Source organism: Pseudoalteromonas sp. T1lg65, from assembly GCF_051930985.1.
GTDB lineage: Bacteria > Pseudomonadota > Gammaproteobacteria > Enterobacterales > Alteromonadaceae > Pseudoalteromonas.
In genome coordinates this window covers 2076617-2537989 of sequence record NZ_CP196837.1, presented here as the reverse complement: position 1 = coordinate 2537989, position 461373 = coordinate 2076617, and the positions used below count along the sequence as shown (strand labels likewise).

389 protein-coding genes, 19 tRNA genes, 4 rRNA genes, 1 other RNA gene, 2 pseudogenes and 1 riboswitch (2 of these 416 only partly in view) are annotated in these 461373 nt (G+C 42.7%); of the genes and pseudogenes, 235 read left to right on the top strand and 180 right to left on the bottom strand.

Annotation, left to right across the window (positions count from 1 at the left end; translation table 11 throughout):
- Together ACSLBF_RS11145 and ACSLBF_RS11140 are read right to left on the bottom strand one after the other, a co-directional pair.
- Positions 1 to 213, bottom strand: the 5' end (the start) of a protein-coding gene (locus ACSLBF_RS11145) for a hypothetical protein (protein WP_440053471.1). Its footprint begins 345 nt before the window's first position; the window shows 213 of its 558 coding nt (coding positions 1-213); the start codon lies at positions 211 to 213; its stop codon lies off the left edge, out of view.
- A 146-nt stretch (positions 214 to 359) separates the two neighbouring features.
- Positions 360 to 3194, bottom strand: coding sequence for a TonB-dependent receptor plug domain-containing protein (locus tag ACSLBF_RS11140; RefSeq protein WP_440053470.1), 2835 nt, complete (start codon positions 3192 to 3194; stop codon positions 360 to 362).
- Between the two features lie 667 nt (positions 3195 to 3861).
- On the opposite strand from ACSLBF_RS11140, the gene ruvC reads away from it, so the two are divergent.
- The 19 genes from ruvC (at position 3862) to ACSLBF_RS11045 (ending at position 18475) form a co-directional block, all read left to right on the top strand.
- A complete protein-coding gene (ruvC, locus tag ACSLBF_RS11135; protein WP_440053469.1) occupies positions 3862 to 4383 on the top strand; it encodes a crossover junction endodeoxyribonuclease RuvC in 522 nt (173 codons plus the stop codon).
- A 2-nt stretch (positions 4384 to 4385) separates the two neighbouring features.
- A complete protein-coding gene (ruvA, locus tag ACSLBF_RS11130; RefSeq protein WP_440053468.1) occupies positions 4386 to 5003 on the top strand; it encodes a Holliday junction branch migration protein RuvA in 618 nt (205 codons plus the stop codon).
- A 2-nt stretch (positions 5004 to 5005) separates the two neighbouring features.
- Positions 5006 to 6010: a Holliday junction branch migration DNA helicase RuvB gene (gene ruvB, locus ACSLBF_RS11125; protein WP_440053467.1), complete on the top strand. Its 1005-nt coding sequence runs from the start codon at positions 5006 to 5008 to the stop codon at positions 6008 to 6010.
- A gap of 1265 nt (positions 6011 to 7275) precedes the next feature.
- Entirely contained in the window at positions 7276 to 7980 is a 705-nt protein-coding gene (gene tolQ / locus ACSLBF_RS11120) for a protein TolQ (RefSeq protein ID WP_440053466.1), read from the top strand.
- Positions 7967 to 8395 carry a protein TolR gene (gene tolR, locus ACSLBF_RS11115; RefSeq protein WP_440053465.1) on the top strand — a complete coding sequence of 143 codons (429 nt, stop codon included), beginning with the start codon at positions 7967 to 7969 and terminating at the stop codon, positions 8393 to 8395. The genes tolQ and tolR overlap by 14 nt, the downstream gene beginning before the upstream one ends.
- Positions 8395 to 9336 (top strand): cell envelope integrity protein TolA, encoded by a 942-nt coding sequence (tolA, locus tag ACSLBF_RS11110; protein WP_440053464.1) that lies wholly within the window; start codon positions 8395 to 8397, stop codon positions 9334 to 9336. Before tolR ends, tolA begins: the two co-directional genes overlap by 1 nt.
- A 9-nt stretch (positions 9337 to 9345) precedes the next feature.
- On the top strand, positions 9346 to 10704 hold the full coding sequence (gene tolB, locus ACSLBF_RS11105) for a Tol-Pal system beta propeller repeat protein TolB (RefSeq protein WP_440053463.1): 1359 nt from the start codon (positions 9346 to 9348) through the stop codon (positions 10702 to 10704).
- 40 nt (positions 10705 to 10744) lie between these two features.
- On the top strand, positions 10745 to 11278 hold the full coding sequence (gene pal, locus ACSLBF_RS11100) for a peptidoglycan-associated lipoprotein Pal (RefSeq protein WP_440053462.1): 534 nt from the start codon (positions 10745 to 10747) through the stop codon (positions 11276 to 11278).
- A 12-nt stretch (positions 11279 to 11290) separates the two neighbouring features.
- The gene (gene ybgF / locus ACSLBF_RS11095) at positions 11291 to 12040 is read left to right on the top strand and encodes a tol-pal system protein YbgF (RefSeq protein ID WP_440053461.1); all 750 of its coding nucleotides are present in this window, start codon (positions 11291 to 11293) and stop codon (positions 12038 to 12040) included.
- Between the two features lie 148 nt (positions 12041 to 12188).
- Positions 12189 to 12264: transfer RNA gene (locus tag ACSLBF_RS11090), tRNA-Lys, on the top strand.
- Between the two features lie 150 nt (positions 12265 to 12414).
- Positions 12415 to 12490 (top strand) — tRNA-Lys (locus ACSLBF_RS11085).
- A 28-nt stretch (positions 12491 to 12518) separates the two neighbouring features.
- A tRNA-Lys gene (locus ACSLBF_RS11080) sits at positions 12519 to 12594 on the top strand.
- Positions 12595 to 12623: 29 nt separating this feature from the next.
- A tRNA-Lys gene (locus ACSLBF_RS11075) sits at positions 12624 to 12699 on the top strand.
- A gap of 151 nt (positions 12700 to 12850) precedes the next feature.
- A tRNA-Lys gene (locus ACSLBF_RS11070) sits at positions 12851 to 12926 on the top strand.
- A gap of 28 nt (positions 12927 to 12954) precedes the next feature.
- Positions 12955 to 13030: transfer RNA gene (locus ACSLBF_RS11065), tRNA-Lys, on the top strand.
- 178 nt (positions 13031 to 13208) lie between these two features.
- A complete protein-coding gene (gene nadA / locus ACSLBF_RS11060; RefSeq protein WP_440053460.1) occupies positions 13209 to 14252 on the top strand; it encodes a quinolinate synthase NadA in 1044 nt (347 codons plus the stop codon).
- A gap of 100 nt (positions 14253 to 14352) precedes the next feature.
- Positions 14353 to 14443, top strand: a tRNA-Ser gene (locus tag ACSLBF_RS11055).
- Between the two features lie 278 nt (positions 14444 to 14721).
- Positions 14722 to 17208 carry an EF-hand domain-containing protein gene (locus ACSLBF_RS11050; RefSeq protein ID WP_440053459.1) on the top strand — a complete coding sequence of 829 codons (2487 nt, stop codon included), beginning with the start codon at positions 14722 to 14724 and terminating at the stop codon, positions 17206 to 17208.
- A gap of 238 nt (positions 17209 to 17446) precedes the next feature.
- Positions 17447 to 18475: a Gfo/Idh/MocA family protein gene (locus tag ACSLBF_RS11045; RefSeq protein ID WP_440053458.1), complete on the top strand. Its 1029-nt coding sequence runs from the start codon at positions 17447 to 17449 to the stop codon at positions 18473 to 18475.
- Position 18476: 1 nt separating this feature from the next.
- Here the strand turns inward: ACSLBF_RS11045 and ACSLBF_RS11040 are convergent, their stop codons facing one another.
- Together ACSLBF_RS11040 and ACSLBF_RS11035 are read right to left on the bottom strand one after the other, a co-directional pair.
- A complete protein-coding gene (locus ACSLBF_RS11040; protein ID WP_440053457.1) occupies positions 18477 to 19157 on the bottom strand; it encodes a hypothetical protein in 681 nt (226 codons plus the stop codon).
- A gap of 44 nt (positions 19158 to 19201) precedes the next feature.
- Positions 19202 to 19798 carry a TetR/AcrR family transcriptional regulator gene (locus ACSLBF_RS11035; protein ID WP_440053456.1) on the bottom strand — a complete coding sequence of 199 codons (597 nt, stop codon included), beginning with the start codon at positions 19796 to 19798 and terminating at the stop codon, positions 19202 to 19204.
- 209 nt (positions 19799 to 20007) lie between these two features.
- On the opposite strand from ACSLBF_RS11035, the gene ACSLBF_RS11030 reads away from it, so the two are divergent.
- From ACSLBF_RS11030 to recD, 5 genes are all read left to right on the top strand, one after another.
- Positions 20008 to 21048, top strand: a complete 1041-nt coding sequence (locus ACSLBF_RS11030; RefSeq protein WP_440053455.1) for an alkene reductase — start codon at positions 20008 to 20010, stop codon at positions 21046 to 21048.
- A gap of 446 nt (positions 21049 to 21494) precedes the next feature.
- Positions 21495 to 22523, top strand: coding sequence for a GGDEF domain-containing protein (locus tag ACSLBF_RS11025; protein ID WP_440053454.1), 1029 nt, complete (start codon positions 21495 to 21497; stop codon positions 22521 to 22523).
- A 92-nt stretch (positions 22524 to 22615) separates the two neighbouring features.
- Positions 22616 to 25876, top strand: a complete 3261-nt coding sequence (gene recC, locus ACSLBF_RS11020; protein WP_440053453.1) for an exodeoxyribonuclease V subunit gamma — start codon at positions 22616 to 22618, stop codon at positions 25874 to 25876.
- Positions 25863 to 29399 carry an exodeoxyribonuclease V subunit beta gene (gene recB, locus ACSLBF_RS11015; protein WP_440053452.1) on the top strand — a complete coding sequence of 1179 codons (3537 nt, stop codon included), beginning with the start codon at positions 25863 to 25865 and terminating at the stop codon, positions 29397 to 29399. The genes recC and recB overlap by 14 nt, the downstream gene beginning before the upstream one ends.
- Positions 29396 to 31282 (top strand): exodeoxyribonuclease V subunit alpha, encoded by a 1887-nt coding sequence (gene recD / locus ACSLBF_RS11010; protein WP_440053451.1) that lies wholly within the window; start codon positions 29396 to 29398, stop codon positions 31280 to 31282. The genes recB and recD overlap by 4 nt, the downstream gene beginning before the upstream one ends.
- Positions 31283 to 31484: 202 nt before the next feature.
- Here recD and ACSLBF_RS11005 read toward each other — a convergent pair whose 3' ends face one another.
- On the bottom strand, positions 31485 to 33671 hold the full coding sequence (locus tag ACSLBF_RS11005) for a cation:dicarboxylate symporter family transporter (protein ID WP_440053450.1): 2187 nt from the start codon (positions 33669 to 33671) through the stop codon (positions 31485 to 31487).
- 71 nt (positions 33672 to 33742) lie between these two features.
- Positions 33743 to 34228: a malate synthase gene (locus tag ACSLBF_RS11000; protein WP_440053449.1), complete on the bottom strand. Its 486-nt coding sequence runs from the start codon at positions 34226 to 34228 to the stop codon at positions 33743 to 33745.
- Positions 34229 to 34350: 122 nt separating this feature from the next.
- Between ACSLBF_RS11000 and ACSLBF_RS10995 the strand changes: the two genes are divergently transcribed.
- On the top strand, positions 34351 to 35829 hold the full coding sequence (locus ACSLBF_RS10995) for a DUF3612 domain-containing protein (RefSeq protein WP_440053448.1): 1479 nt from the start codon (positions 34351 to 34353) through the stop codon (positions 35827 to 35829).
- 792 nt (positions 35830 to 36621) lie between these two features.
- Here the strand turns inward: ACSLBF_RS10995 and ACSLBF_RS10990 are convergent.
- The gene (locus ACSLBF_RS10990) at positions 36622 to 38352 is read right to left on the bottom strand and encodes an SUMF1/EgtB/PvdO family nonheme iron enzyme (protein WP_440053447.1); all 1731 of its coding nucleotides are present in this window, start codon (positions 38350 to 38352) and stop codon (positions 36622 to 36624) included.
- Between the two features lie 496 nt (positions 38353 to 38848).
- Here ACSLBF_RS10990 and ACSLBF_RS10985 point away from each other — a divergent pair, with 496 nt between their 5' ends.
- Entirely contained in the window at positions 38849 to 39058 is a 210-nt protein-coding gene (locus ACSLBF_RS10985; RefSeq protein ID WP_440053446.1) for a hypothetical protein, read from the top strand.
- Between the two features lie 172 nt (positions 39059 to 39230).
- Here the strand turns inward: ACSLBF_RS10985 and ACSLBF_RS10980 are convergent, their stop codons facing one another.
- Entirely contained in the window at positions 39231 to 39587 is a 357-nt protein-coding gene (locus tag ACSLBF_RS10980; RefSeq protein ID WP_440053445.1) for a cupin domain-containing protein, read from the bottom strand.
- Positions 39588 to 39930: 343 nt separating this feature from the next.
- Here ACSLBF_RS10980 and ACSLBF_RS10975 point away from each other — a divergent pair, with 343 nt between their 5' ends.
- Entirely contained in the window at positions 39931 to 41028 is a 1098-nt protein-coding gene (locus ACSLBF_RS10975; protein ID WP_440053444.1) for an ISAs1 family transposase, read from the top strand.
- Positions 41029 to 41050: 22 nt separating this feature from the next.
- Here ACSLBF_RS10975 and ACSLBF_RS10970 read toward each other — a convergent pair whose 3' ends face one another.
- From ACSLBF_RS10970 to soxR, 7 genes are all read right to left on the bottom strand, one after another.
- Positions 41051 to 41341 carry a winged helix-turn-helix domain-containing protein gene (locus tag ACSLBF_RS10970; RefSeq protein ID WP_440053443.1) on the bottom strand — a complete coding sequence of 97 codons (291 nt, stop codon included), beginning with the start codon at positions 41339 to 41341 and terminating at the stop codon, positions 41051 to 41053.
- Positions 41269 to 41655 carry a response regulator gene (locus ACSLBF_RS10965; RefSeq protein WP_440053442.1) on the bottom strand — a complete coding sequence of 129 codons (387 nt, stop codon included), beginning with the start codon at positions 41653 to 41655 and terminating at the stop codon, positions 41269 to 41271. The genes ACSLBF_RS10970 and ACSLBF_RS10965 overlap by 73 nt, the downstream gene beginning before the upstream one ends.
- Positions 41656 to 41920: 265 nt before the next feature.
- Complete coding sequence (locus tag ACSLBF_RS10960; RefSeq protein ID WP_440053441.1) at positions 41921 to 43348, bottom strand: flavin monoamine oxidase family protein; 1428 nt, start codon at positions 43346 to 43348, stop codon at positions 41921 to 41923.
- A 153-nt stretch (positions 43349 to 43501) separates the two neighbouring features.
- Positions 43502 to 44065 carry a GNAT family N-acetyltransferase gene (locus tag ACSLBF_RS10955; RefSeq protein WP_440053440.1) on the bottom strand — a complete coding sequence of 188 codons (564 nt, stop codon included), beginning with the start codon at positions 44063 to 44065 and terminating at the stop codon, positions 43502 to 43504.
- 394 nt (positions 44066 to 44459) lie between these two features.
- Positions 44460 to 44903 (bottom strand): hypothetical protein, encoded by a 444-nt coding sequence (locus ACSLBF_RS10950; RefSeq protein WP_440053439.1) that lies wholly within the window; start codon positions 44901 to 44903, stop codon positions 44460 to 44462.
- Positions 44904 to 45254: 351 nt separating this feature from the next.
- Positions 45255 to 47030 carry a DUF885 family protein gene (locus ACSLBF_RS10945; RefSeq protein ID WP_440053438.1) on the bottom strand — a complete coding sequence of 592 codons (1776 nt, stop codon included), beginning with the start codon at positions 47028 to 47030 and terminating at the stop codon, positions 45255 to 45257.
- Between the two features lie 16 nt (positions 47031 to 47046).
- Entirely contained in the window at positions 47047 to 47547 is a 501-nt protein-coding gene (gene soxR / locus ACSLBF_RS10940) for a redox-sensitive transcriptional activator SoxR (protein WP_440053437.1), read from the bottom strand.
- A 92-nt stretch (positions 47548 to 47639) separates the two neighbouring features.
- Here soxR and ACSLBF_RS10935 point away from each other — a divergent pair, with 92 nt between their 5' ends.
- The 5 genes from ACSLBF_RS10935 to ACSLBF_RS10915 all read left to right on the top strand — a co-directional run bounded on the left by ACSLBF_RS10935 (position 47640) and on the right by ACSLBF_RS10915 (position 53660).
- Positions 47640 to 48089 carry a flavodoxin family protein gene (locus tag ACSLBF_RS10935; protein WP_440053436.1) on the top strand — a complete coding sequence of 150 codons (450 nt, stop codon included), beginning with the start codon at positions 47640 to 47642 and terminating at the stop codon, positions 48087 to 48089.
- Between the two features lie 279 nt (positions 48090 to 48368).
- Complete coding sequence (ovoA, locus tag ACSLBF_RS10930; protein WP_440053435.1) at positions 48369 to 50474, top strand: 5-histidylcysteine sulfoxide synthase; 2106 nt, start codon at positions 48369 to 48371, stop codon at positions 50472 to 50474.
- Positions 50475 to 50575: 101 nt separating this feature from the next.
- Positions 50576 to 51718, top strand: coding sequence for an aminotransferase class I/II-fold pyridoxal phosphate-dependent enzyme (locus tag ACSLBF_RS10925; RefSeq protein ID WP_440053434.1), 1143 nt, complete (start codon positions 50576 to 50578; stop codon positions 51716 to 51718).
- A gap of 68 nt (positions 51719 to 51786) precedes the next feature.
- Entirely contained in the window at positions 51787 to 52350 is a 564-nt protein-coding gene (locus tag ACSLBF_RS10920) for a YSC84-related protein (RefSeq protein WP_440053433.1), read from the top strand.
- Between the two features lie 215 nt (positions 52351 to 52565).
- Positions 52566 to 53660, top strand: coding sequence for an amidohydrolase family protein (locus ACSLBF_RS10915; RefSeq protein WP_440053432.1), 1095 nt, complete (start codon positions 52566 to 52568; stop codon positions 53658 to 53660).
- A 24-nt stretch (positions 53661 to 53684) separates the two neighbouring features.
- On the opposite strand, the gene ACSLBF_RS10910 is transcribed toward ACSLBF_RS10915, so the two are convergent.
- Together ACSLBF_RS10910 and ACSLBF_RS10905 are read right to left on the bottom strand one after the other, a co-directional pair.
- Entirely contained in the window at positions 53685 to 57884 is a 4200-nt protein-coding gene (locus ACSLBF_RS10910; protein ID WP_440053431.1) for a DEAD/DEAH box helicase, read from the bottom strand.
- A 166-nt stretch (positions 57885 to 58050) separates the two neighbouring features.
- A complete protein-coding gene (locus ACSLBF_RS10905) occupies positions 58051 to 59307 on the bottom strand; it encodes an HAAAP family serine/threonine permease (RefSeq protein ID WP_440053430.1) in 1257 nt (418 codons plus the stop codon).
- A 286-nt stretch (positions 59308 to 59593) separates the two neighbouring features.
- Here ACSLBF_RS10905 and ACSLBF_RS10900 point away from each other — a divergent pair, with 286 nt between their 5' ends.
- The gene (locus ACSLBF_RS10900) at positions 59594 to 60355 is read left to right on the top strand and encodes a peptidylprolyl isomerase (RefSeq protein WP_440053429.1); all 762 of its coding nucleotides are present in this window, start codon (positions 59594 to 59596) and stop codon (positions 60353 to 60355) included.
- Between the two features lie 370 nt (positions 60356 to 60725).
- On the opposite strand, the gene ACSLBF_RS10895 is transcribed toward ACSLBF_RS10900, so the two are convergent.
- Together ACSLBF_RS10895 and ACSLBF_RS10890 are read right to left on the bottom strand one after the other, a co-directional pair.
- Positions 60726 to 60944, bottom strand: a complete 219-nt coding sequence (locus tag ACSLBF_RS10895) for a hypothetical protein (protein WP_440053428.1) — start codon at positions 60942 to 60944, stop codon at positions 60726 to 60728.
- Positions 60945 to 61123: 179 nt separating this feature from the next.
- Complete coding sequence (locus tag ACSLBF_RS10890) at positions 61124 to 62719, bottom strand: ABC-F family ATPase (protein ID WP_440053427.1); 1596 nt, start codon at positions 62717 to 62719, stop codon at positions 61124 to 61126.
- A gap of 330 nt (positions 62720 to 63049) precedes the next feature.
- Here ACSLBF_RS10890 and ACSLBF_RS10885 point away from each other — a divergent pair, with 330 nt between their 5' ends.
- From ACSLBF_RS10885 to ACSLBF_RS10865, 5 genes are all read left to right on the top strand, one after another.
- Positions 63050 to 65053, top strand: a complete 2004-nt coding sequence (locus ACSLBF_RS10885) for a UvrD-helicase domain-containing protein (protein WP_440053426.1) — start codon at positions 63050 to 63052, stop codon at positions 65051 to 65053.
- An 89-nt stretch (positions 65054 to 65142) separates the two neighbouring features.
- A complete protein-coding gene (locus tag ACSLBF_RS10880) occupies positions 65143 to 66432 on the top strand; it encodes a Glu/Leu/Phe/Val family dehydrogenase (protein WP_440053425.1) in 1290 nt (429 codons plus the stop codon).
- A gap of 201 nt (positions 66433 to 66633) precedes the next feature.
- A complete protein-coding gene (locus ACSLBF_RS10875; RefSeq protein WP_440053424.1) occupies positions 66634 to 67620 on the top strand; it encodes an ATP-grasp domain-containing protein in 987 nt (328 codons plus the stop codon).
- Positions 67621 to 67729: 109 nt separating this feature from the next.
- Complete coding sequence (locus ACSLBF_RS10870; RefSeq protein ID WP_440053423.1) at positions 67730 to 68893, top strand: endonuclease/exonuclease/phosphatase family protein; 1164 nt, start codon at positions 67730 to 67732, stop codon at positions 68891 to 68893.
- A gap of 92 nt (positions 68894 to 68985) precedes the next feature.
- Complete coding sequence (locus ACSLBF_RS10865; RefSeq protein WP_440053422.1) at positions 68986 to 69396, top strand: hypothetical protein; 411 nt, start codon at positions 68986 to 68988, stop codon at positions 69394 to 69396.
- 270 nt (positions 69397 to 69666) lie between these two features.
- Here ACSLBF_RS10865 and ACSLBF_RS10860 read toward each other — a convergent pair whose 3' ends face one another.
- Positions 69667 to 69852 (bottom strand): DUF2897 family protein, encoded by a 186-nt coding sequence (locus ACSLBF_RS10860; protein WP_440053421.1) that lies wholly within the window; start codon positions 69850 to 69852, stop codon positions 69667 to 69669.
- Positions 69853 to 69993: 141 nt separating this feature from the next.
- On the opposite strand from ACSLBF_RS10860, the gene ACSLBF_RS10855 reads away from it, so the two are divergent.
- On the top strand, positions 69994 to 71337 hold the full coding sequence (locus ACSLBF_RS10855; protein WP_440053420.1) for an ankyrin repeat domain-containing protein: 1344 nt from the start codon (positions 69994 to 69996) through the stop codon (positions 71335 to 71337).
- 273 nt (positions 71338 to 71610) lie between these two features.
- Here the strand turns inward: ACSLBF_RS10855 and ACSLBF_RS10850 are convergent, their stop codons facing one another.
- The 5 genes from ACSLBF_RS10850 to ACSLBF_RS10830 all read right to left on the bottom strand — a co-directional run bounded on the left by ACSLBF_RS10850 (position 71611) and on the right by ACSLBF_RS10830 (position 75148).
- Entirely contained in the window at positions 71611 to 72051 is a 441-nt protein-coding gene (locus tag ACSLBF_RS10850) for a DUF2069 domain-containing protein (protein WP_440053419.1), read from the bottom strand.
- Positions 72048 to 72599, bottom strand: coding sequence for an NAD(P)H:quinone oxidoreductase (gene wrbA, locus ACSLBF_RS10845; RefSeq protein ID WP_440053418.1), 552 nt, complete (start codon positions 72597 to 72599; stop codon positions 72048 to 72050). Before wrbA ends, ACSLBF_RS10850 begins: the two co-directional genes overlap by 4 nt.
- Complete coding sequence (gene arsC, locus ACSLBF_RS10840) at positions 72599 to 72946, bottom strand: arsenate reductase (glutaredoxin) (protein ID WP_440053417.1); 348 nt, start codon at positions 72944 to 72946, stop codon at positions 72599 to 72601. Before arsC ends, wrbA begins: the two co-directional genes overlap by 1 nt.
- A gap of 86 nt (positions 72947 to 73032) precedes the next feature.
- Complete coding sequence (locus tag ACSLBF_RS10835; RefSeq protein WP_440053416.1) at positions 73033 to 74481, bottom strand: M48 family metalloprotease; 1449 nt, start codon at positions 74479 to 74481, stop codon at positions 73033 to 73035.
- A gap of 1 nt (position 74482) precedes the next feature.
- A complete protein-coding gene (locus ACSLBF_RS10830) occupies positions 74483 to 75148 on the bottom strand; it encodes a hypothetical protein (protein ID WP_440053415.1) in 666 nt (221 codons plus the stop codon).
- Positions 75149 to 75458: 310 nt separating this feature from the next.
- Here ACSLBF_RS10830 and ACSLBF_RS10825 point away from each other — a divergent pair, with 310 nt between their 5' ends.
- Positions 75459 to 76532, top strand: a complete 1074-nt coding sequence (locus ACSLBF_RS10825; RefSeq protein WP_440053414.1) for an AI-2E family transporter — start codon at positions 75459 to 75461, stop codon at positions 76530 to 76532.
- A 22-nt stretch (positions 76533 to 76554) separates the two neighbouring features.
- Here the strand turns inward: ACSLBF_RS10825 and ACSLBF_RS10820 are convergent, their stop codons facing one another.
- Entirely contained in the window at positions 76555 to 77592 is a 1038-nt protein-coding gene (locus ACSLBF_RS10820) for a LacI family DNA-binding transcriptional regulator (RefSeq protein ID WP_440053413.1), read from the bottom strand.
- Positions 77593 to 78036: 444 nt separating this feature from the next.
- Here ACSLBF_RS10820 and pgi point away from each other — a divergent pair, with 444 nt between their 5' ends.
- From pgi to ACSLBF_RS10755, 13 genes are all read left to right on the top strand, one after another.
- On the top strand, positions 78037 to 79683 hold the full coding sequence (gene pgi, locus ACSLBF_RS10815) for a glucose-6-phosphate isomerase (protein ID WP_440053412.1): 1647 nt from the start codon (positions 78037 to 78039) through the stop codon (positions 79681 to 79683).
- A gap of 370 nt (positions 79684 to 80053) precedes the next feature.
- Positions 80054 to 81523 carry a glucose-6-phosphate dehydrogenase gene (gene zwf, locus ACSLBF_RS10810; RefSeq protein WP_440053411.1) on the top strand — a complete coding sequence of 490 codons (1470 nt, stop codon included), beginning with the start codon at positions 80054 to 80056 and terminating at the stop codon, positions 81521 to 81523.
- A complete protein-coding gene (gene pgl / locus ACSLBF_RS10805) occupies positions 81523 to 82233 on the top strand; it encodes a 6-phosphogluconolactonase (protein WP_440053410.1) in 711 nt (236 codons plus the stop codon). Before zwf ends, pgl begins: the two co-directional genes overlap by 1 nt.
- An 830-nt stretch (positions 82234 to 83063) precedes the next feature.
- Positions 83064 to 85607 (top strand): TonB-dependent receptor, encoded by a 2544-nt coding sequence (locus ACSLBF_RS10800; RefSeq protein ID WP_440053409.1) that lies wholly within the window; start codon positions 83064 to 83066, stop codon positions 85605 to 85607.
- 109 nt (positions 85608 to 85716) lie between these two features.
- Entirely contained in the window at positions 85717 to 87279 is a 1563-nt protein-coding gene (locus ACSLBF_RS10795; protein WP_440053408.1) for a tryptophan halogenase family protein, read from the top strand.
- Between the two features lie 9 nt (positions 87280 to 87288).
- Positions 87289 to 88833 (top strand): tryptophan halogenase family protein, encoded by a 1545-nt coding sequence (locus tag ACSLBF_RS10790; protein ID WP_440053407.1) that lies wholly within the window; start codon positions 87289 to 87291, stop codon positions 88831 to 88833.
- A 246-nt stretch (positions 88834 to 89079) separates the two neighbouring features.
- A complete protein-coding gene (locus ACSLBF_RS10785; RefSeq protein ID WP_440053406.1) occupies positions 89080 to 89784 on the top strand; it encodes a SapC family protein in 705 nt (234 codons plus the stop codon).
- A 233-nt stretch (positions 89785 to 90017) separates the two neighbouring features.
- Positions 90018 to 91046 carry an isoaspartyl peptidase/L-asparaginase family protein gene (locus ACSLBF_RS10780; RefSeq protein ID WP_440053405.1) on the top strand — a complete coding sequence of 343 codons (1029 nt, stop codon included), beginning with the start codon at positions 90018 to 90020 and terminating at the stop codon, positions 91044 to 91046.
- A gap of 76 nt (positions 91047 to 91122) precedes the next feature.
- The gene (locus ACSLBF_RS10775; RefSeq protein WP_440053404.1) at positions 91123 to 91551 is read left to right on the top strand and encodes a CBS domain-containing protein; all 429 of its coding nucleotides are present in this window, start codon (positions 91123 to 91125) and stop codon (positions 91549 to 91551) included.
- 102 nt (positions 91552 to 91653) lie between these two features.
- Entirely contained in the window at positions 91654 to 95547 is a 3894-nt protein-coding gene (hrpA, locus tag ACSLBF_RS10770) for an ATP-dependent RNA helicase HrpA (protein ID WP_440053403.1), read from the top strand.
- Between the two features lie 80 nt (positions 95548 to 95627).
- A complete protein-coding gene (locus tag ACSLBF_RS10765) occupies positions 95628 to 96011 on the top strand; it encodes a response regulator (RefSeq protein WP_440056221.1) in 384 nt (127 codons plus the stop codon).
- 9 nt (positions 96012 to 96020) lie between these two features.
- Positions 96021 to 96311 (top strand): PilZ domain-containing protein, encoded by a 291-nt coding sequence (locus tag ACSLBF_RS10760; protein ID WP_440053402.1) that lies wholly within the window; start codon positions 96021 to 96023, stop codon positions 96309 to 96311.
- Between the two features lie 258 nt (positions 96312 to 96569).
- Positions 96570 to 97256 (top strand): DUF3667 domain-containing protein, encoded by a 687-nt coding sequence (locus ACSLBF_RS10755; protein WP_440053401.1) that lies wholly within the window; start codon positions 96570 to 96572, stop codon positions 97254 to 97256.
- Between the two features lie 47 nt (positions 97257 to 97303).
- Here the strand turns inward: ACSLBF_RS10755 and ACSLBF_RS10750 are convergent, their stop codons facing one another.
- Positions 97304 to 98494, bottom strand: a complete 1191-nt coding sequence (locus ACSLBF_RS10750) for a class I SAM-dependent methyltransferase (protein ID WP_440053400.1) — start codon at positions 98492 to 98494, stop codon at positions 97304 to 97306.
- A 97-nt stretch (positions 98495 to 98591) separates the two neighbouring features.
- Here ACSLBF_RS10750 and ACSLBF_RS10745 point away from each other — a divergent pair, with 97 nt between their 5' ends.
- Entirely contained in the window at positions 98592 to 99227 is a 636-nt protein-coding gene (locus tag ACSLBF_RS10745; protein WP_440053399.1) for an HD domain-containing protein, read from the top strand.
- 8 nt (positions 99228 to 99235) lie between these two features.
- Here ACSLBF_RS10745 and ACSLBF_RS10740 read toward each other — a convergent pair whose 3' ends face one another.
- The gene (locus tag ACSLBF_RS10740) at positions 99236 to 100216 is read right to left on the bottom strand and encodes an ion channel (protein ID WP_440053398.1); all 981 of its coding nucleotides are present in this window, start codon (positions 100214 to 100216) and stop codon (positions 99236 to 99238) included.
- 188 nt (positions 100217 to 100404) lie between these two features.
- On the opposite strand from ACSLBF_RS10740, the gene ACSLBF_RS10735 reads away from it, so the two are divergent.
- Positions 100405 to 101043, top strand: coding sequence for a M48 family metallopeptidase (locus ACSLBF_RS10735; protein ID WP_440053397.1), 639 nt, complete (start codon positions 100405 to 100407; stop codon positions 101041 to 101043).
- Between the two features lie 7 nt (positions 101044 to 101050).
- Here ACSLBF_RS10735 and ACSLBF_RS10730 read toward each other — a convergent pair.
- From ACSLBF_RS10730 to ACSLBF_RS10720, 3 genes are all read right to left on the bottom strand, one after another.
- A tRNA-Tyr gene (locus tag ACSLBF_RS10730) sits at positions 101051 to 101135 on the bottom strand.
- Between the two features lie 27 nt (positions 101136 to 101162).
- A tRNA-Tyr gene (locus tag ACSLBF_RS10725) sits at positions 101163 to 101247 on the bottom strand.
- A 19-nt stretch (positions 101248 to 101266) separates the two neighbouring features.
- Positions 101267 to 101351, bottom strand: a tRNA-Tyr gene (locus ACSLBF_RS10720).
- 112 nt (positions 101352 to 101463) lie between these two features.
- Between ACSLBF_RS10720 and ACSLBF_RS10715 the strand changes: the two genes are divergently transcribed.
- Positions 101464 to 101985, top strand: coding sequence for a VC2046/SO_2500 family protein (locus ACSLBF_RS10715; RefSeq protein ID WP_440053396.1), 522 nt, complete (start codon positions 101464 to 101466; stop codon positions 101983 to 101985).
- 13 nt (positions 101986 to 101998) lie between these two features.
- Here the strand turns inward: ACSLBF_RS10715 and ACSLBF_RS10710 are convergent, their stop codons facing one another.
- From ACSLBF_RS10710 to ACSLBF_RS10700, 3 genes are all read right to left on the bottom strand, one after another.
- Entirely contained in the window at positions 101999 to 102367 is a 369-nt protein-coding gene (locus ACSLBF_RS10710) for a YchJ family metal-binding protein (protein ID WP_440056220.1), read from the bottom strand.
- Between the two features lie 105 nt (positions 102368 to 102472).
- Positions 102473 to 102910, bottom strand: a complete 438-nt coding sequence (locus ACSLBF_RS10705; protein WP_440053395.1) for a hypothetical protein — start codon at positions 102908 to 102910, stop codon at positions 102473 to 102475.
- 197 nt (positions 102911 to 103107) lie between these two features.
- Complete coding sequence (locus ACSLBF_RS10700) at positions 103108 to 103557, bottom strand: sel1 repeat family protein (RefSeq protein ID WP_440053394.1); 450 nt, start codon at positions 103555 to 103557, stop codon at positions 103108 to 103110.
- 121 nt (positions 103558 to 103678) lie between these two features.
- Between ACSLBF_RS10700 and ACSLBF_RS10695 the strand changes: the two genes are divergently transcribed.
- Positions 103679 to 104971, top strand: a complete 1293-nt coding sequence (locus ACSLBF_RS10695; protein WP_440056219.1) for an NCS2 family permease — start codon at positions 103679 to 103681, stop codon at positions 104969 to 104971.
- Positions 104972 to 104995: 24 nt separating this feature from the next.
- On the opposite strand, the gene ACSLBF_RS10690 is transcribed toward ACSLBF_RS10695, so the two are convergent.
- Positions 104996 to 105757, bottom strand: coding sequence for a hypothetical protein (locus ACSLBF_RS10690; RefSeq protein WP_440053393.1), 762 nt, complete (start codon positions 105755 to 105757; stop codon positions 104996 to 104998).
- 349 nt (positions 105758 to 106106) lie between these two features.
- Here ACSLBF_RS10690 and cysB point away from each other — a divergent pair, with 349 nt between their 5' ends.
- Entirely contained in the window at positions 106107 to 107084 is a 978-nt protein-coding gene (cysB, locus tag ACSLBF_RS10685; protein WP_440053392.1) for an HTH-type transcriptional regulator CysB, read from the top strand.
- A gap of 59 nt (positions 107085 to 107143) precedes the next feature.
- Here the strand turns inward: cysB and queC are convergent, their stop codons facing one another.
- The gene (gene queC / locus ACSLBF_RS10680; RefSeq protein WP_440053391.1) at positions 107144 to 107800 is read right to left on the bottom strand and encodes a 7-cyano-7-deazaguanine synthase QueC; all 657 of its coding nucleotides are present in this window, start codon (positions 107798 to 107800) and stop codon (positions 107144 to 107146) included.
- A 123-nt stretch (positions 107801 to 107923) separates the two neighbouring features.
- Between queC and queE the strand changes: the two genes are divergently transcribed.
- On the top strand, positions 107924 to 108589 hold the full coding sequence (queE, locus tag ACSLBF_RS10675) for a 7-carboxy-7-deazaguanine synthase QueE (RefSeq protein ID WP_440053390.1): 666 nt from the start codon (positions 107924 to 107926) through the stop codon (positions 108587 to 108589).
- Between the two features lie 73 nt (positions 108590 to 108662).
- On the opposite strand, the gene ACSLBF_RS10670 is transcribed toward queE, so the two are convergent.
- The 3 genes from ACSLBF_RS10670 to ACSLBF_RS10660 form a co-directional block, all read right to left on the bottom strand.
- Positions 108663 to 109535, bottom strand: a complete 873-nt coding sequence (locus tag ACSLBF_RS10670; protein WP_440056218.1) for a substrate-binding periplasmic protein — start codon at positions 109533 to 109535, stop codon at positions 108663 to 108665.
- A 127-nt stretch (positions 109536 to 109662) separates the two neighbouring features.
- A complete protein-coding gene (cysK, locus tag ACSLBF_RS10665; protein ID WP_440053389.1) occupies positions 109663 to 110631 on the bottom strand; it encodes a cysteine synthase A in 969 nt (322 codons plus the stop codon).
- Between the two features lie 130 nt (positions 110632 to 110761).
- The gene (locus ACSLBF_RS10660; RefSeq protein ID WP_440053388.1) at positions 110762 to 113056 is read right to left on the bottom strand and encodes a DUF5916 domain-containing protein; all 2295 of its coding nucleotides are present in this window, start codon (positions 113054 to 113056) and stop codon (positions 110762 to 110764) included.
- A 207-nt stretch (positions 113057 to 113263) separates the two neighbouring features.
- Here ACSLBF_RS10660 and ACSLBF_RS10655 point away from each other — a divergent pair, with 207 nt between their 5' ends.
- From ACSLBF_RS10655 to rrf (ACSLBF_RS10585), 15 genes are all read left to right on the top strand, one after another.
- Positions 113264 to 114412, top strand: coding sequence for a dicarboxylate/amino acid:cation symporter (locus ACSLBF_RS10655; RefSeq protein ID WP_440053387.1), 1149 nt, complete (start codon positions 113264 to 113266; stop codon positions 114410 to 114412).
- 223 nt (positions 114413 to 114635) lie between these two features.
- Positions 114636 to 115286, top strand: coding sequence for a UvrY/SirA/GacA family response regulator transcription factor (uvrY, locus tag ACSLBF_RS10650; protein ID WP_440053386.1), 651 nt, complete (start codon positions 114636 to 114638; stop codon positions 115284 to 115286).
- A gap of 12 nt (positions 115287 to 115298) precedes the next feature.
- Positions 115299 to 117122, top strand: coding sequence for an excinuclease ABC subunit UvrC (gene uvrC / locus ACSLBF_RS10645; protein WP_440053385.1), 1824 nt, complete (start codon positions 115299 to 115301; stop codon positions 117120 to 117122).
- Positions 117123 to 117165: 43 nt separating this feature from the next.
- A complete protein-coding gene (gene pgsA / locus ACSLBF_RS10640) occupies positions 117166 to 117711 on the top strand; it encodes a CDP-diacylglycerol--glycerol-3-phosphate 3-phosphatidyltransferase (RefSeq protein WP_440053384.1) in 546 nt (181 codons plus the stop codon).
- A 169-nt stretch (positions 117712 to 117880) separates the two neighbouring features.
- Positions 117881 to 117956 (top strand) — tRNA-Gly (locus ACSLBF_RS10635).
- Positions 117957 to 117965: 9 nt separating this feature from the next.
- Positions 117966 to 118039, top strand: a tRNA-Cys gene (locus ACSLBF_RS10630).
- A gap of 34 nt (positions 118040 to 118073) precedes the next feature.
- Positions 118074 to 118160 (top strand) — tRNA-Leu (locus tag ACSLBF_RS10625).
- 34 nt (positions 118161 to 118194) lie between these two features.
- Positions 118195 to 118270, top strand: a tRNA-Gly gene (locus tag ACSLBF_RS10620).
- Between the two features lie 19 nt (positions 118271 to 118289).
- Positions 118290 to 118376, top strand: a tRNA-Leu gene (locus ACSLBF_RS10615).
- 96 nt (positions 118377 to 118472) lie between these two features.
- Positions 118473 to 118548, top strand: a tRNA-Gly gene (locus ACSLBF_RS10610).
- 9 nt (positions 118549 to 118557) lie between these two features.
- Positions 118558 to 118631, top strand: a tRNA-Cys gene (locus tag ACSLBF_RS10605).
- Positions 118632 to 119576: 945 nt separating this feature from the next.
- A 16S ribosomal RNA gene (locus tag ACSLBF_RS10600) occupies positions 119577 to 121109 on the top strand.
- A gap of 397 nt (positions 121110 to 121506) precedes the next feature.
- A 23S ribosomal RNA gene (locus ACSLBF_RS10595) occupies positions 121507 to 124482 on the top strand.
- A 216-nt stretch (positions 124483 to 124698) separates the two neighbouring features.
- Positions 124699 to 124813: ribosomal RNA gene (gene rrf / locus ACSLBF_RS10590) — 5S ribosomal RNA — on the top strand.
- A gap of 49 nt (positions 124814 to 124862) precedes the next feature.
- Positions 124863 to 124977: ribosomal RNA gene (rrf, locus tag ACSLBF_RS10585) — 5S ribosomal RNA — on the top strand.
- The 16S, 23S and 5S rRNA genes sit together here, the layout of an rRNA operon.
- 350 nt (positions 124978 to 125327) lie before the next feature.
- On the opposite strand, the gene ACSLBF_RS10580 is transcribed toward rrf (ACSLBF_RS10585), so the two are convergent.
- From ACSLBF_RS10580 to ACSLBF_RS10435, 30 genes are all read right to left on the bottom strand, one after another.
- Positions 125328 to 125837 (bottom strand): hypothetical protein, encoded by a 510-nt coding sequence (locus ACSLBF_RS10580; RefSeq protein ID WP_440053383.1) that lies wholly within the window; start codon positions 125835 to 125837, stop codon positions 125328 to 125330.
- Positions 125838 to 125922: 85 nt separating this feature from the next.
- Positions 125923 to 126147, bottom strand: coding sequence for a hypothetical protein (locus tag ACSLBF_RS10575; RefSeq protein ID WP_440053382.1), 225 nt, complete (start codon positions 126145 to 126147; stop codon positions 125923 to 125925).
- Positions 126140 to 127768, bottom strand: a complete 1629-nt coding sequence (locus ACSLBF_RS10570; protein WP_440053381.1) for a hypothetical protein — start codon at positions 127766 to 127768, stop codon at positions 126140 to 126142. The genes ACSLBF_RS10575 and ACSLBF_RS10570 overlap by 8 nt, the downstream gene beginning before the upstream one ends.
- On the bottom strand, positions 127765 to 128091 hold the full coding sequence (locus ACSLBF_RS10565; RefSeq protein WP_440053380.1) for a hypothetical protein: 327 nt from the start codon (positions 128089 to 128091) through the stop codon (positions 127765 to 127767). Before ACSLBF_RS10565 ends, ACSLBF_RS10570 begins: the two co-directional genes overlap by 4 nt.
- The gene (locus tag ACSLBF_RS10560) at positions 128079 to 128900 is read right to left on the bottom strand and encodes a hypothetical protein (RefSeq protein ID WP_440053379.1); all 822 of its coding nucleotides are present in this window, start codon (positions 128898 to 128900) and stop codon (positions 128079 to 128081) included. Before ACSLBF_RS10560 ends, ACSLBF_RS10565 begins: the two co-directional genes overlap by 13 nt.
- Positions 128897 to 130975: a hypothetical protein gene (locus tag ACSLBF_RS10555; RefSeq protein ID WP_440053378.1), complete on the bottom strand. Its 2079-nt coding sequence runs from the start codon at positions 130973 to 130975 to the stop codon at positions 128897 to 128899. The genes ACSLBF_RS10560 and ACSLBF_RS10555 overlap by 4 nt, the downstream gene beginning before the upstream one ends.
- Positions 130972 to 131331, bottom strand: coding sequence for a hypothetical protein (locus tag ACSLBF_RS10550; RefSeq protein WP_440053377.1), 360 nt, complete (start codon positions 131329 to 131331; stop codon positions 130972 to 130974). Before ACSLBF_RS10550 ends, ACSLBF_RS10555 begins: the two co-directional genes overlap by 4 nt.
- Positions 131328 to 134918, bottom strand: a complete 3591-nt coding sequence (locus tag ACSLBF_RS10545; protein WP_440053376.1) for a tape measure protein — start codon at positions 134916 to 134918, stop codon at positions 131328 to 131330. The genes ACSLBF_RS10550 and ACSLBF_RS10545 overlap by 4 nt, the downstream gene beginning before the upstream one ends.
- A gap of 65 nt (positions 134919 to 134983) precedes the next feature.
- Entirely contained in the window at positions 134984 to 135736 is a 753-nt protein-coding gene (locus ACSLBF_RS10540) for a hypothetical protein (protein ID WP_440053375.1), read from the bottom strand.
- A complete protein-coding gene (locus ACSLBF_RS10535; protein ID WP_440053374.1) occupies positions 135736 to 136152 on the bottom strand; it encodes a phage tail terminator protein in 417 nt (138 codons plus the stop codon). Before ACSLBF_RS10535 ends, ACSLBF_RS10540 begins: the two co-directional genes overlap by 1 nt.
- Positions 136152 to 136580, bottom strand: a complete 429-nt coding sequence (locus ACSLBF_RS10530; RefSeq protein WP_440053373.1) for a gp436 family protein — start codon at positions 136578 to 136580, stop codon at positions 136152 to 136154. Before ACSLBF_RS10530 ends, ACSLBF_RS10535 begins: the two co-directional genes overlap by 1 nt.
- Positions 136581 to 136582: 2 nt before the next feature.
- Positions 136583 to 137008: an HI1506-related protein gene (locus ACSLBF_RS10525; RefSeq protein WP_440053372.1), complete on the bottom strand. Its 426-nt coding sequence runs from the start codon at positions 137006 to 137008 to the stop codon at positions 136583 to 136585.
- 45 nt (positions 137009 to 137053) lie between these two features.
- Positions 137054 to 137968 carry a Mu-like prophage major head subunit gpT family protein gene (locus ACSLBF_RS10520; protein ID WP_440053371.1) on the bottom strand — a complete coding sequence of 305 codons (915 nt, stop codon included), beginning with the start codon at positions 137966 to 137968 and terminating at the stop codon, positions 137054 to 137056.
- The gene (locus ACSLBF_RS10515; RefSeq protein WP_440053370.1) at positions 137968 to 139074 is read right to left on the bottom strand and encodes a phage protease; all 1107 of its coding nucleotides are present in this window, start codon (positions 139072 to 139074) and stop codon (positions 137968 to 137970) included. Before ACSLBF_RS10515 ends, ACSLBF_RS10520 begins: the two co-directional genes overlap by 1 nt.
- Positions 139075 to 139154: 80 nt before the next feature.
- Complete coding sequence (locus ACSLBF_RS10510) at positions 139155 to 140096, bottom strand: hypothetical protein (protein ID WP_440053369.1); 942 nt, start codon at positions 140094 to 140096, stop codon at positions 139155 to 139157.
- Positions 140093 to 141622, bottom strand: coding sequence for an AAA family ATPase (locus tag ACSLBF_RS10505; RefSeq protein WP_440053368.1), 1530 nt, complete (start codon positions 141620 to 141622; stop codon positions 140093 to 140095). Before ACSLBF_RS10505 ends, ACSLBF_RS10510 begins: the two co-directional genes overlap by 4 nt.
- A 123-nt stretch (positions 141623 to 141745) precedes the next feature.
- A complete protein-coding gene (locus ACSLBF_RS10500) occupies positions 141746 to 142204 on the bottom strand; it encodes a phage virion morphogenesis protein (RefSeq protein ID WP_440053367.1) in 459 nt (152 codons plus the stop codon).
- 104 nt (positions 142205 to 142308) lie between these two features.
- Entirely contained in the window at positions 142309 to 143646 is a 1338-nt protein-coding gene (locus ACSLBF_RS10495; protein WP_440053366.1) for a phage head morphogenesis protein, read from the bottom strand.
- Positions 143639 to 145186 carry a DUF935 domain-containing protein gene (locus ACSLBF_RS10490; protein ID WP_440053365.1) on the bottom strand — a complete coding sequence of 516 codons (1548 nt, stop codon included), beginning with the start codon at positions 145184 to 145186 and terminating at the stop codon, positions 143639 to 143641. Before ACSLBF_RS10490 ends, ACSLBF_RS10495 begins: the two co-directional genes overlap by 8 nt.
- A 7-nt stretch (positions 145187 to 145193) precedes the next feature.
- On the bottom strand, positions 145194 to 146861 hold the full coding sequence (locus ACSLBF_RS10485; RefSeq protein ID WP_440053364.1) for a terminase large subunit domain-containing protein: 1668 nt from the start codon (positions 146859 to 146861) through the stop codon (positions 145194 to 145196).
- Positions 146861 to 147442, bottom strand: coding sequence for a DUF3486 family protein (locus ACSLBF_RS10480; RefSeq protein WP_440053363.1), 582 nt, complete (start codon positions 147440 to 147442; stop codon positions 146861 to 146863). Before ACSLBF_RS10480 ends, ACSLBF_RS10485 begins: the two co-directional genes overlap by 1 nt.
- 2 nt (positions 147443 to 147444) lie before the next feature.
- Positions 147445 to 147729, bottom strand: coding sequence for a VpaChn25_0724 family phage protein (locus ACSLBF_RS10475; protein WP_440053362.1), 285 nt, complete (start codon positions 147727 to 147729; stop codon positions 147445 to 147447).
- A gap of 4 nt (positions 147730 to 147733) precedes the next feature.
- Entirely contained in the window at positions 147734 to 148051 is a 318-nt protein-coding gene (locus tag ACSLBF_RS10470) for a DUF2730 family protein (RefSeq protein ID WP_440053361.1), read from the bottom strand.
- Complete coding sequence (locus ACSLBF_RS10465) at positions 148048 to 148272, bottom strand: TraR/DksA C4-type zinc finger protein (RefSeq protein ID WP_440053360.1); 225 nt, start codon at positions 148270 to 148272, stop codon at positions 148048 to 148050. Before ACSLBF_RS10465 ends, ACSLBF_RS10470 begins: the two co-directional genes overlap by 4 nt.
- Positions 148259 to 148723, bottom strand: coding sequence for a 3TM-type holin (locus tag ACSLBF_RS10460; RefSeq protein WP_440053359.1), 465 nt, complete (start codon positions 148721 to 148723; stop codon positions 148259 to 148261). The genes ACSLBF_RS10465 and ACSLBF_RS10460 overlap by 14 nt, the downstream gene beginning before the upstream one ends.
- Positions 148716 to 148976, bottom strand: a complete 261-nt coding sequence (locus tag ACSLBF_RS10455; RefSeq protein ID WP_440053358.1) for a hypothetical protein — start codon at positions 148974 to 148976, stop codon at positions 148716 to 148718. The genes ACSLBF_RS10460 and ACSLBF_RS10455 overlap by 8 nt, the downstream gene beginning before the upstream one ends.
- Positions 148966 to 149559: a glycoside hydrolase family 108 protein gene (locus ACSLBF_RS10450; protein ID WP_440053357.1), complete on the bottom strand. Its 594-nt coding sequence runs from the start codon at positions 149557 to 149559 to the stop codon at positions 148966 to 148968. The genes ACSLBF_RS10455 and ACSLBF_RS10450 overlap by 11 nt, the downstream gene beginning before the upstream one ends.
- A 74-nt stretch (positions 149560 to 149633) precedes the next feature.
- Positions 149634 to 149987, bottom strand: a complete 354-nt coding sequence (locus ACSLBF_RS10445) for a hypothetical protein (protein ID WP_440053356.1) — start codon at positions 149985 to 149987, stop codon at positions 149634 to 149636.
- Positions 149962 to 150219 (bottom strand): hypothetical protein, encoded by a 258-nt coding sequence (locus tag ACSLBF_RS10440; RefSeq protein ID WP_440053355.1) that lies wholly within the window; start codon positions 150217 to 150219, stop codon positions 149962 to 149964. Before ACSLBF_RS10440 ends, ACSLBF_RS10445 begins: the two co-directional genes overlap by 26 nt.
- The gene (locus tag ACSLBF_RS10435) at positions 150216 to 151097 is read right to left on the bottom strand and encodes a hypothetical protein (RefSeq protein ID WP_440053354.1); all 882 of its coding nucleotides are present in this window, start codon (positions 151095 to 151097) and stop codon (positions 150216 to 150218) included. The genes ACSLBF_RS10440 and ACSLBF_RS10435 overlap by 4 nt, the downstream gene beginning before the upstream one ends.
- Before the next feature lie 454 nt (positions 151098 to 151551).
- On the opposite strand from ACSLBF_RS10435, the gene ACSLBF_RS10430 reads away from it, so the two are divergent.
- Entirely contained in the window at positions 151552 to 151734 is a 183-nt protein-coding gene (locus tag ACSLBF_RS10430; RefSeq protein ID WP_440053353.1) for a hypothetical protein, read from the top strand.
- Between the two features lie 507 nt (positions 151735 to 152241).
- On the top strand, positions 152242 to 152553 hold the full coding sequence (locus ACSLBF_RS10425; protein ID WP_440053352.1) for a hypothetical protein: 312 nt from the start codon (positions 152242 to 152244) through the stop codon (positions 152551 to 152553).
- Positions 152554 to 152556: 3 nt separating this feature from the next.
- Here ACSLBF_RS10425 and ACSLBF_RS10420 read toward each other — a convergent pair whose 3' ends face one another.
- Positions 152557 to 152964, bottom strand: a complete 408-nt coding sequence (locus tag ACSLBF_RS10420; RefSeq protein WP_440053351.1) for a helix-turn-helix domain-containing protein — start codon at positions 152962 to 152964, stop codon at positions 152557 to 152559.
- 124 nt (positions 152965 to 153088) lie between these two features.
- Here ACSLBF_RS10420 and ACSLBF_RS10415 point away from each other — a divergent pair, with 124 nt between their 5' ends.
- A complete protein-coding gene (locus ACSLBF_RS10415; protein ID WP_440053350.1) occupies positions 153089 to 153364 on the top strand; it encodes a helix-turn-helix domain-containing protein in 276 nt (91 codons plus the stop codon).
- Here ACSLBF_RS10415 and ACSLBF_RS10410 read toward each other — a convergent pair.
- On the bottom strand, positions 153337 to 153660 hold the full coding sequence (locus ACSLBF_RS10410) for a hypothetical protein (RefSeq protein WP_440053349.1): 324 nt from the start codon (positions 153658 to 153660) through the stop codon (positions 153337 to 153339). The genes ACSLBF_RS10415 and ACSLBF_RS10410 overlap by 28 nt on opposite strands.
- Positions 153661 to 153787: 127 nt before the next feature.
- On the opposite strand from ACSLBF_RS10410, the gene ACSLBF_RS10405 reads away from it, so the two are divergent.
- The 14 genes from ACSLBF_RS10405 (at position 153788) to ACSLBF_RS10340 (ending at position 162371) form a co-directional block, all read left to right on the top strand.
- Positions 153788 to 154267: a hypothetical protein gene (locus tag ACSLBF_RS10405; RefSeq protein WP_440053348.1), complete on the top strand. Its 480-nt coding sequence runs from the start codon at positions 153788 to 153790 to the stop codon at positions 154265 to 154267.
- A gap of 11 nt (positions 154268 to 154278) precedes the next feature.
- On the top strand, positions 154279 to 154431 hold the full coding sequence (locus ACSLBF_RS10400) for a hypothetical protein (RefSeq protein WP_440053347.1): 153 nt from the start codon (positions 154279 to 154281) through the stop codon (positions 154429 to 154431).
- On the top strand, positions 154428 to 154694 hold the full coding sequence (locus tag ACSLBF_RS10395) for a hypothetical protein (RefSeq protein ID WP_440053346.1): 267 nt from the start codon (positions 154428 to 154430) through the stop codon (positions 154692 to 154694). The genes ACSLBF_RS10400 and ACSLBF_RS10395 overlap by 4 nt, the downstream gene beginning before the upstream one ends.
- Positions 154691 to 154996, top strand: a complete 306-nt coding sequence (locus tag ACSLBF_RS10390) for a MarR family transcriptional regulator (RefSeq protein ID WP_440053345.1) — start codon at positions 154691 to 154693, stop codon at positions 154994 to 154996. The genes ACSLBF_RS10395 and ACSLBF_RS10390 overlap by 4 nt, the downstream gene beginning before the upstream one ends.
- A 2-nt stretch (positions 154997 to 154998) precedes the next feature.
- Positions 154999 to 155919 carry a hypothetical protein gene (locus ACSLBF_RS10385; protein WP_440053344.1) on the top strand — a complete coding sequence of 307 codons (921 nt, stop codon included), beginning with the start codon at positions 154999 to 155001 and terminating at the stop codon, positions 155917 to 155919.
- A complete protein-coding gene (locus ACSLBF_RS10380) occupies positions 155916 to 157712 on the top strand; it encodes a hypothetical protein (protein WP_440053343.1) in 1797 nt (598 codons plus the stop codon). The genes ACSLBF_RS10385 and ACSLBF_RS10380 overlap by 4 nt, the downstream gene beginning before the upstream one ends.
- Before the next feature lie 4 nt (positions 157713 to 157716).
- Positions 157717 to 158862 (top strand): ExeA family protein, encoded by a 1146-nt coding sequence (locus ACSLBF_RS10375; protein ID WP_440053342.1) that lies wholly within the window; start codon positions 157717 to 157719, stop codon positions 158860 to 158862.
- Positions 158863 to 158864: 2 nt separating this feature from the next.
- Positions 158865 to 159182, top strand: coding sequence for a hypothetical protein (locus ACSLBF_RS10370; RefSeq protein ID WP_440053341.1), 318 nt, complete (start codon positions 158865 to 158867; stop codon positions 159180 to 159182).
- Between the two features lie 12 nt (positions 159183 to 159194).
- Positions 159195 to 159824 carry a DUF3164 family protein gene (locus ACSLBF_RS10365; RefSeq protein WP_440053340.1) on the top strand — a complete coding sequence of 210 codons (630 nt, stop codon included), beginning with the start codon at positions 159195 to 159197 and terminating at the stop codon, positions 159822 to 159824.
- A gap of 9 nt (positions 159825 to 159833) precedes the next feature.
- Entirely contained in the window at positions 159834 to 160475 is a 642-nt protein-coding gene (locus ACSLBF_RS10360; RefSeq protein WP_440053339.1) for a gp16 family protein, read from the top strand.
- Positions 160468 to 160866 carry a Mor transcription activator family protein gene (locus ACSLBF_RS10355; protein ID WP_010604432.1) on the top strand — a complete coding sequence of 133 codons (399 nt, stop codon included), beginning with the start codon at positions 160468 to 160470 and terminating at the stop codon, positions 160864 to 160866. Before ACSLBF_RS10360 ends, ACSLBF_RS10355 begins: the two co-directional genes overlap by 8 nt.
- Entirely contained in the window at positions 160866 to 161111 is a 246-nt protein-coding gene (locus tag ACSLBF_RS10350) for a hypothetical protein (RefSeq protein ID WP_440053338.1), read from the top strand. Before ACSLBF_RS10355 ends, ACSLBF_RS10350 begins: the two co-directional genes overlap by 1 nt.
- Entirely contained in the window at positions 161101 to 161280 is a 180-nt protein-coding gene (locus ACSLBF_RS10345; RefSeq protein ID WP_099644192.1) for a hypothetical protein, read from the top strand. The genes ACSLBF_RS10350 and ACSLBF_RS10345 overlap by 11 nt, the downstream gene beginning before the upstream one ends.
- A 545-nt stretch (positions 161281 to 161825) precedes the next feature.
- On the top strand, positions 161826 to 162371 hold the full coding sequence (locus ACSLBF_RS10340) for a deoxycytidylate deaminase (RefSeq protein WP_440053337.1): 546 nt from the start codon (positions 161826 to 161828) through the stop codon (positions 162369 to 162371).
- A 55-nt stretch (positions 162372 to 162426) separates the two neighbouring features.
- Here the strand turns inward: ACSLBF_RS10340 and ACSLBF_RS10335 are convergent, their stop codons facing one another.
- Positions 162427 to 163053, bottom strand: coding sequence for a LysE family translocator (locus ACSLBF_RS10335; protein WP_440053336.1), 627 nt, complete (start codon positions 163051 to 163053; stop codon positions 162427 to 162429).
- Positions 163054 to 163259: 206 nt separating this feature from the next.
- Here ACSLBF_RS10335 and ACSLBF_RS10330 point away from each other — a divergent pair, with 206 nt between their 5' ends.
- Together ACSLBF_RS10330 and ACSLBF_RS10325 are read left to right on the top strand one after the other, a co-directional pair.
- Complete coding sequence (locus tag ACSLBF_RS10330; RefSeq protein ID WP_440056217.1) at positions 163260 to 163595, top strand: zinc ribbon domain-containing protein YjdM; 336 nt, start codon at positions 163260 to 163262, stop codon at positions 163593 to 163595.
- A gap of 296 nt (positions 163596 to 163891) precedes the next feature.
- Positions 163892 to 166681: a collagenase gene (locus tag ACSLBF_RS10325; protein WP_440053335.1), complete on the top strand. Its 2790-nt coding sequence runs from the start codon at positions 163892 to 163894 to the stop codon at positions 166679 to 166681.
- A 75-nt stretch (positions 166682 to 166756) separates the two neighbouring features.
- Here the strand turns inward: ACSLBF_RS10325 and ACSLBF_RS10320 are convergent, their stop codons facing one another.
- Positions 166757 to 167197, bottom strand: coding sequence for a VOC family protein (locus tag ACSLBF_RS10320; RefSeq protein ID WP_440053334.1), 441 nt, complete (start codon positions 167195 to 167197; stop codon positions 166757 to 166759).
- A 229-nt stretch (positions 167198 to 167426) separates the two neighbouring features.
- Here ACSLBF_RS10320 and ACSLBF_RS10315 point away from each other — a divergent pair, with 229 nt between their 5' ends.
- From ACSLBF_RS10315 to ACSLBF_RS10290, 6 genes are all read left to right on the top strand, one after another.
- Positions 167427 to 168479 carry a DUF2066 domain-containing protein gene (locus ACSLBF_RS10315; RefSeq protein WP_440053333.1) on the top strand — a complete coding sequence of 351 codons (1053 nt, stop codon included), beginning with the start codon at positions 167427 to 167429 and terminating at the stop codon, positions 168477 to 168479.
- Position 168480: 1 nt separating this feature from the next.
- Positions 168481 to 169185, top strand: coding sequence for a DnaA inactivator Hda (hda, locus tag ACSLBF_RS10310; RefSeq protein ID WP_440053332.1), 705 nt, complete (start codon positions 168481 to 168483; stop codon positions 169183 to 169185).
- Positions 169186 to 169268: 83 nt separating this feature from the next.
- On the top strand, positions 169269 to 170249 hold the full coding sequence (pheS, locus tag ACSLBF_RS10305) for a phenylalanine--tRNA ligase subunit alpha (RefSeq protein WP_440053331.1): 981 nt from the start codon (positions 169269 to 169271) through the stop codon (positions 170247 to 170249).
- A gap of 16 nt (positions 170250 to 170265) precedes the next feature.
- A complete protein-coding gene (gene pheT, locus ACSLBF_RS10300; RefSeq protein ID WP_440053330.1) occupies positions 170266 to 172653 on the top strand; it encodes a phenylalanine--tRNA ligase subunit beta in 2388 nt (795 codons plus the stop codon).
- A 2-nt stretch (positions 172654 to 172655) separates the two neighbouring features.
- Entirely contained in the window at positions 172656 to 172955 is a 300-nt protein-coding gene (gene ihfA / locus ACSLBF_RS10295) for an integration host factor subunit alpha (RefSeq protein WP_010377997.1), read from the top strand.
- Positions 172956 to 173067: 112 nt separating this feature from the next.
- Positions 173068 to 174675 carry an EAL domain-containing protein gene (locus ACSLBF_RS10290; RefSeq protein WP_440053329.1) on the top strand — a complete coding sequence of 536 codons (1608 nt, stop codon included), beginning with the start codon at positions 173068 to 173070 and terminating at the stop codon, positions 174673 to 174675.
- Between the two features lie 41 nt (positions 174676 to 174716).
- Here ACSLBF_RS10290 and ACSLBF_RS10285 read toward each other — a convergent pair whose 3' ends face one another.
- Entirely contained in the window at positions 174717 to 176336 is a 1620-nt protein-coding gene (locus ACSLBF_RS10285) for an alpha-glucosidase family protein (protein WP_440053328.1), read from the bottom strand.
- A gap of 670 nt (positions 176337 to 177006) precedes the next feature.
- Between ACSLBF_RS10285 and ACSLBF_RS10280 the strand changes: the two genes are divergently transcribed.
- From ACSLBF_RS10280 to ACSLBF_RS10260, 5 genes are all read left to right on the top strand, one after another.
- Positions 177007 to 179871, top strand: a complete 2865-nt coding sequence (locus tag ACSLBF_RS10280; RefSeq protein ID WP_440053327.1) for a TonB-dependent receptor — start codon at positions 177007 to 177009, stop codon at positions 179869 to 179871.
- Positions 179872 to 180002: 131 nt separating this feature from the next.
- Complete coding sequence (locus ACSLBF_RS10275; protein WP_440053326.1) at positions 180003 to 181514, top strand: tryptophan halogenase family protein; 1512 nt, start codon at positions 180003 to 180005, stop codon at positions 181512 to 181514.
- 91 nt (positions 181515 to 181605) lie between these two features.
- Positions 181606 to 183465 (top strand): alpha-amylase family glycosyl hydrolase, encoded by a 1860-nt coding sequence (locus ACSLBF_RS10270; protein WP_440056216.1) that lies wholly within the window; start codon positions 181606 to 181608, stop codon positions 183463 to 183465.
- A 2-nt stretch (positions 183466 to 183467) separates the two neighbouring features.
- Positions 183468 to 184961, top strand: a complete 1494-nt coding sequence (locus ACSLBF_RS10265; RefSeq protein WP_440053325.1) for an MFS transporter — start codon at positions 183468 to 183470, stop codon at positions 184959 to 184961.
- A 13-nt stretch (positions 184962 to 184974) separates the two neighbouring features.
- Entirely contained in the window at positions 184975 to 187371 is a 2397-nt protein-coding gene (locus tag ACSLBF_RS10260) for a glycoside hydrolase family 15 protein (protein WP_440053324.1), read from the top strand.
- A 56-nt stretch (positions 187372 to 187427) separates the two neighbouring features.
- Here the strand turns inward: ACSLBF_RS10260 and ACSLBF_RS10255 are convergent, their stop codons facing one another.
- Positions 187428 to 188447, bottom strand: coding sequence for a LacI family DNA-binding transcriptional regulator (locus ACSLBF_RS10255; RefSeq protein ID WP_440053323.1), 1020 nt, complete (start codon positions 188445 to 188447; stop codon positions 187428 to 187430).
- Positions 188448 to 188751: 304 nt separating this feature from the next.
- Here ACSLBF_RS10255 and glk point away from each other — a divergent pair, with 304 nt between their 5' ends.
- The 8 genes from glk (at position 188752) to ACSLBF_RS10215 (ending at position 196573) form a co-directional block, all read left to right on the top strand.
- On the top strand, positions 188752 to 189753 hold the full coding sequence (gene glk, locus ACSLBF_RS10250; protein ID WP_440053322.1) for a glucokinase: 1002 nt from the start codon (positions 188752 to 188754) through the stop codon (positions 189751 to 189753).
- Positions 189754 to 189765: 12 nt separating this feature from the next.
- Positions 189766 to 190776, top strand: a complete 1011-nt coding sequence (locus ACSLBF_RS10245; protein ID WP_440053321.1) for a LacI family DNA-binding transcriptional regulator — start codon at positions 189766 to 189768, stop codon at positions 190774 to 190776.
- Positions 190777 to 191170: 394 nt separating this feature from the next.
- Positions 191171 to 193024 carry a phosphogluconate dehydratase gene (gene edd, locus ACSLBF_RS10240; RefSeq protein ID WP_440053320.1) on the top strand — a complete coding sequence of 618 codons (1854 nt, stop codon included), beginning with the start codon at positions 191171 to 191173 and terminating at the stop codon, positions 193022 to 193024.
- Between the two features lie 24 nt (positions 193025 to 193048).
- Positions 193049 to 193669: a bifunctional 4-hydroxy-2-oxoglutarate aldolase/2-dehydro-3-deoxy-phosphogluconate aldolase gene (locus ACSLBF_RS10235; protein WP_440053319.1), complete on the top strand. Its 621-nt coding sequence runs from the start codon at positions 193049 to 193051 to the stop codon at positions 193667 to 193669.
- Positions 193670 to 193686: 17 nt separating this feature from the next.
- On the top strand, positions 193687 to 194691 hold the full coding sequence (gene gap / locus ACSLBF_RS10230; RefSeq protein ID WP_440053318.1) for a type I glyceraldehyde-3-phosphate dehydrogenase: 1005 nt from the start codon (positions 193687 to 193689) through the stop codon (positions 194689 to 194691).
- 204 nt (positions 194692 to 194895) lie between these two features.
- Complete coding sequence (gene adk / locus ACSLBF_RS10225; protein ID WP_440053317.1) at positions 194896 to 195540, top strand: adenylate kinase; 645 nt, start codon at positions 194896 to 194898, stop codon at positions 195538 to 195540.
- Positions 195541 to 195807: 267 nt separating this feature from the next.
- On the top strand, positions 195808 to 196371 hold the full coding sequence (locus tag ACSLBF_RS10220; protein ID WP_440053316.1) for a substrate-binding periplasmic protein: 564 nt from the start codon (positions 195808 to 195810) through the stop codon (positions 196369 to 196371).
- Positions 196372 to 196423: 52 nt separating this feature from the next.
- Positions 196424 to 196573: a hypothetical protein gene (locus tag ACSLBF_RS10215; protein WP_440053315.1), complete on the top strand. Its 150-nt coding sequence runs from the start codon at positions 196424 to 196426 to the stop codon at positions 196571 to 196573.
- Between the two features lie 814 nt (positions 196574 to 197387).
- Here the strand turns inward: ACSLBF_RS10215 and ACSLBF_RS10210 are convergent.
- On the bottom strand, positions 197388 to 198539 hold the full coding sequence (locus ACSLBF_RS10210) for a serine hydrolase domain-containing protein (protein ID WP_440053314.1): 1152 nt from the start codon (positions 198537 to 198539) through the stop codon (positions 197388 to 197390).
- Positions 198540 to 199059: 520 nt separating this feature from the next.
- Here ACSLBF_RS10210 and ACSLBF_RS10205 point away from each other — a divergent pair.
- The 6 genes from ACSLBF_RS10205 to ACSLBF_RS10180 all read left to right on the top strand — a co-directional run bounded on the left by ACSLBF_RS10205 (position 199060) and on the right by ACSLBF_RS10180 (position 202187).
- On the top strand, positions 199060 to 199251 hold the full coding sequence (locus ACSLBF_RS10205) for a hypothetical protein (RefSeq protein ID WP_440053313.1): 192 nt from the start codon (positions 199060 to 199062) through the stop codon (positions 199249 to 199251).
- A gap of 316 nt (positions 199252 to 199567) precedes the next feature.
- Positions 199568 to 200449: a hypothetical protein gene (locus ACSLBF_RS10200; protein WP_440053312.1), complete on the top strand. Its 882-nt coding sequence runs from the start codon at positions 199568 to 199570 to the stop codon at positions 200447 to 200449.
- A 113-nt stretch (positions 200450 to 200562) separates the two neighbouring features.
- A complete protein-coding gene (locus ACSLBF_RS10195) occupies positions 200563 to 200991 on the top strand; it encodes a hypothetical protein (protein WP_440053311.1) in 429 nt (142 codons plus the stop codon).
- Between the two features lie 25 nt (positions 200992 to 201016).
- Positions 201017 to 201232: a tautomerase family protein gene (locus tag ACSLBF_RS10190; protein WP_440053310.1), complete on the top strand. Its 216-nt coding sequence runs from the start codon at positions 201017 to 201019 to the stop codon at positions 201230 to 201232.
- A 24-nt stretch (positions 201233 to 201256) separates the two neighbouring features.
- On the top strand, positions 201257 to 201667 hold the full coding sequence (locus ACSLBF_RS10185) for a GNAT family N-acetyltransferase (protein WP_440053309.1): 411 nt from the start codon (positions 201257 to 201259) through the stop codon (positions 201665 to 201667).
- 253 nt (positions 201668 to 201920) lie between these two features.
- Positions 201921 to 202187: a hypothetical protein gene (locus ACSLBF_RS10180; protein ID WP_440053308.1), complete on the top strand. Its 267-nt coding sequence runs from the start codon at positions 201921 to 201923 to the stop codon at positions 202185 to 202187.
- Between the two features lie 431 nt (positions 202188 to 202618).
- Here ACSLBF_RS10180 and ACSLBF_RS10175 read toward each other — a convergent pair whose 3' ends face one another.
- The 4 genes from ACSLBF_RS10175 to ACSLBF_RS10160 form a co-directional block, all read right to left on the bottom strand.
- On the bottom strand, positions 202619 to 204427 hold the full coding sequence (locus ACSLBF_RS10175; protein ID WP_440053307.1) for a glycoside hydrolase family 9 protein: 1809 nt from the start codon (positions 204425 to 204427) through the stop codon (positions 202619 to 202621).
- Complete coding sequence (locus ACSLBF_RS10170; protein WP_440053306.1) at positions 204424 to 205302, bottom strand: ROK family protein; 879 nt, start codon at positions 205300 to 205302, stop codon at positions 204424 to 204426. Before ACSLBF_RS10170 ends, ACSLBF_RS10175 begins: the two co-directional genes overlap by 4 nt.
- The gene (locus ACSLBF_RS10165; protein ID WP_440053305.1) at positions 205302 to 206522 is read right to left on the bottom strand and encodes an MFS transporter; all 1221 of its coding nucleotides are present in this window, start codon (positions 206520 to 206522) and stop codon (positions 205302 to 205304) included. Before ACSLBF_RS10165 ends, ACSLBF_RS10170 begins: the two co-directional genes overlap by 1 nt.
- Positions 206523 to 206609: 87 nt before the next feature.
- Positions 206610 to 209270, bottom strand: coding sequence for a TonB-dependent receptor (locus tag ACSLBF_RS10160; RefSeq protein WP_440053304.1), 2661 nt, complete (start codon positions 209268 to 209270; stop codon positions 206610 to 206612).
- Positions 209271 to 209456: 186 nt separating this feature from the next.
- Between ACSLBF_RS10160 and ACSLBF_RS10155 the strand changes: the two genes are divergently transcribed.
- The gene (locus ACSLBF_RS10155) at positions 209457 to 210329 is read left to right on the top strand and encodes an AraC family transcriptional regulator (RefSeq protein ID WP_440053303.1); all 873 of its coding nucleotides are present in this window, start codon (positions 209457 to 209459) and stop codon (positions 210327 to 210329) included.
- A gap of 221 nt (positions 210330 to 210550) precedes the next feature.
- Positions 210551 to 211141: a hypothetical protein gene (locus ACSLBF_RS10150; protein ID WP_440053302.1), complete on the top strand. Its 591-nt coding sequence runs from the start codon at positions 210551 to 210553 to the stop codon at positions 211139 to 211141.
- Positions 211142 to 211207: 66 nt separating this feature from the next.
- Here the strand turns inward: ACSLBF_RS10150 and cmoB are convergent, their stop codons facing one another.
- Together cmoB and cmoA are read right to left on the bottom strand one after the other, a co-directional pair.
- Positions 211208 to 212176, bottom strand: coding sequence for a tRNA 5-methoxyuridine(34)/uridine 5-oxyacetic acid(34) synthase CmoB (cmoB, locus tag ACSLBF_RS10145; protein WP_440053301.1), 969 nt, complete (start codon positions 212174 to 212176; stop codon positions 211208 to 211210).
- 9 nt (positions 212177 to 212185) lie between these two features.
- Positions 212186 to 212911 (bottom strand): carboxy-S-adenosyl-L-methionine synthase CmoA, encoded by a 726-nt coding sequence (gene cmoA / locus ACSLBF_RS10140; RefSeq protein ID WP_440053300.1) that lies wholly within the window; start codon positions 212909 to 212911, stop codon positions 212186 to 212188.
- Positions 212912 to 213026: 115 nt separating this feature from the next.
- Here cmoA and ACSLBF_RS10135 point away from each other — a divergent pair, with 115 nt between their 5' ends.
- The 9 genes from ACSLBF_RS10135 (at position 213027) to ACSLBF_RS10095 (ending at position 222677) form a co-directional block, all read left to right on the top strand.
- Positions 213027 to 213707 (top strand): DUF3334 family protein, encoded by a 681-nt coding sequence (locus ACSLBF_RS10135; RefSeq protein ID WP_440053299.1) that lies wholly within the window; start codon positions 213027 to 213029, stop codon positions 213705 to 213707.
- A 347-nt stretch (positions 213708 to 214054) separates the two neighbouring features.
- Positions 214055 to 214897: an isopenicillin N synthase family dioxygenase gene (locus ACSLBF_RS10130; protein ID WP_440053298.1), complete on the top strand. Its 843-nt coding sequence runs from the start codon at positions 214055 to 214057 to the stop codon at positions 214895 to 214897.
- A gap of 490 nt (positions 214898 to 215387) precedes the next feature.
- Positions 215388 to 216302, top strand: a complete 915-nt coding sequence (nagK, locus tag ACSLBF_RS10125) for an N-acetylglucosamine kinase (RefSeq protein WP_440053297.1) — start codon at positions 215388 to 215390, stop codon at positions 216300 to 216302.
- The gene (gene nagA / locus ACSLBF_RS10120; RefSeq protein ID WP_440053296.1) at positions 216299 to 217414 is read left to right on the top strand and encodes an N-acetylglucosamine-6-phosphate deacetylase; all 1116 of its coding nucleotides are present in this window, start codon (positions 216299 to 216301) and stop codon (positions 217412 to 217414) included. The genes nagK and nagA overlap by 4 nt, the downstream gene beginning before the upstream one ends.
- Positions 217415 to 217473: 59 nt before the next feature.
- The gene (gene nagX / locus ACSLBF_RS10115) at positions 217474 to 218607 is read left to right on the top strand and encodes a transmembrane glucosamine N-acetyltransferase NagX (protein ID WP_440053295.1); all 1134 of its coding nucleotides are present in this window, start codon (positions 217474 to 217476) and stop codon (positions 218605 to 218607) included.
- Between the two features lie 263 nt (positions 218608 to 218870).
- Positions 218871 to 219665 carry a glucosamine-6-phosphate deaminase gene (gene nagB / locus ACSLBF_RS10110; RefSeq protein ID WP_440053294.1) on the top strand — a complete coding sequence of 265 codons (795 nt, stop codon included), beginning with the start codon at positions 218871 to 218873 and terminating at the stop codon, positions 219663 to 219665.
- A gap of 105 nt (positions 219666 to 219770) precedes the next feature.
- Positions 219771 to 220694, top strand: coding sequence for an NAD(+) diphosphatase (nudC, locus tag ACSLBF_RS10105; protein WP_440053293.1), 924 nt, complete (start codon positions 219771 to 219773; stop codon positions 220692 to 220694).
- Positions 220691 to 221860 (top strand): cystathionine beta-lyase, encoded by a 1170-nt coding sequence (locus ACSLBF_RS10100; RefSeq protein WP_440053292.1) that lies wholly within the window; start codon positions 220691 to 220693, stop codon positions 221858 to 221860. Before nudC ends, ACSLBF_RS10100 begins: the two co-directional genes overlap by 4 nt.
- Before the next feature lie 433 nt (positions 221861 to 222293).
- Complete coding sequence (locus tag ACSLBF_RS10095) at positions 222294 to 222677, top strand: DUF1842 domain-containing protein (protein ID WP_440053291.1); 384 nt, start codon at positions 222294 to 222296, stop codon at positions 222675 to 222677.
- 86 nt (positions 222678 to 222763) lie between these two features.
- Here ACSLBF_RS10095 and ACSLBF_RS10090 read toward each other — a convergent pair whose 3' ends face one another.
- The 4 genes from ACSLBF_RS10090 to ACSLBF_RS10075 form a co-directional block, all read right to left on the bottom strand.
- On the bottom strand, positions 222764 to 223315 hold the full coding sequence (locus tag ACSLBF_RS10090) for a DUF4136 domain-containing protein (RefSeq protein WP_440053290.1): 552 nt from the start codon (positions 223313 to 223315) through the stop codon (positions 222764 to 222766).
- Positions 223316 to 223380: 65 nt separating this feature from the next.
- A complete protein-coding gene (locus ACSLBF_RS10085) occupies positions 223381 to 226158 on the bottom strand; it encodes an ATPase (protein WP_440053289.1) in 2778 nt (925 codons plus the stop codon).
- The gene (locus tag ACSLBF_RS10080) at positions 226155 to 226703 is read right to left on the bottom strand and encodes a condensin complex protein MksE (RefSeq protein WP_440053288.1); all 549 of its coding nucleotides are present in this window, start codon (positions 226701 to 226703) and stop codon (positions 226155 to 226157) included. Before ACSLBF_RS10080 ends, ACSLBF_RS10085 begins: the two co-directional genes overlap by 4 nt.
- Positions 226704 to 226708: 5 nt before the next feature.
- Positions 226709 to 227953 (bottom strand): hypothetical protein, encoded by a 1245-nt coding sequence (locus tag ACSLBF_RS10075; RefSeq protein WP_440053287.1) that lies wholly within the window; start codon positions 227951 to 227953, stop codon positions 226709 to 226711.
- Positions 227954 to 228110: 157 nt separating this feature from the next.
- On the opposite strand from ACSLBF_RS10075, the gene nhaD reads away from it, so the two are divergent.
- The 3 genes from nhaD (at position 228111) to ACSLBF_RS10060 (ending at position 232666) form a co-directional block, all read left to right on the top strand.
- A complete protein-coding gene (gene nhaD, locus ACSLBF_RS10070) occupies positions 228111 to 229358 on the top strand; it encodes a sodium:proton antiporter NhaD (RefSeq protein ID WP_440053286.1) in 1248 nt (415 codons plus the stop codon).
- A 137-nt stretch (positions 229359 to 229495) separates the two neighbouring features.
- Positions 229496 to 229666, top strand: a riboswitch (Lysine riboswitch).
- A gap of 88 nt (positions 229667 to 229754) precedes the next feature.
- Complete coding sequence (gene lysC / locus ACSLBF_RS10065) at positions 229755 to 231101, top strand: lysine-sensitive aspartokinase 3 (protein ID WP_440053285.1); 1347 nt, start codon at positions 229755 to 229757, stop codon at positions 231099 to 231101.
- Between the two features lie 239 nt (positions 231102 to 231340).
- Positions 231341 to 232666: a sodium-dependent transporter gene (locus ACSLBF_RS10060; RefSeq protein WP_440053284.1), complete on the top strand. Its 1326-nt coding sequence runs from the start codon at positions 231341 to 231343 to the stop codon at positions 232664 to 232666.
- Positions 232667 to 232736: 70 nt separating this feature from the next.
- Here ACSLBF_RS10060 and ACSLBF_RS10055 read toward each other — a convergent pair whose 3' ends face one another.
- On the bottom strand, positions 232737 to 234719 hold the full coding sequence (locus ACSLBF_RS10055; RefSeq protein ID WP_440053283.1) for a methyl-accepting chemotaxis protein: 1983 nt from the start codon (positions 234717 to 234719) through the stop codon (positions 232737 to 232739).
- Positions 234720 to 235112: 393 nt separating this feature from the next.
- On the opposite strand from ACSLBF_RS10055, the gene ACSLBF_RS10050 reads away from it, so the two are divergent.
- Together ACSLBF_RS10050 and ACSLBF_RS10045 are read left to right on the top strand one after the other, a co-directional pair.
- Positions 235113 to 236006 carry a hypothetical protein gene (locus ACSLBF_RS10050; RefSeq protein ID WP_440053282.1) on the top strand — a complete coding sequence of 298 codons (894 nt, stop codon included), beginning with the start codon at positions 235113 to 235115 and terminating at the stop codon, positions 236004 to 236006.
- 479 nt (positions 236007 to 236485) lie between these two features.
- On the top strand, positions 236486 to 237394 hold the full coding sequence (locus tag ACSLBF_RS10045) for a fibrinogen-like YCDxxxxGGGW domain-containing protein (protein ID WP_440053281.1): 909 nt from the start codon (positions 236486 to 236488) through the stop codon (positions 237392 to 237394).
- 349 nt (positions 237395 to 237743) lie between these two features.
- Here the strand turns inward: ACSLBF_RS10045 and ACSLBF_RS10040 are convergent.
- The 3 genes and pseudogenes from ACSLBF_RS10040 to ACSLBF_RS10030 all read right to left on the bottom strand — a co-directional run.
- Positions 237744 to 238262, bottom strand: a pseudogene (locus tag ACSLBF_RS10040) (DUF998 domain-containing protein); the annotation flags it as partial.
- A gap of 69 nt (positions 238263 to 238331) precedes the next feature.
- Positions 238332 to 238910 (bottom strand): hypothetical protein, encoded by a 579-nt coding sequence (locus tag ACSLBF_RS10035; protein ID WP_440053280.1) that lies wholly within the window; start codon positions 238908 to 238910, stop codon positions 238332 to 238334.
- A 538-nt stretch (positions 238911 to 239448) separates the two neighbouring features.
- Positions 239449 to 240420, bottom strand: a complete 972-nt coding sequence (locus ACSLBF_RS10030) for a transposase (RefSeq protein ID WP_440053279.1) — start codon at positions 240418 to 240420, stop codon at positions 239449 to 239451.
- A 538-nt stretch (positions 240421 to 240958) separates the two neighbouring features.
- On the opposite strand from ACSLBF_RS10030, the gene ACSLBF_RS10025 reads away from it, so the two are divergent.
- Positions 240959 to 241573, top strand: a complete 615-nt coding sequence (locus ACSLBF_RS10025) for a hypothetical protein (RefSeq protein ID WP_440053278.1) — start codon at positions 240959 to 240961, stop codon at positions 241571 to 241573.
- A 381-nt stretch (positions 241574 to 241954) separates the two neighbouring features.
- Here the strand turns inward: ACSLBF_RS10025 and ACSLBF_RS10020 are convergent, their stop codons facing one another.
- The gene (locus ACSLBF_RS10020) at positions 241955 to 242755 is read right to left on the bottom strand and encodes a DUF2989 domain-containing protein (protein WP_440053277.1); all 801 of its coding nucleotides are present in this window, start codon (positions 242753 to 242755) and stop codon (positions 241955 to 241957) included.
- Positions 242756 to 242899: 144 nt separating this feature from the next.
- Here ACSLBF_RS10020 and ACSLBF_RS10015 point away from each other — a divergent pair, with 144 nt between their 5' ends.
- The 8 genes from ACSLBF_RS10015 (at position 242900) to ACSLBF_RS09980 (ending at position 252683) form a co-directional block, all read left to right on the top strand.
- Positions 242900 to 244345, top strand: coding sequence for a glyceraldehyde-3-phosphate dehydrogenase (locus tag ACSLBF_RS10015; protein ID WP_440053276.1), 1446 nt, complete (start codon positions 242900 to 242902; stop codon positions 244343 to 244345).
- A gap of 247 nt (positions 244346 to 244592) precedes the next feature.
- On the top strand, positions 244593 to 245720 hold the full coding sequence (locus tag ACSLBF_RS10010) for a M14 family metallopeptidase (protein WP_440053275.1): 1128 nt from the start codon (positions 244593 to 244595) through the stop codon (positions 245718 to 245720).
- Positions 245721 to 245942: 222 nt separating this feature from the next.
- Entirely contained in the window at positions 245943 to 247667 is a 1725-nt protein-coding gene (locus ACSLBF_RS10005) for an alanine/glycine:cation symporter family protein (protein ID WP_440053274.1), read from the top strand.
- A gap of 88 nt (positions 247668 to 247755) precedes the next feature.
- Positions 247756 to 248082, top strand: coding sequence for a hypothetical protein (locus ACSLBF_RS10000; protein ID WP_440053273.1), 327 nt, complete (start codon positions 247756 to 247758; stop codon positions 248080 to 248082).
- A gap of 2 nt (positions 248083 to 248084) precedes the next feature.
- Positions 248085 to 248366, top strand: a complete 282-nt coding sequence (locus ACSLBF_RS09995; RefSeq protein WP_440053272.1) for a YeaC family protein — start codon at positions 248085 to 248087, stop codon at positions 248364 to 248366.
- Positions 248356 to 251040 (top strand): DUF349 domain-containing protein, encoded by a 2685-nt coding sequence (locus ACSLBF_RS09990; protein ID WP_440053271.1) that lies wholly within the window; start codon positions 248356 to 248358, stop codon positions 251038 to 251040. Before ACSLBF_RS09995 ends, ACSLBF_RS09990 begins: the two co-directional genes overlap by 11 nt.
- Positions 251041 to 251249: 209 nt before the next feature.
- Entirely contained in the window at positions 251250 to 251591 is a 342-nt protein-coding gene (locus tag ACSLBF_RS09985) for a helix-turn-helix transcriptional regulator (protein ID WP_440053270.1), read from the top strand.
- Positions 251592 to 251918: 327 nt separating this feature from the next.
- Complete coding sequence (locus tag ACSLBF_RS09980; RefSeq protein WP_440053269.1) at positions 251919 to 252683, top strand: class II glutamine amidotransferase; 765 nt, start codon at positions 251919 to 251921, stop codon at positions 252681 to 252683.
- A gap of 93 nt (positions 252684 to 252776) precedes the next feature.
- Here the strand turns inward: ACSLBF_RS09980 and ACSLBF_RS09975 are convergent, their stop codons facing one another.
- The 3 genes from ACSLBF_RS09975 to purM are packed head-to-tail and all read right to left on the bottom strand — an operon-like array spanning position 252777 to position 255185.
- Positions 252777 to 253469, bottom strand: coding sequence for a DUF3108 domain-containing protein (locus ACSLBF_RS09975; RefSeq protein ID WP_440056215.1), 693 nt, complete (start codon positions 253467 to 253469; stop codon positions 252777 to 252779).
- 13 nt (positions 253470 to 253482) lie between these two features.
- Positions 253483 to 254133, bottom strand: a complete 651-nt coding sequence (purN, locus tag ACSLBF_RS09970) for a phosphoribosylglycinamide formyltransferase (protein ID WP_440053268.1) — start codon at positions 254131 to 254133, stop codon at positions 253483 to 253485.
- Positions 254133 to 255185: a phosphoribosylformylglycinamidine cyclo-ligase gene (gene purM / locus ACSLBF_RS09965; protein WP_440053267.1), complete on the bottom strand. Its 1053-nt coding sequence runs from the start codon at positions 255183 to 255185 to the stop codon at positions 254133 to 254135. Before purM ends, purN begins: the two co-directional genes overlap by 1 nt.
- 280 nt (positions 255186 to 255465) lie before the next feature.
- On the opposite strand from purM, the gene ACSLBF_RS09960 reads away from it, so the two are divergent.
- From ACSLBF_RS09960 to ACSLBF_RS09945, 4 genes are all read left to right on the top strand, one after another.
- Positions 255466 to 255708: a YdcH family protein gene (locus tag ACSLBF_RS09960; protein ID WP_440053266.1), complete on the top strand. Its 243-nt coding sequence runs from the start codon at positions 255466 to 255468 to the stop codon at positions 255706 to 255708.
- Positions 255709 to 255830: 122 nt separating this feature from the next.
- Entirely contained in the window at positions 255831 to 257426 is a 1596-nt protein-coding gene (locus ACSLBF_RS09955; RefSeq protein ID WP_440053265.1) for a diguanylate cyclase domain-containing protein, read from the top strand.
- A gap of 269 nt (positions 257427 to 257695) precedes the next feature.
- On the top strand, positions 257696 to 258283 hold the full coding sequence (locus ACSLBF_RS09950) for an MlaC/ttg2D family ABC transporter substrate-binding protein (RefSeq protein WP_440053264.1): 588 nt from the start codon (positions 257696 to 257698) through the stop codon (positions 258281 to 258283).
- 248 nt (positions 258284 to 258531) lie between these two features.
- Positions 258532 to 259719: an alpha/beta hydrolase-fold protein gene (locus tag ACSLBF_RS09945; protein ID WP_440053263.1), complete on the top strand. Its 1188-nt coding sequence runs from the start codon at positions 258532 to 258534 to the stop codon at positions 259717 to 259719.
- A 67-nt stretch (positions 259720 to 259786) separates the two neighbouring features.
- Here ACSLBF_RS09945 and ACSLBF_RS09940 read toward each other — a convergent pair whose 3' ends face one another.
- On the bottom strand, positions 259787 to 260770 hold the full coding sequence (locus tag ACSLBF_RS09940; RefSeq protein WP_440053262.1) for a 2-hydroxyacid dehydrogenase: 984 nt from the start codon (positions 260768 to 260770) through the stop codon (positions 259787 to 259789).
- On the bottom strand, positions 260736 to 261251 hold the full coding sequence (locus ACSLBF_RS09935; protein WP_440053261.1) for a glutathione peroxidase: 516 nt from the start codon (positions 261249 to 261251) through the stop codon (positions 260736 to 260738). Before ACSLBF_RS09935 ends, ACSLBF_RS09940 begins: the two co-directional genes overlap by 35 nt.
- 130 nt (positions 261252 to 261381) lie before the next feature.
- Between ACSLBF_RS09935 and ACSLBF_RS09930 the strand changes: the two genes are divergently transcribed.
- Positions 261382 to 262263, top strand: a complete 882-nt coding sequence (locus tag ACSLBF_RS09930) for an NAD(P)-dependent oxidoreductase (RefSeq protein ID WP_440053260.1) — start codon at positions 261382 to 261384, stop codon at positions 262261 to 262263.
- A gap of 251 nt (positions 262264 to 262514) precedes the next feature.
- On the opposite strand, the gene ACSLBF_RS09925 is transcribed toward ACSLBF_RS09930, so the two are convergent.
- The 7 genes from ACSLBF_RS09925 to ACSLBF_RS09895 all read right to left on the bottom strand — a co-directional run bounded on the left by ACSLBF_RS09925 (position 262515) and on the right by ACSLBF_RS09895 (position 269025).
- Positions 262515 to 263222: a M15 family metallopeptidase gene (locus tag ACSLBF_RS09925; protein WP_440053259.1), complete on the bottom strand. Its 708-nt coding sequence runs from the start codon at positions 263220 to 263222 to the stop codon at positions 262515 to 262517.
- The gene (gene dapE, locus ACSLBF_RS09920) at positions 263191 to 264318 is read right to left on the bottom strand and encodes a succinyl-diaminopimelate desuccinylase (RefSeq protein ID WP_440053258.1); all 1128 of its coding nucleotides are present in this window, start codon (positions 264316 to 264318) and stop codon (positions 263191 to 263193) included. Before dapE ends, ACSLBF_RS09925 begins: the two co-directional genes overlap by 32 nt.
- Positions 264318 to 264665 (bottom strand): ArsC family reductase, encoded by a 348-nt coding sequence (locus tag ACSLBF_RS09915; RefSeq protein ID WP_440053257.1) that lies wholly within the window; start codon positions 264663 to 264665, stop codon positions 264318 to 264320. Before ACSLBF_RS09915 ends, dapE begins: the two co-directional genes overlap by 1 nt.
- Complete coding sequence (locus ACSLBF_RS09910) at positions 264662 to 265174, bottom strand: PTS glucose transporter subunit IIA (protein WP_440053256.1); 513 nt, start codon at positions 265172 to 265174, stop codon at positions 264662 to 264664. The genes ACSLBF_RS09915 and ACSLBF_RS09910 overlap by 4 nt, the downstream gene beginning before the upstream one ends.
- On the bottom strand, positions 265171 to 265551 hold the full coding sequence (locus ACSLBF_RS09905) for an ACT domain-containing protein (protein WP_440053255.1): 381 nt from the start codon (positions 265549 to 265551) through the stop codon (positions 265171 to 265173). Before ACSLBF_RS09905 ends, ACSLBF_RS09910 begins: the two co-directional genes overlap by 4 nt.
- Positions 265552 to 265673: 122 nt before the next feature.
- Positions 265674 to 267821, bottom strand: coding sequence for a phosphate acetyltransferase (gene pta, locus ACSLBF_RS09900; protein ID WP_440053254.1), 2148 nt, complete (start codon positions 267819 to 267821; stop codon positions 265674 to 265676).
- A gap of 1 nt (position 267822) precedes the next feature.
- Complete coding sequence (locus tag ACSLBF_RS09895) at positions 267823 to 269025, bottom strand: acetate kinase (protein WP_440053253.1); 1203 nt, start codon at positions 269023 to 269025, stop codon at positions 267823 to 267825.
- 151 nt (positions 269026 to 269176) lie between these two features.
- On the opposite strand from ACSLBF_RS09895, the gene yfbV reads away from it, so the two are divergent.
- Positions 269177 to 269623 (top strand): terminus macrodomain insulation protein YfbV, encoded by a 447-nt coding sequence (gene yfbV, locus ACSLBF_RS09890; RefSeq protein ID WP_440053252.1) that lies wholly within the window; start codon positions 269177 to 269179, stop codon positions 269621 to 269623.
- Positions 269624 to 269642: 19 nt separating this feature from the next.
- On the opposite strand, the gene rlmA is transcribed toward yfbV, so the two are convergent.
- The 3 genes from rlmA to xthA form a co-directional block, all read right to left on the bottom strand.
- A complete protein-coding gene (gene rlmA, locus ACSLBF_RS09885) occupies positions 269643 to 270446 on the bottom strand; it encodes a 23S rRNA (guanine(745)-N(1))-methyltransferase (RefSeq protein WP_440053251.1) in 804 nt (267 codons plus the stop codon).
- On the bottom strand, positions 270443 to 271066 hold the full coding sequence (locus ACSLBF_RS09880; protein ID WP_440053250.1) for an energy-coupling factor ABC transporter permease: 624 nt from the start codon (positions 271064 to 271066) through the stop codon (positions 270443 to 270445). Before ACSLBF_RS09880 ends, rlmA begins: the two co-directional genes overlap by 4 nt.
- Positions 271067 to 271153: 87 nt before the next feature.
- A complete protein-coding gene (gene xthA, locus ACSLBF_RS09875) occupies positions 271154 to 271963 on the bottom strand; it encodes an exodeoxyribonuclease III (RefSeq protein ID WP_440053249.1) in 810 nt (269 codons plus the stop codon).
- Between the two features lie 157 nt (positions 271964 to 272120).
- Here xthA and ACSLBF_RS09870 point away from each other — a divergent pair, with 157 nt between their 5' ends.
- Both ACSLBF_RS09870 and ACSLBF_RS09865 read left to right on the top strand, forming a co-directional pair.
- Positions 272121 to 272639 carry an exonuclease III gene (locus ACSLBF_RS09870; protein ID WP_440053248.1) on the top strand — a complete coding sequence of 173 codons (519 nt, stop codon included), beginning with the start codon at positions 272121 to 272123 and terminating at the stop codon, positions 272637 to 272639.
- Positions 272640 to 272793: 154 nt separating this feature from the next.
- Positions 272794 to 274029 (top strand): DEAD/DEAH box helicase, encoded by a 1236-nt coding sequence (locus tag ACSLBF_RS09865; protein ID WP_440053247.1) that lies wholly within the window; start codon positions 272794 to 272796, stop codon positions 274027 to 274029.
- Positions 274030 to 274256: 227 nt separating this feature from the next.
- Here the strand turns inward: ACSLBF_RS09865 and ACSLBF_RS09860 are convergent, their stop codons facing one another.
- From ACSLBF_RS09860 to ACSLBF_RS09830, 7 genes are all read right to left on the bottom strand, one after another.
- Positions 274257 to 274427: a hypothetical protein gene (locus tag ACSLBF_RS09860; RefSeq protein WP_440053246.1), complete on the bottom strand. Its 171-nt coding sequence runs from the start codon at positions 274425 to 274427 to the stop codon at positions 274257 to 274259.
- 231 nt (positions 274428 to 274658) lie between these two features.
- Positions 274659 to 276632, bottom strand: coding sequence for a pre-peptidase C-terminal domain-containing protein (locus ACSLBF_RS09855; protein ID WP_440053245.1), 1974 nt, complete (start codon positions 276630 to 276632; stop codon positions 274659 to 274661).
- A 17-nt stretch (positions 276633 to 276649) separates the two neighbouring features.
- Positions 276650 to 277312 carry a DUF1566 domain-containing protein gene (locus ACSLBF_RS09850; RefSeq protein WP_440053244.1) on the bottom strand — a complete coding sequence of 221 codons (663 nt, stop codon included), beginning with the start codon at positions 277310 to 277312 and terminating at the stop codon, positions 276650 to 276652.
- Positions 277309 to 278838: an ethylbenzene dehydrogenase-related protein gene (locus ACSLBF_RS09845; RefSeq protein WP_440053243.1), complete on the bottom strand. Its 1530-nt coding sequence runs from the start codon at positions 278836 to 278838 to the stop codon at positions 277309 to 277311. The genes ACSLBF_RS09850 and ACSLBF_RS09845 overlap by 4 nt, the downstream gene beginning before the upstream one ends.
- A 391-nt stretch (positions 278839 to 279229) precedes the next feature.
- Positions 279230 to 279730: a 2TM domain-containing protein gene (locus tag ACSLBF_RS09840; RefSeq protein ID WP_440053242.1), complete on the bottom strand. Its 501-nt coding sequence runs from the start codon at positions 279728 to 279730 to the stop codon at positions 279230 to 279232.
- 156 nt (positions 279731 to 279886) lie between these two features.
- Positions 279887 to 282049 carry an ATP-binding protein gene (locus tag ACSLBF_RS09835; protein WP_440053241.1) on the bottom strand — a complete coding sequence of 721 codons (2163 nt, stop codon included), beginning with the start codon at positions 282047 to 282049 and terminating at the stop codon, positions 279887 to 279889.
- Entirely contained in the window at positions 282024 to 283214 is a 1191-nt protein-coding gene (locus tag ACSLBF_RS09830) for a sugar ABC transporter substrate-binding protein (protein ID WP_440053240.1), read from the bottom strand. Before ACSLBF_RS09830 ends, ACSLBF_RS09835 begins: the two co-directional genes overlap by 26 nt.
- A gap of 444 nt (positions 283215 to 283658) precedes the next feature.
- Here ACSLBF_RS09830 and tmk point away from each other — a divergent pair, with 444 nt between their 5' ends.
- From tmk to ACSLBF_RS09800, 6 genes are all read left to right on the top strand, one after another.
- The gene (gene tmk, locus ACSLBF_RS09825; protein WP_440053239.1) at positions 283659 to 284309 is read left to right on the top strand and encodes a dTMP kinase; all 651 of its coding nucleotides are present in this window, start codon (positions 283659 to 283661) and stop codon (positions 284307 to 284309) included.
- Positions 284302 to 285216, top strand: coding sequence for a DNA polymerase III subunit delta' (gene holB / locus ACSLBF_RS09820; protein ID WP_440053238.1), 915 nt, complete (start codon positions 284302 to 284304; stop codon positions 285214 to 285216). Before tmk ends, holB begins: the two co-directional genes overlap by 8 nt.
- A 2-nt stretch (positions 285217 to 285218) precedes the next feature.
- Positions 285219 to 285542, top strand: a complete 324-nt coding sequence (locus tag ACSLBF_RS09815; RefSeq protein WP_440053237.1) for a PilZ domain-containing protein — start codon at positions 285219 to 285221, stop codon at positions 285540 to 285542.
- Positions 285543 to 285549: 7 nt separating this feature from the next.
- Positions 285550 to 286326, top strand: coding sequence for a TatD family hydrolase (locus ACSLBF_RS09810; protein WP_440053236.1), 777 nt, complete (start codon positions 285550 to 285552; stop codon positions 286324 to 286326).
- 2 nt (positions 286327 to 286328) lie between these two features.
- Positions 286329 to 288167, top strand: a complete 1839-nt coding sequence (locus tag ACSLBF_RS09805; protein WP_440053235.1) for an alkaline phosphatase D family protein — start codon at positions 286329 to 286331, stop codon at positions 288165 to 288167.
- A gap of 121 nt (positions 288168 to 288288) precedes the next feature.
- On the top strand, positions 288289 to 291918 hold the full coding sequence (locus ACSLBF_RS09800) for a sensor histidine kinase (RefSeq protein ID WP_440053234.1): 3630 nt from the start codon (positions 288289 to 288291) through the stop codon (positions 291916 to 291918).
- A gap of 31 nt (positions 291919 to 291949) precedes the next feature.
- On the opposite strand, the gene metG is transcribed toward ACSLBF_RS09800, so the two are convergent.
- On the bottom strand, positions 291950 to 293986 hold the full coding sequence (gene metG, locus ACSLBF_RS09795; RefSeq protein ID WP_440053233.1) for a methionine--tRNA ligase: 2037 nt from the start codon (positions 293984 to 293986) through the stop codon (positions 291950 to 291952).
- Positions 293987 to 294189: 203 nt separating this feature from the next.
- On the opposite strand from metG, the gene apbC reads away from it, so the two are divergent.
- Positions 294190 to 295278, top strand: coding sequence for an iron-sulfur cluster carrier protein ApbC (gene apbC / locus ACSLBF_RS09790; protein ID WP_440053232.1), 1089 nt, complete (start codon positions 294190 to 294192; stop codon positions 295276 to 295278).
- A gap of 406 nt (positions 295279 to 295684) precedes the next feature.
- The gene (locus ACSLBF_RS09785; RefSeq protein ID WP_440053231.1) at positions 295685 to 298129 is read left to right on the top strand and encodes a putative bifunctional diguanylate cyclase/phosphodiesterase; all 2445 of its coding nucleotides are present in this window, start codon (positions 295685 to 295687) and stop codon (positions 298127 to 298129) included.
- Here the strand turns inward: ACSLBF_RS09785 and ACSLBF_RS09780 are convergent.
- Both ACSLBF_RS09780 and ACSLBF_RS09775 read right to left on the bottom strand, forming a co-directional pair.
- Positions 298053 to 298883: a CLCA_X family protein gene (locus ACSLBF_RS09780; protein ID WP_440053230.1), complete on the bottom strand. Its 831-nt coding sequence runs from the start codon at positions 298881 to 298883 to the stop codon at positions 298053 to 298055. The two genes, ACSLBF_RS09785 and ACSLBF_RS09780, sit on opposite strands and share 77 nt — an antisense overlap.
- Positions 298870 to 299469: a tRNA-uridine aminocarboxypropyltransferase gene (locus ACSLBF_RS09775; protein ID WP_440053229.1), complete on the bottom strand. Its 600-nt coding sequence runs from the start codon at positions 299467 to 299469 to the stop codon at positions 298870 to 298872. The genes ACSLBF_RS09780 and ACSLBF_RS09775 overlap by 14 nt, the downstream gene beginning before the upstream one ends.
- 140 nt (positions 299470 to 299609) lie before the next feature.
- Here ACSLBF_RS09775 and ACSLBF_RS09770 point away from each other — a divergent pair, with 140 nt between their 5' ends.
- From ACSLBF_RS09770 to ACSLBF_RS09745, 6 genes are all read left to right on the top strand, one after another.
- On the top strand, positions 299610 to 299954 hold the full coding sequence (locus tag ACSLBF_RS09770; RefSeq protein WP_440053228.1) for an Hpt domain-containing protein: 345 nt from the start codon (positions 299610 to 299612) through the stop codon (positions 299952 to 299954).
- Positions 299955 to 300116: 162 nt separating this feature from the next.
- The gene (locus tag ACSLBF_RS09765) at positions 300117 to 301331 is read left to right on the top strand and encodes a pyridoxal phosphate-dependent aminotransferase (RefSeq protein ID WP_440053227.1); all 1215 of its coding nucleotides are present in this window, start codon (positions 300117 to 300119) and stop codon (positions 301329 to 301331) included.
- A gap of 435 nt (positions 301332 to 301766) precedes the next feature.
- Entirely contained in the window at positions 301767 to 302786 is a 1020-nt protein-coding gene (locus ACSLBF_RS09760; RefSeq protein ID WP_440053226.1) for an efflux RND transporter periplasmic adaptor subunit, read from the top strand.
- Between the two features lies 1 nt (position 302787).
- Positions 302788 to 305883 carry an efflux RND transporter permease subunit gene (locus tag ACSLBF_RS09755; protein ID WP_440053225.1) on the top strand — a complete coding sequence of 1032 codons (3096 nt, stop codon included), beginning with the start codon at positions 302788 to 302790 and terminating at the stop codon, positions 305881 to 305883.
- Positions 305884 to 306550: 667 nt separating this feature from the next.
- Positions 306551 to 306641 (top strand) — tRNA-Ser (locus ACSLBF_RS09750).
- Between the two features lie 51 nt (positions 306642 to 306692).
- The gene (locus ACSLBF_RS09745) at positions 306693 to 307076 is read left to right on the top strand and encodes a hypothetical protein (RefSeq protein ID WP_440053224.1); all 384 of its coding nucleotides are present in this window, start codon (positions 306693 to 306695) and stop codon (positions 307074 to 307076) included.
- Positions 307077 to 307383: 307 nt separating this feature from the next.
- On the opposite strand, the gene ACSLBF_RS09740 is transcribed toward ACSLBF_RS09745, so the two are convergent.
- A complete protein-coding gene (locus ACSLBF_RS09740) occupies positions 307384 to 307848 on the bottom strand; it encodes a hypothetical protein (RefSeq protein WP_440053223.1) in 465 nt (154 codons plus the stop codon).
- A 128-nt stretch (positions 307849 to 307976) separates the two neighbouring features.
- Between ACSLBF_RS09740 and ACSLBF_RS09735 the strand changes: the two genes are divergently transcribed.
- Complete coding sequence (locus ACSLBF_RS09735; protein WP_440053222.1) at positions 307977 to 308963, top strand: WD40 repeat domain-containing protein; 987 nt, start codon at positions 307977 to 307979, stop codon at positions 308961 to 308963.
- Positions 308964 to 308985: 22 nt separating this feature from the next.
- On the opposite strand, the gene astB is transcribed toward ACSLBF_RS09735, so the two are convergent.
- Complete coding sequence (gene astB, locus ACSLBF_RS09730; RefSeq protein ID WP_440053221.1) at positions 308986 to 310323, bottom strand: N-succinylarginine dihydrolase; 1338 nt, start codon at positions 310321 to 310323, stop codon at positions 308986 to 308988.
- Between the two features lie 170 nt (positions 310324 to 310493).
- Between astB and ACSLBF_RS09725 the strand changes: the two genes are divergently transcribed.
- Both ACSLBF_RS09725 and ACSLBF_RS09720 read left to right on the top strand, forming a co-directional pair.
- Entirely contained in the window at positions 310494 to 312389 is a 1896-nt protein-coding gene (locus tag ACSLBF_RS09725) for a putative nucleotidyltransferase substrate binding domain-containing protein (protein ID WP_440053220.1), read from the top strand.
- 12 nt (positions 312390 to 312401) lie between these two features.
- Complete coding sequence (locus tag ACSLBF_RS09720) at positions 312402 to 313106, top strand: 3'-5' exonuclease (RefSeq protein ID WP_440053219.1); 705 nt, start codon at positions 312402 to 312404, stop codon at positions 313104 to 313106.
- 46 nt (positions 313107 to 313152) lie between these two features.
- Here the strand turns inward: ACSLBF_RS09720 and ACSLBF_RS09715 are convergent, their stop codons facing one another.
- The 9 genes from ACSLBF_RS09715 to ACSLBF_RS09675 all read right to left on the bottom strand — a co-directional run bounded on the left by ACSLBF_RS09715 (position 313153) and on the right by ACSLBF_RS09675 (position 323453).
- Positions 313153 to 314730: a BCCT family transporter gene (locus ACSLBF_RS09715; protein ID WP_440053218.1), complete on the bottom strand. Its 1578-nt coding sequence runs from the start codon at positions 314728 to 314730 to the stop codon at positions 313153 to 313155.
- Positions 314731 to 315160: 430 nt separating this feature from the next.
- Positions 315161 to 315823 carry a CoA transferase subunit B gene (locus ACSLBF_RS09710; protein ID WP_440053217.1) on the bottom strand — a complete coding sequence of 221 codons (663 nt, stop codon included), beginning with the start codon at positions 315821 to 315823 and terminating at the stop codon, positions 315161 to 315163.
- A gap of 10 nt (positions 315824 to 315833) precedes the next feature.
- Positions 315834 to 316532 carry a CoA transferase subunit A gene (locus tag ACSLBF_RS09705; RefSeq protein ID WP_440053216.1) on the bottom strand — a complete coding sequence of 233 codons (699 nt, stop codon included), beginning with the start codon at positions 316530 to 316532 and terminating at the stop codon, positions 315834 to 315836.
- Positions 316533 to 316562: 30 nt separating this feature from the next.
- Entirely contained in the window at positions 316563 to 317471 is a 909-nt protein-coding gene (locus ACSLBF_RS09700) for a hydroxymethylglutaryl-CoA lyase (protein ID WP_440053215.1), read from the bottom strand.
- Positions 317471 to 319414: an acetyl/propionyl/methylcrotonyl-CoA carboxylase subunit alpha gene (locus ACSLBF_RS09695; RefSeq protein ID WP_440053214.1), complete on the bottom strand. Its 1944-nt coding sequence runs from the start codon at positions 319412 to 319414 to the stop codon at positions 317471 to 317473. Before ACSLBF_RS09695 ends, ACSLBF_RS09700 begins: the two co-directional genes overlap by 1 nt.
- Before the next feature lie 8 nt (positions 319415 to 319422).
- Positions 319423 to 320205, bottom strand: coding sequence for an enoyl-CoA hydratase/isomerase family protein (locus ACSLBF_RS09690; RefSeq protein ID WP_440053213.1), 783 nt, complete (start codon positions 320203 to 320205; stop codon positions 319423 to 319425).
- Between the two features lie 9 nt (positions 320206 to 320214).
- Positions 320215 to 321822 (bottom strand): carboxyl transferase domain-containing protein, encoded by a 1608-nt coding sequence (locus tag ACSLBF_RS09685; protein ID WP_440053212.1) that lies wholly within the window; start codon positions 321820 to 321822, stop codon positions 320215 to 320217.
- A 13-nt stretch (positions 321823 to 321835) separates the two neighbouring features.
- The gene (locus ACSLBF_RS09680; protein ID WP_440053211.1) at positions 321836 to 323011 is read right to left on the bottom strand and encodes an isovaleryl-CoA dehydrogenase; all 1176 of its coding nucleotides are present in this window, start codon (positions 323009 to 323011) and stop codon (positions 321836 to 321838) included.
- Between the two features lie 49 nt (positions 323012 to 323060).
- Positions 323061 to 323453, bottom strand: a complete 393-nt coding sequence (locus ACSLBF_RS09675) for a MerR family transcriptional regulator (RefSeq protein WP_440053210.1) — start codon at positions 323451 to 323453, stop codon at positions 323061 to 323063.
- Between the two features lie 297 nt (positions 323454 to 323750).
- Here ACSLBF_RS09675 and ACSLBF_RS09670 point away from each other — a divergent pair, with 297 nt between their 5' ends.
- The 14 genes from ACSLBF_RS09670 to ACSLBF_RS09605 all read left to right on the top strand — a co-directional run bounded on the left by ACSLBF_RS09670 (position 323751) and on the right by ACSLBF_RS09605 (position 345420).
- Positions 323751 to 324929 (top strand): thiolase family protein, encoded by a 1179-nt coding sequence (locus tag ACSLBF_RS09670; RefSeq protein WP_440053209.1) that lies wholly within the window; start codon positions 323751 to 323753, stop codon positions 324927 to 324929.
- An 83-nt stretch (positions 324930 to 325012) separates the two neighbouring features.
- Entirely contained in the window at positions 325013 to 326503 is a 1491-nt protein-coding gene (locus ACSLBF_RS09665) for a CoA-acylating methylmalonate-semialdehyde dehydrogenase (protein WP_440053208.1), read from the top strand.
- Between the two features lie 136 nt (positions 326504 to 326639).
- Positions 326640 to 327797, top strand: a complete 1158-nt coding sequence (locus ACSLBF_RS09660; RefSeq protein WP_440053207.1) for an acyl-CoA dehydrogenase family protein — start codon at positions 326640 to 326642, stop codon at positions 327795 to 327797.
- Positions 327798 to 327809: 12 nt separating this feature from the next.
- Positions 327810 to 328586, top strand: coding sequence for an enoyl-CoA hydratase (locus ACSLBF_RS09655; protein WP_440053206.1), 777 nt, complete (start codon positions 327810 to 327812; stop codon positions 328584 to 328586).
- A complete protein-coding gene (locus ACSLBF_RS09650; RefSeq protein ID WP_440053205.1) occupies positions 328586 to 329725 on the top strand; it encodes an enoyl-CoA hydratase/isomerase family protein in 1140 nt (379 codons plus the stop codon). Before ACSLBF_RS09655 ends, ACSLBF_RS09650 begins: the two co-directional genes overlap by 1 nt.
- Before the next feature lie 12 nt (positions 329726 to 329737).
- Positions 329738 to 330625, top strand: a complete 888-nt coding sequence (gene mmsB, locus ACSLBF_RS09645; protein ID WP_440053204.1) for a 3-hydroxyisobutyrate dehydrogenase — start codon at positions 329738 to 329740, stop codon at positions 330623 to 330625.
- Positions 330626 to 330630: 5 nt separating this feature from the next.
- Entirely contained in the window at positions 330631 to 331392 is a 762-nt protein-coding gene (locus ACSLBF_RS09640; RefSeq protein WP_440053203.1) for an SDR family oxidoreductase, read from the top strand.
- 398 nt (positions 331393 to 331790) lie between these two features.
- Positions 331791 to 334454 carry a hypothetical protein gene (locus ACSLBF_RS09635; protein ID WP_440053202.1) on the top strand — a complete coding sequence of 888 codons (2664 nt, stop codon included), beginning with the start codon at positions 331791 to 331793 and terminating at the stop codon, positions 334452 to 334454.
- A gap of 256 nt (positions 334455 to 334710) precedes the next feature.
- Positions 334711 to 339579, top strand: a complete 4869-nt coding sequence (locus ACSLBF_RS09630; RefSeq protein ID WP_440053201.1) for an RHS repeat-associated core domain-containing protein — start codon at positions 334711 to 334713, stop codon at positions 339577 to 339579.
- 55 nt (positions 339580 to 339634) lie between these two features.
- A complete protein-coding gene (locus tag ACSLBF_RS09625) occupies positions 339635 to 340084 on the top strand; it encodes a hypothetical protein (protein WP_440053200.1) in 450 nt (149 codons plus the stop codon).
- 759 nt (positions 340085 to 340843) lie between these two features.
- Positions 340844 to 341818, top strand: coding sequence for a transposase (locus tag ACSLBF_RS09620; protein WP_440053199.1), 975 nt, complete (start codon positions 340844 to 340846; stop codon positions 341816 to 341818).
- A 509-nt stretch (positions 341819 to 342327) separates the two neighbouring features.
- Complete coding sequence (locus tag ACSLBF_RS09615) at positions 342328 to 342699, top strand: hypothetical protein (protein ID WP_440053198.1); 372 nt, start codon at positions 342328 to 342330, stop codon at positions 342697 to 342699.
- 157 nt (positions 342700 to 342856) lie between these two features.
- Positions 342857 to 343009 (top strand): hypothetical protein, encoded by a 153-nt coding sequence (locus tag ACSLBF_RS09610; protein ID WP_440053197.1) that lies wholly within the window; start codon positions 342857 to 342859, stop codon positions 343007 to 343009.
- Between the two features lie 116 nt (positions 343010 to 343125).
- A complete protein-coding gene (locus ACSLBF_RS09605) occupies positions 343126 to 345420 on the top strand; it encodes a tandem-95 repeat protein (protein ID WP_440053196.1) in 2295 nt (764 codons plus the stop codon).
- Positions 345421 to 345873: 453 nt separating this feature from the next.
- Here ACSLBF_RS09605 and ACSLBF_RS09600 read toward each other — a convergent pair whose 3' ends face one another.
- Both ACSLBF_RS09600 and ACSLBF_RS09595 read right to left on the bottom strand, forming a co-directional pair.
- Positions 345874 to 346200 (bottom strand): hypothetical protein, encoded by a 327-nt coding sequence (locus ACSLBF_RS09600; protein WP_440053195.1) that lies wholly within the window; start codon positions 346198 to 346200, stop codon positions 345874 to 345876.
- A gap of 266 nt (positions 346201 to 346466) precedes the next feature.
- Positions 346467 to 346670, bottom strand: coding sequence for a hypothetical protein (locus ACSLBF_RS09595; RefSeq protein WP_440053194.1), 204 nt, complete (start codon positions 346668 to 346670; stop codon positions 346467 to 346469).
- A 69-nt stretch (positions 346671 to 346739) separates the two neighbouring features.
- Here ACSLBF_RS09595 and ACSLBF_RS09590 point away from each other — a divergent pair.
- The 3 genes and pseudogenes from ACSLBF_RS09590 to ACSLBF_RS09580 all read left to right on the top strand — a co-directional run.
- Positions 346740 to 346973: pseudogene (locus tag ACSLBF_RS09590) on the top strand (integrase core domain-containing protein); the annotation flags it as partial.
- Between the two features lie 363 nt (positions 346974 to 347336).
- A complete protein-coding gene (locus tag ACSLBF_RS09585; RefSeq protein ID WP_440053193.1) occupies positions 347337 to 347621 on the top strand; it encodes a YciI family protein in 285 nt (94 codons plus the stop codon).
- Between the two features lie 43 nt (positions 347622 to 347664).
- The gene (locus ACSLBF_RS09580) at positions 347665 to 348345 is read left to right on the top strand and encodes a hypothetical protein (RefSeq protein ID WP_440053192.1); all 681 of its coding nucleotides are present in this window, start codon (positions 347665 to 347667) and stop codon (positions 348343 to 348345) included.
- A gap of 47 nt (positions 348346 to 348392) precedes the next feature.
- On the opposite strand, the gene ACSLBF_RS09575 is transcribed toward ACSLBF_RS09580, so the two are convergent.
- Positions 348393 to 349010, bottom strand: coding sequence for a hypothetical protein (locus ACSLBF_RS09575; RefSeq protein WP_440053191.1), 618 nt, complete (start codon positions 349008 to 349010; stop codon positions 348393 to 348395).
- 958 nt (positions 349011 to 349968) lie between these two features.
- Positions 349969 to 350175: a hypothetical protein gene (locus ACSLBF_RS09570; RefSeq protein ID WP_440053190.1), complete on the bottom strand. Its 207-nt coding sequence runs from the start codon at positions 350173 to 350175 to the stop codon at positions 349969 to 349971.
- A gap of 326 nt (positions 350176 to 350501) precedes the next feature.
- Here ACSLBF_RS09570 and ACSLBF_RS09565 point away from each other — a divergent pair, with 326 nt between their 5' ends.
- Positions 350502 to 350642 carry a hypothetical protein gene (locus ACSLBF_RS09565; protein WP_440053189.1) on the top strand — a complete coding sequence of 47 codons (141 nt, stop codon included), beginning with the start codon at positions 350502 to 350504 and terminating at the stop codon, positions 350640 to 350642.
- Between the two features lie 556 nt (positions 350643 to 351198).
- On the opposite strand, the gene ssrA is transcribed toward ACSLBF_RS09565, so the two are convergent.
- Positions 351199 to 351555: a transfer-messenger RNA gene (gene ssrA / locus ACSLBF_RS09560) on the bottom strand.
- 603 nt (positions 351556 to 352158) lie between these two features.
- Here ssrA and ACSLBF_RS09555 point away from each other — a divergent pair.
- Positions 352159 to 353808: a DUF342 domain-containing protein gene (locus ACSLBF_RS09555; RefSeq protein WP_440053188.1), complete on the top strand. Its 1650-nt coding sequence runs from the start codon at positions 352159 to 352161 to the stop codon at positions 353806 to 353808.
- A gap of 9 nt (positions 353809 to 353817) precedes the next feature.
- Here the strand turns inward: ACSLBF_RS09555 and rnt are convergent, their stop codons facing one another.
- Positions 353818 to 354495 carry a ribonuclease T gene (gene rnt / locus ACSLBF_RS09550; protein WP_440053187.1) on the bottom strand — a complete coding sequence of 226 codons (678 nt, stop codon included), beginning with the start codon at positions 354493 to 354495 and terminating at the stop codon, positions 353818 to 353820.
- A 176-nt stretch (positions 354496 to 354671) separates the two neighbouring features.
- Here rnt and ACSLBF_RS09545 point away from each other — a divergent pair, with 176 nt between their 5' ends.
- Positions 354672 to 355532, top strand: a complete 861-nt coding sequence (locus ACSLBF_RS09545; protein ID WP_440056214.1) for a flagellar protein MotY — start codon at positions 354672 to 354674, stop codon at positions 355530 to 355532.
- 58 nt (positions 355533 to 355590) lie between these two features.
- Here the strand turns inward: ACSLBF_RS09545 and mnmC are convergent, their stop codons facing one another.
- Entirely contained in the window at positions 355591 to 357576 is a 1986-nt protein-coding gene (mnmC, locus tag ACSLBF_RS09540) for a bifunctional tRNA (5-methylaminomethyl-2-thiouridine)(34)-methyltransferase MnmD/FAD-dependent 5-carboxymethylaminomethyl-2-thiouridine(34) oxidoreductase MnmC (RefSeq protein ID WP_440053186.1), read from the bottom strand.
- Between the two features lie 178 nt (positions 357577 to 357754).
- Between mnmC and fabB the strand changes: the two genes are divergently transcribed.
- Complete coding sequence (fabB, locus tag ACSLBF_RS09535; protein WP_440053185.1) at positions 357755 to 358969, top strand: beta-ketoacyl-ACP synthase I; 1215 nt, start codon at positions 357755 to 357757, stop codon at positions 358967 to 358969.
- A 90-nt stretch (positions 358970 to 359059) separates the two neighbouring features.
- Here fabB and smpB read toward each other — a convergent pair whose 3' ends face one another.
- Positions 359060 to 359542 (bottom strand): SsrA-binding protein SmpB, encoded by a 483-nt coding sequence (gene smpB / locus ACSLBF_RS09530; protein ID WP_440053184.1) that lies wholly within the window; start codon positions 359540 to 359542, stop codon positions 359060 to 359062.
- A gap of 141 nt (positions 359543 to 359683) precedes the next feature.
- On the opposite strand from smpB, the gene ACSLBF_RS09525 reads away from it, so the two are divergent.
- Complete coding sequence (locus tag ACSLBF_RS09525; protein WP_440053183.1) at positions 359684 to 360118, top strand: type II toxin-antitoxin system RatA family toxin; 435 nt, start codon at positions 359684 to 359686, stop codon at positions 360116 to 360118.
- On the top strand, positions 360118 to 360447 hold the full coding sequence (locus ACSLBF_RS09520; protein ID WP_440056213.1) for an RnfH family protein: 330 nt from the start codon (positions 360118 to 360120) through the stop codon (positions 360445 to 360447). The genes ACSLBF_RS09525 and ACSLBF_RS09520 overlap by 1 nt, the downstream gene beginning before the upstream one ends.
- A gap of 51 nt (positions 360448 to 360498) precedes the next feature.
- Here ACSLBF_RS09520 and ACSLBF_RS09515 read toward each other — a convergent pair whose 3' ends face one another.
- Entirely contained in the window at positions 360499 to 360858 is a 360-nt protein-coding gene (locus tag ACSLBF_RS09515; RefSeq protein WP_440053182.1) for an outer membrane protein assembly factor BamE, read from the bottom strand.
- A 177-nt stretch (positions 360859 to 361035) separates the two neighbouring features.
- Here ACSLBF_RS09515 and ACSLBF_RS09510 point away from each other — a divergent pair, with 177 nt between their 5' ends.
- Complete coding sequence (locus ACSLBF_RS09510; protein ID WP_440053181.1) at positions 361036 to 361365, top strand: GIY-YIG nuclease family protein; 330 nt, start codon at positions 361036 to 361038, stop codon at positions 361363 to 361365.
- Here the strand turns inward: ACSLBF_RS09510 and ACSLBF_RS09505 are convergent.
- The 4 genes from ACSLBF_RS09505 to ilvC form a co-directional block, all read right to left on the bottom strand.
- Positions 361281 to 362234 (bottom strand): M20/M25/M40 family metallo-hydrolase, encoded by a 954-nt coding sequence (locus ACSLBF_RS09505; RefSeq protein WP_440053180.1) that lies wholly within the window; start codon positions 362232 to 362234, stop codon positions 361281 to 361283. The two genes, ACSLBF_RS09510 and ACSLBF_RS09505, sit on opposite strands and share 85 nt — an antisense overlap.
- Positions 362234 to 363415 carry a tetratricopeptide repeat protein gene (locus tag ACSLBF_RS09500; RefSeq protein ID WP_440053179.1) on the bottom strand — a complete coding sequence of 394 codons (1182 nt, stop codon included), beginning with the start codon at positions 363413 to 363415 and terminating at the stop codon, positions 362234 to 362236. Before ACSLBF_RS09500 ends, ACSLBF_RS09505 begins: the two co-directional genes overlap by 1 nt.
- Before the next feature lie 254 nt (positions 363416 to 363669).
- Complete coding sequence (locus ACSLBF_RS09495; RefSeq protein WP_440053178.1) at positions 363670 to 365571, bottom strand: methyl-accepting chemotaxis protein; 1902 nt, start codon at positions 365569 to 365571, stop codon at positions 363670 to 363672.
- A gap of 239 nt (positions 365572 to 365810) precedes the next feature.
- Complete coding sequence (gene ilvC, locus ACSLBF_RS09490) at positions 365811 to 367283, bottom strand: ketol-acid reductoisomerase (protein ID WP_440053177.1); 1473 nt, start codon at positions 367281 to 367283, stop codon at positions 365811 to 365813.
- Between the two features lie 110 nt (positions 367284 to 367393).
- On the opposite strand from ilvC, the gene ilvY reads away from it, so the two are divergent.
- From ilvY to ACSLBF_RS09460, 6 genes are all read left to right on the top strand, one after another.
- Positions 367394 to 368287 (top strand): HTH-type transcriptional activator IlvY, encoded by an 894-nt coding sequence (gene ilvY, locus ACSLBF_RS09485; protein WP_440053176.1) that lies wholly within the window; start codon positions 367394 to 367396, stop codon positions 368285 to 368287.
- A 68-nt stretch (positions 368288 to 368355) separates the two neighbouring features.
- Complete coding sequence (locus ACSLBF_RS09480; protein WP_440053175.1) at positions 368356 to 369051, top strand: winged helix-turn-helix domain-containing protein; 696 nt, start codon at positions 368356 to 368358, stop codon at positions 369049 to 369051.
- A gap of 286 nt (positions 369052 to 369337) precedes the next feature.
- Entirely contained in the window at positions 369338 to 371092 is a 1755-nt protein-coding gene (locus tag ACSLBF_RS09475) for a DUF4856 domain-containing protein (RefSeq protein ID WP_440053174.1), read from the top strand.
- 84 nt (positions 371093 to 371176) lie between these two features.
- Positions 371177 to 372463, top strand: a complete 1287-nt coding sequence (locus tag ACSLBF_RS09470) for an imelysin family protein (RefSeq protein ID WP_440053173.1) — start codon at positions 371177 to 371179, stop codon at positions 372461 to 372463.
- 10 nt (positions 372464 to 372473) lie between these two features.
- On the top strand, positions 372474 to 374669 hold the full coding sequence (locus ACSLBF_RS09465) for a TonB-dependent receptor family protein (RefSeq protein WP_440053172.1): 2196 nt from the start codon (positions 372474 to 372476) through the stop codon (positions 374667 to 374669).
- Positions 374670 to 374750: 81 nt separating this feature from the next.
- Positions 374751 to 375734: a sterol desaturase family protein gene (locus tag ACSLBF_RS09460; protein ID WP_440053171.1), complete on the top strand. Its 984-nt coding sequence runs from the start codon at positions 374751 to 374753 to the stop codon at positions 375732 to 375734.
- A 53-nt stretch (positions 375735 to 375787) separates the two neighbouring features.
- On the opposite strand, the gene ACSLBF_RS09455 is transcribed toward ACSLBF_RS09460, so the two are convergent.
- Both ACSLBF_RS09455 and ACSLBF_RS09450 read right to left on the bottom strand, forming a co-directional pair.
- Positions 375788 to 376075 (bottom strand): hypothetical protein, encoded by a 288-nt coding sequence (locus ACSLBF_RS09455; protein ID WP_440053170.1) that lies wholly within the window; start codon positions 376073 to 376075, stop codon positions 375788 to 375790.
- A gap of 276 nt (positions 376076 to 376351) precedes the next feature.
- Complete coding sequence (locus tag ACSLBF_RS09450) at positions 376352 to 377923, bottom strand: cation:proton antiporter domain-containing protein (RefSeq protein ID WP_440053169.1); 1572 nt, start codon at positions 377921 to 377923, stop codon at positions 376352 to 376354.
- Positions 377924 to 378124: 201 nt separating this feature from the next.
- Here ACSLBF_RS09450 and ACSLBF_RS09445 point away from each other — a divergent pair, with 201 nt between their 5' ends.
- Positions 378125 to 378868: a sporulation protein gene (locus ACSLBF_RS09445; protein WP_440053168.1), complete on the top strand. Its 744-nt coding sequence runs from the start codon at positions 378125 to 378127 to the stop codon at positions 378866 to 378868.
- Positions 378869 to 378930: 62 nt separating this feature from the next.
- A complete protein-coding gene (locus tag ACSLBF_RS09440) occupies positions 378931 to 379380 on the top strand; it encodes a GNAT family N-acetyltransferase (protein WP_440053167.1) in 450 nt (149 codons plus the stop codon).
- A 16-nt stretch (positions 379381 to 379396) separates the two neighbouring features.
- Here ACSLBF_RS09440 and ACSLBF_RS09435 read toward each other — a convergent pair whose 3' ends face one another.
- The 4 genes from ACSLBF_RS09435 to ACSLBF_RS09420 all read right to left on the bottom strand — a co-directional run bounded on the left by ACSLBF_RS09435 (position 379397) and on the right by ACSLBF_RS09420 (position 383881).
- Entirely contained in the window at positions 379397 to 380743 is a 1347-nt protein-coding gene (locus ACSLBF_RS09435; RefSeq protein ID WP_440053166.1) for a sodium-dependent transporter, read from the bottom strand.
- Between the two features lie 225 nt (positions 380744 to 380968).
- Complete coding sequence (locus ACSLBF_RS09430; protein WP_440053165.1) at positions 380969 to 382255, bottom strand: ATP-binding protein; 1287 nt, start codon at positions 382253 to 382255, stop codon at positions 380969 to 380971.
- 16 nt (positions 382256 to 382271) lie between these two features.
- Positions 382272 to 382979: a response regulator gene (locus ACSLBF_RS09425; RefSeq protein WP_440053164.1), complete on the bottom strand. Its 708-nt coding sequence runs from the start codon at positions 382977 to 382979 to the stop codon at positions 382272 to 382274.
- 98 nt (positions 382980 to 383077) lie between these two features.
- Positions 383078 to 383881: a hypothetical protein gene (locus ACSLBF_RS09420; RefSeq protein ID WP_440053163.1), complete on the bottom strand. Its 804-nt coding sequence runs from the start codon at positions 383879 to 383881 to the stop codon at positions 383078 to 383080.
- A gap of 250 nt (positions 383882 to 384131) precedes the next feature.
- Here ACSLBF_RS09420 and ACSLBF_RS09415 point away from each other — a divergent pair, with 250 nt between their 5' ends.
- Entirely contained in the window at positions 384132 to 385364 is a 1233-nt protein-coding gene (locus tag ACSLBF_RS09415) for a serine hydrolase domain-containing protein (RefSeq protein WP_440053162.1), read from the top strand.
- Between the two features lie 3 nt (positions 385365 to 385367).
- Here ACSLBF_RS09415 and yhbY read toward each other — a convergent pair whose 3' ends face one another.
- On the bottom strand, positions 385368 to 385664 hold the full coding sequence (yhbY, locus tag ACSLBF_RS09410) for a ribosome assembly RNA-binding protein YhbY (protein ID WP_440053161.1): 297 nt from the start codon (positions 385662 to 385664) through the stop codon (positions 385368 to 385370).
- A gap of 86 nt (positions 385665 to 385750) precedes the next feature.
- Between yhbY and rlmE the strand changes: the two genes are divergently transcribed.
- The 10 genes from rlmE to ACSLBF_RS09360 all read left to right on the top strand — a co-directional run bounded on the left by rlmE (position 385751) and on the right by ACSLBF_RS09360 (position 396422).
- Positions 385751 to 386380, top strand: a complete 630-nt coding sequence (gene rlmE / locus ACSLBF_RS09405) for a 23S rRNA (uridine(2552)-2'-O)-methyltransferase RlmE (protein ID WP_440053160.1) — start codon at positions 385751 to 385753, stop codon at positions 386378 to 386380.
- A 67-nt stretch (positions 386381 to 386447) separates the two neighbouring features.
- The gene (gene ftsH / locus ACSLBF_RS09400; RefSeq protein WP_440053159.1) at positions 386448 to 388379 is read left to right on the top strand and encodes an ATP-dependent zinc metalloprotease FtsH; all 1932 of its coding nucleotides are present in this window, start codon (positions 386448 to 386450) and stop codon (positions 388377 to 388379) included.
- Positions 388380 to 388534: 155 nt separating this feature from the next.
- Positions 388535 to 389380: a dihydropteroate synthase gene (gene folP / locus ACSLBF_RS09395; protein WP_440053158.1), complete on the top strand. Its 846-nt coding sequence runs from the start codon at positions 388535 to 388537 to the stop codon at positions 389378 to 389380.
- Positions 389377 to 390717 (top strand): phosphoglucosamine mutase, encoded by a 1341-nt coding sequence (gene glmM, locus ACSLBF_RS09390; RefSeq protein WP_440053157.1) that lies wholly within the window; start codon positions 389377 to 389379, stop codon positions 390715 to 390717. The genes folP and glmM overlap by 4 nt, the downstream gene beginning before the upstream one ends.
- 79 nt (positions 390718 to 390796) lie before the next feature.
- A complete protein-coding gene (gene tpiA / locus ACSLBF_RS09385) occupies positions 390797 to 391537 on the top strand; it encodes a triose-phosphate isomerase (RefSeq protein WP_440053156.1) in 741 nt (246 codons plus the stop codon).
- Between the two features lie 4 nt (positions 391538 to 391541).
- On the top strand, positions 391542 to 391886 hold the full coding sequence (gene secG / locus ACSLBF_RS09380; protein WP_440053155.1) for a preprotein translocase subunit SecG: 345 nt from the start codon (positions 391542 to 391544) through the stop codon (positions 391884 to 391886).
- Positions 391887 to 391904: 18 nt separating this feature from the next.
- A tRNA-Leu gene (locus ACSLBF_RS09375) sits at positions 391905 to 391989 on the top strand.
- A gap of 486 nt (positions 391990 to 392475) precedes the next feature.
- A complete protein-coding gene (locus tag ACSLBF_RS09370; protein ID WP_440053154.1) occupies positions 392476 to 392895 on the top strand; it encodes a glycoside hydrolase family protein in 420 nt (139 codons plus the stop codon).
- Positions 392896 to 393245: 350 nt separating this feature from the next.
- Positions 393246 to 395489 carry a TonB-dependent receptor gene (locus ACSLBF_RS09365; protein WP_440053153.1) on the top strand — a complete coding sequence of 748 codons (2244 nt, stop codon included), beginning with the start codon at positions 393246 to 393248 and terminating at the stop codon, positions 395487 to 395489.
- Between the two features lie 354 nt (positions 395490 to 395843).
- Positions 395844 to 396422 (top strand): pyridoxine/pyridoxamine 5'-phosphate oxidase, encoded by a 579-nt coding sequence (locus tag ACSLBF_RS09360; RefSeq protein ID WP_440053152.1) that lies wholly within the window; start codon positions 395844 to 395846, stop codon positions 396420 to 396422.
- A 136-nt stretch (positions 396423 to 396558) separates the two neighbouring features.
- Here ACSLBF_RS09360 and ACSLBF_RS09355 read toward each other — a convergent pair whose 3' ends face one another.
- On the bottom strand, positions 396559 to 396744 hold the full coding sequence (locus tag ACSLBF_RS09355; RefSeq protein ID WP_440053151.1) for a hypothetical protein: 186 nt from the start codon (positions 396742 to 396744) through the stop codon (positions 396559 to 396561).
- Positions 396745 to 397127: 383 nt separating this feature from the next.
- Here ACSLBF_RS09355 and ACSLBF_RS09350 point away from each other — a divergent pair, with 383 nt between their 5' ends.
- A complete protein-coding gene (locus ACSLBF_RS09350; protein ID WP_440053150.1) occupies positions 397128 to 398642 on the top strand; it encodes a tryptophan halogenase family protein in 1515 nt (504 codons plus the stop codon).
- Between the two features lie 107 nt (positions 398643 to 398749).
- Here ACSLBF_RS09350 and ACSLBF_RS09345 read toward each other — a convergent pair whose 3' ends face one another.
- The 3 genes from ACSLBF_RS09345 to ACSLBF_RS09335 form a co-directional block, all read right to left on the bottom strand.
- On the bottom strand, positions 398750 to 400468 hold the full coding sequence (locus tag ACSLBF_RS09345) for a methyl-accepting chemotaxis protein (RefSeq protein WP_440053149.1): 1719 nt from the start codon (positions 400466 to 400468) through the stop codon (positions 398750 to 398752).
- Between the two features lie 167 nt (positions 400469 to 400635).
- Positions 400636 to 402156, bottom strand: a complete 1521-nt coding sequence (locus ACSLBF_RS09340) for a tryptophan halogenase family protein (protein ID WP_440053148.1) — start codon at positions 402154 to 402156, stop codon at positions 400636 to 400638.
- A 104-nt stretch (positions 402157 to 402260) separates the two neighbouring features.
- Positions 402261 to 405293, bottom strand: a complete 3033-nt coding sequence (locus ACSLBF_RS09335) for a TonB-dependent receptor (RefSeq protein ID WP_440053147.1) — start codon at positions 405291 to 405293, stop codon at positions 402261 to 402263.
- Between the two features lie 420 nt (positions 405294 to 405713).
- On the opposite strand from ACSLBF_RS09335, the gene ACSLBF_RS09330 reads away from it, so the two are divergent.
- From ACSLBF_RS09330 to ACSLBF_RS09280, 11 genes are all read left to right on the top strand, one after another.
- On the top strand, positions 405714 to 406940 hold the full coding sequence (locus ACSLBF_RS09330; protein WP_440053146.1) for an amino acid deaminase: 1227 nt from the start codon (positions 405714 to 405716) through the stop codon (positions 406938 to 406940).
- A gap of 10 nt (positions 406941 to 406950) precedes the next feature.
- Positions 406951 to 407823 (top strand): MurR/RpiR family transcriptional regulator, encoded by an 873-nt coding sequence (locus ACSLBF_RS09325; RefSeq protein ID WP_440053145.1) that lies wholly within the window; start codon positions 406951 to 406953, stop codon positions 407821 to 407823.
- A gap of 3 nt (positions 407824 to 407826) precedes the next feature.
- Positions 407827 to 409320, top strand: a complete 1494-nt coding sequence (locus ACSLBF_RS09320) for an N-acyl-D-amino-acid deacylase family protein (RefSeq protein WP_440053144.1) — start codon at positions 407827 to 407829, stop codon at positions 409318 to 409320.
- A complete protein-coding gene (locus ACSLBF_RS09315) occupies positions 409310 to 409696 on the top strand; it encodes a RidA family protein (RefSeq protein WP_440053143.1) in 387 nt (128 codons plus the stop codon). Before ACSLBF_RS09320 ends, ACSLBF_RS09315 begins: the two co-directional genes overlap by 11 nt.
- Before the next feature lie 30 nt (positions 409697 to 409726).
- On the top strand, positions 409727 to 411154 hold the full coding sequence (locus tag ACSLBF_RS09310; RefSeq protein WP_440053142.1) for a sodium:solute symporter family protein: 1428 nt from the start codon (positions 409727 to 409729) through the stop codon (positions 411152 to 411154).
- Entirely contained in the window at positions 411151 to 412140 is a 990-nt protein-coding gene (locus tag ACSLBF_RS09305; RefSeq protein WP_440053141.1) for a sugar kinase, read from the top strand. Before ACSLBF_RS09310 ends, ACSLBF_RS09305 begins: the two co-directional genes overlap by 4 nt.
- On the top strand, positions 412124 to 414556 hold the full coding sequence (locus ACSLBF_RS09300) for a family 20 glycosylhydrolase (protein ID WP_440053140.1): 2433 nt from the start codon (positions 412124 to 412126) through the stop codon (positions 414554 to 414556). The genes ACSLBF_RS09305 and ACSLBF_RS09300 overlap by 17 nt, the downstream gene beginning before the upstream one ends.
- Before the next feature lie 28 nt (positions 414557 to 414584).
- Positions 414585 to 415460, top strand: a complete 876-nt coding sequence (locus tag ACSLBF_RS09295) for an SMP-30/gluconolactonase/LRE family protein (protein ID WP_440056212.1) — start codon at positions 414585 to 414587, stop codon at positions 415458 to 415460.
- A 126-nt stretch (positions 415461 to 415586) separates the two neighbouring features.
- The gene (locus ACSLBF_RS09290; RefSeq protein ID WP_440053139.1) at positions 415587 to 416075 is read left to right on the top strand and encodes an N-acetyltransferase family protein; all 489 of its coding nucleotides are present in this window, start codon (positions 415587 to 415589) and stop codon (positions 416073 to 416075) included.
- 55 nt (positions 416076 to 416130) lie between these two features.
- On the top strand, positions 416131 to 416670 hold the full coding sequence (locus ACSLBF_RS09285) for a DUF7010 family protein (protein WP_440053138.1): 540 nt from the start codon (positions 416131 to 416133) through the stop codon (positions 416668 to 416670).
- A gap of 27 nt (positions 416671 to 416697) precedes the next feature.
- Positions 416698 to 417195, top strand: a complete 498-nt coding sequence (locus ACSLBF_RS09280; protein WP_440053137.1) for an AAA family ATPase — start codon at positions 416698 to 416700, stop codon at positions 417193 to 417195.
- A gap of 2 nt (positions 417196 to 417197) precedes the next feature.
- Here ACSLBF_RS09280 and ACSLBF_RS09275 read toward each other — a convergent pair whose 3' ends face one another.
- Genes ACSLBF_RS09275 through ACSLBF_RS09260 form a run of 4 tightly spaced genes read right to left on the bottom strand, consistent with a single transcriptional unit; the run spans position 417198 to position 419973 of the window.
- A complete protein-coding gene (locus ACSLBF_RS09275) occupies positions 417198 to 417812 on the bottom strand; it encodes an SCO family protein (RefSeq protein WP_440053136.1) in 615 nt (204 codons plus the stop codon).
- Positions 417805 to 418206 (bottom strand): hypothetical protein, encoded by a 402-nt coding sequence (locus tag ACSLBF_RS09270; RefSeq protein WP_440053135.1) that lies wholly within the window; start codon positions 418204 to 418206, stop codon positions 417805 to 417807. The genes ACSLBF_RS09275 and ACSLBF_RS09270 overlap by 8 nt, the downstream gene beginning before the upstream one ends.
- Positions 418199 to 418765 (bottom strand): hypothetical protein, encoded by a 567-nt coding sequence (locus tag ACSLBF_RS09265; protein WP_440053134.1) that lies wholly within the window; start codon positions 418763 to 418765, stop codon positions 418199 to 418201. The genes ACSLBF_RS09270 and ACSLBF_RS09265 overlap by 8 nt, the downstream gene beginning before the upstream one ends.
- Positions 418766 to 418767: 2 nt before the next feature.
- Positions 418768 to 419973, bottom strand: a complete 1206-nt coding sequence (locus tag ACSLBF_RS09260; RefSeq protein ID WP_440053133.1) for an MFS transporter — start codon at positions 419971 to 419973, stop codon at positions 418768 to 418770.
- Between the two features lie 148 nt (positions 419974 to 420121).
- Here ACSLBF_RS09260 and ACSLBF_RS09255 point away from each other — a divergent pair, with 148 nt between their 5' ends.
- From ACSLBF_RS09255 to ACSLBF_RS09235, 5 genes are all read left to right on the top strand, one after another.
- Positions 420122 to 421081: a LysR family transcriptional regulator gene (locus ACSLBF_RS09255; protein ID WP_440053132.1), complete on the top strand. Its 960-nt coding sequence runs from the start codon at positions 420122 to 420124 to the stop codon at positions 421079 to 421081.
- 260 nt (positions 421082 to 421341) lie between these two features.
- Positions 421342 to 421869, top strand: coding sequence for a hypothetical protein (locus ACSLBF_RS09250; protein ID WP_440053131.1), 528 nt, complete (start codon positions 421342 to 421344; stop codon positions 421867 to 421869).
- A gap of 259 nt (positions 421870 to 422128) precedes the next feature.
- The gene (locus tag ACSLBF_RS09245) at positions 422129 to 423817 is read left to right on the top strand and encodes a hemolysin D (RefSeq protein WP_440053130.1); all 1689 of its coding nucleotides are present in this window, start codon (positions 422129 to 422131) and stop codon (positions 423815 to 423817) included.
- 159 nt (positions 423818 to 423976) lie between these two features.
- Positions 423977 to 424348 carry a DUF4870 family protein gene (locus ACSLBF_RS09240; protein ID WP_440053129.1) on the top strand — a complete coding sequence of 124 codons (372 nt, stop codon included), beginning with the start codon at positions 423977 to 423979 and terminating at the stop codon, positions 424346 to 424348.
- A 146-nt stretch (positions 424349 to 424494) separates the two neighbouring features.
- Positions 424495 to 424791: a hypothetical protein gene (locus ACSLBF_RS09235; RefSeq protein WP_440053128.1), complete on the top strand. Its 297-nt coding sequence runs from the start codon at positions 424495 to 424497 to the stop codon at positions 424789 to 424791.
- A 95-nt stretch (positions 424792 to 424886) separates the two neighbouring features.
- Here ACSLBF_RS09235 and ACSLBF_RS09230 read toward each other — a convergent pair whose 3' ends face one another.
- The 5 genes from ACSLBF_RS09230 to ACSLBF_RS09210 are packed head-to-tail and all read right to left on the bottom strand — an operon-like array spanning position 424887 to position 431767.
- Positions 424887 to 426239, bottom strand: coding sequence for a sensor histidine kinase (locus ACSLBF_RS09230; RefSeq protein ID WP_440053127.1), 1353 nt, complete (start codon positions 426237 to 426239; stop codon positions 424887 to 424889).
- A complete protein-coding gene (locus ACSLBF_RS09225; protein WP_440056211.1) occupies positions 426236 to 426901 on the bottom strand; it encodes a response regulator in 666 nt (221 codons plus the stop codon). Before ACSLBF_RS09225 ends, ACSLBF_RS09230 begins: the two co-directional genes overlap by 4 nt.
- A gap of 31 nt (positions 426902 to 426932) precedes the next feature.
- Complete coding sequence (locus ACSLBF_RS09220) at positions 426933 to 429968, bottom strand: efflux RND transporter permease subunit (protein ID WP_440053126.1); 3036 nt, start codon at positions 429966 to 429968, stop codon at positions 426933 to 426935.
- 10 nt (positions 429969 to 429978) lie between these two features.
- Entirely contained in the window at positions 429979 to 431031 is a 1053-nt protein-coding gene (locus ACSLBF_RS09215; protein WP_440053125.1) for an efflux RND transporter periplasmic adaptor subunit, read from the bottom strand.
- Complete coding sequence (locus tag ACSLBF_RS09210) at positions 431021 to 431767, bottom strand: MipA/OmpV family protein (RefSeq protein ID WP_440053124.1); 747 nt, start codon at positions 431765 to 431767, stop codon at positions 431021 to 431023. Before ACSLBF_RS09210 ends, ACSLBF_RS09215 begins: the two co-directional genes overlap by 11 nt.
- Positions 431768 to 432100: 333 nt before the next feature.
- Here ACSLBF_RS09210 and ACSLBF_RS09205 point away from each other — a divergent pair, with 333 nt between their 5' ends.
- Positions 432101 to 432544 (top strand): DUF4826 family protein, encoded by a 444-nt coding sequence (locus ACSLBF_RS09205; protein WP_440053123.1) that lies wholly within the window; start codon positions 432101 to 432103, stop codon positions 432542 to 432544.
- Here the strand turns inward: ACSLBF_RS09205 and ACSLBF_RS09200 are convergent.
- The 8 genes from ACSLBF_RS09200 to cspD form a co-directional block, all read right to left on the bottom strand.
- A complete protein-coding gene (locus ACSLBF_RS09200) occupies positions 432528 to 432986 on the bottom strand; it encodes a GNAT family N-acetyltransferase (protein ID WP_440053122.1) in 459 nt (152 codons plus the stop codon). The two genes, ACSLBF_RS09205 and ACSLBF_RS09200, sit on opposite strands and share 17 nt — an antisense overlap.
- 171 nt (positions 432987 to 433157) lie before the next feature.
- Entirely contained in the window at positions 433158 to 434303 is a 1146-nt protein-coding gene (locus ACSLBF_RS09195; protein ID WP_440053121.1) for a JmjC domain-containing protein, read from the bottom strand.
- Between the two features lie 71 nt (positions 434304 to 434374).
- Positions 434375 to 435745 carry an adenylosuccinate lyase gene (purB, locus tag ACSLBF_RS09190; protein ID WP_440053120.1) on the bottom strand — a complete coding sequence of 457 codons (1371 nt, stop codon included), beginning with the start codon at positions 435743 to 435745 and terminating at the stop codon, positions 434375 to 434377.
- 63 nt (positions 435746 to 435808) lie between these two features.
- Positions 435809 to 436411 carry a high frequency lysogenization protein HflD gene (hflD, locus tag ACSLBF_RS09185; RefSeq protein ID WP_440053119.1) on the bottom strand — a complete coding sequence of 201 codons (603 nt, stop codon included), beginning with the start codon at positions 436409 to 436411 and terminating at the stop codon, positions 435809 to 435811.
- Entirely contained in the window at positions 436411 to 437511 is a 1101-nt protein-coding gene (gene mnmA / locus ACSLBF_RS09180) for a tRNA 2-thiouridine(34) synthase MnmA (protein ID WP_440053118.1), read from the bottom strand. Before mnmA ends, hflD begins: the two co-directional genes overlap by 1 nt.
- A gap of 117 nt (positions 437512 to 437628) precedes the next feature.
- Entirely contained in the window at positions 437629 to 438273 is a 645-nt protein-coding gene (locus ACSLBF_RS09175; RefSeq protein ID WP_440053117.1) for a pseudouridine synthase, read from the bottom strand.
- Between the two features lie 101 nt (positions 438274 to 438374).
- A complete protein-coding gene (locus ACSLBF_RS09170; protein WP_440053116.1) occupies positions 438375 to 440594 on the bottom strand; it encodes an NADP-dependent isocitrate dehydrogenase in 2220 nt (739 codons plus the stop codon).
- Between the two features lie 415 nt (positions 440595 to 441009).
- Positions 441010 to 441228: a cold shock domain-containing protein CspD gene (gene cspD, locus ACSLBF_RS09165; RefSeq protein ID WP_440053115.1), complete on the bottom strand. Its 219-nt coding sequence runs from the start codon at positions 441226 to 441228 to the stop codon at positions 441010 to 441012.
- A 200-nt stretch (positions 441229 to 441428) separates the two neighbouring features.
- Between cspD and clpS the strand changes: the two genes are divergently transcribed.
- Together clpS and clpA are read left to right on the top strand one after the other, a co-directional pair.
- Complete coding sequence (clpS, locus tag ACSLBF_RS09160) at positions 441429 to 441746, top strand: ATP-dependent Clp protease adapter ClpS (protein ID WP_440053114.1); 318 nt, start codon at positions 441429 to 441431, stop codon at positions 441744 to 441746.
- A gap of 28 nt (positions 441747 to 441774) precedes the next feature.
- Entirely contained in the window at positions 441775 to 444039 is a 2265-nt protein-coding gene (clpA, locus tag ACSLBF_RS09155) for an ATP-dependent Clp protease ATP-binding subunit ClpA (RefSeq protein ID WP_440053113.1), read from the top strand.
- Positions 444040 to 444206: 167 nt separating this feature from the next.
- On the opposite strand, the gene infA is transcribed toward clpA, so the two are convergent.
- The 4 genes from infA to trxB all read right to left on the bottom strand — a co-directional run bounded on the left by infA (position 444207) and on the right by trxB (position 447204).
- On the bottom strand, positions 444207 to 444425 hold the full coding sequence (infA, locus tag ACSLBF_RS09150; RefSeq protein WP_002962494.1) for a translation initiation factor IF-1: 219 nt from the start codon (positions 444423 to 444425) through the stop codon (positions 444207 to 444209).
- A 281-nt stretch (positions 444426 to 444706) separates the two neighbouring features.
- Entirely contained in the window at positions 444707 to 445417 is a 711-nt protein-coding gene (locus ACSLBF_RS09145) for an arginyltransferase (RefSeq protein WP_440053112.1), read from the bottom strand.
- Entirely contained in the window at positions 445410 to 446126 is a 717-nt protein-coding gene (gene aat, locus ACSLBF_RS09140) for a leucyl/phenylalanyl-tRNA--protein transferase (protein ID WP_440053111.1), read from the bottom strand. Before aat ends, ACSLBF_RS09145 begins: the two co-directional genes overlap by 8 nt.
- A 124-nt stretch (positions 446127 to 446250) precedes the next feature.
- Positions 446251 to 447204, bottom strand: a complete 954-nt coding sequence (gene trxB / locus ACSLBF_RS09135) for a thioredoxin-disulfide reductase (RefSeq protein WP_440053110.1) — start codon at positions 447202 to 447204, stop codon at positions 446251 to 446253.
- Positions 447205 to 447615: 411 nt separating this feature from the next.
- Between trxB and pssA the strand changes: the two genes are divergently transcribed.
- A complete protein-coding gene (pssA, locus tag ACSLBF_RS09130; RefSeq protein ID WP_440053109.1) occupies positions 447616 to 448941 on the top strand; it encodes a CDP-diacylglycerol--serine O-phosphatidyltransferase in 1326 nt (441 codons plus the stop codon).
- A 66-nt stretch (positions 448942 to 449007) separates the two neighbouring features.
- Here pssA and asnB read toward each other — a convergent pair whose 3' ends face one another.
- From asnB to ACSLBF_RS09090, 8 genes are all read right to left on the bottom strand, one after another.
- Positions 449008 to 450678, bottom strand: a complete 1671-nt coding sequence (asnB, locus tag ACSLBF_RS09125) for an asparagine synthase B (protein ID WP_440053108.1) — start codon at positions 450676 to 450678, stop codon at positions 449008 to 449010.
- 230 nt (positions 450679 to 450908) lie between these two features.
- Positions 450909 to 451571 carry a pyroglutamyl-peptidase I gene (gene pcp, locus ACSLBF_RS09120; protein WP_440053107.1) on the bottom strand — a complete coding sequence of 221 codons (663 nt, stop codon included), beginning with the start codon at positions 451569 to 451571 and terminating at the stop codon, positions 450909 to 450911.
- Positions 451564 to 452589, bottom strand: coding sequence for a DUF979 domain-containing protein (locus ACSLBF_RS09115; RefSeq protein WP_440053106.1), 1026 nt, complete (start codon positions 452587 to 452589; stop codon positions 451564 to 451566). Before ACSLBF_RS09115 ends, pcp begins: the two co-directional genes overlap by 8 nt.
- Entirely contained in the window at positions 452586 to 453341 is a 756-nt protein-coding gene (locus tag ACSLBF_RS09110) for a DUF969 domain-containing protein (protein ID WP_440053105.1), read from the bottom strand. The genes ACSLBF_RS09115 and ACSLBF_RS09110 overlap by 4 nt, the downstream gene beginning before the upstream one ends.
- A complete protein-coding gene (locus tag ACSLBF_RS09105; RefSeq protein WP_440053104.1) occupies positions 453338 to 454273 on the bottom strand; it encodes a biotin-dependent carboxyltransferase family protein in 936 nt (311 codons plus the stop codon). The genes ACSLBF_RS09110 and ACSLBF_RS09105 overlap by 4 nt, the downstream gene beginning before the upstream one ends.
- Complete coding sequence (gene pxpB / locus ACSLBF_RS09100; RefSeq protein WP_440053103.1) at positions 454267 to 454917, bottom strand: 5-oxoprolinase subunit PxpB; 651 nt, start codon at positions 454915 to 454917, stop codon at positions 454267 to 454269. Before pxpB ends, ACSLBF_RS09105 begins: the two co-directional genes overlap by 7 nt.
- A 158-nt stretch (positions 454918 to 455075) precedes the next feature.
- Positions 455076 to 456590 carry a leucyl aminopeptidase gene (locus ACSLBF_RS09095; RefSeq protein WP_440053102.1) on the bottom strand — a complete coding sequence of 505 codons (1515 nt, stop codon included), beginning with the start codon at positions 456588 to 456590 and terminating at the stop codon, positions 455076 to 455078.
- A 91-nt stretch (positions 456591 to 456681) separates the two neighbouring features.
- Positions 456682 to 457998, bottom strand: a complete 1317-nt coding sequence (locus ACSLBF_RS09090; protein ID WP_440053101.1) for an MFS transporter — start codon at positions 457996 to 457998, stop codon at positions 456682 to 456684.
- A gap of 288 nt (positions 457999 to 458286) precedes the next feature.
- On the opposite strand from ACSLBF_RS09090, the gene msrA reads away from it, so the two are divergent.
- The 3 genes from msrA to ACSLBF_RS09075 all read left to right on the top strand — a co-directional run.
- Positions 458287 to 459492: a peptide-methionine (S)-S-oxide reductase MsrA gene (gene msrA / locus ACSLBF_RS09085; RefSeq protein ID WP_440056210.1), complete on the top strand. Its 1206-nt coding sequence runs from the start codon at positions 458287 to 458289 to the stop codon at positions 459490 to 459492.
- 85 nt (positions 459493 to 459577) lie between these two features.
- Entirely contained in the window at positions 459578 to 460987 is a 1410-nt protein-coding gene (gene rimO, locus ACSLBF_RS09080) for a 30S ribosomal protein S12 methylthiotransferase RimO (RefSeq protein WP_440053100.1), read from the top strand.
- 145 nt (positions 460988 to 461132) lie between these two features.
- On the top strand, positions 461133 to 461373 hold the start of the coding sequence (locus tag ACSLBF_RS09075; protein ID WP_440053099.1) for a lipoprotein-releasing ABC transporter permease subunit. It continues 959 nt past the right edge of the window; the window shows 241 of its 1200 coding nt (coding positions 1-241); the start codon lies at positions 461133 to 461135; its stop codon lies beyond the right edge, outside the window.

The following is a 461373-nucleotide window of genomic DNA, read 5'->3' as shown; positions in this document are numbered from 1 at the left end:
ACAACGATTTCCTTTATAATCACTCGCCCACACCCAGTATGTTGAACTATTGTGGAACTCCTCACGAACTAATACACCATTTGCCGCACGGCATTCAGCGGTACCATGATAGTAGACTTCTGTGACATTTTGAGAGCGACAGTTTACTGGATCGTCGCCAGCGTTCGCAGCAAATGAAAGAATTGGTAGTAAACCTAGAAGTAGTTTTTTCATAGCATTTCCTTATTCATTAAAATATTAGAGCCTTTTAACATAAAAGGCGATGCTATGATAACAGTATGTTTTTTATTGGTAAATGATTTGTATTAAAAAGCATCACCACGAGGGTGATGCTTTCTTGCAAAGTGACTTAGATGTCCTTAGAAATCTACGCTAAAGCTTGCGAACAGGCGACGACCAATTGTGTCGTATGTACCTGGTGCTGTATTAGCGTTAAAGCCGCTGTGATAGCGAGGTGCTTCTTCATCAAGCAAGTTTGAAACACCAAGGCTGAATCGAGCTGCTTTCAAGTTATAGCTAAAACTAATATCATGATAAAGCACAGAGTCTGCAATATTATCATCGGTTGTTTCTGCTGGTCTCAAGCCATCAATGGTTTCGTCAATATAACGCAAGTCATAGTTAACGTCCCAATCATCTGCAGACAATCGGAAAGATGTGGTGAACTTCAGTTCTGGGTATACTTCAAATGGATATGCTTTACCTACGCGATCTAGCTCAAAGCCAAGTTCTACCCATTTCTCCAAGCGTTCAATGTTATATGTACCGCTTAAACGAACGCCGAACTTATTAGCGAAATCAACAGATAAATCAGTGCTATAGTCTAGTTCAAAGTCAATACCAGAAACATCTAACTCACCGACGTTACCGAAAGAGTATGTTGCATTAGCAGGAAGCTGTCCGGCTAGAGGCTTACCATCTTTAAATGCAGAACAGGTCGATGCAGAATAGTTCGCAGAGTCCATACAACTATTGAATAAAAATTGATATGGAGTTTCACCAATCAAATCTTCAATTTCGATGCTCCAGTAATCAACACTAAATACTAGATTGTCTTCCATTGGCACGGTATAAACAAAACCGAGCGTTGTTGTCACCGACTCTTCAGGGTCTAATTTCTCTGGTGCTTTAGTTGTGTACTGAGGCTGCCATGCGAAACCCAATTTACCTGTAAAGCCGTCAGTTTCACAGTTTGTTCGTTGATTAGCAGTTAAATCTGTACGAAGGTCTGCAAATGAACAAATAAAGTCAACAGTTGGGAAATCTGTAGAATCACTTTGGTTCATTTCTGTGATATTTGGCGCTCTAAAGCCCGTAGAATAGCCACCACGTACTTTTAGTCCATCCAACGGTCGCCAGTCAAGCGAGATTTTAAAGTTAGTTGAGTCGAACTCTTGGCCCTTGTTGTTTTCGTAATCTGAGTAACGAACCGCGGCTTCAATAGAAAGCTTTTCATGAAGTGGTAAATACGTTTCTACGTAGAACTCATCTACTTGGAAGTGACCTTTTTGTGGATCACTTGCACCACCGGTAGTTAGGCCAGCCGCTGAGAATTCATCAGGAATAAACTCGCCTTTTTCTTTACGGTTTTCAAAACCAGCAGCCCAACCAACATAACCACCACCAAAGTCAACTTCTACTTCACCTGATAAGGTAGCGATAAAATGTCTTAGTTCTCCAAAAGAAAAGTCTTTCAAAGAACTTGCTGACAAGTATGTCATTTGTTCTGGAGTAATTGTTCCGAAGTCTGCAAATGGATTAAGAACGCCAGCAGCAGCACAATCATTATCGGCTAGACATAGCTCTTCATTTACGGCAGTCTGCCAGCGGTCAAAGCGATGGTAGAACTTTGTATTATCTAATTGCTCGTTATAACCATGAGTAAATGATACATCAAAGAAAAGACTATCTGTAATTTCGCCATCAATACCCGCAAGAATACGGTAGGTGTTTGCCTTTTGGGTGAAGATACGGCCACCAGACTCTGTAAATCGGCGGTTAATATGGATACCTTTTAGCGGATCTGTCTGAGCTTCTTCTAGAGAACCAGCTGAGAAGTCTACACCATACGGGTTTCTTGAAGCATCTCCGAATGGGTTATTGCTGTTATCCCATAGCCATTGACCATCACCCGTACCAAATGATGCATCTGGCGCTAAGCGTTGTAATGATTCACGTTGAGTATAGAAAGCATCGACATATGCATTCATAGTATCAGATACTTGATAGCGGCCATTAAGTGCAATTTGGAAGCGATCATTCGGTGTGATCAGTGCATTTACAGGGGCGTAGTTATAAGCATCTGTTGCTGCCTTAAATGGTCTCACTTCACCTGTAGCTGAATCTACTATCCAGTTTGCCTCTTTAGGGCCGCCTTTTGCTACGACCTCTGCGATTTGCTCGTCGGTTAAACGAATGGTACGTGAATTTGAACTACCACTTGCAACAGGTTTAAAACCTGTAATGTTGCCGTCAGCATCTTTGATAGGGTCTGGCCAAAGTGCATCGTGTGCCCAATCACGGTCACCCTGTTTCAACTCTTTTTGTGAGTTGTATTCGATACCTACTGTGATTGAACCTTTATCGCTAGCAGTACCCATCATGATAGAAAGGGTTTTTTGCTCTGCATCCCAATCTTCAGTACCGGCGCCATAGCTTGCACCAACGCGCACGCCTTCAAAATCGTTATAAAGAACGATATTGATTACACCTGCAATCGCGTCAGTACCATAGATAGTTGATGCACCATCTTTTAATACATCGATACGTTTAACCATTGATAGTGGTACTTGGTTTAAGTCCACCGCGCCATCGTCGTTTACGTCGCCGATTGATCGCTTGCCGTTAATTAGTACTAGTGTACGGTTGAAATCTAGACCGCGAAGGTCAATTTTTTTCGCACCGTCGTTACCGTTGTTGGTTGTCGCACCAAGCTGAAAACCAGAAGTTGCAGGAATGAACTTTAAGAATTCATCAACACTGGTAACACCTGAATTAGCAATATCTGATGCGTCAAAGCTAGCGATCGGACTAGCTGATTCGAACTCGGCTCTTTGGATACGAGAACCGGTAACTTCGATACGTTCAACTTTAGCTTCATCTTCTGCGAGTGCAGCCTGAGATACAAACCCTGAAGATAGAACGGTAAAGGCGAGCGCACCCTTAACCGCGTGTGATAACTTGTTAGGCTTCATTGATTTTCCTTAGATTTTCTTTCTGTTTTTATTTGTTCAACTTTGAGCTGGAAACGCGCCTTTTGAGACGAATTTACAGATTCCAGCGGTGGTTGCTCACCTACAATAAACAACAATCTACAAATATACAACTTCATATACACACTTGGGTGTGGTTTTTGAGCTCAAAAAACAACCTTGTTTTTTAAAGTGAGAGGGTCTAGTTTTAATTTTTATTAGCGATTTATCGTATGAATACGACTTGGATTGGTTGTAAGTGTTTGTTTTGTTTTGTTTTTATTTTTTTATTTTATAGGTTGGTAGTGTGTTTAATATAGGGAAAAATATAGATTAAAATTAACTATTCCAATGTCTCGTTGATATAGCATTTTTTAATTTATTACCGCTCGCGCATTATTGTAATTTTTGTTCCTCAAATGTTTACAATGTATAAGTTGTTAACCGTGTGGCGTGTTTTGGAAGTCGACAAGCCTATTTTGATTTCGATGAGAGGTGATCGATTACACTGACCTAGAGATGTTTTGCGGCAGGCTTTACGCCACATATTTTATTATTTTCAGTCGAGTTTAGTATTAACCCGATGAGTCCTTTCAACGAATACGTAATCTAACTGGTAATTCATACAGTGTTTTGGCATTATACTCAAAAACCAATAAGGGTATTGTGCGTGGCTGTTATTCTTGGTATCGACCCCGGTTCTCGTTTTACGGGCTATGGTGTTATTGCCCATCAAGGTGCTAAGTTTAGTTACTTGGGCAGCGGCTGTATTAAAGTCGGTGAGCATGATTTTCCTACGCGTTTAAAGATGATCTACCAAGGTATTACTCAGCTGATTGAACAATTTTCTCCCAGTGATTTTGCAATTGAGCAAGTTTTTATGGCCCATAATCCGGACTCAGCACTTAAGCTCGGGCAGGCCAGAGGTGCAGCAATTGTCGCGGCAACTATGCAATCCTTAGCGGTGAGTGAATATTCAGCGCGACAGATTAAGCAAGCTGTGGTCGGCACTGGTGGAGCGGACAAAACGCAAGTGCAAGAAATGGTGAAGCGGCTATTGAAACTTCCCGGTACGCCTCAAGCTGATGCTGCTGATGCGTTGGCTGTGGCAATTTGTCATGCTCACTCGCAACAAAATTTAATTAGAATGTCTGGCGCCGCACGCAAGACGGTAAGAGGAAGATTAAGATAGTTATGATAGGTAGATTACAAGGCATATTATTAGAAAAGCAACCGCCAGAAGTGGTCATTGACGTTAATGGTGTAGGGTATGAAGTACAGATGCCAATGACATGTTTTTACGACCTTCCTAATGTGGGTGAAAACGTAAGTGTGTTTACCCATTTTGTTGTTCGTGAAGATGCGCAATTGTTGTTTGGATTTAATAGCAAAGTTGCTCGAGCTTTGTTTCGTGAATTGATTAAAGCTAATGGTGTAGGACCTAAATTAGCGCTGGCTATTCTATCCGGTATGTCTGCCGAGCAATTTGTGAGTTGTGTGAACAGCAACGACGCGACAACACTAGTTAAAATACCAGGAGTTGGTAAGAAAACAGCAGAACGACTTGTGCTGGAAATGAAAGACAAACTAAAAGACTTTGGTCACGATCTACTGACACCATTTAGCGATAGTGCTGTGATATCACCTCAAGAAGATCCTACAATATCTGATACACCAGTGGATGAAGCCATCGCAGCATTAGTAGCGCTTGGGTATAAATTGCCTCAAGCGCAAAAGTCGGTTAAGTCGGTAGGTAAGCCCGGTATGAATACAGAAAGCATCATTAAAGATGCACTTAAATCGATGATGTAAGCATGATAGAAGCAGACAGACTGATAGAACCTGAAGTTCAGGGCAATGAAGAAAGCGTTGATAGAGCTATAAGACCAAAGTTATTAGCTGACTACACGGGTCAACCTCATGTCAAAAAGCAAATGGAGATCTTTATTGAAGCTGCACGCAGTCGCGGTGAAGCTCTTGACCATCTGCTTATTTTTGGTCCCCCAGGTTTAGGCAAAACAACGCTTGCCAACATTGTTGCTAATGAGTTGGCAGTAAACATTAAAACCACGTCAGGTCCAGTACTTGAAAAAGCGGGTGACTTAGCCGCATTGCTAACTAACCTAGAGCAAGGTGATGTGCTTTTTATTGATGAGATCCATCGCCTTAGTCCTCAAGTGGAAGAAATCCTGTATCCAGCTATGGAAGATTATCAACTCGATATCATGATTGGAGAAGGTCCCGCTGCTCGTTCTATCAAGTTAGATTTACCGGCATTTACTTTGGTCGGTGCAACAACAAGGGCTGGCTCTTTGACTTCACCACTACGAGACCGATTTGGTATTGTACAACGGTTAGAATTTTACTCTGAGGCCGACTTGTCAAAGATTGTTATTCGCTCAGCTCGTCATATGAGTCTAGAAATAACCGAACAAGGTGCAAGTGAGGTCGCTAGACGCTCCCGAGGTACGCCTAGAATTGCCAACCGTTTACTGCGCCGAGTTAGGGATTTTGCAGAAGTGAAAGGCGATGGATCAATTTGTGAAGATATCGCCAAAGCGGCGCTCGATATGATAGATGTAGATAAGCGTGGTTTTGATTATATGGATCGCAAGTATTTATTAGCGATCATCGAAAAATTTACCGGAGGTCCTGTCGGGCTGGATAATCTCGCCGCAGCTATCGGTGAAGAAAAAGAAACCATTGAAGATGTGATAGAGCCCTATTTAATTCAACAAGGTTTCATCCAAAGAACACCAAGGGGACGTATTGTCTCTGAACAGGCTTATTTACACTTCGACCTTAACAGGTCTGAATAAGCAGCCTCCGTTCTCACATTTTTCAGCAGCGCAAGGAAGCACTGAGAAATCCCCAAACTTGGGATAATGCCCAATTATCCTTTTGTGCACTTTCTTTGCCGTTTCCACTTGTAATGGCCAGCTACGACAGTACGTAAAAGTCTTGATATTGATTGATACTATTATTGATGGAAGATGAGGAGTCATTGAAAATAGTTCTTTCAAAGCCTTTATTTAAACTTGAGGTTAAATCGAACTTCACGTCTTATTCATCTAACTGCGCGTAACTTGTAGCTTTAAGATTGGGTAGTTATACCGATCCGCAATAACACTTAATCATTTTGAAAGATTAAACCTGACGATAGCTGCGTTAAAAATTTCTCATTTAGAACAACTAAATAACGAAATTTTTGCCTTGCCTGCATGGATGTAGGTACCTTAGCGGTAGCAGGACGCGAGAGCGGAACTATCGACAAGGTTTTCTTGCTTGAAAATAGACCACTTAGTTAAGCGGGTTGGTATTAATCAAGCTAATTGGTAGAAATTCAGGATAAAAAAAAGCCCGCAAAAAATGCGGGCAAAACAACAAGTTGAAGGAAGTAATCCAGGGAACAGATAAATAAACTCTGGTTTTATCCAGAATGTCTTCATCTTATGCAATACGAAAAATCAGAATCCTATTGCAAGTAACTGTGCTGTTGCTGTGATTGCAGCTGCTTGCTCAGTACAGGGTGTATATTAAAGAGGTTATGAAAACTAATCAAACTAGAAAAATTCTTTTTTCAAATAAAAAAAACTAATTTGAAAAGTTTTTGCGTGTTCATTTTATAGTCATGAAGGTGCGTTTGATTTTGTGTAAATTATTGTTATAAAAGAGTTTGTTTGTTTTCTGTTCGAATTGTAAATATTAGATAATTTGTTGTTAATTGGTCTTACCAATGTGGTTTTTGTGTATTTATTCTTTAAAAGTGCATAAAGCTCTTATTTTATGCACTTTTTGATCATATTTAGGGTTTGATATTAAAAGCGAATAGTTACTCAGTTACACCGCTGAGGTGACATCTTATAATGGCCAGTAAATTACCGTTTTAGGCGACATTTTTAGCCTTTTTGTACTATTTGTCGCCATTTATGACTAATTCACGGTATTGAGATTGTCAGGTATTTTTTGTGTGGTTAAACTAGCGGAACCTTTTTGTGTCAGACCAGTCAATCTAATCACGCTTTACTAAGCGTTAAACACTATAAGGCCGCAGTGCGGAAATGCCATTAGGAGTATAATAAAAGTGGAATCAGGACTTAATTTTGTAGATTTAATTTTAAAAGCGAGTTTTTTAGTTCAACTCGTAATGCTAACGTTAGTTGGCTTGTCCATCGCATCTTGGGCAATTATTTTTCAAAGAAAAACGATCATTTCCACTGCAAAATCACAAGCGAAAAAGTTCGAGCAAAAGTTCTGGTCTGGAATGGACTTGAGTAAATTATATAATGAAGTGAATGCTCGAGGCGCAGCCCCCGAAGGACTTGAGTCTCTATTTGTTTCAGGGTTCAAAGAATTTGCCAAACATCAAAAAGGCCAAATTCAATCACCATCGTTAGTTGTAGAAGGCACCCACCGCTCTATGCGCGTTGCATTATCTCGCGAACTTGAAAAGCTTGAATCTAGTTTATCTTTCCTTGCGACAGTTGGCTCTATTAGCCCCTATATAGGTCTATTTGGTACAGTTTGGGGGATCATGAATGCATTTATTGCGTTGGGTGAAGTGAAGCAAGCGACATTGCAAATGGTTGCTCCGGGTATCGCTGAAGCGCTTATTGCAACAGCGATGGGCCTTTTCGCGGCAATCCCCGCTGTCATGGCATATAATCGCTTCGCAAAAAATGTTGAAAAACTAGAGTCTCAATATATTAACTTTATGGAAGAGTTCTCTAATATTTTATACCGCCAAGCTGTAGCTCAAGTAGAGGTGAAGCAAAATGTATCAGCGTAAGAAGCGTCGTCCGGTTGCTGAAATCAACGTCGTTCCTTATATCGATGTCATGTTGGTGTTGCTGATCATCTTTATGGCTACGGCGCCGCTTATTCAACACGGTGTAAAAGTGGATTTACCACAAATGGAAGAATCTGAATTGGTGGAAACCAAAGATGCTCCGCCAATTATCGCCTCCATTGATTCAGAGGGACGCTATTTTGTAAGTGTTGGCACAGATCCAGAAGCGCCGATGGACGCGGTTGAAGTCGCAGCAGTGATTAAATTAAAACTGCAACAAAATCCAGACACCCCGGTGATGATCAAAGGGTCAGGTAGAGTGTCTTATCAAGAAGTTCTGTATTTAATGGACTTTTTGAAAAAGGCAGGTGTTCCATCTGTGGGGCTGATGACCAAGTCAGTTGAGGATGAATAATGGACTCGTTGTCAGCAAGTATCACTAAATCGGTTCTTTTACATTTTGCGATTGGCGGTCTACTGCTAGCCACGGCTAATTTTCATATTGATTCACCAGATGTCATGGAAGTAATGCTTAATCCTGAGGTTAATGACAATGAACCAGAGAAAGTGGTCAGTGCCATCTCGGTTGATCAACAGGCTGTTGAAAATAAAATCAAACAGTTAAAACAGCAAGAGGATGCTAAACGTGCCGCAGAAGAGCAGCGTATTCGTGATTTAGAGCGTCGCGCACAGCAGGCACGAAAGGACCGTGAGGCCGAAGCGAGAAGGATTAAGAAATTAGAGCAACAGCGTCAAGCAACACTCGAAGAAAAGCGTAAAGCAGAAGCACAGGCTAAGCGCGCTAAGCAAATAGAACAAAAGCAAAGAGAACAGGCTGATAAAGCGCGAGCTGAGAAGTTAGCCGCTGAAAAAGCAGCAAAAGCCGCTGCTGATAAACGCAAAGCGGAAGAAGACAGACTTAAAAAGGCTGAAGCAGAGCGTAAACGTCGTGAGGCGGAAGAAAAACGTAAAGCACAAGCAGCAGAAGAAGCCAGACAAAAAGCCTTGGAAGAGCAAATGTTGCGTGAGCAACTTGCTAAAGAGCAAGCCGCTCGTGCAAAAATTCGTCATCAGCAAGTACTAAGTGAAGTCGATAAATATAAAGCACTTATCATGCAACGGATTCAATCAAATCTGCTTATTGATGAATCAATGAAAGGCAAACAATGTCGTTTGAATATTCGCCTTGCGTTTAATGGCCTGGTAACTAACGTTGAGTCGTTAGGGGGCGATCGTTTGGTTTGTGAAGCCGCGATTCGTGCCGTTAAGATGACCGACACATTACCCGTCTCAAAAGATAAAGATGTCTTTGAGCAGCTGAAGAATATTAACTTAACAATTAAACCAAATTTATAAAGGAAGAGCATGATAAAGAAGTTAACTACCTTACTAATGGTTCTTACCTTGGGCATGTCACAATTTGCACAAGCTGCGCTTGAGATTGTGATCACTGAAGGCGTTGATAGCGCAAGGCCGATTGCCATTGTGCCATTTAAATATAATGGTACTGGTGAAATGCCTTCTGGCCTAGCTGATGTTATCTCAGCAGATTTGATGCGCAGTGGAAAGTTTAAACCAATCGCGGAGTCTGACATGCCGCAACTTCCGACGACAGATTCGGAAGTTGATTACGCCGCTTGGGTTGAGGCCGGAGTAGAGGCTGTAGTCGTTGGTACAGTCACCCAGCAGTCAGCAGGCCGTTACTTGGTTAAGTACGAGCTGATCGATGTTATCCGAGCTCAGATCACTGGTGGAGAAACACGGATCATGTCGAATGGTCGCTTAATGCAAAGTGATGACCATATTCTAGAGGGTAGACAAAGTGTTATTACTAGCAGCGGATTTAGAAATTACGCACATCAGATAAGCGACGTGGTTTACGAAGAGTTAACCGGTGAAAAAGGGGCATTTAGGACGAAAATAGCGTATGTCATTGTTCGTGAAGAGCAGGATAAGCCTTATCAGCTCGTGGTCGCTGATTACGATGGTTTTAACGAACAGGTTTTGTTGCGTTCAAAAGAGCCGTTAATGTCACCAGCTTGGTCTCCTGATGGCAATAAACTCGCATACGTTACGTTTGAAAATCGCCAGTCGCAAATTTATATTCAAGATATTTATACAGGTAAACGAGAGTTATTAACCAGTTACCCTGGTATCAATGGTGCACCGCAGTTTTCACCCGATGGTACTAAGATGTTAGTCGTACTTTCTAAAGACAGCGGTGGAGCCACTGAAGTCTATTTGATCGACTTACAAACCAAGTCTGAAAGACGTTTAACACGTCACCGTAGTATAGATACTGAGCCATCTTGGCACCCTAATGGGCAAGAAATTGTTTATACATCGGAAAGGGGTGGTAATGCTCAGATATATAAGTTAAATTTAAAAACAGGACGGTCTAAACGGATCACGTTCGATGGAGATATGAACCTTGCGGCTTCTATAACACCAGATGGAAAACGTTTAATAATGGTGAATCGAACTTTGGGCCGTTACCATATTGCGAAAAAAGAATTAGATTCAGGGCTGTTTCAGGTGTTAACTCGCACAAGACTTGATGAGTCCCCGAGTATCGCACCAAATGGTTCAATGATCATTTACAGCACCTTGCACAATAATAAGCAGGTATTGGCTCTGGTGTCTATGGACGGTCGTTTTAAGGCAAGGTTGCCTGTCTTGGATGGCCAAGTTAAGGCACCAGCCTGGTCGCCGTTTTTACAGTAATTTTGCTGGTTAGATTTATAAAGATATAGGAATATACTCGATGCAACTTAACAAAACTCTCAAAGCCTTATTGGTCGCTTTGCCAGTGATGACACTAGCAGCTTGTAGCTCTTCTTCTAGTGTTGATGAAGGTGCGGCTAACGAAAGCAATCAAGCGGCAACCACACAAGACAGCGGTGTTGATGTGAACACAATGACTCGCGAGAAGTCTGCCGAAGAAAAACTACGTGAAAAATATGAAGCGCTACGTCAAGAGCAAATCGTATACTTTGACTTTGATAAATCAACAATTCAAAGCCAGTACACTGAGTTGCTTCAAGCGCACGCAGATTTCTTGGTTAAGAACCCAAGTGTTAAAGTATTAATCGAAGGTCACGCCGATGAGCGTGGTACTCCAGAGTACAACATCGCACTGGGTGAAAGCCGTGGTAAAGCAGTCGCTAAATATTTACAGAGCCTAGGCGTATCTGATAGTCAGATTTCAGTAGTAAGTTACGGTGAAGAGAAGCCAATGGTTAAGTCTCGTACGGAAGAAGCATTCGCTAAAAACCGTCGTGCGGTACTTGTATATTAAGAAAGAGTTATTATGAAGCCGAATACTATTTTGGCAGCTTTCTTTTTGGTGAGCGGGAGCGCCCAAGTCTGGGCTGCTCCCGCTCCTGTTTCAGAAGCTGCAAACTCAACACAAACAATTGAACAGCGAATTTCTCAGCTGGAAAGTATGATGAAAACGCGCAACCTACTTCAAGCTGAACTGCAACAGCAGCTCAATATGCTGCAAGAAGAAGTGAGCCAAGTTCGTGGCGTAACAGAAGAGCAAAGTTACAAGCTTGAGAAAGTATTACAACGTCAGCGTGAACTGTATCAAGAAATTGAAAACCGAGTTAGTGCTGTATATGAACAGTCTAAAACATCTGCTGTGGTGCCTGATGTTACAGCTGAACAAGCGTTCAGCAGCAATCTGTCAGAAAATGAAGCCTATGATAGAACAGTGGCCATGATCATCGAAGACAAACGATATGATGCCGCGATTCCAGAATTTCAAAGCTTCCTGAAAAACTTTCCACAATCGGTGTATGTACCTAATGCTCATTATTGGTTAGGGCAATTGCATCTTATCAAATCGCAAGACGATATTGCCAAGTCACACTTTAAAACCGTGGTTGAACAGTTTAATGAGTCAAACAAGCGACCAGAAGCTATGCTTAAGTTAGGAGTCATTTTGCATAAGCAAGGGCAAATTGATGCGGGTAAAGCATTGTTGAATGAATTGATTAAAGAATACCCAAGTACGACACCTGCAAAGTTAGCAACGGAACGATTAGCGAAGATGTAAGGTGTTGTTTTAACCGAAGTGACTTATTTTTAGTCGGTTAGACACAAAAAATGAAAAAAACTAACTAATTCAGTTGCACTCAAAAATTAAATAAGTATTATAAGCGCCCGCAGCAGGCGATTGGTAACAAACACTGTTGCGGTAAAGTGGGTCATTAGCTCAGTTGGTAGAGCAGTGGACTTTTAATCCATTGGTCGATGGTTCGAGTCCATCATGACCCACCACTTTAAAACTTAAGAATATAGTTGAGCGGGTCATTAGCTCAGTTGGGTGAAAAAAGACCGAAGCATTGCTTCGCAGCTTTTTGAACGCGAGTCAGGAAGACGAGTCGGAATCCAGCTTCAGGATGAATAATGGCACTTTCAATTCAGAGCGGGTCATTAGCTCAGTTGGTAGAGCAGTGGACTTTTAATCCATTGGTCGATGGTTCAAGTCCATCATGACCCACCATTTTAAGTTTTAAGATACGTATTCGAGCGGGTCATTAGCTCAGTTGGTAGAGCAGTGGACTTTTAATCCATTGGTCGATGGTTCAAGTCCATCATGACCCACCATTTTTAATTTATAAGATACGTATTCGAGCGGGTCATTAGCTCAGTTGGTAGAGCAGTGGACTTTTAATCCATTGGTCGATGGTTCAAGTCCATCATGACCCACCATTTTAAGTTTTAAGGTATGTATTCGAGCGGGTCATTAGCTCAGTTGGGTGAATAAAGACCGAAGCATTGCTTCGCAGCTTTTTGAACGCGAGTCAGGAAGACGAGCCGGAATCCAGCTTCAGGATGAATAATGGCACTTTCAATTCAGAGCGGGTCATTAGCTCAGTTGGTAGAGCAGTGGACTTTTAATCCATTGGTCGATGGTTCAAGTCCATCATGACCCACCATTTTAAGTTTTAAGATACGTATTCGAGCGGGTCATTAGCTCAGTTGGTAGAGCAGTGGACTTTTAATCCATTGGTCGATGGTTCAAGTCCATCATGACCCACCATTTATCTTCCCAAACGACTTTTTATCACCTTTGCAAATCGCACTGAACCCCCATCTTTAATTTGAATTTCATAAATCTTTCTAACGTCTGTCATTAAAGCGCTCACAAGTGCTAGGATTACGAGCGTGAATTTCGTATAATTCTGCCCAATTATGCAATGTGGACTAGTGGTCAAGAAATGAGTCTAGCTGAACAAATCATGCCGGAAGATTATATTTTCCCGCCTAAGCCAGCCAAGCTGTCAGATGAGCAAAAGCTGGAGTACAAAAATCGTATTAAAGCTTTATTAAAAGAGAAGAATGCGGTTTTAGTCGCCCATTACTATACCGATCCTGAAATACAAGCACTGGCTGAAGAAACCGGTGGCTGTGTTGCCGACTCATTAGAAATGGCGCGTTTTGGTGCTAATCAAGTTGATAAAGACGTGATCATCGTAGCAGGTGTACGTTTTATGGGCGAAACGGCAAAAATACTTACCCCAAATAAAACCGTCGTGATGCCGACGTTAGAGGCAACTTGTTCATTGGACGTAGGTTGTCCAATTGAAGAATTTTCCGCATTTTGTGATCAACACCCTGATCGTAAAGTGGTGGTGTATGCAAACACCTCTACGGCTGTAAAGGCGAGAGCCGATTGGATTGTAACCTCATCATGCGCACTTGAGATTGTTGAACACCTTGATGAACAAGGTGAGAAAATCATCTGGGGTCCAGATAAGCACTTAGGTTCTTATATTCAGAAGAAAACAGGTGCAGATATGATCATGTGGAATGGCGCCTGTATCGTACATGATGAGTTTAAAACTAAAGCGCTTAAAGATATGAAAGCGCTACATCCTGATGCGGCAGTACTGGTGCACCCAGAATCCCCAGCCGAAATTGTCGACTTAGCCGATGCCGTTGGCTCAACCAGTCAATTAATCAAAGCCGCACAAGTAATGGAAAACAAAAAGTTTATCGTCGCGACGGACCGAGGTATTTTTTACAAAATGCAGCAGCTATGCCCTGAAAAAGAGTTTTTTGAAGCACCGACTGCTGGCGAAGGCGCAACTTGTCGAAGCTGTGCACACTGTCCTTGGATGGCAATGAACGGCCTACAAGCCATTGAGGAAGCGTTGTTAGACCCACAAGGTAAAGAAGTGTTTGTTGATATGGAACTGCGGGAGGGCGCGTTACGCTCGCTAAATCGTATGTTGGACTTTTCTGCTTCTTTACAACGTTAACCTAAGTGTATTGCACGGAATCTATACAAACGGTTAGATAAATCAAAAAACTGCTTGATAAAAGGCGAGGCTTTTCTTAGTATTAGCCCCGCTTTAGTGCGGAGAGATGGCTGAGTGGCTTAAGGCGCACGACTGGAACTCGTGTATACGTTTATAGCGTATCGAGGGTTCGACTCCCTCTCTCTCCGCCATCCTTTTCTTAGCTCATTACATCCCTTTTATTTGCCGTTTTCTTTTCAAGCCTTTAATGACACACACTGAATCTCAATGTTTTTATTTGTCTATCAACAGAATCTCTTAATACGGAGTTCCACCTACTATCGTTTCTAACTTACCTCTACTGCTGCAATCGAAAGACACTAGAAATAAAATAAAAACATATTATTTACAATGCATTATCTTATCCCTTAAAATCTGCGCGGGTAATATCACCCTGTAGTCAACTCTATATCACCGTTAAAGGAATATTATGACAACCGCGACAGAGCAGATCATTCAAAGTCTCACTCAAAACTTTCAACAAGCACTAGCCACATCTGATTTAAACCGAGATGGTACTATCGACCGCAACGAATTAATTCAAGTCTTAACCAGAGCCGCAACGCCTTGGCAAGTGGCTCAGAATATGACCAACGAAATCTTTAATCGACTGGACAGAAACCGTGATGGAAGGTTATCTACTGATGATATTTCTGGTCAGGTAAACCAAATGGCGCAACAGCCACAAGCCAATATGTCACAAGCTGCACAGCAAGTGATAAATGGTATGCAACAAAATTTCCAGCAGTCTTTAAATAATGCTGACAGTAATCGTGATGGCACGATAGATCGCAACGAGTTGGTTCAGGCCTTAATGCGAGCTTCCACACCATGGCAAGTTGCCAATAACATTGCGAATGAGGTTTTTCTTAAGTTAGACAAAAACCGTGATGGTCGGTTATCGGTTCAAGATGTGTCACAGCAGATCCCAAATATGGGCCATCATGTCAGTCCTAGCAATCCAGCTGTAGAGCAAATCATCGCGGGTTTTAGACAAAACTTCCAGCAAACGCTGCAAACTGCAGATTTGAATAGAGATGGCACGTTGGATTTTAACGAGCTAGTCAATGCTCTGGTTAGAACGAATGCACCTTACAATGTTGCACAAACTATGGCGCGAGAGGTGTTCCAAAAATTAGATACTAACCATGATGGTAGGATTGCCGCCCATGAAGTGACGCAGCAGATTAACAACTCTACTACTTTGGACTACCACCTTAGGACCAAATTAGAACAAATGATCCAGAGTTTAACTGCCAACTTTTACAATACACTGAACCAATCGGATTTGAACAGAGATAGCACTCTGGATAGAAATGAAGTGATCCAGTTACTTGTTAGGTCGAATGTTCCATGGAATTCTGCTCATGAGATGGCTGATGAGTTCTTTCTGCGGCTAGATAAAAATCGAGATGGGCGTATTTCTGTTCAGGATGTTGCTAATCAGGTCCCACAAAGTGGTCATCACGGGATCACACCTAACATGACCTATGCTCAGGTTTATCAGATGTTTTTGACTAATTTTGAGCAAGCGATACAGGTCGCGGATATCAACCAAGATGGGTTGGTAGATCAGAATGAGTTAACCAATGTTTTGGTCAGAACGAACGCGCCGTATCAAACAGCGCAACGTCTGTCAGCGTTTTTATTTCAACAGCTAGATCATAACCGCGACGGTCGTTTATCTATTCATGATATTAGACCTAATGCACCTTCCTATATTCATCATAAAAGCAATCTACCACTCGGAAGAAATCTGTCAAAAATTGGTCAGGGCAGTCACCGCGCGCTTTACATTCCATACGCATATGCTGGAAACAGTGATCTAGGTGGCAAGGATGGCTGGTTTGATGTATACGCCAATTCGACTGAAAAATGGATTGAAGTTTTACATGAAGGTGGCGGTGATGATCATCGAGTAGATGATACTTGGGGTGGTTATCGCTTTATCGCTTTTATGTTTAAGGCCTGCTACCCAGATCTTTCTTCAGTAGATGAAACCAAGTTTCGTTTGTCTATGCCATTTGACGCACCAACAGAAGAGGAGGCTATCAATCTATTAGAGGCAATGCTAATGGGCAATAGCAGCAGCCCTATTGATTTACCAGATTACAACAATGAGCAATCGTACTTAGTTGAATACTATATGGTTCCTTTGCTGTCCAAGTTTACGCTGACTTACGGACGACAGACTTTACTGCGGATCATGCAAAAGCATGGGAATACCTTTGACAGGGCGGTGGTCGATAATTTCACCAAGTGCGCTGCGGAGTTTAAAGGAGTGTATAAAGAGGGAGCGACAAGCGGCTTAAACTACCAACTAGCACAGTGGACTGATCCTGTGATGGCAATTATTAGCGCTGGGTTCTTGTTGGTTATGGAAGGCATGATGGACGTGGTAAGACTGCAACGATCAGACGGTTTCGCGTTAGCTAAAATTCGAAATGGGGCTAAAACGTTAAGAGCATGTTTGGACGGCATCACTAAGAGCACGACGGCCATCGATATTCTACTTACAGCTTTAGAAGTTGCAGCTATCACTGTTATTACTATTGCTGCAGTTGCAGCTTCCGGAGGAACCGCAGTTGCTGGAATGGCAGCAGCAATGGTTGCTGGAGTTGGTGCTGGAGGCTTGGCCGTGACGAAACTACTTGTTTATAAGCTAGTCACAACAGATAACTCCGCTGAGATCAAAAATATGGAACGCGACATGAAGGATATCATGGAAAAAGTACTCAACATGTTTAGAGGAAGTGAAAGCAATACTGCATATCTAAACGATCCGGAAATGAGAAACTTTATTACGCCAGCTATCCGTAGCCGCATCGATGCAGCAGTGGCAAGTGGGCAAACATTAAATGGGTCATTGAGCCAAGACATCATCAGTGCTTTCCATTGGGGAATAGACTACCGCTAAATTAGCCAGTGGCGAAATAACGAAACCGTTATTTCGCCCTATCCAGACTTAATCATCCTCTGCTAACAATCAGGTTAACTTTGCCTTCATACGTACCACCAGTGATACACTTCAGTTTGATAAATCAACTTAAAATACGTTTATTTTTTCACAGGTTAGATGATTTCTTTTCATGTGATTTTGCTTAATAAAATAGGTACATTGTTGTCATAGAGGTTAACTACATGGCAGTAAGCGTATGACACATTCGACAGAGCGTGAAATCAGAAAAGTAAGATGGGGAATTGCAGGTCTTGGTAGTATTGCACATCGTTTCGCTAGCGACTTAACCTGTCATGCGTCCAACGCAAGTCTGTCGGCGGTGGCGGCCAGAGATCTGTCACGCGCAAAACACTTTGCCGATACCTACCACTGTGGACGCTATTACGACTCATATTTAGCCTTGGCGCAAGACCCAAATGTTGAGGCAGTTTACATCGCGACAATCCACCCATTCCATCGCCCAATGGTTGCGCTATTTTTAAATCACAATAAGCATGTTTTGGTTGAAAAGCCCGCGTTTACCAATCTTGCTGATTGGCAACAAATGTATAGCTTAGCCAAAAGAAAAGGGCTGTTATTAATTGAAGCGATGAAAACCGCCGCTTTTCCGGCCTATCAAAGCATGCTTAACTTTATCAAAGAGCAGCAAATAGAAGTGACTTCAATCACGGCTGCGTTTGGCAGTGTTAATGAATTTGACCGTACAAAGCCACTCTTTAACCCTAATTTAAATGGGGGGGCAACTTTGGATGTCGGTGTCTACCCGATCTGGCTATATGCGGATCTTTGTCGAGTGACTAATAACAAGATTGGTGACTTTACTGCGTTGATAGAAGCAGACAATTCAGAAACAGAAGTTGACGAAAATATCACCTTGGAATTTTCGGGGTCGCTGCGTGCCCAGTTGTCTGCATCTATCACTCGGGAATTACCGAAACAGGCTAAATTACTTGGCCCAGACTTGGAAATAACGATTTATGGCAAGTGGTGGAGCCCCACCAAAATAGATATCTCCTATTTAGGCGAGCATTACGACATAGAACATAAAGGCAGAGGAGGCGGGTTTGAATATGAAATTGAGCATGTTTCCTCCCTTATTATCAATAGGAATACTCACTCAGAAATAATGAACTCAGATGTCAGCGCTGCGGTTATCCATTTAATGGAAACTTTGTTGGTCAAACATGGTTTTCAACGACTGCTTTATAGTGATCTAGACGACTGATTTAGAAACGAAAAACATCCTGAAATCGCTCGCCTTGATTTAGCTTTTCAAGTCCAGAATATAAATCACCAGTTGGCATTGTGCTTACTGCTGCAAGGGAGGCTTGGTAATATTTAATGTTGGTACTTGGAAACTCATACAAGAAGAATATCTTTTTAACTTCAGCAATGTCGTGCTCGGTTACGTCAAAGTTTTCAGGTAAAAATGGGGCACGATGATCCACTTTGATTGCCGTGCCTTCGATAAACCAAGCTGGCAGTTCAGTGAGCTCTACCCAGAAACTGGTTCTGTTACGAACTTCAGCATGTACCAGCTCATGGGCTATGACATCGGTATTTATTCCTTTAGGTCCGAGAAAAATACACTCTCTGAAAAAGCCAGTGTTTTGCATACCCGTTGGGTTTAGCCCAAGGGTAGAAAATTGCTGATTTTTAGTGACGATGAAACGAGCTGCCACTTCAGGCTGTCCATATACTTCGGTAACACGTCGCTTCGCTTCATCTAACGAACGTGTTAGGGTGAGTTTGTCGTTCCAAGATAAAGAGTCATCAATAAACACATCAGGAGCTAACTGTTCAAAATGTGTCAGTGGAATAACTTCGCAAGCCAGCGCTTCTTTTTTAAAGTATAAAAAGCAAGTCAATAATAACGCCGAGGTGATGAATAATGTGAGCTTTAGCATTATTGGATCCTCCGACATTTGTTCACAGGGCTAAGTGATAATGTTTAATCTACAGGGTATTCTGTTAATACGCACTGACTGACGCGTTGCGTTAATGCACGCAGTTTGGTTTCCGAATTGTCTGTTGCTGCGTAGGTGCGAATACCATAAACACTCATTGCAAAAAACTGCGCTCTTGCATTCGCCTCCATGTCACTGATGGTCAATTGATCAGGCCACTGTTTAATAAACAGCTCGGCAAACATGGCTTCAAATTGACGCAAATTATTATTCAATATAGCTTGCAGCTCGGGATCTTGTCCGTCAATTTCTGCCAGAGTTTTGGTCAATAAACAAATTTTAGAGCTGTTTTGGCATAGACATTCTGCGATTAAGTCGTCCCAAAACGCTTCAATGGCTGAGTGTAAACTAGGACAGTTATTGAGAAGTTGTTGGTAATGGTTAAGCCTGTCAGTCTGATATTGTTCAATTGCAGCTAGCAATAACCCGCGTTTGTTTTTAAACGCACAGTAGATTGAGCCAGGGTGCAAACCGGTTGCTTCGGTTAGCTTTGCCATGCTTGTTTTGTTGTAACCGTATGTCACAAAGACGTTTATGGTTTTGCGTAAAACGGCTTCTCTATCAAACTCGGCTACTCTCATCGTGTTCATTTCCTCTTATCACAACTTTGATAATACCAAGCACAGTGCATTCATACCATCATCAATGTTGTGATCAACGAGGAATTTCTTCAGCTTTGGATAGCAACAACACGGCATGAATAAAAAAAGTTATAAATAATTGCATTTAGTTCTTGAATACTCATTCAAGAATCCATATCTTGAATGAGTATTCAAAAATGGAGAAAGACATGACCGATATTTTATTAGAGCCATATGCGCTCAATGACACACTGACGTTAAAAAACCGTATTCTCATGGCACCTTTGACGCGTTGTATGGCTGATGACCAACTGGTCCCTACCGATGCGATGGTTGAGTATTATGCTAAGCGTGCCGAGGCGGGATTAATCATTAGTGAAGCGACGATTATCAGACCTGATGCGCAAGGTTACCCAAATACTCCAGGGCTATTCACCGCGCAACAAATTGCCGGGTGGAAAAAGGTCACTCAAGCCGTGCACAACAACGGTGGAAAAATATTTGCACAGCTTTGGCACGTAGGCAGAGTAGCACATCCCCATTTTTTTGATGGAGAAGTATTAGCACCTTCAGCAATTGGTATAGAAGGATCAGTACCAAGAATGCGAGAGCTGACTTATCAGGTGCCAAAAGCTGCGACGCAAGAAGACATTAAGCAACTAGTTGCGGATTACGCAAAAGCTGCCGAAAACGCGATTGAAGCGGGCTTTGATGGCGTTGAAATTCATGGTGCCAATGGCTATTTGATTGATCAATTTTTACATTACAGTGCTAACCAAAGAACAGATGAATACGGACAAACTCCAGAAAATATGAGTCGTTTTGCACTCGAAGTTGTTGATGCTACTGTCAACCGCATTGGTGCGGACAGAGTCGGGCTTAGATTATCTCCTGGTGCCTACTTTAATATGGAAGGCGACAGTCGTGATCGGAACGTTTTTGATTATTTGCTTAAGGCACTTGAACAACGCGATTTGGCTTATCTGCATGTGGGCATTTTTGATGACAGTATGACTTTTGATTATCTAGATGGTCATGCATCGGATTATATACGCAAACATTATCAAGGTCACTTGGTTGGAGTTGGTAGTTATACGGCGCAGACTGGCGCAGAGGCGATTGCCCAAGATAGGTTTGATTTATTGGCTATCGGCAGACCATTTATCGCGAACCCTGACTATGTGAGCAAAATAAAGCAAAACCAAGCTGTGACGGAATATGATGAAGCCATGCTTGCAACCTTAGACTAGTCTCTATCAAAGCCTTTCGTATCTTGCCGGAAGGCTTACGAGAGCGTGTTGATCTTTGCTGTTTGGTTTTTGTTCTCCTTAGTGGATTTTGAGCGTGGCGCTTGACTTGCCGCCTAGTCATCTAAACAAAAGTTGAGCAGCAATGCACAAAGCGTATCGAGGTGAACCCGAAGGGCAGCGCTTGATTGGCATTTCTATTACGTAATCGCCTGACTTACATAGAATCACTATGCTACAAAGGCTCTGCCTTGTATAAATGCCAATCAAACTGCTGCAAAAACAAACTTGAAAGATCATTACTCAACAGCTGCGTAATTTGGCATTTTGAGGGTTATTGACTAACTTTTAAAAGTGCTTGAAAGTGAAATGTGGTTATTTTTAACTTTGCTGGATGTAAGCACTTTTTCGATTCTATTGCCCACATATCAGGTAGAGTAATAAGGCCAATGCAAGAAGAACTGCTGAATTCCGTCGTAAAGATCACAAAAACCCGTGATATCGATTCGCTAGAATATAGCCTTGCATCTACTATCCACGAATTTATTCATTGCCAAAAAATTGCTGTTTATAAAGACTTGCAGATCCCAGATAAGTTGGTTGTCGAAAGAAGTGTTGCGCTTGAAGAAGTTTCAGACAAAGAGTTTGAATGGTACGAACGCAGTATTATTTCGGAGCCAGATAACGAACTGATATCTTGTTTACAATCCGCTTGTACCATTACCGTTCAATCTGTTGATGGAATAGAGCGGCGCTGGGTGCCGATCAGTATCCAAGAAAGACCTGTCGCAGCAATCGCTATTGTCAGCAAGCAAATGTCTAGTGGTGATCAAGTGTTACTCAATGCATTTTGTAGAATATTCGAGAACTATCTGACTATTCTTCATGAAAATGAGCGAGACAAGCTGACAGGTTTATTAAACAGACATACTTTTGACCGACGGCTTAAGCAGCTGATAGAAAGGCAAGTAGTAAAAAAACATAAATCCGTTCGTTCAGCAGATGTACGCAAGCTTCATAATGATGCAACCTCTTGGCTTGCAGTCATTGATATCGACCACTTTAAGCAAGTAAACGATAAATATGGCCATGTATGTGGGGACGAAGTGTTGCTGCTATTGGCACAGCAAATGAAAAAGTTTTTCCGTTCCAATGATTTGGTTTTTCGTTATGGTGGTGAAGAGTTTGTATTAGTTTTTGAACCCACCCATTTTGACGCGATGAATAATCGCATGAAAGAATTTATGGAGTTACTTAAAAATACCAAGTTTCCTTTCGTGAATAACCTCACGGTTAGTATTGGGATGGCGAGAATTAGTCCTTATGATTTTCCTATTACCGTGATAGAAAAAGCAGACAAGGCGCTTTACTTCGCTAAAGAGCATGGTAGAAATCAAGTTCGCTTTTATGAACAATTACTCGCCGATGGTGAAATTATTGAACCCGATGTAGAAGATTCTGACATCGATCTATTTTAGGGTGATAGCTATCACCATCTGGTATTGCAACTATCTCTCGAGTGTAGTTTCAGATACACTTTAGCAAGCAGTTTTAATGCTTGGCAGACAACATGTTACACATCATTCAGTCCAACAGAATGGAAATCTTACAGGCGCAACTTGGTAGTTTAATCAAGTCAGCGCCGTTAACTAATCCTTTTGCTAATGAGGTCATCTTGGTGCAATCTCCGGGTATGTCCGAATGGCTTAAACTTGGCTTAAGTCGAGATATCGGTGTTAGTGCGCAAATTGAGTTTCCGTTACCTTCTAGTTTTATTTGGCGTTTATATCAAACCTTCTTACCTGACGTTCCGCGCGAATCTGCATTTAACAAACCAAATATGACTTGGAAGTTATTTAATTTACTCCCTAGCTGTTTTAGTGATCTCCGCTATCAGGCATTAGCAAACTATTTAGGTGAGGATCCTAGTGGCATTAAACAGTTTGCTTTGTGTGAAAAAATAGCGGATGTATTTGACCAATATCTGATGTACAGGCCACATTGGTTGGCGCAATGGGAAAATGATCAAGATGTATTAGATGATGTTGATGTGATCAACCTAGCACCTTGGCAGCCTGACTTATGGAGGAAATTAGTCGGTTATACCGAGCAGTTGGGACAAAGTGCATACCACCGTGCAAACATGCATGAACAACTTTTGCAGGCGCTGAGCGAGGCTAAGACAAGTCAACTTCCCGAGCGTATTTGTATTTTTGGTTTGTCAGCGATAGCCAACAGTCAGCTAGAAATTTTCCAAGCATTAGCACAGAAAACCAATGTTATGCTGTTTTTTTTCAACCCCAGTGAACATTATTGGGGAGATATTGTAGATGAAAAAACTCAAGCGAAAATCATAGCTAGGTATGCCAAAAAGCCCGAAATTGAAGCTCAGCAAGGGGAATATTTTTATGTCGGGAACCCTTTATTATCTTCTTGGGGAAAGCTGGGCAGAGACTATTTCGAGCAATTGTTGCAATTGGATGCCAGTTGGATAGATGGCTTTGATCCGAATTTTGACACATGCGTGTTGCACCAAGTACAGCAAGAAATTTATCAGTTAGCCTTTAAAGGTGAAACGTTATGTGCGGACACCCAGTGGTTTGTGTCGGATGAAGGTAAACTGCCAATCGAACCTAGTGACCGTAGTATCAGTTTTCAAGATTGTCACACACCGCTGCGAGAAGTAGAGCGACTACATGATTACTTACTCAGCTTATTTGACGAGAATCCTTCACTGACACCAAAAGATGTGATCGTCATGATGCCCGACGTGGGGGTGTATTCTCCGTTTATTAAAGCGGTGTTTGATAGTGCTGAATCTCATCTCCACATTCCTTATGCCATTTCTGATTTGGCAATTGATCAAGAGCGTCCAATTTTAAATTCGTTTGTTACTTTGGTTGAGCTACCCACTAATCGATTTTGTGTTTCTGAGATTTTAGATTTACTTGGTGTGACTGCGATATCACAGCAATTTGGCATAGAGCCACAAGATTTTGACTTAATCCGCTATTGGCTAGAGAGGGTGAGCGTAAAGTGGGGCATAAATGATGCCCACAAGAGCGAATACGGATTACCGAAGATTTCCCTCAATACTTGGCAACATGGTTTAAATAGGTTGCTGCTAGGTGTTGCTACAGGCGATGAACAAGTAAGTTTTGCTGATGTTTATGCCGCTGATGAAGTCGAAGGCATGGCAGTCGCTTTACTAAATAAGTTGGTGAGCTTTTTTGACGCATTAATGACACTAAAATCTGCGCTATCAGAATCACGTGATTTGCGACAATACGCGGAGATTCTGAAGCAAGCCATTGCCACTTTTTATCACCCAGAGTCAGAACAGAGTTGGGATCTGTTAAAGCTTGGTCACATTATCGAAGGTTTGGAAAAGCATTACGATAATCAAGATATGCTTGCACCAATTTCTGCCAAAGTACTTGCGTATTTAGTGAAACAGGGTGTAAGAGAAAAAGGTGTAGGGCAGCGCTTTTTGGCTGGTGCAGTGAACTTTTGTACCCTGATGCCAATGCGTGCAATCCCATTCAAAGTAGTCTGTATGTTGGGTTTAAATGACGCCGATTATCCGCGCACCGTGCAGCCTATTGGGTTTGATCTTGTGGCACATTCAATCAGACAAAAAGGGGACCGTTCAAGAAAGCTTGATGACCGTTATTTATTTTTAGAAGCGTTACTAAGTGCGCGAAATTTTTTATATATCAGCTACATTGGACGCTCTTGCTTTAACAATGAAGCGCAAGTACCGTCGGTATTGGTTAGTGAGCTTGTGGAATATCTAGAGCGTAGTTTTTATATTGAGGGCGTACCAGAGCAATCTGTGATGGCGCAACTAAAACAGCAATTGCCATTACAGCCGTTTAATCCTGCTCATTATACTTCAGGACAACTACAAAGTTTCAACTCAACTTGGTTGTGGAACACAGATCATACCGTTGCTGAGCCAACCAATGCCTTGTCATTAGAAACGCAGTCAGAACTTGAATTAACTGACTTGATCCGCGGGATCACCGCACCGCAACGCATGTATTTTCAACAAGTTTTGGGGGTTAAGCTAAAACCTATCGCAGAAATCAGTGTTGACGAAGAACCCTTCGCACTTGATCCATTAAGCCGTTATCAATACTTGGATGAGGTGCTTCTAACGCAACTCGGTGAGCAACCTCTTAACGATGAACAAATTCTGCAAAGAGGTTCGTTGCCCCAAGCGAATATTGGTAAGTTACAGCTTACAGGGTTAATACAACGTGTGTCTCCAATGGTTGATGTGTTAACGCCCATATTAGTAGAGAAAAAGCAGCCTGTAGAAGTCGCCTTCACAATTAATGAACAACGCGTAGTCGGTTGGTTGGATAGCTTATATCAACAGCGGCAAGTGTTTTATCGAACAGCCAGCATCAAAGCAAAAGATTTGCTACATGGTTATGTTATGCATTGTGTTGCAAATATAGTGGAGCAGCACCTAACCACGGAAGTGGTGGGGCTCGACCAACAAGTCACGTTTGAACCTATCTCGGTGGCGGATGCACAGCAGCGATTAGTCGTTTGGTTAGATTTCTATCAGCATGCTCGAGCGCAGCCACAGCCTTTTTTCCCGACCAGTAGTTTTGAATATGCAAAGACTCAGGACTTTAACAAGGCACTGGCAAAATTTGCCGGTGGTCAATATGTCGGCCGAGGCGATGGTGAAGATCCGTATGTACAACTGTGCTTTAGTGAATTAAGTGCCCATCAGCAGGCATTTATCGAATTGAGTGAGCAACTAGCACAACCGATTTTGGAACTTGCTAAGGAGCGCCGTCATGCAGATGCTTAATCCGGTCACTATGCCATTAGCCGGGCAAAGCCTTATTGAAGCCAGTGCAGGAACAGGAAAAACCTACACTATTACAGGGTTATATTTGCGGTACCTATTGGGTCTCAGAGAGCATGGAATTGAAGCTGAGCCGCTGAGTGTCGAGCAGATCCTCGTTGTAACCTTCACCGAAGCCGCGACGCAAGAAATCAAAGACCGGGTTCGCAACCGTATTATTGACGCTCGCGACAGCTTGTTGGGCAGTGCAGACAGTGATCCATTAATTGCCAACGTGTTAGCGCAAGTAAATGATAAAAAACGTGCGTTTGACCTGCTAGACGCAGCGGCAAAGTCCATGGATGAAGCGGCAATTTTCACTATTCATGGTTTTTGTCAGAGAATGCTAAAGCAACATGCTTTTGAATCAAAAGTCGCATTTAACCTTGAATTTATCTTGGATGAAAGTGAACTGGTTGATGCTGCTATTGCCGATCACTGGCGTCGCTTTGTTTATCCACTGGATTTAGAAAAAACGCAGGCGGTGTTAGAGCAGTTTGCAACGCCGTATTCCTTAGCCAAACAAATTAAACCGTTACTTGCAAAAGAGAATGCGCTGATCACCCCGCAGGTTGAGTTAGAAACCGTATTTGCAGCGCGCGATAAATACCAACAACTGGCCGTTTGGTTAAAGCAGCAAGTTTTGGCACGAGATTATCTCAATGTGTTAAAAAATGCTGGGTTAATGGGCAACCGAACGCCCGGCAGAAAAGGCAATCTACAAGCGCTGGAAGACTATTGTTATAGCGATGACTGGTGGTTTGAATTTGGTACCAGTAAACACTCCTTTGCGGTATGGGGAAGTGCTAACTTATCCGATCCTAAAAACTACAAAAAAACCGCGACGCCTCTTGAACATGAATTGATCCGTCACTTTGATACCTTAGCCGAGTTACACCAGCAAGTAAGCACAGGGCTTTCTATCGCGCTAATACAACAGGCGGTTATTCAAGTACGTCAACTGTTGAAAACACACAAAGAAGAATATGGGCTTATTTCTCCAGATGACCTGTTAAAACAGTTGTTTGCAGCACTGAGTGCAGAGCATGGCGAGGTTTTGAGTGAAAAAATAGCAGCGCAATTTCCCGTGGCGATGATTGACGAATTTCAAGACACAGATCCGATCCAATACGGCATATTTAGTAGTATTTACCGTCACAATCATACCGCACTAACGATGATAGGTGACCCTAAGCAGGCCATTTATGGTTTTCGTGGTGCCGATATTTTCACTTATATCAATGCCAAAAAGGCGGTCGCGCAGGATGCTCAGTACACCCTTGCAACTAACTTTCGCTCAGATAGCGATGTGGTTGCGGCGGTCAACTGCTTATTTACCCGCCACTCAAATAGCTTTATTTATAATCAAGATATTCCGTTTGTGTCTGTTGCGGCAAATGGCAAAGCAGAACAACAACGATTTTATTTAGCAGGTGAAAGACCAGAAGCACTTAAGTTTACCGTGTTAGAACCAACGGATGTGATGCTGAATAAGAGTTCTGCCAATGCTTTATTAAGCGAAATTTTTGCCAAAAAAATTGTGCAGTTACTGAATCAAGGTAAGCAAAAGCGCGCGTGTATCGGAGAAACGTCTGTCCAGCCCGCTGACGTATGTGTGCTGGTCAGAGATCGCATGGAAGCAGGTTTAATGAAACGAGCGCTCAATAAAGTTGGTGTTTCGAGTGTTTATCTCGCACGCGATAGTGTCTTTACGCAGCCACTTGCACTGGCGTTGTATCAATTATTGGATGTATTACATAGCAGTTACGACGAGGCAGCACTGCGTGGTGTGCTGGCAGGGCCGTTGTTTTCGTTGTCACACCAGCAGCTGTATGAACTGCAATTTGATGAAGAAAAATGGCAAGGGTATTTGCATCTGTTTAGTGAACTTAGGCAACTTTGGTATCGTTCAGGCGCGATGGCAATGCTAGAGAAGCTATTAATAGCGAGCAATTTGCCAGCAAAATGGCAAGGTTTGGGTGTCGAAGTCGCGCGTTGGCTAACTGACTATCGCCATGTTGCTGAATTACTGCAACATAAGCAAATGGAATTAGATGGTACGCAAAGGGTACTTAGGTGGTATCTCACCCAGCTAAATAATCACCAACAAGACAGCAGTCAAATTCGCTTAGAAAGTGATGCTGACTTGGTGAAAATTGTCACTATGCATGCTTCTAAAGGGCTTGAATATCCCATTGTCTATATGCCATTTGCAATGACTTATCGTGAATCTAGCAGTGCTATGTATCATCATGGTGATGTGCAACATATTGATTTAACAAAAAGCGATGCAGCGCTGGAAAAATCAGAGCAAGAGCGCCTAGCAGAAGACATTCGCTTACTCTATGTCGCACTGACTCGCGCCATCCATTACTGTGAATTGGGCATGTACGATGTTGCACTTGGCCGTAGCAAAAAGTTGGGATTACATAAAACTGCCTTAGGCTTTGTACTATTTGCAGATAAAGAATTTGAATCGCCAAATGAATGGCGTAGCGAGTTAAAACAGCTTAGTGACAGCCATGATTATTTAGCTTTTGAATTAGTAGACCCACAACGCCAAAGTGACGAGTGTTTTTCCAGTGGCGCGACAGATACGGTACAGAGCCTTTCGGTTCGTGACTTCAAGGGCAATATTGAACGACATTGGCGCACTACCAGCTTTAGCCAACTGAGTTACCACGCGCATCATGGAGATAAGCCAGCTGGTGCGGTAGATGAAAACCACCTGCTGGATTTACCCTCGCAGGCGCAACCAGTGGCCCAAAACGCTTATAGCTTTCCCAAGGGCGCTAAACCCGGAAGCTGTTTACATGAAATATTCGAATTGATTGATTTTACTGATCCCCACTCACCTCAAGGCGATGACAAGGTACCATTACCAGAAGCTGTGGCAAAAAGCTTAGAGAAATTTGCAATTGATGAGGCATGGCAAGATGCCGTTGAAACTTGGATCCAAGCCAGTCTGAATACCACGTTGAGTGATAACACGGGGTTGCAGCTAGGTAGACTCACTCAAGACAAGTGTATTGTGGAGATGGAGTTTTATTTGCCGTTAAAATCGCTCAGTGCAGTTAGGTTAAATAAAGTGGTTTCAGACATCACCGGACAACCATCGCATTTAAGTTTTGAGCAAGTACAAGGCATGCTTAAAGGGTTCATTGACCTTATATTTGAGTGGCAAGATAAGTTTTATGTGCTTGATTACAAGTCTAATTATTTAGGTGATCGTGCCACGGATTATAGTCCAGATAATTTGTTCAGCGCGATGTCTTCTCATCAATACCATCTACAGTACATGATTTATACGGTGGCGCTTCATCGCTTGTTACGTCATCGACTTCCCAATTATCAGCCAGAATTGCACCTAGGCGGCGCGTATTATCTATTTCTCCGTGCATTGCCAGATGGGCAGGGCGTGTACTTCAATCGACTGTCAATTGAGCAATTACAACAATTAGATGCACTGTTTGAGGAGCCCAAATGAGCCAGCTAAGCATGGATTTTGAGCATATTGATCATGATGTGTTTATTGCCGAATTACTAAAGCATGGCCGAATTGGTAAAGCGGATCTTGCCCTTGCACAGCTGCTTAATCAGCAGACTGCCAAAGAAGGGTTGTATTTGATTTTACTGCTGTTGATCAGCCATGCACGTCAGCATAGTTGTTTAGATTTGGCCGAGATTGATTGGCGGGATCCTTTTGAGCTCGGGTATTTGCTTGACAGCTCAGAACTGCCGCTTTCACCTTTTTCAATTGATTTTGACGCGCAGCAGGTGCTGAACGAACATCCAGCCGTAGGCTATGATAAGCCGCTGAGATTGTTTGATAATCGTCTATATTTGGCACGATTAGCCGAATACGAAGCTGCGTTGGCTCAGCGTTTTCTATCATTGGCAGCACAACCGGTCGTGGTAGAAACTGACCAGCTATCAGCATTGTTGGCAGAATATTTCGAGGCTTCTGCTAATGGTGTTGATTGGCAAAAAGTCGCTTGTGCATTGGCGGCAATTAAGCGGTTCTGTGTGATCACTGGTGGACCTGGAACCGGCAAGACCACCACGGTGACAAAGCTGCTGGCAATTTTGCAGTCCTTGTATCAAACGGCACCACTGACCATAAAGTTGGTTGCCCCAACCGGAAAAGCCGCAGCTCGTTTAAGCGAATCAATCATCGGTGCAAAATCTCGACTCCAGTTACCTGATGAATTGGCATGCTTGATCCCAGAGCAAGCACAAACAATCCACCGGTTACTTGGCGTTATTCCTCATAGCCATCATTACCAGCATCACCAACACAACCCACTACACCTAGACTTGCTGGTGGTTGATGAAGCATCCATGGTCGATTTATCGCTTATGGCAAAGTTGGTCGATGCCATGCCTGCGCATGCGCGCTTGATTTTACTCGGGGATAAAGATCAGCTGGCATCAGTAGACACAGGAAACGTGTTAAGTGATTTATGTGAAGGGTTGAAACTTGGTCAAGATCCAAGTTATAGCAACGCATTGGTTGAACGATTAAATCAGTTGTGTCGACAAAATGTATCAGCACAGCAAGTAGCTGAAGACGGTTTTTTATTGGATGACAATATTGCATTTTTACAACATAGCCACCGATTTGACAGTCAAAGTGGCATTGGACAACTCGCCTTTGCTGTTAATGCTAATGATAGAGCTCGTCTAACTCAGGTGCTCAGCGCTGGTTATTCTGATCTCAGCATTTATGAACTCAATAATGAATCTTACAATGCGTTGATAGAGCGTGCTGCAATTAAATACCAAGACTATTTACTGGCAATTAAAAACGCCCGTACAGAATCAGAAGTACACCAGCTTTTTTCTGGTTATCAATTATTAGCGGCAGTGCGAGAGGGACCTTATGGCGTTAATGAGCTTAATCGTCGAATAGAAATTAAGCTCAGTCAGATGGGGCTTATACAGCCGGTAGGGCGCTTTTATCTGGGCATGCCAATTATGATCACCCAGAATGATTATCAGTTGAAATTATTTAACGGCGACATCGGAATTATTTTGGCAGATGAAAATGCGGAATTAAGAGCGACGTTTATTGATGAACAGGGAACAGTAAGACGGTTTTATCCGGCAAGACTACCAAACTTTGACAGAGTATATGCGATGACTATTCATAAATCTCAAGGCTCAGAGTTTGCCCACACCGCTATGATATTACCGCCATTACAGCGAGCTCAGCAGGGTATAAACCGTCAGCTAATTTACACCGGGATCACCCGTGCTAAGTCGCACTTTGAACTGTTAGTGCAGCACCAAGTTTTGTTGCGAGGAATGCAGCGCTCAGTCAGTCGAAGCAGTGGGCTAAGATCTCGACTTAAACACAGAAATGACTAAACGACACATGAATTTTTTGTTAATGGCTTGTTTTATTTTATGGTTGAGCTAATGTTACTGCGAGCTTGATTGCTAGCTCGCCCAGTGAGTAGACTTGCCGCCAGTTAAGAGCTGGCGGCCTTTTCGGGAAATCCCCACTGGCTAACTTGTGCTGAAATTTAAAAATTCCACTTGTTGTGTAAATTCAATTAATCATGTTTTGTTAAAAGCTAAGCTTATGCATCAACTCTATTGGCTTGATATTCAGCTCGTCCATTAGTGACCAGCGCGTTTGTTTTTGCACACTGCCTTTACCTAAAATCCAGTAGTTGTAAGTTCTATCGATCTCCCCATTGGTTTGCTGGATGCTTAGCCAAGTGTTGACATAACTCAACAGGTCTAAATTATGTTTAGCGGTGGCAAAACCGACAGGGTACCTCAAGCTGGCTTGCTCTGGTACTACAACACCAAACTCGGGATAAAACATGCTCCAAGCAAATCCGGCTTCAGCACTTATTACCAGCGCATCGTATTGCTCGGGATTGTTAAAGTATTGCTGCAGATTTGCCAGTTGTGTGATTTCAACTTGCGGATTTTGTTGGGCTAGTTGCTTTAAAATGGGGGCATATTCGACATGAGCAAGCTGCAGGTTTTTTCTGGATAACAGAGCAGCCTTATTGGCTAAATGTCTGACCTGATGGTCCTTCGCCAATAATGCGAGTTGTAGCTCCAATACCTTGTTGCTAAAACGTAATTTTTCTAAATCTCGGACATTAATCTCAAGTCCAGACATCGCGATATCAAAGTATCCTTTGTTTAAATATTGCGTCAGTTGCGGCCGTTTGAACGGAATAAATTCGACTTCGACGCCCAGATCGGCGGCAAGTCTATGGGCAAGACTGACGTCAAACCCAACGAGTTCTTGATTTTGATTGAAATAACTAAATGGCACGTTATCAACTAAATAGCCAACGCGAAGTAAATTACGCCTTTTAATTACATCCACGTTGGTCAATGATAACTCTCCCGATTGGTAGGCTTTTGGTACATAACTCAGCACATGCGCGGGCACTTTGTCTGTTACAACCATATTGGCAATTGCTTCACTGGCGGGTTTGGTTTGCTGTGCCAGATAGCTCGTTGCAGTGAAACTCACTAGCATAAAAGCCGGCAGCAACCCTGTTAACAACGACAAGTAGTAAATTGAACGTACACGTTTTAAGTGCAACTGACGTTTATTGATAAAGATACAGATCAGCACGAACGCGAAAATGTAGACTACTGTTGTCGGTGACACTACTTTGGCGGTCAGCACAGACATAGACAAGTATATTTGATAGGTATCAGCGGGGACTCGTAAGGTGTCTAACAAATAGGGGATAGCTATATGAACGTTAGCAAAATAGCTGAGCATCGCCGATAACGATAATTGTGGGATTTGCTCAAGTGCTATGGGTTTACCTGTTAACCATGCTGCAAAGGTCACAAAGATAAGTGTGGTCAGTTTACCTAAACTTGGGAAGGTATAGGCAATGGGCACCAACACTTCGGCAATGTGATCTGAACTTTCATCGCTTTGTTTGATTTGTTTTAAGTGTGCTTTTATTCCTTCAGTGATGACGGGAAGCACGATAAACACGTTACCGGTACTAAATGCGGTGATCCATGCGTTGCGCATGACCATGATTAAGTCACGGTATTTTACCGGAGTGAGCGCAGCGACAGCCATAGGTAATAGCACCAACATCAAATAAATACCCACGCACAGCACGACCACCCAATATACTTGTAAGTTGGTGAGTTCTTCACCGCTCATGGTGCCTGCGGTACTAGCAGTCATAGCAAAAATACCGATCGGGAAAATCGCCACGATTTTTTTTGAAATAACCGAGAGACCCTGACCGACGACTTCTAGTACATCTAATAATCGATTTTTCTGTTGATTGGAGATGAGCGCCATACCTAGCGCGATACAAAAAATAACGAGTGCTGGTACGTTACCTTCAGCCATGGAAGCAAATGGGTTAGCCGGAATATACTGTTTGATAAAGTCAATTTCTGGGCGATTCGCGACTAATGCTGGCGAGAAAAACGTACCAGCGTCATGGTCAGGCAGCGTCAAAATAAAGCACCAAATAACTGCAAGTCCCACACTCCAAATGGCGACCATAACCAGGGCTGCTTTGGCTAAGATATTTTTGACCTGATCAGGATGAAACTTACCCAAGCCAACAATTAAACTCACCACAATATAAGGCAGAATGGTGATTTGCATTAAGTTGACGAAACCGCTGCCAATGGGCTTTAAAAATGACACCCGTTCACCAAAAACGAGTCCAGTGGCAATACCTAAAATCAGGGCCCATAGCATCCAATTCATATTTTTTAAAAAGCTAAGCAACTTTGTCATAGACTCTTTTGTGAAAAAGGGCGGAATTATAAAAAGCTTAGCTTAAAACTCCCTGAACACAGGGAGTGAGTTTAAAGTTGGTAGTCCTGCCCATCTTTGCTGCGATAGCAAACTTGTCCTTTTGGCTGTTGCACGCCGTGATAAAAACTCATCCACAGCTTTTGTAATTGTGTGTTTGTGGTTTTTCCAAGTACCGAAGAAAGCGGAGTTTCTACCAATATATCTTCGATATGCGCGCTATCAAATTGTCCTTGGTCTCCGGCTCGGTTAAATGAAAGCTCGATATGAAACCCATCTGGCTTTTGTAACAAAATCGCTTCTGGATTTTCTTTATGTCCACACAGAGCAACAAACTGTGCGCTTTGTTGTAGCCCACAATGCTCACCATTTTCAAAAAATGCCAGTAGATGGTGAAAGTAAACAACATAGTCAGTCACATTTTGATGTGAACCAAACTCCAGCGGGCAGTGTTGGTCAAGATACTGTTTTGCTAAAGTCGACTGCTGTTGTCTGCAATGGTGCTGCAAAGGAATTTGTGGTTGGATTTGCGCTGTCATAATAGAGTCCTCACTCGCCTTGTTGAACTGGTTGTTTTGTGTACGCTTTGAGTGTAAGTTAAAAAGTATAAAAATTTCACAGAAAAAATTTCACACTGTGAATTTCACAAGAAGGGGCCCAAATGGCGAAGACAACCAGCCTGATCCGCAAGTCACATTTTTTGGGGACTAAGATCCGTAATTTACGTAAGCGTAATCACTTAACCTTAGAAGACTTGTCAGCACGATGTGTTAAACAAGACCCTGCCAGCGCGCCTTCAGTCTCTTACTTGTCGATGATTGAGCGAGGTCAGCGCACGCCCAGTGAAGCAATGTTAGATAATTTTGCTGTGGTGTTTCAAAAGCCAGTTTCGTGGTTTCTGGACAGCCAGCCAGGTAGTCCTGAAATCACACCCGACAAAGGAAGCTCTGGCGGATTGGTTGGTATGGCACTAGAGCCTAACTTTCTATTTAGTAAGGATATATTGCAAATAGCTATCCCTGAGATGTTATCGCAAGCTGGGATAAGTGGCCGACAATTTGCACACTTATTGATCCGCGCACATCAAGAGCATCATCAAAACCATTTTCCTGATTTAGAAAGAGCAGCAGATGAAGTGGGTGGTAAAAATCTTTACTTATCGGTGGACGAGTTGATGCAAATCCTTACCGATAAAGGTCGTAGCATAGAATGGTTTGATAACACCACAGTGCCAGATTCAAAAATGGTAACTTCCTATTTTCAAGCGCCAAAAACGGTTTTTCTCAATCGAGAGTTACGAGCACATCCGGCCAGATTAAAATACGATTTAGCGGTGCATATTGGTCATGCCGTTTTACATAACGCCGAGGGACTTGAATGTGTGCTCACTACTGGGGAGGAGCGGCATAATGACACCTCAGTAGATCATGACGCACCTAACTCACAAGATATACTAGGCGCGTGGCAGGATTTTGAATCAAGTTTTTTTGCCGGTGCATTATTATGTCCAAAAGCACCATTTCGCCAATTGTTAGAAAGTCGCGGTTATGATACTCGTATACATGAGTCGTTGGGGATCTCTGCGTCTGTTGCGATGCGCAGAATGACGGCGGTATCACCATATCCGCACTGGCATTATTTCGACGCATATCAAGCGGGTAAATTAAAAGCAGTATACCGTGGCAATGGTATTCCCCTGCCATGGGGCAATATGCGCAGCGTCGCAGATCCTTGTCAGCACTGGGCTGTATTTCGTAAGTTCCATGACGACAGCAAAGCGGCGAGTGCCCAATTATCGATTTTAAACGTTAATGGCAAACCCAGACTGTATTGTTGTGAGTCAGTGAAAGTGTTTGATGTTGCTAATAAAGCTCGGGTGTTATGTGCAGGGCTCGATTTAAACCCTGCTATACAAGCTCAAGGTCTTGATGCGGAAAGCTTAATAGGAGAGTTACAACAAGCTTGTATAACCCATGGTGGCGCAAGTGTTGTTCCATATCACATGAAAACGCAGTTGCTTAGAGTTGCCAGAATCTTAAATATCCAATGGGTTGAGCGCGGCTTAGCAGGAACAGTAAGAGTCATCTGTACCCGAGGAAAAAGCTGCCCGCGTAAACCAGCTTGTTACAGTCATACCTAGGAGTAAAGTAATTAAACTGAATCAGTCTAAGCTTGAGCAGTGAGCTTGATTGGCTTGTTAGCCACCATTTGCGGAAAAACCATATTTTAAAAATAAAGCTGCTATCCAGAATAAAGCAAAACTGCACCAATACACCGTCTTATGCTTTGAGAATTGATTTGCGCCATTGCTTTTAAGCAAGGTGATCAATTTAGCCTTGTCGTCGAGAAGAAGTGTTAAAATCATAAAGAGTAAGACTAAATTAACTATCGGTGTCCCTTGCCAGTCTAAAGAAATCGGAATAACGGTAATTCACAAATGCATAGGCAATAGCATGATTGTTCCCACGAATCGTAATCTAGGGAAAAACAAGATAAACCCAACGACGACTTGAGACAGGGCAATGAAGTAACCAAATAATGCGAGATTATGTTTTGCGAGTTCCTGAATCAACCACACAGGGCCTATGATATTGGGGAAGCCTTGAAAGAGCTTACTAAGGCCCGCAGAGAAATAAATCATGGATTTGTATCTGACCGTAACGGAAGGTAAAGCAGAGGAACTTTGAGCCAGACACAGGGCAAATGGTAGTGGGTGTCTGCGTTAACGTGTGATATAAATACAGTTATAAGCATAAAAACTAGACAGCCTCTCCTCGCAGCCCATTACGGTCTATCTGATGGAGTCCAAACCTATTCATCGAAACTCTAAAAGCATACCGACTTTCCCGTTAGTGATATACCCAATAGCTCACTGAAGTATATGCGGGAACTAATGGGTGTTTGTTTTTTTGAAGCCATAGGGTGTAACTGGCTAAGGTTTTTGTGATACAGGCTTAAACTCTACCCATGCTAACCCCCAGCGATCAAAGCTTTCTCGCAATACACTAAGTTCTAACATCTGTTTTCCCTGCTCTAAATAGACGGTGTGACGATTGGAATTTTGATCATCAATTTCACTGTCGTAGTTAATATCACCGAGATGTTTGTTATCTTGCCATAAGCTAAAGAATCGCCCGGTTTGAAACGAGTTTCCTCGGTAATTCACAGCGTACCAACCTGCCTTGGTCACATTGACGGAGAATGTGATAGACACCTTCGTTTTGTCGGTATTTTTGTTGGTTTTGAAAATCAAATAGCGAGCAGGGCGCTGATCATTTTTGGGAATATAAAACAGTGTCGCATTGGTTAACTCAGAGACGTGCTGTACGTCTAACCTGCCCGGAATGGGCAACGCTGAATCAATTTCAGGTATCACGACTGGCTTGCTGGGTAAGCTTTGTTGGCTATTCGCAACTGAAACAATTCTAAAGCTTTGTCCAGGTTCGATATTTTCAAGGGAATACTCATTGAGTGATGCATCAATTTCCGCAACGGGAGCATAGTGCTTGCGATAGTATCCACCTAGTAAATGAGCTTTTGACTTAGTTGAGCCGTAAATTATGTATTTACTGAGTTTGGTATCTTTTACAGGCTGCCAGCGAAGCTTATAAGCCGCGTCAGCGGCTTTTATCAGTTGTATTTTGGTGACGGAAGGCAAAAGTTCAGGACGGTTGGCTTTTCTGTGTGATTGGGCGTCCTTAAGCATTTGCTCAAACTTGATTGTTGAAGGATGTTGAGTTTGAGCATGGCCATTTTTTGCTAAGCGAAACCCAACGGATGGTGATACATTCCAACCTTCTAAAGCCACTCTGCCTCGACTCGACAATGCTTGTGAAGGGTAATGCCAAGTACCGCCACCTCTTGTGGTGATCATTTTACAAGCATCAGCTGAACTTGGCTTTGCTTGGTAATAGCCTTGTTCGTTGTAGCAGCTACTGGTATAAGAAACCACATTCCCTAGCATGTCATACAAGCCAAAAGGGTTTGGTCTATAAAGCCCAACGATTGAGCTATAAGCTTCACCGTCATCGCAATTTTGGTATTCAATAAATCCCACGTTGCTGTAACCATAGAGCATGTTATTTGTATGCTCGCCAGTTTGATCTGCAAAGTTGCCATATTCGCAGGCTTGAGTCCGCCAAGGATCATCGCCCCAAAAGTAAGTGCTATCCGTTCCGCCTTTAGCTGCATATTCCCATTCAATTTCATTGGCTAAACGATATTGCTGCCCAGTTTTTTCACTTAACCAATTGGCATAAGCATTGGCATCTTGCCACGTAATGCAGGCAACTGGTTGATAGTCGCTATAGGTAAAGCGATGTTTGTCCCAGCGACCACTACCTGTATGAGTTGGACCTCGCAGACCTTCATTGTCTATATAATCATTACAGGTGAACTCCCGCTCAAAACCGCTTTCTTCGGCAAAATACCTAAACTCAGCAACGGTAATGTGGTATTTACTTAGTTGAAACTGAGAAATCGTTTCAACCGGACGAGAGAAAGTTCCATCGGCTGCAATGGCAGGTGTGGCCATGATGAATTGTCCGCTGGGCACATTTACCATCGGGGGAACGATATAGTCATATTGGCGAGCGGTTGCTTCTGAATAACAGCTTGGCAAAACGAATAAGGCAGAAATAACGAGACGACTGGTTTTAAACACAATTGACACTCCTAGCAAATTTTTTTGCCAAGCTATGCCATGTTCTAACCGTCGTCTTATTAAAGTGCTATTAATAATCTATTAAAAAAATTAAAAGCAAATAAAACAATGCTTTAGGTTGTTTTTTTGGGTAGGGGTTAGTTTAGTTGAGATCCATCAATAGCGTGCTAGTTCTGGATTTATATGACAAGGAATTTGAAAAAAGATGTGATATAAGCTTTTTACCAAGCCCATAATTATTATTTTGCAAATGAGTCGCAGCTAATTACTTTATCCATTTTAAAAAACGGATCTCAGATATAGCCAAGCGACTACTCTGGCCGAATCTGGGTTTTCAGCTTTTTTTCACCTTTAGGTAAAGAAAAAGTCACAAGCGTGTTTTTTATTATAAATATTACTATTTTTTATAATGCCTTTTATGCCATTGCAGGTTAGACAGGTAGCGTGCTTTGATATCAACACCTCAATTAAGAGGATAAAAAAAGGAAATTAAAAAATGAAATTAAAGTTGAACAAATCAAATATCAAAAACTTGTCTCAGAACGCTCGTATACCTTCTAATGCGACTCCCGCTATCGGTGGTGGTTGGAACTTAGACAATACACCCACTAAATACATACAGACTTGCGGTAGGTTTACATTAGATTGGCAGTATTCGTGTGGTATCGGTGGTGATGCTGAGATGACCTGTTCAGAACCCGCATAAGGTTGTATGCAAGTATAAGATGAAGCACCTTTTGGGCTTCTTCTTATACTTGTTTCTCGCTGATTCTCACTCAGTTGGTTGAGCTTTAGTTACTTCTAAGTTGCTAGACGCAGCGAATATCAACCGTAGACAAACAATCAGAGATTGAAGTATAAAAACTTGGCTTTTTTACTCAGCGAGTCACTTCTCGAGGATCTGTTGACTCAGAGTGTAGCGATTTTCCTGGAGTAAAATAAACAAATTTACACCCTTCTGGTGCTGCGGGTTTATGCCAAATACCCTTAGGTATTACAAAACAGCAGCCTGCGCTGACAGAAACCTTTGATGGTTCTGGGCCATCGAGTAGTAACACCTCGAATTCTCCTTCAATAATATAAAAAAACTCATCAGTATCAGGATGCATTTCCCAGACTGGAGACTCGCCAGTGATATCACAACTACCAAAATGATTACCATTGAATTCACTGAGGGTTAGGAAAGTGCCTTCCGAGTGCTTGGATAGCTCGTTAAGAATATTAAATACTTCCATTTATTGTCTCTAAATTATTAAATGCCAATCAAACTGCTGCAAAACAAACTTGAAAGGTCAACACGCTCTAGTTAAAAAATCAGTAAGATACTGAATTATTAATTGATTTTTACATTGTAGGAAAACCATGGAATATTTTAGCTTATAATTTTGTCAAATTAATGAGCGAGTGGTTTAATACCTAAATGAAGTACATTATGCATAAAAGGTGCAATGCAGTTTCACTGTGTTGACACCTCTGGTATCTGCTAGCACGGCGGGATCGCACTTTGTAAAAAGGCTTTAACACCCGCCTCTTTTCTGATCTAATAACGCCCAAATTATCACTATCTACTTGTTAACTATGTCGTTATTTAGCCACCTTGAACTTGTTGAAGATAAGCATTCTTCCATTAATCAACATCATGATCTTGTTGATGTTTTGTTTCTTATCTTCTCGGCAGTTTTATCCGGTTGTGAAGGCTGGAAAGATATCGAGGTTTTCGGGCACAGTAAACTGCCGTGGCTCAGGCAGTTCAGAGCATTTAAACACGGTATTCCAACGCGACATAGCATTGCACGTATTCTTAAAGCAGTGGAGACTGATTCGTTGGTTTTGGCCTTGTTCAGTTGGGTCAACGAGCAACGGTCTCAGTCAGGTAAGCCAATCATTGCGTTTGATGGCAAAACCTTGCGCGGTGCCAGTAAGAAACGTGAGGATAACTTACACTTGGTGTCCGCTTTTGACTGTGAGTCTGGTTTAACTTTGTATCAGCGTACAGTAGAAAGTAAATCCAATGAAATACCGGCAGTTAGGGCCTTATTAGATGTGCTCGATATTTCAGATTCTATCATCACATTAGATGCGTTACATTGTCAGAAAGCGACACTCTCAGTACTGATTTCAAGAGAGGCTGACTATTTGGTTCAAGTCAAAGCAAATCTAAAAACTCTTTATAAAGCAGTTGCTTCATATTTTGAAGCAGCCTTTGAACAAGAGGAGAATTTGCCTGAAGATGTACAAGTCAGCAGTGGTCATGGACGTCAGGAAACACGCATTACTTATGCTCTGAGAGCAGACAAACTGCCTGAAGAAATAAAAGAAAAATGGCCTAGGCTTACTTCGCTAGTCGCAGTAGAAAGACACAGTAAGTCTGGTTCAACAACAAAAATAGACACGCACTTCTATGTCACTTCAGTCGAGCCAGATGCACAGATGTTACAAAAAGCCATCCGCCATCATTGGCACATAGAGAACCAGCAGCATTGGGTGTTGGATGTCGTGTTTAAGGAAGATACTTGCCTGATCAGTGAGCCAATTTCGGCGGAAAATATGGCGCTGTTCAGACGGGTAGTTCGCAATCTAGTAAAACAGCACACAGGCCGTAAAGATTCGATACGTGGCAAGTGTGTTCGGGCCAGTTTTGACGATGAATTCAGGGCCGAGCTTATCTTCGGTTAATGGTCGTTAACGAAGTATGCTCTCACCCTGGTAGTCGACTGATCTGGACATCCACAACATTTGTTTGGGGGTCAAAGTTATAGTCCCAAACGTTTCCAAGTAACATGGTACGGGTGACCAGCTGGCCTTTATGTCTTAGTAGATATTCAAGCAGTTTGAACTCTTTTGATTGAAGTTTGATCTCTATGTCGGAGCGTATGACTTTTTGAGTAACTAGGTCTAGTGTTAAATTCTTGTGTTTCAGTTTATGACTGAGTTTTTTGGTAGATTGACTTCGCCTGACCAATGCCAGTAAACGCGCGTGAAGCTCCACATAAGCAAATGGTTTGCTAGATAATCATCCGCTCCCGAAGAGAAGCCTTCAATTTTACTTTCAACTTCATTAAGTGCACTGAGTACAAGTATTGGAACCAGACTTTCTTTTTCTCGAATACTTTTAATTATACTGACGCCATCAATATTAGGTAGCATACGGTCGATAATCAGTACGTCGAAATCTTGTGTCTGAGCCATAAAAAGCCCTTCCGTACCGTCAAAGGCTTGCTGAGTAACATGCCCTGATTCTTGTAGTGCATTTGCGATGTAGTCAGAAAGTTCTCGTTCGTCCTCTATTATCAGTACTTTCATTTAATCCCGTGCATCCGTGTGAAACTATTCTAAATACCAACAATAGCAAACATCCCATTTTAGGAACATTACCATCAATTAATATTTATTAATTTTTGGCTAACGCAGGTGAGCCCTTCTGGAAGGAAGGCGTTTTTTCATTGTAGAAAGAAGTGAACAGGTTTAATTTCTTACTCGTCTTAGAGGTATAATTAAACCCAGGCTTGGTTAGGTAAATGTAAAACTATTATCCAAACCTGAGGTTAACAGTTGGCCGTAACTGAGGTTAGTTAAACTCTGCCAAAGCTTTTTGGTTGAGCGCTGTAATTACCTCTGCCGCGGCTCGATAACCTGATGTGATGGCCCCTTCCATATATCCAGTCCAAATAGTGGCGAGTTCTGTACCGCAAAAGTAAATTGAACCATGAGGCTTTTGCAGACTATCTTTGAACTTTGTTAGTTTGCCGATGTGTAGAGGAGATTCGCAACCGCTTTGGTAGGGAACCTGCTGCCAATCAGTTTCTACGTAGTCTTGCGCTTCAAACGCTTGCTCGCCAAAGAGTTCACTGAGTACACGTAGAATTCTATCCCGGCGTGCGCTGAGTGATAGCGCTCGCATCGCGTCGCTACTATTGACGAATACAGTTAAGACTCCCGCTTCGCCACTTTCACGCGTACCATCGAAGGTACTCGCCAGTACTTCATTTGGAATGAATGATATTCCGCTTAAACCTTGCTCCCGCCAAAAGGGACGAGAATACAGTACATGGGCCTTAATACTTCCGTGACTGGTGTTCCATTGCTCGACTGCTGAGTTTTTTTCTGGCGGTAGGGCAGGAGAAAAATCAATATTCTTTAGTAGGGTGGGTGTCATCGCAAAAATAACACTTTGGCACAGAATGAGCTGGCCACTTTGACATTCCACCAGACAAAACTCACCATGGTCTTCTACTTTGGTTACCGCATCAAATTGGATGTGTGACTCTAGCTGTTTTTGTAGCGCTAAACTAATCGATTGCGCCCCTTCAACGATAAGGCTGTCTTGTGCGCCACCAGAAAGTATTTCAAGTTGTTCAATACTGCCAGCACTTCTGATGTAGTGCAGTAAATACAAAAACGAAATCTCAGTGATAGGTGCCGCTAAAAAGGATTGCACAGAGTAGTCTAACTCTTGCACCGCGTCGGTTGAGTAGTTTTGACTCAACATCCAATCTTGTACTGTCTGGTTGTCCCAATTGTGTGCTTCAACCGCCAACCATGGTGATCCTAGTGGCAGGCTAGACGCTAGTCGGTTTAGTTCCGCGCGTAATGTATTAAGCTCCTGTTGTAATTGTGGAGGCTGTTCACCTTGGGTGATTGTTTCGCCTTCTTGTGGTGTGATGAATGTCGACAGGCCGAGCTCTTTGAGCAGCGATTGCAAATGGATGTGAGTAGCGCCCACCCATTGTGCACCACCATCCACTGTATGACGTTGGCCATTATTGGCCGTTAGTTGTTGATTGACAGTTCTACCACCGACACGGTTTTTCGCTTCGAGCAGTTTAAATTGATAATGCTTGTCGTCGAACAACTGTTTTGCGGCAGCAAGCCCCGATAATCCCGCACCGACGATAACAACGTCAGTCATGTCGGTTATTTTATTGAAAGCAGCATGAGCAAGTTGTTGTTTTGCCAGAGTCGTTACATTTCGTTGTGGTCCACTTACTTTTTCCATGGGTCTCTCCTTTATTAAGTTCCCAATCATTTGTGTATTTGATTTTGGAACAGCATAGAACTGAAAAACGCATTTAACTATGCGTTTATTGTCAGGGAGTGTGGTGAATTGTGAGTGGCTGTTGCAAAGTGTGGAACACAGCTCTTTTGTTCTTTACACTGGCGAATTAAGCCATTGTTGCCGGGTAATTTTGTATAGGCAGTGTTCCTTTAAGTCACTAGAGGCGGGCACATCAGGGTGCTCAAATGTCGTGCTGCTGTCACACATATTGAGTCTTTCCATTACGGCTCTAGAGTTGAAATTATTGATTACTGCAAAAGATACAATTTCATCTAACGCTAATTGTTCAAAGCCAACTTTAAGCGCTGCTTTTGCCGCTTCTGTGGCATAGCCATATCCCCAGTATGGCTTAGCAAGTCGCCATAGAATTTCTACGCAAGGAGATGCAGGGAGATCTGCCGTTGGAACATGCAATCCAACAATCCCGATAAACTCACCAGTTTTAATCAGTTCGACAGCCCATACTCCCCAACCATGTTGAGCGAGTAATGACTGGCACTTATTGGCGATTGCGTCGCTTTCAGCACGGTTTAAAGTATTCGGAAAGAACTCCATCACCGCAGGATCTGCGGACATTAGTGCGAATGCGTCTCGGTCTTTTGCCGTCCATTGTCGAAGTTGTAGGCGATCTGTTCTTGGTTCGATCATTTTATTCATATGGACTTATTCCTTAGAGTTTTAGTCATCACTGAAGGTGAAAATTTGTTTTATTGCATCAGTAGCATCGCGATGCACGTTAGCTTTTACTATGAGCACAAAGTTTCATGACTGTCTTTGATAATACCCGACGGGTCTGTAAATGCTGCGTAAAGGCACCTTGAAACATGAAGATGTGGTGAGAGTTAATTTTATGCTTTAACGCATGTTTTGTGCTTCAGCAATTTCCAAATCGAGATGGTTCAAGTAGAAATCTTTTTGACTCAAGGTGGTCGTTAACGACGAGTAATATTGACGGATATTCCATTTAAGTGTCATTTCCTTGTTTCACACCAGCGGTAATTATTGAAGGGCGGGGATTTAAGGCAACCATTTGGTTACCTTACTATTTAATTTAGTTGCCAAGGGTTTTGCTTAATTTTTCTTGATCAACATAAGTCGCATAATTAGACAAGGCTTGCATTGTTTCTTGGTTAGACATTAACTCTTGCATGGCAGCTTGACCGACTAACTCAAAAGCTTTCTGGATTGCTAAGGGGTCAGCTTGATGTGCAGCGACTAACTCTTTAGGGCAATCTTCCGTAAGGATTTTTGTAATTAGCTTTCCTACGTATTTGTCGCTTTCATTGATTGTGTTAGCAGAAGCACTCATAAAATCTTTGATTTCTGGATGGGCACCCATCCCAAAATAAATCCATTTGGCTAGGTTCTTCCTTTCTTTTCCGTTTAAGCTGTCGACTAAACAGCTTCCTAATTGTTGTGTTGGGGTGTTGGCTGTGGCGCTAGAGTATGAAAATAACCCCATCAATAAGACAAACACTTTAAAAACGTTACGCATTATTACTCCATTGATTAGTAGATGATTGAATAGTTTGCTCAGTAACACGGAAGCACAGGCAGTGAAACCAATATGTACCTTATTTTTGCACGCTAAAGTTGGGCTGTAAATCAGCATCGGTGTTAATTTGGGGGGATTTATACCTTGAAAAGGTAGACTTTGATAAGGGTTCCATCTTACATATTACGGCGAGTTTACTTGAGTGTAAGACGATGGCTTGGTGCAAAATATCATGGGAAGGTACGAAAAAATAGCTTCAAGTAATGTCAAGGCTGTTAATTTGTTCGAGTAACCACGGCTAAAGGCGGTGACTCGAACAGGGTTTCGTTAATTAGTTAATTAGTTAATTCGTTAATCCATCAATTGACGAATGTATTTTACTGGTGCGCTTCCATAGCTTAAAAACTTCTCATGAAACGCTTTTAAGTTGAAGTCATCACCGAGTTTTTGTTTTTGTGCTTCTCGGAAGTCGTAAATCTCGCGGTAACCACTGTAGTAGCTGGTAAGTTGCACTTGGCTTAGTGTTGCACGGCGCCATTTACCTTCTGCTTCTGCGCGTTCTTGGAAAGCGCCATTCATCAATAGATCTAGACCTTGTTCTTTGCTGATCCCTTTAACCTGAATGCCATAATCCAAAATGGTGTTGCAGATCACGCGGAGGTTCCACTTGTAATACATTAACCACATTTCTGGCTCAAAGTTGCCATAGCCTTCTTCTAGCATCATGCGTTCAGTGTACACCGCCCAGCCTTCGACCATGGCACCATTGCCCATTATGGATTTAATCAAAGACGGCGATTCGTTTGAGTAAACCAGCTGGGTGTAATGACCCGGTACGGCTTCATGAATATTTAGGATCTGTAAAATCCAGTGATTGTATTCACGCAGCAGTGAATTTGCTTGCTCGTCGCTCATGCCATCCAGCGGTGAAACGTTGTAATACGTGTTCTCTTTTTTCTCGTATGGACCCGGTGGGCTGATAGACGCCATCGCAAAACCACGCATATATTCTGGCGTTTCTCTCACAACCAGCGGCTTTTCTGGGTCTAACGTGATGAGATCTTTAGCAATAACAAACTTTTCCAACTGTGGGATCTGCTTTTTGATTTCGCTGACAAAGTCTTCTTTTTTAACATGTTTGTTCGACAGGTGAGAGATTAACTGAGCAATGGCATCACGGTCGTTTGCTGGACGAGCGGTGTCTTTAAAGTACTTTGGCCACAGTTCGTCTGTTAGTTTAATCATTTCATTAGTAACACGAGCCTTATCCGCGAGCGCTTTTTCATACATTTGTTTCGCGGTGTAGCCCGACTGAATATCAAACGCAAACTTTTCTTCGTAAAGCTTTTCGCCAATTCTAAATGAACGCGCATTACCTGACTCAACTAACGATTTTTCAAGGTCCGTTAGAAAAGAAATATAGCCATTGATTGCCGACTTGGCTGCCTCTAGACGCTGTTTAAACAGAGCTCTTTGCTCTGGACTTATCCACGCAGAGTTGACTCGCTCCATCAGCTCGTCATTGAGCACACTAAATGCACCTTGGTTTTGTGCTATGGCCAATTGTGTATATTCGAGAGTGGGATCTTTTATGTTCTGTTCAGCGGCTGCGTAGTAATCGGGTACATACTTCAAGCGCTCTAACACTGCTTCTAGCTTTTTTATTTCTGTACGGTTACGACTGTTTAAAATGGTCGCAAAGCCGCCAGATACATTGTAGTTGGAAGGGTTCCACTGCCAGCTTTTGAATGTTTCGATTTGCCAGATAGATTCTTTTAGGTTGTTTTCAATTAAGTGGTAATCGATTTTGGCGTTATCGCTGAGCAGCTCAACATCAAATTGTGCGAGTTTAGCTAGCTGCGCTTTAGAAAAGGCGAGGTTAGATTGACGCGAAGCTTCATTCGGGATGGTAATAATATCATCGTATTTGCCATAACCCGCCCATAAAGAGGATTCTGGGTATTGTCGCCACATATCCTTGATAAATTGCTCGGAAAAAGCAGCAAACTGAGCATTTTGATTCGCGATTTGTTCAGCTTTTATTGCAGCGTTTTGATTATCCGTAGACGAACAGGCAGAGAGCCCTAGCGCCATAGCCAGCGCCAAACTTACAGCGGTTTTTTTCATTGTGTCACTCTATTTATTAGTTTTGCGTATCATAACAAGATTTGGCAGCTTTGGCTGTTTCTGGGTCATCCAACCACACCGCGCCATTTGCCTTGCTACTGACGATATCGTCAGGGTTATAGATAGGGCAAGATTTCATCGACAAACACCCACAACCAATACAACCGTCAACGTAGTCTCTAAGACGTTGCATGTAAGCGATTTTTTCATCCAGTTTTTGTTGCCATGCGGTAGAAAGTTTTGCCCAGTCTTGTTTGTTTGGCGTGCGACTATTCGGAAGGGTATCCAGAGTTTCTTTAATCTCGGTGAGGGTTACCCCCATTTTTTGGCCTGCTTTAATAATCGCAATGCGACGTAACACGTCTTTTTTGTAGCGACGTTGGTTGCCATTGTTTCGCCAACTTCGAATTAATCCTTTATTTTCATAAAAATGCAGCGCAGAAACAGCAACATCGGCACGTTTGGCCACTTGTCCCACGCTTAAGTTTGGTTCATCTCTGACAATTTTTTCGGGCATAAAAAATTTCCTAAAAACATGTTTACCTAAAGTTTACTTTAGGTTTTACCTTACCAGCCTATCTTGTAAAAACAAATAAAAAAGGAACTAACATGCACACTGTCATTTTATATTCCAGCTCCAATCGTTTTGGTAATACCTATCAGTCGGCTTCACAGTTGGCTGCAGAATTAAATGCGCCAATGATTTATGTGGATGAATTTGAAATCAATGATTATTGCTATCAACATAGTCATGCCGATGATGACTTTCGAGCGTTGTTTCGTCGTGTACTTGAGTTTGATCATATTGTTTTTGCATCGCCCGTTTATTGGTACGCTATTACGCCCAAGCTTAAAGCGTTTTTTGATAGGATCACCGACTTTATGGATGATGAAAATTTGCAACCGGAACTGCGGAAATTGCGTGAAAAGCATTTTTCTATTCTTTCAACCTCTATATACGATCAGGCCCCTGAAGCCTTCACAGCGATGTTACTGCGTACTTGTCAATACTTAGGAATGGCGTTCAAACAGCAGTATCACTTTAAATATGACGTTTAAATGTCTCTAAAGTGGGTAACTGGCAAGTAAAAGCCGTTTTTAGGTTTGTTTTCATAAAAAAGTCAATTATTGTGGTCTATGGTAGCCTCGGGCGCGTACTGATTGCGTGATTAAAGCCCCATTCGAGCTTGATATGTATCAACTTAACCGTTGGTGAAGTTAATTAAGTGTTAACTCAAGCTGATTGCTTTAGTAAACTAACCACCTGCTGGGCTGGTAAAATTTGCACGTGCTAGCGATTGGCATACAAGAGAAGTTTAAACCAAAGAAGACGTTTTTATGGAAAGACCAAGTACACTCAAGCCGATTTGGCTTGCCGGAGATGACGTAGAGCAAAAGCGCAGTGAAATTAAAGCGTATTTTAACAACAGTTGGCAACAGTACGAATCCTTGTTTAGTAATATCAACAATGATGATGCTTTTTTTATTAAAGCCGAACGCTTACGTCATCCATTGATCTTTTATTTCGGCCATACCGCGTCGTTTTATGTCAATAAACTTATGTTAGGTAAGTTTATTTCAACTCGCATTAATCCCCACATTGAGTCAACCTGCGCAGTTGGCGTTGACGAAATGTCTTGGGATGATCTGGACAGTAACAATTATGATTGGCCAAGTGTCAACGAAGTGCGTCAATATCGCAATCAAGTAAGTGAATTGGTCAACTCACTGATCGATTCCATGCCAATAAGTTTGCCTATTCAACAAGATAGCCTTGCCTGGGTTATTTTAATGGGCATTGAACATGAGCGTATTCACCTTGAAACGTCTTCCGTGATTATTCGTATGTTGCCTCTAAGTGATTTGACAGCACAGCGAGGTTGGGAGCCTTGCTCTGAAGTCGAGAGCGCTCCCAAAAACAGTTTTGTGCCTATTGCGAAGACTGATGTTACGCTCGGTAAGCCTGAGTCAAACCAGACTTACGGTTGGGATAACGAGTACGGCCAATTAGATGTGACCGTTGAACAATTCGAAGCCAGTAAGTATCTGGTATCTAACCAAGAGTTTTTAGAGTTTGTAGAAGCTGGTGGCTATCAAACGCCTGAATTTTGGACCGAAGAAGGGCAAGCATGGCTTAAATCAACGCAATCGGTGATGCCAAGGTTTTGGTTGAAAAAAGAGTGCGGTTATTGGCAGCGCAACATGTTTGATGAGGTGCCATTACCGCTCAACTGGCCGGTTGAAGTCAATTACCTTGAAGCTAAAGCATTTTGTAATTGGAAGTCTCAACAACACAACAAGTTTATTCGCTTACCAACCGAAGCTGAGTGGCAGGTACTTCGTGACAAACTGCCAACTGATTTGCCTGATTGGCAAGAAGCGCCGGGCAATATCAACCTCGAAGTTGCCGCTTCAAGCTGCCCTGTGAACCGTTTTCAAACCGATGAGCTTTTTGATGTGATAGGAAATGTTTGGCAATGGACTGAAAGTCCAATCGACGCGTTTCCGGGATTCAAGGTTCATCCATTGTATGATGATTTTTCCACGCCAACGTTTGATGGCAAACATAACTTAATCAAGGGCGGATCTTGGATTTCCACGGGTAACGAAGCTGTCCGTGATTCTCGCTATGCGTTCAGACGTCACTTTTTCCAACATGCAGGCTTTAGGTATATAGCCAGTGGCTCAGAGCATGTACCAGTACAAAAAGTGAATTTGTGTGAAATGGACCGCGAAGTGGCGACAGAACTCAAAGCGCATTATTTACCAGCGCCTCATGGATTTGCTAACGGCCATGTTGAAGTTGTCGATAAAGTATTGAATATGTTGAAAGGTGAACGTAACAAAGCGCTGGATCTCGGCTGCTCTGTTGGTCGCGCTAGTTTTGAGCTAGCGAAGTCATTTACGCAAGTCGATGGTATTGATTTCACCGCTCGTAATATTCAACATGCCTTAGCGCTGAAAGAAGGCGCACCGGTGCGTTTTGCGACCCAGCAAGAAGGGGAGATCGTTGACTTTCATGAAGTAAGCCTTGCTTCGTTAGGGTTTGAATCGTTGGCAGAACGGATACACTTTTGCCAAGGCGACGCGCATAACCTAAAACCACAATTTAGCGGTTATGATTTAATACTGTGTCATCGTTTACTTGAGCATTTGTATGCGCCAAAGACATTTATTAGCAATGTGAAGTCACGTATGAATGAAGGAGCGGTGCTGGCGGTAAGCTCCGCTTATCAGTGGAATACGAATACGACGCAAAGCGATAACTGGCTCGGCGGTTATAAGGTCAGTGGTGAAAACGTGACTGGTAGGGATGGTCTGACCATCTTACTGGAGAAGGACTTTGAGTTTATCGGTGAAGACGAAGTCATTGTCGCAACCGAAGAAAATACCCGTAAACTCAGTGTTGAGCGTTGTCAGCTGACGTTATGGCGATGCAAGTAATTTGGCAAAGAGACAAAGTAAATATGGGCTATCGGCCCATATTCACTTTGCGCATATTAGAATTAGATTAAGACCTGCATCAGTAAGGACCACACACAGCGATGAACTTTTCTCTTCCTCAACACATTCAATTTGGCAGAAGCTTAACAGCCCCCATAGAGCATAGTTTAAGCGATTCAGGCGCTGAGGGTGTGAGCTTACATGCTCTACTGTCACTAAGTGGACAGTCTATGCCAGAAGTGACCATGGGATATTGTCCTATGGCTGGCAGTGAGGCATTACGAAAAGCAATAGTGAAGTACCACACGGGCAAAGCTAAAGCTGAGCTTATCTCGCAAACGATTGGTTTTTCTGGCGCGCAGGAGGCGATATTTTGTTTAATGGCGAGTATTTTAGAACCACAAGATGAAGTGTTGGTTTTCACGCCTTGCTACCCGTCTTTGGCAAGTCTACCTGAGCAGTTTGCCGCAAAAACCATTTGTATTCCGCTAAGGGAAGAACAGCAATGGCAGCTGGATTTAAATGCGCTTGAACAAAACCTCAGTAATAAAACGAAACTTATCATTATTAATACTCCACATAATCCAACTGGCAGCATCATCAATGCTCAACAAGCGAAACAGGTTAAGGCAATGGCAGAGCGGGTGGGTGCATACGTTTTAGCGGATGAAGTGTCGGCACAAAGTGATTATCACAGACTAGGACTAAGTGGTTTGTTTGTTGATTATCCTCGTTCTGTAACTTTGGGAGTTCTATCAAAAAGTCTGGGACTTGCAGGTATTCGAGTCGGATGGGCAATTTGTGGAAATGCTCAGCTTGCAGAACAGTTATTAGCGGTAAAGGCACATTTAAGCATTTGCGGCAGTGCCACGGATGATACATTGGCCACCATTGCGCTGGAACATAGTGAAGCTTTGCTTAAATCTAATCATCAAGTGATCAGCAAAAATATGGCACTGATGAGTGAGTTTGTGAGTGCTCATCAAGCGCAATTAAGTTGGCAGCCTCCGCAAGCTGGCATGCTGAGCTTACTCAAAGTGCATTCTGATATGCCCGCACAAGCATTTTCCAAAGCATTTGCGGAGCGGCATAACACGCTGTTGTTACCCGCACAGTTATTTAGTATGCAGAGTGAACAACACTTTAGGTTAGGATTAGGAAAGCGTAATTTTCAGCAAGCACTTGTTCGTTTTGAAAATTATCTATCGACTTACGTTAATCTTACATTCAAGACTTTGAGATAGACTATGCTTAGTTCTTGAACGCCAAAACATTAACTAACCTGAGTTCGGGTTTACTAAGAAAGGACCTAATGATGAACGTAAGACATTTCTTTGCTGGCTGTTTGGTATTAATACTCAGTGCTTGTGCGTCAATGGGGGAGGGTACGCCAGAACAAAAACGCCAAGCTATCCATCAAATGAAAAATGAAACCCTCAGACAACTGTATGCCAAAAAACCAGATACTCGCGCACAAATTGCTTCAGCGCCGGGTTATGCCGTTTTTTCTAATGCCAATGTGAACCTACTATTTGTTGCCGCCGGCACCGGCTATGGCGTTGTGCAAAGCAATCTATCAGGCACTACTACATACATGAATATGGCCGAAGGGGGAGTTGGGCTTGGTCTAGGCGTTAAAGACTATCGCATTGTCATGGTTTTTCACTCAGCCGAGGCTATGAATAGTTTTGTGGAATCAGGTTGGACGTTTGGTGGTAATGCTGACGCTGCTGCAAAGGCCTCCCAAAAAGGCGCGTCAGTTGAAGGTGAAGCCTATTATGGCAATGTTACTGTTTATACGTTTACTGAGAGTGGCTTAGCGCTGCAAGCGACGGTAAAGGGCACCAAATTCTGGAAAGACAAAGAGCTGAATTAATTCCACTATTGCAGTAGATTCGATTCCATCACTGGTTGATTGAATTTATTCCAATCAAGCGCTGCCCTCAAAACCCACTGAGGCGAACAAAAACCAAACAGCAAAGATCAACACGCTCTAGAGCCCTTGCATGAGGGCTTTTTCATCTCAGAACATTTCTTTGCAAAAACTGGCTACGTTATAGTAATCACTATATTCACTATTTCAGGGCAGGGATGATGAGATCAACACTTATCGCCTTAGGCACAACCTTTCTATTAGTTGGGTGTAAAGTGGTCAATGCCGGTGCAGAGCGAACCCTAGCTCAGTTTTCAGCTACTAACCAACAGTGTTACGACCGCGCGAAGCAACCCCATACTATGGTGGTAGATGCGCATCATCATTTTAAACCGTTTAACGGTGATGCAATCCCTTATGAGGAGCTGATAGATTACGCCAAGCGCTCTGGTGTGCTATTCGTTAATGTGTACGGTATTGGGCAAGTATATCAACGAAAACCTGACTGCGACGGGAATAAGAATTGCCTGAGTCAGTTGATTGCCCCAACCCTGGAAAACGACTTAAAAAATGTCAAAGATTATCTAGATTCTCAGCAGCAACAGGTTGTTGTCACGCTATCGATGACTTTTCCCGACTTGAATCAACCAGAGCAAATAGTCCCGACGATGAACGCGCTAGCCAAGCAATTTGGTTCGGTATTTAAGTGGATGGGAGAGGTCAACTTAGTTAAGCAGGCTTTGTTTGATAACGGTAGACAGCCGGTTGCCAGCGCAACCATCGCAAAATTTAAACCGTTTATGGAAAAGTTAAGGGAAAATGCCACGCCTTTAGCAATTCATGCAGACTTGGGTAGTGACGCGTCGCCGTTACGCTATTTGCCTTTATTTGAGTCACTGTTAACGCAATATCCAAACAACGTCATTGTTTGGATGCATATGGGATTATCTAAGGAGCTAGCCAATATTGACGCTAAGCTACATATTCAAACTGTCGAAACCTTGCTAGAGAAACATCCTAAGTTAATGTTGGATCTATCGTGGCGCATACTTGCTGATAATCATTTCAGCGATAGAGAGTCTAAACAGTTATACGTCGATTTTATTAATCGTTATCCTGAGCGCTTTCTATCCGGTACAGACTTTGTCGCTTATCGTAGTTATAATTTTTTTGACTACAAAAGAGAAGTTGCGGTAAATAGTGATATCTTCAAGCACCTTGATAACTCTGCTTTTCGAAATATAGCACTTGGGCAAAATTACTTTGACTTGCTTAGACTGCCGTATGTCGCCCCGATAATTTGTGAAAACTAGAGCCCGCTCTAACAGGCTCTTTATCTACAGAGTTTGTTTTAGCATTGCTAACACGTCTTGAACGTTAAGCTTTTCAACTTTGTCAGTATTGGCTAATAGCTGTTCGGCAATATCCCGTTTATGGGTATGCAGTTCAACGATACGCTCTTCGATAGTGTTTTGCGCGATGAGGCGATATATGGTTACGGGACGTTTTTGACCCAATCGATGTGCTCTATCTGATGCTTGTTCTTCTACCGCGGGGTTCCACCATGGGTCCATGTGGATCACATAATCCGCAGCAGTAAGGTTAAGACCTGAACCTCCAGCTTTTAAGCTGATCAAAAATACTTCACCATGTCCTTGCTGAAACGCAGTGACGATAGATTCTCTTTGTTTTGCTGGGGTTGAACCATCTAAATATTGGTAGCGAATGCCCCGTTTTTCTAAATGCTGTTTTATTAGCTGAAGATGACTAACAAATTGACTAAAAATTAGCGCTCTGTGGCCATTATCAAGCAACTCATCAAGTAATTTGTCTAGCGCGTGTAGCTTTGCACTCGTTATTTGACTTTCTGCCATGACTAACTGCGGGTTGCAAGCGGCTTGGCGTAACTTAGTTAATGCAGCAAATAACTTAAATCGCTGAGTTTGGGCGTTATCGTGTTGTGAAGAGTCACTAATTTCATCGATAGCATTTTGTCGTAATGCTTCATAAAAGACCCGTTCTTCTTCACTCAGTGTGACGAACTGGTTGATTTCAGTTTTGGCTGGTAGCTCGCTAAGTACTTGATGTTTCATGCGACGCAGGATAAAAGGTTGCAGTAGTTGCTTTAGTCCTTGCTTTGCACGATGTGCCGCAAGTCGATCTTGCTCGGCATTTTCGATGGGCAGTGAAAACTTTTCACTGAATCGTTTAAGATTGCCGAGTAAGCCCGGATTTACGAATCTGAAAATAGACCACAGCTCGGTCAGATTGTTTTCAATCGGAGTGCCAGTGGTGACCATCTTAAATTCACCCTTTAATGCACAGGCCGCTTGGCTGCGTTTAGCGAGTGGGTTTTTTAACGCTTGTGCTTCATCAGCAACAATGGTGGTGAAGCTGACTCGTTTGAGTTGTTCAATCTCACGTTGCAACAACCCGTAGCTGACAATGACACAATCCAGAGCCGTGAGTTTGGCAAGCATATTAGTACGTTGTTCACCATTATCGTAATCACTCAGTGTATGTACGTTCAGTGTCGGTGCAAATTTACGGATCTCGCGTTGCCAGTTAAAGCAAACGGAAGTTGGTGCAATTACCAAGGTTGGCCCTTTTGGGGCGCGCGCTAGAATAACAGCTAGCGCTTGCAGGGTTTTACCTAGTCCCATGTCGTCGGCAAGGCATGCCCCGGCTCCCCAATGTGCAAGTCGCATTGCCCAATCAAAACCAGCAAGCTGATAGTCTCGAAGTGTGGCATTGAGGGTGTTTGGCACGTTAACCACTAAATTTTCGACTTGCTGCATTTGCTGGGTCTGCGCTTCCCATGCAGGCAAAGTCTTCATTCTCATCCCCGACATGGCTTGTTGTACAATTGGACTGGCAAGAGGGTGAAACTGACCGTCGTGTGCAACTTGATTAAGCGTATCGAGTTGTGATTTTAGCTGCTCAGAAAGTACCAATACTTGTTCATTTTCAAGGGTTATAAATCGACCATTGCTGGTAGCAACCATTTTTAATAGTGCTTTAAAGTCGATAACTTGTTGGTCATCAATTTGTAGCTCACCCGTCAAATCAAACCATTGGTTTTTCTTTGACATGGCAAGCTGTAAGTGCTGGCTTTCGAGTTTTTTCGATAGCGTAATTTTTTTGCCTTTGGGCCAACGTAATTGCACTGGCATAGGGCTTGGCTTGGTTGCCATGAGCTGTTCAAGCGCGGCCAATACTTCCAGTGCGGATTCTGGCTCGTCTAGCGTAAGTCGGTTATCCGTCATTTCCAAAAACGGTGGACAGTGTTGATCCAACTGTTCGAGTCGTTCTTGCTCTATCAATAATGCTCGGGTGGTTGCAAGCCGCTTCCCATCGATTTCTGCAGTGACCGTTGCTGCTCCATGTCCAGGTTGGAATAGCGGGCCCTTTTCGCCAAAAGGCATAACCACACAATGAAAGTCCAATCCACGTTGATAGGGTTGAATATTGATAATTAACGAGTCGTCAGCACTGGTGGTCTCCAAACCAATTTCGATATCGCTGAGTGTGGACTGTACATTTAAATAGGGAGCAACAGCACGGATCCCCTTAAGTAGCTTATCTTTAGCTGTTTTTGGAATAATTAAGCCTGATTCACCGATGATCTCAGCAACTTTCATATGAGATTGGTCAAATACCGTAAACTCAATACAATCAGGTTTGCGGCTCAAGGAATAACAGTTAGCCTCGATAAACTCACTAGGTAGGTTGGGAATGGTAACCAGTAATTGGTCTTGGTTTTCACTGACCACTAACTCAGGCATTTTCTCGACTAGCGTAATCGGCGTGTTTAGGTCATCTTCAAAATATAAATTGTCTGCACCAAGGGCTGTGCGCATCGCATCAAGACCGGCCAAACGATATTCGGTTCTGCCAGTATAACTCGGTGCCACTGAAATTTGTGCGACCAGTTTTTTATCTTGCGGCGTCAAATAGGTAAACTTCTCAGGGTTTTGGGCTAGTACTTTATTTGCTATCGGTTTACCTTTCCCCCAGCCTGATTTTCCTTGCTTTTGTTCTCTTGCTAAAAACTCTAAGTCAAAACGACCAAACCTTAACTGCCAGATAAGCCGTTTACCTTGTTGGTTTGCTTTCTCTTGTGGTGAAGGGGCGAGTGCTATTAATTTATCCAATGCTACATCCCATTTAGATTTCCTTTCTATCAGACTTGGTAACTCAAAGTCGTCATGTTTTTTTTCTGTAGAGTCAGACAAGGCTGCTTGCAGCTGTTGCGCAAAGGCTGCAAAGCGCTTGAGACCCACAGAGGTAAAATAGTCAAAGCAGTCAGCGATGGAAGTTTGCTGTTTTGCTGTTAGGTGTTGATTGCACCAAAAACTGGCATAAGCATCAAGCAAAGCACCAAGATAGAAGTCAAAAGGTTGATGCGTTTTTTGGCTCAGATAATTTAAGTGGCTACCGTTATATTCATGGCTGTTTGCCAAACTTTCGCTTAAATAGAGTATCACATTGTTGGCGTAGTAGTGGCTGTAAGGTTCTTTGCTATCTTGTACTTCTGCATCGATTTGACGCGATAATTCATCGAAAAGCTTAGCATCTTTGTTATTTGCAGCATGTAGCAGATAGAGTTTGTGAAATATACCTAAGGTTCTTCCTAAGTAAGGCTGTTTGCGTTTGCCGAAGCTATTTTTCGCCAACAAAGCTTGCGAAAAATGTGTTTCGCAGGCTTGAAAGTCATTTTGAAATAACTCGTTTACCGCTTGGATTTGTAAATTATAACTGTTGTTGTGTAATGCAGTCGGCGTTAACTCCGTACTTAGCGACGTCGTATCTGAGTATAGAGCGAACTCGTGTTGTAATGATTTTAATGCTGAGTTACTGGTGTTCTGTTGACACACTTGGTCGAGCAAGGAAACAGCGGCGGTGATATTTTGACTGCTTTGTAGCAAGTGATAAAAAAGGCTAGCAAAACATTGAAACTGCAGTGCGTCAGGAAGCTGCAGAAACTCCTCAAGATCAAAAGGATAAAAGTACAGCGAAAGTAGTACGTGATTAAACTTATGATCAACTGCTTGTGGATTTTTGGCGAACTTTAATTGTGCAATCGCCTTTTTAAATTGCCCTAATAGTAAAAAATCTCTCGCTAACCTTTGTTCATCGACAAACTGTCGTTCCCACTCATACGCATTTAGTACCGGGGTAACTTCTTCTCCAGCACTCAGGATAGCAAGCAAACAGTTGTCTTTTTGCATATAAATGCAGAGTGTTTTAGCTAAAAATGGTGAAACTTGTAAGCCTTCTTCACTAAAGTTGACCAACTCAAGTTTTTGCCATGCGAGTATTTTGCTATGTGGTATGCTGCTACAAAAAGACGAAGGAGGGAAAACGTCTTTGTCTGCTAATAGCGCGACTATTTTTTTTAATTTTATCGGTGAGATGGGTTTATAAATGACCGCTAAAGTGCTCAATACCTGTTGTTCTTCCATGGGTAATGCTTGGTAGCGGTTGATTAGCAGGTCAATGTGTTGCGGGGTATGCGTAGATAAAGTAAATGCCATGCTAAAGTCGATATAGGTTCCTTTTCAAACCCTGAAAATTACCATAGTTCGCTAGTACGTGCCAATTATTGCGTGGAACTAACACAAGTAATCGGCAAAACTCAGCGAGCTAGTCCAACTCGCTGAGCGAAAACTAAAATGTTTATATATCCGCAGTTGAGATTATTTAGCCAAACATGTTGTACAGCAAGGCTGAAACGGCTAATAATCCAACAGCTAAAACAAAGTAAGTAGCAACATGGCCCCGGTACTTTGCCATTGCTTTTACTTTGAATACTGCAATAGTCGGCATAATAAACAGGATCATGGCAATGATAGGTCCTGAAATTGCTCCCATCATATCTAAAATACTTGGATTTAATACCGCACATAACCAAATAGCTAAGAACATCAAGATAATGCCTAGCTTATCAGTGACAGAATGGTGCAGTTTCAGTTGTTTGATTACCAGGCCATTAAAGCTCTCTCTGGCGCCTAGGAAATGGCCCAGAAAGGAGGAGGTAATGGCAATAAATGCAACCAGTGGACCTAACGTGGCGATCAAAGGGTTGTCATAAATATTGGCCAGATAAGAAAGAATGGAAACATTCTCCACTTTGGCTTGTTGCATTTGCTCTGGTGTGAGCGATAGCACGCAAGAAAAAACAAATAGCAACACGAAGGCGATGAGCATTATAGAAGTATTCCTCAAGATCGCCTCAGACTTTGCAGCTGCATCACCCTGATAATGACGGCGTTGGGTATTTGCAAAGCTGGAAATAGCAGCTGCATGACTAAAAGAAAATACGACTAAGGGAACCGACAACCACAGTACTTCAGCCATACTGCCTAATTCTGGAGAGGAAACTACTGGCATTTGCCAATTAGGAACCAGGTATAGCGATAAGCAAAATAAGATAGCGACTAATGGGTAAACTAAAGCGGCAAAGGCGCGTAACAGCAGTTTCTCGCCACCCAGCATCACTGCAATCATACCTGCGACTAAGACTCCTGAAAGCACGACTCTAGGTGGAGAGTTCATCTCTAGCTGATTAACGATAAAGCTGTCAACGGTATTGGTAAGGCCAACGCCGTAAATCAATAAAATAGGGAAAATTGAAAAGAAATATAACAGTGAAATTAGTCTTCCCACCCCAGTACCAAAGTGTTCTTCAACCACATCGGTAAAATCAGCATTGGTTTGCTTTGAAGATAACACAAACCTCGCTAATCCACGGTGGGCAAAATAGGTCATTGGAAAGGCTAACAACGCCATAATAATAAGCGGCCAAAAACCGCCAATACCGATATTTATGGGAAGAAAAAGAATTCCGGCACCCACAGCGGTACCAAAAAGACTCAGTACCCAATGGGTATCGTGTTTTGTCCAGCGTCCTCTACTGACCGAAGGCATGTCCATGCTAGCTTCAGAGGCATTACTCATGAGCAACTCATCCTAAATTTGGAATAAAAATCGGCACGATCATATAGAAAATAAAGGTGTTTTGCATGTATTAGCGAGCTAATCGGAGCAGATGGTGTAAAGAAGCCTAAATTTGATTAAAAAGTGTCTATTTTTATTTTTGAAATAATATTCTATGAATAAAAATGTTATTGAGAGCAATCAATTTGTTTTCATTTGTTACATAGGGCTTGTGATTGCTGGATTACTATTTGAAAACCCATTAGGCTGCGGTTTTTATGCTTGTAAACAGAGGGTTGCGAATAGAATGAAAATTATTAAAACTATGGCACTGTCATCTATGTTAGTTGGTGCGATGCAGACCCATGCTACCATTGTGGAGTTTCAGACCACAAAGGGCAGTTTTCAGGTTAATTTGTACGATCAAAGTACGCCTAAAACTGTAGAAAACTTCCTGAAATACGTGAACAGCGAACGCTACAACGACACGCTTGTTCACCGTGCAATTCCTGACTTTGTAGTTCAAGGCGGTGGGTTTAACTACGACGCTACGGATATCTTTGCTGGTATCACTATTGATAAAAGCGTCATCAACGAACCAAAGTGGTCAAATGTGCGGGGCACGATTGCGATGGCAAAGCCTGAAAATAATGCTAATGGCGCAACCAGCCAGTGGTTTTTTAACCTGACTGACAATAGCAAGAATTTGGACACGCAAAACGGGGGTTATGCAGTATTTGGCGAAGTTGTTGGAGAGGGGATGAGTGTGATTGATGACATCGCAGAAGTGCCTCGTTGTGGCACAATTCCGCTACAAAATTATACTGAAGCACAGTGTAAAGACAGCGAAAGTAAGCCTGCTTACGAAAACTTTATTAAAGTGACGGCGGTAATTGTGGTTGATGATGATCCTAATTCAGCACAAGCGCTAAATCCCATGCCTAATACGTTAATAAAAAAACAGCCAGAGGTGTCAGAGAGTGATTCTTCTAGTGGGTCGTTCTCCGCGCTGTTAATGCTGCTTGCTGGCGCCGCTGGTTTTAGACGGCGTAATACCTACTCACATTAATATATGAACAATTTGAGAGGCTAAGGCTGTCGCTACCGCATTAAAAATTTCTTATTTAGTACAACGAAAGAACCAAATTTTACTTTGCCTATACGGACGTAGGTACCTAAGCGTTAGCAGGACGCGATAGCGGTGCCTACAAGGAGGTAGGTACCTAAGCGGTAGCAGGACGCGAGAGCGGTGTTTTCAACTCGTTTTTTCGCCTCAAAGTTGATCAACTAATTAATTAAAAGTTTAGCACTGTTGTTTATGGAATTTTTTCTGAGGTGCGTCTTCAATAGCGGCTTCGGAGATGGCTAATGTAGGGGAGATTAGCCATCGCATATACTTACTAATGGTGTTTTAGGTACTTACGAAGTGCTCGGGGTATTTAAAACAGTGACAATGCTTCTTGTGTTAATGCATAGCTTGATTCACTCTCTGCGCGTATTAATCCGGCATCTAAATGTGTTCGTAATACTTGATGAAATATCGATTCATCGGCCTCAGGAATAGGCAAAGATTGGGTTTTGAAATCGTAAGCGTTTGGAAAGCACGCTTTGAGTTTGCTTAGTAACAAGATTGAGTAGATGTTGTGTAGCCGTTCCATGTTCACCCCCAAATCGGTTGTTTGTTGTCGTTTTGACTCCAACAGACTATCAACCTTTTTCGGTAGTTACTATGACAGGTGATGTTTTTTTAGACAATTTATTGTCAAGCAAATAGGACACTCACCCCAATCAAATGTCAGGGTAAGTGTACATTCTATTTAGTCTAAACTCAGCTTACTTAGATTTGCTCTGCTTCTCTTTTCGCCAAATATTCATCATAAGTACCACGGAAATCAATGATTTTACCATCTCTAATTTCCCAAATTCGCGTGGCAAGCGAAGAAACAAACTGACGGTCATGAGAAACGAAAAACAGTGTGCCTTCGTATTGTTCAAGCGCCATGTTAAGCGACTCAATTGATTCCATGTCCATGTGGTTTGTCGGTTCATCCATTAATAGAATATTTGGCTTATGCATCATTAATTTGCCAAATAACATTCGGCCTTGTTCACCACCAGAAATGACTTTCACTGATTTTTTGATGTCATTTTGAGAAAATAACATACGACCCAAATAGCCTCGAACAACTTGCTCGTCATCCCCTGGTTGTTGCCATTGTTCCATCCATTGAAATAAGTCCATGTCTTTGGCAAAGTCATCGGCATGATCTTGAGCGTAGTAACCTACATTGGCATTTTCTGACCACTTAAAGTTACCTGATTTGGGGGCTAAACGACCAGCCAAAGTGTTTAATAAGGTGGTTTTACCGACACCGTTCTCACCAATGATGGCAATTTTTTCACCCACTTCTACTAAGCCGCTGAATGGGTCAAATAATGCGTCATCATAACCTTGCGATAGAGACTCAAGCTCGAGTGCGTTTCTAAACAATGGCTTGTCTTGTTCAAAACGAATAAATGGACTTTGACGGCTTGAAGCCTTAACTTCTTCTAATTGAATTTTATCAATTTGTTTGGCTCGAGAAGTCGCCTGCTTTGCTTTTGATGCGTTAGCAGAAAAGCGCGATACGAAGGTTTGTAGTTCGGCAATTTGCGCCTTTTTCTTGGCGTTGTCAGCCAACAAACGCTCACGCGCTTGGGTTGCTGCGAACATATATTCGTCGTAATTACCCGGATAAATACGCAATTCACCGTAATCGATATCCGCCATATGCGTACACACTGAGTTTAAGAAGTGGCGATCGTGGGAGATGATGATCATAGTACAATCACGCTGATTAAGAACATCTTCAAGCCACTTGATCGTATAAATATCCAAGTTGTTGGTTGGTTCGTCTAGTAGCATGATATCAGGTTCTGCAAACAGCACTTGAGCTAACAGAACTCGTAGTTTCCAGCCTGGAGCAACTTCAGACATTAAGCCATAATGCTGCTCAGTAGGAATACCTACACCTAACAATAACTCACCCGCTTTCGCTTCAGCCGAATAGCCATCCATTTCGGCGAATAAAGTTTCCAAGTCGGCAACTTTCATCCCATCTTCTTCGCTCATCTCTGGCAATGCATAGATGCGGTCACGCTCTTGCTTGATTTCCCAAAGCTCTTTATGGCCCATGATAACCGTGTCGACGACGGTGTAATTTTCATAGGCGAATTGATCCTGATTTAGCTTGGCAATTCGCTCGTTTGGATCATAGTTGACGTTGCCTGCACTTGGTTCAAGCTCTTTGCTGAGAATTTTCATGAAAGTGGATTTACCGCAGCCATTGGCGCCGATAAGACCGTAACGATTGCCGTCGCCAAACTTAACTGAAATGTTCTCAAACAACGGCTTAGCACCGAATTGCATGGTGATATTGTTACTAGAAAGCATAGATATAACTCAATAACCTAAAATTGCCGCGATCCTATCATTTCTGACCAGTAATTGATGTAAAAAAATTACTCCAGCGTCAAATGAGTTATCGCTGTAGAGTATCAGAGATATTTAGCCTCAACGGCGGATAAGCGAATTTGCCGATTAATGCTATTTTGTCCACTCTCTTCGTTGCATGCACATTTAATCGTCAGCTATTACAGCGTTAAAACGCCTTGATATTGAACTAAATCCCATCATTGGCATGAGCGCAATCATGGTTTCTTAAGTATTTACGCTTTTAAAACTCTTATCCGCAGCTGCGGTTAAAAGCGATTTCGTGATAGCATGGCTTTATTAATTTACCTTACAGCTATCATCTTGATTACATTACCACTTCTGTTACGTGTCCTATTTCGGATCCGCGCTATCCAAGTCATCGATGACGGAATTGAGTTACATTTCCGTCATCAGGTTTTACGTATCGCTATTACACAGTTAACTGCAGCACCGTATTTGCGACGCTCGATGTGGTATTCTCGTTTAGTACTTACTATGGCTAATTCGACGCAGTCAGTGGTATTGCCAAGTCGAACTGGACAGGGGTTGTTCAGGCAAATTTTACCGCTTTGGCTAGCTTTACGGTTGCCTCATTTGTATGACTGTGCAGCGCAGGTTGAGAGACTTTTAAAACAGCAATACCTGAACGCCAGACGGTTACAGCAAGTTCAATATTTGTGTAACAAGACCATTGATTCTTGGCTCAACGTTGAGCGAAAACGGCTGCCGCTAAAGGCGGTAAGAGCATTGGCTACACTTCAAGAAATAGCGAGTTGGACCAGTATAGAAGCGGATCAGTTTAGAGCGGCATATATTAAATATTACCTAGCCCGCGATCGAGCATTCTTCAGCACGATTGAAGCCAATCCATTAACCCGAGCACAGCAACAAGCTTGTGTTATTCAAGACGATAGGCAATTACTTTTGGCTGGAGCCGGAACTGGGAAAACCAGTGTGATCAAGGCAAAAGTGGCTTACTTACTCCACCGTAAGCATGCACATGCGCAAGACATTTTGATGCTAGCTTACGGAAATCAAGCTGCACAAGAAATGCAACAACGATGTGAGAGTGTCTCCACAGAGTTAAGTTGTTCAACATTTCACAGTTTAGGTATGCGCATAATAAGCGCAGTGGAAGGAAAAAAGCCCAAGTTGTCGAGTTTAGCGGCAAGTAATCAGCAACTGACAAAATTTGTTCAAGACACTGTAATTTCGTTGCTACAGGAACCAGCTTATCGTGACACCGTTAATCAAGCTAGAGCGGCTTGCAATGTAGCAAAAGAGGCGCCGTTAGATATTAAAAACCTTAAGCCTCTAATTCAACTGACCGTCAATGCACTACCACTTATCAAACAGGCGAAAACACTGGGCCACCTTGATTCAGTGAAATTACAGTTTCCACAATTGTTGGCTGTTATCTTACCAATCTTGGCTGAATATCAATTATTTTTACAGCATGAAGGCGGTATCGACTTTGATGATATGTTAGATACTGCGATTAGCTACGTCAGCAAAGGACTGTTTATTTCACCGTGGCGCTACATTTTAGTCGACGAATTTCAGGATATTTCTCGAGTACGGATGAAATTAGTTGATGCGCTGCTAGCAAATCGAGAACAGTCACAATTGTTTGCAGTGGGAGATGATTGGCAATCTATCTATCGCTTTAGTGGTGGTGATATTAGTTTAACGACGCAATTCAGATGTTATTTTGGTCTGTCGACCATCACTCAACTCGATCAAACTTTTCGCTATAGTGAGTCTATTCTACAACCGACCAGTCGCTTTATTTGTCGTAACCCAGCGCAAATCGTGAAGCGTATTCATGCTACCTCTAAAGCTCAACAGGAAGGGTTAGTTAAGATTGTTATGTCAGATCTAGAGCGCACAGTAACCCAGGTATTGGAGCGTATTAAACAACAAATGTCTGAGCCGGTAAGCGTAATGTTTTTGGCACGTAATCACCAGTTGCTTCCTACAAATGAGCAAGTTGAGTTATGGCGCAAAAGTTTTCCGTCAATGGATTTTAGTCGTTTTACCTTTCACGCTGCTAAGGGCTCTGAAGCTGACTTTACCATACTAATGGGGCTAGAAGCGGCTTATTTACCATCTAAACGAGTCACCCACCCATTACTAGATGCACTGCTACCTAATCAAGAGCCTTTTCCCGATGCCGAAGAACGCAGACTGTTCTATGTGGCGTTAACACGGGCTAAGCAGCAGAGTTTTTTGCTTGTGCCGGATAATCCTAGCGCTTTTATTGAAGAGCTTGAGTTGACTTTAAAAGAGTGAAACCACCAAAGCACAAAAGCGACATTCCCTTGATCTTTTCGCTTTCACCCTACATACCATAACTGTAAGGATCAAACATTGGAGGCGAAATGAAAACCGACCTACTGCAAGACGCGCTACATCGACTGCATCATATAGTGAAAGAAACAGGGATCTCAGAGGCAACGTATCAAGCCTTAGCTCATCCATCTAGAACCCTGATCAGTAGTTTACCGGTGAGAATGGATGATGGCAGCACCGGCTATTTTAAAGCCTATCGCTGCCAATACAACGATCTGCTAGGTCCAACAAAAGGTGGTGTCCGTTTTCACCAACAGACCGATCAAAGCGAAGTTGCAGCTTTGGCGTTATGGATGACATTAAAGTGCGCTGCGGTGAATGTCCCCTTTGGCGGGGCTAAGGGCGGGGTGACGGTTGATCCAAAGTTGCTGTCAGCAATGGAACTTGAGCGTCTGGCTAGAGCCTATGTTCGAGCTAACGCGGATTTCATCGGTCCTGAGCAAGACATACCTGCGCCTGACGTTTATACCAACGCTCGCATTATGGGTTGGATGATGGATGAATATGAGAAAATAGAGCGCCGTAAAGCACCGGGAGTCATAACGGGAAAACCACTGATCTTTGGTGGCAGTGAAGGCAGAGAATCCGCCACAGGTCGAGGTGCATTCTTAGTAATAGAGGCACTTGCAGAAAAACTTGATTGGCAGCCTTTTAACAAAACCGTTGCCATTCAGGGCTTTGGTAATGGCGGGTATCACTGTGCCAGGTTGCTCCATCATGCAGGATACAAAGTGGTTGCGGTGAGTGATTCTAAAGGTGGTATTTATTCCAAGCAAGGCTTGGACATTGAAAGTATTTATCAAGAAAAACAAACGAGTAAAGCATTAAAAGCGGTGTACTGTGATGGGTCGGTTTGTGAAACCGTTGAGCATAAAGTGATCACTAATCAAGATTTACTCGAGCTGGATGTGGATATTTTAATCCCAGCAGCGCTGTCAAACGTAATAGACGAAAATAACGCAGATAAGGTCAACGCAAGGTACATTGTTGAAATCGCCAATGGCCCCATCTCTTCCAACGCTGATAGTATATTGGCAGAAAAAAATGTCTATGTTGTGCCCGATATTCTGGCAAATGCAGGTGGTGTGATCGTCAGCTACTTTGAATGGTGCCAAAACAGGCAAGGTGAAAAGTGGTCATTAGAAAAGGTTCAGGAAAAATTAGCCTGTTATATGACGAACGCATTTGATACAGCATGGCTAACAACGCAGAAGCACAAAATACCTTTACGAGAAGCGGTATATAAGCAGGCATTGCTCAGAATTGAGTCTGCGATTGAAGCGCATGGTACGCAGAATTATTTCACCAATGGTGATTGAAAAATAGTCATTTTGTTGAGTGAATTAGATGGTGTCGATAAATTTTTTTTGCTGTACTGTTGTCTGATGAGTCCACATAATCGCGCTTTTTAATATTCCCGGTTTAGTGACTGACAGCAAAGCTATAGCATTTATGGATAGACAATTTCCGTACTCATAGCTGTCGCGCACACTGAACCAAACCTGCTGAGGGCACGTAGTATGCGCGGTTGGATCATCTATAAAGACTCTGCCAATTTATTGAAACCAGAAATCTATGAAATTGAACGTCTGCTCGCAGTAGCAAAAGAAGAAGATATTGATTTACAGGTGTTTTCTCCTGATCAATTTGATTTGTTGGTGACCAGAGAAGACGAAGAGAGTATTTTGATTGATGGTCAGCCTGTGGCCTTGCCTGATTTTGTATTACCGCGTATGGGCGCAGGTACTACGTATTTTACGTTGGCGATTATTCGTCACCTTGAAAGACTGGGTGTGCATTGTTTTAACTCTTCACAATCAATTGAAACAGTAAAAGACAAGTTATTTGCACAGCAGATCTTAGCGCAACAGAATTTACCGACGCCAAAAACGATGTTGGTTAAATTTCCGGTCAATATCGAATTGGTTGAAAAGCAAATCGGATTTCCGGTGGTTATTAAAACTCTGTCAGGTTCTCAAGGAAGCGGTGTATTTTTATCTAAATCACGCGGCGAATTTGATGATCTGATGCAGTTGATTGAAGCGACCAATCCAAAGGCAAATATCATTTTGCAGCGCTTTGTGAAATCTAGCCATGGTAGAGACTTACGCGTACTAACCATTGGTGGTAGAGCGGTAGCTTGTATGGAGCGTAACTCGGGCGGCAAGAACTTCAAAGCGAATGTGAGTGCCGGTGCGACAGGAAGTGCGCATCCAATCACGCCAGAAATAGAATGGTTAGCTACACAAACTGCGAATATTCTGAATTTAGATGTGGCAGGTATTGACCTGTTATTTGACGAAGAGCATTTTAAAATTTGTGAAGCGAACTCAAGCCCTGGCTTTGAAGGACTTGAGAAAGCCGTAGATATTGATGTTGCACGAGAAATATTGCATTTTATCCGTATTCGCCTAGGCATTTTTAAACGGTCTGAAAAAGTCAGCCAAAAAGTTAAGGTTGAAACTCCAAATACACAGCTATTGAAGCGTCAAGTGCCTCAGGAATAATAGTTTTCACCACTTCAACTGAGTGATAGCGCATTTCGCCGTAAATGCTTGTCACTCGGTACATTGCCTTTTAGACTCTCTGTTTTACTCTTTTCAGTCCTTACCTATCATGATTTATAGATTATTAATATTGTGCTTTTTGTGTACTAGTGCCTACGCGGAAACATTAAGAGTTGCGACGTTCAACGTCAGTATGGAAGCAACTAATTATCAACAGCGTGGCGAAGCGGTCGATAAGGATAAACTTGCAACTTTGCTTGCAACCCCAGATCATCAGCAGATCAAAAATATTGCAGAAATTATTCAGCGTGTTAGGCCTGACATCATTTTGCTTAATGAATTTGACTATATTTCAGACCCCAAACAGGGCATTCAGGCGTTTATAAAAAACTACTTGAATCAATCGCAGCAAGGCCAACCTGCCATTGACTATCCCTATTTTTATATTGCCCCAGTTAACACAGGCCTAGCGACACCATTTGATTTAGACAATAATGGTAAACTACAAGGTGTTGGTGGTGATGCGCAGGGTTTTGGCTTTTATGAAGGTCATTATGCAATGGCGATATTGTCCAAGTATCCTATCGAAAACAAAAAAATTCGTACAATGCAAACGTTTCTGTGGAAAGACATGCCCAATGCATTGATAACTAAAGATCCCAAAACTGGCAAAAACTGGTACAACGAAGCAGAGTGGAATGCACTTAGGTTGAGCTCTAAGTCGCATTGGGATGTGCCAGTTTTAATCAATGGTAAACGTGTTCATGTCCTTGCTATGCATCCAACGCCTCCGGTGTTTGATGGTGAAGAAGACCGAAACGGTAAACGTAATCACGATGAGATCCGCCTGATGGCTGATTACATCGACCCGGATAAAAGTAGTTATATTTATGACGACAACAATGTCAAAGGTGGCTTATCGGCAAACAGCAGGTTTGTAATTCTGGGTGATCTAAATGCTGCAGATATGGGTGATAAACATCGTCCTGGCGTTATCGAACAATTGCTTCAACATCCGTTGGTAAATGGTACTGTACTTCCGACTAGTGAAGGGGGAGCGGAACATAGTGAACATGGATATAGTAAGCAATTTACAGCACACTGGGGTGCCAGGGTGGACTATGTTCTTCCCTCAAATTATGGCTTTCAAGTTACAGATAGCGGTGTTTTTTGGCCGATTGAAGCAAATCCATTACATCGTCTTATTGAAAACAGAGAAGCCAGTTCAGATCACCGTTTAGTTTGGATAGATGTAAAAGTAGTCGAACACTAACTGTTGCACTGATTACAATTTTGTACATTTCCTAACGGACCTAAACCATAACCACCCGCTATAGTAGCTTTATCAAATTTCAGGAGATGAAAATGAAAAAGCTACTTTTACCTATCGCAATTGCTGTTTTTGCTTCCGGCTGTGCTCACCATAATGACGTTAGACCAACCGAAGGTGGTGTCCATTACGTAAAATTGATGTCTCAAACAAAAACCAAAGGTGTCGATTCTGCACTTGGGCAAGCTAAACATTACTGTAAAAAGACCGGCGGATCTTTGGTTGTTGTTGATGAAAGTGCTGTTTATACGGGAGCAATGGACGAACAAACCTATTTAAGTAAACTGAATATTGCCAATGCAGTGGAAGTCGTCGGTACTACCATGTGGATATTTGGCGAGAATAGCGTGGATGATCTGGGCGCCGCGTTATCATTGGGTGGAGGTTTTGCTGAAGACTCTATGGGTCACCCCTATGAAGTCACTATTTCATTTAAGTGCAGTTAACAGCCACGAGTGTAGCTGAACGAGTTCTTTTTCTACTATTTTTCAAGCGGTTATAACGTGGTGTCAAAGAGTAAGTTCTTTCAAAGTAATATTAAGTTAGTACTCATGGTTAACGCTCTGAACGGCTGTGGATAGAAAACTCATGTGCTGTCGCATAGTTATAATAGGCAGTGTTTTTTGGCAAATGCATTACACTATAGAAGTGTTTTGATTGGTTAAAAAATCATAACGTTTAATCCGTGTAGCTTTTAAAGTTTTAGCAACGAGAGACTAGTCTTGTCGTTCAGACTCCCCAAAAGGCTTAGTCTCGTTGCTTTTTTCCGGTTGTTGAGACTGACTCTTTCTTTTCATTTCATGTTTGGCTGCGTATTTCAGCAATGCAATATTGCTCATTACCATACCGAGAACGCCGACAATAATTAACACCACCTGCCAAGTTTCTAGTTGCGTAGTCATGCTTTGTCTCCAGTTTATTTATTAAATAATAGTCGTGATTTTATCGGGCATTTTAACCTGACAGTTGTTATTATTCACGACTTAGTCATATCAACTTATTTATGCTGCAAATAATTATAATCTGAGGAACATCAGACATTCATGGAACAAGTGTTAATTTGGCCTGCTCAGTACCCAATGCTGTTAAAAGGGTTAGTCGAACAAAATGGTGCTTTCATCTTAGATGCCTTAGAACAATGGCCGAGTTGTCAGACCAGCACTGATGATCAAGGTGTATCAACAACGGTACTTCCACCACTTTTCTATTTGATTTGGCTACGTCCGATAGAGCCATTTGAGGCCTGCAATTATCAACATATCGACGATTACGATGACAAGCAAAGAGAGTATGTTGGAATGCTTATCCAACAGGTTCAAGCGTCCAATATGCCGTTGCAAGAATTTACTCAAATGTTGATTCAACGGCTTGGACAGTATTCTAATATCCAAATGCAAATAGACTGTGACTTCTGCAGCTTCGCTAGGTTGCTAATTGAGAAAGAAGGCTTTGCAATTCTGACTTGGTTGATTGAATCAGGTATGAGTTTTGATGCTGAATCTTTGTGTCAGTTGTGGAATACAGAGCAACAAGAATTACAACAGGCGATAGTTAACCACATCGATACCTGCTCATCGGATCAACAGCAAGCCAAACAAATCGCAACTGAAAAGCTTGAATCTGGAGAATCTACATACGGCTTGTTAAAAGCGTTATGTGAGGATGATGAAGGGGTACAGAAACAATTAGAGCAAGCATTACTTTCTCAATTAAGACAAGAGCAAGTAAAGCAATCTATAGTTCTTAATTTGGTCAATCAAGGAGCTATTGGCACAGCTAAAGATGAGCAGGGTAGAACCAGCTTGATGCTGGCTGCTGAAAAAGGTTTTGTTAGTGTGGTTGAGAACTTGCTTGAACACCATCCAGCTGATGAGTTAGACCATCGAGGACGAAATCTTATGCATTTTGCGGCCGCTTCCAATTCGGCGCCGCTCATCGAGTTATTATTTGCCAAAGGGGTTGATGCAACGTTACTTGACAGTCAAGGGGAAAGTCCGTTTCGAGTAGCAATGCGCGAGCAAGCTTTAGAAGCTAAGCGGGCATTCCAAAATCATGGCATTATCGAACTGTCACAGGATGCTAAGTTTGCAAAAATCAAAACGGTGCACCTGCTTTATGCGTTTACCGCGATAATTATGCCGTTGCAGATCTTCTTGTTTTTTACCGAATTGGTATCAGATAAAACCTTGGCGACGCTGGCGACAACCGGATTATCTTTGGTGCTGTTTGGTCTGGCTAGACGAAAACGCAAAAATCCACTCTACCCAACGATATCTACGCCTTGGTCTTTATGGGGAGTCAAGGCGTTGGCTTGGGTAAGTGTGGGGGTACAAGTGTTATTTTCGGCACTGGTGATCATCACAGTGATCAATTTAAGGTTGGGGTAATGACCCTAAGTGCCTTTGATAATTTATACCAATCCTTTTAATTAGTTGATCAATTTTGAGTCAAGAAAAGTGAGTTGATAACACCGCTATCGCGTCCTGCTATCGCTAAGGTAAGACAAGGCAAAAATTTTGCTATTTAGTTGTTCTAAATGAGAAATTTTTAACGCAGTTAGCAGCAGATTTTATCTCTTAAATTGATCAGATATTTAAGCGGATTGGTATTTACAGAGAAGCTGCAAGAAAAAAGCGCCGTATTCGGCGCTTTTTTGCTAATTAAGATTTATCTTGATGCTCGTGAGCTGCTTTTTCTTCGGCCAAATCTTCTTTAAGTTTACGAATTTTTAAGCCAAGTTCTTGTCCTCGATGTCTTGCGTAGTACGTGCATCCAATAAACATTAAACTGGCAAAAAACAACTCTAAAAGCGCTAATAGTAATTCATCAGGCGACACCCAAAGCATTGTTAAACCGTGAATAAAATACAACATCACCACAAAGTTAGCCCAAGCATAGGTGTAAGGTTTGTCTTGGATAACGCCTTTTAGCGGCAGTAATAAAGGTAGGATGTACACTGCAAACACAAATCCTGTGCTGTAGCCTTCACGTGGCGCTAGTACAAATAACCAAAGTGGCATTAAAACCAATAAGCCAATATAGCCGGATAAAGCGAAGGTTTGAAACCGTTTAGTTATGGGCTTTTTTGGAATGTTGTTCATGATAACTTTTCCGCTATGTTCAAAAGACGTAATGCAGCAGCTCGGCAAATTTTGACTTCGGTATTACTAAGAGTTGCATCATTATTACTTCCAGCAACATGCGTTGCTCCATATGGCGTCCCGCCTGTAGTGGTCGTTAGCAACTCGGGGACGTCGTATGGCACACCGAGTAGCATCATACCGTGATGAAGCAGAGGCAGAGACAAATTCAGCAGTGTGGCCTCGTTGCCTCCATGCATGCTACTAGAGGAAGAAAAAACACAAGCTGGCTTATCGATAAGCTGGCCTTTTAACCAAAGATCACTGGTGGACTCCCAGAAAGCCTTAGCTTGTGACGCCATCATTCCAAACCGAGTTGGAGAACCAAAAGCGAGGCCATCGCAGTTTATTAAATCCTGCTTAGTGACTACTACATCTTGCGCTTTACGTTTTTCAAAAGTACGTAAGATAGCATTGCCACCTTGGGAAGTAATACTATCGTAAAACTCAAGGGCCATGTTCTCAACTGAGCCATGGCTAGAATGATATAAAACCAGAATGTTAGTCATTACAGAAGCGCTAACACTTGCTCAGGAGGTCGGCCTAAGGCGGCTTTATCGCCGTTAACAACAATTGGGCGTTCAATCAGTTTGGGGTTGTCGAGCATTGCTTGACGAAGCGACTGTTCGGCGGTTTCTGTGCTCAAGCCAAGCTCTTTATAAATGGTTTCTTTATTTCGCACTAGTTGGTGTGCAGAATCAAAACCAAGCTGCTTAATAAGTGTATCCAAAGTTGCAGCATCAATGGGTGTCTTAAGGTATTCAACGATTTCAGGTTGCACCCCGTTCGACTCCAGTAGTGCCAAAGTTTCTCTTGATTTTGAACAGCGAGGGTTATGATAAATTACGACTGACATTGTTTTTTCCATAAGTGCATTTTTTTAGGATCATATCTTAATGTATGGCGCGCGAAAAGCCGTTCTGTGTTGAACGGCCGACAGAGTTATAATTTGGCGATTTCTTTTTGCATGTCTCGATATTGACTGAGCAATGCTTTTAATCGCGTACGCTTTACATCTTCATGATCTTCAACATGATTAAGCGCGCGTTGTATTTCATCAGCCGCTTTACTAAAGGCACCATAGTGAGACATTAAACTGGCTTTCGCTTCGTGATAGGCGGCTTTATCTTCTTGCGCTTCGTAGGTCTTGGTTAAGAGCTCTTTTGCTAGTACATGCTCAGGTTTCTCTAATAAGAACACTTTCAGCAGTTGCTCAGCGGTATCATAGTCTTTCGCTTCTATGGCAGCATTCGCATAATTTAAAGTGATGACCTGGTTGTTTGGCCTTAGTTCATGCTGTTGCTTGAGTATCTCCATGGCTTTACCGGTTTGCTCTATGGCAATTAAGTAATCGGTGTATACATCTAAATAAAACAGGTTGTATTTATCTTTGGTTATTAATTTTTCAATGATTGCGCCAGCTTCATCCAATTTCTTTTGATCTAATAAGCTAATGGCCAAGCCGTAATCCAGCGCACTTTTGTCAAGATCTGATGACCGCTCTTTGGCATTTTTGAAATAGCCTTCAGCTGTTTCTGGTTTGTAATAGTAGCGTGCTAACGCTCTGCTTTTGGCTAAGTAAAATGATGGACTAGAGGCATAATACTTTTTGTCATATTGCTGTGCCCGCAGTCTGACGTCTGATACTCGACTGTCGGGTAGGGGGTGAGTTAGCAAAAACGCTGGCGGCTTGTTTTTATAGCGGATTTGATCTGATAACTTGGTTAGAAATTCACTGGCAGCGTATGGATCAAAACCAGCATTATGCAGTGTTTGCATACCAAAACGATCGGCTTCTTGCTCTGCTTTACGACTGTGAGTTAATTGATTTAGTGATGCTTGAGTTGAGTTTGCAGCTAGGATTGCCAGACCCGCATCTGGTGCAATGATGGTCGCTAAAATACCCGTTATCATTCCAGCAATGGTCATTGCGCTGTTATCTCTGGCATTTTGCAGCCTTCTGGCTAGATGGCGTTGTGTTACGTGTGCGATTTCATGACCTAGAACAGAGGCAAGCTGACTCTCTGTATCGGACTGCGCTATCAATCCAGTATGCACGCCAACATGGCCGCCATAGAAGGCAAATGCATTGATATCATTGTTATTTATCCAAAAAAATGTAAATGGAAAACGGACATCATTGGCGTTAGCAACAAGTTTATTACCTAGGCTGCTTAAGTATTCCTCGAGCACCGGATCTGCGATCAGTGGAGACTGCGATCTCAACTGCATCATCATGACTTCACCGATGGCTTGCTCTTTCTCAAGAGGCAAAACTTGCAGTGCTGAAGTACCTAAATCTGGAAGTTTTAAATCTGATTGAGCGCCTACCGGCGAGGCGCTAAGTGCTACAGCTAATAAAGCTGAGCGAAGCAGGGGAAATAACTGCATTTTAATCCCTTTTAGTATCTTCTCCGAGCATGATCCTAGCTATATCAACTTCGTCACTACATGCTCTGGCATCTTTTTCACACATTTGATAGAACGACTTGATTGAGACTCCATCAAGCGTAACAACGTTCAATTCTTTTTCTAAAAACGCGACTATTTTGTGAAGTACCTTATGAGCATGCAAAATAAGTGCTTTGTCTGCCAAGTCGCCGCGTTCAAAATAAAATGGAATAAACTTGTGTAATTGGTTGAATCTGAGCAAGAGCTTCATACTATGTGGGTCCCAGACTCTAAATTCCATAAATCGATTATCTTTGATATAGCTGTCTATGACAGTGTCTTTAGCCATAGGAAAAGCCCAAAGTTCAAATCCACGATCAGTGAAAACTTGGTGTAGCTTAATTAGCGGTTTTCTTTCACAAAAGATAACACCGTTATCGTCTTCATAACCACCCAAGAGTTCTAAATTCCAGTTTCGTTTGTCTAGCAACCTCTTTACAGCATTATCGAAACCGTGGTGTAAAACCCCTTCGCTTTCACTTATAGAAGAAGCAACTAAGTGATAGAATGGCGGTAACTCTCCCCAATTAATTTGCTTTTTATACCAGTTGATTTCTTTTAAAGTAGGGTTGGCTGGTAAGCGAGCCTTATTATTGGTGCGTGACATGTAGATTCCCAATATTTAAATTGATCTTTTTAAGAATAAACTATCACTTTCAGAAGGGCTACAGCGTTGCCTGAAATACATGATGTAAATCCAAATAATACGACGAATGACTTAACACGGTTAGTTTGCCCTAAGCTATTTGTACAATTTAAATGGCTGCTTAAGACCTATGGTGATAATCATCAAACACTGTGTTGTAAGTTTGCTGTTGAACAAGATATTTCTGATATAAAAAAGTACCTCAAAGTCAACGGTGTGAAGTACACTGAACACCCCTCAGGAACGAGGGAAATAATAATGGAGATCACCAATGTTTGATTTGCTTAAAGCATGGTATGTAAAAAAGTTTTCTGATCCGCATTCTGTGACCCTATTACTAATGCTATTAGCAATAGGTGCATTACTTTATTTTTTCGGCAGCTTTGTATTACCGGTACTCGTTGCTGTTGTGATCGCCTATTTACTGGATTGGCCGGTTTCTAAACTAGAGAAGATACTCAGCAGTAGGCTGATATCAGCAACCATCGTGATGTTAGTGTTCTCGGGTATTGTGCTGGGTCTAATTTTGGGGATTGTGCCAATACTGTGGCAGCAGTTAACGAATTTACTACAAGAAAGTCCCACGATGATTGAACAGGGAAAATACTTCTTACTGCATCTCCCTGACTCTTATCCGACTTTGATTTCTTCTGCTCAAGTGCAAACGATAGTTAGCTCAGTAGAAAATAAGGTATTGGAACTGGGACAGGTGCTGTTTTCTGCATCTTTAACGTCATTACGTGACGCTGTTGCTTGGCTAATTTACTTGGTTCTGGTGCCTCTTTTAGTCTTTTTCATGTTGAAAGATAAATTTGAGTTGACCTCTGGTATCGCTAGAGTAATACCAAAGGACAGGAAGCTGATTGCGCAGGTTTGGAATGAAATGGATCATCAAATCATGAATTATATTCGCGGAAAAGTATTTGAGATCATCATCGTTGGTGTGGTTAGTTTTATCACCTTCTCGTTACTAGACCTGCGCTATGCTGCGTTGTTGGGAACTTTAGTTGGACTTTCCGTATTAATTCCATTTGTCGGGGCGGCGTTGGTGACCATTCCGGTTGCCGCAGTGGCTTTATTCCAGTTTGGTGTAGCGCCCGAGTTTTGGACTATCATCATTGCCTACGCAGTTATTCAGGCTTTGGACGGCAATGTATTAGTGCCATTGCTATTTTCCGAGGCGGTTGATCTCAACCCGGTTTACATTATTTTTGCGGTGCTGTTTTTTGGTGGGCTATGGGGCTTTTGGGGCGTGTTCTTCGCAATCCCGCTTGCTTCTTTGGTAAAAGCTCTGATTAATGCCTGGTCGGGACTGGGTGAGAGCACACCAGATATTAAGAGTTGAAAAAGGCGCGAAAGCGCCTTTTTTACTGAGAACGTCTGCCTGTACTTTCTCTGACTACGATTGAAGGTGTAAACACGGTTTGTAGTTCTTTGTCTTGTTTACGATTACCGCGTGCTTTGGAAAATAATAACCTAGCCGCATGTTCAGAAATAACATTATTAGCCTGATGTGCGGTTGTCAGTTTTGGCCAAGTTTGTCTGGAGAATGGCGAGTCTTCAAACCCGCTGATTGATAGTTGTTCTGGTATGGCAATGTTCATCAGCCGAGCCGCAAACAGTGCACCTGCGGCAACCTCATCGTTTCCGCCCAAGATTGCAGTGATACCTTTTTCATTGTTATTGGCAAGTAGGCTTTTAGCACCCTGTACGCCAGACTCAAAAGAATAAGTCCCCTGAAATAGCAGACTTTCATCTAAAGCAATATCATGAGCTTTAAGGGCATCCAGATAACCGGCTAAACGCTCTGATGTTGATTTGTGCTCTTTATCTCCCAACACAAAAGCAATATTGTGATGGCCATGGGCGATATGGTGCTCGGTAATTTCGTATGCCGCCGTGTAGTCGTCTACAAAAATACAATTACTAGCACTGTGCTCGGCGTCTTCAGAACGTCCAGAGAGAAGGCGAACGTAAAGAATGCCCAGTTCATCAAGCAAGTCGATTATTTTTTGTTGCTCAGATAGTGGTGGGGTCAACACCAATCCAGCTAATCGAGAACGCTTAATCATGGTCCTAAACTCTTCTTCCATATCATCTGCGGTCGAATCACAAGGATGAATGATCAGTTCATAGCCTTCATCTTTACAGCGAGATAAAACGCCATTTTGCATATCAATAACGTAATAGGCGTTGGGGTTGTCATAAACGAGTCCAATGGCAAATGATGAAGTCCCTGCTAAGTTTCTAGCAGCAATATTAGGCTGGTAGTTCAGCGCTTTCACAGCTTCCATAACTTGGTCATAGGTCTTCTGCCGAACGGAAGGTTCCTTGTTTATCACTCGAGATACAGTTTTCATCGATACGCCAGCTAGCTTGGCAACATCATTTATGGTTACTTTCATTTTGTTGTTCTTCTGCGTGGGCTGAGATTTATTATCAGTCATTATGTTAACGGTATTTGGTCAATGACTCTAAAGCTTTTTAATATTTTGATCATCTATTTTTCTTAGTCTATCAGAGGTGTGTGGATCCCTGATATACGAATTATCCGAAATCGTGCGGTATTCTTTGCTTAAGCAAAGGGCTGGGTTCCTAAATTTCTCAAGGATCAACACCGCTAAATCAAAGCAATTATTGGTTAACGAAGCTGAGACAAAATAAATTTATGATACCGGTGTCAAAAATTGGATTTTAGGGTATTATTCGCATTGTAAAATTGTAAAGAAGACGTTTGACAGCGTTGTCATTTTGACATATCGTGCTTAATATGTTCGATGTTTCTTTATTGTTACCAGATGCAAAAAGTCGCTGATTGGTAATAAATTACGTCATTTGGGGAAAGGGTTATGAGCAGTCGTGTAGAGCTGGAAAGTTGGAAAAAGCTGTGTGCTAGCGCAGATCGTTTGCAAAGTCAGCATTTAAAGTCATTGTTTTCAACTGACACGCAACGATTTGAACGTTTTTCTCGGCAAGAGCCGGGCGTGCTGTTTGATTTTTCAAAGCAACTTATCGACGAGCAAGCTTTCTCTGAATTAGTCGACTTAGCAGAAGCATGTGACATTGCTGCTTGGCGTGAAAAAATGTTCAGTGGAGAAAAAATAAACATCACTGAGCAAAGAGCCGTGCTACATGTCGCGCTTCGAAATAGAAACAACACACCCATTTATGTAGATGGCGCAGATATCACTGCACAAGTTAATGTTGAACTTGAGAAAATGAGATTGTTTTCTGAACGTGTTCGTTCAGGGAACTGGCTAGGTTATACCGGCCGTTCTGTAAAAGACGTTGTTGCTATTGGTGTTGGGGGTTCGAACTTGGGACCTCAAATGGTGACTGAAGCGTTAGCAGCATATGCAGATGACACGCTTGACGTGCATTATGTGTCTAACGTTGACGGTGGTCAGATAGCCTCTGTATTAAACAAGTTGAATCCAGAAACGACTTTGTTTGTCGTATCGTCAAAAACTTTCACCACATCAGAAACCATGACGAACGCCAAAACTGCGGTGGAGTGGTTTTTACAATCGGCACAAGACCAAGCGGCCATTGCCAAGCACTTTGTTGCAGTAAGTACTAATTTGGAAAAAACCAGAGCGTTTGGCATTGCCGATGAAAACGTCTTCACGATGTGGGATTGGGTTGGTGGTCGTTTTTCGCTATGGAGTGCGATTGGCTTGCCTATTGCGCTTTATTTGGGCTTCGATAAATTTGTTGCAGTGCTGGAAGGTGCATTCGAGATTGATCAACATTTTTGTCAAGCACCCAATGAGCAGAACATTCCGCTGATTATGGCGTTGTTAAGCGTCTGGAATACCAGCTTTTTAGGCTGCCAGGCTCAAGCTATATTACCTTACGATCAAGCCTTACACATGCTTCCTGCTTATCTACAGCAGGGTGAAATGGAAAGTAATGGTAAACATGTCACTTTTGCAGGTGAAGAAGTTAATTACAGAACCGTGCCTATTATTTGGGGTATGACAGGAATTAACGGACAACACGCGTTTTATCAATGTTTGCATCAGGGGAATGTGATTGTCCCTGCTGACTTTATTGCATCGATTGAACCACAACATAAAGTGGGTAAGCATCACGATATTTTACTGTCTAACTTTTTTGCCCAAACAGAAGCATTGATGGCCGGTGTGGATGCTGAGCAGGTTCGAAGCGACTTGCTTGCAAAGGGGAAATCAGAACAAGAAATAGCAGCACTGATCCCACATAAGATCCACAAAGGTAACCGACCTACATCATCATTTATTTTGGATAAAGTGGATGCTAAAGGCGTAGGGCGGCTAATTGCCCTGTATGAACACAAGATTTTCTGTCAAGGTATCATCCTCGACATTTGCTCATTTGATCAGTGGGGCGTGGAACTCGGTAAAGGCTTAGCCTCAAACATTGAAACCGAATTAACAAACCCAGAAGTGGTAAACCCACACGACAGCTCTACAGCAGGGCTGATTGAATACTACAAGAAAAATAGAAAGAATTAACACCACTCGCAGGGAAGTCGAGGGTTAAATGGATACCTTTGAACGGGTAGCGCTGGAGTACTTAGAGCCTGTATTTTTGTGAGAGGAATTACAGGCTTCTAAGGCTCATTTTCAGCCCAAAGTTGATTAGGTTCAGTTACGATTGATAAAAAATTTATTTAACACAGTGCTAGCTTATTAACTAACGACGTTTTAAACGCGTAAACAAGAGAATCGTTTATTGAAGCTGTCTACGGATTCAGTCCGAATAAAAGTTTACAAACGAATTCATCGCCCGTTATCCAATCTGTTTGGTAAGCTCAGGAATTGATACCAAACCAAAATTTAATCTCGCGTGCACCACTGCATGCTTAACAAATGAGAGTGAATTATGCTTAATCCTTTTGACATCGTCATTTTTGGCGGAGGCGGAGATCTTGCTTTACGTAAGCTTTTGCCTGCCCTCTACCGTGCTTATCAAGAAGGTAATCTTCCAGAAGGCTCCCGCATACTCCCCACCGTTCGTGAACAAAATAAACAACAAGAATTTATCGAAACGGCACATCAAGCATTGCAAACCCATTTAGGTAAAGGCGAATACAACAAAAAGGATTGGCAGGCTTTTTCTGAGTTTTTGGTTCCTGTTGTTACTAATGTCACTGAAGAAGATGATAATTGGGATAAGCTAAGAGGCATCTTGGACGAAGAACTTCAAAGATCGCGTGTCTTCTACCTTTCGTTACCGCCAGCTGTGTACGGCAGATGCTGTGAAATACTATCAATCAAAGGATTGATCACAGAGCAGTCTCGTGTGGTTGTTGAGAAACCTATCGGTTACTGTGGTGAATCAGCAGAAGAGATCAACGCTAAAATTGGTGAATTTTTCCAAGAGAAGCAAATCTTCCGTATTGACCACTATTTAGGTAAAGAAACAGTACAAAACTTAATGGCATTGAGGTTTTCAAATGTGCTTTTTGAAAATCTTTGGGATGCTAAGACTATCGATAACATTCAAATCAGTATCTCTGAAACTGTTGGGCTTGAGAGCCGTGCGGGGTTTTACGATAAAGCGGGTGCGCTGCGCGATATGGTTCAGAACCATCTATTACAGTTATTATGCTTAGTGGCAATGGAATCACCACACAAGCTAAATGCACACAGTATTCGCAACGAAAAAATGAAAGTGCTTGAGGCGCTGCGCCCACTTGTTGATGAGGCTGTTGATGACAATGTTGTGCGCGGTCAGTACGTGCCAGGTGAGTTAGGTGGAAAACTAGTCCCAGGTTATTTGGAAGAGTTAGGCGAAGGCTCTAGTAAAACCGAAACTTTTGTGGCTATTCGTGCCCATATTGATAACTGGCGTTGGTCGGGTGTACCTTTCTATCTAAGAACAGGTAAGCGAATGAAAGAGCGCTGTGCAGAGATTGTGGTCGAATACAAACCTGTTTCTCACAACGTATACGGTCAAGCGGCTGGTACGATTCAGCCTAATCGTTTGGTGATCCGCTTACAGCCAGAGGAAAGCATTCAACTGACCCTGATGTCTAAGCAGTTAGACAAGTTAGAAATGCAACTTGAACCGGTCACTTTGAACATTTCTTTAAGCGATAAATATAGCAATGGCTATCACTCCGATGCATACAAACGTTTAATGTTAGATGCAGCTGCTAATAATCCCGCGCTGTTTATTCACAGAGATGAAGTTCGCTTAGCATGGAAGTGGATAGATCCAATAATTGCACGATGGCAACAAAAAGGGTCACCTTCACTCTACCGTGCGGGCTCTTGGGGACCGGAGTCAGCTGATGAATTATTAGAAGAAAACAACCATGTTTGGTTCAACGTTGGAGAGCAAGCATAATGGCGCAAGTAACCGAACGGTTTTTTGACTCAAAAGACCAAATGACAGAGGCGTTAGCACAGTTGTTGCAAGTGGAGCTGGCTTCAGGAATTGAACAAGACGGTGAAGCGGTATTAATGGTGTCGGGTGGTTCTTCACCTGCTCCAGCATACAAGTATCTTTCCTCTGTAGATCTGGGATGGGATAAAATCACGGTTGCCATGGTTGATGAGCGCTGGGTTGAACCAAACCACGAAAAGTCTAACGAAGCGTTTATTCGCACTACGTTATTGCAAAATGAAGCCGAAAACGCGCGTTTCGTCACCATGAAGAATGGTGCCGAAAGTGCAGAGAAAGGCCAGCAAGATTGCGAGCAATCTTATCAAACCTTGAAGCGCCCATTTGACGTAACTATTCTAGGAATGGGTCCTGACGGACATACAGCAAGCTTGTTTCCTCATGCCGAAGGCCTAGAAAACGCGTTGAAAACAGAAGCGCTTACATGTGCAATTAATGCCCAGCAAAGCGAAGTAACAGGCTCAATCACAGAACGTATGAGTCTAAGTTTATCAGGGATCGTCAGCAGTAAAACCGCTGTGTTATTGATTTCCGGTGAAGAGAAAAAGCGTGTTTATGAACAGGCTAAACTAGCCGGCAGCGAGTACGATATTCCATTGCGCGCGGTGCTTAATCACCCAGGGATCAATCTGACTGTCTTTTGGTGTCCGTAGTTCACCTCAAAAACGATGGTGAAGGGGCGGGTGTCCCTTTACCTTTTAAAGTTGCCGCTTTGCACATCAATCAAGTTACTCTCAGTAGCCAACCCTTTAATAAGTACCGGCTGTTCAACACAAAACATATAAATATTATTTGCGCGAAATGAACTGCTGAGATCACAAGAGTACAGTAAAGTTTGTCCTAGCAGCACTGCTATCTAGATGCAAAAATACACATCAATTCCCTAACTCAAACCACATTTCACTGAGATACCAGTTAAGTTACAAAAAAGATCTATTGCGACATGTTAAATAGAGCAATCGAAAAAGAATACTAAATTACTGATGTTCAAAAGTTTAGTAATTAAAGTATCCCAATTTATTTGAGAATAGTTTGAAAGTTATAGGAAACGACAAAGAATATTTACTAAATCTATAGACAAAGCGGCAAGACAGAACTAAAATGACAGCGTTGTCATTGATACTGATTCTCACTTGTAAACTTCTGCCCAAGATTACTTTGAATCATTCCCTCTAAGTCTTTGTATCAAAAAAGTTACAAGCCATTTTCCTCACTTCAGGTCATTGGACCTATCAAGCCTACATTACACAAAAATTTTATGTTATTCTGACGAAAATTTGTAACAAACCATTTGTAATTTCATTATAAAGCATTGATTTTTAAGACTAAAAAAATCAATGTGAATATTTTTTGAATTACTGAACAAAAAAGTTGTAGCGAATATGTAATTTTGAGTGTATGGTTTGTTATTAGATGACAGCGTTGTCATCATCACTGGGCAGAAGTGATTTTAAAACCAACAAAATGATTCAAGGGGAATCCTGTGTTAGCTAATAATTTTAAAAAGAGCTTACTTGCAGTTAATGTCGGTATCGCACTAAGTGCGGGCGTTTCTGGCGTTGCGGCTGCTGAAGAAAACCAAGCAAAAGAAAATGTTGAAGTAATTGAAGTGCGCGGTATTCGTCGCTCGTTAGAGGCTGCGTTAAATACCAAACGTTTTGCGAATGCGGTTGTTGATTCAATATCAGCAGAAGATATTGGTAAGATGCCAGATAAGAATATTGCGGAGTCTTTGCAACGTATTCCTGGTGTTTCAATCACACGTAACTTTGCAGGTGAGGGTGGTTCAGTTTCTATTCGTGGTACAAATCCGGAATTAACTGCTATTTCACTTAATGGCAACTATGTTGCGTCTACAGGTTGGTTCTCTCAAAACGCGATGTCACGTTCGTTTGATATGGATCTGATGCCGACTGAGATGGTTGCAGGTGTTGATGTTTACAAATCACCGACAGCTTCCCTAGATGAAGGTGGTGTTGGTGGCACCGTTGTTATGCGTACACGTAAACCATTAGAGCTAGACGCTATGACATTCTTTGGCTCAATCGAGGCTCAGGACAATAGTATCTCTGACGACACAGGTTTTGGTGGTAGTGGTTTAGTTAGTTGGAAAAACGATGATGAGACTTGGGGTATTCTAGGTGCTTTGTCAACGTTAGAAACTGTTGGCCGCGCACATAAAGCTGAAAACTATATGGATGATGGTTGGGCTGGTGCAGGTATCTCTGAGTTCAACCAAACGCGTACCCGTGATGCAATTAACTTCGTAGCGCAATATGCTCCAAATGACCAGTTAGACATGTCATTTAGTTACTTTGAAGTTGATTTGGACGCTGGAAACTCAAACCAGAACTTCTTGATAATTCCTGGTACTGCTGCTGAATTTAATCCTCGTGTAACGGGTGCAACGAAGTTTGCTCCAGGTGGTGGACGAGCGTTAAATGGTACATTTGCAGGTGGTCCTCTTGATGACCAGAATACACGTAACGCTCAAGTAGATACTAAAGTTTATTCATTTGATGCTAAATACAGAGCCGACACATACGAAGCAAAATTTGTTATAGGTAAAACCGAAGCAAATGGTGGAGACGGCGGTAACTATGGTATCGGTTGGACGTCATCAAATCCAAATCAATCTATTGTTTTTGATATGTCACGTTCAGACGATATGATTTTGGCTCCTGTAGGTACAGATGCTGGAAATCATTCAGAGTATCTTATGGGTGTACCAAACGTTGTGGAAGGTGTACGTTCTGATGAAGAAACGTTTGCTCAACTAGATTTAGACTTCTTTGTGGATATTGGCGCCATCACTAACATTAAAACGGGTGTTAAAGTGCGTGATCATGAGTTTTTAAGTTATGCAAACAGATGGACACTTGACCCCAAGGTAAACATGGGCGCAAATGGGCAGTTAACTAAGGCTGACTTCGCTGACGGTCACTTTAATCATACTGGGGTAGGCCTTACTGGAGGTTCACCTACGAACATAGCTCGTGTTGATGGCGATAAAATTAGAGCACATATCAATAAATTTAAGACCGGCTCAGACTTACAAAAAGCCGGATGGGGATTGGTATCAGAAGACATTTTTGCCGCATACGTTCAAGGTGACTTCTCTGGTGATTCATTCCGAGGCAATGTAGGTTTGCGTTATGTACAAACAGAAAGTGCTGCGGACTATTATGACTTCGTTACGTTGGCAAGTAAAAAGCGTGATACAAAAGATTACTCGGATTGGTTACCAAGCTTCAACTTAGCGTTAGATTTGTCGGAAGATTTAATCCTACGTATGTCAGCTGCCAAGGTGATGAGTCGTCCAAACTATACCTTTATGAACCCAGCGTCTGCATATAACGAGACACAAACTAAGTACACACGTGGTTCTGTTAAATTGGACCCATACCGTGCAACTCAAGCAGACATCGGTCTAGAGTGGTACTTCAATGAGTCTTCATTGCTATCAGCTACTATCTTCAATAAAGATATTAAATCGTTCATTATTGCAGGTGCAAACCAAAGTCAGATCGTAGTTGATGGTGAAACTCGATTTGTTTCTGAGCCAGCTCAAGGCTTAGGTGGTCAAATTGAAGGTATTGAACTTCAGTACCAACAGGCATTTGGTGAGTTTGGCGTAATTGCTAACATCACATATGCAGATGGTCATGGTTTGCAAAGCACAAATGATGTTGTGAAGAAAGTGTCTCTGCCAGGCTTGTCTAAACTAACTTACAACTTAACAGGTTATTACGAATCAGATCTATTCTCTGTACGTGTAGCATACAACCATCGTGATGATTATATTGCTGAAAGTACAGGTATCGGTGGTAATGCTCTTTGGGAAGCTCACGGATATCTTGATGCATCTGCAACTTGGCATATCAATGAGCAGCTAGATCTGAGCCTAGAAGCGACAAATCTACTTGAAGAAACTACTTTACAACGTTTAGAAGGCGACTTTAATGCGATGCGTCTTCATGCAGAAAACGGACGTAACACCTACTTAAAACTATCGTATAGATTCTAAAATCTTACGTTTAATTTTAGAAGGAAGGTTTATACCTTCCTTCTTTTTATGTACTTATACCAATGATCTTGAGAAGATTATTATTATAAGTACATAGGTTGAGGTTGTTATGTCACATCAAATTAATCAGGTCGTTATAGTCGGTGGTGGTACTGCTGGGTGGCTCACAGCTGCGGTACTTTCAAGCCAGTTGAACAGCTCTAAATCAGGTGCTGTACAGATTACCTTGGTTGAATCACCAGATATTCCGATTCTTGGCGTAGGAGAAGGTACTTGGCCTAATTTAAGGGCTACCCTTCGTAAAGTCGGAATTGAAGAAGCTGATTTCATGCGCCAGTGCGACGCAACCTTTAAACAAGGTGCACTTTTTGCTAATTGGATGAAGCCAAAAAACGGTCAATTGCATGAATACTACCACCCGCTGAATACTGTTTCTCATTCATCATACGAATTTAGCTTAGCGCCGTATTATTTATTGGGATATGGCGAAAACGCTCGTTATGATCATGTTGTCGCGACCCAAAGCCATGTTTGTGATAATGGTTTAGCACCGAAAGAGAAAACAACTCCTGAATACCAGGCTGTTCAAGAGTATTCATATCATCTAAACGCTAACAAATTTGCAAGTTTTTTAACCAAGCATTGTGTAGAAAACTTAGGTGTAAAGCACGTTTTGGGTAATGTGACGAGTGTACAGTTATGTGAACAACACTTTATCAAGTCAGTTGTAACCGACAACAGCAACCATGCTGAAATACAAGGTGATTTTTTTGTTGATTGCAGCGGATCAAAAGCGATTTTGATGGCGCAGACTTATCAGATCCCATGGAACGATATCAGTGATATCATTTTAAACGACACAGCTATCGCGATGCAGGTGCCATATGCCGATCCACAACGTGAGATTGCTTCTCATACCATTATGACCGCGCAAGATAATGGTTGGATCTGGGATATTGGTTTATATAACCGCCGTGGGGTCGGACACGTCTTTAGTAGTAAACACACTGATATAGAAACAGCGGAAAAACAACTTAGAGAATATGTTGGACCGGAAGCTGAAGGGTTAGAAGCTCGAGTAATTCCTTTAAAATTAGGCTACAGAGAAAAGTTCTGGCATAAAAACTGCGTTGCGATAGGCATGTCAGCAGGTTTTGTTGAGCCACTAGAGGCGTCTGCCATTTATCTGTATGACGCCGCTGCAAACATGTTGGCTGATCAATTTCCAAGGTCTCGAGGTGCGATGCAATATGTTGAAGAAAAGTTTAACCGTTCTTTTACAATGAGAATGGAAAGAACAATCGACTTTATCAAGTTGCACTACTGTATTTCAGATAGAGATGATACGCAGTATTGGCGTGATAACTGCTCAAAACATACTATTCCGGACACTTTACTAACCCGTTTGGAGCATTGGAAAGAACACCCACCGACAAAATACGATTTTGAACATGCATGGGAACCATTTAACCTTGATAGCTACTTATATGTTCTCTATGGCATGAATTTCAATACCGATATCTCTCATAATCAACACAGCTTTAATATGACGGGCTTGGCAAAGAGAAAGATACAGGATGTAAGCGAACTCAGTAGCCGCCTAGTGAAGCACCTTCCAAAACACAGAGATTTACTTGATAAAGTTTATAAATATGGCTTTACCAAAATTTGAGGTTGTTGTATGAAGCAGACTAATAACATATTGATTGTTGGTGGAGGTACCGCAGGTTGGCTCTCTGCTGCAAAGCTGGCAAAAGAGCTTGGTGCAAACCAAGAAGATGGCGTGAAGGTTACATTACTCGAGTCATCCGATATCCCAACTATTGGAGTTGGAGAGGGAACTTGGCCGACAATGAGAAAGACTCTAGCAAGTTTGGGAATTGATGAGAGTGAGTTTATCGTACAAACTGAGGCTTCATTCAAGCAGGCTACCAAGTTTGTGAACTGGCGAAATGAAGCTTCAGATCAAGACAATGTTTACTATCATTTGTTTAGTTCAGCTTCAGATAGTGCAGAGTTTAACTTGGCGCCTTACTGGCTATTAGGCGACAGGCAAAACAATTACGCAGAGTCGATTAGTGCACAAGGTATTCTTTGTGAACAAGGGCTGGCTCCCAAGTTAATTACCAATCGTCAATATGAAGGTATCCAGAATTATGCATATCATCTTGACGCAGGGAAATTTGCCGCCTTGTTAAAGCGTCACTGTGTAGAAAAATTGGGCGTTACCCACTTGATCGGGAATGTTGTACAAGTCAACACCAACTCAAATGGAGAAATCGATAGTGTAGCTACAGATTGCCACGGGGTCATTAAGGCTGACCTGTATGTTGATTGTACTGGTTTTAAAAGCTTGCTCTTAGGTGAGGCTTTAGGGGTGAAATACCACAGTATCAGTGATAAATTGTTTATCGATACTGCAATTGCAATCCAAATGCCTTACGAAAATGACCAGAGCCCAATTTCCAGCTCTACAATCTCTACGGCACAAGATGCAGGATGGATTTGGGATATTGGGTTACAGTCCCGGCGAGGTACTGGCCATGTATTCTGCTCTAAGTATATGAGCAGTGATGAAGCAGAACATACTTTGAGAGAATATTTGGGGCCATTAGCAAAAGATTTGCCCGCAAAGTATATTCCAATGGACTGCGGATATAGGGAAAAATTTTGGCATAAAAATTGTGTTGCAATCGGTTTATCGGCAGCATTTGTTGAGCCACTAGAAGCATCGGCTATATTTTTGATAGAGGCTTCGGCAAATATGCTTGCGGAATTATTTCCTCGCAATCAGGCGTTAATGGAGCTAAGTGCAGATAAATACAACGAATCTTTTTCATTTCGTTGGAAACGGACCATCGACTTCATTAAGCTTCACTATATCCTTTCCAAAAGGAATGGACAGTTTTGGCTGGATAATAAGAATGTAGATACCATTCCCCAATCTTTATCTGATTCATTGGAGCAATGGCGATACCGCCCAGTAAGTAAATATGATTTTGAAAACGTATTCGAGCCTTTTCCACAAGACAGCTATCAATATGTGCTTTACGGAATGGGTTATGAGCCAGAGCTAGGTTTTTGTAAAAGTAAATATGCGAATTACGATGTCGCCGCTAGACTGTTCGCTCAAACCCGTGATTTGAAGAACAAGTTAGCAGAAAATCTTGATACAAACAGAAAATTGCTTGAGAAAGTCAAAACCTATGGTTTTCAGAAGTTATAGAGAACATTAGGAGGCAGCGCGTTCGTTGAAGCCGAGATTTTAGCATAAATCTATAGATGGCAGAAATGGCTGTTGAATAAACCTTCAGTGAAACTTTATTAACAGTAATCAGTAGTGAGTTTGGCTGGCTTTAGGCAACATAAGCATAAGGTCGCTTCAAATAAATTTAACTTCCAATTTGGCCCCAAAACCTTTAGCCTTAGGCACACAAAAAGTAATAATTTAGTAAATAGATGGAGCAGTATTATGGCAGAGCAACAAGTGCAGCCTTTACACAACGAAAAACACGCTAATATCAAAGTTAAAAATGGCGTGAACGTTGAATTTTTGAAATCACAGCACTTAATGCCAGTTGTTGCGCACGAATTTGCTCGTGTAGCGACTGAATTCCCAATGGCGTTTGTTAAGAACTCAGAAACAGGTCAGTTTCAAGCGGTTGCAATGTTTGGTCTAGAGCCGGGCGAAAACCTATTTGTAGAAGATGGTAAGTGGACTGCAGGTTTTGCACCTATGGCAGCAACACGTTATCCATTTGGCCTGGTTAAGCACCCAGAGCAAGACCAATATGGAATTGTTATCGATGAAGCAAGCTCTCTAGTAAACGAAGAGGAAGGTAACGCGTTGTTTGCTGACGGCAAAGAAACAGAATACCTAGCTCGTCGTAAAGAAGCGTTAGTTAACTATGTTGAGTTTGCTCGCGTAACCGAAGCTTTCACTAAGTATCTAGCTGACAAAGAGCTATTGGTTCAACAAACACTGACTGTTGAAATCAAAGGCGAGAAGAAAGACATCAATGGTATCTACCTTGTTGATGAGCGTAAGCTAAACGAGCTAGATGACAAAGAGTTCCTAGAACTTCGTCAACGTGGTTACCTTGCGCCTATTTTTGCTTTCCTTACGTCTACTCACCAAGTAGCACGCTTGGCACGTATGAAGGCACAGCGCGCTTAATTGTGACTGATAAGTAAGCGCTTATATGAGCGCTTACTTTTATTTAATTGGATTAATCAATAGTCTAGTTTTAGCTTCCTTTCCTTACACTCATGCCAACCCTCAGAATAGATCACTTTATCATCTCGATTACTTGACTGTTTAACCTCAGCTGAGGTTACTTAACTTGAAAGCTTGCATCCCCCATAAAATCGCCGCATGCTCAGTACACGACTACTGAAAAAGGCATACAAATGAAAAACAATATTTTGCTGACGTGCTTATTGACTCTCGTGACTTCTGTGGCTTGGGCTACCGAAACAAACTCACCTATCGCTATTGCAATCCATGGTGGTGCCGGGACAATAGAAAAAAGCCATTTTACACCTGAAAAAGAACAACAATATAAAGCCAAGTTACAAGAGGCCGTTGAGGCTGGCTATAAAGTTTTATCTGAAGGTGGGGAAAGTTTAGATGCGGTAACAGCTGCCATCAATATCTTGGAAGATTCGCCGTTTTTTAATGCTGGAAAAGGGGCGGTGTATACCTATGACGAGGGGCACGAATTGGATGCGTCCATTATGGACGGGCGGAACCGTCAAGCGGGTGCTGTTGCTGGAGTTAAGCATATTAAAAACCCAATTAACTTAGCAAAAGATGTAATGCAGCATTCTGTTCATGTGATGTTGAGCGGGCGAGGAGCTGAAGAGTTTGCTCGAAAGCGAGGATATAGCTTGGTAGAGAACAACTACTTTGATACGCCATCACGTTATCAATCTTTGCTCGAAGCTAAAAAACGTTTACAGCAAAAAGAAGCAGCTACAAAAGACTACCGAGCTCTTCATCAAAGCCTCGACGTAGAATACAAAGTAGGGACAGTCGGTGCTGTAGCACTTGATCAAAATGGCAACTTAGCAGCTGGTACTTCCACCGGAGGGATGACGGCTAAACGCTTTGGTCGTGTGGGTGACTCGCCAATTATCGGGGCAGGTACTTTTGCTGATAATCAATCTTGCGCAGTTTCTGCAACCGGTCATGGTGAGTTTTTCATACGCTACAATGTTGCTGCTGATATTTGTGCTCGAGTGCAATATCAAGGCAAGTCGATTGCCGAGGCAGGACAAGAAGTAATAGGCACTGTGCTAAAGCCAATCGGTGGAACAGGCGGAGTGATTATTGTGGACCGACAGGGCAACATTGCCATGCCTTTCAACACAAAAGGTATGTATCGAGCGAGTAAATCTTCATCTTCGCCAACCTTTGTCGCAATCTATCGTGAATAACGTGACATAAATTAAGCAATCTTCATAACGCCAGCTAATATGAAATAGAGAGCTGGCGTTTTTTATGGAGATGAATATGCAATCAATTAGAGTCGCTGATTATTTAAATCACCGTCCGGTTACTTTTAAACAAGACATGCGCATAGAGTCCGCTGTCGAAAAGCTAATCTTAAGTGGCCAGTCAGGTGGTCCAGTTATAGATGCACAGCGTAAAGTTATTGGCTTCTTGTCAGAACAAGATTGTTTGAAAAAAATGTTAGAAGCTACCTACCAAAATGAATCCCACAGTGTCGTTTCCGATGTAATGAATAGCGAACCTTTGTGTTTAAAACCTGAGGACAGTATTGTCCAAGTTGCAGATCGTATGACTTGCACCAAGCCAAAGGTCTATCCCGTCATTGATGAGGAAGGACGGCTGTTGGGGGTGATAAGTAGAGCAAATGTACTTCTGGCTTTAGACAAACATTTACACGACAATTATGAAGCGGGACACCGGTACGTATAAATTTAATCATAAATATTTAAGTTCCTAGAGGAAATACTTGGGCTAGCTCCTGCTGCTTTGGTAAACTACACGGCGTTTTAGTAATTCACAAGGTGTCGTGTAGTGCAGTTGGAATCGCTGTTTAAAGAGCTGAATACTTGTCTTAAAAAAGATCATTTCATATTAAAAAAGCGTCTCCATGGCGCAAAAAAAATAGCCAATGAAGAAAAACGCAGTCAAGTTGTCAGTAAAATTGCCACAGCTATTGCAAATAGCCAAGCGTTACGAATAAAACGCGCTGAACAACTACCTAAAGTTGAATACCCCGAGTTATTGCCCGTAAGCCAGAAGAAAGACGATATAAAAGCGGCCATTGCTAACCACCAGGTCGTCATTGTCGCTGGCGAGACAGGGTCAGGTAAAACCACACAGCTACCAAAAATATGTTTAGAACTAGGTCGAGGCATTGATGGCTTTATCGGTCACACTCAGCCCAGACGTCTAGCAGCCAGAAGCGTAGCAAACCGTATTGCTGAGGAAGTTGGGTGTGAGATGGGCCAAGAGGTTGGCTTTAAAATTCGCTTTTCTGATCAAGTGTCTGATAAAACCTATGTGAAGCTGATGACTGATGGTATTTTACTATCTGAAATTCAACAAGATCGTTTTTTAAATCAATACGACACTATCATTATTGATGAGGCCCACGAGCGCAGCCTAAATATCGATTTTATCCTAGGTTATTTAAAGCAACTATTACCAAAAAGACCCGATCTTAAAGTAATTATTACCTCAGCAACAATTGACCCTGAGCGATTTTCCAAACATTTCAATGACGCACCTATTATTGAAGTGTCTGGCAGAACTTACCCTGTAGATGTACGTTACCGACCAATTGAAGAAGTCGATTCAGCAAACGGCGAAGCTGAGAATGACCAGCTACAAGGGATCTTCGATGCAGTCGATGAACTTTGTGCTGAAGGTCCTGGCGACATACTGATTTTTATGAACGGTGAACGCGAAATCAGGGATACGGCTGATGCGCTAGCCAAGCGTAACCTTCGGGGAGTAGAGATCCTTCCACTGTATGCGCGTTTATCCAATGCAGAGCAAAACAAGATTTTTGCACCACACAGTCAGCGCAGAATCGTGTTATCGACAAACGTGGCAGAAACATCTTTGACGGTACCGGGCATTCGCTATGTTATAGACCCCGGAACTGCACGGATAAGCCGCTACAGTTATCGCACTAAAGTGCAAAGATTACCTATTGAAGCTATTTCACAAGCGAGTGCAAATCAGCGAAAGGGGCGTTGTGGTCGTGTTGCATCCGGTATTTGTATTCGCTTGTACTCTGAAGAAGATTTTCTGGGTCGTCCAGAGTTTACCGACCCAGAGATCCTACGCACTAATTTAGCTTCCGTTATTTTACAAATGCTCGCATTAGGCCTTGGTGATATTAGTCAGTTCCCATTTGTACAAGCGCCAGATAGCCGCAACATCAAAGATGGCATGACGTTGCTTGAAGAACTGCAAGCGGTGCAACCTGCCAAGCGTCGAGAAAATGCCAAATTAACCGAGTCAGGAAGAAAGCTAAGTCGACTGCCTATCGATCCGCGATTGGCTAAAATGGTGATGTCGGCTGCAGAGTTTGGTTCACTGTGGGAAGTAATCGTTATCGTAGCAGCTTTATCGATTCAAGATCCCCGAGAAAGGCCACAAGAAAAGCGCGGTCAGGCGGATGAAAAGCATAGCCGTTTTGAAACCGAGGATTCAGACTTTATTGCTTACTTGAATCTATGGAACTACATTGAGCAACAACAGCAAGAGCTGTCTAGAAATCAATTCAGAAAGCAGTGTCAGAAAGATTTTCTCGCCTACATGCGAGTGCGTGAGTGGCAAGATATTGTCTATCAGCTTACGACGGTGTGTGAAGAATTAGGGCTAAAAACAACGGGTAATCCCGCTTCAAATGAGGCAATCCACCAAGCCTTGTTGAGCGGTATGTTGAGCCATATTGGTGTCAAAGACGAAAAACAAAAACAGTTATACAAAGGGGCAAGAAACAGTCAGTTTCATATTTTCCCAGGTTCCAGCCTATTTAAAAAGAGTCCAAAGTGGTTAATGTCCGCTGAGCTGGTTGAAACCAGTAAATTGTATGCACGGGTGAATGCTAAGATTGATGTTAATTGGATTTCGCCGATGGCGCAGCATCTGGTGAATCGAAGTTACAGTGAACCCCATTGGGAAAAGAAACAAGGCGCGGTAATTGCCTTTGAGCAACAGACTTTATATGGCTTGATCATTGTTGGCAGAAAGCGAACGGTATACAGCGATATTGATCCTAAAATCAGCCGTGAGATTTTTATTCGCGAAGCGCTGGTCAACGAACAGCTAGGCCAAAATGAAGCGTTTATGGCGCATAACATTAAGCTTATCAGAGAAGTTCAAGATCTCGAGAATAAGGCGAGACGTAGAGACATTCTCGTCGATGAAGAAGACCTATTTGCATTCTATGCCGATAAGATCCCTGCTGAGATAAACAATAGAGCTGCGTTCAATAAATGGTGGCGTACACAAAAGCAAAAAGATAAACGCTTTTTGCATATGACACGTGAGTTGTTGATGCAACACGGCGCAGAGGAAATTACCGAAGCAAACTATCCTGATACCTGGCAACAAGGCAATATTATCTTACCATTGAGTTATCATTTTGAACCCGGTAAGTCACTTGACGGCGTGGTCGTCAATATTCCACTCGCGCTCCTTAATCAGGTGGATGACTCGGGTTTTGATTGGCACATTCCGGCACTGCGACATGAACTGATTTGTGGCTTGATTAAATCGTTGCCAAAAACACTGCGAAGAAATTTTGTACCAGCTCCTAACTATGCAGATGCGGTGCTAGCTTCTATTGAACCAATGCAAGGTAAACTTGCAGAAGCCCTAGCTACACGCTTACTGAGAATGACTGGTGTCAAAGTTACTGAGAATGATTGGGACTATGAGGCGCTTGAACCTCATTTAAAAATGCAGTTCCAAGTGGTCGACGATCAGGGCAAAGCGTTGGGTCAAGGTACCGATCTGACTCACTTGAAAGCATCGTTACAGGGGAAAGTCACCGAAACGCTTTCGCAGGTTGCTGAAGCCGGTATAGAGCAAAAACAGATTGAGAGCTGGAGTTTTGGTGAGCTACCCACTGAATATACTAAAAAGCAAGGACAGTTTGAGATTAAAGCGTTTCCAGCGCTGGTGGATAAAAAACAAAGCACAGCAATCGAGCTATTTGATAATGAAATCAAAGCTAAAGAAGCTCATGCTCAAGGATTACGTCGACTGGTGCTACTCAATGTGCCATCACCCGTTAAATATCTGCAGCAACATTTGCCCAACAAAGCAAAGTTGGGGTTGTATTTCAATCCATTCGGAAAAGTTCAAGACCTTATCGCTGACTGCACGAGTGCGGGTGTAGATAAGTTACTTAAATCGTTTCCTGAGATCCGAGACGAGTCCGCTTTTGAACAAGCAAAAGAACGTATCCGCGGTGAACTGGGTGACACCGTGGTGGAAGTCGCTAAGCAGGTCGAGGCGGTACTGAGTATTGCACATGCGATTAATAAACGTATGAAAGGCAAGGTAGATTTAACCATGATAACCGCTCATGGTGATATAAAATCTCAGTTACAACGCCTAGTATTCAAAGGCTTTGTTACCGCGCATGGTGCCGACAAACTAGTGGATATTTTGCGTTATATGAAAGCGATTGAAAAGCGCCTGGAAAAGTTGCCTGTAGATCCGAACCGCGATCGTATCTGTGTACTAGAATTGGAAAAAGTGGAATCAGCATATCAGGAAAAATTGGCGAAGATTCCGTCTGGAATGCCAGTGCCTGAAGAGTTAGCACATATCTTTTGGATGCAACAAGAACTGAGAGTCTCGCTTTTTGCGCAAACACTGGGTACTGCCTACCCAATATCGGCAAAGAGAGTACTTAATGCGATTAAAGAGTGTGCAATATAACTTGCATTTTAATGTACGAGCATTACTTTATATTAAGAGGAAAGAATCTTTTGGATTGCGATAAGGAAGCGACATTAGTGATGTCCATACGAGAACAAAGGAAAAAAGCGCCACATGTGCTAGTGGTAGATGATGAGTATTTCAATTATGAAATGCTAGAGGTGGCTTTGTCTGACGCGCTTGAACTAAGTTATGCGGATTCGGGCACGAGCTGCTTGTCAAATGCCATCGCAGATCCGCCCGATGCGATTTTACTGGATGTGTGTATGCCTGGTTTGGATGGTTATGATACGTGTCGGATGTTAAAAAATACGCCCGAGACAAAAAATATTCCAGTGCTTATGGTGTCAGGCCTAGAGTCAGAACAAGAAAAACAGGCTGGATTTGAAGCTGGTTGTGATGCCTACTTTGTGAAACCATTCTCAATGCAATCTTTGTTGGAAAAGATCAAATCCATGGTGTAGGAGATAATAATGATACACGATGACAAACGCCGATTTATGCGCATGACAGTCAAAGCCGAAGCGCGGATCACAGAGCTGGAATCTGGAAGAGTTTATCGTGGCTTTTGTCATGATTTGAGTGCTACTGGTATGTCGGTTGTACTAGATGAGCCGCTGGAACCCAACGTGACAGTGGAAGTTTATATCGAATCTAGCGGTGATATGATCCAACCTCTCAAAGCCCATGCGAAAATAATTCGTTGTACTCAAGAGCAGGATGAGCAATGGACTGTTGGGCTTGAAATAACACAATTTAATTAAAATATATTGGTGCTTAGTTAAACCTTGCTGAGTATTTGTATTCATATTCATCTGTCGTGTTTAGCACAGCTAGTTTATACGTGTTCACAAAGACGCTAAGCAAAGCTGCCTTTGGGTATGCGCGATAGTCCTCACTTGAAGTAAAATTGGAACGAGACTGGTTTCATTTCCTTCTACTATGTACAAGTATCTGAACGTTGTCCTTTTTGATTGAGTCTGGCACCATACTGTTTTTTGATAACGAGTAGTAGCCGTTTTATGACCCAATCATGTGCAAACTGTCAGGCATATCTAGTTCCTGATGCCAAATACTGTTCTCATTGCGGTCAAAGTACTAGAAGCTATCAGGTCTCATTTTTCACGTTTGCCAAAGAGTCTTTACATGAGCTATTGGATATTGATGGTCGATTGTGGCTGACATTACGAACAGTGCTACTCAAACCAGGCGTAGCGTCATATGAATTCAGCCAAGGAAAGCGTAACAAATACACACCACCATTACGTTTATACTTGGTAATTAGTGTTGTATTTTTCTTATTCTTCAATAGTTTTCAGGCGGTTTATAACAGTGGGCAAACGCTATCAGAGTCCACGGTTAGTCTTTATTCTAAGGCAATGTTTTTGCTGTTTCCGATGTTCGCTTTGTATACGAAGTGTTTTTTCCGAAAGAGTTATTTTATCAGTAATGTCGTACTGTCGATGCATATTCACAGCGTGTTTTATCTCGCTTTGATGATATTAGCACCCTTAGAAGCTGTTGAGAGCAAGCATAGCGCTTATGTTGCATTGCAAGTACCCTTTATTCTCTATTTGTTATGGTACTTTGTATATGCATTTAAAACTATGTATAGGCAAAGTTGGCTCATGACCATCATGAAAACGTCAGTAATTTACATATTGTATATGGCAACTTTAGGGGTTGTTTTTGACTCTGTCATTCCGTAACAGAGTCAATTGCGTAGATTATGTTTTATGGCTACTATCAAAAAGCACTAGTAAACCTTGCAGATCAAGCCTTTAAGATAAAATCCCTCAGGGTAGTTGCCAGCTATGGGGTGGTCAGCCGCTTGGTTAAGTCGCTCCATAATTAGTAACTCTTTACCAGCATCCAATGCAGCATCGGCAACAACTTTTTGAAATAGGTTCTGCTCCATCAAGCCTGAGCAAGAGAAAGTGAGTAATGTGCCGCCTGGTTTAAGGATTTGCATCGCAATCATGTTAATGTCTTTATACCCTCTGCATGCACCGGTTAGCTGAGCTTTGCTCTCAGCAAATTTGGGCGGGTCCATAACAATTGTGTCAAACGTGCGACCTTCGTCACGGTATTGTCTTAAAAGTTTAAATACATCTTGTTTGACAAACTCAGCACGCGATAAATCAAGGTTATTGTGTTCTACGTTTCGTTTAGCTGTATCTAAAGCCGGTTGAGAAACATCGACATTGATAACCTTTTCACAGCCTCCTCGCAGCGCGTATAAACCAAAGGTGCCAGTATAACAAAAGCAGTTGAGTACTTCTTTACCTTCCGAGAAGCGTTCGAGTGCAGCGCGGCTGTCACGTTGATCTAGATAAAAGCCGGTTTTGTGGCCTGATTTAATATCAACTTCTAGCTTTAATCCGTTTTCTTCAATTAAGACATTAGCTTGCGGTTCTTGGCCAGAAAGAACCCCAGTAATTTTATCTAGGCCTTCTTTTTTGCGGACATCTACATCTGAACGTTCGTATACGTTGCAATCTGGGAATAGGGTATTGAGTGCAGCAACAATCTCACCTTTATGTCGCTCAGCACCGGCACTAAGTAACTGGCAAACCAAATAATTGTCAAACTTATCTATGGTAATACCTGGTAATCCATCAGACTCAGCAGCGCATAGTCTATATCCTGTTAAGCCGCCTTGTTCTATTACATATTGCCGTGCGTCTAGAGCACGGCGTAATTTTTGTTCGAAGAAGCTTTGGTCTATCTGCTGAGATTCATCAAAGCTCCATACGCGCGCTCTGATCTGTGAGTCAGGACTGTAAGCTGCAGTTGCTAGATATTTACCGTCATTTGAATATATCTTAACAGTGTCGCCCAAAGCCGGTTTGCCTTTAATCTTCTTAATCGCTTTAGAGAAGATCCAAGGATGCTTCCGATTTAAAGACTTTTCTCTACCGGGTTGGAGGTATAGGGCACAAGACATATAATTTCTCAATTAACTATTCATTGCTGCCATTTTAGTGAAGCGTGTGGCAACATACAATCAAATACCCTAATCGCCGAGTGTAAAGACATTGAAAATGCAACAATTAGAAGCAGCCTGCGAAGAATTTATGCTATCCACACCATTTGCCGATACCGCACATGACCTCTCTCATGTTAAACGAGTAGTCAAAGTAGCGAAGTCGTTGTGTGAAGCTGAGGGTGCTGATATTGAAGTGGTGCTTCCAGCTGCTTGGTTGCATGATTGTGTCGCGGTTGCGAAAAATCATCCTGATAGAGCCAAAGCGTCAAAACTGGCAGCTGATAAAGCGGTTACTTTTTTGGAGCATCTTGGTTACCCGGAAGAAAAACTACCAGCAATACATCACGCTATTATCGCGCATAGTTTTAGCGCGGGTGTTGAACCAAAGACATTGGAAGCAAAGATTGTTCAAGATGCAGACAGAATGGATGCACTAGGCGCTATAGGTGTTAGTCGCTGCATGAAAGTAGGTGGTGCAATTGCACGGCATTTGTATCACACTGAAGATCCATTTTGTCAAAATCGCCAGCCTGACGATACCCGATATACACTCGATCACTTTTTTATTAAGTTGTTACACATTGCTAATAACATGCATACTCAATCTGCCAAGAAGCAAGCCAAGCAAAGAACTGACTACATGCTCGATTTCCTCGAACAGTTAAAAAGTGAGATAAGTATCAGTGAGTGATCACGGGTTCATCGAGTCATTTGTTTTACAAACACAACAACGAATAACGCGAGAGAGAAGCTGCCAGTGAATGCTTCAATGGCAGCGATAAGCCTCGAAACTCCCAATGGGGTGATGTCGCCGTACCCTAGCGTAGTAAACGTGACAACGCTGAAGTAAAAACTGTTTAGTAAGGCTAAGATGTTGTCCTCGATGCTGTTATTGAAATTGAGATGCAACAACTGGTCTTCGTATGAGACCCCAAATACAAAATAGCAAATCGCACAAAATACGATCATGCCAAGGCTAAACCGGATGACATTTTCAGGCTTTTCTCCATATCCGCAAAGTAAATCAACAAAGCTTGAAATGAGGTGCTTTTTGGAATAACGCGGGTATTGAGCATGGCGCATGCGCAATTCTTTATAAGTGAATTTTCCCGCCATCTCGAACAGGCCTTGGTTTTCTGCTCCTTTTCTCAATAAGCGATAGATTTCCTCTGATTGTTGGAAAAGATCTTCAGCATCTTCCTTCGCTTTATTTTTTCTAGCTTCCATCGCTTGGCTTTCTTGTAGTAGGTGATCACCAAGATGCATGTTATCTATGCGAGTATTATCTAGTTTGATCCCCAGCAAGTTAGTGTTTTCTAGTTTACAGCAGTGCAGACTGGCTTCACGTAAATCAGCTTTCATCAAGGAAGCATTGTTAATTGTGTTATTGAAAAGGTGTGCACCTTTTAGGTTGGTGCGATAAAAATTACTGTAAGAAAGGTCATAACCGCGATGATCATCAAACTTAACAAGGTTTAAGCCTTCAAGGTTTGCTCGTTTTAACTCTAACCCTTGTAGTAAACCACCGCGTTTAGCGTAACGCTCGAGTTTTTGAGTAAGCTCTAGACCACTCTTGTCGAACTTATTGTCATGCCAAAAACAATACCCAGAGCCCATATCAATCTCAGAACACTTATGCCCATCAGGAGAAGTATATTGGCAAATAGGTTTATCTGGCATAGTCGTCTTCTACTTTACTTTTGTTTCTTATAAGCGTAGCAGTAAAATGGAACGCTACAGAGAATTTTGAAAAAATCTATTAATAAATATGGCGTTATAATGAAATAGAGTACTTGCTTGGTATTCAAAGTCGCAGTGGGATAAACTATAGCGGTAAAATTTTCAGGTTGTGTACAGTGAACTACAGTGTGAGAAAAAGTCACCGTCGTAAGAGTGTGGCGATAAAAATTAAGAATAAGCAAGTTCAAGTGTATGCGCCTTATCATGTTTGTGATACTTGGCTGCACGATTGGATTAGGAGTAAATCCAACTGGATCCAAAGTAAATTGACTGAGCAGAGCGTGCTTATTCATCAGCAACCTTTTGTCGACTTCAGAGTATTAGTTTTTGGGATTCACTATAGAATCGAAATTACGCGAACACACACGTCGGTTGATCATCAGCAACCGTGTATTTATTTGGCAAAGAAGTGCAGGAAGATGTTGATGACTGTGCTAAGACAGATCCTGTTAGATTACCTAGAGGTCGCCATTCCTAAATACCAAGAGAGTATGCACAGTAACTACAACACCTTGAAGGTAAGAGAATATAAAAGCCGTTGGGGGAGTTTCTCATCAAAAGGGGTACTGGCGTTTAACACTTTACTGGTTGGGGCACCAAAGTCAGTGGTTGACTATGTGGTTGTCCACGAACTCGCACACTTTCATGTGATGGCACATAATTTACGCTTTTGGAACTTAGTGACCCAATTTTATGGAGACGGATATCAATCCGCACGGGACTATTTAAAGCAATGCGGTGATAAACTGATGATAGAAAAAGAATAATAAGTAGTGGTGGAGGGAGCTGGATTCGAACCAGCGAAGGCAGTGCCGTCAGATTTACAGTCTGATCCCTTTGGCCGCTCGGGAACCCCTCCTAAAGAGAAACTACAATTTCGTATAAGTGGTGGAGGGAGCTGGATTCGAACCAGCGAAGGCAATGCCGTCAGATTTACAGTCTGATCCCTTTGGCCGCTCGGGAACCCCTCCAAATTGTAGGTTGTTGTTGTGGTGGAGGGAGCTGGATTCGAACCAGCGAAGGCAGTGCCGTCAGATTTACAGTCTGATCCCTTTGGCCGCTCGGGAACCCCTCCTAAACAACGGCGGTGATAATAACAAAGTTTTTTCCGAAGTAAAGAAAACCACTAAAGTTTTTATGAAAAATGCCGATAAATCTGTATTGAGATGATAAATCGGTTGGTTTATATGCAGGTTGATGGAGTTTTAATCGATGAGGCGCAGCTAGGCACAGCGTTAAATGTCAGCGTGCATGAAACGCGCTCGGCAGACTTTGCGATGTTGCTGTCTATGCTGTCGCACGATGCTTTGGATTTTAGCCAATTCCATCTCCCTAAATCAGAACAGCCAGAAAAAGACCACTCAGAATCTCAACTAAAGCGTGAATTTGAAATTGGCCCACAAAAACCGTTAGCACCAAAAGAATACAATATGTTAATAGGTCAAAATAATGGCAAATTATTTGCGGCAAGTTCATTAGTCAGTTTGCGTTTACAAGAATGCTTAAACCCAGAGCCTTTTGCTGTTCGAGATGATAAGAAGCATATTCATTTGGAAGTAGTTGAAAACCTTGAACCTGCGGTGAAAAGACGACTCGCTAAAGCTCAGGGAAAACTTGACCTAGTAGCAGATAAACAAATGGATGCTGCTGCGTTTTATGACCAAATCGCAGCTGGAGATATGCAGACAATGCTAAAGGCGAGTGCTTAGGCTAAAAAAGACTCTATTTACCATGACACTTTTTATATTTACTGCCACTGTTGCAGGGGCACATATCATTTCTACTTAACTTCATAACAGGTGTTTCAAATAAAGACCCATTCACATAACGCCACAGGTTATTTTCTTTAATAAAATTTGAGCGCTCATGCAACACATGGTGTTGTCCTTCAGCAATGTAATGCGCCTTAAACTCAACAATTCCAGTGCTTGCGTCATCACTATGATCCAATATCTCTAAATTGATAAAGGTCGCAAAGTCGGCGAAGGATTTTATGTCCGCTTCACTATTTTCAGACTGTTGCTTGTGTGCATATGTTTGAGCAATATAAGCAGCATTTTTCAAACAGTAAGCACTATATCTAGACCTCATTAATTGCAAAGGCGATAGCGGGATTTTTACGTTATTAAGTAGTGGTTCACAACAAGTTGAGAACACCTCACCAGATTTACAATAGCACTTCATACACCCTAAATCTCAAGCACAGTTCATTTCCGGCTGCATTGTACAATCTAGAGGGTTACTGAAACAATGTATTCCTGTTTTACTATTATTGACACTCAGCATTTCTTCAATCGCTTTTGGGCTTGAAATGTTTGTCCAAATAACGACAGAGGCGAAGTTACCATTTTTAATTGCACTTTGTAGCACATATTCCAAATTATAAATATGTTTTTGTCTAATGATCAGCAACTTGCTTGAATCGATATTACTATTTTCCAACATCGCTTTGTTTGGAACGTTATCTGGAGCGATGAGTAATGTCCACCCAAGCTTGGTTTGATCAACATGCAAAATCTTTAGTAGTTCAAGGCTGGCGACAATTTCATCTGCAACGTATACGGTATTAACAATGTTGCTTTTAGTGGCAGCGGTCGAGCTAAATGCTAATCGAGAACTGTTTGTTTGTAACATAATTGCCTCACTGGGTATTTATACAGTAACTGTGTATACAGTAGTTTATACAGTGTTTGTTGGCAAGCATTAAATTGCTATTTTTTTGCACAATCACGTGGAGAGTCGCTGGTAATTACACAAAAAATTCTATTAATAGTTTGAATATATTGGAGTTTTATTAAGTGAAAGGGGCACCCAACGGCGATGGTTGAGTGCTAGTTATTCAGATACTTAAGGGAATGTATCTGCTCATATAGCGTTGCGGCGTAACATTGAGCATCTTGAAATCTTTTTGTGGTAATACATTGACGAACTTTTAACAGCATTTCTTTAGCGCCGCTATGGCCTTGACTCGCAGCCAGAGAAAGCCAAGCTGCTGCATGAAATGGACTAGGTGGCACACCTTGACCTTTCATAAACAACAGGCCTAGAAAAAATTGTGCTTTTAAATCGCCTGACATGGCGCCTAGTCGAAGCCATTTTGCAGCCAGAGGAAACGACTGCTCTTTCAAATAATAAAGGCCTTTTTTAACCGCTTGATTATTGTCTTTTGGGTCAGGCAATCTCGCATCACTATTTGGCGGTGCAGTGACAAAATCTAGAACATTCAATAGTTGTTGTTCTAAATCATGGGATGATGAATTGTCTTGGTGACTTTGATCCATATATTCAATCGCAACAGTCTAGGTAACTTGATTGTAGCCGATTTTTAACTATTTTGTCCGTGATTTAAAGTATTTCGTGTTAAAATCCAACTACTTGTTCCTTGTACACTCTATGCCAATTATGCTCGAAAAGTTATTTTCACTTAGTGCGATGAAAACTAATATCAGAACAGAAGTCATTGCAGGTTTAACCACTTTTGTAACAATGGTTTATATCATCTTCGTCAATCCAGCTATGCTTGCGGAAGCTGGCATGGATCATGGTGCTGCGTTTGTCGCGACTTGTATCGCTGCGGCAATTGGATGTTTCATTATGGGCTTTTGGGCAAATTACCCGTTGGCATTAGCGCCAGGAATGGGGCTGAATGCGTTTTTTACCTATGGTGTGGTACTCGGCATGGGGTATAGCTGGCAAAGCGCCCTGGGGGCTGTGTTTATGTCTGGTTGTCTATTTCTACTGCTTAGTATTTTTAAAATTAGAGAGTGGGTGATCCAAGCCATTCCTCTAGTGCTGAAAAGAGCAATTGCTACAGGTATAGGAGCATTTTTAGCCTTGATTGCGTTAAAAAATGCGAAAATAATAGTGACAAGCCCCGCGACCTTAGTGCAGCTTGGTGATATCACCGCAGCAGGTCCATTATTGGCGATTCTTAGCTTTTTTATCATTGCTGCTCTGATGTACCGAGATGTAAAAAGCGGAGTGCTGATCAGCATCTTGGTAGTAACCTCACTCGCATGGCTTTTTGACCTTGTTGAATTTCAAGGGATCGTATCTGCACCACCGAGTATTGCACCTACATTAATGCAGCTTGACTTTAGTGGGGTATTTGAGCTCTCTATGCTGAGTGTCGTGTTTGCTTTTCTATTTGTTGATTTGTTTGATACCAGTGGAACACTTGTAGCGGTCACGCAAAAGGCCGGATTATCAGACGACAAAGGTAATATGCCTAGATTAGGTCGAGCTTTATCAGCAGATAGCTCAGCAACCATAGCGGGAGCGATGTTGGGCACATCTACCACGACTTCCTATATTGAATCGGTGTCAGGTGTGTCTGTCGGTGGTAAGACGGGTTTGACTGCGGTGGTAGTCGGAGTTTGTTTTTTGATGATGATTTTTTTCGCTCCGTTGGCTCAAATGGTGCCCGCTTACGCGACAGCTGGTGCGATTTTGTATGTGTCCGTATTGATGCTGCAAAACCTAAAGTTAGTTGAGTGGGATGAGATGAGTGATGCGATACCCGTTAGTGTGGTATTACTCATGACGCCACTGACATTTTCTATCGCACATGGTATTGCGTTAGGTTTTATCGCTTATACAGCGGTCAAAGTGATCTGTAACAAAGCTAACGAAATCAGTATTAGTGTTTGGGTGCTGACATTGTTATTTGTAGCTAAATTTGCCTTTTCAGCTTAGTACGGTAAGCGAAGAAAAAGTGGCTTACCACTTTTTCTTCGGTGCAAATAGCACATCGAGATCGTCCTGTTCTTGCTCTGCTTTTTTCTTGATTGCTGATGCGTTAGATGCTCTGAGCTCATTACTTATTTCTTGCAAATAAGTTTCCAATTCCGCTTTCTTTTGTTGAGTGTATTCATCAGAGTAAGTTACGCTACAAATCGTGGCATAGGCTTTCTCAAAATACTGTCTGGCAGAACCCACCATATTTGCGGTCCTCGCTGACACCCCGCGTTTGATTTGGCTTTCGACGTTTATTCTCAGTTGTAAACGTTCTAACTTTTTATCCTCAGCAACGAATATTTGAGTGTCTACTTTTCCTTTGCTGTGCTCAGAACGTACAAGTTGTCTTAATTTTTTAATCCCTTGCACTAACGAGATAAGTTGTTTGTCGTTGTCAGGAAGTACCAGAGTTTCAGACTCAGGAGATCGCTCAATCGGATTGTTCATTCGCTCTTGCGATTCATGTAATCGATTTTTGAGTTCTCTGGAGGTTGGTGACAGCTCAACCATCACAGCAAGGGCATCATGAACACGACGCTGAATGATTCGGATCATGATCTCAGACATCGGGATATTTGAGCTGTTAAGAATGACATCTTCAGCATCTTCGATGATTTTTTTCTGTTTGGCGAGCTCTTTGCGTCTTTCGGCTTCTTGTTTTTCTTTATGCTGTTGCACAGCACTGACCCAGACCGCTATGACGATCAATGCGACAATCAACATTATTATTATAGCGACAAACATACTCAATCTCTTTATTGACAGCTAACAACAACTTTTATCTTACATGAAATCATCGCATTCTGAATAGGTTTAACGTTTCGACCCGTAAAAAATTCAAAGAATTCATTATTTTTTATTATAGCTGAGTTGTTAATAGTCGCGTAGTTTGAATACAAATCGAAAGGTTCAGCTTAAACCGTTGTCGTTTTTTAACACATAATGTTAGGGGTGCTACCTCATTGCCTATAAATGTGCTAGCCTACAGAATGGTAAAATATGCAGTGTGGCTGACTCTCTCGCCCAATTAATTGGTGGCCGTTCTGACTTGAAGTTCAGTACTCAATAACGAGACTATAAGAATAAAAGCAATATGAAATTACAACAATTGAGATATATCGTTGAGGTGTTAAATCACAACCTCAATGTTTCAGCAACAGCGGAAAGCTTGTACACATCACAGCCAGGTATTTCCAAACAAGTGCGCATGCTAGAGGATGAACTTGGAGTACAAATTTTCGGTCGTAGCGGAAAACATCTGACACACGTTACCAGCGCTGGCAATGAAGTAATTACTATCGCGAGAGAAATCCTGTCTAAAGTCGAAGGAATCAAAGCGGTTGCCAACGAGCATACGCAGCCCGATCAAGGTAAGCTAAATATTGCAACCACACATACACAAGCGCGTTATGCACTTCCTCCTGTTATCCAAGGGTTCATGAATAAATATCCGGCTGTATCATTGCATATGCATCAAGGTACGCCACAGCAAATATCAGATGCTGCGGCAAGAGGGGACGCTGACTTTGCAATTGCAACAGAAGCGTTACACCTGTACAGCGACTTAGTTATGCTACCTTGCTACCATTGGAACAGAAGCATCGTTGTCACCAAAGATCACCCATTAGCGCAAAAGGGTAAAGCGATTACGGTACCTGACGTTGCTAAGTATCCATTGATCACTTACGTTTTTGGGTTTACTGGTCGCTCAGAGCTAGATAAGGCCTTTAACGCACATGGTTTGGAACCTCATATTGTGTTTACTGCAACTGATGCTGACGTAATTAAGACTTATGTGCGGTTAGGGTTAGGTGTTGGAGTGCTAGCTTCGATGGCTTTGGATTCAGTATCTGACTCTGATTTGGTTTGTATTGATGCAAGTCACCTATTTGAAGCAAGTACAACCAAAATAGGTTTCAGAAAAGGCAGTTTCTTGCGTGGCTATATGTATGATTTTATTGAGCGCTTTGCACCGCACTTGACTAAAGATGTTGTAGAAAAAGCAAGTCTACTCAGGAACCAAGAAGATATTGACGCTTTGTTTGAGTGCGTTGAGCTGCCAGTGAAATAAATCAACATTTAAGGATTGTAAAGGAGGCATTAGCCTCCTTTTTGCTTAGTTTGGTAGTATTACTCGTATTCCAGTGGATCTGTGGCGTTATTCAGCGCAAATGCTTCGAGTCGTTCTTGGCAAGCACCACACTTACCACAAGCTTTTTCTCGACCATTATAGCAAGTCCATGTTTGGCTGTAGTCCAATCCCATGTTTAACCCATCTGTCAGAATGTCAATTTTGCTGCTATTAAGATACGGACAAACGATTTCAATTTCTTCGTAATTGGCGATTCTACATACATCGTCCATCTTTTTAACGAATTCGGGGCGACAGTCTGGGTAAATTGCATGGTCACCAGAGTGAGCACCGTAATAAACCTTGTTTGCTTTAAGAGATACCGCATACCCAACGGCAAGAGAAAGCAATATCATATTGCGGTTTGGCACGACGGTACTTTTCATGCTCTCTTCTTCGTAATGTCCCTCTGGAACATCTATATCATCGGTGAGGCTGGAGCCACCGATCAGTTGATTAATTGCAGATATATCGACAATTTTGTGTTCTACACCGAGAGACTCACATACTGAAGCGGCTACTTTTAATTCCTTTACATGTCGTTGGCCATAGTTAAAAGACAGCGCATAGACTTCACACCCTGCGGCTAAGGCTTTATTTAAAACGGTAAAAGAATCCATACCGCCAGAATATATAACGACAACTTTTTCACTCATATGCGCTCAAACTCGATTTTAATAGAGGTTTAGTTCAGGGCGCGATATACTACACGGCTGCTGCGTGAATGACAATTTTCCTGCGCTATTTTTCGACGAAACTATCAATTTAATGGGGCTGTTTTGTACAAAGTTAATGAAATTTTTGAAACGATCCAGGGCGAGGCAAGTTTTACTGGCACACCGTCAATTTTTTTACGCCTGCAAGGTTGTCCTGTTGGTTGCGCTTGGTGCGACACAAAACAAACATGGCATGCCAAAGACACCTACATCGTTTCACTAGATAGTGTTGTTGAAAAAAAAGCCGATTCAGAAAGCTGGGCTAACGTCAGCGCTGAGCAAATTTTATCGGAATTTAACAAGCGCGGATATCAAGCAAAGCATGTAGTAATTACAGGGGGAGAGCCATGTATGTATGATCTTATTCCGCTCTGTGAGACTCTTCATCAAGCTGGCTTCACCACTCAGATTGAGACGAGTGGCACGTTCGAAATCAAAGCGCCTGAAGAGACTTGGGTTACGGTGTCACCCAAGATTAATATGCGGGGTGGCTACCAAGTACTTAGCTCAGCCATGCAAAGGGCAAATGAAATTAAACACCCTGTGGCAATTCAAAAACATGTTGAAGAACTTGAAGAATTACTTCAAGCAACAGAAACCTCGGACAAATTGGTTTATTTGCAACCGATCAGCCAAAAGGCCAGAGCGACTAAATTAGCCATAGACACTTGTAAGGCAAAAAACTGGCGATTATCCGTGCAGGTACATAAGTATATTGGTATTAACTAAGCTTGGCTGCGGATAAGCGAATTGGCCCGGTAAAACTGCTTATTTCGCACCTTTGGTTAGTTGTACGCTGCGGTTAGAAGCATTCACTGCTGCCCATTTCAATCATACGTTGCGTTTCACCACGGTTGTCAAATTGATACAACCCTCTGTTAATGGCCTGCAACAGTGAGCGCCAAGTCTTTTTGGCTTTGCTTAAAGCGAAGTATAAATGGTTGTATTTTAAAGGAACTTTTACGGTTTCAATGCTCCGCAGCAATTCTACTTTTTCAGCTTTAGATAAAGAGGAGTAGTTGACAGTAAATCTTAATACTTTGGGGTCGCCAATAATTAGATTAACGCGTTTCCCAACCAACAGTTTAACTAGCTGCAAATCATCAACGGCCTCGATAGTGACAAACTCATTGTTGTCCATCATTGCATCAAACTCGGGAGTATTCTGATACCCTCTTACAACGCCAATCACTTCGTCTTTTATTGAACTCAAATTACCATCAAATCGTTCTGCCTCACCGCGTCGTTTCATAAAACCGATTTCACCGCCCGGAAACGCATTGGACAGTGCCAGTAGTTCTCTTCTTGTTGTACCAGGAACGTAATCGGATGGCGCTGAGTCTTCTATATAATATTCAGGGAATAGGATATCTGCTTTGCCTGTCTCGATTGCACGAACTGCTCGTGCCCAAGGTAAAAACTCGACATAAACTGGGAATCCTTGATCTGCAAGCAAGGCCACTGCAAATTGAAAAACCCATCCCTTATTGCAGAGTTGCTCTCCAATATACGGAGGCCAGTCTAGAGTGACCATGTGTACCAAGGGCTTATCTGCCTGCTTATTATAAAGGTATCCGCCTTCGTATTGCTCACCTTGCACGAGGTGATATTTTCCATCCTTAAAATAGCCAACGTTAAGACTATCAGCGGCGCAAAACCAAGCTGTAAGCAACATTGACAGGCAAACCAGTACTCTTGTTATCATGTTGTTATCGTTGTGGGGAGCGATAGTTAGAAGTGTAGTGTAGGGTAAGAGGAAATGAAAGAGGAACAGGGCGGTAAAAATACCGCCCGAGGATATTTTATTGCACTAGTTCTTGATCTGAGAATACTTCAGCAAACAAAGGACTTGATAAGTATCTTTCTGCTGCACTTGGCAGAATAACAACGATATTTTTATCTGCATTTTCAGGTTTTTCTGCAATACGTTTTGCAGCAACAACAGCAGCGCCAGAAGATATACCCACTAGGATACCTTCGTCACGCATGAGCTGATGTGCCATCGCAATCGCGTCTTCATTTGAAACAAGTTCAGTACCGTCAATGAGTTCTAGCTCTAAGTTGCCGGGGATAAAGCCTGCGCCGATACCTTGGATCTTATGCGGACCAGGTTTTACTTCTTCTCCGGCAAGAGTTTGCGTGATCACAGGAGAATCAACAGGCTCGACAGCAATCGATTTTACGTTCAGGCCTTTTTCCTTTTTCAGGTAGCGGCTAACCCCAGTAATAGTACCACCAGTGCCAACACCAGCGATGAAGTAGTCTACTTTGCCATCTAATGCATCGAAAATCTCAGGGCCCGTAGTTTCGAAATGGATTTTCGGGTTTGCTGGATTTTCAAACTGTTGTAGTAATACGTATTTTTCAGGGTTACTTGCCTGAATTTCATTCGCTTTTTCGATGGCGCCTTTCATACCTTTAGCACCATCGGTCAACACAAGGTTTGCACCTAGCGCTTTAAGCAGTTTACGACGCTCAAGACTCATCGTATTTGGCATCGTGAGTGTTAGTTTATAACCGCGAGATGCTGCGACAAACGCTAGGGCGATACCTGTATTACCCGAAGTTGGCTCAATTAACTCTTTATCTTCACTCAGTAGGCCCGCTTTTTCAGCTTCCCAGATCATAGATGCACCGATACGGCATTTAACACTGAAACTCGGGTTGCGAGCTTCAACTTTCGCGAATACATTTCCGCCAGTCACTCGGTTTAATTTAACCAACGGCGTGTTACCTATGGTTAGGCTGTTGTCTGCAAATACTTTAGTCATGGTGTTCCCTTAGATAAACTAGGTTCTTAATAGTTGACACTTTACTGCGCTTATTACAAAAAAGAAGTAAAGAATGGCTATAAGATATATCAATTATGCTTATAGCCAGTAGTTATTTAAAACTTTGTTTTTACATCAACCAGGCATAACTAACTTTCATGAAGAAAGTCTTTTCATTCTTTTTCAGCGCTGCTAACTCGTCATCTTGATATCCTCGGTCAGAATAACCAGCAAAGAAGACGGTTTGTGGATTTAGCTTGTAAGAGTATAGTAGTTGTAAGCCTAAACTTTTGTAGCGTGAATCAACCTCATCTAAATAATTATCTGGGTTTCTTTCAATATTTGTATGTATGACTGCCAACCGCAGATAGCTGTTGATATCAAACTGGTACGTTAGTCTCAAATCAGATAGATTCGCGGTGTAAACATCTGCGCCCTCAGCTTCTAATTTTTCATAGGTATGTACCAGTTTGAACTCAAAGTGTTTACCTAAATTGAGCTTAATTGAAGGTCTGGCGTAGCGCATTTGAGCAATCCGGTTATTTGCCAGATCGACTCGGTTTCCCTTGCGTAAGTTGAGTGCTGCAAACACGCCTGATATTGGTTTAATTTCCATATAGGTCCACAGAGTATTTTCACTAAACAGCTCGGTGTTTCCATCGATATCAAATCGAGTTTCATCAATTCTCAGACCGGTTCGCTTGCGGTGCTCCAATCCAACATCAATAAAGCTTTGTAGTGGACCGTTAATGTTAAAGTTTGTTTGGATCTCTTTTTCTAATAATTCACCGTTTTCATTATGTGTAATATCCCAGTCAGTGTACCAACGTGCTCGATTCCACCATTGTGATTTTTCTCCATACCAACGGTATTCAAATCCAGTGAGAAATTTATTGAAATCCACTTGGGACATAAATCCCATGTCAGCTCTTAGCGCTTCATCTTTTCTTAAATAGCTAGTAAACGCACGCCAGTGTTTTTGATTATGCGAATAATTAATGTAATAACCAAGTCCGCGTTGATCATGTTCTAGTGTTCTTAAAGCGGCTTCATTCAATTCACAATCGCTAATTTCTCCATCACAAAACTCTTGGGTGAAAGCTGAGTCATATTGCGTATCGGAAGCCACTACCTGTAATAGTAGTGTGTCGTTAGCGGTTGGTTGGTACTTTGTATCTGCGCTAACGACTTGGTTGTGGTAGTCATCGCTTTGCTTGCGAGTTGTCGTTGCGCCAAAAGATAGAGTGTCATCAAAGTCATTACGATAGCGTAGCGCTAAGTTTTCGCTCTTTCTATCCAGCGACACAACGTCAGAGCCTAAGTTACCAGGTATGAGTACATTGGTTTTCTCGTCATTGGCAATGAACCCTGCAAATGTATGACCATTTTTATTGCTGGTGACTTTCACACCATAGTCAGGGGCTGCGATGTTTCTGGTGTGGATCAGATTCATGTGAGAATCAAAATACTCTGCATTATCTAGGAAAAAAGCTCTTTTTTCTGGAAAAAATAAGCTAAAGCTATCATTAACGTTTAATTGTCCAGTATCGGCTTCGACTTGAGAAAAGTCGGGATTAAGCGTTGCATTTAGCGTTGTATCTTGGGTAATTGCCCATTTGATATCAACGCCGGGCTCGACATTTTTCTCTTGTTGCCAAGGTTCTGCTATTCCATTTTCAAAATCTCTGGTTTCCACTTGATTGGCGACCAATGTGGGGATCACAGTAAAGTGTTTCCCTTGCTTGGCATTTTCGAAGCCCCGATAGTTTGGCATTTGGCAAATCCAACAACTATTGGCATGATCCAGTTGCATATTAGATATGCGTAATCTTTCATTGCGTGGATAAAAACGTAAGAACTCCATCGCCATGGTTTTGATACCATTGGTGTCGTTAAAATTTAGTACTCGTAAAGGCAGCTCTACTTCAACCACATAGCCGTCGTTGTTTACTTTACCAACGCTATCCCAGATGCCATTCCATGAGGCGTTTTCACTTTGAGTCAATTGATTTTCAATAGAGTCTTGCTGCACACCGAAAGGATTAATAAAAAACTGATAGGCACTGCGCCCGGAATTATAGGTATCAATTTTGAACCCAACTAAGTCATCTTCCCAGTTTTTGTCTCGGTCACGGAAAAATGCACGGATAAGTTCAGGGTTAGGGTCTTTGGCATCAAAAGCGATAAACAGTGACTCGCCATTTTCATAGACATAGGCTGTCGTTTTGACTGGACTTGGATGATTTTCATGAGGCCAGTTGACGTTGTTAATGTCTATTTGTAAGGCTCGCTGCCAAACGTCTTCATTGATTTTTCCATCAACCTTTGCTGGTGTTGCAATAAATGGAATCGTATCAGCTGCGATAACGTAATTGGAAAGGGAAACTGCCAAACAACCTGCTGCAAATGTAATACTTCTTAACATGAATATTTATAAAAATGCTTATTTGTAAATGTATTAGACATTATTCATTCGCTGTGAACAATTTAATATCGTTAACTAACAATTAATTACGTTCAACGCCGGAAAGGAATAAAGGTTGTGTTCCGAAGCGTTGTACTCATAAGTTGGCAATAGGCCTGTAAAACGTGTTAAAAAAGGCGCCTTATTTTAGGAATTGGGAATTATTCTATGTCGCTTATTTTGAAGTTGGTGGCAGGTATCTTGTTCGGGATGCTCGCGGGATTATATCTGCCATTAGTCATGGTAGAACTACTTTACACTGCAAAAGTCGTGATTGGTCAACTTATTAGTTTTACCATTCCACTAATTATATTGTTTTTTATTGCTTCAGGCATTGCGGGATTGCCAAAAGGTTCTGGCAATCTGTTGGGTAAAACTGTCGGCTTTGCCTATGGTTCAACGATTGTAGCAGGCACGTTAGCGTATCTTTTAGTTAACTTGTTTATACCGCTTTTTGATGGTGGCGTTACGTATCAGGCAAATCAAAGTAACGAGCTAAAAGGGTTTATAGATATAGAAATTCCACCACTTATGGGGGTAATGACTGCATTAGCAACGGCATTTATTTTCGGGATTGGCATTAGCCAAGGTCAGTTATCTGCGCTGAAAAATGTGACAGACCAAGCTCGCGATGTTATTGACGCACTATTAGCGAAAGTGATTATTCCAGCACTACCAATTTATATTGCGGGTGTGTTTGCTGAAATGGCCGTCGCTGGCACGGTTGCAGATACTTTGAGCACTTTCGGGATTGTCCTGGTTGCGGCAGTAATAATGCATTGGTTATGGTTAACTTTACTATTTGTTGGTAGTGGTGTGTTACTGAAAAGAAACCCGCTAGCGTTGATTAAAAATATGCTACCAGCCTATTTTACCGCCATCGGAACCATGTCTAGTGCCGCGACTATTCCTGTGTCACTGCGTTCAAGTAAAGCCAATGGTGTAAAAGAAGAAGTTGCAAACTTTTCTGTCCCACTGTGTGCAACCATTCATTTATCAGGCTCAACTATTACGATTGTGACTTGTGCGATAGCAGTCATGTTACTCTCTCCAGCAATGAGTGTTCCGTCAATCACACAGATCTTACCCTTTATTTTTATGCTTGGAGTCGTGATGATTGCAGCACCGGGTGCGCCGGGTGGGGCAGTGATGTCGGCGCTAGGTCTACTGACTAGCATGCTTGGGTTTGATGAAGGTGCTGTCGCGCTAATGATTGCACTCTATCTTGCGCAAGATAGTTTTGGCACAGCATGTAATGTCACTGGTGATGGAGTGATTGCATTGTGGGTAGATAAGTTTTCTACCACGAAGGAGTAGCAGTTAAAGAGGGAGTACCACGCTCCCACTGAGTTTTTCTTAGCCATATCCTAGGTTGTTGATAGTTGGAATAGATTTATTGCTTTTCAACTATCCTCCTTTTGTATTAAATTGTTGTTTTTATCCCATTCTTAGCGTTATGCTTTTGAGAAATATGTGGTAACCTCCAAGTTATAGAAGTTTGTATCTTCTTGTAACCAAGATATGCATAGAGGGTGTGCTGTTGATTAATGTGCTTTTAGTTGATGATCATGAACTTGTAAGAACAGGTATTAAACGCATTTTGGATGACGTGCGTGGCTTTAAAGTGATCGGAGAAGCTAAAACAGGTGAAGAAGCGGTGGCATTTTGCCGACAGGAAGAGCCAGATATTGTTCTTATGGATATGAACATGCCGGGGATAGGTGGTTTAGAGGCTACAAAGCGCATTTGCCGTTATTGTCCTGATGTCAAAGTAATTGTATTGACCGTACACTGTGAAGACCCGTTTCCAAGTAAAGTGATGCAAATAGGTGCCCATGGCTATCTTACAAAAGGCGCGGGACCTGATGAAGTTATCAATGCCATACGTTCAGTCAATGCTGGACAACGTTATATAGCGCCAGAAATCGCGCAACAAATTGCCCTAGCACAGTTTAGTGGTAGAAATGATGAAAACCCTTTCCAAACCTTGTCTGAACGTGAACTCCAGATAATGTTAATGATCACCAAAGGGGAAAAAGCGCAAGATATCGCTGATCGTTTGAACCTAAGCTCAAAAACGGTAAACAGTTATCGCTATCGGATGTTTGAGAAATTAAATGTCAGTGGTGATGTTGAACTTACCCATTTGGCAATTCGCCATAAGATGATCGATATCGACAGTAGTCACTAGTCTGTTTTTTCGATGTCTGCTTTTGATCACAAGCTGTTCTTAAAAACCTTGTCGAGCGAACCGGGTGTTTATCGGATGTACGATATACAAAACCAGGTTATTTATGTCGGCAAGGCTAAAAATCTCAAAAAGCGGGTTTCTAGCTACTTCCGTAAAAATATCACGGACAGTAAAACCCGAGTTCTTGTTAGTAATATAAATAGTATTGAAGTTACTCTGACCAATACTGAAACAGAAGCGCTTTTATTAGAAAATAACCTGATCAAAAAGTACCAGCCTAGGTACAATATTCTATTGAGGGATGATAAAAGTTATCCTTATATATTCTTGAGTGATCACCAACACCCCAGACTTTCTTTTCACCGTGGTAGCAGAAAAGCCAAAGGAGAATACTTTGGGCCTTTTCCGAGTAGTGCTGCGGTATCTGATAGCTTACGCTTAATGCAGAAAATTTTCCCTGTACGTCAATGTGAAGACGCCTATTATCGAGCTCGGAGTCGTCCTTGTTTACAGTACCAACTGAAAAGGTGCTCAGCTCCTTGTGTGGGTAAGGTTTCAGAAGAAGAATATAAAGAACAGGTAGCGCTGGTAAGACAGTTTTTAACGGGCCGCTCTCAAGAGGTGATTGCTCGCCTTGTCGAAAAAATGGAATGTGCCAGTCAAACGCTTGACTTTGAGAGGGCAGCCAAGCATCGAGACCAAATAGCCTTACTAAGACAAATGCAAGAGCAGCAATCCGTAGCGGGTAACTTTGCTGAGCTTGATGTGATTGGTTATGAACAAAGAAATGGCATTGTTGCTGTCCATGTATTGATGGTGCGAGAGCACAAAATATTAGGAACCAAGACCCATTTTCCTAAAGTGCCAAAAGATTCCGATAAAGATGAAGTGCTGACATCCTTTTTGGGTCAGTATTATATTTCCTCAGGTAATCAGTCCCGAATTGCAAAAGAAATCATACTGCCATTTTCTTTGCCTGAAACTGAAGTGCTCGAGCAGGCCTTAAGTGAAGTTGCACAGCGTAAAGTTCAGTTTAAATCTAATGTAAGGGCTGAGCGTGCGCAATACCTAGCGCTTGCAAATAAAAATGCACAGAACAGTTTGGAAGTAAAGCAAAGTGCTCAAGATTCCGTGACCAAGAGGGTCGCGACATTGAAAGAGGCATTGGGTTTGAACGACATAAACCGCATGGAATGTTTTGATATCAGTCACACGATGGGTGAGAACACGGTAGCGTCATGTGTTGTATTTGATAACCAAGGCCCGAACAATAAAGAATATCGCCGCTTTAATGTTACAGGAATAACACCTGGGGACGATTATGCGGCAATGGCTTTTGCGCTCAACAAACGCTACGGTAAAATGACAGACGTAGAAAAAGTACCAGACATCATTTTTATTGATGGTGGTAAAGGCCAATTGGGAAAAGCTGAAGCTTTCTTTGCTGATTGGAAATTGGAAAAACTGCCGATGCTGATTGGTGTAGCAAAAGGAACAAGTCGCAAACCAGGACTTGAAACGTTGCTCATTGACGGTGGTAGAAAAACCATCAATTTATCTAGTGACTCGCCCGCACTTCATCTGATCCAACACATTAGAGATGAATCTCACCGTTTTGCCATTGCAGGACATCGCAATAAACGTCAAAAACAACGAACTCAATCTTTGCTGGAAGAAATCGAAGGAGTGGGGCAGAAACGTCGCCAAGCATTGTTGAAATATTTGGGAGGTATGCAGGGCGTAAAGTCTGCCAATGTACATCAATTGAAACAAGTTCCAGGGATCAGCCCTGACATGGCTGAGAAGATATTTAACCATTTGCATGACAAAGCTTGATCAATCGTGCGAACATAGAAAAAAAGACAATATACTAGTAGTTATGTGGAATATTCCAAATGCGCTTACCATCTTTAGATTGCTACTGATCCCAGTTTTTGCAATCGTGTTTTATTTACCATATTCGTGGGCGTTTTTCGCTGCAGCGTTCATCTTCTGGCTAGCCTCAATCACAGACATTCTCGATGGCTACCTCGCTCGAAAACTTGATCAGTCAACGCCGTTTGGGGCATTCCTTGACCCAGTTGCTGATAAAGTCATGGTGAGTGTTGCTTTAGTTATCTTGGCAACGTTTTATCAAAATGCATTTATTACGCTTTCGGCGCTAATCATCATTAGTAGAGAAATCGTCATTTCTGCTTTAAGAGAGTGGATGGCTGAGCAGGGCAAGCGAGGTCATGTTGCAGTCTCTTGGCTAGGGAAATTTAAAACTGCCGCTCAAATGTTGGCGATAATCGGTCTTATATGGCAATTCGCACCTTGGATGATTCAACTAAGTTATGGACTTTTGGGTATCGCAACGTTACTTACTTTGGTGTCGATGTTGCAATATTTATATGCTGCCAGAACCGAATTGATAGATTCTTGAGCATATGTGGCTAATATAAAACCGCTTTAGATAAATTTTGAGCAAACGATTAAAAACATTCATTTTTTATATTGACGCCCTCAAGAAGTTCTGTAGAATGCGTCCGTGTTGAGAGGGCAGTATGTCATTTAAATGAAATTTTAAATGATGCCTTTTATCAAAATGGAATGCGAGTATAGCTCAGCTGGTAGAGCGCAACCTTGCCAAGGTTGAGGTCACGAGTTCGAACCTCGTTACTCGCTCCAAATTTTGATGGCGGAATGGCAGAGTGGCCATGCAGCGGATTGCAAATCCGTCTACCTCGGTTCGACTCCGGGTTCCGCCTCCATTTCTCAACACTCCACATGCGAAAGCAACCCGAAGCCCGGGTGGTGGAATTGGTAGACACAAGGGATTTAAAATCCCTCGCTGGTAACAGCGTGCCGGTTCAAGTCCGGCCCCGGGCACCATTTCGGAATTTAGAAGTAAATACTTCATCGGAACGCGAGTATAGCTCAGCTGGTAGAGCGCAACCTTGCCAAGGTTGAGGTCACGAGTTCGAACCTCGTTACTCGCTCCAATTGCTTTCAACACCCGATGCCCGGGTGGTGGAATTGGTAGACACAAGGGATTTAAAATCCCTCGCTGGTAACAGCGTGCCGGTTCAAGTCCGGCCCCGGGCACCATTGACATTGTCAAATCTTAATGCGAATATACCCCGGCTTAAAAGATAATTTTATTTCAACTATCTAATAAGCATAGGTTTATCCTGCAAATGGAACGCGAGTATAGCTCAGCTGGTAGAGCGCAACCTTGCCAAGGTTGAGGTCACGAGTTCGAACCTCGTTACTCGCTCCAAATTTTGATGGCGGAATGGCAGAGTGGCTATGCAGCGGATTGCAAATCCGTCCACCTCGGTTCGACTCCGGGTTCCGCCTCCAATATATTATCAAAATATCTCCCCCGTAAAATCAACTCGTTTTATTTTCTCACATTCTTGATAGCTTTTATAAGTTTGGTTTAGATCTTTGATCTCATAACCCTGCAGCCAAGTTCTTCTACTATTCAGGTTTTCTTGCTTCAAAATAGGCCTCTTAGTTAAGCTGATTGGTATTAGTGACTTATTTAGTGGGTGTCTCGCCATCTAATAGATTATGCATTATTTGTATTGATATTTTTGCATGCCATATAGGAAGCTATAAATAGTATCAAAAGTGCGTGGTACATTTCCTTAAATAGCATCAGCGCGTTCTAGATACGAAAATCTGCAGAAAAGAAATTTATATACTTAATATCTGTTGCTTTAGAAAGTGATGGGTTGTTTAGTATACAGCAAACTTACTTGTTTAATGGGGTTTGTATGCTTTTTGCTCGAACGCTCCGTTTTTACAACTTTTCTTAAAAAAACGCTTGCACTGAAATCGAATCTCCCTATAATGCGCATCCACTGACACGGGGCAGCACGCTGAAAAGCAAGTGAGCAACGAGTTGGTTGAGTCAAATAAGACTTGAAGTTGAGCTTCTAAAAAGAAATTCAAAACAAGCATTGACAACAAATTGGGAATGTTTAAAATGCACATCCCTCGAAACAACAAAGTGTTTCGAACCGTTCTTTAACAATATGAAGCAATCATCTGTGTGGGCACTCGTACAGATTGAGTTCTAACAGCAGATTCTAGTTCGCTAGATGATGCAAACAAATTTAGAGTCTCAATTGAACTGAGTGACCATAAGTTATTAAAAGATTCAGCCTTGAGCTGTTTTGATTTCACTTTTTTAAAAGTGAAAATAATAACGCACAGTCAATTCGATACCGAAAGGTATCAAAATCAGAATTCAATGAGCGCCGTTCTTCACTCTTTATAGGGTGAGAACAAAAAAACTTTTAATTGAAGAGTTTGATCATGGCTCAGATTGAACGCTGGCGGCAGGCCTAACACATGCAAGTCGAGCGGTAACATTTCTAGCTTGCTAGAAGATGACGAGCGGCGGACGGGTGAGTAATGCTTGGGAACATGCCTTGAGGTGGGGGACAACCATTGGAAACGATGGCTAATACCGCATGATGTCTACGGACCAAAGGGGGCTTCGGCTCTCGCCTTTAGATTGGCCCAAGTGGGATTAGCTAGTTGGTGAGGTAAAGGCTCACCAAGGCGACGATCCCTAGCTGGTTTGAGAGGATGATCAGCCACACTGGAACTGAGACACGGTCCAGACTCCTACGGGAGGCAGCAGTGGGGAATATTGCACAATGGGCGCAAGCCTGATGCAGCCATGCCGCGTGTGTGAAGAAGGCCTTCGGGTTGTAAAGCACTTTCAGTCAGGAGGAAAGGTTAGTAGTTAATACCTGCTAGCTGTGACGTTACTGACAGAAGAAGCACCGGCTAACTCCGTGCCAGCAGCCGCGGTAATACGGAGGGTGCGAGCGTTAATCGGAATTACTGGGCGTAAAGCGTACGCAGGCGGTTTGTTAAGCGAGATGTGAAAGCCCCGGGCTTAACCTGGGAACTGCATTTCGAACTGGCAAACTAGAGTGTGATAGAGGGTGGTAGAATTTCAGGTGTAGCGGTGAAATGCGTAGAGATCTGAAGGAATACCGATGGCGAAGGCAGCCACCTGGGTCAACACTGACGCTCATGTACGAAAGCGTGGGGAGCAAACAGGATTAGATACCCTGGTAGTCCACGCCGTAAACGATGTCTACTAGGAGCTGGGGTCTTCGGACAACTTTTCCAAAGCTAACGCATTAAGTAGACCGCCTGGGGAGTACGGCCGCAAGGTTAAAACTCAAATGAATTGACGGGGGCCCGCACAAGCGGTGGAGCATGTGGTTTAATTCGATGCAACGCGAAGAACCTTACCTACACTTGACATCCAGAGAACTTTCTAGAGATAGATTGGTGCCTTCGGGAACTCTGAGACAGGTGCTGCATGGCTGTCGTCAGCTCGTGTTGTGAGATGTTGGGTTAAGTCCCGCAACGAGCGCAACCCCTATCCTTAGTTGCCAGCGATTCGGTCGGGAACTCTAAGGAGACTGCCGGTGATAAACCGGAGGAAGGTGGGGACGACGTCAAGTCATCATGGCCCTTACGTGTAGGGCTACACACGTGCTACAATGGCAGGTACAGAGAGCAGCGAGCTAGCGATAGTGAGCGAATCCCTTAAAGCCTGTCGTAGTCCGGATTGGAGTCTGCAACTCGACTCCATGAAGTCGGAATCGCTAGTAATCGCGGATCAGAATGCCGCGGTGAATACGTTCCCGGGCCTTGTACACACCGCCCGTCACACCATGGGAGTGGGTTGCTCCAGAAGTGGATAGTCTAACCTTCGGGGGGACGTTCACCACGGAGTGATTCATGACTGGGGTGAAGTCGTAACAAGGTAGCCCTAGGGGAACCTGGGGCTGGATCACCTCCTTATACGATTTAGAACTTATTTGTTCGAAGTGTCCACACAGATGATTGTTGGTAGGCCTGATGGCTTACTGATATATGCTCTTTAAAAATTTGGAAAAGCTGATAATTAAATTCTGATAGATAACTGATGTTATTTATCGAGTTTTCGAAAGAAAATGCCAATTAATCATTTCGATGATTAATTAGCGTCTACTTTAGTATTCAATATTAACTTCTGGCGAAGTTAAATCAGTCTTTGATAATACAATGTCAAACTGGACATTTTTCAATGATTTTGAGTTTTAGGCAAGGCGCTTGATATTTTTATCGCCGGGAGCAACCGTCTGGTTGTGACCAAGTAAAAATAACAAGGAACGCAGCATAAAGTTCAAAAACGAAGAAAAACCATTTTGGGTTGTATGGTTAAGTGACTAAGCGTACACGGTGGATGCCTTGGCAGTTGGAGGCGATGAAGGACGTACTAACTTGCGATAAGCCTAGTTGAGCCAGTAAGAGGCACTTGAGACTAGGATTTCCGAATGGGGAAACCCGGCCCTTTGGGTCATCGTTAACTGAATACATAGGTTAACGAAGCGAACGCGGAGAACTGAAACATCTAAGTACCCGTAGGAAAAGAAATCAACCGAGATTCCGAAAGTAGCGGCGAGCGAAATCGGACCAGCCCTTAAGCTTTAATGTAGTTAGTGGAACATTCTGGAAAGTATGACGAAACAGGGTGATAGTCCCGTACACGACAACTTATTTAAAGTGAAATCGAGTAGGTCGGAGCACGTGAAACTTTGACTGAATATGGGGGGACCATCCTCCAAGGCTAAATACTCCCAACTGACCGATAGTGAACCAGTACCGTGAGGGAAAGGCGAAAAGAACCCCTGTGAGGGGAGTGAAATAGAACCTGAAACCGTGTACGTACAAGCAGTAGGAGCCTACTTGTTGGGTGACTGCGTACCTTTTGTATAATGGGTCAGCGACTTATATTCTGTAGCGAGGTTAACCATTTAGGGGAGCCGTAGCGAAAGCGAGTCTTAACTGGGCGCTTAAGTTGCAGGGTATAGACCCGAAACCCGGTGATCTAGCCATGGGCAGGTTGAAGGTTGAGTAACATCAACTGGAGGACCGAACCCACTAACGTTGAAAAGTTAGGGGATGACCTGTGGCTAGGAGTGAAAGGCTAATCAAACCGGGAGATAGCTGGTTCTCCCCGAAATCTATTTAGGTAGAGCCTCGGACGAATACTTACGGGGGTAGAGCACTGTTAAGGCTAGGGGGTCATCCCGACTTACCAACCCTTTGCAAACTCCGAATACCGTAAAGTACTATCCGGGAGACACACGGCGGGTGCTAACGTCCGTCGTGGAGAGGGAAACAACCCAGACCGTCAGCTAAGGTCCCAAAGTGTATGTTAAGTGGGAAACGATGTGGGAAGGCTAAAACAGCTAGGAGGTTGGCTTAGAAGCAGCCACCCTTTAAAGAAAGCGTAATAGCTCACTAGTCGAGTCGGCCTGCGCGGAAGATGTAACGGGGCTAAACATACCACCGAAGCTACGGCTGCGAATATACCACCCAAACTATTTTAAGATTAACGTTGACGCACGAAGTGCCCAACGGTCAAGCGACCAACACGTTGAGTTGTAAGAGATAGTTTCGGGGTATATTCGCGGGGTAGGGGAGCGTTCTGTAAGTGGCTGAAGGTGTGCCGGGAGGCATGCTGGACATATCAGAAGTGCGAATGCTGACATGAGTAACGACAAGAGGAGTGAAAAACTCCTCCGCCGGAAGACCAAGGGTTCCTATCCCATGTTAATCAGGGTAGGGTGAGTCGACCCCTAAGGCGAGGCTGAAGAGCGTAGTCGATGGGAAACGGGTTAATATTCCCGTACTCGGTATGAATGCGATGGGGGGACGGAGCAGGCTAGGCAAGCATGGCGTTGGTTGTCCATGTGAAAGGCTGTAGGCTGGTGACTTAGGAAAATCCGGGTCGCTAAGGCTGAGAGTCGAGACGAGTCACTAAGGTGGCGAAGTTGTTGATGCCCTACTTCCAGGAAAAGCCTCTAAGCTTCAGTTCATACTGAATCGTACCCTAAACCGACACAGGTGGTCAGGTAGAGAATACTAAGGCGCTTGAGAGAACTCGGGTGAAGGAACTAGGCAAAATTGTACCGTAACTTCGGGAGAAGGTACGCTCTTGTTTGTGAAGGACTTGCTCCGTAAGCAGACGAGAGCCGCAGTGACCAGGTGGCTGGGACTGTTTATTAAAAACACAGCACTGTGCAAAATCGTAAGATGACGTATACGGTGTGACACCTGCCCGGTGCCGGAAGGTTAATTGATGGGGTTAGCGTATGCGAAGCTCTTGATCGAAGCCCCGGTAAACGGCGGCCGTAACTATAACGGTCCTAAGGTAGCGAAATTCCTTGTCGGGTAAGTTCCGACCTGCACGAATGGTGTAACCATGGCCACGCTGTCTCCACCCGAGACTCAGTGAAATTGAAATCGCAGTGAAGATGCTGTGTACCCGCGGCTAGACGGAAAGACCCCGTGAACCTTTACTACAGCTTGGCACTGAACATTGACCCTACATGTGTAGGATAGGTGGGAGGCTTTGAAGCAGAGACGCTAGTTTCTGTGGAGCCGACCTTGAAATACCACCCTTGTAGTGTTGATGTTCTAACTTAGGCCCCTAATCGGGGTTGAGGACAGTGCCTGGTGGGTAGTTTGACTGGGGCGGTCTCCTCCCAAAGAGTAACGGAGGAGCACGAAGGTTTGCTAAGTACGGTCGGACATCGTACGGTTAGTGTAATGGTAGAAGCAAGCTTAACTGCGAGACAGACACGTCGAGCAGGTACGAAAGTAGGTCATAGTGATCCGGTGGTTCTGAATGGAAGGGCCATCGCTCAACGGATAAAAGGTACTCCGGGGATAACAGGCTGATACCGCCCAAGAGTTCATATCGACGGCGGTGTTTGGCACCTCGATGTCGGCTCATCACATCCTGGGGCTGAAGTCGGTCCCAAGGGTATGGCTGTTCGCCATTTAAAGTGGTACGCGAGCTGGGTTTAGAACGTCGTGAGACAGTTCGGTCCCTATCTGCCGTGGGCGTTTGAGAATTGAGAGGGGCTGCTCCTAGTACGAGAGGACCGGAGTGGACGAACCGCTGGTGTTCGGGTTGTGATGCCAATTGCATTGCCCGGTAGCTACGTTCGGAATCGATAACCGCTGAAAGCATCTAAGCGGGAAGCGAGCCTCGAGATGAGTTCTCACTTGGAGTTCGACTCCACTAAAGGGCCGTTGAAGACTACAACGTTGATAGGCGAGATGTGGAAGTGGTGTGAGCCATTAAGCTAACTCGTACTAATTACCCGTGAGGCTTAACCATACAACGCCAAAGTGGTTTAAGCGACAGAAGTTAATGAAACTGAAGTAGACGAAGAATTTATTTAAGCTTTCCAGATTTATTCCTGCGATTAAAACGCAGGATAATTAAGAATTAAACAAGGTGACCAACCTCAGCGACATCGCGAAATCGGTTCACCTTGCGCAAATGGAATGCTCGTGCGATGCACGATGTCATTAGACATTTGCACCCAGTTTTCCTGGTGAACATAGCGTTTTGGAACCACCTGACCCCATGCCGAACTCAGAAGTGAAACAAAACAGCGTCGATGATAGTGTGGCAGCTGCCATGTGAAAGTAGAACATCGCCAGGGCCTTATTTAATAAAATATAAAAATCAGAACAATTATTTATCCAGTTTTTCCTGGTGAACATAGCGTTTTGGAACCACCTGACCCCATGCCGAACTCAGAAGTGAAACAAAACAGCGTCGATGATAGTGTGGCAGCTGCCATGTGAAAGTAGAACATCGCCAGGGCCCTATAAGAGAAACCCGTTGCAGTAATGCGACGGGTTTTTGCTTTATGTCTTTAGCAAACTTGACCATGTTGGAAGGCGCTTCGCTTTTCCAACCTACCAAAATACTTTCATCACCACACCTGGTAGGTCGGCATAAGCGCAGCGCCATCCGACGCCAAGCAACGATAACCAATACAGCAATGCGACGGTTTTTTTGCTTTTTCTCTTTACTGATGCCGCGCGCGAAAACTCAGCGTGAATTGCGCGAAAAGTGCGAAAAATAAAATTTTCATTATTTTAAAGCGGGTTTAAATTGTTTTCTCGTAGTTCGAGTACATGTCGGACTCATGTACTCGTAGTAGATAGAGATTAAAGTGCTTCTTTTGTCGCCTTTTTTAGCTCAGTGTAAAATGCAGTGAAGCCCTTGCTAGGTATCATATAAAGCTTGTCCCTCGATGTTTTATCTACCAGCACAAATTTAACAGGTTCCCCTTTGGCTTTGTCAAATGTGCTTAGCACATACTGATTTCCTTCACCAGACTCGCTGAATGGTGATGCAGCGATCAGTTTTTTCCCATGACATGAGTGTGCAAAATTGATCTGTTGATCGTTTACTAGATAAATCCTCTGCTCGAAGACTGTGCCATCTCTATACTTCTTGCAGGTTTTCTCGTCTGTCCAAACTAGTCGAAAGTCAATTTGGTTATTGTAAGCAAAAGCTTGGGCTTCCAATTTGTGCGCTCCATTTACACTTGTATAAAATGAATAATGGCTATCTTCGGTCCTGAGCCATTCCGCGTCGCTCAGAGCTAATTGCTGTGCATGTGCTGACAGGTTTGACCCTAGAGATATCAAGGTCGCTAATAGTGCGAATTTCATGTTTCGTCCTTTTGTATTTGTAAAACTTTATTAACACACACAAGGCAAGGGTTTCATATTGTTTTTTTAACGAAAGTCAGGAAAGTCAGATTTCCACCTCACTATATGGCAAGTCTGGTGCTTGCCCTGTGATGCGATCATTCTCTATATACGCTGAACCTGACTGAACACTATCACCCAGTACGCGGCTAGTTGTGCCATCGCTGTGCTCTACGGTAGTCGTACCATCATTATTTACTGTTAGCACTTTTACAATACTACGCTGTGTGCCGGAGAGTACCGAACCGAGTCTGTTTAGTGTGTTAGACATTGCGTACCGCCTGAATTGTTTGATTTACCATAATAGCACCTTGGTTGCTGATACTGGCAGAGATAGCCAGTGAGTCCACGGTTGCTTTGTATAGCTCGTCTTCGAACCTTACACCTAATAACATGCCAGGTCTGATTGGTGGCAGGTCAGCTTTGAGTTTGGTCCGAATGGTTGCAGTTCGTTTGTTACCACTTCTTGCTAGTTCACATGTGCCGCGTTGACGCGCGGCTTGTACGTCGGTGATTAGATTATCTACGATGTCGCGAGCGTAATCAGTCGCGGGTGTGCCTTGGCGCTTGATTTTACATGCTACGCCTTGCTGCTCACCTCTCACAAAAACAACATTGTGGGCTGGCTGAATGGTGTCTTGTGTATTGTGCTCTAGTATTAGGGCGTCATTGAGTATTACATCAGGTGTTGCTTGCTCGGTGCTCCAAGGGTTGACTGGCCACTCGGGCACAACTGAGACAGTTTTAGTTGTATCGTTAATGTCCAGAATAGCACCAATGCTACTGGCCACTTTTAGCAGTGCAGCAGCGGGCGTCAATCCTCGATACGAAAACGCCCCCTCAGGGATTGGGTAATCAATCATTTTGTTGTCTAACGTCCAGCCAGTGTTTTCGAGTATGTCGGTCATGATACCTGCGAGCGTCTTATCTACGGTGTTTACGTAATTACGCTCCCGCTGATACGGTGCAGCAAGCTCTGCAAACCTTGAACGTATCGACGCGCTATAGCTATTATTCGCAAATCGATTGCTTGTACTGGGTTGCTCGCAAATCACTATGAACTCGTAGCCGTTAATAACCAGTTTCAGCTGCTGCCCAATCGCGCGCTCCATATCTATTCTGCTGCTAAACTTGATGTTGCCCGTCGCGGCAAATTGACCGCGCAGCCATGTAATGTTGATGCTACTGATCAGTATTTTTAAATCGTCGGTTACTCGATTGCAGGAGGTAACAGGCTGCATAATGTAATATCTCTGTAGTTGTGGCTCTATTGGGATTTTTTTGTCTATGGGCGGAATGTCATCATCGGAGCGAATTGGCCCACCGGGTAAGCCCCAAAAGCAAAACTCTTCAGGGGCGAAAAGGTTAAAATTTATAACACCAACAGGCCCAACAACTTTACTTTTAAACCTGACAATCAGCTTCCCTTTATGAGGTGCACTTGTTTTAACGCAAATGTATTGCCTGTCGGTAGGCCCATAATAAACCATCAACGATTGGCTGGTTTCGGCAGTCTGCTGCCAATGCTGTGAAGTTTCGAATACTGCAAGTAGGTGCGTCCCCCAGTAAGAAGTTCGTTCAAATACATTCAATTGGTTGACTGACCAACTAGGCGAGGCAGCGCTCATAACATAACTCATGATTGTAGGCCATTCCAACACCACTATATTCTGATAGTTTTCACTCAATGAACATGGCATCTGAATTATGTTCGGCAGACTGTGAACATGGCTGTGAACTAGAGTACAGAGAGAATTAATTTTGATTGAGGAACCGAAAGCGCACAACATCTCAATCCCCACTTCTTCTTTATCTAACCCATCATCACCAAAACGGATAAATAACGGAGAGGTGGGGTTGCTAGAAGAGTTATTTAATATGATTTTTATCATAGCCAAACAGTTTCTGGGGCAACATTATCAATTGCTTCAGCCTCTAGCTCACCTTTGTTATCCAGTGCGAGCACTAAAAAGTTATTTGCTGGACTGGCGTCATAGGTGCGTACCTCACACTTTCCATTCACTGATAACGCAGATCCAATCAGATTGTATGAATCTTTTTCAAAAACTAAAACAGTCTCATTGCTGGTTTCACGTTGAGTATCTAATGTAACAGAGAACAGAAAATGGGCCTGCGAATCTCTTGCAGACTCGAATGATGAGTCACCAAGCAGGCGAATGCTTTCACCAAAAAGTCGCTTGCTTATAGATAGCATAAATATACCTCTCCTCTATTAGAAGCATCTGAACCACCTGTTCTGGTATATTTATAAAAATTATGGCCGTCGACGATGTTTGTATTGAGGGTATGAAGCATTGCTCCAAACATTCCCGGAAAATATGCGGTAGTTCCGTTTATTTCAAACCCGCACTGAAACAACAAGTTGCTGCTTCCTTCAGGCTTTTGCTTTGAGACATTAAATTGATAATACTTTGGTCGCGCTCGTGCAAAGCTTTCACCACCTATAGCTCGTATCCAAGCAGAAAAGTAACCATCACCTATAGGAAATCCACGATCATAGTTTTGAGAGTTCCACCCCTGAAATCCACCACTTACACAATTCGCATTTGCAGCGGGCGAATCAAGCAACCCAATGAAACTGCATATACTGCTTGTCAATATATAGCAGCAATATTGGTTGGCAAATATAACCCACTCAGCACCTAAGATTGGGGTCGTTGGGGGAGTATTCGTGGAATATTTGGGGCCTGCTGAACTATAGTCCGGCATTCTTCCAACGCCGTCATTAATGCTGGTCATGCTGTCATAACCTTGCAGATTCATACCAGCAGAGTAACTCACCGCAGGGGAAATCTTATAGCAATAGTCAGCATTTGCTGTTTGTAATACAATGCTGTCAATCTCTTGGAACAGAATGCTCCATCCTGCGGGCTGCTTATCTCCATACCCTTCAATTAATACTTTTCTGAGTACGTTTATAGTACCTTCATGTGAGCCATCAGCAGCTGGCGCTCCTTCGTCGCTACTATTAAATCTATTTAATTGGTTCAGTTCAGAAATCACTCTTTGTTACCTCTAAAAGCCATTGTTGAAGAATCGAAAATTACGTCTGTATGTCCGGGGGAGACTGAACGAGTCAGCATTATTGGTTTACTTGCAGCGGTGGTTTCAAACAAAAAACATTCGCCCGGATTCAAGCCAACCCCAAAAGCTTCCTTTTGAATGAAAAAATAAGGGGCTTCGGAAAACGGGTTGATAGGAGAGCAATCTAGGTTTATAGAACCCTGATAAACGACTCCTACATGCTCACCAATTACTTTAAACTCTGTCGCTGTGGTAAATACAAGCGCCCAACGCTGGGCAATGCATCCAATATTGCTCAGTTCAATGGGATACTGTATGACATTAATTGCACTGGAAGCGGGTGAACCTGTTGCGCCAAAATCGTTTTGCCATGCACTTAGCGTTCGTTCATTTAGCGTAGTCGCTTGCAAATCCCCAAGTACATATACACTAGATACGGTTGCCCCAACTGGATACGTTTTTTGTAATGGTGAGAGTATCCGTAGTTTATCCCCCTCAATTGCATCAACCAGCACCAGTTCGCTATGGACCACCGTTATGATGAACGGGCCAGAAAAGCCGCTAATGTCTGATTTTATCGTTACTTTGCCTGTGGATTTGTCATAGCTGTAATTGTCATCATTGGCGCTATAGAGTGATAGATTGTTGTTATCAACAATATCCACCCAGTTAGCATTAGCTGAAACGGATATTTGCTGCCCACTGCTGAGGCTCGCGTGTTGGGAGCGCTCACGGTCCTGTACGCATACTAGGTTAAACTCATGGAAAATCGGGACGAACCCACCTTCAGGCAGTAGATGGCGGGATATTCCTCCCGGTGGACTTGGGACATTTATAACGATGAGTTCATCATAATCATAGGTGATAGATTCCTGCACCATATCTACAGCAAACGTCAGTGAAACCGTGCCACTGCTACTCACTGAACCTGATATATTCGTGCCTGTGATAGTGCCATTTGCGTCACTGGATGCACTAAACTCAGTACCTGAAACTGATTTGGCGCGAATGTAAACACTATCCCGAGCAAACGATTGGGACGGCAAGGTAAAATCAAGCTCTCTAATAGAAAGTGGTTTTAACTGGATTAATGCACCCAGTTCCTCTTCTACTGTGCCGCTGTAATCGATGGATTCAACCTCGGTAATTACGCCCGTATCATAGTCAATTGTCGCGATAACGTAGCCTGAATGAATAAATCGGCCATTGCCATCATCAGTGACTATCTGGCTGGAACCTAACTTTCTTAGTTTAACAGTGCCTTTGACAACGGTCTCTGTCGCACCTAATGTGATGTTTTGACTCGTGCTAAATGAGTGAAACCGGAAGTCCAGATTCGACAAGTAATAAATCCAAAGAACAGTACCATTGGGTAAATATCTTCCTTCATATACTTCCCCTGATACCACCGTGCCGTTAATGACTGGTTGCCTCCACAGGGAAGACCATGAATTATGGCGCAAAACAACTCTTGTGTAATCAAGCAATAAGTCAGGGATATCAATACTAAACTCACTGAGATTGCCAAATGACTCAATTTTTTTGTATCGATAGCCCGTTACATCACCAGCGTCATCAAATTGCGGCCGTAACCCTTGTTTTGTTTCCGAACGGGTAACGCTTGGCGCTAATGACCTTTTTAATTCTCTGATTGTTAGGTAAAAATCACCGCTTTCATATGTCGATGTGAGGTAACTTGTTCCGTGATATTTTGTACCGCTTGAGGTCATCATCGGCAGCATATCATCGAGCAATGAATCATCTCGTAGTTGAGGTGACTCAACCAATAGCGTGCAAACTAGCGGGTCATCGGGTTGATCGCTGATAAATACGTGTGCATCCTGCAACCTAGTTGCGTCATCAGTAGCAACCGCAGGGTATAGCTTCACTAAATCAAACGCGCTACGGGCATGGTCAACATCGCTGATTGAGCTAAACACATCGTTTAGTTTGCCGCTAATCACCGCCTTGCTAGTACGGTGGCCGCCAGCGTTTGGGGCGCTGCCTAAACGCTCTGGTTTAAATATCTTTAAATGGCGTCTAATGATGGTCATACCGTTTTCAGCCTTAGTGTGATGTTTTCAAAGTGAGTCGGTGTGGAGTCGCTAAAGTATTGTAGTGGCGAACCTGTCACAGGTTTTTGGTTGTGGTTCCACACCACTGTGTAGCTTGTGCCACGTATGGTGATAACAAATTCAGCTAACTTGGTTTGGCTATGTTCAAATAGTGCAATGTAAAGCGCTGCTGGTTCCAATACGCTTTCAATCGTAATTGGGCGGCCCACAATCAAGGTTTTTTCAATATGCTGTGCGCCATTGAGGGCGCGCTCGGTTTGCTCTGTAACAGCTTGATAGTCGTATTCATCTGTCCATACTGCATTATCGAGTTGAATATTGTTTATCACTATCATTGTGCATTACTCAGTTGTTCTAGTTCGTTTAATAACTCGTCTCGTATATGGGCGTACAATTCTGCGGTTTGCCCATTGGGTAAGCTCAATTGCAAGGTGATGGTTTTACCTGAATGTTGACGGTTGAGCGTGTTTACCAATGAATTGATCGCATCAGCTAAGGCGCTATTTGTGCCGTTTAGTGTCGGTGTGCTGTAACTAATGTTACTTTGTGTTGGACGTGTATCTTGCGAACGCGTGTTGAGGCTCTGCAATGCCTTTCTTTGCTCAGCGATTAGCTCAGCCAGTTGCTTGCGTTGCTCTTGATCTAAATAGTTCAGTTGTTTAATGGCTTGCTGATAAAGTTGGTTCAGCGTGTTTGAGTTGGTTGCTGTTTGAATACCACGTTCAAACTTTTCATACTGCTGCTTAGCTAATGCTTCATGAGCGCGGCGGTTTTTTTCAGCGCGAACTTCTGCACTTTCAAATGAATATGCCCCATCAGTTTCATACTTTTCTTGATAGTCCACTATGTTACTGACCGTGGGGCGGGCACTTTGCGTATAGTTGTTGATGTTGGTTGAAGCGCGCGCCGCGCTTTGGCTGACTTTTTCTAACTCATCTTTTTGCTGACGTAAGCTTTTAAAATTATCTTCGGCGGCTTTTGTCGCTTCTTTCGTAGCTTGAGTACCGCGCTTTGTTGCCTCTGTAGCATCATCTTGTGCAGATTTAAAATCACCCAGTAAGCCATTCACTACACGTAGTAGCGATTCTAGGCGCGCTTTCTGCTCGGTGTACTCTCGACCGCTCAATGTGCCCGCACGGTAGCGGTTGTCCAAGTTCGTTACTTGGCTAATTAACTCTGATTGCTCAGCTTTTAGTTGGCCAAGAGTTGCCAGTTCGTACTGTTGAACCTTGTTTAAGTCTTCGGTTTGTTGGGTTAAGCGCGTTTGTTGTTTGGTTAGTGCGGCTTGAGCCTGCGCTTTTTGCTCAGCGGTTGCCGTGCTTGAAGCTAACACTTGCTGATTTTGCTTTATGGCGGCGCTGGTTGTATCCAGTGCTACGGTAAAGCGCTTTACCGTTTCGCTATTTGTATCGGTAACGGGCTTAAGCGCATTGGCTTTTTCAACCAGCTTGTCTAGCTCTTTAGTAAGCCCAAGCGCCGCCGCAGCCGCTTGCACTGAAACGGGTACGGTTTGGTTGGTCGCATCCGCCGCTTTTATGGCGGCATCAGCCCACTTTAAAAAGGCCTGTTGTTGCAGGGCAATGGGTTCGTTTTTCTGTTGAATTAACTCAAACGCGCCTTGTAACTTGGTGGCGGTTTGCTCAAGTGCGGTGCTGCTTGTTAAACCCAGCTCTTTATAGGCTTTACTTACATCACCTGCTAAATATGACTGTCGTGCTAACGATGCGTTATGGGCTTCAAACTTAGCCTTAAGTGAATCAAGTAAGACAACTTGTTGGCTGTATTCCGTGCCAGAGTTCACCAGTGCGGTGCGGGCTGAGTTTAAGGACTGTATAAAGCCGTCAACGCCATCACGCACACCGTTTAAGTTTTGTGCTTGTTGCTCTAGTGATTCGGTCACTTTGAGTGCTTCGGCAACGGTCAGGGTTAAAAATGCTTGGCGTTCTCGTTCGGCTTGCTCTGCTTGTTTTGCGGCTTCTGCCAGTTCTTGTTGTTTTTTGGCTACGCCTTCATAAGTGTATGTACGCTCATTCCAGACGATGGTGCCACGCTTAACAGCGGCATCTAGCTCGTCCATGTTGGAGATAAGCACGCCTGTATTTTCACTGATTATTTTAAACTCTTCAGCAAGTTTGGCTGAAGACACTTTTACATCTCTTTGGCTCTTGGCTACTTGGTTCTCAAGGGTTAAAAGCTTGTTGTACTCGATGCCAACATTAACCAACTCTGAGATAAGCAGCGTGTACAAGCCACCTTTGGTGATAAAGCTAAGGGCACTTTTCCATTTGTTGGTAGCTAGTGTGGCGGCGTGTGTTGCCGTGGTCGCGCTATTAATGGCTGTTTTGTAAGTCGTAAATGCGCGGGTTGCAGCAACGGCACCACTAACAACGCTACTAAAATAACCGCTAATTTTTAGCGCGAGCCACGCCTTGGCCACAAAACCAATTTCTTCTCTGTAATCGTATAAAGTGTTTACGGCATCTTTAATAATGGTGCCTGTGTTTACTATGGTATCACTAATTGATTGTGCCCACTCTTGTAGTCGGCCATCTGCCGCCATGGCTGCAAACTCAGTGTTTAATGTGATGAGTTGGTTTTTGAGCCAGTCCATTGCACCCGATTGCGCCATAAGGTTATAAAACTGCTCTAGATTGTCTTTTGCATTGCTGACTTGGCCGCTGAAGAGTGCCATTTTCGCGGCAGCCGCCCCCGAGCTGGTTCGGCCCATTTCATCAATCAACTGCTTAATGACATCGCGGCCTAACTTGCCGGCACTGGATAGTTTTTGTAGCTCTTGAACATTTTTACCTGTGACTTTTTCAAGTAGCTCCCAAACGGGTATACCGCGCTCGACCAGTTGTAAAATTTCTTCGCCTTGCAGCTTTTGCTTCGCCCATGCTTGGCCAAGGGCCAGTGATATGCCTTGGACTTCTTCAAAGCCACCGCCAAGCTTGAGTGCTTGGTCTGTGATGGATTGTAAGGTGCCATCCATTGGATCAAGGCCAAACGCCTTAAGCTTAACAAATGCTTGGCTGACCTCACCTAGTTGCAATGGGGTGTTTTTAGTAAATTGAGTTACCCATTCAGTGGCTTTTGCACCGTCTGCAATACCGCCCATCAGCGCTTGCATTTGAATACCGAGCTTTTCAAACTTGTCGCCCGTTTCAAATACCGATTTAACCGCGCTGGCCACTCTATCTAAACCAAAATAGGCGGCGGCCAGCGCAGCCACTTGGCCCGCAACTTTACCTAAGCTAGCTGCGTGCGCCTGTTGTGCTGCATTGCCTTGTTTTAGGTCTTGAGTAAAGCCATCTACCGCTTTACCTGCTTTATCAAACTGAGCGCCTAAGTTACGTTTGGCCACGCGTAAATTGTTAGTATCAACGCCAGAGCGTTTAAGCTCGGCCTGTAAAGCAGCATGTTTACCCGTGTTTTGCGTGAGTTCGTCACGCATCTGTTTTAAGTCGTGTTCGGCTAAATCTATACCCCGTGCCAGCTCTACAAATGGCTTATTGGTGTTTTGCGCTTGAACTTGTAACTGATTAAGGGCGTGAGCTGCGGCGGCCGTGGCTATTTCTTGTTGCTCTAGTTTTTGTTTGGATTGCTCAAAGGCGCGTATTAGCTGTTGTAAGTCGCCTAAATCGTCTAGCTCATTGGCCAGTTTGCCTGCGGTTTTAGCTGTTGTGCTTGCGGTTTGCGTGGTGTCGTTTAGCGCCTTGTTTAGCTGGTCGCTTTTAGGCTCAGCGCTATTAGCACTTGTGGCTACACCATCAATTTGTTTACTGAGCTTTTCTGTAGCAGGGTTGGCACGTTCGGCGCTTTGCTCAATGTTGCGAAGTTCAGCAACGAGTTGTTCAATGTTTTGCTTCCCAGTGGTTTCGGCCACCACTCTCAATGCTAACTCTAACGTTTTGTTTGCCATCGGAACTACTCAGTATTTAACAAGGTTTAAAATGGTGAAAAAGGGGCCGAAGCCCCAACGGGGAACTATACTTCTATTTCGTCCACGACAAATGGCGCATCTTTGCCAGATTTGATTTTGGCTGTGCCTTCTAGCTCTGCACCTACAAATTCAGTGCCCGCTAAATCAAGTTCAGAGGTAGGTGACATAGATACATCATAAATATCAAACTCAACTTGCTTGCCGTTGGCTAGGTTCTCGCCCTCGCCGAAAAGCCGTAAACGAATTTGTGAGTTCAATGCACCTTTAATACGCTTACCGCTTCGGGCGTTATATTGACCTGAAAATGTTATTGCTCCGCCTACTTCTACTTTGCCGCCATGCAATGCGCGGATAAGCCCAAGGGCATAGTTCATTTCAAAGTCTTCACCTAAGACCAATGGCGTAGCACCTTGCTTTACCGAAAGCCCTGCTGTTGCAAAGTTTTTATGGCCAATTTCAACCCAGTGCTGTGCTGATGGCAGTGTGATCGCTTCATCAGTGAGCGTACCGCTGGCATCGTTAATAGCGACCACATCGCCCATCAATGCCATAGCAACCAGCTCAGTGGGTTGGTCATCAAAGGCCCAGTTAATGGAGGTGGGTTTAGGTATGCGCACATCATCCAGCACTTGGCCATAGTCGGCCTTTTTGTTTGATGTTCGGGTTTTAGATTCTGACTCTACTTTTATGGCTAATTTTGTGGTGTTGATTGGACCAATTGAGCCACCTTCAGGGTTGCCTTGTTTATTTAGGCGCTGCACAAATACATTGCCAGCAATTAGATAACCGTCACTCATTAGTGGGTTCCTCGCATTCTCATTTGACAGGTAAAGGCCAGCGGGTAAAACGCGTGACCGCTTGTGTATCTAGGTTTAATTGGGGTGTTAATGCGTTGCCATGGGCCTGCATCGCCTGTTTTTTTGCCAGCCAATGCACGAATGGTTTTAGCAATGTTTCGTCCTGCATATTTGTTGTTTTTACGCTCAGCAAGAATGACAAGCCATGTTTGCTTTATTTGCACATTGGCACCCGCTTGGGTCGGGCCATTTAGCTGCTCACCGTAATACAGATAAAACAAACAGGGGGTGTGGTTAGCTCTATCTATTTCAGCTAAATCATCTAGTGCCTTTACGTGTCGAATGCCTGAAATACCTTTCAATGCTTCTTCAAGTAATGGCCCCGCGGCTAAGTAGTCGTCTTTGATCTCAAACATCAAATAAACCCCGTTGACTTTGCGCGGGCAAATACGCTGCCTGCGGACTCCATAAACGCGGTGTCGTTGGTGGTGGCTTTGTCGCCTTGGCTATCAATGCCAAGCGCAACCTTGCCTTGGTTTACGGCTTGTAAAAACTTCAGCGCATCCGTATAGCGGGTGTGTATGTGCTCTGGGGCATTGTCGCTACTTAAAAAGTAACGGGCTATATCGCAGCAAATACGCACCAGCGCGGTAGGCACAGTACTTAACGGTAAGGTATAACGGCCCGCTAAGTAGCCGTTAATTTCTGCACTTGCATCGATGAGAGATTGCTCAAGCACAGGGATATTAATTTCACCGGGGGTGCTGTTTTCGCGCTCGGTAAGTAAAACAAGGTCTTGCTGATTAAACCGCGTTTGCATATCCGCTGTACTGGCGTAACTCATGGTTATTGCTCCGCGTTCACAATGTTGCTCTGATACCAAGCCCAAGCTTCGTCTCGTTGCGTGGCTGTTGGCTTTTGCTCGCCATCAACGCCATCCACTTCAAACACTAATTCATCCACGGTTGGTTTTTTAGTTGGCTTCAGTTCGTGTATTGCTGCAATGATATGCGCCAATGCTTCAGGGGCTTGGCTCAAATCCAATACTAAATCGCGGACCACACTTCCTGACTCCATGTGTGGTTCCGCCGTTGTACTTTCACTTGCTTGCACAACTTGCACCGCAAGGCGTGTATCTTTTTTAAGCGCTTCAAGCTGAGGCTTGGTAACGTGACTCTCGTTAACGCCACGCTTAAGGGTAATGCTGGCGCGGCGGTAGCCATCAGGTTGCTGAGAGATAACACGCACCTTGTAAGTAGTTGGTTCAACCATTTCATTTTCCATCCTATTGATTGGCCCCAGTGGTGGGGCATTGGGTTAAGCGTCTAGGTAGTCAGCCACACACAGCTTTAAGCGGCCTTTGAGTTCATTTGAGCTACTGTTTTCAATTTCGCGCTCAAGTAGCTTGGTTGCTACGTCTTCAAGCTCAGGTGGAACCACCAACTTAGTTGGGCGTATACCCAATTTTCGCCCACCATCGGCCTTAAAAGTGCGCAAGCTTTTTATGGCATCCCAGAGGTTGTCTGAATTAAGTGCGCGTTTATTGGCAAATGCCAGTTGCCAAAAGCTAAAGCCCGCTGCATCACGGCAATCAACGCCGTATCTGAATAGTTTTTTAGTGAATACCGCTTCATCATCCACTTTGGTCATGCTTATAAAAACGGGCTTCTTACGCTCTTGGAATATGATGGGTTTTAGTACTTTTGAGTCATCAATCACATACCAGATAGGTCCTGTGTAGGCACCGTCTTCAGCCATATTAGCTACGCTTTCAACTGCGCCTGTACCATCAGCCTTTTCATACACAGGATGGTCTGTATCAAAGTAGTTTTGGCCGTCATAGCAAAGAGTTGTAAAGCCTGCGCGCAGCAATGGCCAACATACTTCGTCAGGGTGAATGCCAGCACTGCGGCCCAGCTCTTTCATTAGGGGAGCGTAGATACCAATTTGGTCATCTTCTATGTCGTTACGCTCTACACTGACTGTGCCTTCAAAATCTTCATTCACAATGGTGTAGCCGTGGGCTTTCATTGACTCAAGCTGGCGTTCACCGACCCATTTTTTAAGTGAAGGAAATTTGCCAAGCCAGCCGTAAGTGTTGCTCTTGGTGTTGGACTGGATCACGGTGGCAATTTCTGTGTATTGCGGCTCAGCTTCACCTAATCCATCTTGAAAGTTCTTTTTAAAGCCCGTTTGCAGGCTGGTTAATATTGCTGGGGTCACAATTGCCATTATTGGTTTTCCTCTTTAAGTAACGCGGCATAGTCGGTGTAGCTGATGCCTAACTGGTCGGCGGCATACTTTTGTTCGGTAGAAAGCGCGGCTATGCCTGTTTTGGCGTCTGGCTTAGGTTGTGTGTTGGTTTGCTGGGTTGTGAGTGCGGCAATGGGGCTGCGACTATCAAGCACCGTATTCAAGGCGGCTAAACCTTGCTGCTTGCCAAGTTGTGATAAATAGTCCACCTCAGAGGCCACCACTCGGCCATCTTGCTTGGCTTTATCAATGGTGCTCTCAATGGTCATACCTTGATGCTCTGTGTTCAGTGCTGCCAGTTGGCCGAAAAGGGCATTGTAGGCTTCAACGGGTACATATTTGCTAAGGTCCACTTGCTGTGTGCCTTGCTTTACTTGGGCAGTGAGTGCGGCAATTTGCGTGTCTTTGCTCTCGGCCGCTTTTACTTTTTGGTTAAGGTCAGCAATGGCGGCTTCACCTTGAGCAATATGCTCAGTAGTGACATCACCCGTTACGGTAATGCCAAGCGCAGCCAGTAGCTTTTGGGCTTCGTTCATGGGGCTTGTTCCTGTGGGTTGGGTAAAAAATTGGGCGTTTAATACGGCGATTTCATCAAGGCCCGTTAATGCCGGGTCGTTGGTTAATGCTACGTGTAATAAAACCAGCGGGCGGCCTGTGTTTTTGTCGTATAGAAAAACGGGGCTGACATAGCGGTATTCTTTGGCAAGCAAGGCGTTGTGGGCGGCATCGGTCCATGCCACGTTTTTGGCATATACCCCTTCGCCGGGTATGTACTCCAAAGCATCAGTTTTAAACCAGCCAGAAGCGGGCGCGGGCTGGCCGTTTTTTTCTTTGTGTAGGGTTTGGTGCTCGTAATCAAATAAAAAGTCGTTAGTGCGAGTTGCAGCACTCATCTGCAAATTAGCAAAGGCTATGTCATCCATAAGCCATTTACGGCTAGGCACATCAAAGGGGCGGCCATCACGGCTGGTAAATTCACCATCAGGGATAATTAAAACGCGCTCGCTAACGCCTTGCTCGTTTGGCAGAGCAGTGACATTGCAAATGGCTAAACCAAGGCTTTGGGCGGTTGTGGTGTTTGGCATGTTCTGGCACTAAAACGTTTGTCTTGGTGCCAGTATGTGGAATTGGGCTGAGAGTGTATTTTAAACTGGGTTAATAAATCTCAAGCAACAGAATCCACTAAATGTATAGGGTAATTGTCGTACCCGTTTGAAATAGCCCCTAACCAAGCCTGGCAAAGTGCGTTTGAAATACTGTTTTCCTTTATGCTAGAAAACTTGTTGGCGTCTTTTATTGCAAGAGTTTCATCTTGCTCGCGTCCTACATGGAAGATACAAGCAGAAAATACTCTTTGCAGTAATGTAATTGCTGTATGCCCTCGACAAATACGGCTTTGTACATCGATTTCAGTTGCTTTTACAGTTGGCAAATAGTGTTGAAACTTCTCTACAAACTTTAAGTATATTTCTGTCTGTTCCCCACCACTATCCTCATTTAGGTTCAATTCTATAGAATGTTCTCTAATTGCATAATTTTGCCATTTTACTATTTTGCACGGATAAGAGCTGGAGCTTATGTCTCGTGCAGCTAATGAAAGAGCAGCGATTATGCTTATTGCTGACGGGAGAACTGATTTTAATAATTCAATTGCTCCAAGCTTAAATTCTGAACCTGATTGGTAACTATACGCATCTGCAATTATTTCAGGGCTTAAAAAGTAGTTTTCTAATGAGTGGCCAGTTGTCCAATTTAAATTACTATCGACTTCATAACCTGAAATGTTGTCTTCAATTTTTTCTGCAATATCAAATTTGTAGAACTCTCTATCACATAAATAGAATAAGTTTGAAAATTGTTGCTTGTCTTTACAAAGAGCGTGTATTTTCAATATCCGTTCTTTGTTATTTTGACGGGTTTTTTGGCAATCTCCTCTGATATGATCTGCCACGTCAATTATAAATTTTTTTTGTGTTCCCTTTAGTTTGAGAAGATTTGATATATGAGCCTTATCATCAGGCCCTTCAACTAGAATACGTACCTTGGAGCTCATCCTTACTGTAGTTTTATACGTATTTATATCAATCTGGTTTCCTTTTGAACTCATTGGTGCTCATCCTCATCTTCATCTTCATCTTCATGTGTAAGGTTGAGATCTTCTGACTTTAAGTCAGAGTCTATGAAGTCAGGTGCTATCTCTTTCATGTATTCATCGAAATCGGCGGCAATAGATGGCGAATGAGTACACACAATTATTTGTCGATCCCCAAGTTGTTCCATCATTTTTCCTAATAACTCTTCTTGCCAATCAATATGTAAAGATATTTCGGGTTCATCTATTAGCACTGTAGAAAATTGACTCATTTTGTTTACTGCATACAGCATAGTGAGTAATTGCCGTTCACCAGAAGACATGACCATTATTCGGCTCCAACTGCCATCGGGAAACTTTAAACGGACTCTTGGACCTTTACGCACTCTATCTAGTTCGTACGATAGTTTTTTCTTATCTAAAAAGAAGTTCACAACATCAAAATATGAGTTGACTGTGTCAAAGGCCTTCTCTTGGAAATCTCTACGTTCTTTTAGCGCGTCTCTGTAAACTTTTAAAGCTCCTGATGCGGATTTTTGTAGAGGGGATGATTTGGAAGCTGTCACATATCTACGCAAACTGCCATAGATATCGGAGTGCTCTTGAACTCCACCGAGCCTGTTTGACGTAGAGTCTTTTGTCAGTTGAGATATTTCTTGAAGTAGTTCGGTAGGATCTAATTCATTATCAGTATCTTTAACTAGAGAAGAAAAAACTTTGATAAATGAAGTTGAAAAAATAGAGCTTTCATATCTTGCAATACTTACTTCGCAATCTCTAACTTCGTCGTGTAATTTTTTTTCTATTTCTAGTGGGGATGGGTAGTTTATATTTGGTAAGAATGGACCAAAAAGCTCCCGCGCAAATGAAGTAATGTTTACTTTTCTGGATGAGCTATTGAATACTCTACCTTCCTTCCTTGAACTCCAAGCCTCTAACATGGTTCTAAAAGCAGGGAAATAGGATGCGGCAATTTGATCAAGGTCGTTTTTTTCAATGAAATCCATTAACGCCATTTGTATACCAGATACAGCCACGCTTCCGTATCGTTCATCTTCAGTATCTCTTATTTCATCCATGGCTTGGCTCTTTGTAAATACTAAAGGCTCTCCACAAGGTACGCTGACTACTATTCGTTTATCAATGCTATCTGGAATAGCTTCTTGCGTTAAAATAATTTCCACTCCACTTGAGTATAGTATCCGGATGCGTTTAAATTCTATAAAAGCAAACCTTATGAAATCGCAATTTGCAAGATTTGAAATGATGTGTATGAGGGTTGATTTCCCTGTACCATTTTGCCCATAAAGAATGTTTAGTGATTTGTTAAATTCTACTTTTAGGTTATAGCGACGATGTATTCCTTCTAATTCTATTTTTTCTATATAAGTATCATTCTTTGTTCTTTCTAATCGCTTTTTGTAATTATCGTTACCGTGTTTTAATTTTATATAGTCCATTACTAAGCCTCTTAAATTTTCCAGAAGTCTCGTTGGTTGAGAGTGGCTATAATCATACATATTAATATTTGTACTGAACAAGCTGTTACCTTATTTAGGTGCGGAAACGTTTCTAAACACCTCTAGCGTGCAAAACCCCAACCACAACACCCAACGCTAGCACTTCGATACCTTTAAACGCTCCTGAGCGCTTCTGAGGCGTTTTTAACTCTCCGTAAAATAATCTATAAGCACACCCAAAATATCTTGCTCACCCACAGAACTTACGCCGAAGTATTCACGTTGGGGAATAGCTGCGGGTCCGGGCGCAAACTCTGGCAAGCCGCCATAGTCATGAATAGCAGCGTAAGGCTTGTTACTACCTATCTGCGCCCAAAACGCGCCACTGTCTGCGGCAATGCTGGCAGCTAGTCCGCCAGCGCTTACTTGCAGCATCTGCCCTCCGACGCGTTTTGGATTTTGTTTTAAGTAGTTTTCACTAAGTGCAGGCCAAGCTGCACCTGTTACGGGGCTGCGCTCTTCGGCAAACGCGTCTTCCGTCGCGCCTTCTAGTATCGCGGCTATCTCGTTCATTGGTTCGCTGAGGTCGTTAAACTTGGCTGCAATCTCGTTGAGTACTTTGGTTGCATCACCGCTGGTGAGTATTTCAATTCTAGTGGTCATATTGTAATCACTTGGTGGTTGGGTAATAATTGTTCGTGGCGGTGGTGTTTCCAATGGGTAACGGTTATATGCGCCGCATATATGATATGAGTTCGAGTCTCATCCTACCGCCAAACCTCATAGGTTCCCCCTTTAATGCCACCTTCAATGTCACCGCTGTCGACTTTAAACACATTGATTAGTGTATCGCTGTTGCTGTCAAAGCGAACAATCACCTTAATAGCTTGCTCACCTTGGCTTATTACGTACAGTACTTCGCCTCGCTCCGGTTCCCACAATACGCTCGCGCCGCTCTGGTTAATCCATTTGCTTAGGTTGATATACTCGCTTAGCTCAAGTGCTTGTCTACTGGCTTTGTGTTTTTCACTATGGGCATGAGCAAGCACACGCTCAGACAATACCAGCGTTCTACTCGCATCAACGCCTTTATCTAAAAGCTTTTGGTTTATGTCATCATTGAGAAATGACACCACCGTTTTATGTTGCGGCCGTGGGCCAAACGCTCTAAGCCCAGCCGTATCGCCTGCAAGCTTTGCTGTTTGATACTGCTCTATGCGTTCAATGCTTTTACGGGTCCATAGTTCAAACGCGTTGGCTCGTTCTTCACTATTGTTGAGTGCTTGAATAGTCTCAGCGCGTAACTGTACGTCTTCAACTTTACCCAGCTTTTGCGCCACGGCTATGTCTGTGCCAAATGCAGATTGCCCCGGTGAATAGGCCCAGCCAATGTCTGGGGTCATTACATCGCCACTGGATAACTTAACTCGTGCATGCTCAGTGGTTTTAACTTCGCCAGACTCGCGGCTAACAATTTCAGCATCAAATTGCTGTACATAGCCGCTACCGTCCTCTACGGTTAAGCCGCGCGCTTTTACTTGCTCTGCCGTGAGCGCACGAACGCGACAGCGGCAACCCCAGCCATTGGGCGGAAATATGGTTTGCCAAATTGGGTCATCAAATCGAAACACCTTGCCATGCAGCAGTCTATGTTCAGGCCGTGTCTGTGCATCATCAATAGCGACATACTGCCAATACGGATGCGTTTTACTGCGAGCCAACATGCGGCGATAGCGGCCACTCATATAGGCGGTTTGTAGATTGGTGCGATAAATATTATTTAAGCGGTAGGGGCTACCCAGTTGAACGCTATCACCTTGCTCATTCTTGGTTTTTCCCCACCAACCTAATCGCTGAAGCTCAGGCGTTAGCTGCTCTCTAAATTGTTTTGCCGTTAAGCCTTCAGCAAGCGCTGTGTCGGTGTACTGGCGTATGGCCTCTAGTATTTCCATGCTTTGCACTCGCGCCACAGTAAATGCTTTGGCATGCGCCGTAGTCAGCACATCATGCCATTCATCGCTTATTGTGTAGCCCTTGGCCCGAAAGTAAGCCACGGCATCAATGGGCGCGCGCTCAAATGCCGCGCTAATGTGGGCGTTACTCATTGATGGTGCCCCATAGTTCACTGACAAAGAACAAGCGGGTAAGCAGCTCAGTGAGTGCATCTTGGTCAAGCGTTGGGTAAAGCTCGGCAAGCTCAATGGCTGCTAGGTCGCTGCTTTTGTTGAGTTTGTTTAGTAGAGGTTGCAGCGTGGCTTTGTACTCGTCTCTCATTTCACCATTTGTAATGGCGTTTAATGCTTCGTCTAGCGCATTTTGATTATCACGGCTTTTGTGTTCGGTGCTTAGCGCAGCAATGGCGGTATTGAGTGCAGCTTGCGGTGCGCTATTTGGTTGGGTGAGTACGGCTTCGCCGTCTTTGGCCTCTGGAATATTTAAGCGCTCATGCACCCATGATTGTGGTATTTGCATACCTGTACTTACCAAGTCTTTAAGCGGCGGTGCAAAGTCACGCATTTCATCGCTGGTGGACGTATCAAACTCAAAGCGTGGTAAACGGCGGTTGCCGTTGTAACTTTTACCGTTGAGTGCATACAGGGGCAAAAGCAAATCGCGGCTTATGGTTTGCTCAAGTTGGTGTAAATCACTGAGGGTAATGTCTTCTTTTACTTCTTGATGTACGTTGCCAAGGGCATTAGTGCTGGTTTTACCATCGGCTTGGCTGGTGAGCGTTCCGCCTAAAATGACTTTTGATTGCGTAAGTTCACACCAACGGATCATGCTTTCAAATGGGTCGGCTTGGCCGTTAGCTGCACTTTGAAAATCAATCTCCATGCCTCTGGGTATAATGCCGCCTGCATTATGGCCAATAGCCATCACAGCACGCAGCAATGTCGCTTTTTCTGCATCGCTGGCACCGCTCGGGTATTTACCCACGCGAACAGGCAAGCCGTAAATCTCTAAAAACTCGGCTAAATCGCGCACGCTGTAGTTTTTAAACAAAAATGGCCACGCTAAAACAGACAATAAGCCAGTTCTGTGCACATAGCCCGACTTTGATTTATGAATATGGAGTGCCCAACCAAAGGGGTTCAAGGCTTCACCTTCGTTGGTGTTATCGTTTAAAACAATGCGGTTAAAGTCGTCAGGATGGGTTTTAAATATGTTTTGGTCACGGTAGGTATAGCCTGTGACTATTTGCAGCTTTTCAACATAGTCCCATTTAAGTTCGTTGGCGCTAAAGCCTTTAAGAATGGCATCACTCATATCAAACAAAAAATCATAAAACCATGTGGCATCGTCTAACAGGTCGGCCAACATATCCGCATCGCGCTGCTCGTCTTTAGAGGCATTGCGCGGTGGCATTATATTCCATTCAAAGCCCAATATGGCGCGGCGGCGCTTGCCCAGTTCACAGCTGATATGGCCGTCTTTATCTTCAACATCTTTGGCTAAATCAGCTATCGCTGCCAAGCTGCCTTCTTCAGCTTCTCGCAGTAGGCTTGCTAATTTAGCAGGGGTAAGCCCTTGTGTTGGGTGTTCGGCGTATTGCTTGAGCAACATGCTTACTTGTGCGTTTTCTTCGGTCTGTGTTTGTTTGAGTGTTTCAGCACGTAGTGGGTTGCCGTGAATATCTACTATCATAATGCTCTCACCAGCAGCCAGCGCCTTGGAATGCGCCTAGGTCGCTGTAGTTAAAATCAGGGTTAGTTTTAGAGTCGTGTTTATCGGGAAGTGGGGTAAACTCAATGGTGCTGCCATCCATCCAAGCAGCTCGTACTGCCATCGCTAAACCTACGGCAAAATCCCCGTGACGTTGGCGGCCATCGGAGCCTTTATCAGATCCTTTGTCTATTTTTGGGGTGCCGTTGCGCACAGAGATCTTTTGTAAGTCGCCTAAAATATCTTGGTGTTTAGGTACTTGAATGTTTTGGTCTTCAAACTCAGCCTTAAGCTTAGGCATCCATTCCCGATACCAAGGATCGTTTAACATGACTTGCTCGACCATTTCGGTGCCAAAGAGTAAAGCGGCGGCCTCGGCCAAATACCCGCCATTACCCGTGGCATCAAAGGCCATTCCTTGCAATCTGGGTAAGCGTGTGGCGATATGCAGCATGATATGGCGCTGCATATCATAGGTTAGGTTCGTTAGCTCAACGACAAACGGCACGCGCTTGGATAAGTCTTTGCTTATCTCTAGCGGCACAAATACGGTTAAATCGCCACGGCGGGCGAAGTCTTCGCCAAGGCTATGGTTTAGCGCGGGGTTTAACTTTTCAAGCAGTGGATCGATATATTCTTTTAACCATGTGTCAATCTCGGTTTTGCGGTATTCATCGGTCCAGCTCATAAAGTCGCTGGGCGCTTCATACTGAACAATGGGGATGCCTTTGGTCATGGCCGCTTCAATTAACACGCGGGGTATATACGCGCCACCCCCTTTTTTGGGTTCGCAAAAGTACTCTTCGCGGGCGTCTTCTTCGCTTGCGGTGTCGTTTATAAGGTCATCAATCCATTTACTTTGGGCGTCAACCGTCCATTGCTTACGCTGCCTTTGGCATATGCGCTGGTATAACCCTTCGCGGCATGCATCTTCTATGGTGATGGTGTGAACAGAGTAACGTTTTCTTCCTGCACGGCTGTCTTGAATAAGTTCATTAAACAGGTTGTCGATACCATTGTGTGTGCTGATCAGCCTAACCTTTGCGCCCCACATCGTCAGTGCTAAAGCGGCTTTAAGTACTTCAGCTAAGCGCTCATGAAATGCGGCCTCATCAATGGTGACATTACCTTGCATACCCCTGAGATTGGCGGGGTTGGAGCTAAGCGCTTGGATTTTAAAGCCACTGGCAAAGTGGATCACAAATGTAAGGATCTCTTTGCCTTCTTGACCATCATCAATGAATATTTCTTCTTGAATATCACCAGCAGCTTTATTGAACGCCTTGGCCCACATGGCTGCGGCTTCAATAAACTCGCGGGCCATCTCCTTGTTAGAGCCAACGTAAAAATGATTGGTGCCAAACGCGTCTTTGCTTTTACTGGCCTCAAGTACTGCGTCAGCCGCTTCAGCCCATGTGATACCGGTTCGGCGGCTTTTCTCGGCGATTTTTAGCGGGGATTGATCTGCAATCCAGCGCTTTTGATAGCCTAGTAGTAGTTCGTTAGGATCAAACGGTATGAATATAGGCAGGCCGAATTTTTTTTCAAACTCGTCGCATTGCTCTACTTCTTGTTGTATATCAGATAGCGCAATCTCAGCAACAAGCTCTGTTTCTTCAGCTTGAGCGAGCTTCTTTTTATCGACAATATCAGTCATTAGGCAATACCCAATATTTGGTTTTTAATGAGCTGAGCACCTTCAGCTGTTAGGCCCGCTAGTATGGCGTTTTCTTCAACCTTTGCGGCCGCTTCTTCAGCGAATGCTTTACGTATGTCTTTTTCACGCTGATGCACTTTCATGGCTGTTTCTTCTAGCCACTTGGTTGAGCGCATCACTTCTTTGATCTCACCTATATCAATGTCGGCGTCTTCATCGGGGTTCATAAACTGGCGCTGCATAGCCTTAAATAACTGAGTACGGCCCATTTCTAAAATGAGTTTTGACGTTTCCCCCATGGGCTTGTCGCCTAACTCTGCAACCAGTGCTTTAGTAGCAGCTTGAGTTTCACGTAGCTGTTTACCAATAGCCTCTGACTTTTGTGCATGGCGGCTCAGCCCCGAGCGCGATATGGTGGCTTCTTCGTCTAACCCCGCATCGAGTATGAGTTGATTTACGGCAACCAAAATATCAGCCTGTGAATTGCTGCTATTGCGTAGCATTTCATCAAGCCTCTTTTTAATCTCTTCCGGCAACGCGTCAATTTTACTGGGCTTACCTCTGCGTATACTCTCCGACATAACTACAAGCTCCGTGGGCTGGGCCGTTTGATACCGGGGACCACACTACGGCCATTTGCTACATCCGCACCGTTTTGGGTGATACTCGCAACCCATGTATTACTACTTAGACGGTCAATTGTTACGTAACCATTTTGTTCTAACCAATTTAGCTGAGTATGCAATTGGTCACGACTACCACCTATAGCGTAGCGATCTAAAATATCACCCAAGATGCTACTATTTAGGCCATAGTCGGGTGATTCATTTAGTGAGATCAAAATGCTGATACGTTGATGTTCAGCCATTAACTCATTCATTGGCATGTCTAGAACCTCTTAGTTCGTTTTCCATTAATAAGTCAGTAACCCGCTTTAAGTCGCCAAGCTGAGGAGAAAGCACGTCAATCTTTCCACCCACTTCAATTAGTCGCTTGTCTAGCTCGTGCATATCGTCAGCACTAGGTAGATCATCGACAGCTTTTTCTACGGCACTTACACGTTGCTGTAATTCGTCGTGCTTTACTCGGCTAACGAATGTGGCTTTTAACCATGCGATGGAGCCAGCACCAACAATTAATACGCCAGCAGCAAGCACCTGTTTCCACCATTCAATTAGAAATTCCATCATGGTTTCCTGTAGTGTTTAGCTAGTTGCTCTAGCAGCTCTTGGCAGTCAACACAGTGTTTGCAGCGATGAATTGCTTCGCGCCTCGCTTTGGGTATTTCAGTGCCGCACTCTAAGCAATTCATAAAGTCCACATCAGTACCAACAAACAGTGTTCGGTGCTTGTTCAGTGCCCGTTCTAAATCTTGCTCAGTTAAACGCTGTGCGTCGTCAGCTATGTCCATCTTTCTTCGTCCTCATTGCCTCAAATACCGACTTAGCGATCTCTTTCATCTTTTCGCCTGCGCCGGGTGCTATTTTTTCGATCGTTCTGCCTACGACGTATCCTTGTAAGCCTGTTTCAAGTAATGCCCATGCTTCAGCGCTGAGCCTAAACGCGAGTAGTCCAAACGAGTCACATACAATGAGCACTAGAAAAGTAAGCATTGTTATCGGCCGCCAGTTACGTTGCAGAAAGCTATGTCCCTTGCTTTCTGCAGTAACAACTTTTGCTTTGGCTTCAATTTCTCTGGCTTCGAGATCTAAACGTTTACTTTCAAGTTCAAGCCGTTTGCTCTCAATGATGTTTTCAATGCGAGTAGCTTCATTTTTGAGTTGGATCTTTTCTTCATCAGAGGTATGCAGGTCATCAACGAGATTACCAATTGCAGAGCTGATACCTAACCAATCAGTCATAGCGCTCTCCAAATCGTTCTGTGAGGCGTTGCCGTACCTGTTGATAGGTGTTGTGTCCGTCTAGTCGGCATTGAATTTCGGTTTCACTAACTGACAGCCAGCCGCGTCTGAATTTGGATTGCATCGTGCCATCGTAGCTGTGTAGTGGTATTTGGCTGGCATCAAATAGTTCACCGTTCCTGCGTGCTTCAAGCTCTGCCTTTAGGCGTTTAATGCGGCCTTGCTTTAAACTCCACTCCCAGTTACGCCCCACGGTACACCTCGGCATAACAGCGTTCGGTAATGTGGCCGAGTCGGTTCATCCAGCCGCGTAGGTTTGGTTGTTGGGTTGAGTCGTCTAAACAAATACGGGCGTAGCGATAGGCGCGGCGGCTGACTAGCTCACATATAAATAGGTTGGGCAAATAACCATGGCATTGTTTGAGGGTGCGTGAGCCGAATACGCCGTCTATGGTGGCGTTTACTGTGCGTTGTACCACGCGAGTCATACGGTTTATGCCGTGTTGTACCGCACCGTCAAACAGCATCAACGCAACACCGCTGTTTAGCTCGTCGCAGTGCATTGGCTCCCAATAGTCGCGATAGTACAGTCGAATTGCATGATCAATGGTGAGGTTAGGTATATCGAGTCGTGGATAAGCCCGCTGGCTAATGCCAAACTTAGTTACGCCTCCACGGTCAGACGCTACGTGGTTTAGACCGCCATCATCGCGCAGGCCACCTTCTAAATACAAAATTGTTAACACGCTACGGCAAAACGCGTCACTGTAGCCCCGTAGGGCCGCTGCAATATCGGGTTGCTGTCGGTAATGTTCGAGTTGTTGTAGGGTGATCATTTGGCATCTCCATCAGACTATGCTGATAGAGTGCCAATTGCGTAATTGAGTGTATTTTAAACTGGGTTAATAAATTACTTTGCTTGCTTTAGTGAAATCGAAGAAAGCTTTTCATACTGCTTATTAAGCTGACTCTCTATTGTTTGTTTCACGTTACTAGGAGGGTTATCTTCTAACTCTTTTTTAAGTTCTTTTATCGTGTTTCGGCAACGGGAGCGCTCTTTTAATTGCTCGTCAGTGTAAGGCTCAACTCTAAGAAGTGCACGATTGACTGTCCAAACAAACAAGCTCACTGCTAAGGGTAATACTAAAATCAGAACTTCCCCTGTAAGAGCATCAATTATTTGAGACGTTTCAAGAAGTTTTAGTAAACCGATCAGAGTTGTGGAAATAGCTCCGGTGCTAAAGGCTGCTTTGCTTGGCGTCATTCAAGCTTTCCTTCAGAATTTTAACGATGCTTTGCTTTTTTTTCCCTTTTTTCATGGTTAGAACTAACTCATTTCCTTTTTCGTCAATTAGAGAAATCTGATGATGAGTTTTGTATGTTAACCGAAGAAAGCGAATGAACTGATAAGAAACTGCATACAAAAAGGGGGTAGAGAAAACAACCCCTACCCAAATCATGATTTCAGCGATTAACAGTACTTGCTCGTCAGTCATATCAGTTTATTTTCTTTACTTGTTCGATGCCTTATCACTTCGAGTATAGTGTATCTATATGTGGGTGATTGGTTTACTTTGAAAAAGGTTTTAATTTCTAATTTTACTTCAAATAGACTGCCTTTGACGAGAGATGTTTCACTTTTATCGACCTTAGTTAAGAAGGCTTCATCAGCGATCTTTACAGCTACATCACTATCATGGTTTGGTAGTTCCGCTCGCCAACCCTTTGATCCACTATCAAAATTTACTTGTGTAAACCTTATATTTTTTGTCACTTCTTCGGTTTTGGAGTCTACGGACCTACTATCGATCTTTTTGAAACTCTCTAATGTTGAAAGTTCCAATTTCTCTACAACTTCAGACGCTGCATTTTTGATACTGATTGAGCCATTGGGGTCATTTTTTACCGGGTTGTAAAAAACGTCTTCGTAATGTTGTCTAAACTCAGGATTTGTAGCCAGCTCTTCAAGTGTTGAATCGCATTCTATTTTTTCACCATCATCAAGCTCAATTATAGAATCTTTCCCTTGTTTTCTGACAGTTCCTTTTATTTTCCGACCTTCAATTTTTTTCAGTAAGGCAATTAAGCTACCACCAGTAATTGCACCAGTAGAAGATGCAATTCCTAAGTACTGTAATACGTCTCGCGCACTTTCTAACAAATGAGTAATTTCATACTCTACACCGAAAGAGCCTGGCTTATGTGCTTTGACATCTATATCCAATTCAGAATCAGGACCATTGATTGCTCGATCTGCCATTTTTAAAGCTTTGGAAAAGCTAATAAGGCTCTGTCCTAAGCTCTCTGCATCGATAATATGCTCTTCTGTTTCTTTACTTTGATAAAAAATACTAAAATTTTGTGATGTGGACATTGTTCACCTTGTTGGGTTTATTACAAAGCGAGCATGGATGTGAATGGTCGAACTTCCTTGCTCGCACCACCTCTTGTGTGATTAATATGAGGCCGTACTTTTTCCGTTAATGTAACCTTATTTAACTAATCTTGGCAAGGAAATGTAACTAATTGGTTAATTTCAAGTGGGGTTTTGAGCTTAACTAGGAGCAAGTAGGAGCATGGGAAAGAATGAGCTTCTTACTCAATTGCTTACATTTAGCTGAGTACAATCAAGCGTTTCTCAAAAGAGTACAAAACAATTTGCTTAACGTTTTGTAAATGTTATAGTAACGTTAACATTGTTGATTGGCTATATAAATTCTAGTGGCAAGGAATGCCAGACCTTCCACTTATCTTTATTAATCCACTTTAAAAGAATCTTGCTCTAAAGATGTTAAGCTGATCACTCCTTTAACAGCGGAGTTTTATTAATGCGCAAGAATAAATTGAGCGTTAGCTCTATATCACTTAAGAAGAGAACGTTACTGTTAGTTTTAGGTGGTAATGGTAGCGGGAATGATCCCGGTTCTAAAACTAGAGAAATAGTTAAAGCGGCACAGCCAGCTTATGCCGAAGCTTTACACGATGATAAGAATAAATATATTGAGTTGTAAGAATGTTCCCAGACTACCTAAATAAGCTACATGAGATAAACACATGGATTTGGTTAATTTCGGTCATTGCACCATTAGTAATGTACTGTTTAAGAATAGGATCTCGCTCTTATTACATTGCTTCGGCGGTCTGGGTAGTGTCTCAATTTTTAAACTTAAGAATTGAGCCATATTTGGATGAGATAGTCTCTGCCTCACGTGACAACTTGGTCTTTTGGTATGGGACGTGGGCGACATTGGATGTGTTATGTATATTTGTGATTTACTTTGCACATACACGACATAAAGTTTGCATAGGCTTTACTTCGCTTAGTGTGATGATTGCTTACGCTATTTTAGGGCTGCTTCAAACTCTACGTTATCTAGAACTAGAGCTATTTGAAACTCATCATTTAAGTAGCCTTTACACATTAGGAATAAACACAGGTAACGTGACAATCAGTACAGTGATTGCGATCCCATTGCTGGTTTATATATGGAAAAACAAGCTGAGTCCAAGGAACACAAATGTTTAGTATTTTATATTTCGTGCTGCTAATCGTACTAACGGTAAATTTGCTGATAGCAGCATTTAAGTTACGTGGTGGCCCTAAAGACTACGTACCGGAAGACTCAATTCAAGCGAACGATTTAGGGGCTAAAGCATATACGCTTCTTAGACAAAGAAATAATATCGACACAATGAACGATCAGTATTCACGATATGTTGCTTTGGTTGATTGGAAAGATGAGGCAAAAGCTTTTAACACACGCTGTGAATCTCATGTAAGCCAAAGTAAGGTAGCCAACTTAATAGAGCTACCTAATAAAACCAAGTAGGGATTACTTAGACGCTTTATTTTTTGTCTCGCTGGCTTCTGGCTGGTAAGTGATCCCAACTTCTTTGTATATGCTGTACATCGCCATATTTACTAAAGAGCTTACGTCTGCATCCGCCGACTTTACCAAAAGACCAAGCTCAGAAGTGTTATACAAAAAGCTCGAAAGCGCATGTTGTAAATTTTGTTGAGTAAAACAAACCATCTCACCATTTTGTGATAGAGAGCGCTTGCCCGTAATAATGTAATTAACGTCAAACCCCAACTCTACTAATTCGGCTAGCTTATCTGATGGCATAGGTGTGCCACTTTCCCACCTGTAATAGGTAGACTTACTAACTTTAATAGAATCAAACACTTGCTTTTGTTGAAGCCCTAGCCGTTCTCTTTCTTCAATTAGTCTATGGTTCATATATGGGAATTTCATGTTGACAGGGTTCAAATATGAACCCTATACTGAGCCTAACATTTAACCAAACCTTTTATTCACACTCGCCAAAGTTCAATAAAAGGTTCACACAAGAAGGTAATGTACTATGAAACCCTCAGAAATTAAACAAGCTATTGCTAGCAAAGGTTATTCACTATCTATGGTCGCAGAAGCTTTAAGCATTAGTTTAGCTACTGTATCAGGCGTCGTATGTGGGCATACTCAGTCTAGACGTGTCGCAAATGCACTCTCAAAAATAATCGATAAGCCCGTTTGTGAAATATTTCCTGACGTTCAAGCTTATCAATCCCTTTCCGTACCTCGTGGTGCTATAAATCGCGAACGTGGAGTCGCTCAACTGCAACAGCTTTTGGCTTCGTAAGGGCTAAGTAACCAACTAATCACTAATTCAGTTACAGACCTTACAGGAGCCTCACAATGCACATAATTAGCCCTTGCATAGCACAATGCTATCAGCGCCAACAAAGCCGTGTTTTGTTGTTGGTACATGCGATGAACAACCACTCTGCGCTCAATATGCGTATAGCTGCCAAGCTCAGCAATAAGTTGGCGCAATTCTTTAGCGCTAGCATAGTAAAGAGCAGGACAAGGTTTATCGTTAATACACAGCCATTCAAGCAAGTTATTAAACTGGTAAATAACAAAGTCGGTTTGCATGGTTTGATCTCCCGTTTACGTGATGATCAAATTTTAGCCAGTAAGATCCTTTGTTTGGAAGTTCCAAAAATTCTTTCTTTTTGGAATGGACTTTCGGCATCTCGGAACTTGCAAAACTGGGGGAACTATGACTACTAAACCTAAGCGCCGTCAGTGGAGTAGACTGGTTGCTAGAAGCCTCCAAGAATCACTACAGCTGTGTAAAGAACATGCACAGGCAACACGTAACATGAGTGTGCCGCGCATAGCAGACAGAACAGGTGTAAGCACCGATATGCTCTATAAGCATCTAGGTAATGGTGATATGCCAGCAAGCTTACTAATACCATACATGGCAGCAACGGGTAGAGAGTACCCGCTCCAATATATGGCGCACAGCCTAGACAAGCTTATTGTTGATATGCCTAAAGGCAAAAAGCCCTGTATGCCTACTATTAATCATCTTAACCAGTTTGCAAATCAAGTCATCGGCATGGTGATGCAACTAGAAGAAGGCAACGGGAATGCCCAGCACGTAGCCGACCAAATTGTCTTGCTTATGCAGGACCTTGCCTATCACAAGCTCGAAGCTGAAAAGCTCGACGACCCACAGCAACCGCTAATTTAGGAGCAAATAGCATGACTATCAAAGACCAAGTTGCGCCTAAAAAACGCAGAGTTGAGGAAATATCAACCGAAAAACAAGCTGGCAAAACGGTGCTTCTGATGAGTATGGAGCAGCTTAAAAATTTAATTGCACAAGGCAGCAGATCACAAGGGGAACGCGCATGAGCTTATTAACTCAACCAATCCATATTTGTCATATTGGCATAAACAACAACCGTCCTCTAATTCAGTGCAACTGCTGTCGACGAGTTGAACAAGCAAAACAGCCACTGACGAAAGAAATGTGGTTGCAGGCAGCTAATTACATTGGGTGGCGTCACGTAACCAGTGAAGCGTTTGATATTGATGTGGTTTGCCCCGCGTGCGTTAACGACTTTAACAACCCAGTGCGCAAGCCAAGGAAGCCGATTAAGAGGGTATCAGCATGAACCAATACGTGTCAGCGCAAATCCAGCGAGTGTTAACCACTATTGAATTGATGGCAGGACATGAGATCGACGGCGTTGAGCCAAAACAGTTAGCTGCTGAGTTAAGCACCAGCCCAGCCGAAGTTACGCGGATATTGGCAAACCTTTCGGAAGCAGGGTGGGCCGAGCGGCTACCAGCAAACGAACGCCGTTGGCGTTTACATAAAAAACCCGTTCAGCTGAGCAATACGGTAGATCACAACATGAAAACAATATTGCGAAACTTACAGCTGGAATCTAACAACTACAGCATTTTGAGGTAGTTATGGCAGAAAAAGATATAACACCAAATGTAGAAAAAGCATTGATCGAAGGAAAGGAACTTCTCGCATCCAAAGAGCAAGTACTAGTTGAGTTAGGACAAATCCAAGCATTTGACTTCATGCAAAAACTGGCGACTGTCGCCAGTTTACGATTGCTACAAAAAGCCAAGGAAACCAAAGCATACAAAGGACTGACGTATGTAGGTGAAAATGGGAAAGTGGCGACTGTCGCCACTTGGGATGAATATTGTAGCAAGAAACTAAACATTCCTAGACGCACGGTTGACGATAGATTAGTGAATTTACAGCAGTTTGGGGAAGAGTTTTTCGAACACTCTCAGCGTATGCAATTAGGTTACCGTGATTTAAGAGCACTTCGTCAGTTACCCGAAGAAGAGCAGCAGCTAGTAATTGAGTCTGAAGCCGTTGAAACAGGTGACAAAGAAGCGGTAAAGGAATTAATAGACGAGTTGAAAGCCAAGCATGCAAAAGAGACCGATAAGCTAAAACAAGAAGCTGATGCAACCGAACGAATGCTCAAAGTTTCTCGTGACTCAGCTTCGAAAAAAGAAGAAGAGATCATCAAGCTAAAAACTGACTTAGAAAGCAAAAAGTTCTCAGCTGAGCGTTGGAAAGGCGAAGCCAAAAGCTTTTTTGAAGCGTTGGCTAAAACCCAAAACCAAGTGCGTGAGGGATTAAATCAAATGCTCGTGCTCAGCGAACAGCTTGAGACAGTAAAAATTGACGATAAAACCTATGATGCTGCTAAATCCGCGTTTTACGCTGACAGCAAAATTTTACTAACTCAACTCGCGCATGTGTGGAACGAAATACACCGCATCTATGGTGATCTGGATGACGCGCGCCCCAGTGGTGAGTGGTTAGCTGAAATGGGTTACGAGGCCACGGAGGTGATCGAATGAACGCATTATCTCTAGAGTATTGGGCAGAACAGCTAGATAACGCAGGCCACGGCCAAAAAGGCACAATCCGCGAAAAGGCTTGTGAAACCTTGGGCTTAAGCAAAGACGCGCTATATCGCAAACTCAAAAAGCTAGGATGGCAAAGCGGCAAGGCTAAACGCAGTGATGCAGGCACAACCAGCATGAGTGGTGAAGCAATTGAAGTCATGGTGGCGTTGCTTAATCAATCTGTTAGAGCGAATGGTAAGCGCACTATGCATGTGCCTGTAGCGAAGTCGATTTTGGCAGCCAATGGCTATGATAGTGTGAGTACAAGCCAGATCAGCCGTGTACTAGCTCGCTACCATGCCAGCATTCAAATGTTAGACAAGGCGACTCCACATAAGCAGTTAAGAAGCTTAGGGCCAAACCATGTACACCAAGTAGACCCGAGTTATTGCTTGCTTTACTACCCACCAGAGCGCAAGAACCGACAAGTTAAGGGGGTGTGTCAGTCCTACATGGATGAAAGCCACTTTTATGCTAACAAGCCAGACAACTTAGACAACATAAAAAGCCTACGAGTGTGGCGCTACGTGTTAACAGATCATTTTAGTGGTGCTGTACGTGTTAAGTATTACCAAGCGGCTGGCGAAACTACGGCAAACCTGTTCGATTTTTTAATGTGGTGTTGGTCACAGCATGATGGTTCACCATTAATGGGTGTGCCTGAAATGTTGGTATGGGATAAAGGTTCAGCCAACAGTTCAAAAGCCATTAAGAACGTGCTTAAGAGTTTGCAGGTTAAATGTGAAGAGCATAAAGCAGGTAGCCCACGTGCGAAAGGTTCAGTCGAAAACGGCAACGACTTAGTTGAAACCCAGTTTGAAAGCCGTTTGTTGATGGAGCCAGTTAACAGTGTTGACGAGCTAAATGCAGCCGCGTGGGCATGGCAGGAAGCCTATAATGCCAACAAAATCAAAGATCAAAACTGTAAACATACCCGCCATAAAATGCCGCGTTTGGATGTTTGGCTAATGATTTACCAGCCAGAGTTTAGACACCGCTTGCGGCAATTGCCCGACGAACAAATTTGCAGACTGCTGCTTACTAAGGAGGGCGAAACCCGCAAGGTAAAAGGCGACTTAACGGTGACATATCGCCACCCAGTTACCCACTCTCAATTGGTGTATGACGTTTCGGAGCTTGAGCACATTCTAAATGGGATGACGGTAGAGGTTAGCCCTGTGATTGTGGGTGAGTCGCCTGATCTAATGGTGGGTGTAAAAACCCCTTTGGGCGATGTGGTGTATCACCAAGTTAAGCCGCTTGAGTTTGATGTTGCCGGATTCCGCATTGATGCACCAGTGATTGGTGAACGCTATGCAAACCACGTAGACAATGCAACACAGTTGGCAATAAAAGCGGCTGACAGGCTGGCATACCCTAACATGAGCGATGAAGAGATCGAGAAAGCCAAGAAAGCTAAAGCAGCGCCATTCGGTGGCAAACTCGTTACACACTCGCACCTTAAAGACGTTGAGCACGAAACGCGGATTACTCCTAAGGGTGAAACCATTCAACCAGACAACCCCATAGCGAAGCAAATCAGTGAAGCGCCCAAACGCAAAGGCAAGGTGTTGGATTCGCTCGATTTGCGCATGGTTGTAGCGCAGCGTTTGGGTAGACCGCTGCGTCCCAACGAGATTGATTGGCTGAATGGCCAAAGCGTTGCTGAAACGGAAGTGTCAGCGGTTGTTGAAGAATTGCACTTAGGAATAGTGGAGACTCCAGTGCTGAAAATTGCGAGATAACAGATTGAAAATAACAAAGCTTAGCCATGTGTTTGAAGTACTGGGAGTTAAGCAAGCCCAAGTAGTAAAAGCATTAGCTGCTAAAGGGCTGACCTTTAGCAAAGCTAGTTTAAGCCGTGTAGCAACACAAGCAGAATGGCCAAAAACCTGTGATAGCAAAGCGATTAAATCTGCCATTGCAGACCATTTAAAAGAACTAGGTGCAACCAGTGAGCAACTAACTGATTTGTTTGCATGGTATGAGCCAAACAAGAATGCACAGCCTGAAGTTGAATATGAAGATCCGGAGCCTGAAATGCTAACAGCCAACGCAAAGAAGTTTTTTAAACTACGTCGAGACCCGTTTGAAAACGAGATAACGAGCGAGGACGACCTATTTTTGGTTGATGCCCACCGAATTATTTTAGAAGACATGCTAACAGCCGCGAACGCTGGCAGCATGATTGCTCTCTATGGTGAATGTGGGAGCGGTAAAACCATTATTCGCCGCACCTTTATTCACCAAGTGCAACAAGATCATCCTGATGTAATTTTGATCCAACCTGCACGATTAGACCGCCGCAAGATAACCGCAGAGTCTATCTCTACCGCTATTTGTAGAGCACTACAAATCAAACATAAACCAAGCGCTGAAGAGCGTGATGCAGCAATAGAAGAAGCGTTGATTGAAAGCGCCAACAACGGCCATTTGCACCTAATGGTAATTGACGAGGCGCACGATCTCAGCGCTGATGTTATCAAGCTGCTGAAGCGTATTTGGGAATTAACACACGGATTTAGGCGCGTGATGGGTATTGTGCTGATCGGCCAATCAGAGCTAGCCAAAAAGCTAAGCGGTCAGCATGTGCGTGAGTTTAGCTGGCGTTGTAACCAAATAAGGATGCAACCGTTGGGTATATATGTTCCTCAGTATATTCGTCATAAGTTGTCTCGTGTTGGAGTGGATGCTGACAAGATCTTTACTGAAGACGCCCTTTGCGCTATTCGCGGTAAATGTATGGGCCGCATTCGCCATGGCATTGCATTAGATGATGCAGAGCTAGACCGCTCTTACCCTCTTAACGTGAACACTTGGCTTGCTAAAGCCATGAATGCTGCCGCTCAGATCGGTGAGCAGCAAATCACAGAATCATTAGTTTTAAAGGTGTAGCCATGAGTCAACAGGTAGAAATTCAATTAACGGGTATGGCGTTGGTTCAAGTGACTAAAACAGTCACCGTTTCACAAGAGCAGTCAAAGGCACTTTTAGCTGATGACGGTGCGATACAGCACCTTTTAGCCAGTGCGGTAAATGCACCTGTTAAGGCTTGGGACAACGTTTTTGGTAAGCGTGAGCTGATAGAAACAATTGAGCCTACGGGTGTTCGATGTTTAACCACGCATTGCGGTTGGGTTGGTGAAGGTGTGAGCGTTTGCCCCAAATGCCAAGGCCAACGTTTTCACAAATTTCAATCTATTCAACCACGGTAGTAAGGGATCATCATGAATACACAAGACAATACATTACGCACATTTTTAGCAAACCCGCGCGGCTATCAAGTACCACTAGACAAAATTGCAGCCCACGACATTCAAAAACATGATCTGGTTAACGGGTTTGTGGATGAAGCCAAAGCACTTTCAGAGCTGCATGACGAATTTAAGCGCAAGGTGTTTAAGAGTGTGAACTCATTTATAGCTGATTTGTTCGCAAGCTATAACGTTGAGATAGGCGGTAATAAAGGCAATGTTACGCTAACTAGCTATGATGCTAAGCGCAAAGTAGAGGTTGGCGTTGCTGATCAAATCACGTTTGGCCCTGAGATAAATGTGGCAAAAGAACTCATTGATAAAGTGATCAATGAAAAGCTGGAAACACTAGGCGAAGACAAATTACTGCGCCAAATTGTACAAGATGCGTTTAGCACAAACAGCGATGGTAATTACAACAAAGCGCGGATCATGGCGTTACGTAAATACCGCCTAGCTAGCGATAGCGAAGATTGGGCCAATGCGATGCAAGCGCTTGATGATGCAATCATCTTGTCCAGCACCAAAACCTACGTGCGCTTTTACGAGCGAAATGCCTTAGGTAGCTGGGTTCATATTCCTTTAGTTAGCAAGTCTTTATAGGTGGTCACGTTGAAAATTAGTAAATCACGTTACATTCAATTGATACATATAGGCCAAGGGCAACTGGGGTGGGATGATGACCTATACCGCTCAGTGCTGCAAAAAATGACTGGCAAAGAAAGTTGTAAGGATATGAACGTTACAGAACTTAAAAGTGTCTTGGAATATATGAAAGAAAACGGCTTTGAGGTTGTTACCAAAAAGCACAGTCGCAAAAACTCGCCAATTACCCGCTATAAAGACGATAAAACCCAGCTCGATAAACTGCGCCAACTTTGGATTGCTATGAAGTATCGCGGCTATATAAAGGAAGGGTCAGATCAAGCGTTACTGAATTGGTCAAAAAATCAGGCAAAGCGTTTGAACAAAAGTGTGGCCATTGAGCGTTTGGAATGGTTACAGCCAAAAATGCTGAATGCGCTAATTGAACAACTCAAAAGCTGGTATGTAAGGGCAATGGCAAAAGATATGGATGAGCTAGCGCCTGATTTAAAAGTTCTTCCTTTATATAAGGAAGAGCAAGTGGCAGCCCAGCGATATGTGTTTGACTATAGCGGCAAGTTTCAACGTTGTAATGTTGAACAGCTAGAGGCGGCTTTGAACTTCACAGGCCAGATGTTAGGTAAATATAGCGAGGTGCATAGTGTCTAATTTAGATCATGTTGAATTGGGCAAAGCGTCTGAACGTGCTGAAGGTATGCTATTTACCATTTTAGAGCTAGTAGCCGAAGGAACTAAAAAGGCACTCGGCGAAGACGAAGCAGCTAAACTCGGACTAGATGTAGTAGATACCGTGCGTACAACATTTGGTGGTGAATATGTTTATGTATGTAAAGGCCGTAAGTTAGATGCAATGCTCAAGAGCAATCAGATATGGGCGGAGTTTAGAGGCAATAATCATCGAGAACTGGCCAAAAAATTTGGCTGCTCGGTTCAATGGGTTTATACGGTGATCAGAACTAAAAACCTGATCTTGTATGGAGACATTCAAGGTGATCTTTTTGCCAGTATCGAAGAGCCTGGAATTCGAGGGTCAAAATAATGCAAAGAGATAAAGATGAAATCACATTAAACAAATGGCTCTTACTGCTGGCACTTTTTACTACTTTACTAATTGGTTTTGAGTTTGGAAGAAGGCTATATGTAGAAGATCAATTGAAAGAACCACAGCAAGCAGCACGAATAGGCCGAAATGGTGGCCCGTCAATTCCGCCAATGGAACCCGAAGCACCACCTCTATATAGAGTGATTTGGGAGCTAATGAGTGAGGAAGAAAATGAAGAGTAATAATGTAGCACTACAACATATAGCTAGTTATCTAAATGCTCATGGCTGCAAAACCCTAGATGAAGTTGATGGTGCTTTGCAGTTGCTGATTGAAACGGCTAAAGTTACACAGAGCCAGTACAGAAATGGAACTGCTGAGAAAGCGACTTCAGTCCCGTCAATTAATTAAACATGGAGAGAAAAATGGGAATACCTTCAATCGAAGAGGCTATCATGCTATTTGTCATTGGTTCGGTATCAATACTTTTTATTGTGCTGTTCGTAGCGTGGTGTAAGAAAAAGCGATAAAACAAAAAAGCGGCGCAAATTTTTGAGCGCCGCTGATTTTCACAATATCAAACTCATTTTAAAATAGGCTCTCACTCTATCCCGAACTCTCCCACATATTCCCGCAGTTTTCGCACAATTAGCTATAGAGTTTTTGTACATTGGATCACTTTACCAAACCTGACCATGTTGGAAGGCGCTTTGCTTTTCCAACCTACCAAAATACTGTCGACACCAAACCAAGTAGGCCGGCATAAGCGCAGCACCATCCGTCACTCTTCACCGATACAATTTATACAATGAGTTACCTAGCTTAGTTACCCTACCTCGCTTATTCGTAGCGTTACAAGGTGTTGATGCGTATAATTGCCGAATGAACTGCTTTCATTAAGGTGCCAACACTCTGAAAGCAAAACGAGTTGTAGCGAATTGGTATAAAAACAAACTATGGCCCAAAGTGATATTTCAAATGTAAATAAAGTCGAAAATGCTGCGCTGATCAGCTGGCATTCTATGTTTATGGGTGTGGCGTTACTCGCATCTGCAAGGTCCAAAGATAGTAGAACCCGTAACGGGGCATGTATTGTTACTAGTGACAAGAAGATTGTTGGAGTAGGCTATAACGGCTTACCGAGAGGCTGTAATGATAACGACGAAGGTTATTGGCATGACGATGATACGGATCCTTTGTATTCCAGACATAGCTATATAGTTCATGCTGAAGTTAATGCTATCTTAAACTGTACGACGTTACCTCTGACAGGGGCGACCATTTATACTACCCAATTCCCTTGTCCAAGCTGTGCCCAGTCAATTATTCAAACTGGTATAAAAGAAGTCATATTTCTTAACAAGAAAACGCACCATGAACGAAAAATTAGCGCTGTGGAAAAAATGTTTTTAGATGCTGATATTAAGCTTGAGAAGCTGAACTCTATGGATGTTCAAGCAGATAGTTTGGCTTCGGAGTTGAGAGAAATCCTAGAAAAGTAACCAATTGAGGAAGATCGCTGATTATTAGCGATCTTTCGTTCTGTTTTGGCTTAAATCATTTTTGTTTCATTAATGCCACTGCAGCACCTGATGCTAAAAATGTCATTCCTGCACCGATATTAAGGCCATTTACTACTGTTTTGTGAGTTCTAAACCAGTTACTTAGTTGGTGAGAAAATATCCCCATTAAACCAAAACCCACAGCGGTCAATATTGCAAACCACAACCCATATCCAATCATTTGTACGGTAACTGAGCCAAGAGCAGGGTTAACAAATTGCGGTACGAACGCTAAAACGAACATTCCGGGTTTGGGGTTCAACGCAGCAGATAAAAAACCAGTCGTAAAAATATGACTAAGAGGCTGAGGTTCAGCCTGTTGAATGGTGAATAAATTACGACTACGTAGCACTTTTATTCCTAACCATACCAAATAGCTCGCACCAATAAACTTCACTAAATAAAACGCCAGCTCTGACGTTTGAATGAGTAATGTTAGACCAAATGTCGCTGCGATAACGTGAAATAGAATACCTGCACCAGATGAAAGTCCAGAAATCATTGCTGCTAGTTTTCCCTGACTTAGGCCTCGTCCTATAGCAAGTAGGTTATCTGGACCTGGGGATAAAACAAGCACTATGCATGCAAGGGTGTATGTGAGAATAACATCAGTAGGGAACACATTTTCTCCAGTAACAGGTTTGTTGAAAAACTTTGTGCCTATAAATTGACCAAACTAAGCTACTTTGGTTCCATCAACAAGTTGAATTTTTTGCTAAAAAATATGAATCATTCATAGCAAGAAGACATTTGGTTGCAAAGCTTTTAAAAGCGATGTTGTAACGGTACCATTAACACATTAGAAGTAACGTTATGCAAGAAGTATCTATGTCTTTTCCTCTTTGTCCAAAATGCCAATCTGAGTTTGTCTATCAAGATCAAGACCTGTTGATTTGTCCTGAGTGTTCTTACGAATGGGATCCAACTCAAAGTGATGATAATGATAGTATAGAAGTGAAAGATGCCAACGGTACGCCGTTGTCAGAAGGTGATCGAGTTACGGTAGTCAAAGACTTAAAGATCAAAGGTAGCTCGCAGGTGATTAAGATCGGTACCAAAGCTTTGATCAGAAGAATTAAAGAAGCAAAAGATCATCAACTTGATTGTAAAGTGGATGGCATTGGTGAAATGATGGTCACGGCAAAATTTGTCAAAAAAGCCTAACTACCGTTTACGACATACGTTCATGCAATTGTTCAGCTTTGTCTTACAATGGTGAAGCTGAGTTTATTACCCTCGAAATTAATACGTTACAGAAATGCTCAGGCTAAATAATTACCAAGCGTAACGCCTCATTTGCTTATTTTTGATCTTTAAAACCACCTTTTCAATGGCAATATTCCTATTTTATAGGGCAATTATTCCATAAAGTTATATAAAATATATTGTATACAATGTAGCTGCGATGTTAAAAGTATAAATCCCGATTGGGGTTGGATACACAACATTAAAGGTGCAACATGAAGATAAAAGCAATAACTTTGGCAGTGGCATTAGCCAGTGGAACATCATTTGCCAATACCGAGCAAACCACTCGATACTTTGAGCCTCAGCAAGTCGCGACACATGCTGTTGAGGACATTAGCCACGGACATGAAGCGCATGCCCGAGATAGTCGCGCACCAATTGCGGTACGCGTTGTTGATCAATCTCATGCTATACGCAGTATTTTATCAAGTAATAAAGTACTTTCAGCGTTTAGTAATGAAATTGTTGCAACTAACTGTGATCTAAACGCGTTAGCTGCGGCATCTAGTTCGCAAATTGTTAATGCAATTACCACACAAGGAGGCGATTGTATAAACGATTTATTTAATGCTGCCAGTGGTATTCAGCAACAAGTATTCACCAATAGCAAAATGTTGGCTGCCGCGGAAGCCGCACAAAGTCGCGCCCAGCAATACGTCGGTGGCGGAGATGCTGACTTACAAGCGCTATTCTTATTTATTAGAGCTGGTTTTTATGTCGAGTTTTACAATGACAATGTGTCATTTAGCGATAACATTCAGAGTGAAGTTAAGCTGGCGATTGATGCATTTACTGGAAATGAGCACTTTTATGACAACAACGATGCGCACGGTAAGTTACTGGGTGAAGTGATCACCACAATGGACTCGTCTGAATTACAGCATGCTTATTTGCCTATCGTGAAAACCTGGCTACAAAAATGGAACCCAGATTACGCACAAAATTGGAATATGCGTAGGGCAGTAAACGGTATTTTCACGATTCTGTTCAGAGGACAATGGAATAATGAGTTTGTGAAGTTGATTGAAAACGATCAACAGCTGGTTACCTTATTAGAAGACTTTACTACGAAGTCTTGGATGATTGGCTCGGACTCAGAATACCTTATTGTTAATGCGGCGAGTGAACTTGCACGATTAAAAACCTATACAGGCACGCCTATTCAACCAGAAGTCGATAAAGCGTTAAAAGCACTCTTTGAGCGATACGAGTCTTATGGTTATGGTGATGCAATTTGGTTAGCAGCTGCAGACGTCGCGTCTTACTACGCGGATTGCTCGGTGTTTGGTATTTGTGGCTTTGAGAATGACCTAGAAAGCAAGGTGTTAGGTCAACGACACAGCTGTAGCGATACAATTAAAGTAAGGGCACAGGAACTGACGGCTTTGCAACTGAGCTCAGCGTGCGACACTATGGCTGCAGAAGAAACTCGATTCCATTCAATGTTAGAAACAGGTCGTCAGCCAGTTGGTGATGACAATAACAGCTTCTTGCAGGTAAATATTTTCAATAGTAGCGCTGATTATAAAAAATACGCCAAAGCGATTTTTAAAATAGATACTAATAATGGTGGTATGTATTTGGAAGGGGACCCAAGTCGAGTTGGAAACGTAGCTAACTTTGTGGCGTACGAAGCTGATTATGCCAAGGCGGATCATTATATTTGGAATTTAGAGCATGAATATGTTCACTATCTTGATGGTCGTTTTGATTTATATGGTGATTTTAATGCGCCAACCAAAGCCATCGTGTGGTGGTCGGAGGGCGTCGCTGAATACATCGCCAACCTAAATGATAATCAAGATGCAATCGATACCATAAAAGATGGCTCAACATACCGTCTTACGGACATCTTCGCTACGACATATGACGGGTTTGATCAAGATAGGATCTATCGTTGGGGTTACCTAGCTGTTCGTTTCATGTTCGAGCGCCACTTTGATGAAGTCAAAGCAATGCTTGCTGAAACGCGGGTAGGGAACTGGAACGCATATCAAAGTCGCATGGATAAGTGGGCAGCTGAATACGATTCAGAGTTTACGCAATGGACTCAAGACTTAGCGGGCGGTGTAAACAATGCGCCAATCGCAGTTATTAATGGTCCATATAACGGTGATATTATTAGTCCAATCCAGTTTAGTAGTGCAGGTAGCGGCGATCCTGATGGTGATGCGATTAGCTATCGTTGGAACTTTGGCGATGGGAGCCAAAGTTCAGAGGCCAGCCCGCAATACCAATACGCTTCAGCAGGTGAATACACGGTAACGCTTACCGTAACTGACAGCAGAGGTCTTAGTCATCAAGTGACGACTCAAGCATTAGTCGAAGGTAACAGCTCAAATGAGCTAGAAAACGGTGTCGCAATTGCTATCGAGGGTGAGCAAAATGAAGAGCAGTTCTATACCATTACCGTGCCTTCAGGTGCTAAGCAGTTAGCGATCACACTCAGTGGTGGTAGCGGTGATGCGGATCTCTATGTGCGAGCAGGACAAGCGCCGAATAAAGACGAGTATGACTGTCGCCCTTATAAAAACGGGAATGATGAGTCATGTATCGAAGCTCAGCCACAAGCAACTACCTACTATGTGATGGTCAGAGGTTATAATGCATACGCTGGCGTTTCTCTTAAAGCCAGTTATCAGATTCCGTCCACTATCGCCGATGCATGTCAAACTCAAGCTCCAGTAAGCAGTGGGAGGTTGACCGCTGGACAGACCGTGTGCATGGCTAGCCAAGAGCCAATGTGGTTTAGCCTTGAAAACATGAGTGGTCAACAAAGTGTCGTGATCGAAACTGCACACGGCAGTGGTGACTTAGGGCTTGAGTACAGCAATCAAGGTTGGCCAAATGGCAATAATGTTGATGCGAGTTCTTTCAACCAAGGTAATGGTGAATGTATTGAACTTGGCAGCCAAACCAACTTTTGGGGTTACCTAAAAGTGACAGGCGCACCATCGGGGGCAGCAATCAAAGTGTCCTACAACGAGGGAAGTTGCCAGTAATCGCGTAATTAGATTTTCATCTGTTATTTTCTTGTAGTCAAAGCGGGGGTTCCCCGCTTTTTTACCCGATACACTTTACCAAGTTCCGCTATTCTCCATCGATTTCCAAGGCTCAGCAGGCGCCAGCGCTTCGCCTTTTTGCAGTAACTCAATTGAAATTCCATCTGGCGATTTTAAAAATGCCATATGCCCGCATCTTGGCGGTCGGTTGATGGTTACTCCGGCGTCCGAAAACTTTTGGCATAGTGCGTATATATCATCAACGGCGAATGCAAGGTGACCAAAGTTTCTACCACCAGTATAAGTTTCTGGATCCCAGTTGTAGGTCAGTTCAATGGTTGGAGCAAATGAGTCTGTTGCTTCAGCCAGCTGTTCAGGTGCAGCCAAATACACCAAAGTGAATCGACCCGTTTCACTATCGTAGCGCTTTACTTCTTTTAGGCCCAATAAGTCGCAGTAGAAGTGGAGTGATTTTGTTAAGTCCTGGACTCGTACCATCGTATGTAGATATTTCATAAATGCTCCTCGAGATGACTGTGGCACTATACGCGAAAAAAATGTCAGTTTTAAAGTTTTGTGCGGTTTACCGCAGGGTCTGTGCGACCGATAACTGAGTAAGGTGATGTTTGTTAAACAAACTATAAAATCAAAGAGTTAATAATTCGAGCAAATTTGTATTCAGGAGCTTTGCTTTAACGCCTTGATTGATTTAGGATCTAGCTTTATTCAAATTACGTCGGACATTATGATCCAAAGACTGCTCATCATTTTAGTGTTGTTGCTCCCTGTATCAAGCAATGCAGTAGAGGTTCATGACCTGTATGAAGCGACGCTCAGTGTTGATGATAAATCCAGAAAAACACGACTCGAAGCCAGCCAAGCGGCACTGTTAACAGTATTACAAAAGCTAACGGGTCGAGCCGATAACTACAAACATCCAGCAATTAAAGAAAGCATGCGCAGGATCTCCGATCTTATGCTCAAATACGAATATTTTGAGCAAGGTGGTCAAGACAAGATCCGGGTTAGATTCGAGTCAACGAAGGTTGAACAACTGGTCCGAGAGGCAAACCTCCCGCTGTGGGGGAATCGTCGGCCTTTAGTCGCTATTTGGCTCGTAATTGAAGACAATCTCCGCCGTGAGTTTGTTACACAAGAAAGCTACCCGCAGCTAGAACGATTAATTTATGATACCGCCGCAGAATGGGGGGTGCCAGTGGTCGTGCCGTTAATGGATTTAACAGATAGAGCAAATGTCAGTATCGCTGAAGTATGGGGTAACTTCTCAACACAAGTAGAACAAGCGTCGACGCGCTACGATGCCGAAAAGGTGATCACGGCACGATTATTTAAACAGCCGTATAGTAGTAAGTGGCAATTAGATTGGCGTTATACCGATGCAGAGCTATTTGAGCCGGAGCAATTAGTTGGCGACCAACAGCAGGTATTGATCTCGATGATCAATACGATGTCGAGTGGGCTTGCTAGCCAATATGTTATTGATCCGAACCGTTCTAACAGCATCAGAACGAGTATTGTAACGGTGGATAATCTGCACGATTTTAAATCGATAGAAATGGCAAAACGACGCCTTCAGACCATGAGTACAGTGAGTGATGTGGATGTACTTTATCGAGCCAAAGGTCAGGTTAGGTTTTCAATTGAACACGCATCATCCGTCAGAGATTTACAAAAGTCGATTGGCCTAGAACAAAGTTTTAAAGTGTATATTGATCCAAGAGCATTTTATCAAGTTGCAGACTTAAACAATCTCAAATACACATGGATAGGTCAGTAGCATGGATAATCCATTGCAAATGGCATTGCCTGTGACGCTTCCGGACGATGAAACCTTTGCTTCCTATTTTGGTGGTGAAGGTTCCTTGGAAGTTAGCCATCTTAAATCCACACTCAAAAATCGTTTAGAGGGTTTTCAATTCACCTACCTGTGTGGTCTTGCTGACTCTGGTAAGTCACATTTGCTGTACGCGACTTGTATTGAAGCTCAGGAGCAGGGGTTATCGACTATCTTATTGTCACTTAGGGAAGTGATTGATTACGGACCGTTAGTGTTAGACGGGCTCGATGCCTTAGACGTGGTTTGTATTGACGATGTGCACTTAGTTGCGGGAGACACCGCGTGGGAAAAAGCACTGTTTAACTTTTTTAATCGTTTTAATGAAAACGGCAAGTGCTTAGTTGTGACCGCCGATCTGCTACCAAGCATGCTGAATTTGTCGTTGCCTGACCTTGAGTCAAGACTGGCGTGGGGCACAACCTTCCAAATTCGTTCAATGAGTGATGATGATAAGGCTGAAGCGTTAGTCAAAAGAGCGCATATGCGAGGACTGGAACTAAGCGACGAGTGCGCAAGGTTTTTACTGACTCGCCTTAGTCGAGATATGCGAGCTTTACTTGAAGTTTTAGACAAACTTGATCACGCATCTATGGCTGCACAGAGAAAGTTGACCATTCCTTTCATAAAAGCGACCTTAAAGCTCTAACAGGGCTAGAATATCGCCTTTAAATTCAGTTATCATAAGAGATTAATTAACAGCACATTACCTCAGTAAAGATCAGGTATAAAATGAACTTAGAGAATATTTTGGCGCAAGCGCTTGCCGCAGTTGAGCAAGCAAGTGAAATTGCGCATTTAGAGGAAGTTAGAGTTAACTACCTTGGTAAGAAAGGTGAAATTACTGGCTTGCTAAAAACCTTAGGAAAACTTGCTCCTGAGGAACGTAAAGAAGCAGGCCAAGTGATCAACGAAGCAAAAAATCAGGTTCAAGACGCAATCAATGCGAAACGTGAATCATTGGCAAATGCGGCGCTAGAGAAAAAGCTTGCGTCTGAGACGATTGACGTTACTTTACCTGGTCGTGTGATGCCTACAGGTGGTTTGCACCCAGTGACGCGCACAATTGAACGTATTGAAGCATTTTTTGGTGAACTTGGCTTTGCTGTTAAGTCTGGTCCAGAAGTGGAAGATGACTTTCATAACTTTGATGCATTAAATATTCCTGAGCATCATCCTGCTCGTGCAGATCATGACACTTTCTATTTCAATCCTAAGTTGGTATTGCGTACCCAAACTAGTGGTGTACAGATCAGGACGATGGAAGCAGAACAACCACCACTGCGCATTATCTCTCCAGGCCGTGTATATCGTAATGATTACGACCAAACACACACTCCTATGTTCCACCAAGTTGAAGGCCTAATGGTCGATACTGACGTAAGCTTTACTGAGTTAAAAGGTGTGTTACACGACTTTTTAAGAAACTTTTTTGAAGAAGATATGGAAATCCGTTTCCGTCCTTCTTACTTCCCGTTTACTGAACCATCTGCAGAAGTGGACGTAAAAGGCAAAAATGGTAAATGGTTGGAAGTATTAGGTTGTGGCATGGTGCATCCTAACGTATTGCGTTCTGTTGGTATTGACCCTGAAAAATACACTGGCTTTGCATTCGGTATGGGCGTTGAGCGTCTAACTATGCTGCGTTATGGCGTAAATGACCTTCGTGCATTTTTCGAAAATGACGTTAGATTCCTAAACCAATTCAGATAAGAGCGACGAAAATAGTATGAAATTCAGTGAAAAGTGGTTAAGAGAGTGGGTGAACCCAGCCATTGGAACAGACGCACTTTCTGAACAGTTGTCTATGGCTGGTTTAGAAGTTGACGGTGTTGATGCAGTTGCCGGTGATTTCTCAGGTGTTGTCATTGGTGAGGTTGTTGAATGTGGCCAACACCCAGATGCAGACAAGTTACGCGTTACCAAAGTAAATGTTGGTGAAGAAGAATTACTTGATATTGTCTGCGGTGCGGCAAATTGTCGTGCAGGCCTAAAAGTCGCAGTTGCTAAAGTCGGTGCGGTGTTACCTGGTGACTTCAAGATTAAAAAAGCCAAGCTACGTGGTCAGCCTTCTCACGGTATGTTGTGTGCTTTCGAAGAATTAGGCATGGCGGAAAGCTCTGATGGTATTTTAGAGCTACCTAGCGACGCACCAATCGGTCAGGATATCCGCGAATATTTCGGTCTTGATGATGTCACTATTGACGTTGATTTGACTGCAAACCGCAGTGATTGTCTAGGTATCAAAGGTCTTGCTCGTGAAGTCAGTGTACTTAATGATTTAGACGTAAATGAAATAAAGATTGAGCCAGTGACACCAACGATCGACGATCAAATCTCGATTGAATTGGTTAACAGCGAAGCTTGTCCTCGCTACCTAGGTCGAATCATCAAGGGCGTTAATGTCAAAGCAGCAACACCACTGTGGATGGTTGAAAAACTCCGTCGTTGTGGTGTGCGCTCAATTGATCCAATTGTTGACGTAACCAACTATGTGTTACTTGAGCTTGGTCATCCAATGCACGCATTTGATCTTAATAAGATTGACGGTGGCATTAAAGTTAGAAACGCAGCAGAAAACGAAGAATTGCTATTACTCGATGGCAATACGGCCAAATTAAATCCAGCTACTTTGCTAATCGCTGATGATAGCAAAGCATTAGCGATGGCTGGGATTTTTGGTGGCGAAGATTCTGGCGTTAGTGAAGAAACACAGGATATTCTGCTTGAAAGCGCTTTCTTCTCACCACTTGCAATTGCCGGCCAAGCACGAAGCTATGGTTTACACACAGATGCATCACACCGCTATGAACGTGGTGTAGATCCTGAGCTGCAGCGCGATGCAATGGAGCGTGCAACGGCGTTACTACTTGAAATCGTGGGTGGTGAAGCTGGTCCTGTCGTTGAAGCGGTTTCTGAGAAAGACTTACCACAAAAACGTTCTGTTCGTTTACGTCGTGAGCGCTTAGATAGAGTCATTGGCTATCATATTGACGATAGCAAGGTGACTAATATCCTTTCACGCTTGGGACTTGCGGTAACTTTTGCAAACAACGAGTGGCAAGCTGATGTACCAAGCTACCGTTTTGACATCAGTATTGAAGAGGACTTAATTGAAGAAGTCGCTCGCGTATTTGGTTATAACAACATTCCAAACGTTGCACCTAAAGCTTCGTTAAAAATGACTGACCACCAAGAAGCAAAGCTTCCTGTCGCTCGTTTTAGAAATGAGCTTGTGTCACGAGGATACCAAGAAGCGATAACTTACAGCTTTGTCGATCCTAAACTACAACAGCAGCTTCACCCAGAGTCAGACGCTCTGGTATTACCTCACCCAATTTCGGTTGAAATGTCGGCGATGCGTGTAAGTTTGATGACTGGCCTGATTAATGCTGTGACCTATAACCAAAATCGTCAGCAGTCACGCTTACGCTTCTTTGAACAGGGTTTAAAGTTTATTAAGGACGACCAAGCAGAAAATGGCGTACGCCAGACTCCAGTGATTGGTGGAATAGTCTATGGTAATACCTACAATGAACACTGGAGTATTCCATCTCGTAAAGCGGACTTTTTCGATGTTAAGGGCGATGTTGAAGCGTTACTCGCATTGACCAATGACACAACTCGTTTTACTTTTAAAGCAGAAGCGAATGATGGTTTGCATCCTGGTCAATCTGCATCAATCTACGCTGATGGTAAAAAAGTTGGTTTTGTTGGGGCAATTCATCCTCAGTTACTTAAGCCTTTAGAGCTTAAAGACACGGCTTATGTATTTGAAATTGAGATGTCTGCGCTAGAAAATCGCAGCTTGCCAGAAGCGGTTAGTATCTCAAAATTCCCATCAAATCGAAGAGATATTGCTATTTTGGTTGCAGATGAAGTAAAAATAGGCGATATTTTAGAGTGCATTGAGAAAGTTAGCGGAAATCAATTAGTTGACCTAAACTTATTCGATGTGTACAAAGGGCAAGGGGTCGAGCCAAATCATAAGAGTTTGGCCATTGCTCTGACACTACAAGCGGTTGATAGAACACTCGAAGAGAAAGACATCAACGCGGTTGTAGAGAACGTGGTGGCCGAATTGGCCAAGCAATTCAATGCATCGTTGAGGGACTAGATATGGCGCTTACTAAAGCCGACATAGCTGAACACCTATTTGAAAAACTGGGGATCAATAAAAAAGATGCCAAAGATTTAGTTGAAGCGTTTTTTGAAGAAATCCGCTCAGCGCTAGAAAACGGAGAGCAAGTAAAGCTTTCTGGATTTGGCAACTTTGACCTTCGCGACAAGAAGGAACGCCCAGGTAGGAACCCTAAGACTGGGGAAGACATTCCTATCTCAGCGCGACGTGTCGTTACTTTTAGACCTGGTCAAAAGTTAAAGACACGTGTCGAGGTCGGCACCAGTAAAAACCTATAACCCATTAACAAAAAGCCTCGATTTTATCGAGGCTTTTCTCTAATGTGCAATAATACTGTCACCTAGTATAGCTACACTTGCCCGCAGTTTGTGCTTTAGGAGTTGTAGGCATATGCGTAAACTAGGTGCTTCAAATAAGTTATTGAAAAATGTATTGATTGCCTGGCTGGTAAGCACATTCGTTTTTACCACGGTTGCGTTTTTGGTGTTCGTAAATCAAAAAGAAACGGCGCAAGCTAACCTTGTCGCTGTGGCTAAACGCATTGTTTATGACATCGAAAAAGAATTCGCCATAGTCGATAACACGCTTAAACAAACCCAACGACTTTCTCCATCCTGCGATGACAGCACGCTGCAATATATGCGTCGGTTGGTATTCGAAAACCCTGGGATGAGCGAGATAGGCATCATCGATAGCAAAGGGCTGTTAGTCTGTAACTCATTTGGCAAAGTAATACCACCGGTAAATACTTCAGTGCCGCTGAAAACTCAGGGATTGAGATATTACGGGCCAATAATCACTGACTATTTAGAGTTGGCTGCTTTTGTGTTAGCGCGCACTAGAGATGATGGTTACGAAGCCAATGTACTAATGCCTGCACATTGGCTGAAAAGCGCACTTGATATCGCTGAACATCACAACACCGATTTTGTTGCGCTCGTGGATAATCAAACAGGCGTGCCAGTGTTCTTAGAAGGCAAGTATAGTTTGCCCATTGAAATGTCTTTATATCCACGTGTTGAAAAAGCATCAATCGAAGCCCTTTTTGACGACGGCAAAGAACGTTTTGCATATACCTTACCCATACCAAGTTTACCCCAGCTAAGTTTGCTGCTCGCGACGGATACGCGCCATTTAACTTATATTACGCCATTCTGGGCAACCACCTGGCTAGTTGTATATATGGCGATGTGGCTGGGATTGACGCTATTACTAAATAGTTATGATAAAAAGCAACTTAGTAATAAAGCGCAAATTATACGTGCGTTGGCAAATGGAGAGTTATTTAACGTATACCAGCCGCTAGTTGATGCCAGAACGGCTGACATCATTGGTGTAGAAGTGTTGATCCGTTGGCAACATCCGATAGAAGGAGAGCTTGGGCCAGCCTACTTTGTGCCTGAAGCGGAGCGAGATGGGACGATTTTAGAAATCTCTATCGGTCAGGTTGAACGTGCGATAAAGGATCTCGCGTCAACAATTAAAGAATATCCAGAATTTAAAGTTTCATTTAATGTCAATGGCCTCCTGCTTAGTTCAAAGCGATATATCGATAAGTTGCTTGAAGCTAAAGAGTCAATACATCGATTGACCATTGAGCTTACTGAGCGTGATGTATTAACTCAGAGTCAAACCAAAGTCGTGCTGACGGAGCTAGGGCGTGCTGGAATTGAAATTGCGATTGATGATTTTGGCACAGGCTACAGCGGACTTCAGTATTTGCAAAGCTTCCCGATTGATTTACTGAAAATTGATCAAAGTTTTGTTGCGTCTATAGGTATGGACACATTGCAATCTCCGGTGCTTTCAGCGGTGATCGAAATGGCTAATAGACTTGATAAACGCCTTATTGCAGAAGGAGTTGAAACAAAATCTCAAGCCGCATATTTGACTGAGCTTGGTGTGTTCGTTCATCAAGGTTGGCTGTATCATAAAGCGATGAAGATTGATGCGTTGATTAAAAAAACAACCTCAAAGCAAATAAAAAGAGCAGCTTAGATGCTGCTCTGTCATTTCCGGATGTATACGACTTTTCTTTTCTAGATTGACGCGAAAAAGCAGCCAAATGCTTCTAAATTTAGCTGATCCCCGTGTAGGGTAGCATTATGATGACGTAGCTCAGTGTGTATCTTAGTGACTTTGTCAGCAAGCAAGATGTTTTGCGGGTCTGCGGACAGGTTGAAAATACAGAGCAAGGCTTTGCCTTCGTAACGGCGGTAAAACGCCAATACCGGTTCCGGTGTATTGATAAATTCAATGTCACCTAATAACAAAGTCGGCTGTGTTTTTCTCCATGCCATAAAATGTCGATAAAATGCTAAAGTCGAATCTGCCGTTGTTTGTTGCTGTTCAACCGCTCTGTCTTCATGTGGCTCTGCTACAGGAAGCCAGGGTTTGCCTTCGGTAAAACCGGCATTGTTAGTTTGGTTTGACCAAGGCATCGGTGTACGACAACCGTCACGGCCTTTAAAGTTAGGCCAAAAAGTGATGCCGTATGGATCTTGTAGATCTTCAAATGCTAATGTGGCTTCACCTAGCCCCAACTCTTCTCCTTGATACATACAGACACTGCCTCTAAGGGATGCAAGCAGAGCGGTAAGCATTTTTACCTGAGCATCAATTGGTTCACCTGTTTTGCTCCAGCGACTAGCGACTCTTTCTACATCATGATTTGAGAATGCCCAGCATGGCCAGCCTTCGGTCATTACTTGTTCTAGCCTCGCGACGGTTTCCCGAATATATGCTGCGCTATAATCATTCGTCAGCAACTCAAAGCTATATCCCATGTGCAGTTTATTGCCATCCGCGGTGTATTCAGCCATGGTCTGTAATGAGTCTTCCGAGCTTATTTCTCCCAGACTAACAGTACCAGGGTACTGATCCAACAAAGCGCGGATCTCTTCCATAAAAGCGAGATTTTCTGGTTGCGTATTGTTGTAGTAGTGATATTGGAAAGCGTAAGGGTTATCTTCACTAAAACCACGACCTTGTCGCAATGCTTTTGGTTTTGCTGGATTGTCACGTAGCAGCTTGTCGTGAAAGCAAAAGTTAATGGCATCAAGACGGAAACCATCGACTCCTTTATCAAGCCAAAATTTCACGTTATCTAAAACCGCTTTGCGAACTTCAGGGTTATGGAAGTTTAAATCAGGTTGCTCTGTCAAAAAATTATGTAAGTAGTACTGACAGCGTCTAGGCTCCCATTGCCATGCGACCCCGCCAAAGATAGAAAGCCAGTTGTTTGGTGGACTGCCGTCTTCATTAGCATCCGCCCAAACATACCAATCCGCTTTACTATTGCTTTTATCTTCGCGGCTTTCGATAAACCACGGATGTTCGTTAGAGGTATGACTAAGGACCTGATCGATGATGATTTTTATATTTCTTTTATGGGCTTCATCGATAAGCTGATCAAAATCACTAATATCACCAAACATAGGGTCGATATCACGGTAGTCACTGATATCGTAGCCAAAATCTTTCATAGGTGATTTAAAAAATGGAGAGATCCAAACAGCATCGACGCCGAGAGATTGGATGTAATCGAGTCGCTGAATGATACCCTGTAAATCACCAATACCATCATTATTACTGTCTTGAAAGCTGCGAGGGTAGATTTGGTAAATTACAGCGCCTTTCCACCATTCGTGATTTGTCATGCACCTTCTCCGAGTTTGTGCGTTTATGTGCATCAAGTCATGTTTGCCAATACCACCGGTTGTTAGACTAGTCTAAATGATAGCTTTTGTGGCTTTTCGATGCACTGAATAAGATAGGCAAAGAATACGACAAGGCCACTATGCTGTAAAAAAGCTGCATACGTATGCAGCAAATTTGTGAGCTTTATGTCGTTTACTCAACGGGTTATTTGGCCACCTCAATGCTTTACCAATTATTACGGCACCCCATTTTGGCCCGAGTTTAAAAGGCTTGCGTGATGGCTTTTGGTAAGACCAATTTAAGTTGTCATAATTCTACCTTAAACATTTAATCTAAATGATGTTGCTTCAATCTAAACTCGGTAAATACTGTTAATGTTTTTGCTATATGACATATCAATGCAACACTCTGTTTTTACAAAAGCGACAAAACAAAATTGACAATAAAATCAGTTGGTTGTGTTTTTGTTTTGTAAAGCGCCTGTAAAAAATGCAAATTTGCATTAGCTTTGAATACGTATGCATAAAGTTGTTTGCAAAATTGATCAGCCGCTACTATTGCCTGTGACAACAAATTATCAGCCTCTAAAGATTAGCCTAAACAAGCTAGCAGCCCGCCTAAAATCTGGTGGTGGAGGCATATAACAATGGTTAATTGGGATAAAACACTATGTCTAAGTTTAAACCGAGCATGCTAACACTTGCGTTGGTGACCGCTGGCGTCAGCAACTTCGCGATAGCTGAAGAACAAGAAAAAGCACAGCAACAACAGCAAGAAAATGTGGAAGTCATAGAAGTCAGAGGCATTTCACGCAGTATTATCGCGTCAATAGATAAAAAAAGATTTAGCGACACCGTATCGGAAATTGTAGATGCTGGTGACTTAGCTTCATTACCAGATATCTCAATTGCAGATTCATTAAGTCGTTTACCTGGCGTTACGTCAGTTAGAGATAGTGGACAATCTTCGCAACTGAATATTCGTGGTATGAACGGTGATTTTATTCAAACTACATTAAACGGAAGAGAGCAAGCCAGCACTAGTGGTTATAGTGCTGGCAGTCGCTGGATTGCCTTTGACCAATATCCATCTGAGCTGATTAATCAAGCTGCTGTCTATAAATCACCAAAAGCATCACTAGTTGAAGGCGGTGTAGCCGCAACGGTTGAACTAAAAACCGCTAACCCGTTAGAAGCGGAAAAAGCGCATAATTTTCACAGTTCTGTACGTTATTCATATAATGATGCGGCTTCTGATGTAGGAGCTGACTCAACAGGTGAGCGCATTAGTTTCTCTTATCAAGGCAAGTTTTTAAACGACACGCTAGGCTTTGGTATTGGTGGCGCATTCCTAAATCAGCCAAATAATGCGATTGATATTACATCTCACTCGCCAAGTCGATCTCAAGACTTCAATGGTGATGGTGAAGATGAGCGTTCATTTAATGGCTTTCAGGTTCGATCGGCGAAAGGTAGTGATGAACGATTGGGTGTAATGAGTACCCTAGTTTACCAGCCAAATGATGCCTTCAAAGCTCAATTTGATTACTTCCATTCAACCTTTGATTCAGAAGACCGAAAAAGTGGACTAAATATTGAGGGCTTGTCGAAAGACTTGAACTCGCTCTACACCATTAGTAATCCAGTAGTTGAAGACAAGTTTCTAGTGGCTGGTGACGTAACCGTGACGGCGTCGAACGGACCTTGGTTCGAAATGCGTTCAGAAGACCAATCTACAGATTCGACTACGGATAGCTTTGGTCTAAATCTTGACTATGTTGCTGATGCATGGGAACTATCCGTCGACTTTGCGCACAGCTCAGGTGAAAAAACACGACGTGATGTGATCGCATCTATGCATGCTTACGAGTTTGGCACAGCGGTTTTAGAAGATGGCACAGTTGTTGAAACATGGCAGGAACTAGCCAACCAAACTTTCTCATTTGAACAAAGAGAGAAAAAGTCACCATTATTGACATTAGGTACTGATTATACTGACTTATCAATTATGAAATTAGGTGACTGGGAGCAATTCCCGCACGAATATACGGATGAGTTAGATAGCTTTAAAGCTGACTTTAAATATTACGTCGAAAACAGTTTTATTACCTCAGTAGAGGTTGGTGCTCGTTGGTCTGAGCGTGAATTTACCGATAAGCGCTCGACATTTAGATGGGGGGCACGTGAAGGTCAGAATGGTTATCAACTTCCAGATGGCACTATCGTAAACAACCAAAACTGTGAATTTAATCACAACAACCATCCATGTAAGCCGTATGACTTGTCGGGTTTTGCGGTTACCAGAAATACTCGAGGATTCGAATACCTAGAACTCGATTTACTTGGTATTGCTGATGCGGTATTCGGTCCAGGTGGCTATGAAGCTCAACAAACATGGGAACATAACTGGACACTGATCGAAAGTGGCGCGGTGAAAGAAGAAGTGTTAGCTGGTTACATCATGGCTAATATTGATACTGAAATAGCTGATATTCCAGTAACCGGTAACTTTGGTGTACGTGTTGTTAGAACAGACACCAAGTCTATCGGCATTCAGCAAATTCAGGGTGATGAAGTTGGTGATTCAATTGTTGATGATAATGGCGTTGAACGCACAGATTATCGTCATGTGAACTACGGCCCTGAGTATACAGACACTCTGCCTTCATTGAATTTGAACTTTAGAGTAACAGATACCGATCAAATCCGCTTTGCGGCGGCAAAAGTCATTGGTCGTCCACCGGTTTATCAGCTTCGTGGTGGTGCAGGTTCTTGGGCTGATACGGCAAATGATGGTGTGAGCCGTCGCTATAATGTATGGTCTAAGGGTAACCCTAACCTTGACCCATTTAGAGCAACGCAAATCGACGTCTCTTATGAGCGCTATTTTGAAGATGGCGGTGCATTTACGGCAGCGGTATTCTGGAAAGACATAGAATCAATGATCGACAATATCACTTATAACGAGGGTGAAGTTGATTGGGCAACTATTGGTTTAGAAGTACCTGATGGTTTCGTACCAGGACAATATCAAACGACTCGTAATAATGACCAAGGCGGCTATATCAGAGGCCTAGAGCTTGCCTACACCACTATGTTTGACAATTTACCAGGAATATTTTCTGGCTTAGGTCTAAACACTAACTACTCTTACACGGAAAGTGAGGCAACAGTGGATGGCGGTTCTAACTTTCCAGATATGACAATGACGCTGCCCGGTTTATCAAAAAATGTTTTCAGTGCCACTATCTTCTGGAATATCGATGCCTTTACGACTCACCTAAATATTCGCTATCGTGATGAGTATGTTTATTCCGGTGCTTCACCGGGTGGTTCACAATTGTCGATGGCGGATGAATACACGGTAGTTGATTGGCAAGCGTCTTATAGCTTTGAAAATGGTGTAGAAGCTGTGCTGCAAATCAATAATTTGACGAATGAGCCAAACACCACCAATTATGGTACACAAAGAGCAACTGGCGAGTACAAAGAATTTGGTCGCCAGTATTTCCTTGGGTTTAACTACAGCTTCTAATTTAGTGATTGGTTGATCTGTCTAAAGCCACCTTAATACTCCCGTTAAGGTGGCTTTGTTCGTTTTTTACCCCTTGATGTTGTATGTTGCTTGTACAAGGCGATAGTGAATAAAGTGATTTGGAGGCTGGAGTGGCAAATCGAAAAATCGTAATTTTAGGTGGTGGCACGGCTGGGTGGATGGCGGCCAATTTAATGGCTAGAAGTTGGTTGGATAAAAATATCCAAATCACTTTAGTGGAGTCTCCAGATATTGGTATCATCGGAGTTGGTGAGGGCTCAACACCCCAATTCAAATCATTTATGGACTTTATCGACGTGCCAGAGAGCGAGTGGATGCCAGCGTGTGATGCAACCTACAAAAACGGCATTCGTTTTATTGATTGGTCAACACGAGCTGGATTTGAAAGCTATTTTCATCCCTTTCCGGCACAACCTGACGATTACTCGGCGCCCGCTTTTTTCCATAATAGTTATGTAAGGCGCAAAGCAATTGAAGTTGATGGACATCCCGATCCATTCTTTTTGGCAACTTACTTAGCTGAACATGCTAAAGCGCCTATTGCAGCTGAAAGCTTTCCTTTTGAAATAAATTACGGCTACCACTTCGACTCAGGCAAACTTGGACTGTTCTTGGCAGAAAAAGCTAAGCAATTTGGCGTAACGCATGTTAGTGCCACGGTGCAGCAAGTTCGCCAAGCCGTAAATGGTGACATTGCAGCACTTGTGACCGACAGCGGCCAAGAAATAGCTGGTGATATATTTATTGACTGCTCGGGTTTTGCTGGCTTTTTACACCAACAGACGTTAGGCGTGGAGTTTGAGTCGTTTAGTAATAATCTATTTAACGATTCAGCAGTGGTGCTGGCGACAGAGCAGGGAGCAGTGATCAGCTCTGAGACCCAATCGGTAGCGCGCAAGTTTGGCTGGTCTTGGCATATCCCACTGACTTCTCGCATTGGCAATGGTTATGTTTACGCCAGCCAATATTGTAATGCAGATCAAGCAGAAACCGAATTAAGAGCCGCGCTTGGCCTATTGGACTCACCAGTTGAAGCGCGTCATTTGAAGATGAAGGTCGGTCAGGTAAAACACCATTGGTACAAAAATTGTCTCGCGATAGGTTTATCACAAGGATTTATTGAGCCACTAGAAGCCACTGCACTACATATTGTGCAAGAAACGGTACAAAGCTTTATTGAATGTTACCAAGACGGTCAGTTTACCGATCGGCTCCAACAAAAGCATAACCAAAGTTTAAACGAAAGATATCAGGCGATCAGAGACTATATTGTTGCGCATTATCGGGTCAATAGCCGCACAGATACCCAATACTGGCTAGATAATGCCAACAACAATCAGTTATCTCGCTCGTTGTATGACGTGTTACAAGTTTGGGTTTCAGGCAAAAATTTATCGGACGAACTTGATAGGCAAGACATAGATAAATACTACCCATCGGTGAGCTGGCATTGTTTGCTTGCTGGCTACGGGATTTATCCAGAGCAATCACAGTTGATCAAAGGTAATGAACTAGCAAACCGTTATGATGTTAACAAGATCAAGGAGTATATCCGTCGTTGTGGTCTGAACTTCCTTGACCATCGAGCACAGCTTTCGATGTTAGTTAACAAGCAAAAGTAGTGTTCAGTAATCACTTTGAATACGTATGCAGCGCCTTCAATGCCTTATATAAGGCAAGTAGACTCAAGAAAAACAACATTATGACAACATGATGAAGAAATTTACTTTGATTGCCACTTGGCTGACTAGCCTAATAATGATGAGTGGCTGTGGAGAGAAGCAGCACGCTCAGCCACAACAAATACAGCCTCAACAGCTTAGTACGTCGGTAAGCAAACCGGTGGTGTACCAAGTTTTCACCCGCTTATTTGGTAATAAAACGAACGTTAACAAACCATGGGGCACATTGTCTGAAAATGGTGTTGGTAAGTTTGCCGATTTCACACCAAAAGCGTTAGCAGAGATCAAAAAGTTAGGCGTGACACACATTTGGTACACCGGTGTGTTGCACCATGCGTTGGTTACGGATTACAGCAAGTTTGGTATTAGTGCTGATGATCCCGATGTGGTAAAAGGTAGAGCTGGTTCACCGTACGCAATCAAAGACTATTACAACGTCAATCCAGATCTTGCTGTAGATCCCGCAAAGCGTCTTGCAGAGTTTGAAGCATTGATTGAGCGAACCCACAAAGCGGGCTTAAAAGTGATTATTGATATCGTTCCTAATCATGTAGCGCGAAATTATCAGTCTATGAGTGCGCCAAAAGACGAAACTGACTTTGGTGATAACGACGACACGAGTGTGGAGTACGACAAAAACAACAACTTTTACTACGTAGTAGGGGAGCCATTTCAGGTTCCCACGGATCCAAGCTATCAGGTGCTAGGCGGAGAACCTCATCCACTTGCGGATGGGCTGTTTATTGAAAACCCCGCTAAATGGACAGGCAATGGCTCTAGAGCCGCTAAACCAGATATTAATGATTGGTATGAAACCGTAAAAGTAAACTACGGCGTCAAACCAGACGGCAGTTATGACTTTCCAACCCTTCCAAAAGACTATGCAACACGAGATATTCACGCCCACAATGCGTTTTGGCAAGATAAATCACTACCAAACAGCTGGTATAAGTTTCAGGCGATCACCGATTATTGGTTAGACAAAGGGGTTGATGGATTTCGCTATGATATGGCAGAAATAGTACCAGTAGAGTTTTGGAGCTTTTTGAACTCTTCAATTAAAGCTAAAAATCCAGAAGCCTTTTTGTTAGCAGAAGTCTACAACCCCAATTTATACCGCCCCTACATAAAACTAGGCAAAATGGATTATCTTTACGACAAAGTCGGTTTTTATGACTCGCTTAAAGCACTTATGCAGGGCAAAGCTCAAGCAACGCAAGTACTAGAGCAGCATAAAGCGGTTGAAGATATTGCTGGGCACATGCTGCACTTTTTGGAAAATCATGATGAACAACGTATTGCCAGTCCAGAATTTGCAGGTTCAGCTGAAAAGGGCAAGCCAGCCATGGTGGTGAGCCATTTGATCAGCACCGCCCCGACGATGATCTATTTCGGTCAAACTGTGGGGGAAGATGGCTCTGAAGATGCTGGTTTTGGTAAGCCAAGCAGAACCAGTATTTTTGATTATATTGGTGTGCCCGAACATCAAAAATGGATGAATAACGGGAAATTTGATGGCGGGCAACTTTCTTTAGAACAACAAGCTCTGCGTAGTTACTATCTAAAGTTACTTAACTTAGCTAAGTTGCCAGCGGTTGCTGCTGGTGAATTGGTAAGGTTCGGTAACAACGAAGGTAACACCAAACGGAGCCAAAAAGTGCTGGCATTTGGCCGTCAACTAGGGGCTCAAAAATTGATTGTTGCAAGTAATTTTGACGCCGAGAATACTCAGCAAGTGACACTCAGTTTACCCAGTGGTTGGTCTGGCAGTTATACCGACGTATTAGAATCTCACCCTACAATAAACCTAGTATCGTCATCAGAGCACCAAATCAGTGTGACCTTACAACTTGCGCCGCTGTCTAGCGTCGTATTTCAATCAGAGAACTAGCCATGCAATTAGAACAACAAAAACCGCAACTCAGCTTTTGGCAAATATGGAATATGTGCTTTGGCTTTTTAGGGGTGCAATTTGGTTTCGCACTGCAAAACGGTAACGTTAGTAGGATCTTCCAAACGCTCGGCGCAAATGTGGATGATATTCCTATTCTGTGGGTTGCAGCGCCATTAACGGGTCTTATTGTGCAACCGATTGTCGGTTATTGGAGTGATAAAACTTGGGGCAAATTAGGGCGCAGAAGACCGTTTTTTCTTTGGGGCGCTATATTGACCACCTTATCTCTGTTTATTATGCCCAATTCCCCAACACTGTGGATTGCTGCGGGAATGTTGTGGATTATGGATGCATCAATCAATGTCACTATGGAACCATTTCGCGCACTGGTAGGAGATAACCTTAATGAAAAGCAGCGCTCCACCGGTTATGCCATGCAGAGCTTCTTTATCGGTATAGGCGCGGTCGTCGCCTCGGCATTGCCTTGGATCATGACCAATTGGTTTGACATCAGTAATACCGCCGCAGCAGGAGAAATCCCCGAATCAGTTAAATATGCTTTCTATTGGGGCGGCGCGATTTTATTTTTGGCCGTAATGTGGACCATCTTAAAGACCAAAGAATATTCACCAGAGCAACTCGCTGAATTCGATAAAGCAACACGGCAAACTACTCAGACAAACGCAAAGCGCTCGTTGAACTTTATGGCAATGGTCATCGTGATGGGTGGCCTCGGAACCGCAGTGTTGGGCTTGGTGGTAGGCTTAAAATTAGAAAAGGAGCTTTATCTCTTAGCTGCTTTGCTACTGGCATTTGCTTTGGTATCTCTAAGTGCACAAGCTCTACAGCGTAAACAGTTGACCAATAACGGCTTTTATCATGTGGTTTATGATTTATTTACGATGCCAAAAACCATGAAACAGTTAGCCGTTGTGCAGTTTTTTAGTTGGTTTGCCTTGTTTGCGATGTGGATCTATACCACCGCAGCAGTAACCAGTTATCACTACGGTACGTTGGATGTGACCAGCAAGGCATACAACGATGGGGCTGACTGGGTTGGCGTGCTGTTTGCTGCCTACAACGGCTTTGCTGCTATCGCAGCAATGGTCATTCCAATTTTAGTTAAGCGCTTGGGGTTAAAAACCAGCCACGCATTCAATCTAGCTTTGGGCGCAGTGGCGTTGATCAGCTTTAAATTTATTAGCGATCCAGCCTTGCTCTGGCTACCTATGATCGGCGTCGGCTTTGCTTGGGCGTCAATTTTGTCCTTACCGTATGCCATGTTGAGTAACGCCCTCCCGAGCAACAAAATGGGAGTATTTATGGGGATCTTTAACTTTTTTATCGTGATCCCACAGTTGCTTGCAGCCAGTGTGCTAGGGCTGATTTTACGTTACGGATTCGACAACCAACCAATTTATGCACTGCTAGTGGGTGGAGTATCATTTTTGCTCGCAGCGGTTGCTGCATTAAGAGTTCAGACAAAGGTTTAAAAGGAAAACGCAAATGAAAAAATGCGCAATGCTTATCACGGCACTGATAACGGGTGGCTTATTGGGCTGTGATTCACAACAGCCTAATACCATGGCTGAGTTTGCCCCGGGCGCACCGGGAGATAAGCCTTACTGGGCGTACTCAGGAAAAACAGGCATAGGTACATCGTATGAGGCCTACCAAAATGGTAAGTACAGTGATGATGCCAACACCGGTGAAGTATCTAAAGTTTGGTTTTCTATTGCCAAAGGGATGGTGACAGAAACCATGTTTGGCTTAATCCACCAAGCGCAAATTCGCGATATGCAATTTATTGTCACAGGTAATGGTTTTACGGTTACCGAGTCAGATCACGGCCAACTGACCACCCACATAGACTATTTGTACAAAGATGCTACCGGTCGTCCATTATCACTGGCATATAAAATTGTCACCAAAGACAAACAAGGTCGATTCACACTAGAAAAACATGTATTTACCGATCCAGACGCACAAACCTTGTTTGTACGCGCCATCATTAATACTGAGCTCGACGGTGTCGAAGCCTACGTAAACGTCAATCCATATGTGAATAATAACGGCTTAAACGACCAGGCTGCGGTTACCGCACAAGGTTTAGTCGCCAGTGAAGGCGATAACTATTTAACACTACAGAGTCAGTCGGGTTTTAGTGCTGCATCCGTTGGCTTTACTGGAACGAGCGACAACTTAGACGAACTAAAAAGCGCACAACGCATTAAGCAGTATTATCAATCTACAGGTGATAAAACGGGCAATGTTAATTGGCTTGCTAAGTTAGGCAAGGTAGAAAAGTCCGCGACGTTTGATCTGGCGCTGAGTTTTGCAAAGTCACAAAAGGACAGCTTTGCACAAGGGCGTGAAACTTTGGACAAAGGATATCAACAGGTACTTGACCACTACAATGGTAAAGGGGAGTTAATCGGCTGGCAGGATTACTTAGCTGAATTGGCACCGATGCAAAATATGGTTAGCAACACTGCCGATAACGGCAAGCTGTTGTACACCAGTGCGCTGGTTTTAAAAGCACAAGAAGATAAAACCCATGCTGGCGCGTTGATCGCGTCTTTATCTAACCCTTGGGGTGATACGGTTCCAGCAGAGCAAGGTCACACCGGTTACAAGGCGGTTTGGGTACGCGATTTCTATCAAGTTGCTATGGCCTTTATGGCGATGGGAGACACTGAGACCGCACTCACAGCATTTGAATATCTAGAGAAAGTCCAAGTTACGGATAAAACACCAGGTAATCAGGGTGATACAGGCTGGTTTTTACAAAAAACCCATGTTGATGGCGAATTAGAGTGGGTTGGTGTGCAGCTAGACCAAACTGCAATGCCGATTATGCTTGCATGGAAACTGTGGCAAGCAGGTGTACTCAGCGACGAAAAGTTAGTGTATTGGTATGGCAAAATGCTGAAGCCTGCTGCGAACTTTTTGGTCGAGGGTGGCGTTGCGAAAATTCTTTGGAATGACACAAAAATAACGCCTCCCGCGACGCAACAAGAACGTTGGGAAGAGCAAAATGGCTTTTCACCTTCAACCACGGCAGCCATCATTTCCGGCTTAATAACGGCTAGCGACATTGCGACACTTGCAGGTGATGAAGCCGGTGCTCAGCGCTATTTGGCAACAGCTAGACAGTATAACGCTGCGGTGGAAAGCTTGATGTTTACAACCCAAGGAGACTTGCCGGGAACAGCAACTGATGGGAAATACTTTTTACGTATTGGCCAGGATAAAGATCCTAACTCCAACACTAAGCTAAATGACAACAACGGTCGTAAAGGTGCAGACAAAAAGCACATCATTGATGGCGGCTTTCTAGAATTGGTTCGCTATGGTGTGCGCTCGGCAGATGCGCCAAGTATAGTCGCAACATTGCCAGAATATGACGATGAGACCATTGAAGAAAACCTTCGCGTTAAATACAGCTTTAAATTTACAGGTGATGACAACACCTATCCGGGCTATCGTCGTTATGGAAATGACGGTTACGGTGAGGATGAAAAGCGTGGCACTAACTATGCTGAAGGCGGTCAAAATACCGATGGCCAGCGTGGTCGTGTATGGCCGTTCTTCACCGGTGAACGTGGTCACTATGATATCGCCGCGGCATTACTTGATGGTCAACTAGATAGTAAAGAACAGCAGGCTATTAAATTAACTTTCGTGAAGGGCATGGAACATTTTGCGAATGAGGGGTTGATGTTGCCAGAGCAGGTATGGGATGGCGTTGGCAAAAATCCGTTTGGCTATGAACTGGGTGAGGGCACTAATTCGGCCACGCCACTGGCTTGGACACATGCAGAGTACGTTAAATTAGTTCGCTCGCTTACCGACAAACAAGTGTGGGATCATTACCCTGTGGTTGAAAAGCATTTGCACTAGATTACCCTGCCAAAGGCCGAGCTCAGCTCGGCTTTTTCATTTTTGTAAGATCAGGATCAGACTGATGACTTTCTAACAATCAACTTTGGCGGCAATAGCGTAGATTCAACGGCTTCACCTTTTATCAGTTGCAGTAGGTTGTTCACCAACATTTGGCCTGCCAGCGTCGTGTTTTGCTGCACTGTGGTGAGCGGTGGTGTGACATAATCAGCAGCAGCAATATTATCAAACCCAACAACATGGACATCTCTTGGTACTTGAATACCAGCCTCTTGCAGAGCTTTAATCGCGCCGATGGCGATTAAATCACTGGCTGCAAACAAGGCATTAAATTTAACATTATTGGCAATCAGCGAGCGCGTTGCATGATAGCCAGACTCCTCAGTTGAAATAGCATTGGCAATCCTGCGTTCGGTGAGTTCTACACCTTTGTTCGCCATAGTATCTCGAAAGCCTTTGAAACGTGCGAAAAACTCAGGGCTGTGATCGGAAGCATCGCCAATAAACACGCAGTTGGTTTTTCGCATTGCAATAAGATGATTGGCTGCTAACACACCACCACCATAATTATCACAGCTCACGGTTAGGTCAGGTCGTCCATCGACGTTAGCACCCCAGCAAACAAATTTAGTGTTGTTATCAAGTAGCGTTTGGAGCTTTGACTGATAGTCAACGTAGTCACCGTAGCCAAGTAAGATAATTCCATCGGCGCGGTGACTGTCTTCGTAGTCTGCTTGCCAGTCACTGCTGGTGGATTGAAACGACACCAGTAAATCATAGCCGTGCTTAGCGCAAGCGCGAGTAATGCTACCAAGCATACTTAAAAAGAAAGGATTTATTTGCGATTCATCCCCTGTCGGGTCTTCAAACAATAACAATGCCAACGTACTACTTTGCTGCGTGCGCAAGTTACTGGCATTTTTGTCCACTTTATAATTTAGTTGTTTAGCAACTTCATGGACTTTTCGGCGAGTTTCTTCATTTACCAACGGACTATTACGCAAAGCACGTGACACGGTAGATTGAGAGACACCAGCATAATGGGCAATGTCAAAAGAGGTCGCTTTACCTTTCATATTCATCTCTATGATTTATTCGCAGTCATTTTCGACGATTGAAAATTTTTTTCAACTGATTTAACAGAAATTGCAAATTTTATATTGATAGTGTCTGACACCGGTGTCATAATGTCGGTGTTTTATCATTTTGTTGTCAAAACGTATTGGCTGCCTTGTTTTGCAGGGCAGCATTTTTTACCTAGGATTTAGGTGAGGTGTTAGGAATTCGTGCAAATTATTCCTATCGTTGGCAACAAAGGACAAGTGCTGGCTGCGCGATATGTGAGCCCGATGCATCGTGCAGTGATAAAGAGAAAATAATATGAGCCTGACAACAAGCCACATCGACACGTCGTTTGACCCTATGGTGGTCGCGGACATCGGTGGAACCAACGCAAGATTTGCTGTAATAACCGCATTTGACAGCAACACTAATCACTTTCATATCGCCCATCAAGCTACTTATCCCAGTGCTGATTTTCAGTCTTTTGAAATGGCCATCGCCAAATTCCTTGAAGAACTACCGATAACCAAACCGCAAAGAGCCTGCCTAGCCGTTGCTGGACCAATTAAAGCGCAGCAGGTGCATCTGACTAACTTAGGCTGGCATTTTAGTATTGCGGAATTACAAAGCCAATTTGGCTTTGAGACGCTATCGGTAATCAATGATTTTGCTGCTTTTGCGTATGCAGCACCATATCTTGATGAAACTCAAAATCAGTTAATAAAATCAGGTCAAGCCGAGCCAAATTCCAACATGGGCGTGATGGGACCTGGTACTGGATTTGGCGCGGCATGTTTAGCCAGAGACATAAACGGTAGCGCAGTAATGAGCTGCGAAGCCGGTCATATTACGCTGGCTCCGGTCACCGATATGGATAAAGAGCTACTTTCTGTACTTCGCGCTAATACCGGTCACGTGTCAGTGGAAACCGTATTTTCTGGCCCAGGTATTGCGAGATTGTATAAAGCAATGGCGATTATTCAGGGTAAACAACCGCATGATCTCACTGCCGCTCAGATAAGTGCACTAGCGACGGAGTGTAATATTTGTAACGCCACATTGAATCAATTTTGTGATTGGATGGGCAGCGTTGCGGGTGACTTAGCGCTAACCTTTGGTGCGCTTGGCGGTGTGTATATTGGCGGTGGGATATTGCCTCGTATGAAGGACAGATTGCTAGGTAGTCGCTTTGTTGAGCGCTTTACAGACAAGGGCATTATGTCGCAATATGTCGGGCAAATTCCAGTGACCTTAGTAGTACAAGACAACATTCCGCTGATTGGCGCTGCGGCGTGTTTACATGAAAGACGTCAGGCTTAAGAGTATCGAGAGATGAAGAAAGTTACCATTAACAGTGTTGCGGAGTATGCAGGCGTTTCTAAAAAAACCGTCTCTCGTGTATTAAATAATGAGCCAAATGTCAGTCCTGCAACTCGAGAAAAAGTACTTAAAGTATTTGAAGAGTTAAACTACAAACCCAATCCCATCGCGCGTGGACTAGCCCAAAATCGCAGCTTTATTATCGGCTGTTTATACGATAATCCGTCAAAAAGTTATATTACCCGTGTGCAAAGTGGTGCCTTGGAAGCTTGTCAGAAACACCATTACAATCTACTTATTCATCCTTGTGAATTACGTGGTGAAGCGTTGATTGACAACGTTGAACAATTACTGACGACCTCGCGACTTGATGGATTGGTACTGACACCACCGTTTTCTGATTCAAAGGAGCTGATTGCGTTTTTAAAGCAGCGTAATATTCCCTATGCGCGAGTGGCTTCAGCGATGGATGACGACTCTATTTCGGTTAGTAGTAACGACGAGCAAGGTGCGTTTGAACTCACTGAGCACTTAATCAAACTAGGCCACCGAGATATCGCTTTTATTAAAGGCCATCCTGATCACAGTGCGACAGAAAACCGTTTTGCAGGGTATCAACGCGCGCTCAAAAAGCATCAAATTCACTATCAGCCAAAGTTGGTTGCAGAAGGTAACTTTAGCTATCACTCTGGGGCGATTAGTGCCAAAGAAATTTTAGATATTTCACCTCGCCCAACGGCGGTTTTTGCCTCCAATGATTACATGGCGGCAGCGGTGCTTAAGATGGCGACGCAAAACAACATCAAAGTACCTGATGAGTTATCGATTGCTGGCTTTGATAATGCGCCGATCGCCAGACATATTTGGCCGGGACTAACCACCATTGCGCAACCCGTTGAAGAGATGACGATGTTGGCAGTAGAGGAGTTAATTAAGCAAATTACCACTCCTCAGGAAAAGCCCTTTCAAATGGTGCTTGAAGCTAAGCTTATTACACGCGAATCGACGCAAGCATTAGGGTAGCGATTTTAATTCAATTCACAATTTTACTTGTCCCAAAGCTCAGCCTTCACACTGAGCTTTTTTCTTTAAATATCAATTTCTTTTTGACAAAAAAACGACCCAGTTAATCGATAATAAGCGCGATAGTGTTTATTGGTTTGTGTTTTACCTTAACGATCTAGTTTCGGTCATTATTTGTTCATTTATTAAAATTAGACTAAATTTTATTAGAAGGGTTGACACCGGTGTCAGTGTTGTGAGTAAATATAGTGACACCGGTGTCAGGTTGGGGTGAGAGACAACCTGACAGCGTACCTTTGAACGGGTAAATCCAAAGCAGCTCTGTACAGTGATTGACACGAATGCTGTTGATCGTACAGAGCCTTTTTACTCTAACGATTAGAGAGTCAGAATTATGTTGCATCCACGAATTCAGGAAGTCACCGAACGCGTTATAGAACGGAGCAAAGCAACACGCCAAGCCTATTTGGCGCGCATCCAACAAGCAAAAAAACAAACGCGTGTCAGAGCTGGATTAGGTTGCGGAAACCTTGCACACGTCATGGCAGCCTGCTCAAGCAGTGACAAAGCCCGCCTTAAAGAAGACGAGCAACCAAACCTTGCCATTATAAACTCCTATAACGACATGCTATCAGCGCATGAACCTTATCAATTTTATCCAGAATTAATTAAGTCCGTTGCCCATAAATTTGATGCAACCGCGCAAGTCGCGGGCGGCGTTCCAGCAATGTGTGATGGCGTAACTCAGGGCCGTGATGGTATGGAGTTATCGCTTTTTTCCCGTGACGTTATTGCTATGTCTACGGCGGTGTCGTTATCACACGACGTTTTTGATGGCGTTTTTTGTTTAGGCGTATGTGACAAGATTGTCCCAGGGCTGTTAATTGGCGCGCTTTCTTTTGGCCATTTACCAGTATTTTTCTTGCCTGCGGGTCCAATGCAGTCGGGCATTCCAAACAAAGAAAAAGCACGTATTCGACAAAAGTTTGCACAAGGCCTAGTTAGTCGCGAAGAACTGTTAGAAGCTGAAAGTGCGTCATACCATAGTGCGGGTACGTGTACTTTTTATGGTACTGCCAACTCTAACCAGATGTTGATGGAAATTATGGGCTTGCATTTACCCGGTAGCTCATTCATCAACCCTTACACAGAGTTAAGAGAAGGTCTTACTGCTAATGCGGTTGAGACCATGCTAAAACAACTCATTGAAACCAAACAGGCCAATGCCCTTGCCGATGTGATCAGCGAAAAGGCGATCATTAATGGTCTTGTGGGTTTGTTGTCAACGGGTGGTTCAACCAACCATGCAATCCATTTGGTAGCGATGGCAAAAGCGGCTGGTGTGCAAATCACCTGGAAAGACATGGCTGATTTATCAGAAGTGGTCCCTTTGCTTACGCGCATTTACCCTAATGGACATGCCGATGTAAACCATTTCCAAGCAGCAGGTGGTATGGGCTTCTTGATGCGTGAATTGAGAGATGCAGGATTTTTGCACAATGACGTGAAAACCATTGTGGGTGAAGGTCTTGATGCTTACACCACCGAACCTGTTTTAGATATCGATCACAATTTGATCGTTACCGATAGCCAAGGCCCTGCAAAAGTGAAGTGGGTACCAGTTCCTGAAAATTCACTCGACGAAGAGGTACTTCGCCCAGTTGCTAACCCGTTTAACAAGCAAGGCGGATTGCAGCTGTTAAATGGAAATTTAGGTAAAGCAGTCATTAAGGTTTCTGCCGTACAAGAGCAGCACCAAACAGTAACCGCTCCAGCAAAAGTATTCAGTTCACAAAGTGAATTACAAGACGCATTTGCGCAGGGCAAGCTGAATCAAGACTTTATCGCGGTGATTAAAGAGCAGGGCCCGAAAGCAAAAGGGATGCCTGAACTACACAAATTAACGCCAGTGATGGCGACTTTACAAGATCAAGGTTTTAAGGTTGCTATCGTAACGGATGGTCGAATGTCAGGCGCTTCAGGCAAAGTTCCTGCAGCGATACATTTAGCGCCTGAAGCCGTCGATGGTGGCCCGATTGCCAAGGTGCATGAAGGGGATTTAATCACCCTAAATGCACCAAAAGGAGAGCTGATTCTACACATATCAGATGAAGAATTGGCCGCACGTGACTTGCAATTATCTGAACAAACACAGACCTATGGAACCGGTAGAGAGCTGTTTTCTGGGTTTAGGCATATAGTGAGCAGCGCGGATCAAGGCGCATGTTCATTTGGTATCGAAGAATAATAAAAGTTGGGAATGAGGGTGAGCATGAGCATTAAAGAGATTTTATCAGCGGCACCAGTGGTGCCGGTTATCGTCATCGATAACTTAGAAGATGCAGTGCCGTTAGCCACGGCGTTGTACAAAGGTGGCTTACGCGCGCTGGAGGTAACACTTAGAACCCCTGTTGCTGCGCAAGCGGTAAAAGACATCAAAGCTGCACTTCCAGACGCTTTTGTGGGTACTGGGACTGTCGTTGATAAAGCCACCTTTAATGCCTCGCTTGAAGCTGGCGCAGACTTTATGGTTAGTCCAGGTGTAAATGATGAACTGTTAGCGCTAGCTAAGAACTCACAAGTCCCATTTTTACCAGGCGCGGCAACACCAAGCGAAGCGATGCAGCTAGCATCTCACGGTTTTGAATTTTTGAAGTTTTTCCCAGCGGAAGCTGCTGGGGGCGCTGCTATGTTGAAGTCGATTGGCGGGCCACTTCCACAAATCAAATTCTGTCCAACAGGCGGAATTTCATTAGCAACGGCACCTAAGTATTTAGCACTGAACAATGTGGTTTGTGTTGGCGGTACTTGGATGCTCGATAAAGCACTTATCGCAAACAAAGACTGGCAAGCCATCGAAGCGCTTGCAAAACAAGCAAGTGAAGTTAAATAGATTAGGGGACGCTTATTATGATTAACATCGCAATTAATGGCTATGGACGTATCGGTCGCAACGTACTTCGTGCACTTTATGAATCTGGCCAAAACAATGAAATTAAAGTGGTTGCTATTAACGACTTAGCACCAGCTAATGTCAATGCACACTTAACTCAATTTGATTCGGTCCATGGGCGTTTTCAAGAAAACGTGGTGCTGAATGATAACACCTTAGTGATAGGTAACGACGAAATCACACTAACGCAGGAACGTGATCCTGCAAACTTGCCGTGGAAAGCGCTAAATGTTGATATCGTTCTTGAGTGTACAGGATTATTCACTTCAAGAGAAACTGCGGCTAAGCACATTGAAGCAGGCGCGAAAAAGGTTATCGTATCAGCCCCAGGCACAGATATGGATGCCACGGTAGTCCATGGCGTGAATAGTGATGTTTTAACGGCGGACTCAAATATTATTTCAAACGCTTCTTGTACCACTAACTGTTTAGCACCGATCGCTAAAGTGCTAAATGACAGCATAGGGTTAGAGCAGGGCAGCATGACGACTATCCACGCTTATACCAATGACCAAAACCTTTCTGACGTTTATCACAAAGACTTGTATCGTGCGCGCAGTGCGACGCAGTCAATGATCCCAACTAAGACAGGTGCTGCAAAAGCGGTGGGTTTGGTGTTACCTGAGCTTGCTGGCAAACTTGACGGTATGGCGGTACGTGTTCCAACTATCAATGTTTCACTGGTTGATCTTACTTTTGTCGCGAAGCGTGAAACTACCAAAGAGGAAGTTAACTCGTTATTGAAAGCGGCAGCTGAAGGTCCAATGCAAGAAATCTTAGAATACAACGAGCTACCTTTAGTTTCTATTGATTTTAACCACAACCCTGCGTCTTCAGTATTTGATTCAACACAAACCAAGGTTGAAGGTAAATTAGTTAAAGTCATGGCTTGGTACGACAACGAGTGGGGTTTCTCAAATCGTATGTTAGATCAGGTTAAAGCACTTGGTGCATTCTTATAAAACTGTAAAACGAAACGACAAAAAGCTCTGTTTAATACGGAGCTTTTTTATTTAAGACAAAGTTTGAAGCGTCCGCTTATCCGCTGTTGAAGTTATTTATGGTGCCAAAATCTTACCAATTAGTATAAGTTCCTTGAGAATCGGCACAGCATGTGGAAAAATTCACGATTCAAACACCAACAACTCAGAAACGAGGAATCAATTATGCGCATCATTTTGCTAGGCGCGCCGGGTGCAGGTAAAGGTACTCAAGCACAATTTCTAATGGAAAAATATGGGATCCCACAGATCTCTACTGGTGACATGCTTCGTGCAGCTATCAAAGAAGGCACGCCGCTGGGTCTTGAAGCTAAAAAAGTAATGGACGCAGGTCAGCTAGTATCTGATGAGATCATCATTGGTCTAGTGAAAGAGCGCATTGCAAAAGAAGATTGTGCAACAGGTTTCTTGTTAGATGGTTTTCCACGCACTATCCCGCAAGCTGACGCGATGAAAGAAAACGGCATCAAGATCGATCATGTTATCGAGTTTGACGTCGCAGACGAAATTATCGTTGAGCGCATGGGCGGCCGTCGTGTACACCCAGGTTCAGGCCGTGTTTATCACGTAGTTTACAACCCTCCTAAGGTTGAAGGTAAAGACGACGTAACTGGTGAAGACCTAATCATCCGTGATGACGATACAGAAGAAACAGTACGTAAGCGTTTAGGTATTTACCATGACCAAACTAAGCCTCTAGTCGATTACTACAGTGCTGAAGCGCAAGCGGGTAACACACAGTATCACAAGCTAGATGGTACTCAAGCGGTTGAAGCGGTGAGCAAACAACTTGGTGAGTTACTAGGTTAATTTGCATCAAATACACTGAAAAGGAGCCAAAAGGCTCCTTTTTCGTTTTAGGCCCTAAACCACCTACTTCAGTAGTTGGTTATCATCATTTAGGCATTGCTTGAAAAGTACTTATATTAATGCGTTATATTATTTTTAGGAAAAAACTAAGAAAAACTAAAAGGACATCCACGCCAATTTCATATGCTTGTACGACCAGCCATTGATATTCACCTTACTGATACTAAAATAATTGAATAAACATAACCTTAAAAGCTCGGTAAGTAGATGAAGAAGTCTCTGTTATTGTTGCTGTTGTTGAGCTGTAACGCGTTTGCTGAGCCCTTGCAATTTGTGTCAATTAATTACCTGATTGAGCAAGAAGTTGGTCGTCTGGTTTTACCTGAAATCTATCAAAAGCTTAATGTGTCGATTGTCATTACTCCTTATCCTGGAAAACGTGCCCAGCAGCTGGTGCGCAACGGAAAAAAACATGGTGAAATCATGCGCATTTTTAGCTACGGTAACGAAAATCCTCATACTGTCCGTGTTCCTACACCGTATTATAAGTTAGAGACGATGGCGTTTATTCGCAATGATGGCGAAGTTAATATTGAGAGTGTACAAGACTTAAGCCGATATCGAATTGCAAAAGTGCGTGGCGTAAAACACACCAATAACATCACTCAGGGAATGCCAAGGGTAGAGGACACAGATACCACAGTACAAGCACTCAATCTGGTGTCTAAAGGATTGGCCGACGTTGCGCTGACTAATCGTATTGATGGTTTAGTGATGTTGGCACCAGACGGGGATAGAAAATGTAATCCCGCATCAACACCGTTTTCGTGAGCTTGAGCTCTACCACTATATACACAAGGAACAGCAGCATTGGGTCGAGGAGGTGGATGCCGTATTGCGTCGCTTAAAGCAAAGTGGTGAACTGGCCGAGTTAATACGAAAAGCTGAAAATCGCGTTATCACCCAACACTGTCAGCAGAGCACAAAGGCAACTGAACTATGCCGACAGTACATGCTGCAAAAAGAAGATTAATACCAATTTGCTTAAATATCTCTCAAATTGATCAGATATTTAAGCAAATTGCTCTGAGATATAAGCATGAAAAGCTCTGTTCAGAATGGCAGACCAGCTTACTCACGTTTCTTTTTTGATCTATATCTGCCTATTCTTAACCCGATGTTGTGGTAAGTGTAGGCAGCTACACTGATTTAGTGACAGCTTATTAAAATAGAAACTTAGCAATTGTCATTTGAACAGCACTTAAGCGGGCCTGATCTACACAGCACGCAATTTGTTTATAAATGACAAGTATAAGTTTCTGTTTGGACAAGTAAAAGGACCTGTCAACGCACCACCTGAAACTTGAGTTTTTTGATCCGGTGCCAAGCCGTTGTTCGCAATGTTAAATGCCTTCATATTTTTTAACTAATTTGGGCTTCATTGTAGCTCTCCTTATGTAAAAAACAGCAACACCATGTGCTTTATGGTTACATACAAGGTTCTATTCGGCTTAAATTTCAACCTAAAATTAACTAATGAAGGTTGCTCGAAATGAGTAAAATATTTAAAAAGGTGCTTTTGGCATCGTTATCAAGTTTGTTGTTTAGTGAGTTCTGTATCAGCGTGTGCAGACAATAAATGCGCAGATCCATGGAGTGTTTTAGATCCTAAATGCTATAAACTCAGACAACAGTTTTTAAATGAGTGCTTTTGAATTCATTAAGGAGCTAGTTATTTAAACCCTTGCTGTGCAGGGTTTATCTTTTATATATGTTTCGATTTGTGATGCGTTATCAAATTACTTCTGCCTTACACTCGAAGTGGATAGAAATATTTTAAGGTCTAGTTAAAAAATCGCAGGATCAGTTACATCCCATATCTTCAACTTACTCAATATCTTGGGTAATTCATACGTGAAAATATCTGGATCAATGGATGAGCTGTTACACATGCCAACAAAGGATGTTTGCTCGGCGGGTCTGCGGATATAGCTTGTGCTAGTTCCCATCCAGCCACCATTATGAAAGGTGTAGTCTGGTTCTATGTATTGTCCGTTTGCGTAATAAGAGATCCCGTTGTTTTCCGCGGTGAATTGACTATTTGGCGTATTAAACTGCTCCATCAGCTTTTGCGGATCCTTGCCAAGTTTAGGCGCATAAAAGTGGTTATCCCAAATCAGCATATCTTCAAGCGTCGTATATAGTCCCCCATCACCGACCACAAAAATATTGGTTTCGTAGTGCTTTAAGCCGTCTTCAAAAGTCCTGTAGCCATAAGCACGGTTGGGCACTATTTCACGCATATCATCGGCAAAGAACGTGCTCTGCATGCCAAGGGGTTTAAACATAAATTGAGTGGTAAACTCTCGCATCGACTTCCCACTAACACGGGTTACTAATTCAGCCAGCAAAAAATAGGCGAAGTTACTGTAGGCTTGCTTTGTGTTAGGCCTGTGTGCTAACGGAAGCGATTTGATAACGTTATAGAATTCTTCGTTAGTAAGGTAGTCTTCATCACCAAGTCGAAACTTACCACCTGCACTCGATAGTAAAGGTTTTGGTAAAAGTTGTTGGAGGGTATCGAAATCTGCCATTCCTGAGGTATGACCTAGCATGGCGTTGATGGTTACTTTAACGCCATAATCATGCAAGTCAGGGAGATATTGACGTATGTCATCATCGAGATTGAGCTTGCCTTGATCAGCTAGTAGAAGTACCGCAAAGCCAGTGAATTGTTTAGATACCGATGCCATACGAAAAACTGACTTTGAATTAAGAGGTACTTGATGTTCGATATTTGCCAATCCATAACTTTTTTGGATAAGAAGTTGTCGATCCCGGATCACTCCCACCGTGCAGCCTGGACCTGCTACAGGTATTTTTTTTAGAGCTATTTTATCCAATTCAGCTTCAAGGGCAGCTAAAGCGGGCTTCTTTGCTGGAGAGGCATGAGGAAACAGCAATAAAGCTGTAATTGAAATCCATTTTATGAAATGCATTAGTTGTCCTTAATAATAATTCACTGAAATTGGGTTTAACTCGGAAACCCATTTAAGCCCGAGCTGTGAGTTTTTATCCTACACTTCTAATTTGGTCTTTAAAATCAGTTTTTTAGCTCTTAGATTGAAGGGGGTATAAAGAAGCAAGGAGGCAACTTATCAGATACTGGTCGACATCATTGTTTTTGATCCTGCTTGCTGTGTTGGGTTTTGTGTGGAGAAGATAAATAAATGGTCGTGCTGAACGTCGCAAGCGGTAGAAAGACCACACGCTCTACAAACTTGTCTATTAAATATTATCAATTGACCAACATTGGTGGTTCCGATTAAATGGACTTTGGACTTTGGACTTTGGACTTTGGACTTTGGACTTTGGACTTTGGACTTTGGACTTTGGACTTTGGACTTTGGACTTTGGACTTTGGACTTTGGACTTTGGACTATGCGATTTATTATAAAATTCAATCGTATAGTCGAGCATTACTACAAATAATAAACTCACTTTTTAACAGGACTTAAAATGAAACTTACGATAAGAAAAACGCAACTAAAGCAATTATCTGACAAACACGCCAACCTGCCGGTAAAAGCAACACCTCAGATTGGTGGTGGTCTGCAAGGCGCTTCAATTTCTGGTGGTGTGTTATGTGTAATCGTGTCTTTGATCGATTGTACGTCAGAGTGCACTAAGCTGGCGTGCCCACAAAGATAAAATACTCAGAAATCAAATTAGGTACTTTTAGCAGTAGGTACCTAACTTAACCGGAGTAAAACCACTCAGATCACGCACTGATTATGAAAAGCCAAGTAACCTTGTTCGAATGAATTAGTTAAATAAGGTTTATTGAAGCTGGCTCTAGCGTTGCTTATCACCGTAATTTTCGATAAGTAAAATCACTGTCATTGAATTACGCTGAGAGCCTAACCCTATTACTCAAAATCAACAAGAAATCATTAAAACATCAGCTTTTTAAAACAAAATCGGGTTAACCTTTTACTGCTTTATTAGACTTTAAGAAGGAAAAGCAATGAAACGTTACCTTGTGCAATTTGTACTGTCAGCTATGTGTTATTTAAGTAGTGCAGCCTGTATTGCTGAAGAACAATTACCAGCACCGGAAGGGCCTTACCTCGGCCAGCAACCACCAGGCATTATTCCTAAAGTGTTTGCACCAGGTTACGTATCTACCAGACATCGCGATCATAGCGTTTCGTTTACCCCAGACCTTAAAGAGTTATACTTTTCTCGCAAGGATATCGACACCGGAAAGTGGTGGATAATTCAATTCAAACAACAAAATAAGCAGTGGAAACAATCAATTATAGGTCCCAGAGTGGGACGTCCCATTCTTTCTCCTGATGGTAATACGCTGCATTTGGGCAGTAAATACATAACGCGTACGCCAAATGGTTGGTCAGAAATAAAAAGCTTAGGACCTTTGATTGACCGAGATGACTGGGGCATTATGCGCTTGTCTTCCTCCGCAGATGGAACGTATATCTTTGATGATTATAAAAATAATGACGTTTTACGTATCTCAAAAGTAAAACACGGTAAGCGACAGCCGGCAGAATTGTTGGGGCCGAAAATTAATGCAGGCATGTGGACGGCCCACCCATTTATAGCAGCCGACGGTTCTTACATCATCTGGGATAGTGAAAAGGAAGATGGTTATGGGGATACAGATCTTTATGTTAGCTTCTTACAAAAAGACGGCCACTGGGGCGATGCTATCAATCTTGGTGAAACCATTAATACTGATGGCATAGAAGCTGGTGGTTATGTATCTCCAGATGGTAAGTATTTCTTTTTCAATCGAACGCCATCAAAAGAGAAAATAGGTACAGATCACGAAGGCGATGTGTATTGGGTTGATATTCAAGCGATTGAAAAATTAAGGCATGAGTAAAAAGCTTCTGCCATAGATTTTCTCCATTTAGCTCTATCAAAGGGTATAGCTGCTTGATTTTTATACATTAGAAGGTCATTATAAAGCGCCAAACGTAAAGGAAGAGATAGGTGATGAGTCAGCCAACAGGGTGGGATATTTTAGCAGCGTTGTCGACATTTGGTCAGTTTTTAGTGGCTTGCTGGGTCGGCTGGTATGGGTATAGAAAATATCTATCAGATGAACATATAGAAGCCTCTGATGAAAGAATTGAGATTTTCTCTACTGCAAAACAATCAACCGAGTTACGTGTTACGGAGCGTGGATTAGAGTGCCATATTCACGATATTCGAGAGGGGCGTGGTGGGCACCAATGGACACTCACTAAATCTCAAGCTATTCCGGTACAAGTGACGCAAGCTGCCACATCGTCAAAATCAGGTAGACTAAGGATAGGAACTAGACACGGCTGGTTATATTCACACAAACTTTGGCCGGACCCTACCGAGTTGGAGATGAGAATTAATCAACTTATTAACAGCATAAGTAACCAATCAGCTTAAGGACAGACCTTTAGAAGGAACTAACATGCCAGTAGTCAATGTGCAAATCACCAAAGGCGCTACTAGAGAACAAAAAGCGGAATTAGTTAAAGATATCACCAATTCTTTACAAAGAGTGTTGGGTAAGCAGCCAGAATACACTCATGTGGTGATTCAAGAAATCGAAGAAGCGGATTGGGGTTACGCAGGTCTGCTTACGGATGATTGGAAAAAACAACAACACAGTAAGTCGGCGAAATAACTCATATTAAGTGGCATTAACGACATGGACATAACTGTTAAATTTACAAGGCCTGACACTCAAGATTATGTTGCACTCAGAGAGAAAGTTGGTTGGGGTGTTACGTCAATTAAACAAGCAAATACAGCGTTGAATAACTCTTTGTTCCATGTTGTCGCTTACCTGCATGATAAACTGATTGGAATGGCTCGAATTATTGGTGACGGTGCGATGTTTTTCTATATTCAAGATCTTGTTGTTGACCCCGACTATCAGCAGCAGGGCATTGGCGACATGTTGATGCGCCACACTGAATCTTATTTAGCGACGGTCGCGAAAAGCGGTGCAACCGTCGCTTTGTTATCAGCTAAGGGTAAAGAACCTTTTTATGCTCGCTACGGATACACTGAACGGAGTGGAACTTCACTGGGTCTCGGAATGTGTAAATTTATATAATTGATACGGAAGCTCAGGTATAAATATGCAAAATGCATTGTCATAACTAGACGTGAAATAAGCATACCAATAAACACGAGTAGTGTGTGCTGTTAATAGCTGAACGTTGTTCTGATTGGTTAATTCTCACCCTGCAATATGGTCATTTATTACTGCTTTTTAAGCGTAAAACACGACTTTTTCTCACTTGTATTTCAAAAGTAATTACTCTAAATTAGCGACTGTTCAAATTGGCTTAAGCAACGGAGATGCCGTGTTTAAATTTGTTACATGGGTACTCACCTTTACTGCATTTTTACTCGCAATCTTGTTTTTGATATCTGCAAATTACCTGCAAGCATTAACATTGCTTTTGGCAGGTTTGATAGTAACTCCCAATAATCAAACCGCAACTGAAATGACTCAAGTAAGGTTTTACAACAAGCACCTGATAAACGATACACCAGAGGTATCAGCAAGAGAATTACGCAATTTTATAGTGGCCGTCGGGATCATTGTAGCCAGTTTTTACATCAGATAGGATTACATTTGTTGCTGATATCCGGTTTTGAATGCACTCATGTTTCTTCGTTAAACTTCCGTATAGCTATAGAACAATACAGTAACAACTAACATGAGTGCTTGAGTTTTGGTGATTTAATTACAGCTATAAGTGTTAATTGATACAGGGCATGAGTAGTTAGGGTTGGAAATTGGCCCGCAACCTATTGCTGAAATACCACCTGCAACTTTTTTTGTCTTGCTCCTTAACAGCGTTTCAGAGCCAGTGGATAACGTCTTAATTTTCTTCTTTCTAAATGTCAATGTCATGATAATCTCCTTTCATGTTGGTTGTGTTATTCCACTAACGATTTTGTCGCGATTTATTCACCTGGGTAACTAGACAAAAGTCTAACAGCATGGCATCAGTTGATGATTTACCCAACGAGCGACAGGTGTTTACTGCTTGCTTTACATTGCCATCGTACTGCTTGCTAACAAAAACCAAGTGCTATGAGGTAGCCATTGTTCAACCCAACGCCAATTTTGCCAATCAGATTCTGGCGCAAACGCAATACCTTCATTTTTAGGGCTGTCACGCAAGCCTGTTATACCATTAGAGATCCCACCATAAATCATTTCTAGTCCTTTATAAGGAACCGGATTGTTGATGCCGAAGCCATTGAGCATAGTGATTTGATACGGGTTTCGACCAAGTATCCAATCAATCTGATTTTGCGCTAACAGCCCAAGTGGACGTTTAAGCTTATCGTACTCTGACAGGGTGTCGATGTGCTTTTTGGCAAGATGAATTGCAGTAGTCAATGACGATAACCTCGCGCTTTCCCCTTGCCACCAATAATTGGTTTCGTTAGCTTGCGGAATAAAAAAACCTACCTCGAGTTTTTGCTTCAACTTGCCTTTTTCAAAGCGCTTGAATACTTGCATCGGGTAATTAAAAGGATTGTTATGGCTGGTGTTAAGCGTGAGTTGATATTGAAGATGGGTAACTATGGTTTGTTTCACTTTTTCCGCTTTAGCCTTGTCCGTTTCTATATCTAAATATAGGCTCAATGCGACGATAGGGAATCCAGCTTCGGCGGCATGATAGTAAGGTCTGGGATTATCGCTGTTAATGTGGTTGCTGATAAACCATCCTTCAGGATGTAAGCGCTGAATGAGGTTCCTTGCTCTGACTCTGGCGTAAGTCAAATATTGCTGGTCTTGTGTCGCTTTATAAAGCTCGCTTGCAGCAAGCAAAGCGGTGTAGTCATCGATAATGTTCTCTTGGCCGTCATCACAGTAACTCAGGTTGTTTTTGACCAAATGAGCAAAACCTTTTTTGGCTGCTGCCAAATACTCCACTGCGGTAAAGGTTCCAGCTTTGTTGGTTTGTTTTGACAATTGGTAAGCTTGCGCCAAGGCTGCTATTGCTGCACCGCCACCTTCACGAAATGCTGCTTGATAGTGAGGTGTGTATTGACCATTTGGTCCAACATAGGCTGTGACCACGCGTTCAGCGCCTTTTTCTCCCCAGCGGTCATAAACCGTCATGTAGAAAAAACCATCAGAATCGAGTGTTCTGACCAAATAATCGGCTCCCCAAAAGGCTTCTTCGATAATCGCTTGATCGAGTTTTAAATCAGCGAAGTGGTGGGGAGCAGCCTGATAACTATAAGCTAATGCCCAAGCTGTAAAAGACAATTGTTGTGGGTTGAAAAAGTTAGCATAAGACAAATGAGAGAGATACTTACCTCTATCTCCTCCGGCATCATTCCAGCCTCCTTGGACATTGGCATATTTTTGTGTGCCGTAAAGACGAATGGAGTTATCCTGCTTCCAGTTATAGCGTTGATCGTTTCTGTTGTGTTTGAAGTAACTTAATAACGCGGCGGTGGTAGTGGTAAAGAGTCCGTGCTTGGCAATATTTACTGTTGTTGATTGCCCGTTAGCTAGTTGCAGCTGATATTGACCGCTTTGCTTAAAGGCGGAAAAGTCAGCGTGATAAAAGTAGCGATTAGCATCAGCTTGCCGCCATGCATTGAACTGACCATCGGCAGTTAGTTTACCAGAAAAAACCACCTGTTTTTTGTCCAGCAACTGAAAATGAAGCGCATCATCGGTCAGTGCTCGCGCAGAAGAAACAACCGCTACTTTGTTGGCAGTTTGGTTATACATAACTTGATTCGTATACAGTCTGGTATTGTCTGTTTTAGCTTGTACAGTTCCAATAAATACCAGCGAATAGACGATAAAAAGGGATAAAATGGCTTTCATCATGTTTCCTTAATATGCTGTAATGCAAGGCTCGCGGCACCTAGTAAAGCGCTTTCTTCTAGGCTTGCAGGAACTATCTGAAGCTTTTTTATCATGCTTGGATAAGGGAAATCCGCGAGCTGTTGCCATAGTGAGTCGATAAACAATTCGTATGACTTGGCAACTGAGCCGCCAAGGACAATCTTTTCAGGGTCGATGAGTAGCAGGAGATACTTAATTGCTTGAGCAAGGTGTTTGGAATATTGCACAAATGCATCAATGGCTGCTGGTACATTGTTTTTTGCTTGCAGAGCGAGAGATTCACCACTTTGTTGGTAATGGATGTGGAAAAAGCGACCGGAGCAATAATCGTCAAAGGTGGAATCCAAATAAGGTATTGAACCGACCTCGCCAGCACAGCAGTTGATACCTTGATATAGTTGTCTGTTGATAATGAGCCCAGCACCCACCCCAGTGCCTAAGCAGAGTCCGATAATAGCGCTATTACCTTGGGCGGCGCCAAACCTATGCTCTCCATAAGTAAAGCAATTGACATCGTTTTCGAGTAACACCGGAAGGCTAAAACGCAGCTCAAGTTGCTGTTGTAATGCCACACATTGCCATGCTGGAATATTTACCGCATTGAGTATTGTGCCTGTTTGTTGCTCAACAATGGCAGGAACACCGATAGCAATGATAGAGGTATCGGCTTGCTGTAATTGTTCAATGAGGTCACAGATAAACGTAAATATCTCAGTCTCATCTGCAAACGCGGGAAAAGCTTCACGTCTGAGATCCCGAAGGTGCTCGTTGCGGTACAAGCCTGCACAAACTTTTGTTCCGCCTATATCTATGGTAATAACGCTGCCATAAGCTTGCTTTTGTAGAGACTGCATCATTAACCTGCTTTTGCGACATCGTTGGCTTTGAAAAGACGAATCGTTTTATTTTTAATCAGAGGTTGAGCGCGTAAACCAACATAAAAAATATAACCGAGAGTCAGGTAGACAAAGCACATGCCGAGTCTCAAACTATTGGTTGAATCCGCGATAAGGCCGATAATAGGTGAAGCTAATCCGCCTCCCACGATACCGGTACATAAAATTCCAGTAAAAGCACCATGATGTTGTGCAAGAGAATTTAATGCCAATGAGACAATCACAGACCACATGACTGATAAGAAAAAGCCCACGGCTGGAAACGCAAACAATGCGACTTCTTTAGGCCCAAACAATGCTGCTGTAAGACTAAGCATGGCCAACAAGGCAAAAGAAATTAACACAATACGGCTATCAAGAAGCTTCACTAATCCGAGCCCAACAACACAACCAATGGTGAGCATTAGCCAAAATTCACTGACGACTTTTGCACCTACAGCGACGCTATCAAGCTGGTGGTATTGCTGTAAAAAGAGTCCAATGCCATTGGCGACGCCTTGCTCGGTGCCAACATAAGCGGCAATTGCAACAAAGAACATGATCACCGTTTTGTTTTTGATTAGGTCGAGGTAAACGGAACTATGGGCTTGGCGTTCATCTTCCTTTTTGTCAATTATGGGAAATCTGATTAATGCGCAAATAATAAGCATAAGCACGCTTATACCTGCAAATAACCAGTACATATTGAGCCATGCAAAGCCTTGAGTTGGTGTCTTTGATACCAGTAAGGCATAAATAAGTGGACTGACCGTCGCCGCTGCACCAAACAACAACTGACCTAGGATAGAGAAAAATGCAAAGTTTTCTTCTTTACCTGCGACTCGAAGTAAAGGGTTTATGGCAACTTGCAGCATTGCCATACCTGTGCCGATAAAAAATAGAGATAACATGGCCATGGCGAAAGTCGGAATCGACGCGAAAAGGGTTGAGCCAGCACAGGCGAGTGAAAACGCAGTGATCATCACTGCTTTTTCGCCAAACCGTTCGATGGCCCAACCAGAAGGTATCGACATCACACCATAAGCGGCAAAAAATGAAAGGGGTAAGAAACCTGCAAGCGTTAGGCTGATTTCAAAATCAGACACTAACTCGGGAAATATCGGGCCAAGAATATTGGTAATAAATGAAATAACAAAAAACACTACCAGAACCAAGGCGAGGGATGCTGTATTATTTTTCATGACTTTTCCTCATTTAAGGCAATGCGAAAGATATAGCGGAGTAGAAAAGAGAAAGTGTTTTACACTTTCTCTCGGTGGCAGAGTTGATTAATAACTCAAGTTAAAGCGTACGCCGTACATACGCGGGGGATTATATGAATTGAATTGATAACCGCCATTTGCTGCTTGTCCCATCCAGTTCTTAACCACTTCATCACCTAAGTTGGTACCGTAAAGCTCCACATACCAGTCAGCATCGTTGCTGGACAGTTTTATGGCTGCATTGATATTGGTATATGCATCCTGATAATCACCCACGACTTTGTTATCTAGGTTTCTTGGGGTGAAATACATGGTGTCTTGCCAACGAACACTCAGCCAAGGTTCTAAAGTCAGACCCGACGGTAATTCAATATAATGTGAATAAGTTAATCCAATAGAATGCTCTGGCGAGTTGGGTAATTGATTGCCGGTGACATCGTATAGCCTTCTGCCACTCAGATGTGGTTTAGAAGAGTCGACGAATAGATCTGCACAGGGTTCAGCACCAAACTCTTCACGATAACCACAGATCCAGTTGTCATTGTAAGTGTCATAAGATGTGATCTCCGTGTCTAGCCAAGCATAAAAGCCTTTCAAGCGACCATTTTCCCAAGGGATATAGTCCCATTCTAACTCGATACCCATGATGTCTGCCTCTCCAATGTTTTCGGTTTTCCAAGCAGACACCACATCACAGGCTTGATCCCAATCAGGGCACTCGCGGTCTAGAATTTTTTGTCCAACAGCATGCATTGCGGTGCTGTGCATATCTTGGTACTTAGTCAAAAATAGAACAGCGGTGAAATTTAAAGACTGATCTAGTAAAGAACCTTTATAGCCCAGCTCATAGTTTGTTGTGGTTTCAGGGTCGTAGTCTAAGAAGCTAAATTTTTCGGTTGAACCGTCGACACAAGTGCCACCGCCACAGGTGTCGAACTTGTCACCAAATCCTCCCGGACGGTATCCCGTAGCAACAGATGCAAACACCATATTTTTGGCATCCAAATCATATTGAATACCAGCGCGCCATGTGGTCTTGCTCCAGGATTTGGAGTAGGTGTTGATAGTTGGACCCGAATAGGCAGATGCGCCTGCAAACGGACCCATGCCAAAGGTTAAATCGGTTCCATTGTGAGCAATACCAGTTCCTAATGGGTAAAGAGGCTCATGTTTGTCATTGTAGTACCAAGGTGTATCAGCGCTCCAACTGCCGTAAGTTGCGCCATCGTTGTCAGTTCGCTCATCTTCGGTGTAGCGCACACCAAGTGTTGCGGTTAAGTCTGGCGAAAAGTGATAATTGCCTTGAGCGAAGAGTGCTTTTGATTCAATTTCACGCTTTGGCTGATTGTAGTATTGCCCGTATGGCATTCCCCAAGGAGCGCGTACCAACATGTCTTGGGCAAAAATGATAGCGTTGTCTTCTTTAAGCCAAAATAAACCGGCGACATAATCAAACTGCTCAAAAGTTTGCTGGATTTGTAGCTCGTTGACGAAAGACTTATATTCAGAATCCAAGGTATAACTTGCTCTATCATCAACATATTGCCGACCCCAGTTACCCCAAGAATAGGAAATATCCACTTCTTCAGGTATCGCATGATAACCTACATCATCATCATGGAACTGGACACGTTTTTGATTTGCATAGGCAAAGCGGTGTTCAATATTGGTGTTGGCGTCATACTGCCAGCTAAACACGCTGCGCAGAGTGTCGATACTCATATCCAGCTTACCGGGCACATTGATTTTAACCGTTTGATCAAAATGATCGTCGCTATCACACGCATAACGCGTGCCTTTTGCTGCTTCACAGTCTTTGAGATTAACGTGACCGGCACCATCGTTTTTGTAGTGTTCAAAGCCGATACGCCAAGATTTGTCATTCGCAACTTGCCACAATGCGGTTAATCGCAATCCCCATTGGTCAGAGTTGGTATAAAAATCAGAAGGGTCGAGCTTTTTATTTAACCTTTGGTCGACATCCGGTACGCCGTCTTTACCCACCCATTGCAGGTTATTGGCATCATCACCAACAGCAACTTTCATCCCTCTGTCCGTCATATCAGGCACTTGATTGATATAGCCATCGCGTTTATCAATCATTAGCGCAGCTCTGAGCGCAAAGTTGTCACTGATCCCAAAGTTGTAAACACTACGTAGTTGTTTGCCACTGTAGTTGCTCAACTGCAACGTTGACCAGCCATAGTTGTCGTCAAACTCTGGTTTGGCAGGAATAACATTAATAACACCCGCAGTTGAGTTTCGCCCAAACAGAGTGCCTTGTGCACCACGCAGTACTTCAACCTGTTCCAAATCAAACATCAGCGCCAAAGAGCCTTGCGGGCGAGGGGAGTAAATACCGTCAATATGGATACCCACCGCAGGGTCGCCAATCTCGGTAAAGTTGGTAGAGGTGACACCACGAATAGCAGCCTTAACACCAGAGTCTGAGGTTGAAAGTCCAAGCTGTAAGTTAGGGATCATGCCATTTAGGTCGGCAATCTCTTTGATGTTTTGCTTCACCAATGAGTCTGGTCCCATAGCGGTAACTGCAACCGGTGTTTTCATCAAATTGGTCACAGTCTTAGTGGCGGTAACCTCAATGACTTCAATTTTGTTTTTATCGTCACTGCTTTCTTCAGCGTATACCGTCTGGCTAAAAGAGATTGAAAGTGCGATACAAACAGCACTTCGTAAACGGGTAATGCGAAATGGATTCCTTGGCATAATAACTCTCTCTTTGATTACGAATGGTCAACAGCAATCCGATAAATTTAAACTCGTTGTTAATCGCTGAAGGCTTGTGTACTAAACATGTAATCAGTGTGCCTCAAAATTTTACATTTGATTGGTACTTTTGTATCCAATTCTGATACTATCGTTGCATGCTTAATCGGAATATTTGCCTGTGTAATGAAACCCATGTTCGAAAAAGTCATTCCATCACCGAGCGCCTCTTGGCGTTTTTGGCGTTATGAGATTGATGAAATTGAGTTCAATTGGCATTACCATCCTGAGTATGAAATAGCATTAACTCTGAATAGCTTTGGACAACGCTATGTGGGGGACAATATTGCTGAGTATGGTGATATTGATATGGTGCTGTGTGGGCCTCATCTACCACATACCTGGCATTCATATGACTCAGTTAAAGGAACAGAGCAACGAGTTTATGTGGCGCAGCTTCCTGCTGTTTGGTTAGAAACTTTGGTGTCCAGCATGCCAGACTTAGCGACCCACAAAGTGCTGTTAGAGAAGTCTTTGCGTGGTATCCGTTTCTCTCAGCATGTCGCAAAAAAAGCCATTGCGCTGTTCGAGTCAATGGAAGTCGCGCCAGTCAGTGAGAGATTAATTTTACTGTTACAGGTATTAGAGTTGATGAGTCAGGATACGCAGACAGAAATACTGGCCAGTGCAGGTTACCGAGTGGAAATCACCGCAGATCAAAGTACCGATAAACTGGATAAAATCATGCGCTTTATTCACCAACACTATACTCGACCCTTGCTGGCGGAGGAAGTTGCAAAAATAGTCCATATGAGCACTCCGCATTTTCATCGCTTTATTAAACAAAGAACGGAACAAACGTTTACGGAACTGGTTAATCAACTTCGGATCAGCAAGGCGTGTTCTTTGTTGACCAATACTAAAACCCCCATCAGTACGATAAGTGATATGTGTGGATTTAATTGCCTTTCTAATTTTAATCGTCGTTTTGCGGCAACCAAGCGGATGACGCCAACGGCTTTTCGTAAAACCTATCAACGACGACATGCGTTATTATGAGTGAAATATTACTGTTCGATATTTTAATATAATCATTGGTGTTGTATTGGTTATTTTCCCTTAATTATTTGTTTTTAAATTATTAATTTTTGTTCCTGCTATCTGTAATTGTCTGTAATGGTCATATTTGTTGAATAGTTCTACACTGAGGGTTGGGCAGTATTGGGTACATCTGCTTTAGCTTGATATGGTGAGCAATGACGTTTACATAGGCTGGTAACATGAAGCTTTCTGAAGAAGAAACACAATTCATTAGTAGTGTGCTAGAACAAGAGCAAGAGCCTCACTTTGATGTTCTTATGAGAGATAAGCAGGCGGAAGAAGCAAAACAATGGCTGTGTACTTTGAGTCAAGCAACCGATATTCAGCTCGTTGCAAAGGTAAACTCAGAATTGGTGTATTTTCCGGCACATTTACACACTAGTGAAGACGGAACGACTACTTTTTCTTGCGATGTACCAAATATTTTTGCCGCAGACTCTTCTCGGCGTCATTGGATAACCAAGCAATTGTCGGGCATAGTGTTAAAGGTACCAACCTTAGGCCCTACATTCACGGTATTGTCGTTATCTTTGTCAGGGTTAGTGATCAGAACTCACCCTTTTATTGCCAAATATCTACAACATTCACTTACCCAAACGGCGGTGACTATCTTGCTACCGCATGGTAGGCACGCGACTTTTGATGTGGTGATATCTCAATACGTTAATGACACGGCTTTGGCACTTGAAATTATGGATATTCATGATGGGCTTGGAGATTTGAAGCAGACGATTTTTGAGCTGTATAGTCAATCTTTACGAGAGTTTTAGGGGAGAAACAATTTTGCGGTGAATATTGAGAAGCGCGTTCACGCTTCTCAGATGATGGCGCTAGCGCTAGGCGGTTGCTGTAACAATCGCTCGAAGTGGCGCTGGATAGCCTTCGATGGTCTTACTATGATCCGTGGGATCCAAGAAGTCCACTAACGACTCAGTTTCCATCCATTCAGTACTGCGTTGTTCTTCTAAAGATGTGATGTCTTTGTCGACTACCTTGATATTCTTAAAGCCAACGCGCTCCAGCCATAATGTCAGAGCGTCACAGCTAGGAATAAACCACACATTGCGCATCTTTGCGTATCTATCAGTAGGAACTAACACTGTATTTACGTCACCTTCAATAACTAACGTCTCTAGCACTAACTCTCCGCCTTTCCGCAGTTGTGCTTTGAGCTGGGCTAAGAAATCTATTGGTGACCGGCGATGGTATAACACGCCCATCGAAAACACTGTGTCGAATGCTTTTAATTCAGGTAATTGTTCTACTCCCAGTGGGAGTAAATGTACATTTGGATCAGGGTTGAAGTGCTTTATGGCTTGAAACTGACACAAAAATAGGTCCGAAGGGTCGATGCCAACCACGAGCTCTGCGCCTTCTCCACGCATGCGCCAAAGGTGATAACCTGAACCACAGCCAATATCCAAAACGGTACGACCGTGCAAATCACTGATGTGTGGCAACAGTCTGTCCCATTTCCAATCACTTCGCCATTCCGTATCAATATGTATACCGTGTAAATGGAATGGACCTTTGCGCCATGGCATCATGCGCTTAAGCAGGTGGGTCAATTGTTTCTGATGCCCTTCGCTTACATTACTGCCGTCACCTATTTCGACTCGGTCTTTGATGTTCACATGCTCAGTGGCTATCTCAGGCAGGTTCTTTAATACTTTTTCCCAAGCGGGCCAGTCACCATGTTGGGCTTCTTTTTGCCAATGAGTAAGTTGAGCGGGTAGGGTGTTTAGCCAGTGACTCAAAGAGGTTTTTGCTATTTGTGCATAAAAATCAGTAAACCAATTATTCACGATGCCACCTTATTTAATTGCAATCATGGAACAGAAATTAAAACATTGATACCAGACCTGAGTTTGCTGAAAACCAATCTTATCTAGGCGTTGTAAATGAGCGCTGAGTTGATCAGGGCGCATTACGTTTTCGATGGCGGTACGCTTTTGACTGATCTCTAATTCCGAGTAGCCGTTATGTCTTTTAAAGTCGTGATGTAAGTCAATCAAAATATTGTCTTTTTGATCGTTCTCACCGCGGATCTTTTCGCTTAATAACAGCACGCCACCGGGTTTAAGACCGTTATAGATCTTTTCCAGTACGGCATAGCGTTGTTCTGGTGTAATAAACTGCAATGTGAAATTCATCGCGACAACAGAGGCATTTTCAATTTCAATGTCATTGATGTCACCTAAAGTTACATCCACAGGCACGTCTGATTTAAAGCCCTTTAGATGTAGCTTACAGCGCTCCACCATCGGGGCTGAGTTATCAACCGCAATGATTTGGCAGTTTTCTTTGTCGATGTTTCGGCGCATACTCAGTGTGACCGCACCGAGCGAACAACCCAAGTCATAAAGATTCGAATTACTTTGCGCAAAACTACCCGCAAGTTTACCCATAGTGCTGACAATAGTCGCATAGCCGGGCACTGAACGCTGGATCATATCAGGGAATACTTCTACGACGTTTTCATCAAAAGTGAAGTCTTTTACTTCCTGCTCTGCGGCATAAATACTGTCTTTGCCTGTCACGCTGTGTCTCTCTTTGAAAATAATCCCGCTATTTTACCATTTTATGCTGGATAGTCAGTGATAAATTGAGTAGCTTGGCTACTATTAATTATAAGAAGTAAAAATTGGACACAAAATGGCGAAAAATAAAGTGATTAGCACAGAAGATATCCTCTCAACCCTATGCCACTCAGTGACGGAAGTCCTATCATCAGCAAGTGGTAATGACATTGGCTATTCAGCCATGGTGCAGAAAATTACTCGTACTTGTATGCGCCCAGATATTGGCTGTTTTGTTTTATTTGATGGCGGTTTTACAGGACTTGTCGTGACAAATTTTACCGCTCAAGCTGCGATGGAGGTCTACACCGATTACATGCGAAACATGGGTATGCCTGAAGAAGAGATTGCTAAAAGTCATTTGTCGGATGATGTGGCAAACGTATTAGGTGAGTTAATGAACCAAATCGTGGGTGACTTCACCAACAAAGTTCGAGAACAGCTACATACCTCAATTACGCAGAATCAGCCAAAAATGATGGCCATTAACAAGCAGGTTCAAATTTCGGTTGATACGACGATGGACAGGCCACAGGCACGCAGAGTGACATTTACGACTCAAGGTCAGAATATCTTTTATCTTGAGCTTGCAATGGATAAAACTGAGTTTATCAAGCTTCATGATTTTGATATTTCAGAATCGGTTGACCCAGATGACATCATTGCTAGCCAAAACAAATCGAACAAGGCAAAAAAAGCGGAACAGACGACGGAAGATGTTGCAGACGACGATTTTATGAGTGAATTAGGTCTGTAATAACAAGTTTTATTCGTAATAACTGTTAGTTGAAGCCGTCTTAACCGACGGCTTTTTGGTTTTGATCTGAGTCAAAAATAGCGCATTCAACAATTCGGTGCGGACATAAGTCCTTATGGTTCTGTAGCTATTTCTCTAAGCTCGCGCTTTGAAACGAAATCTTCAACAGCACAGCGAATAAATTGATGTTTAGCTATGCTTTTGAAAGAATTATCGCCAACACGATCGTATTAGTAAGATACGCCGGCCTTGCAATAAGGTACGCAGTGTTGAGATGACACGAGAAGTGGGTTACTGACCTGTTTAGTTAGTAACCCCAAATTACTAATAATTTTGGTGGAATCATCATGCAACAGTTACCTACCGTAGACTATCAATCGCCTAGCGCAGCAAAAGACTTTGTCGAATCATTAAGAAACACAGGCTTTGGAGTGTTAAAAAATCATCCAATTCCACAAGAGCTTGTTGAATCGATCTACAAAAATTGGCAAGCGTTTTTTAACTCTGAGTTAAAACACCAATTCTTGTTTAACAAAGAGACGCAGGATGGCTATTTCCCACCTGATGTTTCTGAGGTTGCTAAAGGCTTTACGGTAAAAGATATCAAAGAGTACTTCCATGTATATCCAAAAGGCCGCGTACCTGCAGAGCTAGAAGCTGAAATCAGAGAGTATTATAGGCTGGCAAATGAATTTGCTGCAGAACTACTTAGTTGGGTACAAGCAGAAGCGCCGGCAGATGTAAGAGAAAAATTCTCTATCGACCTAAAAGATATGATCAAAGACTCGGATCAGACTTTACTTCGCGTTTTACACTACCCACCAATGACTGGTGATGAAGAGCCGGGCGCAATTCGTGCTGCGGCGCACGGTGATATCAATTTACTTACCGTATTACCGGCGGCTAATGAGCCGGGATTACAGGTGCAAAGACAAGATGGCAGCTGGTTGGATGTGCCTTGCGACTTTGGCTCGCTGATCATCAATATTGGTGACATGTTGCAAGAAGCGTCAGGCGGTTATTTTCCGTCAACGATTCACCGTGTAATCAATCCAACAGGTAAAGCGTCTAGTAAATCACGTATTTCTTTACCGCTATTTTTACATCCGCGTCCAGATGTAGTCTTGTCTGAGCGTTATACCGCAGATAGTTATTTGCAAGAGCGTTTAAGAGAACTTGGCGTAAAATAAGTAGTTATCTAAATCGATAGATTTACTCGAGTTGAACGAGAACGGCTGAATAAAGTTTATAACTATTCAGCCGTTTTTTTATCTGACTTGTTCAATCCATCCATACCAAAAGCATATTTTGTTTGAATAATGTTCAAGTCTTTTTTCAGTGATTCACTTTTTACCTGACAATCATCGCGAACTATGCAATATTAAAATAATCTACGTAGAGAAGTCGCCCAAATATCAAGCACTAACGTGTACGAGAAGTGGGGTTTTCCTGATATGAATAACTCACAGCAGAGAAAAGGGTTCGTTTTCACCCTTTCCGTAAGTGCATATCACTCAATTATCTCTGTGTAACAAGATTAAAATTTTTCAAATAGAGCAAAATTGTTCAAAAAAAGAATGACAACGCTGTCATTTGTTGTGTAACATTAATTCAACATGAATCGAGCCGTGTCAAATAACAATAAGATATCGGTAATTAGTAAATACTAGGGGTCTCTACATGATGGCTAAACAGGTTGAACAAGACCAGTTATACATCGGCGTCGACGGTGGTGGTACAAAATGTCGTGCGACTATCTATTCTGTCAAACATGGCGTGTTAGGGACAGGCCTAGGTGGTCCTGCAAATCCATTGCATGGACTGGAGCGTACGTTAGAATCAATTATGGTGTCTACTCAGACCGCGTTACAAGACGCCGGTTTGAGAGTAGAGCAAGTGCATGAACTCAATGCTGGTTTGGGTTTGGCGGGGGTTAATCTGCCAGCGCTTTACGACAAAATAATGCAATGGGAACATCCGTTTAAGCAGATGTTTCTAACCACTGACTTGCATACAGCCTGCATTGGCGCGCACGAAGGCAAAGACGGTGCAGTTATCATTACTGGTACTGGGTCTTGCGGTTTTGCGTTGGTAAACGGTGAGTCGGTTAATTATGGTGGTCATGGTTTTGCACAAGGCGATATGGGCAGTGGTGCATGGATGGGCCTTGAAGCTGTTAAAGCCGTACTACTTGATCTTGATAAACTCGGTGCATCCACGAGTCTAAGTAAAGCATTTTTACATCATTTTAATGCCAATGACGCGATGGGAATTGCTGAGCAGATGGCAGGTCAGCCATCTAGTGGTTATGCCAAGCTAGCGCGTTATGTAATTGAACATGCAAAACAAAATGATCCCATCGCGCTATCTATCGTAACGAGTGGTGCGGACTATATCAGCAGGTTGGCGCGTCGTTTGTTGGAACTGAACCCACCTCGACTATCTATGATCGGTGGTTTATCAGAACCGTTATTAAATTGGCTAGACAGAGACATTGCTGAGCAGGTTTCGTTGCCTAAGCAACCGCCTGAAATGGGCGCAATCTATTTCGCGATACAAAGTGTTGAACAAGAATTACTCAAGGCAAATATATGACTGTGTATTCAGCTACCAAGCTTTTCGATGGAAGCGTGTTTAGAGAAAACGTCACCTTCAGTGTTGAGCGAGGGCAAATAAGCTATATCGACAATCCAGAGACAGAAGCGATAAATCTCAATGGTTTGGTGGTTCCTGGTTTTATTGACGTGCAGGTCAACGGTGGTGGTGGGGCGTTTTTTAATGCCGATCAAACAACCGACTGTTTAGCGCAAATGGTGTCGGCTCATGCGCAGTTTGGTTCAACGGGGCTGATGCCCACTTTGATCACAGACCGTATTGAAGTAATGCAACAGGCAGCAGATGCAGTTGCTGCGGCGATAGAAAAAAAGCAACCTGGTGTGCTAGGTGTGCACTTTGAAGGACCACATCTATCTCACCCCAAAAAAGGCACCCATAGTGAGCAGTTTATCCGTCCCATTTCTGAGCAAGAATTTGCGGTTTATGCGCGCCAAGATTTGGGCATTAAAATGGTTACATTAGCACCAGAAACAGTGGCGATTGAAGACATTAAGCGTCTGATCGCATACGGAGTAAAAGTCTGCATTGGCCACAGTAATGCCACTTTTGAACAAACTCAAGCTGCACTTCAAGTTGGCGTTGACGGCTTTACTCACTTATTTAATGCGATGTCAGCCTTTACTTCTCGTGAGCCCGGAGTGGTCGGTGCGGCTTTATGGGATGACAATGCGTGGTGTGGTTTAATTGTTGATGGTCATCATGTTCATCCGCTTTCTGCAAAGCTTGCTATTCGCGCTAAACAGCGCGGTAAAATGATGTTGGTAACCGATGCAATGCCTCCGGTTGGCACCGACGATACCGAGTTTGACTTTTTTGATGGTCGTAAAGTATTAAGAACTGGCGACAGGCTAAATTCTACTACGGGAGAACTAGCCGGTAGTGTTTTAGATATGGCAAGTGCGGTACGAAATACCGTAAACACCTTAGATGTCAGTCTGGCCGAGAGTTTACGCATGGCAGCGCGCTATCCTGCTGAATATCTTGGGTTGCAGAACAAGGGGCACTTACAACAAGGTGCCGATGCAGACTTTGTGGTGTTGGATGAAAAATTGAGTGTGGTAAATACATTCATTGCAGGCATTCAACAGTAATCTTCCCTGGTAAATCCCCGCAGCAGTATAGCGGGGTTTTTTTGTACAGGAATTTATGTATGACAACGGAAAACAAACCTAAACGCTTAATGTCGTTAGACGCGCTTCGTGGTATGGACATGTTTTGGATCCTTGGAGGCCAATCCATATTTGCTGCGTTATTTGTTCTGACAGGTTGGCAAGGCTGGAAGGCCTTTGAAGCCCATACAGTGCATAGTCCGTGGCATGGCTTCACATTTTATGACCTCATTTTTCCGTTATTTATATTTTTATCTGGTGTTGCCATGGGGTTATCACCAAAACGCATCGATCATTTGCCTTTTCCAGAACGTAAACCGTTTTATTTCAAGGCGTTTAAGCGGCTGTTGCTACTGTGCGTATTTGGGGTTTTATACAATCATGGCTGGGGAACTGGCATTCCTATGGATGTCGAGAATATCAGATATGCCAGTGTGTTGGGCCGCATCGCGATAGCTTGGTTTTTCTGTGCCTTATTGGTTTGGCATACGTCTTTACGTAATTTGGCTTATATTGGCATAGGCTTGTTACTGTCCTATTGGATACTGCTGTGTTTTATCCCTGTTCCTGGCGGTGAAGCCGGCGTGTTAACAGCAACTGGCAGCTGGAATGCCTATATAGACCAACACTTTTTGCCGGGGATCACCTACCAGAACAGAGCGGTAGATCCAGAAGGAATTCTATCTAGCGTTCCAGCCATTGTGAATGCCATTGCCGGTGTATTTGCAGGTCGATTAGTTGCTCAAGCCCAACAATCAAAATCTAGCGAATGGAAAACAGTTGGATGGTTAACGCTTTTTGGTGCAGTAAGTATTCTTCTCGGCTGGCTTTGGGATATGGTGTTTCCCGTTAACAAAGAACTTTGGACTAGTTCGTTTGTGTTAGTCACAGTAGGTTGGAGCCTAATCTTACTTGCTGTTTTTTACGCGGTAATAGATGTCATTGGCGCTCAGCGCTGGGCTTATCCGTTTGTGATAATCGGTGCAAATTCGATCATTATTTATTTAGCATCCAGTCTCATTAATTGGGAGTTTATCAGTCTTAGTGTCTTTGGTGGTGTGATCCAAGCCGTTCCTGACTCTTGGCAGCCGCTCACAGCGGTAGCAGCACTGTTAATGGTACAACTAATGGTGCTGCATTGGATGCACAAACGAAAGATTTTTATTAGCGTGTAATGACTCTGGGTAAAATAAGTTTATTTGATGACGTTTGGCCCAGATATCCTGGGCTTTTTTTATTTGAAGAAATTTCATACTAAAATTCTTCACTTTTACTTTACATCCAATTGAAATGTGATAATAATGACAGCGTTGTCATAATGGTAATAACCTAGATTGTGTATCCCAATTAGGTTTGATCTGGCCTTGCTTTGATTGCACGCGGAGTAGGGTTCAGATCCCATTTTTCTTTTTTCTTTCTCAACATTGGTTTTATTTTTATGCAAATCGTTATTTTAAAAGATGCTGCGGAAGTAGCGGCGTACGGTGCAGATTTATTCACTGCGCAATTAAAACGCAAAGCTAATTCAGTGTTGGGATTAGCAACAGGTTCTACGCCTGTTGCGTTGTATCAAGAGTTGATCCGTCGCAATCAACAAGGTGAAATTAGTTTTTCTCAAGTCACTAGCTTCAACTTAGATGAATATCTAGGGCTGGATGGTTCGCATCCACAAAGCTACCGCCACTTTATGAATGAGCAGTTGTTTAATCATATCGACATAGACAAGGCGAATACGCATGTGCCTCCTGGGGACGCAAAAAACCCGATTGTTGCATGTGATGAATATGAAGCACGCATGACCCAAGCTGGTGGAATTGATATTCAACTTTTAGGTATCGGCAGAAATGGTCATATTGGTTTTAATGAACCATCTTCTGGATTAACTTCTAGAACACGAGTAAAAACATTAACCAAAGCGACCATAGACGATAATGCGCGCTTCTTTGCTGCAGATGAGTATCAGCCACATTTGTCCATCACAATGGGCATAGGCACGATTCTTGATGCCAAGAAAGTTGTATTGCTGGCGACTGGCGAAAACAAAGCCGATGCGGTTTCTGCCATGGTTGAAGGTCCACTAACAGCTGCATGTCCGGCTTCGGCATTACAAATGCACAGAAACGCTGTGATTGTGATCGATGAAGCGGCTGCAAGTAAGCTTAAAGACGTTGAATTTTATAAGCACATCGAAAACGAAAATCAAAAGTTATTGCAACATCTTGCCTCTCTGTAGTGTGACAACACACTGTAGTTCAAAAGCCCAATTTGGGCTTTTTTTTTGCCACAAATCCAACGCTATGGTAGCGTGTAGCCACTTGGTAAATAGGGATAATTGAGCTTGCTGTACTATACCCACATGATGCTAGATAGAGCATCAAATGAGCGAAAAGATAAGAACTGGCTGTTGTCACAAATGGGTGAGAATAGCCGTTGGTTGTTGATCCATCAAGACTGCAATCTTGTGAACATTACTCATGATGAACTGTTGCTCCTATCGCGAAAAGAGGTTGCTGAATTTGATTTAGACCATGCCATTTTTTTAGGCCGGGATCCTCAGCATAGCTATTTTGCTTTGGATGTTTCAGAGCAGCTTAGCGAGCCAACAACATTTGCCAGCGGCGAATTTGTTGACATGCGTTTAGTTGGTCGCAACTTGCCGCTAGAACAAGGATCAATGGGCGTGTTAGCTCGTGGACTTTGTTACTGGCATAAAACCCATCGTTTTTGTGGCCGATGTGGACAAGCCAATAGACCAGTAGAAGCTGGACACGCAAGAGGTTGTAGCAATCAAGATTGTCGTCATATGACCTTTCCTCGTACTGATCCTGCAGTCATTATGTTGGTGACGTATGAATTTCCAGATGGCATTGAACGTTGTCTATTAGGTCGCCAAGCAAGCTGGCCAGAAGGGGTATTTTCTACTTTGGCTGGTTTTGTTGACCCAGGTGAAACACTTGAACAAGCCGTGATCCGAGAAGTAAAAGAAGAAGCTGGTGTAGATGCTGAACAAGCAACTTATATCGCGTCTCAGCCTTGGCCGTTTCCATCATCGTTAATGCTTGGGTTTACTGCGAAAGCAAAATCAACAGATATTTTTGTTGAACAAGATGAATTAGAACAAGCTCGGTGGTTTTCAAGAGCTGAGCTTGATAAATTTTTGGAGTGGGGTGATGAAGCGCCTGGCTTTAAGTTAACAAGAAAAGATTCTATTTCTCGCTACTTAATTGACCATTGGCGCTTTCAAAAAAAAGGCGAATTATGAAAAAAAATACCAAACTAGTATCCTCCGGTCGCAAGTCAGAGTACACCCAAGGGGTAGTGAATCCGGTGGTACAGCGTGCTTCGACTGTCGTGTTTGAAAGTGTTGCACAAATGCATCAAGCAATAAAAGAACGCAGCCATCGCACATTGTTTTATGGTCGCCGCGGTACGACAACACATTTTGCATTACAAGACGCGATTATGGAGCTAGAGAATGGTGCCGGTTGTGCGCTTTATCCTTCAGGAGCGGCCGCAATCAGCCAGTCTTTATTGTCATTGTTGGAAGCCGGTGACCATATTTTAATGGTGGATACTGTTTATGAGCCGACCAGAGACTTTTGTGACAAAATTCTCACTCGCTATGGCATAGAAACCAGTTATTACGATCCTATGATTGGTGCAGGAATTGAATCTCTGATCAAAAGTAACACTAAGGTGTTGTTCCTTGAATCCCCGGGATCAATCACAATGGAAGTACAAGATGTGCCTGAGCTTGTACGTGTTGCAAAGTCTCATGGTCTAGTCACCGTACTAGATAATACTTGGGGCAACGGTTGGCAATATCGCCCGCTGGAGCATGGTGTCGACATCAGCATTCAAGCCGCTACCAAATATATTGTTGGCCACTCAGATGTGATGATGGGAGTTGCAGTGGCAAATGAACGCTACTGGCCGCAACTGCGCGAACATTCCTATTTGCTCGGCCAATGTACCTCAGCTGATGATGCGTATTTGGCACTACGCGGTCTACGCACAATGCCGGCACGATTAAAGCAACATGAACAATCTGCGCTACAAGTTGCAAAGTGGTTGGCTGAACATCCACTTGTTGACCACGTAAGACACCCTGCGTTTACAACATGCCCGGGTCATGAGTTTTTTAAACGCGATTTCGATGGCAGTAATGGCTTGTTCTCATTTGTAATGAAAGAGGGTAGCCAAAAAGCAGTAAATCGCTTTTTAGATGCGCTTGAACACTTCAAGATGGGTTTCTCTTGGGGTGGGTATGAAAGCTTGGTCACAGCGAACGTCACTATGGCTGGGCTGCGCTCAGTGACAGGCTGGGATCATGGACCCATTATTCGACTACATATCGGACTTGAGGATGTTGATGATCTAATTGAAGACTTAGATAACGCATTATCGATATACGAAAGCAACCTTTAACCACTTCTTGGGTGCAACAATCTGTTGCACCTTGCTGCTCTGTTAGCCTGCGCCAAACCTTTCTGTGTAATCAAGTGTAACTTGGCGTAATTACTTCTTCGAAAAATCTGCTCTACACTTCTGTGCATCGGTTGAATTGTACCAATTGAACGAATAATTTGCTCATTTTGAAGGAGTCAATGCAATGTTATCTCTGTTCAAAATAGACCATCTAATTAAGCAAATTGGTGCTAACCGACTGTTATACCAATTCACATTAATATTTGATCAATTTGAGGAATAAAGCTGTCGCTAACCGCGTTAAAAATTTCTCATTTAGAACAACTAAATAGCAAAATTTTTGCCTGGTTATCAACTCGCTTTTCTCGACTCAAAGTTGATCAACTAATTAAGAGAATTGGTATTAAAAATCAACTTATCGAGGAACAGAAAAATGTCAGAACAAGGTGCATTTCTAGTTAAATTACAATATCAAACAGCGGGTGTTGGCGGCGGTTCAATGGAAATTCAATTAGTGGTTGACGCTGTATCAGGCTCTATTAACGGTGCGGGTCATGGCCGTATCCTAGAGGGTACAGAGCACTCGCCAACGTTCACAGCAAGTGGCGCAGGTCATATGCACGCAACGGGTTTTAATCAGGTTACTAAAGTGGGTGCATTGACAGGTAAAGCGTTGGTTTCCTTCCCACCTCCAGCTATCGGCAGCTACGAGGCACCATTTACTGCAAGCTTTGCTGTGGATAACAGTTGGAATGGCGACGGTAAATTCTCAGTAGGTAACAGTACTTATGACTGCAAGGTTAGCCTGCTAGATTAAGCGAATTGCTATACCATTTTCTGCAATGTTGAAAGTGAATATAGCAATGGTCTGACGAGGCCGGCTGGCCTCGTTAAAGTGCCACATTAATGTTGAGGCTTAGGAGGAAAATTACTGAGTAGTTCAGCAATCGTTTTATTAATTGAAGCCGTTCTTTGCTCTGGAGTTTGCTTATTACGCAGACGTCCTTCTTTGGCACCGCGCCAGACCAATTGATTAGAGTTTCTATCAATCATATCAACCACAATAGTGCCAACTTCATACTCTCTGGTCGTGGTGTGAGTTTGCCAACCAAGTCCCCAATAATTCCATCTTGCACCGTAGCTAATGTGCATTTCATCTTCTTCAAGCTTGGTATCTACCGAAGCATGATAGTTTACTAACACATCAGCGGAATTCGCATCGGTAAGAGTGAATCCTTGCTTTGCCATTTCTGAGCTGATGGCATTACGAATACGTTTTTCCATTAAGTCATTCACTTGATACTCACGACCATGGTTTTTCAAATCCGCGTCAGGCGACCATGCATAGCTTTTATAATTTGCGAACTGCACAGAACGGTCATAGTCCCAATCTGGTGTTTGTGTACATGCACCCAGCACTAAAACTAACGATGCGACAAATAGCTTTCTCAACATAACTTTTTACTCCTTATTAGATGCTAGAGCATCCTAATTATTCTTTATTGGACATTAACTTAGCGTTAATGTTCCACTTCAATCCAGTCTTTCTCATCAACCCAGTTTTGATTGCCTTGATTAACACTGCGGATCGGCACTAAATAGTCGCAGCTTATTTGCGGCTTAACCGATGCAAAAATAGGTACAAAACCAAAGCTCAGGGCAGTTTCAATAATCGCTTTTTGGTTTTGCGGGTCGATATCGGCCGCTTCATCGATATAGATAGGAATACGATACATGGCTTGTTCCTGATCAGACAATAGATATCTGATAAACAGCATACCACACAGTAGCTTGATGGTGATCCGCGTACCATTCGACCCAGCTGAGTCAATTTTATCGTAGTGTTCAGTATCTCCACTGCGGTTGACCACTTCAAAGCGAATATCAAATAAGTCGGTTAGCGTTAATCCAGCTTTGTCACTGGCGAGCTTGATAATATGATCTTTTGCTTCGTTGACGGCTTTCTCAGAACTAGGCTGTTCACTTAATAAATCAAAGCTTTCGCCTTGTTCATACAGATCTGAAGTAGCAATAATGGTATCGATACTGTCGATCAACATTTTTCGTGAGATCACGTTAATTTTGAATGACTTTAAGTTAGAAATTCGATGTTGGCTAATGCCTTTATTAAAGCTATTCATTTCACGGCGCAACCGGTCTAAGTCTTGTCGCAAGCCTTTTATCGTAGCTGCAACTTCAGTTAGTGCGACTCGCGCCTGTTTATCTACTGCATCTCGCTCATTGTCGATGTTGTGATACGCACTGATCAGCTTTTGATACTTCAACTCTTGGTTGGTTTCATTGTCAAATTTAGTGATCCCTGCATTATAGATGTGTAAATAGGTGTTACGAACATTGACATCCAAATTACGTAACTCATTACACTCTTTATTAAATTGGTGAATTACATCCGATAAATTATCAAAATCTAGGGTGATTTCCAGCTCATACGGCGCAAGTTTACCGGAGTATAAATCTAAGTTATGGTCAATCCGCTCGGCTTTAACTTGTTTTAGTCGGTCAGTTTGGCGAACTAATAAATCTTGTTTGCTCTTGATGATGGAGCGTCTATCTGAAATAGAACCCGCACTGCGTTGAATATCCTGAAGGTAGTCATCGACTTGCTCACGTTCAAGGTTCAATTGCTCTTTTAGTGCTTGTTGTGCATCAACGGATTGTAACATTGTCTGATATTGCTCAAAGCGCTTCATTGCAGCTTCTGTGGCCATCAGTTCTTCATACAGATCATCGCGTTCTTTTTGTTTATCTGCAACATTAGACGCAACTTCACGCTGCTGCTTTAACTCAGTCAATGCCTGTTGTAATGAACTGAGTTGCGCTTGCAGCTGTACTTTATTTTCACCACTTTGCATTTGTACCGGAGCAAGCTTTTTCAGTTTGATCACCGCGCCAGGTACATGTAATTCACCGCCCTGAACTGATTTAGAGAGCTGAGTAAGAAAGTCACCAAAGGCATCTTCATCACTAATGTCGATTTCGCCTTGCGAGGTAGTGGAAAAAGACAATAAATCAGGGTTAAGTAGCCGTGAAATTTCTTCCACTTCTTTTAGCGAAAGGTCTTCACGCATGCGTGTAAACAAGTTGAATTCGAGGTTTTTCAACTGTAATTTGAGGCTCTTGATCTGCTTTTGGGTTTCGTTGATCCGAAAATCCAAGGTATGTAGGCTTTGACCTTGCGCACTATTGATTGAAAATGACAGTTGCTCGTACTCTTTTTTCAACAGCGATAAGTTCGTTTTTAAGGTAGCATGATTCGTTAATTCGAACTCTTGTTTTAACGCATGGTAGTCATTAAACCACTGCTCAATTTGGGTTTGTTTACGTTCAATATCTCGAGATTGCTGTACGTATAGCTGCTGTTTAGACTCAAACTCCCGTTTTTCATCTTCAATGGCAAGTAATTGCTCATCCAGTTCTGCCAGTTGCGCGGTATGGTAGTTTTCATACTCCGCCAAGGCAATATCGATTTTTGGCGCATAGGCCGCTAACTTACCCTTTAATGTCGCTTCGGATTCCAGCATAGATTCAAGTGCAGAAATCGGTTCTTGCATGGACTCCAGCGCAGTCAGCTCGCGGCGAGCTCGGTTCACTTTATCAAAAGCACGTCGCCACACCTCGTAAAAGTCGACTTTAGAGTTAGACATGTGACGTTCAAACACTTTTAGCATAAAGCGTTTTACATCTTGTGCTCCTAATTTATGTAAATTTAGAATACGGCGGAAAATCTCTTTATAAACAGGAGCATCTTGCACATTGTTTAATGGGATCATTTTTAAGTTTACGTCGCCATCATAAGGAGTGGCGCCGCCAGTGAGTAGGGCATTCAGCTCTTGTGCTTTTAGCTCAATTGGCTGGTATTGTTTCGCTTGCAGGTGCTTAAAAAGCTTGGTGTATTTGATGATACTTTTACCTTCGGTGTAATCATCTAGATTAAGCTTTCCGGGGTAGCAAAAAAACTGGTGTGCATAGCCTGCAATTTTGCCCAGTCCAGCAACGCCAATAACGACATCACCATGCGGCAAATTGGCTTCTAGTAGGATGTAGGATTGATCCGAAGAAAAGTAGAATTTACGTGTTTCCTCAAGATCGTGACCATCCCATTCCGTCAGACGCAAGTCATTAATCAAAGGAAATTGTAGTGCGTTGATCACCGAGCTTTTACCGGTGTTATTTGGCGCACAAATCGAAGCGCTTTTATCCAATGGAATAACACATTTTGCGTAGCCAGCAGTGTTGAGTAGTGCGAGCTTACTTAATCCGTACATCATTTCACTCATAGCTCGTCCTCACTGTCATATTGCTCTTCATTGACTTCCATTAATGCATCGATATAGCGATAAATTGGTGCTAACAACATAAAACCTTGTTCTACTTCGCGAGCTAATCCAAGCCTGACCATTCTGAGCAACACATCTTTACGCAGATCGGAGCCGGAAAAAATTTCTAACTGGTCAAACAAATGCTTATTCAGTTGTACCAGCGTTTGCATCAGTTCTAGATCGACAACTTCGTCAAAAAGGGCATTTAACGGATCTTTGCCTTGGTTGGCAAAATGCTCGATGGCGATGTATACCGTTAGCGCAATGGCACGGGAGATTTTTCCCATGTTGGGCGTGCTTTCATCACTGGCTAGGTAATAGAAACCTCTGGCATCGTGTTGTAAATCATGCCCAAGTGCGGCGAATAGTGCTTGATAGCTCTCTATTTCTTGGTCCAGCTGTTGCCAAAGTGTGGTATCTTGTTCACTAATGTGATAGCCACTAACCAGTTTTTTGTTAATTGCTTGCAGCTCGCTGAGCTGCTCCAGATTAATCTGTGTCATATCTTTTAATCTTGTTTTTCTGCGGTACTGAATGGGTATAAAGCAAAGGTGTGTGATGCAATAGTCAGTTTTGACTTGTGCTCATCTTGCGTTAGCGCCAGCTCGGATTCATTAATTAATTTTTGGTAAATAAACAGCATTTCGTCGGCGTCGAGATCAGGGTAGCTCTCTGATAATAGGCCCAATAGCGCTTTACCGGGTTGGCCGGATGACTGTACTTTTTTCTTCACATCGCGATAGTCAGGGATATTAGGGCTTTGGTAAGCTGGTACATCTTGCTGATCGGGCAACTGATACTCTTCGTGCTCGAACTCACTTAAGCTTGCCATATAGGCGACCATATGGCGTTTTTGTCCTAAGTTAAATCTTTGAATATCAGAGACAAAATCAGGCTGAACAGGGGACAGAATGTGATCTACACCCTTTTTACGGATCAGTCCTAAGACCTTTGAAGCTTGACGGGTAATAAGTGTGTTTCGTCTTAACTCTTCTCTTAATGGCATGAGAATATCGGCACTGCGACTGAGGCTTTCTCGGCCAATTAAGTGCATATCTAGAATGCGTGTACGCAGCTGCTCTAGCATGCGTTTATCCGCATGGCCTCGTCCTACTTGCTCAATGTGATCTATTTGCTCACTGACCTGCATTTCAATCTGATCAAAGCAGCGCTGGAATGGACCATGAATATCAACCATCTCCAGCATCGGCTCGATATATTCTTCAAATGCTTCTAACACTGCTTTGTAGCGCATTGTCAATGATACGCTAGAGTTGTCAGATTTTGCCTGTTCCACTAAGTTCATGATGGCGCTTTCATTATGCTGATAAAGCTTCACGATTTTACGTACCCGCTCATCCATAATTCGACTAAAACGTCTTAGCTCAGAATAGTCGCCTTCTAGCCCAGATTGGGCGAGGCGATTACCCAAACGTTCGATATCTTGCACCAGTACGGTAATTTCTTCCGCTAAACCAAGGCTTTCTTCTTGTAGTAAAAAACTAGCGAAATCAGCAACAGCACGGTTAATTTCTAGCTGTGAAGACTTTGCCAAAGGGATAATCACTTCTTGATTTAGTAACCGGTTGGTTTCTTTATAAACTCGTTCACTGGTCCAGTTTGGATTTTTTTGTTTTATGATGTTTTGTACATCTTTAAGACTAAAATCTGTCATTCTAAAGCGTTTAAAAAGTAGTTCTAAAACGCTCCAATGATCATTTATTGTATTTAATACTTTTTTTGCTGGGATCATAACTTTCCAGTATGTAGCGATTATGTGACACCCGATAGTAATAAAGTTGTCACACATTGTTGTACCCGATAGCGCTTACTTCTCAATAGTGCTAGAATCCGCGCCCAACACAAACCCTCTCTACGTTGTCACATTAATTACAGGTTGTTTACGCGCTATGGTCACGCCCATTATACTAACCCTGATTGCTATCGCTTTTGTACTCATCGTTATAGAAGATATAATTCATGTAAACAAGGCCAAAACGACGCTTTTTTTTGGTACTTTATGTTGGATTATCACCTTTATCTCGCCAATTCATGGCGAAAGCTCAGAAAGTGTGCAACATCAGTTGGATCACAATATTCTTGAAATAGCTACATTGTGGTTATTTTTGATGGCAGCGATGACCTTCGTTGCGTACCTAAACTCAAAAGGGTTTATCCAAAATATCGTTCACCGGATCATGCCAACCCATATTAGTGAACGCAAGCTAATGTTTCTAGTTGGTGGCTTTGCATTTCTATTTTCTTCTATTTCGGACAATATTACAGCAACGCTGGTGTCTCTGGCGGTGGTGATGTCACTAAAATTGGACCCTAAAAAGCTGATTAAATACGCCACCCTTATTGTGTTTGCGGTAAATTCAGGTGGGGTATCGTTGATCACTGGTGATGTAACGACCTTGATGATTTTCCTTGCAGACAAAGTAACGATCCCACATTTATTATTGTTAGTCACCCCAGCCATTATTAGTGTTTTGGTACTTGCGGCGATGCTGTCGATCGGGATGAACGAGCAGCTGGTATTTGAAAAGCAAGAATACCGTCGAATCGAGAAAACCGATATTACGATTGCTACCATATTTATGACGACGATTTTGGCGACTTTGTTCTTGAGCGTGCAGTACCACGTACCGCCAATGTTGACTTTCTTGTTTGGCTTATCATTTATGTTCTTAGTGGCACAGTTTTTAATGCGCAAGAAGGACGTAAACAAGAAAATCATCGACTATATCCGCGAAATAGAATACGACACGCTATTGTTTTTTGTCGGTGTATTGTTGTTGGTTGGGGCGTTAAAGGAAGTGGGTATTTTGGCGAAATTTACCGAACTTTACGTGTATTTAAAGCCAGAATACGCAAACTTTTTAATGGGCTTGTTAAGTGCCGCGGTAGACAATGTGCCGCTAACCGCTGCGTTATTAAAAGCGGATATTGAAATGACAGCGGCTCAATGGCTAAGTTTCACATATGCGACTGGTGTTGGTGGTTCGATGCTTATTATTGGCTCGGCAGCGGGAATTATCGCTATGAGTAAGGTAAAGGCACTAACCTTTGGCAGTTATTTGAAAATGAGTGGCTACATCCTGATTGCTTATAGTATTGGTTATACTGGCGCACACTTTGCGGGTCAGTTTATGTAGATACACTATTTTTCTAGGAGTTTAATCTGTTTTTAATATAAAAAAACTTGACTTCTAGATGTCTGAAAGATAATTTCTCACAGCGCGCTTAAATGGCGCGCTTTTATTTTGTCTCAGTTCAGATACTGTCAGGCAAAATAATCAGAAGAGGTGCGATGCTTAGGTAGCTAATGTGAGGTGACGAAACCTGTGATCATTAGTGAGGGAGGTACTCGCCGAGAAGAGTAGTTGTTCGTCGTGGCTACTTTTCGGTTTACGAGGCTGAATCCTCGGAACTGTCACCAAGTTGGTGGAGAGCTTCTGGCTAAGGTCTATTCTAAATTCGATATTTCAGATCGCCTCGCCAAGTTCTCCTTATTTAAAACGGTTACTAAAGCGTAACCCGAAGGAGAGAAAATGAATTCGCAATATGTTGTCGCAAAGTTTGGTGGAACCAGTGTTGCAGACTTTGAGGCCATGTCTCGTTGTGCTCAAATTATCAAAGATAATCAAAACGTTAAAGTCGTCGTTGTTAGCGCTTGTGCCGGCGTAACCAATCACTTGGTGACGTTAACTAAGCAAAAAGACGCGTTAGAAGAAAGACTTGAAATTGTTGCGGCGGTTGCTGATATACAACAAAAGATTATTGATGAAATTGCCTTAGATGTGGATTTAGCGCAAGGCTATGAGCAAACGTTTAGCGAGTTTAAACAATTGGCCGAGTTACCGGCTTTGAATAAACAGCAATGTGATGAAATGCTGAGCTTTGGCGAACGCTTTTCTTCCTATTTATTTACGCAAATATTGCGCAATACTGGCATTAAAAGTGAGCGCTTCGATGTCAGGAAAGTATTAAAAACGGATAACCAATTTGGTAAAGCAACACCAGATGTTGCAGCTACACGAGAAGCTGCACAACACCACTTACTGCCATTATTAGAAAGTGCCGTTCAGGTAACCCAAGGCTTTATTGGCAGTGACCAATATAACCAGACCACCACACTAGGTCGTGGTGGGTCGGATTATAGCGCCGCGTTACTGGCCGAAGCTATTGAAGCAGGAAGTGTACATATTTGGACGGATGTCGTGGGGATTTTTAGCACCGATCCGAGATTGTGTCAGATGGCAAAACCGATTCCGAGATTGAGCTTTGATGAAGCAGCAGAAATGGCGACATTTGGTGCCAAAGTATTGCATCCTGCCACTATTTTACCGGCAAGTCGTCGTGGTATTTCGGTGTTCGTTGGTTCAAGCCGCGATCCGCTAGCAGGTGGTACGTGGATTGAGCGAGATAAGAGCGCAGTGCCGGGGATTAGGGCGGTCACACAACGCAAAAATCAAATTCTATTGACACTGAAAAGCCCCGAAATGTTGCTAGCGAGCGGTTTCTTGGCGAGAATTTTCACAATTTTAAGTAACTACAACATTTCTGTAGATTTGGTCACAACGTCAGAGATCAGTGTGGCATTAACATTAGATAATGCACTCAATGCCTCTCGACCTGAGCTCGATCAAGATTGCTTGGATGAGCTGAATGAATTCTGTCACGTGACGGTGGAGAACAATCTAACCTTGGTGGCATTGATCGGTTCTGAAATCCAGCTTAAGCAGTGCGAATTGAATTTAATGCAGACATTGTCGGATTTTGATATTCGGTTAATTTGCCATGGTGCAAGTAAGCACAATCTGTGTTTTTTAGTGGATCAAGCCGACTCAGATACCGTGGTGCAAACAATCCACCAAAAATTACTGGAAGTTGCATAACAACAAGCTCAGCAGGTGTAGAGCACCTGCTGAGCTAGATACGTGAAATTTATCTTAACCATGTAAAATTGCTGTAAATCTCCATTCTTAAACTTAATTTCGGGGATTTGAGCTGAAATTGAATGAAACGTGCCTAAAATAGCCAAATGGCTGTTTCTGAAATCGACATCTTCAAGCTCGCAATTTCAATCCAAGTCCGTATAATCGGGCGCCAATAACAATAAATACTGATAAAAAATATGGCTCAAATGCGTGATGGTTTTCAAAGCCGATTTGGCTTTGTTCTGGCTGCTGCTGGTGCAGCTGTTGGTTTAGGAAATATTTGGGGATTTCCAACTCAAGCCGCTAATCATGGTGGCGGTGCGTTTTTACTTGTCTATTTCGCGGTAATTTTCTTACTGGCGTTACCCGCGCTATACACTGAACTTTATATTGGTCACAAAGCCCAATCTAACCCAGTCAAAGCCTTGCAGTCTGCATGGCAAGAAAAAAGCCCAAAAATAGGCGCCGGAGCGGGCTACCTAGGTTTGACTGGTGCCATCGTAATGTTGAGCTTTTATTCCATCGTAGCCGGATGGATGCTTGCCCATGCGCTAGACCCCATTGCAAAGCTGTTCGGTCTAGATGCAGTTAGCCAGTTTTTAAGTGGCGACTCGAGCACTCGAAATTTCGTGTTTACACCTCTGATGCTGTTACTGACCGCCAGTATTATATTGCAAGGGGTGAAATCGGGGATCGAAGCGTGGTCTAGAAGGCTAATGCCACTGTTATTACTGTTATTGATTGCGCTGATTATCTATATGGGCACGTTAGACGGTGCAGCAGAGGGCTTCAAGGCGTATTTGGTTCCTGACTTCGCTCAAATTACAGATCCTGATCTCATCATCGCAGCAATGGGACAAGCGTTCTTTTCATTGTCGTTAGGTGTAGGGTGTATGATGATTTACGGCTCTTATTTAAAACCTAATGAAAACCTGCCCAAATTAACATTCAGCGTAGCTATGTTGGATACCGGAGTGGCGTTTTTAGCTGGCCTTTTAATTATTCCAGCTATCTTCGTTGCGCAACAAAATGGCGTGGAAGTCTTTCAAGATGGGAAACTTATTGGGGAAGGGCGATTGATCTTTGCTGTGCTGCCAGAACTTTTTGAAAACATGGGCCAAATGGGCTTATTAGTGAGCTTGACCTTTTTTGTCCTAATGTCGATAGCGGCTGTTACATCAACTATTTCATCCACCGAGATCCCGGTGTCTTTTATGGTTGAAAATCATGGTATGCAACGTAAACAAGCAACTTGGATTGTTACCGCAGTCATCTTTGTTGCTTCCATGGCTATCATCTTAAACTTTGATTGGTTGTTTGGTTTGGTGATTAGCTTGCTGACACATTATCAATTACCGCTAATGGGACTGTTCTACTTTGTTACTGTAGGCTGGGTATGGAAACGTGGTAATCAATTACGAGAAGACGCTACGGGCTTGCACTATTGGTTTGCCCAATACGTGCGATTTGTTTGCCCAGTACTGATGACAGCTGTGTTTATCAACGTCGCGTTGAAAGGGTAAAAGTAACAGAGGTCGTCTAGTTTAGATGACCTCTGTTTTTCAAGCGAAATAACACCAGCTAATTTATAGACTAATTTGCCAACTTAAAGTTTTTGGTGATGTCCTTTAAATCGTTGCTCAGCTTCTTGAGTTCAAAACTTGCAGATGAAACTTGGTCAGCACCCGCCGCATTTTCTATAGCAGCCTGTTTAATTGATTCAATGCTGTGTTTAATTTCTTCAGTTGTTACGGTTTGCTGATGTGCTGCGGTGGCTATCACTTCAGCACTTTGCGCAATTTGGTTTATCTGTTGCACACTGTCTTGCAAAAGAGCAGCGCTGTCATTTGCAGCAATAATCGTGGTTTTGGTGGCTTCAATTGACAGATGCATTTCAGTCACGGCTTGCTGTGTACCAGCTTGTAGGTTGTTGATCATGTCTTCAATATCTGCTGTAGATTCTTGAGTCTTTCTTGCTAACTGTCGGACTTCATCGGCGACAACTGCAAATCCTCGACCATGTTCACCAGCACGAGCAGCTTCAATCGCAGCATTTAGTGCCAGTAGATTAGTTTGCTCCGTTACGGTCCGAATGACTTCCAGTACTTGGCTTATGGTCTGTGCGTTGCCTTCAACTTGGTTAATAACCTGTTCTGCATTGTCGATTGCTTGACTTAACTGGGTCATTTGGACAACGGTGGCTTGCAAAGTGTCATTTGCCGAGCTAGAAGTTTGCGTTGCACTGTGACTCAAATCGGCAACAATACGGGCATTGTGTGCGACTTCTTCTATCGACTGATTGGTTTGATCCATCGCCAGCGCAACTTGCTCTATGTTGGCATGTTGCTCCTGCAAACTGGCATTGGCTTGATTGCTAGCGGCACTTGTTTGCTCAGCAGTACTGGCAAGTTGCATAGTAGATTCAACGATAGTCCCAATCATGGTATTTAACGATTGGTTCATGCTCGCCATTGCACCATACACGCCCTCATATTGAGCGTGGTTACTAAAATGTTGGCTAAGATCACCCTGTGCGATTTGCTCACTGATTTCCTGCATTTTGATTGGCTCGCCACCCAACGGTTTGATAATGGAGCGAGACACAACGAGGGTGATAGAGATCACAGCTAGCAAGGTGATCAGCGTAATGATACCTATAATCCAGTTTAATCTATAAATTGGCGCAAATGCCTCTGCTTTGTCTATTTCTGCCAACAGCACCCAGTTTAAATTGGCATAGCTAAAAGGTGTATAAGCAGAAAGCACAGGATTACCATTGTAATCGATGATAATTTCAGTATCGGAAGTACCTCGTAAACCTTTTTGTACCGCAATAGTATCAACGCCATTTCTTTGTACAGTTCCCGCAAAGCTGGCAATGATTGAACGGCCGATAGGGTCCAGGTATGAGTCGGAACGCATGCGCTTGTCTTCACCAACAAGATAAGATTCACCCGTTTCTCCCATGCCGCTGCGAAGTTGCATAATACGATTAATGGCATCAATTGATAGCTGTAGAGCAATGATGGCCTCTACCTTACCGTCTCTCATCACTGGCTGACCAATAAATGCCGCCGGTTCATAATTGCTCGGCGCATAACGTGAAAAATCTTGAAGTGTAAATTCACGGTTATATAGGGTATTGCGGTACAAAGAAGCTAAGCCAGAGTCATTATAAGGCCCAGAGACCAGACTGGTTTGATAATCCGATTCTTTGGCAACGGTATATTCAACAAAGCCATCAGCATTGATAATAAAAAGGTCATAGTAGCCGTTCGCTTCAATAAACGTATTGAAAAACTCGTGGTGCTGTTCTGCGGCTGTTTTTAGAGATTGGTGAGTGTTTTCTTGGTAGGCTGCTTTCCACTTTGCTGTTAACACGTTCAAATCAGCTCTTCTCGAATCAAAATAGCGTGTGATCTGGGCGTGTTTGATTTGTCTAATTGATGTCAGTTGATTATAGGTCTGTTGCTCAATCGTTGAGCTTGCTGAAAGCAGTGAAAATAGTGAGATCACACCGACAGGAAGCAAGCCAATAAGCAAAAATGACAATAATAAACGGGTTTTGATACGCATAAACACTCCAGACAACTCTTAGCGGCGGGGGAGTGTACACGATTGTTGTGTTTTTAAAAATTATAATAAGGTTGAAAAGTAAACAAATGTGAAAGCCATTCTGTTGCTTATTCCAACCAACTAATAAACAAGACTTTTATTTTTGCCTCAGTCACGTTACGAGTTGTGCGTTTTTGTGACTGACTTATTGAGCAGTCATATTCGTTGCTATTTTTGTTAAACCCACTTCAATATCGAATGGTAAATCGGTTCGTATTGTTTTTGCATAGTGTTACGCATAGCATTAATGGCTGAAGTCGACACAAAATCAGCAAAAAATCATAGCGACGTCAGGCTGATTAAAGTTGTGCAAGTTAAGCTACTTCTTGTAATTAATAGCACTAAGGAATAACCATGAATCGAATCAGCCTGTGTTTAATCTATTCTATAATCGCTTTCAGCACCTTAAGTCATGGTCACGACACATCACTAGTCTCGGGCAGTCGCTATTTTGGAGAGACTCCACCAGGGCTAACCCCCAAGCGATTTTCCCCGAAAGTGCTGGACCATGATGGATTACTTGAAGCAGGATTTTATTCTCCAGACATGACGGAGTTTTATTTTGTCAAAAGAAATGGCAAAACTAACCAACGTTGGTTTTTTGTTATTCGATATGAGCAAAATCGTTGGGGTGAAGCTACTGAAACCGATATTAAATGGCCGTTATTCTCAGCAGATGGAAATAGAATTTATTCTGAAAAGGCATATAGAGATCGCACTAGCACAGGTTGGTCAGCACCCAAAAGCCTTGGTGCGTTTATAAAAGAACAGGCTCATGGCAGGAGTGTGTCTGATAATGGTACTTTTTATTTTCCGTTTTTTAAAAAGGAAGATAAAGGCAGAGGCAACCTTGGCTATGCTCGTTTGATAAATGGTAAGTATGAAAATCCGATAAAACTTGGCCCCGAAATAAATAAGGGTGACTACATTGCTCATCCATTTGTAGCACCTGATGAATCTTATTTAATGTGGGATGTAGAGAGAGAAGATAATCAAGGTGGGCATAAACCAGATATCTATATTAGTTTTAAACAAAGGAACGGTACTTGGGGTCCTGCCATCAATATGGGTAGCAAAATAAATACGCCAGTGTATGAGCAAAGTCCAGTGGTTACGCCCGATGGAAAATATTTGTTTTTTTGGCGAGGTGAGGAAAGAGTCAAAGAAGATGGCAGTATTTACTGGGTAGGAAATCCATACTGGGTGGATGCAAAAGTGATTGAAGATCTCAGAAATAAATCATATTGATAATGTCTCTGCGTTGTCAAAAGACCTTAAATAATTCCAACAAAGTAGGTGTTGGGCTTTAGAAAAAAGACACCGTGTTATTTCTTGGAAATCACCATGTGAATTGGTCTTTTATTCAGCCACAGCTAGATATTAAGCGTTTTGTTGTGGTGAAAGCTCAAGCTAAGAGAGCTGGGTAAAAATTTATTTCGTCATCGTTCAAAACATTATTTTAAGGTTATTTTAATCTTACAAAGTGGATTAGAATCGAGCTGACAAGGGCGTCGGCAAAGTTTTTTTACCTGCGATATAGCTGAAATTGAATTGAATATGTTGGTTTTTGATTGCTGAGTTGTTAAATAATGATTGCTTGAGTTGATGGCTTGTCTGTATAGCCCCAAAACATATCGTAAATACTCATTTATAATTCCTGCCGGTGAAATTATCTCACCAAGAGTAAAACTTTCAAAAATACAAATGTTAATTAAGGATTCTTAGGGATGAAACATAGTAAAATGATACTCGGCGCTGGCGTAGCAATTGCTTTTAGTGCATCGGCCCAGCAGATCAATCTATACAAAGATATATTTCTTGATGGTAATTTTACCGTAGAGTATCAAAAAGCAGCGCTTGAAATAGCTCGCTCAGGAGACAACTTTTCAGCTCAAACAAATGAGTTTTCATTAACGGGGAATTTTATCGCGAATAACGCCGTTATCGAGTTTACAACGTCTCGAGAGGACGGTAACACTTATTACTTAGGCAAAAGACTAACCGACACCTTGTATCAGGGCACATGGTATAACAGTGCAGAAGAATCTGGAGATTTTAGATTTGACCTAGCTCCTGGAGCATTAAGATCTTGTAAAGATGTACAAATGAACGAACCTATAACACCTGATGGTGTTTATACGATCGAGTCAAACGATGGTTCGAGCATGTCTGTATACTGCAATATGACGACTGCTGAGGGTGGTTGGACTTTAGTTAATACTCGCTCTATCCGTGGTCAATATCTTCATACTAGTGTTAACGAATTAACCAATTCAGAAGTGCAATCTAACCATTACCTTGAAAGCAGTGTATGGAACTACCTTAAATCGGGTGCGACTGAATTGATGATCACCGACGGCCAGTCGGAAAATTATATTATTTTTGATTTAAATGAACTAGCAAATGCAAACTGCCAAGCGTTAACTGATGACTTATCAAACACGCCGCTATTCTTCGATGGTGTGAATTGTTTACGTAAAACAAATAATTTCACATCGTTTAGTCATGCAACTAACTCTTATGCTTTCTCAGCTGTGTATATGTATAACCCTAATTTCCAAGGCATAGTGCGAGCTGGTCAGTACAGCAAAAGACTTTACTACATCCCAGGAACCGCTGAAGTTTATATACGCTAAGCAATAGCACATTGCCTCATTTTGTTGCATATCAATTAAATGAGGCATTTTTACCCACTATTGTGAGGGAAAATTCAATACCATGCTTATGTGCTACATCATACCTGACCAACTATGAATTTTACAGCTGGTGTCCACTTCCCTTAACATGAGACATGTTTAATTAGAGTTTTCTGTAATATCAAAATCAGGAGACAACGATTAAAAAATCACGTTTTACAGAATCTCAGATCATAGCTGTGCTTAAAGAAACCGATGCGGGTATGAAGGTTGAAGAAATTACAAACAACGAATAAGTAAACAACCATAATATTTGAAAACCATAACTGAGTCGTTGATGGAGCCCCGGATTGGTCTTGGCTTTAAACGCGATTGCAAGTCGATAAGAAAAGTAAAAACAGCCAACAATACACACCACAGAAACGACTTTTAGTGTGAGTGGGTACAAGCTCGAAAATACTACGACTGCCGGTGCAATACTGAGTGACAGCAGCATAATCATTCCTGACCAACTATGAATTTTACAGCTGGTTGTTGGCGTAGTCGTATAGGCATCTGCATCCATGGGAAACAAACCGCACAGCCATGTACACAAACCATGTATCGCGACTAATATGCCTATGAAAACGGTGGGTAAATGTTCGTTGAAAGTGACGCTTAAGTAATAGCCAAAGAGAACAAATAGCATCCCTAGTGGATAATTATTGATAACGGGAGATATTTTTTGTGTTGGACTGCCGATAGCGCCAAGCTCGCTACAAAATTGTTTAGAATGACTGTAGTTTGGATAAAACCGCGAAGCGATATAAATACCGATTACAATCCACAATGAAGCAAGTATACCAGTGTAAGCAAAATAATTTGCCATAGTTAAGCCCTCCTTGAGCATCCGTAAGGTAACTGATAAAGCAAGATAATTTTGATTTGCATCATTTACTTAGCTGGAGTGATACTTTTCAATAGCATCAACGCATTTTTTTAGTTTCATTTGAGCAATATCTAAATAAAATTTTGCATAGTTAAGTTCATTCAAAATTTCTTCGAAGGTTTCACTTTTGATATCGTTGTCCAACATTCTTGGAATTTTAGAGAGTGTTAGTTCTAGTGTATATAACTCTGCCTTTTCTAAGGCTCGATAACTTTCTGATATAGATATCAACAGTTCAACAGGTAGTTGATCTAGCTCTTCTCTATGCTGGGAAACCTTCCAAACCCCAAAATCAACGGATAATATATTAATGCTATAATTCAGTTCAACTTTCTCTCCGCGTTGCAGTTGAGAAATATAGCTATCAGAAAGTTCAATGTTTTTACCAAAAGTATTGTTAACTTCTTTAAGGTTTTTGAGGTTTGAAGTGATTTCATATTGTATTTTTTTAAGGTGGCTATTTGCTAGCTCATTTTCTTGATATGCCTGAAACTGAGAATTAATTCCAATAGCTAGTAATATGCCTAGTGCTACAATGGTAAGTTCAAATAATATCTTTCCAGTTAAAACTTTAATCTTGGTTTTCAAACATTCTTCCTTATTTTTTCTACAATTTTACAGTGACCGATTGGGTCATTTTTCAGCCCGCAACAGGTAACAAACTGCTGCACAGTCACACCCTAATTTCAATGCCTCATATTACCAATGATGTTCCTATAAAAGGAAGTTAATTGTCACTAGGGTATACTTCTTCAGGTTAAACACGCTTAGCACTACCTGTATAAAGTGGCCTAGTGTTATATCAAAAGAGAATGGAGTTGTTGAATGATTTACGGCAGTAGTGGGCCTATTAAAATCAAGCTGAATCTATTCAGAGAAATTAAAGACACCCACCACTAAATGAGAAATTAAACAGAGAAATTAAAGACACCCACCACTAAATACATGCTGAGTGAATGAGCTTTAAAAAAGGGTGGAAACACTTCAATCACTAGGATCAAAAATGCTCATAAACGGATGAGTCTAGGCGCTCAAGCGTATCTCATCACTAAAACGGGGTTATCGCGCATGACAATGCACTGTAAATACAACAGCTAGAAATGTAGAATTGAGAATACTCGGTTTATTAAGCTAACAAACGCTCGCAGTTTGCTAGGTTTGTTCGTCGTCGTTTTTGAAGCGTTTGGCAGTAAGCGGTTATTTCTCGCTCTCGGCCAACTGCACCATGAAATACCCGGGAAAATTGCGTGGTGAGTTTTATCCAATTCTTAGGTTCTATATTTAGCCGAGTGAGAATGGGTTGCGCTTCGTTGATATTACCGCGTTTATCGGCACGAATGCTTTTGCCGGTTAAATCAACCAATTCAATATAGGATTTGAGCTCAAAAGGTAGTCCTTTTGGCATCTGTTTTCGAGGGCTGCCAACAAAGCGTAGTAGGCTTCTGGATTGCTTTCCACGCTTTGCGTGGTCAATACGCTTCTTGATACTGGTGTAGTCTGAAGTTTCAGGTGTTGTCGCGATTTTGGCTCTAATCGGGTTTAAGTCTACATACACCAAACAAGCTGCCAGTGCGGCCTCGTCCAGTAGGGCCTGAGACTTGAATCGTCCCTCCCAAAATCGGCCAGTACAATTATCCTCTTTATTTGCTCTGCGGGCGATGTCTTCGTTAAGTACCCGCATAAACCAGCTAATATCTGCGAGCCTTTCTCTGTACTTGGCGATATGCTCATCAAGTATCAACTGCTCTGACTCACTGATTGGCTCACCATCAATAAGCTTATGGCTAAGCCAATTACCATTAAACAACTTGTGCCATCGTAACACAATCGCTTTATCCGACAGGCGCTTAGCCTTTTTATCGTCAACATATAAAACTACGTGAGTATGATTGCTCATCACAGCATAAGCACAGACATCAATACAAAACACCGACCCCAACATCAAGAGCTTTTCTTCAACCCAATCACGGCGATGTTCGTATGATTTTCCAGTGAATTTATCTTCACCGCACAGAAATGCGCGCCTTACGCAACGGGAGATACAGTGGTAATATTTGGTGTCGGTTAAACTGATTTGTCTTTTACGGGCAGTTGCCATAGTTTGGTTTCCTCAATCCTTTGAGTGCAGAATTAAAGCTTAGGCGGCATCTTAGGAAGGTGCAAATTAGTGGTGGGTGTCTGTGATTTACATCTCCATTGAGCGCAGAATTAAAGCTTAGGCGGCATCTTAGGAAGGTGCAAATTAGTGGTGGGTGTCAGCGATTTACATTTATCGTGGTGGATGTCAGCGATTTACATCTGCGATTTACATCGGTGTCTGCGATTTACATTTATGTGGATTATGGTTTGCCTCTCTATTCAGTCTTCTTAACAACACCTTCGTTGGTGATATTGAAACGAACCATTTCATTAGACCCCGATATTGCTGCTTCTAAAAGTGCCTGTCCAGCTCAAGTCAAGTCGCTCCGCAAGCAATTTTCAAACTCCTTGTGCATCTAACTATCTGAAAGTATAATATTTTCTTCATAAAAGAAATGCTCTTTAACGAGTTATAATGACACCAACTTTCAGCGTGGTAACCTGAAAGTTGCAGAGCACCTTTTGGGTGGAAATAAAAATTTAAAATGGAATTAAACATGTATACGACTCTTAGAAAACCAATAATTACCATAGTTTCAGTGCTGCTGTTAAATGGTTGTGCAGCCGTGGCTGATTCTATGTCAAAAATGGCTGGAATAGGTGTAGTTACCGAAGAGGTATCTACTTTCGATAATGCAAAAATTGTCAATATGTCACCTGCTTTTTTATATGCAGAAGGTTCTTGGGGTAATAATGTTAAACTAGGTGCCCGTTGGAGTAGCAAGTCTCCTGACTACGTAGCTTTAGTTTTGTCTTACAGCTCGGATGTATCAAGTAGTCGCAGTTCATATCTAAACCTTTCAGGCTTAGATATAAACATTGATGGTAAAATTAGCTCTTACAAAACAGGTCGTTTAACGAATCATGAAGGCGGTGATTATAATAACGTCACTAGAACGATTTATACTAAAAGTGAAAATGCGGTGGTTGTACCTTACTCGATTCTTGAACAAATGATGCAAGCAAAAGATTGCCGTTTACGGATCCATACGAGTAAAGGATATGAAGATGCTCAGTTTTCCATTGAGAGAATACCTGGAGGGCAAGGAACTGCCATTCTGTCAATGCGAGAGTTTGTTGCAAACATAAATTCAAAAACAGGAAAGCTCTGATTCTAAAGCTTGACTTGCATAAATCGCCTAAACAAATTAGTTTGGGCGTTTTTAAGAATTAAAAGAACAAGTACCAGCTCTGACTTTTGGACTAGATAGTAAAATACACAGGTTGGATTAAAACGGCCAAACAGATCTTTTTCCTGACTATGGGAGAAACTCTATGATGGTGGATATAAAAACCGTATTTTCGATGCATTGACCTACGCATGTCGTTCCAGTCATTAAGTCAAATAACCCCACTCCTTTTTGTACACCTACTTGTTCACATGAACTGGTTCGGCTCAAATGTTTAAAAGGAAAGCGGGAGTCACCCACCACCTTTATAGCAGTGGGCGGTAGATAAATTGTGCCTTAACGCTCGCTATTCACTAACGACCGTTAGAAGTCTCTAGGATTTACAAACTCTCCAGCTTGAATGCTGTCAAAAGTCTTTTGTGCCAAAGTATCAAGTGGAGACAAATCTTTATCCAAGGCTTCAAGGTGTTGTACGACAGGCAGTAAGTCAATTTCCTCAAAACCAGATAGCTGAGCAATTCTGCCGAAGGTGTACGCATGCTTATACTTTTCCTGCTTATAAAAAATGCTAACCAAACTTGCATAGACTTCCGGGTCTGGTGTTTCGCCCGCTTTATTGAGTTCAAGTACACGATAGAGCAAATCAATCGTTTTATCGTCATCGACTTTGGCATAAAAAGTCGCTAAGAATAGTTGGATTTCAGCGTCATTTTTTATTAACGGATCTTCTTGCATATTCAACAGCTTATTCATGGCGTACTGACTGTTGTTTCTTGACCAATGATAATAAAGCAGGCCAGGGTGGTCGGTTGCTTTGGTTTCACGATAAATACGTGCCATTTCTTTTAGGGCAGTTAAATGACCTTCAACTCGAGATGTGGTTTTTTCTTTTAGTTTGATATGTTCAATCTTGGCTGCACGCGCGACACACTTGTTATAGCTCTCTAGTTCTTTTAATAGCGTGTATTTGTTTTCGTCGGTAGGTTGTTTGTACTCACCATAACGTGCGTAAATCAGTTCTGCACGCTGTTCTTTACAGTGACTGTCTTTGTTCAAATCTGAACAAAACCCCGGGGTTTCTTCGCAAATTTGACTTAAAGTTATTGGGCTGTCGCACCCCGCCAGAGCAAGCACAGAGATAAGTAGCGACTTCTTAAACGCCATAGTTGAACCTCAATGTTTCTATTTGTAATCATTTTAGCGCAATGATTTGATTGGTAACAGTGGAGAATTAAAGCAGTTTAAATTAGAATATGCCTGCCCGATAGGGCTATCCGTTCAAAGAAAATTGTTTATTAGGCAGAAAAAATGACCTTATCTCACGAGCAAGAATATCAAAACAGCTGGCAAGAGCGCCAAGACTATGCAGAAAACATGCAGCCGCTAATCGGTCGTCTGTACCGTAATAAAGGGGTTGAAATCTCTGTTTATGGTCGTCAGCTAGTTAATGCAAGCACCATTGATTTGATTAAATCTCACAAAACGGTTGCTCGTTTTGAAGAGAGCAAACTGCGTTTACGCGAAAGCTTTCCATTTCTTGAAGCTATCAGCGCAATGGATTTAGCCCCAGGTCGCGTTGACTTGGGTAAACTAGCTTACGCTTATATCTACAAAAATGCTGGTGAAGGCCGCTCAATTGAAGAATATCTAAACGTTGAGCTTGCTGAGCTACTTAATCAAGGTGAACGCCCAGAGCCACGTGACGTTGTTTTGTATGGTTTTGGTCGTATCGGACGTTTATTAGCGCGCCTGCTTATTGAGCGTGGCGGCTCTCACGCTGATTTACGTTTACGTGCAATTGTTGTTCGCGGTGGCCGTGATGGTGACCTTGAAAAGCGCGCAAGCCTGTTGCGCCGTGATTCAATTCACGGTCCTTTCAATGGCTCAATTACGGTTGACCACGAGAAAGGTGCAATCAAAGCAAACGGTAATTACATCCAGATTATCTATGCAAACTCGCCTGAAGAAGTGGATTACACTAAGTACGGTATCGAGAATGCTCTTGTTGTTGACAATACGGGTGTATGGAAAGACGAAGATGGCCTTGGTAAGCACCTTAAGTCAAAGGGCGCGTCTAAAGTGCTACTGACTGCACCAGCTAAAGGTGACATCAAAAATATCGTATATGGTGTAAATAACAGCGATATCCTTTCTGAAGACACAATTGTTTCTGCAGCAAGCTGTACAACAAACGCAATTACACCGGTACTTAAAGCACTAAATGATAAGTTTGGTATCAAAAACGGTCACGTAGAGACAGTTCACTCTTACACTAACGACCAAAACTTGATCGACAACTACCACAAAGCTGAGCGTCGTGGTCGTAGTGCGGCACTAAACATGGTTATTACATCAACAGGTGCAGCTAAAGCGGTTGCTAAAGCGCTACCTGAACTAAAAGGTAAGTTAACGGGTAACGCTATTCGTGTACCAACCCCTAATGTATCGATGGCTATCCTTAACCTAAACCTTAACAGCGAAACAACAGCTGAAGAGTTAAACGAGTTCTTACGTGATACCTCACTACACTCAGAACTACGTGATCAAATCGATTACACTGCTTCAACTGAAATTGTTTCTACCGACTTAGTGGGTAGCCGCTATGCGGGTGTTGTTGATTCTCAAGCAACAATCGTTGATGGTGACCGTGTTGTACTTTACGTTTGGTACGATAACGAATTTGGTTATAGCTGTCAGGTGGTGCGTGTAATGCAAGATATGGCAGAAGTAAAATTCCCAAGCTTGCCACGTTAATCACGTGATTTGCTAAAAAAGCCAGCGTTAGCTGGCTTTTTTTGTTTTTGAATAAACGCAGGTGTGGTAGGCTTGTGCGCACCATTTGGGCTACAAACGGCTAACAAAAATAATAATAATTTGATGTCAGCTCAGTGTTTGATTATTTAGTAAATTGTTATACGTGCAGAATCAAAAGGAAACCGTTTTGAGCGCGCATAATGTAGTAACGACAACACATCGTTTTTTAAACCAATTAAGGTAACTCATGAAGATTACAAGTAATTTTGATAGCGGCAATATTAACGTGGTGAAACTAGACGGACCACAAGATATTCAGCTGGAAATCAATAAGGACAACGAATCTGAGTTTTTTCAGTGGTTCCACTTTAGGCTTGAGTCAACGCCATTTATTGAGCACAGCATTCAAATAAAAAACTTAGAAAACTCAGCTTATCCCGAGGGGTGGGAAGACTATCAGGCGGTTGCATCTTACGATCGCCAAACTTGGTTTCGAGTACCTAGTCACTATGAAAACGGCACACTGACAATTCAATTTGAACCAGAATGTGGTCACACTTTCTTTGCTTATTTCGCCCCCTATAGCTACGAGCGTCATTTAGATTTACTGTATTGGGCGCAGGGGAATGACAACTGTGTTGTTGAGTCTTTGGGTGAAACACTGGACGGTCGCGACATTAGCTTGTTAAAAATCGGCGAACCGTCAGAAGAGAAAAAACGCATTTGGATCACTGCTCGTCAACATCCGGGTGAAACAATGGCAGAGTGGTTTGTTGAAGGCTTACTACACAAACTACTTGATGATGAAGACCCGCATGCAGCTGCTTTATTGTCAAAAGCCGTTTTCTATATTGTGCCAAACATGAACCCTGATGGTAGTGTAAGAGGTCATCTGCGTACTAATGCCGCAGGGGTGAACCTTAACCGTGAATGGCAGACACCGAGTTTAGAAAAGTCACCAGAAGTTTTTCATGTTCTTAATAAGATGCATGAAACCGGGTTGGATATGTACTTAGATATTCACGGTGACGAAGCGTTACCGTACAACTTTGTCGCTGGCAGTGAAGGTATTCCAAGTTACGATGCTCGTTTACAAGGCTTAGAAGAAGCATTCAAATCGGCACTATTAACGATTACGCCAGAATTCCAAGACGAACATGGCTATGATAAAGATGAGCCAGGCCAAGCTAATTTAACCGTGGCTTCGTGTGCGGTCGGTGAAGCGTTCAACGCGCTGTCTTATACGGTTGAAATGCCATTCAAAGACAACGCGAACTTACCAGACCCTTACTACGGTTGGTCAGACAGACGCTCATATCAGTTTGGTCAAGACACATTAGCGGCGCTAGTTAACATCGTTGATGACCTAAGATAAAAATTATAAAGGCGATCCCTAAGGGGTCGCCTTTATGCAATTTAAATAACCAATTTAGTACTAATTGCCGTAGTTATTTGAGCAATGAGAGCGTGATCACGCTAACCGCAGTGTTTTACGCCGAAAACCAGTTCAACTAGTTAATGCAATTGGTATAAGATATAAAATACCTAAAAAAGGTATTTTAATAATAATGAAGAAACAACAAGAAGAGGATTGGCAGTGGATACGTTAGGAGTCTTTTTAGACAGCTTGGATGGCTTGCTTGGGGGATCGAAATGGTTTCCTTATGTATTGCTTGGAGTGGGTTTGTTTTTCACCATTTACTTGAAATTCCCACAAATCAGATACTTTAAACATGCTTGCAAAGTTGTTACCGGAAAATACGACAAAAAAGGGCTAGAAGGGGATACGACCCACTTCCAAGCATTGTCTACCGCGTTATCAGGTACTGTGGGTACAGGAAACATAGGTGGTGTGGCGCTGGCAATTTCTATTGGTGGCCCGGCCGCACTCTTTTGGATGTGGATGACGGCGTTCTTTGGTATGACGACAAAGTTTGTGGAAGTGACGCTCTCACACAAATATCGCGTACAAACCGACGACGGTACAATGGCCGGTGGTCCAATGTACTATATGGATCGTCGCCTAAACATGAAATGGCTTGCGGTTTTATTTGCAATCGCAACCGTGATTAGCTCATTTGGTACAGGTAGTTTGCCACAAATCAATAATATCGCTCAGGGCATGGAGTCGACCTTTGGGTTTGCACCAATGGCAACGGGTGCTGTGTTATCGATTTTACTCGCTTTGGTTATTTTAGGTGGTATCAAACGTATTGCTGCGATCACTTCTCGTGTTGTGCCATTGATGGCTGCGGTATACATCGTTGGCGCCTTTGGGGTTATTTTTTATAACGCGGAAAACATCATGCCGTCGTTTTTTGCGGTGTTTACCGATGCCTTTACCGGTTCTGCCGCAGCGGGTGGTTTCCTAGGGGCTTCCTTTGCTTATGCATTTAACCGTGGCGTAAACCGTGGTTTGTTCTCTAACGAAGCAGGTCAAGGTTCGGCACCAATCGCACACGCGTCGGCAAAAGCAGACGAACCAGTTTCTGAAGGTATGGTTTCAATTTTAGAGCCATTCATCGATACCATTATCATCTGTACGTTAACCGGTTTAGTTATTCTTTCTTCTGGTGTATGGACAGAAAAGTTTGAAACTACTTTCGAACGTTCATCTATGGTGATTTTAAAAGGTAATTACCACGAGGATAACCCAGAGCACAAGCAGGCATTATTTGAGTATATCAATGACGTTAACGAAGACAGCGTGACTTTGTACAACGGTAATATCGAAGTGGTGCAGGGCAAAGCTGTTAGCAATGACTTTACTGTATTGCACTCGCGCTCAATCGGTGAAGAAATTCGTTTTGGTATCACAGATAAACATAAATATACCGGAACGGTTGAGATTAAAGATGGTTTGCCAACCGACAGTAGTATCAGTGTTAAAGGCTTGTCTTTGGTGCACTCAGCTGAGCTAACCACTAAAGCGTTTACTCGCGGTTTCTTCGGTGAAAGTGGTAAATACATCGTTTCCATCGGCTTATTGCTGTTTGCGTTTTCTACTGCAATTGCGTGGTCTTACTATGGTGACCGAGCAATGATTTATTTGTTAGGTAGCCGCTCGGTTATGCCATATCGAGTATTCTACGTTGCAGGCTTCTTCTGGGCGTCTTTTGCAGATACAACACTAGTTTGGAAATTGGCCGCGGTGGCAATTGTGGTTATGACTCTACCTAACTTGTTTGGTATTTTATTACTGCGCAAAGAGATGAAAACCTCGGTTGAAGAGTACTGGCATGATTTTAATGAGCAGCATGGCAACGAGCAAAGCAAGCCACAACAATCAAACCATCAGCAACGTAAAGAAAACGGTGCCTAAAATTATTTGTTCAGTTAAGGACAAGGTTTGTTAAAGATAGTAGAATAGGGCGCCATAAATGGTGCCCTTTTTTATGGAGAGTCGAACAATGGCAATTGCAACCTGCCCAAGTTGTAGTAAATCAATTTCTTCTAAGCACCAAGTCTGTCCACATTGTGATGTGAAACTCGGAGATGTGTCAGAAGAAGATAGAAATCGAATGGCATCGAGAAGAAAAGCAAAACGTCAGCAAAGTTTACTTAATTACTCGTTTGTTTCACTGATCCTTGTTCTTGGTGGCTTCTTATATATCTATTCAAAGCAACCAGCTCCAGGTTCTACGGAAATGCTGTTGTGCAGGATTGCTATCGGAATTGGTGCACTTTGGTACCTGATTAATCGAGCTTTACTTGTGGTGTTAAAAAAGAAAAAGTAGTAATGAACATAGATAGTCTAATCAACAATATCACTCCAGAGCTATATGAGCGCTTGGAGTATGGAGCCTCAACAGGTAAATGGCCTGATGGTAGTCCACTGACAGACGCGCAAAAAGAGCAAACGGTGCAACTGGTCATGTTGTACCAAGCTAAAGTCGCCAAAAGTAATGAACAATTCACCATTAATGAAAAAGGCGAGATGGTGCAAAAGTCTAAGCGTGAATTACAACAAGAATTTAAAGCCGATAACGAAATAGCTAGGTTCAGTGAAAATGATCTTTAAACACCTGTTTACACCGAAATGGAAACACCCTAAATCAGAAGTGCGCTCTCAAGCCATTGATAAATTAGATTTAGAAAAAGACGCCAACGTACTTCATACGATGGCACTTGAGGACGACTCAGCGCAAATTCGCAAAAAGGTACTGAACAAGGTTAATGACCTTGGCCTGTGGTGGAAAGCTTATAAACAAGATCAGGATCTAAAAGAACTGGCAGAGCAAAAAATCACCTCAGCGGTTGTCAGTCATGACCATGGCTTACAAGAAGCTATTCGCAATGAATTTATTGACCGTTATGCGTCCAATAAGGTGTTAGAAAAGGTTGCATTAGCTGAGCAAAATACCGACAAAAAAGTTAAACTTTTAAAGCGCCTCAGTAATGCGACGCTAATAGAAAAGCAATTTAAAGAAGGCGATGAAACACTACAACTTGCCTTGTTTGATTTAGTCGTTCAGCACCAATTGATTAACTCAGCTATCAAGTCAGCAAAAGGCCAAGCCCTTGAAAAGCTGAACGCCTTGCTAGAGCAGCAACGACTTGAAGTAGAAATGCCTAAGAAAGTGGCAGAGCAAACCCGCATTGTATTAGCGAAATTAAATGCCCTTCGCGACAAGTATGATTATCAGTTGGTTTCTCAGCAAGCAGCTCAGTTAAACAAAGAGTGGCAAGCCATTGAACTAAAGTGGCTTGACGAAGAAAGCACGCAGCAAGTTGACAGCAAATATACAAAGGTATCTGAAAAACTTAATCGTCATATTGATGAATTGAAACAAACCTACGATGCGCAACAAGCCGCATTGCAAGTTGCACAAAACCGAGCGCTAGAAGTTGCAGAACTCACCGCAGAACTAGAGGCTATTGAACAGACGGTATCAATTGCGTGTAAAGCGCTTAATGCTGCAGCAGCAACGGACTTATCAGCACGACTAGCTGCCCTTAAAGACAAAATTGCTGCACCAAAATACGCAACCACTGATGAACTCTCTGCTATCGCAAACAAAACAGAGCAGCTTGACAGAGCGCTGGCTGACTTACCAAATATGATTGCAGCGAGCGAACAATTTACTCAAGCGTTAACGGCACTTGAAGCGATTAAAGTACCAAACGAATTAAGCGAGTTCGACCAAGTCGTAGCACAGCAAAAAGATGCTTTTGTGAGCTGTAAAAAAGCACTTGATGCATTACCAAAAATGTTAGCTAAGCAGGCAAAAGCCAGACTGAAAGAGGTTTCAGAGCAGTTTATGTCTGCAACTGCAGAGTTTCGTGAAGACCAAGAAACTAAGCTGAAGCAAGCCAAGAAAAAAGCGCGTGATGTGCAGCGTTTAATCGACCAAGGTCGTTTCAAAGTCGCTTTTGGTGTATTCAAGGGCTTTATGGAAAGCTATGAACAGCTAACCGAAGGGTATAAAAAGCAGGTTGAAAAGCAGTATGAAAGTTTATCTGAGGCGTTGCAAGAGCTGAAAGATTGGCAAAAATATGCAGCAACTCCAAAACGCGCTGAACTACTCGCCTCCCTAGATGAAAAACTGCAAGAGCAAGATGTTGATCCGGCCAAACGTGCAGAGGAAGTGAAACTACTTAGAGTACGTTGGAATGAGTTGGGCCATGTTGAAAGTGAAGAAGAAAAGCAACAGGCGCAACAGTTTGATGAGAAGATTGAGCAGCTGTTTGCTCCTTGCCGAGAGTATTTTGCGCAACAAGAAGCGCTGCGTGAGGAAGCCAAGCTTAAACGTGAAGCCATTATCGCTGAAATTGAATCTTTTCAGGATTCAAAACCTGAAAGTGCTGATGAGTGGCGCGAACTGGAAAGCCAGTTTAACCGCTTGTCAAAAGCTTGGAAGAGTGCTGGAAACGTCGACGCCAAGGTTTACCAAAAACTGAACAAGCATTATCGAGCAGTAAATCAAAACCTCTATGACAAGCTAAAGGGCTATCACGAAGCCAACGCTGTGGAAAAAGCAAAGTTGGTAGAGATTGCAGCGCAGCAATTGTCAGCAGAGGATCTTGTTGAAGCGTGCGCAACACTTAAAACATTGCAAAAACAATGGCAGCAACTTGGTTTTGCAGGTGCAAAGCAAGAGCACAACTTGTGGAAAGCGTTTCGGGCCCACAATGATGCCGTATTTGCTAAACGAAGTGAGCAGTTTGAACAGCAAAAAGCACAACAGCAAACACTTGAAAATGAGCAAAGACAGCAGCTTGCGGATGTAGACACTAAATTGATTGAAGCGGTAACACAAAGCGAACTAAATGCAGTAAAAGAAGCGCTCATTGAAACAGAAGTGTTGCCCGCGCTTAAAAGTGAAAAGTCACGTTTGCTAGAGCAGGTTAACCGGAAATTAGATGATCTGTTTTCTGAGCAGAGACGTTCAAAGCTTGCTGATTTACTGACTGCGGTAGCAGAAGAACAAGCGATCCCTGCCTCTTGGCAAGGAAAAAATCAGACTCAGCTGGCACCAGAGCAATTGCTGCTTAGATTGGAGATTTTGACTAATCTTAGCTCACCTGAATCATTACAGGCAGAACGTATGTCACAGCAAGTAGCGATGTTGGACGCTAAATTACAAGGTGAAGACATTAGCCTAGAAAACTATATCGTGAGTTATCTAGCCGCGCTTGATGAAACTCAACAGCAGCCAGAAAAAGACCGGCTACTGGCAGTTTTAAACGCATAAACAAAATCGCGGCTTTATAGGCCGCTTTTTTTTGTCTTTGTACCAGCAGTAACGATGTTACGGCTGTTACTGAGTTCAGATTAACTATTTTGGAAAATAATTCTATATATCATATAGGTGACGTAGTGTTGTCATATATATGTCGTAACACAAAGAGGCAGTTATTCAGATAATAGTCAGGACTTGATTAATTATCGGAGTAACCCACAATGGACATGAAAATTAATAACGAAAAACTTAAGCAACTAAGAGAGTTAAAGGCTTGGAGCCAGTCCCACCTAGCGACAGTCAGTGGTGTTAGCTTACGGACAATTCAAAGAATAGAAAAAACAGGCATTGCGTCTCCTGAAACGGTGAAAGCTATCTGCGCCACGTTTGATTTAACGGTGCAAGACATTCTGCAAACAAATAATCAAACAGACGGTATAGGACCAACATTTACGGCAGTAGTACGCTATAGAATAGCCAATATGGATAAAAAAGGCACAATAATAGCTTTTGCTTTAAGCTTTTTAATTTCCTTGGTTCTTTCGTTATATATTGTAAATTAAGCGAAGGACTATTGATCTGTTAAGTTTGTTTATGTAGCGGCTTGATTGGCATTTACACAAGGCGGAGCCTACGTAGTAGTGAATTCTATGTGAGCTCTTTACTTGCCAGTTTATTTTTGTAAACGTTGGATATAAAGGTAATGCATGCTTTCTATAGCACGCAACTGAGGTAGTAATACCAAAACAAAAAAATAGTGAGTGTAATCTCAATGTTAAGGTGATCTTTACTCTCGCCTAAGAGATAATAAAAACAATCATACGCTTGCAGCGATGCGATAGATTTGTCTTGTATACATCGAATATTGAATTAAAAGGTTTACAGTAATCATGTGTGAATTACTAGGTATGTCAGCGAATGTACCAACGGATATTTGTTTTAGCTTTTCGGGTCTGCTGGAAAGAGGTGGTAATACAGGACCACATAAAGATGGCTGGGGGATTACTTTTTATGAAGGAAAAGGTTGTCGAACCTTCAAAGATCCCGAACCGAGTTGCCAATCAGAAATAGCAAAGCTAGTTAAAGCGTATCCGATAAAAAGTGTTTCCGTGATCAGCCATATTCGCCAAGGAAACCGGGGTAGAACCTGTTTGGAAAATACCCATCCTTTTACCCGTGAGCTATGGGGGCGAGAGATAACTTATGCTCATAACGGTCAGCTATCAAACTACCAAGATTTGAAAACGGAATTTTATCGTCCCGTTGGGAATACTGACAGTGAATTAGCGTTTTGTTGGATTTTAGATAAAGTCAGAGAAAAATATCCTGCACGCCCATCAAATATGATTTCAGTTTTTCGTTATATTGCCAAACTCGCGGACACGCTTCGTGATAAAGGGGTATTCAACATGCTGATCACTGATGGGATCTACGTGTTGGCTTATTGCACCAACAACCTTCATTGGATAACACGCCGTGCGCCATTTGGACAAGCTACCTTAATCGACGCAGATATGGTGATAGATTTCCAACAAGAGACTACGCCAGACGATGTTGTAACGGTTATTGCTACACGGCCATTAACCAATGACGAACGCTGGCAAAAATTACAACCCGGCGAATTTGCTCTGTTTAAATTAGGTGAAAAGGTTTAATAGCAATCTGGATTTTGTTCTAGCGGTTTCCTCTTTCACTAGATACAGATATCCAAGCCAGAGCAAAGCGCTCTGGCTAGCAAACAATTTAAGTTAGTTGGGGTTTAATTCGAATTTAGTGAGGGCGATTTTAAATTGCTCAACGCCATCCTTCCCCTTATACATCTGAACTAGCATGTGGTCATGTTCGGGTGCAAACCAAGCGATTGCCTGCCTATCACTGTTATCGTATAAGCGTTTTACTTTTATGGTGTTGATATTGCCAACGGGCAGGGTGATCATTTCCTCGCCGACCACTTGAAAATCATAGCTACGCTGATTACCGTTTTTATCAATAATGGGATAACTAAATTGGGTTTTTCCGGCTTTAAGGTCGCGTCGTAATTGCACTTGATAACTCAGCAAATCTTGCTGGTTTTCTAGCCATTCAACCTTGAGTGGGTATTTCTCTTCGCTAGAGCGAATTTCTTTACTGGCGTGATCAAATTTGATTTTATGGCTTTTATCTGGGCCAGTGCCTTCTCTTTTCATGCTGTAGTGCAGTGGCGTGATTTTATCTTGCTTGAGTTCGAACAGTGACTCTTCAGTTCGGATATCAGAAAAAATCATCCATTCAATTTCACTCTGATATCGAACGGCATAGGTTTTTTCTGCAACCTTGGTTAAATCCCGGGTTGCTGTGCCGTGAATTTTGCCTTTTCTAGAGACCTCATATTCACAGTGGTATTCGTTGATGGTGTTGGCGAAAGTGGTGCTGGAAAGAAGAGCGCTTATGCCTAACAGCAAAGCGCTCATATAGTTATTCTTCTGAGTAGGGCGCGCCTTCGGCTGGCAAGTTCTGGTCGTCAAAAACAGCATAATCTGCTTCCATAGTTAGTCTTCGTTCACTGAACCATTTGACCACCAAAGGATAGAGTTTGTGTTCTTGCTCGTGTACTCGCTGAGCCAACGTGTCTGCTGTGTCATTAGGCAAAATTGGCACTTTTGCCTGGCACACAACAGGTCCGCCATCTAACTCTTCTGTCACAAAGTGCACACTGGCACCGTGAAAGGCATCTTGTGCATCAATTGCTCTTTGGTGGGTGTTCAGCCCTTGATACTTAGGCAACAAAGACGGGTGAATGTTCAACATTTTTCCCCGAAATTTTTGCACTAAGCTCGCAGTTAGAATACGCATAAATCCAGCCAATACAACCAGATCTGGATCAAAAGAGTCAATTAAATCGCTAAGTGCCGCATCGTAAGCTTCTCTGGATTCGAACTCTTTATGGCTTAAAACCTGAGTGTCAATTCCAGCGTTTTTTGCTCTGGTAAGGCCATAAGCATCTGCTTTATTACTGATAACAGATACGACACTCCCCCGAATATATCCGCTTTGGCAGGCATCTATAATCGCTTGTAAGTTTGAACCACTACCAGAGATTAAAACAACGAGGCGGGTTGGCGCCATTACTCGGCACCACCTAAGATTTCTACTTGCTCTTGGCCTGCCTCAGCGGTTTGGATCTCACCAATATGCCAAGCATCTTCGCCTTGTGCTTTAAGAATATCTAAACTTTGTTCAAGCTTGTCTGCAGGTACCACTAAAATCATACCAACGCCACAGTTGAACGTACGGTACATTTCGTGAGTTGCGATATTACCGTTGTCTTGTAGCCAGTTGAAAATTGCAGGCCATTGCCAGCTATCACCTTTGATCACCGCTTTTGCTGACTCTGGTAGCACGCGAGGGATGTTTTCCCAGAAACCACCACCTGTAATGTGTGATAGTGCGTGGACGTCTACTGATTTAAGTAGTTCTAGAATTGATTTTACATAGATGCGCGTTGGTTCAAGTAGGTGTTCACCCAGAGTCTTACCTTCAAACTCTGCGTTTGTATCAGCGCCAGATACCTCTAAAACCTTGCGGATCAGAGAGTAACCATTCGAATGTGGACCGCTTGAAGCCAGAGCAATCAACTGATCGCCTGCAGCGACTTTTGAACCATCAATGATTTTTGATTTCTCGACGACGCCAGTGCAGAAACCAGCCATATCGTAGTCATCGCCTTCGTACATACCTGGCATTTCCGCGGTTTCGCCGCCGATAAGAGCGCAGCCAGATAGTTCACAGCCTTTGCCTATGCCAGTCACAACGTCAGCAGCAACGTCAACATCTAGTTTACCTGTTGCATAGTAGTCCAAGAAAAATAGGGGTTCTGCACCTTGGACAATAAGATCGTTCACACACATGGCGACAAGGTCGATACCAACCGTGTCATGTTTTTTAAGGTCAATGGCTAAGCGAAGCTTAGTACCAACACCATCTGTGCCAGCAACTAAAACAGGCTCTTTATACCCAGTTGGAAGTTCACATAGTGCACCAAAGCCACCAATACCACCCATTACTTCTGGACGGCGGGTCTTTTTCACTACGCCCTTAATTCTTTCGACTAATGCGTTGCCCGCATCGATGTCAACGCCAGCGTCTTTATAACTAAGAGACTGTTTTTGTTCGCTCACAGGTTTTCCTCTAAAAGTTGCTAGTTAGAAATGCTTAGAAACGCCGTTATTTTACAACAATTGCCCATTGGCGGCTAGCGACTTTAAGGTGTTAACGAGAGATATCTCAATTTATTGGATGGACAGTCGAATTTATAATCGCGATAGTTGATGGTCTTGCTCTAGATCAACATGTGCCCGGAGAGCGAGTGTAGAGTAAGTGATGTCTATGACAGCAAGCGATATTTTGCGCTGTGTCTACGAAGGACGGAACATTAATCTCACATAGGACAAATACATCATGAATATAGAGCGCCATACACTTTCTAAAGAGCTTCCTGAATTTAAAGATAAAATTCATGAGCTAAAAATGTCTGATAGACACTTTTCAAAACTTTTTGATGAATACCATGATGTGGACAACGCCGTGATCAGAATAGAAGATGGAGTAGAGCACTCTAGTGATGACTATTTAGAGTCATTAAAGAAACAACGACTGCATTTAAAAGATCAGTTGTTTGCAATGCTGAAACAGGCTAAGTAATAGTTATTTAACTTAAAGGGCAATGGCTGGCAAAGCCATTGCCCTCAATTGCAACGTTGATCTCAGTTATTACAATAATCATCTACACTAAAAATACCTACAGACCAAAATAGCTGATTATTTTGATAGCTTCTTTTGCTGTTTTTATTGGCAGCTTTATTCTGGCTTACAGTTTGGTATTCATTGCCAAAATTTGTCACATAGCGACTTCAGTCGGTTGGAAGCTGCTTTGTGGTTTAGTGTGCTTTTTTATTTGCTGCTACATAGGTTACGGATACTATCTGTGGCAGGCATCGACACCCACGATAGTTGAATACGCCTTATGCGTTATTTTGTTCTTTGGTTCTGTGTTTGTCGCAGTAGTAAGTTTGTTAAGTTATTCAAGCCTCGTAGAATTAAATAATGCTAAGCGTGATGCTCAGTATCGAGCCGACCACGACTTTCTTACCAAAATCAAAAATCGTAAAAAGTTACAAGAAACCTCCGTTGAGTTGATTGCTGCACATCGTTCATTCAGTTTTATGCTGATCGATTTGAACAGTTTCAAAGAAGTTAACGATAAAAGAGGCCACGCATTTGGAGATCAGTTGCTGGTTGCAGTCGCAAAAAAAATGGAGTCGGCATTGCTAAAAGGAAATCAATTATTTCGAATTGGTGGTGATGAATTTGCGATACTGCTGGATACGGTCAACATCCGTGAAATATATGCGCAGAATAATACTTTGTTAAGTCATTTGGGTACTGGGATCAAAATTGCTGGTGTGTCACTTGATGTGCGTTACAGTGCTGGTGTCAGTATTTTTCTTCCTGACTTGAAGCGGGACATTGACCAAATAATGCAGCAGGCTGATGTTGCTATGTATGCAGCTAAGCGGTCTCAGCAAAGTATTATTGTTTACGACGAAGAAATTCATAATCAAAAGAAAGTCGATAACCATTTACACACGCAAAGCGAAACCGTATTTGCGTCACAGTGTTTGGAAACCTATTACGAGCCAATTATTTCAGCCGCCAATGGCGATCTTTACGGAGTAGAAACAAGGTTTGCTTGGCCTTTGCCTAACGGAAATGTTGTAACAATGACCCAATTGAGCGCCATTGCTCATGAAAATAATCGGACGAAGAGTTTTGTAAGTTGTTTGTTGGATAACGTTTTTACCGACAGTGCACTATTATTGAAGACAAACTCTCAATTGCGAATACATGCAGAACTCCCTTTAAATGGAATTCCTTCAGGATTATTGATTTCTACTCTAGCCAATTGCCTTGATCAATATTGTATTGATCCTAGTCGATTAGTTTTTGAAATTACCCTTGGTAGCTTGGAGATTAGCCAGCTTGAGCTTAATCAACTCCTTGAAACATTGAAGGAAATGGGATTTGGAGTAGGGGGTGTGACATGTGAAGCCGGTTATGCCAATCCTAGCGAAATCCAAAATCTACCATTGTCTCATTTTAAACTGATTGGCCAATCTATAGATCCCGTGAAGTCACGCGCAACATTTGAAACGTATGTATATTTTGGCAAAAAACTTGGCTGTATGGTTCGTGTTGCAAATATTAATACCGACGCAGATTACGATTACGCGAACTCGTTATCCAGTGACTACCTGCAAGGGGGTCTATTTAGTGAGCCGTTGCGAGTTAAAGAAATGATAAATTGGATTACTTCCTATCATGCTACTCAGTGGACGATAAAAAAACTCAAGCCAAACTGATCGTTAGCGATGCCTTGATAGCTATCCGCTCGATCTAAATTGTTTTTATGTGAATGCCACAAATTAATTATTGCTTAAATGTAAATAGCATAATTTGATACAAATTTTGACATTTTTAGCGAACCAAAAAACATATAATACCGTACAGATTAAGGAAGTCATAAAAGCACTCGTGAGCGTGCTTTTTACACGTTGATTAATAGGTTTAGAAAGTGAGCGTCGGTTAGGTAGGAATGACTAACGCTTTTTTACAGTTAAGGAATAAATCGATGAAAAGATTTTTAGTTAGTTTAGGCATCTTATTGTTTTCATGTTTTGTGTCAGCGGAGTCTTCTCCCTATTCGCTGATCAACCAAGTTGGCGACCAACTGTTTGCTGACATAAAAACAGTTAATAAAGATGGAAAAGCGACACCTGTTGAGATGAAAGGTATTGTAAAAAGTCGTTTAATGCCTCACGTCGATGTGAAGTTTGTTTCCTTTAAGTTGTTGGGTAAGCATATTAAAGGCCTAAAAAGAGAGGAAGCGGTTGAGTTTATTGGTGCTGTAGACGAGTATTTAATTGCGACTTATGCCAATGCGTTATTGCAGTATAAAGGGCAAGAAGTGGTTTTTGAGGAGCTTCCAACTTCAAATGACGCTGAATTTGCAACAGTAAAAGCGGTTATCAAAGAAAACAATGGCCCAGATATCGATATCCACTTCAAGTTTCGCCAAAGTAAAGATGGTAGCTGGAAGGTATATGATATGGTGGCAGAAGGGATTTCTTTACTGAGTGCGAAGCAAAAAGAGATCACCACCAGAATTTCTGAAGTAGGCTTAGCTAAGGTCACACAAGAGCTGAAAAGCAAAGCGTAAAGATCACTAACTCTGACTTGAAGTAACAAAAGAGCATCTTAAATTAGGGTGCTCTTTTTTTATGCGTAATTTAAACTTATCGTGTTTCTGATGCCTCAATTAAGGTGTGATTTGGGTAACTACGTGATAACCTCCAGAGCGGGACAACGTCCAAAACTACATGAACAACAAGTGCTTAACCAAATTAAAACAACAAGACAATGTAACTTAACAGTGCATTGGCAATATAAATAACGGTAAGGATTGACGTGTTGAATAACAAAAAAACCTATTTATTCGCTGCTTTATTTGCGGCTTGCGCCTTTATCTGCTCGACGAGCTATGCCAAACAACAACAAACTGCAAAACTTTCTTATCAGCATCACCTCAATGCAAAAGAGCTCGGAGAAAAACGAGAATTTACGGTAGTGCTACCAAAAAGCTACCACACTAACCCAAGTAAGGTTTATCCCGTTATTTATCGTCTTGATGGAGTAGAAAATACAGGTCTAATCAGCTCTGTTTTGGAGCGTTTGCAAAATGTAAAAGCAGCACCTGAAGCGATTATTGTTGGGATAGAGAATACCGACCGAATTCGCGACTACTATCCGACAGTAAATACTGAACCCATGGGATTTGAGGGGCAAGGCGGTGGTGCCGCCAAATTCTTAAACTTTATCGAGAAAGAATTGATTCCATATGTGGATGATAACTATCGTACTCACGACTATAAAATTATTGCTGGTGCGTCCGCAGCAGGGGTGTTTTCGCTTTACGCTATGCAAGCGAGACCGGGGCTGTTCCAAGCCCATATTGCATATAGCCCTGCTATTTGGTGGAACTTCGGTGCGACAGCCAAAAGCACTAAAGCTTTTATCAGCAAAAGCAAACAGTTAGATAGCTACTTATATATTAATATTGGTGAAGAAGCTGGAATTATGCGTGAGCGTTACGATGACATGGCGCAGTTCATCACAAAAAACAAACCGGAAGGTCTGAAAGTCGTGACCGATAGCTTTGACGGTGTTGCACATGGCTTAACTTCTTCAGCGGGGGCATTTTTTGCCTATAAACAGCTGTTTTTGCCGACACAAATGCCAATGCGCGAATTTTCTGGAAACACAGCGTCGATAGATGATTACTATAATCGGTTGTCAAAGCAGTGGGGTGAGCAGATCACACCACCAAATGATGTAGTGAGGAGTCTTGGTTATAACCTCGTTGATAGAAAGCAAGTTGATCAAGCCATTTCGGTATTCAAATATAATATTAATCTACACCCTAAATCAGCAGAGGCTTACTATGCGCTATCCTACGGTTATGAAATGCAAGGGGATATGGCAAGTGCGTTAGCGCAGATAAAAACTACTCTGCAGGTGGCGGGCAAAAGCCATCAATACTACAACTTTTTTGTTGAAACCGAAGCCCGGTTACAGGCGCAACTCGATAAGCTATAGAAAAATAGGATTAGATATCGCCGAGCATTAGTGACTCGGCGTTAATTTAACTTCAGCTGAGGTTAAATTAGGCAATAACACAGTTTTCACAGCTACCATTTTGAAAAATAGTATCGAGGTTCTTTACTGTGGTGGTGGCAATTTGACGTAACGCTTCTTTGGTAAAGAACCCTTGATGGCCAGTAACTAGCACGTTGGGAAAGCTCACCAAACGTAAGAATATATCGTCTTGTATGATTTCTTCACTGCGGTCTTTGAAAAATAACTCTGACTCTTGCTCATAAACGTCTAGTCCAAGATAGCCTAACTTTTTAGACTTTAAAGCGCGAATACAAGCTTGTGTGTCGATTAGGGCACCACGGCTGGTATTAATCAACATTACACCATTCTTCATTTTCTCAAATGCAGATTCATCAATCATATGGTGGGTGTCTTCATTCAGTGGGCAGTGCAGGCTAATGATGTCACTTTGAGACAGTAGCATTTCGAAAGAAACCAACGTATACGGACCTTCGCCTACATTGGGATCAAAAACCAGTACGTTCGCACCAAAACCGTTGAGAATTCGGACTAACGCTTGACCAATCTTACCGCAGCCTACCACGCCAACTGTTTTATTGTGAAGGTTAAAGCCAAGTAAGCCATTTAAGTCGAAATTATCTTCTCGGACTCGGTTATAAGCTTTATGGGTTTTTCGGCTTAGCGTCAACATCAGCGCAATACAATGCTCGGCAACCGCTTCAGGGCTGTATGCTGGTACACGGACGACGTCGATCCCAAGCGCGTGTGCTTTGGCGATATCTACGTTGTTATAGCCTGCACATCTGAGCGCAATACACTTTATTCCGTATGAGTGTAGCAAAGTAAGTACATTGGCATTAACACTGTCGTTGACGAACACGCAAACCGCGTCAAAGCCTTGGCAAAGTGACGCGGTGTTCTCATTGAGAGATTCATCAAAGTAGTGAAATTCTATTGTGTTATGCTGTGTGCGAGCATCTTCGAAAAAAGGTTTTTCATAGTTTTGCGAGCTGAACAGGGCGACTTTCATGATTTAGCTGACTCTCTATCACCGATTTTAAAGTTTCTGGTTTTGTTCTGGGTGCATAACGTGATACTAGCATGCCTTCGGTGTTAATTAGAAACTTTGTAAAGTTCCATTTTATCGCGCGATTTTGCGCAATACCTCGGGTGTTCGATTTAAGGTATCCAAACAAAGGATGCGCCTCTGGACCATTGACCTGAGTCTTAGTACAAATTTTAAAACTTAAATCAAAGTGAGAGCTATAAAACTCTTTTAGCATTTCATCTTCAAGAGGTTCATTGCGGCCAAATTGGTTACAAGGAAACGCCAAAACTTCCAACCCAAAAGGCCGGTATTTTTGATACAGCTTTTCAAGCGCAGAAAGCTGTGGCGCAAAGCTACATTTGCTTGCGATGTTGACAATGAGGATGGGCCGTCCGGCCAATGTTTTTAGCGGCAGCACTTGTCCGTCAATAAGCTGTACGCTAAAACGATATATATTCTCCATCCTTTTAGGCTCCGTGTGTTAATAATGTACATATCTATTAGTCATAACATGAAATTCATTTGCTATGACTCTGATGCTCGGGTATAAAATCTCCATTCTCATAAAGATAACAGTGAAATAGGACAGAAATATGTCAGTGAAGGTCGCTTTTTTAGGCTTAGGTGTAATGGGTTATCCAATGGCCGGACATTTGCGCAGTGCAGGTCATCAAGTAACGGTTTATAACCGAACTCAAGTAAAAGCTCAGAATTGGGCTGAAGAGTTTTCTGGAGATTACCAGTCGACACCTAAACAGGCCGTTGCCGACTGTGACTTAGTATTCATGTGTGTCGGTAATGACGATGATTTGCGTTCAGTCGTTTATGGCAAAGAAGGCGTGTTAGCAGGTATCAAGTCGGGCGCTATCTTGGTTGATCATACAACGACTTCGGCGAAAGTCGCTCGCGAGGTTGCTGAACAAGCAGCGCTGCAATCAGTTGACTTTATTGATGCTCCGGTGTCTGGAGGCCAAGCGGGTGCTGAAAACGGTGTACTGACAGTTATGGCTGGTGGAAACCGTGAGGCATTTGAAAAAGCACAACCTGTGATGGCGGCGTATTCTCGCTTTAGTCAATTGCTGGGTGATGTTGGTGCCGGACAGTTGTGTAAAATGGTCAATCAAATCTGCATTGCAGGTGTCGTTCAAGGTCTTGCTGAGGGGCTTCACTTTGCCAAAAAAGCCGGTTTGGACGGCGAAAAAGTGGTTGAAACCATTGCCAAAGGCGCGGCTGGTTCATGGCAGATGGAAAACCGTTATAAAACCATGTTAGCTGGAGAATACGAGTTTGGTTTTGCTGTTGATTGGATGCGTAAAGATCTGGGAATTGCCCTTGATGAGGCGCGCAGCAATGGCTCAAGTTTGGCGTTAACTGCGTTAGTTGATCAATATTACGCCGATGTACAAGCGATTGGTGGGGGTCGTTTTGATACCTCTAGTTTGCTTGCAAGACTAGACGCGTTACACGAAAAATAAACGTTCGGAAAACGGTTGCTTAGGGCCTCTGTTGTTCTTTGTTGTTTGATTTTTATTCACTTTAGTGGGTTTTGAGCGCGGCGCTCAAAGCCCACTGAGGTGAAATCGAAGGACAACGCTTGATTGGCATTTCTACGACGTAATCGCCTGACTCACATAGAATCACTATGCTACGCAGGCTCTGCCTTGTATCAATGCCAAGCAAACGGCTGTAAAAACAAACTTGAAACATCAACAGGCCCTAGCACACGCTAAGCAACATTAATAATAAAGCGCTCATAAAGCTCAGGAAGGTGAGCGAGAATACAATCCTTGCCTTGCACATCATGTTCTCTGATCACATTGGCAATCGCCGTTACAGACTGCACAGGAGTTAACTTTGACGCGGTGGCTCTATGGCTAATATGCCAAGGCTCCGGGGCGACGCCTTGACGGTACTCATCATAAGGTCGATAGAAGCCAAAACGCGCTAAGTTGTTATCCAGCCATCGATTAAATTCATAAAGGTAACCACTGTCTTGATATTCCCAAGGCTCGAGCTGAAGGTTTTGACCTGTAGGGATACAGTTGCTGGCGAATACGTCGAGATCGCTGCCAAAATGGTGTCGACTTGCCCCTGGAAGCGCTGAAAACAGCATTATTGCATGGATCTTGGCCAGCTCATCAAGTGAAGAAAGATCTACTTGATCACCACTTAAGTCGTAAACGGGACGTTTTGAGGCAAATTTGGCATTCCAAATCTGCATCTGACGCTCAAACCCTCGATAAGATGAAGCAATAGCAAACGTAAAACCTGCCTTTTTAGCTGCCTCTACTAAACTATTAAGATCTGCGACGATCTCACCATGCACTTGCCTGCCTTGAAAATCGACCAAGTGGCTTTGATCTAAGCCACAAGCGATGCGCTCAGTGATAGTTAAGCAGCCGTTAGACAAACAACTTCTCCAAGATTTTTTCATAGATCAACGCAAGTTGGTCTAAGTCGTCACAGCTCACACACTCATTAACTTGATGTATAGTGGCGTTAATAGGACCTAACTCAATGACTTTGCAGCCTGTTTGCGCGATAAAACGACCATCTGAAGTGCCACCTGTTGTTTCTGGATTACTATCGATACCCGTTACTTCCTTGATTGCCTCTAACGTGACGTCAAGTAGTGGACCTGGCTCTGTTAGAAATGGCAGTCCATTAACAATCCAATTGAGCTGATAATCCAAGTTGTATTTATCTAAAATGGCGATGACATGATGTTGCAGTTCTTCTACGGTGACTTCAGTGCTAAAACGAAAATTAAACTGAACGCTTAATTCACCGGGGATCACATTGCCAGCACCTGTTCCACCATTGATATTTGATATCTGAAAGCTCGTAGCTGGAAAAAATGCATTGCCTTGGTCCCAAGTGGCTTGGCTTAATTCAGCCAGTGCCGGAGCAGCCAAGTGGATTGGGTTTTGCGCTAGATGAGGATAGGCGACATGGCCTTGTTTCCCTTTGACCTTGAGATGACCGGTGAGAGAGCCTCGACGTCCATTTTTAACAACGTCACCAAGCTTGTGTCGAGACGAAGGTTCACCCACTAGACACATATCAATTTTTTCGTTTCTAGCTTCTAGCAAATCTACAACACGAGTCGTGCCGTTTACAAATGGACCTTCTTCATCAGACGTAATTAAAAATGATATCGACCCGGGATGATTTGGATTTTTCGCAACAAAGCGTTCTGTAGCAACCACCATCGCGGCGAGAGAGCCTTTCATATCTGCGGCGCCACGGCCATGCAAAACACCATCGACGACTTCGGCCGAGAAAGGAGGATATTGCCATGCTGATTCTTCACCGACAGGGACAACATCGGTATGTCCTGCGAAGCAAAAATGTGGCCCTGAGTCGCCTCTACGCGCCCAGGTATTTAAGGTATCAACAAAAAAGTGTTCTTCTATATTAAAGCCTATTTTCGCAAGCCGAGTGTTCATCAATTGTTGGCAACCAGCATCATCTGGCGTGACAGAGGCTCTTTGAATTAATGCTTGTGCAAGTTTAACAACGTCACTCATTAAGCAAATATCTCATCGTATTGTGCTGCTTTAAAGCCCACATAATATTTACCTTGGTATTGTAAAATAGGTCTTTTGATCATGGCTGGCGCGTCTAACATATATTGTTGAGCAGAGTTGCTGTTTAAATTTTGTTTTTGTTCATCACTGAGTGCTCGGTAGGTTGTACCACGTTTATTCAACACTTGTTCCCAGCCAAGCTCAGCGACAAATTGACTCAATAACTCAGCACTTAGGCCATCTTGACGGTAATCATGAAAAGTAAAATCGTGGTTGTTGTCTTGTAGATATTTTTTTGCTTTTTTTATGGTATCGCAGTTACTGATCCCAAACATTGTGATGGTCATATTGAACATGCCCTTGCTATGGTAATTATTGGCTCTTTGGCCGCGGTTACTTGTTGTAGGGGATAATAACACGCCCCCAATTTTTGTGCATTGAGCAACACAATCGCTGCAAAAGTCTTTGCCTCATCAAGTGGTACGTCAAAAAAGCATAAAGGTTCACCTAATTTGACGTGTTGTTTACCAAAGCAGTTAGCCTTTAAGTACTCTGCTTTAGCGTACTCATTGGCAACTTCTAAGTTTAGTAAGTAGCGCAGGCCATTACTGCCTTTGAGGATATACTCTCGGCTATTTTTTCTTATTTGCTCAATGATGCCATTGCATGGCGATAACAACAAAGGCACGTTAAGTTGCACACAAACACCGATACCTAATATACCTGAAGCGATAGTAGGGTTGGGGTGGTGAGATAATGGCAAAACTTTACCTGTGAATGGGCTTGGTATATTCGCAATTGGGTTTGCAATTTGCGAAATCGGGCGATATTGAACAGGAGCAGATAACTGGATCAAAGGAGCAAGTACCCGTCTTTGGTTAGCGCTTTTTCAGCAGTTTGAATTTGGTTCTGTTTTACCAGAATATAATCAGTGTCGTATGTCGAGATGGTTAGAATAGACACATTGGCTTTTGCTAGCACACCCGAAATATTCGCCATGATCCCAGTGAGAGAAAACCCCAGTGGACCAATTATTTCAAATGCTCGCCATTGTGACTCTGCGGCAAAGCTATCCACTTCTATGCTGGAAGGGCAGACTATCGATAATTCGTCACTAGTTTTGGCAATAAAGAAAACATCACAGGCCAATACCGCAGCTGGCACCGTAGCGTCATTATCTAGGCTATGTATCGTAAATTCTTGTTTTAGCAGCTGTAATGTTTGCTTCGACATAGCTCAACCTATAAATTTGCTTCGTTTTAGTATAGCCGAGTTGTAAGTATCGCTAGAGTAAATTACCTGTTAAATGGATGCAACGAGAGATTAAAGCCCAACACGTAGTTGGGCTTAATTTACTATTGGTCGTTTTGCTTCGCTTGAATCGCGGTCAGTGCAATGGTGTAGACAATATCATCAACCAGCGCGCCACGGCTAAGGTCGTTAACTGGCTTTCTCATGCCTTGCAGCATCGGTCCAATACTGATCAGCTCAGCACTCCTTTGCACCGCTTTGTAGGTGGTGTTACCAGTATTGAGGTCCGGGAATACAAACACCGTAGCTTTACCGGCAACTTTACTATTAGGCGCTTTTTTCTTGGCGACATTTTCCATGATTGCAGCATCATACTGCAATGGTCCGTCGATATCTAAATCTGGACGCTTTTGTTGGGCTATTTGTGTTGCTTCTCGTACTTTATCAACATCGGCGCCTTGTCCAGAAGTGCCAGTGCTGTAACTGATCATTGCAACTCTTGGTTCGATTCCAAATGCCGCTGCTGAATCAGCGGATTGAATTGCAATATCAGCCAATTGTTCCGCGGTTGGATCCGGGTTGATGGCGCAGTCGCCATAAACGAGTACTTGATCTGGCAGCAACATAAAGAACACCGAACTTACCAAAGACGCTCCGGGGGCTGTTTTAATCAGCTGTAGCGGTGGTCGTATGGTGTTTGCTGTGGTGTTTACCGCACCTGATACCAAGCCATCCACGACTCCTTGTGCCAACATCATTGTGCCCAAGACCACATTGTCTTGTAGCTGTTCCTCGGCAACAACCTCAGTTAATCCTTTGTTTTTTCGTAATTCAACCATGGGGGCAATGTATTTTTCGATTTCTTGCTGAGGCTCCAAAATGGTCACATTGCTGTTTAATTCCACGCCTTGCTGTGCTGCGATACGTTCAATCTCGTCACGCTCACCAAGCAATACAGTCTTTGCGATATTACGTTCGCCACAAATTGCCGCAGCTTTGATGGTTCTTGGTTCGTTTCCTTCAGGCAGCACGATGGTTTTATTCGCTTTACGAGCCAAATCAGTCAGCAGAAACCTAAATGCTGGCGGCGAAAGCTTACGTGTTTTAGCGACGCCTTTGGTTAAACTATCTAGCCAATCATTATCAATGTGGGCGGCATTGTGCTGTTTTACTTTTTCAATCCGTTGTTCATCGTCGCTTGGTACTTCCATATTAAAATTGTGAAGTAGCAATGAAGTGCGCCAAGTGTCCGCCTCCGTAGCTAGGATAGGTAAGCCCGTTTCCATCGCTTGCTCACAAAGCATCATGATTTTGGGTTCGGGTTTAAATCCACCAGTCAGTAAAATAGCACCGATTTTTGTACCGTTCATCGCAGATAGACAAGCCGCAACCAAAATGTCAGAGCGATCACCTGGCGTTACCAATAACGCACCTGGAGTAAAGTGATTAAGAATATTAGAGACGGTTCTGGCGCAAAATGTGACGCGACGAAGGCGACGGTGGATCATATCGCCGGCATTTATGACCTCTGCTTTCATGTAATTACAAAGATCAATGACACGAGGTGCAACTAAGTCAAAGTCCCAAGGGATGGCTCCTAACAGCATAAATGGATGTTTACGGAATATAGGTAACGAAGCAAGGCGGTTCATTTCGTTTTCGAGTTCTTCGGGCTTATACTGGTCGACTAAATCAGCGCGAGCACGACCATCTTCATCTAGCGGGGCATTTACCTTATTGAAGATGCAGCCCAATACCCGTGAATGATTAACACCGCCATAGTTACCTGCGGCGATTTCTAAGCGGTCTTCTAATTGCTCGTTATTGTCGTTACCGGGTGTGAGTACAAAAATGATATCGGCACCAAGCGTTTGTGCGATTTCACGGTTAACACGACCTGCATAAGGTTGGCGACGTGTTGGCACCATGCCTTCGATAATGGCTACCTCGTCGTCCTGAATGACGCTTTCAAAGCGCTCAACGATTTCTTCTAGCAAGTCATCGCCCTTGCCATCTCCAATCATTTGCTCAGCATAACTGAGCTCAAAAGGTGTTGGCGGCTGAATTGCAGAACCTTGCTGGATGATCAAGGTCGATTTTTCAGGACCTTTATCGTCTTTTCTTGGTTGAGATATAGGCTTGAAAAAATTAACTTTAACCGCTTTTTGTTCGAGTGCGCGGACAATACCAACCGACACAGCAGTTAACCCAACCCCTGTTGAGATTGGAATGAGCATAATACGTCGACCCATATTAGTTTACCTCTTTGGCCAATTTTGCTGCGTCGTTAGCTATCATCCACTCTTCATTCGTTGGGATAACAAGAGCGCATGCTGAGTTACTGGATTTGGTAATTTTACCTGATTGGCCAAAACGAGCCGCAAGATTCGCATCTGAGTCTATTTCAAACCCTAAGAAAGAAAGGTGTTTGACCACTTTAGTTCGGATCACATCCGAGTTTTCACCAATTCCACCGGTAAACACCAAGGCATCTAATCCTTCCAGTGGGACAAGGAAGCTGGCGATTTGTTTTGCCAAGCGATAACAAAAAATATCTAGCGCTAACTGAGCTTGTGGGTGATGCTCAGCTGCCGCCTCTTCGATGGTGCGACAGTCGTTAGACAATTCGCTAATCCCCAGTAATCCACTTTGTTTATTTAATAATGTATCGATCTGTTGCGTAGAATAATTTAGTTGATTTACCAAAAAGGAAAAAAGTCCTGGGTCAATATCACCGCTGCGCGTCCCCATCACTAGGCCTTCAAGTGGAGTTAGTCCCATACTGGTATCAACGGATTTACCATCTTTAATTGCTGCAACTGAACATCCATTACCTAAATGCGCCGTAATTATTTTTGAAGGCTTGTTGTTTAACCCTAACTTTTCGATTGCTTTAGCCGATACATAAGCATGGCTGGTGCCGTGGAAGCCATAGCGTCTGACTCCGTGGTCACGATACAATGCATAGGGCAGAGCATAAAGGTACGCAACTTGATCCATTGACTGGTGGAATGCCGTATCAAATACCGCAACTTGTGGTAATGTACTAAAGGCGGTTTGAGCTGCTTTGATGCCGAGCAGATTCGCAGGGTTGTGTAGTGGAGCTAGGCTTGCAGTTTCTTGGATAGCCTGCAAAACTTGGTCATCGATAATCACTGAGTGGGTGAACCTTTCCCCACCATGTACCACCCGATGACCGACAGCAACTAGGTGAGTATCCAGAGATAACTGCTTAATTAGCCCAACCAGTGTCTCGATGGCGACTTGATGCGCGTCTCCACTATTGAGTGTGATGGATTGTTTGTTGCCTTGGTACTTGTATTTTACTTGTGGGCTTTGCTCGGCAAGACGTTCTGCAAGACCGGATAAGACTTCGTCCCCGGTTGAGTTGTCGATGATGGCGAATTTAAGGCTTGAACTTCCACAATTAAGAACCAAAACATGCTGAGATGACATAATGAGTTTCCGTTTTGACAATAACAGTTATCACGTATTAAGCTTAAAGCATAAGCGCATTTAAGCTACGTATTAGACTAAGGTATAGTTGACAGTTAAGACGTTAATTTTACCTGATTATTTAAATAAAAGTTAGCACCTAGGAGTGACGATGCAAAAAAGTCTTATTTCACAAGTGCAACTTGGACGTCAGTACTCGAAAGAGTGGCCTATGCGCAAGGAGTTGGCGCCTTTATTCGCTGAATTTAGAGTGATTAAAGCGACAGAATTAGCATTGAACACCATGCCAATGTTGGCAATATTTACCTTATTTTTGCAAACTAGTCAGCTTGGTCATGAGTACCTGCCTCAGGCGATAGCGGTTGCACTTTTCTTTTTGTCATTACCTCTTCAGGGCCTACTATGGCTAGGTAAGCGAGCAGAAACACCGTTAAATCCGGCGCTGTATAGTTGGTATACTGAACTGCATCAAAAAATGGTTGCTAACGGTTACGATATTCCACTGACCAGCCGCAAACCAAGATATCGTGAACTGGCTCGGTTACTAAAAGATATGTTCGAAAAAATGGATAAAGCGTTCACCCAAGAAAACCTGTAAGGTTCTTGGGTGATTTTGTTTATTTCGCCAACCTGTACTCACTGACGTAAAACGAATAAGTCACACAGAGAGACTCAATTTTTTGTAATCGGTCAAGATGCTCTTGTTTAAATTTCCACGCAAACGGTGTCATTGTGATCAAGTTTTGCGCATTATCAAATTCAATGGGGCGGGTTAACTCTAACGGAGTTTGCTCCACTAGCTCAAACCCGTTTGGTGTTGCTGGAGGCGTATGTAGCTTTACGTCATCATAAATAATCGATTTAAATTCGAATAGATGCTTGGGGCCTGGTGAAATGATAAATAGGGTGCCATCAGGTTTTAGCAAACGAGCAAGTTCTTGGTCAAATACTGGTGCGAAGATACTGACAATAACATCGGCACACTGCGACTCAAATGGCGATTCTTTGGTGGATGCCACGCTAAAGTGAACATGTGGGTAACGCTTAGCTGCGTAGCGAACCGCCGTTTTGGCGATATCAATCCCGTACACATCAGCTTCTTTACATTGCTTGGCAATTTCGTTGGTATAAAAACCCTCACCACAACCCAAATCTAAGACTGTTAGAGGATGCTTTGCAGCACATTTAGCTGCAACAATGTCGCGCAAAAAGTGGTAATGCTCGGTCTCAAAAAAAGCTCTTCTTGCCATAACCATTTCTTTGTTATCTCCTGGTTGCTTGGACTTTTTATTTTGTACTGGCAGCAGGTTTACATAGCCTTCTCTGGCAATGTCAAAGTGATGATTATTATTACAGACGTAGCTGAAGCCACCTTTAAACAGCGATTGCTGGCATAAAGGGCAGCGATAATTGGCAGTCATTTGTCTAGGTAGTCCTTATCATAAAAGGTTTTCACCCAATGTGGTTTGTAGGTGATGAGCAACGTCATGGCCATGCCGTTTAGCATTGCTTCAGGGAACCACATTATAATGGAAAAATGCAGGTAATTGTCTGCTAATTGTGGCCAAGTATACAGTCCCTCAAAGTAGAAAAACATGGCACTGGATAGAATCTTTAGGCAGCCGACCGTACCTGCGAATATAAACGCACAAACAAAGATATAGACAAAAAAATGTCTCGGTAAGTAGGTGTAACATAACAAAAATAGAAAATAGCTGAGATAGCAGGGTAGTAGTGCGCTAAACAGCCAAAAATTCGCAAACTCATATAACGAAAGCGTATTGAATACGCCATGTAATAACGCGGCTAATGTCACGCTGAGAGTACCCATTCGCAAGCCTAAAGTGAGGCTTACGGCGGTAATACCAAGTATATGAATATTGAGTTGGGGTAATATTCCCGCCTTTATTTGCCACAGTAAGCAGAGGATGACAGCACAGCTCAATACGCCAGTCTGTCTAGCAGGCGTTGATAACAGACTGTGATAAGCCGATTTATCAAGGCTACAAGCAAATGCTATGAGGGAGATAATTAATGTCACTGCCACACCCAACTATGCGCAATTGTGATTGGCCTATTCCAATTGTTTAGAATAGGCCCTTCCTATATTAGTTTAAATACGGACCCGTTACAGTTCGAATGTTGCCCAAATTGGCGCGTGATCTGATGGCTTTTCAATTCCTCTTAATTCGTAATCAATGTCACTTTCTACACATTTTTCCATAAGAGGTTGAGTTGCCAAAATCACATCGATACGTAGTCCTCTATTATCGTCAAATCCCTTAGAGCGGTAGTCAAACCACGAATATTTATCAGTCGCCTCAGGAGTCAGCTCTCTAAATGTATCTTTAAAGCCCCAATCTAGTAGTGTCTTCAGCCACTCACGTTCTTCAGGTTGGAAAGAGCATTTACCGGTTTTTAACCACCGTTTACGGTTTTGCTCGCCAATACCGATATCTAAATCGGTTGGTGAAATATTAATATCACCCATTACCACTAAGTTACTGAGTGGATCGGCAAAATCATTCAAGTGCCCCATTAAGTCTGCATAAAATTGCCTTTTATAGGGGAACTTGGTTTCGTGATTAATGTTATCCCCTTGTGGAAAGTAGCCGTTCATTATGGTGACTTCTTGGCCTGAATCAGAGCAAAAAACACCGGTAATCATGCGTTTTTGAGATTCTTCAGTGTCTGTTGCAAATCCTTTTTGTATGCTCTTTGCTGGTTTTTTTGAAAGCAGTGCGACACCGTAGTGCGCTTTTTGACCATGGAAATAGACGTGGTAGCCCAAAGCTTCAACATCGTCGACCGGAAATGCTTCGTCATGTACTTTTATTTCTTGCAGGCCGATAACATCTGGTTGGTGTTTTTCAATTAATGCCTGGAGCTGGTGTAGTCTTGCTCTTAGTCCATTGATATTAAATGAGATTATTTTCATGATTGTTATGTCAGTAATTTTTTATGGTCGCAGTTTAACACTTTTACATGATGCGATCAGTTCAAAAAGTAAAGAGGCCTTGTGAATTTGTTAATTTTTGACCAGTTGTATTCGAGGTGTTAAATAAGGGTTTCGGTACATGTGAATAGGTTATTAAATGCACAAAAATGCATGGTTTAGCTATTTACAAAGCAAATCCGATAACTATAATGCGCCTCGAATCGTTCACTTGGGGTATATTATGCTTAAATCTCTCACTCTTCTTGGTATGTTATCTGTAGCTTCATCAAACGTTTTTGCTTCACAAGTAGAATACGTTAGTAAAGATGCATCTGTAGAAACCAAAGTTTGTACAATTGCTGCGGAGCAAGGCTTTGAAGCCGCTCGCAAACATGCTTCTTCTGTAGGTCTATTTATCTCTCGCTTTTCACCAAGCGTGAAGTGTAATGGCACAGATATTCGCGAATTTGCTAAGCTTTCATCTCGCGAAATTAAGGAAGAGAAAAAGGTTTCATTGTTTGCTAAAAATGATGACCGTGCCACTGAACTATGCCTAGAAGCAGTACGCACAGGCTTAAAAGGTCGCCGTATCGGTAACCAGCGTGTGGACAACTTACGTTGTAACAACATGCCAGTTCAACAGTTTGTAAAAGAATTTAAAAACGCAGCTATCTAATTCGTTTTATATAGTGTGTCAAAGAGGGTGCTTAGGCGCCCTTTTTTAATGGTATTATAACAATAACATTTGTCAGAATTATCAATATAACCTCAGTTCAAGTTAACAGAAATTTGTTATACTGCGCGCCATTCATATTTCTTAATCGAACGTCATGACCTTTACCGAACTTCAGCTAAATGAAGCCCTAATTCAAGCAGTTGCAAAATTGGGATTCCAGGAAGCGACAGCAATACAAGCACTTACTATTCCAATCATTTTACAAGGCAGCGACGTCGTTGCGAGCGCTCAAACAGGTACAGGCAAAACCGCAGCGTTTATGCTACCGATTTTGCATCAGCTACTTATTAAACCTCGCCAAGAAGGCAGAAACCCAAGCGTTCTGGTCTTAGCGCCAACCAGAGAACTTGCTCAGCAAGTAGCCAATAGCAGTATATCTTTTTGCGAACATACAGACATTCAAGTCACATGTCTTTACGGTGGTGCCAATATTGGTCCTCAGGAAAAAAGCCTAAGGGCAGGTACCGATGTCGTTATAGCCACGCCCGGACGGTTACTTGATCATCTGATTAAAGGGTCGCTTAGTCTGGATAATATCACCCACTTGGTGTTTGATGAAGCGGACAGAATGCTTGATATGGGTTTTATGGGTGAGATTAAACGCATCATGCGTAAGGTACCTAATAGTAGACAAACTTTATTGTTTTCAGCCACCGTGGATGAATCGATATTAAAGCAGGTGAGCGGTTGGCTAAATAATCCAACAAGAGTGGGGGTTGATACAGAAAACCAAGCAGCTGCAACTGTCGAACAAATTTTTTACTCAGTAGATGAAGAGCGAAAGCGAGAGTTAATTTCGCATCTGATCGGCAAAAACAACTGGCAACAGGTACTGATTTTTACACGGACCAAAAACAGTGCAGACGAGTATGCTAGCGAACTCAATAAAGATGGACTCGCTACTTTGGCGATCCACGGTGATAAAACTCAGGGGGCTCGGGATAAAGCGCTAGCCAAATTTAAATCTGGTGAAATTCGAGTGCTCGTTGCAACTGATGTTGCAGCCAGAGGTATTGATATTGAGTCATTGAACTATGTGATCAACGCAGAACTGCCTTATGTCGCTGAAGATTATATTCATCGCATCGGGCGTAGCGGTCGCGCAGGAAAAACTGGTCAGGCAATCTCTTTGGTTACCGTGGATGAGCAGTGGTTACTAGAAGAAATTGAAATTTTATTGGATGCGCGCTTGGTGCCTCAGTGGTTACCGGGCTATGAGCCTGATTTGACGCGAGAGCCTAAAAATAATCGCCGAGACTCGGGAAAATCGCAGAAACAACGTGATAAAAAGCGCATATTAGGTGCTCGCACTAAGCGTCGAAGAAGATAATAGAGACTTGCCGTGATATAGGAATGATGCAATTTATATCAAGGTTGATTGAAATCGTTAGGAGTTTTAATTTTTGTGTTCTTTTAAGTTAACACTCTAATTTTTGACTTAATCAGTTAGCGTAACGTTAAAGCGTAAAGGAAGTGTTTTCAGTTTGCGATTTAGGTGGTTATAGCAAGCTAAAACAGCGCCTACTAGTTGTGGCGCTGTACACGATTACTATGCTATTAGCACTCGCAGGGACCGTAAGGATTAGCTGTTTTGGTTAAGTTGGTTAAACAACGTCCTGAACATCTGTAAGTGCGAAAACCACCACCAACTTCTGGTGTAGCATCATTTTCGAGTCTTTTTTGGTTTGAAAGGTTTTTGATTTTTGATTTTTTAAGTTGAAGTTTCATATCATTTCCTTGAATTGATTGTTAAATATGTACACAAACTGATGTTTGTGTAAATCATTAGTAGCATCAAGGTCGGTGTAGCTGCAAGTGCAATAAGATGAATCACATTGGTTTTATCAAATAAAGTTGTAACAATTTGTGGTACAGATCTCAATCTGGCTGAATTCTTTGGGCTGTACAGTTGCACATAGGAGATCTCAATAGAGATCTCCCTGATAAGGTTTACATTGATCAGTTATGGTTTATGGTCAGCGTAACCTCTTGGTATGCTCGATATGCGTAAATACCTATATGCCAGAGGCCAGCAGCGGGGTTGGTCTCAGTACAACTTTCTTCATTGCCATCTTCATAAGGGCGACAGTCGTAGTCATCCGCTGTCGGCTTTGTGCCTGCGCGCAGATATAAGTCCGCATCGCCACTGCCACCAGTTAATGATATTGATAGTCGTTGTGTGCCTCGTGGAATTTCTACGCTGAAGTACTGCCAATCTCCTTTGCTGCCTGACAAGTTCGGGTAGGTCGTGGTGTTATCATCTTGGGTAACGTTTTCAGCTAATAAAGTAACCCCTGAAAATGCGCCATAGCCAAATAGTTGGATAAAGTAATCTCCCGCGACCGGCGAATTTATTGCGCAGCTTTCATTGTTGCCTTCTTTGTAAGGTCTACAGTCATATTCTGATTGAGTCGGTAGTTGTGCATGGCGGACATATAAATCAGCATCGCCACTGCCGTTAGCGCTGTTTACACGAAGGGTGTTGGTATTTTCGGGCACGGTAATGAAAAAGGAAAGCGTTTGTGCTTTAGCCGCACTTAGGTTTGCCACTGCTTCACCTGATGTCAGCTCAGTTGGCGTAGGGGTTGGAACCGTCGGTTTATCAATTTTTGACAAACCGGAAGTACTTTGAACCAATTTAAGGGCTTCTCCTATCCCATTGGCATTCCACCAGTTTACATTGTCCGGAAGCAGTATCGGATCTGCAGCTCGTTGTGCGTGGGTAAGCGCCTGTGCTGAGGGATCGAACTGCGCGGTTCTCACTTGCATCCCTGATTCTTCTACCGTTATCACTTTAAATTGCTGAATGCTGGCAAGATCTATAGTCCAAGATTTGGGATCATTGGCCGAGCGTGCCGGTGCCCCCCAACTCCCTTCACCGACAAATACGGTACCGCCGTTGTCATTGGCGCTAAAGCCAGATCCATTTGGGACTAGCGGATAAGTCATCTTGTTGATATGGGTATCAGACTCTACGATCAGATTCATTTTGTTGGCATAGAATAAATCCGCCCACCAAGTATATAAGATATCATTATCAGACTTTCCAGAGTAATGCGGGAAGATGGGCTTGTGGTATTGGCCAATTCGCCACTTGGCGGTGTTCCCGTGGTTTGATAAGTCATTATCAAACCAATTATTCATCGCTGTTGCATAGCTAGACCAACCACTATTTTTAAACTGAGAATTTAAAGTATAAACCCGCAGCAGGGGAGAGATGTTAAACGCACCATAGGTATCATGGGGGTTGCATTGGTTATCTTGATTGTAATCTACCCCAAAGACTTCGCAGAGGGTGTTGTAATTATCATCTTCATGGTTACCATGGGTGGCAATAAATGGATAGATGCGCTGATAAGCCTTACCATTTATCTCATCGGTTGAAAACGTAAGCTGCCAATCCGATAAGTAACTTTTCATCTCAGAAGCAGAGTTCGCATTGGTATAATCACCACCGTGCATGATAAACAGAGGACGGACTTTGGCGACAAGCTTGTTTCCTTCTTGGCGGTTTGTCCACCCTGTCCGTGTATCACCGCCGGCAATGACAACAAAAGGGCTATTGTCAGTTGGGGCTGTTTTAAACCAAAAAGTATTGCTGCAACCTTGAGAATCACAAACCTTGTAATAAACCGGACTGTTGGCCGGAAGATCCTTAAGCGTCACGAAGTTCGAAGTCAACTGACCGTCAAACACTCTAGTGTGTTGTGGCAGCTGGCTTTTCCAAGTCTGTTCGTCAGTAGAAAATCCATATCTAACTTCATGATTGTTACCACCATTTGGAGTGAAACCAATAGTGGCTTGATGCGCGGGGTTAGTGTCCCAAACCAGCCGATGATAACTACTTCCTGCATGGCTGAGCGGGGATAAAATTGTAGCTGCAATGGCGAGCGCACCAGCGCCAGAGAGAGTAACGTGACACCTTGTGTTCATATTGTTTCCTTGGTTAGTTAACGTATTGATAGTAAATGTGATTCAGATATATCTGCCACCAATATCACAAATGCGGCATTACGATAGGGCAGCACGCGCGTCACTCCTTGATAGAAGTCCACAGTGACAGCACCACTGCCGAGATGTTGAAAATGAGCAGGCAGTTTTTGATTGGCCTCACCAGTCCAATAGTCTCCAGATTTGATGTGACTAAAGTAGTCCTCTCTTAAATTTGCTTTGCCAGGAGTCTGAGCAGGGGTGAGCAAGCTGGTTAGTTCCGCTTTGCTTGGCAGTCGCCAATTATTAAAACCACAATGGTGTTGCAGGTTGCTGCGACGAATAATATCTTGAGTATCACAGCGAGTTGACTCAAAAAAGCAGTCTCCTTGATTTGCAGAGCCGGTGTGATTGATGTACCAAGAGTAGCTCCAGTAACCATCGTGAATATCTTCATTATCCGTCTTGTTTTCCCACACCAGGTTGAGCTTTTTATCATAGATACAATGCCAGGGACCTTGCCAAGGTTTCAGTAGCTCACCGGATTTTGTCATTTTTATAAACCGAGGCTCATATGTGGGAGTATGAGCTGATTGCGATAAGTCTTGGTATTTGGCATAGCCACATGCTCCCAAAGCGACGGCTGCTAAAACAGAGACAGTAACTCTTGTTTGATGCATCATAAATATTTCAGCTCCAAGGGGATGTGATGTCTCGTATGTGCGATTTGAGCAGCGTCAAATGCAGCTACCCACATGCATGTACCAGTGGCTAGTGGAATGTCATAATCGGAACCCGTGTGGTGCTGACGTACAACCTCCAAAGTCCAAAAGCCGTCTTGCCAGTGGCCCCTTGCACGAACATTCGCTCGATCGCCCTCAAACCGGTTAGAACGATATAAAACCGATGGCAGCTCATGGCCTTCAGGATAGCGATCTAGTTCAATACGGTAAGGTGTTGATTCAAACCAAGGTAGCACCTGCTTGGCGCTGCCTAGGTAACTGGATAACGGCAAACGTTTTGGTGTGACCTGTTGTTGGTTATACCAAGCCCAATTCATTACATATGCGCCACTCTCTTTACCATCTGGGTGATAGCCTGCCGTGTATCGACGCTTGCCAGATGTGGCAGCAATGGGAGCACCAAAATAGTTGTCATCGGCCAAGTACATATCGTTGGTTCGTACCGCTTTCCAGTGCCATAAATCTCTGACCTTTCCATCAAGAGCTGCATGATAGCCACGGCCATGAAAATTGGCGGGACGATTTACTAATGGTTGTCTTCCTAAATGGGCAGTGCCATCGGCACCAATTCCACAAGTACTAGAAAGCATCACTGCAAACTTATCTTCATAATGTTTGCGTTCGTCAAATCGCTGAAAACCTTGCTGTTTTATTTGCCATTTGTTGCCTTGTTTTTTTAGCGGGAGATGGGAAATGCTGTGTGTTGAGTCTTGCCACCGAAACAAAAAGTAGCTTTCATAGGCATTGGCAAGCGCTTTTACTTCGACCGTAGTATTTCCAGAATTAAAGTTTGCACCAGATGTGGTGTGTACGAATCTAGAAGGTGTCTGCTGCCAGGCCGCTTCTAATGGTTTACCATCGATGTGAATATAGGTATCGATATTCATTTGTGTGATGTAAAGCGGTTTAGAGGGTAAATGTATAACCTGTTGCTGAATTACAAGTCCACATAGTCCTGCAATCAATAGTGAAATTAGAGCGACGGGTTTTGTGCCGCGAGGTAATCGTAGTGTTCTTTTTATCGCTTGCTTCCCGAGTTGCACGATATAGACGTAACTATGCAATAACAGATAAATGATTAGGCAAATAGTGGTATAAAAATGCCAATGCGCAGTGTCACCTTGAAAGCCAGCCCAGTGCAATATGCCAGAAATGAACACTATACATACGACCAAATAACCATATCTATTCACCCATACGTGATATCTAGAAGCAGCACGAAGTTTTTGCTTTTTAGTTATGCGAATTAGCGTATAGCAAAATGCACCAATCAAGAGAAGTGCCGCAAACAAAACATGCCAAGTATGAAGGCTACCTTGTGGTAAAAGTGAGGTTAACCAAAAGGGGAATGTGCGATGTGAAGCGGCAAAGCGCAGGCCGGTAAACAGTGCGCCCAGAGTACCAACGACGGCTAATAAATGAGTCAGTTGGAATACCGTTCTATTTAAAATGTGGTTATTAAACATGAGTGCTTGTCAGTATGTGTGTCATTAACCTCAACCGTGGATAAGTGATTTGCCCACTTAATGCAATTTTGTCCACTTTCTTCGTTGTTTTCACTTGTAATAGCTGGCTATTACAAGTGAAAACGCCTTGATATTGAACGAAACCCTGTCATAGGAATTAGATGAGTCATGCGCTTTTAAGTATTTACACTTTCAAAACTTTTATTCGCAGCAGAAGTTAATTAATTTGTGTTTTTGAATGTTAATAATGTTAACTGCTGAATGTTTACTTTAGATTACAGAGGCTAAAAGAAACAACAACCCAAGCTGGTGTTTTGGGAAGGGCTATGATTTTATGAATACAGGCATAGAGTGCATCACTCTATGCCTTGAATAAGTCAATATGGAGTCGCTAATCGAGGTAAAAGGCTTGATATGCGTGGCCAATGAGCCCAGCTCCCCAACCCAAAAATGGTATCCATACCCAGAAAAAACTCGGTGTCAGTACAACATTTAGGGTTGCTAAAAGCACCTGCAAAATCGCAAAAATGGCGAGGTGGGTATAAAAGTGTTGTTTCAGTGATGCTCTAGGGCAGTTTTTAGTAGGTTCAAGTGTTGGGTTATTGCTTGTGCCTGTTGTCTGCATACTTTCTTCCTTACATTGATGATTGTACTCGTCCATTAGAAGTTGTATTGCCAGTTCACTATCCGCGCTAGGCTTAGCACCAGACTCTATTCTTTGAATGGTTCTGGTACTTAAACCACTCAATTCTGCCATTGTTTCTTGCGACCAGCCTTGTTGCTGGCGAAATACTTTAAGATCCATCAGTTGCTCATTGTCAAATAAAGTGGTTTGCATAGTGAGTGAAAGTGTCTGCTCTAATAGACGACTCGTCAATAGTATGCGCGGCACAATCTAATTGACCATGACATGTACACGACACCAATGCGACAGTTAATATAAGTAATAAAAATAATATGTTAGGTTTACTATCTTGAAATAGGTTTGGGCGTCACCTGAGCCCAATTTTAGGAAAAATCCGCAGCCCCACTTTACCAACTCGCTGTGCTACGTGCACTGTTCACTAAGCAGCTCACAGATCACTTTGTACAAGGCTGACATTTCTATTGGTTTAGCAACAAATTTGTTGAAACCAATTCTATGATATTGGTTAATATCGCTATTCATTACGTTGGCGGTAATTGCGATAAGTGGTGTGCTTTTATCCAACTTACGCACATCAGAACACACGTCTAAGCCATCCTTTTTGGGCATCTGAATATCTACAAAAAACAAATCGGGTTTTATTTGTTGATATTTTTCTAATGCTTCTTCGCCGTCATTCGCGATAATCAGATGGGCACCAGTCAGTTTTAGCATTGCGGTAAAAATGCGTTGATTTAATTCATTGTCCTCTGCTAATAATACTGTTTTTCCTGTCAGGTCGGGCGCATTTGCTGAGCCAACCATAGGCTGCATGCTTGATTCTTGCGAGATGGGCAATTCAAGCGATACGATAAATGTGCTTCCGCTATTTTCTTCACTGGTGACACTCACGCTCCCGTTCATCATTTCACTCAGTTGCTTCACAATCGATAGCCCCAACCCTGTACCGCCATATCGTCTAGTTGTTGACGCGTCAGCTTGTTGAAAACGTCCAAAAAGCTTTTCTACAACTTGCTGAGTCATACCGATACCCGTGTCAGTTACGCGAAAAAAGATTTGCTGTTCGTTGTCATATACCGCAATCGAAATTTCACCTTGTTGAGTAAATTTTATTGAATTAGAGACGAGGTTACGAAGAATTTGTGTGATACGCAGCGGGTCGCCTACTCTGATTGGATGGAGTAATTTACTGTGATCTAAGCTGAGTTTAATCTGCTTTTGTGATGCGAGATAACTAAATTCCTGTCTCAGCGCCTTCACTATTTCAATAATATCCACATTGATGTGCTCCATATTGAGCTCACCCGCTTCAATTTTTGAGAAATCGAGTAAATCGTTGAGCAATGCAAGTAAGGTTCTCGTTGAAGTAAGACCTTGCTCAATGAGTTCGTCAGAGTTTTTTGCGTCTTTGTGATGCTTCATTAGTTGAAACACACCGAATATACCATTTAATGGTGTTCTGAGTTCATGGCTCATATTGGCCAAAAAGTTCGTCTTAGCCCGCTCTGAGCTCTCTGCTTTTAACCTTGCGCTGTTTAGTGAACCTATTTGTTGTTTGATCCGCTCAGCTAGCTGATTGAGTGTCCTTTGTAGTGTATTAAGCTCCTTGAACTCGAGATCCTGAGTAACTAACGAATAGTTACCAGATTCCAGCTTTTTGCAATGCTGTTCCAGTTTCACTAGGGGAGTTGAAAGGCGAAGGGTAAGATGTTTTAGATACAAAAATAGCAATAACAATAGGATGCTAGCGAGTAAGCCAATATGCGTAACTGCATTGAGTGCTTGACCACTGAAGTCACTAGCTTGCCGACTTAATGCGAGCGTAACGTCTACGCCATCAAGTTTATCTACAAAAACCTCGGTTTTGAGGGGGTTATCAAGCTCGGTTGTGGTTTTGGTTGGATGGAGGTTTTTACCATTGCCCGTCAGTCGAATATCACCTACTTGTGGATTTTGTTTTACAAAAGCATCAATGTTGATTTCTATAAATAACACACCGGTATAAGCAAATGGCCGCATCAATGAAGAGGTATTTCGTCGTAAAGGTACTGCTAAAAATAATAAAGCTTCACTGGCATCAAAATCCTTTAATTCGCTACTTGGAACGACTAATTTGTCGATGATTAATTCTCTACGAGAGGTAGATAACACTCGATTGGTATAGTTTGTAAATGTGTCACTTGACCAGACGAGAGTATAAAACGGGTATCCCTCAACGATAAAAGGAGAGCCATCACTGATGAAAGCTGACTTTATCCAAGTGTTTGAATCAACGATATTGGTCAGCGCTTTAACTGCATTTTGAGTGAACAGCAGGTTATCTGGTAACTCTGCTAAAATTCGGTCTTCACTGAGAGGAGCAACCTGGTAAATGAGCTCATTAACTTGGCTTTTAAAGTCATAGGCTAGACTAGCGCTACTTCGCTTTAAATCTTCGATGGCGAATGCGGCTTCTTGTTTAAATAACGAATATCCAACCAAAGCGGTTACGAGCAGCATGAAGATGGCAAATAGGCCCGTGATCTTTCTTTTTATTTCTCTAACGATGCTTTGATTTTTTTTCATTCTGCATTGACTTAGTAACAATGAATTGCATGTAATTTGCGGTTTGTTTTGCGCTGTATGCGCCTCCCGTAAAACGTGTCATTCCTTTTAACATCGCCTCCCAAATATACGCCATAATGGGTTCATTTGGCAGTGCTCGTGTATGTGATAAAGCGAGTATGATCTGTTGCAGATTTTTATCTCCGTGTTTACTGAGTTTGGTCAGGCTACTTTTGGTTGTTGGTAATGCATTAAGCTGTGTCCACATCGCATCTTGCACATGCGCACTTTGAATAAAAATAGCGAGTTTTTTTAACAACGGTCGCTTTTCCGCTTGTAAACTTTGTGCTGGAAACCCTAACACATGAGTTGATGAATAAGAACGTAGTTGATTACCTTGCCATGTGGGTAATGGCGCGACGCCGAGTGAATCAGACATAACTTGTTGTAAAGTGCTATAGGCCCAGATGCCGTTAACTAAATAGGGCAGTTTTCCTTCTCTAAAACGCGCCATGGAGCATTGATAGTTACAATCATGATCTACTTTTTTACTGTTATAAATTATCTGATAGGCACTGAGTGCTTGCTCCATTTCAAGTGTATTGAGTTGTGCAACGCCGGCATCAAACAAACGGTCTTGGAATGCGCCCACCAAGGACGAAAACCAGTACATTTCATAATAATTCCATCCCAATGACGAAGGTTGATGTTGTGATTGTTGTAAGTATTGATAAAGGTCTGTAATGGGCTCGGAAACCAATTTACGATTGTAGTAAAGCAGCAGGTGATTACCGTAAATGACAGGGACCCCTTTGATATCGTTTGATACTTGGATGCTCTGCTTGACTACATCTGTGAGATCTGGATTGAGCCACTGCTCAGGAATGGTAGAAAAATTAAGCTCAGTTAGGCCCATATAATCGCTTGGAATAAGGACCGCATCAGGGAGCTGACGAGCATCTGCGTACAATAAAAGTTCACTTTTCAATTGGTTGTTGTTGAAGGCGAGAATATTTACTGTAATGCCAGTCTCTTCAGAAAACTGATCAAATAACCGTTGAAAGTCGAAGTTTTCTAATCCCACTGCGATATCAATAGTCTTGGAGGGGTCCAACTGCGATGCTTTAACCGGCACCATTGGATTGAAAAATAACATGGTTATAAAACCAAAAATGAACTTGTTCATTATAGCGACTTCCTAGTATTTGCCTTTAAGATATAGCAAAACCTAGTCCTAATACCAATGCTAAGGTCTTAAAGCTCAGCCTATTTTGTATTTATTAAATAGCCTTATGTGTGGGTCAGTGAATTTGTTCAATAATGCTATTTAGTCCATTCTTTTCGTTGTTTTTACCTATAAAAAGCCGGTTATTGCTGCGTAGAAACGCTTTTATTTTGAACAAAAATATCTTCATTGGTTTAAAAGGAACACTTATTGTTAAGTATTTATACGTTCAAAATTTTATCCGTAGCTGAGGTTAAATACGAAAAAAATGAGGTGCTCTGTATCGACTTTAACAATGTTGATTTGATGCCTGAGTAGACTTTGTTGATACAAAGCAGCTGAATATTAGTGACAAAAGCGATAAAATGTCTGCCGTAAATAAGCGATGGAATAATAAGGTAAGTGATGAATAAAGGCTTTATGCTTGTCTGTGACGGTAGTAATGGTGCTGGGAAAACAACAGTGATAAGTGGCATAGCTGAGTACTTAGCACAACATGGCAAAGAAGTGGTACTAACCAGAGAACCAGGCGGTACAGTCATCTCTGAAAAGATTCGAGAGATTATTTTAGATCCTAGTACGCCTGAAATGGTCGACATGGCTGAACTAATGCTCTTTGGTGCAGCGCGTGCTCAGCATGTTCAGGAAAAAATTCTACCCGCCATAAACAGCGGCAAAGTGGTCATTTCGGATCGTTTCGATGCTGCTACATTTAGTTTTCAGCATTATGCCCGAGGCCTGGATTTCAACACTATAAAAACCATCAATGATCTAGCTTTGGATGGATTCAAGCCAAATATGAATCTCATTTTAGATTTAGACCCGATAGAGGGGTTGAAACGGGTTAAATCCAGAGGTGACAAACTTGACCGTCTAGAAGATGAAAAAATCCAGTTCTTAGAAAATGCGCGTCAGGGGTATCTTGAACAGGCTAAACAAAACCCAGATTCATTCAGAATTATTGATGCCTCACAAGATAAGCAAACGGTTCTCGCCGAGTGTTTAAAAGTGGTAGATGAGTTAATGCTGCAAGGAAATAGTCTTTCACATGCATAACTCAACATTGCCTTGGCATAATACTGCGCTAACTCATTTATCTTTGGCGTTTGAAAATAAGCGTTTTCACCACGCTCAGCTTGTGAGTGGTCAGCCAGGAGTGGGTAAATCATTGCTGGTGGATTTCTTCGCCAATGGCTTGATGTGCGTCGGTTCTAATTCGTTGACAGCCTGCGGAGCTTGTAAGACTTGCAAACTCGTGCAAGCTGGAAACCACCCAGATAAATTGGTTGTGAGCCCCGAAGGCAAATCTATTGGTGTCGATGAGGTGAGAAGTATCAGCGACTTTTTAAATCACTCGGCCCAACAAAACGGCCACAAAGTTGCAGTTGTTGAACAGGCACATTTGATGACGCACTCAGCAGCCAATGCATTGTTAAAAACTTTGGAAGAGCCAAATCCAAACCGCTACTTATTTCTGACGAGTGATGATAACAGTCGATTGCCTGCAACAATATTAAGTCGTTGTAATCATGTATTGATCCATAGCCCTGATAGACAGCAAGCGCTTTCGTGGCTTCACGAGCAAGGCGTCGACACCCAAGGTGATTGGCTGAGTCACTATGTAAGTCAACCATTACTGATTAAGCAGTGGTTTGACTTGGGACTCGATGAGCCAATCGCGCAGCTTTATTCAGCTGTGCACCATCCGCAATCTTTGCATGTTGAACAAGTCGATGCGTTGCTAGTACAGTCGCCAACATTAAGTACTGTGTTTGCCAAATTTATGCTGGGCAGGGTAAAGCAGGCACTGCTGGAACATCAAATTGAATTCCCTGAATATAAAAAGCTTTGTGAAGATATTCAAAGCTTTATGTACGAACAAAAAAATGTGATAGGGTTAAACCAAAATCTAAGCGTCGCAAAATTGCTGTTCGCACTCGAATCCAATCTCTACCGAGGGTAGTTATGCAAGAGTTATTGATAGACTTTGAAGATTACGAAGAATTATATCGCTGCTACATGCCATTTCTGAGTTCCGGTGGTCTATTTGTAAAAACCAGCGCATATTTTGCGATGGGAGAAAAAGTACAGTTAAAAGTAACCTTGCCAGAATCGTTAGATGTATACGAGGTCGAAGGTGTTGTAGCTTGGAAAACACCGCAGGGTTCACAGAGTACCGGAAAAGCCGGAATTGGTGTGAGCTTTGTAGAAGCTGATATTTTTAATGAACTGCTGATAAGACTGTTGGGCACGATGCTCAACTCTGATAAACCAACTTACACAATGTAGAGCCAGTATGATTGTAGACTCTCACTGTCATTTAGATAGATTAGAATTTGATAAAATCGGGCTGTCACTGCCTGAAATCCTAGATGCCGCTAGGCAAAAAGATGTAGAACACTTTTTGTGCGTTAATGTGAAGCTAGACCAATTTCCATCAATGCTCGAAAAAATCGAACAATTTGAGGACGTGTCTGCTTCTTGTGGTGTGCATCCTTTAGATCAAAAAGACCAACTAGATAAAGATTTACTGATTGAATTGGCGCAACATCCCAAAGTTGTTGCTATTGGTGAAACTGGATTAGATTACTACTACTCCAAAGATACTCATTTGGTCCAACAAGAAAGCTTTGTTGGTCATATTGAAGTTGCTAATCAATTGAAAAAGCCGCTTATTATTCATACTCGAGATGCTCGTGAAGACACTATTGCGCTGATGAAAGCGCATCAGGCAGATAATTGCGGTGGAGTGTTGCATTGTTTTACAGAAAACTGGGATATGGCTAAACAAGCTCTTGATATGGGGTTTTATATTTCAATATCAGGTATTGTGACATTTAAAAATGCGGTTGAATTAAAAGGCGTTGTTAAGAAAATACCTATGGATAGGCTGTTAATCGAAACAGACTCACCCTATTTAGCACCGGTGCCCCATCGTGGTAAAACCAATCAACCAGCCTATGTACAAGATGTTGCTTATTATATCGCTGATCTTAAAGGATTGAGTTACAAAACATTAGCGACACAGACTACTGACAACTTTTACAGATTATTCAATCAGGCTGCCAGATAAAAATGGTAGAGCAGTTACGTACATTACCAAAGCTATTGCTTGGTCCGCTCCTCAGACGGGTCGAGCAGGCAAATGTGTGCGTACAATTGGTGACTAGTAAAGCTTGTCGACTAGAGCTCGAAATTGAGGGCTATCAAAGCCACTGTGAAGTGACGAGTTTACAACTTGGCGAATCTTGTTTCTTACACTTTATCCAAGTGCAATTAGCAACTCCGCTGGCACTGGACACGTTGCATCAATATCACTTGATTATCGACAGTGAAAAACAGCAGCTAAGCTCGCTAGAATACGATGGACAGTTGTCATTTGCAGTTCCTAATCAGCTTAACCAAATTTTGCATGGCTCTTGTCGTAACCCACATCACCCGTCGAAAGATAGCTTGATAACTGCCGATCAATGGCAACAACAACAACGAGAGCTAGGTGATAAGGGAGCAGATCTATGCATACTGTCGGGTGATCAAATTTATGCTGACGATATTGCCGGTCCTATGTTACTAGCCATTAGGCAATTGATTAATCGATTAGGTTTATTTAAAGAAGCCGAACTAGGTCTGGAACTCCCCCAAGATATTCAGGCTCAGCTATACCAGCGTCATGCTTTTTTACCACACACTCCTTGGAAAGAAGCGTCGAAAAAAACCTTAAATTACTGGTTAAAAAAAGACGAACCGCATTTTTCTAGCGTTAAAGCGTTTAATCACTTGGTGTATTTTGAAGAATTTGTAGCCTGCTACTTGCTGAATTTTTCCAGCGAATGTTGGCAGCTGATTAATTTTGATCAATTGCACTATGAAGGTGGGAACAAAACCAAGCGCTTTATATTTGAAAAGGAACTGGTGGCGATAAAAGATTTTGCAGATCACCTACATTGTGCACAAAGATTGTTTGCAAATGTGCCGGTGATGATGATGTTTGATGATCACGACGTAACCGATGATTGGAATCTCACTGCCAAGTGGGAGCAAGCCATAGCAAATAATCCGGTGAGTAAGCGCATCATTAGCAACGGTCTTATTTCCTACTGGCTGTTTCAAGGTTTGGGTAATGATGCGTTTGAGCAAAGTGGTGAGTTAATCGACGGATTTAAAGCCAGCTTAACCAACCAAGTCTGGCACTTAAAACCATTTGATAAACAGATCCATCGCTTCAATCGTTGGCATTACTGTTTAAATACCTATCCCAAAGTGGTGGTGCTTGATACCCGAACCCACCGTTGGCGAAATGAACAAGATTTTAATGAGCCCAGTGGTTTGCTAGACTGGGAAATGTTGATGGAGCTACAGGATACCTTAATTGATCATAGCGCCGTTGTGATCGTCAGTCCTGCGCCTGTATTTGGGGTGAAAGCGATTGAAGCTATTCAAGCAATGTTCAACTTTTGTGGTCAGCCCTTGGTTGTGGATGTAGAAAACTGGATGGCGCACGAAGGAGCCGCGAAAAAGCTAATCGATATCTTTAAACGACCCGACACTCCTAAAGAAACGATCATCTTGTCTGGTGACGTGCATTATTCTTTTTGCTTTTCTGTACAAGCTCGATTTGGTCGTCATCATAACCGGATCTGGCAATTAACAGCGTCAGGGATTAAGAATGAGTTTCCTAAATCACTCATCAGGGCGTTAGATAAATTAGATACCATATTGTATGGGAAGTGGAGCCCATTTAACCTGTTTACCAAGCGTTGGCAGCTTTCTGTTAGTAAGCATCCTTCATCACTTACCTCACACGGCTACTTAGTCAGTGATTCAGCAATTAGTTTGATCACGCTAGAACAAGGCAAACTTGAAAAGTATGAGCTTTTACATGGCAGTGGGATACATAGCCACTTTTATTTGTAACTTTATAAAGCCAATTTCCTGATACTGATTTCTCTCAATTTCACTCAGCTTTGCTATATTTAGCTAAAGCCCTCTAATTTCAGCGTTTATGACCAAATTTTCCGAAATGGTTCACCTTTGCGTGGTTAAAGTATTATTGGCTGGACTAAGTGTTTTATGCTCGCTTCCATGTTGGTCTAATACTTTTCCTGAGTTTAGCGATACTGCACAAGTTATGCATTGGTATGACTATAATTCAGGTCTTAGCCAAGTTACTGTCACATCAATTGCACAAGACCAACTGGGTTACATCTGGGTTGGAACTCAAGCTGGATTAAACCGGTTTGATGGACACGAGTTTATTAATTTCCAAGTTGAGCAAAGTAATGAAGATCGGTTAGCTGGAGCATTTATAACTTCACTTTGTCACAGTGGCAAACTGGTGTGGATTGGTACTCGCACTGGATTGAGCGTTTATGACACTGAGCTTGGCACATTTCAATCTATTTTGGCTGGACAATACGAGGCCGTTAGTTCGGATAGAGTGCTAGGAACTGAGTGCTATGGGGATTCGGTTACCGTATCTACTGAAGAGGGCGAAGCTTACCGCGTTGATGCCAATACGTTAACACCACAAAAGCTCTATTTGACTGGAAAATTTATCCGTGAGGCCAGAGAAACTCAAAGCGCCTTCCTTTATTTGAGTGACAAGGGCTTAATTTCACAGCCAAAGGATAAAGTAGGGGCGGAAGTCTTGCTGGAAGGCGCATTTAAGGAGATGGCACACTCGGGTCAACGGATCTACTTAGTTGACGAAGAAGAAAACCTTGTCGGTTATGACACGCAATTCGGTAAAATAATCTGGAAAAAGCGCATCTCGGATAAAATCAATTTTGCACTCTATCAGGTATCGGTCAGAGCAAATGAAATATTGGTGTCTTCAAACAACGGTGTCTTCATTCTTGACCTACAAGGTGAAATAAAGCACCACTGGTACAAGCGCGCTGAGCAGGATAATGGTCTTCGAGATAATAATGTCATGAGCGTTTTACGAGACCAGAATGGTGATTTGTGGATAGGTACTGAGACTCAAGGGTTACATTTTTTTAGTCAGCTCAGCGAATCATTTGGTCATGTCAGTGAACACAACTATCCTCACTCACCGATTGGACACGCAGATATTCGCAGTTTTGAACTCGATGAGTCTGATAGATTGTGGATAGGGACTTCTTCGGGGGCGTATATATTCGCAAATGGCGGGTTTGTCGCCGCGCAGCGGATTTTTCCCCAGCTTTCCATTCTGAAAGGCGCGTTTATTACTCAAGTTAGAATTTACGACAATGTACTTTGGGTGACAACACGAGGAGAAGGAGTCATCAGATACGGATTGATAGATGGAGAGCTTTTTCACCTAAAACCAAACTCAGATAACGGCCCAGAACTGAGCTTTAATGACATTTATCGCTATCAAGGAGACATATTATTTAGTTCCAGAACGCTTGGAGTGATGCGCTTCGATACTACTACAAAAACACTGGTGCCATTTTTTGAACATCATGAACATGCACCAAATCATGTGTCTTCGATGCGAAAGGTGGGGCAAGATTTATGGTTTGGCACCATCGGTGAGGGCTTGTTCAAATACAGCCAAGGCCAGCTTTACAATATTAGTACCGCCGATGGACTAGAATCGAACCTCGTTTTTATGCTAGATGAAGATCCAATGCAGCGGATTTGGGCAGCCAGTGAGACGGGTGTTACGTTAATTGACAAAAATTTCAAAGTGGTTGAAACCATTACAGAAGCCGATGGATTGAGTAACGAAGCAATATGGGGCCTTATCTTTGATGGTCATAACCATATGTGGTTGGGGACTAGCGGTGGGTTATCTCGAGTTAATGTAAATGATTTAGACATAGATAATTTTCTACCGGTGGATGGTGTGCAAGCGCACGAGTTTAATTACAATGCAGCTTGGCGCGCACCAGATGGGCGTGTTTTTATGGGAGGAGCAAAGGGGTTTAATCAGTTTTTTCCACAAAATGTTGCCATTTCAAATAGTGTTCGGCCATTACTCGTGTCGAGTATCGAGTTACTTGGAGAGCCACTTTCGCCAAGTAAAAATGGTTTATTATCGGTAGCGCCGGAACTAGCTGAGTCTATCTCATTAAAATACGACCAAAATATTATCTCTTTACAATATTCAAGCTTGGACTATGGTTCGGCAGATTTACGGTTTTACTACCGTGTTGTGGGGTTGAGCGATAAATGGCTAAAGCTAGCAAGTGGTGTAAGACAAATTAACTTATTACAGCTTGAGCCGGGAGATTACACGGTCCAAACTTACACTATTAATCGCTTCAATTTACACTCGCCGATCCACGAATTTAATATCCATATTTCAGCACCAATTTGGTGGAATAACTTATCAAAAACCATTTATCTACTCATCATCATCATCATTTTTGCTTTAGTGATTAGAGCGCGACAGCAGCGCTATCAGCAGGTGGTCGCAGACAATAGGAAAATGTCCGAATTACAAGAGCGGCTAGAGTTTTCTCTGTGGGCTAGCGGCGATGAGTTATGGGATTGGCATGTACAATCTGGGCGGATTTTTAGATTTGCAGTTAACCCAAGAATTGATTATGGGACCGCCAATGAGTTTTTATCCTCAGATGAATTAAATCAGTTTGTCCACCCAGACGATGTAAAACAATTAGAGTCAAAGTTAGAAGCTTGCTTAAGTGGTGAAGTGGACACCTACGAAGTTGCGGTGCGAGTAAAAACAAGTCAAGGCGACTGGACGTGGGCATTGGACCGCGGCAAGGTTGTGGTTCGTGACCATCATGGTAAAGCCGAACGCATTGCTGGAGCGCTCAAAGACATCGCAGATCTTAAAGCTCATCAACAAGCGCTACAAAGACTCAATGAGCAACTTGAAATTAAAGTCGCAATGCGTACCGACGAACTGTACAAAAAGAACCAAAAACTAGAACAAGCTATGATCGAGCTAAAACGGGCTCAGGATGACTTAATCGAAAGTGAAAAAATGGCTTCCTTAGGTGCTGTGGTTGCGGGGGTCGCACATGAAATTAACACTCCGTTAGGTGTTGCTATTACCGCGCTTTCTTACAATGAAGACAGCTTAAATCGGATAAAAACCCAATTTGAAAGCAAAGCATTGACTCAAAGTGAGCTGGCCGCGGCAATACAAACTCAGCTTGAGGGCTATGGGTTGATCAACCGAAACTTAAGCAGAGCAGAAAGTCTAATTTCTAATTTTAAGCAAGTGGCTGTCGATCAATCTAGCGAGTCACAACGAGAAATAAATCTTCTTTCATATTTATTCGATGTTTTTGAGTCTTTAAAACCATTGTCGAAGGGTAAAAATATTGATTTGCATATTGGTGGTGATAAACAGGTTGTGATCTCCACTTTCCCAGGGGCTATTTATCAAATATTGACCAACCTTTTCAGTAACTCTTTGATCCATGGATTTGAGCAAAATGATAAAGGACAGGTTAATGTGCTAGTTAGCCAACATAGTAACAGCTGGAAAATCACTTATACAGACGATGGTAAAGGGATGGATGAAAACTTGCAAAAAACCATGTTCGAACCGTTTGTGACTACTAAACGTAATCAAGGCGGATGTGGGTTGGGCATGCATATTGTGTATAACTTGGTGACTCAGTTGCTAAAAGGGGAGATACGTTGTAAAACCTCAGAAGGCGAAGGAATAGAAATAACCATTACAGTACCGACAGAATAGCCCCTCGTAAGAAGAGGGGCTATTACCGAACTTACATCACACGCATACCAGGTTTGGCACCATCATGAGGGTTTAAAATATAGATTTCTTTGCCTCCCGGTCCTGCCGCAAGGACCATACCTTCCGACATACCAAAGCGCATTTTTCTAGGCTTTAAGTTTGCAACCATTACCGTTAATTTACCAATTAAATCCTCAGGAGCGTAAGCCGACTTTATACCAGCGAAAACTTGTCGAGTTTCACCGCCTAGATCCAAAGTTAATTTAAGTAGCTTATCGGCACCATCAACATGTTCAGCATTGGCAATTTGTGCCACACGTAAATCCACTTTAGCAAAGTCATCGAACTCGATTTCTGCTGCAATTGGTTCTTTAGAAAGTGGGCTATTTTCATCAGTCTTAGTTTGCTTAGTCGCAACTTTTGACTCAAGGCTTTCTTTTGATGCATCTACCATTGCCGTGACCTTTTCAGGCTCAACCCGTTGCATCAATGCCTTAAACTTATTAATTTCATGACCAACCAGTGGTACTGCCACGCTTGACCATTTTAGTTCGGTATTCAAAAATGATTCTACATTTTTTGCCATGCCTGGGAGGATTGGTTTCAAGTAAGTCATTAATACGCGGAATAGGTTTAGACCCATTGAGCAAACTTGATGCGCGCGCTCAAGCGTCTCATCACTTTTTGCCAATACCCAAGGAGCTTCTGCATCGATAAATTGGTTTGCTTTGTCTGCCAGCGCCATAATTTCTCTGACCGCACGGCTATATTCACGGTTTTCGAAGTGCTCAGCAATGATTTGCTGTGCCTCACTGAAGCTGTTTAATAGCGCTTCGTCCATAACAGAGTCGCTAAGCTTGCCATCAAACTTCTTAGTAATAAAGCCAGCACAACGGCTCGCAATATTAACCACTTTACCAACGAGATCCGCGTTCACGCGTTGGGCAAAATCGTCTAAGTTCAAGTCTAAATCAGTAATGCCACTGTTTAGTTTTGCAGCGTAGTAATAACGTAAATATTCAGGATCTAGATGCTCTAAATAAGTTCTAGCCTTGATAAACGTTCCTTTTGACTTAGACATTTTTGCACCGTTAACGGTAACAAAGCCATGTGCAAATACGTTATTTGGCTTACGGAAATTAGCACCGTCAAGCATAGCTGGCCAAAATAAACTGTGGAAATAGATGATGTCTTTACCGATGAAGTGGTAAAGCTCTGCCTCCGAGCCTTCAGCCCAGAATTCGTCGAAGTTTAGCCCTTGCTTTTCACAAAGGTTTTTGAAACTCGCCATGTAGCCGATAGGTGCATCAAGCCACACATAAAAATATTTGCCAGGTGCGCCTGGAATTTCAAATCCGAAGTAAGGAGCATCACGGCTGATGTCCCATTGCTGTAGGCCGTCTGCAAACCATTCATCAAGTTTGTTTGCCATTTCTGATTGGATGCTACCGGAGCGAAGCCAGCTTTTCAGCATGTCTTCGAAGGCTGGAAGATCAAAAAAGTAGTGTTCGGAGTCTTTAAGCACCGGTGTGGCTCCAGACATGGCTGAACGAGGCTCTATCAGTTCCGTTGGGCTATAAGTCGCACCACAAGCATCACAACTGTCGCCATTTTGATCTTCAGATTTACATGTCGGGCAAGTTCCGGTGACAAATCGGTCAGGCAAAAAGATATTTTTTTCAGGATCGAACAGCTGAGAAATCGTCCGTTTTTTGATATGACCTTTTTCATTAAGGCGGTTGTAGATCAACTCGCTTAATTCGCGGTTCTCATCACTGTGAGTACTGTGATAATTGTCGAATTCAATATTAAAGTCAGCAAAATCACGTTGTCGCTCAATACTTACGTTCTTCACCATTTCTTCTGGTGTAATACCTTGCTTTTGAGCATTTAGCATGATTGGTGTACCGTGGGCATCGTCAGCACAAACGTAATACGTTTCATGTTCACGAAGCTTTTGATAGCGAGACCAAATATCAGTTTGAATGTACTCAAGCAAATGACCTAGGTGGGTAGGTCCATTCGCGTAAGGTAAAGCGCTAGTAATGAGAATTTTTCTCTTGGTCATAACAATTCCATGAAATTAAGGCGGTCAGGTGCTTACTGTGTCAACTTGTTAGCGTATTTAAAGCATTAGAGTCTGTTGTTTGCAACAGCTTAAAGTGCTGGCTTTTTGCACTGTGACCGAGAACCGCGAATTGACTGGTTTTAATGAAGTGAATGTTACATAATTCCAGCGTCATTTTCATCACCCGAAGGAGTTTAATTTACATGTTTGGTTTGGAAAAATTATTTACACGAGGAAAATCATCCAAACAACGAGTGATTGAGCTCCTAAGTCGATACCGAAGCACCGCGTTTCCCGTAGGTATTGAAGCCAATTGGGTAACCTCAATTGAGGAAAAAGATGGCGGTGTTGTAGTATCCATTAATTTTCCATTTGCTGTTGATTGTAATTCACCGCTCCAGACATATCTGCAAAAAGAGCTGGCTTGTAACGTTGAGATAAATAGTCAGGTTATTGTTGTTGGTAAGCCCGCTTTTAAATCAATAAAGCACATTATTTTGGTCGCATCAGGTAAGGGGGGAGTTGGGAAATCAACAACCGCGCTTAATTTGGCATACGGACTTGCGAGTCAGGGCGGTAAGGTAGGGATTTTAGATGCTGATATTTATGGCCCATCCATGCCAAGTTTATTGGGCCTTGAGAACCAAAAACCAAATACGACGGATAATAAAACACTGGAGCCATTACAAAAAAATGGTATTAAGGTTATGTCGATAGGGTTTTTAGTTGACCAGAATGACGCGACGGTATGGCGAGGTCCAATGGCTTCACAAGCGTTGACACAGTTGTTGAATGAAACCAATTGGGGGGAACTTGATTACCTGATTGTCGATATGCCACCAGGGACCGGAGATATTCAGTTGACCATGACTCAAAAGGTGCCAGCAACAGGAGCGATAGTGGTCACTACGCCGCAGACCTTGGCACTAGCCGATGCACAAAAAGGCATTGCAATGTTCGAAAAAGTCCAGTTACCGTTACTAGGATTAGTTGAAAACATGAGCTTTTTTAACTGTGAACACTGTGGCGAACGTAATTATGTTTTTGGTCAAGACGGTGGAGCGAAACTCGCTAGTCGTTATGGTGCGCCGTTATTAGCTGAGATACCGCTGAATAGTGAAATACGTCGCTGTTCAGAAAAAGCCCAGAATATTTTATCCTATGAAGAAAACGCTCCCTCTGAGTCAGCAATGGCACAGCATTATGTCGCTTGTTCGCAGTTAGTGGCAAGCATGATTTATTACCAATCCAATCATCATTCCAGTGTTGAAATTGTAGTCACCCAAGATTAGGTGTTAGTGTCAGAAATCAGAAATCAGAGTTCGATATGGTTCGGTTGCCATTTGATTACTAATAAAAAAGTAATCGAAAAGACCAATAAACGCATATGATGCTTCGCAAATTAATCGCTTTAGTGGTTAATTTGCCCGCCGCCTTGGCATATAGCCTCAGAACAACCATACTTTAGTTGTAAAAGTACCTGTGTTTAAAAAACTGCCTTGTAATATGATGAAATATGAAGTGGTGTAATTTGTCACTATTATTGGTTTATCTTTTAGACTATTAGTTTGGCTAGGATCCTTATTTGTTGTTTATAAGGGACTTGATGTAGTTATACAGCAGTACAAAGCGGCTTTGAACGTAGTTAGGTCGGTCATATTTTTTGGTGATGTCCTAAAGAACTCAAGGAGAACAGAGATGTGGCTATTTTTTGCTAGGGTCTTCTTAGCAATCTTAGTGGTAAGTTTACCCACTAAGGCGGTGGCTATCGACAATTCTGAGTACTCAATTTCTGTCTTTGTTGATCAGGCTAACCAGTATGACCTAGGTGCAAAGTTCTCTGAAAAGTCGTTATTTGAAGCCAAAAAGCAACCATTTATTATTCCAAGAGGTATCGCAGTTTGGATACGAGTCGATATCGCGCCTCGTGATTTCAATGGCATAATCCAAGTACAGCGACCTGCAATGGGCAGAGTGGAGTTTTATGCTTTAAGTGAGGAAGGAACACTTGAAGCTGTACAGTCAGATTCTTTCTTTCCTCTGCCTTTCTTTAATCCACATTTGCGCATCGATGAATTTTCGAAAACAAGCTATTTTTTCAAGGTTACCTCGCCTTATGTCACCGCAGTTGAAACCCAATTTACAGACGTACAAACATTTAATAGGCAAGTCAATCAATCTTTAATAATCAATGGTGCTTTTGTCGGGATGGTTGTGTTGACGAGTGTTTACATGTTTGCCTCAGGTTGGTTTGGACAACGTCGCAGCCTAATCGCCACAGGGGCCTATTTGTTGTCTTTGATCCTTTTATATGCGACTTATCGGGGGCTGTCTGACGTATTTGTAGCGCATGATTACAGTCAGGCATTTATCGATCTGAGCGACAGCATGTTGTGCGCTTCACTGGGGTTCGCACTGTTGTTTTTTTATTTCTTTTTGTCTCGTCGAAGACTCAGCAACTTTGTTAATAGAGTAATAAAGTTAACCGCTTATGGAATGCTGGGTATTGGCTTATTCATTGGTTTGTATCGATTTAATATGCCATTTGCGTTTCAATCGGTTTTGGCACTTATTACGCTTATCAATATAGCGTTTATTCTATCACAACAAACTAAAAGTAAAGAGCTGGTGATCATGTGTCTTTGCTGGAGCCCGGTATTGGTAATATTTGTAGACTTTGCCGCGCTACAAGTTTTCCAGTGGCAATATCAGTTAAGTAATATTAATCAGGGCTTGGTGGTTTTACATTTACTATTACTGATGTTGTTCGTTGTTTGGCATGACGCCAACACCCGCAGACGTTTTCAAATGTTATCAGAGGTTGATAAAGAAACCGGCTTACCAAATAAAAGCTCGTTGATGCAAGTACTAGCCCGAAGTGAAAAACACCATTTACCACATACTTTAATACTGTTTAAGCCGAAAATATTGCCGTTAATAAAATTGAACTTTGGGATTTCATATTCAAATCTTCAGATCCGCAGATTATTTGGCGAACTAGCGCGGCAACTTAACTCCTATAGCAGTGCAGCGGTTGATAAAGAAGCAGAAATGCCCATCTATCGTGTCGATGAACATGTATTTGCTTTGGTATTAGGTGGAAAAATAGAGGTGAGTCAGGTCGAGCAATATGTTTGCATTTTGTCTGCGGTGTTTGAAGATGGTATTGAATTACATGAAACACAGCTTGTTGATGAATTAGAGGTTGGTGTGGCTAACTATCCTATGCATGCGAAGAACAGTGACAAGTTAATCCAAAGGGCAATGCAGGCATTAAGCACACAATCGCTAAAAGGTCGCCGTTGGCACCTTTATGATGTTGAGAGCTCTATGTCTTCTGAACGAAGATTAAAACTGACATCCCATTTGAAAACAGCCATTGAGCAGCAGCAAATGAGCTTATTTTATCAACCTCAAATTTGCTTAAGAACAGGTAAGCTTTATGGAGCTGAAGCATTGCTGCGCTGGAATCATCCTGAGTTTGGCTACATTCCACCTGACGAATTTATTCCGCTTGCTGAGTCTTCAGGGCAGATTTATCGCCTAACGGAGTGGGTGGTTGAACAAGCGCTCTTAGCCCAAGTCGAATTTACCAAAAAATACCACCGGCATGTTATTTCGTTCAATATTTCAAGCAAAGATTTGGCAACGAAAGACCTTTCCGTCCAGCTGATCACCTTGATAAATGAGCTATCACTCGCACCCTCACAGATTATTGTTGAAGTGACAGAGTCTGTGACTATTGGCCAGGAGGAAGAAGTTAAGGAAATGCTCAATGACTTTAAATCAATAGGAGTAAAGGTCGCAATTGACGATTTTGGTACGGGTTACTCATCATTAGCGTATTTAAGTAATCTTGGTTTTGACGAGCTGAAAATTGATAAAGGCTTTGTGATGGGACTAGAAAGCTCACAGAGCAACCAAACTATTTGTAAGGCGACATGTGATATGGCACACAACCTTGGTTCTCAAGTTGTTGCCGAGGGAGTTGAGGACCTATACAGCTATGCCAAGATGAAAGCTCTGGGGTGCGATATTGCTCAGGGGTATTTTATCTCTAGACCGATTAATTATGACGAATATCAGCTGTGGGTGTTAAAGGTGACTCAAGCTGACGATATAAAAGCTTTCCTAGCAAATTAAAATAACACTTTATGGCTTGAGCCGCTTCAATCCGTTGTTGTATTGTCGGATAGAGTCCCAACACACTGTTTGAACGAAGTACATCGTCAACCAAAAAAGTATTTTTAATCTCGTCATCAAAAGCCACAATTGTTTCAAACATTCTTGCTGTAAGCTCCTCGGGTCTTGCGTAATAAAAACTGCCCCGACTGGCATCTAATGCCCTTGCTTGGTTGAAAAAGTTGCTGCATCTATCACCATCTGGACTTAAAAGCGTTGCAGCATAAAAATCTGCAAGATGCGCATTGATGGCGTGAGGATTAAGTTGTTCTGTAGTTAACCAAGCCGAAGACGCAAAAGCTTTGCTCGGAGCAACAAAAAGGTGTTTGGTAATGTGGTGGTCGAATGCATGCCACCATTCGTGCGCCAGCGCTCCCGCTCCCGCGTTTTTGGCCAGTGCGAGGGTGCGGCTGCTTGAATCATAATGGGCCTGAACTCCTTTTTGACCACCACTGCCAAATGCGAAGTTTAATGTATTCCTAAGTCCAATGGTGGTGGGAGGTATCGATAGAATTTGTGCTAAATCGGCTAATGCGTCGTAGATTAAATTGGCGGCTAAGTGCTTTTCTTCGGTTGATACCCAAGCTCCAATGGTCATCGTTTTAAAACCGAAAGTCTGCTTAATTTCCTCGAAACAGACCTGGTCGCCAAAGCGATAGTCGGGCCCTGTTCGGATGAATTTTTGTTTTAAGCGCGAAAACTCACTTTTTTTCATAGCGCTGTTTTACCGCTGTGGGCATAAATTTCATTTGTTCACTAACCATACCTGATTGCAGCCTCATTAATGCAGAGAAATCAGCTTGTTCATATAACGACAAAAATTGACTTGTTGCCTCTAACGTTGACAGGCTATATTCGTGTATAGATTTACGAATGGTATATTGGCTTTGATCACTCACGTTAAGCTGTAAACTGGGAAATTTGTGCAACCAAGGGTTTAGTTGATAGATTTTTGTGGCCTTTTTCCAGGTTGCATCAATCAATATCAGGGTATTGATGGTAAGACTAGCAGCACTCTTTGTGGTCAGTGCAACAGCATTGCTATTCGGGTAAAGTAAGTATGTGTCTGCATCTTGTAGTTGTTTCTGCAGATTTGCAAAGTCACTTTCAGATTCACCGACAACAAGTTCAACATTTTTGAGCTGTAACGACAAAAGTTGAGCGGTATTTTTAGCTACCTTTGTTTCTTGAGGATGCTGCAAGATGACAATCTTGGTTAAATTGTCAATTTGGGGCTCAATGTATTTGCAAATGCAGGTAGTCTGTGGGAATTTGCAGCGAGTGCAGTTCAGCCTTTTCATAATCGGTATATTTTACAAAGTGTGAATACAATGGTTTTTGTCTAAGCGGCTATTCTAACATACTGCGGCCTAATTACTTTGCACATAAACTGACATTTGGCTAGCATTAGAACAGATTAAACAGGTCTTTAAGGAAAGTTATGAGCGTAAAGATTGATGAAAGTGCATTAGAAAACATGCAGTTATTACTTGGAGAACAATTTGAAGATACTGTGCACTTTTGTTGCTCGGAATTTGAAAGGTTAGAGAGTGAATTAATGTCGGCGATGAACTCTGATAAAGAAGCTGCAATTAGGCATGCCCATAGCCTAAAGTCTAATGCTGCCCAATTTGGTGCTGTGAGCCTAAGCTCTGTGGCTCGAAATATAGAGCAAGGGCTTGTTCAAGAACAACAAGAAATTGTTGAAGATGCAATTGCCTTGTTAGCTGACGAGGTTGCAGGTTCTGCGGCAGCCTTACAGGCCTGGATTGCCGACAATCCGTAGCTGTTAAGTTTGAATTTTACGAATGAAGCAGCTTAATAAGCTGCTTTTTTATTGCCTGAAATAGATATCGAAATCAACAACAATAAATGCGAGTTTTCTCATGTATATTCGCTAGTCAGCCACCTATTGCATAAGGTATTCTGGGAGAAATGAGGGGGGAAAATGCTACAAATAACAAAAAGTAATAAATTAAATGGTGTTAGCTACGATATTCGTGGACCAGTTTTAGAACAAGCTAAAAAGATGGAAGACGAGGGCATGAAAGTGCTTAAGTTGAACATTGGAAATCCTGCAGCGTTTGGGTTTGATATGCCAGAAGATATGCACAGGGACATCATCCGAAACTTATATTCTGCACAAGGCTATTGTGACTCTAAAGGGTTATATTCCGCGAGAGTAGCAGTGTATCAGCATTATCAACAGAAAGGGTTTCCTCATTTAAATGTGGATAATATTTTTATCGGGAATGGGGTCAGTGAGCTGATCCAAATGACGGCACAAGCTTTGTTAAACGACGGTGATGAGGTTTTGATCCCAGCGCCGGATTATCCGCTATGGACGGCGGCGGTAAAACTATCCGGTGGTAATCCTGTCCATTACCTATGTGATGAAGAACAAGATTGGTTTCCTGATATCGCAGATATCAAGTCAAAAATAACAAAAAAAACCAAAGCATTGGTCCTAATTAACCCTAATAACCCGACTGGCGCAGTGTATGACGAGTCGTTGTTAGAGGCGTTAATAAACATCGCTCGAGAACATAAACTGTTAGTGTTGAGTGATGAAATTTATGAAAAAATCTTGTATGACGGCGTACAGCACACTTCTATTGCTAGCTTATGTGATGACATTCCCGTGATCACATTTAATGGTTTGGCCAAGACTTATCGTGCGGCGGGTCTAAGAATGGGGTGGATGGTACTCAGTGGCAAACTTGCCGCTGTTCAAGACTTAATTACAGGACTTGAAATGCTTGCATCGATGCGATTATGCGCCAATGTACCTGCGCAATTTGCAATCCAGCAAGCACTAGGCGGAGTGCAATCCATTGACCAGCTTATTGAACCGGGTGGTCGCTTATACGAGCAACGAGATATTGCATATCAAGGGTTATCTGCGATTGATGGCATTAGCTGTGTAAAACCAAAAGGTGCGCTGTATGCGTTTCCCAAGGTTGATATAAAAAAGTTTGCTGTGAAAAACGATGAACGAATGATCCTCGACTTATTGAAGGAAGAAAAAATATTGTTAGTGCATGGTCGGGCGTTTAATTGGCCAAAGCCGGATCATTTCAGATTGGTGTTTTTACCTCATAAAGATGATTTACAACCCGCCATGGAAAAATTGGCACGTTTCTTTGAACAATACCGCCAATAGTTCTTTTGTACTCTCTTAAATTGATTAGGGCTTGTTGATCTTTCAAGTTTGTTTTTGCAGCAGTTTGATTGGCATTGATACAAGGCAGAGCCTGCGTCGCATGGTGATTCTATGTGAGTCAGGCGATTACGTAGTAGAAATGCCAATCAAGCGCTGCCCTCCGGGTTCACTTGTGCATTGTTGCTCAACTTTTGCTTAGATTACTAGGTGGCAGGTCGATCGCCGCGCTCAAAACCCACAGAGGGAACAAAAATCAAATAGCAAAAATCAACGGGCCCTAGTTTTCCCCATGACTTTTAATTCCTTACAGGAGCGATTAGATAAGTTCAACTTATCGCGGTTTAATTGAATATTATCGAATTCACTATCTGCAAATGATCAACAAGTTGATACACTCCGTAGTAACTAAGAATTATTATTATTTACGGAACATCTATGAGCGAAGTACGTCTTTGTTTGCTGCTTTTGGGGCTTATTTTTTTCAGCGATGCATGCTACGCAAGGGCAAAACAGGTAATTGTTGAACCGATCAATTTTGAGCATGAAAGCGAGACCATTCAATCGGTCGGCAGTGCTGAGGCATTTAAGTCTGTGGTGCTTTATCCTGCGGTGGGAGATCGAGTGACAGCATTACACTTTAAGCCTGGAGATGACGTTAAAAAAGGTCAATTATTACTCGAGTTAGACTCTCGTCGTCAAAAGGCATCGCTAATGGAAGCCAAGATTAAACTTGAGGATGCAAACCGTACCGTCAAACGCTTACAAGATAGCCACAAAAAAGGCGCGGTGCCGCGCAGTGACTTGGATGATGCAATTACGCTTCAAGCATTAGCAAAAGTTGCTGTCACTCAAGCTGAAAACGAGCTGCAGGACAGGCAGATAATCGCGCCATTTTCAGGCATTATGGGTCTAACAGATGTTGAGGTAGGGGACAGAATTACCACTCAAACGGCCATTGCAAGTATTGATAGTTACAACAAAATGTACGTTGAGTTTTCGGCTCCTGAATCCGCCTATGCACTTCTAAAGCAAGCCAATCAAGTCTCGTTGATACCTTGGAATAATGCTAACCAAGAAATGCTTGCCAGTATTGAGCAGATAGACTCCCGAGTGGATAAGTCGTCTCGTACCATTAGGGTTAAGGCGCTATTTGATAATGCACGACATGAATTTTTACCGGGAATGAGCTTTCGAGTATCACTCAAGTTAGTGAAACAGGCTTATGCGGTGATCCCTGAAGCAGCATTACTATGGGGCGCAACTGGCCCCTACGTTTGGAAGCAGGTAGACGGCAAAGCTACTCGCATTGAGGTGTCAATTCAGCAGCGTTTGGCGGGGAGGTTACTCGTGTCAGGTGAATTGTACGAAGGAGAGAAACTGGTCGTCGAGGGAGTGCAAAGTTTGCGTCAGGGTCAGGAGATCAAAGCTGCTAATCTGACCGCAGAGGAACGCTAAAATGAATAAATCAGAACTGCCTCAATTACAAGATTTACCCTCGATGGCGATACGCCGTCCAGTTCTAATTATTGTATTAAACTTACTCATCATCATCGCAGGGATTGCTGCGATAGCAGGCGTTGAGGTCAGAGAGCTACCAGATGTCGATAGGCCAAGACTAACAGTATCAGCATCTTTTCCTGGTGGATCGCCTGAAACTGTTGATACGGAGGTAACCAGCAAACTCGAAGGGGCAGTCGCACGTGTCAGTGGGGTCAAGTCAATTAGAGCTCAGAGCGAAGAAAACAATGCCCGTATTGTGGTTGAGTTTCGGCCTGGTATTAATCTTGATGATGCGGCTAATGAAACTCGTGAATCGGTAGCGCGAGTACAGCGCGAGCTACCGGAAGAAGTTGAACGGGTTTCAATTATCAAAGCAGATAACGATGCTGAAGCAGTGGTGTCTCTAACCGTGAGCAGTGAGCTGTTAACGTTAGAAGCATTGACTGAGCGCGTAGAAAAAGATCTGGCACCTCAATTCCTTACCATTCCGGGTGTTGCGGATGTGAGGTTAAATGGCGACAGGGAGCGCGTACTCAGAGTCCGAATTGACCCGCTACTGCTGACCAGTTTCAATTTAACCGTACCCGATGTTGCAGCCGCATTGCGACAAGCACCATTTGACGTGCCTGCGGGCAGTTTAAAATCTGACGACCAACAGTTAATTGTACGTGCTGATGCAACCTCCATAAGTGCTGAACAAGTTGCAGATATCATTATTCAAGGACAAACCCGTATTGGTGATGTGGCTTCAGTCTATTTTGGTCCTGCCGATCCGCGTTCGATGGTGAGATTAGATGGTAAGCCAGTGATTGGATTAGAAATCATCAGACAAGCACAATCAAATACAATCGAGATTTCAGATGAAGTGTTGTCTTTGGTAGAGCAGATAAGAAATCGCTTTAATGATGTCACTCTAACGGTCACATCGGACGATGCGCAATTTATCCGTAGCTCAGTTGACGAAGTATTGAACTCATTAACTATTACTGTGTTGTTAGTGATTTTCACGCTGTGGATTTTTATTGGTTCGTGGCGGGCGACTCTGGTGCCTGCTTTTGCGATTCCAGTGGCATTAATTGGCTCATTAGCACTAATCTGGGCACTTGGCTTCTCTATAAATATTTTAACACTGCTGGCGTTAGTATTAGCGACTGGTCTAATAGTCGATGATGCTATCGTAGTAAGTGAAAATATTCAACGCCGCCGAGCCGCAGGTCTAGGGCGCAGAGCTGCGGCAGTGCTCGGGACTCGAGAAGTATTTTTCGCGGTGGTTGCCACTACCGCAGTACTAGCCGCAGTATTTATACCCATTGCATTTTTGCCTTCTACTGCGGGTAAACTGTTTAGGGAGTTTGGTGGGGTGCTTGCCGGCGCTGTGATTATTTCGTCATTTGTTGCGCTGTCCTTGGTTCCTGCTTTGACCTCAAAATTAAAGTTGAAGCCGCAAGGTAGCAAGCACATGTTTTCAGGCATTGGTCATTATCTTGTGGACAGCTATCGGAGTTCGATTCATTGGGTTCTTGATCATGCATGGTTAACGTTCTGTGGTTGTGTATTACTGGCAACGATTTCAGGTGCACTCTATATCCAGCTAGAAAATGAACTACTCCCCAGTGAAGACAGAGGAAAAATACGCATTTTCGCCCGAGGCCCTGATGGTGTGGGGTTGAACTTTATGGATAGGCAAGCGAAGCAAATGGAAGACATCTTATTGCCGTATGTTGAAAGCGGGGAGATTGAGTCTATTTACACCGTTGTTGGGCAATGGGATCCGAATATTGTATTTATTACAGTCCCGCTAAAACATTGGGATGAACGCCATTTTTCTCAGCAAGAGATCATTAGTAAAATACGCGCGCCGCTTGGAGCAATTCCCGGTGCACCGGGTAGGCCTTTTGGCTCCAACAGTTTGAACTTAAGAGGTCAAGGGGGCGGAATAGAGCTGGCACTTTTAGGTAATGATTATCTTGATATATTTAAAGCGGCTCAATCATTTGCTGCTGCAGTAGAGCAAAAGATACCGGAAGCGGCGCCTGTACAAATATCCTATCAGCCCTCCCAGCCGCAGTTGAGAGTAAATATTGATCGTCGCAGAGCTCAAGAGCTCGGCGTGAGTTTAAGTGATATATCTACCACGCTCAGAGCCGCAATAAATGGTGATGACGTAGCTAATTTAAATGTGGGAGATCAGTCGATTCCGATTATGTTGCAGGCACAAAATCATGTTATACGTTCTCCCAGTGACTTAGCAAATTTGTATGTCGGGAGCCGTTCTGGGGCTTTGGTTCCGCTAAGCAGTTTAGCGGTTATTGTTGAAGAAGGCGTTGCAGCTGAGCTTGAGCGTCATGCGCAGCGCCGAAGCATTGAGTTGGATATGAAACTCCCTGAGAATATCTCGATGGCTGAAATGGTCAGTGAAATACGCGCCATCGCAGATAGCAATCTACCCGACAGTATTTCCCTAGCATTTAAGGGGGAAGCGCTTACATTCGAAGAAACCGCAAATGAAGTGATGCTTACCTATGTGCTGGCGTTTGTTATCGTGTTGTTGGTACTCGCCGCGCAATTTGAAAGCGTAAATAGTGCCGTTGTGGTGATGATCACTGTTCCTTTTGGTATCTCATCTGCAATTTTGGCGTTATACCTAACCGGAACTTCATTGAATATTTATTCGCAAATAGGACTAGTGATGTTGATTGGTTTGATTGCGAAAAATGCAATTCTTTTGGTGGAGTTCGCGGATCAACTACGAGACCAAGGAAGGTGTGTGCGACAAGCAATTGAAGAAGCCGCTGTGATACGCCTGAGACCAATTATGATGACTTTGGTTTCGACGCTGCTAGGGGCTTTACCTTTAATATTGTCAGAAGGGGCGGGTGCAGAAGCTAGAAATGCTATTGGTTGGGTAGTCTTCGGCGGGTTAGGGTTAGCTGTGATATTCACCTTGTATTTAACTCCTGTGGTGTATCTTGCATTAGCGAGGTTTAGCAAACCCAGAGCAGACGAAACCATGTTATTAGCAAACGAGATGGAAAAAGCAGAACGTAATTAATATGAAAGACGTTCTGACTGTTAAAAAAAGCACAACTAACATTGTGCTTTTTTTAATGCTAAGCTAATAGCATTGGTGTATTGAAGCAGTAAAAGTATTGAACTTTCGGAAAGTTTTGTTGTCCGAGTTGAGGTGGTTGTTTTATAGCCAGTAAATTTGTTAGTCTGTTTCAGTCAGTCAACCCAAACATTAACAATAACAATAAAGTTCAGATGTAAAGAAGAAGTGCCATGGGTAATTTATTTCTTAAAGAGCGGGAGAATTGGACAGCGTGGTTTATCTGGAGCGTTTTAGGTAGCGTACTAACGCTCGTCGTGCTTTCATACACAAGCCAAATCTGGTTTGGTTTATCAGCACCAGTGATGATTATTGCCATTCTAAGTATCTGGATGAGCTATTCAAAGCGATTCGATTTTTCCCGTGCATTCAAAATATTATGCGTCGTAGTGTGTATATCATCACTACCAATTTTAGTAAAACATATTGAGCAGCAAAGCGTGGTTCTTGGGATGGTGGACTCTGGGATCACGGTGTTTTGTTTAGTACTGTTTTGTTGCTTAATGGCTTTTTTTGCTAGGCGACCTAAACAGTATTATTAATTCCTAGGAATTTGAAAATTAGTACTTTACAACACTTGCATAAATCCCTAGAATGCGCAGCCAACAACGGAGAGATGGCTGAGTGGTTGAAAGCACCGGTCTTGAAAACCGGCATACGTTAATAGCGTATCTAGGGTTCAAATCCCTATCTCTCCGCCACCTCATTCCCAAAACCGCCTCATTGGCGGTTTTTTTCGTTTGGAGGAAAAAATGTTATCGAATATGTCAATGGATGTGGTAAAGCACTGTTCACTGTGGGTTGTGTTTAGCTATTTTTACCTAAGCGGGCTGAACATGGCGCTGACGCTGTCAATTGATGGTCAACAAGATCCCGATATCAGATATACACTCTTGCACATCTTTGTATTTAACTTACTTGTAGGTCACTTAATTAATAAGTACGAAAAGCGTTGGCCGTTTTTGGCTAGTATCATTATATCGTGCTTTGCAATTATTGGTTTTGGTCACTATGTTTCGGATACATTGATTCTATATAGTGACGAATTAGTTATCGGGCTTTTGCTGTTACTCCCTTTAGCGACATTTAGTGTACAAAAAATCAGAATATATGTAGACGAGAAAGCGGCTTCTTAGTGTAATCCCAATCCTGATAATTATTAATTTTGAGAAGCTAAACCTGACGTTAGCAGGACGCAAGAGCGGTGCTATCGATACGTTTTTCTTGTTTCAAAATAGCTTCACTTCATGAACTGAATTGCTATAACAGCGACAGTTTGATGGTCTTTTTTTGGTAAAATACCAACCAGGCAGGGAATAGTAACAGACTTTTTTACAATAAGTTACAGTTAAAAAGAAGGGCTCTGAAAAAGATAGAGCCCTATAAGATCTCTATTTGTGTTGCTATTCTTGGAAAGCACTATAACGCTTGACCGCCATCAAGTTATCTAGAAAACGGGTCAGAAACAATTCTGTCTATATACCACTTATCTTTTTTGCGGATCATCCGTACGCTTCTCATGTCATCCACTTTTTCGCCGTTGAACTGGCCGGTAAAAATCAGATTCACTTTTGCGTTATCACCGTATTGCTCACGTAGGCTTTGATTCGTCATATCAACTTCAATAGTCACTTCGTCAAACTGCATATTTACTAGGTTACGTGCAAATTGCGAGGCTGTACCATAAGAACGCATAATCCGACCCAAGCGCGGAGTGACGTATTCTAAAGCGAGATTCAAATCATCCTTATTGTACAAAGCATCAAAATAGAGAGTCGCGGTGTAGCCAGGAGTATTCTTATCACCTGATGCGGGTTTTTCTCCACCACATGCACTAAGCAGTAAACTCAGCGCGAACAGTAAAGCGCATTTAACCTGTACTGAAGAAATGATATTGGATAACTTCATATTATTGCTAAATTCGTTCACAATAGATTAAGTTTGTCTGCTCTTTGACGATATGTAAAGTCGGAGACAAAAATTTAATCCTTTTGTATTGCACATGTTGTTGTTTGGTTATTGTTGATTGGTGAGTTATGTTTCATTTTCGCGCATTGGTGTTTAGCTTGCTTACGCTAGTTGTTGGCTGTGGCAGCCAAGTTGAGTTGAGCCAAGGCATTGAAAGCCAACTATCATCTTCAGGGGTCATTCTCGGACATTTTTCTGAGGATGGGGAATGGATCGTAACTGTTGATGAAAGTGCAAAAATCAGTATTTTTGATGAATTACGGCAAGAAATTTTTTCTGTGCCAAAGGATAAAGTCAAACTTCCGGTAATGGAGGTACTGTTATCGAATGACAAAAACATGCTTGTGGTCGCTGGCGAAAATTTGGTGTCTATTTGGTCTGTTGAAAAGAAAAAATTAGTCACCAACATTCCATTTGCTGGAGTCAGTCCACTAGCATCTATTTCAGCTGTTGCGTTATCCAGTGATAACCGACGTCTGTTGGTGGCGATGGATGATGGTTCATTAAATATGGCTGATTTGTTTACTAAATTAAACAATCGTTTTATGCCTCATACTAGGCCCATTCAACATTTAGCCTTTGACAATACTGGAGAGAAATTCGTCACAGGTGCACAAGATGGCAGAGTAGCTTTATGGAATTTTGCCTCACCTGATGCCATCTACGAAACTCAATTTGATCATCGAGTAACCAGCCTAACAGTGAGTAAAGATGGAAAAATGTTGTTCGTGTCCGATGGTCTAAATGCCCAGCATATCTTGGACTTTGAATCAGGTGAACTATTGACTGATCTTAAATACATGGCCAGATTCAAAGTTTTTAGAAAAGCTAAGTTTATAGAGGGGTCGGGCTTACTTGCTACATCTTCCTCAAAGTCCCACTTGTCGATTTGGAAATACGAAAGCGGCGAAGAGGTCGGCACCTGGTCCATTAAAACCCATCGTGATGGCGCGACTATTGTTGATATGTTCGTTGCAGATAAAAATACCTTAGTAACCTTAAATAGCGACGGGATTTTAGAAAAATGGGCATTGAATATGCTGGCAGAGCAGTGACTCCGCCATCTAGTACTCGTGTTTAACGCTGAAATTCGTAGACACAGCCTAAGTTTAATATCTGAGTGAGCTCGTCTAGCGCTCTGTATGACTCTTGTAATAGCTGAGGATCTACAAGATCATGCTCGGAGAGTTTGTCACGGTAATGTTGTTTGACCCACTTTTGTAACACCTGATACTTCTCTTCAGTCATTAACACTTCTGGGTTTATTGCGTTCAGTTCTGCCTGTGTTAAGACGACACGCAATCGCAAACAAGCTGGTCCTCCACCGTTTTGCATGCTTTGTTTAAGGTCGAAATATCGAACTTTGGTAATAGGATTATCTTCAGCAAGCATATCTTCTATGTAGTCTGCTACTCGTTGATGATGTAAACACTCCTCTGGCGCGACCAACATCATATCGCCGCTAGGCAGTGTTACTAATTGAGAATTGAATAAGTAACTTTTTACAGCGTTCTCTATCGCCACTCTGTGTGTAGGCACTTCAATGATATGCAGTGGTTTATCACCTTGATATGCATTTGACAGTTGCGTTAGGGCTTGTTTTTGATCAATAAAAGCTTGCTCATGACAAAGCAAAACGTTCTCGTTACCTACTGCAATAACGTCATTGTGAAACACGCCTTGGTCGATAACATCGGGATTTTGCTGCAAAAACAATAGTTGTGAGTGAGGTATTTGATGGAGCCTAGCGATCGCTTGGCTGGCCTCTAGCGTTTGTCTGGCGGGATAAATTTTTGGTGACCGTATCTTGCTATTAAAACCGCTGGTACCGTAGACAAACACTTGCAACCCAGTGTCGCCATGACGACTTGTTAACCGAGTGTGGTTTGCTGCACCTTCATCTCCAAAGAAAGGTTGTTCAGGTAAGTGCTCATGGTGCACAAAATGACGTTGATCTCGAAACATCGAAGTCAGTATGTTTGAGGTAGTGTTAGGCTCAATGGACCGATGGAATTTACAATTTAAGTTCGCACTGGTGAAGTGTACTTTGTTATCGTCTGAATCAATAGAAGGAGAGACGGTTGCAGCATTGGCTGTCCACATAGCGGAAGCTGAATAGCAAGCGCGCAGTAAAACTGGATCGGATTTATACGCTTTTTCCAAGACTTGAGCATCACTGCCAGTGAAACCTAAGCGCTTTAATATTTGTGTATTTGGCCTAGCGTGAGGTGCAAAAATACCTTGCTTGAGGCCTAAGTCGTGCATCGCTTTCATCTTTGCTAAGCCTTGCAGTGCGGCTTTTTGTGGATTGGAGCTAGCTGAGGCATTATTTACTGAGGCAACGTTACCATATGAGAGCCCTGCATAGTTATGTGTCGGGCCGACAAGTCCGTCAAAGTTCACTTCAAAAGCCATTGTTATTTTATCCTGCTGTTCTGGTTGTGGTGTTTTAGTATGCGATCCTTTGTTGATATTTTAAAGAGGTCGGATGTGTTAGGGCGTGAATGTGTATTGGTGGTTCAGTTGCAATATCAATATGGCTACACCACAATGTAAGTTAATTTAATCACTTAGCATTGAAAACTATGGAAATCGAGCACCACGAAATAGCAAACTTTCTTGCTGCTTACCCCCCATTTTCTGACTTACCGACGGATGCGCTTGCTCGACTAGCGCAACAAGTTGAGGTTAGTTATTACCGAGCAGGTACAGAAATTTTAAAATATGGAGAGCAGATAACCGATTTATTTGTTGTTCGAGCCGGGGTTGTTGAGTTATATCGCCGTTCTGGAGACTTGTATAACCGTATTTCTGATGGCGGGATCTTTGGTCAACGTGGACTGTTGATGAATCGCAAGGTACGTTTTGGTGCGTTAGCGCAGGAAGATACTCTGGTTTATTGTATTCCAGTGCAATTATTTGATGAGTATTGCGATGAATACGAAGCATTTGCCGACTATTTTGAAGCTGATGATAATACTAGACTTAAATTAACCGTATCAGAACACGCAGACAGTAATGATATGACCACTGCTAAAGTGAGTACTTTGTTGCTCAGAGAAGCGGTTTCGGTTGAACGCAATTGTACTGTGCAAGAAGCCGCTCGGGTGATGTCACAAGAACAGGTTTCTTCTCTATTGGTTTATGACCCAAATAAACCTGTTGTTGAAGATCCTGAAGAAGATGATGGCCAAATGGTGGGGTTACTGAGTGACAAAGATTTCACCCAGCGCGTTGTTGCCGACGGGTTATCGTTTGACACTCCGGTATCTGAAATAATGTCTACCGACTTGGTACTAGTGGATTCTAATACTTACGTGTTTGAGGCCATGATGATCATGCTGCGAGAGAATGTTCATCATCTGCCGATTGTCCATAAACGTCGCCCAATAGGTGTGATAGCGCTTTCTGATATTCTTCGTTATGAATCGCAAAGTAGTTTATTATTCGTACTTGGGATCATGGAGCAACAAAGTGTTGAAGATCTTGCGGGTTATGCGCAACAGCTGGACAACATTTTTGTTCGTATGGTAAACGAAGATGCCAATTCACACATGATCGGTTCTGCGATGTCAGTGATTGGGCGTACATTCAAACATCGTTTGCTGGAGTTAGCTGAAGAAAAGTTTGGTCCGCCACCTGTAAGTTATTGCTTTATCGCTTTGGGGTCGATGGCTCGTGATGAGCAATTAATTGTCACCGATCAAGATAATGCGATGATCTTATCCGACGATTTTCAACCAACAGAACATGCAGAGTATTTTGAACAAGTTGCCAAATTTGTCTGCGATGGTTTAGCAAATTGTGGGTACAAATATTGTGATGGCGGCATAATGGCGAGCAACAGTAAATGGCGCATGACTTTTTCACAGTGGCAAGCACAGTTTGAACTGTGGATAGATATGCCTAACCCTGAGGCGTTACTCAATAGTTCCATTTTCTTTGACCTAGAAGGGGTTTGGGGCAATATTAAAATGGCTGAACAGCTATCATCGGTGATTGCAAAAAAGGCCAAACAAAGTCCCAGATTCTTAGCCGCAATGGCCCACAATGCGTTAAGACGAACCCCTCCGCTCGGATTTTTCAAGGGGTTTGTCTTAGAACAAGATGGCGAACACAATCGTGGTATGAACATTAAGAGAAGAGGGACGGCACCGCTGTCTGATTTGGTTAGGGTGCATGCGCTTGCTATCGGTTCACGCAAGCAAAATACATTTGAGCGTTTAGATGATATTGCAGACGCCAATATTCTCCCGAAAGGCAAAGTGCAAGACCTAAAAGCGGCATTTGAGTACATAGCGATGATGCGAATTGGTCATCAAGCCTTACAAATCGAAAAAGGCCGTAAGCCAGATAATAAAGTGTCACCAGAAGCACTGTCAGAATTCGAGCAACGCAATCTCAAAGAAGCATTTCAGGTGTTAGATAGAGCACAAAGCTTCCTTAAATTCCGTTACCAGAATAAAGCAATCACCAAGTAAATAGGTTAAACAATGGCTACAGGTGAAATCATTTCTTGGCAAAGTCGGTTTCAGTTTTTGGCGTCAAATACCAGTGACGATCGAATCAAAAATTTTTATTGTGATGGACTTGCTGATCCAAATAAAACGTTAGCGGAAAGTGAGTTTGTTGCACTGGATTTCGAAACGACAGGGTTAGACGCTAGCACCGATGATATTGTGAGTATTGGTGCTATTCCATTTACGTTAAATCGCATCAAATGCGCCCAGGCTAAACATTGGTTGCTAAAACCTAATGGCCCACTTGCCGATGAATCGGTAGTGTTGCATCGCATTACACACTCTCAAGTCGCGAGTGCGCCAGATTTTAATGATGTATTAAGTGAGTTGTTGTCGATGCTCGCCAGCAAGGTGATTGTCGTTCACTACCAATCCATAGAAAAACACTTTTTTGACAGCGCGTTGAAAGCAAGATTAGGTGAAGGCATTGAGTTTCCGGTTATCGATACAATGTCGGTAGAGGTAAAAGCGATTAAACGTGCTCGGAGTTGGCTAGATACCCTCACCAGAAAGCCTTTGCCTTCAGTCAGATTAGGCGATTGTAGACTGCGTTATGGATTACCCTATTACCAACCCCATCATGCACTTTCTGATGCGCTGGCAACGGCAGAGTTGTTTCAGGCTCAGGTGCAATACAGTTTGCAGCCGGATAGCTTAGTAAAACAACTGTGGGAGTAATCTACACGAGGTAATAAACTGTTATTACCCCGTGTAATACTCAAAATTAGGCTTGTTTTGGCTCCGTACGCAGGCCTAATATCAAGCTAATACACATTAACAGCAGCACAAAGGTAAACGGTAAACCGGTGGAAATTGCACCAGCTTGTAGTGCTTCGATTGCTTCTTTACCGCCAATCCAGAGTAATGCTGCAGCAATAGCACCTTCGATAGAAGCCCAGAAAATTCTCTGTGGCACAGGTGCATCGATTTTCCCGCCGGCGGTAATACTATCAATTACCAACGAGCCAGAATCCGAAGAAGTGATGAAGAATACTAATACTAGAACAATAGCCACGAATGAGAGTAAGCCGCTCATAGGTAGATTATCGAACATTTGAAACATCGCTAATGGTACTTGAGTTAAGCCATTTTCCCCTAATGCACCAATGCCTTCTTTTACTTGCTCAATGGCGATACCGCCGTAAACAGACATCCAGACTGTGGTAACTAGGGTTGGGATAAGCAATACCGCGACGATAAATTCGCGGATCGTACGGCCCTCAGACACTCGTGCGATAAACATACCAACAAACGGTGACCAAGAAATCCACCATGCCCAGTAAAATACTGTCCAGCCTTGGAACCAAGCTTCATCTGCACGGCCATGCGGATTACTCAAAGGAATAATATTTTCCAAATAGGCCATGATAGTAGTAGGAATATTACCTAATGCGATAGCAAAACCAGCGATAAGTACAAACAGGAGTAGTACGAAAGCGATGAGCATGTTCGCATTACTGAGCAGTTTTACACCACCATCTATACCGCGAACCACGGAAATAATTGCAAGTGCGGTTACTCCGATAATTACGGCAATTTGTAGGCTAAGACCAGCCTCTATACCAAATACATGCTGAATACCTGCGCTAGCTTGTTGTGCGCCTAAGCCTAACGAAGTGGCCAAACCAAACAGAGTTGCTAACACGGCGAGAATATCAATGATATGTCCCGGCCAACCCCACGCTCTATCACCAAGTATGGGATAGAAAATAGAGCGGATAGACAAGGGGAGACCCTTGTTGTAGGCGAAGAATGCTAAAGACAACGCGACCACTGCATAGATTGCCCAAGGATGCAGGCCCCAGTGATACATGGTAGCGCCCATTGCCATCTTTGCGGCTTCTGGTGTTTTGGCCGTGACATTGAGCGGTGTTTCATACCAGCCGGTGTAATAAGCAACTGGCTCTGCCACTCCCCAAAACATCAAGCCAATTCCCATACCTGCCGCAAAAAGCATAGCGAGCCAGGATAGAGTAGAGTAACTTGGCTTAGCTTCAGTACCACCTAGTCTGATTTTTCCATAGGGAGAAAATACGAGGGCCAGACAAAATAGTACGAATAAGTTTCCTGACCACATAAATAGCACGTCAAACTTACCGATAATGTCCCATTTGATACCATCGAGAGTGGATTTTGCAACCGCAGGGTCTACCACTAGCACGGCGACGAGAAACGCTAAAATTAATCCTGCACTGACACCAAAAACTGGGTTATGAACATCAAACCCCCATTTTTGTACGTTGTCTTGACCGACGGTGTAATCAGTATTGTCAATACTGTACTTATCGTGGTGATTACCCATGATAACCTCTTGTTGTTAATCGATTAACAAGCAAGTACTGGGTCAATTCAGTCAACCTAGGCGGAAAACTAAGCGGCAAAAAAGCAAGAGACAGATCCATCACTTGAATGTTTGCATTAATTATTGGCCGGGCTGTGATGGGTTTATGTTAGTTACAGCGACACTTAGTGCCTCAAATACTTGTAATTAAGATAAACCAACCGAAAAGATCAATACCTGCCATCTATGTAATAGTTTAAGGACTGAGGAGTAAAAGTAAATGTGGATATGCAGATATCTTTAGATTACCAGTTGTGGGTTAATTTAAAGGCAAGCAGAAGCGGTTTAATATCTGGGCGAAATGCGCATAAAAAAAACCCCTCTTGCGAGGGGTTTTGGGTAACTCAGCGCCTTTGGCACTGGGAATGAGGTCGGTACATTATGTCAGGTTTTACCCAGCAAATTGCATTTCTGGGATGTCGCCTTCAACGACTAATTTACCTGCTGTTTTGCTTACAATTTCATCAACACTAACACCAGGTGCGCGTTCTAGCAAATGAAATGCGCCATCTTTTACTTCTAAAACAGCAAGATCTGTGACGATTTTTTTCACGCAATTAACGCCTGTTAGCGGCAGTGTGCATGACTCTAATAATTTAGAATCGCCATGTTTACTAGCATGGGTCATGGTAACGATGATGTTACGCGCGCCAGCGACTAAGTCCATTGCGCCACCCATGCCCTTAATTAACTTTTTCGGGATCATCCACGACGCGATATTGCCGTTTTGATCCACTTCAAATGCACCAAGAACGGTTAAGTCTACATGACCACCACGGATCATGGCAAAGCTTTCCGCGCTATTAAAAATCGCCGCACCTGTCTCAGCTGTCACGGTTTCTTTACCCGCATTGATCATATCTGCGTCAACTTGGCTTTCTTCAGGGTACGGACCCATGCCAAGCAAGCCATTTTCCGATTGCAGCATAACTTCAATGCCTTCAGGCACGTAGTTTGCTACCAATGTTGGGATACCGATCCCTAAGTTTACGTAATAACCGTCTTGCAGCTCTTGCGCTACGCGCATTGCAATTTGTTCACGATTTAAGCCCATGACAGCCTCCTTATTTGCGCGTAGTGATACGTTCGATGCGTTTTTCAAAAGAACCTTTGATAACGCGGTTTACGTAAATACCAGGGGTGTGGATCTGACTTGGCTCTAATTCACCAGGTTCAACGATTTCTTCCACTTCAGCAACGGTGATCTTGCCCGCAGTTGCAGCCATCGGATTGAAGTTCATCGCAGTATGACGGAAAACTAAGTTACCGTAGCGGTCAGCTTTCCACGCTTTCACGATGGCAAACTCACCGGTAATTGATTCTTCAAGAATATAAGGGCGGCCATCGAATTCTTTTACTTCTTTTCCTTCAGCAACTGGCGTACCGTAACCGGTTGCAGTGTAGAAAGCTGGGATCCCGGCACCGCCAGCACGCATTTTTTCTGCAAGCGTGCCTTGTGGTGTTAATTCAACATCAATGATGCCATCAAGCAGCTGTTGCTCGAACAATGCGTTTTCACCAACGTAAGAAGCAATGATTTTTTTGATCTGGCGATCGTGTAGCAAAATACCTAAACCAAAGTCATCTACACCACAGTTGTTTGACACTATGGTCAAATCAGTGGTTTGCTTGCGCTTAATCTCAGCGATTAGCCCCTCTGGGATACCACATAAACCAAACCCACCAGCGATGATGGTGTCGCCATCTTTCAGGCCCTCCATCGCTTCGCTGTAGGTAGACACGACTTTATCGAAACCGGCCATAAGCCCACTCCTAGTTACTATTTATATTGTTTATGATTGGCAAGATGCTTGTAGCGCCAAAGAAACCTTGCTAACTGGCGATTTTTCAAGCGCCTCACATATTGCCCATCCCGCTTTTGCTAGCCTTTCTAAATCAATTCCACACTCAATGCCAAGCCCTTGCAGTAAGTAGACTACATCCTCGGTGGCAACATTTCCTGACGCGCCCTTAGCATAGGGACAACCACCCAGTCCAGCAACCGCACTATCGATGGTTGCAATGCCCATCGTGAGGGCGGTGTGGATGTTTGCTAATGCCTGTCCATAGGTATCATGAAAGTGCACGGCCAGCTTCTCTTTCGGTATGTGTTTTAGTAACAAACTGAGCAGCTGTTCGACCTGTTTTGGGGTACCAACACCGACCGTGTCGCCTAGGCTTATCTCATGACAACCCAGTGACAATAATTGTTTACAGACCTCTAGAACCTGTTCTGGTAAGACCTCTCCCTGATAAGGACAGCCAACCACACAACTGACATAGCCTCTGACTTTCACGTTGTTTTTTTGCGCAAGTTCTACGACTTCTCGAAAGCGCTCAATGCTCTCTGAAATAGAACAATTAATGTTCTTTTGTGTGAAGGCTTCACTGGCTGCTGTAAAGATGGCAAATTCTTCAACCTGATTGGCTAACGCTAACTCTGCACCCTTTAGATTCGGTGTTAGCGCGCTGTACTCGACTCCCGCTTTACGAGTTATCTGCTTAAGTACTTGTGCAGAATCTGCCATTTGTGGCACCCATTTAGGAGATACAAATGCACCGGCCTCAATGTGCATAAGGCCTGCATCAGCTAATGCGTCAATCAGTTGCACTTTCGCTTCAAGTGGAACACTTAACTCATTTTGCAGGCCATCTCTGGCACCGACTTCGACGATTTTGACCGTAGCGGGGTAGCCAGACATTATTCGCTCTCCTCTACGATAGCAAGCATGTCACCGTGACTGACTAATTCACCCTCGGCAAAGCAATAGCTGGTCAACGTACCAGCGAATGGCGCATTTAATGTGTACTCCATTTTCATGGCTTCGATAACCACGACAGCGTCGCCTTTTTGTAGTACCGTCCCAACTTCTTGAAGGTGCTTAACCACCGTGCCATTTAAAGGCGCAGCAAGCGGTGCCGCATCGTTTTCATGCTCACTAATGTAGTGCTTAGAATGCAGTGCTAATTGGTACTGATAAGGACCAAACATCACGCAAATTTCATCTTCGCTAAATACTACGCTGGCTGTTAGCCTTTGACCGTCAATGTTGGCAATTAATGTATGACCATTAAGCTGGACTGCCACTTGATGGATTTGGTTGTTGGCTGACAGCTTCCAGCCGTGCGCCGATTGGTAGGCACTAATTTGATGCTCAGCAAAAGGAATATCGACTTTTGCGGTTTGATTTAACCGAAAGCCGACATTCCCCCATACCGACTTATCACAGGGTTTTAGGTGTGCCAAATAGGCACATGCACCAAGCAGGGCGAGTTGCTCTTGTGGTAGTGTAGAACGCGTCAGCTGCTCGGTCTGCGTGTCGATAAAGTGGGTATCTGGTGCGCCAGCGATGAAAGTTGGGTGGCTTGCTAAATGATGCAAAAATGCGATGTTAGACTTAAGTCCCGCTAAATGAACCGACTCAAGTGCGGTTCTCAGTTTGAGTAGGGCGCTTTTTCTGTCTTGTCCGTAGACTATCAATTTAGCAATCATCGGGTCGTAGAATGGGCTGATCTCGTCGCCTTGCTGCACACCAGTGTCGACACGCACACCGTTGTCTTGTGCAGGGAAACTTAAATGTGACAGAGTCCCTGAGAATGGCATAAAGTTTTGCTCTGGATCTTCGGCGTAAATACGCGCCTCAAAGCTATGACCGGTTAAGCTGATCTCTGCTTGACTCAGAGGCAAAGTTTCACCAGACGCCACGCGCAATTGCCACTCTACCAAATCTTGCCCGGTGACCATCTCAGTGACTGGATGTTCTACTTGCAGGCGGGTGTTCATTTCCATAAAGAAAAATTCATCGCCACAAAGCAAAAATTCCACCGTACCAGCGCCACGGTAATTAATGGCCTGCGCGCATCTTACCGCGGCTTCACCCATGGCTTTTCTGAGTGCATCGCTCAGGCCGGGGGCTGGGGCTTCTTCAATTACTTTTTGGTGACGACGCTGCAGTGAACAGTCTCTATCGCCAAGATACACACAGTTACCGTGGGCGTCGGCAAAAACCTGTACTTCAACGTGACGAGGTTTATCTACAAAACGTTCGATAAGCACTAAGTCATTACCAAAGCTTGCTGCGGCTTCGCGTTTAGCACCTTCCAGCGCAGCTAAGAACCCCGCTTCGCTGTGTACCACTCGCATCCCTTTACCGCCGCCGCCATAGGCTGCTTTGATAAGCACGGGATAACCAATTTTTTTGGCTTCATTTAGTAAAAAATCAGGCTCTTGTTTAGCACCATAGTAGCCAGGCACCAACGGGACATTCGCTTCGCCCATGATCTCTTTAGCGCGGGTCTTTGAACCCATAGCTTCAATAGAACTTGCAAGCGGACCGATAAACGCAATGCCTGCGTCTTCACAAGCTTTGGCAAAGGTTTCGTTTTCCGATAAGAATCCATATCCCGGGTGAACACAGTCGGCACCCGCATTTTTTGCAACCTCTAAAATGCGCTCGGCGACTAAGTATGACTCTTTACTCGGCGCCGGACCAATATGATAAGCTTCATCTGCAGCTTTCACATGCATCGCGTTGGCGTCAGCATCGGAGTAGACTGCGACGGTTTTTAGTCCAAGTTTTTTGGCTGTGCGCATGACTCGGCAAGCTATTTCGCCACGGTTTGCGACCAATATTTTGGTTAACATATCTGCTCCTATTCGCTTACTGTGCGTTGCCAGTTCGGCGCACGTTTATCAAAGAAAGCGCTTAGCCCTTCCTGACCCTCTTCGCTTACCCTGATCTCAGCAATGCGTTTAGCCGTGTGGGCAACCAGCTCATCATCAATTTCTTTGCCCGCGACTTCGTTGATTAGTGCTTTGGCACTTTTAACAGCGGCAGGACCATTATTGAGCAAAATATCCAGCATCGTATCTTGGCTCTTTTCCAAGTCGTCTGATAATTCATGAATAAGGCCCATATCCAATGCTTTTTCTGCGTTAAACACTTCGGCGGTTAAAAAGTAACGACGAGCCTGACGCTCTCCAATGGCTTTTATGACGTATGGACTTATCACCGCAGGAATAAGGCCGAGTTTGACTTCACTCAGGCAGAATTTAGCGTCTGTCGCAGCAATCGCGATATCACAACACGCGATTAAACCCAGTGCGCCACCAAAAGCGGCACCTTGCACTAAACAAAGTGTCGGTAGCGGGGACCCCGCCAATACTCGCATTAATTTGGCAAGTTCCATCGAGTCGGCAACATTTTCATCATAATTATTACCAGCCATGGATTTCATCCATGCTAAATCGGCACCGGCTGAAAAGTGCTTACCGTTGGTTTTAAGTACCAACGCGCGAATATCTAGCGTGTTGGCGTATTCAATATTGGTGATAAGCTCGGCTATCACCTCTGCATTAAAGGCATTGTGTTTTTCTGGACGACTTAGCTCTAAAATCGCCACTTTTGTTTTTGTTATGGTTAAAGTGACAGGCATAAGTGCTCCTTACATTCTAAAGATACCGAACTTCGATTCGCGTGCTGGTGCATTACTCGCAGCTTCTAACGCAAGACCCAACACCGCTCTGGTATCTGCTGGGTCAATCACGCCATCATCCCAAAGACGCGCACTGGCATAATATGGATGACCTTGCTTTTCGTACTGCTCTACAATCGGCTTCTTAAACTCAGCGACTTCTGCGTCACTCATGCTTAGTCCTTTACGGGCTAGGCCATCTTGTTTGACTTGGGTAAGTACCCCAGCGGCCTGTTCACCGCCCATCACAGAAATACGCGCATTCGGCCACATCCACATCATGGTTGGGTCATATGCTCGACCACACATGCCATAGTTACCCGCGCCGTATGAGCCACCAATTAGTACTGTGAATTTAGGCACGTCAGCACAAGACACCGCAGTTACCATCTTCGCACCGTGTTTGGCGATACCTTCGGCTTCGTATTTTTGGCCCACCATAAAGCCGGTTATGTTTTGTAAAAACACCAGTGGAATATTGCGCTGTGCACATAGCTGAATGAAATGTGCGCCTTTTTGGGCTGATTCTGAGAATAAGATCCCGTTGTTTGCCACAATGCCTACTGGATGACCGTAAATTTCAGCGAAACCCGTTACCAGCGTTTCACCAAAATAGCGCTTAAATTCGTCAAATTGAGAATCATCTACAATACGTGCAATCACTTCACGTACATCAAATGGTTTTTTCAGATCGGTACCGACAATGCCGTATATCTCATGAGCATCATAACGAGGTGCCTTGATGTCAGTCAGTATTGGACGGGTAGGGCGTTGATGATTAAGGCGAGAAACACATTGGCGAGCAATGGATAATGCGTGCTCGTCATTTTCGGCATAGTGATCGGCAACACCAGAAGTCTTACAGTGCACATCTGCACCACCTAAGTCTTCAGCGCTAACTTCTTCACCAGTTGCCGCTTTTACCAGCGGCGGACCTGCCAAGAAAATAGTCCCTTGATTTTTTACAATGATACTTTCGTCGGCCATGGCTGGCACGTAAGCACCACCTGCGGTACACAAGCCCATTACCACCGCAATTTGCGGAATACCTTTCGCTGACATACGCGCTTGGTTAAAGAAGATGCGACCAAAGTGCAGCTTGTCGGGAAATACTTCGTCTTGTTCAGGTAAGTTAGCGCCGCCTGAATCTACCAAGTAGATACAAGGTAAATGACAGCGCTCAGCGATTTCTTGTGCTCTTAGATGTTTTTTTACCGTGATAGGGAAATAGGTTCCGCCTTTTACTGTCGCGTCGTTGGCGACAATCATGCATTCCACACCTTTAACACGGCCAATACCTGCCACTACACCGGCACAAGGAATATCTTGCTCGTATACACCAAATGCCGCGAATTGACCGATTTCTAAAAACGGCGAGCCTTCATCAAGTAGGGTTTCAATACGGTCTCGAACAAATAGCTTGCCACGGCTTTGATGACGCGCAATTAGAGCCTCACCACCACCTTGACATAACTCAGACACTTTAGATTTTAAATCTGCAACCAACGACGCCATCGCGTCGCTGTTTGCTTTAAACTGCGGATCATGAGGATTCACCGCTGAGTTTAATACCGTCATGGTAACTCCTTGCTTAGCGGCTTTCGTTAAATAACTCACGACCAATTAGCATGCGGCGGATCTCAGATGTGCCCGCACCAATCTCATATAACTTAGCATCACGTAACAAGCGACCAGTAGGGTATTCATTGATGTAGCCGTTACCACCAAGCAACTGAATAGCGTCAAGCGCAAGCTTAGTTGCCAGTTCCGCAGCATAAAGAATGGCACCAGCTGCATCTTTACGCGTCGTTTCACCGCGGTCACAAGCTTTCGCGACGGTATAAACATAAGAACGCGCAGCATTCATTTGTGTGTACATATCGGCAATTTTGCCTTGTACTAGCTGGAATTCACCGATTGATTGATTGAACTGTTGACGCTCGTGGATATAAGGTACAACGACATCCATACACGCTTGCATAATACCTAAAGGACCACCAGCCAGAACAACGCGTTCATAGTCTAGGCCACTCATTAGTACTTTTACGCCTTCGTTATATTCGCCAAGAATGTTCTCCGCAGGGACTTCGCAGTTTTCAAATACCAGTTCACAGGTGTTTGAACCACGCATACCGAGCTTGTCTAGCTTTTGCGCAGTTGAAAAGCCCGGAGCGTTCTTTTCAACGATGAAAGCGGTGATCCCGCGAGGACCCGCGTTGATATCGGTTTTTGCATAAATCACGAATACATCGGCATCTGGACCATTGGTGATCCACATCTTATTACCGTTAAGGATGAACTTGTCGCCTTGTTTTTCAGCGCGTAGTTTCATTGAAACAACATCAGAACCCGCATTAGGTTCACTCATCGCTAGTGCGCCAATATGTTCACCAGAAATTAATTTTGGCAGGTATTTTTCTTTTTGTGCTTGATTGCCGTTACGATTAATTTGGTTTACACATAGGTTTGAATGCGCGCCATAGCTTAGGCCAATTGAAGCACTTGCACGGCTGATCTCTTCCATTGCAATCACGTGTTCAAGATAGCCCATGTTGGAGCCGCCAAATTCTTCTGCTACCGTGATGCCAAGTAAGCCCATTTCACCGAACTTTGGCCACAGCTCATTTGGGAAAGCATTTTCATGATCAGTCTTTTCGGCAAGTGGTGCGATTTCTGCTGTTGCGAAGCCATTGACGTGATCACGGATCATGTCTGCGGTTTCGCCCAAACCAAAATTAAGTTCTTTATATAACGATACTGTACTCATCTTGTTGTCATCCTGTTGTTGACCAATCCGGTTCTATTCGGTTGATTTGTTATTTAGTCAATTCTGCTAACGTATCTCTGCAGCGTCTTTCGGCTGTCACCAGTTCCATCAATACCACTTTAATGTCATCCATTTGTTGGCTGAGGTCGGCTTTTTTCTCTTCGATAAGTTGCAGCATGGTATGAAGTTGTTTTTCACTTGATTTGTCGGCGTCGTAAAGCTCAAACAAGCGACCTGTCTCGGCTAGCGTAAAGCCCAGACGTTTACCACGTAAAATCAGCTTTAAACGCACTTTGTCGCGTTTAGAATAAATACGAGTTTGACCTTGGCGCTTTGGTGACAGTAATCCTTGGTCTTCATAAAAGCGAATACTGCGGGTGGTAATGTCAAACTCTTTCGCTAACTCACTGATTGAATAGGTTGGTTCATTTGTTTCTTGCATGTTTCTTCACTTACAACGTCACTGATTAGACCAATATAAGTGAAGTTTACGTAAAGGTAAAGTGATGAAAGCAAATCCGTCTTTAGTCGTATAAATACTGTTTTAGATGAGTGAAATTTTGTTCAACGCCTTTGACTGTAAGGTTTGGTAGAGAAAATTTGCAACTTAACTTTACACTTCGTTGAATCTGATTTGGCTTGATTTTAGATTTACGTTGGCGTAAACGTAAATATTAGGTATGCTCGTGTAAAGATTTAAATTTTCACAAGCTGTATGCTTGTAAACAGGAGTTTTGCAATGAATAACGAAGCTGTTGTCATCGTCGCTGCTAAGCGTACACCAATGGGGGGCTTTATGGGAAGTCTTTCAGGTGCAACTACCACAGATTTAGGCGCAACTGCGATTAAAGCAGTGATGAATGAAACCCAACTCACTGATGCGAGTATTGACGAAGTCATTATGGGCTGTGTACTTCCAGCGGGTCTTGGTCAGGCTCCAGCTCGTCAGGCGATGTTACATGCTGGTTTAGCACGCTCAACGGGCGCTACGACGATCAATAAAGTATGTGGTTCTGGCTTAAAAGCGGCGATGTTTGCCCACGACTTAATTAAGTCTGGCAGCATTAATTCTGCTATTGCAGGCGGTATGGAAAGCATGACGAACTCGCCTTACTTTATTCCAAAAGCACGCGGCGGCATGCGTATGGGCCATGGTGAGATCAAAGACCACATGATGGCTGATGGTTTAGAAGATGCGTACGACAACAAAGCGATGGGTTGTTTTGCACAAGATACCGCTGATCAATACGGTATTACGCGCGAGCAGATGGATGATTTTGCAGTTAGCTCATTGAGCAAAGCAAATGATGCTATTGCTAACGGTAGTTTCAAAAACGAAGTCGCAGCACATGTGATCAGCACGCGCAAAGGCGATGTCGAAGTGTCAATCGACGAGCAGCCAGGCAATGCTCGCCCTGAGAAAATTCCTTCACTGCGTCCGGCATTTAAAAAAGATGGCACAATTACAGCGGCTAACTCATCGTCTATTTCAGATGGTGCAGCAGCGCTTATCCTAATGAGCGAATCAGAAGCTAAACGCCACGGATTAACACCATTGTGTAAGATTGTTGGTCACGCAACTCACTCACAAGCACCAGCTGAGTTCACTATTGCGCCAGTGGGGGCAATGAACAAGTTATTAGACCGTGCTGGTTGGAATGCGTCAGATGTTGACCTGTGGGAAATCAACGAAGCATTTGCCATGGTCACGATGCTAGCAATCAAAGAAATGAAGCTTGATGCCAGCAAAGTCAACGTAAACGGTGGTGCTTGCGCGCTTGGTCACCCAATCGGTGCAAGTGGTGCACGTATTTTAGTGACGCTTATCCATGCGCTACGTAATCGCGGATTATCTAAAGGGGTTGCTTCTCTATGTATTGGTGGCGGTGAAGCCGTTGCCTTAGCGGTCGAAGTTTAACCTATCATCAATGCGCTGTGTGACACCTATAAATTAAATTACAAACACGCGGCGCTTAACTCGAATTTGGGGAGGAGTGCTCCATGCACCAAGTACCTTTATACATCAACGGCGAATTTACTCAATCACAGTCAGAAACTTGGATTGATGTAGTTAATCCAGCAAATCAAGAAGTACTTGCAAAAGTGCCTTGTGCGACAAAGGAAGAAGTTCAAGCTGCTTTTGATTCGGCACAAGAAGCTTTTAAAACTTGGCGTAATGTGCCAGTAACCGAGCGTGCTCGCATCATGATGCGATATGCCGCGCTACTTAAAGAGCATCAAGAAGAAATCGCGACCATTATCTGCCATGAATTAGGTAAAACCTTTGAAGATGCCAAGGGCGACGTTTGGCGCGGTATTGAAGTAGTGGAGCAAGCGTGTAATGCACCGTCAATGATGATGGGCGAAACCGTTGAAAACGTTGCACGTAATATTGACACCTATTCTTATACCCAGCCTCTGGGTGTGTGTGCTGGTGTGACACCATTTAACTTCCCGGCGATGATCCCACTGTGGATGTTCCCAATGGCGATTGTTTGCGGTAATACGTTTGTACTTAAGCCATCAGAGCAAGATCCACTTACGCCAATGCGTTTAGTTGAGCTATTTGAAGAAGCGGGCGCACCTAAAGGGGTGTTACAAGTTGTTCATGGTAGCAAAGAGCAAGTAGATCAGATCCTTGAAGCGCCAGAAATCAAAGCGATTTCATTTGTTGGCTCATGTGGTGTCGGTCAGTACATTTACAGCAAAGGCACGCAGCACCTTAAGCGCGTCCAAGCTTGTGTTGGCGCAAAAAACCACATGGTGATCATGCCAGATGCCAAGAAAGAGCAAGTAATTAACAACCTAGTGGGTTCTTCGGTCGGTGCAGGTGGTCAGCGCTGTATGGGGATTTCGGTTGCCGTGTTTGTTGGTCAGTCAAAAGAGTGGGTAAACGAATTAAAAGAAGCCATGTCAAAAGTGCGTCCGGGCCTTTGGAATGATCCGGAAGCTGCTTACGGACCACAAACAACACCACAAGCAAAAGCACGTATTTTATCATTGATTGAAAGTGGTAAGCAGCAAGGTGCAACGTGCTTACTAGATGGCTCGGAGTTCACTGTTGCAGGCTATGAGCAAGGTAATTGGGTCGGTCCAACTTTATTTAGCGATGTAACGGTCGACATGGACATCTACAAAGAAGAGATATTTGGTCCGGTGCTTTGTTGTGTGTTTGTTGACAGCTTAGAAGAAGCTATCGCAGTCGTGAACGCAAACCCATACGGAAACGGTACTTCAATCTTCACAGCAAGTGGCTGGGCTGCGCGTAAATACCAGCGTGAAATTGAAGTAGGCCAAGTTGGTATTAACATTCCTATTCCGGTACCACTACCTTTCTTCTCTTTCACAGGTTGGAAGAACTCATTCTATGGCGATCAGCATACTTACGGTAAACAAGGCGTACGTTTCTACACAGAAACCAAAACCATTACAACGCGTTGGTTTGATGACGAAGCGGTAAGTGGCCCTAATATGAGCATCAACTTACGCTAACTAGTGGTGTAAGTGCGGACCACTCACTAATCTTCGAGTGGTCCTTCTGAAGTACGCCCAAAGCGGCGAAGAAAATAATAATATCGATGAGACTAACAAGCGACAACTCGTCGAACGACAACAAGAGAGGTCTTTCATGGACTTTAACCTAAACGAAGATCAACAGGCATTTGCAGATATGGCATATCAGTTCGCAATGAGTGAACTGGCTCCTCACGCTGCTAAGTGGGATCAAGAGCATATTTTTCCAAAAGACGTAATACAAAAAGCCGGCGAGCTTGGCTTTTGTGGCTTATATACCCCAGAAGAAGCGGGTGGTTTAGGTCTGTCACGTCTTGATTCAAGTATTATCTTTGAGCAGCTTTCGATGGGCTGCACAGCGACCACTGCAATGCTGACCATCCACAATATGGCCACTTGGATGATAGCAAGTTTTGCCACTGACGATGCCAAAGCCAAATATATGGATCAGCTGGTTACAGGTGAATTACTCGCATCTTACTGCTTAACTGAGCCGGGCTCTGGTTCTGATGCTGCATCACTAAAAACCAAAGCGGTGAAAGAAGGTGATGAGTACGTACTTAACGGCTCTAAAATGTTTATCTCAGGTGCCGGTGAAACCGACGTACTAGTGGTGATGGCTCGCACGGGCGAAGATGGACCTAAAGGCATTTCAGCGTTTGTAGTACCAGCTGACGCAGATGGTGTCATTTATGGCAAAGCCGAAGAAAAAATGGGTTGGAACGCGCAGCCTACTAGACTGATCACCTTTGAAAATGTGCGCATTCCAGCTGCTAATTTGCTTGGCCAAGAAGGCGAAGGCTTCAAGTTTGCCATGCAAGGTCTAGACGGTGGTCGCATCAATATTGCGACTTGCTCTATTGGTACAGCGCAGCAAGCACTTGAAACGGCTAAGCAGTATATGCAAGAGCGTTCTCAATTTGGTAAACCTTTGGCTGCGTTCCAAGCATTACAGTTCAAAATTGCAGACATGAATACAGAATTAGTCGCTGCAAGACAAATGGTGCGTTTGGCAGCATTTAAACTAGACAGCAATGACCCTGAAAAAACCACCTATTGTGCAATGGCAAAACGGTTTGCTACAGATGTTGGTACTAAGGTCTGTGATGATGCGTTACAGATCCACGGTGGTTATGGCTACATTAAAGAATACCCACTTGAACGCCACCTTCGAGATGTGCGTGTACACCAAATCCTTGAAGGTACCAATGAAATCATGCGTGTCATTATCGCACGTAGAATACTAGCTGAAGGCGCCGCGAGCGTATTGTAAGGAGAAGAGAATATGACTGCACAGTTAAAACTGGAAAAACAAGGCCACATCGCCGTGGTTACCATGTCAAATCCACCTGCCAATACGTGGACTAGAGATACGCTTGTAGGCCTAAAAGAACTAATCACAGAGCTAAACGCGGATAAAAGTATCTATTCGTTGGTGATCACCGGCGAGGGTGAAAAGTTCTTCTCAGCGGGCGCGGACTTAAATGTATTTGCTGATGGTGACAAAGGCGTCGCTGCAGATATGTCTCGCGTATTTGGCGAAGCATTCGAAACACTAAGTGATTTTAGAGGGGTTTCAATCGCGGCAATTAATGGTTTTGCTATGGGTGGCGGCCTTGAAGTTGCATTGGCTTGTGATATTCGAATTGCCGAAGCGCAGGCGCAAATGGCGCTACCAGAAGCGAAAGTAGGTCTATTGCCCTGTGCTGGTGGCACACAAAACCTGTCTTGGTTGGTGGGCGAAGGCTGGGCGAAGCGCATGATTTTGTGTGGCGAGCGCCTAAAAGCTGACAAAGCGCTACAAATTGGCTTAGTGGAAGAAGTTGTAGAGCAGGGCAAAGCCCTTGAAGCAGCACTTGAGTTGGCTAAAAAAGTTGAAGATCAAAGCCCTGTGGCGGTTACAGCATGTAAGGCGCTAATTCAAAAAGGCCGTACTGGCACAATTAACAGCGCATTGCCGCTTGAACGTGAGTTGTTTGTGACGTTATTTGACACGCAAGATCAAAAAGAAGGCGTCAATGCGTTCTTGGAAAAACGTAAAGCAAACTGGGTGAATGGCTAATGCTTGAAATACAACCAGTAAATCAACCGGATTCGCCAGTTGTATTTGAACTGGCACAATGCCACAACGGCATGCAAATTGGTATAGCTACGCTGAATGTACCAAAAGCACTCAATGCCCTTAACCTCGACATGATCCGTTTATTGGCACCGCAGTTACAGCAATGGGCTAGTGACGATAACATCGCAATGGTGATGTTAAAAGGTGCAGGCGAAAAAGCCTTTTGTGCAGGCGGTGACGTTGTCAGTCTTTACAAAGCCATGAGCAGCGAAGGTGGTATTGCGCAAATCGAAACCTTTTTTAGTGAAGAGTATCGTCTTGACTATCAAATCCACAATTATGATAAACCGATTCTGCTTTGGGGCAGCGGCATCATTATGGGTGGCGGATTAGGGCTTACGGCTGGTGCGAGTCATCGGGTGGTTACAGAGACCTCTCGAATCGCTATGCCAGAGATCACCATTGGTCTGTATCCAGATGTCGGCGGCAGCTATTTTTTAAACCACATGCCACCAGGCGCAGGATTATTCCTTGGTTTAACCGGGGCAAGTATCAACGCCAGTGATGCAAAGTTAGTTGGCCTTGCTGATCACTTTATGGATGCAGAAAAACTAGAAATGCTGTTACAAAACCTAGTTGAGGTCAATTGGGGCAAGACCAATGTGTTAAACCATGAGAAGTTAACTCAACTGCTGATTTCGTTGGATGAAGCGTCTCATGTTGCTCCAGCTAGTGAAATTGAGCCTTTACTGGACACGTTGAAGGCGCTTGACGAGCTGCAAGATCTTCAACAGCAAATCGACTTTATTCTCGCACTTGATAGCACCGACAGTAAGTGGCTAAGCAAAGCACAAGCGGGTCTGTCCCATGGTTCACCGTTAAGTGCAGCCTTGGTTAAAGCGCAGCTTGAACGCAACAAAGGGAAAACCTTAAAAGCTTGCTTCAAGCAAGAGCTTGCTATGTCGGTTCGTGCTGGCGAGTTTGGTGAGTTCCAAGAAGGCGTTAGAGCCTTATTGATTGATAAAGATGGTCAACCAAATTGGCGTTTTAAATCAGTTTCAGAAGTGACTACACAAGCGCTTGATAGCTTTTTTGCACCGCGCTGGAGTGACCACGATCACCCATTACGTGATCTATAAGGAGTAAGCAACATGGCAAAGATTGGATTTATTGGATTAGGAAACATGGGTGGCCCAATGGCTGCAAACCTGCTTAAAGCGGGCCATGAAGTGTGTGTGTTTGACTTAAACCCAGAAGCTGTGAATGAATTAGTGGCTTCTGGCGCAAGCAAAGCTGAAGTGATCAGTGACGTATGCCGCGGCGCGGATTACGTGATCAGTATGCTACCTGCGGGTAAACATGTTAAAGCAGTATATACCGGTGAAGATGGGCTGATTAATTACCTTGATAAGCACACTCAGGTGATTGACTGTTCAACCATAGATGCCGAATCTGCACAAACAGTCGGCGAGACCCTTGCTGATGCTGGGGTAGCATTTGTTGATGCGCCAGTCTCGGGTGGTGTAGCAGGCGCAGCTGCTGGAACGCTGACATTTATTGTTGGTGGTAATAAGGCCGATTTTGAACGTGCGCAAGTGGTACTGCAAAGTATGGGTAAGAACATTTTCCACGCCGGAGATGTTGGTGCCGGTCAGGTAGCAAAAATCTGTAATAACATGCTGCTGTCTATTTTAATGGCAGGGACCAGTGAAGCATTACAAATGGGCATCGACCATGGTTTAGATCCAAAAGTATTAAGCGAGATCATGTTAAATAGCTCTGGCCGAAACTGGACTTTAGAGCTATATAACCCATGCCCCGATGTGTTGGAAAATGTGCCTTCGTCAAATGGTTACAAGCCCGGATTTATGATAGATCTGATGGCAAAGGACCTAGGTCTTGCCATGCAGTCGGCTCAACAAACTAATTCGGCAACCCCTATGGGGGCACTGGCTAAAAATCTTTATAACTTGATGCAGAATCAAGGTAAGGGAAGTGAAGATTTTAGTGCTATCTTTAAGCTTTTTTCAGAGAAATAACCATTATGGATATAAACAATAAAACCGTTGTGGTAACCGGTGGTGCGCAAGGTCTTGGCCTTGCGATGGCAACTGAGCTTGCCAAACTGGGCGCAAACCTTGCGCTTATTGATATGCAAGAAGAAACGCTACAAGAAGCAAAGTCAGCGCTTTCACAGTTTGATGTAACGGTACGCACGTACGTTGCAAACGTCAGTCAAGAGCCAGACGTGGAAGCCGTGTTCAGTAAAATTGTTGGGGACTTTGGCGGCATTGCGGTGCTTATCAACAATGCGGGTATTTTACGTGATGGCTTATTGCTTAAGGCAAAAGAAGGTCAAATCATTGATAAAATGTCACTGTCACAATTCCAGTCTGTTATCGACGTCAATCTAACCGGTGTGTTCCTATGTGGTCGTGAAGCCGCGGTTAAAATGGTAGAAGGCGGTGAAGGTGGTGTGATCATTAACATGTCTAGCGTAGCGCGTGCGGGTAACATGGGGCAAACCAATTACTCTGCTGCCAAAGCCGGTGTAGTTGCCATGACCACCAGCTGGGCTAAAGAGCTTGGTCGTTTTGGTATTCGTGTTGGCGCAATTGCACCGGGTGTTATTCGCACAAAAATGACCGATGCAATGAAGCCAGAAGCCAAAGAACGCTTAGTTAAAATGAAGCCAGTAGGTCGCTTAGGTGAGGCAGAAGAAATTGCCCACACGGCAAAGTATATTATTGAAAACGATTTCTTTACGGGACGTGTCGTTGAAATAGACGGCGGCATTCGCCTGTAACGAAAGCAGGAATGGGTTTCACGTAATTTGTGTAGCCTGTATTCCTATTTTTGAGTGTGTTAAAGCGGCGAGCGAAAGCAAGCCGCTTTTTTGTTAGCAATATTAAGCTAGTAGTTTCACTCTCTCAAAATTAGTTAAATGACTAATCCCAATAAGTCATCGAATTCAGATTCGTTTCGGTCGTTCTAGGTATCAATAACCCTGAGTTTACTCGTTAAATGCGCTTATGATCAGTTTCTTGCTGGTTAGTGACACGGGATTAAATAGAAATGAAAATCAATCGGAGTGTTGCTGTCATAGGTACGTTGTTTTTTTGTACCTTTAATATATAATCTCACACTTTTTGGAATCTAAACAGTTTCATCGTAACTGCACCGATAAAGTTCATAGGTTAACACATGTATAAAAAGCTGATGAGCGTAATATATTTGCTCATTATTTTATTTCCCTTTGCTGTGAGCGCCGCTCCAGCAACGCCTGGCTATGTCAATGTTTCTGTAAATGTTGACGATATTACCATTAGTTGGGGAGCCTCGTCAGGGGCTACTAAGTATGTTCGAGAAGCACGGGTTGGCTCGGGTCCTTGGATAAATCCAAAAGAATACGAGGGCACCTCAGTAACATTCAGAAATGTTGCGCCAAATACTTACCAGTATCGAGTAAAGGCATGTAATACCAACAGTTGTTCTAGTTGGAAAACCTCAACGACGGTTCGTACTGGAAAACCGTTAGCTACTGGTAAGGTTACAGCAGAGCTTCAGCAAAATGTCAATGTTAAAATCACTTGGGAGCGTGTGACTGGTGCAGATTATTATATCCGAGAGGCACGAATTGGAGCAGGTGCGTGGATACACCCAAATGAGTACAGGGATACCTCAGTCTCTTTCTATAACCTTTCCCCAAATGTGTATCGGTATCGTGTCAAAGCGTGTAACCATCATGGATGCTCTGTGTGGAAGGAATCTAACTCTATCAAAGTAGAGCGAATACCATCAGCTCCATCAAGCGTGTCAGGCTCTATTGTGAATGGTAATGACGTTCGAGTACAGTGGGCAGAATCACAAGGTGCAATAAGGTATATTTTACAAAGTCAATCAAATGGCCAAAATTGGCAAAACTTAGGCTCAGATACAAGCTTGTCTTATACCGTTAAAAATGTCCCTTACGGTACGTTCAAATTTCGTGTCAAAGCTTGTAGTGGCAGGAATGATGCAACAGGTTGCTCGCTTAACTGGGCTGAATCAGCCGAAATTGAGGTTGCTCGTTTGTCACCCCCCCTTGACGTAAAAGCAACCGTTGCGAACGGTAACGATATCACCGTTTCGTGGCAGGGCGTAAGCCTTGCCCCAAGTTATATCAGAGAAGTTACACTTGATGGCGGTAGAAGCTGGATTAACCGCAAAGTTTATAACAAACAAAATGAACTAAATACTTATAAAGCAACGTACTTCAACGTTGACTCTGGTACCTATCAATACCGTGTGACAGCGTGCCGAGAGCCTGATGGTAAAAACTGTCTGGAGCAGTGGACTTTATCTAATTTAGTAGCGTTTAGTTACATCCCGCCAGCGCCTTCAAGCGTGTCCGGCTATGTTGTGAATGATAATGACGTACGAGTAAAGTGGGCATCATCAAAGGGGGCAAAAAGGTATATTTTACAAAGTCAATCAAATGGCCAAAAGTGGGGGAATTCAAAGTCACATACAAGCTTATCGCATACAGTTAAAGATCTCCCTTACGGTACGTCCAAGTTTCGTGTTAAAGCCTGTAGTGGCTGGAAAGATGCAACAGACTGCTCGCTTAACTGGGCGGAATCAGCCGAAATTGAGGTTACTCGTTTATCACCTCCTCTTGAAGTAAAAGCAACGGTTGCGAACGGTAACGATATAACCCTTGAATGGCAAGGGAACAGTGCTGCACAAAGCTATATCAGAGAAGTTACTCTTGATGGCGGTAAAAGCTGGATTAACGCCAAATTTTATAACAAACAAAATGAACAAAATACTTATAAAGCAGCGTACTTCAACGTTGACTCTGGTACCTATCAATACCGTGTGACAGCGTGTCAAGAGCCTGAAGGTAAAAACTGTTTAGAGCAGTGGACTTTATCGAATGTTTTAGCACTTAGTTACGTTCCACCAGCGCCTTCAAGCGTGTCAGGCTCTGTTGTGAATGATAATGACGTACGAGTACAGTGGGCAGAATCAAAAGGGGCAAAAAGGTATATTTTACAAAGTCAATCAAATGGCCAAACGTGGCAAAACTTAGGCTCAGATACAAGCTTGTCGTATACCGTGAAAAATGTCCCTTACGGTACATTCAAGCTTCGTGTTAAAGCCTGTAGTGGCTGGAATGATGCAATAGACTGCTCGCTTAACTGGGCGGAATCATCAATTATTACAATTATTTATAGACCAAAAGCACCTGCAAGTGTAAGCGCAAGCGTTGAATCAGGCAACAATATCAAGCTTAGTTGGACTGTTTCAGAAAATGCAGAGAGCTACCTCAGAGAGGTCAAAGTCGGTGGAGGCAAATGGATCAACTCAAAGGTTTACTATGTATCTGATTTTGAACAACCTGATGCTCCAGAAGTTAGCTTTAATGGTGTGTCGACCAATACCTATCGTTATAAAGTCAAAGCGTGTGTCGGCAGTGGTGAAAATAGAGTGTGCTCAAATGACTGGACCTACTCAAACGCCGTTGAAGTCAGAGCACCAGTGACTCTTTCTGTCGATCTTGCTAACAAACAACTGTCTTGGACTGCCGCACCTGAGGCACAAAGCTACCGTCTAGAACAAGCAAATTGTGAAAGGTGTACTGTGTCACAACAACTTGATTGGCAAAGTGTAAATGATGCGCTCAGCACGTTAACTTACGATATTCCAGAAGCAGATATGGGTAAAAAGGTCTATCGAGTAAAACCTTGCTTTGGTAGTCAAGACTGTGCGGTATGGAGCAATGTCGTAAAAACAGATTTGATCAAACAAGTAATCTTCATTCATACAGATTTGTTAGGCAACCCAGTTGCAGAGACAAAGGAGTTAACCGGTGAACGACCATAGCCTTATTTTCTCAAGGTTGATTGTTAATAAAATGTTAGCGATTAAAGCCCTGCTCATGAGTATTAGCGTAAAGCCTATGTTTTTATATTCATTGAATATAAAGCCGCCTCTTTGGATTACGCGAGTTCAGAAATTAAAATCGCAAACCGTTAATAACCTTCAAGGTTACAAAAAAATAGTACCTACTTTGATACACTGCAGTTCTGTGTCTAATTCAATTGCACGTGGATGATTGGAAATAATAACGATGTTGAAAATGAATAATGAAATTAAACTTGCTTGTTTGACTTCTCTACTACTAAGTGCTGGTTTATTGGCCAACCCCACTGTTGAAGATATTGAAAACAAGCCACGAGCTTTTACGCCTGATCCCAGAGAAATGGCAAAAGTAGAGAGTCGACTAGAACCGTTAGGGCATAATTTATTTGGTGAACAAATTGATTATGCGACAGGCACACTTAGTTTTTCTCAGACGGACCTTGTACTTCCTCATTCGACCTTGCCAATAGAAGTTACTCGTACTTTGAGTGGCGCACAAATGAGTTGGCGCTCACAAAGTGACTTTGTGACTTGGGATCTATCGATCCCTCATGTTAGAACTAAAATGGCCAAGTTCAACGAAGGAAAAACAGAGTGGGAGCTCTATCATAGTAACTGGGTAAAAGGCGAAGCTTGTTCAAAACCAGTTGTTCTAGGCACTATTTCAGATGGGGCAGCAGAGTTAAAATCTGATGAATACTCACAAGGCGAAACTATCAGTATTCCGGGAAAAGGTAATGCCACGTTGCTTTGGTCTGATGACAAAAATAAAAAACAAGTAAGTAATCAGTGGAAAATAGATTGCAGTATTTTGCCTGATAATACCGAAGGATATACCGTCACTACGTTAGATGGAACAATATATGAATTCGGTACAATGCGTTATAGGTTGGAAGAGTCAATTACGAAAGGGACGATTTCACAACGTTCTGAAGGGCAGCCTGAGTCAAAGTACAGTGCTGAGGGGGAGTGTTTATCGTTTTGCACCGAATTCCATATTGCTACAGCCACTATGCTGGTTGATAAGGTTACCGACAAGTTTGGTAATTGGCTAGTATATAACTATCAAGAAGGTAAGTTAAAAAGCATTGAGAGTAGTGACGGACGTAAAGTTAATTTTTATTACTCTGACAATAAAATAGAAAAGATCACTGCAAATGGAAGAGAGTGGAAGTACCATTACGAAGGGGGGTTGAGCAAGGTTACCCTCCCAGATGATTCTCAATGGTCGTTTTCTGAATCGAAGTGGTACCATAGACGACCAACCCCTTATACTGATCACAGTGGTTCTCCACAGTCACCTCAACTTTCGATGTGTTTTCATAGTGGAAGCCCACGAAATGATTATAGTGACTCTATTACATTAACTCACCCAAATGGCACCGAAGGGACTTTTACATTTAAAGAAATTGGCTTTGGTCGTACCGGAGTGCTAGATGTTGGTACGGGTCGCTGCTTTAATAGTTTTGCTTTGTCATCTAAACAGATCACTTTGAAAGACAAAACAACGTACACTTGGAGCTTTGACTATTTAACTTCCGTAGGAGCTTATTCGAGCGACAGAAATGTACCCACTGTACCTGGATTAAATAAGTATTCAATTCCAGCAGTCGATGGCTTGTCAGCAAGCGATTTTCGTGCAGTCAAAGAGACCTTGCCGGATCAAACTGAGCATATCAGAATTTTTAGCCGCAGATTCGATTGGACCGAAAATGCACTAATGGCAGAAGAAATAAGGAAGAACGATACCGTTTATCAATCCAAAGCCTATTGGTACTCAAAAACAGAACTACGAGGGCAAAAAAGAGCGGGTAGTACGAGCAATAAAGAAGTTGATGAATATGTCAGGTTGCTCAAAAAAGTCAAAACCACGTTAATCGATGAAGATATAAAATCTCAAGATTATGTTTCTGAAGTACTAAGTTTTAATGACTACGATGCAGTCACTAAATCTGTCCATAAATTGTACGCATCAACAGAAGGCAGTTCCAATGAAGTAGCAACGCGGTATGTAAAGCGGACATTTGAGCACGATACCAATAACGGCGTTTACAACTTACCAGAAACAGTTTCTATATCTGAAAAAGATAGCAATTATACAACCAAAAAAGAGACATCTTACAAGCATTATGAACTCAACGGAAAAAGTCTCTTACTAGAAGACCAGCTAAAAGAGTACGGACTGCTAGTTAAAAGAGAAACTGATTATCATGCTGATGGTAATGTTAAAAAAGTAACCTTTAATCAGGGACTTTTAGGAGGAGCAGGGAATTATAGGTATCTACAATACGATAATTATAAGCTAGGCAAGCCGCAAACAATTACGGTTGCCAGCCGTTACAGCAGCACCCCAATGACTACCAGTAATGTTGTAGACAACAACGGTTGGATCACCTCAATTACCAATCTAAACGGTGTGACTACCAGCTATGACTATGACTCAATGGGCAGGTTGCTTGCCATTGACCTTGAAAATGATACTGATGGCAGTACATGGTTAGATACGCAGTTTGTTTGGGATAATACCAACAACACCAGAACCATTAAACGCTGTGTGCTTGGTGATGGATATACTTGTAGCGGTAATGTACAAGTTGAAACGGTTGAATCATACGACAGCCTATTACGACTGGTTAAAACCAAAACCACTGACAATACCAGCAGCGCAGACAATTTAACTGCGACGCGCTATCAATTGTTTAACTATGACTATCAAAACCGTCCAACCTTTAAGTCGTTTACCAGTACCAGCAGCAGCGAAGGGAATGGCACGACCACAGTTTATGACGCGTTAGGTCGTAAAAAATCGGTTTCGGTGTCAGGTCGAGGAAGCACGACTTATGATTACCTCTCTGGTAATAAAATTAAAGTTACTGACCCGCGAGGCAATGAGACCACCACCACCTATCAAGCATTTGGGTCGCCAGCCTATGACGTTGCGACCTATATAGCGTCACCAGAAGGTGTCAGCACGACAATAGAGGTAGACATCTTTGGCAATGTTAAGTCAATCACACAAAAAGGTAGAAGTAGCGCAAGTAACAGTGAGGTTTCAACGACTGAAAAAAGACACTATGATAGTCATAAACAGCTGTGTTTAATCGAGCGCCCAGATGTCGGCAATACGCTAATAGGCCACAATGCGCTTGGACAAGTTGAATGGAAGAAAGAAGGGGCATCATCTAGTACATCTTGTGTTTCTAATCAGCCAACAGGTGCAACCCGTTTTGTGTATGACAACTTAGGAGATATCCACCAGATAAACTATCCGGCAGGTACGCCTTCAGTCACCTACACACATGACAACAATGGCAACCTGAAGACGCTAACCGCTGGGGATGTTACCCACACTTATGGTTATACCAACCAAGGTTTAATTAAATCAGAGCAGTTAAGCATTACTGGGCAATCAGCGATTAGTGTTGCATATGGTTATAACGGGCTACAGCATAAAACGTATACGCAATACCCTGACCAAAGCAAAGTATATTACAGTCCTAACGGTTATGGTGAGCCAACCCGAGCGGTTGAACTTGAAGGTGGCAACATTCCCCAAAAGTACGCGACCAACGCCAGTTACCATGCACATGGCATGCTAAAAAGTTTTACCTTTGGTAATGGTGCAACGCATCGTATGAGTGTTGACGCAACGAGCCTAATGCCAAACACCATTCAAGATACTTTAAATAATCAGGATATCGTCAATCTAACCTATGGGTTTGATTATAATGGTAACGTGAAGTCAATTAGCGATAGCGTGCAGCCAGGGTACAGTCTTAATTCTTTAGTCTATGATGAGTTAGACAGGCTGACATCGGTAGCCGGTGGTAACCTAATCGGTAACAGCACCATAGAGTATGATGGCCTAGGTAATATTGAAAGCTATATCAGCAAAGACCGTAATCTTACCTATAGCTACAACCGTACGACGAATCGTTTGGATAGCGTAACGGGCGCAGGTACCGATGGTAAGTACGGCGACATCCAGTATGACGAGCGCGGCAACATTAAACACAATGGCGCGTTTGCACTGAGTTACAACCATGCTAATCAAATGGTATCAGCCAAAGGAAACAGCTATTTGTACGATGGGCACAACCGTCGTGTAAGACAAAGCGAAGCCAAAGGCACCAGCTATAGTTTTTATAGCCAAGATGGCACGCTTTTATACCGTGAAAAAGGTGAAAACCTCACGGGCGAAGGCACTAACTATATTTATCTAGGTAAAAAGTTAATCGCCAAATATGGTGACGTGACTCCGACTTCAACAGCAGAAAGCCGTCAACACTATCGCCCTTATGGTGAATCGATAGAAGGCGCGAAGGACGATATCGGCTATACCGGACATAAGTTCGATAAAGAACTTGGTTTGAGTTATATGCAGGCACGATACTATGATCCAGTCATAGGTCGTTTCTATTCGAATGATCTTTTAGGGTTCAGAGATGTACATAGTTTTAACCGCTATGCTTACGCGAATAACAATCCGTATAAGTACATTGACCCAACAGGTATGTTTGTAGTTTACGCAGGAGGAACTGGGGGAGGAAATGCGGGACTAAGTGGAGCGGCGGCTGGAGGCTTGTTTTTCGACATTTCTACAAATGGTTTAGTTATTGGAAGTTATTACTCTGGTGAAGGAGGTTCAAGTACAGGTGTACCTGGAGTTGGTGGAGGGATTGAATTTGGCTTTATGTCAGGTAACTGGGTAGACGCGATGAATGGACCTTATACACTTGCGGGGGTTGAAGGTAAAGCAGTCTTGGGTGGCTCTATTAGTACTGTAACCACCTTATCGGGTTCTCCAGAAGTAGGGATGCAACTAAGTCTTTTGATGGGCAGTCCAAAATTGAATGGCTTTCAACATACGGGTGGGGGAGGTGCCGAAAAACTATACTCTATTACAGGAGATGATGTCAGCAAAGGTATAAAATCAATAAATGATACTATCCAGTATTCGTTGGACAATATACGCAGTGTTTTTGGACAAAATAGCCCTTTTCAAGATGTTGGTTCAGCTGACTTTATGACAATTGAGCGTAAGGAACACTGCTTTCCATTATGTTCTGACCCATTTGGACACTAGGTTCTGATGATGATATTGATGAGTATTTATTATGTTTAGGTTGAGGTGTAAATCATTGATAATATTTGTTTTTGTTGCCTGTGTTGCATCTTTTCACTTTTACACTACTCGAAGTGGGCAAGAATTATCAAGTGCATTATTTGATATCGAAGTTGTTGCAGTAGAAGTTGGAGAGGAGATAGGACTAGAAATGTATAAAAGCTACTCCAAATCTACCAATGCTGATCTAATGAATGCATTTACTGCCTGTATCAAGAAAATGAAAAAAGTTTCAACTTATAGACACAGTGAAATAGTGGGTGGTAAAAATGTTAAGATGTATGGTAGAGCAGTAGGTTATTTTACAGTGGTCACATTTTTTAGCGATGGAAGTGCAATTCTTAATCCAACTCACAAAGTTACAGAGATCTCACGAGAAAGCGGAGAAAGGATATTGCATGGACCACTTTACAAGTCAGAGTGTCTAAAAAGACTAGTTGAAGCAGTTGTGAAAAATGAAAACTAAACGTGGACAGGCATGTAGTGGTCAATACTTTTTGGCCACCTCGTTATAAGTTTCCCTGTGAAAACTAAACGAAACTAAACGTGGACAGGCATGTAGTGGTCAATACTTTTTGGCCACCTCGTTATAAGTTTCCCTGTGAAAACTAAACGTGGACAGGCAGAAAAATAACGTGGACAGTCACTCATAATAACGTGGACCATAATAACGTGGACAGTCACTCAAACTTGAAACCTTGAGTGGCTTGTCTACGCTTTAAGTTCTTCATGATCATTTCAAAATTTCTAGTTCAAGTGGAATAACGTGGACTAATAAGCTGGACAGTCACCCTAACTCAGTAATTAACATGGACACCCCCCAAATTTCCATGTTGGGGTGGTTTGTCTTTTGACCTGTCGTAATTAACGTGGACAGTCACTCAAACTTGAAACCTTGAGAAAAATAACGTGGACAGTCACTCAAACTTGAAACTAACTAACGTGTGAACTAACGTGGACAGTCACTCAAACTTGAAACTAACTAACGTGGACAGTCACTAGTAATTTAACGTGGACACCCACTCCAATTTGCATGTTGGGGTGGCTTGTCTAAGCTTTTAGTTCTTCAAAATCATTTCAAATTCAAAGTTCAAGGAGTGAACGGTGGTCAGAACAAATGGAATAATTAACGTGGACAGTCACTCAAACTTGAAACCTTGAGTGGCTTGTCTACGCTTTAAGTTCTTCATGATCATTTCAAAATTTCTAGTTCAAGGAGTGAACGATGGGATTAGCAAGGAAGTGTCAAATCAGTTTATCAGATACTCGGTATTATCACTGTGTTTCTCGTTGTGTGAGGCGGGCATTTTTGTGTGGCGAAGACAAGTTAACGGGTAGGTCGTATGAACATCGGCGAAGTTGGGTTGAAGAGCGTTTACTGTTCTTGGGCCAAGTATTTTGTATTGATGTTTGTGCCTATGCGGTGATGAGCAATCACACTCATGTAGTATTGTATGTAGATGATAAAAAAGCTGAACGACTCAGTGATAGGGCAATATTGATACGCTGGCATAAGCTGTTTAAAGGCTCAGCGTGTGGACATATGTACTTAATGGGTAAATGCTTAGATGAAGGTCAGCGGTACTTTTTAGATAAAGAAATACAAAAATATCGACAGCGTTTATCAAGTATTAGTTGGTTTATGCGTGTACTGAATGAAAACATAGCGCGCAGAGCGAACAAAGAAGATGGGTGTACCGGGCATTTTTGGGAAGGCCGTTTTAAATCGCAAGCTCTACTTGATGAAGCAGCACTCATGGCGTGCATGGCGTATGTTGACTTAAACCCACTCCGAGCCAAAATGGCAAACACTCCCGAAGAGTCAGAGCATACCAGTATCAAAATGCGTTGTGAACAAGCCAAAATGGCTAAACAACCCAAACTACTTGCACGCTTTATAGGCAGTCCCCGCAAGCACATGCCCAAGGGCTTGCCTTTTGAGCTTAAGTCTTACTTAGAGCTCGTTGAATTAACGGGAAAATGTATACGTACGGATAAACGAGGGTATATAGCAAAAAGCGAAGCCCCGATACTTGAACGATTGAATATCAAAGCCCAAAACTGGCTAAAACTGACCACTCAATTTGAAAAAGTTTTCCATGGCGCAGTGGGTAAGCCACATAGCTTAGATATGTATTGTGAAAAACTACAACACAAACGACGGCGAAACCTCAACACCAGCGAAACGTTATTTGCTTAACTTTAGCGCAGGCTTAAATGCCTAATAGAACGAGCCAGTTACCTGATTTGAGTCAAGTAGGGCTCGCATATCTAAATTTAATCAAATGAGCAAAAAGTCCGACGATCGAGTTCGTCATTTTTCATTGTTTCAAAGTTGTTTTTATCATAGTCAATAGAGAGGGCAATAAATTGCAATCGGAAGTGCCCTAAAGCTTCTTTTAAAAGTGCCTGTCCAGTTTGATACCTGTCCAGTTTGATACCTCAGTTTGATACCTCTCTATGCTACTAAGTGCAGCAGCTTTGAAAACGGAAATTACAATTCGAACCCCTTTTGCACTGCGGATGAGAGCAGTAAAATTATTTATATCTATCAAGATTATCCAAAAGCAGATTAAGATAATGTTCTGCTAGGCTAGCTATGTTCTTGCTGCCTGTATGTTTTATTGGTACAATTTTGTGGTATTATTTGATATTTTGAAAGCTGTATTAATAGTCGTGCTAGTGGGCACTTTGATGAAGGAAAGTGGAATGAATACCAAAAAGCTAATACAAGCAGCCATGTTATTAGCATTGCCAGAGACCGCAGCCGCAGTAGAGGACTACTCGTTTACTACCAAAATTAGGTCTGTACAGATTTACCCTCAGCCTGTGACACCAGAAGGTGTTAAATATACAGAGCTTTTGATTACCGTTACAGACAATATGGTGACAAAACCTAACTGTGCTACAAATGAAAATCGACTAATTATTGATTCAAATAACCCCTCGTTTCCATATGTTTATGGGCTAGTAATGGTGGCGAAAAAAAATCAATCTATTGTTTCTATAAACTATTGGAACATGTGTGAAGCATCTCGTATTCACATGGCTCCGGTTATTCGCTCTATTACTTTAGACTAAGGGTTTACCTCATATGGGTAGGTTTAATGTGGCATATAAAGCTTTATTGCTTTTATTAATTTTTCTATCAAGCTCTACTTTGTGAGCTAATGAGAATGATTGCGTCGAAACGGGCTGCACCTCTTTGGTTAGTTCATTATACACAAGTAAGGCCGGTATGATATATGTAGGCACGGATGGTGATGAAAAGTTACTTAACTGTCAGGCTGTAAGCGATCAATATTTATCATTAAATCCAGAATATGGGAATGCAAAAGAAATGTATGCCACATTGCTTTTGGCATTTTCCTCACAAAAAAAGTTAAATTAAGAGTTGTTGAAAAAAGCCAAGGCTGTGAAATATCATACGTTATCATTTATAGGTAGTTATTATCTTAAGGGATTTTAGTAACGCTGTTTTCTGATGTAAAAATAAAGTGCGAAATTATGAATAAATTTAATTGTGGTGTGTTATTTACACTGTTTTCTTTGATTTTTTCGAATGTTGTTAATGCATCGGCAAATCAGCAAGTATATCTTAAAGTTATTTTTGACTATTTATTGGATGATTCATTTAACAATTCACCTTATATAAACATTCATAATGAAGCGTATACAGTTATCGAAGATACTCCCATTAGGCTAGATTTGTTAGGCAATGCTTCATCAACTATTGGTGCAACCTTATCTCTATCATCAGCTTATTCTTCGTTTGGTGTGGTTCGAATGATTGGTGATGGTGCCGTGAGCTATTTACCAAAACAAGACTATGCTGGTATAGATACTATCACCTATACCGTTAAAGACAGCGAAGGAGGGCAGGCGCGAGGCAGAGCAACTATTAGAATTACCGGTGTAAACGATGCGCCAACTTTGATATCTGATAGTTTTACATTAGAATCAAACACACCAACCATGTTAAATGTGTTAGACAATGATACTGATGTTGATGGAGATACTTTAACAATAGTGCGTGCTTCTGCAGCATTTGGGCATGCAGAAGTTATTAATGGTACACAAATTAAATATACTTCAAACGAGTCTTACGTAGGTGAAGACTCTGTGATTTATGAAGTCAGTGATAGTCAAGGTGAAAGCGCAGCAGGTAAAGCAACAGTTACCGTTATTCCGCAAAATAAATACCCACCAGTCATAAATTCTCAACGAGTACTTAGTGTTAATGAAGACACTACGTTCACTTTTTTACTTGAACATTTTTCGGTTTCTGATGTTGACTCGCCACACAACAATCTTACGTTAATAGTCGAACAAGGCCGCAACTATTCGTTAAAGAATGATAATACAGTGCTGCCAAGCCAAGACTTTTATGGCACTTTGAATGTGCCTGTTCGTGTTACTGATGGTAAAAATACTTCAGAAGCTTTTATTGCTAAACTAACCGTTAATAACGTTAATGATGCACCGGAAACTGCAAATCTGTTACGTTTAGAAGCTAAAGAAAATACTCAGTATGGTCCTATATCATTTAGAATGGGGCTAGCATACGACCCTGACATAAAGGATCGCGAAAAAGACCCTAGAATGGACAAGTTCAGATATGTTTTTACGCTGACAACGTTACCAGAGGACGACTCTAAGGGTAGGACGAGACATGGGCGGTTTACACAAGTAGCTGGGGAGCCTTGGGGCACTTTTGTCTATACGCCAGACCCAAACTTTACAGGCCGTGACCAAATTTTCTTTTGGGTTTTTGATGATTTGGGATATATGTCAAACCGCGGAAATATCAATATAGATGTGACTGCAAACACTCCTCCAAAAATTATTAGTCAGAATATAGGTGCAGTTAAAGAACACCAACCGTTTAGATTGTCGCTGGGTAACTTTACAGTCAGTAATCCTGACAACCTAAATTTTACTTTTAATGTAAAAAGTGAATCGTTCTATGGCTATGATTATGATGTGAATACTGGATTGATCTCAGTTAAAGATGACTTTGAACAATCTTCGCTAAACGTATATATTTATTTGCAAGATAGTAAAGGCAATGTTGAAAACTACACTGCAGTTGTAACTATAATTGCAGAAAATGACGCGCCTATTGTTACTGATTTTGTACATACATTAAAAAGCAATGAGCAGAGCTCAATATTTAAACTGCGTGATAATATAATCTCTGACGCTGAAGCATTTAAAAAACCAGAGTTATTCGATAGATTTACTTATCAATTCGTGGATCAACAAAATAGCACATCAGGCAGAACTGAAAACGGTCGCATTATTGAAGTCTCGGAACAAGGCGTAGGCTCATTTATATTTATCCCAGAAGATAATTTTTATGGTGAAGAGGTTGTAAATTACTGGGTGAAAGATGACCAAGGGTTGCAATCAAAATCGGGAACTATTACGTTTCAAGTTTCTCCTCAGCCGATTGAAAGCGGGGCAAGCTTAAATTTTAGATTGCTCAACGGTAATCTCGTTTGGAGCGAAGTAGATAATGCTGTTAGGTATGAGCTACAAAGCGCGGAATGCCAATCAGCACAGGAGTGTAGCGAGAACCATAGCTTTACTTGGTTTACAGTGTCTAGTGTTGCTCAGTCGACAAGCTACCAGATCGATAAATCAACGCAAACAAATAGAATATTTAGGTTGCGTGCATGCAACGTTGCTGATATCTGCACTCAATGGAGTTACGCTATAGCGTTAAAAGAGAAGCAGGTAATATTTATTCACACTGATTTATTGGGAAGCCCAGTCGCTGAATCTATCAAGGACAAATAACTTTTCTATTTTATATATAAAATGTGGCTTTAAAGCTAGGTTAATCTAGCTCTCTGGTTATTAGTTATTGGATAAGATATGCCGAAAATTATTATGAAACCCGTTTTCTTTTTAGTCGCTATGTCGTTTTCGCCATTGCTGTAAGCTGGTAGTAGCGAAGGTGTAGTAACTCTAATAGCTTTAGATAAAGGGATTTTTATGTTCTCCGTTGGTAATCTATGTAAATAAGGCTAATTTTGCTGCTGAAACGTTGGAGTGGTGGGCAGTTGTATAGAGAGCCGATTTCTTATGTTTTCATCGTAGGTTAAAAATTTTTATATAAGCCATCTTGGTGTATATCCTATTGATATGATGAAAAGAAAACTCATATCTAAACCCCCTCTATGGTGAGATTAAAAAGCTATAGAGATTTAGTATGAGTTTTATTTTTCTAAAGGAAAAATACTGAGGATATTAGTCTGTTAGCCCCATAACATCCGCAATTTGAAACCAGCTGTTTCTTGTTAAACATGGTCCCATAATAGACACTGCTAGTTTCTTACCAGATACATGTGCTGTCATTGCTATTGTTAGATATTCTCTAAAGTATTTGTGAGTATCTCTAATCACAATAGTTCTTTTGTTTGAACATAAATCAGAGTCTATGTCATAAGGAAGTCTTATCTGGAGGTATCCATCTGCTACCGCAACTGACGCAGGCTTGAAATGAGGCAAACTAAATCTTTCTGCCTGCGCGAACGGGGAACAGAGTACAAGTATTAATGCAAAAATTTTTTTCATATTAAGCTCTTTTAAAAAGTTCGGTTTTTCATTAAGTTAAATGATATATATCAAGATTAAAATGTAAAGACTTACGTGCAAAGCAACTTGTTGCGATAGTCAATTATTGTTTTATAAAGCTGGTAGTTTAACTTCAGTGTGAAAAGCGACTAAGGAGCATCAAAACCAGCGAAACGCTATTTGCTTAACTTATTCATAAGCTTTAATACCTCATAAAGCTGGCTAAAAACTTGAGTTGTAGTCGGGTAGCGCTTGCATATCTAAATTTAATCAAATGAGCAAAAAGCCCGACGATCGAGTTCGTCATTTTTCATTGTTTCAAAGTTGTTTTTATCATAGCCAATCGAAAGGGCAGCAAATTGCAATCGGAAGTGCCCTAAAGCTTCTGTTAAAAGTGCCTGTCCAGTTTGGTTCGGTTTGGTTACGAGTCTACATTCAGGAGAATAAGTTGGACGAGTTCTTTTTGTCATATTTGCACCTAATCAGTTATGGTGATTCTATCACCTCTAATCAGGTGGTCAAATTTATTGTGCCACTACAATTGGTGTGAAGCACATAACATCGAATTAGTTTATATCCAGCCTGGCAAACCACAGCAAAACGGGTTTGTTGAACGGTTTAATGGCTCATTTAGACGAGAATTTTTAGATGCTTGCTTGTTTGCAAGTATCAATCAAGTGAAAGAAATGGTGTGGTTCTGGCGATTAGATTACAACGAAGAACGCACTCATAAAAACCAAGGGTGTGACATTTATAGAACAACCAAGAATTGAGATATACGGAACAGTGGTTGTGTTTCAAGATCTTTATGGCAATAATACCAATCCACAATAACACTTATTCATTTTGAAATATTAAACCTGACGATAGCTGCGTTAAAAATTTCTAATTTAGAACAACTAAATAACGAAATTTTTGCCTAACTATCGACAAGGTTTTCTTGCTTCAAAATAGACCAATTAGTTAAGCGGATTGGCATAAATGGGACTGATTGGAACTAAACAAATAGTACCGAAACAAAATTGAAGCGTTAATACTCAATTGGAATAGGCGTTTTCTCAGTATCAAAATAAGTAATTTAATAAAGTGAAGTAACCAAGCTTCATAACTGTAACAAGGTTTATACAAGGATTTTTATGTTTATTATTTCGTTAGTTTATAAAGCTTCATTAGAAGAAGTGGATCGTTTTATTCCTGAGCATATCGAATACCTTAATGAACAGTACGCCAAAGGGCACTTTATTTTATCAGGTCGCAAGGAACCAAGAACAGGTGGTGTAATTTTTTCAACCATAGGTAATCGTGAAGAATTGAATAACATACTAGCTCAAGATCCGTTCTACAGAGAAGCGTTAGCAAGCTACGAAATCACAGAAATTATCCCAACGAAAGCTTCTGATGAGTTGGCATTTCTCTTATAAAATCATATAACTATGATTAGGTATATTTAACTTGGCTAGTACCATGAACAGTAAACAATGTTCTGATCAACTACATCTATTTGCTACCACAGAGCCGCTGCTAATTCGTGCATTATGTCTTGGCGAAACAAACTCAAGTGTTTACTTTTGTCGCGAAGGTTATCCTGATGAAATAGCAGCACTCCAGCTTGAACATATTCACTATAGTTTGAGCAAAGATTGGGGAAATGATGAGCTAAGCATGCCATTTGTATTAGCAAGCGTTGTTATTACGCCTAAGTCTGTGAACAAGCCTATCATTACCCTTTTTAGCGACGACGATACCAAGGTGTCATTTCAATCAGCTTCCTTAATTCAACGTCCACAGCCTACTGACCTTCCACCATGGTTACTCGACCAAATTGTGATAGTAGCGAACGGCAGCCCAGACGCCGAACATGCACATAAAACAAGTTATCAGCACCTTATCGATTCATACTTAAACAACCCTAACGCTCTGGATGGAGAGGGAATATTCAGTGCACCCTCGATACAGCGTATTGCGCAAACGTTGTTAACATTGAACAGATTACACCGTTACAATGGTGTCAATGACGCGTTTGATGAACATTTTAGGGATGTATTAGATCTCATCACTCTTTACTGCGACAATTACCGCAGTTATGACATAACTCAAGAAGAACTACATAACGAGTTAAGAGCATTACGAGGATTACTGGTATAGCATTGAGCTGCCAGAACAAGGTGAAAGGCAGCTCATAACTAACCGACTTAAATCGATTCAACGGCATTTACTAAGCTATCAATACACGCTTTAACGGCCTGTTTAGTAGCGTGTTTAGCTTCGCCATGTTGAATAAATTCGTTTAGCGTTACGTCATTGCTGTTGTCGCTATCCATCGCGGAAAAGCCCTCAGCATGGCGCGCTGCAAGTGAGTTGGTGATTTCTACAACACTTATCCCGCCGTTTGAATCGGAATCAAGTTGCGCGAACTTCTGCTCCGGTGAAGCAAACTTATCAATACTTGGTACCACAATGTTACTCGATTCACCGGCGTCTTTTGTTTGTTGTACACACTCTACAATCTCGACAGCCAAGTCGGATAAATCGCGACTGTGGCGTTGTTTTGCCAAGTATTCAGTGAGCTCAATTTCACCGCTACTATCGCTGTCAGTACGTTCAAGTTTTTTCTGAGCTTTGGTTGAATTATTTGCTTGCAACTCGTCTAGGGTAAGTGTGCCGCTCTGATCTGCGTCTAGTTTGTTAAATATAACTTCCGGTGCTTTGCGAGGACCTTTTTTGCCTTTTCTAGCTTCAGCATCTGCACTTAAGGTCAACGCTGTAAGGGCTGTGGTGACAATCGCAATGTTGATAATTGAACGTTTCATAGTAACTCTCTCTTTATTGTGGGTTAAGGTTGTCGCGCGCTTTTTACCAAATAGGTTTAGCTCTGCGCGTTAAACTGTTTTGCTTAGGTATAAAATGGAAGGCAAATGTGCAAAAAATAAGGAAGGGTCAAAAAAGTTATATATTTTTTTAAGGTTTTAATCCAAGTTTTTGATTTTAAATGGGAAGTTTGATTATATGAGGGGCTTCAAATATCATCGCTTGTGCACAGGCTATGATCAGGAACTAAACCGAAATCGCGTAATTACAATTAAATTAAAGAGCCTTGAGGTGTTGTTGTGCTTTGTTAGTTAAGTCTGTTTTACGTTACTGGAGATAGAGTCCACGTGGGCCGCAATGTTACCGACAATTTCTATGCTTACCATTCAATCAGTAAGGACGTAATAATTAAAGCCGTTATTGCGCTTTTTCAGGTGGCTTCTAGTTCTTTTCAGTGTCCAGCATACTCCTCGGAAGGGCCCTAAAGATTCTTTTAAAAGTCCTTTTCAGTTTGGTTCTCGATTATGATACAAAGAAAAATGGTCCGATATCTCAACACATCATTTAATTGGTTGTGATTTTGATGCTAGTAGGACTAGTACACAAATAGTATAAATCACAAAAGTAATCAGCACCGTATAGCCGCAAAGCGACGCACCCAATTTCAACCAAGAATGTAAAAGTGCATTATCACGGCACTTTGCTTGATAACCCAATTAGCTATGGTTTGAATCAAGTGCTCCTAGGATGTGCAGAAGAGGTACAGTTATTGAAAGAATGGGACAAATTCCGCTTTTTCATTAGCCTCGATTTAGGTTATGGCGATAGCGGCCGCAAGTAAAATTGAGCTGGGTTCATTACATATTTTAGAGGTTGAGTTACTAGCGATTGGGTCGTATTAGTAAACAATATTCAGAAGCCTGAGGTTATCTTCAGGCTTTTTTGGCTTTACATTGCCAATCAGAATGTAATACCTACATCTGATATTGTTTCATGTGGCTGATTCGCTACCGTGCCACGTGGGTTACAAGTACCATTACCACCATTACCACCTGTACCATAATTACTACCAAAACCACCGGCAATCAGTGGCGTTGCATGCTGATCTAGTTTCTCATCATTGTTCACAAGACGCTTTAGCATTTTCTTTTTTAATTGTACTTTCATTATAAGCTTCCTTTTTGTAATAAGTTCGTTATCGAAATTAAACTATATAGGTACAGATGTAAAGTTTCCGTGTGGGTGAATCTCAATTTTATAGGCTGTGCTGTAGTGGCATAATTATGAAGAATGACGTAAAGGAGCGATAAAAAAAGCAGTCCGAAGGGACGTTCAACAGAATTTTGGATATGAAAAAAGTCTGGGGTCAGATCTTGCTTTTTGCCCTCTCCACACTTAATTTTTTGGCAAAGTGCAAGATCTGATAATCCTCTAGTCAGCCTCCGGGGCGTTTGTTAGCTATGTGCCCAAACCAAGACTGACCGGAGGCTGTTATGGCACTTTACTGTGGTATCGATTTACATTCAAATAATCACGTCATTGTTGTTAATGATGAGAACGATAAAACCGTTTTTTCAAAACGTATCGCCAATGATATTTCACTTTGCTTGGAATACTTAACGCCCTGTCTATAAAGAACAAATTAGTTGGGGTGACTGTTGAGTCAACATTCAATTGGTATTGGTAGGATGGAGGAAAAGGACAGCCACTTCGCTCCCTGCTGGAGCTGTTTCTCTTAGTGGGATTTGCTCGCGCTGCTCTACTTATCGTCCAGTGATCTAAGCAAAAGTGAACAAAGCGCACTCAGTTGAGCCCGAAAGGCAGCGCTTGATTGGCATTACTTGGCGTGATACCAATCCTCATTAATAACTCATCATTTTGAGGAGCTAAACCTGACGTTAGTCGCGTTAAAATTTTATTTAGAACAACTAAATAGCCAAGTTTTCCTTGCCTCAAAATTGATCACTTCATTAATTGGGTTGGTATAAGTCGACAACAACCTCAACCGCTTTGGCATAATACGAAGATGCTTTTAATTGGTGGGGAGGGCTGCATAGCTGAATATTCGCAGGTTAGCCTTGATAAACTTCTTATTAAAAATTGAGGTTGGAACGTGGCTGTTGGCACTAAAAACAAAAAAGCCAGTCAAAGATTTTAATCTCTAACTGGCTGTTTTAAAACGCTAAAATTTGGTGGAGCTGGGGGGATTTGAACCCCCGTCCGGAAAGCGTCGACCTTCGGTCCTACATGTTTAGTATCGTCTATTGGTTAACCTTTAAATCTCGGACGAACACGATAAGTAAAGGCGAGGCCGCTTAGTTTTAGCCCTTCAACCCCGGCCAGGGTTTCCGTAGCGATCTTGTGTAGGGTGACACTCCAGAACCAGAACCACAAGAATTTCGTGGAGGAGTGCTAGCGGGCTATTATGCCGCTAGAGCGTAGTTATCGTCGTTTGCGATTACTTTAAATACGGCTTTTTTACGAGGCCAGCCGCACCTCGACATGCACCTTAGGCTTCTTGAATCCCGTCGAATCCTAATCAGCCCCTGAATAAATTCAGTACCTGTTTGTTGCTGGGCAACTAACTCTGCTTGGCATTATACATATCAATGGGGCCTTTACAATGACTTATCAAGGGAAATAGTGGTGATTGAGTGGATTACTGCATCATTTGCTTATTATCTCGACGAATTTATCACTTAAGTTGCTAAATTTATGGCGAATATAGAAGGTAATGGCTGTTGACTGCCATTGTAACAATTATATCTGCATGGCATTTACTTCCCAATAACGGCCACTAATTTAAAGCGTTATTCATGGACGCATATCGTTAATTGGCAACGAATTTAAATCAAAGGGCGGTAGCGCACAACTTATATGCGTCACGGTGGCTTTTTAGGTAAAAATGATCATAAAAAATGCAATCTAGTGCAGCCTTCAGCAAAACAAGGTGCTAAAGTGTTAATTCGGCCTGCCGATAAATTTAGAAATAATAAAGACTTGGATGTTTATTAAGCAAACCTTGTTTACATTCATTTATATTTGGTTGCATTTCAGTGCTAGTTAAGCTTAACAAACTGGTGACGTTGTGCTCAAATAAGGTCACTGCATTTATAACAATAAACTTGTATTGTTTTTCAGGGTTCGTGGATGTCACTATTTCGTTTCGATGAAGATGAGGGATATTTATATCTGGTTTCTCATCCAACAGAGTCTGGTTTTCCAGCAAGTGCTTCTCAGTTAATTGAGCTGATTGAGGACTCGCCATATGCTGATTGCGAGATTCTCGACGCGAATGTGGGTCAACTGTTTAATGGTTCTGAATTTCCCGAAAAAGACTCTCTTGCCGTTGGCCGTGCGGTAAATGCTTTTATTTCTATTAAAGTCCTCGAAGATAATATGCTCGCTGAAGCACATATTCGCACAGCTCGTGGCGGAAAAATGGTGAATATGCATCAAGCTAAGCGTGCGTTGCGAGACGCAGGTGTAAAAAAAGGCGTTAATGTTCAAGCATTGGACGCTTTGTTAGGACTACAATTCGAAAAGTCACCTGGTGAAGAGTACTCGGGAATTGTTGCCCATGGACAGTCCGCTAAAGACGGTGATGATGCACGTTTTATTCGCCTGTGTATGACAGCGCAGGACAGAGTGTTGAGCCCGCAGGAAAAGTCTGGTGGTAAGGTCGATATGCGAGACCTCGGGGCGATAATTACTGTTAAGCCTGGTAGTCCACTAATGAAAAAGATTCCGGCAACCAAAGGCGAAAAAGGTTACACCGTATTCGGTGACATAATAGAGCCAACCCCCGGAAAAGACGCAGATCTAGAAATCTCAGATGGCACCAAACTAGACAGCAAAAACCACAACCTACTCATAGCTGATTCCAAAGGGGTACCCGTTGCTATTCCTCGTGGAATACGTGTCGACGACGTGTTGTGTTATGAGAACATCGATGTTTCCACAGGTCATGTGGAGTTTGATGGCAGTGTTATTGTCAGCGGTGACGTTAAAGACGGCATGAAGGTCAAAGCCACTGGTGATGTTACAGTCATCGGTTTTGTTGAGTCTGCGCACATCGAATGTGAAGGCGCATTGACTATTGTACTTGGTGTAATTGGCAGAAAACGTGCTGATCCCGCCGATCCTTTCTCCTGCATTTTGAAGTCCAGAAGAAACTTGTCGGTGGGTTATGCTCAGTATTGTCATATCGAAAGTGAGCAAGATATCTTAATCGAGCGCCAAGCGCTGCATTGCGATTTATCTGCCCGTCGTTTGATTAAAGTAGGTAAAGGTGAAATACCGCGGGGTAAATTAATCGGTGGTAATGTGCTGGATGCTATGCGTATTGAAACCGGTGAGCTCGGAGCACCATCAGGTACAAAAACCAGAATTGCAATTGCCCAAGGGTTCGATTCATTGCAAGAAAAGCACAAAAGCTTTTTGGACTTAGAAAAGGCTCTGGCTAGCAAAGCCGTAGCGATTTCTCAAGCGAAAGCAAAGGCAATAATGTCGCCAGCATCAAGAAAGCGTGATGAATATATTGCTAAGTTAGAACAACGAGAAAAGCAGATAAGTCAGCACTATGCACGAAATCAGCGCAACATTAAATTAGTTCAGCAGAAGATTGCTCGTATGTTGCGGCTAAGCCGTGTAACGGTCAATGAGCTTATGCATCCCGGTACAGAAGTTTGCATCGCCAAAGATAAAAAGTCGTTTTCGCGAATTTATCCACCCAACTACGTAAAGTTGCATGAAGGAAAAATTACTCAGCAATTTACCACGAGTAAGGTGCCTGCTTAAAAAGACAGCTTAATTGCAGTCTTTTTCGTTATTTGGTTCTTCGGCTATTTCTTCGTTTTTTGACAACGGCCAGCCACCTAAAGCTTGCCACTTATTAACGATGTGGCAAAACAACTCAGCGGTACGTTCAGTATCATACAAGGCGCTGTGCGCTTGGCTGTTGTCAAACTCAATGCCTGCTGCGCGACATGCTTTAGCTAATACGGTCTGCCCAAGCGCGAGGCCCGCCAAAGAAGTGGTGTCGAAACTGACGAACGGGTGAAATGGTGTACGTTTAATATTGTTACGTTCAATCGCTGCGTTTAAAAATCCATGGTCAAAAGCCGCATTATGCGCCACGACAACTGAGCGTTGGCAGCCTGCGGCTTTTTGCGCTTTGCGTACCGCTTTACATATTTCTTTGATAGCATGTTCTTCTTTTACTGCGCCACGTAGCGCTGAAAAAGGGTCAATACCGTTAAACTCGATAGCGGATTGCTCGATATTAGCGCCTTCAAAAGGTTCAACATGAAAATGTACAGTCTGATCTAAACTTAATAGGCCGTCGTCATCCATTTTTAGCGTGGTAACCGCAATTTCCAGTAAGGCATCAGTATTTTTATTAAAGCCTGCGGTTTCAACGTCGATAACTACAGGAAAGAAGCCGCGAAAGCGTTTTGAAAATAGCGTGTGCTCAGTGTCAGACATAATCTTCTTGGTTTGGGAAATTGAGCGGCCTATTATACTGATACAATGCAAAGATGCGAGTTCCATAGCAGTAGTTTGTAGAGTTAGTTGGTACAGTATTTGCTTTCTATTAATCGAATTTGTGCATCAGTAGTGCCAATATATTGGAGTGAAAAGTGGTAAGACTCGATAAAAGTGTGATCTCTTTAGCGTTTGGTGCTGTTGTGGTGTGTACACCTGCAAGTGCGGCAATGCGGCAATATGCTGCCGAAGCCGATTCATCGCATTGGGTTGTTGATCAAAAGAATCGTCTATCTTGTGAGTTGAATCATGAAGTACCGTACTATGGTGATGCCATTTTTACTTCAACAGCAAGTAAAAACAAAGCACTGACTTTTAATCTTGATATGGTAGTACAGCCAGAAGGGTACAGTTTTGCTGGTGTAGAATCCGTCCCGCCTGCATGGCGTGCGGGTAAAGCAGCGCGAACGCTAGGTCAAATGAAATTACTGAAGCAGTTCGATGGGGAACTAGGCAATGATTACGCGTGGGAATTGTTGACTGAGCTTGAAAAAGGTTACTACCCAACTTTTTATTATCAAGATTGGCATAATAAAGTGGACCGAATTTCAGTTGCGTTGTCGTCGGTGAATTTTAAGCAAGCGTATTGGGCTTTTCTACAATGTCGTGACAACCTATTGCCGTTTAGCTTTGAAGATATTGCCTTTACTGTGATGAATTACAAAAAGAATTCTAGTGAGCTTACCAAGTCATCGCAAAAACGCTTGGATATGATAGGTGAGTACCTGAAAAATGATCCATTAATTGAACAAATCATGATATCGGCATACAGCGATAGTCATGGTGGACGAGAAACCAACTTAGTACTTTCCAAAAAAAGAGCGGAGGCGATTAAAACCTACATGGCCAGTCTTGGGGTAGCTGAAGACAAGATCTTAACTGACGGCTTTGGCGAAAAACGTCATGTAGACACGAATGCCAATGAAATTGGTCGGCGTAAAAACCGTCGTGTAGTGATCCAAATAGCTCGGCCTTAATCGGCCATTTGAAGCGCAGCAAACGGACCTTTGATGCGCTTTGTGTTCGTAATTAACCTCAAATCTTATTACGAATTAGCTCCCTAACCATAAAGCGAGCAGGGTGAATAGCTTGATGTACTCGTTCACTCAATGGTCTAGGTTCAGCCAAAATAGCGGATACCAAGTGCTCTGTCGCCAGTGGCGCACTGCAAAGCCCTCTCGCTCCGAAGCCTGTGATGATATGCAATCCTTCATGTGGTAAGTTTGGATTAGCAAAGCCATACTGTTTACCGACTCTCAGATTAGCGAAGGCGCTAGTAAAGTCATCTTGTTGCTGGACCTGTCCAAGCATTGGCAAATGGTCGTTAAAACAACAACGCACCGCGGCTTTGGCGCTGGTGACATCTCCCAAGCTTTGTGCAAACTCAGTATCTTGATAAAAGCCCATAAGTTGGGTGCGGTTAAGTTGGTTGTCTTGGTCGGTAACTTCACGGCTTTTGGTATTTTTGTCGAAGGTTGCTCCCATGCAATGTAGGTTTTCATATGCAGGCGTAAAATAGCCTTTATGGCATAAAACGGTTGCGAGTTTGCTGGACTCTGGACCCGCTTTGATATGAGAAACTTGTCCACGTACACCGTGTAATGGGATATCCCGTGTTTGTTCAAATCGGTCAGAATGCTCTCCTGCACAAACGAACACGTCGCTATACGGGCCGAACTCCTGCCCACTGCTTTGCAAGTACCAGCCATTTTCACGTTTTTCAATGTGTTCTATATCGGTATCAAAGTGGCTTTTGATGTCAGTAAGAGTTTTTGCATGTTGATAAATCGCGTTAGTTGCTTCTGCGGGATTTAACCAACCGCCTTCAGGAATAAACAAACCACTGTACGGTAGAGTAACATTTGCAATTTTTGAAGCCTGCAATGGGGTCACAAAATGAATGAGAGCTTCAGGCCATTGTGATTTTTCAATTAATTTTTGGTGTTGTGACTGTTTAGCTTCATTAACCCCTTGCAATAGCACACCGCACCAGTTGTGTGCAAAGTTAAAGCCAGCCTTTAGCACGGTATCATATAGCCGTTTTGCATATAAAAAGCTGTGTGCGTAAAACTCACTGGGTGGCGTGAAGTCTGCTTGCAAATTTGGGTAAAGTGCGCCTTGGCGATTATGAGAAGCACCTTTGGCTAGCTCGTTATCTTGGCAATACAAAGTGGCAGAAATACCTCTTTTGGCCAAGTGATATAACAAGCAGCTGCTGGCTATGCCACCGCCTATCACCGCAACGTTTTCGAGTTTGCGTGGTGCTGTTTGGTAGAATAACGGCGTGTTATGTTGCTGATTAGCTTTTTCTAATCTGCCAACCACCATTTCTCTCTTTCGGCCGAATCCTTTAACTTTTTTACAATCAAAGCCCGCTTGTTGTAATCCTCGCCTCACAAAGCCAGCTGCGGTAAAAGTGGCAAACGTCGCATGATCGCGACTTAGTGCAGCCATGGCATCAAATAGGCTTTGTTGCCACATGTCAGGGTTTTTACTAGGTGCAAAACCATCTAAAAACCAAGCGTCTACAAACCCTTCGGCACCATAGCTTAGCTGTGGCAAGTTATCATGGATATCTCCAAACCACAGATCAAGAGTGACAGCACCATGGTCAAACTCCAATCTATGACAGCCTTGTAAGGCGATCGGATATACCGCACAGAGTTTATCAGCGAAGGCTTTAAGGGTAGGCCAAGCCTGTAGTGATTTAATTAAATCGTTAAGGTGGATCGGAAATTTTTCAAACGACACAAAGTGGAGTTGTTTGACCTTAGCGTCTTGCGCTTTTTGTTTGAATTGCGCCCAAGCATTCAGAAAATTCAGTCCTGTACCGAAGCCTGTTTCAGCGATAACAAAGCGTGTTCGGTCATGATGGTGTAACCGCTCGGTGATATGGTTCTGCGAATAAAACACATAGTGAGATTCAGCTAAACCATCATCATTGGAAAAATAAACATCGTCAAAATTGTCTGCCACGGGTGTACCGGCATCGTTGAAGTGTATTTGAGCGTTTCTTATCATCAGGGTACTTCTACTTGTTTCGTTTGTGCGGTATTTTACTGTCAATAAAGGCAATAGCCAGGTTGCATTTTTGCCAATTTAAGTTCAGAGTACGAGTGTACGCTGGAAAGCTGACCACTTATAATATCATTTCAGCGTAGAATACACATAATTTAGTAAAGTTCTAAGGGAATTACCCATGAGAAGAGCCGTTATTACGGGGATCGGTGTTGTTTCTAGCATCGGCAACAACAAGCAAGAAGTATTAGAGTCACTAAAAGCGGGCAAAAGTGGCATTGCTTTTAACCAAGAGTTCGCGGATTACAATTTGCGTAGCCAGGTTTCTGGTAAAATTGATATCGACGTTAAAGCTCTAGTTGACCGTAAAGCGCACCGCTTTATGGGAGATGCAGCTGCATTTTCCTACATTTCAATGGCCCAAGCGATTGAAGATTCAGGCTTAACTGAAGAACAAGTGTCAAATGAACGCACTGGTCTAATCGTTGGTTCAGGCGGTGGTTCATCAAAGTATCAAGTCGAAGCTGCTGATATTCTACGCGAGAAGGGCGTTAAACGTGTTGGCCCTTATATGGTACCGCGCACGATGGCAAGTACGACTTCTGCATGTTTGGCGACACCATTTAAAATCAAAGGTGTAAATTACTCAATCAGTTCAGCGTGTGCGACGTCAGCACACTGTATTGGTAATGCGGTTGAGCAAATCCAACTTGGCAAGCAAGACGTTATTTTTGCTGGTGGCGGTGAAGAGCTTCACTGGACATTGGCGATGGAATTTGACGCGATGGGTGCCTTGTCAACAAAATATAATGACAACCCAGAAGCTGCATCACGTACTTATGATGCAAACCGCGATGGTTTTGTTATTTCTGGCGGTGGCGGTATTGTGGTTGTCGAAGAATTAGAACACGCTTTAGCCCGTGGTGCGCACATTTACGCTGAAATCGTAGGTTATGGCGCGACGTCAGATGGTTATGACATGGTAGCACCATCAGGTGAAGGTGCTGTGCGCTGCATGAAACAAGCGATGCAAGGTTTAGATGCGCCGATCGATTACTTGAACACCCACGGTACGTCAACCCCAGTAGGTGATGTAAAAGAGCTTGGTGCGATTCAAGAATTATTCGGCAGTAACTCTCCAGCGATCAGCGCAACCAAGGCGATGACAGGTCACGCGCTTGGTGCAGCAGGTGTACACGAAGCAATTTACTCATTACTCATGCTTGAGCATGACTTTATTGCTCCTTCAATCAATATCGACGAGCTAGATGAAGAAGCGAAAGGCTTAGATATTGTTACAGAACGTCGTGACGGACCGCTAAACACGGTAATGTCAAACAGTTTTGGCTTTGGTGGCACTAACGCTACGTTAGTAATGCAAAAGTATAAAGGGTAATAGATTCTCAGTGATTGATATGCAACTTATGGTGCATATCAATACAAAAAAACCTCACATGCTCGTGAGGTTTTTTTATGAAAGTGAAATTTAACGCGTGTTGTGCTTCATTAAGCGTTCTTTGTCACGAGACCAATCTCGGTCTTTAATATCGGCACGTTTATCATGCATTTTCTTACCTTTAGCAAGGTAGAACTCTAATTTTACCCAGCACTTTTTCCAATACATGGCCGTTGCAATCAACGAGTAACCTTCACGTTCGGTTGCACCGATCAAACGATTGATCTCACGTTTATTGAGCAGCAGTTTACGATACCGCATTGGATCGCAAATCACGTGCGTAGAGGCGCTGTTGAGAGGCTGTATTTGACTACCTAACAAGAACGCTTCGCCGTTTTTGATGTGGATATACGTATCGGAGATATTAACTTTGCCGGCTCGGATGCTTTTCACTTCCCAGCCTTGTAGCTCGACACCCGCTTCGAATTTTTCGTGTAATGAATACTCATGACGCGCTTTTTTGTTGAGCGCTATGGTATTGCTGTTTGATTTATTTGATTTTTTCTTTGCCATAATGGCTTAGTTTACCTACAAATTGCTTGCTAAGACAGCGCTTTTTATACGATGACGCGTATTTTTACTTAGTCATAGCTCCCAAACAAGATAAATCTTTAAAACCTTGGTAAAATCCGCCTATTAGAGTTTGGAGTTGCTATGCCACAGATAGAAAAAAGTGCTTTGGTGATGTATAGCACCAAGGAAATGTTTAACTTAGTGAATGATGTCGATTCGTATCCTGCATTTTTGCCGCATTGTACTAATGCTAAGGTTCTTGACGAGAATGCAGCGGGAATGACAGCCAGCTTAGAAATATCTAAAGCAGGTTTAAAGAAATGGTTTACGACCAAAAATGAGTTCGCTGGAAACAAGATAAAAATGTGCCTTGTCGATGGCCCGTTCAAATCATTACATGGCTATTGGGAATTTACTGAGCTTGATGAACAGGCCTGTAAAGTGAGCTTGAAATTAGAGTTCGAGTTTGCCAGTAAATTAATTGAGATGGCTTTTGGTAAAATTTTCAATGAAGTAGCAAAAAACATGGTCGCTGCATTTACTCAGCGCGCAAAAAGCGTTTATGGAGTGAGATGATGATAAAGGTTGAGGTGGTGTTCGCGTTGCCAGATAAGCAAACTGTATTGTTGGCGGATGTGCCAGAAGGAACATCTGCAGAGCAAGTGGTTATGCAATCCGGGATTTTAGATAAATGCCCAGAAATTGATCCGACAAATTTAACTTTGGGGATATGGAACCGTACTTGTAAATTACATCAAGTGGTAAAAGAAGGGGATCGAGTTGAGATCTACCGCCCGTTGATAGCAGACCCGAAAGAAGCTCGTCGACGTAGAGCAGATAAAGCCAAAGAAGAAGGCAGAGCGAATAAGATCACTGGTGGCAGACCACTAAAGTCTGGCGAATAAAAAAGGGGATTGATCAATCCCCTTTTTTATTCGCTAACAGAGCGCAATCAATTACATATCCAGCGGAGTGTTAAATTCTTCTGGTTCTTTAAAGTCACCGCCGATACGTACTAACTTGTCGTTTTCGAAATAAACAGTGAATGACTGAGTAACTTCCGACTCTCTATCAATGTTATAGACATATCTGTAGTGCCAGACATTATCGTTGAAAGCATCTTTCGCAAGTGGAGTGCCTAACACGTAAAGTACTTGCTCACGGGTCATTTGCACTCGCAGTTTGTCGATGTCCGACTGCTCTAAGAAATTACCTTGTGGCACATTGATGCGATAAATCCAGCTTGAACAACTAGATAAAAAAACAGTCATCATTACAGCGCTGAGCCATACAGAAAGGGTTTTATTAGACAGCATGAAATTGTGTATCCTTATTATTCGTTGATTGCATGATACCGATTGCACAGAGAAGGTAAAGCTTCTTTGATGGGTTTGGACACGCTTATAGGCAAAAAGTTCTCACTGTTACTCGGTTAATCAAAGATATGCATTCTATTCGTCTAAAAGCTATTCAGATATTGAAGTTAACAAGTGATGGGAAATAAACTAAACGGCTGTTCAATAGAGTCCTGGTATTTGTATATTGTTGAGACCAAACTGGGTCATTGGTATACAGGGATCACGACAGATGTTAAAAGACGTGTTGCGCAGCATGAAAGTGGCAAAGGGGCGAAAAACTTGCGTGGAAAAGGACCGCTCAAACTGCTTTTTGAATATCCAGTTGCGGATAAGTCGACAGCAGCAAAACTTGAGTGGCAGGTCAAGCAATTAACCCGAGTTCAAAAAGAACGATTTGTTGCCAGCAAAGGGGCGACAGCTAATGACGCAATAAAGTCATTAATGGTTTTAACTGCGTCTTCATAGCGGGCTAAATCTATGTTATCTAAGGTGTCGGTTGTCTTGTGGTGGTGTTTATCGTCTCCCGAACCGAAGTAAATATACGGGATGCCTTGCTTATAAAAAGCGTAATGATCACTGGCTTTATGCCAATCTATGCGCGGGTTATTACTGTAGCGTTCCATCTGTCGGTTAGACAACACGACAGTTAGGTTGATTAGAGCAGGCGTTAGATGTCTTAAAGCTGTTTTATACTCATGTGCGCCACGAGAAAGTAGTGCGTAAAGTCTATTATTTCTGCCGACAGCCAGCATATCTAAATTGATGTTTATTGCGATATTATGGTTAACCGCTAACTGATTCGCATAAAATTTAGCGCCATGCAAGCCGCTTTCTTCTGCATCGGTGGCAACCAAATGAACGTTTCTCTTCAGTGGTTGATCAACCAATTGATGAGCTAAATAAAGCAGCGCAGCTGTGCCAGAAGCATTGTCATTTGCACCTGGATAATATCTGCTTCCTGTAGTGCCCAAATGGTCATAATGTGCGGAGATCAGTATGTCATCTTCACAATCAATAATGGTGCAAGGTAAAGTGACGACAACGTTGTGGCCAGAAGCTGAAGAAAAAAATCCTTTGCTAAACCTAAAGCTTTGAAAAGACGGCACAGCGCCTGCGTTTTTAAATTCATTGAAAATGTAACGGGCGCTGACGTTAGGTTGTTCTACTCCTGCTTTTCGGCCTGCATGCTCGGCACTGGTAAGTAGTTGCAACGAATTTATTAAGTTAAAGCCAGTGGAAGTTACGGTTCCACTGGCTTGACGTTGCGGAGGTAGGCTTGCCTGCGTTGCACCACAGAAAAGGGCGAACAGCATCGCCGAAATGGTACGCAGCATTAATTGGCTTCTCTCGGCTGATATTTAGCGACACTTTTTAGCATTGCAAGTTTCCCTGCGTAGCGTTTTTGGTCGTGTGTAAAGTCTGCGGTGTTAAACGCTCGTTGCAGATAATCTTCAGTGCGAGACATGTCACCCTGAGCGTAATAAACCATGGCCATTCCGAAATAGGCGCCATGAATTTTATTATTTAACGCTCTGGCATCCCTAAAGTGTCTCAACGCTTTATCGTAATCGTTTTTTTGCAACGCTTCATTTCCTAGCACGATTTGATAATACGGGTTTTGTTGTCTGGCGTGGTGAATACGTGACTCAATGTTTTCTGCTATTTGTACTCTGTCAGTCAGGCGATAAAGTTTTGCCAAATTACCTAACACATTACGATTGGCGCTATTAAGTGCCAAAGCTTGCTCATAAGCGCGCTCAGCCAGCTCGTATTGGTTTGTGAGTCGATATAACACCCCTAAGTTTCCCCAAGTTCCATCATGGTAAGGATCTGCTTGGATAGCCGCTTTATAATAACTATAAGCCGTATCAAATTGCTCGGCGATCATCGCCATCGCTCCCTTGTTGTTATAAAACATCGACAATATCCTGTCCGACGTGATGGCGTGAGTATCAAAGCCTTGGTCACGACTGTTTGGATCAAAATCAATGGTGGCAGATCTAGGGTTAGTGTATAGAGTGTTCACATTATCTAAAGAAGTGTCGTACTCCGATACCTTTATATTTACGTGACCGGTGAGTAGACTATAGCCACGACTTCGATCCCAAAACTCAGGTATATCTACACGTTGGAATTGGGTGCGTAAGCCTAAGTGTTTGGCGATGGAGTATGACAATATAGAAAGAGACAGACAGTTGGCGTTAAGGTTATAAAATGCTTGGCTAGCGGTTAAATTGGCACCGGATTGATAAGCTAAGGATGCATCTCCACTGTTGATTAAGAAATCCATTAAGGAGTCGGCCATTTTTAAGCCATTATTCTGACCAAAATAAAAGTCCAGTTTACTCCGAATATCCGCGTTTAAGTTAAACACATCACTTCTAGTCTCTACCGCATGTGGAGTAAATTTATTGGTTGAATTTACAATCGTGTGGTCAATTTGTACTGATTTTGAAGATTGGCAGCCAGTTAGCAGAACCAAGGTTACTAAGGGTACTATTAGTTGTAGTTTCATTACGCCTCCAAAGCCAATACGCTACAAACCTGTAAGCGGTAAAAGCATCAACCATTTTTACATTTACATGTCCCTTGATTGCTAAAACGGTTAAAAATTCGAATTGATTTAAGCTAGTACCTTAAATTTAGTACAAAGTCTGCACAATTTCGTCAGTGTTTTGTTACGAAATATGAATGCATAGGTCGGGTTTTTGTTAAATCAGTACTTGGAGATAGCAAGGTGGGTGCGAGAGTTGGCCCACCTTTTTTGTATTAGAAACTGGCGACTAAATCATCTAGTGCTTTAGCAGACTCTGAAAGACGAGCAATTGCTTGCTCTGTCTCTAGTTGTTCATTCATGACCATATCGCTAATTTCACTGATCTGCTCAATGTTGCGTCCCACGTCAGCCACCACGTTACTTTGTTCTTCCGTTGCGGTAGCAATAAGTGCAGTCATATCATTTATTTGATTAGCCGTTTCGGAAATTTCCAACATTAAATCGACGGAAGTCTGCATCGTTGCAACACTTTGCTCTGCTTGTGAACTAGAGCGCTGGATCTGCGCGACCACCGCATCAGAAACTTGGGTTAATTCAGAAATAGTATTTTGAATTTCATCCGTTGATGTAGAAGTTCTATTTGCTAATGCTCGTACTTCGTCTGCAACTACCGCGAAGCCACGACCATGTTCACCGGCTCTTGCAGATTCAATGGCTGCATTAAGTGCAAGCAAATTGGTTTGCTCTGAAATTGCTCTAATCACGTCTACGATATTGGCAATTGAGCGCGTTTTTTCCACCAAGCTAGCAACTTGCTCCGCCATGTTATCGATATCAGTAGAGAGCAAATGAAGCGTTTCTTGGCTTTGTTGGACGCCTTGTCGGCTTTGTTGAGTTGAAGTCTTACTTTGTTCGGTTAACTTTGCCGTATTAGTGGCACTGGCTGCAATCTCTTGAACCGTAGCGCCCATTTGGTTGATTGCCGCAGCAACAGAAATAGTTTGTGTCTTTTGGTCATTTAACGAGTGCGAGTTTTTCTGGCTCTGTTTAAAGACTTGCTCACTACTTTGGCGGATTGAGCGACTTTCAGCAGCAACTAGCTTAATCGCTTCTTCGATTTTGTCTATAAATTGATTGAATCCCCCAGCAAGAGCCTGTAATTCAGGTTGACTCGCGTTAGGTACGCGATAATTTAATTGTGCTTTGCCATTGCCTAATTGAGCAAATAACTCAGCCATTTTATTGATTGGCGCGCTTAGGTTTTTCGAAACCAACAAGCTGACCAAACTGGCAATCACAGCGATGACAACGGCAAAAGTCACTATTTGCCACTGTAACTTTGTGGTAGCACTGTAAACTTCACTGGTCGGAACCTGCGCAATGACCAGAAGATCGGTGTCAGGGATCGGACTTGCGGCAACCAGGTTGGCATTTCCATTGACCATGAGCTCTTTAACGAGAAATTGCTGAGTGCTCGAGAAGGACTTGCCTTCGACACCGTAAAAATCTGCGAGTGTAGCTTTTGCAACCATGCTGGCGTCAGGGTGAAGCTGCACGCGCCCTTGTCGATTTACCACGAAGACAAAGCCGGACTGCTCAATTTTTAAATTAACAAGCATGCGCTGCATGTCATCAATACTTTTTGCCAGTCCAGCAAGACCTATTCCATTGACTTGCTGATGATTAACGAACATTTTTACGTCACCAGGCGATTCTTGATAAATACTGATTGAATAAGGCTGTGCGCTTTGTGTAAAGGCGAAAAACCAGTTGTCTTGTTGGCGATTTAGCTTTCTCAAAAAGCCTTCTTGGTTCCAATAGTGACCAGTATTACGATTAGCCCAAGAAGCCGTGACCAAATTATACTGCTGTGTAATACGCTTTAATTCTTCAACTAGCAGTGTTTCGTCAAGTGTGTTATTGGTTGCGCTTTGGACTATAAAACGGTTGCTAGAGAGCTGTTGTGCGGCACTTTTCAAAGTGTCGATTTGTAGCTGAAGTGACTTGTTGATACTTTCAACTTTGCTCGGCAATTCTGAGCCCAGCATTCGTTGCTGAGTCATTGTTTTGGCACTGTATACCGATGTAAACCCGATGAGTACTGCAACCAAAATAGCAATGATGCTACCGAGCAAAGTTATTCGCTGAGTGATTGATAAACCAGTATTTTGCATTTTCTATGTGTCATTAATCCCGTGGAACCAATAATTCTATCATAGTAAATAATGCACGATAAACTATCGAAATAGGTTAACAGAATGGTGTTTTTTGCTTTAGATTTAAGTACAAAGCGGTAATAGGGCAAAAAATAAGGCCCTCATTCCAGGGAGAAATTTAGGCCTTGGTTACTAACAAGCGAAAGGTTTCGATTAAATGGACTCCGCCATGTAACCCAAATCAGGTAATACGTTTGTTAAACAATCTTTTTCATTGCAGACATGTATCCGCGCAGTGTTTCACCCACTTTTTCAACAGGGTGGGAACGTAGTGCTTTATTAACTGCAATCAGTTGTTGGTTATCAACGTAGTTAGATTCAGTGGTCAAGCCTTCGCCGATGTCTGCACTGCTTATTGATGCCATAAATGGTTTAAGTAATGGTAAACACGCATGATTATATAAGTAGCAGCCATATTCTGCGGTGTCTGAAATTGTACGATTCATTTCAAACAGTTTTTTACGTGCAATAGTATTCGCAATTAGAGGCGTTTCGTGCAGTGATTCGTAATAGGCCGACTCTGCAATGATCCCTGCAGCGGTCATGGTTTCGAACGCTAATTCAACCCCCGCTTTCACCATCGCGACCATTAAAATTCCCTTGTCGAAAAATGCTTGCTCTGGAATTTCTTCGTCACAATTAACTTGTTTTTCGAATGCTGTTTCAGCGGTTTCTGCGCGCCAAGAAAGTAGTTTAGCGTCGTCTTCCGCCCAGTCAGCCATCATGCCTTTAGAAAACTCGCCACTAATGATGTCATCCATGTGTTTGTTGTAAAGAGGGCGCATAATCTCTTTTAGTTGCTCACTTAACTCAAAGGCACGAAGCTTGGCAGGGTTAGACAACCTGTCCATCATATGAGTGATACCACCGTGCTTTAGCGCTTCGGTAATTACTTCCCAGCCGTACTGAACCAGTTTTGATGCGTAACCAGGTTCGATTCCTTCTTCAACCATTTTGTCGAAACATAGCAAAGAACCAGTTTGCAACATACCGCATAAGATGGTTTGTTCACCCATTAAATCAGATTTTACTTCGGCAATGAAAGAAGACTGTAAAACTCCTGCTTTGTGTCCACCAGTCCCAGCTGCGTAAGCTTTGGCTTGTTCTAACCCTTTGCCTTCAGGATCATTTTCTGGGTGTACAGCGATGAGGGTAGGGACACCAAAGCCACGTTTATATTCTTCACGCACTTCAGTACCAGGACACTTTGGCGCAACCATAATAACCGTAATGTCATCACGTACTTGCATGCCTTCTTCAACAATATTAAAGCCGTGCGAATAGCTTAATGTGGCACCGTGTTTCATTAGCGGCATAACCGCGCTGACTACCGCTGAGTGTTGCTTGTCCGGTGTTAAGTTAAGCACGAGATCAGCGGTTGGAATAAGCTCTTCATACGTACCAACAACAAAGCCATTTTCACTGGCGTTAAGGTAAGATTGACGTTTTTCTTCAATGGCTGATGCTCTTAACGCATAGCTCACATCAAGACCTGAATCTCTAAGGTTTAATCCTTGATTCAAACCTTGTGCACCACAACCTACAATGACGAGTTTTTTGCCTTCAAGCGCCGTGACACCTTGTTCAAATTCTTTAGGGTCCATAAATTCGCATTGAGAAAGCTGAGCTAATTGCTCACGTAGTGGTAAGGTATTAAAGTAATTCGACATGTTAGTTCCTACTCTTGAACGGTATTTAGTTGTTACGTCCAGATTAGGGGGGAAGTGTGATTGCGTAAAATGATATATTTGAAGTATAGTATTTCAAAAAGTGAAAGGTTATGAACCATAAACAACTACAGTATTTTCTCGCTTTGGCTGATACCTTGCATTTTTCGCGCGCCAGTGAAAGGTGTTTTGTTAGTCCACCTACCTTAAGTCGTCAAATCAAACAATTGGAAGAAGAAGTTGGCGCAGCCCTCTTTTTACGTGATAACCGCTCTGTAGAGCTTACTCAACATGGTAAAGCATTTATAAATTATGCCCAATCGACGCTGGCAAATTGGCGACAATTTAAAAGTGAATGTGTTGACGACAATAAGCCACTGACAGGTGAGCTAAGCCTATTTTGCTCAGTAACAGCAACTTACAGCTTTATTTACGATTTGTTTTCTGAGTTTCGTCAACGGTATCCGGCCATTGAGCTTAATTTAATTACTGGCGACCCGGCTCATTCCATTGCCGAAGTTGCCAGTGGTAAAGAGGACGTCGCGGTTGCCGTAAAACCTCGGCACTTACCACAAGGGATTGAATATTTGCCGATAGGTCGTTCTAGATTGGTTTTCATTGGTCCAACCATGGATTGCCCGTTAAAAAGCACCATTGATAAGCACAGTCAAGGCGCTATGCCATGGCAGGAGTTGTCATTTATCATGCCAGAACACGGTGTGTTAAAAGAACGCATTGACCGGTTTTGTAAGCATCATCATTTCACTCCCAAAGTTTATGCACACGTGTCGGGCCACGAAGCAATGGTTGCATTGGCAAGTTTAGGTTTTGGTATCGCTTGTGTACCAGAAATTGTGATTATTCAGAGTCCTTTTAAAAACCAGGTACAAATACTACAACTAAGGTCTGAGGAAATTGAAATTGGACTAGTCACTAAGACAAAAAGGTTATATGATCCGGTGGTAAAAGCACTTTGGAGTACTGCTAAAGGATTATTTAAGCTGTAAAGCAGCCATTCAGTTAGCGTGACTACACTGTGCCCATCTATCAGTTTAGTAATGAATGAGGTGCATTCGTGTCTACTATCTTGGTTGCGCAAACGGATCTGAATATGTCTGCTAGGCAACAGCAATTTCTTGAAGAACAAGGATTCAAAGTTGAAAAATTGGAAGCTTTGAATCAACTAGATAACTTAACTTGCAAGGAGTATTCTGGCGTTATTTTGGACCAATCTCTTGCATCGCTACCAAACGGTGATTCGATAGATCATTTCAGAAGTAAACTTAAAGCGCCAATTATCGTCAGCCTAAATACAGACGATGAGGATGTACATAGCTTATATTTGGAGCTTGGTGCTGATGATGTGATTTTTCAATCGGCCAAACCTAGGCTGTGGCGAGCAAGGCTTGATGCGTTACTTCGTCGCGGTCAGTCAGATAAACTACTTCAGCAACAAGACAGCAAACTCACCTTTGGTCAATTAAGTATAGATAAAGACGCACGCCGGGTTGAATATCACGGTGAGGTAGTAGATCTAACAACTCATGAATTTGAATTACTATGGTTGTTAGCAAGTCACGGCGGTAAAGTCGTAAACCGAGAATATGTGTTTGAGCAAATTTTAGGAAAGTTCTATCGACCTGATACCAGAACCATCGATGTTCGAGTTTCAAGACTCCGTAAGAAGCTACAAGACAACCCATCTCGACCAGAAAAAATAAAAACGATTTGGCGCAAGGGTTACTTGTTTGTTCCTGATGTATGGGGCTGAATACCCAATTTTTTGCAGGCGCTCAGGCGCCTTTTTTATTTCATGCGCTATAATTTCCCACACGCCGCATGCTGATTACTTACCTATGATAACTTTTACCCCTCAACTGTGTTTTACATAACTTGCCCACTGATTCCTACGTAAAGAACATGTAAAACTGCAATGAAAAGTCCATAATTGTTGTTTTCATGGCAACGCAAATAATATTGATTGCTATTTAGATGTGTGTATAATTTGCAATTAATTAGAGAATACAAATACGAATAATTTTCATAGGAACAATAAAATGTTACTTAAGAAGTCTCTGTTAGCTACATCTATCCTAGCTGCAACACTTGGTTTAACTGCCTGTGGTGGTTCAGGCTCAAGCAGCAACTCAAACAACGATAATGATGGCGGTAATACTGGTACCACTAACAAAGCGCCCACGGCGATTACGCTAACGCTTGGTGGTGAAGTACACGAGAACCTAGTTGGTCAAACAATTGGTACTCTTTCAGCAACAGATGCAGATTCAAACGAAACATTTACGTTCTCAACCACTGATGCGCGTTTTTCAATTGATGCTAATACATTGAAGCTAAGTGATGCCGTGGTGCTAAACTATGAGACAGAGCCGAAAGTTTCACTTGAAGTTAAAGTAAAAGACAGTGCAAATAACGAATTTACCCAAACCGTAACGTTTGATGTTACCGATAGCAAAGACTATGACTTTGTTAATGCAGAGAGCGGCGAGTCAAGCGTCTCTTATTCTGGCCAAATCGCGCGTCACGTGTTGATTAAAGAATTATACAATTATATCGGTGGCGACCAGTTTGTAACTGATGCTTCCGAAATGACACCTGTTTTATTACGTGAAAAGCTGCGTTTGTTCTATCAGATGTCAGAAGCGGAATACGAAAACCTAAGTGGTCAAATTGCGATTACTTTCACAGGCACTGCTGAAAATCTACAAACAAACCTTGCGGCTATCTCAGGTAGTTATAAAGACTTATACGGTAAAATTGCAGGAGCGCCAGGTGAAGCAAAGACTCAATATAAAAATTGGACCGATGGCACCAGCTTTGTCGGTTGGCAAGGTCTTGAAAATAACACACCTGATGGCTTGATGAATGCTTTGTTCGATCAACTTGTAGCACGTGCGCAAAGCGCAACAGCACAAACGCCAAATGGGCAAGAAATTGACAGTATTTATGTAACTGCAGACGGTGTTGATCTTAAGCAGCTAACGCAAAAGTTCTTGTATGGTGCTGTTGCATTCTCTCAGGGCGCAGATGACTATCTAGACAACGCGACTGAAGGTAAAGGGTTACAAACTAGCAATGTGTATGGTGAAAAAGCGTATACCACACTTGAGCATCAGTGGGACGAGGGTTTTGGTTACTTTGGTGCTGCGCGTAACTACTTAAGCTATACAGATCAAGAAGTTGCAGGTAAAGGTGGACGCGAAGCATGGCAGGGTAGCAACGATTATAACGCAGATGGCAAAATTGACTTTAATTCAGAGTACAACTTCGGTAACTCAACCAATGCTGCTAAACGTGATTTAGGTTCTGATGGCCAAACTGATTACAGTAAAGCTGCTTTCGATGCATTTTTCGCAGGTCGTAAGTTGATTTCTGACAATGCGGGTACTGAGTTGACAGCCGCTCAGCTAACTGAGCTGAAAGAGTATGCCGTAGCAGCAACTGATGCGTGGGAAAAATCAATTTCTGCAACGGTTGTGCATTACATTAATGACACGGTAACTGATCTAGAAGAGATGAAATCGGGTACCTATGATGCGGCTAAGTTTGAAACTCTAGCTAAGCATTGGTCAGAGATGAAAGGTTTTGCGTTAAACTTACAGTTCAATCCCGAATCACCATTCAATAAAGCAGCTAATGCAGGCAAGTTTGCAGAGCTTCATGAATTGATGGGTATTAAACCTGTACTCACAGATGAAGTTGCGACAGCAGAATATATCACTAAGCTTAATCAAGCACGTGATATTCTTCAGCAAGTGTACGAGTTTGACGCTAACATCGTTGCTGACTGGTAATATTCAATAATTTACAAAGATAAAAGGTTAGTTTTTCGGAGCTGACCTTTTGTTGTATCTGATATCGAATAAAAGAGGCTATTGATGGCTCCTAAAATAAAACCTTTGTTGCTCGCAAGTACCATTGCATTGCTGTTAAGCGGTTGTGGTGAAAGTACTTCCAGCACTAGCGGAAAAGACTTTAAAGGGAATGAAACAGACAACACGGATACCGTCACAGTTATAAGCTTCGATCAAAAGAAGTTACTCGTTAATCTTACCGATAATGTAATCACTCCTACCTTTGAACAGTTCGCTGAAAAAGCACAATCTTTACCAGCACCAATAAAAGCCTATTGCGATCTTGAAAGCGAATTTGATCCTACGATGGGAGATGACCAAGCAAAAGCCGCATTAGACAGCGCCAAAGTCGTTGCCCAAGACGCATGGAAACAAACCATGGTGAGCTGGCAGCACGCAGAATTGATGATAGTTGGGCCTTTGCTTGAAAATGACAAAGAACTGCGAAACGATATCTACTCGTGGCCCAAAGGTAGCACCTGTAGCGTTGACCAAGACGTAGCATATTTTGAGCAAGGGGATATTGACGGCATTCCATACAATATTCGTAACCGCTCTGATAGACGCAAAGGGCTAGATGCTCTTGAATATTTGCTGTTTAACGAAGAATTAGCTTATAGCTGCAGCAACTCAATCATTGCAGGTAATGTGCTTAATGGCTGGAATATTCGTAACGAACAAGAGCGCAAAGCGGCTCGTTGCCAGTATGCAGTTGAAGTCGCAAATGATCTCAGCCATTCTGCGCAATCATTACTTAATCAGTGGAGTGGTGAACAAGGATATGCTCAAGTATTAAAAACAGCAGGCGATCCAGGCAATAAGTTTGACACTGAAACTCAAGCGATCAATGAAATATCCGACGCGTTATTTTATATGACCGAAGAGCTGAAAGACTATAAATTAGCGACTCCTCTTGGCATGTTCGCCAATAGCTGTGGCCGTGAAGCATGTCCAGCAGACGTAGAATCGCGTTACGCCAAGCATTCGATAGAAAACATTAAAGCCAATATTGCCGCTTTTGAACAGCTGTTTTTGGGTGGAGGCTCTGAACCTTCAAACACAGGATTTGATGATTTCCTTGATGAACAGCAAGCAACAGACACGAAAGAAGCGATGTTACAAGGTCTAGCTGATGCGAAAGCTGCCGCTGATTCACTGCAAAGTGATTTACAGACTACACTTGCCACTGATCCTGAATCAGTAAAACAAACCCACGGCAAGGTTAAAGTGGTAACCGATGAGCTAAAAAGTGACTTCATCAATAAACTCGCGTTAGAGCTTCCAAAAACATCGGCAGGTGACAATGACTAGGGGTAAAGTAATGAACAAGTCGCTATTGGCAATCGCTGTATTATTGGCAATTCCACACGCTTATGCTGGCGATGATCAAGCCGACATAGAGCATATTTCGATTATTAGTCATCACGATAAACTAAGAAAAGAGGCAGGCTCTGCCACTTTATTGTCAGAAGAACAGTTAGCTGAATATGAATACGACGATATTCATCGTATTTTATCTAACGTACCGGGTGTGAATATTCGTGAAGAAGACGGCTATGGATTGCGCCCAAACATTGGCTTTCGCGGGGTGACACCAGAGCGAAGCAAAAAAATCACCATTATGGAAGACGGTGTTTTAATTGGGCCTTCCCCTTATTCTGCGCCTGCGGCTTACTATTTTCCAGTTACTACGCGCATGACTGCGGTTGAAGTATTTAAGGGCCCTGCCGCAATCAAACATGGACCGCAGACGGTGGCTGGTGCACTAAACCTTGTGACCAGGCAAGTGCCTGAATTTACCGAAGCAGGAATTGATGTTGCGACAGGCAGCGATGGCTACAGTAAAGCACATGGTTATTACGGCTCAGTAGTGAACAACATTGGCTTTCTTTTTGAAGCGGTAAATCTGCAAGCCGATGGATTCAAAGAATTAGATGGCGGTGGTAACACTGGATTTGAGAAGAACGACTTTCTTGCTAAGTTTAATTACAAGCTTTCGCAAGGTGATCTTAAGCATACCTTTGGCTTAAAACTAAGTTATGCAGATGAACTCTCAGACGAAACCTATCTTGGTTTGACAGATGAAGACTTTGCGAAAAATCCATATCGCCGTTATGCCGCTTCTCAAAATGCGGAAATGGACACTAAACATACGCAAATTATGTTTTCGCATTTCTTAGAAGCTGACGACTTTAGAGTGACTTCTCGCTTATATCGCAACGACTATGAGCGCGCATGGTTAAAGCTTAACGGTATTGGTGGTAAAGATGATCCTTCCCTACAGGCAATTCTACATGCACCAAAACTTGAAAAGCATCAAAATGCCTATGCGCTACTTACTGGTGAACGAGACTCCGTCGTTGCAGGTGAAAGTAGTCTGTTCCTTAACATGGGCACAAATGACCGCGAATACTTTTCGCAGGGTTTGCAAATTGATGCAACAGCTGATGTTGAACTGTTAGGTTTTAACCATGACTTATCGGTTGGTTTACGCTTCCATGAAGACGAAATCGAACGTAAGCATTTTGAACAAACCTATGCCATGGTGCAGGGCGTGTCTTCTTTAGTTGAAGGCTCTAAAGAGTTTGCTACCCTAAACGTTGAAAATACCAAAGCTTGGTCCGTGTATGTTGAAGATAAAGTGCAATTTGATGCGCTAACGCTAGGTGTAGGCCTGCGTGGTGAATTAATGGACATGCACTATCAAAACAACAAAAAAGCAGAAGACTGGCAAGATAAGACTACCCGTATTTGGATGCCAAGTTTGAGCGGTTTTTATCAACTAACGGAAGATTCCGGCCTACTATTTGGTGTACACAAAGGTTTTACTCCATCATCGCCAAAGCAGCCTTCCAATGTTGAACTTGAAACCAGTATTAATTATGAGTTTGGTGGTCGCTTCAACGATGGTATCACCCAGCTGGAGTTGGTGAGCTTTTACAACGATTATGAGAATCTGAATGAAAGCTGTGGACAGTCGAACTGTGGTGTTAACGATGATCAGGGTCGCCAGTTCAGTGGCGGTGAAGCTGTGGTTTATGGCTTCGAAATGCAGTTTTCTCAGCGCTATCCATTGAACTTACAGTTAGATATTCCATATAGCTTTAATTACACTTATACCAAAGGTGAGTTCCAAAACGAGCGTTATACGACATTTGCTCAATGGGGCTATGTGAAAGATGGCGATGATTTACCGTATCTGCCAAATCATCAGGTAACATTTAATGTTGGCCTTGCCGCGAATGATTGGAAAGTAAACCTGTCAGTTAAATATGTTGGCAGTATGCCAGAGACCGCAGGGCGCAGTGACGAATACGAGTTGATTTTAGAGGGTGAAAAAGTGCCTAGCAGCACGATTGTCGATATATCAGGCAGCTATGAGCTGGGCCGTTACGGACAACTTTATGCCAAAGTTGACAACCTGTTTGACGATGTTGAAATTGTCAGTAGGCGGCCTTACGGGGCTCGTCCAGGCAAACCAAGACAGTTTAGCGTTGGATACAAGTATCAATTCTAAAATATGATGAGCCACTTGTGCTCTGTAAACGTATAGCAATCAAGGGTCCGACAATGGGCCCTTATTTATAAAGAGGAAAGAATGTTAGAGCAGTTGTGGCAAAGCGTTATTCAATTACCAAGTTACTTAATTGATGCTAATAAGCGGATTTATTTGCCATACCTTGTCTCGGCTATTTTAATGGCGATACCGGTTTACTGGACCCTTGAAAAAAACAAATCTTTGCAAAGCTTTATACGCTTTTTGTTTCCCCGAGAGGTATGGCTAAGTCACAGTGCAAAGCTAGACTACTGTTTACTAGTGACCAACCGCTTGATTAAAGCTGCGTTATTTGCACCTATTGTATTGACCATGGTGCCAATAGCGATGGCCGTGTCAGGTGCGTTAGAAACCCTATTTGGGCCTTCATTACACTTGGACGTTGCCTCTTGGGTAGTCATAAGCCTTTTCACCTTGGCGTTATTTATCGTTGACGACTTTACTCGATTTGTCTTGCACTTGCTATTGCACAAAGTCCCGTTTCTTTGGGAATTCCATAAAGTTCATCATTCTGCAAAAGTACTGACGCCGTTTACTATATATCGCTCACACCCGGTCGAAAGTTATCTATACGCTTGTCGTATGGCTTTAGCGCAGGGGTTCGTGGTTGGGCTGGGATATTATTTATTTGGTAGCGCGTTGAGTATGTACGATATTCTTGGTGCAAATGCGTTTGTATTTATCTTCAATATCTGCGGCTCAAATCTTCGTCATTCTCATATTTGGTTGAGTTGGGGAGACAAAATAGAAGGGTGGTTCATTAGTCCTGCACAGCATCAAGTACATCACAGTAATAATCCAAAGCATTTTGACACCAATTTAGGATCAGCATTGGCGATTTGGGATCGTATGTATGGTTCGTTGATAAAGGCGTCAGTAGCGGGGAAAATTTCCATTGGCGTGGGACAATATGATGCTGGTCATGACTCTTTAGTCGCAATATATGCAAAACCATTCATTGAAGCGATTAAAACGATAATACCTAAAAAAGTGAAGAGTAGAGCAATAGAAGAAAAGAGAGAATAGGCTGACGACGGGCATTGTCAGCCTATATGGGAGAGCAGGCTCCCTAATTCAGTTTAGTGTAAACGGCTTTCTGGTTTGTTGCGATAAAAGCCAAGCTCGTTTAATTTTTCAATCAACTGAGGATCGTCTAGTCTCGACGGTGTTTCTTCCTCACGTAGATAGTGGTCGGTTGGTACAGCGTGCATATCTAGCATTTTATGAAATAGAATATTGCGTATTGTTAGCGCTGTCATTCCACTGTCTTGGATCGCATCCAGCTTGTCTTGGAGATCAGAAAAAGGTGCGGCTTTTGCGTCATCTACCACAGCAGCGAATTGACCGTTTAATTTACTTTTTAACATAAAACCCCCAAAACTTAATAAAATCACAATCCAATGTAATTCGTTTCTAAAAACGAAAAAAATCTAATTTTTGTGTAGAAAATAGATACTTATGTCCTTAACCACGTAGCCAGTGTACTCTGAAGTGGGGGCGAATTTCCAACTTGGATGTAAAGGTTTGTAAATCGGATAGTTACAAACACAAGAGGAGGTTAAATAGGTACATTCGTAACAGTATGAATTCGATATGGAAATGGTTATCAGTACCAATATTGATACTGATAACGCAACAATTATTTAAGAAAATAATTCGGTTTTGACGTGTTCTGCAAAGCCGCTACCCGCTTCTAGATAAAAATTATATGTAGAATTGACTCCCATTTCTTCCAATTCTTTTTGTTGATCCGGGTAATTTGCTATTGCAGTAACCTGACCTTTATAGCCTGACGCTTTTAGCTGTTCGAGTGCATAAACATTCTGCATGTGCTTTGGCATTGCCAGCATAACCATCTCGACCTGAGAATGATTTACACGTTGCCAGAAATCAGGGTCAGTTGCATCTGCGGTTAATACTCGTCTGCCGCGTTTAACGTGCTTGTCTACAACCTCTGGTTTTATGTCAACGCCTGCAACGGTATCTGGGAAGCTAGCCTGAATCGTTTCATAAGCACCTGTACCAATTCTGCCCATACCAAAAATAACGATTTTGGTATCACCTAAATTCACGGGAAGTTCTTCTTCTAAACGTTCTTTATGCTCAATTTTAAGCAGCCAAGGCTCTAGTTTGACATAAATTTCATTGGCTTTTTTGTTGAGCGGAGAACCAATGACAAAGGTAATAGAAACCGCAATTGCGACAACCGCAAGCCAATCAGCTGCAATGACACCCGTTGTGGATGCGACCGCACATACAATTAAACCGAATTCACTATAGTTGGTGAGCGTAAACGCGCTTAGCAATGACGTACGCGCTCTTAAACGGAACAGGTTGGTGAATATGTAATATAGCGCGACTTTGAGTGGTAATACGATTACCAGCACTAAAGCAATCAATAAAGCATCGAAACTAATACTCGCATTGAGACCGATGTTTAAGAAAAACCCCACCAATAGGATATCTTTAACATTGAGCAAAGACTTTGATAATTCGCCGGCTTTTTTGTGTGGAGCAAAAATCATCCCGATGATCAAGGCACCCAAATCCCCCTTTAACCCAGCAAATTCAAAAGCGTGATAACCCGCAACCAAAGCGAAGAAAAAGCCAAACAATGGCAGTAACTCGCCGTGTTTAGAGCGATTAAGCGTCCAAAACATAATTGGGCGAACAAGTGGTAGACCAATTAACAACGCCAAAGCCCAAACGTTAGGTGCTTTACCGGTACTAATCGCAAGAAATATAACAGCAAAAATATCCTGCATGACCAAAATGCCAATAGATATTTTGCCGTGCAAGCTAGCCATTTCGCCACGTTCTTCAAGTACCTTTACCGCGAATACAGTACTAGAAAAACTAAATGCAAAGCCGAGCAATAACGCACTCTGTGTGGAAATACCAGTAAATAGGGGGAGACCAAAAACGCTAAATACCAAAGCTAAGGTAGCGAAAAAAGCTGTGCTGGCAACAATATGCATCGTTGCAGGTGCCCACACTTGGGGTTTCATCAGGTTACTGACCTTTAGCTTAAGTCCAATACTGAATAACAATAGTGTCACGCCAAGGTCTGCAAGTAAGGTCAGTAAATCGGTGGTCTGGTGGCCAAGCAAATTCAGCACGAAACCGGCCATCAAAAAGCCGATCAGTGGAGGTAATTTTAATTGGTAAACTGAAAAACCGCAGGCAAACGCCACAGCAAAATAGAGTAATTCCATAACAACACATATTAATCTGACATAGAACCAGTGTAACAAAACCCTATGATTTATAAATTAAAAAGTTTTAGATTGAGATGCTTAATTGACGGTGTTTTGGCAACGTTTTTGTTTATTTAACTGAATTTCATAAATTTTCGCTGACAAGCTGAATTAAATGTGGTTATGATGCGGGTAAGGACATACCTGACAGGAGATGTAATGTTTAAGAAGATCCTAGCATCTGTCGGTATCGGCGCTGCAAAAGTAGATACAGTATTAGAGACAGAGCACTTGCACCCAGGACAGAAGTTTCAGGCGCAAATTGTTATCAGAGGTGGAGACATTAGCCAAGACATTAGCGGTCTTGAGTTAGCGCTAATGACTCAAGTTAAAGTAACACGAGACGATGAAGAGTATTTCAGTAACCATGTCATCGATCGTTGGCGTATTGGTGAGAGCTTTACCATTAACCCTGGTGAAGAAAAGGTGATCCCTTTTGAAGCAAGGCTGCATTCAGAGACACCTATCACAGAGATAAACGCAGGTTATAATCACTCGCATGTTTGGTTAGAGACGGGTTTAGACATCGACTTAGCGATGGATCCTACGGATAAGGATTTGCTGCACATTTATCCTAATGAAGCAGTGAAAACTTGTATGCAAGCGATGCAAAAGCTAGGCTTCCAATTGGTAAAAGCTGATGTTGAGCAAGGGTACTTAAGAGCGCGAGACTTTCAGTCTGTTTCTGGCTGCTATCAAGAGCTTGAGTATCGGCCGCAAAGCCGCTCATTGTTTGGGCTTCAAGAAGTTGAGCTATCTTTTGTTCCAGAAGCCCACAAAACCCATGTGTTAATCGAGTTAGATAGAGCATTTAGAGGTGATGGTTATGTAGATCTTACGATTGAGCACGATCACGTAAACCTCTCACAGCTATGCGACCAACTTGAAAGACTATTTTCGTAAATACCGAATTTAAAGCGAAAAGCCCAGCAATGTCTGGGCTTTTTTATTCATAGAGAAACAATATGGATTGGTACATTAAAAACTATCAGAGTCTGTCAAAAGACGAGTTGTTTGAAATACTAAGGCTGCGGGTAGAGGTTTTTGTTGTCGAACAAAACTGCCCATATCAAGACATCGATGAGACAGATAGAGCGCAAGAAACTCAACATGTATTTTTAACATCATCTGATGAATTAGTGGCTTACGCCAGGTGCTATCGAAAGAATGATAAAGCCGCTGCCATTGGGCGCGTGATTGTGTCGTCAAACGCTAGAGGGCAGGGCATAGCACATCAGTTAATGGAACGAGCGATTGAAACTTGTTTTATGCAAATCCCGGCTGAGCATTTAGATATTTCGGCACAATGTTATTTAGCAGATTTTTATACACGTTTGGGTTTTGAGAAGCAGGGGGAAGCGTATTTGGAAGATGGCATTCCTCATCAGGATATGCGATTTAAAGGGTCTCGATGAGACCCTTTAGGTGTTTTTAAAGAGAGTTTAAAAACACCGCTGCAATGGCCACAGGACAAACAAAGCGAATATACCAAGGCCAGATTTTCCAAAATACAGTATGTTCTACTTGTTCACAGCCTTCTGAAATTTCCTTGAGTAGCTTTCCTCTATGCCAAAGCCATCCGACGAAAACGCAACAAAGCATACCAAGCAAAGGCTGTCCAAACTTGGTAGTGATGCTTACAACAAAGCCAAACAGCGCAGCAAAGTTAAGTAAAATCGTTAAACTAACCAGTGAGACTAGTGCGCCTATGATCCAGGTTGCTTGCACACGACCTAGCGCGAACTTTTCAACCGCGTAGGACACTGGAGCTTCCAACATCGATATAGATGAAGTAAGTGCTGCAATGCTCATAAGGGCAAAAAACGCGAATCCAACAAACAGTCCAATATCGCCCATGCTGTCAAATAGCGCAGGTAACACTTGGAAAACCAATGTGTCTTCGCTCAACAATGAACCATCAGCTGCAAAGATCTCGACGCCTTGCGCTTGTGCGACATACATTGCAGGAATAATCAAAAGACCTGCTACAAAAGCAATAAATACATCTATTAACGTCACAAAGGCGCCTAACGACACAAGATTCTCGCGTTTACTGATGTATGAGCCATAAATAATCATGACGCTTGTACCAAGTGAAAGAGAGAAGAAGGCTTGACCGAGCGCATTAACTAAAAGTTCAGGGTTTAAAATTGAAGAAAAGTCCGGTACTAGGTAAGCTTTTAGCCCCGTTACTGCGCCTTCTTGTGTCATCACATATGCGATCAACGCAAAGAGAATACCCAGCAACGCTGGCATTAAACGCTTAGACCATTTTTCTATACCATTTTCAACACCTTTACTAATGATAAGAACGGTAAGCACAATAAATAATCCGGTGAAAATAATATCCCGAGTCAAGGATTGTTCGCTAAGCCAAAGTGTTGCATTGTCCATAGAGGTGATAGCCGTAATCGGTTCAATCGTGGCACTGAACATCCAGCCCGCAACGATGGCATAAAAACTCAAAATTAGTCCCGCGCAGATGATACCGCCAAAGCCGACGAAAAATGCGAATTTCTTTTGCCACGGTGAGGTCGTCAATTTTTGCAATGACGAAACGGCATTTGCCTGGCCATGCCGGCCTATAACGAGTTCAGCCATTAGAGCAGGATACGCTAGGCAAAATGCTAAGACTAAGTAAGCCAACACAAAAGCTGCACCACCGTTACTCGCGGTTTGCGTTGGGAAGCCCCAAATGTTACCCAAACCTACCGCAGACCCTGCAGCAGCCATAATAAAACCAAACCGAGAGCTGAACTCTCCTCGGACATTGCTCATAGTTTTTATACTTCTCTATCTATTTTTAATAAAGGCGCAATCAATCTACTGTAAATGAAGATAAATAAAAAGGGGAAATTACATTGATTTAACGCAAGTTTTTGGCTGAAAGTTGAGCGTAATTGGTTCGTTGCAAGCAAATTTCTGTGATTATTAGCTAACTTTATGTATTTGATGGGCTTTATTCAAAGTACCGTGAAGGCTGTAGCAACAATTTTACAGCAGCTATTTTTCTTTACAGGGTATGGTTAACGTGAATTTTGCACCGCCGAGAAGTTCAGAATGCCCAACACTGGCCTTTCCGTGATGCCAGTCCATGACTTTTGCGACTATTGCTAATCCAAGCCCGTAGCTCTTACCCGCTCTGTTTCTATGGGTTTGTTCTTGGAAAAATGGGCTAAAAACTTTATCCCAATTCTCCTTAGCAATGCCTGGACCATCGTCTTCAACTAAAATATGGATATGGAAATCGCTCCGATATGCACTCAGTTTGACTCTACTGTGTGCAAAATCGCTCGCATTACTAAGTAAGTTGCTAATTGCACGAGCAAGCCAATGTAAATCACCACATAATTTCAGGTTATCAGCGATATCAACTTCACCCGTTATATTATTTTTAATGAATTTAGGCTGCATTTGTGCCACCAGATCTTGTCCATACACGTTAAGTACAGTGGTTTCGTGCTTGAGTAGGTGGGATTTTTGCTCCAGAGTCGCAAAAGATAGATAGCTCGAAAGCATATCTTCCATTTGATTTAAGTCTTTTTCCATTCTGTGCAGGTATTCGTGAATTTGTGCCACATCCTCTTCTTCGAGTGCGGCATCTAATCCAAAACGTAAACAAGCAACGGGAGTTCTTATATCATGGGATAAGCTAGACGCCATGAGCTTATTTTCCGCCATAAGTTTTTCTATTTGGCTCGCCATGCGATTAAACGTGTTTTCTAGATCTCGAATATAGGTGAAGTGGTTTGGCACTATGCGTGCGCTTAAGTCGCCACTAGCGAAGCGCTTCGCTGCACTGTTTAGGGTGACCAAACGTTTAACCAATGGAGAAAGGATAAACCACAAAATCGTACAGATACCGCCGTAAAACAACAAGGTTAGTAATACATCGTAATCAGCTTGTTCTGGTTCGGGTGTCCAAGCAATCTCAATATAATCAGGATATAAGGTGTCGGTGCTTTTCAGCAGATATACAGATTCGTTCTCTATAACTAGACCGCTCTCTGTTAGCATGTTTTGTTTCAATTCTTTAGGGACGGCTAGTGTCTTTCCCTCTTTGAACGTCACGGTTACATTAAACTGTTCTGCTTGTTGACTGATGAAACTGGCTCTATTTTCTTCAGGTTGTAATCCCGCTTGAATTGCTAGTCCTTGAGCTAACTTATTTTGCCATTCAAAGTTACCTTGTACGGGTTCTGTTTGTTGATTAAAAAAGTCAATCAGCCAACCCAGCGCGAAAAACGAGATCAATGCACCTGCAACAAGATAGATATAGAGCTTTTTCACAAACGACTACTTTGTTTTACCAAGCTGATGGGACAAGCAGGTAGCCTTTGCCCCAAACCGTTTTAATCTTTTCTGGGTTTTGCGGATCATCATTGAATTTTTTACGCAGAGCAGAGATGAGTACGTCAACACTACGATCCAAGCCATCGTATTCTCGTCCTTTTGTCGCTTTGAACACTGCATCACGAGAAACGACCTCACCAGCATGACTGGCAAGAAATTGCAGCAGTAGATATTCTGCACTAGAAACCACAACTTCAATCCCATTAACAGAAATCTTTCTAGCCTGTGTGTCTATGGTTAAATTTCCAACACTAATAAGACTATGGTTGGCAGCGTGGTTAACGGGCTTTTCTTGTGCAGCTCGAACGTTCGCCTTGATACGTGCTAGCAAAGCCCTTGGCCTCACAGGTTTAATCACGTAATCGCTGGCGCCAACTTCGAGACCAATGACTTCGTCCATTTCTTCATCTTTGGCAGTCAACATAATGATCGGGTTAGTGTAGAATTGTCGTAAATCACGACAAACACTAATCCCATCTTTGCCAGGCAACATAACATCAAGTAGTACTAAATCCGGGTTAATTGCTTTTACTTTGTCTACAACCTCGTCACCGCGATAGCAGCAATGCGTTTTATAGCCCTGATTGTCTAGGTATTCCGCGACCCACTGTGCCAAAGAAGCGTCGTCTTCTACCAAAAGTATGCTGCCGTACTGATCCATTATCAAACTCCGTTGTTATTGTTGTCATTCCTTGCAGAGTATAATCACCAATTCTCTGCTGTCTGTAAATAAGTGTTGAGGTGCGTAAAAAACCGTTGTTATTTTACATTTAACTTTTCAATTAAGTTTTGAGCAAGGTATTTTTGCATGTCTGCCGTTAGTGCTGAAACTTCAGTTTGAGTACAAGCTCCCGATACTTTTTCTAATGGTGAAATGTTAGTCTTAATAACATATTCAGGGATCACCACTGGCGTTGTAGCACGAGCTCGACGAGCTTCTTCGGTATTTTGTGAAACGATGAATGAGATAACTTCATGTTCGTTTGCGACTTGCTCTTGTTCGGTAAATGTAAATTGTAATGGCAGACCTTGAAAACTCGCACTATCCACTGAGGATTTGGCAAACCAAACGACATCTGAAGACGCTTGATGTGACAAACGCATACTGACAGATGCGACAATATTGCTACATTGAAATGCCGGATTCTTTTGCGCGAGTTCTGCAATATACGGATGAGGATTTTTGGGTCTATCCAATGCATATGTTTTGTTTGCTGCAAACTCTAAGTCCAATTGCTGCATAGTCAGCACGTAGTCAGCCTTGCTATTAGATACTACGGATAACCCTTTATTCTTGAATGATTGAACGAAGTATTCACGTAACGTATCGGTCAGTCCAACTTTACCTGCATCGATATAAATCGTGTTTCCTTTAGTTAGCGGGTGAGCGGGTAACTGCACCGATTTTACTCGAGCTGAATTTACCTCTGTACTGTAGGTTATTTGATATACCGACTTTGTAAGAAGTGGTTTCTTCGGTACCGCTAACTCTGGAGCCATCGGTGCGGTAGTCACGCAGCCAAAGAGTAATACGACACATAAAGTAGCCAATAGAAAGCGCATTCAAATACCTCAATTATTTAATAACTGTTTTGGAACTAATTATAAAAATACAGGCAAAACCAAACCTAACTTACAGCAAACTTAATGATACTGTTGCGTGTTTAATTTAAACCGTTTTTGATTAATAACAATTTGGGTGTTGGAATTTTGTCCGTTTACTCCATGAAATTGATATTATTTTTATAAGTTAGTAAGAATTATAAGGACATCATGTTAACATGACTCGTGAGTATTAATGAAATGAGTCATTATGAAGTCGCTAATTCTCGCGTTAGTTTGTCTTTTGTGTTCAAGCATGGTTCATGCTGTGGCACCACAAGAACAATGGTCTAAATTTACGACGGCTTATTCTAAGCAAGTCGAACGTAAACTGAAAGAAAAATCGGTACCCGGTGGTGCTTTGTCTATTGTACACGTTCAATACGGTGTCCTTGCAAAAGGCATAGGCAAAACGAAAAGTCGCAGCGGTAAAGCGATAGATCAGCATACTCGATTTCGATTGGCATCGCTTTCCAAAACGTTTGCTGGAAGCTTAAGTGCTAAACTTGCCAGTGAGGGATATTTTTCGCTTCATGACGAATTGCGTACCTACCTTCCAGAAGTAGCAAAATCAAGTTATGCGAAATTAAAGTTGTATCACCTTTTAAGTCATTCAAGTGGCTTAGTTCCAAATGCCTACGACAACCTTATCGAATCAAGAATGCCTTATTCAGAAATTGTTGAACGCTTATTAAAAGTTGATTCACTATGCCAGCCGGGAGTGTGTTACGGCTATCAAAATGTGATGTTCAGTTTAATCGGCGACGTAATTCAACGCGCAACAGGGATCAGCTATTCGCGTTGGTTAGATGAATTTGTGTTTGCGCCATTAAAAATGAACTCTGCGGGCGTTGGCTATGAGCAAATGACCAAAGATGATAACTTTGCTTGGCCGCATGTGAAGGGCAGGAAACGTTGGCATACAGCAAAATTGAAAAAACACTATTACAAAGTACTGCCTGCTGCGGGAGTAAATGCCAGTGCACAGGATATGGTCCAGTGGCTGAAAGCCCAACTAGGTCTCTATCCGACGGTATTGTCACCTGAAGCCCTCAGCAAACAATCAATACCTTATACACTAACAAAACGAGAGTTACGCCGTCGTGTATGGCGCGAGCATGTCGATGAAGCATACTATGGCCTGGGCTGGCGTATCTATCAATATAATGGACGGTTGATTTATTATCATAGCGGTTGGGTGCAGGGTTACAGGACTGATGTGGCGATTATCCCCAGTATGGGAATCGGGTATAGCCTGCTGCTAAATGCCGAAAGTGGTATTATTAACGAGCTTACTAATGACTTTCTACTATCGGTTATGGACTTAGAAGAATCACTGTTGCCACAACTAAGTGACAAAGAAATTCAAGAAATAAAGCAGCAGGAACGAGTATTGATTGAGAGTGTGACTGCGCAGCAAGAGGAAGGCGCAGTCGAGCAGTAAAACTTAGTTTCTAGGCAGTTGGATTTTTTTGTCTTCACTTTGACGGTAAAGCACAATGATATGACCGATAGTCTGCACATTATGTGCGCCCGTTTCACGCACAATTGCTTCAAAAATAAGCTTTTTGGTTTCACGATCGTTAGTAGGCACTTTGACTTTTATTAACTCATGGATATTTAAGTTTTGTTCAATCTCAGCCATAACGCCTTCTGTAAGGCCGTTTGCGCCAAGCAAAACAACAGGGTTTAAATCGTGAGCTAGTCCTTTTAGGAACTGCTTTTGTTTATTTGATAAGGTCATATTGATACAATCTTATTTATTAAAAGGCTTGAATTCTCGATATTCTAACGCCATCTAGCAAATATTACTAATGAGTTATAGTTAATATGGCAAATAAAAAACACTCCGCCAGTTCTAAGCGTTGGCTAAAAGAGCATGTTGATGATCCCTATGTTCATGAAGCCCAAAAAAGAGGTTACCGTTCTCGAGCGGTATTTAAACTTGAGGAAATCCAGCAAAAGGACAAATTACTGCGTAAAGGCATGACGGTTGTTGACCTCGGTGCAGCACCCGGCAGTTGGTCTCAGTATCTAGCCGAGCAGGTCGATATTGATGGGCAGGTCATTGCCTGTGACATATTACCAATGGACTCTTTAGCCGGCGTAGACTTTCTACAAGGGGACTTCCGCGAGGAAGCTGTTCTCGACGCGCTATTAAAACGTATTGATGGGAAAAATGTCGACGTGGTTTTCTCGGATATGGCACCGAACATGAGCGGTAATATGTCCATAGATCAAGCTGGCAGCATGTACTTAGTAGAACTTGCTCTGGATATGTGCCATCAAGTATTGAAACCAAATGGTGCCTTCGCTGTTAAAGTGTTTCAAGGCGAAAGCTTTGATCAGTTTGTACAAGAAGTACGTAATTGTTTTAAAGTAGTGAAAATACGCAAGCCTAAAGCGTCGCGACCGCGATCAAGAGAAGTATATATAGTGGCGACGGGATACAAACTGTAGTACAGTTGGAAAGCATCAGGTTGAATTTGAATTTTTTTGAACACAAGAGGTTAACTCCTTGAGCGATATGGCTAAAAATCTAATACTCTGGCTAGTTATAGCAGTCGTGCTAATGACTTTGTTTCAGAGCTTCAACGGTGGCGAACAATATGATCGTCAAACGAGTTACACACAATTTATCAAGGACGTGCGCAGCGGCTCAGTTAGAGAAGTTAATATTGACCGCCAAACCGGTTTGATAAACGGACTAAGAACAAGCGGTGAGCGTTTTCAGACAACCATGCCGTTAACTGATTTGGACTTAGTAAACGACCTTTTAAAAAATGATGTAAACATCAAAGGGGTTCCGCCAGAAGAACAATCAATGCTCGCGCACTTGTTTATTTCTTGGTTTCCTATGCTTCTACTTATTGGTGTTTGGATATTCTTCATGCGTCAAATGCAAGGCGGCGGTGGTAAAGGTGCGATGTCTTTTGGCAAGAGTAAAGCGCGCTTAATGAGCGAAGATCAGGTTAAGACTACTTTTGCTGATGTAGCTGGATGTGATGAAGCGAAAGAAGACGTTACCGAATTGGTTGATTTCTTGCGCGATCCGTCGAAATTCCAAAAGCTAGGCGGTACCATTCCCAAAGGTGTGTTAATGGTTGGCCCACCAGGTACAGGTAAAACACTGCTAGCAAAAGCCGTAGCGGGTGAAGCCAAAGTCCCATTCTTTACTATTTCAGGTTCTGACTTCGTGGAAATGTTTGTAGGTGTTGGTGCATCTCGTGTCCGTGATATGTTCGAACAAGCGAAAAAAGCTGCACCTTGCATCATTTTTATCGACGAAATTGATGCTGTGGGCCGTAAACGCGGCGCTGGTATGGGCGGCGGTCACGATGAACGCGAACAAACGCTAAACCAAATGCTGGTAGAAATGGATGGCTTTGAAGGCAACGAGGGGATAATTGTTATTGCAGCAACTAACCGCCCGGATGTACTTGATCCTGCCTTATTGCGCCCTGGTCGTTTTGATCGTCAGGTTGTTGTAGGCTTGCCAGATATCCGTGGTCGAGAGCAGATCCTTAACGTGCACATGCGTAAAGTACCGTTGGATGATGATGTTCAAGCATCAGTTATTGCTCGCGGTACACCAGGTTTCTCGGGTGCAGATCTTGCGAACCTAGTTAACGAAGCGGCATTATTTGCGGCCAGAGGTAACAAGCGTAAAGTAAGTATGGCTGAATTCGACGCTGCAAAAGACAAGATCATGATGGGTGCTGAACGCAAATCAATGGTTATGAGCGAAGAAGAGAAAGAAATGACGGCTTACCATGAAGCTGGACATGCTATCGTTGGCCGACTGGTTCCTGAACATGACCCTGTTTACAAGGTGTCAATTATTCCTCGTGGACGTGCATTGGGTGTGACCATGTACTTACCGGAACAAGATCGTGTAAGTCATTCTAAACAGCACCTAGAATCAATGTTATCAAGCCTTTATGGTGGTCGTATCGCCGAAGCGCTGATTTACGGTGATGACAAAGTAACTACAGGTGCAAGTAATGACATTGAGCGAGCAACGGATATTGCCAAGAAAATGGTTACTCAATGGGGTCTAAGCCCTAAGTTAGGTCCGCAAATGTACCTAGAAGAGCAGGGCGAAATGTTTATGGGCGGTGGTTCGCACCGTATGTCAGGTATGTCAGATGAAACTGCTAAGTTAATCGACTCAGAAATTAAAGATTTCATTGACCGTAACTACAAACGTGCAGAACAAATCCTGAAAGACAACATGGATGTACTTCACACGATGAAAGATGCGCTGATGAAATACGAGACGATTGATGCTCATCAGATAGACGACCTTATGGCACGCAGAGAAGTTCGTCCACCTAAAGATGCGCACGATCAAAAAGCTGATAAAAAGCCTGCTACGCCCAAATCGGAAAAAGTTGTAGAGCTAAAAAATGATGAAAGTGACACTACATCGGCTTCAGAGCTTGATGATAAGTCATAACATTAGTTAAAATAAAAAAAGCCCCGAGCAGTCGGGGCTTTTTTGTATCTAACTCACGCAAACAGTCCTTCATACATCTGAAGCCTTTTTTAAACCTATAATAAATTAGGCACAGTTACAGACAAGTCGTGAAGCATAAAGAACTAGGTTCCCAAATGAAAGAACTTAAATTACCTAACGCGCGTTCCGTCAGTCTTGAATATCCGATTGTGATGGGGATATTAAATGTAACCCCGGATTCATTTTCAGACGGCGGTAAATTCAGTTCTGATAGTAAAGCAATAGAACAAGCAAAACGTTTACTCATGGAAGGTGCTGGTGTACTAGATATTGGTGGAGAGTCAACTCGTCCGGGGGCGCCTGAGGTATCGTTAGAGGAAGAACTTCGTCGGGTAATACCGGTTGTTAAAGCGGTTAAGCATGACATTGATTGCATTATATCTGTGGATACCAGCAAAGCAGAGGTAATGAGGCAAGCGATAGAAGCAGGTGCCGACATAATTAACGACGTTCGGGCACTACAAGAACCAGGGGCTTTAGATGTACTGGCAGCTTACCCAGATGTGCCGGTTTGTCTGATGCATATGCAGGGTCAACCGCGCACAATGCAAAATAACCCCAGTTACCAAGCATTATTTGCAGATATCAATGACTTTTTTGAAACTAGAATCAGCGCGTGCAAGCAAGCAGGGATAAGTCGTGAAAGATTGATCCTTGATCCTGGTTTTGGTTTTGGCAAAACATTGTCTCATAACATTGAATTACTGGGTGGTTTAAAACACTTTCAACATTTTGATTTGCCAATCCTCACGGGCTTATCAAGAAAATCTATGTTTGGGCAATTACTTAATCGTGACACCAATGAACGACTAGCCGGAAGTCTGGCTGGTGCTTTGATTTGTGCTCAACAAGGCGCAAACATCATTCGCGTTCATGATGTTGCAGAAACAAGCGATGTGCTAAGCGTATGGCTCGCATCGGTTAATGGAGTTAATGAATGACAACAAGAAAATATTTTGGCACTGATGGTGTAAGAGGCATGGTCGGTGAATTTCCCATTACCCCAGAGTTTGCCATGAAACTAGGTTGGGCAGCGGGTAAGGTGCTGTCAGAGCGTGGCACTAAAAAAGTGATCATTGGTAAAGATACGCGAATTTCCGGGTACTTATTAGAAACAGCGCTAGAGGCTGGTTTAATTGCTGCAGGTATCAACGTTATTCTGCTCGGTCCAATGCCAACCCCAGCCGTTGCTTACTTAACTCAAACTTTCCGTGCAGAAGCAGGAATTGTGATCAGCGCGTCACATAATCCATATCACGACAATGGCATTAAATTTTTTGCTGGTGACGGAAAAAAACTCCCTGATGATGTCGAGTTAGCAATCGAAGCTAAACTTGATGAACCAATGACCTGTGTTGCTTCTGAGAAGCTGGGTAAGGCAAAACGTCTAGATAGCGCTGACGGTCGTTATATTGAGTTTTGCAAAGGGCAGTTCCCGCGAGAGTTATCTCTAGAGGGCGTAAAAGTCGTGCTTGATTGCGCGAATGGTGCAACGTACCACATAGCGCCTAATGTCATGCGTGAATTGGGCGCAGAAGTTATTACAACTGCATGTGAACCAAACGGTGTGAATATCAACGATAAGTGTGGTGCAACACACGTTGAAGCGCTAAAAAAAGCAGTGCTAGAGCATAAAGCAGATGTTGGTATTGCCTACGATGGAGATGGTGACCGAGTGATGATGGTGGACCATGATGGTCATGTCTTTGACGGTGATGACATTGTTTACATCATTGCCTGTCAGGCTCATGTTCAAGGAACGTTAGGCGGTGGTGTGGTTGGCACTGTGATGTCAAATATGGGTCTTGAAAACGCACTTAAGTCGAAAGGCATTTCCTTTGAGCGCAGTAAAGTTGGTGATCGTTACGTGATGGAACTGCTGATGAAAAACGGTTGGAAAATTGGCGGTGAAAGCTCAGGTCACGTGCTAAACCTAGAACTTATCAGTACCGGAGACGGTATTGTATCAAGCTTACAGGTATTAGCTGCGATGGTCGCTCAAAACAAAACCCTTAAAGATTTGGGCGAAGGCTTCACAAAGTATCCAATGAAAATGATAAACGTGCGCTATCGCGCCGGATCAGATCCAACAGAAGCACAAGAGGTAAAAGCGGTAGTGGCAGAGGTGGAAGAAAAGCTGGCAGGAAAAGGTCGCGTATTGCTTCGAAAGTCGGGCACGGAGCCTGTGGTACGTGTGATGGTTGAAGCACAGCAACAGAAGCAGGTCCTCGACTACGCCCAAAAAATCGCTGAAGTTGTTGAAACTGTGAGCAATTAAACGAATATTTGAATTTATTTCTTGTAACTTTGGGTGAGTAGCGTTAGTATCTCACCCGCTTTCCGATGCGGAGTATCGTATGGCAACTAGAACGCAAATTGTAGCGGGTAATTGGAAAATGAATGGCTCAAAAAGCCTCATCAAAGAAATCGCCCAAGCAGTAGCGCAAAAAAAGAATAACGCTGAGGTAATAATTTTCCCGCCCGCAATGCTTATTGAGCAAGCGGTAAGCGAAGGCCTTTCAGTTGGCACTCAGACAGTGTCAGAGTATGAAAAAGGCGCATTTACTGGTGAAATACAAGCGTTATTAGCTAAAGAGTTGGGTGCAACCTTCACTTTAGTCGGTCACTCGGAACGTAGAGCAATTTATGGCGAGAGTGACAACGATGTAGCTAACAAATTCGCCCATGCTCAGGCTTCTGGTCTTATTCCTATTCTCTGTGTAGGTGAGACTGAAGAAGAAAGAGAAAGCAATCAAACTGAAACTGTGGTTGCACGGCAGCTAGAAGCGGTAATTGAAAAAGTTGGTATAGCCGCATTAGCGAATTCTGTGGTAGCATACGAGCCTGTTTGGGCTATAGGAACTGGTAAAACAGCTTCACCTGAGCAAGCACAGGCAGTACACAAATTTATACGCAATTTGTTATCTGAAAAGGACCAACAAGTTGCCAGCGGGCTACGCATTTTATATGGTGGCAGCGTAAACGAAGAAAATAGCGAATCGTTATTCGCACAAGCTGATATAGATGGCGGCCTAATTGGCGGCGCTAGCTTGAAGCCACAAAGCTTCTTAGCCATCTGTAATAGTGCAAAAGGATAAGTAAATGTACGAAATTTTGTTAGTAGTTTACTCAGTTGTAGCGTTAGCGCTGATTGGTATGGTGTTAATACAACAGGGTAAAGGCGCAGATATGGGATCTTCATTCGGCGCGGGTGCTTCAGCGACAGTATTTGGGTCGTCGGGTGCAGGAAACTTTATGACAAAGACAACAACAATCTTAGCATCGGTATTTTTTGTGTTAAGTATTGTGTTAGGTAACTTAACCTCAGGTCAGATAAAGCAATCTGACAAATGGGAAAATCTAGAAGCGCCAGCAGCGGTTACTGTTCCAGCGGATACAGACGTACCAGTAGCTGATGAAAATCCGGCTTCAGACGTACCTAACTAAAGTTGTAACACCTAATTTGCGAATGTGGTGGAATTGGTAGACACGCCATCTTGAGGGGGTGGTGGCTTCGGCCGTGGGGGTTCAAGTCCCCCCATTCGCACCAAGCTTTATTTTCTAACTTTTAGAAAAAGCTTTATATCAATCCCGATAAATCATAAGTTTTATCGGGATTTTTTGTATCAGTTAGACTGGTTTTCTAAAGCCTTCCTTACCTTCTTCGAATACCTAGCAACCAAATCCCATTGAGCGAAAACCAAAGTGCGCCCAGATAGAGTGACAAGTTCACTTTAACACTAAGTCCATTTACGATGGTTATAGCAATTCGCATAAATATCTGATCAATTTGAGAGATAAAATATGCCGCTTGCAGCGTTAAGAATTTCTCATTTAGAACATCTAAATAGCGAAATTTTTGCCTCGCTATCGACAAGTTTTCCTTTGCCTCAAAATAGATCTCTTCATTAAGTGAATTGGTATTACCTCATAGCTACACCGAGTACTCAAAAAATGTAATTGATATAATGCAAAGCGGATACTTTCTGGTATTCTGTTCCTTTTAAGGGACAGCTAATTTTGCGAGGTGTGAATAATGGATACTGAACTGCTTTCTGGAATGAAAACTCAGCTGACAATCCATGAAGGGAAGAGACATAAGCCTTACAGGTGTTCTGCGGGAAAACTTACCATAGGTGTTGGGCGCAATCTAGATGATCGTGGCTTATCAGACGAAGAAATTGAATATCTTCTAGAAAACGATATCAAAGCGGTACATCGCGCATTACTCACAAAATATCCTGAATTTACCCAGCTAAGTGAAACTCGTCAAAAAGTGCTGCTAGATATGGCATTTAACCTTGGGATCAATGGATTGTTTAAATTTAAACGCATGTTTGCTGCACTTAAGGCAAATGATTTTGAAAAAGCAGCAGCAGAAATGCTCGATAGCCGCTGGGCATCGCAAGTAGGAATGCGCTCTAAAACGTTAGTTTCCATGATGCGTAATGGATAACTCTGAGCTTACTTTTTTATCGACCCAAACGAGCAAAATACTCAATTAGTTTATTAGAGTGATGATTTAAAAGAAAAATATAGGAATTAGATAGATTAGCTAAGTCTGTACCTATATTGGTTTTTATCACCTTTATTTTAGTTTTATTAAATATTTATTTCATTTTTACTTGGTTTTGGGTATAGTGCCCGCCCAAAGGAAAGAGATGCAGCCTATGCATCTTTTTTTATGCCTAAAATTTGGCATTGTGAAAGGTTTCTATAGCAAACGTTTCATTCAAAGTTATTGGTTGACCGCACGTTTAAAAGTCGGCCGTAACATGCACACACGGTGATTCCTTTGGAGATTATATGATTACAGTTTTACCTCGCCTTGGTTTATCTGCGCTTTCCATCGCAGTTTGTTCGGCATTAGTCTTTCCCAATAGCGTTTCGGCTGAACAAAATAGCGCAGAAAAAGAAAATCAAATTTTTGAAAAAATCCAAGTAACGGCTCGTAAGCGCACTGAAAGCTTGTTCGAAACACCTACCGCAATTACATCTATTGGCGCAAATGACATCGAAAAAGCCAATATCAGCAACCTCGATGATATTGGAAAATTTGTCCCAAATTTGAACATTACACGTTATGGTGTTGGTAACGCAGCTCATGCTTCGGTATTCATTCGTGGTATCGGTTTGCAAGACCATATTATCACTACCGATCCTGGCGTTGGCGTTTATGTCGATGGTGTGTATTTGGGTCGTCAAATGGGATCAAATTTATCCTTACCAAATGTGGCTAGAGTTGAAGTACTGCGCGGTCCGCAAGGTACCTTATACGGTAGAAACACGCTTGGTGGTGCGGTTAACATCGTGACGAAACAACCGGGTGATGAAGAAACCGTGAGACTTGAAGCAAAAGCAGGAACTCGTGGTCGTTTAGCGACGGACTTCTACACAAACCAGTCACTTACAGACTCTTTGAGTTTCTCAGCAAGTACATCTTACAAACAACGTGACGGTGTCGGCAAAGCAATAAACTTAGCAAATCCAGAAAAAGAGATCGGTGAAGAACAAGAGTTAAGTGGTCGCCTTGCATTCAAATGGTTGGCAAATTCAGACCTAACGATTACCGCTGCATTTGATGGCGTAGACAATGAATCTGGACAATCTCCATATACAATTGAATTGACAGAACCTGTCGATCCAAGTGCCATTGAAAATGGCGACTTTCCGTTGCTAAATGGGTCTCTGTTACCAAAAAATCCTGACGATTTAGCTACCACAGTCGCGGGAATCGAAAGTACTGATTACTCAGGTTGGGGAGCGTCGCTAACAGCCGATTGGCAGGTAAACGATAGTTACGCTGTTAAGTTTATCACCAGTAAACGCAGCTCTGAGTATACGGGTGGTCTTGACGATGATGCAACGGCACTTAACCTTTCAGAATTTCCAGAGGAAGGTGGTGCGGATCAGCACTCCATTGAGTTACAACTTAATGGTACTTTTGAGCATTGGGATTTTGTATCGGGTTTGTATTATTTCAATGAAGACGGTTTTACCAGTTCGGGTCCATTTGTATTCAGCCCTTGGAACACGCCAAATGGACTATTGAATGATGGCCAGACAGCATCATTCGGAGACTATGGTTACTTCGATATTAATCAGGAAACAGACTCTTACGCGGCGTATTTCAATGCAAGTGTAGATGTAACTGATAGATTAAGTCTTGGTGGTGGTTTGCGTTATTCAGATGACCAAAAAGTCGCCGATGCCTTATTTCCAAGCTTTGCAGAGCGTAAATATGTCAAAGCAGACTTCGATGAAGTTACTTGGGACGTGAATGGTTCCTATCAACTCAGTAGTGATATTAACTTATATGCGCAAGTCCAAAAAGGATATCAGAGCGGTGGTTTTCCGCCTCGTCCGTTTGGCGGTCCTGCACAATTTGTTTCTTTTGACGAAACTAAAGCTATTAACTATGAAGTTGGTTTTAAAGGTCAGGTACATGAAAGAGTTTCAATGATGGTGGCGGCGTTTGTTACTGACTACACGGATTTAGCGTTACCATACAACGACCCAACCTCTGGTGGTGGCTTTGTAACAATCGTTGAAAATGCTGGGGAGTCTAAAGCCCAAGGTATTGAACTAGAAACTACCATAGCAATTACAGATGACTTTTCAGTACGCAGTGCGATTGGTTATCTGGATTCAGAAATAACTAAAGTTGACGCCGGCGTGAGAGGTATAGGTAAAGGTGATGCACCTGCGCTAACACCACGTTGGACCGTGATGATTGCCCCATCGTACTTTCATGACTTAGATAACGGCGCTACCGTTTCAGTGAATGCGAGCTACTCGTATCGATCACAAATGCAGGGCCAATCTGCAACTAAAGCAAGTGAACGTATCAGTTCGCGCGAATTATTTGGCTTTAATATTTCTTATATGAATGCTCAAGGCGACATGGAGATCACTTTATATGGTGAAAACGTATTAAACGAAGTTTATGACGTAGGTCGTTTGCAGCAGACCGGATTTGTTGGCGTTATGCGTAGTAACGATAGAAGTGAATTTGGGATTAAATTCAAAAAAGAGTTTTGGTTAGACTAAAGCACTTTATCTGAGAAAAATGGTCGCACAATGCGACCTTTTTTATGACAAGTAAAATTATTATATATTTCTAATATTTTTTGAGTTTTTGATTACTAGGCCACTAAAAATTAGCGCTGTCATTAGACATCAAGCATCCGATTTTTACCCAAACTAAAGAATGTTTTCTTATTTATCTGGCAACCACAGTCACACAAGGCAAGATTCACCCTCAATAAAAAATATTTTTTTGATACCGATATTGTATTAATGTCGAGAAAGTTGATTTTCGTTAGAAAACTAAAAATCCATAGCCTGTTAATAGAAGGGGGGTTAACTTATAATTGCAAATAGAAAACGGTAAAAGGATTGAATATGGATACTCAGATTATAAATAAGTTCAATGAAATTTGGTTGCAGGCTAAAGAAAATACACCTCTCATGCATAAAAGTGCGATATGTATATCTACGATAGATAGAGAAGGCTTCCCTCAGGCTCGATTTGTAGACCTTAAATCTGTTTCATCAGAGGGGTTTGTATTTTGTACTGCATACAACTCCGCGAAAGGGCAAGAGATTAGTCTAAACCCAAAGGTTGCGTTGACAGTTTGGTGGGACCACATCGGCTATCAAGTAAGAGTGGTTGGAACGGCTGAAAAGATCAGCGAAGAATTAGCACTAGAATATTGGCAGAGTCGTTCACTTGATGCAAAAACCGTTTCTTTAACTTTTGAGCAAAGTCAGGTTTGGAATGAATTGACAACACTAGAAGAACATTTTGATGCTAATCTCAAAACCTCAAAATCTTCATTGGATAAGCCTGCGCAGTGGGGGGGATATATAATTAAGCCGATCTCTGTAGAGTTTCTAAAGTTTCATGAGAATAGACTTCATGAAAGAACGAAATACGTAAAAAATAAAAGTAGTTGGGATACTACTATCCTACAACCTTGATGATTCTTAATCGTGAAAAAAGCCTTATGTATAATTCATAAGGCTTAGACATAAAACAGTAAAAATTACTGAAATGATGATATAGATAATTTATCTATAATAATCTTAAATTTCGATTTTTACTTTCAACTTTAGATTATATACAAGTACGGAATTCACGTAGACTGTAGTGACAATCCACAACACAAGATTCATGTTGTGTTCTACAGATCATAGTGTTAGGGATTGGACCTGCGCCGCCAACGATTTCTTTTGTTTGGCCTTTAGCTAAGTTTTGGTTTGATAAGTCAACGAGAGCTTTCTTTTTTAAGTTTAGTTTCATCTTAAAATTTCCTTTTGATGTGAATTTTAGTGATTTTTAAGTGTCTCTTTCGAGTCAATAATACTTTATATAGACCTATTCTACTTGTCTATATTTTAGTTGTTAGGAGTTTCTTATATTTCAGGCTTTTTTAACTACATTGTTTATTTAAGGCAATTGCTGAACAATCGATGTGGCTAACAAGATAGTGATTTAATTCTTATTAATATGTCAGAAATTACTTTATAAACATAGCTCAAAAGTGGTTTCACCCAGAGGTTAGTTAATCAGCTCACTAAAGGCTAGCTAATTGTTATAGTTTTCTTCGCAAAGATATGAGAATTCAGAAGTTAGTTCCGTTATAGTAGATTCATCAGCCGAAATTAAACAATAAGAGTGTAACTATGACAAAAGCAATAAGAGAAATCGTCATTGTCGGTGGAGGAACAACGGGATGGATGGCAGCGGCTAGCCTTAGTCGTTATGCTAAAGACAAAGATATGTCGATAACCTTAGTGGAGTCTCCAAATATAAGTACAGTTGGAGTTGGAGAAGCAACGATCCCGAACTTTGTCGATTTTAATCGTAATTTAGGGATAGCGGATATAGACCTAATTAAGGCCACTCAAGCAACTTTTAAGCTGGGTATTGAGTTTGAAGATTGGTACCAAAAAGGCTCACGTTTTTTTCACCCTTTTGCCGCATTTGGCGCACCGCTGGAAAATGTTGAATTTCACCAATATATCAACAAATTAAAAATGCACGATAAGCCGCTGGATATCGAAGATTACTGTTTTGCTAGTGTCATGGCTAACAACGGGAAGTTCGCGCAGCCAGATCCTGCTAATCGCAATCCACTTGCACAATACTCTTACGCTTATCACTTTGACTCGGTGCTATATGCAAAATTTTTAACCGACTTCACTGTAAAGCAAGGGGTTACTCATATTCTTGCAAATGTGCAAGAGGTTAAATTAAATGCACAAACCGGTTTTATTGAGGCGCTCAGTTTAGACAACCGCACTGAGGTCAAAGGTGATTTATTTATAGATTGTTCTGGCTTTAAGGGAATATTGATCGATGGTGCAATGGGTATTGGCCTTGACGAATCGCATGTTTGGCTTCCCTGTGACAGCGCTGTCGCCGTGCAAACCGAATTGCAACAAGAGCCCACGCCTTACACGCGAGCAACAGCGAAGGACGCGGGGTGGCAGTGGTGTATTCCGCTACAACACAGAGTTGGAAATGGCTACATCTATTCAAGTCAATTCATAACGGATGAACAAGCAAAGCAGAGCTTGTTAGACAGCGTAAAAGGTAAGCCCATAACAGAAGTTAAAAGCTTTAAGTTTCCTCGTGGCCGTAGAAAAGTGATTTGGCAAAAAAATTGTTTCGCTTTAGGTTTAGCTGCGGGTTTTTTAGAACCGCTTGAATCGCTGGGAATTTCGCTGATCCAAACGGCGATTGCTAAGCTGTTGACGTTTTTTCCTGATAGTTCTTTTAATCAAGCCGATATTAATGAAGTGAATCGGTTACATAATAGCGAATTAGATCGCATTATTGATTTTCTATTAGTTCATTACAAACTATCCAAACGCAATGACACGCCATTTTGGCGCTACTGCCAACAGATGCCGATACCACAGAGCTTGGCACATAAGTTAGCTGTTTATCAAAGCCAAGGACACGTTGTTCAGTATGCAGACGAATCTTTTGAACAAGCCAGTTGGCTTGCCATGTTTTATGGTTTTAGCTTGTTGCCAGAACGCTATGATGCCAGACTAAATCACATTGAGCCTGAAAAGATTGAAAAAAGCCTAGAGCAACTCAAACAGCAAATAGCGTCAGCTGCCGCGCAAAGCCTGTCACATCAGGAGTTTATTAATCTTAACTGTAAAGCAGATAATGACATCCAGTGAGGCGTAAAGTAGATGACAAGATATCCTATTAACGCTCTGCGCATAGCAGAAAAATGCGGATTTAATGTTCGTTACGTCAAGTAGTCACTGTAGTTTACTCTCGGTGCTTAAGCATTAAAGCGATTCAATTGCTTATTTATCGATAGCACAGCTTGATTAATTTCTTTGGCTAGCGTCAACAATTGTTCAGCACCGTGTGAAGTTTCATCGGACAGCGCATTGATGTGGTCAATGCTGTCATTGATATCCACACTCGTATTGGCTTGAGTATCGATTGCTGATGAAAGTTGTTTATTCTGCTCTTCAATTTGCGAAATTGCATCACTTACGGAAGCTATCATTGCATTTGTCTCATCAGCTTTTTGTTGACTTGTTTGAATACTGTAATGACTTTTTTCAATTACTTCTACGGTACTTTTTGCGCCTGACTGCAGTTGCTCAATCATTTTGTTTATCTCAGCGGTTGATTCTTGTGTTTTACTTGCCAATGTTCTTACTTCGTCAGCAACGACGGCAAAACCTCGCCCTTGTTCACCGGCACGTGCAGCTTCTATAGCAGCGTTTAAGGCGAGTAAATTTGTTTGCTCAGCAATCCCTCTGATTACATCTAACACTCCACCAATATTCTGACTATCTGATTCTAAAGTGTTTACCACTGACGACACTTTTTGCATCATCTCTGAGAGTTCTTGGATAGCATTTAAGCTTTGTCCCACAATAGCATTACCATTAACGGCTAGCTCTTGCGTTGTCTGTGATTGCTCTGCTGTTGATTGGGCGATTTCTTTCATTTCTTGGCTAGATCTATTCATAGTATGAATAGCGGTCGCTACACGTTCGGTTGCTTGCTGCTGCTTATGAGCATCATCCTGTGTCAAGTTGGTAATCTTCTCCATGGATTCTGTGGATTGAGCGAGTTGTTCGACTTGCTGTTTAATTTGCAGCATGGTTTTTGACAGTTGTGCGACAAAGCGGTTGAACATGACAGCAATTTGGCCTATTTCATCTTTTGGCTCTTCAACGAGTCTTTGGCGTAAATCACCATCTCCATCGGCGATATCTGACAAAGCCGCATGAACATGCCGTAAACGACTTGAAATGAGTTTTCGGAACAAGAAAAATAACAAACCTACGGTAGCTAAAAGCGTCATGGACACCAATGTCGCGATGGTCAAATTCAGTTTGTTTGCATCTTGGAGTTGCTGGTCAATAGGAACTTGTACCTCTAGTACACCGCGTATATCACCGAGTTTCCAACCTGTTTTTGGTGTATCCGGGTGGGAGTTATGGCAGTTAACACACGCTTGTTCAGTCATAACATCAGCCATAGCAACTCTAACTACTTGTTCGCCAGCAATTGTTTCAACACTAGAAAAGCTTTTGGTGGCATCGTTATTTAGCTCATGCCAAGCTCTGTTGGCAAAAGTATCGAGCTGTCTGTTTGCCCGATTAGGAAATGGATAGGGGCTGTATAGTTTTATCGAGACAATGTTTTGTTTGGCAAATTCACTACTAATATCGTGGATAAAGGTGGCAGGGAGCGGTATTTGTTTGTCATTATTTTTGTGATTGAAATGTGGTACGAGCTCACTTGCAGTTAGCACTTTTTTAATAACATTTTTGGTGTAATAGCCGCGTATGGCTTTGTATTGTTTGACTGTACTCTCTGCAGAGGCTATCGCCATTTTAATTGCGTTATTTTGTGTCACGCTCGGCACATAAAAAATCAAAATAGATAAAACAATAACAAGGACTACAACGAGTGGAGAAAATAACCGAGTACTCAGTTTTTTCCAGTAATCGATTGGAGGTGAGGCTGTGTCCATAGGGCCATCTATCAATGCGAGTCGAGAATAAAAACAAGTCTAGATTAAGGTTTGGAAATTTTCTCCTTTATCCAAAGTGTTTTTAATAAACCGCTGCTAAAGTCTGCTCTAGTTATCCAATACAAAGCGGAGACAGAGGAATAGTTCATTAGAGGGGGAGTGTCATTTTACCCGAACTGCACCCCACAATACTTTTGCAGAAATGATCTGTGATCAGGCTGTGTTTCTACACTATGTGTTAAAGCCAGCTTTCCAGCTGCTAAACTTGCTCGTAGCTTATCGACATCCAGCGCATCTAACGTCATGTTGTAGCGTTTTGGCTCAATACCCATGCCGTCAAGGACCGCGTACCAACTGGTTGATTGAAACAGCGCTTCTACTTCAGGGATAAGTCCCCCTTGCTGGCTAAAAAAATCCAAGCGTTGGGTTAAACTTGCAGGGATTTTTCGATGTTGCCAGTCTTGCCAAAATGGCGTGTCTTGGCGTTCTGAAATACAATAGTGCAGCACCAAAAAGTCACGGATCTCTTCATAGTCCATCCTTACTCTTCGGTTAAATTCGTTTTCTAGAACACTATTTTCTGTTTTAGCTGGGAACATCCGTATAAACAGTGCCAAAGATTTAGACACTAGGTGAATAGCTGTCGACTCTAACGGCTCCAAAAAGCCTTGTGCCAAACCCAATGATAGACAGTTTTTATGCCAAATCTTTTCCCGAATACCGGTTGTGAAGGGTATGATTTTGGGCTCATTAATTACCGTTCCTGTTACGTTCTTAAGTAATGTGGTTATAGCTTGCTCATCACTAATGTACTTGTCACAAAAGACATAGCCATTACCCATTCGATGTTGTAGCGGAATATGCCAACTCCAACCTGCATCTTGAGCGCGCGAAATGGTGTACGGCGGAATGTCATCAGTCTGGTCAATTGTTGTCTGCACAGTCACTGCTCGATTACAGGGTAGTGACTCTGACCAATCTTGATAATTACTGTTTAGCGCATTACCGATTAATAACCCTTTAAATCCAGTACAGTCGATATAAAAATCGGCCGACACCTTTTCACCAGATTGTAGCGTAAGTGATGCGATATTACCGTTTAGGTGTTTGGAGATAGACTCGACATGACCAAGAGTTCGTTTGACACCAGCTTGCTGAGCGTAGTCACGTAAATATTTCCCGGTAAGTGTTGCATCCAAATGCAGTGCAAAACGTGCTCCAGCAAGCGGTGTATTCATCGCCTGATGGGGTAAGAAAAACTTCATTTTTTCAGATAACAGTGATTCAGGTGAATAAGCCATTAATGGTGTAGAATCACCATGTGATTTAAGCTTTAACCAGCATTGATAAAATTCATGACCATCTATTTTTTGCCCAAGTTCTCCAAATGGATGAAAATAGCTGTGTTCATTTTGTCGCCAATTTTCAAATCTTATTCCCCATTTAAAGGTCGCTTGTGTGGCCTGAATAAATTCAACTAGATCAATGCCCAAACTTTCTAGCGTATCGACAAGTGGTGGAATAGTCGCTTCACCGACACCGATGATACCAATTTCTTCGGACTCGACTAATTCTATTTGCACATCACTATGTCTGAATATATTGCCAAGCGTTGCAGCTGCCAACCAACCTGCAGTTCCGCCGCCGACAATGACAAATTTTTTGATTGGTTCCGCTGATGATTCCATCACTACTCCTTAAACTGCTTGCAATAGCTTACCCAAACTACGGGATTGAAATAAATAAGACTACCGTCGAGTGACGGTAGTCTTGGGCAGAAGTGTTAATTCAACTAAAATGTTGCCCTAACACCAAGGGTCCAACGTGTTTCGTACTCATTACGAAACGCTTTTTGAGAAGTAAACTGTAGGTAAGTTTGTTGTACTTCTTCGGTTAAGTTTGCGCCATGTAAAAAGACATCCCAATTTTCTGACGCGTGATAGGTTGCGCTGAAATCAAGCTGCGAGTAGTCATCTTGGTACAGTGACTGACGGCCAACGGCATCAGCGCCGGTCGTGATTAGTCGTGGGCTACGTGAGTTCCATGCTAAACGTGCCGAAAACTCATCTTGTTCATACCACAAGACAAAGTTATACGTATCTTCTGAGTTACCAGGGAAGGGCAGTTCACCAAACACACTTTCATTAGTGTCGTAGCCACTGTCACTGTAGGTGTAGTTAACATCGACCCCAAAGTTTTCCAAAATACTGACGTCAGTGTAATCTCCAAATGCCGCTTTGAAGCCGATTTCAATTCCTTTAACATAGCCCCCTTCACCTTGAACCTGAGTAGTGAAAGGCCATGGACCACGGCGAATACCATCATCATCAGGTTCATCAACCATGATTGTTCCACCCGTGGTAAAGCTCTCTATATCAATCTTATAAAGTGCTACAAAGGCCATTGAAGCTTCACCCGGGTACCATTCTGCTGAAAACGAGTAGTTTTTCGAGCGCCACGGGTTAAGTTGTGGGTTACCAGAAAGCGAACCGTTTACCACACGGAGGCAGTCACAAGAGCCATCAATAGACTTACCCACGGTTTTACCGCCACCCCAGCTTGACAGGTTTAGAGCTTGCATATTTTTCGAGTAAGCGGCACGTAAAATGATGTCATCAGAAACATCGGCGCTAATGTTAAATGAAGGTAAGTAGTCGGTGTAACTGCGTTCAGTAACCGTATCACCAATGTCTGGTCCTAAATTACTGTGCGGTAAATTGGGCCCAGCAATGTTTTGTTTAACGTACAAGTCCGTTTCAACTACTTTCATACCAAAATTACCTTTGAATACATCGTATTCAAAGTTAGCTTGAGCAAAGTAACTGAACTCGTTCAGCTCAACATCATAAGAGGCACCAGCGTTTTCAATACGTTGTACGTTGCCAAATGTATTCAAGTGGAACTGGCGAGGATCGCGGAAGTTACTAGGGTCGATAGACCAAATCGTCGGTATACCTTTGGCGCTACCAAAGTTGGACATTTGGCTAACCGTTGTATAGGTATCTAGGCGAGCTGGGTTTACTAAGGTATATGGCACCCAAGTTCCCGCGGCCAAATCACCGACATCTTGTGTTAAGTATTCACCAGCATTTGGATTGCCTTCACACGTTGAGGTTGTGTGATATTGGTCAACGGCTTTCCATTGTGCAACATCACAGCCGCCAAATTCTGACGTATAGGTAAACTCGTCATGATCGACTTCACGCTCCATATAACGTAGACCGAAATCGATACTGGTTATATATTCAGAGTCTTCAAATTGGTAATTCCACTTGGTACTAAAGGTATTGATTTCACCCTCATCATCGGTGTTGCCTTCAGATGAGAATGCGCCGATGTGATAGGAATCCAGACTCGACATATAATCGGCAACGCTCATCATTCCCTGACCTCCATTGACCAGTTGGTCAAAGCCAGAGAATATCGGTGATTCACCACGCGCATCATAACGGATCAGGAAGCTGTCATCTTCAATACCACCAGGTGAATATTCCGGGTAACAGCCACCTTGATCGCCAACAATAACATCATTGGGACCGCAGAACTCTGCGGGAGTAAGTTGTCCGGGCCCGGTAACCAGTGTACCTCTGTCGATACTGAGCACATCACCTTCACCATAACCATGACGCATTTTTGCTGTTGCACGAGCACGAGTTGCACGTACTTGGCCGGTGAGCGCGCCGCCGTTATTGAAGTTTAACTCTAAATTGAGGTTAGTAGATTTCTCGTAGTTATTATTGACTTGAGTAAATGTCTGTAGGCGCCATGGTTTTAGATAAAAGTCATTAACGGCACCCCAAGGGTTACCATCTTTATCTGTGAAAGTATCGCCAGTCCAGCCATTTTCTGTAGGATAAGCGTAATCGTTAAAGGTATACCAGCGGTTGTTCTGTGATAAACCTCTTCTGTCGTTAAAGCGAGATTGGTCTGTATAAAACGCTTCAAAGACGAGTTCAAATCCTTCGCTTAAGTCTGCCTGAAATGCAAATTGGTAGCCGTCACGTTCACGCTTTTCTTGTTTATTAAATGCCGCAAAGCCTTGTGGGACGACGTGACGAACTTCTTCACCTCGTGGGTTTTGTCCCCAAGTGAAGTTGTTGTTGGCTGCGCCAATACCGCCGTTTTCAGAAGTATCAAAGTAGCCATTGTAATCGGTTGCTAAGGTCGCTTCTTGTGATGCGGCAGAAAACAATACGCCCCAACGTTCACCGTTATAGCTAACTAGACCTGTTAAAGTAGGATCGGTTTCCTCACTAATTGAGCCTTTTGCAACTTCGCCGGATACGTTATAAACCCAGCCCTCGTCCATGTTGAAAGGGCGGCGAGTTTTAAGATCGACGGAGCCAGTGATCCCAGAAGCTGTACGCTTTGTTTGACTGGTTTTGTACACGTCCACACCTGAAAAAAGTTGCGAAGGTAGATCGCCAAAATCTGCACCCGATGAATCAATCGTGGTTGCACTTAGGAACACTTCGCCATTGAGTGTCGTATCTATTTGGCCCATACCACGTATTTGAACGGGTCCACTTTCACCCGCGGTGCGTTCTACCTGAACCCCGGTGATCCGTTGCAGTGAGTCAGAGATTGTGACGTCCGGTAGCTTACCTATATCTTCAGAGGCGATACCGTCCACTTGTGATTGCGCAAAGCGCTTAACATTAATGGCTTTAACGGTACTTGCCCGAATACCTTTAACTTCAATCACCTCAATATTCTCTTTGGCGTTTTCAGTTGTTTCAGCGATGGCATAGCCATTCAGGCCACCAGCCAGTGCAACAGCGATTGTTGATGACAGCATGTTGCGTTTAAAAGTTCTGTTAGACACCTTTTTCCCCTTGATGCTAATTGCAAATCCAGTCTGAAAGACAGAGTTTGCGTTATTATTTTTGACGGTCAGTGGTCGATATCTTTCTGTTTGACATCGCTGTCATTTGTTTTAAAAAAAATATCGCCAGATACGTTTTTGTTTCAAGTAACAGGATGCTCCCGTTACTTTGCATCAATCGAATTGTACTGTACTTATATGTCACCAGACGCATCGACTAATGAGTTGCAATGCCAATACGTTAATTACGGAATTTAAAAAATGTTAGTAAGTAACATTAAATGGTATTGAACTTGTTACTTTTTAACATTACCATTGATTAAAGATCAAGCTTTTTGATTTAACATTTGATGAATATTTAGCCGGGTGAAGTTTTATTGGATGGTCGACAACTCACCTAGAAAAACCTGAGAGGTGGCGATGTCTGAGTTTTTTAAAGGTTCTGGTGAGGTGAGCCAATTTGCTTGTGGTGGGTGGAGCATTACGCAAGAGCAGGTTAGTTTGCCTGTGGCAGTACTCAAACGAAGTGCGTTGAATAACAACATAAAATGGATGAGTCAATATGCTCGTCAAGTGGGCGTTAAGTTGGCTCCTCATGGTAAAACCACCATGGCACCTGCGCTTTTTCGTCAGCAGCTGTCTGCTGGAGCTTGGGCCATCAGTTTGGCTACCGTGCCACAGGTAGTTAACGCCGTCGAGCATGGAGTCACTCGGGTTATTCTTGCCAATCAATTGGTGGGCAAGTATCACTTTGAACGGATCTGTAAACTATTGCAAAGTGGAAAACTAGAATTCTATTGTTTTGTCGATTCGTTAGATAATGCTAAAGCCCTAGGTCAGTTTTTTGAGACCCGTAATATAAAGTTGAATATCTTTATAGAAATTGGCGTTGAAAATGGCCGCTGCGGAGTGCGCACGTTGGAGCAGCTCACAAAGCTCACTGAGGTTTGCAGAAATTATCGGTCTCTCGATGTCGTTGGTTTAAGTTTTTACGAAGGCGTTATCAGTGGCCAAAATGCAGCTGCAGATATTCACTGCTTTGTAGAGCAAGTTTTGGAATTTACATTGAAACTGCAAAAGGCAGACATGTTTTCAATAGCAAAACCCATGATCACAGGCGCTGGTTCTGCTTGGTATGACATTGTTTCTGAAACGTTTACCACCTCGGATTATGCACAACGGTTTGACATTGTTATACGGCCTGGTTGTTACATTATTCACGACACTGGAATATATCAACACGCGCAACAACAACTTGAAATTAGAAGCAAGACCGCAAGGCAAATCAATGGCAGTTTAGAGTCCTGTTTATATGTATGGGCTTATGTGGTGTCACGCCCAGAACCAAATTTGGCGATTATCGGGTTAGGCAAACGAGATGCCGCTTTTGATGCAGGATTGCCTAAACCTGAGCTATTTTACTCGGTACAAAATGGACTACAAAGCTTTATATCAAAAAGCGCACAGCTCACTCATATTATGGATCAACATGCCATGTTGACACTTGCGAACGACACGCCGTTACACGTCGGCGACTTGGTGTGTTTATCAACCTCACATCCTTGTCTTACATTTGACAAGTGGAAGCAAATTGGAGTCGTTGATGATAACTGGGTTATTGTAGATACATTTGAGACCTATTTTTAGAAGGAAAAAGATGGATATTATTAACAAAATTCAGGAAGGTTTAGGTCTATTTAGTCCAGCTGAAGAAAAAGTGGCAAAGCTCATTCTTTCCGAATTACATTTTGCCGCCAGTGCGTCAATCAACGAGATGGCGGACAGAGCGCAAGTAAGCCATGCCAGCATCACTCGACTAGCAAAAAATCTTGGCTGTGAGAATGTGAGAGATCTGAAATTCCAGCTTGCTCAATCAGTAGCTGTGGGTGAAAGATTTATGGATGAGCGCCCAGTAGAAAAGAAAAACATCTCTCATGTTTACACCTCTATTCAAGAGATTTTAACGTTAAATGTCGGCTTAATAGATGAGCAAGTCGTATCAGCAGCCAGCGAAGCAATCTCTCAAGCGCGCCATTGCTTAATTTATGGAGTAGGTGGCGGTAGTACTATGTTGGCAGCAGAGTGCCAAAACCGACTGTTTCGACTAGATGTACTGAGTAACGCACATTCTGATCCTATGTTAATGCGCATGACCGCTGCGACGGTAAATAAGAATGATGTTGTCATTGCTTTATCTATCAGTGGCGTAAGCCCAGATGTGATCGCTGCGACTCGCATTGCCAAAGACTATGGTGCGATTGTAATCGCAATTTGTCCCGTTAGTGAACTTAGTGCCCTTGCGGATTTTCATTTACCGATTAAAACCCAAGAAAGTGATTACATATTCAAACCCAGTGCTGCGCGATATGTAATGATGGCGGCGGTCGACATTCTGTGTAGTGAAGTCGCTATGAAAAACCAACGCCGTTCCAAAGAAAAATTACGGCGTTTGAAGGTACAACTTGATCAACACCGAGACTCGGCAAGTGGTGCAACCCCGAGTGACAAACGTTTTCCATTAGGGGATTAAGTAATGCATGGTGCCCTAAATGCAGACTGTATTATTCGTAACATCACCATATACGATGGTCAACTATCTGAGCCTTTCATTGGAGACATCGCAATTGCTGGAGCGCATATAGTCGCGATGGGGAAGAACATCAGTTATTTGTCTGATCAGGTTATTGAAGGCTCTGGACTCGCGCTTGCGCCAGGTTTTATCGACGTGCATACCCATGATGATCTGGAGGTGTTTAGAGACAGCGCGATGTTGAGTAAGCTGAGTCAGGGGGTAACGAGTGTAATCGCGGGGAACTGTGGGATCAGTGCAGTGCCCTTCGACGCCAAGGTAGAACTCGTTGATCCTATCAATTTATTGGGGTCTAAAGAACAATTTAGTTATCGTAAGTTGCAAGACTACCGTGAAGCGTTTGCATCAGCTAAACCGAGCGTTAACCTTGCTATGTTGGTTGGGCACACGAGTCTAAGAGCACAAGTGATGGTGGCACTAGATCGCAGCGCAAGTGATACAGAAATTCAGCAAATGCAAGCTTTGTTAATAGAAGCGATGCAACAAGGAGCATTAGGGCTTAGTACCGGACTGGCTTATAAAAATGCCAATGCGGCTAGTTTTGAAGAAGTGTGTGCGCTTATCGCTTGCTTGCCTGAATATAATGGCGTTTATACCACACATTTAAGAACAGAATTTGATGCCATTATTGATGCGATGGACGAAGCATTTCAAGCCGCAAAATCAGCAGACGTGCCTTTGGTGATTAGCCATCTAAAATGTGCCGGTAAACACAATTGGGGACGTGCTAAAGAAGTATTAAATCACCTTAAACAGCAAGCCAAAAAGCAGCAAGTAGGCTGTGATTGCTACCCCTATGCAGCAAGTTCCAGCACCCTGGACCTTAAACAGGTTACCAGTGATACAGAAATTTTTATTACCTGGTCTGACTCATATCCTGAAATGGCTAAACGCAGCCTTGCTGAGATTGCCCAGCTATGGCAACTATCACTTTATGATGCCGCGAAAAAATTACAACCAGCCGGCGCGGTATACCATTGCATGGATGAACAAGACGTAAAAGAAATCGTGAGCTCACCGTTATCAATGATAGGGTCAGATGGTTTACCTTGCGATCCTCATCCTCACCCAAGGTTATGGGGGACGTTTCCAAGGGTTATCGGACATTACTGCATGACTTTGAATGCACTTAGTTTGCCGTTAGCTATCCATAAAATGACAGCGCTGCCAGCGGCGCAGTTTGGGTTGCACAAACGAGGTGTCATCAAAGTTGGAAACTACGCAGATTTAGTAATGTTCGATCCGCTAACCATTATTGATAGAGCAAGCTACGACAACCCAAAGCAACAAGCGCAAGGGATCAGCAAGGTTTGGGTAAATGGTAGATTGAGCTTTTGTGCAGGGGATGATGCGACAGCGGTAAATCATAGAGGGCGAGCAGGACAATTTTTGAGTCGATTTAACAACAAAAAACAAGGAAATCAAGATGACAATTAGACGAATTGGCGCTGAAGGTGGTACGGGTACTGGCGGTCAACATTTACCGTTTGCGCGGGCAGTTGAAGCGGGAGGTTGGCTAAAAGTTTCTGGGCAGACGCCCATGCGAGACGGTGAAGTCGTTGAAGGCGGGATCGTGGAGCAATCTCGGTTAGCTTTGGACAATTGTGTCGCCATTATGGCTGAAGCAGGCTATGGCTTAGAGCACGTGGCTCACGTGTCCGTCGTACTCACCGATGCACGATATTTTCAATCTTTTAATAAAGTATTTGCTGACTACTTTGCCGCTAATCCACCAGCCAGAATATGCATGGTGGCGGACCTTGTAGTGGATTGTAAAGTCGAAGTTGATGTGACCTGTTACAAAGCACAATAACAAGGTCTTAAGCATAAGGAGACGTACTAGATGGAAGCAAACCAGTGGTATTTTTTAAGTGCATTTTTGATCTATCTATTGGCCATGATAGCGATTAGCTGGTGGGTGTCACGTTGGCAAAAGTCTACCAGCGACTATTTGCTTGCGGGACGAAAAGTTCCCTTATTGCTAACGCTAGGTACCACAGTTGCAACGATGGTCGGTACGGGTTCTTCTATGGGGGCTGTTGGGTTTGCTTATCAAAATGCTTGGGCTGGCGCGTTATATGGCATTGGCGGTGCAACCGGAATTTTGTTACTAGCCTGGCTATTTGCGCCTGTACGTCGACACAATTTTGCCACTATGAGCGAAGAGTTATCGAGTTATGTCAATGATCACCCACTGGTTAATAAGCTTTTATCGGTATTAATTTATGGCGCTTGTATCGGTTGGCTGGGGGCGCATCTGATAGGCGGTGGCATGTATCTGTCTTGGTTAACCGGAATCGATGGGACACTCGCAAAACTCATTATCGGTTGTGGTTTAGCGCTGTACGTTACTATCGGTGGTTATTCTGCGGTGGTATGGACCGATGCTATCCAAGCTGTGATCTTATTTATCGGGTTTATCTTATTGGCGTATTTTGCTGTTAATTATGTTGGTGGGTTAGAGGCGCTCAACAATAGTGCAGTGGTTGTAGAAAGTGGTTTTTTATCTATACAACAACTCGGTGTATTACCAGCTATATCGTTAGCTTTAGTCGTGATGGTAGGAGTGTTAGCAACCCCTTCTTTTAGGCAGCGGATCTATAGCGCGAGCAGTGTCAAAAGCATTCGCCAATCCTTTATTATTTCAGGGGGATTATATTTATTATTCTCATTAATCCCCGCTGTGATTGGGATCAGTGCTTACGTCATTAATCCTGAGTTAGATAATGCAGCTTATGCGTTTCCTTACCTTGCTTTAAATATTTTGCCCTTAGCTATCGGCCCCGTGATCATCCTGGCCGGCATATCTGCCACGTTATCAAGTGCCAGTTCGGATGCTGTTGCGGGGGTAAGCGTTTTAGTAAGCGACATCTATAAGTGGTGTTTTAATTGTGAAATAAAAGCACACCGACAATTACTCATTTCTCGCTGTGCCATGGTATTAACGGTATTGGTAGCGTTATTTCTAGCGCTACTTTCAGACGACATTATCGGTTACATCACCAAAATGATTGCCATGGTAATGAGTGGTTTGTGTGTGATGGGCTTACTCGGGCGATTTTGGTCAGGTTATACATGGCAAGGAGCGTTAGCGACTTTGTTAAGTAGTTTTTTGTCCGCATTACTCGTCACGCAAAATGAGCAGATCTTAACATGGCTAGGAAACCCTGTGATCCCAGCATTAATGAGTGCAGTAGTGTTTGGCGTGTTATTTAGCTGGATATTTGCTGAAAAAGGAACAGTGGAACGCGCTATGGAGCAAGGATCATGAATATTGGAGATATTAAACGGATAGTGTTTTTTGGTGAGTGTATGGTGGAGCACCGTGCTAACGATACCAAGAGCTTTGGTGGCGATACACTGAATACAGCATGGTATTTGCGACAGCTGATCAGGCGCCAAACTCAGCAAAATATGGATATTTACTATGCAACAGCAATAGGAAAAGAACACGCTAGCCTACAACTTCTGGCGATGCTTGCAAACTCAGGGATTAATAGCGAGTTTGTGCAAATACATCCAAGTAAACAATTAGGAGAATATTGGGTGTCTCTTGATGAAGAGGGGGAACGTCATTTTCGTTTTAATCGACAAGATAGTGCAGCCCGTCGCTATTTTGCGTTAGCCCAAACTCTGACTGAGGCGTTAATAGCGGGGTCAATTGATGCTATCTATCTTTCAGGGATCAGTTTAGCAATTTTATCGCCCGTACATCGAAATGATTTTATTGAAGCACTACATAAGTTTAAGCGCCACGGCGGGATAATCATCTTTGACAATAACTATCGAGCGGTACTTTGGCAGGACACTTCACCCGTTCCATGGTACTTGGCGCTAATGGCTTTAGCCGACGTCGCATTCTTGACTGATGAGGATGAATACGCGGTATTTGGAACCCAGTCAGTTGACCGTATCATCGCACTGCATAGCGATAATCATGATTACAAAACACCTCAGTTACTGGTGATCCGCCAAGGAGCTAAACCTTGTATCGTGTTCAATAATCAAGGTAAACAGCAGCTTTCTGTTGCGTCATTAAAGCTGGAAGAAAGTCAAATAATAGACACCTGTGCAGCGGGAGATGCTTTTGCTGCTGGGTTCTTATTGGGTTTATTCAATCATCAGTCATTGCGCAGCTGCGCTCTTTTTGCCCACCAAATTGCAGCTACAGTGATCTCTCAACATGGTGCACTGATAGATGAAAGTCTTTTACCAAAAGCACTATTTCAGGAGTTATGGTGTGAAGCAGATAAATAAATTTATCGTTGTTACTATAAATGTATTTTTGTTGTTAAGCAGCTTCGGTCAATCTAGTTCAGCACGTTCATTGCAAAGTGTTAGCTTAATGCCTTGGCCTCAGTCTATAGAGGTTCAAGATAGCCACTATATGTTACCCAGTAGTTTAAAAGTATTTGTTTCTGGGATGGATGAAAAACGCCGCGAATTTCAGGTTGCACGTTTAAAAAAACAATTAATGCGGATAGGCAGCTTTCAAGACTTAGAAATAATGATGGTTGAACAGCAAGCCCAGAGTCATATACGAATTATTGTCACCGGAGAGCCAAAAGCATATCGAGTTCCGCAATTAGGTGACAGTGAAGCTTATCGATTATCGGTGGATAATACCGGGGTGTTGATTGCATCCAATTCGGTTTTTGGCGTACAGCATGGTATTAGCAGTTTGATACAAATTGTAGCCAGTCAAAAAGATAATCACCTCCCGTATTTGTACATTGCTGATCAGCCTCGATTTCCGTGGCGGGGCTTATTGATTGATAGCGTACGCCACTTTTTCTCTACCGATACCATAAAACGACAAATCGACGGGATGGCTGCGGCTAAACTTAATGTTTTGCACTGGCATTTGACGGATGATCAGGGCTGGCGGGTACAATCGAAGTCATTTCCAAATCTTACTGAGTTGGCTTCTGATGGGCTCTATTATTCGTCGCAACAAGTAACAGAGATTGTCGAATACGCCAGTTTAAATGGCATAAGGGTAGTGCCAGAGTTTGGCATGCCAGGACATGCCAGTGCTATTGCTGTAGCGTACCCAGAGCTTATGGCAGAGAAAAAACAATACGCAATGGAAAGACATTGGGGAATATTTAAGTCGCTTCTAGATGTATCCAGCCCAAATGTCTATCGCTTTGTAGACCAATTACTAGCCGAGATGACGACGTTGTTTCCAGACCAATATCTACATATTGGTGGCGATGAAGTCGATCCAGAACAATGGTTAAGCAACAAAAAAGTGCAGTCATTGATGACATCACATGCGCTAACGGATGGTCGTGATATTCAAAATTACTTTAATCAGCAGATCCAACCGATTTTAGCTAAACACAATCGTATAATGGTGGGGTGGGACGAAATATTTCACCCTAACTTACCGCAGCAAGTTGTGATCCAGTCTTGGCGGGGACATGATTCTCTTAATGCCGCAGCAAAAAATGGATATCAGGGATTATTGTCAACGGGATATTATATCGATCAACCACAATACACCGATTATCACTATCGTAACGATCCACTTTCATCACCAGCAAAAGTAGACTCCACACTGCCGATTCAAAGCAGCTACTCGTTTGTGATTGACCGCCTCAAAGGAAACCCGGTAACAGGTGAGTTAGTGCGTATGGGTAACAGTGATGTCCGGCAGTATCTGATTAAACTCAACAATAATACTCATCTAAAAGCCAACATTGAGCGAGAGTTTTCCATTGGCGAAACGAAATTTCTTCAGCTTGGTATGGATAGCTGGATGGGCCCTTTACGTTTTGAGCTAAACCTGACTGACTTGAATGGCACTGTGCTGATCGGTAACAGCCGCTACTCACTAGTAGCAAAAGACTTATTGTCCCCGAATAAAATCGACTTGACGCAAACTTTATCGGGTTTTGAATCGCAAAAAATATTAGGTGGAGAAGCGACTATCTGGAGTGAAATGGTGACGGAAAACAATCTAGATACCCGGATTTGGCCGCGCCTATTTGCGATAGCTGAGCGACTCTGGTCTTCGCAAACCTTGAAAGATCCAGAAAACATGTATCGTCGATTGTGGACAATGTCTGATTTTGTCGCAAACATTGTTGGTATTAAACATCAACGCCAGATGCGTGACGGTTTTATATCATTACTCAATGACCAGCTGGATGAGACTCAGACACAGCGCTCTTTACGTTGGTTGTTAGGACTATCGGAGATGCTCGAGCCTGCGCACTATTACACTCGTCATCACATTAAACATCAACAAAATGCCTATCATCAACATGCTCCGTTAAATCACTTTGTTGACTATCTTCCAGTCGAAAGTCCGCAAATACAAGAAATACAAGCCAACGTAAATGCGTTTCAATATGGTGATGAAGACGCGCTCAGCCGGATTTCAGCGCAGCTGTTCAAATGGCAAAAGCTATTAATGGAGGCAGAAGAAATTATCTCGTACAACAAGAAGCTCATGCCACTTTATCAACGCGTTGAAAATTTGAGACAGTTTCATACATATGCACTGGGAGTGATTGCTAGTTGTAACGATAAAAGTGATCACAATGCAGAGCAACAGCAGCAAATCTTAACTCAGCCATTTAGTTGGCAAGTATTAACCGATGAACTCGTGATTGGCAGTATAGAGCCTATGCGTCAGTTGTATTTAAGCTGTCAGAACAAATAAGGAAAAGTGAATGAAAAGAATAATAGTGATGGTACTTTTTGCGTCTAACTTCGCTTTTGGTAAAGCACATTTTGTAGCTGAAGATCTGGTACCGGATGGTGTATTTACGCAAGGTATTGAAGGTCCAGCAGTAGGTTCAAATGGTATCCTTTACGCCGTTAACTTCGCTCAGCAGGGGACAATTGGGACAGTGACTCAAGCAGGAAAATCTTCTCTGCTGATTACGCTGAATAATGGCAGTATTGGTAATGGTATTCGCTTTGATATACAAGGAAACATGTATATCGCTGACTATGTAAATCATAATGTGCTGACAGTAAGTGGTGACGCGTTTAAAAAAGCGGGGGATCTGTCAGATTCTGTCAAAGTGTATGCGCATAATTCAAAGATGCACCAGCCTAATGATTTAGCCATCATGGACAATGGCATTTTGTTCGCGAGCGATCCGAATTGGCAAAATAATTCAGGCCAGCTTTGGCGAATTAATCGTGATGGTAGCACTTCTCTGCTCGGATTTGATATGGGGACAACCAATGGCATTACGGTAAGCCCAGATAACACTCGTTTATACGTAAATGAGAGTGTGCAACGGAAAGTCTGGCAATACGACCTAGATGATGTTGGCAATGTTAGTAACAAACGCTTGTTGATTGAATTTAAAGATCATGGGCTAGATGGCATGCGTACCGATAAACAAGGCAATTTGTATATTGCACGTTACGGAGCTGGCGAGGTAGCCGTAGTTTCGCCAAACGGCAATCTATTACGAACTGTTAAGCTGAAGGGGCAGTATCCTACCAATGTCGCTTTCGGTGGGGCAGATGGCAAAACTGTTTTTGTGACTATGCAAAAAAGAGGGGCAATCGAAATGTTTAAAACCGAGTTTGCCGGGCGTAACTTCTAATTGATTTGCAATAATTGGTAAAGTCTAGGTTTGCTTATTGTAAGATTGTGATATTAATACCTTTGTGGTGTATTAATTGAAAGCAATATTTGGCTGAGCATTTTAGAAACTAACCAGTGGTGAACCATGATAAGAGAAGCTACCAAAGCGGATTTTGCAGCATTTTGGCCCTGTTTTTCACGAATTATTAAGGCGCAAGAAACGTACGCTTTTGATGCTGAGATGAGTTGTGAACAGGCCTATCAACTTTGGTGTGGTACAGCATTAAAGTGCTATGTTTACGTGCAGGATGATCTTATATTGGGCACGTACTATCTAAAGGCGAATGCACAAGGGCCAAGTAGCCATATCTGTAATTGTGGCTATATGGTTGACGAGCGAGCGAGAGGTAAAGGCGTAGCAAGACAACTCTGTGAACATTCACAAAAAGTCGCTGTGGAGCTGGGCTTTAACGCGATGCAATTCAATTCGGTGGTATCGACTAACGAAATTGCAATTCAACTGTGGAAAAAACTCGGTTATCAAATTATTGGTACCATTCCTTTAGCATACAAGCATGGCAAGTTGGGTTATGTGGATAGTTATATTATGCACAAGCAGTTGACTCAAAAATAAGCATTGGGATATGTTTACCTTGATTAGGTAAATATAACAATAACAAGGTAAATAGATGGATTCTATCGCAGCAGCTCAAAAAGATATGCGCGACGCTTATTACAATGGAGCCCCTGGCATAGCTTGTTCAGGTGTTGCATGGGTTATTGCAGGGTTAGTCGCGCTACTTTCTCAACCATTGCATGGAATGATTGCGTTATTGGTTGGTGGTATGTTTATCTTCCCAGCCTCGATGCTAGTTTGTAAGTTATGCGGCAGAAGTGGTGCACATAATTCACATAACCCTTTGGCTCCGTTGGCGATAGAAGGCACTATCTGGATGCTGTTTGCATTTCTTGTAGCTGTGGTTTTGGGGCTTTATGAACTGGCTTATTTTTTTCCAGCTATGTTGATAATTATCGCCGGACGGTATTTGACCTTTAGTACGTTATATGGTCAAAAGTCATTTTATCTTTTGGCTGCGGCGCTAATTGCTTGTGCTGGACTATTTTCAATTCTCAAGTTACCCATGTTTATTTGTGCGCTGGCAGGTGGGGGCATTGAACTATTGTTTGCACTTATTATTTTACAAATGTCAAAAAAAGCAGGCGAGTGAAGTATAACGATTAGGAGCAGAGTCGCTATGACAGCAAAGGGAAAGCTCACATTTTTTTGCGGAAAAATGGGCGCGGGTAAGTCAACTTACGCGAATCGAGTTGCGGCACAAAGCAACGCTGTGCTAGTGAGTGAAGATAGTTGGCTGGCTGCGCATTTCTATGATCAAATCGCTAACTTTGATGACTATTTACATTACTCTAGATTGATTAAACCGTTTATAAAGTCACATGTTCAATCTATATTGAACACTGGAACCAATGTGGTAATGGACTTTCCAGCCAATACTGTATCGCAACGTGCCTGGTTTACAGCCTTGTGTGATGAAATTGATTGTGATCATCAGCTGGTTTACTTGGATGTCGCAGACCGTCAATGCTTAACTCAAATAGCAAAACGTAGAAGTGAACAACCAGCGAGAGCGCATTTTGATACACCTGAGGTATTTGCCCATGTCACGCAGTTTTTCGAAGCGCCCTCAGTGAATGAAAAGCTCAATATTATCACTGAAAGTGCAAGCGCATAGCGTTAACTGCGATGCGCCTCAAGTAAAATTCGTGTAGAGAGATCTTGGCTTAATTCTACAGCGGAAAATCCAGATCGAAAGCGTCCCGCTAATTTGCCGTCAGGGCTGATAAGTGAAAAAGTTGTAGAGTGCGTTACGTTGTAGTCTTCTTCACTCGGCAGCACTTTAAATTGTACACCCAAGCTATCCGCCAACTTTGTTAACTGCTTTTCATCACCAGTCACGCCCAAGAACTCAGGATTAAAATGCTTAACATATTGATCTAGCTCACTGAGTTTATCTCTACTTGGGTCAACAGATACAAAAACTATTTGTATCTGATCTGAAAGTTTCTGCTGTTCTAAGAGATATGCTAGGTTTGTCAGTTCCAACATGCTGGTTGGGCAGATATCTGGACAGTTCAAATATCCAAACACCACCACATGCCATTGTTTACGCATTGATGCCTCGCTAATGGTACCTGAAGCAGAAACCAAGCTAAATGTAGAAAGTTGCTTGGGAGTTGATAGCCACTCTACCGTTTTAGTTTGGCCGAGCTTAGGCACTAGTAAAACCAGTAGCAAACCAAGTCCAGTTGCAATTGCGATAAATACGCTCGTATGGATTAGCCTATTCATTGCGGACTCCCTGATAACTTATGTATGACAACCATAATGCGAGTATTGCGGGCAAGGTGACGCCAGCAAAGTCTTGTAGCAAAGACTCCGGTCCACAAATTCCGACTAGCACTTCCCAAATGTGGAAAATGGCATGTCCAGTAAGCCATGCTGCTGGTAATAGCCACAGTGAAAATCGCAACGACTTATAGATAGCGCCAACGATAAAAGTGACCCCCATCAGAGTGTAAATGATGCCAATGTCTCGCAAAAAGTGTTGATTAAACGGACCTCTATCAGGCACTCCTGGGATTAACCAATACCAAGATTCCGGAGCAAGGATCATGAATAAGCCATTGGCAAATGATAAGACTCCAAGCAAAGCTGCAGTGTAGAAGACTATCGATTTAGTCATGATGTGAACCTACAAGTTGCGGATTTTTCTTGGGCACCACCGGTTCATCATTTAACACCACACGAGAGCAGGTTTTACCATGGCCTAGCGTGTACTTTAAAGCCGGATAAACACGAGTCGAACAGATGCCGTAGGCTATGGTAATTAACCCTTTTTCTCCCCAAAGCTCGATAATTTGTTGCCTTAATTCATCGGCTTCAGGATTATGAGCTAACACCAATTCGGTGAATCTGACGACTAATGAAATAGCACTGGGTAACTTTTCCAAGTCACGGTCAACAATGGCTTTTACTAATACACTGTCCACATTTGCCTCAACTGCCATATTGACGATGAGTTGAGTACAAGGTCCGCAATCATCCCAAATAATTGCTCTTATCCGTGCGGCATAGAGAGCTTCAACGGGCAAGTTACCCTTGTGAGTTGACATAGTTTGAAATGCCATAAACTTCATAAATGCACCTAAGTCTGTGCGCAAAATATCTTGCATATACGTGACATCGTAGTCATAGCGTTTTTTCATCGATAACAGTGATTGATTTAATAAATACTTAATCATTTTCAGTCCTTTTGAATTAAAAGATTGGATTGTAGTAGGGTAGACTTTGCGGCTTTTTCCAAGGCGTAAACGGGTTTGTAAAGCAGAAGCACGCAGGCGAAGAATAATGAGGCTAACACCGAAAACACATTGCTGTAATCGCCATGATCGAGTAACGCTGAAGCGAGCAATGGACCACTGGCAAGCCCCACGGATGAGAACGCTGCAGCAACGGTTGCTAATCTACCGCTAGCATCTATTTCAGCCGTTACTGCTAATAAATAAGCTTGTACAGCAGGCCAAGAGAAAAACAATAATGCCATGGCAATAAGGTAGATGTCTGCCGTAAAGCTGGTTAGACAAAGCATGGCTGCTGAAGTGACAGACATTGAAATACATATGATAAGCCAGAACAGACGTCCAATACGTTTGCTGCTGAACATCGGAAGCAGTGCACCTAATAGGCCTAACAGACCTGTAGTGGATATGTAGGTTGCAATATCAGCGTCGCTAAACCCAACATTGCGGCCTACTAAACCAATGTAGGCGTATGCACCATTTGCTGCACTGTTATATAGAGTAAAGGCGAGTAGCAACAACACAATATGAAGTAAGCTTTGCTTGGCTTTATTACCTGGTTTACTGTCTGACTTTGTCTTGTCCGGTGTCGGTAGAAATCGCAGTAGAAAGGTAGCTAATACAACCAGCACGGACATGACATAAAAAACCGCGTGCGCATCTATATATGATTCCAGTGATGGCAGCGCAAATATTACGACTGAACCTATAATAAATTGTAGAAACAGTAAACTACCAAACGCACGGTCTGGATTATTTAATTTGGCGAGAATGGCAAACCCAGTTCCGACACATATACCACCGATCATACCAGCAACTGTCCGCCAAATTACCAGATAGTGGTAATTTTCAAACCACGCCGTTACAAAGTCCATTACAGCGAGCAACGCAAATAGAGGTAGCAACAAAGATTTCCACGGAACTTTACAAATTATAAAGGCGGCAAACAAAGTTCCTATTAGGCCTCCGTACCCGTTTGCTGCGACAATTTGACCAGCTTCGACATCGCTAAAGCCGATGTCACCGGCTAATGCATTTACCACTCCCGGCAAAAAATTGATATAAGCCAGTCCAGCCATGGCAATAAATGCAAACATAAAGTAGAGAAGGTTTTTTTCACTGTCGAGTTTAACTGATGATTGCGTATTCAACGTCGTTCCTCATATCCGGTTATAAAACGTTGCACGTAGTTTATGGTCATGAAAATCATAGAAAAATAGCAAGTTAATCAAAACAGTCGTGAATAGTATTCATGAATACTCGTGCTATAGTGGTAGCGATGCAGTTAAGGAGAACAACATGGATAAATTGCGTTCATTAGAAATATTTCTCGCAACATGCGATGGTGGCAGCTTTGCCGCTGCAGCTAAGCTTTGTGACACTGATCCCTCAACGGTTAGCAAAGCGATTGGTAGATTAGAAACCAAACTCGGCTTGACCTTGTTTCAACGTTCAACCAGACGCTTGAAGATCACGCCAGCGGGCCAACGTTATGCAGACACAGTAAGAAAAACGTTGCTGGATTTGAATGCGTGTGAAGACGAAATAAAATCTATGAATAATGAGCCAAAGGGAACCCTGCGGATCAGCTCAGCAGTGTGTTATGGACACCTATACTTACGCCCACTACTGAAAGCCTTTTGCGAACAATACCCAGAAATTAGACTAGAGATTGAAATCAATGATTTGCATGTTGATGTGATCGAGAATGAAACAGATATTGCGCTGAGAACGGGCTATGTGAAAGACAGTAGACTTATAGCTAGGCGGCTAAGTCCTATGGATTTTCTGACTTGTGTGTCTCCGAAGTATCTGAATAAGCATGGTATTCCAAAGGTTGCAAATGACTTTCATCAGCATGCATGGATAGGTTTTAAAATAAAAGAAACGCAGCAACTACAGCCCATATTTCTGCCTAATGAACAGGGTATCTATGAACCGTTTGAACTGACAAGAACCCATATCACCGATGATGGAGAAACTATGGCGCATATGTGCGTGGATGGACTTGGCTTTGCCCAGCTACCGCATTTTTTAGCTAAGCAAGGGGTAGAAAGTGGCGAATTAGTGTCGTTATATCCGTGTTTTCGTCCCCCACAAGTTGAAAATGGCGTATTTGTTATCTACCCGAAAAGAGAGTATCTACCGGAAAAAGTCAGAGTATTCATCGAATTCGTTACTGACTATTTGGAGTCTAACGGAGAGGGGACTAACCATACTTGGGCAGAAAATTGGCAACCTTTGCTTGATGTTCGTTAGTACATCAGGATGACTTGTTTGTAACAGACATAGCCAAGGTATTAGGCATTATGATTTTGCATTGATCTGAAGCAAGTATCACTTCATTTGTTACAAATGTAACTTTTATGTTTATCTTTGTTTTCTTATGAGTTTTTATATGCGAATATTTTCTGGGTTTAGAAGGGATGTTGTTTCTAAACCAATATATTGAATAGAAAATGCACTCATAAGTGTTTTCTAAACTATAAAATTAAACTAGTTATGTTAAAGGAAATAGAATGGCTATAAATCGTATTGAAGTAGTGATCGATTGTGAAGCAATAGAGCACGGTGCAGAGATCAGTCGCTCAGTAAATATGTATGCTTCACCAGACATTGTCGTGAACAATTCTCAAGGCTCGAACGAACTTCATGTTCAAGTTAATAACGATGACATCTTACGTTGGTACGCCTATCCAAAGGTTGTGCAGCCTGAAGGAAGTGAAGAAAACTACGCGGTGATAATTTCAGCGAAACATGATTGGGAAGCGGATACGTTGCTAAAAGATTGGACTGCTTACCAAGGCAACATGCCGGTATACGTTTATTCGCGTGATGCAGAGCACATGTCACAAGACACCGACGTTGACACTCAACGTGTTACTGGTTATCAGCCTTTCGTCCAAGCAACGGCAACTTTACCTGGTCGTCCAGATCCAGGCACTTCACGTGAAGAGTCATATTCTTTTTACGTAAAAGTATATAAGGGTACAACGCTACTTAAAGAAATCTTCTGGGACCCGCATGTCAATGTGGTACAACCATAACAACCGTAAGTAATGTTGCTATAACTAAAAGGCTACGAAGTAGCCTTTTTAGATCTTGGTTCATGACATGTTCGAAAACAGCATTACCAATAACAAGGACCATTTCACCTCAAGATGTTTATTTTCATTTTATAAATTATAAGTTCTTTTTGTTATCTTTTTATTTTCATTGAAACAAAAATGTCACAATGTATAATAATGTCCCTTTTTTAGTGTTATTGCACTAATTGTTAAGTTGTATTTACTTAAAGGATTGCAAATGAAAATAAAAACCGTGGCAGTGATTACCACTTTATTATGTTCTTCATCAACCTTAGCGTTTACGCAGTTTGCGGGACAGGGTGTAATGCCAATGGGGCATGAATGGCTTACTCGAACTGCGGCCTTAGAAGTCCTTGATGCTGAACATATTATTTCTACTGATCCCAACGACCCAAGAATCACTTGGCAGTTTGGATTAGCTAAAAATCTCGATTTATCAAACGCGACTGAAGCAGTCGAACGATTACAACAAAAAATTAATAATAATCGTGACTATCAACCTAAATATGATGGGATTTATTCAGCAATTGTCGGAGAGCGATGGGTTGATATCGCCGGGTTCAATGTCACTAATGCAAGCACGGATCCCACAGGACCAAACTGTTTCAGCGCTGTGTCACAAGAACCTGCTGACATTCAACAAGACCACTTTATGCGCCGTTATGACGACGTTGGCGGACAGGGCGGGGTAGATGCCGCTTATCGTGGTCAACAACGCTTTATTCAGCATTTTGTTGATGCGGCAATGGCTAAACAAAAACGTATAAAAGTCTGGGATGGCGGAGGTTATGCAGCAGAAGTTGAGGTCGATCATAACTACTTCTTGTTTGGCCGCGCCGTGCATTTATTTCAAGACTCATTTAGTCCAGAACACACCGTGAGATTACCAGATGATAACTATGAAAAAGTCTGGCAGGTCAAAGCATATCTATGTTCTGAAGGGGCCGAACAACACACTCACGATACAAAAGAAGTATTGAACTATCAAAGTGGTGATGTGATTTGGCAGCCTGATACTCGGCTTGAATCAGGCTGGGATTCTTACCAGATTAGCAGCATGAAACCGGTTGCAGTTGTCGCGCTAGAAGCGAGTAAAGATCTGTGGGCGGCATTTTTTAGGACTATGTCTATTCCTCATGGAGAAAGAGAACAATACGCACAGCGAGAGGCACAGCAACTGGTTAATAACTGGCTGTCTTTCGATGAACACGCGATGCTGACTTGGTATGATGATGAAGCGCGTCGTGATCACACTTATGTGCTGGCACCAAACGATACAGGCAAAGGGAAGACGCTTGAAGCATGCATGGCAGAATTAAATGTCGGTACGACCAATCAACTGGAAAGAGTTGCACAACTTGAAGCGGAGCGTCGTCAATGTTTGTACAATGTTGAAGCACAGCCCGGATACGAGGACTTAAACGATCCACACTTGGATATTCCTTATAACTGGCGTTGGAAGTCGGTAACTTGGCAACAGCCTAGTGGTCAATGGCAATACCCACAGCTCAAAGCGGACCTAGGTGAGCATGTAAAATTTAGGTCACCAGTGAACAATCAATACCTACACGTATCTGAAATAACAAATGACGCTGAGATTAAGACGTCTTCTCATCAAGCAACTGAGTTTGTTCAGGTGACAAGAAATGATGGAAACCATTACTTTAGAAGCGTGCAGGCCCCAGACTTATTCTTAAGTTACAGTGCAGGAGCTTCAGGTTATTTAAAATTATGGGACTCTCCAAAACAAGCTGCTTATCAACTTATTTACCAAGGTGGACTTTGGAATATTAAAAATACCTATTGGCAACAATATGTGTGGTTTAATGAAAGTGAAGAACGCCCTGAACTAAATCGTCACGGTGATGAAAACAGCTTAAACGCAAAATGGAGTGTTGAACACTAGACTTGTGTGGATGATAGCCCTGTAGGGCTGTCATCTTACAGCTGCTTTAGCTTAAGTTGGCATTAAACTGTGTTTTATGTGAAGATGGAGATTAAGTCTTTCAGGGTGTTCATGATACTCCTAGGGACTTTAGGAAATAATAATAATAGGGAGAAATTTATGTCTAATTTTGAACAAACACCTCAAGCGCTTTCTGCCCGAGACGAAGCCGCGAAATTAAATGCACTTATTGCCTATGGCCTAATGATTGCTGGGCTGTTCACAGGAGTCTTTTGGATCATTGGTGCTGTTTGGGCCATGGTGAAAAAAGCAGATGCGCAAGGCACTGTATTTGAAGACCACTACTCAAATATCATTTCGATTTTTTGGTGGGGTTTGGGCTTGTCGATAGTTGGGTTTATATTATTGTTTTTTATTATTGGCTATTTCATATTGGTTGGTGTGTGGGTTTGGTCAATTTTCAAAATAATTAAAGGCCTTGCTCAGATCACTTCCAATAAGTCGTATCATAATTCCTCAGGTCGATATTAATAGTTATACACTCATTCTTAATTGATATAAACCGCTCTGATTTTTAATCATCCAAGTTGAGGTGACAGTCGTCACCTCATAAATTTATTGTTTCATTGGTCGTCATGTTAATCTCCTTCTACTGATAAAGTACCTGAAAACAACACATGAAAAACAATGTCCTTTATCAGTCAGCTAAAGACAGAGCAAAATTAACAGTGGTCTTCGTTGCGACGTCATTGTTATTTTTGTTTGTGGGTACTGTATCTGAAGGTGTTGGAATGGTTGGGTTATTGTTACTACTTGGTTCTGTCGTGACATCGCTCGTTCTGATAGTCATTTCTTTGCTCGGATTATTGTTAAACAAAAAGTTAGTCTACTTAGGTTATCTCGCATTGGGATTGTTGGCATCGGTAGTACCATTGGCGGCAGGCGTTTATTATTTTGCGCCAACAGGTATTTAAGTTATTTTCAACAACGTGACACCACGACGTAAGTAGTTGTATTTTTATTTGGCTTCACCCTTTAGTAGTGAACCAAGCAAGCTGATGCTTCAGAACTAAAATAAAACTTTAAATGTTGCGCCGCCTAGTTCGTTTTTACATTCCACGGTTAACTTGGCATTATGCAAATCGACTACTTCTTTGACAATAGCTAGCCCAAGCCCGCTGCCGGTTAGCGAAGATTGTTCCTGACGCCAAAAACGTTCGAACAGCTTTTCATAGTTTTGCTCATTTATACCCGGTCCGTTATCAGCCACTTCAATTAAATTATGGGTGGCACGAATGACGACTGTAGCGTTGTCATTGCTGTGACGCAGGCCATTTTCAATAAGGTTTTTAACCATAATATGGACCGCCGCTTTGTCTGCGACAATTTTGTGACCGGCATGCTCATCTGGCTCAAACTCAAGCTCTTTATCAAGCGACAGAGCTAGCGGTGCCAGCATCATGCAGGCTTCTTGTGCCAATTCAAGGACGCTTAATTCTGTCTTTTCATAACCAAGGCGACTTTGTGCACGAGACAAGTCCAGTAATTGCTGCACAACACGGGTCATATAGCTCACGTCGGTTAGCACCCCTGCATTGGTTGCTGGGTCGAGCTTTGCGAGTTGTACTCGGGTATTCAAAACGGCTAACGGAGTTTTTAGCTCATGCGCAGCATTGGCAACAAAACGCCTTTGTTCATCGAACCCGGCTTCTACACGCGTCATAGCTTGGTTTAGAGAGTTAATGATGGGCTGAATTTCTACCGGTAAACCTTCAGAGCTCAAACGAAAACTGAGTTGCTCTGGCGTAATTTCTTCTAACTGACTGGCGACTTTACGAACCGGTCTCACGATAGAGCGGATCGACAAAAATCCCACTACCATGAAAACCAAAAAGGCAGCGACCATAGTGACAATCGCAACTTGACTCAATACTGGCATAACCGCTTCGTTTGCGAGCTCACCAATTAAATCATTACGCGCTAAATCAAGATGTAACGGACGAGAATCTAGTTCAAAAGCAATTCGGTAGCGGTCTACACCGTCTAGGTGTGAGTAACCCATGGGTATGGTATCCGACAAAGCAGACATTGCTTCTGAACCAGACTCTGAAAGAGTTGACTTGAATAGGATCTGATTGCTTGCGACATCAACGACCCGAAAAGCGAGGTTATTAAATAGTGCATCGTAACCCCACTTTTCAGCAACATTATCTGTGTAGTATTGCAGCTGGTTGTTCTGGTCGAAATACAAATGTTCTTGAATATCTTCACTCATGCCAAACATGCTGCTTTCAACAGCAAGATTGGCGAAGTTTATCGAGAATAAATACAGTGTGGTACCAATCAATGTAAACACCATGGAGCCGATTATCACAAAGTGAAGATAGATTTTCCGAGCGAGTGATTGTTTTGTGATTTTCATGTCAATATGTACCCAATTCCGCGCAATGTTTTAATTGTCGAACTGGCATTACAAGACTCCAGCTTTTTACGAATGCGGTGGACTGCGACTTGAATCGCATTGTCGGTTACCTCAAATCCTAACGAATAAATAGCGTCGTAAAGCGCATCTTTGCCAACAGTGAGTCCGGCGTTTCTTAATAAATACTCGAGGATGGCAACTTCAGTTTTACCCATGGTTAGGTTTTGTTCGTCAATCATCACTCGGCGTGATTTAGTATCCAACGCGAGGTTGCCCTGAATGAGTAAATTACCAGTGTAACTACTGGGGCGTCTGAGCAAAGCACGAAGGCGAGCTTTTAACTCATCTATAGCAAAGGGTTTGTTAAGGTAATCGTCTGCACCAAGATCGAGTCCTTTTATACGGTCATCAACGCTGCCTCTAGCCGTTAAGATGAGTATTGGAATAGGATTTTTGGTTTGTCGTATGGCTCGAATTACATCGAGCCCATCCTGATCGGGTAAGCCTAAATCTAAAATAATTGCATCGTACTGCCAACTATCCATTAGTGAGAATAGTTGACTCGCATCATTGGCGATATCTGCTGCATGACCATCTTGGTCGATAGCTTGCTGAATAAATTCAGCAAGCTGTCTGTTGTCTTCAGTAATAAGTATACGCATCTGAGGGATGACTTCCTTGCTAAACATTGAACTAAGCATGTTGCAACTCCTCTTGACGCGCTTCACCAATCATTAAGTTCATTAACGCTGGCATCACGAATAGCATCAGAATCGTGGACGTAATCAGACCACCAATAACAGCCCATGCAAGCGGCGGCCAAAGCGGGCTCGCACTGGAAGTTAACGGCAACATACCAACAATAGTTGTTACGGTTGTTACTATAACAGGTCTAATTCGATTTTGAACTGCCAGTTGAATAGCTTGATGGCGGTCTAAACCATTGGCCAAATTCTGCATCGCACTTTCAATTAACAAGATTGCAGTGTTAACGACAATACCTGTAAGCGCTAATACTCCCAAGATAGACATAAACCCAAATGGAATGCCAACTACCGCTAACATCGCTGGAGCACCGAGTATGCCTAATGGAATACTGAGCATAACTAAGAAGGTCAATCTTAAAGAATTGAATTGAATCACCAAGGCGATGAACAGCAGCACCAGGCCCGCAGGTAAGGTCTTAAATAGCGCGTTGTTAGCGTCTTCAGTTTCTTCCATTTCGCCACCAAACTCTAAATAAACGCCATTTTCAGAGGCGATATTCATAAGTGTTGGAGCCAACTCCTCTAGGATCTCTTCTTCATCGAAGCCAGCTTCCACGTCGCTTAGTATGGTAATCACTTTCTGACCATTACGTCGTTGTACGAAAGCTGGAATACCTTCTATTGATGTTTTTGCTAAGGCACTAATTGGTAGCGTGGCACCGTCAGCGAGTACGACCTGTGTATTTAATAGGTCAGTACTACTTTGGCTAGAACTTGGATCACGTAATACTAAACTGATTGGCTCTTGTGTGAAATCGAGTTGGGTAACCGTTAGTCCTGAGCTTCTCCAAGCTGTGTATTGCGTCATTTCATCTTCGGTTAATCCCAATTGCGTTAGCAGCTGCTGGTCAAAGTCTAACGTAAGTTGTGGACTTCCAAAGGTATACTCGCGGCGTAAATTGGTCAGGCCAGATTCTTCTCTAAGCTTGTCTAGTAGTGCTTCGGCTGCTGTTTGCAGTTTTCCAGTGTCACTACCTGATAACCTTAACTCTATCGGACTTTCAATTGGTGGTCCCTGACCAAGTTCACGTGCATTAAGAATAATACTACGATAACGAGGTTTTAGGACTTGGTTAAGTTCGGCCACTAGCTCGTTCATATTGCTATCGAGTGTAGATTCAAATACCACGCGCGCGATATGCGTTTCATTTGGTTGTTGAGCAAGGTTGTAATAAAAACGAGGACCTGAAAATCCAGAGAACACCATAGTGTCGGTTATGTCTTGTCGACGATCCAAGTATTCTGCTATTTCATTTGCAATGGTAGTGGTGGCATCTATATGGCTACCAAAGGGGAGTTGGATATCCACATAAGCTTGATTGCGGTTGGTTTTTGGAAAGAACTCGCCAGGCTGTCCCGGAATACTCATTAACCCAGTAATACCGACTAAACACAGTAGGAAAGTGAGTTTGGTTCTTTGCAAAGAAAAGTTTGCAATTCTAAGGCCAATTTCATCAAGCGTCACCTTAATGGTATTTTGCACCTTGTTGAGAAAAGGAATGTCGATATTTAGCTTTTGAAATACCACAGGAACAAACGTCATTGCGATAAAATAGCTCACCACAATACAGATGATAACCAGCAGTGGAATAGTGGCGATAAAGTCAGCAACGCTGCCTTTTGAGATTAGCATAGGAACGAAAGCAGCAATGGTCGTTAATGTTGCAGATGCCAGTGGTTGCTTTAGTTCAGCGACAGACTTAATTGCTGCTTTGAGGCCTTTTTCGCCGCGCTCTTGATAGTAGGTCATTCGTTCTGCTACCACAATGCAGTTGTCGACCATCAAGCCTAAAGACAATACCATGCCCGCAATGGTCATTTGGTGTATGACGCCATCAAACGAGGTAAATAAAGCCAATGCGCTTAAAGTGATTGCTGGAATAGCGAGACTGACAATAATGGCACTTTGCATGGACATTAGACACAATAGAATAACCGCGACTGCCAAGCTACTTAAAAGTAAAGAGTTTAATAGGCCATCTCGACGCTGTTTTGACCAATCAGGTTGATATAGCTCGATTTTTACAGGTTCACCAATAAAGCGGCTGTTAATCCGTTCAACAGCTGCTTTTATTTGCTGACCGACTTGTTCAACTTGAACTCGATTAGGTGGCAGAGTAATAGCTAAGCCGATCACCTGTTTGCCGTTCATCCAGAATTGTTCTGTTGCAGTTGGATCGACGTCATATTTAATATTTGCGATGCTGGAAAGTGGAATTTCACCGCCATTTACGGTTGCGATAAGTTTGTCACCAATGTGTTGTTCGTTCGCAAGTCTGCTTAGTGGAGACAAGCTGATACTGGTGGTATTTTCTGCTAAAGTTCCCGGAGTAGATTGGCTATTGGATTGTCGTAATCTGGCTGCTATTTGCGCTGGGGTTATTCCAGTTTCAATTAGCTTATCATGGGCATATTCGATTACTAGCTGTTGACTAGGATCGCCAACTAGAGTGACGTTGCGAACAGAACTGAGTCGCAACAGTTCATCTCTCACTTCTATCGCAAGCTCTCTGTCGTTAAGAAGACCGCCACCACTGTCAATAGATAAAACAATTCCCTGTGTATCTTGAGCTCTATCCTGAACGAAAATATGTGCGTTTTCGGCAGACATTTGCATCGGTGCCATACGTTCCTTTATGCGTTGCCAGACAGTTTCTGTATCGTAAACTTCTTCACGCAACTCAATATCGATAATGGCAAAGCCTGCTTTGATACGAGCACTGTAGTTATTGATTTCATCTATCTGACTTAGCACTCTCTCGGTAGGCTTAACTAGTGCGTCATTGAGTTGTTGTACGCTCATTCCAGCACTCGAAATAGAAACGAAGCCGTTACGGTAGGGAAAGTGAGGATCTTCTTGGTTATACGCGCTATTCCATCCTGCAAGCCCTGTCAGGCTAAGAATAATCACGATCCCCAAGATGAGTCGGGTATTGAGATACCATGGAATTGAGTTACTCACGGTGGTTTCCTCATTCAATGTTAACTAGGTTCATCGCCAGTTTTGCTTCAGAGGTAATAATGGTTTGTTTTCTAAGTGGTTGTTCGGCAGTAACAAGAAGCTTATTAGCCGAAGTTGCCACAAGGCTGACCGGAACCTTCTGATTGGGTTGACTATCAAGTAGCAGATATGGCGTGTTTTGTTTGTCATAGCGCAGTGCTGAAGGTGGTACTTCATACAGAGTGCGACTAGTAACTGGTAGTAATAATTTGGCACGCAGGCCGAGTAGTGTATCGGAAGCCTGCTTAAGCTCAACCATTACCGTGAAAAACAAAGAGTTGTCACCAAGCGGTAATGCGCGCTCTATTACTTTACCAGTAAGAGATTCATTAATCGCTGGCACAAATACTTCTACAGATTTTCCATTGACCAGTGGGATTGCGTCTTCTTCAGGCAATTTAAAATTAACCTTTAAAGCGTCTTTAGCCTGGAAACGTAGCAGAGGTTGACCAGATGCAACATAGTCACCTACTCGAAAGTGTACTTCACTAATAACCCCCGAGCGATTTGCTTTTAGCAGGTTTTCAGCCTGTAAATTTTGCGCTTCTTTTAACGCCGCAAGTGCCTGATTTACAGCCTGCTTTGCAACATCTCGGTTGGCTTTCGCTTGATCAAGCGCTGATTTTGGCTGAAGCTCTTTTAACACGAGTTCACGTGTACGAGCATAATCAGCCTCTGCTTTTATTAACGATGACTGAGCGCTGAGCAAACTTGCTTGCTGAGAATCAGTCTTCGCCTGTAGATCTGGAGAGTACAGTTTGGCTAGTACATCTCCTTGTTCCACATATTGCCCTGCGCGAACGTATAACTGTTCAATGCGCCCGGCGGCAAATAGCGCCATGTCGATATTGTCACTGCCTTCAATACGGCCATAAAATGTTTTGCTCGGGACGGTTTCTGCGACTTTTATCAAAGTAGTTACGGCCTGAGCAGGTGTATTTTGGATGACTTCAGGTGCAGAGTTATCCTCGCTACAGCCAATTAAGGCTGTAGCGACACATAATGTTGCGAGCTTAGAATACATAGACATACCCCAGGATAATTTGAAGTGAACCAGATTTGTCAATGAGAGGAGAATCTTTGATATCGCTACCATAGCTGGTGTAGCTAATGTCAGCTTTAACCATGTGATGTTTACCGAAGAACCAGTCGCTGCTTACACCAACTTCAATGTTGGTTGTTGATTCGCCTTCGTAGAAAGGACGGTTTGCTAGCGCTTCATTTGCCTTAACACCGTAGTAGTAGTCAACTAAATCTTCACTGCTAAAATTTGCAGAAATGTAAGGTACAACTCTACCGTCTTCATAACGGACAGGGATGCCATAACTAATGCTTGCTTCATAACCTTCATGAGTGCTGGTTACATCATGCATAAATTCAAAACCGAACTCACCGAAGTCCGTGTCATATTCAACTTCGAAGCCTAAATCGAAGCTCATATCTCTGTCTTCCATACCTTTGAAGAAATCAGCATCGTCTGCCTCATATCCATCAAGGCGAAGGTGACCAGAAAGTGCTACCTCGTAGTTTTCAGCTTCAACAAGTTTATAGCTAACGCGTGGACCAAGTAGGCTAAAGTTCCCTTTTTTGATAGCTAGAGCTGGTACAAAAGTCGTCTCGTTACCGATATCGATATAACCTTGGTCCTGAGAAATTACGGCTAAACCAATACCCCAAGAAAGCTCGTCATTGTTTTGAGGCTCTGCCAATACAGCTGTTGAAGTTAATGCTAGTGTTGATACTAAAAGTGATTTAAACATTTGAGTTTCCTTCCAAGTTTTATACTAAATGTGAGTTTGTTGACTCAGTGTGTTGTTTTGTTATGGCTAGAATAGGGCGGTAAACTTTCTCGAAACTTACAAAAACAAAAAAGTTTGAAATTTTTAAAAAATAGCGATCATGTGCTGCTTGCTTGCACCAATAGGGATAAAAGCTTAGTATCGTGGTAACCGCAGTAATGAAGCCCTTACATGGGAATATGAAGAACGAGAAATATCTTACCGGTCGTTGAACCTCCAACTGCAAGATAGACAACTCAAGTGAATCACTGCACTTCTCAATAGATATCAGCTTAGTTTTAGGTAGGAATAGCCATGAGCGAAGAAAATAAAAACACGAATCAACTGACAGAAGAACAACAAAAACAGATGTCAATTCAGTGGCAAAGAGAATGCTTACAATCGGCACAAAAACATTTGGCCAGCAAAGGGATCATGCCGCAAAGTATCCTTGAGAAAGAATGCCGTTACATTGAGCCTTTAGTTGCGTTATGGAAGATCAAAGCACAGGACGGAAAAACCTATTGGGTAGTGACAGGGCGCTTGCCAACCGATCACTTTTTAGCATCAGCGGCGCCAAACGCACGAGATGCACTTCGTTACATCTCGTTTCAGTGGCAGTTAAAGGCTGAAGAAATTATGGCTACTAAACCAGTAGACAAAACTCAGCATCAATTCGCTAACCTCCTTGTTAGCCGCGCCCATGGCCTATACGAGCTGTTCGAAAAAGACGAACTTTGGGCTAATGAAGCATCGTAAAGGGATCGGTATTAAATGATTGAATAGGGCATCTGAGCCTTTGTCTCGGAATGCCCGCTTCCATGAAGACACCGCTTTGTACTGAAAAGCCGGATCGAAGAAATTCAGGCACTTCATCTAAAATGCATTGAATATAGACATCTTCAAGTCCTTTTGACCTAGCCACATCAATCAAACTGTTAATGAGTGACGTGTACGCAAGACGGTTGCGATGGGCTTTAACAATGGCGATTCTGCTAAGCAAACCATCGGCACACAATCGCCCCGTGCCAATGGGCCCATCTTCATCGTCAGAGATAATGACATGTTCAGCGGTGATATCTTGTTGGTCGAACTCAACTTCTTTAGGAATATGCAATTCGCAGACAAAAACACGTTCACGGATCGCTTTGAGCTGTAATTTTTTAGATTGCCAGCTTACTTGTGCAACTTTGTAACCCATACTGCCCTCACTTAACTAAATGCAAACTTCCTGTTCCCACAAGACAAGCTTGAGCGATAGCATTCAACCTCAACGTGTTGAGCTATCGGCATTTTTATTATTGTGAACGCGACTATCTTGTTCTTACAGGTCTTATCCTCTATTTGTTGATTAGTGTTGGCCCTACCACACTTAGTCAATAAAATAGATCCCGTCATTAATGAGTTTAGTAAAGGCTTGTGCAAAATCCAAGCTACTCAAAGCAGAAATAATTGCACCAAACTCAAAAGAATTGCCATCTGTGAGCTGTTTTACAGCTCCAATATTGTGACTAGCAAGAGTGAAATTCTCACCATTGACACTCAGTAGAATATCATTCTGATTTATTTGATAAATTGCTCTTACTCCACCGGCGCGATAGACAATGTCTTGCTCATCATATTCTGTAAGCAACTGCTCTAAGTCTAATGGTAGTTCCAGCGGAGCAAGATCCATATCGTGTTTTGGCTCACTTAAGGTCTTGCCTAGCCATTGTGAAAATAGCGCTTCGTCATCAATTATTGAGTTTAAGAGTGCTTTTAACCGTTGTTTATCGGATACTGCAACCTCACCTATCGAGCTTCTTAGTTGTAAGTCAGGATCTGCGTATCGTTTACTACCAGATTCAGTATCGATTACATGATCTGCAAGGCTTGACAGTAGATCCTTTTGATCTGGTGCGCGAAATCCAACAGAATAGTTTAAAGCATTTTCAACAGCATAGCCTTCATGGGGACAACCTGGTGGAATGTAGAGTATATCACCTGGCTCTAAGACCGCGTCGATAATGGCATCAAACTGCTCAACTTGAAGAAGGCTTTTATTTTGTGCAAATTGTTTTAAGTTTGCGTTTGGCAAGCCAACTCGCCAGTGTCTTTTACCCTGGCCTTGAATAATAAACACATCGTATTGATCTAGGTGCGGACCAACGCCACCTCCTGGAGTCGAAAAGCTGATCATTAAGTCATCAATTCGCCAATTTGGAATAAACCGGAAAGCTTCAATTAAATCCGCAGCACTTGGGTGCCAGTGATCAACCGCTTGAACCAAAAGCGTGCTATTGGTTTCAGTAAGCAAATCGAACTGCTCGAACGGACCGTGGTGTGCTTCCCAATTATCTTGGTGGTTGGTTATGATCCTAGATTCAATACATTCTTCAGTGGCAAGTCCTGCTAATTCTTCGGGATCAATGGGATCTTCAAAATTCGCAAAACCTTTTTTAATCAATAATGGCTTCTTCTGCCAATATTGCGCCAGAAAGGTTTTATAGTCGATATCATTTATTTGCAGTTGATACATGTAAATTTTCCATAAAAAAAGCGAAAGAGTTGTCTCTTTCGCTTATTTAGAACAAAACAAACTCTGCTAGATTAGTTTAGCTCGTCGATGAATGCTTCAGCTCGGCCAATATAGTTAGCCGGCGTCATTTCTTTCATCTGCGCTTTGACTTCAGCAGGTAATGCTAGGTTATCGATAAACTCAGCCATAATCTGCTGGTTGACGCGCTTACCACGAGTTAGCTCTTTTAACTTCTCGTAAGGCTTCTCAATACCGTGTTTACGCATCACGGTTTGAATCGGCTCTGCTAATAGTTCCCAGTTGTCATCCAATTCGGCAAGTAAACGGTCTGCATTAACTTCAAGCTTACTCACACCTTTAAGTGTTGCTTGATAAGCAATTAGTGCATAGCCCATACCTACACCTAGGTTACGCAGTACCGTTGAATCAGTCAGGTCGCGCTGCCAGCGTGAAACTGGTAGCTTTTGAGCAAGGTGTGCAAAAATCGCGTTAGCAATACCTAAATTACCTTCAGAGTTTTCAAAGTCGATCGGGTTCACTTTGTGCGGCATGGTCGATGAGCCAATTTCACCAGCAATGGTTTTCTGCTTGAAGTGATTAAGCGCAATATATCCCCAAACGTCACGGTTAAAGTCGATTAGAATGGTATTGAAACGAGCAATCGCATCAAATAACTCTGCGATATAGTCGTGAGGCTCGATTTGCGTGGTGAATGCGTTCCATGTAATGCCAAGGCTTGTGACAAATTCGCCACAATGGGTATGCCAATCGTAATCAGGGTAGGCGCTTAGGTGTGCGTTGTAGTTACCAACAGCGCCGTTGATTTTACCTAACATTTCGATGCTAGCAATTTGCTCACGTTGACGTTTGAGTCGCACGTATACATTGGCAAATTCTTTACCCATCGTCGAAGGCGAAGCCGGTTGACCATGGGTACGTGTCATCATTGGCACTGATTTGTATTCAACCGCTTTGTCTTTAATGGCTTTCAATAGCTCGTCACAGTAAGGAAGCAGTACTTTATTGCGTGCTTCTGTTAGCATTAGAGCGTGTGATAAGTTATTGATGTCTTCTGATGTACATGCGAAATGGATGAACTCATTTACCGCGTTAAGCTCAGCATTGTCAGCAACTTTTTCTTTCAGCAGATATTCGACTGCTTTTACATCATGGTTAGTGGTGCGCTCAATTTCTTTTACGCGTGCTGCATCGGCTTCGCTGAAGTTTTCAACGATGCTATCTAGTAACGCATTTGCTTGGTCGCTAAATGCAGGTACTTCTGTGATGGCTTCGCTGTTAGCTAGCGCTTGTAACCAACGAACTTCTACGGTTACGCGGTATTTGATTAAACCAAATTCACTAAAAATGCTTCTTAGCTCTTTGGTTTTGCTACCATAGCGACCATCAACCGGAGAGATAGCGGTTAACGCTGAAAGCTCCATAATAACTCCTAACTATTTGTTTTTGAACGATACTTTATACCACTAGCATTATACTAGTCGCACTTATAAATAACTTTTTGCGGCGCTGATTATACTTTTCTTAGCAAAGAAAAACTGCCGTCTCTTTCCACCAAGTTGACGCCACAATACGGCACTTCTGATACCAGCAAGTAATAACGCTCTGACTTTTTGTTGTATGTGCTTTTGCTTGAGCAGCTCTGGTTTACCAAATACTTGGATCTTTGGTCCCATAGGACTGATCACTTGTTCGTATATGTCTGCGAGCGCCGCTATTATTTGACTTTCACAAATGTCGAAATGTAATAACTGGCGTTCTACTTGTTGAATTTTATCACCAAGTTGGGAAAGTGCTCTCTTGTCGTTGCTGAGAACCCTTTCTAGCTGCATTAAACTACCGACGTATTTTACCAGTTCAACATCTTTATCGGGGCCGGAAGACAGCTGTTTGATAACAGCTTGGCAACCCTCTTTAATTGCAAGTTTATCTGGATACACATCTTCAGGCCTTTCTGGGGATGTGTTAAGAATACTTTTTAAAAAACCTTCTACTTCATAGTCATTAAAGGTTCCGTAGCGTGCACACTTTTGTACTAGCTTCGTAATTTGGCACATCGCAGCCAAAGGCATAACATACTGGTTTTGCATTATTTTATCACCGACTCGATAATGCCGCCGCCGAGACACACATCGTCTTTATAAAAAACTGCAGACTGGCCAGGAGTTACTGCTTTTTGGGGTTCATCGAAAAGTACTCTGGCCAAACCGTCTTGTCCAACAAGCAGTGTACAAGGAATGTCAGTTTGACGGTAACGTGTTTTGACTGTGCAGCGTGTAGTCCCTTGAGGACCTTGGCGGTCTACCCAATGAAGTTGGCTGGCATTTAGTCCATTGCTAAACAGGCGAGGGTGGTTTTTACCTTGGCCTACAACTAACACATTGCGTTCGATTTCTTTGTCTACTACATACCATGGCTCGCCACTGCCTTCTTTCATTCCACCTATTAATAGGCCTTTGCGTTGCCCTAATGTGTGATACATCAAACCTTCGTGTTCGCCAACTATATTTCCTTCACAGTCTTCAATGTTGCCCGGTTGTGCTGGTAAATACTTAGCCAAGAAGTCCTTAAATTTGCGTTCGCCAATAAAGCAAATTCCGGTAGAGTCTTTTTTATCGTGAGTAATTAAACCTTGCTCCTCAGCAATACGACGAACTTCTGGTTTTTCGATTTCTCCCACAGGGAATAGAGTTTGCGCAATATGCTCATGACTGAGGGTATAAAGAAAGTAGCTCTGATCTTTGTTGTCATCAAGACCTCTGAGCATCACAAACTTTTCATCGCGTTGTGCGCGACGAACGTAGTGGCCCGTGGCGATATAGTCTGCGCCTAACGCTTCGGCGGCAAACTGTAAAAAGGCTTTGAATTTGATTTCCTTGTTACACATGATATCTGGGTTTGGTGTACGACCCGCTTTGTACTCTTCAAGGAAGTGCTCAAATACGTTGTCCCAATACTCAGCAGCAAAATTTACAGTATGAAGCTCGATACCTAGCTTGTCGCAGACAGCTTGCGCATCTTTAAGATCTTCAGCAGCAGCACAGTATTCGTCGTTATCGTCTTCTTCCCAGTTCTTCATAAACAAGCCTTCGACTTGATAGCCTTGCTCTTTTAGAAGATATGCTGATACGGAGGAATCAACGCCGCCGGACATGCCGACAATGACTTTTATATTACTGTTATCGCTCATAGTTTCGCTGTAAATAGTTCATGATGGTCTGGAAAGGCGGGCATTATAACACGCAAATCAATAGTGCTGAAAGTCAACGAGGCAATTAATAGCCATACAATTCATTACCTTGATGTTTTATAAAATACGGTACTGTCCATTTTCTAGATTATCTAACCGATAATCCCCAATACTGTAGCGAATAAGGCGCAGCGTCGGGTGCCCGATATGCGCTGTCATACGTCTGACTTGCCGGTTTCTGCCTTCTGAAATACTGATACTTAGCCAAGTTGTTGGGATATTTTTGCGTTCGCGAATTGGCGGTACTCGAGGCCAAATATCTGGTTCTGGAATTATCTCGATTTTTGCTGGTTTAGTCAGACCATCTTTCAATTGTACGCCTGAACGGAGCGCTTGTAATGAAGTTTCATTAGGCACGCCTTCAACTTGTACCCAGTAGGTTTTACTGGTTTCCTTCTTTGGCGAAGTCAGTTGGTTTTGCAACTTTCCACAATTGGTTAGCAGTAATAATCCTTCACTATCTCTATCTAATCGACCTGCAGCATAAACGTCTTTTACATCAATAAAGTCGGCTAGTGTTTTACGCCCCTCACCATCAGTAAATTGACAAAGTACGTCAAATGGTTTGTTGAACAATACAACTTTGACTTGCTCAGGTGGAAGCGCTTGGCGAATTTCACGGTTACGTTTAGGAAAACGGCTTGATGAATTTGGGCTTTTGCGATTTGTTGTTGATTTTTTTTTGGAGAAGTTCTGTTTCATTGAAGTGTTCTTTTGACTTTGACACGTTCAGTTTAACAAATCAGATAGGGAAGGGGAAAATAAGAGCGGCTTAAATTAAGCCGCTCGAGAATATTTAGAAATTAAAGTGTAGCAAGAATTTCGTTGAATACAGTTGCAGGGCGCATTGCAGCGAATGCTTTTTGATCTTCTGGCTGGTAGTAGCCGCCAACATCCATAGCTTGCCCTTGAACTTCATTGAGTGCCGCAACAATTTCAGCTTCTTTAGCAGTAAGCTGCTCTGCAACAGAAGTGAATTTAGCTTTTAGCTCTGCATCTTTGTCTTGAGCTGCAAGCTCTTGCGCCCAATACATTGCAAGGTAGAAGTGACTGCCTCGGTTATCCAGTTCCTTCACTTTACGTGACGGTGACTTATTCTCATCAAGGAATTTAGCCGTTGCCGCGTCAAGTGTGTCAGCAAGTACTTGGGCTTTTGCATTGCCGGTGTTCTGGCTAAGGTGTTCCAGAGACGCTGCAAGTGCAAGGAATTCGCCTAGAGAGTCCCAACGCAAGTGGTTTTCTTTTTCAAACTGTTGTACATGTTTTGGAGCAGAACCGCCAGCACCGGTTTCAAATAGACCACCACCATTCATCAGCGGTACGATAGAAAGCATTTTTGCACTAGTACCCAGCTCAAGAATTGGGAATAAGTCGGTTAGGTAATCACGAAGTACGTTACCAGTTACCGAAATGGTATCCTCACCATTTTTCATGCGCTCTAGAGAGAATAAAGTGGCTTCTACTGGCGCCATAATACGAATGTCTAATCCATTTGTGTCATGTTCAGGAAGGTAGGCGTTAACTTTTTTAATTAGCTCTGCGTCATGTGCGCGAGCTTCATTTAACCAGAATACGGCAGGAACACCAGTCGCGCGTGCGCGGTTGACTGCTAATTTCACCCAATCTTTGATTGGCGCGTCTTTAACCTGACACATACGCCAGATGTCGCCTTGTTCAACACTGTGCTCCAGTAACGTGTTACCAGCGCTATCTACTACACGAATTGTACCATTTGAAGGCGCTTCAAATGTTTTGTCGTGTGAACCATACTCTTCTGCTTTTTGAGCCATTAGACCAACATTTGGAATGGTACCCATTGTGCGTGGGTCGAAAGCACCGTTTTCTTTACAGAAATCGATAGTCGCGCTGTAAACGCCTGAATAGCAACGATCAGGAATAACAAATGCGGTATCCTGTTGCTTGCCTTCTGCATTCCACATCTGTCCACTTGTGCGGATAGCTGCTGGCATTGATGCGTCGATGATAACATCACTTGGTACGTGTAAGTTAGTAATGCCTTTATCTGAATCAACCATTGCCATACTAGGTGCTGTTTCATAAACCGCGGCAAGGTCAGCTTCAATTTCTTGTCGTTTTGCGTCGTCTAGTGACTCGATTTTTGAGTACACATCGCCAATACCATTGTTTGCGTCAACACCAAGTTCAGCAAATGTCTCAGCGTGTTTAGCAAATACATCTTTATAAAAAACTTTAACTGCGTGACCAAAGATGATTGGATCAGAAACCTTCATCATGGTTGCTTTCATATGCAATGAGAACAACACGCCTTTATCCTTCGCTTCTTGAACTTGCGCAGCCAAAAATTCGCGTAGTGCTGAAACATTCATACTTGAAGCGTCGATAATCTCACCAGCAAGTAGTGGGGTGCTTTGTTTTAGTACGGTTACGTCACCTGAAGTTGAAACGTGCTCGATGCGTACATCGGTAGCTTCTGACACAGTTGTTGACTGCTCTGAACCGAAGAAGTCACCTTTAGTCATTGAAGCAACATATGACTTAGAGTCTTTTGACCAGGCACCCATTGAATGAGGGTTTTTACGTGCGTAGGCTTTAACTGAACCAGGCGCACGGCGATCTGAGTTACCTTCACGTAATACTGGGTTTACAGCACTACCTTTGATCTTGTCATATCGAGCTTTAATTTCTGCTTCTTGTTCATTTTTTGGTTCGGCAGGGTATTCAGGTAGTGCGTAACCTTTAGCTTGAAGCTCCTTAATTGCGGCTCGAAGCTGTGGGATAGAAGCACTGATATTAGGAAGCTTGATGATGTTAGCTTCAGGTTTTTTAGCCAGCTCGCCAAGCTCAGCTAATGCATCACCAATACGTTGCTCTTCATTTAAAAACTCTGAGAAGTTAGCAATGATACGACCAGCTAAAGAAATATCACGTGTTTCAACGTCAATATTTGCTGGTTTTGTGAATGCTTGGATGATAGGAAGCAGTGAGTAAGTAGCTAGTGCTGGTGCTTCATCTGTTTTAGTGTAGATAATTTTCGATGTCATCATCATTCCTAGATAGTTGTGGGCGTAATCGCCAGTCAACAGTTGCATGTTTAGAATTTAGTTAATTAGCTGTAAACAATTCAGAGACAGACTAAAACGCTGTCTCAATAGGTATTGTTCAAACTGCTAAGTAATTTTAGCTATTGCAAGCTGGTTAGGTATTTCAACTCCGCCAGTAGAAAAAAGCGTGATTAAGAAAAATTATCTAACCAACCTTGAATGCCAGTATCAAGCGAGACAATAGTCTAACAGCGATTGGATGTTGGGGCTAATTATTAAATTTAAAGGTGAATTGTGAAATGTTATAAACATTTACACTAGCGGCTGGTAAGAGGACTTTGAAAGTCTTTTAGAGGCTTTGAAAGTAGGAGATGAAGCGAGCAGTAAGACTTACCCGCTTTACAAATTACGCTTATTAAACAACATCTTCCGTAATAGGAGCGATGTTTGTAGCGTGTAACCCTTTAGGGCCTTGCTGAAGTTCGAATGTTACATCTTGACCAGCTTTAAGTGTCTTGTATCCATCCATTACAATCGTCGAGTAATGAGCAAAGATATCTTCGTCACTGCCGTCTTCTACGATGAAACCAAACCCTTTGGCGTTATTAAACCACTTGACTTTTCCGCAAGCCATACTTCTACATCCTTCTAATAAGTTGACTAAATTTAGTTAATCTAACCTTTATATTTTGCTAGACTGCCCATAGATTAAGCAGACAAGTAAGACTGTAGTTTATATGAGCAAGCAGTCAAGTTTTTTGCTCTTTTTTTTAACATTTTATTTATTTCTCAAATGTATTTGCTTGAGATTGGAAGACAAGACTATATTTAATTATGAGTGGAATTAAAGATTCGGGTGTATTGGACGCCGTTCGTGAGAGGCAAAAGCAACAGCTAGAGCCACCACGAAAACATAAAGTGATTTTAAACAACGACGATTACACTCCGATGGACTTTGTTGTCGAGGTATTGACCAGGTTCTTTAATATGGATAGCGAGAGAGCAACTGAAGTGATGTTGGAAGTGCATCATAAAGGAAAGGCGGTATGTGGAATATATCCTGCTGACATCGCCTACACAAAGGCTGAGCAGGTTAACAGATACGCTCGTGATCACGAGCACCCGCTGCTTTGTAATTGTGAGCAGGAATGACCTTTTATTTTCTTGTTGGGGGTTGCCAATGCTAAATAAAGATTTAGAACTTACTCTTAATGCCGCATTTCGTGAGGCTCGATCTCGTCGCCATGAGTTCATGACTGTCGAGCATTTGCTACTTGCTTTGATTGATAACCCTTCTGCCAGTGAAGCCTTAGACGCGTGTGGCGTTGATATGAGCACACTAAAAAAAGAGTTATCGGATTTTATAGATGAAACAACGCCTGTCATTCCGGATTTAGAAGAAGACAGAGAAACACAACCAACACTTGGTTTTCAACGTGTATTACAGCGAGCAGTGTTCCATGTTCAATCTTCAGGCCGTTCTGAAGTTACAGGAGTTAATGTGCTTGTAGCCATTTTCTCCGAGCAGGAAAGCCAAGCTGTTTATTTATTGAAAAAAGCCGATATCAGTCGCTTGGACATCGTAAATTACATCAGTCACGGTATTTCTAAGATGGATGATGATCATGAGCAGGAAGATCATGAAGAAATTCAAGACGATTCGAACGATATTCAGCAGGAAGAGAAAACCAAGCTCGAAAACTTTACTACCAACCTAAATACACAAGCTGCAAGCGGCCGTATTGACCCGTTGGTTGGTCGAGATGAAGAGGTCGAACGTACTGTTCAAGTGTTATGCCGTCGTAAGAAGAATAACCCATTACTCGTAGGTGAAGCTGGTGTGGGTAAAACAGCCATAGCCGAAGGCTTAGCTTATCGAATAGTCAATAAAGAGGTTCCTGATGTTATTGAAGATGCGACAGTGTATTCACTGGACATGGGAGCTTTGTTAGCAGGCACCAAATATAGAGGTGATTTTGAAAAACGCTTCAAGGCACTGCTTAAAGAGTTGCAAGCTCAACCTCATGCTATTTTGTTTATTGATGAAATACACACGATAATAGGTGCTGGAGCAGCGTCTGGTGGGGTTATGGATGCTTCTAACCTAATAAAACCATTGCTTTCAAGCGGCCAACTTCGTTGTATGGGGTCTACGACCTATTCAGAATTTAAAAACATATTTGAGAAAGACAGAGCGTTGGTCCGTAGATTTCAAAAGATTGATATTGTTGAGCCGAGTGTGGCGGACACAACAAAAATTCTTAACGGACTTAAAGAACGTTACGAGGAGCATCACGGTATTCGTTATACGCAAAAAGCTTTGCGAGCCGCAGCCGAGTTGAGCGCTAAATACATAAATGAGCGTCACTTACCTGACAAAGCCATTGACGTGATAGATGAGGCGGGTGCTAACCAAAGGTTATTGCCGGTGTCCAAGCGTAAGAAAACGATTGGTGTTGCTGATATTGAAGCGATAGTCTCGAAAATTGCACGTATACCGCAGCAGAGTGTATCTTCGAGCGATAAAGAGACTCTTAAAAATCTTGACCGTAACCTGAAAATGTTGGTCTTTGGGCAAGATGAGTCAATCGATGCGTTGACTTCAGCGATAAGACTATCTCGCTCAGGTCTCGCAAATGAAGATAAGCCTGTCGGTTCGTTCTTGTTCGCAGGTCCAACAGGTGTGGGTAAAACAGAAGTTACTAAGCAACTTGCCAAGTGTATGGGAATCGAATTTATTCGTTTCGATATGTCTGAGTATGCAGAAAGACATGCTGTTAGCCGTCTTATTGGTGCTCCCCCTGGATATGTAGGTTTTGAACAGGGCGGATTATTGACTGATGCGGTCATTAAACACCCACATGCAGTGGTGTTGTTAGATGAAATTGAAAAGGCGCACTCTGATATCTACAACATACTGCTACAGGTGATGGACCACGGTACGCTTACAGACAACAACGGTCGCAAAGCAGACTTTAGGAACATAGTATTGGTTATGACGACTAATGCTGGTGTTCAGGAGACAGTCCGCCAGTCTATTGGTTTCCAAGAACAAGATCATTCACATGACGCTATGAGTGAGATTAATAAGGTATTTACGCCTGAATTCAGAAACCGATTGGACAATATCATTTGGTTTAACCACTTGGATAGAGAAGTGATCTTGCAAGTTGTTGATAAATTTATTGTCGAGCTACAAGCTCAGTTAGACAAGAAGTCGGTCAACCTGGAACTTACTTCACAGGCCAGAAGTTGGCTAGCGGATACTGGATACGACAAAGCCATGGGAGCAAGGCCAATGGCGCGAGTTATTCAGGACAACTTGAAAAAGCCGCTTGCGAACGAAATATTGTTCGGTAGCCTGTCTGACGGTGGTACGGTAAAAGTATCAGTTAAAGAGAGTAAACTTAAGTTTGAATATCAAACAGAAGCTGTATCGGCCTGATTGTAATAATTAGGTCTTAAACAAAAAGCCCTGCATCTAGCGGGGCTTTTTGTTTTTTCGCATATTAAGCGAACGGTCCGTAAGTTTCTAAATTAATGCCAATCAATATAAAGGATTTCCTTTATTATTATAGCTAATCAAGTGTGCACTATTTAGAACGCTCACAATTAACGAGCACGGAAGACAATGCGTCCTTTAGATAGATCATAAGGCGTCATTTCAACAGTGACTTTGTCACCAGTTAAAATACGGATGTAGTTCTTACGCATTTTTCCAGAAATATGCGCAACAACAACGTGACCGTTTTCTAATTCAACACGGAACATTGTATTTGGTAGAGTATCAAGGACCGTGCCTTGCATTTCAATAACGTCTTCTTTCGCCATGTGTAGCGTATCACCTCTTGGTTAAATTAAACGATGCAGATTTTGCCCAAAAGCGAGGAATAAGTAAAGTTACGGCCCTACATTTTGTAAATTTGCCGTAATTTAATTTATCCAAGGCTCCAAAATTATGTGGTCAACTACGATAAATTCTGTCTGCTCGAAGGTGAGCTATGATGCCATAGCTGACAACGACTGTCGATTTGAATATTCCAGATGGAGCCAAAGTGGGTCTATTTAACCTCTATTGCGGATAAACCAAGTCGCTCAATAAAGCTATTTGGCTATAAATCGACTTTTTTCCACGTATCTTTTACTAGGCGCTCAGCTGGGGTAAATTGTGTTTTGTAGCGCATTTTCTGACAACTATCTATTTGGTAACCCAAGTATACGTAATGTTTGTCATGTTTTGTGGCATGTTCTATCTGAGCTAAAATCATAATGCTACCTAAACTCAGCGACTCATAATCCGGGTCGAAGAAGGTGTAGATCGCCGACAGAGAATGGGGCATATCGTCAGTGACTGCAACAGCGATTAACTTGTCTCTATGCCAGAGCTCAATAAACACTATGGACATCCAACGACAAAATAGAAAACTCTCATATTGGAGCTTATTTGGTGGATACATTGATCCATCACTGTGTCGCTGGGTGATATACTTTTCGTAAAGCGGATAATATTCTGGACGTTCATCATGACTGACTATCACGTGGTAGCCATGTTTTAACTTATTGCGTTTGCGTTTTTGTGAGCGACTGGGCGTAAATTGTTTAGCTAACACTCTAATTGATTGACAAGCAGAACAACTTGGGCAGTGTGGACGGTAAATTTGGTCACCGCTGCGACGAAACCCTAAAGCTAATAGTTGTTCAAACCGCTCTGGTGTATAGCAATTAGGATCTAATATAACCAATAGCTGTTCTTGTTGCTCAGGAAGGTAGCTACAACTGAATTGTTGACTTAATCCTAACTTGGACGGGAAGTGCTCAGTCATATATATTTTCCAGCTCCTGTGCTTGCCACATGGACAAAGGCACGGTGAATTGACGTGCTAAATTAAGTCTAGACAAAAACTCTTCTCTTGGTACAACTTTTAATCCGAGTGACAACAAAAAAGGGTTTTCAAGCTGGCAGTCGATGAAACTTGCATTATGTTTTTTTAACCAGTTTACCAATGCCCACATGGCCAGCTTAGCGCCATCAGGTTGATTGTTAAACATAGACTCACCGCAAAATACGCCGGACTGCATAATACCGTATAAACCACCTATTAATGTGTTGTCAGACCAAACCTCGACACTATGGGCGATACCATGATGATGTGCGTCTATGTATGCTTGCACCATTCTACTATTGATCCAGGTACCTTCGTTAAATTTGCGTTGTAGCATGCAGGCTCGTATAACCTGTCGAAATGCTTTGTTAATGGTGACCTTGGGATTGAATCTTTTTTTTGACTTACGAAGTGTTCTGCCACAGTGAAAGTCGCTAAGCTCCAGGATACCTCGCTGACTAGGGCTCCACCATAGGATCATTTCGTCCTCATTAAACCACGGGAATATACCGTTTGCATAGGCATTTTCAAGCCACTCTATCGTTAAATCACCACCGTAGGCAAGCAAGCCGTCAGGTTCATTCAATGCGAGCCGAGTAGGGGGGAATTCGACCATATCTGGTCGCAAATAGAACGGTGGTCGAGTCATCTGTCATACTGCAACAATTTACATATAAGACAATATAACAAATCTGTACCGAGAAAAAAGAGGTTACAGGATGCAACCTCTGTTAATGCTGATCCACCAAGTTAGAAAACTAACTTAGTAATAATTATTTTAAATTATCCAGATAACGCTCAGCGTCTAATGCAGCCATACAACCAGTACCCGCAGAAGTAATGGCCTGACGATAAATATGATCTGATACATCACCTGCTGCAAATACGCCTTCTACGCTAGTTTGTGTTGCGTTGCCATTAAGGCCAGACTGAACAACCAAATAGCCATCTTTCATCTCAAGCTGACCTGCAAACATGTCAGTATTAGGCTTATGACCTATTGCGATAAATACGCCAGCTAAATCGAGTTGCTCAGTATTGTCAGAGTCTGTATCTTTGATACGGATCCCCGTTACACCCATTTCATCGCCAAGTACTTCGTCTAACGTACGGTTCAAATGAAGAACAACATTGCCGTTTTTAGCTTTTTCCATTAGGCGGTCAGAAAGGATCTTTTCGCTGCGGAATGATTCCCTACGGTGTATAACATGCACTTCTTCAGCGATGTTGGAAAGATACAGAGCTTCTTCAACAGCTGTGTTACCACCACCAACAACAGCTACTTTTTGTCCACGATAAAAGAAGCCATCACAAGTTGCACAAGCCGATACACCACGGCCTTGGAAAGCTGTTTCAGACTCTAATCCGAGATATTTCGCTGAGGCTCCGGTGGCGATGATGAGTGCGTCACACGTATATCTACCTTGGTCACCGGTTAGGGTGAATGGACGTTTTGTTACATCGACTTTGTTGATGTGGTCGAAGATAATCTCAGTTTCAAAACGTTCGGCGTGCTCTTTCATACGATCCATCAGTGCAGGCCCGGTTAATCCGTGGGCATCACCAGGCCAGTTTTCAACTTCAGTGGTGGTTGTCAGCTGCCCACCTTGTTGCATACCTGTGATCAGTACTGGGTTAAGGTTGGCACGTGCTGCGTATACCGCGGCTGTGTAGCCTGCTGGGCCAGAACCAAGGATTAACAATTTGCAGTGTTTTGCATCACTCATTTTTTATTTCCTAACTTAATCTAGTAATTCTACTTCATAACATGTGTTGTGAAGGGCACCATCGTGTATGGTGATAAAGGTGAGTCCGATTCTATGTAATTCAACCGGGAAGTAAACAATTTTGCACAAATGGATTTGCAGTAAATGGTCAAGCTGTCAAAATAACTGTACTAGTTCTGCATACGCTATAATAGCTAAGGGTGGTTTTTTGTTCATTTATCGATGTGGTCGTCGATACAAAGGCGCGTAATTAATAAACATAGTGTTGCATAACTAAGCATTTCTTTGAGCTGAAGTCTCATAAGTAATAAAAAACGTCGGTAAATCATGACCTCGTGATTTTTTTTTGATATGTTTTAAAGAATTTTGTATCGCTATCATTAACTCGATAGCTTGTATTGAAAGGTACTTATGGCATTTTGGCAGAATTCTCCTGGGTTTGCATTGAGCCCCAATGACTGCGAAGTTTTAACTGACGCGAAGCAATACCATCAAACATTGCTGAAGTTAATTTCGCAAGCCAAACAACGAATCTACATTACTGCTTTATATCTGCAAGATGATGAGGCTGGAAGGCAAATACTAGAAGCGCTGCATCAAGCATCATTAAATAACCCAAAACTGTCGGTCAAAGTGTTGGTTGATTTTCATCGTGCCCAACGAGGATTAATTGGCGAACAAAAATCAGAAGGGAATGCCAAACTATACTGCGACATGAAAGAGCAGTATGGCTCCAGTGTTGAAGTTTACGGAGTGCCAGTTAAGGCTAAAGAATTATTCGGCGTGCTTCACCTCAAAGGTTTTGTGGTAGACGATCAGCTTTTGTACAGTGGTGCAAGTTTGAATAATGTCTATCTACATCATGGTGATAAATATCGGCTAGACCGCTACTTTTTAATTACTAATGAGTCGCTTGCTGATAGCTTTTGTCAATTTACTGATTCAGTATTAATCGGTTCTTCAGCTGTGCCACGGTTGGATATTCGACCACTACCTAAGATGGTTGACATAAAGGCTGCGCAACGTCAGTTAATGCGAGCGTTGAAAAAAGCCAGTTATAATACCAGCCAGGCATCAGAAACCAGCGGCTTAAACGTTAGGCCATTTCTGGGGTTTGGCCGCAGAACCAATAAATTGAACCGTCTAATAAAAGCTCTATTCGATACCACAGAGCAAGAATTGGTGTTGTACACGCCTTACTTCAACTTTCCAGCCCCTTTGCTGCGTTCGTTGCGTCGCTTGCTGAAAACTGGCAGAAAGGTCACGATTGTGGTGGGTGATAAAACAGCGAATGACTTTTATATTGCCCCTGAACAGCCATTTAGTCGAATTGGCGCGTTACCTTATTTGTATGAAACGATTTTATACAAGTTTGTAAAAAGCCAACGCAAGTACATTAGTTCAGGTATGTTGAATGTTTACTTATGGCAAGATGGAAATAACTCATTTCATCTCAAAGGCGTCAGTAGAGATGGAAACACACATTTGATGAGCGGCCATAACCTGAATCCAAGAGCATGGGGCTTAGATATTGAAAATGGTATTTTAATTGAAGATCCTGAGCGTCATCTTTTGCCGCAAATTGAAGCTGAAAAGCAATCGGTGTTAGAACATTGCAAACGCATTGGTTCTCATTACGACTTAGAAACGTTAGAAGACTATCCATTACCGGTTAAAAAGTTGCTAGGTCAAGCAAAACGAGTGAAAGTTGATTTTATAATCAAACGGTTTATTTAATTACTCGTGTTTGTAGATAAAAAAATGCTAGCCAGTGAGGCTAGCATTTTTCAAATAAACAATACGTTATTTCTGCTTGTAAGCGTCGTTATGCGTACTTGCAGCACGCCCCGATGGGTCGGCATTGTTAGCAAATGATTCATCCCAAGCAAGGGCTTCAGGTGTCGAACATGCAACTGATTTACCGTGCGGAACGCATTTAGCAGCAGCTTCACCCGGGAAATGAGATTCAAAAATACTACGATAATAATATGCTTCTTTACTATCAGGCGTATTAATTGGAAAGCGGTACTGCGCATTTTCTAAATCGGAATCGCTTACCTGCTGTGCTACGTGTTCTTTTAATGTGTCTATCCAGCTGTAGCCAACGCCGTCAGAGAATTGCTCTTTTTGACGCCATAGCACTTCGTCAGGCAGATAACCATCAAACGCTTCACGGACAATATGTTTTTCGATACGGCCATCTTTACACATTTTATAATCTGGGTTAGTGCGCATGGCAACATCAACAAATTCTTTGTCCAAAAACGGCACGCGCGCTTCTACCCCCCAAGCTGCCATAGACTTGTTTGCTCTTAAGCAGTCGAACATATGTAACTTGGATACTTTTCGGTTTAGCTCATCGTGAAACTCTTTGGCATTGGGGGCTTTATGGAAATACAGGTACCCGCCAAAAAGCTCATCAGCGCCTTCACCAGATAGCACCATTTTAATTCCCATAGCTTTGATGTAACGAGCCATAAGATACATCGGTGTTGACGCTCTAACCGTGGTAACATCATAGGTTTCGAGGTGATAGATCACTTCTTTAAGGGCATCAATACCTTGTTGAACGGTAAAGTGAATAGGGTGATGTACGGTACCAATTTCGTCTGCAACTTTTTGCGCTGCAGCTAAATCAGGTGAACCTTCAAGTCCAATTGAAAATGAATGAAGTTTTGGCCACCATGCATCACTCGCATCATTATCTTCAACACGCTTTGCGGCAAACTGTTGAGTAATTGCAGAAATCACTGATGAATCTAAGCCGCCAGATAACAAAACCCCATAGGGAACATCACACATTAACTGGCGTTTAACGGCTGCTTCCAGTGCTTCTTTAACTTCAATGGCGCTAGCGTCATTGTTTTTTACTTGGTCGTAATCTTGCCATTCTCTTTGATAGTACTGTCTCGGACCACCTTCTTTTGAATACCAGTAGTGACCTGGCGGGAATTCCTCGATTTGAGTACAAATTGGGGTAAGCGCTTTCATTTCACTGGCGACATATAAGTTACCAAATTGATCACGTCCAGTGTACAGCGGAATAATTCCGATGTGGTCACGACCGATAAGATAGGCATCTTGTGCTTCGTCGTACAAGCAAAAAGCAAATATGCCATTAAGATCGTCTAAAAACTCAGGACCTTTTTGTTTGTAGAGCGCCAAAATAACTTCACAATCTGATTCGGTCTGAAACTCAAAGGGAACGGTTAGATTCTTTGCCAAGTCTTTGTGATTATAAATTTCACCGTTAACTGCCAGAATATTTGTTTTTTCTGGGTTGTAGAGTGGTTGAGCGCCACTGGAAACACCAACAATAGCAAGGCGTTCATGGACTAAAATCGCTTTTTCACTTGAATATACGCCAGACCAGTCTGGACCGCGGTGTCGAAGTCGTTTCGACATTTCGATTGCTTGTTCGCGTAATAATTGCGGATCAGATTTGATCTCTAGTACGCCAAAAATTGAACACATATTTACCTCATTCCTATTCATTGCAATGCTGTTTTGTAGTTACTCGTCTCAGTTTAAACGTTCTAAACAAACGAGCTTACAGCATTAATCCTCGTTACCAATTCAGCCTTAATTTCTAAAGGCGAATGATATTACTACCAAAATTGCATTGATAAGTCACATGAATAAATCAATAAGGTGTGAATTTTTTGTGATAGGTTCTGGTACAAGCGTACCAGAACCTTCATCATCTAGTGTGTTGTACCCGCGGAGAGTTTTATATCGTGTTGTTCGGTTACCGCACAGGTGATCATGACTTTAATCGCTTCAATAACGCTTGCCAATGACATACTTGCGGCACCGCTATGATTTACGGCTTGCAACGGAGAAAAAGGAATATGCACGAATCCACCGCGGCAATTTAGTTCGTGTGACTTTATATAATGAAGTAGACCATACATCACATGGTTACAGACATAAGTCCCAGCCGTGTTAGAAACCGAAGCTGGAATATGAGCCTGATGGAGTTTTTGCAGCATAGCTTTAATCGGTAAGGTGGCAAAATAAGCATCATCACCACCGGCAATTACAGGGGTATCTATTGGTTGAAAACCTTTATTATCAGGAATGCGAGCATCATTGATATTTATTGCAACGCGTTCCAACGAAATGTCTGAACGTCCCCCAGCTTGACCTAAACAAATTACCACCGTAGGCGCATATTTATCGATGGTTTTATACAGTGTATTGAGACTGTGGTTGAACTCGCAAGGGAGCTCTTTTGCGTGAACCACGTGACCTTCAATTGTTTGTCCATCTAACGCTTGTGCGGCTAGCCAAGAAGGGTTAACTGCTTCACCATCAAATGGTGTAAAACCTGTGAGCAATACACAAGGTTTGCTATGTTTAGCCATTAAAAATCACCCCATACATTAAAATAATATTGATACCGAGCAGAGTTAATGCTGTCGGAACCTGAACTTTCACTACTTGATATTTGTCTTTTAAATCCAACAGTGCTGCTGGAACAATATTAAAATTTGCCGCCATTGGCGTCATCAAGGTACCGCAGTAACCAGAATACATACCGATAGCCACTAGAGGTGCAGGGCTGGCTCCATGCCCTTCAATAAGAAAGGGCAGCGCAATTCCGGCTGTCATTACCGGAAATGCAGCAAAAGCGTTTCCCATCACCATAGTAAATAGCGCCATACCAACACAGTACAACACTACCAGCATAAATTTATCATCTGGCGAGATAAACAAAGTGATTAAGTCTTGAATAGCGGTGCCAGTGTTCGCCACGATAAATACGCCACCAAGCATAGCTAACATTTGTGGCAGTATTGCGGCCCAGCCAATTGAGTCGACAAGCCTTCTAGAGTCACTGATGGCTCTTTTGGGACTGCCTTTGGTTAGTTTCCAGCTAACTAAGAGTGCGACCATACAGGCTAAAGTCAGTGCCGACAGCGTAACGTGTGATTGGTCAAAAAGATACCAATCAGCAATAGCTACGTCTTTTAATAACAACGTACACACGACAGTCACAACGGGGATCATCACCGCAGGAATAAAAAGGGAATTACCAAAGCGTTTCGCATCCGCGTCTTTTTGCTCTTCGCTAGGGCAGTCGTAACTACCCATCGCAACGCGGCCGGCACCGGCAAGTATTGCCAATAAAACGACTGAAACTCCAATCCATCGGTAGGTCCAGCTTTCACCGACGAGTGAAATCGATAAATCTCCAAATAAAAAGACACTGCCGAAGAGAGACCAAAATAACGCAGTGGTTAGTCTCTTCGGATGGTTCTGATCTTGTAAGGTACGTACAACTATGATGAAAACCACCAAACCAATCAATAGGTAGACGTTGTTAATCGACAATAATGCGTTCACTTGGGGCTCGGGAGATGAAGTATTAGCAGTACTCATTGTGCTTCCTCTCTCATGTGAGCAGTTGGTAGATTATGCTTATTTATCCCTAAATTCTCACGATGGTGTTTATCAATCAACTTTTGAATCTTGGCTTCCAATCTAGCCAATCGAAATAGGTGAACAATTAATGCTGCGATTGCTGTCGGAATCGCCCATAATCCAATATGTAACGGTTCTATACCAACAATGCCGTTTTCTTTGAGAAATGCATCCATTAACAGCACAGCACCGAAAGCGATAAAAATATCTTCACCAAAGAACACAGCGACATTATCGCAGGCTGCGGCATGTGCACTGATTAAATCTTTAACGTGTTTGGGGAGTTCTCCGTGTACATTAGTGGCGGCGCCAAGTGCCATGGGAGCAAGTAGCGGCCTGACTGTCTGCGGTTGACCTGCTAAATTGATCAGTCCAAGCGCCGCAGAGCATTCTCTTATAATAAAATACAGGCTGAGTATCCGCGCGGTGGTTGCACCTTTGATACTCGCTACCCATGCCTTAGCGTGTTGCTGTAATCCATACCGCTCCAAAATAGCGATAACAGGTAAAATCAGCAAAAAACTGGCAAGTTGCCGAGAATTAAAAAACTTTTCGCCAAAAGTTTCTATTAAAGTTAAAAAGTCTAGACCGACCGCCCATCCTGTTAAAAGCCCAGCTGTAGTAACTACCAATAACGGGTTATACCTGAGCGCAAATCCAACCACTATCACGGCAATACCGATTAAGGGTAGTAAATTCAGTTCATTCATGTTGTTCTTTTATTTTTTATGGCAATTTGAAGTTGTTCCAAATGTGCGGTTAGTTTTCTATTTGCTGCATTGGCAGCATCAATGGAAGTCATCTCGAATGTGATTTGATCGCCAGCCTTGATTTGTGCAAGATGATGTAAATCAGCTTCAATGACTGTAGCGATTATGGGATAGCCTCCCGTGGTTTGGCAATCGTTCATAAGTATGATCGGACCACCATTTGGTGGGAGCTGTATAACACCGGGATGAACTGCTTGGGTGGCGATACTGAATTGGTGCGTGAATTTATGATGTGGTGCCAGCCGCAATCCCATTCGATTGCTTTGTGGACTAGCAGTCCAAACAGACTTCTGTAATTCTTGCTCCACTTGCACACTCGCATCAAAGTTTAGGTGTGGACCTGGTAAACATCTTAAATGAGCATGATAAGCTGGTTGTAATGCACCAATGGATGGCTTTTTGGTTTTGCTAGCAAACGTCAGTTGCTCTCCTGAACGCAAAGGCTTACCGTCTAATCCGCCAAAACCAGCCATAATATCCGTTGACTTGGAGCCCAAGCAGCTTTCGATATTAGTAAAGCCACCTTCGACTGCGATATAACATCTTAGTCCTAAACGCGGGCTCTTCATTACTAACCGTTGTCCAGCTTTGGCAAAATAACGCCAACCAGGGTAGAGGGGGATGTTGTCTAAAAAAGCTGACAAATCTGCACCAGAGATGGCAAAGTTGGTCGCGGACTCGAAGATACATTCGAACATACCGAGCGTGATCTCAAGCACCGCAGAATTGTCAGGGTTTTCCAACAATCTATTAGCAATCTTCATAGCGACAGCATCAACGGCTCCAGTTTGACTCACTCCTAGATGTCTTAAGCTGTGTCGTCCCATATCTTGCACGGTGCATAACGGTCCTGGTTTGACTATGGTTAGCATAACTTCTCCTTCGCACGGAACACGACTTCATCACCGGGTTGTAGCAAACTGATAGGGTCGGAATGAACGTTGAAAAGTGGCGTTGATGTGTTGCCAATTAGATGCCAACCACCAGGCGAAATACTGGGGTAAATTGCACTGTAACTGTCTGCGATAGCGACGCTACCCTTGGGAACTTGCGGTCTGGGTGTTTGCTTTCTAGGTACCTGAAGTTGCTCAGTAAGGCCCGTCAAATAAGCAAATCCAGGTAAAAATCCGATAAATTCTACACGGTAAATTGCTTTGCTGTGAAGTTCTACGATATGTTCAGGGGGGAGTTGCATTTCAGTGGCTAAAGTCAACAGATCAGGTCCGTACTCGCCACCATAATTTACGTCAATGTGGTGTCGTTGAGGTGTAAAAGTGTAGCTAGATAATTCATCCCATTGCGTGGCGATGGATTTCTGCCAGTGCTGTGCTTCATGCGTATGTTTGAGGTAAGCTGTCAGACTAGACTTCGCGGGAACAATGTCTATAAAGGCTTCTGTTTGTAGCAGCCACTGTCGCAGCGCGAATATTTTACTATGAACACTATCCGTCAATGCCACACAGTCAATTACTAAGGCTCGTTCCCCCAGCAAGTAACACTTAATCTCGGACGTCATGGTTTTATCGTTGTTTTTGAAGCAGATAGTGAAGTTATAACATAGAGTAAGAATTATACCAATGACATCAATCTAAGTTGACGAAAACAAAAAGCCATGTGCTGGACATGGCTTTTAATTGATATCGAAATAGACGTATCGATAACGTCTTTGAGGATTTATTTTGAGCTTAAAATCCACTCACTTAATAAGCGCACACCATATCCCGTACCACCTGCTGGTACTTCGTTCTTAGGTTCTAAGGACAGCGCGTTACCTGCGATATCTAAATGAACCCAGCGTGTATCTCCGGCAAAATGTTGTAAAAAGGTCGCAGCGGTCGTTGCTCCAGGGCCACTTTTACCGAGGTTCTGTAAATCGGCTATATCTGAAGCTAATTGCTCTTTGTAGCCCAATGGTAAGCGCCAGACATTTTCATTAACGTTTTTACCCGCAGCGGTGAACTCTTTTATCAGATAGTCATCATCAGAGAAGATAGCAGAGTACTCATTACCTACAGCACCAATTTTTGAACCTGTAAGTGTAGCAACATCCACCATAATTTCTGGCTTAAAGTGCTTACGTGCGTACCACATTGCATCAGACAACACCAAACGTCCTTCGGCATCGGTGTTTACCACTTCAACACTTAGACCTTCAGCTGTACGCAAAACGTCGCCAGGTGCGATTGAATATTGCGACACCATATTTGCCGCCATACCCATTACTGCGACTACATTCACCTCAGCTTTGGCAACAGCCATAGCTTTGACTGTACCAAGTACTGCAGCTGCACCTGCCATGTCAGACTTCATACGTGCAATTGAAGGACCTTTCTTGATGCTGTAGCCACCTGAATCAAAGGTGATCCCTTTGCCCACCAAAGCGATAGGGGTGTCATTACTCCCCTTATAGTGAGCAACGACCAAGCGTGAACCGTGCTCACTGCCACGACCTACGCCCTCTAATGCACCCATACCCAGCGCTTTTATTTGACCAGGTTCCAATATCGTTACTTCGACACCGTATTGTTCTAGCTGTTTTGCAGCATTTGCGAAGTCAACGGGAGTCATTTCTGAGGCAACCTCAGAAGTAAGATCTCGTGCTAAAAATACGCCCTGCTGAATATAAGCCAGCTGCTGATATTGCTCTTTAGCTTGCTGATCGTTTTCAACGTCAAAGTGATAACTGATATTAAACGTGTTAGGTTCTTTTTTATACACTTCAAAAGTGTAATCTCGCAGGTTTGCACCGTGAGCAAATTGCGCCGCAAGTTCAGAATTAGGTAGTAGGCCTTTGATGCCATCGAACGCCAGAGCGACATCCGCTGCTTTTTTGGTTTCCAAATGAGCGTGAATATTACCACCCAGCTTAGCCATTTCACTTGCACCTAACACATTGGTGTCGCCCAAGCCTACCAACAAAATGCGCTCATAATCACTATCAATTGGCGCTAATAGCTCTAATGTACTGCCGTATTCTCCCGCAAAGTCTTGTGACTTAATAGCACGTGAAAGCTGTTTACGAGTATCTTTGTCTAAAAAGCCTAACTCAGCATTTTGCTCAGCGGCTTGGAATACCACTAATGTATTCGCGTCTTGTAGTTTATTAGAAAAAGAAATAGTGGCTGCATTAGCAGCAGTGCTTCCGGCAATTGCCAATGCGACTATAGATAGGCGTGTAGTCAACGACATAAATGACCCTTGGTAAATAAAAATTGGCGCGATTCTACTGAAATTTTTGTACCTAAGTGAAGGTTTGTCGTTAAACCGCCAAGATTCGGCGTCAAGTTACATCCGGAAGCTTACTAAGCAAGGCGATACCGAGCAACGTTAATATTAGATACAACCATAACAGTGCGGTAATCGAGAAGATTGATGCGATGAAACCTAGGCCACTTGTTAGCAACAAAACCATGCCAATAATCGTATTGCTAATGGTTACATATGACGTACGTAGGTTATCATCCGCCATGTCGACAACATAAGTTTTTCTGCCAATACGAATACCCTGATGGGCAATTGTAATAAAGAAATAGGCCAACGGAATGCACCACATTTGCTTTAAAAAAGACTGGCCGAAATGCAGGGCAATCAACATAAATAAAGTCACAATTATCGTGAGAGTACCGCCATAATACATCACTTTTTTACTAGAATTGTCTGCCAATTTCCCCCAAAAGTGTCCACTGGTGACTCCAGCTAACCCTGAAGTGGCGAGTAAAGTTGCAAACATCCAAGGTGCTTCACTAACGTTTTGTTGCGCAAGCACAGTGAAGTAGGGAGGAATGAGCGCTGAACTTAACAAAAGAGAGCGAACAAGAATAAAACGAAGGAGTTTAGGGTGATGTTTTAATAGGACAATGTCTTTGGCAACCTGCAATCGACCGTTCTTACCGCCCTCTGTTGCGCCCTTATATTCGATGATTTGAACAAATGCTACAGCTCCAATAATCCAAAAAACAGCGGCAAAACATAATATTAAAGTGAAGCCAAAATGGCTGTAGATACTGTCGTAAAGCACAAGACCTACACCAATAGACATAGTTATCAGGCCGCTTAACATACTCGCTTGACCATTAAGGTGGCCTCGCTTGTGTTTCGGAATAGTCTTTCCTAGTACGTCTTTAGCTGCGACAGAACTTAAACTTCGGGCAAGGCTAAATATGAGCAACATTATAATGATGAGCCAAGCGAATAAACTGCTGGTGATTTCCGAGTTTTGAGCTTGAAATGCAATCATCGCTATTACCATAACGCAGCCAGCTTGAACTAAAGCTCCGAAGCTCCATAGGTATTTACGTACGGGTTGTTGACGTACCCATAGTCCGATGAAAAGCTGAGGTAACATTGAACCTGATTCACGGATCGGCACTAATGCAGCAATCAAATAAGCTGGAGCTCCAACTGATTGCAGCAACCAAGGTAAAGTAATTTTTGGGTTAAGAAAAGTGTCGCCTAATCGATTCATCAACTGGCTAAATAGAATCAGCAAATAATTACTAGGAACTTCTCTACAAGCTTTGTCGCTAATTGCATCACAGCTTCGAGCTGAATCATCATTGGTAAGCTTTGAATATATATCTTCGCTTATTTTGCTCATTATTATCCTGCAGTAGTTATGTACAAACCAAATAAACTTTGAAATTAAAGTGATAATCGCTCGGTCAATTTTAGAGAGCAATAGTGTGCCGATATTTTTAGGCTAACGCGTTAATCACACATAATCTTTAGTGTAAGCGGTCAATGTGGGTAAACCAAATATGTATCTAAAGGCGTATTGAATGCTGCGATATACGTAGGAGAAATAATGAAAGTAACAACACTTTTAATAATAGTATTTCTTACCGTGGTAGGTGGATTTACCATACTAAAACCCTTTGCCAATGAAATGCCAAAGCCGACGCTTGAGCAGGCGAGCGTTCATATTAAATCAATTGTGTTGGGGTCTGGGTGCTTTTGGGGACCGGAAAAACGTTACGAGAATTTACCCGGAGTATTAAATGCAGAATCAGGTTATGCCGATGGTGCTGGATTTACCCCAAGTTATCGAGAAATAATCAAAAAGTCGCGTCGTTTTGATGAAAACAATTATGCTGAGGTAGTTAAGGTTACCTACAACGCCAATATCATTAGCACCGCGACGTTACTTAAGCATTATTTCGAGAGTCACGATCCGACACAAAAGAATCGGCAAGGTAATGACATCGGCACGCAATATCGTTCAATTATTCTGTTTGACGATGATGCGCAACGCGATACGGCTGAAAAGCTCAAAGCAGGATACCAAGAACGGCTAACACAAGCAGGATTTGGAGAAATTCAAACACAAATTAAGCCGTTGCAGGCCTTTTTCCCCGCTGAGGAATATCACCAAAATTATCTAGTGAAAAATCCAAATGGCTATTGTCCAGATCACAGTACGGGTGTGACCTTTGAACCACAAAAGCAAACACAATTGGTGGATAACACCCCCTTATTGAACGGCAAACATATTGTTGTTATTGATTCTAGGTCTTATTGCCCTTACTGTGAAAAGCTGAAAACCACGGTTCTAAATGATTATCAAGGCGATATTTCGCTACACTATCGCTATGCCGATCAGCTGCAATTACTCAATATCAAAACCGCTACCTGGGCTACACCGACAATCTTACTGATTAACGATGGTAAAGAGGTTGCTGGTTTCCAAGGTTTTATGGACCGAGAGCGTTTTTATGAGGTATTAGGGGCGTTTAAGCTTGGTAAATCGGAGGCCTATAATATAGCGTTTCAAAAAGGGACAGAAAGGCCGTTTTGTAAGCAATATGACATTTTCAAAAACACCCCAGAAGGCACGTTTGTCGATAAACTCAGCGGTGTTGCCTTATTTGATACTCAAGACCGATTTAACTCCGGGACTGGTTGGTTATCATTTAAAAAGCCTGTCGATGGCAGCGTAACTTATCATGAGGATCTCAGTTACGGCATGAAACGAACCGAAATTCGTTCCAAAAGCAGTGGCATTCATTTAGGCCATGTGTTCGCCAAAGAAGGCCCTAACGGCAGTGACCGATATTGTATAAATGCGCAGGTGTTAGAGTTTCGACCTCGCTAATATTTGACGCAAAAGGATTGTGGTGGAGCTGACACCGAACCTTAAGGTATAATCCGCACATTCGTCTTATGATGTGAGCAAGTAAATGTCGGTAGAGCAGTTTAATCCTAAACAAACCACAACGTTAGAAACGGCAAAAAAGCAACTTGATGCAGCAACACTTGAAAAAAGTGCTGATGCAGGTTCAAAAGTTGGGTTTGTCTCTTTGGGTTGTCCAAAAAATCTGGTTGATTCAGAACGTATTTTGACTCAACTTAGAACTGAAGGATATGAAGTCGTTAACAGTTATCATGATTCAGATGTAGTCATTGTAAATACCTGTGGCTTTATTGACTCAGCGGTACAAGAATCACTGGATACCATTGGCGAAGCGCTCAAGGAAAACGGAAAAGTGATCGTGACAGGTTGTTTGGGCGCGCGCGAGGATGAAATTAGAGAAGTGCACCCAGGCGTGCTTGGAATCACGGGTCCGCATTCATATGAAAACGTAATGGAACACGTTCATCAATTTACCAGTAAGCCCAAAGCGAATCCATTTACCAGCTTAATCCCTGATCAAGGTGTGAAATTAACACCCAAGCATTATGCTTACCTCAAAATCTCAGAGGGCTGTAATCACCGTTGTACCTTTTGTATTATTCCTTCGATGCGCGGAGATTTAGTTTCAAGACCTGTAGGCGATGTGCTATCAGAAGCCGAGAGGTTGAAGCAAGCTGGGGTAAAAGAATTACTCGTGATCAGTCAAGACACCAGTGCTTATGGCGTTGACGTCAAACAACGTACAGGTTTTTGGAACGGAATGCCTGTCAAAACAGACATGCTTAATTTGTGTCAGGCATTAAACCAACTCGGCATTTGGGTGCGTTTGCATTATGTCTATCCGTATCCTCATGTAGATGCAGTCATTCCATTAATGGCTGAAGGCAAGTTACTGCCATACTTAGATATTCCGTTTCAACATGCCAGTCCACGCGTGTTAAAATTGATGAAGCGACCGGGTCAAGCTGAGCGCACGCTAGATAGGATTAAGAAATGGCGCGAACTATGTCCAGAGCTTGTCATCCGTTCCACCTTTATCGTTGGCTTTCCCGGTGAAACAGAAGAAGACTTCCAAATTTTATTAGATTGGTTGGAAGAAGCGCAGCTAGACAGAGTGGGTTGTTTTAAATACTCACCAGTTGAAGGGGCTAAGGCCAACGAAATAGAAGAACAAGTACCAGAAGACGTAAAGCAGGACCGTTTTGAACGCTTTATGCTAAAACAACAAGCAATCAGTAAAGCGCGTTTGGCTCTTCGTATAGGGACAACGATGGACGTGTTAATTGACGAAGTAGACGAAGAGGGCGCGATAGGTAGAACTTACGCAGATGCACCAGAAATTGATGGTTTGGTCTACTTAAATGGCGAAAGTAATGTTAAACCTGGTGATATTGTTAAAGTCGCCATTGAACATTCAGATGAATATGACCTTTGGGGTTCCGTTATTGGTCAGTGATCAAAATTAACTAAAAAATAGATGTATAAAAGGTCAGCAGATGCTGGCCTTTTTTATTTTTTGACACATTTTTTCGCATCCAAGTAGCCAAAATGTATAGATTAATATGTTACTATCGTTGCAATTTTATCGACAGAGATAGGGCATGTTTCAACCAGTTAGTCTTTTTGTTGGCTTAAGATACAGCCGAGCATCGAAAGGGAATGCCTTTATATCGTTCATTTCGTTTTTTTCTATTGCAGGGATAGCGTTAGGATTGATGAGCCTAATTACCGTTAGTTCGGTAATGAACGGCTTTGAGCAGAGTTTAAAAAGCGCTATTTTAGACCTCATTCCCCACGTCCAAATTAAACAATCAGAACAGTTAGACAAACAACGCATGACAG

Coding starts and splice junctions, on each gene's coding strand:
- ACSLBF_RS09305 (WP_440053141.1), top strand. CDS start 411,151: ATGAATATTGGAGATATTAAACGGATAGTGTTTTTTGGTGAGTGTATG.
- ACSLBF_RS09905 (WP_440053255.1), bottom strand. CDS start 265,551: ATGTCGAAGCAAACATTACAGCTGCTAAAACAAGAATTTACGATACAT.
- ACSLBF_RS09650 (WP_440053205.1), top strand. CDS start 328,586: ATGCTTGAAATACAACCAGTAAATCAACCGGATTCGCCAGTTGTATTT.
- ACSLBF_RS09810 (WP_440053236.1), top strand. CDS start 285,550: ATGATTGTAGACTCTCACTGTCATTTAGATAGATTAGAATTTGATAAA.
- ACSLBF_RS10980 (WP_440053445.1), bottom strand. CDS start 39,587: ATGGAAGTATTTAATATTCTTAACGAGCTATCCAAGCACTCGGAAGGC.
- ACSLBF_RS10995 (WP_440053448.1), top strand. CDS start 34,351: ATGGCGAAGACAACCAGCCTGATCCGCAAGTCACATTTTTTGGGGACT.
- ACSLBF_RS09090 (WP_440053101.1), bottom strand. CDS start 457,998: ATGAGCAAAATAAGCGAAGATATATATTCAAAGCTTACCAATGATGAT.
- ACSLBF_RS09340 (WP_440053148.1), bottom strand. CDS start 402,156: ATGGAATCATCAGCGGAACCAATCAAAAAATTTGTCATTGTCGGCGGC.
- ACSLBF_RS10960 (WP_440053441.1), bottom strand. CDS start 43,348: ATGGAAAAAGTAAGTGGACCACAACGAAATGTAACGACTCTGGCAAAA.
- glmM (WP_440053157.1), top strand. CDS start 389,377: ATGACAACAAGAAAATATTTTGGCACTGATGGTGTAAGAGGCATGGTC.
- ACSLBF_RS10550 (WP_440053377.1), bottom strand. CDS start 131,331: ATGATAGTGATAAACAATATTCAACTCGATAATGCAGTATGGACAGAT.
- ACSLBF_RS09670 (WP_440053209.1), top strand. CDS start 323,751: ATGAATAACGAAGCTGTTGTCATCGTCGCTGCTAAGCGTACACCAATG.
- ACSLBF_RS10330 (WP_440056217.1), top strand. CDS start 163,260: ATGTCTTTTCCTCTTTGTCCAAAATGCCAATCTGAGTTTGTCTATCAA.
- nagB (WP_440053294.1), top strand. CDS start 218,871: ATGCAAATCGTTATTTTAAAAGATGCTGCGGAAGTAGCGGCGTACGGT.
- hflD (WP_440053119.1), bottom strand. CDS start 436,411: ATGCAAAACCAGTATGTTATGCCTTTGGCTGCGATGTGCCAAATTACG.
- ACSLBF_RS09350 (WP_440053150.1), top strand. CDS start 397,128: ATGACAAAAGCAATAAGAGAAATCGTCATTGTCGGTGGAGGAACAACG.
- ACSLBF_RS10700 (WP_440053394.1), bottom strand. CDS start 103,557: ATGGATCAAAGTCACCAAGACAATTCATCATCCCATGATTTAGAACAA.
- dapE (WP_440053258.1), bottom strand. CDS start 264,318: ATGAGTGACGTTGTTAAACTTGCACAAGCATTAATTCAAAGAGCCTCT.
- ACSLBF_RS10255 (WP_440053323.1), bottom strand. CDS start 188,447: ATGAAAGGTAAAGCGACCTCTTTTGACATTGCCCATTATGCTGGTGTC.
- ACSLBF_RS10190 (WP_440053310.1), top strand. CDS start 201,017: ATGCCAGTAGTCAATGTGCAAATCACCAAAGGCGCTACTAGAGAACAA.
- ACSLBF_RS09685 (WP_440053212.1), bottom strand. CDS start 321,822: ATGACGGTATTAAACTCAGCGGTGAATCCTCATGATCCGCAGTTTAAA.
- ACSLBF_RS11045 (WP_440053458.1), top strand. CDS start 17,447: ATGACACATTCGACAGAGCGTGAAATCAGAAAAGTAAGATGGGGAATT.
- ACSLBF_RS10130 (WP_440053298.1), top strand. CDS start 214,055: ATGCAACAGTTACCTACCGTAGACTATCAATCGCCTAGCGCAGCAAAA.
- ACSLBF_RS10045 (WP_440053281.1), top strand. CDS start 236,486: ATGAAACATAGTAAAATGATACTCGGCGCTGGCGTAGCAATTGCTTTT.
- ACSLBF_RS10950 (WP_440053439.1), bottom strand. CDS start 44,903: ATGCGTAACGTTTTTAAAGTGTTTGTCTTATTGATGGGGTTATTTTCA.
- ACSLBF_RS09595 (WP_440053194.1), bottom strand. CDS start 346,670: ATGACAAAAAGAACTCGTCCAACTTATTCTCCTGAATGTAGACTCGTA.
- recB (WP_440053452.1), top strand. CDS start 25,863: ATGCAGATGCTTAATCCGGTCACTATGCCATTAGCCGGGCAAAGCCTT.
- ACSLBF_RS09690 (WP_440053213.1), bottom strand. CDS start 320,205: ATGCCTGTCACTTTAACCATAACAAAAACAAAAGTGGCGATTTTAGAG.
- ACSLBF_RS09475 (WP_440053174.1), top strand. CDS start 369,338: ATGTTACTTAAGAAGTCTCTGTTAGCTACATCTATCCTAGCTGCAACA.
- ACSLBF_RS10835 (WP_440053416.1), bottom strand. CDS start 74,481: ATGCAGTTATTTCCCCTGCTTCGCTCAGCTTTATTAGCTGTAGCACTT.
- clpS (WP_440053114.1), top strand. CDS start 441,429: ATGAGTGGAATTAAAGATTCGGGTGTATTGGACGCCGTTCGTGAGAGG.
- holB (WP_440053238.1), top strand. CDS start 284,302: ATGCATAACTCAACATTGCCTTGGCATAATACTGCGCTAACTCATTTA.
- ACSLBF_RS10975 (WP_440053444.1), top strand. CDS start 39,931: ATGTCGTTATTTAGCCACCTTGAACTTGTTGAAGATAAGCATTCTTCC.
- ACSLBF_RS09175 (WP_440053117.1), bottom strand. CDS start 438,273: ATGAAACAGAACTTCTCCAAAAAAAAATCAACAACAAATCGCAAAAGC.
- ACSLBF_RS09310 (WP_440053142.1), top strand. CDS start 409,727: ATGGAAGCAAACCAGTGGTATTTTTTAAGTGCATTTTTGATCTATCTA.
- ACSLBF_RS09110 (WP_440053105.1), bottom strand. CDS start 453,341: ATGAATGAACTGAATTTACTACCCTTAATCGGTATTGCCGTGATAGTG.
- ACSLBF_RS10915 (WP_440053432.1), top strand. CDS start 52,566: ATGATGAGATCAACACTTATCGCCTTAGGCACAACCTTTCTATTAGTT.
- ACSLBF_RS09620 (WP_440053199.1), top strand. CDS start 340,844: ATGGGATTAGCAAGGAAGTGTCAAATCAGTTTATCAGATACTCGGTAT.
- ACSLBF_RS09715 (WP_440053218.1), bottom strand. CDS start 314,730: ATGGGTAATCACCACGATAAGTACAGTATTGACAATACTGATTACACC.
- wrbA (WP_440053418.1), bottom strand. CDS start 72,599: ATGACTAACATTCTGGTTTTATATCATTCTAGCCATGGCTCAGTTGAG.
- ACSLBF_RS09455 (WP_440053170.1), bottom strand. CDS start 376,075: ATGTTAAAAAGTAAATTAAACGGTCAATTCGCTGCTGTGGTAGATGAC.
- ACSLBF_RS10860 (WP_440053421.1), bottom strand. CDS start 69,852: ATGACTACGCAACTAGAAACTTGGCAGGTGGTGTTAATTATTGTCGGC.
- ACSLBF_RS09605 (WP_440053196.1), top strand. CDS start 343,126: ATGAATAAATTTAATTGTGGTGTGTTATTTACACTGTTTTCTTTGATT.
- ACSLBF_RS10340 (WP_440053337.1), top strand. CDS start 161,826: ATGGCCCAAAGTGATATTTCAAATGTAAATAAAGTCGAAAATGCTGCG.
- ACSLBF_RS09980 (WP_440053269.1), top strand. CDS start 251,919: ATGTGTGAATTACTAGGTATGTCAGCGAATGTACCAACGGATATTTGT.
- ACSLBF_RS10435 (WP_440053354.1), bottom strand. CDS start 151,097: ATGTCCACATCACAAAATTTTAGTATTTTTTATCAAAGTAAAGAAACA.
- mnmC (WP_440053186.1), bottom strand. CDS start 357,576: ATGATAAGAAACGCTCAAATACACTTCAACGATGCCGGTACACCCGTG.
- pheT (WP_440053330.1), top strand. CDS start 170,266: ATGAAATTCAGTGAAAAGTGGTTAAGAGAGTGGGTGAACCCAGCCATT.
- ACSLBF_RS09695 (WP_440053214.1), bottom strand. CDS start 319,414: ATGTTAACCAAAATATTGGTCGCAAACCGTGGCGAAATAGCTTGCCGA.
- mmsB (WP_440053204.1), top strand. CDS start 329,738: ATGGCAAAGATTGGATTTATTGGATTAGGAAACATGGGTGGCCCAATG.
- ACSLBF_RS10670 (WP_440056218.1), bottom strand. CDS start 109,535: ATGTTGCTTACAGCTTGGTTTTGCGCCGCTGATAGTCTTAACGTTGGC.
- ACSLBF_RS10515 (WP_440053370.1), bottom strand. CDS start 139,074: ATGCCAAACACCACAACCGCCCAAAGCCTTGGTTTAGCCATTTGCAAT.
- hda (WP_440053332.1), top strand. CDS start 168,481: ATGGATAATCCATTGCAAATGGCATTGCCTGTGACGCTTCCGGACGAT.
- ACSLBF_RS09680 (WP_440053211.1), bottom strand. CDS start 323,011: ATGAGTACAGTATCGTTATATAAAGAACTTAATTTTGGTTTGGGCGAA.
- ACSLBF_RS09755 (WP_440053225.1), top strand. CDS start 302,788: ATGAATAAATCAGAACTGCCTCAATTACAAGATTTACCCTCGATGGCG.
- ACSLBF_RS10345 (WP_099644192.1), top strand. CDS start 161,101: ATGAAGAGTAATAATGTAGCACTACAACATATAGCTAGTTATCTAAAT.
- pal (WP_440053462.1), top strand. CDS start 10,745: ATGCAACTTAACAAAACTCTCAAAGCCTTATTGGTCGCTTTGCCAGTG.
- ACSLBF_RS09250 (WP_440053131.1), top strand. CDS start 421,342: ATGGCTATAAATCGTATTGAAGTAGTGATCGATTGTGAAGCAATAGAG.
- ACSLBF_RS10660 (WP_440053388.1), bottom strand. CDS start 113,056: ATGTTAAGAAGTATTACATTTGCAGCAGGTTGTTTGGCAGTTTCCCTT.
- xthA (WP_440053249.1), bottom strand. CDS start 271,963: ATGAAAATAATCTCATTTAATATCAATGGACTAAGAGCAAGACTACAC.
- ACSLBF_RS10420 (WP_440053351.1), bottom strand. CDS start 152,964: ATGAACCATAGACTAATTGAAGAAAGAGAACGGCTAGGGCTTCAACAA.
- ACSLBF_RS09205 (WP_440053123.1), top strand. CDS start 432,101: ATGAGCGAAGAAAATAAAAACACGAATCAACTGACAGAAGAACAACAA.
- ACSLBF_RS09245 (WP_440053130.1), top strand. CDS start 422,129: ATGAAAATAAAAACCGTGGCAGTGATTACCACTTTATTATGTTCTTCA.
- ACSLBF_RS10325 (WP_440053335.1), top strand. CDS start 163,892: ATGAAGATAAAAGCAATAACTTTGGCAGTGGCATTAGCCAGTGGAACA.
- ACSLBF_RS09225 (WP_440056211.1), bottom strand. CDS start 426,901: ATGCGTATACTTATTACTGAAGACAACAGACAGCTTGCTGAATTTATT.
- ACSLBF_RS10765 (WP_440056221.1), top strand. CDS start 95,628: ATGTCCATACGAGAACAAAGGAAAAAAGCGCCACATGTGCTAGTGGTA.
- cysK (WP_440053389.1), bottom strand. CDS start 110,631: ATGACTAAAGTATTTGCAGACAACAGCCTAACCATAGGTAACACGCCG.
- ACSLBF_RS09855 (WP_440053245.1), bottom strand. CDS start 276,632: ATGAACACAAGGTGTCACGTTACTCTCTCTGGCGCTGGTGCGCTCGCC.
- ACSLBF_RS09500 (WP_440053179.1), bottom strand. CDS start 363,415: ATGAAACTACAACTAATAGTACCCTTAGTAACCTTGGTTCTGCTAACT.
- lysC (WP_440053285.1), top strand. CDS start 229,755: ATGAATTCGCAATATGTTGTCGCAAAGTTTGGTGGAACCAGTGTTGCA.
- ftsH (WP_440053159.1), top strand. CDS start 386,448: ATGGCTAAAAATCTAATACTCTGGCTAGTTATAGCAGTCGTGCTAATG.
- ACSLBF_RS09425 (WP_440053164.1), bottom strand. CDS start 382,979: ATGGATCAGTACGGCAGCATACTTTTGGTAGAAGACGACGCTTCTTTG.
- ACSLBF_RS10535 (WP_440053374.1), bottom strand. CDS start 136,152: ATGTTTGAGATCAAAGACGACTACTTAGCCGCGGGGCCATTACTTGAA.
- nhaD (WP_440053286.1), top strand. CDS start 228,111: ATGGTCACGCCCATTATACTAACCCTGATTGCTATCGCTTTTGTACTC.
- aat (WP_440053111.1), bottom strand. CDS start 446,126: ATGACTCGACCACCGTTCTATTTGCGACCAGATATGGTCGAATTCCCC.
- purB (WP_440053120.1), bottom strand. CDS start 435,745: ATGGAGCTTTCAGCGTTAACCGCTATCTCTCCGGTTGATGGTCGCTAT.
- ihfA (WP_010377997.1), top strand. CDS start 172,656: ATGGCGCTTACTAAAGCCGACATAGCTGAACACCTATTTGAAAAACTG.
- ACSLBF_RS10820 (WP_440053413.1), bottom strand. CDS start 77,592: ATGAAAGTAACCATAAATGATGTTGCCAAGCTAGCTGGCGTATCGATG.
- ACSLBF_RS09440 (WP_440053167.1), top strand. CDS start 378,931: ATGGATTGGTACATTAAAAACTATCAGAGTCTGTCAAAAGACGAGTTG.
- ACSLBF_RS10430 (WP_440053353.1), top strand. CDS start 151,552: ATGCGCAAGAATAAATTGAGCGTTAGCTCTATATCACTTAAGAAGAGA.
- ACSLBF_RS09615 (WP_440053198.1), top strand. CDS start 342,328: ATGAATACCAAAAAGCTAATACAAGCAGCCATGTTATTAGCATTGCCA.
- infA (WP_002962494.1), bottom strand. CDS start 444,425: ATGGCGAAAGAAGACGTTATTGAAATGCAAGGCACGGTCCTTGATACT.
- ACSLBF_RS10055 (WP_440053283.1), bottom strand. CDS start 234,719: ATGCGTATCAAAACCCGTTTATTATTGTCATTTTTGCTTATTGGCTTG.
- ACSLBF_RS09630 (WP_440053201.1), top strand. CDS start 334,711: ATGAATAATGAAATTAAACTTGCTTGTTTGACTTCTCTACTACTAAGT.
- ACSLBF_RS10025 (WP_440053278.1), top strand. CDS start 240,959: ATGTATACGACTCTTAGAAAACCAATAATTACCATAGTTTCAGTGCTG.
- ACSLBF_RS09460 (WP_440053171.1), top strand. CDS start 374,751: ATGTTAGAGCAGTTGTGGCAAAGCGTTATTCAATTACCAAGTTACTTA.
- ACSLBF_RS10060 (WP_440053284.1), top strand. CDS start 231,341: ATGGCTCAAATGCGTGATGGTTTTCAAAGCCGATTTGGCTTTGTTCTG.
- nagA (WP_440053296.1), top strand. CDS start 216,299: ATGACTGTGTATTCAGCTACCAAGCTTTTCGATGGAAGCGTGTTTAGA.
- ACSLBF_RS09255 (WP_440053132.1), top strand. CDS start 420,122: ATGGATAAATTGCGTTCATTAGAAATATTTCTCGCAACATGCGATGGT.
- ACSLBF_RS10440 (WP_440053355.1), bottom strand. CDS start 150,219: ATGACTGACGAGCAAGTACTGTTAATCGCTGAAATCATGATTTGGGTA.
- ACSLBF_RS10775 (WP_440053404.1), top strand. CDS start 91,123: ATGCAATCAATTAGAGTCGCTGATTATTTAAATCACCGTCCGGTTACT.
- ACSLBF_RS09640 (WP_440053203.1), top strand. CDS start 330,631: ATGGATATAAACAATAAAACCGTTGTGGTAACCGGTGGTGCGCAAGGT.
- ACSLBF_RS10740 (WP_440053398.1), bottom strand. CDS start 100,216: ATGCCAGATAAACCTATTTGCCAATATACTTCTCCTGATGGGCATAAG.
- folP (WP_440053158.1), top strand. CDS start 388,535: ATGAAAGAACTTAAATTACCTAACGCGCGTTCCGTCAGTCTTGAATAT.
- ACSLBF_RS10965 (WP_440053442.1), bottom strand. CDS start 41,655: ATGAAAGTACTGATAATAGAGGACGAACGAGAACTTTCTGACTACATC.
- gap (WP_440053318.1), top strand. CDS start 193,687: ATGATTAACATCGCAATTAATGGCTATGGACGTATCGGTCGCAACGTA.
- ACSLBF_RS09745 (WP_440053224.1), top strand. CDS start 306,693: ATGTTATCGAATATGTCAATGGATGTGGTAAAGCACTGTTCACTGTGG.
- ACSLBF_RS10160 (WP_440053304.1), bottom strand. CDS start 209,270: ATGCCAAGGAATCCATTTCGCATTACCCGTTTACGAAGTGCTGTTTGT.
- ACSLBF_RS10910 (WP_440053431.1), bottom strand. CDS start 57,884: ATGGCATTTACTTTATCTACGCATACCCCGCAACACATTGACCTGCTA.
- ACSLBF_RS10285 (WP_440053328.1), bottom strand. CDS start 176,336: ATGACAAATCACGAATGGTGGAAAGGCGCTGTAATTTACCAAATCTAC.
- tpiA (WP_440053156.1), top strand. CDS start 390,797: ATGGCAACTAGAACGCAAATTGTAGCGGGTAATTGGAAAATGAATGGC.
- ACSLBF_RS10880 (WP_440053425.1), top strand. CDS start 65,143: ATGAAAACCGACCTACTGCAAGACGCGCTACATCGACTGCATCATATA.
- pssA (WP_440053109.1), top strand. CDS start 447,616: ATGGCATTTTGGCAGAATTCTCCTGGGTTTGCATTGAGCCCCAATGAC.
- asnB (WP_440053108.1), bottom strand. CDS start 450,678: ATGTGTTCAATTTTTGGCGTACTAGAGATCAAATCTGATCCGCAATTA.
- ACSLBF_RS11050 (WP_440053459.1), top strand. CDS start 14,722: ATGACAACCGCGACAGAGCAGATCATTCAAAGTCTCACTCAAAACTTT.
- ACSLBF_RS11005 (WP_440053450.1), bottom strand. CDS start 33,671: ATGACAAAGTTGCTTAGCTTTTTAAAAAATATGAATTGGATGCTATGG.
- astB (WP_440053221.1), bottom strand. CDS start 310,323: ATGGCTTTTGAAGTGAACTTTGACGGACTTGTCGGCCCGACACATAAC.
- recC (WP_440053453.1), top strand. CDS start 22,616: ATGTTACACATCATTCAGTCCAACAGAATGGAAATCTTACAGGCGCAA.
- ACSLBF_RS10405 (WP_440053348.1), top strand. CDS start 153,788: ATGACTACTAAACCTAAGCGCCGTCAGTGGAGTAGACTGGTTGCTAGA.
- ACSLBF_RS10875 (WP_440053424.1), top strand. CDS start 66,634: ATGCGCGGTTGGATCATCTATAAAGACTCTGCCAATTTATTGAAACCA.
- ACSLBF_RS10365 (WP_440053340.1), top strand. CDS start 159,195: ATGAATACACAAGACAATACATTACGCACATTTTTAGCAAACCCGCGC.
- tolA (WP_440053464.1), top strand. CDS start 8,395: ATGGACTCGTTGTCAGCAAGTATCACTAAATCGGTTCTTTTACATTTT.
- ACSLBF_RS10785 (WP_440053406.1), top strand. CDS start 89,080: ATGGCAGAGCAACAAGTGCAGCCTTTACACAACGAAAAACACGCTAAT.
- ACSLBF_RS11035 (WP_440053456.1), bottom strand. CDS start 19,798: ATGAGAGTAGCCGAGTTTGATAGAGAAGCCGTTTTACGCAAAACCATA.
- ACSLBF_RS09370 (WP_440053154.1), top strand. CDS start 392,476: ATGGATACTGAACTGCTTTCTGGAATGAAAACTCAGCTGACAATCCAT.
- rlmE (WP_440053160.1), top strand. CDS start 385,751: ATGGCAAATAAAAAACACTCCGCCAGTTCTAAGCGTTGGCTAAAAGAG.
- pgi (WP_440053412.1), top strand. CDS start 78,037: ATGAGCAGTCGTGTAGAGCTGGAAAGTTGGAAAAAGCTGTGTGCTAGC.
- ACSLBF_RS10545 (WP_440053376.1), bottom strand. CDS start 134,918: ATGGCAAACAAAACGTTAGAGTTAGCATTGAGAGTGGTGGCCGAAACC.
- ACSLBF_RS10655 (WP_440053387.1), top strand. CDS start 113,264: ATGTCGCTTATTTTGAAGTTGGTGGCAGGTATCTTGTTCGGGATGCTC.
- ACSLBF_RS09525 (WP_440053183.1), top strand. CDS start 359,684: ATGCCACAGATAGAAAAAAGTGCTTTGGTGATGTATAGCACCAAGGAA.
- yfbV (WP_440053252.1), top strand. CDS start 269,177: ATGCAAAAAAGTCTTATTTCACAAGTGCAACTTGGACGTCAGTACTCG.
- ACSLBF_RS09580 (WP_440053192.1), top strand. CDS start 347,665: ATGAACAGTAAACAATGTTCTGATCAACTACATCTATTTGCTACCACA.
- msrA (WP_440056210.1), top strand. CDS start 458,287: ATGCCAAAGCCGACGCTTGAGCAGGCGAGCGTTCATATTAAATCAATT.
- ACSLBF_RS09935 (WP_440053261.1), bottom strand. CDS start 261,251: ATGGAGAATATATATCGTTTTAGCGTACAGCTTATTGACGGACAAGTG.
- ACSLBF_RS09495 (WP_440053178.1), bottom strand. CDS start 365,571: ATGCAAAATACTGGTTTATCAATCACTCAGCGAATAACTTTGCTCGGT.
- ACSLBF_RS09270 (WP_440053135.1), bottom strand. CDS start 418,206: ATGACTAAATCGATAGTCTTCTACACTGCAGCTTTGCTTGGAGTCTTA.
- ACSLBF_RS09735 (WP_440053222.1), top strand. CDS start 307,977: ATGTTTCATTTTCGCGCATTGGTGTTTAGCTTGCTTACGCTAGTTGTT.
- ACSLBF_RS10510 (WP_440053369.1), bottom strand. CDS start 140,096: ATGAGTTCAAAAGGAAACCAGATTGATATAAATACGTATAAAACTACA.
- ACSLBF_RS09325 (WP_440053145.1), top strand. CDS start 406,951: ATGGATATTATTAACAAAATTCAGGAAGGTTTAGGTCTATTTAGTCCA.
- ACSLBF_RS09925 (WP_440053259.1), bottom strand. CDS start 263,222: ATGAAAAAATCTTGGAGAAGTTGTTTGTCTAACGGCTGCTTAACTATC.
- mnmA (WP_440053118.1), bottom strand. CDS start 437,511: ATGAGCGATAACAGTAATATAAAAGTCATTGTCGGCATGTCCGGCGGC.
- ACSLBF_RS09420 (WP_440053163.1), bottom strand. CDS start 383,881: ATGCGCTTTCTATTGGCTACTTTATGTGTCGTATTACTCTTTGGCTGC.
- rlmA (WP_440053251.1), bottom strand. CDS start 270,446: ATGACTGCCAATTATCGCTGCCCTTTATGCCAGCAATCGCTGTTTAAA.
- ACSLBF_RS09740 (WP_440053223.1), bottom strand. CDS start 307,848: ATGAAGTTATCCAATATCATTTCTTCAGTACAGGTTAAATGCGCTTTA.
- ACSLBF_RS10830 (WP_440053415.1), bottom strand. CDS start 75,148: ATGTCACGCACCAATAATAAGGCTCGCTTACCAGCCAACCCTACTTTA.
- ACSLBF_RS10370 (WP_440053341.1), top strand. CDS start 158,865: ATGAGTCAACAGGTAGAAATTCAATTAACGGGTATGGCGTTGGTTCAA.
- ACSLBF_RS09915 (WP_440053257.1), bottom strand. CDS start 264,665: ATGACCATCACAATGTTTGGGATCAGTAACTGCGATACCATAAAAAAA.
- ACSLBF_RS09765 (WP_440053227.1), top strand. CDS start 300,117: ATGCTACAAATAACAAAAAGTAATAAATTAAATGGTGTTAGCTACGAT.
- purN (WP_440053268.1), bottom strand. CDS start 254,133: ATGGCGCCAACCCGCCTCGTTGTTTTAATCTCTGGTAGTGGTTCAAAC.
- ACSLBF_RS10220 (WP_440053316.1), top strand. CDS start 195,808: ATGAAGAAGTCTCTGTTATTGTTGCTGTTGTTGAGCTGTAACGCGTTT.
- ACSLBF_RS09830 (WP_440053240.1), bottom strand. CDS start 283,214: ATGAACAAGTTCATTTTTGGTTTTATAACCATGTTATTTTTCAATCCA.
- ACSLBF_RS09865 (WP_440053247.1), top strand. CDS start 272,794: ATGACCTTTACCGAACTTCAGCTAAATGAAGCCCTAATTCAAGCAGTT.
- ACSLBF_RS10570 (WP_440053381.1), bottom strand. CDS start 127,768: ATGATAAAAATCATATTAAATAACTCTTCTAGCAACCCCACCTCTCCG.
- ACSLBF_RS09115 (WP_440053106.1), bottom strand. CDS start 452,589: ATGAGTACTGCTAATACTTCATCTCCCGAGCCCCAAGTGAACGCATTA.
- clpA (WP_440053113.1), top strand. CDS start 441,775: ATGCTAAATAAAGATTTAGAACTTACTCTTAATGCCGCATTTCGTGAG.
- ACSLBF_RS10175 (WP_440053307.1), bottom strand. CDS start 204,427: ATGATGAAAGCCATTTTATCCCTTTTTATCGTCTATTCGCTGGTATTT.
- ACSLBF_RS09415 (WP_440053162.1), top strand. CDS start 384,132: ATGAAGTCGCTAATTCTCGCGTTAGTTTGTCTTTTGTGTTCAAGCATG.
- ACSLBF_RS10525 (WP_440053372.1), bottom strand. CDS start 137,008: ATGGTTGAACCAACTACTTACAAGGTGCGTGTTATCTCTCAGCAACCT.
- ybgF (WP_440053461.1), top strand. CDS start 11,291: ATGAAGCCGAATACTATTTTGGCAGCTTTCTTTTTGGTGAGCGGGAGC.
- ACSLBF_RS10920 (WP_440053433.1), top strand. CDS start 51,787: ATGATGAACGTAAGACATTTCTTTGCTGGCTGTTTGGTATTAATACTC.
- ACSLBF_RS09570 (WP_440053190.1), bottom strand. CDS start 350,175: ATGAAAGTACAATTAAAAAAGAAAATGCTAAAGCGTCTTGTGAACAAT.
- ACSLBF_RS09095 (WP_440053102.1), bottom strand. CDS start 456,590: ATGTCGTTGACTACACGCCTATCTATAGTCGCATTGGCAATTGCCGGA.
- ACSLBF_RS09275 (WP_440053136.1), bottom strand. CDS start 417,812: ATGAATAGGCTAATCCATACGAGCGTATTTATCGCAATTGCAACTGGA.
- ACSLBF_RS10200 (WP_440053312.1), top strand. CDS start 199,568: ATGAAACGTTACCTTGTGCAATTTGTACTGTCAGCTATGTGTTATTTA.
- ACSLBF_RS09760 (WP_440053226.1), top strand. CDS start 301,767: ATGAGCGAAGTACGTCTTTGTTTGCTGCTTTTGGGGCTTATTTTTTTC.
- ACSLBF_RS09565 (WP_440053189.1), top strand. CDS start 350,502: ATGGCACTTTACTGTGGTATCGATTTACATTCAAATAATCACGTCATT.
- tolB (WP_440053463.1), top strand. CDS start 9,346: ATGATAAAGAAGTTAACTACCTTACTAATGGTTCTTACCTTGGGCATG.
- ACSLBF_RS10870 (WP_440053423.1), top strand. CDS start 67,730: ATGATTTATAGATTATTAATATTGTGCTTTTTGTGTACTAGTGCCTAC.
- recD (WP_440053451.1), top strand. CDS start 29,396: ATGAGCCAGCTAAGCATGGATTTTGAGCATATTGATCATGATGTGTTT.
- ACSLBF_RS10580 (WP_440053383.1), bottom strand. CDS start 125,837: ATGAAATTCGCACTATTAGCGACCTTGATATCTCTAGGGTCAAACCTG.
- ACSLBF_RS10490 (WP_440053365.1), bottom strand. CDS start 145,186: ATGATAGTAGATATTCACGGCAACCCACTACGTGCTGAAACACTCAAA.
- ACSLBF_RS10100 (WP_440053292.1), top strand. CDS start 220,691: ATGAAAAAAAATACCAAACTAGTATCCTCCGGTCGCAAGTCAGAGTAC.
- ACSLBF_RS10500 (WP_440053367.1), bottom strand. CDS start 142,204: ATGACCACTAGAATTGAAATACTCACCAGCGGTGATGCAACCAAAGTA.
- ACSLBF_RS10710 (WP_440056220.1), bottom strand. CDS start 102,367: ATGAGGTCTAGATATAGTGCTTACTGTTTGAAAAATGCTGCTTATATT.
- ACSLBF_RS09575 (WP_440053191.1), bottom strand. CDS start 349,010: ATGAAACGTTCAATTATCAACATTGCGATTGTCACCACAGCCCTTACA.
- soxR (WP_440053437.1), bottom strand. CDS start 47,547: ATGCCCGAAAAAATTGTCAGAGATGAACCAAACTTAAGCGTGGGACAA.
- ACSLBF_RS10030 (WP_440053279.1), bottom strand. CDS start 240,420: ATGGCAACTGCCCGTAAAAGACAAATCAGTTTAACCGACACCAAATAT.
- ACSLBF_RS09990 (WP_440053271.1), top strand. CDS start 248,356: ATGATCTTTAAACACCTGTTTACACCGAAATGGAAACACCCTAAATCA.
- ACSLBF_RS10935 (WP_440053436.1), top strand. CDS start 47,640: ATGCACACTGTCATTTTATATTCCAGCTCCAATCGTTTTGGTAATACC.
- ACSLBF_RS10925 (WP_440053434.1), top strand. CDS start 50,576: ATGAACTTTTCTCTTCCTCAACACATTCAATTTGGCAGAAGCTTAACA.
- ACSLBF_RS09940 (WP_440053262.1), bottom strand. CDS start 260,770: ATGAAAGTCGCCCTGTTCAGCTCGCAAAACTATGAAAAACCTTTTTTC.
- ACSLBF_RS10270 (WP_440056216.1), top strand. CDS start 181,606: ATGAAGAAATTTACTTTGATTGCCACTTGGCTGACTAGCCTAATAATG.
- ACSLBF_RS10095 (WP_440053291.1), top strand. CDS start 222,294: ATGTCAGAACAAGGTGCATTTCTAGTTAAATTACAATATCAAACAGCG.
- ACSLBF_RS09785 (WP_440053231.1), top strand. CDS start 295,685: ATGTGGCTATTTTTTGCTAGGGTCTTCTTAGCAATCTTAGTGGTAAGT.
- ACSLBF_RS10890 (WP_440053427.1), bottom strand. CDS start 62,719: ATGCTTTCTAGTAACAATATCACCATGCAATTCGGTGCTAAGCCGTTG.
- ACSLBF_RS11025 (WP_440053454.1), top strand. CDS start 21,495: ATGCAAGAAGAACTGCTGAATTCCGTCGTAAAGATCACAAAAACCCGT.
- ACSLBF_RS09295 (WP_440056212.1), top strand. CDS start 414,585: ATGGTACTTTTTGCGTCTAACTTCGCTTTTGGTAAAGCACATTTTGTA.
- ACSLBF_RS09240 (WP_440053129.1), top strand. CDS start 423,977: ATGTCTAATTTTGAACAAACACCTCAAGCGCTTTCTGCCCGAGACGAA.
- ACSLBF_RS10195 (WP_440053311.1), top strand. CDS start 200,563: ATGAGTCAGCCAACAGGGTGGGATATTTTAGCAGCGTTGTCGACATTT.
- ACSLBF_RS09725 (WP_440053220.1), top strand. CDS start 310,494: ATGGAAATCGAGCACCACGAAATAGCAAACTTTCTTGCTGCTTACCCC.
- nadA (WP_440053460.1), top strand. CDS start 13,209: ATGAGTCTAGCTGAACAAATCATGCCGGAAGATTATATTTTCCCGCCT.
- ACSLBF_RS10080 (WP_440053288.1), bottom strand. CDS start 226,703: ATGACACAGATTAATCTGGAGCAGCTCAGCGAGCTGCAAGCAATTAAC.
- ACSLBF_RS10380 (WP_440053343.1), top strand. CDS start 155,916: ATGAACGCATTATCTCTAGAGTATTGGGCAGAACAGCTAGATAACGCA.
- fabB (WP_440053185.1), top strand. CDS start 357,755: ATGAGAAGAGCCGTTATTACGGGGATCGGTGTTGTTTCTAGCATCGGC.
- ACSLBF_RS09985 (WP_440053270.1), top strand. CDS start 251,250: ATGGACATGAAAATTAATAACGAAAAACTTAAGCAACTAAGAGAGTTA.
- ACSLBF_RS10575 (WP_440053382.1), bottom strand. CDS start 126,147: ATGTCTAACACACTAAACAGACTCGGTTCGGTACTCTCCGGCACACAG.
- ACSLBF_RS09780 (WP_440053230.1), bottom strand. CDS start 298,883: ATGAAAAAAAGTGAGTTTTCGCGCTTAAAACAAAAATTCATCCGAACA.
- cspD (WP_440053115.1), bottom strand. CDS start 441,228: ATGGCTTGCGGAAAAGTCAAGTGGTTTAATAACGCCAAAGGGTTTGGT.
- ACSLBF_RS10050 (WP_440053282.1), top strand. CDS start 235,113: ATGAATCGAATCAGCCTGTGTTTAATCTATTCTATAATCGCTTTCAGC.
- cysB (WP_440053392.1), top strand. CDS start 106,107: ATGAAATTACAACAATTGAGATATATCGTTGAGGTGTTAAATCACAAC.
- ACSLBF_RS09465 (WP_440053172.1), top strand. CDS start 372,474: ATGAACAAGTCGCTATTGGCAATCGCTGTATTATTGGCAATTCCACAC.
- ACSLBF_RS10415 (WP_440053350.1), top strand. CDS start 153,089: ATGAAACCCTCAGAAATTAAACAAGCTATTGCTAGCAAAGGTTATTCA.
- ACSLBF_RS09265 (WP_440053134.1), bottom strand. CDS start 418,765: ATGATTAAGTATTTATTAAATCAATCACTGTTATCGATGAAAAAACGC.
- yhbY (WP_440053161.1), bottom strand. CDS start 385,664: ATGACCTTATCAAATAAACAAAAGCAGTTCCTAAAAGGACTAGCTCAC.
- smpB (WP_440053184.1), bottom strand. CDS start 359,542: ATGGCAAAGAAAAAATCAAATAAATCAAACAGCAATACCATAGCGCTC.
- ACSLBF_RS09330 (WP_440053146.1), top strand. CDS start 405,714: ATGTCTGAGTTTTTTAAAGGTTCTGGTGAGGTGAGCCAATTTGCTTGT.
- ACSLBF_RS10690 (WP_440053393.1), bottom strand. CDS start 105,757: ATGTTTGTCGCTATAATAATAATGTTGATTGTCGCATTGATCGTCATA.
- ACSLBF_RS10385 (WP_440053344.1), top strand. CDS start 154,999: ATGGCAGAAAAAGATATAACACCAAATGTAGAAAAAGCATTGATCGAA.
- ACSLBF_RS10755 (WP_440053401.1), top strand. CDS start 96,570: ATGACCCAATCATGTGCAAACTGTCAGGCATATCTAGTTCCTGATGCC.
- ACSLBF_RS09805 (WP_440053235.1), top strand. CDS start 286,329: ATGGTAGAGCAGTTACGTACATTACCAAAGCTATTGCTTGGTCCGCTC.
- ACSLBF_RS09445 (WP_440053168.1), top strand. CDS start 378,125: ATGTTTAAGAAGATCCTAGCATCTGTCGGTATCGGCGCTGCAAAAGTA.
- ACSLBF_RS09320 (WP_440053144.1), top strand. CDS start 407,827: ATGCATGGTGCCCTAAATGCAGACTGTATTATTCGTAACATCACCATA.
- ACSLBF_RS10010 (WP_440053275.1), top strand. CDS start 244,593: ATGAAGATTACAAGTAATTTTGATAGCGGCAATATTAACGTGGTGAAA.
- ACSLBF_RS10235 (WP_440053319.1), top strand. CDS start 193,049: ATGAGCATTAAAGAGATTTTATCAGCGGCACCAGTGGTGCCGGTTATC.
- pxpB (WP_440053103.1), bottom strand. CDS start 454,917: ATGACGTCCGAGATTAAGTGTTACTTGCTGGGGGAACGAGCCTTAGTA.
- ACSLBF_RS10905 (WP_440053430.1), bottom strand. CDS start 59,307: ATGAGTAATGCCTCTGAAGCTAGCATGGACATGCCTTCGGTCAGTAGA.
- ACSLBF_RS10260 (WP_440053324.1), top strand. CDS start 184,975: ATGAAAAAATGCGCAATGCTTATCACGGCACTGATAACGGGTGGCTTA.
- ACSLBF_RS10350 (WP_440053338.1), top strand. CDS start 160,866: ATGCAAAGAGATAAAGATGAAATCACATTAAACAAATGGCTCTTACTG.
- ACSLBF_RS10825 (WP_440053414.1), top strand. CDS start 75,459: ATGTTTGATTTGCTTAAAGCATGGTATGTAAAAAAGTTTTCTGATCCG.
- pcp (WP_440053107.1), bottom strand. CDS start 451,571: ATGGCTAAACATAGCAAACCTTGTGTATTGCTCACAGGTTTTACACCA.
- ACSLBF_RS09215 (WP_440053125.1), bottom strand. CDS start 431,031: ATGTATTCTAAGCTCGCAACATTATGTGTCGCTACAGCCTTAATTGGC.
- ACSLBF_RS10895 (WP_440053428.1), bottom strand. CDS start 60,944: ATGGAACGGCTACACAACATCTACTCAATCTTGTTACTAAGCAAACTC.
- ACSLBF_RS10185 (WP_440053309.1), top strand. CDS start 201,257: ATGGACATAACTGTTAAATTTACAAGGCCTGACACTCAAGATTATGTT.
- ACSLBF_RS10465 (WP_440053360.1), bottom strand. CDS start 148,272: ATGGACATAGCTGACGACGCACAGCGTTTAACTGAGCAAGATTTAGAA.
- metG (WP_440053233.1), bottom strand. CDS start 293,986: ATGACCAAGAGAAAAATTCTCATTACTAGCGCTTTACCTTACGCGAAT.
- ACSLBF_RS10150 (WP_440053302.1), top strand. CDS start 210,551: ATGAAGCTTTCTGAAGAAGAAACACAATTCATTAGTAGTGTGCTAGAA.
- ACSLBF_RS10165 (WP_440053305.1), bottom strand. CDS start 206,522: ATGAAAAATAATACAGCATCCCTCGCCTTGGTTCTGGTAGTGTTTTTT.
- pta (WP_440053254.1), bottom strand. CDS start 267,821: ATGGGTCGACGTATTATGCTCATTCCAATCTCAACAGGGGTTGGGTTA.
- ACSLBF_RS11140 (WP_440053470.1), bottom strand. CDS start 3,194: ATGAAGCCTAACAAGTTATCACACGCGGTTAAGGGTGCGCTCGCCTTT.
- ACSLBF_RS10445 (WP_440053356.1), bottom strand. CDS start 149,987: ATGACGCCAAGCAAAGCAGCCTTTAGCACCGGAGCTATTTCCACAACT.
- ACSLBF_RS10410 (WP_440053349.1), bottom strand. CDS start 153,660: ATGCAAACCGACTTTGTTATTTACCAGTTTAATAACTTGCTTGAATGG.
- ACSLBF_RS09635 (WP_440053202.1), top strand. CDS start 331,791: ATGTATAAAAAGCTGATGAGCGTAATATATTTGCTCATTATTTTATTT.
- ACSLBF_RS10520 (WP_440053371.1), bottom strand. CDS start 137,968: ATGGCAATTGTGACCCCAGCAATATTAACCAGCCTGCAAACGGGCTTT.
- nagX (WP_440053295.1), top strand. CDS start 217,474: ATGACAACGGAAAACAAACCTAAACGCTTAATGTCGTTAGACGCGCTT.
- ACSLBF_RS09995 (WP_440053272.1), top strand. CDS start 248,085: ATGAACATAGATAGTCTAATCAACAATATCACTCCAGAGCTATATGAG.
- ACSLBF_RS09510 (WP_440053181.1), top strand. CDS start 361,036: ATGGGAAATAAACTAAACGGCTGTTCAATAGAGTCCTGGTATTTGTAT.
- ACSLBF_RS09435 (WP_440053166.1), bottom strand. CDS start 380,743: ATGAGCAATGTCCGAGGAGAGTTCAGCTCTCGGTTTGGTTTTATTATG.
- ACSLBF_RS09515 (WP_440053182.1), bottom strand. CDS start 360,858: ATGCTGTCTAATAAAACCCTTTCTGTATGGCTCAGCGCTGTAATGATG.
- ACSLBF_RS09870 (WP_440053248.1), top strand. CDS start 272,121: ATGCACAAAAATGCATGGTTTAGCTATTTACAAAGCAAATCCGATAAC.
- ACSLBF_RS09195 (WP_440053121.1), bottom strand. CDS start 434,303: ATGTATCAACTGCAAATAAATGATATCGACTATAAAACCTTTCTGGCG.
- glk (WP_440053322.1), top strand. CDS start 188,752: ATGAGCCTGACAACAAGCCACATCGACACGTCGTTTGACCCTATGGTG.
- ACSLBF_RS10135 (WP_440053299.1), top strand. CDS start 213,027: ATGGCGAAAAATAAAGTGATTAGCACAGAAGATATCCTCTCAACCCTA.
- ACSLBF_RS10850 (WP_440053419.1), bottom strand. CDS start 72,051: ATGAACAACATTCCAAAAAAGCCCATAACTAAACGGTTTCAAACCTTC.
- ACSLBF_RS10280 (WP_440053327.1), top strand. CDS start 177,007: ATGTCTAAGTTTAAACCGAGCATGCTAACACTTGCGTTGGTGACCGCT.
- ACSLBF_RS10715 (WP_440053396.1), top strand. CDS start 101,464: ATGCAGGTTGATGGAGTTTTAATCGATGAGGCGCAGCTAGGCACAGCG.
- ACSLBF_RS09290 (WP_440053139.1), top strand. CDS start 415,587: ATGATAAGAGAAGCTACCAAAGCGGATTTTGCAGCATTTTGGCCCTGT.
- ACSLBF_RS10485 (WP_440053364.1), bottom strand. CDS start 146,861: ATGACTGATATTGTCGATAAAAAGAAGCTCGCTCAAGCTGAAGAAACA.
- ACSLBF_RS11000 (WP_440053449.1), bottom strand. CDS start 34,228: ATGACAGCGCAAATCCAACCACAAATTCCTTTGCAGCACCATTGCAGA.
- ACSLBF_RS09285 (WP_440053138.1), top strand. CDS start 416,131: ATGGATTCTATCGCAGCAGCTCAAAAAGATATGCGCGACGCTTATTAC.
- uvrC (WP_440053385.1), top strand. CDS start 115,299: ATGTCTGCTTTTGATCACAAGCTGTTCTTAAAAACCTTGTCGAGCGAA.
- ACSLBF_RS09930 (WP_440053260.1), top strand. CDS start 261,382: ATGTCAGTGAAGGTCGCTTTTTTAGGCTTAGGTGTAATGGGTTATCCA.
- ilvY (WP_440053176.1), top strand. CDS start 367,394: ATGAACCATAAACAACTACAGTATTTTCTCGCTTTGGCTGATACCTTG.
- adk (WP_440053317.1), top strand. CDS start 194,896: ATGCGCATCATTTTGCTAGGCGCGCCGGGTGCAGGTAAAGGTACTCAA.
- ACSLBF_RS10170 (WP_440053306.1), bottom strand. CDS start 205,302: ATGATGCAGTCTCTACAAAAGCAAGCTTATGGCAGCGTTATTACCATA.
- trxB (WP_440053110.1), bottom strand. CDS start 447,204: ATGAGTGATGCAAAACACTGCAAATTGTTAATCCTTGGTTCTGGCCCA.
- ACSLBF_RS09860 (WP_440053246.1), bottom strand. CDS start 274,427: ATGAAACTTCAACTTAAAAAATCAAAAATCAAAAACCTTTCAAACCAA.
- ACSLBF_RS10090 (WP_440053290.1), bottom strand. CDS start 223,315: ATGTTGAGAAAGCTATTTGTCGCATCGTTAGTTTTAGTGCTGGGTGCA.
- ACSLBF_RS10155 (WP_440053303.1), top strand. CDS start 209,457: ATGAAACCCATGTTCGAAAAAGTCATTCCATCACCGAGCGCCTCTTGG.
- ACSLBF_RS10540 (WP_440053375.1), bottom strand. CDS start 135,736: ATGAGTGACGGTTATCTAATTGCTGGCAATGTATTTGTGCAGCGCCTA.
- ACSLBF_RS10865 (WP_440053422.1), top strand. CDS start 68,986: ATGAAAAAGCTACTTTTACCTATCGCAATTGCTGTTTTTGCTTCCGGC.
- ACSLBF_RS09710 (WP_440053217.1), bottom strand. CDS start 315,823: ATGGGCTTAAATCGTGAACAAATTGCAATGCGCGTAGCGCAAGAGCTG.
- rnt (WP_440053187.1), bottom strand. CDS start 354,495: ATGTCTGACACTGAGCACACGCTATTTTCAAAACGCTTTCGCGGCTTC.
- queC (WP_440053391.1), bottom strand. CDS start 107,800: ATGAGTGAAAAAGTTGTCGTTATATATTCTGGCGGTATGGATTCTTTT.
- ACSLBF_RS10020 (WP_440053277.1), bottom strand. CDS start 242,755: ATGGCGTTTAAGAAGTCGCTACTTATCTCTGTGCTTGCTCTGGCGGGG.
- ACSLBF_RS10315 (WP_440053333.1), top strand. CDS start 167,427: ATGATCCAAAGACTGCTCATCATTTTAGTGTTGTTGCTCCCTGTATCA.
- ACSLBF_RS09105 (WP_440053104.1), bottom strand. CDS start 454,273: ATGCTAACCATAGTCAAACCAGGACCGTTATGCACCGTGCAAGATATG.
- ACSLBF_RS11030 (WP_440053455.1), top strand. CDS start 20,008: ATGACCGATATTTTATTAGAGCCATATGCGCTCAATGACACACTGACG.
- ACSLBF_RS09700 (WP_440053215.1), bottom strand. CDS start 317,471: ATGTCTGGCTACCCCGCTACGGTCAAAATCGTCGAAGTCGGTGCCAGA.
- ACSLBF_RS09235 (WP_440053128.1), top strand. CDS start 424,495: ATGAAAAACAATGTCCTTTATCAGTCAGCTAAAGACAGAGCAAAATTA.
- ACSLBF_RS10855 (WP_440053420.1), top strand. CDS start 69,994: ATGGAACAAGTGTTAATTTGGCCTGCTCAGTACCCAATGCTGTTAAAA.
- ACSLBF_RS09660 (WP_440053207.1), top strand. CDS start 326,640: ATGGACTTTAACCTAAACGAAGATCAACAGGCATTTGCAGATATGGCA.
- ACSLBF_RS10955 (WP_440053440.1), bottom strand. CDS start 44,065: ATGAATAAAATGATCGAACCAAGAACAGATCGCCTACAACTTCGACAA.
- pgsA (WP_440053384.1), top strand. CDS start 117,166: ATGTGGAATATTCCAAATGCGCTTACCATCTTTAGATTGCTACTGATC.
- ACSLBF_RS09895 (WP_440053253.1), bottom strand. CDS start 269,025: ATGTCATCTCAGCATGTTTTGGTTCTTAATTGTGGAAGTTCAAGCCTT.
- ACSLBF_RS09470 (WP_440053173.1), top strand. CDS start 371,177: ATGGCTCCTAAAATAAAACCTTTGTTGCTCGCAAGTACCATTGCATTG.
- ACSLBF_RS09600 (WP_440053195.1), bottom strand. CDS start 346,200: ATGAAAAAAATTTTTGCATTAATACTTGTACTCTGTTCCCCGTTCGCG.
- ACSLBF_RS09145 (WP_440053112.1), bottom strand. CDS start 445,417: ATGACTGAGCACTTCCCGTCCAAGTTAGGATTAAGTCAACAATTCAGT.
- ACSLBF_RS10530 (WP_440053373.1), bottom strand. CDS start 136,580: ATGAGTTACGCCAGTACAGCGGATATGCAAACGCGGTTTAATCAGCAA.
- ACSLBF_RS09315 (WP_440053143.1), top strand. CDS start 409,310: ATGACAATTAGACGAATTGGCGCTGAAGGTGGTACGGGTACTGGCGGT.
- ruvB (WP_440053467.1), top strand. CDS start 5,006: ATGATAGAAGCAGACAGACTGATAGAACCTGAAGTTCAGGGCAATGAA.
- ACSLBF_RS10320 (WP_440053334.1), bottom strand. CDS start 167,197: ATGAAATATCTACATACGATGGTACGAGTCCAGGACTTAACAAAATCA.
- ACSLBF_RS10015 (WP_440053276.1), top strand. CDS start 242,900: ATGACCTTATCTCACGAGCAAGAATATCAAAACAGCTGGCAAGAGCGC.
- ACSLBF_RS09210 (WP_440053124.1), bottom strand. CDS start 431,767: ATGTTTAAATCACTTTTAGTATCAACACTAGCATTAACTTCAACAGCT.
- ACSLBF_RS10795 (WP_440053408.1), top strand. CDS start 85,717: ATGTCACATCAAATTAATCAGGTCGTTATAGTCGGTGGTGGTACTGCT.
- ACSLBF_RS10790 (WP_440053407.1), top strand. CDS start 87,289: ATGAAGCAGACTAATAACATATTGATTGTTGGTGGAGGTACCGCAGGT.
- ACSLBF_RS10450 (WP_440053357.1), bottom strand. CDS start 149,559: ATGATCACCCTACAACAACTCGAACATTACCGACAGCAACCCGATATT.
- ACSLBF_RS09835 (WP_440053241.1), bottom strand. CDS start 282,049: ATGAAAAAAAATCAAAGCATCGTTAGAGAAATAAAAAGAAAGATCACG.
- ACSLBF_RS10475 (WP_440053362.1), bottom strand. CDS start 147,729: ATGGCTGAACATCAACGTATCAGCATTTTGATCTCACTAAATGAATCA.
- ACSLBF_RS10565 (WP_440053380.1), bottom strand. CDS start 128,091: ATGCTATCTATAAGCAAGCGACTTTTTGGTGAAAGCATTCGCCTGCTT.
- ACSLBF_RS10900 (WP_440053429.1), top strand. CDS start 59,594: ATGAAAATTATTAAAACTATGGCACTGTCATCTATGTTAGTTGGTGCG.
- ACSLBF_RS10425 (WP_440053352.1), top strand. CDS start 152,242: ATGTTTAGTATTTTATATTTCGTGCTGCTAATCGTACTAACGGTAAAT.
- ACSLBF_RS10390 (WP_440053345.1), top strand. CDS start 154,691: ATGAACCAATACGTGTCAGCGCAAATCCAGCGAGTGTTAACCACTATT.
- ACSLBF_RS10470 (WP_440053361.1), bottom strand. CDS start 148,051: ATGATGGAATTTCTAATTGAATGGTGGAAACAGGTGCTTGCTGCTGGC.
- ACSLBF_RS10205 (WP_440053313.1), top strand. CDS start 199,060: ATGAAACTTACGATAAGAAAAACGCAACTAAAGCAATTATCTGACAAA.
- ACSLBF_RS09230 (WP_440053127.1), bottom strand. CDS start 426,239: ATGAAAATCACAAAACAATCACTCGCTCGGAAAATCTATCTTCACTTT.
- ACSLBF_RS10885 (WP_440053426.1), top strand. CDS start 63,050: ATGGCTTTATTAATTTACCTTACAGCTATCATCTTGATTACATTACCA.
- ACSLBF_RS10480 (WP_440053363.1), bottom strand. CDS start 147,442: ATGTCGGAGAGTATACGCAGAGGTAAGCCCAGTAAAATTGACGCGTTG.
- ACSLBF_RS10085 (WP_440053289.1), bottom strand. CDS start 226,158: ATGAGTGAAATGATGTACGGATTAAGTAAGCTCGCACTACTCAACACT.
- apbC (WP_440053232.1), top strand. CDS start 294,190: ATGTTTGGTTTGGAAAAATTATTTACACGAGGAAAATCATCCAAACAA.
- ACSLBF_RS10760 (WP_440053402.1), top strand. CDS start 96,021: ATGATACACGATGACAAACGCCGATTTATGCGCATGACAGTCAAAGCC.
- ACSLBF_RS10745 (WP_440053399.1), top strand. CDS start 98,592: ATGCAACAATTAGAAGCAGCCTGCGAAGAATTTATGCTATCCACACCA.
- ACSLBF_RS09950 (WP_440053264.1), top strand. CDS start 257,696: ATGAAAAGATTTTTAGTTAGTTTAGGCATCTTATTGTTTTCATGTTTT.
- ACSLBF_RS09850 (WP_440053244.1), bottom strand. CDS start 277,312: ATGATGCATCAAACAAGAGTTACTGTCTCTGTTTTAGCAGCCGTCGCT.
- ACSLBF_RS09770 (WP_440053228.1), top strand. CDS start 299,610: ATGAGCGTAAAGATTGATGAAAGTGCATTAGAAAACATGCAGTTATTA.
- rimO (WP_440053100.1), top strand. CDS start 459,578: ATGTCGGTAGAGCAGTTTAATCCTAAACAAACCACAACGTTAGAAACG.
- ACSLBF_RS10985 (WP_440053446.1), top strand. CDS start 38,849: ATGAAATTAAAGTTGAACAAATCAAATATCAAAAACTTGTCTCAGAAC.
- ACSLBF_RS10265 (WP_440053325.1), top strand. CDS start 183,468: ATGCAATTAGAACAACAAAAACCGCAACTCAGCTTTTGGCAAATATGG.
- ACSLBF_RS09555 (WP_440053188.1), top strand. CDS start 352,159: ATGTCACTATTTCGTTTCGATGAAGATGAGGGATATTTATATCTGGTT.
- ACSLBF_RS09845 (WP_440053243.1), bottom strand. CDS start 278,838: ATGTTTAATAACCACATTTTAAATAGAACGGTATTCCAACTGACTCAT.
- ACSLBF_RS09705 (WP_440053216.1), bottom strand. CDS start 316,532: ATGGCCGGTTTCGATAAAGTCGTGTCTACCTACAGCGAAGCGATGGAG.
- ACSLBF_RS09655 (WP_440053206.1), top strand. CDS start 327,810: ATGACTGCACAGTTAAAACTGGAAAAACAAGGCCACATCGCCGTGGTT.
- ACSLBF_RS09520 (WP_440056213.1), top strand. CDS start 360,118: ATGATAAAGGTTGAGGTGGTGTTCGCGTTGCCAGATAAGCAAACTGTA.
- arsC (WP_440053417.1), bottom strand. CDS start 72,946: ATGTCAGTCGTAATTTATCATAACCCTCGCTGTTCAAAATCAAGAGAA.
- ACSLBF_RS09505 (WP_440053180.1), bottom strand. CDS start 362,234: ATGCTGCGTACCATTTCGGCGATGCTGTTCGCCCTTTTCTGTGGTGCA.
- zwf (WP_440053411.1), top strand. CDS start 80,054: ATGCTTAATCCTTTTGACATCGTCATTTTTGGCGGAGGCGGAGATCTT.
- ACSLBF_RS09585 (WP_440053193.1), top strand. CDS start 347,337: ATGTTTATTATTTCGTTAGTTTATAAAGCTTCATTAGAAGAAGTGGAT.
- ACSLBF_RS09450 (WP_440053169.1), bottom strand. CDS start 377,923: ATGGAATTACTCTATTTTGCTGTGGCGTTTGCCTGCGGTTTTTCAGTT.
- tmk (WP_440053239.1), top strand. CDS start 283,659: ATGAATAAAGGCTTTATGCTTGTCTGTGACGGTAGTAATGGTGCTGGG.
- ACSLBF_RS10695 (WP_440056219.1), top strand. CDS start 103,679: ATGCTCGAAAAGTTATTTTCACTTAGTGCGATGAAAACTAATATCAGA.
- ACSLBF_RS10555 (WP_440053378.1), bottom strand. CDS start 130,975: ATGACCATCATTAGACGCCATTTAAAGATATTTAAACCAGAGCGTTTA.
- ilvC (WP_440053177.1), bottom strand. CDS start 367,283: ATGTCGAATTACTTTAATACCTTACCACTACGTGAGCAATTAGCTCAG.
- ACSLBF_RS10000 (WP_440053273.1), top strand. CDS start 247,756: ATGGCAATTGCAACCTGCCCAAGTTGTAGTAAATCAATTTCTTCTAAG.
- ACSLBF_RS09170 (WP_440053116.1), bottom strand. CDS start 440,594: ATGACATCGAAAATTATCTACACTAAAACAGATGAAGCACCAGCACTA.
- ACSLBF_RS10945 (WP_440053438.1), bottom strand. CDS start 47,030: ATGAAAAAAACCGCTGTAAGTTTGGCGCTGGCTATGGCGCTAGGGCTC.
- edd (WP_440053320.1), top strand. CDS start 191,171: ATGTTGCATCCACGAATTCAGGAAGTCACCGAACGCGTTATAGAACGG.
- ACSLBF_RS09360 (WP_440053152.1), top strand. CDS start 395,844: ATGGATACTCAGATTATAAATAAGTTCAATGAAATTTGGTTGCAGGCT.
- tolR (WP_440053465.1), top strand. CDS start 7,967: ATGTATCAGCGTAAGAAGCGTCGTCCGGTTGCTGAAATCAACGTCGTT.
- ACSLBF_RS09200 (WP_440053122.1), bottom strand. CDS start 432,986: ATGGGTTACAAAGTTGCACAAGTAAGCTGGCAATCTAAAAAATTACAG.
- ACSLBF_RS09365 (WP_440053153.1), top strand. CDS start 393,246: ATGATTACAGTTTTACCTCGCCTTGGTTTATCTGCGCTTTCCATCGCA.
- ACSLBF_RS09960 (WP_440053266.1), top strand. CDS start 255,466: ATGAATATAGAGCGCCATACACTTTCTAAAGAGCTTCCTGAATTTAAA.
- ACSLBF_RS10495 (WP_440053366.1), bottom strand. CDS start 143,646: ATGAGTAACGCCCACATTAGCGCGGCATTTGAGCGCGCGCCCATTGAT.
- ACSLBF_RS10750 (WP_440053400.1), bottom strand. CDS start 98,494: ATGTCTTGTGCCCTATACCTCCAACCCGGTAGAGAAAAGTCTTTAAAT.
- pgl (WP_440053410.1), top strand. CDS start 81,523: ATGGCGCAAGTAACCGAACGGTTTTTTGACTCAAAAGACCAAATGACA.
- ACSLBF_RS10075 (WP_440053287.1), bottom strand. CDS start 227,953: ATGATCCCAGCAAAAAAAGTATTAAATACAATAAATGATCATTGGAGC.
- ACSLBF_RS09280 (WP_440053137.1), top strand. CDS start 416,698: ATGACAGCAAAGGGAAAGCTCACATTTTTTTGCGGAAAAATGGGCGCG.
- ACSLBF_RS09355 (WP_440053151.1), bottom strand. CDS start 396,744: ATGAAACTAAACTTAAAAAAGAAAGCTCTCGTTGACTTATCAAACCAA.
- ACSLBF_RS09815 (WP_440053237.1), top strand. CDS start 285,219: ATGCAAGAGTTATTGATAGACTTTGAAGATTACGAAGAATTATATCGC.
- pheS (WP_440053331.1), top strand. CDS start 169,269: ATGAACTTAGAGAATATTTTGGCGCAAGCGCTTGCCGCAGTTGAGCAA.
- nagK (WP_440053297.1), top strand. CDS start 215,388: ATGATGGCTAAACAGGTTGAACAAGACCAGTTATACATCGGCGTCGAC.
- ACSLBF_RS10780 (WP_440053405.1), top strand. CDS start 90,018: ATGAAAAACAATATTTTGCTGACGTGCTTATTGACTCTCGTGACTTCT.
- ACSLBF_RS09610 (WP_440053197.1), top strand. CDS start 342,857: ATGATATATGTAGGCACGGATGGTGATGAAAAGTTACTTAACTGTCAG.
- secG (WP_440053155.1), top strand. CDS start 391,542: ATGTACGAAATTTTGTTAGTAGTTTACTCAGTTGTAGCGTTAGCGCTG.
- ACSLBF_RS10290 (WP_440053329.1), top strand. CDS start 173,068: ATGCGTAAACTAGGTGCTTCAAATAAGTTATTGAAAAATGTATTGATT.
- ACSLBF_RS10395 (WP_440053346.1), top strand. CDS start 154,428: ATGAGCTTATTAACTCAACCAATCCATATTTGTCATATTGGCATAAAC.
- ACSLBF_RS10210 (WP_440053314.1), bottom strand. CDS start 198,539: ATGCATTTCATAAAATGGATTTCAATTACAGCTTTATTGCTGTTTCCT.
- ACSLBF_RS09345 (WP_440053149.1), bottom strand. CDS start 400,468: ATGGACACAGCCTCACCTCCAATCGATTACTGGAAAAAACTGAGTACT.
- ACSLBF_RS10460 (WP_440053359.1), bottom strand. CDS start 148,723: ATGACTGATTGGTTAGGTATCAGCTCTGCAATTGGTAATCTCGTTGAT.
- ACSLBF_RS09675 (WP_440053210.1), bottom strand. CDS start 323,453: ATGCAAGAAACAAATGAACCAACCTATTCAATCAGTGAGTTAGCGAAA.
- ACSLBF_RS10400 (WP_440053347.1), top strand. CDS start 154,279: ATGACTATCAAAGACCAAGTTGCGCCTAAAAAACGCAGAGTTGAGGAA.
- ACSLBF_RS09665 (WP_440053208.1), top strand. CDS start 325,013: ATGCACCAAGTACCTTTATACATCAACGGCGAATTTACTCAATCACAG.
- ACSLBF_RS11040 (WP_440053457.1), bottom strand. CDS start 19,157: ATGCTAAAGCTCACATTATTCATCACCTCGGCGTTATTATTGACTTGC.
- ACSLBF_RS10705 (WP_440053395.1), bottom strand. CDS start 102,910: ATGTTACAAACAAACAGTTCTCGATTAGCATTTAGCTCGACCGCTGCC.
- ACSLBF_RS10245 (WP_440053321.1), top strand. CDS start 189,766: ATGAAGAAAGTTACCATTAACAGTGTTGCGGAGTATGCAGGCGTTTCT.
- ruvA (WP_440053468.1), top strand. CDS start 4,386: ATGATAGGTAGATTACAAGGCATATTATTAGAAAAGCAACCGCCAGAA.
- ovoA (WP_440053435.1), top strand. CDS start 48,369: ATGGAAAGACCAAGTACACTCAAGCCGATTTGGCTTGCCGGAGATGAC.
- ACSLBF_RS09720 (WP_440053219.1), top strand. CDS start 312,402: ATGGCTACAGGTGAAATCATTTCTTGGCAAAGTCGGTTTCAGTTTTTG.
- ACSLBF_RS09775 (WP_440053229.1), bottom strand. CDS start 299,469: ATGAAAAGGCTGAACTGCACTCGCTGCAAATTCCCACAGACTACCTGC.